Source organism: Ureibacillus acetophenoni, from assembly GCF_900220965.1.
Taxonomy (GTDB): Bacteria; Bacillota; Bacilli; order Bacillales_A; family Planococcaceae; genus Ureibacillus; species Ureibacillus acetophenoni.
On record NZ_OBQC01000003.1, the window covers coordinates 57,672 to 389,259 of the forward strand.

The 331,588-nt window shown below is 33.7% G+C and carries 311 protein-coding genes, 1 other RNA gene, 1 pseudogene, 2 riboswitches and 1 other annotated feature (1 of these 316 running past the window's edge); of the genes and pseudogenes, 126 read left to right on the top strand and 187 right to left on the bottom strand.

Going from position 1 to position 331,588, the window contains the following annotated elements; all coding sequences use genetic code 11:
• Positions 1-2,024, top strand: partial view of a YcdB/YcdC domain-containing protein gene (locus tag CRO45_RS05745; RefSeq protein ID WP_328588605.1) — the 3' portion only. The gene continues 172 nt to the left of window position 1, outside the view; 2,024 of the gene's 2,196 nt are visible here — the last part of the coding sequence; its start codon lies off the left edge, out of view; the stop codon is at positions 2,022-2,024.
• Positions 2,025-2,091: 67 nt separating this feature from the next.
• Here the strand turns inward: CRO45_RS05745 and CRO45_RS05750 are convergent, their stop codons facing one another.
• Positions 2,092-2,568 carry a hypothetical protein gene (locus tag CRO45_RS05750; RefSeq protein ID WP_097148705.1) on the bottom strand — a complete coding sequence of 159 codons (477 nt, stop codon included), beginning with the start codon at positions 2,566-2,568 and terminating at the stop codon, positions 2,092-2,094.
• A 184-nt stretch (positions 2,569-2,752) separates the two neighbouring features.
• Between CRO45_RS05750 and tlp the strand changes: the two genes are divergently transcribed.
• The 4 genes from tlp (at position 2,753) to CRO45_RS05770 (ending at position 8,159) form a co-directional block, all read left to right on the top strand.
• Entirely contained in the window at positions 2,753-2,980 is a 228-nt protein-coding gene (tlp, locus tag CRO45_RS05755) for a small acid-soluble spore protein Tlp (RefSeq protein ID WP_097148706.1), read from the top strand.
• A 444-nt stretch (positions 2,981-3,424) separates the two neighbouring features.
• The gene (locus CRO45_RS05760; protein WP_097148707.1) at positions 3,425-5,383 is read left to right on the top strand and encodes an elongation factor G; all 1,959 of its coding nucleotides are present in this window, start codon (positions 3,425-3,427) and stop codon (positions 5,381-5,383) included.
• A gap of 220 nt (positions 5,384-5,603) precedes the next feature.
• Positions 5,604-7,316 carry a methyl-accepting chemotaxis protein gene (locus tag CRO45_RS05765; protein ID WP_097148708.1) on the top strand — a complete coding sequence of 571 codons (1,713 nt, stop codon included), beginning with the start codon at positions 5,604-5,606 and terminating at the stop codon, positions 7,314-7,316.
• Positions 7,317-7,400: 84 nt separating this feature from the next.
• On the top strand, positions 7,401-8,159 hold the full coding sequence (locus tag CRO45_RS05770) for an alpha/beta hydrolase (RefSeq protein ID WP_097148709.1): 759 nt from the start codon (positions 7,401-7,403) through the stop codon (positions 8,157-8,159).
• Positions 8,160-8,311: 152 nt separating this feature from the next.
• On the opposite strand, the gene CRO45_RS05775 is transcribed toward CRO45_RS05770, so the two are convergent.
• From CRO45_RS05775 to CRO45_RS05785, 3 genes are all read right to left on the bottom strand, one after another.
• Positions 8,312-9,130, bottom strand: coding sequence for an MBL fold metallo-hydrolase (locus CRO45_RS05775; RefSeq protein WP_097148710.1), 819 nt, complete (start codon positions 9,128-9,130; stop codon positions 8,312-8,314).
• Between the two features lie 186 nt (positions 9,131-9,316).
• Positions 9,317-10,561, bottom strand: coding sequence for a DUF3221 domain-containing protein (locus CRO45_RS05780; protein ID WP_097148711.1), 1,245 nt, complete (start codon positions 10,559-10,561; stop codon positions 9,317-9,319).
• Positions 10,554-11,069, bottom strand: a complete 516-nt coding sequence (locus tag CRO45_RS05785; protein WP_235864526.1) for a sigma-70 family RNA polymerase sigma factor — start codon at positions 11,067-11,069, stop codon at positions 10,554-10,556. The genes CRO45_RS05780 and CRO45_RS05785 overlap by 8 nt, the downstream gene beginning before the upstream one ends.
• Positions 11,070-11,299: 230 nt before the next feature.
• Between CRO45_RS05785 and CRO45_RS05790 the strand changes: the two genes are divergently transcribed.
• Positions 11,300-12,118, top strand: a complete 819-nt coding sequence (locus tag CRO45_RS05790) for an MBL fold metallo-hydrolase (protein ID WP_097148712.1) — start codon at positions 11,300-11,302, stop codon at positions 12,116-12,118.
• Between the two features lie 61 nt (positions 12,119-12,179).
• On the opposite strand, the gene CRO45_RS05795 is transcribed toward CRO45_RS05790, so the two are convergent.
• Complete coding sequence (locus tag CRO45_RS05795) at positions 12,180-12,524, bottom strand: DUF3889 domain-containing protein (protein WP_235864527.1); 345 nt, start codon at positions 12,522-12,524, stop codon at positions 12,180-12,182.
• A gap of 203 nt (positions 12,525-12,727) precedes the next feature.
• Positions 12,728-12,949 (top strand) — a binding site (T-box leader).
• 47 nt (positions 12,950-12,996) lie between these two features.
• Between CRO45_RS05795 and proS the strand changes: the two genes are divergently transcribed.
• The 5 genes from proS (at position 12,997) to CRO45_RS05820 (ending at position 18,953) form a co-directional block, all read left to right on the top strand.
• Positions 12,997-14,433, top strand: coding sequence for a proline--tRNA ligase (proS, locus tag CRO45_RS05800; protein ID WP_097148713.1), 1,437 nt, complete (start codon positions 12,997-12,999; stop codon positions 14,431-14,433).
• Between the two features lie 271 nt (positions 14,434-14,704).
• Positions 14,705-15,715 (top strand): TAXI family TRAP transporter solute-binding subunit, encoded by a 1,011-nt coding sequence (locus CRO45_RS05805; RefSeq protein ID WP_097148991.1) that lies wholly within the window; start codon positions 14,705-14,707, stop codon positions 15,713-15,715.
• Positions 15,702-16,175, top strand: a complete 474-nt coding sequence (locus CRO45_RS05810) for a DUF1850 domain-containing protein (RefSeq protein WP_097148992.1) — start codon at positions 15,702-15,704, stop codon at positions 16,173-16,175. The genes CRO45_RS05805 and CRO45_RS05810 overlap by 14 nt, the downstream gene beginning before the upstream one ends.
• On the top strand, positions 16,172-18,193 hold the full coding sequence (locus tag CRO45_RS05815) for a TRAP transporter permease (RefSeq protein WP_097148714.1): 2,022 nt from the start codon (positions 16,172-16,174) through the stop codon (positions 18,191-18,193). The genes CRO45_RS05810 and CRO45_RS05815 overlap by 4 nt, the downstream gene beginning before the upstream one ends.
• A 145-nt stretch (positions 18,194-18,338) precedes the next feature.
• Positions 18,339-18,953: a DUF4878 domain-containing protein gene (locus tag CRO45_RS05820; protein ID WP_097148715.1), complete on the top strand. Its 615-nt coding sequence runs from the start codon at positions 18,339-18,341 to the stop codon at positions 18,951-18,953.
• 45 nt (positions 18,954-18,998) lie between these two features.
• On the opposite strand, the gene CRO45_RS05825 is transcribed toward CRO45_RS05820, so the two are convergent.
• Positions 18,999-19,313: a YbjQ family protein gene (locus CRO45_RS05825; RefSeq protein ID WP_097148716.1), complete on the bottom strand. Its 315-nt coding sequence runs from the start codon at positions 19,311-19,313 to the stop codon at positions 18,999-19,001.
• Positions 19,314-19,491: 178 nt separating this feature from the next.
• Here CRO45_RS05825 and CRO45_RS20010 point away from each other — a divergent pair, with 178 nt between their 5' ends.
• The 4 genes from CRO45_RS20010 (at position 19,492) to CRO45_RS05840 (ending at position 22,163) form a co-directional block, all read left to right on the top strand.
• Positions 19,492-19,635, top strand: coding sequence for a hypothetical protein (locus tag CRO45_RS20010; RefSeq protein WP_170949418.1), 144 nt, complete (start codon positions 19,492-19,494; stop codon positions 19,633-19,635).
• Between the two features lie 25 nt (positions 19,636-19,660).
• A complete protein-coding gene (locus CRO45_RS05830) occupies positions 19,661-20,428 on the top strand; it encodes an NRDE family protein (protein WP_097148717.1) in 768 nt (255 codons plus the stop codon).
• 151 nt (positions 20,429-20,579) lie between these two features.
• Positions 20,580-20,711, top strand: coding sequence for a YjcZ family sporulation protein (locus CRO45_RS05835; protein WP_097148718.1), 132 nt, complete (start codon positions 20,580-20,582; stop codon positions 20,709-20,711).
• Positions 20,712-21,122: 411 nt separating this feature from the next.
• A complete protein-coding gene (locus CRO45_RS05840) occupies positions 21,123-22,163 on the top strand; it encodes a toxic anion resistance protein (RefSeq protein WP_235864542.1) in 1,041 nt (346 codons plus the stop codon).
• Positions 22,164-22,304: 141 nt separating this feature from the next.
• Here the strand turns inward: CRO45_RS05840 and CRO45_RS05845 are convergent, their stop codons facing one another.
• The gene (locus CRO45_RS05845; RefSeq protein WP_235864529.1) at positions 22,305-22,628 is read right to left on the bottom strand and encodes a CotD family spore coat protein; all 324 of its coding nucleotides are present in this window, start codon (positions 22,626-22,628) and stop codon (positions 22,305-22,307) included.
• 322 nt (positions 22,629-22,950) lie between these two features.
• Here CRO45_RS05845 and CRO45_RS05850 point away from each other — a divergent pair, with 322 nt between their 5' ends.
• From CRO45_RS05850 to CRO45_RS05905, 12 genes are all read left to right on the top strand, one after another.
• Entirely contained in the window at positions 22,951-23,142 is a 192-nt protein-coding gene (locus CRO45_RS05850) for a DUF6954 family protein (protein ID WP_097148720.1), read from the top strand.
• Between the two features lie 249 nt (positions 23,143-23,391).
• Positions 23,392-24,240 (top strand): N-acetylmuramoyl-L-alanine amidase, encoded by an 849-nt coding sequence (locus tag CRO45_RS05855; RefSeq protein WP_170949419.1) that lies wholly within the window; start codon positions 23,392-23,394, stop codon positions 24,238-24,240.
• 155 nt (positions 24,241-24,395) lie between these two features.
• Complete coding sequence (locus CRO45_RS05860) at positions 24,396-24,713, top strand: PadR family transcriptional regulator (protein WP_097148722.1); 318 nt, start codon at positions 24,396-24,398, stop codon at positions 24,711-24,713.
• Positions 24,706-25,251 carry a DUF2812 domain-containing protein gene (locus CRO45_RS05865; protein ID WP_097148723.1) on the top strand — a complete coding sequence of 182 codons (546 nt, stop codon included), beginning with the start codon at positions 24,706-24,708 and terminating at the stop codon, positions 25,249-25,251. The genes CRO45_RS05860 and CRO45_RS05865 overlap by 8 nt, the downstream gene beginning before the upstream one ends.
• A 14-nt stretch (positions 25,252-25,265) precedes the next feature.
• Entirely contained in the window at positions 25,266-26,165 is a 900-nt protein-coding gene (locus CRO45_RS05870) for an ABC transporter ATP-binding protein (protein ID WP_097148724.1), read from the top strand.
• Positions 26,158-27,408, top strand: coding sequence for an ABC transporter permease (locus CRO45_RS05875; RefSeq protein WP_097148725.1), 1,251 nt, complete (start codon positions 26,158-26,160; stop codon positions 27,406-27,408). Before CRO45_RS05870 ends, CRO45_RS05875 begins: the two co-directional genes overlap by 8 nt.
• Before the next feature lie 232 nt (positions 27,409-27,640).
• Entirely contained in the window at positions 27,641-29,401 is a 1,761-nt protein-coding gene (locus tag CRO45_RS05880) for an ABC transporter transmembrane domain-containing protein (RefSeq protein ID WP_097148726.1), read from the top strand.
• Positions 29,394-31,178, top strand: a complete 1,785-nt coding sequence (locus tag CRO45_RS05885) for an ABC transporter ATP-binding protein (RefSeq protein ID WP_097148727.1) — start codon at positions 29,394-29,396, stop codon at positions 31,176-31,178. Before CRO45_RS05880 ends, CRO45_RS05885 begins: the two co-directional genes overlap by 8 nt.
• Before the next feature lie 104 nt (positions 31,179-31,282).
• On the top strand, positions 31,283-32,206 hold the full coding sequence (gene rarD, locus CRO45_RS05890; RefSeq protein WP_097148728.1) for an EamA family transporter RarD: 924 nt from the start codon (positions 31,283-31,285) through the stop codon (positions 32,204-32,206).
• Positions 32,207-32,454: 248 nt separating this feature from the next.
• Positions 32,455-33,165: a cytochrome c biogenesis CcdA family protein gene (locus CRO45_RS05895; protein WP_097148729.1), complete on the top strand. Its 711-nt coding sequence runs from the start codon at positions 32,455-32,457 to the stop codon at positions 33,163-33,165.
• Between the two features lie 54 nt (positions 33,166-33,219).
• Entirely contained in the window at positions 33,220-33,579 is a 360-nt protein-coding gene (locus CRO45_RS05900) for a response regulator (RefSeq protein ID WP_097148730.1), read from the top strand.
• 173 nt (positions 33,580-33,752) lie between these two features.
• Entirely contained in the window at positions 33,753-34,241 is a 489-nt protein-coding gene (locus CRO45_RS05905; protein WP_097148731.1) for a CcdC family protein, read from the top strand.
• Positions 34,242-34,294: 53 nt separating this feature from the next.
• Here CRO45_RS05905 and CRO45_RS05910 read toward each other — a convergent pair whose 3' ends face one another.
• Positions 34,295-34,723, bottom strand: a complete 429-nt coding sequence (locus CRO45_RS05910) for a DUF2621 domain-containing protein (protein ID WP_212613420.1) — start codon at positions 34,721-34,723, stop codon at positions 34,295-34,297.
• A gap of 196 nt (positions 34,724-34,919) precedes the next feature.
• Between CRO45_RS05910 and CRO45_RS05915 the strand changes: the two genes are divergently transcribed.
• The 5 genes from CRO45_RS05915 (at position 34,920) to CRO45_RS05935 (ending at position 36,896) form a co-directional block, all read left to right on the top strand.
• The gene (locus CRO45_RS05915; protein WP_097148732.1) at positions 34,920-35,138 is read left to right on the top strand and encodes a DUF1659 domain-containing protein; all 219 of its coding nucleotides are present in this window, start codon (positions 34,920-34,922) and stop codon (positions 35,136-35,138) included.
• 52 nt (positions 35,139-35,190) lie between these two features.
• Entirely contained in the window at positions 35,191-35,409 is a 219-nt protein-coding gene (locus tag CRO45_RS05920; protein WP_097148733.1) for a DUF2922 domain-containing protein, read from the top strand.
• 105 nt (positions 35,410-35,514) lie between these two features.
• The gene (locus CRO45_RS05925; protein WP_097148734.1) at positions 35,515-35,640 is read left to right on the top strand and encodes a YvrJ family protein; all 126 of its coding nucleotides are present in this window, start codon (positions 35,515-35,517) and stop codon (positions 35,638-35,640) included.
• Between the two features lie 109 nt (positions 35,641-35,749).
• Positions 35,750-36,361, top strand: coding sequence for an SCO family protein (locus tag CRO45_RS05930; RefSeq protein ID WP_097148735.1), 612 nt, complete (start codon positions 35,750-35,752; stop codon positions 36,359-36,361).
• 121 nt (positions 36,362-36,482) lie between these two features.
• Positions 36,483-36,896 carry a CBS domain-containing protein gene (locus tag CRO45_RS05935; RefSeq protein ID WP_408057113.1) on the top strand — a complete coding sequence of 138 codons (414 nt, stop codon included), beginning with the start codon at positions 36,483-36,485 and terminating at the stop codon, positions 36,894-36,896.
• A gap of 47 nt (positions 36,897-36,943) precedes the next feature.
• Here CRO45_RS05935 and CRO45_RS05940 read toward each other — a convergent pair whose 3' ends face one another.
• Positions 36,944-38,053: a methionine biosynthesis PLP-dependent protein gene (locus tag CRO45_RS05940; RefSeq protein WP_097148737.1), complete on the bottom strand. Its 1,110-nt coding sequence runs from the start codon at positions 38,051-38,053 to the stop codon at positions 36,944-36,946.
• Positions 38,054-38,217: 164 nt separating this feature from the next.
• On the bottom strand, positions 38,218-38,607 hold the full coding sequence (mscL, locus tag CRO45_RS05945) for a large conductance mechanosensitive channel protein MscL (RefSeq protein ID WP_097148738.1): 390 nt from the start codon (positions 38,605-38,607) through the stop codon (positions 38,218-38,220).
• Positions 38,608-38,732: 125 nt separating this feature from the next.
• Here mscL and CRO45_RS05950 point away from each other — a divergent pair, with 125 nt between their 5' ends.
• The gene (locus tag CRO45_RS05950) at positions 38,733-39,452 is read left to right on the top strand and encodes a lytic transglycosylase domain-containing protein (RefSeq protein ID WP_097148739.1); all 720 of its coding nucleotides are present in this window, start codon (positions 38,733-38,735) and stop codon (positions 39,450-39,452) included.
• A 55-nt stretch (positions 39,453-39,507) separates the two neighbouring features.
• On the opposite strand, the gene CRO45_RS05955 is transcribed toward CRO45_RS05950, so the two are convergent.
• Positions 39,508-39,762, bottom strand: a complete 255-nt coding sequence (locus tag CRO45_RS05955) for a GlsB/YeaQ/YmgE family stress response membrane protein (protein WP_170949429.1) — start codon at positions 39,760-39,762, stop codon at positions 39,508-39,510.
• 730 nt (positions 39,763-40,492) lie between these two features.
• Between CRO45_RS05955 and ilvD the strand changes: the two genes are divergently transcribed.
• From ilvD to leuD, 8 genes are all read left to right on the top strand, one after another.
• The gene (gene ilvD, locus CRO45_RS05960) at positions 40,493-42,163 is read left to right on the top strand and encodes a dihydroxy-acid dehydratase (RefSeq protein WP_097148741.1); all 1,671 of its coding nucleotides are present in this window, start codon (positions 40,493-40,495) and stop codon (positions 42,161-42,163) included.
• A 395-nt stretch (positions 42,164-42,558) separates the two neighbouring features.
• Positions 42,559-44,316 carry a biosynthetic-type acetolactate synthase large subunit gene (gene ilvB, locus CRO45_RS05965; RefSeq protein WP_097148742.1) on the top strand — a complete coding sequence of 586 codons (1,758 nt, stop codon included), beginning with the start codon at positions 42,559-42,561 and terminating at the stop codon, positions 44,314-44,316.
• Positions 44,313-44,828, top strand: coding sequence for an acetolactate synthase small subunit (gene ilvN, locus CRO45_RS05970; RefSeq protein WP_097148743.1), 516 nt, complete (start codon positions 44,313-44,315; stop codon positions 44,826-44,828). The genes ilvB and ilvN overlap by 4 nt, the downstream gene beginning before the upstream one ends.
• An 84-nt stretch (positions 44,829-44,912) precedes the next feature.
• Positions 44,913-45,953, top strand: coding sequence for a ketol-acid reductoisomerase (ilvC, locus tag CRO45_RS05975; protein ID WP_097148744.1), 1,041 nt, complete (start codon positions 44,913-44,915; stop codon positions 45,951-45,953).
• Entirely contained in the window at positions 45,953-47,497 is a 1,545-nt protein-coding gene (locus CRO45_RS05980) for a 2-isopropylmalate synthase (protein ID WP_097148745.1), read from the top strand. Before ilvC ends, CRO45_RS05980 begins: the two co-directional genes overlap by 1 nt.
• A 192-nt stretch (positions 47,498-47,689) precedes the next feature.
• Positions 47,690-48,787 (top strand): 3-isopropylmalate dehydrogenase, encoded by a 1,098-nt coding sequence (leuB, locus tag CRO45_RS05985; protein ID WP_097148746.1) that lies wholly within the window; start codon positions 47,690-47,692, stop codon positions 48,785-48,787.
• A gap of 17 nt (positions 48,788-48,804) precedes the next feature.
• Positions 48,805-50,220, top strand: a complete 1,416-nt coding sequence (leuC, locus tag CRO45_RS05990) for a 3-isopropylmalate dehydratase large subunit (RefSeq protein ID WP_097148747.1) — start codon at positions 48,805-48,807, stop codon at positions 50,218-50,220.
• Between the two features lie 14 nt (positions 50,221-50,234).
• Positions 50,235-50,825, top strand: coding sequence for a 3-isopropylmalate dehydratase small subunit (gene leuD / locus CRO45_RS05995; RefSeq protein WP_097148748.1), 591 nt, complete (start codon positions 50,235-50,237; stop codon positions 50,823-50,825).
• A 50-nt stretch (positions 50,826-50,875) separates the two neighbouring features.
• Here the strand turns inward: leuD and CRO45_RS06000 are convergent, their stop codons facing one another.
• Positions 50,876-52,180 carry an MFS transporter gene (locus CRO45_RS06000; RefSeq protein WP_097148749.1) on the bottom strand — a complete coding sequence of 435 codons (1,305 nt, stop codon included), beginning with the start codon at positions 52,178-52,180 and terminating at the stop codon, positions 50,876-50,878.
• 173 nt (positions 52,181-52,353) lie between these two features.
• On the opposite strand from CRO45_RS06000, the gene CRO45_RS06005 reads away from it, so the two are divergent.
• The gene (locus CRO45_RS06005) at positions 52,354-53,607 is read left to right on the top strand and encodes a helix-turn-helix domain-containing protein (RefSeq protein ID WP_097148750.1); all 1,254 of its coding nucleotides are present in this window, start codon (positions 52,354-52,356) and stop codon (positions 53,605-53,607) included.
• 39 nt (positions 53,608-53,646) lie between these two features.
• Here CRO45_RS06005 and CRO45_RS06010 read toward each other — a convergent pair whose 3' ends face one another.
• The 3 genes from CRO45_RS06010 to CRO45_RS06020 all read right to left on the bottom strand — a co-directional run bounded on the left by CRO45_RS06010 (position 53,647) and on the right by CRO45_RS06020 (position 58,493).
• Positions 53,647-54,675: a C39 family peptidase gene (locus tag CRO45_RS06010; RefSeq protein ID WP_097148751.1), complete on the bottom strand. Its 1,029-nt coding sequence runs from the start codon at positions 54,673-54,675 to the stop codon at positions 53,647-53,649.
• 583 nt (positions 54,676-55,258) lie between these two features.
• Positions 55,259-56,371 carry a radical SAM/CxCxxxxC motif protein YfkAB gene (gene yfkAB / locus CRO45_RS06015; protein WP_097148752.1) on the bottom strand — a complete coding sequence of 371 codons (1,113 nt, stop codon included), beginning with the start codon at positions 56,369-56,371 and terminating at the stop codon, positions 55,259-55,261.
• A 187-nt stretch (positions 56,372-56,558) separates the two neighbouring features.
• Positions 56,559-58,493, bottom strand: coding sequence for a right-handed parallel beta-helix repeat-containing protein (locus CRO45_RS06020; protein ID WP_097148753.1), 1,935 nt, complete (start codon positions 58,491-58,493; stop codon positions 56,559-56,561).
• Between the two features lie 351 nt (positions 58,494-58,844).
• Between CRO45_RS06020 and CRO45_RS06025 the strand changes: the two genes are divergently transcribed.
• The 14 genes from CRO45_RS06025 to CRO45_RS06090 all read left to right on the top strand — a co-directional run bounded on the left by CRO45_RS06025 (position 58,845) and on the right by CRO45_RS06090 (position 73,440).
• A complete protein-coding gene (locus CRO45_RS06025) occupies positions 58,845-59,675 on the top strand; it encodes a DUF2785 domain-containing protein (RefSeq protein ID WP_097148754.1) in 831 nt (276 codons plus the stop codon).
• A gap of 19 nt (positions 59,676-59,694) precedes the next feature.
• A complete protein-coding gene (locus CRO45_RS06030; RefSeq protein ID WP_097148755.1) occupies positions 59,695-60,249 on the top strand; it encodes a hypothetical protein in 555 nt (184 codons plus the stop codon).
• A 308-nt stretch (positions 60,250-60,557) separates the two neighbouring features.
• Positions 60,558-60,722, top strand: a complete 165-nt coding sequence (locus CRO45_RS06035; RefSeq protein WP_097148756.1) for a Flp family type IVb pilin — start codon at positions 60,558-60,560, stop codon at positions 60,720-60,722.
• Between the two features lie 68 nt (positions 60,723-60,790).
• Positions 60,791-61,300, top strand: a complete 510-nt coding sequence (locus tag CRO45_RS06040; protein WP_097148757.1) for an A24 family peptidase — start codon at positions 60,791-60,793, stop codon at positions 61,298-61,300.
• Positions 61,297-61,671: a TadE family protein gene (locus CRO45_RS06045; RefSeq protein WP_170949420.1), complete on the top strand. Its 375-nt coding sequence runs from the start codon at positions 61,297-61,299 to the stop codon at positions 61,669-61,671. Before CRO45_RS06040 ends, CRO45_RS06045 begins: the two co-directional genes overlap by 4 nt.
• 2 nt (positions 61,672-61,673) lie before the next feature.
• Complete coding sequence (locus tag CRO45_RS06050; RefSeq protein WP_097148759.1) at positions 61,674-62,663, top strand: pilus assembly protein TadG-related protein; 990 nt, start codon at positions 61,674-61,676, stop codon at positions 62,661-62,663.
• A gap of 23 nt (positions 62,664-62,686) precedes the next feature.
• Positions 62,687-63,286 (top strand): Flp pilus assembly protein CpaB, encoded by a 600-nt coding sequence (gene cpaB / locus CRO45_RS06055; RefSeq protein WP_170949421.1) that lies wholly within the window; start codon positions 62,687-62,689, stop codon positions 63,284-63,286.
• Positions 63,283-64,425 (top strand): AAA family ATPase, encoded by a 1,143-nt coding sequence (locus CRO45_RS06060; RefSeq protein WP_097148761.1) that lies wholly within the window; start codon positions 63,283-63,285, stop codon positions 64,423-64,425. Before cpaB ends, CRO45_RS06060 begins: the two co-directional genes overlap by 4 nt.
• Positions 64,426-64,468: 43 nt before the next feature.
• Complete coding sequence (locus CRO45_RS06065) at positions 64,469-65,806, top strand: CpaF family protein (RefSeq protein ID WP_235864531.1); 1,338 nt, start codon at positions 64,469-64,471, stop codon at positions 65,804-65,806.
• Position 65,807: 1 nt separating this feature from the next.
• A complete protein-coding gene (locus CRO45_RS06070; RefSeq protein ID WP_097148762.1) occupies positions 65,808-66,779 on the top strand; it encodes a type II secretion system F family protein in 972 nt (323 codons plus the stop codon).
• Positions 66,780-66,782: 3 nt separating this feature from the next.
• The gene (locus tag CRO45_RS06075; RefSeq protein WP_097148763.1) at positions 66,783-67,715 is read left to right on the top strand and encodes a type II secretion system F family protein; all 933 of its coding nucleotides are present in this window, start codon (positions 66,783-66,785) and stop codon (positions 67,713-67,715) included.
• Between the two features lie 258 nt (positions 67,716-67,973).
• Entirely contained in the window at positions 67,974-70,679 is a 2,706-nt protein-coding gene (acnA, locus tag CRO45_RS06080) for an aconitate hydratase AcnA (protein ID WP_097148764.1), read from the top strand.
• 208 nt (positions 70,680-70,887) lie between these two features.
• Positions 70,888-72,990: a 5'-nucleotidase C-terminal domain-containing protein gene (locus tag CRO45_RS06085; protein WP_235864532.1), complete on the top strand. Its 2,103-nt coding sequence runs from the start codon at positions 70,888-70,890 to the stop codon at positions 72,988-72,990.
• A 180-nt stretch (positions 72,991-73,170) separates the two neighbouring features.
• Entirely contained in the window at positions 73,171-73,440 is a 270-nt protein-coding gene (locus CRO45_RS06090) for a hypothetical protein (protein WP_097148765.1), read from the top strand.
• A 42-nt stretch (positions 73,441-73,482) separates the two neighbouring features.
• On the opposite strand, the gene CRO45_RS06095 is transcribed toward CRO45_RS06090, so the two are convergent.
• Entirely contained in the window at positions 73,483-73,776 is a 294-nt protein-coding gene (locus tag CRO45_RS06095; RefSeq protein WP_097148766.1) for a YxcD family protein, read from the bottom strand.
• Complete coding sequence (locus CRO45_RS06100; protein WP_097148767.1) at positions 73,764-74,225, bottom strand: hypothetical protein; 462 nt, start codon at positions 74,223-74,225, stop codon at positions 73,764-73,766. Before CRO45_RS06100 ends, CRO45_RS06095 begins: the two co-directional genes overlap by 13 nt.
• A gap of 267 nt (positions 74,226-74,492) precedes the next feature.
• Between CRO45_RS06100 and CRO45_RS06105 the strand changes: the two genes are divergently transcribed.
• Positions 74,493-75,074, top strand: coding sequence for a hypothetical protein (locus CRO45_RS06105; RefSeq protein WP_097148768.1), 582 nt, complete (start codon positions 74,493-74,495; stop codon positions 75,072-75,074).
• A 45-nt stretch (positions 75,075-75,119) separates the two neighbouring features.
• Here CRO45_RS06105 and CRO45_RS06110 read toward each other — a convergent pair whose 3' ends face one another.
• Complete coding sequence (locus CRO45_RS06110) at positions 75,120-75,494, bottom strand: nucleotide excision repair endonuclease (RefSeq protein WP_097148769.1); 375 nt, start codon at positions 75,492-75,494, stop codon at positions 75,120-75,122.
• A gap of 184 nt (positions 75,495-75,678) precedes the next feature.
• Between CRO45_RS06110 and CRO45_RS06115 the strand changes: the two genes are divergently transcribed.
• From CRO45_RS06115 to metA, 4 genes are all read left to right on the top strand, one after another.
• Positions 75,679-76,101: an acyl-CoA thioesterase gene (locus tag CRO45_RS06115; protein WP_097148770.1), complete on the top strand. Its 423-nt coding sequence runs from the start codon at positions 75,679-75,681 to the stop codon at positions 76,099-76,101.
• A gap of 116 nt (positions 76,102-76,217) precedes the next feature.
• Entirely contained in the window at positions 76,218-79,982 is a 3,765-nt protein-coding gene (locus CRO45_RS06120) for a DEAD/DEAH box helicase (protein ID WP_097148771.1), read from the top strand.
• Between the two features lie 17 nt (positions 79,983-79,999).
• Entirely contained in the window at positions 80,000-80,761 is a 762-nt protein-coding gene (locus CRO45_RS06125) for a hypothetical protein (RefSeq protein ID WP_097148772.1), read from the top strand.
• Between the two features lie 63 nt (positions 80,762-80,824).
• Positions 80,825-80,931: riboswitch (SAM riboswitch) on the top strand.
• A 259-nt stretch (positions 80,932-81,190) separates the two neighbouring features.
• A complete protein-coding gene (metA, locus tag CRO45_RS06130) occupies positions 81,191-82,141 on the top strand; it encodes a homoserine O-acetyltransferase MetA (protein WP_097148773.1) in 951 nt (316 codons plus the stop codon).
• A gap of 46 nt (positions 82,142-82,187) precedes the next feature.
• On the opposite strand, the gene CRO45_RS06135 is transcribed toward metA, so the two are convergent.
• Complete coding sequence (locus CRO45_RS06135; protein ID WP_097148774.1) at positions 82,188-82,367, bottom strand: hypothetical protein; 180 nt, start codon at positions 82,365-82,367, stop codon at positions 82,188-82,190.
• A 299-nt stretch (positions 82,368-82,666) separates the two neighbouring features.
• Here CRO45_RS06135 and CRO45_RS06140 point away from each other — a divergent pair, with 299 nt between their 5' ends.
• Together CRO45_RS06140 and CRO45_RS06145 are read left to right on the top strand one after the other, a co-directional pair.
• Positions 82,667-83,506: an MBL fold metallo-hydrolase gene (locus tag CRO45_RS06140; protein WP_097148775.1), complete on the top strand. Its 840-nt coding sequence runs from the start codon at positions 82,667-82,669 to the stop codon at positions 83,504-83,506.
• 140 nt (positions 83,507-83,646) lie between these two features.
• Complete coding sequence (locus CRO45_RS06145; protein WP_097148776.1) at positions 83,647-84,825, top strand: thiolase family protein; 1,179 nt, start codon at positions 83,647-83,649, stop codon at positions 84,823-84,825.
• A gap of 87 nt (positions 84,826-84,912) precedes the next feature.
• Here CRO45_RS06145 and CRO45_RS06150 read toward each other — a convergent pair whose 3' ends face one another.
• Entirely contained in the window at positions 84,913-86,304 is a 1,392-nt protein-coding gene (locus CRO45_RS06150; RefSeq protein WP_097148997.1) for a hypothetical protein, read from the bottom strand.
• 257 nt (positions 86,305-86,561) lie between these two features.
• Between CRO45_RS06150 and CRO45_RS06155 the strand changes: the two genes are divergently transcribed.
• Positions 86,562-86,825 carry a metal-sensitive transcriptional regulator gene (locus tag CRO45_RS06155; RefSeq protein ID WP_097148777.1) on the top strand — a complete coding sequence of 88 codons (264 nt, stop codon included), beginning with the start codon at positions 86,562-86,564 and terminating at the stop codon, positions 86,823-86,825.
• A gap of 164 nt (positions 86,826-86,989) precedes the next feature.
• Here CRO45_RS06155 and CRO45_RS06160 read toward each other — a convergent pair whose 3' ends face one another.
• The gene (locus tag CRO45_RS06160; RefSeq protein WP_097148778.1) at positions 86,990-87,586 is read right to left on the bottom strand and encodes a hypothetical protein; all 597 of its coding nucleotides are present in this window, start codon (positions 87,584-87,586) and stop codon (positions 86,990-86,992) included.
• A 79-nt stretch (positions 87,587-87,665) separates the two neighbouring features.
• A pseudogene (locus tag CRO45_RS06165) lies at positions 87,666-88,565 on the bottom strand (IS1595 family transposase).
• A gap of 240 nt (positions 88,566-88,805) precedes the next feature.
• On the opposite strand from CRO45_RS06165, the gene CRO45_RS06170 reads away from it, so the two are divergent.
• From CRO45_RS06170 to CRO45_RS06200, 7 genes are all read left to right on the top strand, one after another.
• Complete coding sequence (locus tag CRO45_RS06170; RefSeq protein ID WP_097148779.1) at positions 88,806-89,153, top strand: rhodanese-like domain-containing protein; 348 nt, start codon at positions 88,806-88,808, stop codon at positions 89,151-89,153.
• 24 nt (positions 89,154-89,177) lie between these two features.
• Positions 89,178-89,474 (top strand): rhodanese-like domain-containing protein, encoded by a 297-nt coding sequence (locus CRO45_RS06175; protein WP_097148780.1) that lies wholly within the window; start codon positions 89,178-89,180, stop codon positions 89,472-89,474.
• Between the two features lie 49 nt (positions 89,475-89,523).
• Positions 89,524-90,093, top strand: coding sequence for a sulfurtransferase TusA family protein (locus tag CRO45_RS06180; protein ID WP_097148781.1), 570 nt, complete (start codon positions 89,524-89,526; stop codon positions 90,091-90,093).
• A 27-nt stretch (positions 90,094-90,120) separates the two neighbouring features.
• Positions 90,121-90,516, top strand: a complete 396-nt coding sequence (locus tag CRO45_RS06185; RefSeq protein ID WP_097148782.1) for a DsrE/DsrF/DrsH-like family protein — start codon at positions 90,121-90,123, stop codon at positions 90,514-90,516.
• Between the two features lie 116 nt (positions 90,517-90,632).
• Positions 90,633-91,760 (top strand): MBL fold metallo-hydrolase, encoded by a 1,128-nt coding sequence (locus CRO45_RS06190; protein ID WP_097148783.1) that lies wholly within the window; start codon positions 90,633-90,635, stop codon positions 91,758-91,760.
• Positions 91,761-91,872: 112 nt separating this feature from the next.
• Complete coding sequence (locus CRO45_RS06195) at positions 91,873-92,100, top strand: sulfurtransferase TusA family protein (protein WP_097148784.1); 228 nt, start codon at positions 91,873-91,875, stop codon at positions 92,098-92,100.
• Positions 92,101-92,198: 98 nt separating this feature from the next.
• On the top strand, positions 92,199-92,975 hold the full coding sequence (locus CRO45_RS06200; RefSeq protein WP_097148785.1) for a sulfite exporter TauE/SafE family protein: 777 nt from the start codon (positions 92,199-92,201) through the stop codon (positions 92,973-92,975).
• A 71-nt stretch (positions 92,976-93,046) separates the two neighbouring features.
• On the opposite strand, the gene CRO45_RS06205 is transcribed toward CRO45_RS06200, so the two are convergent.
• Complete coding sequence (locus CRO45_RS06205; protein WP_097148786.1) at positions 93,047-94,990, bottom strand: stalk domain-containing protein; 1,944 nt, start codon at positions 94,988-94,990, stop codon at positions 93,047-93,049.
• A 253-nt stretch (positions 94,991-95,243) separates the two neighbouring features.
• Here CRO45_RS06205 and CRO45_RS06210 point away from each other — a divergent pair, with 253 nt between their 5' ends.
• The 15 genes from CRO45_RS06210 (at position 95,244) to CRO45_RS06280 (ending at position 120,047) form a co-directional block, all read left to right on the top strand.
• Positions 95,244-96,473 (top strand): CapA family protein, encoded by a 1,230-nt coding sequence (locus CRO45_RS06210; RefSeq protein ID WP_097148787.1) that lies wholly within the window; start codon positions 95,244-95,246, stop codon positions 96,471-96,473.
• A 135-nt stretch (positions 96,474-96,608) separates the two neighbouring features.
• Positions 96,609-96,797: a gamma-type small acid-soluble spore protein gene (locus tag CRO45_RS06215; RefSeq protein WP_097148788.1), complete on the top strand. Its 189-nt coding sequence runs from the start codon at positions 96,609-96,611 to the stop codon at positions 96,795-96,797.
• Positions 96,798-96,877: 80 nt separating this feature from the next.
• Positions 96,878-97,771, top strand: coding sequence for an alpha/beta hydrolase (locus tag CRO45_RS06220; RefSeq protein ID WP_097148789.1), 894 nt, complete (start codon positions 96,878-96,880; stop codon positions 97,769-97,771).
• 341 nt (positions 97,772-98,112) lie between these two features.
• The gene (locus CRO45_RS06225; RefSeq protein ID WP_097148790.1) at positions 98,113-100,896 is read left to right on the top strand and encodes a PAS domain S-box protein; all 2,784 of its coding nucleotides are present in this window, start codon (positions 98,113-98,115) and stop codon (positions 100,894-100,896) included.
• A 203-nt stretch (positions 100,897-101,099) separates the two neighbouring features.
• On the top strand, positions 101,100-104,075 hold the full coding sequence (locus CRO45_RS06230) for an EAL domain-containing protein (protein WP_097148791.1): 2,976 nt from the start codon (positions 101,100-101,102) through the stop codon (positions 104,073-104,075).
• Between the two features lie 127 nt (positions 104,076-104,202).
• Positions 104,203-106,260, top strand: a complete 2,058-nt coding sequence (locus CRO45_RS06235) for an EAL domain-containing protein (RefSeq protein ID WP_097148792.1) — start codon at positions 104,203-104,205, stop codon at positions 106,258-106,260.
• Between the two features lie 36 nt (positions 106,261-106,296).
• Complete coding sequence (locus tag CRO45_RS06240; protein WP_097148793.1) at positions 106,297-109,512, top strand: response regulator; 3,216 nt, start codon at positions 106,297-106,299, stop codon at positions 109,510-109,512.
• A gap of 10 nt (positions 109,513-109,522) precedes the next feature.
• Positions 109,523-110,383 carry a CheR family methyltransferase gene (locus CRO45_RS06245; protein ID WP_408057112.1) on the top strand — a complete coding sequence of 287 codons (861 nt, stop codon included), beginning with the start codon at positions 109,523-109,525 and terminating at the stop codon, positions 110,381-110,383.
• A gap of 135 nt (positions 110,384-110,518) precedes the next feature.
• Positions 110,519-112,072 (top strand): spore germination protein, encoded by a 1,554-nt coding sequence (locus CRO45_RS06250; RefSeq protein ID WP_235864533.1) that lies wholly within the window; start codon positions 110,519-110,521, stop codon positions 112,070-112,072.
• Complete coding sequence (locus CRO45_RS06255; protein ID WP_097148795.1) at positions 112,069-113,184, top strand: GerAB/ArcD/ProY family transporter; 1,116 nt, start codon at positions 112,069-112,071, stop codon at positions 113,182-113,184. The genes CRO45_RS06250 and CRO45_RS06255 overlap by 4 nt, the downstream gene beginning before the upstream one ends.
• Complete coding sequence (locus tag CRO45_RS06260; protein ID WP_097148796.1) at positions 113,181-114,302, top strand: Ger(x)C family spore germination protein; 1,122 nt, start codon at positions 113,181-113,183, stop codon at positions 114,300-114,302. Before CRO45_RS06255 ends, CRO45_RS06260 begins: the two co-directional genes overlap by 4 nt.
• A 164-nt stretch (positions 114,303-114,466) precedes the next feature.
• Positions 114,467-115,405 carry a VanW family protein gene (locus CRO45_RS06265; RefSeq protein ID WP_097148797.1) on the top strand — a complete coding sequence of 313 codons (939 nt, stop codon included), beginning with the start codon at positions 114,467-114,469 and terminating at the stop codon, positions 115,403-115,405.
• Positions 115,406-115,478: 73 nt separating this feature from the next.
• A complete protein-coding gene (locus CRO45_RS06270) occupies positions 115,479-116,201 on the top strand; it encodes an SIR2 family NAD-dependent protein deacylase (protein ID WP_097148798.1) in 723 nt (240 codons plus the stop codon).
• Positions 116,202-116,309: 108 nt separating this feature from the next.
• Positions 116,310-118,316: a methyl-accepting chemotaxis protein gene (locus CRO45_RS06275; protein ID WP_097148799.1), complete on the top strand. Its 2,007-nt coding sequence runs from the start codon at positions 116,310-116,312 to the stop codon at positions 118,314-118,316.
• A gap of 150 nt (positions 118,317-118,466) precedes the next feature.
• On the top strand, positions 118,467-120,047 hold the full coding sequence (locus CRO45_RS06280) for an amidohydrolase (protein WP_097148800.1): 1,581 nt from the start codon (positions 118,467-118,469) through the stop codon (positions 120,045-120,047).
• A 74-nt stretch (positions 120,048-120,121) separates the two neighbouring features.
• Here CRO45_RS06280 and CRO45_RS06285 read toward each other — a convergent pair whose 3' ends face one another.
• A complete protein-coding gene (locus CRO45_RS06285) occupies positions 120,122-121,033 on the bottom strand; it encodes an SDR family NAD(P)-dependent oxidoreductase (RefSeq protein WP_097148801.1) in 912 nt (303 codons plus the stop codon).
• A 224-nt stretch (positions 121,034-121,257) separates the two neighbouring features.
• On the opposite strand from CRO45_RS06285, the gene CRO45_RS06290 reads away from it, so the two are divergent.
• Positions 121,258-121,638: a hypothetical protein gene (locus tag CRO45_RS06290; protein WP_097148802.1), complete on the top strand. Its 381-nt coding sequence runs from the start codon at positions 121,258-121,260 to the stop codon at positions 121,636-121,638.
• A gap of 52 nt (positions 121,639-121,690) precedes the next feature.
• Here CRO45_RS06290 and CRO45_RS06295 read toward each other — a convergent pair whose 3' ends face one another.
• Positions 121,691-121,987 carry a HesB/YadR/YfhF family protein gene (locus CRO45_RS06295; protein ID WP_097148803.1) on the bottom strand — a complete coding sequence of 99 codons (297 nt, stop codon included), beginning with the start codon at positions 121,985-121,987 and terminating at the stop codon, positions 121,691-121,693.
• 33 nt (positions 121,988-122,020) lie between these two features.
• Entirely contained in the window at positions 122,021-122,623 is a 603-nt protein-coding gene (gene plsY / locus CRO45_RS06300; protein ID WP_097148804.1) for a glycerol-3-phosphate 1-O-acyltransferase PlsY, read from the bottom strand.
• A 390-nt stretch (positions 122,624-123,013) separates the two neighbouring features.
• Here plsY and parE point away from each other — a divergent pair, with 390 nt between their 5' ends.
• From parE to CRO45_RS06315, 3 genes are all read left to right on the top strand, one after another.
• Positions 123,014-124,990 carry a DNA topoisomerase IV subunit B gene (gene parE, locus CRO45_RS06305; RefSeq protein ID WP_097148805.1) on the top strand — a complete coding sequence of 659 codons (1,977 nt, stop codon included), beginning with the start codon at positions 123,014-123,016 and terminating at the stop codon, positions 124,988-124,990.
• A complete protein-coding gene (parC, locus tag CRO45_RS06310; RefSeq protein WP_097148806.1) occupies positions 124,987-127,419 on the top strand; it encodes a DNA topoisomerase IV subunit A in 2,433 nt (810 codons plus the stop codon). The genes parE and parC overlap by 4 nt, the downstream gene beginning before the upstream one ends.
• Positions 127,420-127,572: 153 nt before the next feature.
• The gene (locus CRO45_RS06315) at positions 127,573-128,484 is read left to right on the top strand and encodes a DMT family transporter (RefSeq protein WP_235864534.1); all 912 of its coding nucleotides are present in this window, start codon (positions 127,573-127,575) and stop codon (positions 128,482-128,484) included.
• Positions 128,485-128,546: 62 nt separating this feature from the next.
• Here CRO45_RS06315 and CRO45_RS06320 read toward each other — a convergent pair whose 3' ends face one another.
• The 8 genes from CRO45_RS06320 to CRO45_RS06355 all read right to left on the bottom strand — a co-directional run bounded on the left by CRO45_RS06320 (position 128,547) and on the right by CRO45_RS06355 (position 136,935).
• Positions 128,547-130,091 carry a solute symporter family protein gene (locus CRO45_RS06320; RefSeq protein ID WP_097148808.1) on the bottom strand — a complete coding sequence of 515 codons (1,545 nt, stop codon included), beginning with the start codon at positions 130,089-130,091 and terminating at the stop codon, positions 128,547-128,549.
• Complete coding sequence (locus tag CRO45_RS06325; RefSeq protein ID WP_235864535.1) at positions 130,088-130,375, bottom strand: DUF485 domain-containing protein; 288 nt, start codon at positions 130,373-130,375, stop codon at positions 130,088-130,090. The genes CRO45_RS06320 and CRO45_RS06325 overlap by 4 nt, the downstream gene beginning before the upstream one ends.
• A gap of 637 nt (positions 130,376-131,012) precedes the next feature.
• A complete protein-coding gene (locus tag CRO45_RS06330; protein ID WP_097148809.1) occupies positions 131,013-132,176 on the bottom strand; it encodes an LAGLIDADG family homing endonuclease in 1,164 nt (387 codons plus the stop codon).
• 316 nt (positions 132,177-132,492) lie between these two features.
• Positions 132,493-133,023, bottom strand: a complete 531-nt coding sequence (locus tag CRO45_RS06335; RefSeq protein WP_097148810.1) for a GrpB family protein — start codon at positions 133,021-133,023, stop codon at positions 132,493-132,495.
• Between the two features lie 39 nt (positions 133,024-133,062).
• Positions 133,063-133,245, bottom strand: a complete 183-nt coding sequence (locus CRO45_RS06340) for a hypothetical protein (RefSeq protein WP_097148811.1) — start codon at positions 133,243-133,245, stop codon at positions 133,063-133,065.
• A gap of 122 nt (positions 133,246-133,367) precedes the next feature.
• Positions 133,368-134,387 carry an ABC transporter ATP-binding protein gene (locus CRO45_RS06345; RefSeq protein WP_097148812.1) on the bottom strand — a complete coding sequence of 340 codons (1,020 nt, stop codon included), beginning with the start codon at positions 134,385-134,387 and terminating at the stop codon, positions 133,368-133,370.
• A 209-nt stretch (positions 134,388-134,596) separates the two neighbouring features.
• On the bottom strand, positions 134,597-135,805 hold the full coding sequence (locus CRO45_RS06350) for an ABC transporter permease subunit (RefSeq protein WP_097148813.1): 1,209 nt from the start codon (positions 135,803-135,805) through the stop codon (positions 134,597-134,599).
• An 11-nt stretch (positions 135,806-135,816) separates the two neighbouring features.
• A complete protein-coding gene (locus CRO45_RS06355; protein WP_097148814.1) occupies positions 135,817-136,935 on the bottom strand; it encodes an ABC transporter in 1,119 nt (372 codons plus the stop codon).
• 501 nt (positions 136,936-137,436) lie between these two features.
• On the opposite strand from CRO45_RS06355, the gene CRO45_RS06360 reads away from it, so the two are divergent.
• The 4 genes from CRO45_RS06360 (at position 137,437) to CRO45_RS06375 (ending at position 141,768) form a co-directional block, all read left to right on the top strand.
• On the top strand, positions 137,437-138,252 hold the full coding sequence (locus CRO45_RS06360) for a DUF2756 domain-containing protein (RefSeq protein WP_097148815.1): 816 nt from the start codon (positions 137,437-137,439) through the stop codon (positions 138,250-138,252).
• A 186-nt stretch (positions 138,253-138,438) separates the two neighbouring features.
• On the top strand, positions 138,439-139,182 hold the full coding sequence (sigI, locus tag CRO45_RS06365) for an RNA polymerase sigma-I factor (protein WP_097148816.1): 744 nt from the start codon (positions 138,439-138,441) through the stop codon (positions 139,180-139,182).
• Complete coding sequence (locus CRO45_RS06370) at positions 139,182-140,078, top strand: anti-sigma factor domain-containing protein (protein WP_097148817.1); 897 nt, start codon at positions 139,182-139,184, stop codon at positions 140,076-140,078. Before sigI ends, CRO45_RS06370 begins: the two co-directional genes overlap by 1 nt.
• Positions 140,079-140,376: 298 nt before the next feature.
• Entirely contained in the window at positions 140,377-141,768 is a 1,392-nt protein-coding gene (locus CRO45_RS06375) for a nucleoside-diphosphate sugar epimerase (RefSeq protein WP_097148818.1), read from the top strand.
• Positions 141,769-141,860: 92 nt separating this feature from the next.
• Here CRO45_RS06375 and CRO45_RS06380 read toward each other — a convergent pair whose 3' ends face one another.
• From CRO45_RS06380 to CRO45_RS20015, 4 genes are all read right to left on the bottom strand, one after another.
• Positions 141,861-142,001, bottom strand: coding sequence for a transcriptional regulator (locus CRO45_RS06380; protein ID WP_097148819.1), 141 nt, complete (start codon positions 141,999-142,001; stop codon positions 141,861-141,863).
• 146 nt (positions 142,002-142,147) lie between these two features.
• Positions 142,148-142,573 (bottom strand): GatB/YqeY domain-containing protein, encoded by a 426-nt coding sequence (locus CRO45_RS06385; RefSeq protein WP_097148820.1) that lies wholly within the window; start codon positions 142,571-142,573, stop codon positions 142,148-142,150.
• A 98-nt stretch (positions 142,574-142,671) separates the two neighbouring features.
• The gene (locus CRO45_RS06390; RefSeq protein ID WP_097148821.1) at positions 142,672-143,532 is read right to left on the bottom strand and encodes a patatin-like phospholipase family protein; all 861 of its coding nucleotides are present in this window, start codon (positions 143,530-143,532) and stop codon (positions 142,672-142,674) included.
• Positions 143,533-143,581: 49 nt separating this feature from the next.
• Positions 143,582-143,737, bottom strand: a complete 156-nt coding sequence (locus CRO45_RS20015; protein ID WP_170949423.1) for a hypothetical protein — start codon at positions 143,735-143,737, stop codon at positions 143,582-143,584.
• Between the two features lie 150 nt (positions 143,738-143,887).
• Here CRO45_RS20015 and CRO45_RS06395 point away from each other — a divergent pair, with 150 nt between their 5' ends.
• Positions 143,888-145,054 (top strand): aminotransferase class I/II-fold pyridoxal phosphate-dependent enzyme, encoded by a 1,167-nt coding sequence (locus CRO45_RS06395; protein ID WP_097148822.1) that lies wholly within the window; start codon positions 143,888-143,890, stop codon positions 145,052-145,054.
• 57 nt (positions 145,055-145,111) lie between these two features.
• On the opposite strand, the gene CRO45_RS06400 is transcribed toward CRO45_RS06395, so the two are convergent.
• Positions 145,112-146,335, bottom strand: coding sequence for an AI-2E family transporter (locus CRO45_RS06400; RefSeq protein WP_097148823.1), 1,224 nt, complete (start codon positions 146,333-146,335; stop codon positions 145,112-145,114).
• Between the two features lie 66 nt (positions 146,336-146,401).
• On the bottom strand, positions 146,402-147,355 hold the full coding sequence (locus CRO45_RS06405) for an LCP family protein (RefSeq protein WP_097148824.1): 954 nt from the start codon (positions 147,353-147,355) through the stop codon (positions 146,402-146,404).
• Positions 147,356-147,502: 147 nt separating this feature from the next.
• On the opposite strand from CRO45_RS06405, the gene msrA (CRO45_RS06410) reads away from it, so the two are divergent.
• The 3 genes from msrA (CRO45_RS06410) to CRO45_RS06420 all read left to right on the top strand — a co-directional run bounded on the left by msrA (CRO45_RS06410) (position 147,503) and on the right by CRO45_RS06420 (position 150,678).
• Positions 147,503-148,018: a peptide-methionine (S)-S-oxide reductase MsrA gene (msrA, locus tag CRO45_RS06410; protein ID WP_097148825.1), complete on the top strand. Its 516-nt coding sequence runs from the start codon at positions 147,503-147,505 to the stop codon at positions 148,016-148,018.
• Between the two features lie 185 nt (positions 148,019-148,203).
• Positions 148,204-149,808 (top strand): ABC-F family ATP-binding cassette domain-containing protein, encoded by a 1,605-nt coding sequence (locus CRO45_RS06415; RefSeq protein ID WP_097148826.1) that lies wholly within the window; start codon positions 148,204-148,206, stop codon positions 149,806-149,808.
• A gap of 162 nt (positions 149,809-149,970) precedes the next feature.
• Complete coding sequence (locus tag CRO45_RS06420) at positions 149,971-150,678, top strand: hypothetical protein (RefSeq protein ID WP_097148827.1); 708 nt, start codon at positions 149,971-149,973, stop codon at positions 150,676-150,678.
• 67 nt (positions 150,679-150,745) lie between these two features.
• Here CRO45_RS06420 and CRO45_RS06425 read toward each other — a convergent pair whose 3' ends face one another.
• Positions 150,746-150,946 carry a cold-shock protein gene (locus CRO45_RS06425; RefSeq protein ID WP_036179813.1) on the bottom strand — a complete coding sequence of 67 codons (201 nt, stop codon included), beginning with the start codon at positions 150,944-150,946 and terminating at the stop codon, positions 150,746-150,748.
• A gap of 253 nt (positions 150,947-151,199) precedes the next feature.
• Positions 151,200-151,517 carry a DUF1033 family protein gene (locus CRO45_RS06430; RefSeq protein ID WP_235864536.1) on the bottom strand — a complete coding sequence of 106 codons (318 nt, stop codon included), beginning with the start codon at positions 151,515-151,517 and terminating at the stop codon, positions 151,200-151,202.
• 303 nt (positions 151,518-151,820) lie between these two features.
• On the opposite strand from CRO45_RS06430, the gene CRO45_RS06435 reads away from it, so the two are divergent.
• Entirely contained in the window at positions 151,821-152,471 is a 651-nt protein-coding gene (locus CRO45_RS06435) for a 5-bromo-4-chloroindolyl phosphate hydrolysis family protein (RefSeq protein ID WP_097148828.1), read from the top strand.
• Positions 152,468-153,586, top strand: coding sequence for a toxic anion resistance protein (locus tag CRO45_RS06440; RefSeq protein ID WP_097148829.1), 1,119 nt, complete (start codon positions 152,468-152,470; stop codon positions 153,584-153,586). Before CRO45_RS06435 ends, CRO45_RS06440 begins: the two co-directional genes overlap by 4 nt.
• A gap of 86 nt (positions 153,587-153,672) precedes the next feature.
• Here the strand turns inward: CRO45_RS06440 and CRO45_RS06445 are convergent, their stop codons facing one another.
• The 10 genes from CRO45_RS06445 to dapF form a co-directional block, all read right to left on the bottom strand.
• Entirely contained in the window at positions 153,673-153,879 is a 207-nt protein-coding gene (locus CRO45_RS06445) for a DUF6501 family protein (protein WP_097148830.1), read from the bottom strand.
• Between the two features lie 239 nt (positions 153,880-154,118).
• Entirely contained in the window at positions 154,119-154,949 is an 831-nt protein-coding gene (locus CRO45_RS06450) for a hypothetical protein (protein WP_097148831.1), read from the bottom strand.
• Between the two features lie 118 nt (positions 154,950-155,067).
• On the bottom strand, positions 155,068-155,802 hold the full coding sequence (locus CRO45_RS06455; RefSeq protein WP_097148832.1) for an amino acid ABC transporter ATP-binding protein: 735 nt from the start codon (positions 155,800-155,802) through the stop codon (positions 155,068-155,070).
• Between the two features lie 13 nt (positions 155,803-155,815).
• Complete coding sequence (locus CRO45_RS06460) at positions 155,816-156,538, bottom strand: amino acid ABC transporter permease (protein WP_097148833.1); 723 nt, start codon at positions 156,536-156,538, stop codon at positions 155,816-155,818.
• Positions 156,539-156,623: 85 nt separating this feature from the next.
• A complete protein-coding gene (locus tag CRO45_RS06465; RefSeq protein ID WP_097148834.1) occupies positions 156,624-157,460 on the bottom strand; it encodes a transporter substrate-binding domain-containing protein in 837 nt (278 codons plus the stop codon).
• Positions 157,461-157,563: 103 nt separating this feature from the next.
• Positions 157,564-157,750: riboswitch (Lysine riboswitch) on the bottom strand.
• A gap of 207 nt (positions 157,751-157,957) precedes the next feature.
• Positions 157,958-159,205, bottom strand: coding sequence for a 2-oxoglutarate dehydrogenase complex dihydrolipoyllysine-residue succinyltransferase (gene odhB, locus CRO45_RS06470; protein WP_097148835.1), 1,248 nt, complete (start codon positions 159,203-159,205; stop codon positions 157,958-157,960).
• A 96-nt stretch (positions 159,206-159,301) separates the two neighbouring features.
• Positions 159,302-162,109, bottom strand: coding sequence for a 2-oxoglutarate dehydrogenase E1 component (locus CRO45_RS06475; protein WP_097148836.1), 2,808 nt, complete (start codon positions 162,107-162,109; stop codon positions 159,302-159,304).
• Between the two features lie 226 nt (positions 162,110-162,335).
• On the bottom strand, positions 162,336-163,730 hold the full coding sequence (locus CRO45_RS06480; protein WP_097148837.1) for a HAMP domain-containing sensor histidine kinase: 1,395 nt from the start codon (positions 163,728-163,730) through the stop codon (positions 162,336-162,338).
• Entirely contained in the window at positions 163,727-164,401 is a 675-nt protein-coding gene (locus CRO45_RS06485; RefSeq protein ID WP_097148838.1) for a response regulator transcription factor, read from the bottom strand. Before CRO45_RS06485 ends, CRO45_RS06480 begins: the two co-directional genes overlap by 4 nt.
• 118 nt (positions 164,402-164,519) lie before the next feature.
• Complete coding sequence (dapF, locus tag CRO45_RS06490) at positions 164,520-165,485, bottom strand: diaminopimelate epimerase (protein WP_097148839.1); 966 nt, start codon at positions 165,483-165,485, stop codon at positions 164,520-164,522.
• Positions 165,486-165,809: 324 nt separating this feature from the next.
• Here dapF and CRO45_RS06495 point away from each other — a divergent pair, with 324 nt between their 5' ends.
• A complete protein-coding gene (locus CRO45_RS06495; RefSeq protein WP_097148840.1) occupies positions 165,810-166,358 on the top strand; it encodes a GNAT family N-acetyltransferase in 549 nt (182 codons plus the stop codon).
• Positions 166,359-166,407: 49 nt separating this feature from the next.
• Here CRO45_RS06495 and CRO45_RS06500 read toward each other — a convergent pair whose 3' ends face one another.
• The 9 genes from CRO45_RS06500 to CRO45_RS06540 form a co-directional block, all read right to left on the bottom strand.
• Complete coding sequence (locus tag CRO45_RS06500; protein ID WP_097148841.1) at positions 166,408-167,484, bottom strand: undecaprenyldiphospho-muramoylpentapeptide beta-N-acetylglucosaminyltransferase; 1,077 nt, start codon at positions 167,482-167,484, stop codon at positions 166,408-166,410.
• 486 nt (positions 167,485-167,970) lie between these two features.
• Positions 167,971-168,873 (bottom strand): CobW family GTP-binding protein, encoded by a 903-nt coding sequence (locus CRO45_RS06505; RefSeq protein ID WP_097148842.1) that lies wholly within the window; start codon positions 168,871-168,873, stop codon positions 167,971-167,973.
• A gap of 86 nt (positions 168,874-168,959) precedes the next feature.
• Positions 168,960-170,486: a lmo1851 family serine protease gene (locus tag CRO45_RS06510; RefSeq protein ID WP_097148843.1), complete on the bottom strand. Its 1,527-nt coding sequence runs from the start codon at positions 170,484-170,486 to the stop codon at positions 168,960-168,962.
• 170 nt (positions 170,487-170,656) lie between these two features.
• Positions 170,657-171,361, bottom strand: a complete 705-nt coding sequence (deoD, locus tag CRO45_RS06515) for a purine-nucleoside phosphorylase (protein WP_097148844.1) — start codon at positions 171,359-171,361, stop codon at positions 170,657-170,659.
• A gap of 169 nt (positions 171,362-171,530) precedes the next feature.
• Entirely contained in the window at positions 171,531-171,755 is a 225-nt protein-coding gene (locus CRO45_RS06520) for a YozE family protein (RefSeq protein WP_097148845.1), read from the bottom strand.
• 151 nt (positions 171,756-171,906) lie between these two features.
• Complete coding sequence (msrB, locus tag CRO45_RS06525) at positions 171,907-172,338, bottom strand: peptide-methionine (R)-S-oxide reductase MsrB (protein WP_097148846.1); 432 nt, start codon at positions 172,336-172,338, stop codon at positions 171,907-171,909.
• A complete protein-coding gene (gene msrA, locus CRO45_RS06530) occupies positions 172,331-172,864 on the bottom strand; it encodes a peptide-methionine (S)-S-oxide reductase MsrA (RefSeq protein ID WP_097148847.1) in 534 nt (177 codons plus the stop codon). Before msrA (CRO45_RS06530) ends, msrB begins: the two co-directional genes overlap by 8 nt.
• Positions 172,865-172,875: 11 nt before the next feature.
• Positions 172,876-173,445 carry a YpmS family protein gene (locus CRO45_RS06535; RefSeq protein WP_097148848.1) on the bottom strand — a complete coding sequence of 190 codons (570 nt, stop codon included), beginning with the start codon at positions 173,443-173,445 and terminating at the stop codon, positions 172,876-172,878.
• Between the two features lie 384 nt (positions 173,446-173,829).
• A complete protein-coding gene (locus tag CRO45_RS06540) occupies positions 173,830-174,672 on the bottom strand; it encodes a DegV family protein (RefSeq protein WP_097148849.1) in 843 nt (280 codons plus the stop codon).
• A 208-nt stretch (positions 174,673-174,880) separates the two neighbouring features.
• On the opposite strand from CRO45_RS06540, the gene trhA reads away from it, so the two are divergent.
• Positions 174,881-175,522 (top strand): PAQR family membrane homeostasis protein TrhA, encoded by a 642-nt coding sequence (gene trhA, locus CRO45_RS06545; protein WP_097148850.1) that lies wholly within the window; start codon positions 174,881-174,883, stop codon positions 175,520-175,522.
• Positions 175,523-175,578: 56 nt separating this feature from the next.
• Here the strand turns inward: trhA and CRO45_RS06550 are convergent, their stop codons facing one another.
• From CRO45_RS06550 to CRO45_RS06575, 6 genes are all read right to left on the bottom strand, one after another.
• A complete protein-coding gene (locus CRO45_RS06550) occupies positions 175,579-177,093 on the bottom strand; it encodes a flotillin family protein (protein ID WP_097148851.1) in 1,515 nt (504 codons plus the stop codon).
• 19 nt (positions 177,094-177,112) lie between these two features.
• The gene (locus CRO45_RS06555) at positions 177,113-177,640 is read right to left on the bottom strand and encodes an NfeD family protein (protein WP_170949424.1); all 528 of its coding nucleotides are present in this window, start codon (positions 177,638-177,640) and stop codon (positions 177,113-177,115) included.
• A 141-nt stretch (positions 177,641-177,781) separates the two neighbouring features.
• On the bottom strand, positions 177,782-178,264 hold the full coding sequence (folA, locus tag CRO45_RS06560; protein ID WP_097148852.1) for a type 3 dihydrofolate reductase: 483 nt from the start codon (positions 178,262-178,264) through the stop codon (positions 177,782-177,784).
• Positions 178,265-178,496: 232 nt separating this feature from the next.
• Positions 178,497-179,459, bottom strand: a complete 963-nt coding sequence (locus CRO45_RS06565; RefSeq protein WP_097148853.1) for a thymidylate synthase — start codon at positions 179,457-179,459, stop codon at positions 178,497-178,499.
• A 97-nt stretch (positions 179,460-179,556) separates the two neighbouring features.
• Positions 179,557-180,750: a GGDEF domain-containing protein gene (locus CRO45_RS06570; protein ID WP_097148854.1), complete on the bottom strand. Its 1,194-nt coding sequence runs from the start codon at positions 180,748-180,750 to the stop codon at positions 179,557-179,559.
• A 282-nt stretch (positions 180,751-181,032) separates the two neighbouring features.
• Positions 181,033-181,629, bottom strand: a complete 597-nt coding sequence (locus tag CRO45_RS06575; protein ID WP_097148855.1) for a YpjP family protein — start codon at positions 181,627-181,629, stop codon at positions 181,033-181,035.
• Positions 181,630-182,316: 687 nt separating this feature from the next.
• Here CRO45_RS06575 and CRO45_RS06580 point away from each other — a divergent pair.
• Positions 182,317-182,532, top strand: coding sequence for a hypothetical protein (locus CRO45_RS06580; protein ID WP_097148856.1), 216 nt, complete (start codon positions 182,317-182,319; stop codon positions 182,530-182,532).
• A 9-nt stretch (positions 182,533-182,541) separates the two neighbouring features.
• On the opposite strand, the gene CRO45_RS06585 is transcribed toward CRO45_RS06580, so the two are convergent.
• Positions 182,542-183,330 (bottom strand): class I SAM-dependent methyltransferase, encoded by a 789-nt coding sequence (locus CRO45_RS06585; protein WP_097148857.1) that lies wholly within the window; start codon positions 183,328-183,330, stop codon positions 182,542-182,544.
• Positions 183,318-183,749 (bottom strand): BrxA/BrxB family bacilliredoxin, encoded by a 432-nt coding sequence (locus CRO45_RS06590; RefSeq protein ID WP_097148858.1) that lies wholly within the window; start codon positions 183,747-183,749, stop codon positions 183,318-183,320. Before CRO45_RS06590 ends, CRO45_RS06585 begins: the two co-directional genes overlap by 13 nt.
• Positions 183,750-183,944: 195 nt before the next feature.
• Between CRO45_RS06590 and CRO45_RS06595 the strand changes: the two genes are divergently transcribed.
• Positions 183,945-184,406, top strand: a complete 462-nt coding sequence (locus CRO45_RS06595; protein ID WP_097148859.1) for a DinB family protein — start codon at positions 183,945-183,947, stop codon at positions 184,404-184,406.
• Between the two features lie 347 nt (positions 184,407-184,753).
• Here CRO45_RS06595 and CRO45_RS06605 read toward each other — a convergent pair whose 3' ends face one another.
• From CRO45_RS06605 to CRO45_RS06635, 7 genes are all read right to left on the bottom strand, one after another.
• On the bottom strand, positions 184,754-184,960 hold the full coding sequence (locus tag CRO45_RS06605) for a thymidylate synthase (RefSeq protein WP_097148861.1): 207 nt from the start codon (positions 184,958-184,960) through the stop codon (positions 184,754-184,756).
• A gap of 161 nt (positions 184,961-185,121) precedes the next feature.
• Positions 185,122-186,486 carry an aspartate kinase gene (locus tag CRO45_RS06610; protein ID WP_097148862.1) on the bottom strand — a complete coding sequence of 455 codons (1,365 nt, stop codon included), beginning with the start codon at positions 186,484-186,486 and terminating at the stop codon, positions 185,122-185,124.
• Positions 186,487-186,830: 344 nt separating this feature from the next.
• Entirely contained in the window at positions 186,831-187,652 is an 822-nt protein-coding gene (locus CRO45_RS06615) for a hypothetical protein (protein ID WP_097148863.1), read from the bottom strand.
• Entirely contained in the window at positions 187,645-191,424 is a 3,780-nt protein-coding gene (locus CRO45_RS06620) for a multicopper oxidase domain-containing protein (RefSeq protein ID WP_097148864.1), read from the bottom strand. The genes CRO45_RS06615 and CRO45_RS06620 overlap by 8 nt, the downstream gene beginning before the upstream one ends.
• Positions 191,417-191,758 (bottom strand): hypothetical protein, encoded by a 342-nt coding sequence (locus tag CRO45_RS06625; RefSeq protein ID WP_235864537.1) that lies wholly within the window; start codon positions 191,756-191,758, stop codon positions 191,417-191,419. Before CRO45_RS06625 ends, CRO45_RS06620 begins: the two co-directional genes overlap by 8 nt.
• A gap of 33 nt (positions 191,759-191,791) precedes the next feature.
• Complete coding sequence (locus CRO45_RS06630; protein ID WP_097148866.1) at positions 191,792-192,079, bottom strand: hypothetical protein; 288 nt, start codon at positions 192,077-192,079, stop codon at positions 191,792-191,794.
• A 148-nt stretch (positions 192,080-192,227) separates the two neighbouring features.
• Positions 192,228-192,926 (bottom strand): hypothetical protein, encoded by a 699-nt coding sequence (locus tag CRO45_RS06635; RefSeq protein ID WP_097148867.1) that lies wholly within the window; start codon positions 192,924-192,926, stop codon positions 192,228-192,230.
• 66 nt (positions 192,927-192,992) lie between these two features.
• On the opposite strand from CRO45_RS06635, the gene CRO45_RS06640 reads away from it, so the two are divergent.
• Positions 192,993-193,409 (top strand): hypothetical protein, encoded by a 417-nt coding sequence (locus tag CRO45_RS06640; protein WP_097148868.1) that lies wholly within the window; start codon positions 192,993-192,995, stop codon positions 193,407-193,409.
• A gap of 1 nt (position 193,410) precedes the next feature.
• On the opposite strand, the gene CRO45_RS06645 is transcribed toward CRO45_RS06640, so the two are convergent.
• Positions 193,411-194,571: a copper resistance CopC/CopD family protein gene (locus tag CRO45_RS06645; RefSeq protein ID WP_097148869.1), complete on the bottom strand. Its 1,161-nt coding sequence runs from the start codon at positions 194,569-194,571 to the stop codon at positions 193,411-193,413.
• Between the two features lie 184 nt (positions 194,572-194,755).
• Entirely contained in the window at positions 194,756-194,932 is a 177-nt protein-coding gene (locus CRO45_RS20020) for a hypothetical protein (RefSeq protein WP_170949426.1), read from the bottom strand.
• A gap of 75 nt (positions 194,933-195,007) precedes the next feature.
• On the opposite strand from CRO45_RS20020, the gene CRO45_RS19900 reads away from it, so the two are divergent.
• Both CRO45_RS19900 and CRO45_RS19905 read left to right on the top strand, forming a co-directional pair.
• The gene (locus tag CRO45_RS19900) at positions 195,008-195,316 is read left to right on the top strand and encodes a hypothetical protein (RefSeq protein ID WP_141400318.1); all 309 of its coding nucleotides are present in this window, start codon (positions 195,008-195,010) and stop codon (positions 195,314-195,316) included.
• Positions 195,317-195,334: 18 nt separating this feature from the next.
• Positions 195,335-195,715, top strand: coding sequence for a hypothetical protein (locus CRO45_RS19905; RefSeq protein WP_141400319.1), 381 nt, complete (start codon positions 195,335-195,337; stop codon positions 195,713-195,715).
• Between the two features lie 181 nt (positions 195,716-195,896).
• Here CRO45_RS19905 and CRO45_RS06655 read toward each other — a convergent pair whose 3' ends face one another.
• The gene (locus CRO45_RS06655; protein WP_170949427.1) at positions 195,897-197,975 is read right to left on the bottom strand and encodes a DNA topoisomerase; all 2,079 of its coding nucleotides are present in this window, start codon (positions 197,973-197,975) and stop codon (positions 195,897-195,899) included.
• A 227-nt stretch (positions 197,976-198,202) separates the two neighbouring features.
• On the opposite strand from CRO45_RS06655, the gene CRO45_RS06660 reads away from it, so the two are divergent.
• Positions 198,203-198,601: a glucosamine 6-phosphate synthetase gene (locus CRO45_RS06660; RefSeq protein WP_097148872.1), complete on the top strand. Its 399-nt coding sequence runs from the start codon at positions 198,203-198,205 to the stop codon at positions 198,599-198,601.
• Between the two features lie 85 nt (positions 198,602-198,686).
• Here the strand turns inward: CRO45_RS06660 and aspA are convergent, their stop codons facing one another.
• Positions 198,687-200,096 carry an aspartate ammonia-lyase gene (gene aspA / locus CRO45_RS06665; RefSeq protein ID WP_097148873.1) on the bottom strand — a complete coding sequence of 470 codons (1,410 nt, stop codon included), beginning with the start codon at positions 200,094-200,096 and terminating at the stop codon, positions 198,687-198,689.
• A gap of 257 nt (positions 200,097-200,353) precedes the next feature.
• Here aspA and CRO45_RS06670 point away from each other — a divergent pair, with 257 nt between their 5' ends.
• Positions 200,354-201,253, top strand: coding sequence for a DMT family transporter (locus CRO45_RS06670; RefSeq protein ID WP_097149001.1), 900 nt, complete (start codon positions 200,354-200,356; stop codon positions 201,251-201,253).
• Positions 201,254-201,575: 322 nt separating this feature from the next.
• On the opposite strand, the gene CRO45_RS06675 is transcribed toward CRO45_RS06670, so the two are convergent.
• The 3 genes from CRO45_RS06675 to CRO45_RS06685 all read right to left on the bottom strand — a co-directional run bounded on the left by CRO45_RS06675 (position 201,576) and on the right by CRO45_RS06685 (position 205,440).
• Positions 201,576-202,691: a conserved virulence factor C family protein gene (locus tag CRO45_RS06675; RefSeq protein WP_097148874.1), complete on the bottom strand. Its 1,116-nt coding sequence runs from the start codon at positions 202,689-202,691 to the stop codon at positions 201,576-201,578.
• An 11-nt stretch (positions 202,692-202,702) separates the two neighbouring features.
• Positions 202,703-204,589, bottom strand: a complete 1,887-nt coding sequence (locus CRO45_RS06680) for an ABC-F family ATP-binding cassette domain-containing protein (RefSeq protein WP_097148875.1) — start codon at positions 204,587-204,589, stop codon at positions 202,703-202,705.
• Positions 204,590-204,816: 227 nt separating this feature from the next.
• Positions 204,817-205,440: an HD domain-containing protein gene (locus CRO45_RS06685; RefSeq protein ID WP_097148876.1), complete on the bottom strand. Its 624-nt coding sequence runs from the start codon at positions 205,438-205,440 to the stop codon at positions 204,817-204,819.
• A 141-nt stretch (positions 205,441-205,581) separates the two neighbouring features.
• Here CRO45_RS06685 and CRO45_RS06690 point away from each other — a divergent pair, with 141 nt between their 5' ends.
• Together CRO45_RS06690 and CRO45_RS06695 are read left to right on the top strand one after the other, a co-directional pair.
• The gene (locus CRO45_RS06690; RefSeq protein WP_268878131.1) at positions 205,582-205,950 is read left to right on the top strand and encodes a DoxX family protein; all 369 of its coding nucleotides are present in this window, start codon (positions 205,582-205,584) and stop codon (positions 205,948-205,950) included.
• A 114-nt stretch (positions 205,951-206,064) separates the two neighbouring features.
• On the top strand, positions 206,065-206,634 hold the full coding sequence (locus CRO45_RS06695; protein WP_097148878.1) for a hypothetical protein: 570 nt from the start codon (positions 206,065-206,067) through the stop codon (positions 206,632-206,634).
• A gap of 118 nt (positions 206,635-206,752) precedes the next feature.
• Here the strand turns inward: CRO45_RS06695 and CRO45_RS06700 are convergent, their stop codons facing one another.
• The gene (locus CRO45_RS06700; protein WP_097148879.1) at positions 206,753-208,420 is read right to left on the bottom strand and encodes a formate--tetrahydrofolate ligase; all 1,668 of its coding nucleotides are present in this window, start codon (positions 208,418-208,420) and stop codon (positions 206,753-206,755) included.
• A gap of 157 nt (positions 208,421-208,577) precedes the next feature.
• Between CRO45_RS06700 and CRO45_RS06705 the strand changes: the two genes are divergently transcribed.
• Positions 208,578-208,781, top strand: coding sequence for a cold-shock protein (locus CRO45_RS06705; RefSeq protein WP_097148880.1), 204 nt, complete (start codon positions 208,578-208,580; stop codon positions 208,779-208,781).
• Positions 208,782-208,811: 30 nt separating this feature from the next.
• Here CRO45_RS06705 and CRO45_RS06710 read toward each other — a convergent pair whose 3' ends face one another.
• The 5 genes from CRO45_RS06710 to CRO45_RS06730 all read right to left on the bottom strand — a co-directional run bounded on the left by CRO45_RS06710 (position 208,812) and on the right by CRO45_RS06730 (position 212,221).
• Positions 208,812-209,570, bottom strand: a complete 759-nt coding sequence (locus CRO45_RS06710; protein WP_097148881.1) for a VOC family protein — start codon at positions 209,568-209,570, stop codon at positions 208,812-208,814.
• A 45-nt stretch (positions 209,571-209,615) separates the two neighbouring features.
• On the bottom strand, positions 209,616-210,140 hold the full coding sequence (locus CRO45_RS06715) for a YbaK/EbsC family protein (RefSeq protein WP_097148882.1): 525 nt from the start codon (positions 210,138-210,140) through the stop codon (positions 209,616-209,618).
• Between the two features lie 91 nt (positions 210,141-210,231).
• A complete protein-coding gene (locus CRO45_RS06720; RefSeq protein WP_097148883.1) occupies positions 210,232-210,909 on the bottom strand; it encodes a phosphopantothenoylcysteine decarboxylase domain-containing protein in 678 nt (225 codons plus the stop codon).
• A 16-nt stretch (positions 210,910-210,925) separates the two neighbouring features.
• The gene (locus CRO45_RS06725; RefSeq protein WP_097148884.1) at positions 210,926-211,822 is read right to left on the bottom strand and encodes a LysR family transcriptional regulator; all 897 of its coding nucleotides are present in this window, start codon (positions 211,820-211,822) and stop codon (positions 210,926-210,928) included.
• Positions 211,823-212,029: 207 nt separating this feature from the next.
• Positions 212,030-212,221 (bottom strand): zinc-finger domain-containing protein, encoded by a 192-nt coding sequence (locus CRO45_RS06730; protein ID WP_097148885.1) that lies wholly within the window; start codon positions 212,219-212,221, stop codon positions 212,030-212,032.
• Between the two features lie 174 nt (positions 212,222-212,395).
• Here CRO45_RS06730 and CRO45_RS06735 point away from each other — a divergent pair, with 174 nt between their 5' ends.
• Positions 212,396-212,785, top strand: coding sequence for a ribonuclease HI family protein (locus CRO45_RS06735; protein ID WP_097148886.1), 390 nt, complete (start codon positions 212,396-212,398; stop codon positions 212,783-212,785).
• A gap of 133 nt (positions 212,786-212,918) precedes the next feature.
• On the opposite strand, the gene coaW is transcribed toward CRO45_RS06735, so the two are convergent.
• Together coaW and CRO45_RS06745 are read right to left on the bottom strand one after the other, a co-directional pair.
• The gene (gene coaW, locus CRO45_RS06740; RefSeq protein WP_097148887.1) at positions 212,919-213,749 is read right to left on the bottom strand and encodes a type II pantothenate kinase; all 831 of its coding nucleotides are present in this window, start codon (positions 213,747-213,749) and stop codon (positions 212,919-212,921) included.
• Between the two features lie 101 nt (positions 213,750-213,850).
• Positions 213,851-214,921, bottom strand: coding sequence for a 3'-5' exonuclease (locus tag CRO45_RS06745; protein ID WP_097148888.1), 1,071 nt, complete (start codon positions 214,919-214,921; stop codon positions 213,851-213,853).
• A 202-nt stretch (positions 214,922-215,123) separates the two neighbouring features.
• Here CRO45_RS06745 and CRO45_RS06750 point away from each other — a divergent pair, with 202 nt between their 5' ends.
• Positions 215,124-215,951, top strand: coding sequence for a squalene/phytoene synthase family protein (locus CRO45_RS06750; protein ID WP_097148889.1), 828 nt, complete (start codon positions 215,124-215,126; stop codon positions 215,949-215,951).
• Positions 215,952-216,057: 106 nt separating this feature from the next.
• Positions 216,058-216,675, top strand: coding sequence for a LysE/ArgO family amino acid transporter (locus CRO45_RS06755; protein ID WP_097148890.1), 618 nt, complete (start codon positions 216,058-216,060; stop codon positions 216,673-216,675).
• A gap of 49 nt (positions 216,676-216,724) precedes the next feature.
• Here CRO45_RS06755 and CRO45_RS06760 read toward each other — a convergent pair whose 3' ends face one another.
• Together CRO45_RS06760 and CRO45_RS06765 are read right to left on the bottom strand one after the other, a co-directional pair.
• Positions 216,725-218,050: a D-serine ammonia-lyase gene (locus tag CRO45_RS06760; protein WP_097148891.1), complete on the bottom strand. Its 1,326-nt coding sequence runs from the start codon at positions 218,048-218,050 to the stop codon at positions 216,725-216,727.
• A complete protein-coding gene (locus CRO45_RS06765; protein WP_097149002.1) occupies positions 218,047-218,514 on the bottom strand; it encodes a YaiI/YqxD family protein in 468 nt (155 codons plus the stop codon). Before CRO45_RS06765 ends, CRO45_RS06760 begins: the two co-directional genes overlap by 4 nt.
• Positions 218,515-218,684: 170 nt before the next feature.
• On the opposite strand from CRO45_RS06765, the gene gdhA reads away from it, so the two are divergent.
• The gene (gdhA, locus tag CRO45_RS06770; RefSeq protein WP_097148892.1) at positions 218,685-220,058 is read left to right on the top strand and encodes an NADP-specific glutamate dehydrogenase; all 1,374 of its coding nucleotides are present in this window, start codon (positions 218,685-218,687) and stop codon (positions 220,056-220,058) included.
• Between the two features lie 152 nt (positions 220,059-220,210).
• Entirely contained in the window at positions 220,211-222,007 is a 1,797-nt protein-coding gene (gene pepF / locus CRO45_RS06775) for an oligoendopeptidase F (RefSeq protein ID WP_097148893.1), read from the top strand.
• A 75-nt stretch (positions 222,008-222,082) separates the two neighbouring features.
• On the opposite strand, the gene CRO45_RS06780 is transcribed toward pepF, so the two are convergent.
• The 4 genes from CRO45_RS06780 to CRO45_RS06795 all read right to left on the bottom strand — a co-directional run bounded on the left by CRO45_RS06780 (position 222,083) and on the right by CRO45_RS06795 (position 229,208).
• Complete coding sequence (locus tag CRO45_RS06780; protein ID WP_097148894.1) at positions 222,083-223,258, bottom strand: NAD(P)-dependent malic enzyme; 1,176 nt, start codon at positions 223,256-223,258, stop codon at positions 222,083-222,085.
• A 409-nt stretch (positions 223,259-223,667) separates the two neighbouring features.
• Positions 223,668-224,624 carry a stalk domain-containing protein gene (locus tag CRO45_RS06785; RefSeq protein ID WP_170949428.1) on the bottom strand — a complete coding sequence of 319 codons (957 nt, stop codon included), beginning with the start codon at positions 224,622-224,624 and terminating at the stop codon, positions 223,668-223,670.
• A 148-nt stretch (positions 224,625-224,772) separates the two neighbouring features.
• The gene (locus CRO45_RS06790) at positions 224,773-225,582 is read right to left on the bottom strand and encodes a sulfurtransferase (protein ID WP_097148896.1); all 810 of its coding nucleotides are present in this window, start codon (positions 225,580-225,582) and stop codon (positions 224,773-224,775) included.
• A 2-nt stretch (positions 225,583-225,584) separates the two neighbouring features.
• Complete coding sequence (locus CRO45_RS06795; RefSeq protein WP_097148897.1) at positions 225,585-229,208, bottom strand: dynamin family protein; 3,624 nt, start codon at positions 229,206-229,208, stop codon at positions 225,585-225,587.
• A 284-nt stretch (positions 229,209-229,492) separates the two neighbouring features.
• Here CRO45_RS06795 and CRO45_RS06800 point away from each other — a divergent pair, with 284 nt between their 5' ends.
• The 4 genes from CRO45_RS06800 (at position 229,493) to CRO45_RS06810 (ending at position 232,509) form a co-directional block, all read left to right on the top strand.
• Complete coding sequence (locus CRO45_RS06800; protein WP_097148898.1) at positions 229,493-229,951, top strand: chemotaxis protein CheX; 459 nt, start codon at positions 229,493-229,495, stop codon at positions 229,949-229,951.
• A gap of 196 nt (positions 229,952-230,147) precedes the next feature.
• Complete coding sequence (locus tag CRO45_RS20340; protein ID WP_268878130.1) at positions 230,148-230,276, top strand: hypothetical protein; 129 nt, start codon at positions 230,148-230,150, stop codon at positions 230,274-230,276.
• 36 nt (positions 230,277-230,312) lie between these two features.
• Positions 230,313-230,789 (top strand): cytochrome c oxidase subunit II, encoded by a 477-nt coding sequence (locus CRO45_RS06805; RefSeq protein WP_097148899.1) that lies wholly within the window; start codon positions 230,313-230,315, stop codon positions 230,787-230,789.
• A gap of 1 nt (position 230,790) precedes the next feature.
• The gene (locus tag CRO45_RS06810) at positions 230,791-232,509 is read left to right on the top strand and encodes a b(o/a)3-type cytochrome-c oxidase subunit 1 (RefSeq protein WP_097148900.1); all 1,719 of its coding nucleotides are present in this window, start codon (positions 230,791-230,793) and stop codon (positions 232,507-232,509) included.
• Between the two features lie 267 nt (positions 232,510-232,776).
• Here CRO45_RS06810 and CRO45_RS06815 read toward each other — a convergent pair whose 3' ends face one another.
• From CRO45_RS06815 to CRO45_RS06900, 18 genes are all read right to left on the bottom strand, one after another.
• Positions 232,777-234,261: a class I adenylate-forming enzyme family protein gene (locus CRO45_RS06815; protein WP_097148901.1), complete on the bottom strand. Its 1,485-nt coding sequence runs from the start codon at positions 234,259-234,261 to the stop codon at positions 232,777-232,779.
• A 15-nt stretch (positions 234,262-234,276) separates the two neighbouring features.
• Positions 234,277-235,017 carry a 3-oxoacyl-ACP reductase FabG gene (fabG, locus tag CRO45_RS06820; RefSeq protein ID WP_097148902.1) on the bottom strand — a complete coding sequence of 247 codons (741 nt, stop codon included), beginning with the start codon at positions 235,015-235,017 and terminating at the stop codon, positions 234,277-234,279.
• 11 nt (positions 235,018-235,028) lie between these two features.
• A complete protein-coding gene (phaZ, locus tag CRO45_RS06825; protein ID WP_097148903.1) occupies positions 235,029-235,925 on the bottom strand; it encodes an intracellular short-chain-length polyhydroxyalkanoate depolymerase in 897 nt (298 codons plus the stop codon).
• Positions 235,926-235,936: 11 nt separating this feature from the next.
• Positions 235,937-236,947, bottom strand: a complete 1,011-nt coding sequence (locus tag CRO45_RS06830) for a 3-oxoacyl-ACP synthase (RefSeq protein WP_097148904.1) — start codon at positions 236,945-236,947, stop codon at positions 235,937-235,939.
• Complete coding sequence (locus tag CRO45_RS06835) at positions 236,944-237,963, bottom strand: branched-chain amino acid ABC transporter permease (RefSeq protein ID WP_097148905.1); 1,020 nt, start codon at positions 237,961-237,963, stop codon at positions 236,944-236,946. Before CRO45_RS06835 ends, CRO45_RS06830 begins: the two co-directional genes overlap by 4 nt.
• A gap of 4 nt (positions 237,964-237,967) precedes the next feature.
• Positions 237,968-238,831, bottom strand: coding sequence for a branched-chain amino acid ABC transporter permease (locus CRO45_RS06840; RefSeq protein ID WP_097148906.1), 864 nt, complete (start codon positions 238,829-238,831; stop codon positions 237,968-237,970).
• A 12-nt stretch (positions 238,832-238,843) separates the two neighbouring features.
• On the bottom strand, positions 238,844-239,551 hold the full coding sequence (locus CRO45_RS06845) for an ABC transporter ATP-binding protein (RefSeq protein ID WP_097148907.1): 708 nt from the start codon (positions 239,549-239,551) through the stop codon (positions 238,844-238,846).
• Positions 239,529-240,302 (bottom strand): ABC transporter ATP-binding protein, encoded by a 774-nt coding sequence (locus tag CRO45_RS06850; protein WP_097148908.1) that lies wholly within the window; start codon positions 240,300-240,302, stop codon positions 239,529-239,531. The genes CRO45_RS06845 and CRO45_RS06850 overlap by 23 nt, the downstream gene beginning before the upstream one ends.
• A 112-nt stretch (positions 240,303-240,414) precedes the next feature.
• Positions 240,415-241,686, bottom strand: coding sequence for a substrate-binding domain-containing protein (locus tag CRO45_RS06855; RefSeq protein WP_097148909.1), 1,272 nt, complete (start codon positions 241,684-241,686; stop codon positions 240,415-240,417).
• A gap of 166 nt (positions 241,687-241,852) precedes the next feature.
• The gene (locus CRO45_RS06860) at positions 241,853-245,047 is read right to left on the bottom strand and encodes a BTAD domain-containing putative transcriptional regulator (RefSeq protein ID WP_097148910.1); all 3,195 of its coding nucleotides are present in this window, start codon (positions 245,045-245,047) and stop codon (positions 241,853-241,855) included.
• A gap of 355 nt (positions 245,048-245,402) precedes the next feature.
• Positions 245,403-247,298, bottom strand: coding sequence for an ATP-dependent DNA helicase (locus CRO45_RS06865; RefSeq protein WP_097148911.1), 1,896 nt, complete (start codon positions 247,296-247,298; stop codon positions 245,403-245,405).
• 97 nt (positions 247,299-247,395) lie between these two features.
• Complete coding sequence (locus CRO45_RS06870; protein ID WP_097148912.1) at positions 247,396-248,535, bottom strand: THUMP domain-containing class I SAM-dependent RNA methyltransferase; 1,140 nt, start codon at positions 248,533-248,535, stop codon at positions 247,396-247,398.
• A gap of 500 nt (positions 248,536-249,035) precedes the next feature.
• Positions 249,036-249,417, bottom strand: an RNA gene (gene rnpB, locus CRO45_RS06875) — RNase P RNA component class B.
• 62 nt (positions 249,418-249,479) lie between these two features.
• Positions 249,480-249,773, bottom strand: coding sequence for a cell division regulator GpsB (gene gpsB, locus CRO45_RS06880; protein WP_097148913.1), 294 nt, complete (start codon positions 249,771-249,773; stop codon positions 249,480-249,482).
• A 210-nt stretch (positions 249,774-249,983) separates the two neighbouring features.
• A complete protein-coding gene (locus tag CRO45_RS06885; RefSeq protein ID WP_097148914.1) occupies positions 249,984-251,231 on the bottom strand; it encodes a ribonuclease H-like domain-containing protein in 1,248 nt (415 codons plus the stop codon).
• A gap of 6 nt (positions 251,232-251,237) precedes the next feature.
• Positions 251,238-253,517, bottom strand: coding sequence for a DEAD/DEAH box helicase (locus CRO45_RS06890; protein ID WP_097148915.1), 2,280 nt, complete (start codon positions 253,515-253,517; stop codon positions 251,238-251,240).
• 1 nt (position 253,518) lies between these two features.
• Entirely contained in the window at positions 253,519-253,875 is a 357-nt protein-coding gene (locus CRO45_RS06895; RefSeq protein WP_097148916.1) for a YppE family protein, read from the bottom strand.
• Positions 253,876-253,901: 26 nt separating this feature from the next.
• Entirely contained in the window at positions 253,902-254,120 is a 219-nt protein-coding gene (locus CRO45_RS06900; protein WP_097148917.1) for an endonuclease, read from the bottom strand.
• Positions 254,121-254,431: 311 nt separating this feature from the next.
• On the opposite strand from CRO45_RS06900, the gene recU reads away from it, so the two are divergent.
• Together recU and CRO45_RS06910 are read left to right on the top strand one after the other, a co-directional pair.
• On the top strand, positions 254,432-255,058 hold the full coding sequence (gene recU / locus CRO45_RS06905) for a Holliday junction resolvase RecU (protein ID WP_097148918.1): 627 nt from the start codon (positions 254,432-254,434) through the stop codon (positions 255,056-255,058).
• Between the two features lie 23 nt (positions 255,059-255,081).
• The gene (locus CRO45_RS06910; protein WP_328588601.1) at positions 255,082-257,673 is read left to right on the top strand and encodes a PBP1A family penicillin-binding protein; all 2,592 of its coding nucleotides are present in this window, start codon (positions 255,082-255,084) and stop codon (positions 257,671-257,673) included.
• Positions 257,674-257,849: 176 nt separating this feature from the next.
• On the opposite strand, the gene CRO45_RS06915 is transcribed toward CRO45_RS06910, so the two are convergent.
• From CRO45_RS06915 to dapB, 16 genes are all read right to left on the bottom strand, one after another.
• Positions 257,850-258,203: a YpoC family protein gene (locus CRO45_RS06915; protein ID WP_097148920.1), complete on the bottom strand. Its 354-nt coding sequence runs from the start codon at positions 258,201-258,203 to the stop codon at positions 257,850-257,852.
• Positions 258,200-258,859, bottom strand: coding sequence for an endonuclease III (gene nth / locus CRO45_RS06920; RefSeq protein ID WP_097148921.1), 660 nt, complete (start codon positions 258,857-258,859; stop codon positions 258,200-258,202). Before nth ends, CRO45_RS06915 begins: the two co-directional genes overlap by 4 nt.
• Positions 258,860-258,870: 11 nt before the next feature.
• A complete protein-coding gene (locus CRO45_RS06925; RefSeq protein WP_097148922.1) occupies positions 258,871-259,593 on the bottom strand; it encodes a DnaD domain-containing protein in 723 nt (240 codons plus the stop codon).
• A gap of 212 nt (positions 259,594-259,805) precedes the next feature.
• Positions 259,806-261,101 (bottom strand): asparagine--tRNA ligase, encoded by a 1,296-nt coding sequence (asnS, locus tag CRO45_RS06930; protein WP_097148923.1) that lies wholly within the window; start codon positions 261,099-261,101, stop codon positions 259,806-259,808.
• Positions 261,102-261,125: 24 nt separating this feature from the next.
• Positions 261,126-262,319 (bottom strand): pyridoxal phosphate-dependent aminotransferase, encoded by a 1,194-nt coding sequence (locus CRO45_RS06935; RefSeq protein ID WP_097148924.1) that lies wholly within the window; start codon positions 262,317-262,319, stop codon positions 261,126-261,128.
• 17 nt (positions 262,320-262,336) lie between these two features.
• A complete protein-coding gene (locus CRO45_RS06940; protein WP_235864539.1) occupies positions 262,337-262,843 on the bottom strand; it encodes a cell wall elongation regulator TseB-like domain-containing protein in 507 nt (168 codons plus the stop codon).
• Between the two features lie 28 nt (positions 262,844-262,871).
• Positions 262,872-265,652 carry an ATP-dependent DNA helicase DinG gene (gene dinG / locus CRO45_RS06945; RefSeq protein ID WP_097148925.1) on the bottom strand — a complete coding sequence of 927 codons (2,781 nt, stop codon included), beginning with the start codon at positions 265,650-265,652 and terminating at the stop codon, positions 262,872-262,874.
• Between the two features lie 554 nt (positions 265,653-266,206).
• Positions 266,207-267,556 carry a dihydrolipoyl dehydrogenase gene (gene lpdA, locus CRO45_RS06950; RefSeq protein ID WP_235864540.1) on the bottom strand — a complete coding sequence of 450 codons (1,350 nt, stop codon included), beginning with the start codon at positions 267,554-267,556 and terminating at the stop codon, positions 266,207-266,209.
• Positions 267,557-267,668: 112 nt separating this feature from the next.
• A complete protein-coding gene (gene panD, locus CRO45_RS06955; RefSeq protein ID WP_097148926.1) occupies positions 267,669-268,052 on the bottom strand; it encodes an aspartate 1-decarboxylase in 384 nt (127 codons plus the stop codon).
• Positions 268,053-268,058: 6 nt separating this feature from the next.
• Positions 268,059-268,907, bottom strand: coding sequence for a pantoate--beta-alanine ligase (gene panC / locus CRO45_RS06960; RefSeq protein WP_097148927.1), 849 nt, complete (start codon positions 268,905-268,907; stop codon positions 268,059-268,061).
• Positions 268,907-269,743 carry a 3-methyl-2-oxobutanoate hydroxymethyltransferase gene (gene panB / locus CRO45_RS06965; protein ID WP_097148928.1) on the bottom strand — a complete coding sequence of 279 codons (837 nt, stop codon included), beginning with the start codon at positions 269,741-269,743 and terminating at the stop codon, positions 268,907-268,909. Before panB ends, panC begins: the two co-directional genes overlap by 1 nt.
• A gap of 245 nt (positions 269,744-269,988) precedes the next feature.
• Positions 269,989-270,972 carry a biotin--[acetyl-CoA-carboxylase] ligase gene (locus CRO45_RS06970; protein WP_097148929.1) on the bottom strand — a complete coding sequence of 328 codons (984 nt, stop codon included), beginning with the start codon at positions 270,970-270,972 and terminating at the stop codon, positions 269,989-269,991.
• Positions 270,950-272,134, bottom strand: coding sequence for a CCA tRNA nucleotidyltransferase (locus CRO45_RS06975; RefSeq protein ID WP_097148930.1), 1,185 nt, complete (start codon positions 272,132-272,134; stop codon positions 270,950-270,952). The genes CRO45_RS06970 and CRO45_RS06975 overlap by 23 nt, the downstream gene beginning before the upstream one ends.
• Positions 272,131-273,267, bottom strand: a complete 1,137-nt coding sequence (gene bshA / locus CRO45_RS06980; protein WP_097148931.1) for an N-acetyl-alpha-D-glucosaminyl L-malate synthase BshA — start codon at positions 273,265-273,267, stop codon at positions 272,131-272,133. The genes CRO45_RS06975 and bshA overlap by 4 nt, the downstream gene beginning before the upstream one ends.
• A gap of 29 nt (positions 273,268-273,296) precedes the next feature.
• Complete coding sequence (mgsA, locus tag CRO45_RS06985) at positions 273,297-273,701, bottom strand: methylglyoxal synthase (protein WP_097148932.1); 405 nt, start codon at positions 273,699-273,701, stop codon at positions 273,297-273,299.
• A 100-nt stretch (positions 273,702-273,801) separates the two neighbouring features.
• Positions 273,802-274,599 carry a 4-hydroxy-tetrahydrodipicolinate reductase gene (gene dapB / locus CRO45_RS06990; protein ID WP_097148933.1) on the bottom strand — a complete coding sequence of 266 codons (798 nt, stop codon included), beginning with the start codon at positions 274,597-274,599 and terminating at the stop codon, positions 273,802-273,804.
• A 229-nt stretch (positions 274,600-274,828) separates the two neighbouring features.
• On the opposite strand from dapB, the gene CRO45_RS06995 reads away from it, so the two are divergent.
• A complete protein-coding gene (locus CRO45_RS06995; RefSeq protein WP_097148934.1) occupies positions 274,829-275,671 on the top strand; it encodes a YitT family protein in 843 nt (280 codons plus the stop codon).
• 418 nt (positions 275,672-276,089) lie between these two features.
• Here CRO45_RS06995 and CRO45_RS07000 read toward each other — a convergent pair whose 3' ends face one another.
• From CRO45_RS07000 to prsW, 35 genes are all read right to left on the bottom strand, one after another.
• Complete coding sequence (locus CRO45_RS07000; protein ID WP_097149005.1) at positions 276,090-276,764, bottom strand: zinc metallopeptidase; 675 nt, start codon at positions 276,762-276,764, stop codon at positions 276,090-276,092.
• Positions 276,765-276,829: 65 nt separating this feature from the next.
• Complete coding sequence (lhaT, locus tag CRO45_RS07005; protein ID WP_097148935.1) at positions 276,830-277,426, bottom strand: lipoprotein heptaprenylglyceryl N-acetyltransferase LhaT; 597 nt, start codon at positions 277,424-277,426, stop codon at positions 276,830-276,832.
• A 172-nt stretch (positions 277,427-277,598) separates the two neighbouring features.
• On the bottom strand, positions 277,599-278,393 hold the full coding sequence (locus CRO45_RS07010; protein ID WP_097148936.1) for a menaquinol-cytochrome c reductase cytochrome b/c subunit: 795 nt from the start codon (positions 278,391-278,393) through the stop codon (positions 277,599-277,601).
• A 50-nt stretch (positions 278,394-278,443) separates the two neighbouring features.
• The gene (gene qcrB / locus CRO45_RS07015; protein ID WP_097148937.1) at positions 278,444-279,118 is read right to left on the bottom strand and encodes a menaquinol-cytochrome c reductase cytochrome b subunit; all 675 of its coding nucleotides are present in this window, start codon (positions 279,116-279,118) and stop codon (positions 278,444-278,446) included.
• A 21-nt stretch (positions 279,119-279,139) separates the two neighbouring features.
• On the bottom strand, positions 279,140-279,643 hold the full coding sequence (locus CRO45_RS07020) for a QcrA and Rieske domain-containing protein (RefSeq protein ID WP_097148938.1): 504 nt from the start codon (positions 279,641-279,643) through the stop codon (positions 279,140-279,142).
• 155 nt (positions 279,644-279,798) lie between these two features.
• Positions 279,799-280,248 (bottom strand): YpiF family protein, encoded by a 450-nt coding sequence (locus CRO45_RS07025; RefSeq protein ID WP_097148939.1) that lies wholly within the window; start codon positions 280,246-280,248, stop codon positions 279,799-279,801.
• A gap of 173 nt (positions 280,249-280,421) precedes the next feature.
• On the bottom strand, positions 280,422-280,979 hold the full coding sequence (locus CRO45_RS07030) for a ReoY family proteolytic degradation factor (protein WP_097148940.1): 558 nt from the start codon (positions 280,977-280,979) through the stop codon (positions 280,422-280,424).
• A gap of 14 nt (positions 280,980-280,993) precedes the next feature.
• A complete protein-coding gene (locus CRO45_RS07035) occupies positions 280,994-282,238 on the bottom strand; it encodes a tetratricopeptide repeat protein (protein ID WP_097149006.1) in 1,245 nt (414 codons plus the stop codon).
• A 115-nt stretch (positions 282,239-282,353) separates the two neighbouring features.
• Positions 282,354-283,646, bottom strand: a complete 1,293-nt coding sequence (gene aroA / locus CRO45_RS07040; RefSeq protein WP_097148941.1) for a 3-phosphoshikimate 1-carboxyvinyltransferase — start codon at positions 283,644-283,646, stop codon at positions 282,354-282,356.
• Positions 283,647-283,686: 40 nt separating this feature from the next.
• Entirely contained in the window at positions 283,687-284,784 is a 1,098-nt protein-coding gene (locus CRO45_RS07045) for a prephenate dehydrogenase (RefSeq protein ID WP_097148942.1), read from the bottom strand.
• A complete protein-coding gene (hisC, locus tag CRO45_RS07050) occupies positions 284,781-285,881 on the bottom strand; it encodes a histidinol-phosphate transaminase (protein ID WP_097148943.1) in 1,101 nt (366 codons plus the stop codon). The genes CRO45_RS07045 and hisC overlap by 4 nt, the downstream gene beginning before the upstream one ends.
• A 27-nt stretch (positions 285,882-285,908) precedes the next feature.
• Positions 285,909-286,271, bottom strand: a complete 363-nt coding sequence (aroH, locus tag CRO45_RS07055) for a chorismate mutase (RefSeq protein ID WP_097148944.1) — start codon at positions 286,269-286,271, stop codon at positions 285,909-285,911.
• Positions 286,268-287,356: a 3-dehydroquinate synthase gene (gene aroB / locus CRO45_RS07060; RefSeq protein ID WP_097148945.1), complete on the bottom strand. Its 1,089-nt coding sequence runs from the start codon at positions 287,354-287,356 to the stop codon at positions 286,268-286,270. The genes aroH and aroB overlap by 4 nt, the downstream gene beginning before the upstream one ends.
• 2 nt (positions 287,357-287,358) lie before the next feature.
• Entirely contained in the window at positions 287,359-288,540 is a 1,182-nt protein-coding gene (aroC, locus tag CRO45_RS07065; protein WP_097148946.1) for a chorismate synthase, read from the bottom strand.
• 203 nt (positions 288,541-288,743) lie between these two features.
• On the bottom strand, positions 288,744-289,514 hold the full coding sequence (locus CRO45_RS07070) for a CheR family methyltransferase (RefSeq protein WP_097148947.1): 771 nt from the start codon (positions 289,512-289,514) through the stop codon (positions 288,744-288,746).
• Positions 289,515-289,633: 119 nt separating this feature from the next.
• Entirely contained in the window at positions 289,634-289,891 is a 258-nt protein-coding gene (locus CRO45_RS07075; RefSeq protein WP_212613419.1) for a hypothetical protein, read from the bottom strand.
• A 134-nt stretch (positions 289,892-290,025) separates the two neighbouring features.
• Entirely contained in the window at positions 290,026-290,271 is a 246-nt protein-coding gene (locus tag CRO45_RS07080; RefSeq protein ID WP_097148948.1) for a hypothetical protein, read from the bottom strand.
• A gap of 96 nt (positions 290,272-290,367) precedes the next feature.
• Positions 290,368-290,784 (bottom strand): nucleoside-diphosphate kinase, encoded by a 417-nt coding sequence (ndk, locus tag CRO45_RS07085; RefSeq protein ID WP_097148949.1) that lies wholly within the window; start codon positions 290,782-290,784, stop codon positions 290,368-290,370.
• 127 nt (positions 290,785-290,911) lie between these two features.
• A complete protein-coding gene (gene hepT, locus CRO45_RS07090) occupies positions 290,912-291,886 on the bottom strand; it encodes a heptaprenyl diphosphate synthase component II (RefSeq protein WP_097148950.1) in 975 nt (324 codons plus the stop codon).
• A gap of 16 nt (positions 291,887-291,902) precedes the next feature.
• A complete protein-coding gene (locus CRO45_RS07095; RefSeq protein WP_097148951.1) occupies positions 291,903-292,607 on the bottom strand; it encodes a demethylmenaquinone methyltransferase in 705 nt (234 codons plus the stop codon).
• A 15-nt stretch (positions 292,608-292,622) separates the two neighbouring features.
• Complete coding sequence (locus tag CRO45_RS07100) at positions 292,623-293,372, bottom strand: heptaprenyl diphosphate synthase component 1 (protein WP_097148952.1); 750 nt, start codon at positions 293,370-293,372, stop codon at positions 292,623-292,625.
• Between the two features lie 234 nt (positions 293,373-293,606).
• A complete protein-coding gene (gene mtrB, locus CRO45_RS07105; protein WP_097148953.1) occupies positions 293,607-293,828 on the bottom strand; it encodes a trp RNA-binding attenuation protein MtrB in 222 nt (73 codons plus the stop codon).
• A 60-nt stretch (positions 293,829-293,888) separates the two neighbouring features.
• Positions 293,889-294,458: a GTP cyclohydrolase I FolE gene (folE, locus tag CRO45_RS07110; protein ID WP_097148954.1), complete on the bottom strand. Its 570-nt coding sequence runs from the start codon at positions 294,456-294,458 to the stop codon at positions 293,889-293,891.
• A 288-nt stretch (positions 294,459-294,746) separates the two neighbouring features.
• Positions 294,747-295,019 (bottom strand): HU family DNA-binding protein, encoded by a 273-nt coding sequence (locus tag CRO45_RS07115; RefSeq protein WP_036183797.1) that lies wholly within the window; start codon positions 295,017-295,019, stop codon positions 294,747-294,749.
• A 204-nt stretch (positions 295,020-295,223) separates the two neighbouring features.
• Positions 295,224-296,702: a stage IV sporulation protein A gene (gene spoIVA / locus CRO45_RS07120; RefSeq protein ID WP_097148955.1), complete on the bottom strand. Its 1,479-nt coding sequence runs from the start codon at positions 296,700-296,702 to the stop codon at positions 295,224-295,226.
• A 104-nt stretch (positions 296,703-296,806) separates the two neighbouring features.
• Positions 296,807-297,541, bottom strand: a complete 735-nt coding sequence (locus tag CRO45_RS07125; protein ID WP_328588603.1) for a hypothetical protein — start codon at positions 297,539-297,541, stop codon at positions 296,807-296,809.
• Positions 297,542-297,552: 11 nt separating this feature from the next.
• Positions 297,553-297,807, bottom strand: a complete 255-nt coding sequence (locus CRO45_RS07130; RefSeq protein ID WP_097148956.1) for a DUF2768 domain-containing protein — start codon at positions 297,805-297,807, stop codon at positions 297,553-297,555.
• Between the two features lie 204 nt (positions 297,808-298,011).
• A complete protein-coding gene (locus CRO45_RS07135) occupies positions 298,012-299,022 on the bottom strand; it encodes an NAD(P)H-dependent glycerol-3-phosphate dehydrogenase (RefSeq protein WP_097148957.1) in 1,011 nt (336 codons plus the stop codon).
• 84 nt (positions 299,023-299,106) lie between these two features.
• A complete protein-coding gene (der, locus tag CRO45_RS07140; protein WP_097148958.1) occupies positions 299,107-300,417 on the bottom strand; it encodes a ribosome biogenesis GTPase Der in 1,311 nt (436 codons plus the stop codon).
• Between the two features lie 420 nt (positions 300,418-300,837).
• On the bottom strand, positions 300,838-301,983 hold the full coding sequence (rpsA, locus tag CRO45_RS07145; protein WP_097148959.1) for a 30S ribosomal protein S1: 1,146 nt from the start codon (positions 301,981-301,983) through the stop codon (positions 300,838-300,840).
• Positions 301,984-302,171: 188 nt separating this feature from the next.
• Positions 302,172-302,846 (bottom strand): (d)CMP kinase, encoded by a 675-nt coding sequence (cmk, locus tag CRO45_RS07150; protein WP_097148960.1) that lies wholly within the window; start codon positions 302,844-302,846, stop codon positions 302,172-302,174.
• A 164-nt stretch (positions 302,847-303,010) separates the two neighbouring features.
• Positions 303,011-303,667 (bottom strand): flagellar brake protein, encoded by a 657-nt coding sequence (locus CRO45_RS07155; RefSeq protein ID WP_097148961.1) that lies wholly within the window; start codon positions 303,665-303,667, stop codon positions 303,011-303,013.
• A gap of 84 nt (positions 303,668-303,751) precedes the next feature.
• Positions 303,752-305,032, bottom strand: a complete 1,281-nt coding sequence (locus tag CRO45_RS07160; protein WP_097148962.1) for a PepSY1/2 domain-containing protein — start codon at positions 305,030-305,032, stop codon at positions 303,752-303,754.
• Positions 305,033-305,044: 12 nt separating this feature from the next.
• Positions 305,045-305,851, bottom strand: coding sequence for a spore cortex-lytic enzyme (gene sleB, locus CRO45_RS07165; protein ID WP_097149008.1), 807 nt, complete (start codon positions 305,849-305,851; stop codon positions 305,045-305,047).
• Between the two features lie 110 nt (positions 305,852-305,961).
• Positions 305,962-306,639: a glutamic-type intramembrane protease PrsW gene (gene prsW / locus CRO45_RS07170; protein WP_097148963.1), complete on the bottom strand. Its 678-nt coding sequence runs from the start codon at positions 306,637-306,639 to the stop codon at positions 305,962-305,964.
• Between the two features lie 87 nt (positions 306,640-306,726).
• On the opposite strand from prsW, the gene CRO45_RS07175 reads away from it, so the two are divergent.
• Positions 306,727-307,698: an asparaginase gene (locus CRO45_RS07175; protein ID WP_097148964.1), complete on the top strand. Its 972-nt coding sequence runs from the start codon at positions 306,727-306,729 to the stop codon at positions 307,696-307,698.
• Between the two features lie 138 nt (positions 307,699-307,836).
• On the top strand, positions 307,837-308,286 hold the full coding sequence (locus tag CRO45_RS07180; RefSeq protein WP_097148965.1) for a hypothetical protein: 450 nt from the start codon (positions 307,837-307,839) through the stop codon (positions 308,284-308,286).
• A gap of 88 nt (positions 308,287-308,374) precedes the next feature.
• Here the strand turns inward: CRO45_RS07180 and CRO45_RS07185 are convergent, their stop codons facing one another.
• From CRO45_RS07185 to CRO45_RS07285, 21 genes are all read right to left on the bottom strand, one after another.
• Positions 308,375-309,343, bottom strand: coding sequence for a YpdA family putative bacillithiol disulfide reductase (locus CRO45_RS07185; protein WP_097148966.1), 969 nt, complete (start codon positions 309,341-309,343; stop codon positions 308,375-308,377).
• Between the two features lie 141 nt (positions 309,344-309,484).
• On the bottom strand, positions 309,485-310,240 hold the full coding sequence (locus tag CRO45_RS07190; RefSeq protein WP_097148967.1) for a metallophosphoesterase: 756 nt from the start codon (positions 310,238-310,240) through the stop codon (positions 309,485-309,487).
• Between the two features lie 127 nt (positions 310,241-310,367).
• On the bottom strand, positions 310,368-310,982 hold the full coding sequence (locus CRO45_RS07195) for a LysM peptidoglycan-binding domain-containing protein (protein ID WP_097148968.1): 615 nt from the start codon (positions 310,980-310,982) through the stop codon (positions 310,368-310,370).
• Positions 310,983-311,222: 240 nt separating this feature from the next.
• Entirely contained in the window at positions 311,223-312,716 is a 1,494-nt protein-coding gene (tcuA, locus tag CRO45_RS07200; RefSeq protein ID WP_097148969.1) for an FAD-dependent tricarballylate dehydrogenase TcuA, read from the bottom strand.
• A gap of 29 nt (positions 312,717-312,745) precedes the next feature.
• On the bottom strand, positions 312,746-313,585 hold the full coding sequence (locus tag CRO45_RS07205) for an alpha/beta fold hydrolase (protein ID WP_097148970.1): 840 nt from the start codon (positions 313,583-313,585) through the stop codon (positions 312,746-312,748).
• Between the two features lie 16 nt (positions 313,586-313,601).
• On the bottom strand, positions 313,602-314,564 hold the full coding sequence (locus CRO45_RS07210; RefSeq protein WP_097148971.1) for a VOC family protein: 963 nt from the start codon (positions 314,562-314,564) through the stop codon (positions 313,602-313,604).
• 101 nt (positions 314,565-314,665) lie between these two features.
• A complete protein-coding gene (locus tag CRO45_RS07215; protein WP_097148972.1) occupies positions 314,666-315,859 on the bottom strand; it encodes an acyl-CoA dehydrogenase family protein in 1,194 nt (397 codons plus the stop codon).
• Positions 315,860-316,102: 243 nt separating this feature from the next.
• Positions 316,103-317,944, bottom strand: coding sequence for a XylR N-terminal domain-containing protein (locus CRO45_RS07220; RefSeq protein ID WP_097148973.1), 1,842 nt, complete (start codon positions 317,942-317,944; stop codon positions 316,103-316,105).
• Between the two features lie 227 nt (positions 317,945-318,171).
• The gene (locus CRO45_RS07225; RefSeq protein WP_097148974.1) at positions 318,172-319,014 is read right to left on the bottom strand and encodes an aspartate/glutamate racemase family protein; all 843 of its coding nucleotides are present in this window, start codon (positions 319,012-319,014) and stop codon (positions 318,172-318,174) included.
• Between the two features lie 14 nt (positions 319,015-319,028).
• Positions 319,029-320,429 (bottom strand): FAD-dependent oxidoreductase, encoded by a 1,401-nt coding sequence (locus CRO45_RS07230; RefSeq protein ID WP_097148975.1) that lies wholly within the window; start codon positions 320,427-320,429, stop codon positions 319,029-319,031.
• A 2-nt stretch (positions 320,430-320,431) separates the two neighbouring features.
• Complete coding sequence (locus tag CRO45_RS07235; RefSeq protein WP_097148976.1) at positions 320,432-320,881, bottom strand: GlcG/HbpS family heme-binding protein; 450 nt, start codon at positions 320,879-320,881, stop codon at positions 320,432-320,434.
• A 23-nt stretch (positions 320,882-320,904) separates the two neighbouring features.
• The gene (locus CRO45_RS07240; RefSeq protein ID WP_097148977.1) at positions 320,905-321,633 is read right to left on the bottom strand and encodes an SDR family NAD(P)-dependent oxidoreductase; all 729 of its coding nucleotides are present in this window, start codon (positions 321,631-321,633) and stop codon (positions 320,905-320,907) included.
• 15 nt (positions 321,634-321,648) lie between these two features.
• Positions 321,649-323,070, bottom strand: a complete 1,422-nt coding sequence (locus tag CRO45_RS07245; protein WP_097148978.1) for an FAD-binding protein — start codon at positions 323,068-323,070, stop codon at positions 321,649-321,651.
• On the bottom strand, positions 323,067-323,963 hold the full coding sequence (locus tag CRO45_RS07250) for an isocitrate lyase/PEP mutase family protein (protein WP_097148979.1): 897 nt from the start codon (positions 323,961-323,963) through the stop codon (positions 323,067-323,069). The genes CRO45_RS07245 and CRO45_RS07250 overlap by 4 nt, the downstream gene beginning before the upstream one ends.
• A gap of 9 nt (positions 323,964-323,972) precedes the next feature.
• Complete coding sequence (locus tag CRO45_RS07255) at positions 323,973-324,773, bottom strand: FAD synthetase family protein (RefSeq protein ID WP_097148980.1); 801 nt, start codon at positions 324,771-324,773, stop codon at positions 323,973-323,975.
• A gap of 26 nt (positions 324,774-324,799) precedes the next feature.
• Positions 324,800-325,756, bottom strand: coding sequence for a VOC family protein (locus CRO45_RS07260; protein WP_097148981.1), 957 nt, complete (start codon positions 325,754-325,756; stop codon positions 324,800-324,802).
• 285 nt (positions 325,757-326,041) lie between these two features.
• Positions 326,042-327,277, bottom strand: a complete 1,236-nt coding sequence (locus CRO45_RS07265; RefSeq protein WP_097148982.1) for an MFS transporter — start codon at positions 327,275-327,277, stop codon at positions 326,042-326,044.
• Positions 327,278-327,553: 276 nt separating this feature from the next.
• Positions 327,554-328,510, bottom strand: a complete 957-nt coding sequence (locus tag CRO45_RS07270; RefSeq protein ID WP_097148983.1) for an SMP-30/gluconolactonase/LRE family protein — start codon at positions 328,508-328,510, stop codon at positions 327,554-327,556.
• A 13-nt stretch (positions 328,511-328,523) separates the two neighbouring features.
• Positions 328,524-329,819, bottom strand: coding sequence for a TRAP transporter large permease (locus CRO45_RS07275; protein WP_097148984.1), 1,296 nt, complete (start codon positions 329,817-329,819; stop codon positions 328,524-328,526).
• A gap of 33 nt (positions 329,820-329,852) precedes the next feature.
• Positions 329,853-330,374: a TRAP transporter small permease gene (locus CRO45_RS07280; protein ID WP_097148985.1), complete on the bottom strand. Its 522-nt coding sequence runs from the start codon at positions 330,372-330,374 to the stop codon at positions 329,853-329,855.
• Between the two features lie 71 nt (positions 330,375-330,445).
• Entirely contained in the window at positions 330,446-331,486 is a 1,041-nt protein-coding gene (locus CRO45_RS07285; RefSeq protein ID WP_097148986.1) for a TRAP transporter substrate-binding protein, read from the bottom strand.
• Positions 331,487-331,588: the final 102 nt, after the last annotated feature.

A 331,588-nucleotide genomic window follows, 5' to 3' on the forward strand; every position in this document is an offset into this window, starting at 1 on the left:
TATTTCCGAGTAAATTTGATTTTCTATCGGAAAACGATTTTCATCTAAGTAATGCCCACCACTATCCTGATGATGCTCGTATTCGTTATGATTTAAGTTTCCATAAACTTATTAATGGGAAGGATATTTATGGTAGCGTTTCTTTTGTAGGGGATAATCTTGATATAGAGTTTTTCTACTATTCACCAATAACATCAGCTGATGCTTTATTCCCAGCAAAAGTTTCAAAAGAAGAAGCGCAAAAAATTGCTGAGAATTTCTTAAGTAAATTGCCAAATGGCAGCAATTATGAACTAAGTCCAACGTATACAGATTATTATTACAATCAACTTATTACAGAACCGATCCGTTATGATTTTTCATTTATCCGTAAACAGAATAATATTCCAATCGCAGATCAACAAGTCTATATTACAGTATTAGGTAATGGGGAAATAATACAATTTAACCAATTTATGCAAAATTCTAGTAAAGTAACATTTGATGATGTTAATCAAGTTAAAAGTAAAGAAGAAATGCTTGCTAAAATGAAAGAGAATCTAGCAGTTCGATTAAAATATCAAATAAACTACGATTATCGGACAGGAAAAGAATCATTAGCACTCGTTTACCAACCAACGATTAATCTAGGTATTCATGCGATTAATGGTGAGTGGCAAACAGTTAATGGATTTACAAAAGATGCGCCTACAGTAGGGGGAATTGAGTTATTATCAACAAAACAATTACCTGCTAAATATGATGGAATTACTGTCGAGCAAGCTAAAAAGTTAGTACAAGAATTATTAAAAATTGATTCAGATAAAGTAAAGCTAAATATTTCTTCGGTTAATGAATATGAAAATGAATATGGTCAACCATTCTTAAGTATTTATTATTCATATGATTGGGATTATGGTGGATACGGTTCAACATTAGAGATAAATAAGCAAACTGGAGAAATCGTTTCATATCATGATTTAAAGAAAGAAGTCCTTAGAGAATTAGGTGAGCCTAAAGATCAAACAACCATTACTAAGGGTGAAGCACAAGAAAAAGCTATTGCGTATTTAAATGAATGGGTTCCTTCTTATTTACACCAATATGCAAAGCCAATTAATGAACCTTATTCTGAAGAGGGGCGAGGAATCTATCATTTTGAGTTTCCTAGAGTTGTGAATGGAATTATTGTAGAAGGAAGTTCAATTTCAGTAGCGGTGAGCAGTGATGGTTCGTTATATAGCTTATATATTAACCACCGACAATTTGATAATTGGCCATCAGTAAGTAATGTAATTTCGAGTGAAATTGCTAAGAAAACATATATTGAAGCCCTAAATTTAAATCTTCAATATATTAGACCTTACTATGAAAATTCTACTCACTATAACTTAGTGTATACTCCAATTTATAATCAAAATCCATTTAGCTATTTAGATGCTACGTCTGGTAAATGGCAGAGTCTAAATAGTGACACTGAATTACCGCAAGTTACTCATCCTATTGCAGAAGAAGAGTTAAACTATTTAATTCAAAATCGAATTCTAGAAGTGGATACAAAAACATTTAATGCGGACCAATCTATTACAAATGGTGAAGCGCTAAAAGTACTGGTGAAGTCGTTATCCTATTTTTACGAGTATGATTACCTTCGTCAACAAGAAATAGTAACTCAAACGTATAAAAATATTGATGCAAACCACCCATTATATTCAGTGGTTGAGCAAGCAGTCCGAATTGGAATATTGGATCCGAACGAAGCGTTTAACCCGGAAACTTTGCTAACAAAAGAACAATTAGCGGTTTGGTATATTCGAGCATTAGGGTTAGAGTTAGCTGCAAAGAATTTTAACATTTATAATATTGACCTTACGGATAAAGAGTCAATTGACTCTAAATATGTTGGGTATGTTGCATTAGCCGATTCACTAAAACTAGTGACTGCAGAAAATAATGAATTTAAACCAAAACAAGAAGTAACTTACGCTAATTTAGCAACTTCGATATTCCCATTAGCACATGCAATTCATGAAAATCGAAAATAGATTGAAAGACATAAGGGCTGACTCAAAAATAATATGAGTCAGCCTTTTTATTAACATAAATTGTTATTCATTCTTTTCTTTGAATCATTCTTTCAAATTTTTTTGGTAATTTCAAACCGAGATCTTTTAACTTTGAACGTGCATCTTCAACTAATGATGTTACTTTTTCTTTTGTTTCTTGATCCATGTTCTTGAATTCATTATCTTTAGGTAACGTAATTCCAAATTCTTTTAGCTGAGCTTCTGCCTCTTCATCTGATATTTTACCTTCATGTAAGTTTTTAAAAATTTCTATTACTTTTTCCTTTGACTGATCATCTAAATGAATATGTTTTTTATCAATTGTTATTCCTAATTTACTTAATTGTTCTTTCAAATTATTTATTATTTCTTTCGCTTTTTCTTTATCTTCACCACTTATACCGTTATAATCATCAATCGTCCCGATTACCGGCGTTACTGCAAATGCTGCCTGATTTACTAACATTATTACTAATAAGCTAAATAGAAAAGATATGATAAAAGTAAAAAGGTTTTTTATCATTTTTTCACTTACCTTTCTGAATTTAGATTAGTGGTTTGTTTAGCTCGATCATACAATTTATCATTCCCCAAAATAGTCCATTCAAAAGTGGATGTTTTTGTTATTTCTTTTAATGATGAATAATAACTAGAAAACAAAACAAAATAATAGCGAAATTTGAATTACATTATAGGAGGTATTTATGATGACAAAGTACAACCATAAGCCAAATCCAGATGATCGTTCTGATAATGTTGAAAAATTACAAGCGATGATTCAAAATACGGAAGATAAAATTCATAAAGCAGAAATTGCTATGGAATTTTCTGGAGAAAATCAACAGCAACAAATAAAAGAAAAAAACGAACGCCGTGAAAAAGCGATCCAAGGATTTAGAGAAGAAATTAAAGATGAAGCACATCGAAATGAATAATGGAGAAAAATTATAAAAGGATTTTTAGAATTTCTTTGATATTAAAGTGTAAACCGAGGTCTTAAATAATTAGAAACATGAGTTCAAACTGTTTATGGACTCATGTTTTTTTATTGGGTAACAAAATTCATTGTAATTATTCCTACTATACAAAAACTATACAATGTTATCGCGAGTATTTTGTTTCCTTTTGGAACTCCGTTTGTATTCATGATGTATGTAATCATTAGAGTGATGATTAAGAATATAACTATACTGTAAAGTAATTGATGCTCCAATAAAATTCCCTCATTTTTCCTCTTTTAAATAAGTATCATTCCTTTTTTGGAAAATTAATCAATTTTTAAAAAACATTCAAAAAAAATTAGTTAGAATATTTATCTCAATTAAAATTGTTTTGTTACAATTACTTTATCTAGCAGTTGATTAGAAAAGAGGCAATTTATGTATAAGACTATTGGTATACTTGCTCATGTAGATGCTGGTAAAACGACTTTTAGTGAGCAATTACTTTATCATACTGAAAGTATTCGTGAAGTTGGGAGAGTCGACCATAAAAATTCTTATTTAGATCATCATTTCATCGAAAAACAAAGAGGAATAACGATCTATGCGGATCAGGGAAGGATTCAATATAAAGGAGAGATCTATACAATTATTGATACACCCGGACATGTCGATTTTGCAGCAGAAATGGAAAGAGCAATTAGTGTTATGGATTATGCAATAATTATTATTAGTGTAATCGATGGGATAGAAGGTCATACAGAAACTGTCTGGGAACTTCTAAGAAAACATCATGTCCCTACGTTTATTTTTATAAATAAAATCGACAGAGAAGGTGCAAATATAAGCAGCCTTTTAAATGAGATTAAGGTGACATTTTCCGAAAATGCCTTGTATATAAACGAACCTATATCCGAAAAGTATATTCCAAATGATATTTTAGAATGGTTAGCAGAGAGAGATGAGAAATTACTAGACCAATATATTGAGGGGCAAATAGATTATCGACAATTTTTCCAAATACTTCAGTCACTTATTAAAAATGAGCAAGCATTTATTTGTATGGCTGGTTCTGCATTAAAGGATATTGGAGTAGCTGAGTTCTTTGATCAATTTTCTATTTTAACAAAAACCAACTATGATTCAGAACTACCATTCAGAGGTAAAGTATTTAAAATTCGCCATGATGAACAACATCAAAGAATAACCTTTTTGAAAGCAATGCAAGGTTGTTTACATGTTCGTCAAGAATTTCAGTTTGGAGAATCTTTCGAAAAAGTGAATGAAATTCGCTTATATAATGGAAGTCGATATGAATCGGTTAATAAGGTAGAAGCTGGGGATGTTTTTGCTGTTAAGGGATTATCTAAAGCTGAAATTGGAGACGTTTTAACCGCTGATTTGACCGATTTGACCAAATTTAAGGAATATCAACTAGTACCAACTTTGCAAGCAAAGGTAGTTCATCATGGAACAGATCATATAAAAGAAGTATTAAAAACTATACGTATTTTAGAGGCTGAAGAGCCAACATTAAAAGTAATTTGGAGCGAAAAGTTCCAAGAAATACATGTACATATTATGGGAGTTATTCAGCTGGAAGTATTACAAGTGATTGCAAAAGAACGTTTTAATTTAGATATTACTTTTGATGAACCAAAAATTTTGTACTTAGAAACAATCCAATCATCGGTGACTGGTTACGGGCATTTCGAACCGCTAAAGCATTACGCTGAAGTGCACTTAAAAATGGATCCTGGCGAAAGGGATAAAGGAATCAGTTTTGAAAATGCTTGTCATGCTGACGATTTATCGTTAGGTCATCAACGATTAATAGAAAAGCATCTATTTGAAAGGGAACATAACGGATTATTAACTGGATATTCAATAACAGATATAAAATTCACTTTACTGACCGGTAGAGCTCACAATAAGCATACAAACGGCGGAGATTTTCGTGAAGCTACCTTTAGAGCAATTCGCCAAGGTTTAGAACAAGCCGAAAATATTCTATTAGAACCTTATTACCGATTCAAAATGAAAGCACCTATTGAACATGTAGGTCGGATGATGACTGATATTCAAACAGCAAGTGGAACCTTTGAGCCGCCAATTATGACCGATACGTTAGTAATAATTGAAGGGAAAGTTCCCGTTGCAACTTTCATGAATTACAGCACTACATTTCATGCTTTTACAAATGGGAAAGGTGTGCTTACGTTAAAATTTGCTGGTTATGATGTATGTCACAATAGTGAAGTAGTTATTGAAAAAATAGGATATGACAAAAATGCAGATCCCGAATATTCATCTTCTAGTATTTTTTGTGCAAAAGGAAAAGGGTATACGGTACCTTGGTATGAAGCAGCAGAGGCAATGCATTGCTTAAAAAAATAAGATTAGTATAAAATAACTCCTTTATAGCTTAAAATTATTTAAAAATAGTATTCTTAAAATTTTCACTTTTTCATTACAATTATTTAACATTTGCTAAACATAACGATTACATTTTGATAGAATAGTAAATAGTAAAACAATCTTTCTAAATACATCTTTAAATCGGTAGTACTACCGTTTAATTTGTGTGTTTGTGAAGATTAAAGGTGGAACATATAATATGAAACTAAAAACTACATTAACTTTTCAACTTGGTACAATTATTGCAGGGATTTTAATTGTAATGATTGCTATATCTTCCGTTGCTACATATATCACTGCCTATGACAAATTATATGAAGCTGCAGGAATAGAAGCTTATGGCTGTGCCAATATTACTACAGGTTTAATTAACACTGATGATTTAAATAAAGCTTTAGATGGAGATGTACAAACGAGTGAACAACTTGGTAAAACGATTAATTGGACAACTCAACATAAAAACATCTTTGAATCTCAATATATAGTAGATTTAAATGGGAATCTTGTAGCTTTAGATGATAACTTGAAAGATAAAGGCTTTGCTGTTGGAGATGCATTCCATGTTGACGAACAAGCGATTGCAACATTGATTGAAACAGGACACCCTACATACTCAGAACCCTATGAGTTTGCTGGATTAAAAAGACTTTCAGGATATGCTCCAATATTTGAAGATCATGATTCTTCAAAAGAAATTATTGCAATAAGTGTAATTGACTTTGATGCAAACATTGTTTCTGAAAGAACTTGGGGAGTTGTAAGCCAAGGAATATTAATTAGTATTATTCCGATGCTACTTGCCGCAGTCGTTACAGCATTATTAATTCGTCGCAAAACTAAACCTATTTCAGCGCTTATTCACCAAGCAAAAGAAATTGCTGGTGGAAATTTAATGGTTGGCCCGACTAAGGTTAAAAGTAAAGATGAAATTGGTGATTTAGCAAATACGTTAAATCAACTAACATTAAACTTACAAAATATGATAGCAACTATGCGTAAAACATCACATCAATTAACTGAAAATGCAAATGAAAATGCGAGCTCATTAGAGGAAATGACTCAATCCGTTAAAACTGTTGCAAATAATATTGAAGAAGTTTCTGCTTCGATGACTGATGGGATGAATCATGCGGATCAAGCTTCATCCGTATTAATAACACTTGCTGAAGACTTGCAAAACATGAAATTAAAAGCCGATAACACTGTAGAAGTTTCTAATAACACGATGCAAATTGCATCTGAAGGTGAAGTTCGCGCTAAAGAAATTAGTAATGATATGGAAAAAATCCGTACTGGATCAAAAGAAGTTAGCGACACTATTCAACAACTAGTACAATCAACAACAAAAATTCAGTCAATTACTAATGCCATTTCAGATATCGCTTCCCAAACGAACTTACTTGCACTGAACGCTTCCATTGAAGCAGCAAGAGCAGGTGAACATGGAAAAGGTTTTGCTGTTGTTGCCGAAGAAGTTCGAAAATTAGCAGAACAATCCAACAAAGAAGTTTCTCAAGTTGGGAATTTAGTAAAAGATATTATGGATAAAATTGGGAAAGTTATGATTTCTTCGAATGAAAATGAGAAGTATATTGAAAAAGGCTCTAATACTGTCAAATTAACTGCAAAAGCACTAAATAATATTTCCATAGCGGTTTCAGACACAGTAAAAGAAATTGCCACAATTTCTGATTTACTTTCGTCTGAAACTGTTAAATCGGATAATATTGTTGAGATGATTCAAGAATTTACACATTCCATTCATCAAATTGAAAGTACAATAACAAATATTGCGGCAGCTGCAGAAGAAACTACTGCAGGTATTGACGAAATTTCTAACAGTTCACAAGAATCCACATTAATGGCTGAAGAACTAGAAAAGTATGTACGCACATTTAAACTAAAAGAGTAAAAGACAGGGAATGATCCAATCCAAAGTTGGATCGTTCTTTTTCTATAAAGGTTAGATTTCAACTTAGTAGGGTAGGGAGTCAATATGAACGAAATTCATCCAAATGATATATACTTAAAAGGGAATAAAGTAGCCATCTTACTGTTACACAGTTTTACTAGTAGTGCCAAAGAGATGCGAGGTCTAGCAAACTATCTTCACGAACACGGGTTTAGCTGTTATGCTCCAAATTATAAAGGACACGGAGAATCACCTGATAGATTGTTTCAATCCTCAGTAGAAGAAGCTTGGGAAACGGCTGAAGAAGCAATTCAATTTTTACAAAAAGAAGGTTATGAAAATATAATTGTAGTAGGACAGTCTCTTGGTGGGGTAATGGCTCTAAGACTCGCTTCAAAAAGTATTTGTAAAGCTATTGTCACCATTTCCGCTCCAATTTTTGAAAGACCTATCGAAACGCTTGAAGACCGTATGAGACATTATACAAATCGATATTACCGTAAGAAAAATAAAACAGAAGAATGGATAGAAGTTTATATAAATCAACACTTCCCGCGGCCGGTTCATAAACTTAAGGACTTGCAACAGTTTATTCTAAAAACACAAACTGTTCTAAATGGGGTTACTAAACCAATTTTATTAGCTAAAGGTGGTATGGACGATCAAGTATTCCAAGAAAGTATCGATTTAATCGAATCATCTGTACAAAGTTCATTTAAAAGAAAAACTACATATACAAATAGTGGACATTTAATCACTATGGATAAAGATCGTGAACGATTATTTTTAGATATACAATTATTTGTTGAACAAGTACTAAAAAGTGAGAAGATATACTCTTAGATAAATTTCAGTAAACTTACTGTTAAACATTGATAGATTTGATTGAAATCAATGGAGATGCTACAAATAATTGATAGTGGCCAGTCTGATAATATTAGTACTAACAAGGTTGTCTAGAAGCGAATTTATACTAGACAACCTTATTCTTCATATTATTGAGTAGCTCTTTCATTTAGAATAGAATTCACGATGTGAAAGGAGTCCCATTCACCGCGGGATAATTTAATAATAGGGTATTTTTTAGGAAATAGCTTTTGACAAATTTCTTTAGCTGTATAGCCTTCACTAAACAAAGTTAGCACTTCATGTTGTAACGATTTTAAGTAGTCACGTTTCTGTTCAATGGCTGTCCGACCATCAGTTACATATCCTGCATGCTGACAGAATACTTCCTTAAAATCGAAAGTCAATACTTTATCTAATGATTCAATAATTGTTGGAATACTTTCATTCGATAATAATAACTTAGTATGGACCTGTACAAATAAGTCACCTGTAAATAATTGACCTGTATCTCTATTTAAAAAGGAATGATGGTCAAAAGCATGTCCGGGAGTATCTATTACGTCCCAAGTTGCATATCGTGACTGAAAAGTTTTTGGTGATGGATTGGCATGAAATGGTTTTCTACGTCCCCAAAAGGCTTTTCGGTAAAAAGGGTAATCTGCTTTACCGGAGCAAACATTAATCGATTTTTCATTAATATAGATTGGTATTTTTTTCGTTTTCTCTATATACGAAGCACATCCAGTATGATCCTCGTGATGGTGGGTAATAAATACTTGATCAAAGTCTTGTTGATCGATAAATGCTTCAAAATATTTATGTAATGATCTAGCACCTGTATCTATTAGTACGCCGTCAATTTGATAGCTATATACATTCATTGAAAATCCTTGCATACTAATATGACCGTTCATATAAGAAACGCCATGTTTTTCTCCAGTCTTTGCATTCTTTTTAAAAATCACACGATCAACTCCTTTATAAACCATATCATATACCAATAATGAATGAATATTCAATCAGTCAAGTAGGGGTTTTTTATAAAAAGTGAATACGACTACATAAGGTTTTTTGCTTTTAGGTGTACCTCAAGATTTTAAATGTAAAATAAAAAAGCATGTGAATTTTTATACGATTCACATGCTTAAAAACTAATTTTCTCCAAAACCTATTCCAAGATATCCTGCTAATTCAATTGAGAAATCTTCATTAATTTTTCTGTACTCACCTTTAGAAGAATAGAGGACAAATCCATCTGAATAAGACCAAATTTCATATACAATGTCATCGACCTCAAACTTATAATTAGGAGAATTCGTAAATTCCAATTTCATTTCCTCCCAGTTTAAGATTGATACAAATGTTTTCACTCTTGAGATATTTTCTTTATCAATCGTAAGTTGAATCGTGTTATTACTTTTTGTATCGGGTTGATATGCATCAATCATTTTAACGTTCCAAATATCAGATACAAACGGTGACCTACTGGATTCTACCGTTTTACCATATACTTCGATTAAATCACCTACATTGAGATTAGGTATTTCGTCTTGTGGATACCAGTATGCTTCTAAATGTTTTTCAAGAATTTCTTCCGTTTGTAGGATTTGAATATCTTCAACAGTAGCATCTGGAACTACTAAAAACATATTATCTTCAAATGCAACAACACGACCTATTTTTTTTTGTCCTTCCCAAATAGGTGAGTTATACAAAGGAAGATCATGTTTTTCTTTAAATCGTTTTATTTCATCTGCAAAATGTTCACGGAAATAAGGGAGTGCGTGTTTAACTGCCAATGAATTAGCAACTGATGTATCTATTTTTGGATAAAGTTTTATATAGTGTTCTTCTAAATACCGTCTGGCTCCATCGTAGGGGCTAGTTTTACTTAAATGTTCTTCAAACTCGGCCATCGTAATATTTGCCTGTGAAAATGTATCGTTCCAAAACTTTTTTGATTCTTCACTTCCAAACATCACTTCCATGTTTCGGTTGTATATTTCATTCATTTCTGTTTCACTAATTTCATAGCCATGGGATAATGCGTATGTGTAAATTGCTAAGTCTTTCTCATAATTTTCGTAAACATGTTCTAATCTAGATTCATCACTATTAAAACCCATTACTTTATTTAATTTAATATCAAAATTGAATATTTGATCGTCAAATAGTTCTGCTGTTGCTAATTGAAGGTCGTCGTTTTGCTGATTTATCAAGAATGATGTTACTAGAAAGAGAACTCCTATTAATGCAACTGCGCCTATACCTGAAAAGAGATTCTTTTTATAGTTCTGCTTTTTCTCATGCTGTTTATAAATATTTTCTCGTACACGAACCTTATTTTCACTAAGATCACCAGCAACTTTTATTAAACTTTTTTTAATTTCATTCACTAAGTAGCACCTCCCATTCTTCATCTTGTAATAGTGGTTTTAATCGTTCTCGAGCTCTTCTTAATCGAGTTTTCACTGTGTTTTCAGGAATTTCTAAAGTTTGGGCTATTTCAGCAATACTCATCTCTTGGAAGTAGTACAAAATTATCAACTCACGGTATTCCAGTGTCAATTGTAAAATGGCTTCACCAATCATTGTACGTTCATCAATTATTAACACGTTGTCTTTCTTTTTCTTCGCTTTTAGGGAAGTCCATTTTTCCTTCAATTGTATTTTTTTATATGCCCAACTTTTTAAGTAGTCTTTTGATTTATTAATCGTCATTCTAGAAAGAAATGCACGTAATGTTCCTTGTTCTTCATAATTAGCATCCAGAAATTTAATAAATACTTCTTGAACAATGTCTTCTGCTGCATAATGATCCTTTGTATAAAAGTAAGCAAGTTGTAATAGATGTTCTGCATGCTCATCAAAAATGAAATCTAGTTCTCTATTGATCTTGGTCACCCCCTAAGTACACTATAAACGATTGCCAAAAGGTTCACGTTTCAAAGTTATGAAATTTTTTCATTTCTGAGGAACATAATAATAAGTTGGGGCTTATTTTTAAGTCGTAACAAAAATGAAATACATTATGGAATAATATAATTTATAATGAAGGTAATTGGTCTTCAACAATGGAATATATATTTAATTAAACCATTTATTTAAAGACATATAGAGATGAGGATGGCAGAATGATTCAATTTCAAAATGAACATTTCACTGTTTTTGAAAGTCAGTTATATAAAACAACATCGGTTGTGGCGAAAACAAAAGATTGCATTATTGTTGTTGATCCTAACTTACTTCCAAAAGAAGTGGAAGAAATTCGACAAACCGTCGATAAGATTAGAGGAAATCTCCCAGTGTATGTGATATACACCCATTCAGATTGGGACCACCTAGTAGGAAGTGGGGCATTTTTAGATGCTACCGTTATTGCTAGTCATTTATTCTCGAAGGTGGACCAACATCATGTGATTGAGCAAATTAAACAATTTGACGATAAATATTACCTAGATCGTAATTATCCAATCACATTCCCTCAAGTTGATATTCCAGTTAGTCGAGAACGACATACTGCAAAAATTGGTAGTACAACTTTAACTTTTTACCAAGCACCAGGTCATACAATCGATGGTATATTCGCCGTAATTGAGCCATTGGGAATTTTTATTGCGGGAGATTATTTGTCAGATGTAGAGTTTCCATTTATCTATGATAGTAGTTACCATTATGATTTGACATTACAAAAAGTAGATACGATATTACGAAATCATCGTGTACAATATCTTGTACCTGGTCACGGTCATATTGCGAATAATGTTGAAGAAATTAGAAAAAGAAAAGAAGACTCAAAAAGGTATATAAAAGAAATTAGAAATAGTATTAAGGAAAATGGAAACAGTCACCATTTAATAAGTCATTATTCCTATTGGAGAGAGTTAAGTTTTTCTCATGAAGAAAATATTGCATTAATTAGAAGAGAATTAAATAACCAACAGAAAAAGTGATAGGGTTGCGTTACAGAAAAAGGACATTTCGTAATGTTTATAAGCGAAATGTCCTTTTATATTATGGAGTTGTTTCTGTGAAGGTAACATTTTGTAATTCCTCTGTATCGTTAGTAAATTCTAAATTAACAAATAATCCGAATTCACGTCCATCTTGAACTAATATAAGCTTAAATTTTTCCACTGACGTTTTTTCTCCAACCTCTCTCCCAATGTGCAAATAATCCGTAATTTGTGCTTTCGGGTATTTTTTCATTGTTTCCTGCATGGCCAATGAACCCCATTTTGCATAAGGTGGAGTTGGATTTTCTTGTACTAGTGGGGAACTTACAATATGCATAGGTGAAAATGCAGCAATTGAGAAAAATGCAACACCGACTGTTAGAAGTGCAATCATTATCTTCATATATATATTCCCCGTTTCTTTTCTTTTATTATGGACGGGAGAAAAATCGATATGAGTATAAAATATTGGCTAAATGTCTATAATTAATAAATTCGTGCGATACATCACATAATAAAAACATTAATTTTTAAAGATCAACGAAAATTTTGTAGGTAAGAATTGTATTTATTTCGTAAATTTGATACATTATATTAGAAATAATGAATGAATCAGTGATGTGACCAAGTAAATAAGAATTGTGAAACAGAAAATATAGCAATTGCTGAGAGCTATATCACCGCTTCTTATTGAAACCTACCACGGAGATGTAAGTTAAAACTTACCGAGTACGTTCTCGTTAGAAACGTTTAGAGGGTTAAAACGATCTTTGTTTTAACTGAACTAAGGTGGTACCACGTCTATTATGCGTATAAGACGTCCTTTTATAGGATGTTTTGTACGCTTTTTTCATTTTAATAAGGAGGAAACTTACATGTCACAACAAACAAACGATTTTTCAAAATGGTACATCGATACAATTCAAAAAGCTGATTTAATGGATTATACTCCAGTGCGCGGTTGTATCGCTTTTAAACCTGATGGATACGAATTATGGGAACATATCCAATCTGAAATGGACCGCCGTTTTAAAGAAACAGGTCATAGAAATGCTTACTTCCCAATGTTAATTCCAGAAAATTTCTTCCAAAAGGAAAAAGATCATATCGAAGGCTTCTCTCCAGAACTCCCATGGGTAACAGAAGCTGCAGGTGAAAAACTAGAAGAGCGTTTAGCTTTACGTCCAACTTCAGAAACAATGATTGGTCATTTATATTCTAACTGGATTAAATCATACCGCGATCTTCCAGTACTAATTAACCAATGGGCAAACGTATTCCGTTGGGAAAAGAAAACATTACCATTTATCCGTACTTCTGAATTTTTATGGCAAGAAGGTCATACAGCTCATGAAAACGAAGAAGAAGCACGCACTGAAACAATGCAAATGTTAAATATTTATAAAGAAGTAGTAGAAGGTTTACTTGCAATTCCTGTTTATGATGGACAAAAAACACCATCAGAACGATTTGCAGGTGCTGTTGATACGTATTCAATCGAAGCGATGATGAAAGACGGTAAAGCTGTTCAAGCAGGTACTTCTCACTATTTAGGTACTAAATTCGCAGAAGCATTCGATATTAAATATTTAAACCGTGAAAACAAACATGTTCATGTTCATACTACTTCATGGGGAACATCAACACGTTTAATCGGTTCAGTAATCATGGTTCATGGTGATGAGCAAGGTCTTGTTTTACCACCAAAAATTGCACCAACTCAAGTTGTATTAATTCCAGTTGGTCCTTGGAAAAAGAACCCGGCGATTATTGAGAAATTAGATGAAATTTTTGCAACATTGAAAGCAAAAGGCATTCGTGTTCGTCTTGATGATTCTGATCAATCACCAGGTTTCAAATTCAACGAATGGGAACTAAAAGGTGTTCCTGTACGTATTGAGCTTGGACCACGTGATTTAGAGAACAATCAAGCACTTCTAAAAGCTCGAGATGAGTCCGAAAAAGTTACTGTACAACTAGAAAACGTTGTAGAAGCAATTGAAAAAGAGCTTGAAGTAATGCAAACACGATTATTTGAAAAAGCAAAAGCATTCCGCGATGCAAATTCACATACTCATGTTGATTCTCTTGACCAATTAAAACAACATTTAGCGGATTCTGAACAAAATGGAACAATTCCTGGCTGGATTTTAGCTGGTTGGTGTGGTGACGATGCTTGTGAAGAACATGTAAAAGAAGAAACAAAATTCACAACTCGTAACATCCCGTTCAACCCACCTACAACAAAACATACTTGTATTAACTGCGGTAAGGACGCAAATCATACTGTTTGGTTTGGTCGAGCATATTAATATGAAAAAACGCTATCGTTTGATAGCGTTTTTTATTTTATATCTAATATTTCACTTTTTAGCATTTAACCTATAAAAAATCATCTAATTTTGTAGAATGCTGTAATTTATTGACAATTATATTGATTTTTGAATTTACTTATCTTACATTTTAGTTAATTCAAAATATTCTTATAAATGTTGTAAGAGCATATTTTGAATAATATAAATTTCTAAGAATTGTTAAATTAATTCTTGGGATTTTACAGGGGGATTGTTCGTGAAAAAAAGAATGTTATTTTCATCATTAGCTTTAGTTGCATTTTTAGTTGGATGCGGTGATTCTTCAGCACCAGCTCAGAATGAGACAAGTACTTCAACGAATGAAACAGAAACATCTAATGGAACAGAAACAACAAATGGAGCAGATAGCGTTAGTTTAAATCTTGTTACTATTGGAACTGGTGGAGCTTCTGGTCCTTATAACATACTTGGGACAACATTAGCTGATATTTATTCTACTGATTTTAGTATCAACTCAAGGACTCAAACAACTGGAGCGTCAGTAGAGAATATTAATTTAATGGAACAAGGAAAAATTGAAATGTCATTTGTAATGAGTGATGCGTTATCTCAAGCATTAGCAGGGGAAGTAAGTTTTAAAGAACCTGTTAAGAACATTTCACAGGTTGCAACTTTATATCCTAATGTCGTACAAATCATCGCAAAAGAAGGGTCAGGAATCAATACAATTGAAGACCTAAAAGGTAAACGTGTAGCAGTAGGAGATCAAAACTCCGGTGTTGAGGTAAACGCACGAACTTTACTTGCAGGTCATGGCATTACGTATGACGATCTACAAGTAGATTACTTAGGATATGCAGAAGCTGCAGATGGATTAAATGCAGGGACGATTGACGCTGCATTTTTAACTAGTGGTCTTCCCAATGCATCTGTATTAGAGCTTTCTGAAACAGTAGGAATTACGTTAGTATCCATTGATCCTGCAAATGTTGAAAAAATAGCAGCTGAACACCCATATTTCGTAAGTTATGAAGTGCCTGTTGGAACATATGGTAATGACGAACCAATTAAAACAGCAGCTGTTCCGAACGCGTTAGTTGTACGTAGTGATATGGATGAAAATGATGTTTATCTCCTAACGAAAAAATTCTTTGAAAGCCAAGATAAGTTAGTAAACTCTCATCAAGCTGCTAAAGAAATTCCAGCATTAGATGCGCAAAGTGGATTTATTGCACCTGTACATCCGGGAGCTCAAAAATACTTTGATGAGCAAAAATAAAAAAGGAAGATGGTTTTGGAGTATTAGCTCTATATTACTCCTAGCCATCTTTTTTATAAGATTATCGGTATTTTCATTTGTAATTGATGAACGTATTTATTATTTAGTAGACAAATCGTTTCAATTGAAGTGGATTCATTCTGTTGAAAAAGAAGAATGGATTGAAGTATATGAAAAAAGTGGAGACGAGTTACTTCTAACTGAAACTTATTTTAAAACATTTGGTGCAGGTGTACCTAGTGATTCTAAAAATACTGAATTAGTAAATGGATTTGTAAGAATGGATATTAATTTAAAATATCCGGAGATGAACTTAACTGTATCAGAGAATGTTCAAACAACGATTATAACAGATAATCGCCTAATTCCGCTTTACTCTTATACAAGTGACTATGAGCTTGTACATATAAAAAGTGAATCGATTTATCTATGGCAACTTATTTTGGGAGGGAAGTTATGAACGTTATAAACGAATCAAAGACAAATAATGTTTTAGTAGATGAGATTTCAGAAGAAAACGTTCAGCGGGTATTAGAGAAGTATGACACGGATTCAAATGTTCGAAAAGTTAAAAATAAGACTATAATTATATTTATTGCATTATTAGGGATTCTTTTTTCTTTATTCCATGTTTATAACACATTTAATCCAATACCCACCTTACTACTAAGGTCGATCCATTTGCTTTTTGCATTAGCCATTGTATTTTTATTATATCCAACCTATAAAAAACAAGACCGAACGAAAATTCCTTTTTATGATTGGATTTTGTTTGGACTTTGTATTCTATCATGTGGCTATATATTTATAGAATATCAAGCGATTATGACAGAAAGAGGCGGAATCCCTAATACAGTAGATATCATTGTCGCTATAATGACAGTTATTCTTGTATTTGAAAGTGCAAGACGTGTAACAGGCTGGATTTTACCAATTCTAGCTTTAATATTTTTAGCTTATCCATTCTTTAGTCACGCTTCATGGCTTCCAAATATGCTAATGACCCGTCAATTTGACTTAGGTGATATTTTCGGACAGTTATATTTAAAGACGGAAGGGTTATTCTCAACAGCAATTGGGGCTTCTGTTCAATACATTTTTCTATTTATACTGTTTGGGGCCTTTTTAGCTAAGTCTGGTATGGGACAATTCTTCAACGATTTAGCATTAGCCCTTGCAGGTCATCAACAAGGTGGACCTGCAAAAGTTGCAGTAATATCAAGTGCATTTATGGGAAGTATTAACGGCTCTGCTGTTGCCAATGTTGTTGGAACTGGTGCTTTTACTATTCCTCTGATGAAAAAAATCGGGTATGAAAAGAACTTCGCTGGAGCTGTTGAAGCAAGTTCGTCAATAGGTGGGCAAATTCTACCTCCAGTAATGGGCGCAAGTGCTTTTATAATGGCTGAAACAACTGGGATATCATATGGAACTATTGCACTTGCAGCAGCTATCCCAGCGCTTATATTTTTCTTAGGTGTGTTAATGCAAGTTCATTTCCGCGCAGGTCGTTCAAATTTAAGAGGTATTCCAAAGCCAGATCTACCGAGAGTCAAAGAAGTATTTAAAGAGGGTGGACACCTACTAATTCCTTTAGCCGGTTTAATATTCTTCCTTGGATCAGGAACTCCTGTAGCATTTGCAGCATTATACACTATTTTATTGACAATCATTGTAGCTGCCTTTAAAAAGAATACTAGAATGAGTTTAAAAGATATTCTCAGTGCTTTAGAAAATGGTACGAGACAATCGTTATCTACTATAGTTGCCTGTGGAGTAGTTGGTATCATTATTGGGGTAGTAAATTTAACAAGTTTCGGTTCAACTTTAACTAGCGCAATTACGCACTTAGGTGCAGGTTCCTTGTTCTTAACACTGTACTTAACTATGTTTGCATCCATTATATTAGGTATGGGGTTACCATCTATTCCAGCTTATATTATTACAGCTACAATGGTTGCACCAACTCTTGCAGAATATGGAGTACCAATACTAATAGCTCACATGTTCGTCTTCTATTTTGGTATTTTCGCAAATATTACACCTCCTGTAGCACTTGCATCATTCGCTGGGGCAGGACTTGCGGGTGGAGATCCTATGAAAACAGGTTTCATGTCAGTCCGTTTATCCCTTGCAGGGTTTATCGTTCCTTATATTTTTGTTTATCAACCCGCTATGCTATTAATCGACCCAACTGGTTTGCCAATGAATGCAGTTGATTTCCCTATGGCATCAATTCTAGATATAGTAATCGTAGCAATAACATCAATCGTTGGTGTGATTGGATTAGGTGCTGCTATAGAAGGTTATTTTGCAACCCACATAAATGTAATACTTCGAATTGCACTTGCGATAGGGGCGTTATTGATGCTCGTACCTGAACCGCTTACGGATATAATTGGAACAATAATTGTTCTAACAATATTCGCAATAAATTTCATCGCAAATAAAAAATCAAAAAATAAAATTGCATATTAATAATTGTAACTGCTAACATTAATTCAATCTTAATGTTAGCAGTTTTTTGTTTTATAGAATTTACTATATTGGGAAAATTAAAATGTGAAATAACATTTTATTTATGCTACACTATGTAGGCACTATATTGTATCGGAGGATAATCATGAAAAAATTTTTAAGTTTGTTCACATTAGGATTAACAGCATTTATGTTAACTGCATGTAGTGGACAAGAGGCGAAGCCAGCTGACGTTGTTACATCATTTTTAGAGGCGATTCAAGCTGGAGATTTAGAAAAAGCAGGTACTTATGTTTCTTCAGAGAATGGTTCTGATGAGTTTGACTTCACAGGTTTAAATGAGGGTGCTGAAGATCCTGCAACTGCTGCTTTAGTGAACGGTATCAGTAATAACTATCAATTTAAAAATGTAAAAGAAAATACAATTGACGAAAATAACGCAGAGGTTACTGTAGAAATTACGTCCCTTGACTTTGCTGCAGCAATGGGTACAGCAATGGAAGAAATCTTTGGTGTTGCATTTGAATTAGCAATGGAAGACCAAACTGAAGAAGAATACAATAAAGCAATGGAAGATAAATCAAACGAAATTTTATCGAACACTATGACATCTAAAGATGCTGAAATGGTTACTCGTGATGTTACTTTAAAGTTAACAAAAGACGATGAAGGTAAATATAAAATCGTTTCGGACGAACAACTAATGGAAGCAGTATTAGGTAATGCTGCAGAAGTTGAGTCAATGTTCGAAGGGATGTAATAAAAAACTGTTGTTGCAATTTATACAACAACAGTTTTTTTGTAATTAACGAACTGTAACTGCTGTCCCTGTTGCGATACACATCATCATGCCATCACGAAGGGTTTCAAAGTCTAGATCCACACCAATAACTGCATTCGCACCGAGTCTTCGTGCCTCTTCTTGCATTTCTTGTAATGCTAAACTACGACCTTCAGCTAACTTATTTTCATATGCCGAGCTTCGACCACCAATTAAATCTGTAACTGATGCAAAAATATCACGAACAAAATTTGCTCCCATAATAGCTTCACCAGTTACAATCCCATGATAATTTTCAATAGTCTTTCCTTCAATATTTCCTGTAGTTGTCGTTAACATTTACACATTCCTCCTAATTTAAATACCTATTATACGATTATCTTTCAGAAAAGTTTTCAAAAATACATAACTCTTTCCATTTTTATTTATAAGTTTTGTAATAATTGAGAGAAAACATATATACAAACATTTAATAGTATGTTTAAAATAATGAAACTTCATAACAAAGGGGATTATAATGGATTTAACACCTTTAATAGTTAGTTTTATATTTTATGGTGTTCCAATAGCATTCATTTTATGGTTTATGATTAGCGTTATATCTGCTTTAAGAGAAAAAAACAAACTTTTAAGGGAAATTATTAAAAAGCTAGAGAAATAATCGAACATTTAAGGGGACTAAAATCATGTGTCTTATTAATTTTCATTTTCACAATCATCCAAAGTATAAACTGATTGTCGTAGCAAATCGAGACGAAGAATATAATCGTCCAACAAAAGAAGCACATTTTTGGGAAGATGAGCCAACAATATTAGCTGGTCGGGATCTACTACAAATGGGGACATGGTTGGGGGTTTCTAAATCTGGAAGGTTTGCTGCATTAACAAATTACCGTGATCCAAGCTTACCAAATGCTCCGAAATCCCGGGGGGAAATCGTAAAAGATTTTTTAACTTCCAATATAGAGCCAGAAGAATTTATCACAATGTTAAAAGAAAATCGACAACAATATGGTGGTTACAACGTATTATTTGGTAGTGGTGATGAACTCTATCACTATAACAATATTTACGATGAAACAAATAAAATTAACCCAGGTACATATAGCTTAAGTAATTGTACATTAAATACTCCTTGGCCAAAAGTAGAAAAAGGGAGAAGCGCATTAGAAAAGATTATTTCCCAAACTGTAAGAGATATAGAAATTGAACAATTATTTAATATAGTTACTGATCGAACAAAAGCTCCTATGGAAGCTTTGCCTAATACAGGTGTTGGTCTTGAGTTAGAACAATTATTATCGCCTATGTTTATTCAAATGCCTCAATATGGTACACGTTGTTCAACTGTTGTTTTAATAGATCAAAATGATCAGATAACATTTGTTGAACGAACTTTTCATGAAGGAGAATTTTTATTCGATCAAACCTACGAATTCACTGCAACTAAATAAACACCTAATTTTTCACCAAAACTAAACGAATGTCACGCTTCCATTTGATTGTTTCGCATTAACTACATTAGTGATGGATTTTAGGATAAGTCAAAACGAATATACAAAGGATCCATTACTTCATAACCTATTCTTATAAGGAGGTAGCATTATGGGATACAATCAAGTTGGTGGAGCTTATGATAACTACGGTGGAGGTTCTAAAGGTTCAGGCTTTGCACTATTAGTAGTACTATTTATTCTACTAATTATCATTGGTGCACATTTCCACAACAAATACTAATTTGTAGTTAGCTAATCATTTAAAATGAGAAGGATTCTAAAGTGTTCTTTAGAGTCCTTTTTTAATTTATTATCTATTTATATTTGAATATACTGTATAGGAAAAGGCACTGCAATTTTGTTTCTAGTGAAACTTTTCTATTTGTAATTCGTATGGTTTAATAAGAAACTTTTAGTGTACAATGTACATAGAAAAGATATCCAATTTTAGGAATGTATTTATAATTTGTCGAACGGAGGATTGTCTATGTCTGACTCGAAAAACCCATTATTTGAAGATTTAGAAGCGAAAAAGAACGAACCTGTCCTAACGCGAGTTATGGAAGTTGAACCAGAAGTTGAAACAATTTCTCAAACCCAAGCACAAGTACCAGTCCAAGCGCAACCACAACCATTAGTATCACAAGAAGAAATGTCCCAAATTCGAAAACGCCAATTAGCTTTAAAAGAAGAGCCTCAAGTTCAAGCTTTAGCTGAGAAAATTGATACGAAAAACCAAATTGCGATTTTAGAATTTGGTAAAGAAACAGCAACAGAAATCTCAAAATTTTCGGATCGTATGCTTTCAACAATTCGCTCAAGTAAATTGGAGAAGTCTAGTGCACTTATTAATAATTTAAATAAAATTATGGACCGATTTGATCCACAAGATTTTAAAGAAGAGAAAAAAAAGAATTTTATCTCAAAATTATTTAATAAGAGTAAAGAACAATTGCAACGGATTTTATCGAAATACGAAACAATGAATAAAGAAATTGATGCTGTTTACAATGAAATTACTAAATACGAAGTAGAAATGAAACAAAATACGATTGAATTAGAACAAATGTATGATCAAAACCTTCGTTATTTCCAAAGTTTAAGTGAACATATAGCAGCAATTGAAGTGAAAGTAGAGAAATTAACACCTCAACTTGCTAATTTGGAAGCACGTGCAAATGAAGGCGATCAAGAAGCTATAATGGAACTTGAGTCACTACGTCGTGGGATTGAATTATTAGAGCAACGTAGATATGATTTAGAAATGGCACAACAAGTTTCGTTCCAATCTGCACCACAAATACGCTTAATGCAGCAGGGGAATAATCATTTAATCGGTAAAATTAATTCAGCCTTTGTTACAACGATACCAATATTTAAACAAGGAATTATCCATGCTGTAACATTAAAACGTCAAAAATTAGTATCAGATTCAATGTCTGAATTAGATAAAAGAACAAATGAAATGTTATTAAAAAATGCAGAGAATATTCGTTCTAATAGTGTTAATATTGCTCGTATTGCTGGACAACCAAGTATTAAAATTGAAACGATTGAGACAACTTGGCAAACGATTATGGCTGGTATTGAAGAAACGAAACAAATTCAAGCAGAGACAGTACGTAATCGTGAAGAAGGAAGAAAACGTATTGAAAAGCTACAATTAGAATACGAAAAATTAAAAAATATGTAACTTCTTGAGTAATCCAAATGCACTCTGTTTGGGTTACTCTTTTTGCTTGACTAGGATCACCGAATTAAGAAAAAAAGTGACCACAAAAGTCGCTATTTCTAGCGACCTTTGTAAGTCACATTGATGCCCTTTAATATTTAATTAATAACCAAAGAATCCTCTTCTACGCATAGGGAAACAATTCGGATTTGGATTTTCTGGTGTACCACAGTTACGTGTCGTTTCTGAGAATACGTCTTCAGTTGATTCTGTAACAGGGAAGTAGTGTTGATTATGCGTAATATGACGGTTTACATTTCTAATATGTGTTGGGTGAATATGCGGCACAACTGTATTAAAAATATTTGTGCGAACAACCTCATTAGTCGGTGATACTTGTGCTGGTGCATACTGAGTAGGCATTACATTTGGTGGACAGCAAGTGACGTGACGAGTACCATTACAACCACAATTTCTATTATACATACATGTTGACCTCCTTCTTCATAGTTTGGGTTTACAGTACTAACATATTCAACACACAGATGCCTAACTAGATAGATACCTATTTTGTAAGAAAAATTATAACGATTTTTACAACAAAAATAATAGTTAGTTGTTTACCCAAATTTTAGATAGTAGAGTTGGTTATATACCTATATACCAAGCGTTTAAAATTGAAAATATTGGATATATACGTAGTGCTATAGTTGGTTATCATTGTTTAATTGTTAATCCACAATACTCCCTTACAGTTTTGTATCATATTTCGTTAAAATCGATACAATACAAATGAGGAGGATTCATGATGGATTGGATAATTTATGTCATATTTTTCGTTCTCTTTATTGGTGTAACTTTTTTTGGATTAGGCCCAGTCCTATTTGCAGATGGAACGTTTAATGAACGTATGATTACATTATTAATCGTATTTCTTATATATGTAGTTCTAGTGATTTTACTAATCTTTATGATTAAAAAAATGAATCGCCGCCACTAATAAAAAAGTGACTAACACGGGTGTAAACACTCTTGTAGTCACTTTTCCTTTTAAAATTACTTATGTACTTAGGTTAAACAGGAGTTCAATTAGGTATTTAACTAAAAATAAAAAAAGTATTTTTGCGAATAGATTATAACCGCCCTAAAAACATACTAATTCCAACGTACTATAGAAATAGACTTGTAATTTTTAAGAAGAATATTATTTCCATAAGTAAAGTCAATGTGGATTGGGGGTGTATCGTTTTTGAATTTAATTACAATTAGTCCTGGTCATTATTTACCTGGAACAGGTTTCCATGATCTAATCGACGAAGTAACCGAAGCAAGAAAAGTTGTCAATCGTGTCGTTCAACTTTTACGGGTTGCTAGTGTCGGTGTAATTCAAGTCGTTGATAATACTTCAACTTCATCTGCACAAAACCTGGATTATATTATTACCCATCATAACAAAACTTCCCGAAAACTTGATGTGAGTATTCATTTTAATGCGACAAGTGGAAGGCATGATACAGGTATTGGTACAGAAGTTTTATATCAAAATGATAAAATGAGATCATTTGCAAATAAAGTAAGTCAATCTATTTCAAATGCAAGTACTTTGAGGAACCGTGGTGGTAAGAAAAGGATTAATCTACCTTTTTTATATAATACTGATCAACCTGCAATAATAATAGAGGTTTGTTTCGTCAATTCAACGGTAGATGTAGCTATTTATAAAGAAAAGTTTGAAGAAATCTGTATTGCTATTGCCAATGAATTAATTCAATTTGTAAAACCGGGTCATCCTATGATTAAAATGATTCCTCAAACAATGTCACTAGAAGTACCAAATGTAGAGGATGATTCAAACTCCCTTGAACTTAAAAGCATTTTGGACAAAACAATTTCAACTGAAAATTTTACTGAATCTAATTTAATCGATCAATTGGAAGAGGTATTAACGAACCATGAAGTGATTAAAAGAATGATTGAAAAAGGGATTTCAGAAAATACGATTGATGATGTTTGGTTAGAAAAGTTTGAGAATGGTCTTCTTACTACTAGCGATTTATTCGGTTTAACTACGTTAATGGTAGCAGCTACATTGAAATAACGAACTTAAAAACTGTTTCGTGATTAAATACTCACGAAACAGTTTTTCTTTTACAATAATTTACAAGAAAATCGTTGACATAAATATCGGCAGCTGATACATTTATATCGGCGAGTGATATATCGACTCCTGATATATAACGGAGGTGAGGCAACATGTCTGAGCGTCCACCGCTTACTGAAGGTGTCTACTATATTTTACTCTCTTTGTATGAACCTCGGCATGGATATGGAATTATACAACTAACCGAAGAAATGACAAAAGGTCGTGTAAAATTAGGTGCTGGCACTATTTATGGGGCTATAAAAACTTTACTGGATAGAGGTTTAATTCAACCAGTAGATGACGACGGTCGTAAAAAGGAGTACGTTATTACATCAGAAGGTAAACAAATGGTTGAGCATGAAATTTCAAGACTTATGGAACTTTTTGAAAATGGTATCCGTATAACAAGAGGTGACAAAATTGACTGAGAAACTAACAAAGATTCGTTTTTTCATCGATTATGAAAAAGAAGAGCAATGGGTCAATGATATGAGTCAACAAGGATGGCATTTAGTAAAATTAGGGTTTGGTTATTTTATATTTGAAAAGGGTTTACCTGGTGAATATATTTATCGAAATGAAATGTTAGCAGGATTTAGGAAGAAAGATAATAGTAAAGAATATATCGAATTTTTAAAAGATACAGGTGTGGAATTGGTTACAAAATATATGACTTGGGTATATTTCCGTAAGAAAACAGAAGAAGGACCATTTGAATTATATACTGATTTTACATCTAAAATCCAATACATAAATCGTATTCTTTATTTATTCCTTCTATTATTCCTAGTTAATTTTTATTTTGGAATAACAAATGTATTCAATGTTTTTAATCACAATTCAAATGTTACTTACACGATTGGGATTTTTAATTTGTTAGTATCATTAATTTTTGTATATCCATTGTTCCTTCTATTTAAAAGACGCAACGATTTGAAATCTAAACTTACCATCTTTCATGATTAGAAAGGAGTTTGTCCATGACTTTAAAACTAGAACATGTAGTTAAAAAGTACAAAGATTTTACAGCAGTAAATGTCTTAAACTTTTCCATTGGGAAAGGAGAAATATTTGGTTTAATCGGTCAAAATGGTGCAGGGAAAACAACAACTTTCCGTATGATTTTAGATCTTCAAGAGCCTACATCAGGTACTATCACTTGGGAAGGTAAACAAATTAATAGTGTGAATCGAGATATATTAGGCTATTTACCTGAAGAAAGAGGAATCTTTCCTCAAATGAAAGTAGAGGAACAACTTTACTTCTTTGGTGAATTACGTGGTATGAAGCGTGGTGAAATAAAAAAAGAAATCGACTTTTGGATTACTCGCTTTGACTTAGAAGATAAACGTAACAGTAAAGCTGAAACATTATCAAAAGGGAACCAACAAAAAGTACAATTAATTGCTAGCTTTATTCATAAACCGAAGTTTTTAATATTAGATGAACCCTTTAGTGGTCTTGACCCAGTGAATCGTGATTTACTAAAAGATGCTATTCTTTTATTAAAAGATCAGGGGACTACAATTCTATTCTCAAGTCATCAGATGGATAATGTAGAAGAGCTTTGTGATCATTTATGTTTACTTAAGCGTGGTGTTTCTTTGTTCTCTGGAAGTTTACTAGATTTAAAGAAACAGTATGGGAAAACAAAGTTAACTATTCGAACAGATATTCCAGTTGAACAGTTAGAAAGAATGAACGGTGTAAAGAGCGTTGGGAAAGATAGAGAAGATATTGTACTTACATTGCTTGATGAATCTTACGCTAAACCAATATTTGAAGTGGTTTCAAATGGTAACTATATTGAAAAATTTAGTTTAGATTATCTATCTTTAGATGAAATTTTCAAAGACAAGGTAGGTGGAGACAATGAGTAAATTTTGGATTTTAACTAAACAAGTATATAAAGAAAAGTTACTCTCGAAATCGTTTATCTCCTTGTCGTTACTATATGTTGCTATTATTGCTGTTGTAGTTTATTGGGATAATATTGCTAACCTTATTTTTAAAGAAGAACCCATTAATATTTCGTTAGTAAACGAAACAGATGTAGATATTACAAGCATATTTACATCAAATGAAGATATAAAGTTTAGCTATTCGGATGATTCAACGGATGAATTATATGAACAATTAGAGTCAGAAGAAATTGATGCAGTTGTTACAATTTCTGAATTAAATGATCAATTAAAGGCAGATATTGCAACCTATACTCCATTGCAATTAAATGCACAATCCACAATAAATTCATACGTTGATTATGCTTCTAAAATTTATGGCATACAGTCTTTAAATTTAACAGCTGATGATGCTGAGAAAATACTAAACAGTCAACCAATAATTACACTAACAAATTTAAATGAAAAAATGAGCGGAAAAAGTGAAGGAGAAAAAACATCTGGTTTATTTCTTTCGTACTTTATCGGTATTGTAATTTACTTCCTTGTTACAACTTTCTTATCAATGATTACTACTAACGTTGCTTCTGAAAAAGGATCACGTGCACTGGAAATGTTATTAGTTAATGTTAAACCAGGTACCCACTTCCAAGCGAAAATAACAGGCGTATTACTTTTAGCTGTTACACAATTCGCAATAATATTTGCAGCAATTATTCTTTTCCTTTATATGAAAGATACAAGTTCAACTGATTCTTCTAATTTAGGATTTGTTGAATCGATGATTGGTGATATTTCTGTTTCTTATTTGCTATATGTCATTGCCTTTGTTGGATTTACAGTTATTCTGTTCTTAATTATTGGAGCACTTTTTGGATCACTTGTTTCAAAGGTAGAAGAAGCATCACAAGCATTAACTCCTGCTATGATGCTACTATTAGTAGGTTTTTATGTAATGTTATCTGGTGTTGCAAACCCAGATACACTATTAATTAAAGTGTTCTCATACATTCCATTAACTTCTGGTATGGTTATGCCTATGCGAATTGGAGCAACTGATATTTCTCCAATTGAACCTATCCTATCTTTAGGGGTTCTTATTGCAACTGTTGTTTTAGGTTATCTATTTAGTTTATCGTTCTACAAACGAAGTGTACTAACATATAGTTCAGGTGGTATTATTCAAAAAATTAAAACGGTATTTAAATTTACAACAAAATAAATGGTTGGAAGAGTGGATCTATGAACACAGTTTCAGTAGTTCCACTCTTTTTTTTTTATTAAACTGTCTAACAATCTCAGACTTTTGCCTGATTATTAATTATTCAGAATTTAAACGCTTTTCAGATGTTTGAACATTTGCTAAAATAGGTTGGTCTTCTAAACTCTGGATAAATAACTATTCAGAGTTTAATAGTATTACAACGAATTGATGATGAAATGAAGGTGATATGATGAACGTATTTTTAAAGCTCGGTTGGTTTTTTAAAGAAAGGAAAAAGCAATACATTGTTGGACTTTTAGCTCTTACGTTAGTGGCCGTTTTACAATTGATTCCACCTAAAATTATCGGATATACAATTGATGAAATTGGTCAAGGTACATTAACGCTTAAGTCCTTATTAATTTGGTTAGGAATTATTCTTATTGCTTCCTTACTTATTTATGGATTACGTTATTTTTGGCGGTTAATGATTTTCGGTTCATCGAATTACATGGCTATGACGTTAAGGAAAAAGCTATTCCTTCATTTTTCAAAAATGAGCCCGTCATTTTATCAACAACGACGTGTAGGGGATTTAATGGCTCATGCTACAAATGATGTTTCGGCGGTACAACAGACAGCTGGTGGGGGAGTCTTAACACTATTTGACTCGATCACTACTGGTACGTTTGTCATTTTAGCAATGGCGATAACAATTGATTGGCGTTTAACGTTAATTGCATTAATACCAATGCCATTAGTTGCGATATCTTCCACTTATTATGGAAAACTTTTACACGAACGTTTCCATATTGCCCAATCCGCATTCTCCGACTTGAATGATAAAACACAGGAAAGTATAAGTGGAATTAAAGTCATTAAAACATTCGGTCAGGAAAATGATGATATTAACGATTTTAAGAGACTTTCGTCTGAAGTAGTTTCTAAAAATATGAAAGTAGCTCGTGTTGATTCGTTGTTTGACCCTACAATTAGTTTAATAATTGGAATTTCCTTCTTTTTAAGTTTAGGCTTTGGCGCAAAATTCATCGTCGAAGGATCTATGACCATTGGAGACCTAGTCGCGTTTAATACTTACTTAGGTTTACTCGTTTGGCCAATGCTTGCTTTTGGTATGTTGTTTAACATTATGGAGCGAGGTTCTGCATCATATGACCGTATTGAGAATATCTTATCAGTCCCAGTTGAAATAGATGATAAACCGAACGCTATCGATGAGAGACCCGATGGGAATTTAGTTTTTCATGTGAATGAGTTTAAATTTCCTGGAGATGAAAGTCCGAGTTTAAAAAATGTTCACTTTGAATTACATCGTGGAGAAACTCTAGGGATTGTTGGTAAAACTGGTTCCGGTAAAACAGCTATTCTCAAATTGTTATTACGGGAATTTGAAGGTTATGATGGAGAAATCACTTTCGGTGGAGAAAAAATAGATGCATATCGAAAAATGAGATTATTAGAAGCAATTGGTTACGTTCCACAAGATCATTTCTTATTCTCAACAACTATTTATAATAACATCGCATTCACAAACCCTGAAGCGAACACGAATCAAGTAGAATACGCAGCTAGACTAGCCCATATTCATGAAGATATTTTACGATTTTCTGATGGATATAAAACAATTGTTGGTGAAAGAGGGGTATCCCTTTCTGGTGGTCAAAAACAACGAATTTCCATTGCTAGAGCGTTAATGCCTAACCCTGAGTTACTAATTTTAGACGATTCTCTTTCTGCTGTAGACGCAAAAACGGAAGAAGCAATTTTAAAGGCATTAAAAGAAGAACGTCAAGATAAAACAACTATTATTACTTCACACCGTTTGAGTGCTATCCAACATGCACATGTCATTATTGTTTTACATGAAGGTACTATCGTTGAAAAAGGTACACATGAAGAGTTAATGGAATTAAAAGGCAGATATTATGAAATGTATAATCTTCAACAGTTAGAACAATTAGTAGAAAAGGGAGGGGAAGTTCATGAGTAAACAGACGGCCCTTTCAGGTAAAGAACAACGCAAAATACTGTTCAGATTGATTCGATATTTAATACCGCATAAGAAATCGGTAGCAATTGCATTATTTCTACTAATTCTTACAGTTACAGGGGATGTAATTGGCCCTTATTTAATAAAAGTCTTTTTAGATGATCATGTAGCAGTATTAAATTTCGATTCAAATCCAATTATCTTCCTTGCTGTTTCGTATATGGTAATTCAAATACTCAATGTCATCATCAGCTATCTCCAACTTTTAAAGTTCCAGGAGATTGCTTTAAATGTTGTTCAACAAATCAGAATTGACGTATTTTCAAAAATACACCGACTTGGAATGCGTTATTTTGACTCAACACCGGCCGGATCTATTGTATCTCGTGCGACAAATGACACGGAAGCTATTAAAGATTTATTTGTTTCCGTATTAATCGCATATGTGCAAGCAGTATTCTTAATTGTTGGTGTTTACATTGCCATGTTTATATTAAATCCAATGCTAGCTTTATTCGCCCTTGTATTACTCCCAATCATTTTGTTAATTATCGTTTTGTATAGAAAGTTTAGCTCTGTTGTCTATTTGACAATGCGAGAAAAGCTTAGCCAACTAAATGCAAAATTATCAGAAACTCTTTCTGGTATGAATATTGTTCAAGTATTTCGTCAAGAAGATCGTTTTAATGAAGAATTCAACGAAATTAATGACCAACATTATCAAGCGATGATGAACAATACAAGGTTGAATGCAGTATTACTTCGCCCAGTTATTGACTTAGTATATTTTGTAGCTATTATTTTAATTTTAAGTTTCTTCGGTATTACAAGCTTCAATACTGCGGTTGAAGTTGGGATGATATATGCGTTTATAACATACGTTACTAGATTCTTTGATCCAATCAATCAAGTAATGGAACGTTTAGCTTTTTATCAACAAGCAATTGTTGCTGCATCCCGAGTATTTGAGCTTCTAGATGATCCAGAAATTGAACCAGCACAAATTGAAAGTAAAGCAGAGATTAATGAAGGGCATATAGAATTTAAAGATGTTACCTTTAGTTATGATGGAAAGACTGATGTATTAAAGAATATTTCCTTTACTGTTAACCCTGGGGAAACAGTTGCACTCGTTGGTCATACGGGTAGCGGGAAGAGTTCAATTATCAATTTACTAATGAGATTTTACGAATTTGAGCATGGTGATATTATCATTGATGGCAAATCTATAAAATCCTATAGTAAAAAGGAACTTCGTAAAAAACTTGGTCTCGTATTACAAGATTCTTTCCTTTTTTACGGAACAATTGAAAGTAACATCCGTTTGTTTAATGAAAATTTATCAGATGAAGATGTTGTGGATGCAGCGAAGTTTGTTCAGGCAGATCAATTTATCGAAAAACTACCAAATAAATATCAACAAAAAGTTACTGAACGTGGTTCAACATTTTCAAGTGGTCAACGACAATTAATTGCTTTCGCAAGAACAGTCGCCGCAAATCCAAAAATTTTAATTTTAGATGAAGCTACTGCTGCGATAGATACAGAAACTGAAGTTGCTATTCAACAATCATTAGAAAAGATGAGAAAAGGGCGTACAACGATTGCGATCGCCCATCGACTTTCTACAATTCAAGATGCAGAACAAATACTGGTACTACATCAAGGTGAAATTGTAGAGCGTGGTACTCATCAGCAATTACTTGAACAAAAAGGCTTATATCATAAAATGTATTTATTACAAAATGGAATCGTAGAAGAAAGTGTCGCTAAATAAATATATGATTATTCTATCATTAAAAAAAATAGAACATTTACTTTGATAAAACCAAGTACTATAATTGGTTTAGCTTTTTGGAATAATCATAAGAAGGTGTAGGAATGACAGAGGAAAAAAAGGGCGTTATATATGCCTTAACAGCTTATGTAATTTGGGGGGCATTTCCGTTATACTGGAAACTATTAGAACATGTTGAAAGTTTGGAAATACTTATTAATAGAGTAATATGGTCCTTTATATTTACAACTATATTTATACTTTTATTAAAGCAAAGAAAACATTTAATCCAAGATATTAAATCACTATGGGAAAATAGAAAACTATTCTTTGCACTCTTGTCTGCATCTTTAGTGATCACTTGTAATTGGTATTTATATATTTGGGCAGTTAATCACGATCATGTGGTTGATGCAAGTCTTGGTTATTATATTAATCCTTTAATTACAGTTTTATTTGGTGTTATCTTTTTCAAAGAAAAGTTATCCAAAGCCCAGTTAAGTGCAGTTATCGTCGCATTTATTGGTGTATTAATAATGACAATAGGCTATGGTCAAGTTCCGTGGATTGCATTACTTATCGCACTTTCATTTGCAACTTATAGCGCATTGAAAAAGAAGATTACCTTAGAAGCTACACGTGGTTTAGCTATAGAGACGCTGCTAATTTTACCGATAGCTATTGGGTACTATATTTATCTGCTGAGTAGCAGTGAAACATCCTTACTACAAGTTAATTTAACTACGGACTTACTTTTAATATTAGGTGGAATTGTAACCGCAGTACCACTTGTCCTGTTTTCCAAGGGTGCACAGCGAATACCGCAATACTTAATAGGGTTTTTCCAATATTTTACTCCGACGGTAGCTCTTATTATTGGCGTTGTACTTTATAACGAACCATTTACAACTACAGATTTAATTGCATTTATTTTTATTTGGATAGCTGTTATTATTTTTGCAGCTTCCACAATTACTGAAATTCGAAAACGACATTTTGCAAAACAGCAAGGAACTATTCATGTGTAAAGTATTCTAATAATAAAGTAAATCGGCAAAGTTATTTGCCGATTTTTTAACGTACTGCAATTGTAATTTGTATATGAATTTCTAGTTTATATGGTAAAATATTAGTTGAATTTCAAAATTTTATATAAGGTAGAAAAGAAATTCATACTAAATTCATAAATATGTCATAAAGAATTCATAGTCAAAGTCAAGGCTTTCTTAAGAGAAATTTGATACTATGGAGACATTAATAGTAAGGAGCGAAAAACATGGGTACAGATATTAATGTCTTTTTAGCTTTTGGTGCAGGCTTTTTAAGTTTTATTTCACCATGTACACTCCCTTTATATCCTGCCTTTTTATCGTATATAACTGGTATGAGCTATAATGAGTTAAAAGATCCAAAAGGGATGTTACAAAAACGTGCAATTTTACATACGATCTTCTTTTTAATCGGGTTTTCAATTATTTTCATTGCAATCGGATTTGGAGCAACATTTGTTAAAGATATTTTCGTTAACTATGAAGATTTAATTAGACAAATTGGTGCTATCTTAATCGTAATTTTCGGATTAATGATTGTAGGGTTATTACAAGTTGGTTTCTTAATGAAAGACCATAAAATCGAATTCAAAAACCGACCTTCAGGATACTTTGGTTCTGCACTAATCGGACTAGCATTTGCAGCTGGTTGGACACCTTGTACAGGACCGATCTTGGCATCAATCATTTTATTAGCTTCTTCAAATCCTGAGTCAGGAATGTGGTATATGCTTGCATATTATTTTGGATTTGCAATTCCATTCTTTGTATTATCATTCTTCATTTCAAGACTTAGCTGGATTCGTAGGAATAGTCAGAAAATCGTTAAAGTTGGCGGATGGATCATGATTGCTGTCGGTATATTATTATTCTTTGATGGATTAGATTATATTATTCGAGTTCTAACACCGATATTTGGTGGTTTTACAGGCTTCTAAGCTTAATATAGCAATAAACACAAGCAATGTTTTTAGTGAGAGGGATTGAACGATATGCCAACAGTATTAGTGGTAGATGATGCTTTATTTATGAGAACTGCAGTAGGGAATATGTTTAAAGAGTGGGGATATGACGTTCATATTGCCACAAATGGAAAAGAAGCAGTGGATCTTTATCCTCAGATTTTACCTGATATAGTAACAATGGACATAACAATGCCAATTATGTCAGGCTTAGATGCAGTGAAACAAATAGTGCCTAATTATCCCGATGCAAAAATTATTATGATTACAGCTTTGGGACAACAACGAATTATCGTTGAAGCACTTGAGTACGGTGCCAAAGATTTTATTACGAAACCTTTTGATTCAACACAATTAAAAATGGTTGTCGACAAACTACTAGATTTATAGTTAAAACATATTAAAAAATCCTGCCATGTAACAGGCAGGATTTTTTTACGAAATAAATGATATATGCGAAATAATATTTTTTGTTTTTAACGACAAAATGTTTCAAGTGGTAATTTCGTAAAAATATAGTTATGATATAACAGATAAATAGAAGCACGGAGAGGAGGGTTCCTATGTTCGCTAATATACCTTCTCAATATTTAGTAGTAGGTTCAACAGTAATGGCCATTATTATGGGATCCATTCTTATGTTTGCTCGCATGCGTTCTCAAAAGCAACCGGTTAATCCTAAAAAAATATTAATTCCACCAGTTGCTATGTCAACAGGTGCCTTTATGTTTATTTTCGAAGAATTTCGGATTACCCCTTTACAAATATTAGAAGCCGTTGGAATAGGACTTGTTTTTTCAATTGTTTTAATAGCAACATCTAAGTTTGAAATTCGAAATAATGATATTTATATGAAGCGATCTAAAGCATTTTTCTTTATATTAATTGGACTTCTAATTGGAAGAATTATTCTAAAAATCTTTTTATCTGAGTCCTTTGATGTTGGGGAATTAGCAGGTATGTTTTGGACTTTAGCATTTGCTATGCTTTGGCCATGGAGAATTGTAATGTTTTTACAATATAAGAAACTTAAAAAAACTTTAATCAATTAATAAAAGGCTAATTTGAAAGATCAATTTCAAATTAGCCTTTTTCCATATAAGTATTACTCAAAAAGATGTTCATATGGTGTTAAATCGATGTTCATTTCTTCACATTTTTTACGTAAAAATTTATGGTCACGTTTTGGTGTAGCTTGAATATAACCACGAATAATAATGTCGTTAGAAATCTTTTTAGCTTTTTCCTCTAAAGCAAGTTGTCCTATTTTCCCTGCAATTTTTTCCTTCGCTACTTGTCGGAAAAGCTCTGGAACAGGACTTACTAATTCGTTGAGTAACTCTTTAGCATCGTCACTCCATAATTTAATCGTTTTATCGATATAATAGTTTTGCCAATCGAGATCTGACCAACCATCTTGTTTTGGTAAAGCCTTTAAAAACTTGCGGAACATAAAGAATCCGCCAATACCCATCATGACAGGTAGTGTTATAACCCAAAACAATATAAACCACATAAACCAACCTTCTAACAAAACATTCACCTCTTCTAACCCTTATCTAACAGGTACTTAAACAAGAGTTTAAAACCTAAGATTTAATCTTACTATAAAGTTCACCTATATTTTAAACACTAACTATTATTATAAAGTGAATTTAAAAACTTTCCACTAGTATGTCTCTTTTTCTGTTAAAACGAACTATATAAATAAGTGAAAGGGGGGTGAGGAAATGGCAGTTTACAATTTTGAAGGTGCAACATTAAAAGTTCTTTTTGAAACTGGACTTGATGAATACGGTAAACCAGTAGTTACAACGAAAACCTATCAAAATATTCGTAACAACGTAGAGGTTGAAAAAATTGCTACTGTAACACAAGCAATTGCTAGTTTATCAAAATACCAATTACATCAAGCGAAAAAAACGGAAACAAATGCTATCGAGTTTTAATTTTAATCTTAGCAATGTAAGACCGAATTGATCTAAAGAAAGGAGTAGGGAAATGGCATTAAACTTAGAAATGAGATTTAATACTGCCAATGGTAAAACATTAACGCTTACAGTCAGCGAACCAAAAGAGGATATTACTCCAGCAGAAGTAGCTACAGTAATGCAAACAATTATTGACCAAGATGTATTTCATAGCGAAGGATTCGCACTAGTAAGTATAAATCAAGCTCGCATTGTTGAAAGGAATGTCTCAGAACTCGAGCTAGTCTAGTAAAATAAATAAAAAATCTAATGAATGCCGACATAATCTAAAGTTGATTATGTCGGCATTAATCGATTATTTCTAAACAAAAAATACCGATAAGGAGGGTTATTTATGGAGGAAGTAGTTTTGTTAATTCAAGAAATAGGATTCCCCATCGTGGTGTCATTCTATTTACTGTATAGAATTGAAACAAAATTAGAAGCAATCCATACAGCCATCATTGGTATGAGGGAATAATGATTTCTGAAATTCATTTCACAAATTTGTTAATATTATGTCACTTCTAAGGTTGTACATGAATCATCTTTTTAGATAAGATTGAAGTAGATAATAGGGAGTTGATTATATGAAAAAAAGGCTACTTGGTCTTACTGGAATTATGATTCTTAGTATAATCCTTAGTGCATGTAGTAATTATAAGTTTAAAGCGGACGTAAATTACCCAATAGAGGATTTCACCATGACTGACCAGCGAGGGGATACGGTTACATTAGATGATTTAAAAGGTGAACCATGGTTAGCAATGTTTATATTTACAAATTGTACAACTGTTTGTCCGCCAATGACATTTAATATGACAGGAATCCAAGAAGAACTAATAGAACGCGGAGTAGAAGATTATAAACTTGTTGCATTTTCAGTTGATCCAGAATTTGATACACCTGAAGTGCTTACGAGATATTTAAGTAATTATCCAGTACCAGATGATTCGAAATGGCATTTGCTAACTGGTTATGATCAAAAATTCATCGAACAATTTGCATTAAGTTCCTTTAAGTCTTTTGTTAAAAAACCAGAAGATGGTGGAGAAGTTATTCATATGAGTACATTCCATCTTGTTGACGAAACAGGAACACTAGTTAAAAATTATGATGGTTATTCTGCTGATGGTTCTATTTCTTTTGATACGATTGCAATTGATATGAAAACGTTAATTGAAGAGAGATTAGGTAAATAAATTCAAAAAACAACAAGGAATTTCTTTCTTGTTGTTTTTTTGCTTATAAATTGCCGTTTTTGTTAAATACTAAAATTGAATTTTGAAGGAGGTTTAACAAGTGAAAAAAGTATCAGAAATTATGACTAAGAACGTTCAATTTTGTACACCACACGAATCTTTAGTTACTGCAGCAAAAATAATGCGTGATGTAGACTGTGGATCTGTTCCTGTATGTGATTCTAATAGAGTTATTGGAATGATTACAGACCGAGATATCGTTATTAAGTGTATAGCAACAGGTAATAATGTAAATGAAGTACATTGCCACGATGTAATGACTCATGATGTAGTTACTTGCTCACCAGATACAGATGTTCATGAATGTGCTCGACTAATGGCACAGCATCAAATACGGAGAATTCCAGTAGTCAATGAGAAAGGCGAACTTATGGGAATTTGCGCAATTGGGGACTTAGCACAAGAAAACATTTACATTAATGAAGCAGGGGAAGCTTTAAGCGATATTTCTGAACCTGATAATTACCGACATTAATAAATAAACGCTTCGCGCTAATGTTAGCGCCAAGCGTTTATTTTATATTATAAAAATTCTTTTGTTAATTGTTCAAATACTTGTTTTAAATCAGCGATAATATCATCTGCTTCTTCTAACCCTACAGAGAATCGTAATAAACGATCATCTACACCACGAGCAATTCGTTCTTCATATGGAATATCTGCATGTGTTTGAGTAGCTGGGTAGGTAATAAAGCTTTCTGCACCACCAAGACTTTCTGCAAAAGTTATTAACTGAATCTTTTGTAGGAAAGGATTAACCATGTCAGCATGTTTTACACGGAATGAAAGCATACCGCCTTTTCCTGTATAAAGTACATCAGTAACAAGTGGTTCACTCTCTAAATAAGCAGCCACTTTTTTCGCATTAAAGTCATGTTGTTTTAAACGTAAATGTAATGTTTTTAAACCACGAATTAATAACCAGCTATCAAATGGGGATAATACAAGCCCCATTCCGTTATGAGCAAAGGCAAGTTTTTCACTTAACTCTTGTCCTTTAGAAACGACTAATCCAGCTAATACATCATTATGTCCACCTATATATTTTGTCGCACTATGGAAAACGATGTCTGCACCGTGTTCAATAGGGCGTTGGAAATAAGGTGTGTAGAATGTATTATCAACAATAAATAAAATATTATGTTTTTTACAAATCGCTGCGAACTTGTCCAAATCAAATTCTATCATTAGCGGATTAGTTGGTGTTTCAAGTATGATTGCTTTTGTATTTTCTGTTATTAAACTTTCTACATCTTGATCTGGTTTAAAATATTTTGGTGAAATATTATATGATTCGCTAAAAGTTTTTAATAAACGATAAGTTCCACCATAAACATCATCAGGTAAGATGATTTCATCACCTGGTCTAAATAATGAAAGTATTAATTGAATTGCTGCCATTCCTGAACTACAAGCAAATCCTGCATCCCCAGATTCTAAATCAGCAATTCCTTTTTCCAATATTTCACGTGTAGGGTTTTTTGTTCGTGTATAGTCATAACCTGTTGATTGACCAACACCAGCGTGTTTGTACGCAGTTGAGAAATGAATAGGTGGGTTTACTGCACCAGTTCTTGGATCACTCTGGTTACCTAGTTGAACTAATTTTGTTTCAATCGCTTTTTTCGACATCGTTGTTTCACTCTTTCTATCGTTACTAAACTCTTTTTTAAAAAGTATGAATATTAACTTTTATTTATACAATTTATCACGATAAAGTGTTGAAAACAACCGAGTTTATTAGATTTTTATTAAGAACTATTGAATTATTATTAATTTTTAACTTGATGTAACTATTAATTATTTTTTTCCTTTAATAAATCGCGGATTTCTTTTAATAGTTCCTCTTTGTTATCTACAACAACAGGTGCTTCTTCTTTCTCTTCTTCTTTCTTCTTACGGTTTAACTTAGCTAGTAAACGTAAAGCCATAAAAATAGAAAAAGCAATAATTAAGAAATCAACGATAGATTGTAAAAACACTCCGAACTGGATAGTTCCTTCTCCAACCTCAAAAACAAAACTCTTCGTTAAATCGATACCACCTAATAATATTCCAACTAATGGCATGATAATATTATCTACTAAAGAAGTAACAATCTTACCAAATGCACCACCAATAACAACGGCTATAGCAAGATCTACGATATTACCTTTCATAGCAAATGCTTTAAAATCTTTCCACATACAATCGACTCCTTGGTTTTTTTAAGTAATTTAGTATAGAATTACATTGTTATATTATCTTTTTATTTTCCTTTGATAACAAGAATTTTAATTCAAATTTAATGCAAAAATTTAAGGTGGATTTTATGGTTAGTAAAAAAAAGAAAAAAAGAAAACCTCTGCTTACTCCGGGCACTAAACTATTATTAATCATCGTTTTAATACCTATATCTATTACACTTTATTATTCATCTTTTATTATTTGGCAACAATTGAATACGAAACTATCATTTTTAGTAGATGGAAAATCTGCAACATTAACCGAATTTGAAAAAATACAAGGTGAATTTGATCTGAAAATACCAGAGGAATACTTACCAATTTATATTTCTGCTGGTGAACAATTCGATATTCCTTGGACATTACTAGCAGCACATCATCGGGTAGAAACACGGTTTTCAACAATGAAAAGTCTTATCTCTCCAGTAGGTGCAGAAGGCCATATGCAATTTATGCCTTGTACATTTGTAGGGTGGGGTCACCCAACTTGTAGTGGTTTAGGGAAAGGGGATATTCCAGAATCCGAAAAAACTAATCCTGAAGTGATTAGAGCATATGGTGGATATGGTGTTGATGCAAATGGCGATGGTAAAGCAGATCCATTTCACATAGAAGATGCCATATACAGTGCTGCAAAATATCTTTCCGCTTCTGGAGCAAAAGATGGAAATTTAGAAAAAGCAATTTTCCAATATAACCATAGCGAAAAATATGTTCAAGATGTTCTTCACTTTTACAATCAATATGAAGGGGTAAGTAGAGAATTAGAGACTTATGCTACAACGAATAACAATGGTACATTTTAAAGTAAAAAGGGTCGTCATACAACAGTAAGAGACGACCCTAATTTTATATTAATGTTCATGTTGCTTTTTTAAATGAACGCATAATAAACGATACAATGAAAATTAAAATGATTGCACCTACTAATGCTGGAAAAACATAAAAATCAGAGACTTGCCATCCCCAATTACCAAGTAGTGCACTACCTATCCATGAACCAATGATCCCAGCCACAATGTTCCCAATAACACCACCCGGAACATCTCTACCTAGGATTACTCCTGCCAACCATCCTAGTACACCACCGATAATTAAAAACCAAATGAAGCTCATCATAGTTGTCCATCTCCTCTAAAAAAAGTAAGTACTTCATTTTGTAACTAACATGTCAAATTATGAAGTGTCTGTACTATACATTTTTTATCAAAAACAGAAAAGTATACATGATATTTAACGATTTTAGAAAAATATTTAAAAAAGAAAATTAAATGTATTTTTTCAAAATATTTAGCAAATTCAGAAAAGTATTATCATATAATTTTAAACACAAGTTCGACAAAACTAAATAAGGAGTGGGTGCTTAATGGATTGGCAACGAGAAAAAAGGTTAAATCGTCAAGCTTTAATTTTTGTAGTACTTCACTCGGTCGTTCTTTTTAACTTATCATTTGATTTTATTGTTTTAATGTAATACCTCTTCTTCCTGAGCCTAAGTAAAATCTTAGGCTCTTTACTTTTTTTCTCATAAAAACTCCACATTTTTATCCAATAAAATTTAATCAAAATATTTTAATAATTTCATAAAAAAGCAAAAATCATTATTTACGACGTTGTAAACGATTTCAACGAGAATATAATTTCTTAATTATAAAAATTGTTAGAAAAATTCGGTTGACTAAAGTGTTTTCTTGTACTATGATGACAACAATTTAAAAATTATTATTCTTTCAAACCACAGCAACAAAGTTTCATAGAACTAAATTGCGAATGTGTGATTCTAAGATTAATAATCTAAATGTAATATACAAATATTAATAATTAGAAAATGTGGGGCGTATCAATTATGAGAAGTGATATGATTAAATTAGGAGTTGATCGTGCTCCTCACCGTAGTCTTTTATACGCTACTGGAAAAGTTAAAGCTAAAGACTTAGGAAAACCATTTATCGGTGTATGTAACTCTTATATCGATATCATTCCTGGTCACGTTCATTTACAAGAATTTGCTAAGGAAGTAAAAGAAGCAATTATCGAAGCTGGTGGAATTCCATTTGAATTCAATACAATTGGTGTAGATGATGGAATTGCAATGGGTCATATTGGTATGCGATATTCATTACCAAGTAGAGAGCTAATTGCTGATTCAGCTGAAACAGTGATTAATGCTCACTGGTTTGATGGCGTATTTTATATTCCTAATTGCGATAAAATTACACCAGGTATGTTAATGGCGGCTGTCCGCACAAATGTACCATCAATTTTCGTTTCTGGCGGTCCGATGGAGGCAGGTACTTCATCAACTGGTAAACAACTTTCATTAACATCCGTTTTTGAAGGTGTTGGTGCTCACAAAGCTGGTACAATGTCAGCAGAAGAGTTACTAGATATCGAGAATAACGCTTGTCCGACTTGTGGTTCATGTTCAGGTATGTTCACAGCAAACTCTATGAACTGTTTAATGGAAATGCTAGGTGTAGCTCTTCCTGGTAACGGTACGATTGTTGCAACAAGTGAAAGACGTAAAGAACTAATTCGTGAAGCGGCAAAACAACTAATTCGTATGGTGAAAGAGGATGTTAAACCTCGCGACATTATTACAAAAGAAGCGATTGACGATGCATTTGCTTTAGACATGGCTATGGGTGGTTCAACGAATACTGTTTTACATACTTTAGCTATTGCAAACGAAGCGGAAATCGATTATAGCATTGAAGACATTAACAAAGTTGCTGAGCGTGTACCATACTTAGCAAAAATTATGCCAGCGTCAGACATCTCAATGGATGATATAAATAAAGCTGGTGGTGTCGAAGCTATTATTAATGAATTAACAAAAATTCCTGGAGCAATTCATCCTGATCGTATTACTGTTACTGGTAAAACAATGGGTGAATTAGTTAAAGGATTTGAAATTACAAACGATAAAGTGATAAGAACTAAAGATAATCCATATAGTCCTGTAGGCGGTTTATCTGTCTTATTTGGAAATATCGCACCTGAAGGTTCTGTTATTAAAGTAGGGGCGGTTGATCCATCCATTAAAACTTTCACAGGTGAAGCAATTGTTTTTGATTCACAAGAGGAAGCACAAGCGGCAATTGATGACGGAAGTGTACGTGAAGGTCACGTAGTAGTAATCCGCTATGAAGGTCCTAAAGGTGGACCGGGAATGCCGGAAATGCTTGCACCAACTTCAGCAATTATGGGTCGCGGTCTAGGAACAAAAGTTGCCTTAATTACTGATGGTAGATTTAGTGGAGCTTCTCGTGGTATTTCCATTGGCCATATTTCTCCAGAAGCTGCAGAAGGTGGACCTATTGCTTTAGTTGAAAATGGAGATATAATTGAAATAGATTTACCAAATCGAACTATTAACCTACAAGTTTCACAAGAAGTATTAGATGAGCGTCGCAAAAATCTTAAACCATTTGAACCTAAAATCAAAAAAGGTTGGTTAGCTCGTTACTCTAAGCTTGTGACAAATGCCTCAAAAGGCGGTATCATGAGTATATAAATTTTTAGTTTGAATAATATAATCGATGATGAGGTTAAAGATTATAGAGCCTTGTATCTACCAGAGAGTCGGGATTGCTGGAACCCGGCGGTACAACTATAATCGACTTCCCCTCGGAGTGAGCTATTAAACGCTTTACGCAATTAGATAGCTCCGGGCATATTCGAAGTGCTCGTTATTAATGAATAGTGTATTCATCAATGATACACTGAATTTTCATACTATTTTGAAACATTCAGTGTAGGTGAATATTTACACACTATTCCCGAGGTAGCTTTTAGCTATAAACAAGGGTGGTACCATGAAAGTCTTTTTCATCCCTTCGCGAAAGGTCTTCTTTTGCGTGGGAGAAAAAGGCTTTTTTTTATTAACAATGAATAGGAGGATTCAGAAAGATGACTACGAACACTTCAACAAGTGTAAAAATAGATGATCAAATGACTCAAACAGAAGAGACATTTAAACCGAAAAACGGAGCTGATTTGTTAGTTCATGCGTTAAAGGAACAAGATGTTGATATTGTTTTTGGATACCCAGGAGGAGCAGTTTTAAATGTGTATGATGCACTTTATAAAAATCCAATTAGACATATTTTAACACGTCATGAACAAGGTGCGATTCATGCTGCAGAAGGGTATGCTCGTGTATTAAATAAACCAGGTGTTGTTATTGCAACTTCAGGTCCAGGAGCTACGAATCTAGTAACTGGTATTACTGATGCAATGATCGACTCAATACCGTTAGTTATCTTTACAGGTCAAGTAGCTACAAGTGTTATCGGCTCAGACGCATTCCAAGAAGCAGATATTATCGGTATTACAACTCCTATTACAAAACATAACTATCAAGTTCAAGATGTTCGCGATATTCCTCGAATTATTAAAGAGGCTTTCCATATCGCAAACACAGGTAGAAAAGGTCCGGTATTAATCGACTTCCCTAAAAATATTTCAGCAGATTTATTTGATGTATCTGATTTATTAGGTAATGATGAACCAATTTACTTACCAGGTTACCAACCAAATACACGACCTAATTACTTACAAATTCAAAAGGCAGCTCAAGCGATTTCTGAAGCGAAAAAACCTCTAGTTCTTGCAGGTGCTGGAGTATTATTTGCAGATGCACGTGCTGAATTAACTGAATTTGTCGAAAAGTATCAATTACCAGTTATTAACACGCTACTTGGCTTAGGAAGTATTCATGGCGATCACGAGTTAAACTTCGGAATGGCTGGAATGCACGGAGCAGCAGTTGCCAATGATGCAATTCAAAAATGTGATTTACTAATTAATATCGGAGCTCGTTTTGACGATCGTTTAACAGGAGATACAAAACGATTTGCACCAAATGCAACAATTATTCACATTGATATTGACCCAGCTGAAATTGGTAAAAACATCCCTACAGATATTCCGATTGTTGCTGACGCTAAAGAAGCGATTAAAGCGTTAATCAATAAAGACTTCCAAGCACCTGATAATGCAGATTGGTTAGATTTCTTAAGACAAAAACAAAACGATTATCCATACTGGTACGTTGAAGATGAAAGTGAGATTTTACCTCAACAAATTATCGAAATGGTCCACGCAATTACTGGTGGAGATGCAATCGTAACTACGGATGTTGGTCAACATCAAATGTGGGCTGCACAATATTATAAATTAAATAACGATCATAGTTGGGTAACTTCAGGTGGTTTAGGAACTATGGGGTTCGGTTTCCCAGCAGCGATCGGTGCACAATTTGCAAAACCTAATAAAAAAGTTATTGCAATCGTTGGTGATGCAGGTTTCCAAATGACTAACCAAGAACTGGCATTATTAAATGAATATAATTTACCAGTTAAAGTTGTCATCATTAACAACGCTGCACTAGGAATGGTTCGTCAATGGCAGGAACTATTCTATGATGGCCGATATTCTCAATCCTTAATGCCAGTACAACCTGACTTTGTAAAACTAGCAGATGCTTTTGGAGTAAAAGGATATCGCATCAATACAATCGACGAAGCAGCTTCAATTTTAGAGGAAGCAATAAATTCAAACGAACCAGCTGTGATCGATGCAAGAGTAAAACAACATGAAAATGTATACCCAATGGTTCCTGCCGGAAAATCACTAGATGACATTGTAGGGGTGAAAAGAATATGAGGAGAGTTATTACAGTAACGGTTTTAAACCAAAGTGGTGTTTTAAATCGTGTCACTGGGTTATTAATGAAACGTCAATTCAACATTGAATCCATTACAGTTGGAGTGACGGAACAACCAAACATTTCAAAAATGACATTTGTTGTAAATATTATCGACGAAGTCAAACTTGAACAAATGATCAAACAATTGTCTAAACAAATAGATGTACTTAAAGTCAATGATATTACGGATAAATCAATTGTTACTCGTGAATTAGCATTAATAAAGGTTGTTTCACCAGCTAATTTACGATTAGAAATGAATGCAATTGTTGAACCGTTTAGACCTCAAGTTATTGACACTTCTAAAAATGTCGTAACGTATCAAGTCGTAGGTAATCCTGAAAAAATCGATGCATTTATCGAAATTATCCGACCTTATGGCATTAAAGAATTAACTCGTACGGGCGTAACTGCTACAGTACGTGAAACACAACCTATTGAAACACCGCAACTCGCTATACTGAAGTAAGAATTTAACTTCTTACAAGGGTAGTTAGTATATAAATTACCGTGATTCTCACTACGAGGATCACAGGTAAAAAAAATTAAAAAAATATTAAACACTTTGGAGGAAATGAAAATGACAAAAATGTATTATCAAAACGAAATCAATGAAGAAGTATTAAAAGGTAAAAAAATCGCAATTATCGGTTATGGTTCTCAAGGTCATGCCCATGCTCAAAACTTAAAAGAATCAGGTTTTGATGTAGTAGTAGGTGTACGCCCTGGTAAATCTTTCGATCAAGCAAAAGAAGATGGATTAAACGTAAAAACTGTTGCTGAAGCAGCTGCTGAAGCAGATATTATTCAAATCTTACTTCCAGACGAAAGACAAAAAGCAGTTTACGAAGAAGAAATCGCTCCGAATTTACAAACAGGTAACGCATTAATGTTTGCTCACGGATTCAACATTCACTTTGGCCAAATCGTACCACCAGCTGATGTTGACGTATTTTTAGTAGCTCCAAAAGGTCCTGGTCACTTAGTTCGTCGTACGTATGTTCAAGGTGCTGGAGTTCCTGCATTATTCGCAATTTACCAAGATGCAACTGGTGAAGCTCGCGATCTAGCTTTAGCTTACGGTAAAGGAATCGGATCAGCTCGTGCTGGTATGCTTGAAACAACATTTAAAGAAGAAACAGAAACTGACTTATTCGGTGAGCAAGCAGTTCTATGTGGTGGTACAACACAGTTAGTAAAATATGGTTTTGAAACTTTAGTAGAAGCTGGTTACCAACCAGAACTTGCTTACTTCGAAACATTACACGAGTTAAAGTTAATCGTTGACTTAATGTACGAAGGCGGTATGGCTACAATGCGTTACTCAATCTCTGATACAGCTGAGTGGGGAGACTATGTTTCAGGTCCTCGCATCATCGACGAATCAGTTAAAGCTCGCATGAAAGATGTATTAACTGACATTCAAAATGGTACATTCGCAAAAGATTGGATCAAAGAAAACGAAACAAACCGTCCTCGTTACACTGAGTACAAAAAAGCTGGAGCTGAACACCAAATTGAAGAAGTTGGGGCAAAATTACGTGAAATGATGCCATTCATCAACGATGGTAAAAAGAAGGTAGTGGTAAAATAATGCGTAAAATAGATATTTTTGATACGACTCTGCGTGATGGTGAACAGTCAGCTGGTATTAACTTAAATACTGCAGAAAAAATTGAAATTGCAAAACAATTAGAACGTCTTGGTGTAACTGTAATTGAAGCAGGTTTTCCTGCTTCAAGCCCAGGCGATTTGGATGCAGTACAACGAATCGCGGGAACGGTTAAAAATTCTATTGTTACAGGTTTAGCTCGTTGTGTACAAAGCGACATTGATGCTGCTTGGGAAGCATTAAAAGGTGCAGAACAACCACATGTACATGTATTTTTAGCTACGAGCCCCATTCACATGGAGTACAAATTAAAGAAAACTCCTGACCAAGTAGTAGAGCAAGCAATTGAAGCAGTTAAATATGCAAAAAAATTCTTCCCACTTGTTGAATGGTCTGCAGAAGACGGTTTCCGATCTGATCGCGACTTTTTAGTACGAATCATTGAACAAGTAATTGAGGCTGGAGCAACAACAATCAATGTTCCAGATACGGTAGGATATGCATCACCTCAAGAATATGGTGAACTTTTCCGATTCCTACGCGAAAATGTACGTGGGGCAGATAATGTTAAATTCTCTGCACACTGTCACGATGACTTAGGTATGGCTGTAGCAAACTCAATTGCTGCAATGGAAAACGGTGCTGATCAAATCGAATGTACAATCAACGGAATTGGTGAACGTGCTGGTAATGCGGCTCTAGAAGAAATTGCGGTTGCTCTTCACATTCGAAATGATTTCTATCCAGTTGAAACTGGAATTAACTTAAAAGAAATTAAACGTACTTCACAATTAGTAAGTCGTTTAACTGGCTCATTAATACAGCCGAACAAAGCGGTTGTTGGTAAAAATGCATTTGCACACGAATCTGGAATCCATCAAGATGGTGTTCTAAAACATAAAGAAACGTATGAAATCATTTCACCTGCATTAATTGGTGAAGGAGAAGTTCCATTAGTTTTAGGTAAACATTCAGGCCGTGCTGCATTTAGAGATCGCGCTGTTAAAATGGGTTACGATTTATCAGACGAAAAATTAAACAAAGCATTCCAAGAGTTTAAAAAATTAGCTGACCGTAAAAAAGAAATTACGGAAGATGATTTAATTACATTGTTAACTGAACAACAAGTTTCTATTGAAGATATTGCTCTATTTGAATTAAAGAGTGTTCAAGTTTCTTACGGAACAGATAACATTCCAACAGCAACGGCATCTGTAGCTACTCCAGATGGTGAGTTAAGAACAATTGCTGCTACTGGAGCTGGATCTGTAGAAGCAATTTTCAACACTTTAGAACAGTTAGTTAACTCAAAAGTAAATATACTTGATTTCCAAGTGAAGTCAGTGAGTAAAGGCCGAGATGCATTGGCCGATGCAGTAGTAAATGTTCGTATTAATGGTGCAGTAACAACTGGTCGAGATTCTTCACAAGATGTTCTCGATGCAACTGCGAACGCATTTATTGATGCGATTAATCGAAATATTATTCATGAAAATATTCGACAAAAACAAACAGCGCAAGTGTAAGTTAATAATTAAACCTTTTTAGCATTTCAGCATTTCATTTAACGCCATCAAGAGATCTCTTTGATGGCGTTTCTAAAAAATTGTTTTCAATTGAACTCTTAAATTATCGTATAAAAAATAGGTTAAACTATTTTATTAAAATAAAAGTTTGCGATTTCGCTCTTCAATTAATTGAAAGAAAGGTGTTTTACAATGGAAAAGAAAATTACTGTTTTACCTGGCGATGGAATTGGTCCTGAAGTTGTTGCTTCAGCTGTTAAAGTTTTACAAGCAATCGGAAAACGTTACAATCATGAGTTTCAATTAAGTTATGCAGCAATTGGTGGATCTGCTATTGATGAGTACAATAATCCACTTCCAGATGAAACGATTGCTATTTGCGAGGCAAGCGATGCAATTTTATTAGGTGCAGTAGGTGGTCCTAAATGGGATAACAATCCACCTGAGTTACGCCCTGAAAAAGGATTGCTTAAAATTCGCAAAAGATTTGATTTATTCGCAAACCTCCGCCCAGTAAAAGCAATTCCTAGTTTACTAGGTGCTTCTCCATTGAAAAGCGAAGTAGCAGAAAACGTAGACTTAATGATTGTTCGTGAACTAACAGGTGGTATTTACTTTGGAGAAAAACATCGCGACTACGGTCAAGCAAGCGATTTAAATATATATACACGTGAAGAAATTGAACGAATTGTAGAAAATGCTTTTGAACTAGCACGTTTACGTAGAGGTAAACTTTGTTCAGTAGATAAAGCTAATGTACTAGAAACGTCTAGACTTTGGCGTGAAGTAGTGGAAGAAAAGAAAGAACTATATCCTGATGTTGAAGTAGAGCACAATTTAGTTGACTCAGTAGCTATGAAACTTATTACAAACCCAGGTCACTATGATGTAGTTGTAACGGATAATATGTTCGGCGACATTTTAAGTGATGAAGCTTCTGTCATTACAGGTTCACTTGGTGTACTACCATCTGCATCTATTCGAAGTGATAACTTCGGTTTATATGAACCAGTTCACGGTTCAGCTCCAGACATAGCAGGTCAAGGAAAAGCAAACCCTGCTGCAACAATTCTTTCGGTAGCGATGATGTTACGTTACTCATTTGGTTTACAAGAAGAAGCTGCAGAAGTAGAAAGATCAGTTAGTGCGGTATTTGATGATGGTTACTATACTGCAGATTTAGCAAAAGGGAACAGTCGTACATTAACAACAGATGAATGGACAGATCGAGTGATTGCAGAAATTGATACAAATTTTGTAGCAGATAGTATTGTAGAATCTTATATTTAAAGGGTTGGTGAAGAGTGATGGCAAAAAATATTATCGAAAAAATTTGGGACACACACATTGTACATCAAGAAGAAGGTAAACCGGATTTACTATATATCGATCTTCATTTAATTCATGAAGTAACATCTCCACAGGCTTTTGAAGGGTTACGTTTAGCTGGGCGTAAAGTACGTCGTCCAGATTTATGTTTTGCGACAATGGATCACAACGTTCCGACGAAAAATTTACCTACGATTAATGATCCAATAGCTAAAAAACAAATTATGACTTTAGCTGAAAATGCGAAAGAATTTGGAATCGAACTAGCGGATATCGGTCACCCAGATCAAGGGATTGTACACGTAATTGGACCTGAATTAGGTTTAACACAGCCTGGGAAAACAATCGTTTGTGGTGACTCACATACATCAACTCATGGTGCCTTTGGTGCTTTAGCATTCGGTATTGGTACTTCAGAAGTTGAGCATGTATTATCTACACAAACTTTATGGCAAAACAAACCGAAAACAATGGAAATTCGCGTAAATGGCCAACTTGGTGTTGGTGTAACTGCGAAAGATATTATTTTAGCGATTATTGCTAAATGGGGAATTGGTGTAGGTACTGGCCATATCGTTGAATATACAGGTGATGCGATTCGTTCATTAACAATGGAAGAACGTATGACAATTTGTAACATGTCGATTGAAGCGGGTGCAAAAGCCGGTTTAATCTCTCCAGATGAAAAAACTGTAGAATTTTTACGCGATCGTCGTCATGCTCCGAAAGGTGAAAAATTCGAAGAAGCTGCTGCGTACTGGTTAAGCCTCGCATCAGATCCAGGTGCATCATATGATGTATTTCTTGAAATTGATGCTGAAGAAATCGAACCAATCGTAACTTGGGGTACAAATCCATCTATGGGTACAGGAATTTCTAAAACTGTTCCTACTTCTGATCAATATGAATCAGAGTCAGATAAGCAGGCATTGAAAAAAGCACTTGCTTATATGGGATTAGAGGAAGGCCAACCCATTGAATCGATTGAAATTCAGCATGTATTTATCGGTTCATGCACAAACTCACGTCTTTCAGATTTAAAAGCTGCAGCAAGTATTATTGAAGGCAAAAAGATTCATCCAGGAGTTAGAGGTATTGTAGTACCAGGGTCTTGGTCTACGAAAAAAGCTGCGGAGGAAGAAGGACTTGATAAAATCTTCCTAGATGCTGGTTTTGAGTGGCGTGAATCAGGATGTTCAGCATGTCTTGGTATGAACGAAGATACTATTCCTGCTGGCGAGCGTTGTGCTTCTACTTCAAACCGTAACTTCGAAGGCCGTCAAGGTGCTGGAGCACGCACACACTTAGTAAGTCCAGCTATGGCTGCTGCTGCGGCAATCGAAGGTCACTTTGTTGATGTACGTAAATACGTACAACAAGCACAAGAAGTATAAGGAGGCATAACAACATGGAACCTATTAATAAAATTACTAGTGTGATAACACCATTAGATCGTAAAAATGTAGATACAGACCAAATCATCTCAAAAGAATTTTTAAAACGTATTGAACGTACTGGTTTCGGACGTTTCCTATTTTATCACTGGCGTTTTGACGAACAAGGAAATGAAAACCCTGACTTCGTATTAAATAAACCAGAATATAAAGGCTCTCATATCCTTGTTGCACAAGACAATTTCGGTTGTGGTTCTTCCCGTGAACACGCACCTTGGGCAATTTTAGATTACGGTTTCCGTGTAGTAATCGCGCCAAGTTTTGCAGATATTTTCCACAATAACTGTTTCAAAAATGGAATTCTTCCTATTAAACTGACAGAAGAAGAGTGCGATGAAATCCTTTCAAAAGGTTTAAATGCACCATACTCAGTGGATGTGAACCTAGAAGAACAAACAGTAACAGGGGAAGATGGAAAAGTATTTAACTTCAATATTGACCCTTATTACAAAGAAATGCTTCTAAATGGTTGGGACGAAATTGCGTTAACTTTTAAATATGAAGACAAAATTTCAGAGTACGAAGCTAAACGTATCGCATTTTAATAATAATAAAAGAGTTGTTCCAAAATTTTAGGAACAACTCTTTTTTTGTATTATTTAACAGCTTCAAGGGTTTTAAGTTTTTCCATTCGTTTTGCCTTTAGTTCAGGATGAGCAATTTCCAACACAGAACGTCTTAAGAAGACTAATACAATGATGATTAATGTAATACTAGAAATAATTAGAATGTACTCAGCTGGAACTAAATCATACAAAATACCGAAAATAAGTGACCCAAGAGGCATCATTCCCATCGCCATCATTTCAAGAATACCGAAAATGCGCCCACGATAATTTTCGTCTACTTCCTTTTGTAATAGCACCCCAATTGGTGTATTCGTTAATACACCTAAACTTCCAAATAAAAACATAACGATAAAGAAATAAACAAAGTTTACACCACTTGAAAAAGCGATGAGTAACGGGATCGAAATCGCACTGACTAATATAGACATCCCTAAAATCGACCGTTTAGAGAATAATAATGGGTACTTCACATTCGATCGAGCTGCAAAATAGATTGAGAATACTAGCATCCCTATCGCAGCACCTGCTTCAACAAAACCAATTAACGTATAATCCATTTTTAATTTCTCGACTAAAATAAAACTAATACCAACATTAACAGCTGTAAAGAACATATTTAACAACAACAATACCCATAACAAATTGGCAATCACTTGCTTTGTTTTTAAATATGCGAATCCTTCTTTAAAACTACCAATCATACTTTCTTCTTTTTGTTCCCTAGGTTGTTCCTGGTCTTTTGAATACAATTTAAAATTCATTGTTGACTCTAGGAAGAATGCAGTTCCATAAGCAACAATATTAATCACTAAAAATAGTTCAATCGGTAATAGACCAAACAACATTCCACCAACGATTGGACCACCAATCCCGGCAATTGAAAGGGATAATTGGTTAAAAGACATCGCCTTTTGAAGACGCTCTTCATCGACTAGATTTGCAATCGATGCAGTAAATGCAATTCCTGTGAAAGTACTACAAATGGAATAGAAAACAGTTGTTACATAAATCGCTGGAATCGATAAACCAAAAATCAAACTATAAATAAGTAAACCGCTAATTGTAAGTACCGTTCCTGCTTGCCCAATTAGTACAATAGCTTTTCTTGGAAAACGATCAACGATAATTCCAGCAATTGGTGAAAGTATTGTACGGGGCACAATACTGAAAATTAAATTTGCCGCGAAACTTAAAGCTGAACCAGTAATCGATAAAATAAACAAACTCATACCAAAAGCATAGACATTTGCACCAAGAGAAGAAATCATTTTACTAACTAAAAATGTGTATAAATGATAAGTCGCTCTTTTTAGCTTTGCTGATTCGTTCAACTCATTCACCCCGAATGTTTAATTTGATTAAACTTATTGTATGGCATATTTTTGCAAATTGCAACCGATAAGTTTAATTAAATTAAACAATAGTGGTAATACTCTACTTGTAATGATATTATAAGATAAAATCAATGTAGTGAATTGGTTCTTAACAATTGAGGTGTGAATCATTGAATGATTTAGGAAGCAGAATTAAAAAATTGCGCAAAGAGAAAAAAATGACGTTAGCTGAATTAGCAGGGGAGCGCCTTACTAAAGGGATGTTGAGCCTTATTGAAAATGGTAAGGCAAAACCATCTATGGATAGCTTACATTACATTGCTGAACAACTGAATGTAGATATTTCAACGTTAGTAAATGATAATCATATAGAAGAAATTAGGGAATTATTATTAAATGTTGAAGAACAATTTTACAATATAAAAGATCCTTATAATAAAAAAGAAATTGAAATTATTGAACATATTTTGAAAAAAATTAATGTTTATCAAGATCAATTGCTAGGGAACAACTACGAAGAAATTCGTCTTCTTGATTTGAAAATTAGATTAGAGGCGTTAGTGAATCTCGATGAAATTCAAGAAGACGATATGTATCGAGTCATTCATTTATATGAAAAAATACATGCATACAGTCGATTAGTAAACTGTTATCTCTTCTTAGCTTCAGTTGCTTTTAATAAAAACGATTATATAAAATCCCTTCGTTATTTGCAGCGAGCAGAGGATAGAATTGAACCATATGTACATTTAGTCGATCATTTATCAAAATTAGATTTGCATTATTTACTAACAGTATTATATTCAGCGGTTGGTGATGTATTATATACAGAAAAACATTTAGAGGTTGCATTGGACATTGCTCAAAAATATAAAATTTACTACCGTTTAGATGACTTTTATCGTTTTATGTTAGTTCAATCGATGGGTCGTCATGATTTAGAGAAAAATTATTACTATATTACTAAATTAAAACAACATGCCGAATTTACCGAAGAGCCCATCTCAAAATTTACTTACTTGTGTTGCGAAGCTTTTTATTCAAATATTATTGAAAAAGACTATAATAAAACAATTGAAATCGCAAAAAAAGGGAAAGAATTTGCATCCAATGAGAATGGTATACTCATTTATTTATTAGAATTCATTGTTGCTGAAGAAACATATGCTCTATGGGGACTAGGGTTATATAATGAGGCGCTTAAATGTAGTAAAGATTTTAAAGTTTCTGAGGCTGTTCACCATCCATATGACCTTACAACGATGTATAAATGTTTTGCAGTAAGAGCACTATGTCACTTAGAGTTGGGGGATAGGGAAGCTGCAAAACAAGAAGTATTATATGCTGCTAATGGCGTAAAAAATTTCCCTAATACAATTGATAAAACATTTATCGATGAGGCCTATAAAAAGATTATTGAATAATAAAAAGAAGTGTGATCACTTAGAATCACACTTCTTTTTTTATAGTATTGCCATTGCATGTGAGCCAAGGGATTTATACGTACTAAAGAATACATTCTCATCAATTGTTTCATATCCAGAAAGTGGGTTCATAACAGTTACTTTTCCATCAGCATAACCAATTAATACAACCGCGTGCAAATTCATAAAAATTGGGTGTTTTTTATTTGTTCCTTCAATTACCCAATGACCATGAGTTCTAGCTTGTTTATAGTCTATAGTAGCCCATGTTAACACAGGTACACCAGAGTTCACATAGGATAAAATTTCTTCTCTAGAAGATTGACTTAAATTTAACGCTTTAAAATTACTATTATTTTCAAACAAAACTTGATTCGCTACTTCTATAATTGGTTCGGCATATACATAATAACCACCATCTTTTTTAGAAGGATCACCTGCATATGAAACATATGGATCAGGGCCGTAAAGTTTATTTGCTTTCTTTGTGACTGGTGTCGTTGGTAGATAGTCATTTGCTAATGTCATTTTATCGACTTCAATACCATAATAATTCATAATCGCTGTCAATGACGTTATTTCACAACCATTTGGGAGTTCCGGATTTTGCTTAACTATTGGAACAGCTAAATTATCTGAATTTGCATTGAATGTTTCTATTGTTAAAACAGGTTCATTCGGATTGAAAACAAATTTTTCTCTTGATTGTTCCGAAAGTTCGCCTGTTAGCTCTATCTTATAAATAACTACCTCGTATGGTTTATCTGGCTCAACCATGTCAAATGTCGCTTTTCCGTCTTCAGTTACTGTCTCTGTCGCGATTTTTTCACCAGTCTCAAAATCAAAAAGAGCGACTGAAACATTTTTCACACTTGTCTCGCTGGAAAATTCGACAGTATGAATTGTCAAAGCGTTATTGCTTACGGGTTGTTCTGCTGACATTTGTTTACTATAAACTTTTGGTTGCTCATTTTTTATCGTATGTTCATTGGAACTGCAACCAAAAAGAATAACCGTGCAAGATAAAGGTAATATTAATTTTGTTACGAAATTAGTTTTACCTAGCAATTAAAATGCACATCCTTTAATTCATAATCACATGATTCAAACATATTGTCTGCATAGTTCTAAAAACTATACGGATGTCAAAATATAGATAATCTTATTTTAATCCATTAATCGAATAGAGTAATAGTATTTAATCTAAATAGAGCAAAATAAAAAAACAAACTTGGACAAAACCATCCTTTAAAACTGAGAGCGGATCGAATTTGATATTAAAATAACGGTAGAATCTCCCGTTATTTATAGAATTAGGACTTTTTTAGGGAATATAAGAGTAAATTTTCCTCTTATTCTAAGAAAAGCACCTCATTTTCGCTTCTTTTAAGCAAATAAGAGTAATTTCTCCCTCTATTTAAGCGATTTTTCGGACTTTTTACTAATTAAGGGGAATTTCTCCTCTTATTATTAAGTGAAATTCTGCCACGAAAGTTTGACGGAAATATCACCCAGTATAGATATTTTATATACTTATGGCGGTAAAAGAGAATAACAGGAAAAATTACTAAATAAACGATAAAAGTGAAATCGCAGTGCCGATTTCACTTTTTTGTTATTCATCTAAGCAATTTTGTATCAGCCTCAAGATTTATAATTTAGCACTACCACTATCAAATTTTGTGTCTTTGTAATACATGTTTTTCACTAATACATTTGGTCCTAAACATTTTACAGCTGGACAGTGACAATTTAGTGATTTTGCTAAATCAGTGTCTAGCCACTTATCAAAGATTTCAGGTAAAGAATCATTTTGTATGTTACCAAGAGCTGGAGTATCACCAAAGTCAGTAACAATTACATCACCAGTAAAAATATTGATGTTTAAACGAGAGCGACCATCAGGATCATTACGTAATGTTACGTTTTTAGATTCTCTTAATCTTTTTAATAATGTTTGGTCTTCCTCGTTCAAACTGCAAGGATAGAAGGGAAGTGTACCAAATAACATCCAAGTATTTTCATCTCGTATATCAAGTAGATGATGAATCGCCTCACGTGTTTCCTCTAATGATAATGCAGTTAGTTGTGATGCGAAATCAGAAGGGTACATTGGGTGAATTTCGTGACGTGCACACTTCATTTCATTGACAATTTGATTATGAATATGCTCAATATATGGAACTGTATTCTTATTAAGCATTGTTTCAGCTGATACCATCACACCTTGTTCTGACAGCATACGAGAATTTTCAATCATTCGATTAAAGAGTGCTGCACGTTGGTCAAATGTCGGTTTTCTTTCCATCATTGCAAATCCCGTTTCGACAAATTCCTCAACCGTTCCCCAGTTATGTGAAATATGTAATACATCTAAATAAGGAGCTATTTCTAAATAACGGTCTCCATCTAGTGTTAAGTTTGAATTCATTTGTGTACGAACGCCGCGATCATGTGCGTATTTTAAAATCGGTTTCACGTAATTTTGCACTGATTTTTTACTTAGCATCGGTTCGCCACCTGTAATACTAAGGGTTCTTAAGTTTGGTATTTCATCTAGTCTTTTAATGAGAAGCTCTAAAGGTAAAGCAACAGGATCTTTCGTTTGTAATGTATATCCAACTGCGCAATGAGCACATCTCATATTACATAAATTTGTTGTAGTAAACTCGATATTGGAAAGTGTTAACTTTCCATGTTGTTCAATATCCATATAGGCTTCCCAAGGATCGTAATGAGGGGTAAGCTTATCTAACGTATTCATAGTTTTCGATACTTCCTTTCCAAAGATTCATTTTCTCATAGAATTGTAAATTCGAAAACTAAAAATAATAGAATTAGCACATTTTATTCATATATGGGGAAATTATTACGAAATAACTAAGAATTGAAAATACATAATATTATTATGTAAACTAACGTGGTCAAAAAAATGAAATGGATCATAACAATTATGAATCCACTTCATCTAAAGTAGTCGTTATAAAACTATTATTTTCACTATAAAAGACTTCACCAAACTTATTTTCAATAATAGTTTTCTCGAGTTTTATTTTTGAATAGTTCATCGCTTGAACATTGTAGCGGTATTTATCATTTTTAATAATACTGTCAGATACATAGATCGCAGAACGATTTTGGGCCAATAAATCAGATTGATGTCCATCTGCCATTTGAACACCATCTAAGTCAACAGTAGATTCAAAATCAATCCAAATTTGAGGTTTTAAATGCTTCGCAATAAAACTGTCTCGAATAAATACCTCGCTATGATTTTGAATGAGCAGCGCATTTCGTTTACCTTCTAACAATTCACTATTATTGATAATGAGGGAACTATCATTAACTACAATTTGCGCTAGAGCATGATTAGAAATTTGACTGTTTATGAAGTTAGAAATAGAATTTCTAGTTATTTTTAATCCGTAAGACCCGCCATCGAAAATTTGACAATGTTCAAAAACTGCTGTGGAATGATCACTTATTTCAATTTGCACCTGGTCGCAGTTATAAAATTTACTATCAAAGATGAAAACTTCACTTTTGTTCACTGCAAATATACTTTTTCCGTTAAATAGCTCACTTTGAGACATTGTAACGATCACATTCGTTTTACACGCTATGTGGGGCATGTAATTATCGTAGAATCTTGAGTATTCAATATCTGCGGAAGATTTCTCAAATGCTAAAATTCCATTTCCTTTATTGTCCATTACTTCACTTTCATATAAATTTAACTGGGCACTAATAATTGTTACAGCCGAATTTTCATGTTTTGATAGTTCACATTTTACAAGGGAGGCACTTCCTTCTTTATCAACAAAAATTCCAATATAGTAGCCTTCTTTAATAATACATTGCTTCATGGAACAAATGGATTTGTCGGTAACATAGATTTGTGATAGTTTATGATATTTAATGATTGTTTCGTTAAAATTGGCAATTGCTTCTTCTTTTAACTTTACGCCAATTGCATCTCCAGAATGGATGTGGCATTGTTCTATGTTTGCCCGGGATTTGTTTGAGATGATCATGTTTTCTTTAGGGTGATGGGAAATTTCACTATAAGTAATAGTTGCTTCTGTAAAATCAGTCATATAAATGCCAGATTCTTTACCATTTTGGATTATGCAATGATGTCCATTAAAAGTACATTTTTCGAGCCATATTTGTGGTAGTTGATGAAATCTTAACGTACTACTTGAAAGGGAGATTTCTGCCTCATTGCAGCCGTAAATGCCATTACCATTTCCGCGTTCTAAAACACTTCCGAAATCCTCAAATTCGGACTCATCGACAATGATTTGAGTTCCAGAATGTTGGTGAAAATGGTTTTTCTCTGAATACAGTTTGGAGCCGTCTTTTAGCCAAATTCCATGTTTCGCATTCGTTAACTCACACTGTTCCATAATTGCCTCAGATTCTTGGATAAGAAGTTGCATTTTTCCGTTAGAATGAAAAATACAGTTCTTGATAAATGCTTTTGAGTGATTCATAAGCGCAATCGCGACTTCTTTTGCATTTCTAAATTCGCAGTTTTCTAGATGGACAACACCTTCATCGACCGATAACAGAGCCTCAGATTTAACCCCAATGAGTTTACAGTTTTCTAATTTTAAATTTCCTTCAACAAATATTTGGGAAGTAGGAGAGATCGTTACATTTTGAAGTGTTACTTGAACAGATTTTGGAATGATAAAAATACCTTCCATTACTGTTTCTTCTTCACCGTTTGCTGAGATTAATACGTCTTTATCAAATTGAATGGATTCTCTATAGATTTTAGGTGATAATTTGATTTGTTCTCCTTTTCTTGATTTTTGAATGGCACGTCTCATTGTTTTCACGTTTGAAAAAAACGCAGAAAACAGTTTCATGATGGCCATGGAATCCCTCCTTCACAGTCATTCTGGGTGATATTTATATTTTTGCTAAAAAAACCAATATTTAATCGTTTATTAAACATTAATTTTTAATTAATAATGATTTTTGTATACAGTCACTCGAAAAGATTTCTCGCTAATTGAACTTATGCTTCATAGTCAGCTCGAAAGAACGTAGGTAAACAGAAGTTTTCCGCATAAAATTGGAATGAAATAAAGGAAAAATTGATGCTATTTGTAACATTAAAAAACATTACGTCAATACAATAATTACTATTTTTACTTACTTATTAGCCATACTAGATGAGAAAGGTTAAAATTATACATGAATAAGGAAATACATAGGGGGACACCATGAAAGATACATTGGAAAAGATTTTACATATGAATCAGTTAGAGAGAGAACAATACATGAGTACAAATGGGGATCAGCTATTAGAACAGATGACTAAGATCATTGGCTACCCAGAAGATGAGTTACGCGATAAATTAAACTACCGATTGTTTATCGAGCTTTTATCGACTAACGTACTTACGAATGAGCAAATGGCTCATCTTACAATTAAACTATCTGGAAAAGATTATTTATATAGTTCCATTGGCAAAACGGAAGACGACAGTGTATTTACTCGTTCATTTTCTGCTTTATGGCTTGCGGCACTTCTTTATGCAGATGCACAACTTCGCTTTTTAACGGAAGAACAATCGACAGAAATTTTAGAAGTTGCGACACCATATTTAATGAAGGAACTTGATGTTCGTGGTTTTTTAGGTGACAAAGGATGGGCCCTTGCAATAGGGAACGGTTCAGAATTAGCAACCGCTATTGTAAGTCATCCATCGTTCAAACTACATTTAACATCGAAACTATTAGAGGGAGTAAAGGCGAGTTTTTGGAAAGGCTCTGTTTATATTAATGATGAAGAAGAGAGTTTTGCGAAACTGATTGGGCTATTAATTTCAAAAAATGTAGCTGAAGAAGTTTTAATAGAATGGGTAGAACAAGTATTTGATAAATTAGAATTTTACCTAGTAACAAACGGATATACACCACAATATTTCTCCGCTAGAACGAATACGCTTCATTTTATGAAACAGTTCTATTTTCTATTAAAGTTTACACGTCGAATGCCAGAACTTATGGGTGCCGTTTCGATCTTTATTGGAAAATGGTCACAGCAATAATGGAAACTGAGGTAAGAATATGAAAAAACGAGCAACAAGAATAGTTCTATTTGCAGGAGCAGTAATTGCCTTAGCATTCCTATTTAATTTTTATTTTACAAATATCGAAGGTGACGGTAAAAAAACACCTGAAGCGGCTTTGCCGACTGATCAGAATTATGAATGGATTGAAGGTCCTAAAACAGAAAAGGAACATCGTTATTTCTTCTTGTCGAATGGCACATATTTTGGGACAGGCACTGTAACGAAAAATTTGACTGGATGGAGCTCTAGTGATGGGGTATACGCAAAATTACCCAATTCTTTAGAATTCAACGAAATCCCAGCTGCTTATTCAGATAGTAAAATCTTATATGGCCTAATTAAGCCAAATGGGGAAATAAGTGTAACAGTTAACGGAGTAGATGTCGAATTAATCCAATTAAGTTCACTTTCAGAAGAAGTCGTTAACTCATATAATGTCAAAGGTTACTCCATCTGGTATATAGATTTAACAGAATTAGGGAATAGGGAAGAGTTTATTATTAAAGTACTAGACTCTAATGATGAGGTGTTAAGTGAAATATCGATATAGCGTACCTGTGGAATGAGTTAGTATTTGTAATTAAATAGTATTGAAATGATTTATGGGCATCGAAGCTAAAAATTTCGATGCCTTTTTTGATTTCTAGAGAATTCTTTATAGAAGTTACGGTTCGATGTAGTAATTGTTTACATAATCCTCGAAGGCTTAGCCCATAAGTAATGTAAATTATACAGTTATAAGTAGTTTGAAAAAAATTTTTGATTCAATAGTAACAATTCGACATGAAACTCCATAGCATGTGTATGAGTTGAATCTGAACGATAGAAACTCGATAAAAAATTTAGGGGGATTCACGAATGGAAATTTTAAAAAGACTTGTAGTTGAAGAAGAAGGAGCTACGATGGTTGAATATGGTCTATTAGTTGCTCTAATTGCAGCTGTTGTAATTGGAACAGTAGTCACACTAGGAGGTCAAGTACAAGAAGGATTCCAAACAATCGTAGATGCAATGCCGGAATAATTAATTAATGAGCCTCACTAAAACAGTGAGGCTTACTTCAAATTAATTAAAAGGAGTAATAATTTATAATGATTGAGATTGTATTATTATTGGTATTACTTATTTCCATAGTCACTGATATCTATAGTCGAAAAATATTAAACGTTGTAACCATTCCAGCAATTTTAGTTGGACTCATTTATTACACAGTTCATTCTGGATTGAACGGATTATGGTTTAGTTTTAGTGGATTTATACTTGGTTTGGTATTGCTGTTAATTCCATTTCTTTTTGGGGGAATGGGCGCAGGAGATGTGAAATTAATGGCTGCGATTGGTGCATTGATGGGAACAGTCTTTGTATTTCATACTTTTTTATTTACAGCACTTATAGGTGGTGTAATCTCTATATTTATCCTATTACGAAGAATGAATATAAAACAGGTTATCGCCCATATGTACATGACATTTATCGTATTTCGAGGAAAAACCAAAGAAGTACATGTTAGTACGGAACAAAAGTACAAATTTTCATTTCCATATGGAATAGCAATAGTATTAGGGGCGTTTATAGCGTACATATGGGGAGTGATTTCATGAAATCCGAAAAAGGAGCTTCAATAGTAGAGTTTGCTTTAATACTACCACTATTGATTTTACTTGTATTTGGAATTATTGATTTTGGAAGAATATTCCATGCTTATTTAACAATTGACCATGCAGGTAGAGAAGCTGCTAGGGTCGCAAGTGTTGGTAAATTCAGTGATGTTGAAACTACCGCAGTTCAGAAGAGTGGAAATATGATCACTGCCGAAGATGTAGAGGTAACATACAGTGATGTTAACAAAATTAGAGGATCCATAGCCACAGTTAAAATAGATTATAAAATTACTTTTCTAACCCCAATCATTCAACCATTTTTCCCTTCCGGTTTAACGCTTTCTGACACCACAACGATGAGGATTGAATAAAAATGGAAAAAATATACAAAAGATTTCTTAGAGAAGAAAGAGGAAATGTTTTAGTTTTAGTTGCAGCCTTAATGGTTGTATTAATTGGCTTGACGGCACTAGTCATTGACGGAGGAAGATTATATTTTGAAAAAAGTACGCTTCAAAAAGCTGCTGACGCTGCAGCACTTGCAGGTGCGCAAGAATTACCAAATGATGTAACTACGGCAGAATTGCAAGCAAAAAATATAGCAACTGCGAATAATGTAGCCACGGGGAATTCAACAGTTCAGTTTGCAAGTGACAAAATGTGGATTCGTGTGATAACTTCCTCAAACGTAGATCTAACTTTTGGAAAAATTTTCGGTATATCAAGTGTACCTGTTACAGCTTCTGCAAAGGTAGAGTTAAACCCACTGACTTCCGGAACAGGTGTTATTCCACTTGGGCTAGATTTTAGTGACTATGATAAATGGAAAAATTGTACAGAAATCACTTTAAAGTTACCATCACCTAGTGGGCATATGGATCCGACTGAGCAATGTGATGGAAGTAATCAGTTAGGGTCGGGGAATACAGGACCATTAAACATTACGGGATCTGGTGGAGATAATTTTCGAAGCGATTTAGCCAATGGATCACAAATTGAAGTTTGGGTTGGGAAAGAGTTGGATACAGAAACAGGAACTATGACAGGCCCAACTAAACAAGGAATAAAAGAACGAGTTGATAAATGTAAAGATATTTACACTTATAATGCCGCAACATTTGAAACAAACCCACCCCCTGATAATTGTGCACAAATAGTTACCGTTCCTTTATACACCATTATCGAAAGCAATGGGAATCAAATAAAAAAAGTGAAGGTTGTTGGATTCGCAACACTTTTCATTATCGGTACAGATAATAGTGGGAAAGAAGTTTATGCAAGATTTATGGATTTCACTACTGGTGGTGGTAATTCTGAAGGGCAAACTGATTACGGTACGTATGGTTTTAAATTAGTAGAGTAATAGTCTATAAGTGGAGGATGAGCATGAATACAAAAAGAATTTGGATTTTCGCTCTTATATTTGGCTTAATTACTACGGGAATATTATATTTTGCATATTTCTCGAACCGTTCAGAGTCTGTACCACCCCCAGTAGAAGAGCCCGTAATTTCCGAAGAGCCCGAAATTGCTGTAAAACCTGAAGAGCCAAATGAACCGGAAGAAGAACCAAATACCATGATCCCAATTACAAAAGGGAACCGCGCAATTTCCCTCCAAGTGAGTATTGTTCAAGGGGTATCTGGATTTATTCAACCAGGTTCATACGTTGACGTGATTGTAGTGTTAACTCCTTCAGAAGAAGAATTTCAATACAAAGCAGGTCAGCACGACGCTGCTACATTGTTATTACAAAATGTAAAAGTTCTTGCAATTGGACACTCAGCAGACACGAAAGCAGAAGCGAAAAGATATGAAACTGTCACTCTTGAAGTAACACCCATTGAGAGTTTACATTTAGGATTTGCTGCAGGAGATAATAATCCAATCTTTTTAACATTAAGGGCAGAAGGGGATTCAGAGGTTGAACCAGAGGCAACACATATTCACGAAGATGACCTTCACAAAGGGGTGTTCAAACCATGACAACTCAAGTCTTATTATATACACAGGATCCAACTAAGATAAAACAAATTCATGATAGTCTAATCAATCATAACTATTTTCTTTTCTTTGCGAACAAGAGAGAAGAAATTGAAATTGTATTAAAAAATAATCGGAAGATGGCCCTATTATTAGATATAAATGAAATGAACGATGGTTATCAATATTGTGAAACACTATCCTTACTGTATCCGGAAGCATTTATTATTTTAGTTGGAGATGAACAAGAGTTAAATCTCATAAATGCACTTCGATCCGGTGCAAACGATGTTCTTTCTTATACAGCTGAGGAAGATGCAATTGTTGAAGTTCTAAATAGAGTAGAAAAACATTTCAAACTAAAAGAAACCCAAGCAATGAATAAAGAGCAGGATCAAAATGGTCTAGTGATTACAGCTTGTAGTACAAAAGGCGGGGTAGGAAAAACAACCCTAATTGTAAACCTTGCCTCAGTCCTCTCAAATGAAAATCTTAAAGTAGCAGTTTTAGACTTAAGCTTGCAATTTGGTGACGTGTCTTTGTATTACGATGTCAAACCAAAAAAAACGATTTATGAATGGGTTAAGGAAGAATATGGTGTACCCAATACTGATTTAAGTAAATACATGATTAAACATAGTTCCGGTGTAGATATTTTCCCTGCGCCGATCCGACCTGAATTTTCAGAGGCAATTACTGAAGAACATATTCATGATTTAATCCAACAATGCAGACGATTATATGACTACATTCTAATTGACACCCCACCTTATCTAACAGAACATACACTCATTTCCCTTGAAAAATCGAACGAAATTTTACTTATGACCTTTATGGATTTACCAACATTAAAAAACAATAAAATTTTTATAGAAACACTCGAAGCTTTAAATTTAAAGTACAAAGTTAGAATTATTCTGAATCGTTATTATAAGGTGAAAGGAATCCATCCAGAAACTGTTGAGAAAATATTTGAGTTACCCATTTTCGCTCAAATTCCAAATAAAGAAAAAGATATTACAGCTTCTATAAACGAAGGAAAACCATATGCCCTTACGAATCCAAATAGTGCATTTTCAAAATCTATTAAGTTCCTTGCTAGAAAGTTAATTGGTAGTCCCAATGAAATTAATATAAAATGAAAGATTACCCAACTATTTCATTAAATTGATTGGAGGAAGAGCGTTGTCGTTATTCAAGCGATTAGGCGGAAAAGAACATCCATCCATTCCATCACAAGTAAAAGGAAACGATGCTAAAAAAACAAATCGAAATACTGAATTAGAAATGCGATTGCATAATTACATCGTTGAGGAACTTAAAAATCATCCAGATCAAACAGAAGTTATAGATAAAAAACGTTTAAAAGAAATATCCGAGTCATTCTTTCAATTTGAAAGTGATTATATAACATTTGAACAAAAAACCCAGCTCATTGATGCGGTAGAATATGAACTCTTTGGATATGGCCCCATTACACAGCTTCTTTCAAATCCGCAAATAACTGAAATTATGGTAAATGGACCAAATGATGTTTATATCGAACGGAAAGGTAAGCTCATTAAAAGTGATGTCACGTTCCACAACGATCAACATGTATTGAAAGTGATCGAACGGATTGTTTCACCATTAGGTAGGAGAATTGATGAAAGTAACCCAATGGTAGATGCTCGGCTACCTGATGGCTCAAGGGTAAACGCCATTATACCACCTTTGGCATTAAATGGACCGACCATTACAATTCGAAAATTTTCACAAAAACCGTTCGGCATTCAAGAATTAATTCAATTCGGTACATTGAGTAAAGAAATGGCAAAGTTTATTGAAAGCTGTGTCAAAGCTAAGCTAAACATCTTTATAAGTGGTGGAACGAGTTCTGGAAAAACGACTACTCTTAATGTTTTATCGTCCTTTATTCCAAATGATGAGCGAATTATTACAATCGAAGATGCTGCGGAGTTAAAGTTACATCAACAGCATGTTGTGAAACTGGAATCCAGACCTTCCAATATTGAAGGTCAGGGTGAGGTAAAAATACGTGACTTGGTAAGGAACTCATTACGTATGAGACCTGACCGAATCATCGTTGGTGAGGTTCGTAGTGCAGAAGCACTGGATATGCTTCAAGCAATGAATACTGGCCATGAGGGAAGCTTAGGTACAGGGCATGCAAATACTCCAAGAGATATGCTAGCCCGCCTTGAAACGATGGTACTAATGGCTGGGATGGATCTCCCTGTTCGTGCGATTAGAGAACAAATTGCAGGTGCTTTAGATCTAATTATTCATCAGTCAAGACTAAAAGATGGTAGCCGGAAAATCACTCATATTACCGAAGTTGTTGGAATGGAAGGAGATACTATTATCCTCCAAGACATATTTCTATTTAAAGAAAAAGGTCAAGGCATTGATGGAAAAGTACTTGGTGAATTTATATCTACAGGCATCCGACCTAGTTGCGCTGACAAACTTGCACTCCAAGGTTTAAATTTTCCATCTGAATGGATAAAAGGGGAGTGGTAGTTTGGAAAACGTTATATTATTTATGGTCCTTTATCTTTTCTCCACTCTGTTTTTTGTATTGGTAGGAATGTTTATATTAAGACAATCCATAGTTAATAAGATTGATTTACGTATTAAAACATATGTTCCCGAATCATTAAATGAAAGAGAATCATTAGAAGAGAAAAATAAAAAATTTAAAACTCCCACTTTGATTACTTCCATTGGAGCACTTATCAAAGGACTCCCAATGAATACAAAATTAAAGAAAAAAATTGAAGAAGCTGGTTTACCTATTAAACTAGAAGATTTTTATGTTGTTAGGATCGGCTCAGCTGTTATATTTTTTCTAATTTCGATTCTTTTAAAATACCACATAATAATTAGTATCATTTTCTTTGTCATTGGTTTTTGGCTCCCTATTTTGTATGTCAACCACAAAAGGAACAGACGTCTTGCTCGTTGTGTCAATCAATTAGCAGAAACACTTGGAATCATGGCAAACTCATTAAGAGCAGGTTTTAGTTTTATGCAAGCAATGCAATTGATAGGTAAAGAAATGCCAGATCCAATTGGCACTGAATTCGAACGAACTGTTCAAGATATTGCCTATGGCGTACCGATAGAAAAAGCTTTTGAAAATATGGTGACACGATTGCCAGATAAAAATTTAGAGATGGTACTAAGTGCATTGTTAATTCAACGAAAATCAGGTGGAAATTTAGCTGAATTACTTGAAACGATGCAGGAAACCGTCCTTGGTAGAGTACGGATAAAGGATGAAATTAAGACGTTGACAGCTGAAGGTCGGATTTCGGGAATTATTATTACGTTAATTCCAGTTGCCTTAGGTGTTTATTTATATTTTGTGAATAGAGATTACTTTGGAATACTTTTAGAAGAACCTCTTGGCTTATTAATCTTGGGATTAAGTGTTTTCTTTCTTATAGTTGGCTGGTTCGTAATCCGGAAGATTGTTAGAATTGAGGTGTAACGGATGGTCGTATTCTTGTTAGTATTGAGCTGTTTACTGTTTTTAATATTCGTAACTGCTGGGATTTTGTTAACTGTTTTCAGTAGCGAGATTCAGATTGAACGTCGACTAGCTGATCAATTTGGTTCAATCACTAAAATTAATAATACAAGTAAAAACGCTATTAAAAAGGACAATTTTTTAAATCGTGTCCTTCGCCCTTATTTTCTTTACATTCGAAAAAAAGTGATTGAAAAAATGTCTAGAAGTTCAATTAAAGAACTAAATAAAAGGATCCGGGATGCAGGACGTCCATTTAATTTAACCGCGATTGATTTTCGGGTTGCTCAAATAAGTATTGGGTTATCTGTATTTTTTAGTTTTGGGTTATTTATCTACCTGTTCACGTTAAATTTATCTTCTGCAATCCTATTAGGAATTGCAATTGGGGGAATAGCGTTCATTTTACCAAGTTTCTACTTAGACTCTTTAAAGAAGAAACGCATTCAACTAATTGATAAAAATATGGCAGACTTTTTTGATATGGTGACCTTATCCATTGAGGCAGGAATGGGATTAGAACAAGCTATTTCGAATGTATGCCGCCAAATTAGAGGTCCAATTTCAGAAGAGTTTTTAGTTACGCTAGAAGATATGAAATTGGGGAAGTCTAGAAGAGAAGCGTTATTTAATTTACGCAGTCGTGTTCCATCTGATCATTTCCAAAGTATTATAACATCCATCATTCAAGCAGGGGAATTAGGAATCGGACTTGGTAATTTAATGCGTACTTTGACACAACGAATCCGTAATCATCAACGGGAACAAGTACGAGAAAAGGCAATGAAAATGCCTGTTAAAATATTATTTCCAATGGTTTTCTTTATGTTCCCTTCATTATTTATAGTAATTTTAGGTCCATTTGTCGTAAATCTATTAGTGAATGGATTATTTTAAATGAAAATGGGTACTATAAAAGATTGTAGGTCCTCTTCAATGAGTTTTCCTACAATCTATTTATTTTGCTTTCGAAATAACCTTTTCTTAATATTGCAAATAATTTCTCTGTATTTCAACATTTTAGGTCATAAATATAACTTATTACAAAAGATAATTTTAATGTAATTTACTTATGTATTGAATTCGGGTATGATAATCATTGAAGAAAAGACACATTTTAAAGCCTTTTCCAATTAGAAATTAGGGGGAGTACAAATGGCAAGCAACTTACACAATAGCCGTTCATCATTTGAAGTAAATGGTAAAACGTATAACTACTACCGTTTAACTGCAATTGAAGAAGCTGGTATCGCAAACGTATCACGCCTTCCATACTCAATTAAAGTATTACTTGAATCAGTATTACGTCAATATGATAACTATGTAATCAAAGAAGAACATGTTAACAATTTAGCGAAATTCGGTAATGGAGCAGATCCAGAAGGTGAAGTACCATTCAAACCATCTCGTGTTGTATTACAAGACTTTACTGGGGTTCCAGTAGTAGTTGACTTAGCTTCTTTACGTTCAGCTATGAAAGAGTTAGGTGGAGACCCTAACAAAATCAACCCAGCTATTCCTGTTGACCTTGTAATTGACCACTCAGTACAAGTTGACAAATACGGTAATGCTTCAGCATTACAAGCAAACATGGATTTAGAATTCGAACGTAACGCAGAACGTTACAACTTCTTAAAATGGGCTCAAACTGCTTATGATAACTTCCGTGCTGTACCACCTGCAACAGGTATCGTACACCAAGTTAACTTAGAGTATTTAGCTCCAGTTGTACACGTACAAGAAAACGAAGATGGCACATTTGAAACATTCCCAGATTCAGTAGTAGGTACTGACTCTCATACAACAATGATTAACGGTCTTGGTGTACTTGGATGGGGTGTTGGTGGTATCGAAGCAGAAGCAGGAATGTTAGGACAACCGTCTTACTTCACAATTCCTGAAGTTATCGGTGTTAAATTAACTGGTGAACTTCCAAACGGTGCTACAGCTACTGACCTAGCGTTAAAAGTAACTCAAGTTTTACGTAAACGCGGTGTAGTAGGTAAATTCGTAGAATTCTTCGGTCCTGGTGTATCTAAATTACCACTTGCTGACCGTGCAACAATCTCAAACATGGCTCCAGAATATGGTGCTACATGTGGTTTCTTCGCAATCGACGAAGAGTCATTAAACTATATGCGTTTAACAGGCCGTGACGAAGAGCATATCGCTGTAGTAGAAAACTACTTAAAAGCAAATAGCTTATTCTTCGATCCATCTTTAGAGCCTGTTTACACAGACGTATTAGAAATTAAATTAGAAGATATTGAACCAAACCTTTCTGGTCCAAAACGTCCACAAGACTTAATTCCACTTTCAGATATGAAAGCTCGTTACCATGAAGCTGTTACAGCTCCAATGGGCGTACAAGGTTTCGGTTTAACTGAAGATGAATTCTCAAAAACATCAACAATTAAATTTGCTGATGGTGACGTAGAAATGCCAACAGGTGCTGTAGCAATTGCTGCTATTACATCTTGTACAAATACATCTAACCCATACGTTCTTTTAGCTGCTGGTTTAGTTGCTAAAAAAGCTGTTGAAAAAGGTATTCAACCACCTGCATGGGTTAAAACTTCTTTAGCACCAGGATCTAAAGTAGTAACTGGTTACCTAGAAGATTCAGGTTTACAAGATTACCTAGACCAAATCGGTTTCAACACTGTTGGTTACGGTTGTACAACATGTATCGGTAACTCAGGTCCATTACTTCCTGAAATCGAAGAAGCTATTAAAGACAAAGACTTATTCGTAACTTCAGTTCTTTCTGGTAACCGTAACTTCGAAGGTCGTGTTCACCCATTAGTAAAAGCTAACTACTTAGCTTCACCACCATTAGTTGTTGCTTATGCATTAGCTGGTACTGTAGATATCGACCTACAAAAAGATTCTTTAGGTAAAGACAAAGATGGAAACGATGTATTCTTCGCTGACATCTGGCCTTCAACTGAAGAAGTGAACGAAGTATTAAATAGAGTAGTAACTCGTGAACTATTCATTAAAGAATATGAAACTGTATTTACTGCTAACGAAAAATGGAATGCAATTGAAACATCAACTGATTCTCTATACACATTTGATGAAAAATCAACTTACATTCAAAACCCACCATTCTTCACTGGTCTTTCTAAAGAGCCTGAAGCAATTAAAGGTCTTGAAGGATTACGCGTAATCGCGAAGTTTGGTGACTCTATTACAACTGACCACATTTCACCAGCTGGTGCAATCGGTAAAGATACACCTGCAGGTAAATACTTACAAGAAAACGGTGTAGCAATCCGTGACTTCAACTCTTATGGTTCTCGTCGTGGTAACCATGAAGTAATGATGCGTGGTACATTTGCTAACATCCGTATCCGTAACCAAGTAGCTCCTGGTACAGAAGGTGGATTCACTACTTACTGGCCAACTGGCGATGTTGAGTACATTTACGATGCAGCTATGAAATACCAAGCTAACGGTACTGGTTTAGTAGTATTAGCTGGTAATGATTACGGTATGGGATCTTCTCGTGACTGGGCTGCTAAAGGTACATTCCTATTAGGAATTAAAACTGTTATCGCTCAAAGTTACGAACGTATCCACCGTTCTAACCTAGTAATGATGGGTGTATTACCACTTCAATTCATGCCAGGTGAGTCTGCAGATACATTAGGTTTAACAGGTAAAGAAGAAATCTCTGTTAACTTAACAGACGATGTAAAACCACGTGATGTATTAACTGTAACTGCTAAAGCTGAAGATGGTACAGTGAAAACATTCCAAGCTCTTGCTCGCTTCGACTCAGAAGTAGAAGTAGACTACTACCGTCATGGTGGTATCCTACAAATGGTACTTCGTAACAAAGCAGCAGAAAACTAATTTACTGCAATAAATAAAAAGGTAAATTTCTCATTATGAGAAATTTACCTTTTTTTGTGTTGTAAACCTATGACTCTTACAATAAAATAAGGATATAAAGGATTTTAATAGATTATTTACATATTTTTAACATCCCAAACAAATCTATTAAACAATCCTTTATTATAGTTAATTCGTACTGTAAATATTAATTCGGAGGTATTACATTTTGAAGAAAAAAACAATGTCTAAAGTATTCAATGCAACATTAGCAACTTCGGTAGTAGTTGGATCTGGGTTGTTAGTAACACCAGCACAAGCTGAATCTATTTCTTTTACTGACGTAAAAGAAGATAGTATTTATTATCAAGCGATCATCGAACTTGCAAAAATAGGAGCAATTGAAGGTTCTTCTGATAGTACATTTAAACCAGGGGATTCTATTACTCGTGGACAAGTTACAGAAATTCTTTCAAAAGTTTTAAACTTTCAAACAGTAGAAACATCAAATGAACCAATTACACGTGCAGAAATGGCATCATTACTAGCTAATGCATTTTATCTTACAACTTCAAATACTGAAGAATTACCATTTAAAGATGTAGATTCTGATGATGCTGAAGCTATTAAGAGTTTATACGATAATGGTGTAACAACTGGTACTTCAAATACGACATATTCTCCAGATGGAACAGTAACTAGAGAACAAGCTGCTCTATTTATCTACAGAGCATTAAATGTTAGTCCTCAAACTAAAGCAGCATTTGAATTAAAAATTATGCATAGTAATGATACACATTCACGAGTAGAACAAGCTGCTAAACGTGCTCAAGCAGTGAAAGATGTACGTGCTAAAAATCCAGATGCATTATTACTTGATGCAGGGGATATGACAACAGGTACACTTTATTACAACCTGTTCAATGGACAAGCTGACTTAGAATTCTTTAATTATATGAAATATGATGCTGTAACTTTTGGTAACCACGAGTTTGATGCTGGATCTTCTGATACTGGTCTTCAAACTTTAGTTGATTATATTAAAGGTGCAGATTTCCCATTTGTTTCTTCTAACATTGATTTCACACAAGATGAAAAATTCACTGGTTTATTCTCTGACTTAATCTCTAGTGAACCTGAAAATGGAAAAATTTATAACGGTATTGTAAAAGAAGTGAATGGAGAAAAGGTAGGTATTTTTGGTTTGACTACGGCTGAAACAGCTGATATTTCATCTCCAGGTGCCCTTACTTTCGAAAATTATTTAGAAGAAGCTGAAAAAGCAGTTAAAGCCTTTGAAGGATTAGGTGTAAATAAAATTATCGTTCTTTCACACCTTGGATACGATGATAATCCTGCAATTGATAATGACCAAGAATTAGCTAAACGAATAAATGGAATTGACGTTATCGTTGGTGGTCATAGTCATACTAAACTTGATGCACCTGTTGCAATTACTACAGACGAAAACGGTGAAGCAAAAGATACTACTTTAATCGTTCAAGCATATCAGCATAGCGATTTCTTAGGTACATTAGACGTTGGTTTTGACGAAAATGGTGTAGTTGTTGACTATAATGGAAAATTAATTGCACTTGGTGATTATGCTGAAGATCCAAAAGCATTAGAAATATTAAAACCATACCAAGAAGAAGTTAAAGCTTTCGGCGATACTGAATTAGGTGTATCAACTGAAGTTGAATTATCTAATCCACGTGTATCTGATGAAGGGAATACAGAAGAGCTAAGTGTAAGAAAGAACGAAACTATTTTGGGTAACTTAATTACTGATGGTATGTTAGCAAAAGCTAAACAATATACAGAAAAAGAAGTTATCATGGCTTTACAAAACGGTGGGGGAATCCGTGCAGCAATCGATGCAGGTCCAATCACAGTTGGTGAAGTAAATACAGTATTACCATTCGGTAACACACTAGCAATTATGGATGTAACTGGTGCTGAGCTTAAAGCTGCATTTGAACATAGTTTAGGACAATACCCATCAGAAAATGGCGGATTCCTACATGTAGCAGGCGCTAAAGTAGAATTCGATTCTACTAAACCAGCGGGTGAAAGAGTAGTGAGTATTGCATATTTAGATGCTTCTGGTAATTATGTAGAATTAGAAGACTCTAAAACTTATACTGTGGCAACAAATGCTTTCACTGCTAAAGGTGGAGACGGCTTTACAATGTTCGGCAAAGCATATGAAGAAGGTCGCGTAACTGATTTAGGTTTATCAGATTGGGAAAATTTAAGTGAACATTTACAATCTTTAGAAGCTCTTCCAACTGAAACAGAAGGTAGAATTGTAGATATTTCAGTAGAATAATCTATTAAACTATCGAAAAAAGATAGAGGATATATGACCTTTAGTCATATATCCTTATCTTTTTATATATTTCAATAAATCTCAACTTCAATACATATTATCAAGTTTAGAAAAATAGAATAATAGTAAGAAGTATTTTAATATTAAGGGAGTCTCTATCTTAAAAAAGGTTGGGAAACTATGAAAAAACGATATTGTATATTTGCAAAAATTCGTGATGGTAGGTTTTATTTATTAAATTTTGATAATGAGTCTATCATTGACTGTCTCGAACAAGTTCCTCCACCAGAAGGATTATTAGCAATAGCAAATTGGCCCATTGACAAACATACAGAAGTTGAGTTTTTTGTGGAGTTGATCAATGGCAATATTCTTTATTACCATCTATTAGATAGGCATTTGAATAGTAAAGAAACTGTAATTTTAGATAAAACAGAATTAGACCATTAAAAAAACGTGCACCTCATAAAATGAGATTGCACGTTTATTTTTTTACCATTCAATATTTGCAATTATGCCTTCATCATCATGAAGATCTAACAAAATTCGAGCAGACATTGAATCTTTGTTTAACTGCTCATCAATGTAAAGTCGAAGAGCAGCAATAAGATTTGCTGTTTTATAATAATCATTTTGACCATGTACAGACGCTTCAGCAGCAAAGCCATTTTCGTCATCATACATTAGTTCAACTTCGACTTCAGCAGGGCTTACTTGTCTAAATTTAGCATGAAATAAACAAACAGCATTTACTACATCTTGTTCACTTAATGTTATTTTCTCCAATTTTCCGTAACCTCTTTATCTTTTCTACGTGTAATCATTTGGAAGATCTTCACGCAAAGAGCAAGAACAACAACAATTGCAATTGCATTGATAGCAAATCCTAAAATATTTCCGATTAGGCCCATATCAGAGAATAAGCTACCAAATAATAATCCAGCTAATCCACCAACCATTAAGCCTTTCATTAAGCCGCCAGAATTGAAGCCGCCTTTGTTCGTTGTATTTGTATTAGATTTGTTAACATTTGACGTATTTGTGTTATTATCTTTGTTTTGAATGTTTGAATTGTTACTTTTTGGTGTGCTTGTGAAACCTTTTTTCCCTGATTTGTAAGATTTCGCTTCAGCAGTTTGTACGTCATCTCCAAAAAGTAATACGGTACCTACACTAGAAAATACTAAAGTGAAGGCAAGGAAAGTTGCTGATAAAAGTATTGATAGTTTCTTCATTCTAATCCTCCATCCTTTAATTAGCACTATATGCACTAAACTTAAGTATAACAAAGAAAAGTCTCTGAAAAAAAGTAAATACTACTATTTTTCATAGAATTTAATTTTCTTATACTTTGTTTACGTTATTATGGATGAAAAGTTTCAAATAAAAACGGCGAATATTTATTTAATTTCACCACTAATTTCTAATACAAATACAAAATTAACCCTTTTTTACGATGTTATGGTAGTGTTAAATAGTGAGATCAATCAGGAGGCTTTCATATGACTAACAATGTAACAGTACAATATAATGGATTAGTTTTATTAACAGGGTATTTGCAGCGTTTATTCGTAGCAGAAACAATCTATCGTCGAACAAACGAACCATACGATGAAAAACGATTTAATGAGATTAAAACTCTAATGGATGAAGTATATACAATTGTTCCAAGTTTTGAACAGACGGGAACATTCACTATGGGGCAAAAAGTTCAATTACAATTGATTGTTCAAAAAACAGAAAATCTTATGTCTACATATTTTAAACAAATGCCACTATCTTTTAATCAAAAATTAGCTATTGTAGGGTCATCATTATATGCAGAACAACATGTAAATGAAGGGATTATTCGTTTAGGTGAAGTTTTTAACGTAGAAATTAATGAAGACTTTAAAAAGAGAAGAAAGTATTATGAACAACGTACAAAATTAATTGATTACATAGTTTTTGTATTACATCATAACGAGCAGCCAGAAGAGAATGCTACTAAGCAAATTGATCCTTGGTTTCATGATGTCATGAAAAACAAAAGTGGAATTGAAGAAGACTTTAAACAAATTAATGAATTAATCGAATTAAATTAAAGTTGTAAATGGCCGTCACCAATTTGATTGGGACGGCCATTTTTATTATTTATAAAATACTTTGTCATTATTATATTTCGCACGAAGGAAATTAATTGCATATGTTTCGTAAATTTCACGTTCCATTGGATCTTCCACTTCATATACTTCAATTTTGTATACTTCATCGCGATATTTTTTAATTGGAGATACATTATCTTCAAAATGTTTTTTAATGCGTTGGCGTAATTTACGGGCTTTTCCTACAAACAATACTTCATTTGCTTTATTGTAAAATAAGAAAAATCCACCATTTTCACGAGTGATTTTATGGAGATCGATAAATCCATTAACCGGTGTAATTGGAGCTTCGCCTTCTTTTAGCTCTTGTTTTCTTTGATAAATGACTACATCTGGTTTTGGTAATTCTATTTTAATCAAATTCTTCACATCCTGTTTTGCTTAATATGTTGTAATGTTTCCATTTGTGACCATTCCTCATTATATATGAAGTGTCGATGAATAAGAAGCGATATTCTTTTATTTTATTATTTACCTATTGGCACAAATCTATCATTTTGACGCTGATTTTTATTACTGTATAATGATTTTAGAGGTGAATAAGATGTTTGTTAGTGAAAAAAACATAGAAATTCGTTATGCAGAAACCGATCAAATGGGTGTTGTATACCATGCCAACTATCTCGTTTGGATGGAGATAGGTCGAACACAACTTATTTCTGAGATTGGTTTTAACTACGCGGGACTTGAAGAACAAGGATATATTTCTCCAGTATTAGATATATCGATACAATATAAAAAATCAATGCGTTATGGACAAATTGCTACTGTCCGCACATGGGTTAAATCCCACACAAAATTACGGACTACATATGGATATGAAATCCTTCATGAGGATGGATCGATTGCTGCAACAGCAACTTCATTACATACCTTAATTAAAAAAGACAATTTTAGACCTGTATCACTTAGTAAAGTAGATCCAGTATGGGATGCAAAGTATACAGAAATTGCACTTGAGAAGTAAATTATTGACTAGCGAAATGTCGCTAGTCATTTTCATTGTTTGAAACTTCACTACAAACAGAAACCAAAACTTGATATAATGACGATTGTTAAACAAAAAATTGAGGAGGTATGTTCATGGTACAAAAGTTAGCAGAAATAGATACTGTTAAATGTTTTATCGTACTAACAAATACAGCACGTGAAGCTATTAAAGAACATTTTTCAGATGAACATGCCTTATTCAAAATGCAACAACATTTCCTAGTTTACATAGAGAAACAAACAATCGATCAATCTTCCATTTCGTTATCTATATTTTTTGATAACAAACGAAACAATATGCTATCCAAAAAATTCGGTGGCCGAGTTGTAATTATGGATTGCGTATTTGATTTAAAAAATGGACTTGTAGCAAAAAGTTTTCGAACTAGAGGTGGAAATACGCCTGTTGAAACGAATCGCAGGAAACCCCTTCGAATCCATTTCGTTGCATCACGAATTAATGGACATACATATCCGAAAGAATTTATTAAATTATTAGCTGAATTACCCGTTGCCCAAGAACGTTTCGATTATGTTAATAAACGAATTACAAGCTGGGAAGGGTATTTAAAAGTTTTAAATAAAAATGCAGATATAGAAGATATTGAAGCTAAGTTTCATTCTGTTCAATTTCATCCTGACTATTCCGCTGTTTCATTACAATGCAATGGAATAGATGACAAACAGTGGAAACAGTTAAAAGGCTTGAGTGCATATGTCAGAGGCTTTAAAAGAGAAATTGGTGAAGTTACAAAAGTTAATCGCGGTAGTCGACAAATTGATATTCAACTAAGTCCGTTCGTTGCTAAATTAGCGAAAAAGGGCGAATTCGACTTTTCCTCTGAATTTATAACCTTCAGTAATGCTTCAACAAAATCTCAGCTAAATCGATTATTAAAAGGATTTGAACGACTTAAGGATGGTCTAGCTGCGAATGCAAATCTTGAAAATATCCTCTTTGAAGACAAACCAACCATAGTAGAAAGAAAAAAAGATGTAGAAATCGAATTTCATAATAATTTAAATGAATATCAACGAGAAGCAGTTATTGGTGCGATGAGTGCTGAAGATTTATATGTCATCCAAGGCCCACCTGGTACTGGTAAAACGACAGTTATTTCTGAGATTTGTTATCAGAATTCAAAAGCCGGGCTAAAGACTTTGATCGCATCCCAATCAAATCTAGCAGTTGATAATGCATTAGGACGTCTTCTTTCTAACAAAGATATTCGAATATTACGCTATGGTCGTACGGAAAGTATTGAAGAAGAGGGTAAAAAATTCATTGAAGAAAATGTAGCAGAATATTGGAAACAACAAACATTAGATGCGGTTACCGAGGAAATTACGAATCACCAAAGTAAAGAACAACAACTACAACACGAGATAGAACAATGTAACGAACAAATTGAAGCGTTAAATAATAAAAAGGTTGATCTTCAAAAAGCTGTTGAAGCAAAACAAAAAGCTGAAGAAGAGCTTTCAAGGATTTCTGAGGAAATTTCAGAGTTAAAAAAGAAAATTATCCCTCTAAAAAAAGAGCGGGAAAAAACAGAACAAACGTTAGAAAAGTTAAATGATTCAAAACAAAAAATTGATTCAAAGATCTCAGAGCTGAATGAACAATTAGTAGCTATTGGATCAGTTGATGAAATTGAAAAAACAATACAAGAACATAAAGAACAGATTGTGAAGACTGAACAAACGATTCAGTTTTTAAAACTTTCTCATCAACTTCGTCAATACGAAGCACAACTTGCAGAAATTACAGCTGAACTTAGTAAATATGATTCTACCTCTTCAAATTTAACTAATACGATTGAAGAAATTAATGGGATGAAAAAAATTTATGATATTGAACAGTTCATAGAAAACCATGAAATTCGTAGAGGGTTTGTTTTAAATCAGTTGTTTTTCGATTTAGAGAAACTTCAAAAGCAGTTAGAAAATTACTCAACTTTTAGAGATATTTCATCCCGCTTAAAAAAGGCGATTGAATATGCGAACAATACTCTTGGAATTCATGTTGATATAGATCAACTTCCGGATAATCATCACTATTCATTGCAAGAAGTAAACGAATTTTTATCAAAGCTAAGTTTAGCTTTTGCACAAAAGAAAATTAATAAAGAAAATGGTATCCGTTCAGTACAGGGTTTGTATTTACGTAAGTTGTATTTACATCAACTAGGACAAATATATAACGAACATATTCAAGAATCTAAAATTGTTTTTTCGAAAATAAAAGAAGAAATAATTCATCAACTGACAAACCAAGCTGGAAACCATCAAAATGTAATTCAGTCATTAAAAAGTAAAGAAAATCACATTTCTAGTCTTATTGAACAAACAAAAGGGGAATTAGAAACTTTTTCAGAAGTAGAAAAAAGTGATTTATCAATCGAAGAGTTACAGACGGCTCGAAATAACCTTCGAAATGAGATTGAAAAGCTACAAACAGATATCCAAAAAACGTCCGAACTTCAATCAAAACTTTCTGCTAGAAAAACTGAAGAAGAACAGGTAACAACTGAAATTACAAATGGGCGAAATGTTCTAGATGAAATGATTCAAGAACTAAAACAACTAAATGCTTCTGGTATACAACTAGAAAAGAAATATTCAGAGGTTGAACAAATAACAAAACAAAACCCTGAAGCCGAATTAGAAAAGACAACTGGAAAAATTCACCAGCTGCAGGAACAAATTAACCAACTCAATAAAAAAATAGAAATTCTACCTGTAACGCAGTCCTTACAAAATGATTGGAAAGCTTTATTAGATCAATCTACCGAACATGACTTACAAGAGATCCGTAACCTTTATGTAAAGCATGCCAATGTAATTGGTACAACATGTGTTGCTTCAGCGAATAAAGAATTTATGGATAACTACCCTGTTTTTGATGTGGTGATCATAGATGAAGTATCAAAAGCGACTCCTCCAGAGTTGTTACTGCCTATGTTAAAAGGGAAGAAAGTCGTCTTGGTAGGGGACCATCACCAGTTACCACCATTAATTGGTGATGAAACTTTTGAAGAAACATTAGAAGAAGTTATTAAAGAAAGTAATACCTTTGAACAAAAAAGAGAGCTCGAAAAACTACTAGAGGAATCGTTATTTGAGCGCTTATACAAAAATTTACCACGCTCAAACAAACAAATGCTTGCCATTCAATATCGTATGCATGAAAACATTATGCAAACGATCGCACCTTTCTATCAAAATGAAAATGATTCATTACAATGTGGCTTAACTGATTCAGATGCTGTTCGTGATCATAAACTTGAAAGTAAATTAATCGCAAGGAACGACCATTTACTATGGTTTGACGTTCCAAATGAACCTCAATACTTTGAACAAAGAATGAAAGAAGGTTCGAGTTTATTCAACGAATCAGAATTGAAGGTCGTTCGTAAATTACTAATTGATATGAACGAAGCAACAGCGAAAGGTAAATTAGAAGGTACTTTTGATAATGACGCACTTAAATCAGTTGGTGTAATCAGTTTCTACGCTGAACAAGTAAATCGCATCAATCGTTTAATTGACGAATTAAACCTAGAACATTTACATATCCGTACTGGATCTGTCGATAAATTCCAAGGGATGGAAATGGATGTTATTTTAGTAAGTATGGTACGTAATCATGACAACAAACATGGTGGTATTGGATTTGCGAAGGATTATCGTCGACTAAATGTAGCATTATCTCGTGCAAGGGAACTGCTTGTGTTAATTGGTAGTACAGATATGTTTACGAAACGACCAAATAACAAAGAAACTAAAAAGATGTACCAGACTCTTTTAGACACAGTTCAACATCAAAACGGGTACCGATACTACATTAACAACTAATTACTGTGGGAGTTATTATGCAACTACAATCATTACTAGAAAAGTTTAAAGTAGATTTACAATCACATGAAAAGTGTCTCCAATCAAGTTTTTGGTGTTTACCTGTTCATACGATCCAAGTCTCATATAAACCAGTTCTAAAAAGAAAAATGGATATATTAATGAAAATGATCCTAATCTCTGTTCAAAAAGCACCTTTTTTGAATGGATTACAAATTAGTGAAATATTATTAGTAGAAGAACTTTTCATTCAAGATTTACTTTCTAAATGCGTAAATATGGGTTTGATTTTGCGAAATGAAAATGGATTTGAAATTACCGAAAAGGGAAAAGTCCAATTAGAAACTGGAATCTATGAAGAAGATCAGGAAACTTCAACACTCGAACTTTTATACAGTTCGAGCCATATGCGTTTTTTCACGGGAGATTTAGAAGAAGTACTCGAATATGAGGATTTTCCAGAGACGATTTATCGTTATTATGAAAGTCAAGAACAACCCACAATACCAAACGATTTAGTTCTAAAAGAAATTCAATCGTCTAATGAGGAAAGTGAAGAAGAAGAAACCTCTGATACTATACAAATTACAAGTATTGATGAAATTCAATTCGAACAGATCAATGATATTCCTTGTATCGAACTAATTATTTATAATAAAAGCACTGACAAATTTTATTCTAAAGTTTGGAATACATTAATTAATAATTGGGATCATGTAATTGAGCAACAAATTACTGAAAATGAAGGTTCAACGTGGAAAGAAAAGTTATTAGACTAATAATAATCTTATAATATTGCAAATATTCTATAAGCATGTTACTATTACTTTAATTTCATCAAAATCTTATCAAGAGAAGCAGAGGGAAATGGCCCTATGAAGCTTCAGCAACCTCTAACATTGTTAGAAAGGTGCTAATTCCAACGAGACTATGTCTTGAGAGATAAGAGAGCGCGAATATAAAAACTCACCCTCTCATTCTCTTGCTGGAATGAGAGGGTTTTTTGTGGATTTGATTGAATTAGGATTTTGGTAATCCACATAAGAAAGAACATCAGCTCGGGCCAACAGGAAATTGTTCACAAAGCCGTTGCCACAGGATGTGGCGCACTTTTGCTTTGTTCATTATTAGTCCGACTGTGTCTTTCTAATATTCAATTATTTAACCTAAGATGAAATCTGCCACTATTTAAGAATGGAGGAATACAATTGCCAATTAATATTCCGAAAAATTTACCTGCAGGTGAGGTACTAAGAAAAGAAAAGATTTTCGTTATGGAGGAGGACCGAGCGAGAACACAAGAAATTCGTCCTTTGAACATTCTAGTGTTTAACCTAATGCCTGAAAAAGAGAAAACAGAGTTACAGCTTTTACGTTTGTTAGGAAACACTCCACTACAAACAAATGTTACATTTTTAAATACGGCTACTTACACATCCAAAAACGTATCAAAGTCTCATTTAGAATTGTTTTATAAAACCTTCGATGAAATTAAAAATCGCCGTTTTGACGGAATGATTATTACTGGTGCGCCAGTTGAACGAATGGAATTTGAAGAGGTAAACTATTGGGATGAAATTACAAGAGTCATGGATTGGGCAAAAACAAATGTTACTTCAAGTATGTACATTTGTTGGGGAGCTCAAGCTGCGTTATATCATCATTTTGGAATTGGTAAGTTTGAATTACCGAAGAAATGTTCTGGTATTTATGGGCATGTGATTACAGATCTTACAGTTGACTTAGTGCGCGGATTTAGCGATGAGTTTTTAGCTCCTCATTCCCGTCATACTGATGTATCAATCGATGAAATTCGCAATCACCCTGACTTACGTTTACTTAGTTATTCTGAAGATGCTGGGGCCTTTATTATCCAATCGAAAGATACGAAACACATTATGATTACAGGCCATTTAGAATATGATGCTACTACTTTAGCAGATGAGTATCATCGTGATGTAGCAAAGGGTGAGCCAGTTGACATTCCTGTAAACTACTTCCCAAATAACGATCCATCAAAAGAACCGAAAAATACATGGAGAGCTCATTCTCATCTATTATTCTATAACTGGTTAAACTATTACGTTTACCAAGAAACGCCTTATGACTGGCATTTTGTTGAAGAAAATGAAGAAGATCAAATTGAATATCATATTTAATTGTACAAGCGAATGTTTTTATTCAATAGAAACATTCGCTTGTTTTTTATTTCTCAATCGGCTGTCGCTCTTTATGAAATAATATATTAAGCCCTTTTATGATAAAAACAATCCCAATAACATGGATGACAACATTCCCAATTGTACCTAGTGGATCGTAATTAAATCCGAAAAAGATCAACCCAACGATAATCGCTAAAATGCCAGTAACATATTTAAATCTCAAACTCTCACCATCCTGAATTTGTATTCTCGTCCTATAGTTATTATTAGTTTAAACTATTCCTGTTGGGTTGTGAATTTAAATTGATAGAATATTTAGTTTATTGAAGTGGGATAGATACTTTTCAATAGATGATGATTTTATATAAATGATTACTCGAATCAAGAAATAATAAAACCGACTAAAAAATCAATTAATATTAATTAACTCGACCAAATTCAGTCGAGTTTTCTTTTTCTCTTCCGAATTTGTATAAGAATATTAATAATAGAAAAAATACGTTAATAAGGGAGGTCATTTTTATGAAAGAAGAATTAAATTACGGTGATGACTACAAATATATTCCTGTAACTTCGATTTTAAGTGGTGTTGGTCAACAAGTGACCAATGATATTTATTGCTATACAAACCAGGTGGTAAATCTTTGTTTTGTTGGAAATAGTGATGGCTGGTCTTTAATTGATGCAGGTATGCCAAGATCTGCTGAAAAAATCATTAAAGAAGCTGAAAGTCGTTTTGGTCCAAATACAAGGCCGGAAGCGATTATTTTAACACATGGTCATTTTGATCACGTTGGTTCAATCATTGAATTAGTAGAACATTGGAATGTTCCAATATATGCACACGAAATGGAAATCCCTTATTTAACTGGCCAAAAGAGGTACGCTGATCCTGATAGTTCTGTGGAAGGTGGCCTTGTTGCTAGAATGTCACCATATTTCCCAAACGAGCCTATTCAATTAGGTACACATGTAAAGCCACTACCAGAAAATCGAACAGTTCCAACATTAGATGGCTGGAAATGGATTCATACGCCAGGTCATGCTCCCGGTCATGTTTCTCTCTTTAGAGAAGAAGACAGAGCTCTCATTGCGGGAGATGCATTTGTAACGGTAAGGCAAGATTCGCTATTTAAAGTATTAGTCCAGGATCGTGAAGTAACTGGTCCACCACGATACTTTACAACGGATTGGGATTTGGCAAGGGAATCAGTTACAAAATTAGCTTGTTTAAATCCAACTGTGGCCGTTACTGGACACGGTGTACCTATTAAAGGTGAAGTGTTAAAGGACAATCTAGAGAAACTCGCTAAAAACTTTGATGACATGGCTAGACCAGATTATGGTAAATATTTGAACTAAGAGTTCATTTACAGGTTTCCTATTATTGGAGCCTGTTTTTTATATTTTTTCGACATAAAAAGGAATACATCCAGCCATATAGAATATTTATACATAATAGCGTCATAGTTTCTATTAAGAATTACAAAGGGGGAGTTTGGATGGTTTACATAGTAGAAGGGAGCCGTACTGCTTTTGGAAGTTACGGTGGTTCATTTTTACACACAGATGAGGTAGATTTAGGGGTAGCAGTAACAAAAGAAGCGTTAAAACGAAGTGGAGTAGAGGCATCACAAATTGACGAAATTATATTTGGTAATATTATACAGACAAATAAAACATCTGCGTATTTATCACGACATATCGGTTTGAGTAGTGGACTTCCTATTACTTCATCGGCATTAACAGTTAACCGATTATGTGGATCTGGGTTGCAAGCGATTGTGAGTGGGGCACAATCAATCCTATTAGGTGATGCACAATTGATCGTTGCAGGTGGTACTGAAAGTATGTCTCGTGCGCCACACTTACTAAAAGGAACACGTTTTAGTAATCCAAACAAAGCACCAATTATTGATGATATGTTGTGGGGCACTTTAACCGACGAATATATCGGCTGTGGAATGGGCGTAACTGCTGAAAATCTAGCAAAAAAATATGAGATTAGCAGGGAAGAGCAGGATGAATTTTCTGTTCAATCTCATTTAAGAGCAAGTCGTGCCATTGAGTCTGGTCGATTTGCAAAAGAAATTGTCTCTGTAACAGTTAAAAATGCAAAAGGGCAGGAAATCGTTGTAGAACGAGATGAACACGTTCGTAGCAATGCTAGTCTTGAAAAAATGAGTACTTTAAAACCAGCGTTTCTAAAAGATGGTACAGTAACAGCGGCAAATGCCAGTGGTATTAATGATGGTGCCGGTGCTGTAGTAGTTGCATCAGAAAAGGCAGTAAATGAAAATAACTTAAAGCCAATTAGTAGAATAGTAGCTTGGGCAGTAGCTGGGGTAGATCCTAATATTATGGGAATCGGACCTGTACCTGCAATCCAAAAAGTATTGCAAAAAGCAAATCTTTCACTACAAGATATTGACTTATTTGAACTAAATGAAGCTTTTGCAGCTCAAAGCTTAGCTTGTATTAAGGAACTTCAACTAGATCAAAATAAAGTGAATGTTAATGGTGGAGCTATTGCTCTAGGGCATCCAGTTGGGGCAAGTGGCGCAAGAGTTACCTACACATTAGCAAAAGAATTGCAGCTTCAAAACAAAAAGTTTGGTATTGCGACTCTGTGCATCGGTGGTGGACAAGGAATCGCTGTTTTATTGGAAAATGTGAATTAATCTCTAATAAACTAAATGAGAGATAACGTAACTACTAACACGAAAAATGCATGGCGAAAATAAATATTCGTCATGCATTTTCTACTTCTAAATTAAGAACATCGCCACAATGGATGTAACAACAAGACCTACAACAACTGGTATTAAGTTTTTCCGTGCAAGTTCAAATGGACTAACATTACAAATTGCTGCTGCTGGGATAAGAGCCCATGGTACTAAAGTACCTCCACCAACCCAAATCGCTGCAATTTGCCCCATAGCTGTTAATGTCGCAGTTCCGGCATCAATTGCTGTACCGAATAGGTTTGCGATTGATCCTGCTAATGTAATACCTGAGAATCCAGAACCATCAAGTCCTGTAATAGCTCCAACAGTCGTTAATGTAACAACTGCAATTTCTTTTGTTAAAGGAACAACACCTGCTAAAGCAATACCTAAATCATTGACGATCCCTTGAGAGCCATTTGGTAAGTCACCAATAATTGAAAGGTATCCTGAGTCGCCTAAATAGAAGAACGCTGCAATTGGAATTACTGGTCCAAATACTTTAAACCCAAATTGGAAACCTTCAATTAAATAACTTGTTGTTTTTTCTAATCCTGTATTTTTGTGTGCAAACATAGATAGTAACAACAAGATAATAATTGCCGTACCACCAACTATCGCTGTCGCATCTCCACCAGACAATTTAAATACCGCCATTGCAACAACATTTAGCGCAAAGGCAATTGGAATTAGTATCGCAAAAAATTGCTTTTGACCCTTCGATAATAAACCTAACTCAGGTTCTTCAATTTCTGTTTTACCATCAAACGTGCCAACCATTTCAAGGGAGCCACGCTTTATATCTCGACGTAATAAGATAAAGGCAACAATTGTCGTAACAAGCCCCATCGTAATAACTAATGGTACACTGGCAAATACAACGTCCGAAACTGGTATACCTGCTGCATCAGCTGTTAATTTCGGAGCACCTTGAATAATAAAGTCCCCAGATAAGGCTATACCGTGACCAAATAAGTTCATCGCCATCGCAACACCAAGAGCAGGAAGTCCCGCGCGAATCGCAACTGGTAACATAACAGCCCCTAATAATGCGACTGCTGGTGATGGCCAGAAGAACCAAGAAATCACCATCATTAAAATACCAATCGTCCAATAGGCAAGAGCTGGTGTTTTAATGATTTTTGTAAATGGGGCAACCATTACTTCATTTATCCCTGTTTTTTGCAACACTTTACTCATTGCAACGATAATACAGATGATCAATATTGTAGATAATAATTCGGATGTGGCATATACAAAGCTTTTAAAAACCCCACTAACAGATGCCGTTAAATCCCCAGTTGCTGCTATTGCGATTAAAAAGATACCGAGAATACTAATAAGGGTAGTATCCCGACGTTTCACCATAAACCCAATGATTAATACAATAAAGACGACATATATCCAATGAAGAGCAGTTAACTCAATACCCATCCCAAGCAAAGCCTTCACCTCAATTCTTTTGGTATTAGAATATGAGGCGAATGACCAATGGGTGAGTGCTTAGAAATTTTTATATATTCCCTCTCAATATACTATCGAATATCCTTAATAAATATATTTTTCAATTAATTAAATCTCATGCAGAGAGGCAGTTTAATTAAAAATATATTTGATTTGACAAAATACCTATAGGGGTATAGTATTGGGGTATGATAAATATATTTAATAAGAGCGGAGGTAGCAAAAAAATGAATTCATATGACGATAAAATAAAAAATCGAATAAAACGTGCTGAAGGTCAACTTCGTGGCATATTGAAAATGATGGAAGAAGGAAAAGATTGTAAAGCTGTCATTACCCAACTTTCTGCAGCTCGTTCAGGTGTGGATCGTGCAATTGGTTTGATTGTAAGTCAAAATTTAGCAGAGTGCATTCAAGCAGCACAAGGAGATGAGCAAGCTATGAATGAATCAATACAAGAAGCTGTAAATCTTTTCGTTAAAAGTCGATAACTCCTTCGACTTTTTATTTTTAAGGCTCTGTTAAATTTAATTGTTGTTTTTATGAAGACTTACCAAGTTGACTATAAACCAAAATACCAAAAAGACGAAAAACCTCTTTAAAAGTGTTTCTCGTCTTTCTATATGGCTTTTACAAGATATTTATAGCTGCTATGTTAATCATCATTATCTAAAATAGGAACCACAGAAGAAGGTAAGAAGCTACTTACGTTTTTAAGTGTAGAAAACTTTAAATCATTCGAAAAAATAGCAAGATAAGTTCCAGCATTCGGTAAATAATATACTGTATGCCCTTCTTGGAGATTAATATCTATAGGAACTTGAGTAAATAATGATTCCTCTCTTAACTCATCGCCAACTAAAAAACAATCTTTTTGAGTTGACCATAAAACGATATCATCCATACAGCTAAGAACTTTTAATAAAGGGAAAATACCGCAGAATTGTTCGCTATTTATAACTTCAATAATAGCTACCAAATAACCGTTTTTAAATTGTTTACTCGTACATTGTTTTATTTTATGATGTACACTTGTTTGTTCAAACTTCTCTACAAATGATTCTTCTACTTGTACACAAAAGTATAGAGGGAATGATTGGCTTTCTCTCATCCATAAACTTAATACTTCAATAGGCATTCCATCCGACTCTGGAAAATAACAATCATAAACATAGTTAATATTTATATTCATATCAAATGGAATGGATTCTTTCCAATCTTCCATAGACGATTGATAAATTTGGCATCTCATTTTATCACTCTTTTCTAAACCCTGCTTTTAAGGGAAAATATCAATATTTCCATTAAAGCCCCAATCATTAAAATGAGCATTAAACATTGAATTTTGATAACCTCAAGCTTCGATAGGTTTCTGTCATTTCAAAAACAAAGGATGTCAAAAGAAATTCTTTGATATTGTGTTTTGTACTTTCATTACTATGACTATCTACAAATAAGAACCAAGCTAGGTAATTATCAAGATATTTAGATGCTACACCTTTAAAACAATGTATCCAATGTTTTAAACGTGAATGGAGTCCGTTTACATTTTGGATATGATACAAACCTTTGATAACGTGTTTTCCATCGTCTGATTTAATGCGATAGTGTTCAATCCCTTTTTCATTTGCATACGTTTTATAGGCTCTCCAAGCGTCTGTTACGAGTACATTATTTGATGTTAGTTTAGAGCCTATCATACCGTCAACTTTGGTTTTCACAACACGCCCCATTGCCCTTTTTGAGAATACAAAAAATAAGTCTCGTCCACTTCAACGATTCCATCAAATTGTTCAAAATCCATTTGTTTAAGAGCCGATAACAACTTATGTCTCCAAATAGAATAATGTAACCCAAGTAACTCCTACAATTTCTGCTGATTTTCGCAGAGAATAGCCTTTAAACATACATTCAACAAAAGTAATCCATTCATTGCCTTTTCTAGTGCGGTAAAGAATTGTATTTATAGTATCCATAAATGTTTTACGACAAGCCTTGCAGCGATATCGTTGACGACCATTAACTTTACAGAATCGATTAATGTGTTCTGAAGTACAATGAGGGCACTCAAAGCCTTCTTTATAACGCACTTCTCGCATTTCATCTATTAGGCGACCATCAACAGTTGAGGAAGGTTCAACATAGCGTTTCACCCATTGAAACACTCGTTCTTTATCTGTATGCGATAATTTATCGATATGTTTTAATAAATTACTAAACGCTTTACTCATCGTTGAACCCCCAAATAAGAATATTTGTTCTTATTATAAACAATTATTTGAAAGGTATCAATTTTCAACATCAACCTTTAACAGAGCCATTTTTAAAACAAACATACCCCAATAGGTATAGTGTAAGCTATATTTCTATTTTGGTTAGGATTAAAAAATAATATTGACATATATACCAATAGGGGTATATGATATCCATGTAGACAATAATACCCCCAACGGTATAAATGGAGTGATCTTATGGAAATATGGTTATTTTTAGGGATAGTCATTGTTATTATCATTTGGCGTATTCAGCCTGCCAAAGGAATAAAATCTATGACGACAGAAACATTAAAAGGAATATTAAATGATAAAGATAAAGTGTTTGTCGATGTTCGAACGACAGGTGAGTATAAATCTCGTAATATTCGACAGTTTAAAAATATTCCTTTAGGATCTAACTTTTCAAATCTTCCAAAAGATAAGGAAATAGTGGTCATTTGTCAAAGTGGAATGAGAAGTTCACAAGCATGTAAACAACTTAAAAAATTAGGATATGAAAAGGTTACAAATGTTCGTGGCGGTATGAGTGCTTGGAGAGACTAAATATTAAACAAGGAGGAAAATAAAATGAAAGAGATTACTGCAAATGAAGTTCAACAACGCTTAGAAAATGGTGAACAACTAAATTTAATTGATGTTCGTGAGGTGGATGAAGTAAAAACAGGACATATTCCTAGTATTACGAATATACCACTTGGATTGCTAGAATTCCGTGCACATGAACTTGATAAAAATAAACCTTATATTGTTGTTTGCCGCTCTGGTGGACGTAGTGGTCAAGCAACACAGTATTTAGAAAGCCATGGCTTTAATGTAACAAATATGACTGGCGGCATGCTTTCCTGGGAAGGGAAAGTAGAATAATTTTTTAACAAAAATAATACCCCAAGGGGTACATGGAGGTTTTAATGAAATGTCAATTAAAGCAGATATAAAGATAGATTGTAAAGGTCTTACTTGCCCAATGCCGATTGTAAAAACAAAAAAGGCAATGAATGACGTTGGAAACGGACAAATATTAGAAGTTCAGGCAACCGATAAAGGTTCTATTGCAGATTTAAAAGCATGGTCTGAAAGTGTAGGACACCAGTATATAGGTTCTACAGAAGAAGATGGTGTATTACTACATTACATTCGTAAAAGTGGCGATGAGCACTACATCGAAGCGGAAAAGAATTTTGAACAGACGATTACTAATGAAGAACTAATTGATCGTGCTCCAGAAGGTGGAATCATTCTAGATGTTCGTGAAGAAGCAGAATACGCATTTGGCCATATTGAAGGTTCTATATCCATCCCAATGGGAGAGTTAGAAGAGCGAATAAATGAGCTAAATAAAGATCAAGAAATCTTTGTAATATGTCGTACAGGTACACGAAGTGATTTAGCTGCACAGATAATAGCTGACAAAGGCTTTACAAAAGTGTATAACGTCTTACCAGGAATGAACTCTTGGTGTGGCGATTTAACAAAAAAAATATAAAACTTAAATTAACTGGGGGAATTTATTATGACTAACAAAGTAGCAATTATCGCAAGTAACGGTGGGTTATTTGACGCTTATAAAGTATTTAATATCGCAACGGCTGCAGCCGCAACAGAGAAAGAAGTAGCAATTTTCTTCACATTTGAAGGGTTAAACTTGATTCATAAACAAGGAATGCAACAATTACCAATGCCAGAAGGTCGTGAACACTTTGCAGAAGGATTTGCAAAAGCAAATGTACCGAGCATTCCAGAATTAGTAGAGATGGCACAAGAGATGAATGTAAAATTCATCGGGTGTCAGATGACAATGGACGTAATGGGTTTAACGAAAGAGGACTTTATTGATGGAATTGAAGTTGGAGGAGCTGTTACATTCCTTGAGTTCGCAAAAGAAGCAGCGCCAACTTTAACATTCTAATACCAATATTCTTATAACTTAATATTTTAAGTATTAATCATTTTGGAAAAACTAATGGAAGGGATTTACCCTTCCATTTAAAAAATCAAAAATAATACCTACGGGGGTAATATAAAGTGACAGTATTTAAAATGACAGCAGCACAAGTTGCTCGAAAAGTAATTGAAAATCAATCATTATTTATCTTAGATGTACGTAACAAAGATGCATTTGAGGATTGGAAGATTGAAGGACATAGCTTTGATTATTTAAATATTCCTTACTTCGATCTATTGGATGGAGTAGATGAAATTATACCGAAGCTTCCAGCTGATAAAGATGTCCTTGTGGTGTGTGCAAAAGAAGGGTCTTCACTTATGGTAGCTGAAATGATTTCTGACGCTGGACGTGACGTCTTCTATCTTGAAGGTGGAATGAAATCATGGAGTTCATACCTAGAACCAATTAAAGTAGGAGACTTAACTGATGGCGGTGAAATATATCAATTCGTTCGTTTAGGTAAAGGTTGTCTTTCTTATATGGTTGTTTCAGAAGGTGAAGCTGCGATTATTGATGCGGTTCGTTTCAAAGATGTTTTCACAAATTTTGCAAAAGAAAAGAATGTTGAAATTAAACATGTATTTGATACACACTTACATGCCGATCACATCTCTGGTGGACGTCATATCGCAAAAGCTACAGGTGCGACTTATTACTTACCACCAAAAGATGCAGAAGAGGTTGTATTTGACTACACACCACTTGAAGATGATTTAACAGTGAAAGTAGGTACCTCTCAAATTGAAGTAGGTGCACTTTACTCACCAGGTCATACAATTGGTTCAACTTCGTTCATCGTGGATAGCAAGTATTTATTAACAGGGGATATTTTATTCATCGATTCAATCGGCCGTCCTGACTTAGCAGGTCTTGCAGAAGATTGGGTAGGTGATCTTCGTGAAACATTATATCATCGTTACCGTGAATTAGCAGAGGATTTAATCGTTTTACCAGCTCACTTCATGAACATTGAAGAGTTAAATGAAGAGGGAACTGTAGCAAAGCGTTTAGGAGATTTAGTTGCAGAAAACCATGGTTTAAATATTGAAAGTGAAGAAGAATTCCGTCATACAGTGACAGATAACTTACCACCTCAACCAAATGCTTATGAACTAATTCGACAAGTAAATATGGGGAAAATAACTCCAGACAATGATGAACAAACGGAGATGGAAATCGGTCCAAACCGTTGTGCAGTACGTTAATGAAGTGTAGTAAATGTGGCCTGTATGATATTTACACATCAATTAAGGAGAGGGACGGTATTAATCCGTTCCTTTGTACTTAAAAATTATTAATTAAAAGGAGAGTATAACAATGAATCCAACAAAAATATTAGATGTTAAAGGGATGTCATGTCCAATGCCGATTGTACGTACGAAAAAGGAAATGGATACATTAAATACAGGAGATATTTTGGAAGTACATGTAACAGATAAAGGTGCGTTATCAGATATGCCTGCTTGGGCAAATGCTGCTGGTCATACAATTATCGACCAAGAAGAAGATGCAGAAGTATTAAAGTTTTTCATTAAAAAAGCGTAAAAGTGAGTTCTAATTCGACTCACTTTTTTCCTTAAATAGGGACATCTAATGTATAGGATTTTATTATTTATATACCTAAATAGAAAGAAGGAAACACTTTGGACATTAGTTTTGTGATCCTCCTTTTCATAACTGGTTTTATCGGGTCATTTCTTTCTGGAATGCTCGGAATCGGTGGGGCTATTGTCAAATACCCGATGCTACTCATGATTCCACCACTGTTCGGATTTGAAGCCCTAACAGCTCATGAAGTTTCTGGAATTAGTGCACTTGATGTCCTTTTTGTATCCATAGCAGGGGTTATAGGATTTCGTAATGGCGGATATTTAAATAAATCATTAATTACGGTAATGGGGATATCTATTCTATTTGGCACATTCTTAGGCAGTTTTGGTTCACAATATTTTACTGAAGCACAAGTTAATCTTGTTTATGGAATATTGGCGTTATTAGCTGCAATTATGATGTTTATTCCGAAAAAGAAGATTGATGATATCCAGTTAGAACAAGTCACTTATAATAAAACACTTGCAGCCAGTCTAGCTTTTGTTGTTGGTATTGGTTCAGGTATTGTAGGTGCTGGTGGAGGATTCTTATTAATACCTATTATGCTATTAATCTTACGTATACCTACAAGAATGGCTATTGCATCTAGTCTTGCAATTACCTTTATTTCTTCCATTGCTGGTTCAATCGGTAAAATTTCAACAGGGCAAGTAGAATATTTTACGGCAATTATTGTGATTATGGCAGGATTAATCGCAACTCCTATCGGGGCAAAAGTAAGCAAAAGAATGAATACAAAGATATTACAGTCAATATTGGCGGTTTTAATTTTAGCTACAGCTATTAAAGTTTGGTTAGATATTCTTTAATATAGTAATAAAAACGAACTCATATATATAAAAACTCCCCTAGAAAGAAAATAGGGGAGATTTTATCTTTTTTATTTATTAGAAAGAATTGCAGTCTGTGTTTGAGCATCCCATTTCACATTTAAATCAAATAATGTTTCCGAGATGAAACGTAATGGTAAATAAGAACGACCGTTTTTGGAGAATGGTGCAGCTTCTAAAGAGACTTGTTTTCCATTAACAGAAGCAATTTTTGAATTAAGTGTTAAAGTAACATTTTTTCCATCTTTATCAATTGAAAATGAATTGTTACTACCGTTCCAAGTCACCGTAGCATTATTTGCTTCGGCCAATTGACGAATAGGTATAAATGTTCGATTATTTACAGCTAATGGTTGTGCATCAAAGTCTACAAAATCCTGATTCAATTTCACATTTACATCGCCGACTTTAACAGGAATTGTTTTTGTAGCTATTAATTTACCATTTGAGTAAGAATCGATTGTTATATTAATAGATTTCCCAGCGTTTTGTACAAAGTTGTGAGAAATCGTCCAAGGTGCTTTTGTAGCTTGACCAATTACTTTTCCATTAACTTTATAAGTTACACTAGTCATATTTGGTTCTGCAGTTTTGACAAATGAGTGTAAAGTTTGTTTTCTAGGTGCAATTCCATATTCAGCAACGTTAGCATAAAAAATTGGTGAAGTATCACCGATATTTGATAGATAGAATGGATTTCTAATACTATTTTGATAGGAAGTTAGAATCGTTTGATTTGTTGATAGAGTGAAAGTACCTAAATTACTACTATCAAAGTAGAAGTATGCTTTTACATTTGGGTATAGCATCGGCAAATAAGTATAAAACTCATCTAACTGTTTTTTAGCCCAACTTGTTACATCTCTACCTGTTTTATAGTCTTTGTAACTAACTGCGCCTTCTGAGATGAAAAACGGTTTCTTATGGGCATAAAGATTGTAAATTGTTTCAAATTTTTTAACATAACTTTCTCTATCTACACCTAGATTTAAAGGATCCAGTTCCGGATGATAATTTTTGTAAGTACTTACACCAACCCAATCAACATAAGCATCTCCAGGATAATAATCTGGAATTGTGTTAGGTGGGAAATCGTTTGGTGCCCAAACAATAGCAACATTTGGAGCTTCTTCTTTAAACACTTTCGATACGATACGGAATTTCTCTATATATAGAGAAGGGTCTTTTGTATACCAATATTTGTTTGACGGATCATTCATTTCATTTGCAAAACGTAAAAATATCGGAATATCTAGTTGAGCAGCTTCTCTTGCTAGTTTTCTCAAATACTCGTTATCTTTTACTTCTTGTAATCCATTTAAGGGTTGTAATGCAAATTGTAATGCAACACCATTTTCCTTAGCTTTATTAATATGGGATTGATATGTACTAAAGTAATCTTCCCCATACGTAAAATATAGAAGGTATGCCGCATGTTTTTTACCAGTCATTTCAGGAAAATCTTCAATATAGAACTTCGAAGGATCAAATGGATCGTGTACAGCATCATCCATTTCTGCGTATGCACCAATATAAGCTCCTAAAATAGGCTCATATTTCCCACCATGATAATAGCGTGTACTTGCTGCTTGTCCATCCATTTCTGTAAATAGACGGATATCACTTTGTACAAAGTCTGCTTTTCTATTAGCAGCAATTACTTCTTGATCGCTGTTTGGAACTTTCGCCCAATAATCTGCTTCAGCTCTCCAACTCTTAGCTGCATCATCATATTTTGCACTATGAGCATAAGCGCTTCCTAATCTTCCATACATTAATGCGGCATTTGTATAGTCTTTACTGTTAATAAATTGAGGTATTACCTTATTATACTTTTCGATTGCTAGACTATAGTTTTTATTTGCAAGGGCATTATCCGCAGCCTTCATATCATTCCATACATTCGCACTAGCCGTTTGAAAAGGAGTTACGAGTAAAACTAGAACAATTAAGAATGCAAAAAATTTGTAGGTAGAAAATTTACCTTTTTTCAAATGATCAAATCCTCTCAAAATTAATATAATTTTCCAATTTATTATATCAAAAATAATTAATAAGCGACTATGTAATCATATTTATTTGAATTCAAAAGCCGTTTTGCTGCAGTGATACTAACAATATATAAAATTTGAAATTAAAATAAAATTTCGATTAAAAAATATTAAAAACTGCAATTTTAATACTATTTAATTAGAAAAATATGTATATTTTATATTATATAGTGTCATAATTTGTTATAATTAGCGAATGATAATATGCTCTCATATTAAAAGGAGTGATTTAATTATTAAAAAGTTATTAGCAATTATATTCCTTTTTTTACTTGCATCCTGTAATACTAATGGAACTACTGAAGAAAAAGTAACAGATAGTAAAAATCAAGCGACTGAAATTGAAACTGAAGAAAAAACAGAAATTCCAAAACCTAAAGAACCAGAAATTTATTCGGCTTCCGTTTCAGCAATTGGAGATATTCTAATACATAATTCTGTATATGAAGATGCCCAAACTGCGCCAAATCAATATGATTTTTCCAAGATGTTTGAAGCCGTAAAACCTTATTTAGAAAGTGCAGATATAACAATTGCCAACTCAGAGAGCATTATAGGTGGTCAAGAAATTGGTTTGTCGAGTTATCCTCAATTTAATAGCCCTTATGAAGTAGGGGATGTATTAAAAGATGTAGGTGTAGACGTCGTCACAATGGCAAATAACCATACTTTGGATCGCGGTGAACAAGCGATTTTTAATGCGACAAACTACTGGAACGAATTAGGTATTACCTACGTTGGTGCTGCCACAAGTAAGGAAGAAGCAGAAACAATTAAGACAATGACTATTAATAACATCGTCTTCTCATTTTTAGGTTACACATATGGAACGAACGGGTTAAAAGTCCCAGAAAGTAAAGAATATTTAGTCAACTATATAAATGAAGAGAAAATGATTGAGGATATTCAAAAAGCAAAAAGTATGTCAGACGTAGTGATTCTAAATATCCATCAAGGAAATGAATATGCTCCGATGTTTAATGAAGATCAAGAACATATTGTTCAACTTGCTTCTGACTATGGCGCAGATATTATTTTTGGACATCATCCCCACGTATTGCAACCTGCTAAATGGTACACTGGTGTAAATGGAAATAAGACATTTGTCATCCACTCACTCGGGAATTTTATATCCGGTCAAGATAAACTATATCGCCAAATTGGTGCTATTATGCAATTAGATGTCACAAAAACAATCACATATGATACATCTGGAAACGAAACAATTAGTATTGATATTACGAACCCTCAATTATTACCGACATACGTACATTTCACGAATTGGAGTAATTACAAAATTATACCAATGTTTCAATTAACTAATAATGAATTAGAAAATTTTGAAGTCATTTATGAAGAAATAAAAACACATATGTCACAATTTGTTCCTGAAATGCAATTTATCGAAAACCAATATAATAAGTAAATTCGCATTTGAAAGCCAAACGTTGATTCGTTTGGTTTTTTATTTGAAATAAAATACATTTCGTTAAGGCAAGTACCATTCATAAATCAAACCAATCGTCACAAAATAATATCAAATTCCTTGGAGGGTCAGGCAATGAAACAACAAGATCAAATGTTTACAGTTGCAGGAACCAATATTGCAGAAGTAAAGAAACTAAATCAAGAATCAGGGCTATCTTATAATGAGGTGTATGCATTACTTGCAAAAACTGGAGGAAAAGGAACGTCGATTTATAGTGATACTAATCGTGAAAAAATTAGAGCTAAATTAAATCACCAATAAAACGTTTTCGAATAACTCCTACTGCGCCTCAATTGATTTTGAGGTGCAGTTTTTTAATCTAAAAAAGAAAGGGGAATTATATGCCGATTCATTCCTACATTTTGAAATATTTCGATGAACATACTAATGAAAGAACGGATGGTATTAAGCAAGAAAACCCTCCACAGGAAAGAAGACCAACCATTCATCAAATCGAAGACCAAATTATTAAGTTAAACGGATATCAATTACCCATTCGAATCTATACCCCAACTCCTCAAGAACATTACTCATTATTAGTATTTTTCCATGAAGGAAGATTTATGAATGGAAATTTAGAGGCATCAGATGTAGCATGCCGTATGATTGCATCATTTTCTGGACATAAGCTGATTGCAATTGATTATCCAGCTTCTTTAAATAGTGCTGTTGATACTTTTGATAAATGTTACGAAGCAACGAAGTGGATTTCACAGCAAGCTGACACATTTAATGGCAAGGTATCAGATATATCCATCGCTGGAGGAAGTATTGGGGGAACGATCGCTACGTTATTGAGTATTGAAGCAATAAAAAGAAACGATTTTACACTTCAAAAACAAATATTATTTTATCCAATAACTGATTTTAACGAACAAATTGAAGATAGTCATTTTCTCTCCAGGAAGATGTACAATGGAAAATATGGAATTGACATCAATAACCTCAAAGGGCTTATGAATTCAAATCTGGAGTCACCTTTAAATGCGGATGAGAAGATACTTTCAAACATGCCAAATACACTAATCTACACCGCTGAATATGACCCTTTTAGCGATGAAGCTGAAGAATATGCAGAGAAAATACAATCAGCAGGTGGGGAAGTGAAACTAGTCCGTTTTGATGGAAATATACATGGATTTATGCAAAGTTTCCCTGGATCCCCAGATTATATGAGAGGTTTTGAATTAACAACCGAGTTCCTTATTAATGAAGAAAAAGAAGTGCTCACCTAAAAAGGTGAACTTCTTTTTTATTTTTTTTTGGGGATAGGAAGGCCTTCCTAAGGAAAATAAGACATACTGGTGATATCGTTACTTCTGTATTTTGTTAGAATAACTAATACTATTAATTATAGAATTTTTATGCTAATGCTAGATGGAAATACATTTACAATATAACATTATTTAACCAGTCGAGATATTCGTGTATAAATATCTCGAAATTTTGATGGAAAAATAAACTTTTTAATATTAAAATTAAGATTTAAAGTAGTATGAGAATTACTATTAATATATTAATAAGATAGAAGAAGAGTTATTACTACCATTTTCTAATAGAATGGAGGTTTATATAAATGAACCATGACTTAAAAGAAGATATATCACAATTTGCTAGCATTTTACAAAGTGCTTTCAATACTGTACAAGATATATTTTATATAATGGAAGTTCGTAATGATGAATTCTACTATTATTTTGCGAACCAGGTAGGTAGAGGCCATTTAGATTACGAAAAGGAAATGGAAGGAAAAACTTTCTATGAAGTACTTCCTAAAGAAAAAGCAGACTTTCTAATTAGACAATATAGAAAATGCGTCCGTCAAAAGAAAATTGTAGTCTATAGTGATGAAATAGTAGTAGGTAACCAAAGAATTATTAACGAATCAGTCCTCACTCCTTTTACTTTTAAAGACAAAATGTTTATAGCAACAGTTGTTCGTGACGTAACGGAGTATAACAGAAAAATTACCGAGTTAAACCATATTAAAAACTCACTTGAAATTAATGAAGAAAGATTAAATTCTCTAGTACATAACGATGGAGATGCTATTATTACAGTTGATTCAGAAGGTTATATTTTAGAATCTAATAATGCTTGTAAAAAAATCATTGGTTATGATCAGTTAGAAATTGTAGGACTAAATATTTCAAAGTTTTTCCGAAATAATGATTTCGATACCTTAAATAATCATTTTAAATTAGCATTAGAAAATCAATCAACACAATTTAATTCCTACGTATTTCATAAAAATGGTTCCTCACTATATGTAAATCTTAAGTTTATTCCTATTACGATGAATGGAATAATCCGTGGGGCATATGTAATAGCTAAAGATATTACATATGAAAAAAAGGATTACGAAAATCTGCAGAAATCAGATAGTCAACTTAAATCGTTTTTAAACCATAATGCTGATCCAATTTATATTACAGATTTAGAGGGTAAAATTGAATTCGTAAATGACTCATTTATTAAAACCTTTGGATTCAATAGAGAAGAATTAATTCAACAATTTAACCCAACTATACCCGATTGGTTAAAAGATGAGACAAGCGGATTGTACGAAAAAACGATTAAAGGAAATAGTATCACGGATCTTCATGTAATACGACAGAAAAAAAATGGGGAGCTGTTAGAACTAAGTGTGACATTTTCTCCACTTTATGATTCAACTGATGAAATTTCTGGTATTGCTAGTATAGCAAGAGATATAACAAATTTTAAAAAAAGAAATTTAGCTTTATATCAAGAAAACCAGGATTTGAATTTAATTTGGAAACATTCTACAGATGCTATTTTATTGTTCAATCAAAATGCTGAAATAGTTAAGATTAATCCAACCTTTACTAACTTATTTTTATATAAAAAAGAAGAAATCAATTCACTTTCTGAACTATATTTAGATCATCAAAAAAATCAAATCCTAGAATTACTACGAATATTAGATGAAGAAAATCCATGCATTCAATTCGAAACAAAACGTAAGCGTAAAGATGGCTCAGTTATAGATGTACTTGCTACTTATCGAAAAGTTGAAAATGGGAAAACATTTGCGATTGCAACTTATAAAGATATAACAAAAGAAAAGCACATACTCCAAGAATTAGCAATAAGCGAAGAAAAATACCGAAAAGTTTTAGACGCTTCGCCAGAGCCATTATTAATTCACAATGGTGAAATTATTACTTATCTTAATAAAGCTGCACTCAACTTAGCAAAAGCAAAAAATCTTTGTGTTATGAAAGGTAGACCAATTGCCGATTTTATTCACTCAAGTAATAAAGAGGAAGTATTAAATCGCATTAAACTTTCAATTAGAAGAGACTTTATATCTGAACCAGTAATTGAAAGGTTCATTACTCTTGATGGTGAATCGATATATGCTGAAACTTCAACAGCGGCATTCCAAGAACATGGCCAAGATTACGCCATTGTTATGCTAAGAGATGTGACACAAAAATTAAGAGCTGAAAAATCATTAAAGGAAAGTGAAGAGCGTTTCCGAATTATTGCTGAAAATACGAATAGTGTAATAAAAATTATAGCTCCAACGGGAAAAGTTACATACTGTTCTCCTTCGATAGAAGATGTTTTAGGTATACCTATTTGGGATGAGATCGGTAAATCAGTTACAAGTAATATCCATTATGAAGATTTAGAATTATTTGAAATTACAATGGAAGAAAGCTTAAAAACTAAAAAATCCACTGCTCTCGAAATGCGTTGCATTCATCGAGATGGTTACGCTGTTTGGATTAAAACCCATATCACTCCAATACTTAATGAAAATGAAGAAGTAGAAAGAATTATGTTGATTTCCAATGATATTACCGATTTAAAACAAAAGGAAACTACACTTACACAAATGGCGTTTTACGACTATTTAACTAATTTACCGAATAGACGATTATTTTATAAACAATTAGAACAAGCAATGTTAACGACCGATAAAACTGGTAAAATCTCAGCTTTAATGATTGTAGATTGCGATAAATTCAAATTGATCAATGACACACTAGGACATGATATTGGTGATGAAGTAATTAAAGAATTTGCTAACCGATTGAAATTGTCTCTAAGGCATAAAGATACTATTTCTAGAATTGGCGGGGATGAATTTACTGTCGTAACTCCAGAAATGAAAAGTATTGATGAAGTAATAAGTGTTACAGAACGTTTGTTGAAAAAAATGAACGAGCCAATTTATATTTTCGGTCATGAAATTCAACTAACTGCTAGTATTGGCATTGCTATTTACAATTCAAATTCTTATACAATAGAAGAATTATTCAAAAAAGCAGACCAAAACTTGTATCGTTCAAAAGAATCTGGCGGTAACATATATACACTCGATTAAAAAAAAGACTAGTAGGAATCAGATGATTCTTACTAGTCTTTATTGTTGTTCTAATTAAATAGGAACCCCTTCCTAGTGAAATAAGAAGTAATGGTGATATATGTTATCAACCTTGCTCTGTAAACTGAGATTATCATAAAACTTTCAGAAAATAACATCTGGTACTAGTAATAATCACATTTTTTATAGGGGAGGATAAAAAAATGGTGTTTTCATTATTTCCAAAGTTTCATAAAACAGTAGAACCAAAAAGTTATAAGGATAACTTTGATCCTAGCAACAATTTATTGAATAAAAAGATGTTTGACACAATGTTCGAAAGTAGTCCGGATGCTGTATTTACTATTAGTATAAATAGACAGATACAATTTTTTAATCGAACTCTGAGAATTTTATTTAATAGTAAAGAAGAGAAGCTAAGATTTATCTTCAATCAGCAAATATTAAACATTGAAATTGTTAAGGTACATTTAGATCAAGCTTTAAACGGTGAAGCACAATCTTTTCAGTTTGAGTATGTTGATAGAAATAACCAGCCAATCAACCTAGATGTTACAATTGTACCTTTATTCAATAATGATTATGAAGTGATCGCAATCTGTGGTATTGCAAAAGATATTACAAATTATGTTTTATACCACAATGAAATACTTGATGTTAAAAGTAAATTGGAATTAGCTCAAGCAACGGGAAAAATCGGCTCTTGGGACTTAAATATTTTATTAGATGAAATCTATTGGTCTGAACAATTTTTTAAGTTAACTGGGCATGAAAAAAATGATACGTTTCGACCGACTTTAGACGAAGGTTTACATTATGTTCATCCTGAAGATCGCGAAGATTACCGCAAGGTGTTAAAAGACGCCATTAACAAATCCAAAGGTTACGATATTGAGTATCGTCTTCTTAGAAAAGACAATTCCTTCATCTATGTTTATGAACATGTAGAAATGTTTTTTGATGAAGTTGGCAATCCAATACGATTAGTAGGAAACACTCAAGATATTACAGAACGAAAGCTCGCAGAAATGAAATTAGTAGAATCAAATTTAACTATTGAAACAATCTATGAACATCTATCATTAGGTATAATTTCAATCGACATGGTAAATCAAAGTACGATCATGGTATCGGCAGGAATTGAAGAGGTAACAGGTTATCCAATAGAATATTTTTATACACCTCAAGGAATTCAATCCATAGTCAATCCTGAGGATCTTCATAAATATATAGATGCAATGGCTAAACTGACTTACGGAAAAACGATAACCTTAGAATTTAGAATTGTACACAAAAAAGGTAATCAAATTTGGGTCCATGGTAAATTTTTACCGATTTTTAATGATATTGGTGCTGTTATTCGTGTTGATGGAATTTTTACGGATATAACAGAACAAAAACAACACCAAGATGAAATTCACCAATTGGCATATTATGATAAACTAACTGGTTTAGCAAAAACGGAATTATTTAATGAAAAAATCGAATCATTAATTGAACAAAAAAACCCGTTTTCTATTTTATATTTAGAAGTTGAACGTCTAAGAACTATTAATAATACACTAGGTCATGCGATCGTAAATGATCTATTAAAAGAAATAACGACTAGAATTCAATCCAATGTGAATCAACCTTTCTATTTCGCAAGATTAGAAGGAAATGAATTCGGTATTATTCTCTCAGATTATAATCTTTCAAGTTATCCTGAATATTTCGCAGAATCGATCTTAAAAAGTCTCGAAGTCCCGTTTTTCATTGATGGATTTGAAATCTATGCAACAGCTAGCATTGGTATTAGTAATTATTCCGAAAATGGCGAAACATTAGAAGAACTAATAAAAAACGCGGATGCTGCATTACACCGCGCAAAATCTTTAGGCAAAAACAATTATCATATTTTTTCATCCACATTGAACATTTCAACATACAAACAATATGAGTTAGAAAGAGATTTAAGAAAAGCATTAAAAAACAATCAATTAATACTATATTTCCAATCAAGAGTAGATACTAAAACACAAAAAATTGTGAGTGCAGAGGCGCTCATTCGTTGGGAACATCCAATATGGGGGATTGTCTCTCCAGGAGAATTCCTTTCGATCGCAGAAGAAATAGGCTTAATCAATGAAATTGGTGACTGGGTTTTACAAAAAGTGTGTGATTACTTATCAAAATGGAAAAAAGAGGGTATTAAAATTGTGCCTATTTCTATTAACTTCATTGCTCAACGATTCTTACGTAGTGATTGTATTCCAATGATCGTTAATACGCTAAAAGAATACGATATAGATTCGTCGCTAATTGAATTAGAGATAACAGAGTCCTCCATTATCCATCATGAACAAGAAGTGGAACGTATTTTGTTACAGCTAAAAGAACTAGGGATTAAAGTAGCTTTAGATGATTTTGGTACAGGTTATTCCTCATTAGCACATATAAAAGATTTTACGATTAATACGATTAAATTAGATAAATCATTTATTCAACAAATAGCAATTAAACAAGATGTAGAAATCATCATCAAATCTTTAATTTTTATGGCTAAAGGGTTAAATATGAATATTGTGGCAGAAGGAGTAGAAACCCTTGAACAATATGAATTTTTGAAGCAACAAGAATGTACAGAAATTCAAGGATATTTGTTTAGTAAACCAGTTCCAGAGGAGGATTTCAGAAAATTATTGAGTAAAGCAATTCTAAAACCAATTATCCACTCTAAACATTCTGAGATGAAAGAAAAAAGGAATTTTTATCGAATACAGTTAGTAATGCCATTGAAAGCAACAATGACAATTACATCATTTAAGGGGAATGTTGTTAATTTGGGGAAAACAGAGATTACCATTGATAACATTGGTGCTGGTGGTCTAAGGTTCTATTCTACAATTCAGTTACCTGTACGCCCAGATATCGTCTACCAATTTGAAACAGTAATAATGGGGAAAGAAGTACAAGTACAGGGTCATATTGTTTGGAAGGATGAATCTTGTGACGGTGTCTATCAATACGGAATATCCTTTAACATTATTGAAAAAGAACGACAAGATTTATTAAAAGTACTGAATAACTTAACATTAAAACTTAAAAAGAACGTTCTTGTTCATGACACAAATTTTGTACATGATGATCCGATTCAATATATAAAAAAAACACAAGTATCAAAATTGAATCTTAAATGAAAACACTTTTAGTTGTAGTATAAAAATTACCATCAAGAAATAGTTCACTTATACTCCTTACAAATTTGAAAGTATGATATCCTAGTAAAATAGAAGGATTATCTATTTAAGTTGGGGAGTAGTGAGGATGGAAAACGAAAAAATTAATATTTTACTAGTAGATGATCGGCCCGAAAACTTATTAACTTTAGAAGCGATACTTGATCATGATGATTATCATTTAATTAAAGTTCAATCAGGTGAGGACGCACTAAAATATTTATTAAAGCATGATGTTGCTTTAATATTATTAGATGTGCAAATGCCTGGATTGGATGGTTATAGTACAGCCAAAATTATAAAAGCACGAGAAAAAACAAAACATGTTCCGATTCTATTTATTACAGCAAATTACTTAGATTCAGAACATGTTTTTATGGGTTATACTGTTGGTGCAATAGACTATATCCTCAAGCCTTTTGACCCAATTATTTTAGCTTCTAAGGTTGAAAGATTTGTTGAATTATATAAATTGAGAAAACAACTCGAACATCAAACTAACACGTTAATTGAAAAAAATAATGTTATCCAATATTTAGCTAATCATGATAGTTTAACGGAATTACCAAACCGTAGATATTTTTATGAATTATTAATTGCACAAGTAAATGAAGCAAAATTAAAAAATGAAACTTTTAGTGTAATGATATTGGATTTAGATCGATTTAAATATGTAAATGATTCACTTGGACATGTGATTGGCGATAATTTACTAATTGAAGTAGCAAAACGATTATATTCTTCGACGCGAGCTGAAGATTTTATAGCACGTGTTGGTGGTGATGAGTTTTACATCATTTTGCCAAACTCAGATAGAGATCAATCCATTAAACTAGCTGAGAATATTTTAGATTCATTTAAAAATCCATTTTTAATAGATAAATATGAATTTTACATCACTTCATGTATTGGATTAGCAATTTTCCCTTATGATGCCGAAGATTCAAATTCATTAATTCAAAAAGCAGATGCCGCTCTTTACAGGGCAAAAGAGCAGGGGAAAAACAAATATAATGTTTTTCATTCCGGTATGAATATTCAATCTTACCGTTCTTTTCTTTTACAAAATGATTTGCGTAAAGCAATCGATAATAATGAATTTTTCTTAGTCTATCAGCCTAAAGTGAATATTCATTCGGGCCAAGTTAAAAGTGCTGAAGCTTTACTACGATGGAAACACCCTGTTTGGGGATTAATTCCGCCAAATGAATTTATTCCTTTAGCTGAAGAATCAGGGCTCATTTTCGAGATTGATCAATGGGTATTTAAAAATGTTTGTAAACAAATTCAGACTTGGAATAATAATCAGGTTGAATATATAAGAATTGCTGTAAATTTATCAGCAAAACATTTCGTTGAAAAAAACTTCATACAAAATATTATACAAGTAATTGATGAATTTCAGATTGAGACAATGCAACTTGAGTTTGAGATTACTGAAACTGCTTTATTAGCAAATGAAGAATCTATAAAACAGACATTAAAACAAATAAAAGAATTAGGAATTCACATAAGTCTTGATGATTATGGTACAGGGTATTCATCTATTATCTATCTAAGAAACTTCCCATTGGATTCCATTAAAATCGATCAATCCTATATCAATGATTTACCAAACAACATGAATAATAGTGTAGAAATAGTAGAATCTATCATTAATTTAGCGAAAAAACTTAATATCACAGTTATCGCTGAAGGAGTAGAAACGGTCGAGCAACTTGAGATTTTAAATGAACTTCAATGTAAAGAGGTTCAGGGATATATCTATAGTCCACCTATATCTTCTGAAAACTTAGTTGAATATGTACAAAATGATGATTCGAAAATTCTTACTAAAATAAACGATCCAAAACCACTATCAATCGAACAAAAGAATAAAATTAAACCATTTGAAAGTGGAACGAACAGTCATGTACTTCAAAACGCTATAAGCGAACTGAAAGGTACTTACTCACTTTCTAGTCGAGAATTAGATGTTTTGACACTAATTGTTGAAGGTCTTACAAACAAAGAAATCTCCGAACGTCTATTTATTAGTGAACATACTGTAAAAAACCATATTACAAACATACTTCATAAATTCGATGCTACAGATCGTGTACAAGTAATTTCAAGAGTGTATGAAGCATGCATTAATGTAGTATAAACTAAGATAAATTGTAGACTTCATTGGAGTGAAAATATGAAACTTAAAACTAAATTCTTAATATCATTGAGTGTTTTACCTTTATTATTGATTGCAATCATTATATTAGGATTTATCCAACATAATCAGCTTAATCGAATAAGTAATACAGTGAATCATAATGCTGATTTAACTTTAACAGCGCAGCAAATTAGAGCAGATCTAAAAGATGCGAGCATACTTCTTCGAGATTTAGTCATTACAGAAGATCAAGAAAATATTAAACTGTTAACTGAACAATCAAAAGCAGAATTAGCAAATATCTCACAAGGGATTAAAGATTTAGAAACAAAAACATCTAATCTTCAAGAGAACAATTTAATTGAGAGGTTATATTCTATTAATTCCGAATTTGTTCTTTATGCAAACGAGGTATTATCTTACGTTGAGGAAGGTAACAACGAAACTGCAGCTAGAATTATTGAGGAAAACGCAGGAAATACTAGAGCACTTTTTACACAGGCCGTTCGTGAAATAACAAATGAATATGATACACACTTACAAAATACTCTGGTAACGTCTATTGACAGTTTTGAAAAGGGCACTGTTATTTCATTAATAATTTTAGGAACTGGAATTATCCTTATCATTGTTACGACAGGGAGCACGATCATACATGCCGTACAAAGACTAGGTAAGATGTCATCTTTAATGACAAGCATCACTAATGGTGAACAAGACTTAAACACGAAAGTTCCAGTATTAAATAATGACGAAATTGATACTGTTGCCATTTCCTTTAATAAATTATCTGATTCTCTGTCAGAACAAATGGTTAAAGAACAACAGCTTACATGGATGAAAACAAATATAGCTGACATTACAACAAGCTTAAGTGGATCGGGCGAATTAGAATCTTTAGGAAGTACGTTATTATCAAGAGTAGTGCCATTAGTTGAATCGAGCCACGCAGTATTATATGTTCAAGATTTAAATAATAACGGACAAAGCTATAAGTTAATTTCTACATATGGTACTCAAAAAGATAGCAAACAGCTATTTTCAATAATCCATCCCGGTGAAGGGTTAATTGGACAATCAATTGTTGAAAAAAGTCCGATTATCTTAACAGATATACCAAAAGACTATATTAAAATTTCATCTGGTATAGGTGAAACTTCACCAACAAACGTTTATATTTTTCCGATAATTTTCGAAAATGAAGTAAAGGCTGTTTTAGAGCTTGCTTCACTTAAACCATTTACTGAAATTCAAACGAACTTTTTACAAGAGTTGATTCAAAATATCGGAATTGTAATCGAAAGTGTTATGAGCCGAATTCAATTAGCTCAATTACTAGAAGAGTCTCAAACATTAATGGAAGAAATTCAAGCACAATCTGAAGAATTACAAAACCAACAAGAAGAGTTAAAAGCAACAAATGAAGAGTTGGAAGCTCAAACATTAATTCTCCGACAGTCTGAAGAAAAACTTCAAAGACAACAAGAAGAATTAGAAGAAACAAATACAGAATTAGAAGAAAAAGCGAAACGTTTAGAAGAACAAAATATTAAATTCGAAGAGACAAATAGACAAGTAGAAAATGCAAAGGCTGAACTTGAGATAAAAGCAGAACAATTAGCCCTAAGCTCTAAATATAAATCTGAATTCTTAGCGAATATGTCTCATGAATTACGTACTCCTTTAAATAGTCTAATTATTTTATCGAAATTATTAGCTGATAATCCAAATCAAAACCTTACAACGAAACAGATTGAATTCGCTAAGACAATACATTCTTCAGGAAATGATCTATTAAAACTGATTAATAATATTTTAGATTTAGCTAAAATTGAGTCTGGTAAAACTGAAGTGATTCCAACAAACTTGAACATTTCATCCATTGTCGAATCACTTCAATATAGCTTTAGACCATTAGCTGAAAGTAAAAACTTATCATTTGACGTAGTCGTTCAAGCAGGAACACCAAAAACTCTTTTTAGTGATATTGACCGAATTCAACAAATACTTAATAATTTACTATCGAATGCTTACAAGTTCACTAAAAAAGGTGGAGTAAAGCTTGAGATATCATATGATAATGTTCAAAAACAATTTGCTTTCTCAGTAGTTGACACAGGTATTGGAATACCTCTAGAAAAACAACAATTAATCTTTGAGGCATTCCAACAAGCTGACGGTACAACAAGTCGAAAGTTTGGCGGAACAGGATTAGGGTTATCTATTTCAAAAGAACTAGCTACTATCTTAGGTGGAGAAATAGTTGTTGAAAGTGAAGAAGGGAAGGGAAGTCGATTTACTTTCTTCGTAAGTAACTATAACAATGTTCAACAAACTATTAATTCAATACATGAAGTAGCAGCCACAGCGGAAATAAACACAACACCTATAGAAATCGATCAAAAACCAGTCCTTAACACTGTCAAGGACAATAAAGTATCAGTCAATAATCAAATTAAACGGCTATTAATTATTGATGATGATTTAAATCAAAGAAATAGTTTAATGGAATTAATCGGGAATATGGATTTTATCATAAGTGCAGTTCCTTCTGGTCATCAGGCAATTGAATTGTTAAAAGTAAATCATTTTGATTGCATTATTTTAGATTTAGGATTGGGAGATACTAACGGATTCGAATTATTGAAAAGAATCAAGGATATCGATATTCAAAGTGAGTTAAAAGTTATTGTCTACACAGGACGACATTTAATAAGTAAAGAAGAACTTTATATAGGGAAATTTACACATACAATCATTATCAAAAACGAATATTCTCCAGAACGATTAAAAAGTGAACTTGAACTATTTTTAATTGAAAGTAAAAATAAACATAATTCAATCTCACAAAACGACAACTATTCTAGTGACAATTCAAATCTTTCTGGTAAAAAAATCTTATTAGTAGATGATGATGTACGAAATGTATTCTCACTCACTAGCGTATTAGAAATGACTGGATGTGAAGTTCTATTTGCAGAAAATGGTTTAGAGAGCTTAAAAATGTTAGATGAAAACGATGATATCGACCTTGTATTAATGGACATTATGATGCCGGAAATGGATGGTTATGAAGCAATCCAACATATAAGAGAGAAATCACAGTTTAAAGATTTACCAATCATAGCTTTAACAGCAAAAGCCATGAAAGAAGACCGCGAAAAATGTTTAATGATCGGTGCTTCTGATTATATTGCAAAACCAGTAGAGCCAGATCAACTAATTTCTTTAATTAAAGTTTGGGTATATTAGTATTTAAGGAATGAAATATATGGAATTAAACACTATTGATAAGCATGAATCCTTTGATGAATTAGAAAAACTGGAAATAAAATTGTTAGTGAACGGTCTTTATGAATGGTGTGGCTATGATTTTCGTGATTATGCATTTCCATCGCTTCGAAGACGTATTTTGCACCGTCTACAAGCAGAAAAACTTTCAACAATTACCCAATTATTGAACAAGGCACTGCATGAAGCTGACTGTTTAAACCGGTTACTTGATGATCTATCAATTAATGTGACAGAGATGTTTCGAGATCCGTTGTTTTGGAAAGAATTCCGAGAGAAAATCGTACCATACTTACGTACTTACCCTTCTATACGTATTTGGCTTGCAGGGTGTGCTTCTGGTGAGGAAGTCTATTCAATGGCCATACTTTTAGAAGAAGAAGGACTTTATGAGAAAACAAAAATTTACGCTACAGATTTTAATCAAGAAGTATTAAAAGTAGCTAAGAACGGTTATTACCCTTTAGAAAAAATGAAAAAGTATACACAAAACTACTTACAATCTGGTGGGGAAAATGAGTTCTCCCATTATTACAAAGTTACTAATTCTGGGGTTAAATTTGATTCTACATTAATGAGAAATGTCATTTTTGCTCAACATAATTTAGCAACAGACCGATCATTTAATGAGTTTCAAGTGATTTTATGTCGTAATGTGATGATTTACTTTAACAAGACACTACAACAAAAAGTTCATGGATTGTTTTTTGAAAGCTTAAATTCGTTCGGTTTTCTTGGACTAGGAGATAAAGAAACTATTAGTTTTACAGAGTATGAAGATCACTACGATATAATTAGTGCAAAACAAAAAATATACCAAAAAAATAAATAGATATAATTTTTAAACACCACCTAATTTTAGGTGGTGTTTTTTACGTGATTTTTGTTAGTAGTACCTATTGTTTACTTGAATAGATAACATTTCAAATGTCAATTATATAGTTAACAGTGGAAACGGGGAGTTGTCATGTTTAACAAAAAGAAGAAAAATAATAAAGAACAAATAACAAATGAACAGACTGAAATGCAAGAGCCAACTAAGCACTATTCTAAAAATGAATTAAAACAAACTTTAGAAATATTATCAAAAGAAGAATTCATTAATTTAATTAAAGAGAAAATTAATAGTCCATCTGATTTTATTATAAAGAATGTAACTGATGAAATTACAATCGTTTATATAGATAATCTAATAGAAGTTAAATCATTAACTGATCTAACTATTCCAACGTTACAAAATATTTCAGACCCAACACCTCAAACAATTAAAGAAAAATTACCACTTGCTCAAATTGATATTTCGAATAAATTAGACATTTTGATTTATGAATTACTTGAGGGTGCTGCGTTAATCCATACTAAAGAAAATGCAGAAATTATCATTGCCAAAATCTCTTCCTATCAATCAAGAGGTTTATCTGCACCTGAAAATGAATCTCAAGTTATAGGTTCGCAAGTAGGATTTAATGAAAGTTTAGCGACAAACATTTCACTTATTCGACGTTTTGTTACGAGCCCTAATTTATGTAACGAAAAGTTTGAAGTCGGAGAAGATACAATCACTTCTATTTCACTCATATACATAAAGGGTGTTGCTTCTGAAGAACAAGTGAATACAATTCGACAAAGAATTGAGAGTTTAGACGTATCTGGATTAATTGACAGCGCTATATTAGCTGAATTAATAGATGATAGTTCAAAAACAGTTTTTCCGCAAATGTTGCTAACTGAAAGACCTGATCGATTTTGCGACGGATTATTATCTGGGAAAATTGGCATTATGATGAATGGTAGTTCAATGGGAATCGTGACACCCGTTGCATTTATAGAGTTTTTCCATAGTAAAGAAGATCAAAATTTACGTTGGCAAATTGGCACGATGTTAAGGTTATTAAGACTCTTTGCGATGATTTTCTCTATTTTTTTAACACCTATTTATGTAGCTGCTTTAACATATCACTATGAAATAATTTCACAAACACTTATAGTTCCTTTAAGTGAAAGTAGAGCAATTGTACCATTTCCACCTATATTAGAGGCTCTATTGCTGGAACTTATTATCGAATTACTAAGAGAAGCAGGTTCACGTTTACCTACAAAAGTTGGACAAACTGTCGGGATTGTTGGAGGTATCGTAATCGGTACAGCTGCAGTTGAAGCTGGGATCACAAGTAATATTTTAATAATCTTTGTTGCATTAAGTGCTCTAGCTTCATTTACTACTCCTAATTATGTAATGGCTAACATCATACGTTTCTTAAGATTTCCAATTATTATTTTAGCAGGAATTTGGGGATTTTTAGGCATCATGCTTGCTGTATGCTTTTTACTAATTCACCTATTAAGATTAACTAGTTTAGGAGCTCCTTATCTTGCCCCTTTATATCCAACAAGACTAAAGGATTTACCTAACAGCTTAATCAGACTCCCTTTGTCTATTATAAGTCGACAAGCTGTTAACACAAGAAAAGGCGATGAGGAATCTACAAAACAAAAGGACAGTAAGAAGGTGAGTGAATGAAACAAGCTACACAATCCAAACAGTACGAAAAGATTAATGCGTTTTTAATATTTTTTGTAATTGTTAGCTGTCAAATCGGAGTAGGTATTCATGGTTTTCAACGAGTAATTTATGAAGAAGCAAAACAAGATGCTTGGATATCAGTTGTATTGAGTTTCATTCTTGCGCATATTGTTGTTTTTATTATGTTTAAAACATTAGAGAAGTTTGACGGCCTTGATATTTATGGAATACAGAAGGAAGTTTTCGGTAAAATTCTTGGTAAATTTTTAAACCTATTATATGTAATTTATTGTACTTTTGCATTTTTTGCAGTTTTAAAAAACTATATCGAAGTAGTAAATACATGGGTATTTCCATATGTAAATGCTCGTTTTATAGCGATTGCTATACTGCTCATTGTAATATACGCTGTTACCGGAGGATTAAGAGTTATTGTTGGAATCAGTTTTTTTAGTTTCTTTTTCTTATTATGGATTCCACCTGTATTAATTTTTCCCTTATATTACTCAAACCCTAATTTTCTTTTGCCGATCATGGAGGATTGGGCTGGAATTTTAAGAGGGGTATATTTAATGAGTTTTACAATTGTTGGATTTGAAATTTTGAATATAATATATCCATATATAAAAGAAAAAGAAAGAAAAAATGCCAATAAATACGCTCAGATTGGATTATTAGCTACCTTTTTTTTATACATCACAATTATGTTAATTACAATAATGTACTTTAGTGGTCCTCAATTAGAAAGAGTTATTTGGGCAACATTAACGATATTTAATATAATTGAATTTCCCTTTGTTGAGAGAATTGAAATTATTACGATATGTTTATGGCTGCTGATTGTTTTACCGAATCTCTGCTTATATTTATGGGCTGCATATCGTGGAGTGTCTTCCATATTCAAAATAGAGCTTAAAAAATTTATTTGGATATTCGCAAGTATCATCTTTATTTTTACTTTTATTATAAGGTCAAGAACTGAAATCAACACTATGAATAATTACTTTGGACAAATTTCATTTTATGTTGTATTTGTCTATCCATTTTTGTTATATTTATTTGCTTCCATAAAAAAAAGACGAAGAAAAGGGACAGGTGACTCATCATGATCAAACGACAAGTCCTTTTATATTATTTATGTATATCCCTCTTGCTCTTCGGTTGTGCTGATCCTAAAATTCTTGAAAGAGTTAGTCTAGCTATTCTAGTCGGTTATGATGTTGAAGAAGAAGATAAAGTAACAGCAACAGTTGCGCTTAGAACCGTCAATCAGGAATTACAAAGTGTTGTAAGTATTGCATCACAAACAGAGAAAACTAGTAAAGGAACCCGAATTAAAGCAAGTCTTGATAGTACAAAACAAATAGTGGCTGGACAGCTCCGTGTAATACTGTTAGGAAAAAAACTTGCTGAATCGGGAATAAATGAGGCTCTTCATACAACAAAGATGAATTCAGAAATGAGCAGTGGACTTTACTTTGCTATAGTAGATGGAGAGACAAAACCATTAATAGAAAAAAAATACGAAAACATCTCAGACATTGGTCAACATATTTTTTATTTGTTGGATCATAATATCGAAGAACAAACAATCCTATCCTCTACTTTACACGAAACTGTCCGTGATAGTTATTCACCCTACATTGATATGGCATTACCATTACTCGTTCAAGATGAGGATGATGTTCATATAAGTGGTCTTGCGATTTTTAATGGTGATAAAATGGTCGGAAAACTAGTTGGAAGTGACCCATTTTACGTCGTATTAGTACGAGAAAAATATAATGCAGGGTCCATTCAACTATCAATACCAGGTGAACCGTTTAAAAATTTATCCGATGAAATACCAGATGAAATAGCGATGGCTATTGATTCAATTTTTTCAAAAAGAAAGATCGAATTACTAAATAAAGATACTCCTGAATTTGAAATAGATGTAAAAGTCGAAGGACGTATACTTGAAATTCCTCCAAGTATTACTACAGAAGATCCTGAAGTAATAAAAAAATTAGAAACAGAAGTGGAAAAAAAATTTGAGAGAGAAATATCCCGTATTATTAAGAAAACTCAAGAGTTAAATTCGGATGTGTTTGGCTTTGGAGAAGTTTATAAAGCGCACGTTGGTACTAAAAACGTTGATAAAAAGAAGTGGAAAGAACTATATCCTACAATCAAAGTTAATGCAAATGTAACAGTTAAATTGTTACGTAATGGCGTCTTTGACTAATTATTACTCCAATTATATTTCAGAACAATATTAGATATACGATTTCCTTTACCAGAATGGTTCATTCGTGAATCATTCTTTTTTTGTACATTTATATCCACACATAAATTTCCTAATTCAAAGAAGACTAAGCGTATATTAGTTTTTAAGATTGAGGTAATACGATGAATAAATACTTCTTAAAACATAGCTTAATCACTATCTTTATTATCATCAGTGTATTTAATGTTAACACTGTGGATGCGAATAATGATACTAAAGATAATGTCAATGCCACACATATCATTGATCCTAAAACAGATGAAGTTGTAACTACAATCATTCCGCAGGCATATCATCTTGAACTTGATTTTTTATATTTTAGAAAACAAATTCAATGGATTGTTCAAAATATAGCAAATGGTTCTTATACAAAGAGTGGATATAATCAGAAAATGATACTAGATCGTCTTGATCCAATTACTAAGAAAATCATAAAGGGTAGGCCAAGTGTGGAATTAAATCAAGAAGAACTAATTGAGAAAATATTAGAACATTCAATGACCGGTGGTAGAGTATATGTACCGCTTAAAGTAACGGAAAGTGGATACGATGAGGAAGAAGCATCTTCTTTAAACGAAGTATTATTAGCATCATATACTACCCGTTTTAACCCAACTCGAATTGGCAGAAGTAAAAATATCGAACTTTCAGCTGCATCAATCAATAATGTCATTGTTGGAAGTGGGGACATTTTTTCTTTTAATGATACAGTAGGTCCCCGTGATGTCGCTTCAGGTTATCAAGAAGCACCCGAGTATTTACAAGGCAAGCTTGTAATTGGCATTGGCGGTGGTATTTGTCAAACTTCTTCCACCCTCTTTAATGCAGTCGACCATCTTGGCATGGAAATAATAGAAAGACACCGGCATACAGGTGATGTTGGATATGTACCAAAAGGTAGAGATGCAACAGTATCCTTCGGTGGGTTAGATTTTATTTTCCAAAATACAATAGGTATACCCGTAATAATTAAATCTTATTATGGTAACGGCGTTATTACTGTACAAATTAAAACATCAAAAGAGAATAAATTCATTTTGAATAATCTTGAAGATGATTAAAATTCACTCCACTTTCAACATTTCAGCACCCTTGTGGTAATATATGGGTAAACAATGCCATTGGAGGTTCTTTATGAATCAACAGGATCAGATTAAACAATTAGCGGAATGGATATCAAATTCAAGTAGTACAATTGTCTTAACAGGTGCTGGCATGTCAACGGAAAGTGGAATACCTGATTTTAGGTCTCGATCAGGGTGGTGGAACAAAATAGATCCGCGCACTGTAGCGACCGTAGATGCATTAGAAAATTATTATGATCTATTTCACGAATTCTACAGTTATCGAATAAAGTCTTTAGAGAAATATTCACCTCATGAGGGACATGAAATTCTTGCCGGGTGGGAGAGTAAAGGCTTATTAGATTGTGTCGCAACTCAAAACGTCGACGGTTTTCACCAAATTGCTGGAAATAAGAAGGTTTATGAATTACACGGAACTATTACAACAGTAAGATGTCATTCATGCAATCGCCCATCACAGCTAAACGATTTTTTAAATAAAGAAAATTGTAAACATTGTAAAGGGAAACTTCGACCAAATGTCGTCTTATTTGGTGAAAACTTGCCTGAAAAAAGCTGGATGTCTTCTTTGAACCATATACGAAATGCTGATTTAACAATTGTTATTGGTACAAGCTTAGAAGTATATCCAGTAAATCAGTTACCTACAATGACTTCCGGTAAAAAAGTTTTTATTAATTTAGATATTTCTGGTCCTACAAAATTTGATTTAACCATCAAGGGAAAAGCAAAAGAAACATTACAATTAGTTCATTCTGTATTAAATCAGTAATCATAATTTGATTGCTGATTTTTTATATCTATAGCTATTAAAGATACTATGCTATAATATTTTTCGAATTCTACAAATTAATAGTAAATTTTATAGGGGGGATATAAAATGGGGGGGAAATCACAAGGATCTAAGTCGAAGCGGAGTATCCGCACTCGTTTCATGGCCTGGTTTCTAATCGTAGCCATTCTACCATTACTTATCGTATCTTTCGTTATTCAAAAGATTAATAGCAACATTATCATTGAAAAAGAACAGCAATCGATGGAAAGTTTAGTAGAATCAAAGGCACAATCTGTCGATCAATGGTTTATTGCACAAATGTCAGAAATGGAAATAGCTTCAAAAAGTGACATTATGAAATCAATGGACGTCGAACGGATCATTCCATATTTACAAATGTTAGAAGTACGTTCTGATGTTTTCGAAACAATGTTTGCTATTGATAGGAATGGGATTGTTGTAGCACATTCAAAGCCTGAAAGTATAGGGTCGGATTACAGCGACAGAACATATGTTCCAACTGCACTTGATGGAGTTTCAAATTATTCTGATGTTTTAGTTTCTAAAGCAACAGGAAATCGAATTGTAGTTGCCGCAACTCCGATTGAAGATGAAAATGGAAAAATCATTGGTGTACTTGCAGGCTCAGCGAATTTTGAAATTTTAGTAGATTCTTTATTAACAGACGATAGTGAAAGTGCCATTCAATTGTCTTTAGTAGATGGACAAGGAATAATTCAAGTATCTCCGGATGAACAACTCGTTGGTATGAATGTAAATGAATCGCAAGCTACAGAACAATTTAAAACAATTTTAAGTAATAGTGTTTCTCAAAGCGGGATATATAACGTGAGTCATAATAATGAGAAGTATTTATTGGCTTCAACGCCAATTACTACTGTTGGATTTGGATTAAACATCCAAGTTCCTGAAAGTGTTATTCTTTCAGAAACAAATTCTATTCAATTTACTACATACATTATTATCGCAATAACGGCAGTACTTATTATTTTCATATCGTTATTAATTGTACAAAGTATTACAAAACCCATTCTTTCTGTCGCATATCGGATGAATATGATAGCTAACGGAGATCTATCTATAAGACCATTAGCAGTAAAATCGAAAGATGAACTAGGTCAGTTAGCATCTAACTTTAATGTTATGATCGAAAATATAAAGCATCTCGTTACTGAAATTCGAACAGCTTCAGAACATGTTGCAAGCGCTTCTGAAGAACTAACAGCGAGTTCAGAAGAAACTGCTCAATCAGCAGAACAAATAGCGGCTTCTATTCAAACAATTGCTTCTAGCTCGGAGTCACAAGCAATGATTACGGAGGATACGAAAGAAGTAGTTACAAATATATCGCAAGGCATCTCTAAAATCTCAAAAAATATTGAAGAGACGAATACAATTACTGAAAATGCAGTACTTGCTGCTAAAACAGGTTCCGATGTTATTGATACATCTATTCATCAAATGAAATTAGCCGATGAAAAAACAACTATTGCTTCACAAACAATTAATGATCTTGGGAAAAAATCAAACGAAATTGGAAATATTATTTCAGTTATTACAAACATTGCAGATCAGACTAACTTACTTGCATTAAACGCTGCGATTGAAGCAGCTCGTGCTGGAGAATACGGAAAAGGTTTTGCAGTTGTTGCAGAAGAAGTTAGGAAGCTTGCTGAACAATCTAGCAAAGCATCTAGCCAAATTAGCGAATTAATCAAACAAATACAATTAGAAATTACAGCTTCTATTAATGCTATTAACGAAGGAAGCTATGCTGTAAATGACGGAAAATCATTAGTTGAACGAGCTGGTTTAGAATTTGAAAAAATTGCAAATTCAATTAGCAATGTTTCAATTCAAATGCAAAGTATATTTGAAGAAAGTACAAAAATTGATGAACATTCAACTAAAATGGTTAATGATATGCTTCATTTAACTTCTATCACAAATGAAGCAAAACTAAATACACACGAAATCGCATACGCATCTGCTGAACAAAATGGTACGATGGAAGAGATTGCAGCTTCTGCTAATACGCTTGCAGTAATGGCAGATGAACTAAAACAAGCTGCACAGGCATTCAAACTTTAAAAAACTAGTAGAAATAAGGGCATTCTTGAGACAAGTTTTCATGAATGTTCTTATTTTTTATTAATGTATAAATCTATTAATCATTTAATGATTAGAGTATTTTCATTTATAATAGATTTGAGTTAATAATTCATTTAAAGGGGTTAAGGTATGAAAGAACTTTGGTATGGTGGGAAGATTTACACAATGGAAAGAGAAAATGAATTAGTAGAGTCAGTACTAGTTTTAGATGGGAAAATAATTGCAACAGGAAATTTAAATGATTTAGAGAGTCAAGCAGACAAAAAAATAAATTTACACGGTGCTACTATGTATCCTGGATTTGTAGATAGTCATCTCCACATAATATGGCATGGGGAAAAACTCATTCGTTTAGACTTATCAAAAACTACTTCTTGTGAGGAAATGCTTGAAATGATTACTGAGGCTGCAAAACAAACACCTAGCGATCAGTGGCTTTTCGGAGAAGGATGGAATGAAAACAACTTTCCCGATCGTCGAATACCGACCATACAAGAACTTGATACTATTCGTAAAGAACCAATTATTTTAAATCGAATATGTCTTCATCAATCATTAGTGAACAGTAGTGCACTTGAAGCTGCTGGTATTACGGAACAAACTGAAAGTCCCTTTGGTGGTGAAATTGGTAAAGACCAAGACGGAAACCTTAACGGGAGACTATTTGAAAAAGCGAAGGAACTTGTTGATGCTTCTATACCAAAAGAGGGGGAAGCATATATTGATTACTTGGAAAACGCAATGGAACTAGCAATAAAGGATATGCACTCCAAAGGGTTAACGGGAGGGCATTCTGATGATATGAGTTATTTCGGCCATTATACAAATCCTCTTACTGCATATCGCCGTGTTATTGGAAGTAAACGTCACTTCCGCGCACATTTACTACGCCATGTAAAGTCATTCGAAGAAATGATGACTGATGGTGTTCAATTCGATGAACCATATATCGAACCTGGAGCGTTGAAAATGTTTGCTGATGGAGCATTAGGTGGCTCTACAGCAGCATTATCGAAACCATATACAGATAACCCAACGAATAAAGGTATGTTTATACATACTGATGTTCGATTAGAGGAATATGTCCAACTTGCGCGGAAATATAATTCTGCAGTTGCTATACATGCAATTGGTGATGCCGCCGCAGAACAAATGATCCAAGCAATAGAAAAATATCCTGCACCTGAAGGAAAACGAGATCGACTCATCCATGCATGTGTACTTAGAGAAGATTTAGTTGAACGTTTAAAGAGACTTCCAATTATAATAGATATTCAACCAGCCTTTGTACCATCTGATTTTCCATGGGTAACCGAACGTTTAGGGGAAGAACGGTTGGAATGGGCATATGCTTGGCGAAAACTAATTGATCATGGATTAATTTGTGCCAATGGAACAGATACACCCATTGAGGATGTAGATCCAATAAAAACCATTTATGCTGCGGTTGAACGTAAAAAAGCGAATGATGAACATAATGGCTATTTACCTGAAGAAAAACTAACTCGATTTGAAGCAATCCAACTTTATACTTTAGGTAGTGCCAAAGCAATTTGTAAAGAGCATGAAAGAGGTCTCATTAAACCGGGTTATGACGCTGATTTTTCAATCTTTGACCTAGACCTATTTGAAGGCTCACCTGAAGATATGTTACATGTAAAAGCAGTTAAAACAGTCGTAGGTGGAAAAATTGTATATAGTATCGATTAAATAAAACTAACCCGAGAAAAACAAACTTTTCTCGGGTTAGTTGTTATATTGACATGTAATTGTTAACAAGTTAATTAAAACTTATATGTCACTCCACACAATTTCTCAGATAGTTGCCATAAATTATGTGCAACGTTTTCATCGTACATATAAATAAATGAACTTGATTCGGCAGGTGTTTCTAATTTATTCTTAGATTTCTTAGATAGACTGATATATTCTCCTCCAGAAAATCCTCGATAACTTGCTGCATATAAAATTGGTAATACACCTTTTTTCTTATCGATTTTTAAATCCTTTCCTTTAGATTTTAATTTTGCCAATCTACTCATACTTCTTTTAGAATCTTCTGTTTTACTAGACATTAACGGCTTACAACATATACTCAATGATTGTATATTATACTGTTTAAACTTTTCGTCTAAATGTTTTGCAAAAAGCATATTTGCTAACTTACTTTGAATATAAAATTTGTCACGATTATATTTATTCGATCCTTTAAAGTGGCCGAAAGCTAACTTTGTTTTTTTAGGTATATCGTTTCCTATTGAAATGACTCTTGAATTTGGTGTCACTTTCAGTAAATCAAGTAATAAACCAGTTAACGCAAAATGGCCTAAGTAATTTACCCCAAATTGAGATTCAAACCCTTCCTTTGTCTTTTCAAATTGCGGAGACTGGATTGTTTCATTTAGGATTAATATTGATAATGTTTTATAATTATCTTTATATTCCTTAACAAATGATTTAATGGATGATAGGTCTTGTAAATCTAAATACATGAGTTCCAACTTAGCATCTGGAATAATTGTGGTGATTTTTTCTTGGACACTTCTTCCTCTAGACAAATCAGGTACTGCAAGAACGACGTTGGCCCCTTTTTCTGCAAACGCCAATGAAGCATAATAACCATAACCTTGGTGTGCCCCTGTAATAACTACTGTTTTCCCTGTTTGCTGATCCATATCGTCAATAGTCCAAGCCAAACACTACACTCCTTTATAAGTATAGATTGATCCTCTGAAGTAATGGTTTATCAACATATCTATAAAATTATATGCGTCGAATTAAAAAGAATTATTAAATTTTGAATTAAATTTTGAAAGTTTTATTCGATAATCGTCGGAAATTCACTTTTTATGTCGTCGATTTCAATTCATGATAAACTTAAATGAGTGTATTATTTTAGTTTTTTGAAAGGGTGTTTTTTATGTCTGCTACAAACGAATTTCTTGAAATGTTAATTAAACAAGCACGAACTATTCTTAATTCAATGAAGGAATTAAAGAAAATTGCAGGCAAGAAGGGGAAAAACCGTGGTGCATTAATCGAACGGTTCACTGCAAATTCACATTCATTTAATGTGTATACATATGCCAACGAAGAAATAAAACAAAGTCCCGAAGTACAATCATTTAAAGAAAACATACTACTGTTTTCCAATGAATTTAATGTAGCTCGATTTGATTTTGATGGGAAAGTAAATGAAAATCGTGTAGAAGAAATTTATGAGGATGTATTAGTTTCTTATAATGAAATGGTTACTTCACTCGGCTTTGATAAAGAAACCGTTAACGTAAAACGTTTTTAAATGATTGATGAATATTAAAAGAGACCAATATAAATGCTTGGTCTCTTTTAAATTATTTAGATAATTTATATTCATAGACAAGTTCGTCAAGTTTGTTATCTACTTTTACATAAAGATCATGGTTATTAAAAAACCATTCATCGTCTTTTTCAATATAGAAATGGACCCCATCTCTAGTTGTTTCTACTCCAATGTCTAGAGGTGTTTCACGATTCATCCCAAGGGAAAATCCTTCATGAAAAGGAGAAGACCCACCATATCTTGCGTAAAAGCGTATAAAGTCGCCATGTTCAATATCCATTTCTTTTTTAAACCAATTAAAGGCATCATCAGTGATAATAATGTTCATTTTGACCATTCCTTTCATGAAGTAAAAGCAAAACTAAATCCATTTCACCTTTGGTTCTGTACCTTCTCTAATACGTTTAATATTTGCGCGGTGACGATAAAAAATGAATGCTGCTAATATAGCGACAACAATGAATAATGCGTAGTCACCTGTAACAATCCAGTAAACTATACTGTATACTAAACCAACTACAGCTACAGCCATTGATGAAAAGCTAACCATTTTAGAAAGTTTTAAAGCGATAAAAAAGCCAACAATTAATACAATAAAGAACGGCCATGTATAACCTAGCAGCACGCCACCTGATGTAGCTACAGCTTTTCCACCTCTGAAGCCTGCAAAAATTGGGAACATATGTCCAAACACCGCAATTCCACCTAGAATAAGTGGGTGAATAGATGTATCCGCAAAATAAGGAATCAGTGGTAATAATACAGCCGCAGTTCCTTTTAAAATATCTAATGCTGTAACAATGAGTCCAGCTTTTTTTCCTAATACTCGAAATGAATTTGTACCACCTAAATTTCCACTACCATGTTCTCTAATGTCCGTTTTGAAAAAGATCTTTCCTATCCATAAACCAGACGGGATTGACCCAAGTAAATAAGCACAAATTAATATAATTGCAGTAACCATAGATTGTTCCTTTCATGAATATTTATTAGTTGGTACTAGTATGTAGCATTAACTATTTTACACCTTTGCATTAAGTACGCCAAGTCCAATTTTCCGGTAGTTTGTAATCTATTATATTTATCACATACAATTAATTTTTCACTTATTGATGAATGAAAAAGAAGGAAAAAGATAAAATTATCGTGAATAACTCAATAATCGAATATATTATTTACTATTTTGTAGTATTAGGTACAATTATAGCTTAGAATAAAGTTCTGTTTGTGCAATCTAATTTATGTTTGATACAATTAATATACTTTGGTGTGCTAAATATTGACAGTCAAATTATCTGTCAGTATGATTTAAATAGAAAGAGAACAGATGTTTGTTTTTTGGAGGGGATTTGATTTGGCAGTGAATCAGCCAGGGATCGCATATGATGACGATGCCATACAAGTACTTGAAGGGTTAGATGCGGTACGTAAAAGACCAGGTATGTATATTGGATCTACAGACGGTCGGGGTCTTCATCACTTAGTTTATGAAATAGTGGATAATGCAGTTGATGAAGCGCTCGCAGGTTTTGGATCACATATCATCGTTAAAATTCATGAAGATAATTCCATAAGTGTACGCGATTTTGGTCGTGGTATGCCAACTGGTATGCATAAATTAGGTAAACCAACACCAGAAATCATCTTTACCATCTTGCACGCAGGCGGTAAATTTGGACAAGGTGGTTATAAAACAAGTGGTGGTTTACACGGTGTTGGTTCCTCAGTTGTAAACGCTTTATCAGTATTTTTAGAAGTAACTATTTATCGTGATGGTGAAATCTATCGCCAACGATTTGAAAACGGTGGAAAACCAGTTACTACTCTTGAAGTGATTGGTAAAACAAAAGAAACTGGAACACTCGTTCATTTTCTCCCAGATCATACGATTTTTTCTACAACAAAATTTAACTACGAAGTATTAGCGGAACGTTTACGTGAATCAGCTTTTTTACTAAAAGGGTTAAAAATCGAAATTATCGACGAACGTGGGGAAGATCAACATGAAGTTTTCCATTATGAAAACGGTATAGAAGCCTTTGTTCAATATTTAAATGAAGAAAAAGATACATTACACCCAGTTAAATATGTAGAAGGCTCAAAAGACGAAATTGAAGTTGAATTTGCTTTCCAATTTAATGATGGTTATACAGAAACGATTCTTTCGTTTGTAAATAATGTTCGAACACGAGACGGCGGTACACACGAAACTGGTGCAAAATCTGCATTAACTCGTGTGTTTAATGAGTATGCACGTCGTACCGGATTACTTAAAGAAAAAGATAAAAACCTTGAAGGATCAGATATTCGTGAAGGTATATCAGCTATAGTTTCAGTTAGAATTCCGGAAAACTTACTACAATTTGAAGGTCAAACGAAAAGTAAATTAGGGACAACAGAAGCTCGTTCAATTGTAGAATCTGTTGTGTCTGAACAACTTTTATATGTCTTAGAGGAAAATGCTGAGCTTTCATCTACATTAGTGCGTAAGGCAATTCGTGCACAACAAGCACGGGAAGCTGCGAGAAAAGCACGGGAAGATGCACGAAATGGTAAGAAAAAAAGAGCTAGTACTCTACTTTCAGGTAAATTAACTCCTGCACAATCTAGAAACGCGGCAAAAAATGAATTATATCTTGTGGAAGGTGATTCCGCAGGAGGTTCTGCAAAACAAGGACGCGATCGTACTTTCCAAGCGATATTACCACTGCGCGGAAAAGTTATTAATACAGAAAAAGCAAAGCTTTCAGATATTATGAAAAATGAAGAGATTGCAACGATCATCCATACAATTGGTGCGGGCGCAGGACCTGATTTCACCGTTGAAGATGCTGCATATGACAAAGTTATCATTATGACCGATGCAGATACTGACGGTGCACATATTCAAGTATTGTTACTTACATTTTTCTATAAATATATGCGTCCGCTAATTGACGCTGGAAAAGTCTATATTGCTATGCCTCCACTATACAAAATCTCAAAAGGAGCAGGTAAAAAAGAAGTGGTAGAATATGCATGGACTGAAAAAGAATTGCAGGCTGCCATTAAAAAGGTTGGAAAAGGCTATATTATTCAACGTTACAAAGGATTAGGGGAGATGAATGCCGACCAATTGTGGGATACGACAATGAATCCTGAAACCCGAACGTTAATTCGTGTAACAATTGAAGATGGAGCAAGAGCCGAAAGAAGAGTAACAACCTTAATGGGGGATAAAGTAGAGCCACGTCGAAAATGGATCGAGGCAAATGTTGATTTTGGTATGGAAGAAGACACAAATACATTAGTATCTGACTTCGTCCATTATGAGGAGGAAACTGAAGTATGACCACTGCCGAGCGATTTCAAGAATTACCTTTAGAAGAAGTAATGGGCGATCGGTTCGGTCGTTACAGTAAATACATTATTCAAGATCGAGCGATTCCCGACGCAAGAGACGGGCTTAAGCCCGTTCAACGTCGTATTCTTTATGCAATGTTTGATGCAGGGAATACGAATGACAAACCATTTAGAAAATCTGCAAAAACGGTTGGACATGTAATTGGTAACTTCCATCCCCATGGAGATACCTCTGTTTATGATGCGATGGTACGATTAAGTCAAGATTGGAAAGCTCGTCATATGTTGATAGAGATGCACGGGAACAACGGTTCAGTAGATGGTGACCCACCTGCTGCGATGCGTTATACTGAAGCGAGACTTTCTGCAATCGCTGCAGAAATGCTTCGAGATATAACAAAAAGAACGGTTGAATTTGTTCCAAACTTCGATGATCAAGACATGGAACCAACAGTTTTACCCGCTAGATTCCCGAATTTATTAGTTAACGGAGCTACAGGGATCTCTGCTGGTTATGCTACAGACATTCCACCTCATAACTTAGCTGAAACGATTGATGCTGCATTAATGCGGTTACAAAATCCCACTTGTACAATCGATGAATTAATGACCGTCATTAAAGGCCCAGATTTTCCAACAGGGGGAATTATTCAAGGGATAGATGGCATTAAAAAAGCGTACGAAACAGGTAGAGGGAAAATTATTGTTCGTTCAAAAGCATCTATCGAACCTATTAAAGGTGGAAAAGAACAAATCGTAATTACTGAGATTCCATATGATGTTAACAAAGCCCAATTAGTTAAGAAAATCGATGAAATGCGTGTAGATAAAAGACTAGAGGGTATTGCAGATATACGAGACGAATCAGATCGAACAGGATTAAGAATCGTAGTAGAATTGAAAAAAGATATAGATGGTCAAGGAATTCTTAACTATTTATATAAAAATACAGAACTACAAATCAATTACAACTTTAATATGATTGCTATTCATAATCGACGTCCTACAATGATGACATTGCCATTAATGTTAGATGCTTATATCGCACACCAAAAAGAAGTGGTAACGAAACGATCAGAATTTGATCTACAAAGAGCTAAAGATCGTTTACATATTGTAGACGGGTTAATGAAGGCATTATCCATTTTAGATGAAGTCATAAAGACAATTCGTGCATCAAAAGACAAACGTGATGCTAAAGATAATTTAATTTCAAAATTTGCCTTTACTGAAATTCAAGCTGAAGCAATTGTAAGCTTACAATTATACCGTTTAACTAATACGGATATAACTGAGCTTCAAAAAGAAGAAGAAGAATTGAAAAAAACAATTACGGAGTTAACAGAGATTATTAATAACGAAAAACAACTAAATAAAGTTATTAAATCAGAACTTCTTGATATTAAAAAGAGATTTGCTGAGCCTCGCAGATCAGATATTGAAGCAAATATCGAAGAAATTAAAATAACGCTTGATGTACTGATTCCAAGTGAAGAAGTAGTCGTAACAGTCACAAAAGACGGCTATATTAAACGAACAAGTACAAGATCCCACGCAGCTTCTAATGGTCAGGATTTTGCAATGAAAGAGTCTGACTACTTATTATTCGAATCGAATATGAATACACAACATCATCTATTATTATTTACAAACAAAGGGAACTACATTTACCAGCCAGTTCATGAACTGCCTGATATACGCTGGAAAGATTTAGGTCAACATATTTCAAGTATCGTACCATTAGAAGATGAAGAGGAAATCATCGAAGTAATTGGGATAGACGATTTTAATCAAGAAAATGTATTTATCTTAACTGCTACAAAACATGGTCAGATTAAACGATCATTGTTGTCAGAGTATGTAGTTTCTCGTTATTCAAGAACATTGAAAACGATGAATCTAAAAAAAGATGATGAAATGATTCATGCTTCACTTGTCACACCTGAAAAAGACTTGTTATTAACAAGTTACCTAAGCTACTCAATACGTTTTGATATGGAAGAATTACCTGTCACTGGTGTTAAAACTGGTGGTGTTAAAGGTATAAACCTAAAAGAAAACGACTCATTAGTAGCGGTTAATCTAATCGCTAAAAATAACGAACAGGATTTACTAATCGTCTCACAACGTGGTGCAATTAAACGAATGAGTACTTCTGAGATCGAAATAACATCACGTGCGAAAAGAGGAGTAGTAATTCTAAAAGAGTTAAAAGCAAATCCACATCGAATTTTTGCGGTACTTACAGTGAATCCAGATGATTCAATTAAACTAACAACAGAAAATCAAATCGAAGAAACTTTTAAAGTATCTAGTTTTTCAAAATCAGATCGATATTCAAATGGATCACTTAAAATGGATGTCTCAAACGATGGTGAACTTCTATTTGTTAAGGTTTTTAAAGAAACTGAAGATTAATAGAGTGTTACTTATCGACAATCAGTAAAGAAGAACTGCCTTGGAATCTACATTTCAAGGCAGTTCATTTTTTAGTTTAAAATTAGGTTGATAAATATTGGAAATCATACTAACATAGTATCATTCAACGGTAAAATGGAGGATTATAAGGTAATGTTGAAAGACCGCAGCAAAGGTATATTTTTAGTCTTAACCGCAGCTATATTTTGGGGAGTATCAGGGACAGTTTCTCAGTACTTATTCCAAACATTACGTATTAATACAGAATGGCTAACATCTGTTCGATTACTTTCAGCAGGGGTATTATTGATTGCAGTTGCTTATAAAATAGAAGGAAAACGTATTTTTGATATATGGCGTCAAAAAGCGGATATTATATCAATCATTATTTTTGGAATCTTTGGAATGATTGGTGCACAATATACATACTTAGCTGCTATTACATATTCAAACGCGGCAACAGCTACAATTCTTCAATATTTAGGACCAGTTATGGTTACAAGTTATTACATACTAATTGCAAAAAGATGGCCGACAATAAAAGAGACTTTTGCAGTATTATTCGCAATGCTAGGAACATTTTTACTTGTAACTCATGGAAATCTCGAGAGTTTAGCAATTTCAGTCGAGGGATTTGCTTGGGGAATTCTTTCAGCTTTCGGTCTTGCTTTCTATACAATTCAACCTATTAAACTATTACAAAGATGGGGCTCTTTAATCGTAGTAGGGTGGGGAATGTTAATAGGTGGACTTGCATTTAGCTTTGTTCGTCCACCTTGGTTATTTGAAGGTGAATGGTATTTTTCAACAAATTTCGCCTTTTTATTTATCGTAGTATGTGGAACTGTTATTGCTTTTTATTGTTATTTACAGAGCCTAAAATATTTAACAGCATCAGAAACGAGTTTGCTAGCGTGTGCAGAACCATTGTCAGCTGTATTAACAACAGTAATCTTTTTAAGTGTATCCTTTGGATGGATTGATTGGATAGGCACACTTTGTATTTTAACGACGATCTTAATATTATCTAATAAGAAAAAACAGCAAATGCAAACCAACAATTAATCAATAGTAAGTAGGGAAGTATAAGCAAAAAACCTCGAGTAAGAAACTCGAGGTTTTTGTTATTAGTGAGAAACATCTTGTACTGAAATACCAGTTTGAGCTTTAACTTCAACTTCACGGTATTTTGCTTCGTCAACTTCTTTAGAAAGCAATGTTCCAATGAAACCACCTAAGAATCCAAGTGGTACAGAAATGATAGCTGGGTTTGTTAAGAACACTAATGGATCCCCAACAAAGATTGCTTTACCTTCAACTGGATTCCAAACGTTTGGAGAAAGTGCCACAAGGATTAATGCTGAGATTAAACCTGTTAGAGTAGCAGTTACCGCACCATTTGAATTGAAACGTTTCCAGTAAATTGTATAGATAATAACTGGTAAGTTTGCAGAAGCTGCAATACAGAATGCAAGTGATACTAAGAATGCAACGTTTAATGTTTGAGCTCCTAATGCTAATAAAATTGAAACTACAGAAATGATTAAAGATCCTACACGAGCAGCAACAACTTGCTCTCTTTCAGAAACTTTACCTTTTTTAATAATTTGACCATAAATGTCATGAGATAATGCAGAAGCACCAGAAAGTACTAAACCTGCCACTACTGCTAGGATAGTCGCAAATGCAACCGCAGATACGAATGAGAATAATAAATCTCCACCTAATGCTTCAGCTAAAAGTGGGGCAGCCATGTTACCAGCAGGGTTTGCTGCAACAATTTCAGAAGCACCAACGAATGCAGCAGCTCCGAAACCTAAGAAAATTGTTAATACATAGAATAAACCTACAATCCAAGTTGCCCAAATTACAGATGAACGTGCTGTTTTTGCATCTTTAACAGTGAAGAAACGCATTAAAATATGCGGAAGACCAGCTGTTCCTAATACTAATGCTAATAACATAGAAATAGTATCAATACCGTCTGTATAACGTAATCCCGGATTTAAATATGCTTGTCCGTGTTCAGTAGCTGTTGTCATTGTTTCAAACATAAATAAAATATTGAAATTGAATTTTGCTAAAACTAAGAATGAAATAACGATTGTACCGAACATAAGAAGAACGGCTTTAATAATTTGTACCCAAGATGTAGCTGTCATACCTCCGAATAATACGTAGACTGTCATCATAACACCTACGATTAAAACAGAAACCCAATATTCAAGACCGAATAATAATTGAATAAGTGCACCTGCACCAACAAGTTGTGCAATCATGTAGAATAAAACGATAACGATAGAACTTAATGCAGCAGCTCCGCGAACTTTCGGTACATTAAAGCGAGCTGTAATCATATCGGCTAATGTAAATTTACCAAGGTTACGTAATGGTTCAGCCACAATGTATAATACGACTAAATATGCTGTTAAGTAACCAAGAGAGAAGTAGAAACCATCAAATCCAGTTAATGCAACTGCTCCAGCGATCCCTAAGAAAGACGCAGCAGATAGATAGTCTCCACCGATAGCTAGTCCGTTTTGCCAGCCTTTTAAACCTCCGCCAGCAGTATAGAAGTCCTTAGCTGTACTCGTTCTTTTTGATGCCCACCAAGTAATGTATAATGTAATACCTACAATTCCTAAAAACATTGTTATTGCTATTGGACTCATTTGCTAGCACCTCTTTCGTACTCATCTATAACTTCTTGCGCATCTCTATCAAAGCCGTTAGCTCTCGATACGTAGAAGTGAGCAAGACCCCATACCATAATGAATAATCCTGCTGAATACAACCATACCCACGTAATTTCTCCAATTGCTTTTTGGTGTAGCAGGTTAGTGTATGAAGTTAGAATAGGTAACATCATATAAACTACAAAGAAAATAACTGCTACCGTCCAAAGAAATTTGTTTTTCTTTTTCGTTAATTTTTTGAACGATTCCAATTCTGTCATAATCAATCACTTTTTGATTGTTTGCCATGAACATCCCCCCAATTTTGAATAAATTTGCTGCTTTGTGTTTGTAAAATTCTAGTTAATAGACTTTACAGTTTCCATTTTATTTATTTGTTCACAAAATTGCAATAGTTTTTGAGAAAATAAATATTAAAATATATTAAAAAATATGATTTTTATAGAAATATATGATTTAAACGATAATTTTTTCGATAATTGATGGCATTCAGAGCCTTATCACACCTGGCGTTAAGCAGAAAAATAGGGCATTTTTAGGTATTGACAAGTATTATTAAACTCAAAATACAAAAATATAATAATAGGGATTAATATTTTTTTGGAATTGCATTTTAAGCGATTTGAATAATAACTTGCTATAGGATTAATAAAAATTATTATATTTAAGAATAGAAAAGATCCATTAAACAGAGGGAAATTCCGTTAATAAACTGGAAGGAGATTGTTGTTGAAATAAATCGAATGTGCGAATCTAATTAAAGCAGCATAAAAAATCTATAAATTGTGAAAAAATCAATTTCGTCTCACTGTTATAAGTATTCTTTTGGGATGAGATTCAACTGATGATAATTTATATTATGTAAACTAGAAAAATTCGAAGAAAAAAGAGAATGAATTAATGCAATAATCCGTTCTCTTCTAAACACTGTCTCATGCAATATTCGATTATAGCATTCATTTTAATATTATTTTCTGATCCATACGCTTTAATCCTGTTTAGTAATGATTCATCAAACGTCGTTCGAAATTCTCTCCGATCATTTACACTTTTTAAACTTATAAATTTAAAATCTGTCTCAACTAATTGTTCCATGTATGGTTCAATTAAATAATTAATGCTCTTATTTTTGATTTTTGCCAGGTGTCTTAAATTCTCTATTAATGAATTACTAATATATGTTTTTAAGGATCTTCTATTATTTGTAGTTATTAATATTGTATTATTTTCAGTAATGCTCCAAGCTTTATGTTTTCGTCTATCTTTAGCAATAAATGGCTTCTCAGTGTGTTGTGATAAATAAACCCTTTTATGAATTATAAAATTCTGATCCGTGTTTACGTTTTTATAAATTATTTTTGCTAGTCTTATTAAGTCATTTTTTCCAGAAATAACAACTCTATAGATCACTGAACCATTTTTGTTTTTTGCACTTCTAACTTTTACATTTATTTCCCATTTTTGAAATACCTTTAATAAACCCTGTGCAAATGACAGACTACCAGTTGTTATTGTGACAACATACCCTTTTTTATCAACATAGCCATCTCCATCAATCACCCCTCTTATAAACGAAGGTAAATACTCTTCTGGGACATTTGGAAATGGTAATGTCATAGATTTGTTGTGCGTAATGCCCATCATTTCTAAATCCATTTTAATCTCTTTAGAGTTGATCACAATGGATGGAGTAGTTTTTGTTTTACCAAACGGCATAAGAACATAATCAGATTCCATATACTTTGCAATTAACTTTAAAATTCTTTCGTCACTTTGAGCAAATGTTATGGAATGACTGGATTTACTTACGGCTCCATCAGTAACAAACATCCCTAACACCCAAGCCATTTCGTGAGTCCAAACTTTAAAGAAATTCTCATTCACTTTATGCTTTCTCGGCTGTCCTGACGTACGTATTGCTTTAATACCGTGTTTCTTTCTTATATACCCTACTCCAGTTGGTGTAATCCCAGCTTTTTTGGTGATCTCATTTACAGATACACCACTTAAATACATTTCAATAATCATTTCATCAGTAATGGATTTATTTCTCTTTGACATATAAATCCCTCCACTAAAGATTTGAATATTACTATAAATACATTATAAGAACATTTGTTCCATACCTCAAATAATAACACTTATAACAGTAACCCTCCGACAAACCAGTTCTTATTTATACATAATTCGCTATATTATTATATTATTTTATCAACCTGGTTTACAAAAAACTGCCTATTTAGGCTTTATACACCGAGCTTTTTTGACATTATATTTTCCATACTCCTTAATTTTTACTCTATTGTACAATTTGAGAGACATAAAAAAGCATCAACCTCAAGTAGATCGATGCCCGCGCAAGTATATAAAAACATGCTTATACTCTTTTACTATAAACTTCCCTTACAAACTGTTCTTTATAATCCGTATATTCAACAATTCCACTATTAACTTCTTCAATAAACTTCAATTTAATCTTTTTATATTGATTCCGCGCTGTCTCATCTGTATTTAAATAATCCCTAAAAAAGATTAAATTATTCCAAAGTTCTTGATTATAATCAACTAAATGAACATAGTGTGTTTTGATTTGATAGGTTTCATCTGTAAACTTTGCAAGAATGATTTCATTTGGACGCTGTACACGCAGCCTTAAAAATCCGGCCTGTTTTAACCCTTGATAAATGCTTTGATCAACAGTTGCAAGATCATCTACACCAATAACTAAATCTATAATCGGTTTTGCTGGCATTTCTTTAATCGCTGTACTCCCAATATGTTCAATTTGGTTTTCTTCAAAAGCAGTAAAGTTTAAGATTTCTTGCTTCACCTTCAAAAATTCGTTCTTCCATTCATCAATGCTATACTCTACAAGTCTAACTTCTTCTCTTAATAAACCTAATTTCATAAGATCTCCTCTTATAAGTTATTAAGTAACCTATAGCCATTAATTAATAGATTGCTCACTTCCCTTTTTAGCATTCTTTTTAATTTTTAATAAATCAACAAGTATTCCAAACAATCCAATCATTAATATTAGAATGCTATATACATTCACCTTTCCTGAAAAGATATAAAAACATCCAATTCCCGCAACAATATAACTAATCGGTATTAAAAATTTTAACATGCCATCACTCTCCTTATCTTAATCTTACAATAAAATTGGAAAAAGAGCACAGTTTCATATAAACCGCGCTCTTTTGTATACTCTTGCACATGCACTAGTGACTATTGCTGTTATTCCACTACTTATTTTCTCGCGACAATCGTCATTGCTTTTTTAACAATGTCAAGTTCCTGTTTTAAACGAAGATACTCCTCTTGCAGGTCTTGAATATTCGCGGAATTACTATATTCAGTAGCATCCTTTAAATAATACATGGAATAAAGATCATTTAACGTTACATTACCAAAACTAAAATCTGTTAATTTATTATCATGTAAAAAAACGACGATTTGTGATAACTCCTCAACCGAGAAGCTACTTACATCAACTAGGGAGACACCATTTGACAGAGACAGAACGTTTGTTCTAGGGAATGCATTTGTAAGTTTTTCACTCACTTCATTTGTTAACCCTTTAACACGTACAGTTGATATTTCACTTTTCCCAAATCCATTCGTAACTAAAGCAGCGTTTATTAAATTTCCGTCTTTAAATAGAAATATACGGTCAGCGATCTGTTCTAAATTATCAAGTAAGTGGGAAGCAATTATAATAATCTTCCCTTCCTGTTTCTTCTTAAGAAGAATATTAGAAATTATATTTACATTGTTTGGGTCCAAACCATTCATTACTTCATCCATTAACATAATTGGCGTATTCGATACAATTTGCATCGCAAAGCATAGGCGTTGTCTCATACCTAATGAATAGGTCCCTGTTTTCTTTTTTACATAGGATTCCATCCCAAGATCAGCAATAGTCTTGTCTATCAAATCAGGATCACTATTCCACATTGAACAGTAAATATTTAAATGTTCTCTTCCCGATAGATGATTATATAGATCACTTTGATCAGGCATCATTGAGACGATTTGGTGTATTTTCACTTCATCTTTTTTGCTCGTATAAAATAACTTTTCCTGTACAACAACTTTCCCACTGTTTGGTTTAACGTAATTCATTATTACATTCATAAGCGTAGATTTCCCTGTACCATTTGGAGCAACTAAACCTATGATCTCACCAGGATGAAAGGTTTCATTAATATCTTTTAATATATCTCTACCACTAAATTGAACATTAATATTTCGTAATTCAAGCATAATTATCCTCCAATTTATCAAATTCGCCTTGGCTTATTTGCGCCCAGATTTTATCCAGTTTGCTGGGTAAATTACCTTTTAAAAATCTGTGGCATCCGCCAGAGGCTTTAACTTCATTCAGTCAGAGTTTGAATCCCTATTAAATGATTTAATATTTTAATTCATAGAACACTTTTAAATGTGGGAGACCTTTGCTGAATGAAGTTAATTTAGACTAATTTATAACGCTTATATTTACTAATTAAGAAAATGAGCAACAATAGAACCCCTGTTCCCATCCCTAAAGCAGTTAGCCCGTTCCCAAGGTTTAGCGCACTTGAATTATATATATAGTTTCGGTAGCCTGATAAAATCTGTCCGACTTGCACATAATTCGTTGGATAATTTTCGACTTCATAGAAGAATCCAATACCACGCTTAAAGTAGAAAATTTCATTGAAAATAAAAATAGCTGCTACTAGCAAGTTGGCAAACTCATTCTTAATAATCATACTAACTAGTAATACTAAAGAGATTAAGAACATAAAACAGAAAATTAGAAGGATAAAGTTTTCTAGTAAGTAGGATCCCATCGTTATATTGATAAACTCGCCTTTATTAAAATAGGACGGTTCTCCACTATATGAATAAATGGGAACTGGTAACTGAAAATCTCCAAAACCATAACGAATCCCAATAAGTAATAATCCTACCGATAGAGGTACTATGACACCAATACTACCTATTAATGAGACAGCACCTTTAATGATAAGTTTTTTCCAATCTGAAATTGGAAAACCTTTTAATAAAGATGGATTCAATCGATCTTTTAATACAACATCTACCGTTAAAAATACACAACAAATCATTAAAATCATTGGTAAATAAGAATGAAGTAAACGTTGCAATGTTTGCAATGCAGTTCTTTCTTCAAATACATTTATAGATAGCTTTGATTTCCCCTCTGCATATCCTTGATATCGGCTTGCAGAATATAAATATCCGTAATACCCATCCTCAGAAGCATATAAATTACCATGAGTGTAGTATCCAGGACTATAAAAAAAATGTTCACTACCATAGGTTATATTATTAGAGTAGATATACCATTCGGAGGTGAATTTTGAATACTGTTTCAACTTATTGTCGTTTAATGCATCTAAACGTGATTTATCAAGCCAATTCCACTTTGGATAAATAGCTAATCCATATCCAGCCATACCAGTAAAACGATTTTCGTTTGTAAAATTCGACAAAAATGCTTCTCTAGATAAATACCTTGCCTCGATCTCTTTTGCATCGACTTTCTCAATTGGTTTATAGGAAGGTGCAATATTTAATGCATAAAAACATGCTAGAAATAGTAGTAAAACATATATTGCAATATTCTTTTTACTTTTTATAAATTGAGACAATTCAAATTTGAAATATGCCTTCATACTCTCACCCCTTATACTCTTTTTAACTTACCAGTTGATAAAAATAGATTAGCCACTACAATCAGGACCACGATGCTTAATCCAATGGATATAAGCCCATAAGTACTATTTAATGCAACTGGATGAGCTAGGTCGAGACTTACACCATTTAATAAATTCGTAAAATTCATATAGTTAAATGGATTGTAAGGAAACAGACTAATCATTCTCGGGAATAAAGTTGGTAAAGCAAATAATAATAATTCAACAAATAATGTTAAATACATATTTTTTAATAGTACATTTAAAATGATAGATAGTAGAATAACAAAAACAGCAATACTAATCATATAAAGCAAACATATTCCAATGTATTGAGCTATGGAGTAAATTTCATAATTACCATCAAATACAGCAACCGGATATGTTGGATCCCCTAACCCTCTATAATAAATAAGTAGCAAACTGCAAAGGAATAATTCCACTATAAAAATAAGGATTATAGACATTGTTGATATACCTTTTGCAGCAACATATTGATCAAAAGGTATTGGATACCCTTTTATTAAAGATGTATGTCGGAAATCCTCAATCATAATTCCACATGTATAGAATGCTAAGAAAATAAACCATATCGAACCTAAAATTCCAAAAAGAAAAATAAGAAATTGATAGAATGATAGATTATCTTTAAAAATAGGTATATCTAATGTCTTTAATGTTTCATAAAAGATAGATTCAAGTTTATTTACAGTATAAGTTGGCAAATAGACTGCAACTTCCTCATAACCTTCCAACGTAAATGCATCTTCTCTTAGGTTTGCTAACTCAATAGCAGAATTAGCAAAGAGATCAGGTTTGTCTAATTTAGCTGCGACTCTTTGTAGTGATATTAGACGTTGCTGTTCGTTAAGATTTTTATAAAGTTCATTACTATCACCATCTTTACTGGCATCCATCACTTGGAATTGACTTAATGCAGAGGTAATATTTTGATGTTCACTAGTTTTCAGTGCAACCAAATTTCCAACATCTTCATTTTCCATATAAAATGCCAGTCCAATAATAAATAACGCAACAAAGATAAAAGCAAAAATATTCTTTTTACTAGATTTCTCAATAATGAGATTTGTTTTCAACAACTTCCACATAGGCGACCTCCAACTTATAAATTGCAATAAAGCATAAATGTTGAATTAAAAGTAACTTTTTGTAGTTCTAAACAATTCTTCCCTATAGATTTTTAAGCCAATGTCATCGATACAAATATGTCGATGAATTTTTGGTAAAAGTTACATAATTTCAAAATTAGCGATTTGTTATTTTAGAATAATTGTTGACATATTTGTAAATTATTTCAACTTTTACAATTATAATATTGTTAATGAATTATTGAAAGATTATTTTCGAATATTTTAGAAAGTTCTGTCTTCAGAGCGGGATATTCATTATATTTATATAATATCTATACCCTTTCAGAAAAAACTATTGAGATTTATTAGACGCTATAACCCTCTAATTTCCTCCAAACTATTAAGAAAAAAATAAAATTAAAAAATTATAGAGTCGACCCCCACAAAAAATTCTTTAATTACGAATAATATATTGTCCGAGAAAAATAGGATAAAAAATTTACTAGAGGTGTATAACTTATGAAATTAAAGAAAACAACTGCAGCAATATTAGTAGCAGGATTAACAGTAGCAGGTTCTAGCCTAGCATTTGCAAACGACACAATATTCAAGGCTGATGAAGAGAAAGAGGAAATTTCAGCTGAAGTAACTACTGCAGCAGATATCCAACCGGGTGTTATAATGGATCCTTCAGAAGTATTAAAAGATTCAACTCAAAAAGATGACTCTACAAATGATGAAACTTTAGAAGTTACAACTAAAGACGATTCGACTAAAGACGATTCGACTGAAGAAGCTACAGAAGATAATAAAGAAACTGATGTTGTAAAAGAGACTGACAAAGAAGACGAAGATCATAAAAACGAAACATCGAAATCAGAATTCCCTGAAATTCCTGAAGGCTATACAGCTGGGAACTTAGTTGCTCTTAAACAAGCTTACGAAAATGCAGGAAATGAAAATGCAAAACAAGCAATCTTAAATAATGCCAAAAGAGCAATTGCTAAATTTAAAGAAAAACACGATTCTAAAGAAGTAGCTGATTTAAAAGTCAAATTAGAACTTGTAGGAATTCAAAAACCTGGTGAAACTATAATCGAACCTGTAAAGCAAGAAACTGTGATACCATCTCAGGAGACTACTAAAACAGAAAACGAGATTATTAGTAAAGAAGAACAAAAAATCGAGAAAAAAGAGTTAAAAGAACAACAAAAAGCTGAGAAAAAAGAGCTAAAAGAACAACAAAAAGCCGAGAAAAAAGAACTGAAAGAACAACAAAAAGCCGAGAAGAAAGCTGCAAAAGCTGAGAAAAATAACGGAAAAGATAAAGAATAATAGTTCTATAAAATAATTACCAAATATCTATCATTCATAAAAACTAACAATTCTATTAGAAAATATTTAAACTTAACTACCAAAATATCATTAAATTATTATTTCAATTCAATTAAAACCCTTTTCATTTTTCATAATTCCATATAAAATCAATAGCGTTGGAAACTTGAGTCCGGAGGGTATGTTATGCTTTTGTCTATTATACAAGGATTATTTAAGCCAAAATTAAATATAACCGAACTTGCGAAAAAGGCAAAAGCTGGAAATGAGGAGGTCATGAACGACCTCCTCTCTTTTAGTAAACCGTTTATGAAAAAAACTGCGTCGTATATTTGTAAACGTCCTATCGATGAACACGATGAGGAATACAGTATAACGATTCTTGGCTTTCATGAAGCAGTTATGTCCTTTAATCCTGAAGAAAATGCTTCATTCCAAACTTTTGCCCATTTAATCATTAAGAGAAGATTGATAGATTATATTCGTAAAGAGACTGCTAGAAAAGATCAATTATTATCCCTTGAACCAAACGAAGATGATTCTTCTGAACAACATTTTTTATTCAATGAAAAATCAATTTATACATATGAAGAAAAACAACGATCCGCAACTAGGAAAGAAGAACTCTTAATATATCGTGAGTTATTATCTGGATTCAATTTATCTTTTGAAGATTTAACAAAAACTTCACCAAAACATGTGGATGCACGAAAAACTGCGTTTCATATTGCACAAATCGTAGCAGATCACGAAGAATTCTATAACTATTTGTTAAAGAATAAAAGATTACCTTTAAAAGAAATTGAATCATTAGTTGAGGTTTCAAGAAAGACGTTAGAACGTCATCGTAAATATATCATCGCCGTCGTTTTGTTATTAAACAGTGACTTTATCTATTTAAAAGATTATGTAAAAGGAGAAATCATATAATGCGTACTTATAAAGGGATTGTTTGTGAAATTAATAAAAACTATATGATTTTTATGACGGCTGATGGCGAATTTCTGCGTGGTACACCCCTTGTAACGAACGCACAAATCGGTGATGATGTGGAATTTCAATTATTTGCCACTTCTTTCCTTTCAAAGAAACGGAAATCTTTTATTATTGCACCAGCTTTAGTTGCAGCTGTAATTATGATTTTCTTAGTCACTGCTTTATTCCCTTCCACAAATAGTGCTTATGCATTTGTACAAATTGGAAATGAACTTGAATTAGGTATTGATGAAGAAGGCACTGTTATTTCTGTTAAACCTATCAATAATGAACCAACGTATGCATTAGATACAAAATTAGAAGGACTTCCTATAGATCTTGCACTAACAAAAGCTATTACTCAGATAGAAAAACATAATGAGACTGTACCGATTACAACTAAATTTAACGATGATCAACCATCGAAGGCGAAAGAAAAGATTTTAAATACTGTCAATAAAGCAAAAAATAAACAATCGCTTGATGGACCAATCAGGAAGAAAAATTTAGAGGATAATAAAAATAACAACAAGCAAAATTCAAATACTCATAATTCAAATAACGGGCAAAAACAGAACAATTCAAATTCTTCATCAAACAAACAAAACCATCAACTAAAAAATGAAGAACAATTAAAGCAAAATAAATCTTCAAATTACAATAATGAAAATCATAATGGTAATAAAGATAAACAAAACCCTGAAAAGAATAATAATGGAAAAAATAATATGAACGAAAACAATAGTCAAAACAATAAAAACAGTAATAATCAAAATAATGTGAACCCAAATAATAATCAAAACAACGGAAACCCAAATAAAAATAACCAAAACAAAGGGACGTCTGAATAGTGACGTCCCTTTGTTTTGGTTATTTTTGCTCAATTTTAATTAAAAAGTTACATATTAGTGGACGAATTCGAATTTTTTCTGTTATTAATACTTTTTTAGAATTAATATGCATAAGTATCAATACATCGCCAATTCATACCTTATTATAAAATAGCGATTTTACTCTAAATAATTATATTATGTAAACTAATTAGAATACTATTATATATACTTCACTCTATTAATCTCCTAAAAACCAACACTTTTCGCTATGGTTTTTTAATAAAAAGTATATAATAGTAATATATGGAGGTACAAAATGCTTAAAATTAAAAATATTGAGTTTATCAAGGCAGTTTATGATGATTCTCTTTCACATAATATCTTTTCTATCGCAAATATAGAATTCTCAAACTATCCTCCAATTAATGGTGCCCTTTTATATTGGAGAAAAAATTATAATACAAAATCTGAATATACTCCTGAAGGTGATTATAAGTTCTACTATGATATGGCAAATGGAAATTATTTTGCATCGGTTAAATTTCCAAAAAACGTAAAACTAACTCGAGATCAAAAACAAGAACTTGCCTTTATCTTATTAGATGAACGGGGCTCAATTGGATCCTACAGTTTAAAAACTCATAAAAACCGTAAAAATCATTTTAATCCAAAGAACTCACTGGAAAGTTTAGATTTTCCGGAGGATTTTCAACCAAAACAAATACCTTCATATGTTGGGCCTTTAGTAGAAGAAAAAGAAATTGAAGCAATAATTAAAACAAATCCGACTTTAACTAAAGAATTTATTGAAGACTATTGTTACTTCCGTTATCAATTAGCTCGATTACATCCTTCTGAGTTTGAAGCTTATTTAGAATATGTGGACTTTTCATATATTTGTTATGCTTGCGACCAATTATCTGAAAAATATTTAATAGAGCATTTAGATCAAGTGGATGTAGCAACATTGCAATACAACTACCCTGTTCTTTCAAGATTATCTGCCTCTTTCAAAAGATATATGGTAAACGAACTTAAGCGATTGAATGAGACAGTTAATCAGCATTTTGAACATGAAATTGATTTATTTATAGAAGATGAAACATACTTCAGCGAGTATGGATATATCGATTTAATGGATGAAAATATTGAGATCGAAGAAGAAGAAATTGAATATCTGTTTTTTGAATATGATCGTGGACCTAACAAATGGTATGGCAGTGAACATCTAATCAAAGGAATCCCTTCTTTTAGAAGCCAAGTTTACGATGATTTAGGCTATAAAAAGCCGACAAATAAGGAAATGGATGTTGCAATCAATTCCTATACACCTTTGCAAATTTCACTTCTTAGTGCAATATTGGAACCCCATTGGCTCCACAGGTACCGTGAAATAATAGATTGGAAGGCTGCCTGTTTATATAATCAATATTTAACAGATGACTTCTTAATTGCTCATATGAATTATGTTCAATTTGAAGCACTAGGTCAAAATTTATGGTGTGAAGTATCGGAACAGTTCATTGAAACATATATGAATTGTTTCAATCATAATCAACCAGTTCCTTTCATCATTAGACATTTAACGGAACAAATTTATTTAAATCATAAAGATACAATACAAGTGGATAGTGATTTACTATATCAATATTATCCTTCTATTGGTGACGATGAATATGAAAAAATTCAAAGTCTTTTAGAAGATTAATTTAAAAGGTTACCTTAAACTTTTGAATAAAGTTAAGGGTAACCTCTTTTTTCATGTATTTAGCTTCTAATTTAATTTTTTACCAAAACCTATTACCTATCAGCTCGATCGTTATAGGCAGCTAATTGTTCTTCGGATAGGCTTTTTAAATAATGATACAAATTAATTGGTTCAATACCAAATTCTTTACATTTTAAAACGTAATAATCATATCCTTCTTGATAATTTGACATTGAAATCAACCCCTACTCTGTATTATAACAGTTAAAATATTTATAAATTAATATAGTACAGATGAATTGAGTTGTCAATAAAATTTTTCAGAAAATTAAAAAAGGATGACTTTCTCTGGCATAAAAGAATGTCATCCCGTTAATTATTAGATTAATGATTTTACAACTTTTGAAATTGTTGCACCATCAGCTTTTCCAGTAAGAAGAGGTTTTGCAATTTTCATTGCATCTCCCATATTCATACCTTTTGTAATTCCAGCTTCCGTTAGAATAGGAATGATTTCTTCTTCTGTTAATTGCTTTGGTAAAAAGCTTGTTAAAAGAGCTAATTTCGCTTCTTCTTTTTCGATTAAATCTTCACGATTAGCCTGTTTTGCACCATCTAATGATTGATTTGTTTGCTTTATTTCACGATTGACAATGGCGATTTCTTCTTCAAAAGTCAGTTCCGCGCCCTTTTCCTTTACCGCGCTATCAAGAGCTGATTTTAATAAAGTTAAGACACCTTTTGCCACTGTATCTTTGTTCTTCATTGCTTGTTTTAATTGATCAAATACTTGTGTTTTTAACATATTTACTATACTCTCCTCATTGTACTTATTTTACTTTATTGTTTCCAACAGACTGTGCTAATTTACATCTGGCTTGTCAAATCATTCAAAGCCTAAAATTAAATCCCTAAAAATTGTTTAAATTCTTCCATTCTTTCGATAGCTTGTTTATATCCAAGTTCATAATTTTTACGCATCACATTCACGTCTTTTTCTAAACTTTGGAGTGCATGCAGAGGTCTAAATATGAATACCTTACCTTGTTCTTCTAATTTCTCAATATAACGAAGGGTTTCATTGTAACGTATTACTCTTCTTTTCATCGTTTCAACTAGCTTTGGATATCTTTTACTTAGTAGTTTCATCGTAAATTTACTTTGACGATCTGTATGTTTACGATACCCTAAAGGTCTAGTTAAAATAAGAACATGTTTTTCATATCCATCATTTATTGCTTTTTGAATAGGTATTGGATCTGCTAGCCCTCCATCAAAATATGGTTCTTCTCCTAACTTTATTTCAGGAAACATAATTGGAATAGCACAAGTTGCACGTAATAGAGTACAACTTGTATCCATTTCCAAAGCATTCTTATATTCAACTTGACCAGTTTTTGCATTAGTTACTCCAAATTTTACAGTTCCCTTATAGGCGCGGAAAGTTTCCCAGTCAAATAAATCTAATTGATTTGGAACAACATCATAAGCAAAATTTAAACCAAACAAACTTTTTTCTTTAAGGAAATTTCTAAAACCCATATAACGTTTATCGTGACGGTATTCCGATAAAACTCTAAAAGTTCTTTCTTTTTGTTCCGAGACATACGAACAAGCATTAATCGCACCTGCTGAAATACCGACTATATACGGCATCAACATTTCATGATCTAAAAATGCATCTAAAATACCTGAAGTAAAAACTGTGCGAAACGATCCGCCTTCTAAGATTAGGCTCGTGTCTTTCACGTTTAATAGTTCCATTAGCTTCCCCACTTAATTTTATATTTATATTAATAATTTTACTATAATTTTACCATTCAATGGGAAGTAAAGCCTTGATGGAATCAAAATTTATATAGATGAAATAAACTAATAAAACAATTAATGCAAGTGAAAGCAGTTTCTTTGTTAGTTTCCATAATATTATTATCCCTATGACTAGTAGAATAATGACTAGATAATCCACGAAATTCCTCCTAACCACTATTAAAATATTCCCTTATACTACAATTGTCCATTATGCGTACCCCAATAGCATACTAGATTACCATTTAAAGTATAACAATTTATGATAGAATATAAGAAAAATGTTGTTCAATATAAGGAGTGTGCAAATTTGAATATTATTCCTTCAAAGAAAATGTCATTATATAAACCTGCGATTTTTTCTTCACTTAAAAGTTTTGCAAAGAAACAGCAACAAGAAAAAGGGATGGAACTGATTGATTTAAGTTTAGGTAGTCCGGATATCCCTCCCCATGAAATGTTACGTGAACATATGGCAAAGTTAAGCTTACTTCCTACATCTTATGGATATACACTGGCAGCTTCCACACAATTTAAAGAATCTGTTGCTAGTTATTATGAAAGGGTAAATGGTGTTGAATTAAACCCATCTACAGAAGTAATACAAACGATAGGCTCACAAGAAGGGTTAGTTCATCTACCTGTAGCTTTCTGTGATCCTGGTGATATTGTTTTAACAACTAACCCTTCATATGTTGCTTATGATGCCGGTATTAAACTAGCTGGGGCAACAAGCTATTATATACCTCTTGATGAAAAAAGAGGATTTGTGCCAAATCTCCAAGCAATACCAGAAGAAATTGCACAAAAAGCGAAGCTATTAATTATCAATATGCCAGGTAATCCTGTCCCTACAACTCCTTCTATTGAATACTTTACGGAAGTAGTAGAATTCGCTAAAAAATATAACATTATTGTATTACATGATGCTGCTTATTCAGAATTTTACTTTACAGGTGATCGACCTATTTCGTTTTTAGCTACTCCTGGTGCAAAGGAAGTTGGCTTAGAAATTAACTCACTTTCTAAAAGTTTTAGTTTAGCCGGTGCTCGTGTCGCTTACATAGTTGGAAATGCTGAAATGATTAAAATTATTAGTCAATTAAAATCAAATTTAGACTTTGGTATTTTTGACCCAATCCAATCTACTGCTGCTCTTGCATTAGATAATGCAGAAGAGATAACAAAAAGTTTACGTGAAATTTTTTCTGAACGCCATAAAGTTTTGACAAAAGGTGTGCAAGAACTTGGTTGGGAAGTTGCTCCATCTAACGGAGGGATGTTTGTTTGGGCGAAATATCCATATGGTCTAGATAGTGTCTCATTTACTTTTAAAGTAATTGAAGAAGTTGGTGTTATAATGGTCCCTGGTACAGAGTTCGGTACTGAAGGTGAAGGTTATGTTCGTCTTGCATTAGTACAACCTGTAGAACAATTAGAAAAAGCAATTGAGAAACTAAAAACTTTCACTCTATAAAATAAAAACTGGATGTCCAACACTCTGATTGGACATCCAGTTTTATATTGTAATAACTTAAACTTCGAATTTTTTCGTAGAATCTGTCTCGAATCGGTTATAGCGTCTTTTAAATAAACGATACACATGTGAAACGACAACTTTTAAAATAGCATAACCTGGTATCCCGAGAATTACTCCTGCTACGCCAAATAATGAACCAGCCGTTAATAATACGAATATGATCGTAATGGGATGGATCGATAAGGATTTTCCCATAATATTCGGTGTAATAAGCTTTCCTTCAATAAGTTGAACAATCGTCCAAACAATTACAAGTGACACAAGCATAAGTGGAGAGTTTACTAATGCAATAATAATAGCCGGAGTAATCGCAATTGCAGGTCCTAAATATGGGACGACACTTGTAATCATTGCTAAGAATCCTAAAACAAATGCGTAATCTAAGCCAATTATTAAGAACCCAATGGTCATCATTACACCAATACAAATTGATACTAAAATTTGACCTTGAATGTAAGAACTAACTTGTTTATCAACTTCTTTCATAACTTCACTTACTTCACCTCTTGCGCGGGGAGGTAAAATACTTAGTATGAATTTTGGAAGTTTCTCACCTTCATATAATAAGTAAAATAATATGAAAGGAACTGTTACAAGTGATAATACAATACCTGTCAATGTTGAAACAAATCCAGTTATACCTGAAGCAACACTTTTAGCAACATTTGTAAATGTATCTTGAACGGTTGTAGCAACATTACTTGTAATATCAGTCATCACTTTTTCATAATTAAAATTATATTCTCTAAATATATCTCTAAAACTCGAATTATTTAAAAATGAAATAATATTTTCACTTACAGCCATAAAATAAATCGGGAACTCTTCTATTAAGTTTTTAAATTGGTCCCGTAAAAATGGATAGACAGCAACAACTAGTAAAGTAATTAACCCTAACACGATTAAATACAGTATTAATATTGCCCAAACTTTAGGAACCTTCCAATTTACTAAAATTCGTAAAAATGGTCTTAGTAAATAATAAGCTATCACAGCAAGAACACCTGGTAATATGACCACTTCAAACAGAACTTGTAGTGGGTAAAAAATAAACGATATTTTGTCATACACAAAAATAACGCAACCTAATAGCAATAATGCAATTAGAGTAAATAATAGATTTTTACCACCTAAAAATCTTATAAATTTCGTTGAAAAAGTATTTGATAATTTATTACCATTACCATTTTCCTTTCCATTTTCTCTTTCTCTTTCCAAAGAACCACCTCGCAAAACAATTCATTCTAAATTTATTTCATCATTTTAATCTAACAGAATTCACCTTTACTCCCCATCTAATTTGATAAATTCATGTAAATATTGTGTATTTAATTCTCGGTCAATCTCTATTACTGATCCAGCATGACTATAATCTGCATATCTATAAGTTCCCTCAACAGGAATAGTCATCTTATCTATTTCAACTTTTCCCTTCAATGTTACGGAGATCACTGTATTAATTTCTTCTGAGGTAGTCATATCTGTAGAAACATATCCTTGTAAAGCTCCAATTAATCTTGGCAATTTCGTCATATTTTGGGGAGATAAAAATTCATCTTTAATTGCTTCTATTACCTTTTGTTGACGTTCAACTCGACCAAAGTCCCCTGCTTCATCATGTCTAAATCTTGCATATCCTAACAATTCTTTACCATTCAATTTGTGGACACCTTTAGTAAGTGTCACATCAATGAAGGCAGACATATCTTTTTCTACATCAATTTCAATACCATTTGGTGCAATTATATCAATCAAGGATTCGAAACTCTTAAAATCAATTACTACATAATGGTGGATGGGAATATCAAACATGTTCGTAATTGTATCTTTTAATAGCTGAACACCACCTAAAAAATATGCTGTATTTAATTTGTAAGATTGATAACCTGGAATTTCAGCATATATATCTCTCATAAATGAGACAAGTTTCAATTCATTTGTTGAATGATTTCTAGATAGGACCATCATCGTATCCGATCGAGATTTCTCTTCGCCTCTACTATCTATCCCAACAATCAAATAATTTGTTATATTTTCTGTTGGTTCGTCAGCTACAAAAGCTTGTACTGGTAATTTCGTTTCACTCGCTAATTCTAGTCCTGCTCTATACTCTAAAACAATATATACTCCAGTTGTAACAATAAGTATCAAAATAAGGATAAGAAATAATCTACCTTTTCTTAACTTTTTCCGAGTATTTCTAGAACTTCTCGTTTCATGAAATTGATTTTCTTCCATATTAACCCCCCAATTTAAGAGTGCAACTATTATATCTTTTATGTTTGAAAGTTTTATACTATTATCATCTTATAAGATTAATCATTAGTGCTGTCAAATTTAACATGATACAATTCTAGTTGTTTTAATCATAGAGGAGGAAAAAATTTGGAAAAAGCTACATTTGCAGGTGGATGTTTTTGGTGTATGGTTAAACCATTTGACCAATGGGATGGTATACATAAAGTGACATCAGGATATATGGGTGGAACAATTAAAAACCCAACATATGAGCAAGTTAAAACAGGAACTACTGGTCATTATGAAGTTGTCGAAATCGAATTTGATTCTTCAGTGTTCCCTTACGATCAACTATTAGAGATTTTTTGGATGCAAATCGACCCTACAGACGACGGTGGGCAATTCCACGACCGTGGAGATCAATACAGAACAGCCATTTTCTATTATAATGATGAACAACGTTTGATTGCTGAACAATCTAAGAAAAAACTTGAAGAAAGTAAAAAGTTTACTAAACCGATTGTAACAGAAATTTTACAAGCAAGTGAATTTTACACTGCTGAAGATTATCATCAAGATTACTATAAAAAAGAACCTGAACATTATAAAGAAGATCGTAAAAAATCAGGGCGCGATGAATTTATTACAAATCATTGGGATTAAATATTTAGCGACTGGAGAATTATATCTCTGGTCGCTATTATTTTGTTTTTCCTTTATACAATTGAGATAGTTTAAATTCTAATATCTACATGCTATAATAGTAATTATGTGTATATAAGAGTATCTCCATTATTTGGGGATTTTTATGCTTATAAGAAAACTGACATAGTTAAGGAGGTACTTACATGATTCAAGTAAGTAATGTAGGTCTTCGATATGGTGATCGTAAACTATTTGAAGATGTTAATATTAAGTTCACACCTGGGAACTGTTATGGTTTAATCGGAGCAAACGGTGCAGGTAAATCTACTTTTTTAAAAATTTTATCTGGTGAAATTGAACCTCAAGAAGGTCATGTGTCAATGGGTAAAGACGAACGTTTATCCGTATTGAAACAAAATCACTTCGAGTATGATGAATTCACTGTACTTGATACTGTAATTATGGGTAACAAACGTCTTTATGAAGTGAAAACTGAAAAAGATGCAATTTACATGAAAGAAGATTTCTCTGATGAGGATGGAATGCGCGCAGCAGAACTTGAAGGTGAATTTGCGGATTTAAACGGTTGGGAAGCTGATTCAGAAGCTGCTACACTTTTAAATGGTCTAGGTATTGGTGACGAATTACACTATATGCAAATGAAGGAATTAGAAGGTTCTGAAAAAGTTAAAGTATTACTTGCTCAAGCTTTATTTGGTAAACCTGATGTTTTACTTCTTGACGAGCCAACGAACCATTTAGATTTAAAAGCTATCCAATGGTTAGAAGAGTTTTTAATTAACTTTGAAAACACAGTAATCGTAGTATCCCACGACCGTCACTTCTTAAACAAAGTTTGTACGCACATTGCTGACCTTGACTTTGGTAAAATTCAACTTTACGTTGGTAACTATGATTTCTGGTATGAATCATCTCAATTAGCATTAAAGATGGCTTCAGAACAAAATAAGAAAAAAGAAGAAAAAATTAAAGAATTACAAGAGTTTATTGCTCGCTTTAGTGCTAACGCATCTAAATCGAAACAAGCAACTTCTCGTAAGAAAATGCTTGATAAAATCGAGCTTGATGATATTCGTCCATCTAGCCGTAAATATCCGTTCATCAATTTCCAAATTGGCCGTGAAATTGGAAATGACGTGTTAACAGTAGATGGTTTAACTGCAACACAAGAAGGCGAAGTATTATTTAAAGATATTCGCTTTATGATGAATAAAGAAGATAAAATCGTATTACTTGGTAACCCTCATGCTAAAACCGCATTAATGGATATTTTAATGGGTCAACGTGAAGCTGATAGCGGAACTTATAAATGGGGTGTAACAACATCTCAAAGTTATTTTGAAAATGATCACGATAAATACTTTACAGGTTCTGAAAAATCATTAGTAGAATGGTTACGTCAGTACTCTCCAGAAGATGAAACAGAAAGCTTCTTACGTGGTTTCTTAGGTCGTATGTTATTCTCTGGTGAAGAAGTGAAAAAATCTCCTTCCGTTCTTTCAGGAGGAGAAAAAGTACGTTGTATGTTATCAAAAATGATGCTTTCAAGCGCGAACGTTTTACTATTAGATGAACCAACAAACCATTTAGACTTAGAATCCATTCAAGCGTTAAACGAAGGATTAATACGTTTTAAAGGTGCCATGATCTTTACATCTCATGACCATCAATTTATTCAAACAATTGCTAACCGTATCATTGAAATTCAAGAAGACGGTTCAATTTTAGATAAACAATTAACTTATGATGAATTCCTAGAGTGGAAAGAAGCACAAGGTATTAAATAAAATCAAAATCCGGTAGGGAGATCGTTTCAAGTCCCCTACCGGTTTTATTTTTGATTGCAATTTTAGTTTACATAATAATATTATTTCTTTGAAAAGTTTATGTTTTGAATAGTCGATACTTTGTTTAATATTTGGATATATTATTAGTAAGGAGGCAGTATTATGAAACATTTTCTATTTATTACTTTTATACTCTTACTTACAGCATGTACAAATGTGCAAAATCATTCTTCTGAACAAAGTGATCCTCAAGTAATCACATCAAGTGAAACAAAAAATGAAGATAAAACGAATGAGCCAAATGTTGCAAACGAACAAGAAGCTGTTGACGAAGACATTGACTATACTAAATTTTTCATGCCTAATGAATCAACTGCATACTTTTTAGGTGAAGGGAATGAATTTGCAACTTTCACTATCCATACAAAGTGGTTGTCAGAACGTTACGTTGCTCTAGTAGAAAATAATGGTGGCGCAGTGACGCTAAAAATCTATCGAGTAATGGATGAATACAATAAAATTGATAAAGTTTACGACCAAGTCATTGAAGAATTACCTAACAATGTAGAATACCCTTCGATTAGTGAACTAGATAGTCTACCTATGTTAGAAACCTATTTAACCGGTCCAATTGAAGTGGGAACGGTTATCAATGGATGGGAAATTGTTCAAGTAGATGTAACACTTGATACTCCATATCAAACTTTTGACCATGTATTTGTATTGGAAGAAACTTCAGAAGATTTTATTAATCGAAAGTATTTTGCCCTTGGTTATGGTGAAGTGAAACGTGAATCCATCATGAAAATTGATGGTGAAGAGGATTTTGTAGTAACTTCTGTTCTTGAAAAAATTGAAACAGCAAAATAAATGTAAAAGAGGCATTCAATAATGAATGCCTCTGAATTAACGGTTATAATTTTTTAATTTTTAAAAATTAAAGTTTTACAACGTTAGCAGCTTGTGGTCCACGGTTGCCATCTACAACTTCGAATTCCACTTTTTGACCTTCGTCAAGAGTTTTGAAACCTTCGCCTTGGATAGCTGAGAAGTGTACGAATACGTCGTTTTCGCCTTCTACTTCGATGAATCCAAAACCTTTTTCTGAATTAAACCATTTTACTGTACCTTGTTTCATTTAAAAAAACCTCCAAAAAGAAATTAAAGTTAACAATAAATCCACCATTTTCCGTATAAAAAAAATCACATATTACAAGAGTACCGACATAACACCGATCACTCTTTCGTAATATGTGAATCATTTGTATCCGGTCTAGCAATTTTATTGTTATAATCATTATACCATCATTTTATACCCTGTCAAAGGAAATTATTCAAAATTGTAGTAAATTTTCAATTATTTCTGTAAATTGAATGTAAATTTTTATTTACTATTCTCTTTCAATTATGATTCCATGGTATATTTGAATATCTTCATCACAGGCATCACAATATTCACTTTCCTCATCTGACCAAAAAGCATAATATTGATGGCCTTTTGTTTTTTCGTTTGGAAACTTTTCTCTAAATAGTTTTAGCTTATTTTCTAATGCTTTTTCTAGAGCTTCCTCTGAATCAAATAGATCAGTTGAAACGATATGATCTTGCCATCCATCAAACTGCCACCACGGTTCATAATCTGCTTTCATATAGATTAATTTAAACATTAATATTACACTTCCCTCTTTACCTACGTTGTAAGTAATCATCAATCCTCTTATGTTAATTCAATTATTATTAATAGAATGTTATTTATTAATTTAATACATTTTCCAAATTACCGCTCATATTTTGACTCGCACGTTTCGGTTGTGCACCATATGCTCGAGACGAAGTTCCAATCTTTGCAATGAAATGGCCTAATTTAAACATTATTTTATATGACCAATTTATACAAAATGTTTTAAAATGCATTATAAAAGATGTAACATATACTTATAAATAATGAAAACGATTGAAACTTTTTGTTTTGCTAATTCGTATATAAAATTATAATGTAAGGGGGTACAATTATGTTAGGTGCAATGAATTTTATAACAAGACATGCGTTGAGCTTTGTAATTAGTTTAACTGTATTTATATTAACTGTAGTTAATTTTGATTTAGGCATTGTTATCGTGCCGATAATCACAATTTTAACATATTATGTAAGTAGTAAAGCGATTAAATTAATACAGAAATCAAAGAAGAGTAAAGAAATCGGTTTAACAAGGTCTGAATATAGTCATATTGAAGAACAGTTAAAATTAGCAAGAGGCCATATTTTATCCTTAACACAACAGTATATTAAAGTTCGTTCCATTAGTTCATTTAAAATTTTAAATGAAATGACTAAATTAGCCCGTAGAATTTTGAATATTGTTCAAACAAATCCTACAAAATTTTATAATGTGCAAGATTTCTTTTATTCGCATTTACCGTCAGCCGTTGAACTTACAAGTAAATATACTTTACTCACACAACAGCAATTAAAGGATATGGAAATTCAACTGGCACTTGAAGATACTCGTAAAACGTTAAAAGACCTTCATGAAACGATGGAAGGTGATTTGAAAGCAGCATTAGAATCAGATTTAGAACATCTAAAAATGGAAATTGACTATGCAAGATTATCAAATGATAAAAATCGTAAGCAAATAAATTATCGAGGTGACAATGAATGACACTAGAAAAGAGCTCCAATCAAAATTCTATACTGAATAGTACGAGCTCTTTTTTTGATGTACCTAATGGAGAGGTGATAGCGACGGATCAGTCCCCTTCTATATTCTCCTCATTATCCGAAGAAAATCAAAAAAACGCATTGTATCTTGCGAGTACAATTAATACTGACAATTATAATGCAGTGCTCCAGTTCGGTGTGGAAGCTCAACATAATTTAAAACACTTTACGAACAATTTACTCATTCAAGTACAACGAAATGATACATCACCTATTCGTGAGGTACTTTTTAGATTAATGGAACAACTAGAGAAAATAGATCCAGATGCTCTAGTTGAAAACAATAAAGGCTTTTTTTCGAAGTTATTTAATCGTTCAAAAACGACGATCCAAGAACAAATATCTCATTATAAAAGATTAAGTGTACAAATCGATCGACTAAGTATCCAATTATTACATGCCCAAAAAGGGCTATTATCTGATATTAATATGTTAGAAGAATTATATCGTTTAAATGAAGAATATTACCATAACATTAATGTTTACATTGCTGCTGGGCAATTGAAAAAACAGGATATGATGTCAAATCAACTTCCAAAACTACAAAATGAAGCCATCGAACAGAATGATATGATTAGTAAACAAAAGTTAAATGACTTTTTACAAGCAATTGAATGGTTAGATAAACGTATTTATGATTTACAAATATCACGTGAAATTGCCATTCAATCAGCTCCGCAAATTCGACTCATTCAACAAACGAATCGAATGTTAGTAGAAAAAATTCAATCATCTGTTTTAACAACAATTCCATTGTGGCAAACACAAATTTCAATGCTTGTGAATATTAACAACCAACGCCGCATTAATATGGCTGGTCAGAGGTTAATGGACGTATCAGATGACATGATTCGGAAGAATGCTAAAATGATTGAAACTACTGCGCGGGATTCAAAACGACATAAATCCATTTCCCATGCGGATATTGATAACTTTAAACAAACACAATTACAGTTAATTGAATCTATTGAAGAAACTTTAAGGGTTCAAGCAGAAAGTAATGTTCAACATGCTGAAATTGAAGCGAAAATGGAGTCACTTTCAAAGAATAAATAAAAAACCACGCCCGAAAGCTTTTTTACTTTCAGTCGTGGTTTTAGTTTTGATTTAAAAGGTAAAATCAATAATGACTATATTGCTCATTATTCAACTGATTCAAAGTAATCTTTATAATATCCGCCAACTTTTCCTGTGTTGTCTACTACAAAGATAAATTCTTGAGTTTCATTTTTTACTTCGTATTCTTTGCCTACAGTCAAAACATTTGATACTAGGTACTTTTCAGCATTCGTATTCACACATTTAACTTTTCTAATTGTTGGAGCATCTTTCCATTTTAAATTTAACATAAAATTTACCTCACTTTAACTTTTCACATATATAATTCTATTTCATATTTTATCCGATTTCCACAAATTTGTGAAATTATATCTAGTATGACCTATTTGAAACGGTATCTATTTCATGTTACCATTATCGTAAAGAGGTGTTTACATATGTCTTTCGGAGCAGTTCCAACATGGTTTTATGTCATTGCATTCATTTTTGCAATTGGGTTTATAATTATCGCTGAATGGAATTCAAGAAGTTAAATTAGTATTATAAATGTAATTATTAATATATTGAACAAAGACTTGTCTATGATCATATAGTATAGGCTAGGTTTACCACTACCATACTTCCATTCAAGTAGAACTCCAACTATCGTTAGTATGAGCAATATTAAAATGATCCAACCAATATGAACCACTATCCTAAAGAACACAATGGCTAATAGTAAAATAATAAATGATAACAATAAAATATAATAACAAACTTTTGCTATTTTATTCTTTTCAATTTTTCTAATCTTATCAATATCATATTTTCTTTTTATTAATTTTTCACTAATAAATAGTACGATTGAACATATGAATAGTAAAATTGAAATCCATTTTGTTCCACCATTACGAATTGTATCGTATAAAACATATTCATTAATATCCAATCTTCTTAATTCTAGAGAATCCCTCGTATACCATTGCTCTTCATTAATATTATAAATATATCCGATTGGTAATAATTTGTAGTTATTAATAGTACCGTCTTTATAAACTAAGGACAAATTAAAAAATATTTTTTCACTTTCATGAAATTCTGGAGGATCAATAGGATCCATGTGTGTTATATACTTTTCAGAATTCCCTAATACATATTCATCATGAATGCTATTTACATTTGTATATAAACTGGATGGAATCACATTAAAATCAGTAAAATTAGAATAGCCCATGTAATATATTGATTGTAAGCTATTACCATTTTCAGACTGGCCAGGTTCAATTTCGTGTTTGCTATTTAATTGAATCATTATTAAACATATTATTAAAAAGAAAACAGTACCTGTTAAAATCCATTTCAAAAGTTTGTATTGCTTCATTTCCCAGCCCCTTCCAAAATCCCCTCTCCTACTACTATAAACGAACAACATTACTAAAGATGTAAGAAAATGAAAAAAAGACAAATTCCTTATAATTTGGAATCTGTCTTTCTTAGTATTATTTTAACGTTCGTTTTAAGAATTCTTTCGTTCGATCATGTTGTGGATTAACCAATACTTGACTAGGCGGTCCTTCCTCAACAATTACCCCTTTATCCATGAATACGATTCGGTCTGCAACTTCTTTTGCGAATTCCATCTCATGAGTTACGATTAACATTGTATTTCCTTCTTCGGCCAGTCTTCGCATAACTTTTAAAACTTCCCCAACCATCTCAGGGTCTAATGCCGATGTAGGTTCATCAAAAAGCATTACATCAGGATCCATAGCTAATGCACGGGCAATTGCTACACGTTGTTTTTGTCCACCAGATAACTGACTTGGTTTTGCACTAACATATTTATCCATACCGACAATTTCTAAATATTTTAACGCGTTACTTTCAGCTTCTTGCTTTGATCGTTTTAACACTTTTTGTTGTCCAACAACACAGTTTTTCAAAACATTATGATTGTTAAACAGGTTAAAACTTTGGAATACCATACCTAAATGTGTTCGGTGCTTTCTTATATCATGATTTTTATCTAGAATGTTTTCGCCATTATAAATTATTTCTCCACCTGTAGGAGTCTCTAATAAATTTATACAACGCAATAAAGTGGATTTTCCTGAACCAGATGATCCGATTAAACAAACGACTTCTCCTTTGGCTACTGAAAAGTTCACATCGCGTAATACTTCATGGTTTCCAAATGATTTGTTTAAATGTCTAATATCTATTACCTTTTCCATTCATTATTCCCCCTTACGCGCTCTTTTCTGGTTGAAAATTGTAGTCTTTCGGACCATCAAGTTTCTTTTCAAATAATCGTAATAATTGTGAAGCTGTGAATGTCATAATTAGATACATCACACATGCGATCAAATAAGTCTCTGCTGTTTTGTAATTAATACTTGCAATCGTTTGAGTAACAAAGAACAACTCAGTTACACTAATTACACTTAATACCGCTGAATCTTTAATATTCATAATTAGCTGGTTACCAGTAGCAGGTAAAATATTTCTAATTACCTGTGGTAGTATTACATGAATCATTGTTTGGAAATGACTCATCCCAATAGCTTCTGCAGCTTCATATTGACCTTTTTCAATCGAAACAATTCCACCACGAACATATTCAGCCATATACGCACCAGTATTCAATGAAACTACTAAAACAGCTGCTACAAAGCGATCCATTACAAATCCATAAGCAGCAATACCATAAAATACTACCATCGCTTGTACAATCATTGGTGTACCACGGAATATTTCTACATAAACCGATAATATAAAGTTAACGATTTTTAATAAAAACGATTTAAAGGATTTTTCACGTAATGGAATCGTATGCATTACTCCGATAAATAATCCGATAAGAGCACCAATAATTGTACTAAAGATTGCAATTAACAGTGTTATATATGCACCTTTTAAATAACTTGGCCAATTTTGTTCTAAAATTGAGAGTATAGACTCTAAACTCATAAATATCCTCCTAACAACATACTGTTGTATTAAAGTGGACACTGACTACTAGAAAGTAGTCAGTGTCTTGTTTAATTTACTTATTTTATTTTGGTTGATTTTGAATAACTGTGTCCATTAATTGTTGACGTTCTTCTTCTGAAATCTCTGCTAATGCAGCGTTAATTTTTTCTTGGTTTTCGTCACCTTTACGAAGACCGATTGCTACAGCAGCATCTGCTTCACTAATTTCAAAACCATCTTCTAATTCAATGAATGTAAATTTAGAATTTGCAGATGTAGAAGAGATCGCTTCTGGTCTTTCTGCCACATATGCGTCAATTACTCCAGAGTCTAATGCAACTCTCATTTCTGTAAAGTTGTTCATAGCTACTTCTTTTTGTACATTCGGAATTTGGTCAATAACATTATAATTTGTAGTACCTAATTGAGAAGTAACTTTTGCGCCAGCAAAATCAGCTAAAGTTTTTGCATTTGCATATTTACTATCTGCTTTTGTTACAATTACAAATTCACTTAAATAGTAGTTTTCAGTAAAATCAATTGCTTGTTTTCTTTCATCAGTTGGACTCATACCAGCAATAACTGCATCAATTACATTTGTTTGTAATGCAGGAATTAAACCGTCCCAATCTGTTTTTACAATAACTAATTCTTTTCCTAAAGCATCTGCTACACGTTTTGCAATTTCAACGTCGTAACCACCAGCATACTCATCAGATCCTTCAATTTTAACAGCACCATTAGAGTCATCTTGCTGTGTCCAGTTAAATGGAGGGTAAGCAGCTTCTAAACCAACTTTAAATACTTCTTTTTCTCCTGTAGATTCGTTTGAAGACGTACTTTGTTCAGCAGAACCACAAGCTGCTAAAACTAGAATTGCAAAAATTGTAGTTAACATAAAGACTAAATTTTTTCTCATATTTTTTCTCTCCTTAAATATATTTATAGGTATATATGAAAAAACGACCTAGAAGATTCTAGGTCGCGTGTATGTAATATACCCAAATCCTCAATTATTCCCGTTTAGAGATAGCACAACTCAAGTTAGTTGGGAAAACTATACTTGAGACAGTCCTGCAATTATTCACTGCAGACCCAGCATAAAGCATTGAGCATACCTTACACTTCGGCGATATTTCCTTCTTTTTCATTTCATCGTTTGCTCGAACTCTATGAAAAACTAATAAATATCGCGCCTCTACCTCACAACAAATAAGTGAGGTTATATATTAAATTATATTAATATGTTACGATACAGTATTCCTAATGTCAATAGGTTGTCATCAGATAAGTATCCAAAATATCAGAATAATGTATTGTTAGAATATTCTAAATAGATATTTTTACACTATTTTCAAAAATTTATGATGAAAAAAGCTCTAGCGAGATAACAATATCTGCTAGAGCCAACACTTATTAAGAATTTAATAATAAATCTTCTGGATTTTCAATAAGTTCTTTTACTGTTTTTAAGAATCCTACTGAATCTTTACCATCAATAATTCTGTGGTCATAAGATAACGCAACGTACATCATCGGACGGATCTCAACTTGACCATCAATAGCTACTGGACGGTTTACAATTGAGTGCATTCCAAGGATACCAGCTTGTGTTCCGTTCATAATTGGTGTAGACATTAACGAACCGAATACTCCACCATTTGTAATAGTGAATGATCCACCAGCCATATCGTTTAATCCTAATTTTTTGTCACGAGCTTTTTTAGCTAAGTTTGCGATATCTTTTTCAATTTCAGCAAAGTTTTTGCTATTAGCATCACGTACTACTGGAACTACTAAACCTTCTTCTGTAGATACAGCAATACCGATATCAAAGAAGTTGTTTAAGTGAATTTCATCGCCAACGATTTGAGCATTAACGTATGGATATTTTTTAAGTGCCGCTACTACAGCTTTTGTAAAGAATGACATAAAGCCAAGTTTAATATCGTTTGCTTTTACGAATTCTTCTTGTTTACGTTTACGTAAGGCCATAATGTTTGTCATATCAATTTCGTTAAAAGTAGTTAACATTGCTGTAGATTGTTTAACTTCTAGTAAACGTTTTGCAATTGTTTGACGACGACGGCTCATTTTTTCAATCGTTACACGGTCAGATTGTGCTGCAGGAGTAAATACTACAGGACCATTAGCTGCTGCTACAGGTGCTGCTTGTGCTGCTACTGGAGCAGTTCCGTGAGCTGCAACATCTTGAACTCTTACACGACCTTGTGGATCTACTGGAGAGATTGCACTTAAGTCAATTCCTTTTTCACGAGCTAATTTACGAGCTGCAGGTGAAGCCACTACACGATCATTTGAAGTTTCTTCAGGTGCTGCTACTGGAGTTGCAGGTTGAGCTGCAGTAACTGGTGCTGGTGCCGCCTCTGCTTTTGGTGCTTCAGCTGCTGGCGCTGCTGGAGCGCCTTCGCCAGCTTCTACTACTGCTATTACTTGACCTACTAATACTGTATCCCCTTCTTCAGCTAGGATTTGTGTTAATACTCCTGCTTCTTCGGAAATAATTTCAGCATTTACTTTATCAGTTTCTAGTTCAACGATGAATTCGCCTTTTTCAACACGATCTCCAACTTTTCTAACCCACTGGGCAATTGTTCCTTCTGTAATCGATTCTGCTAATTCAGGGACTTTAATTTCAGCCACAATAATATCCTCCTTTAATATCATGCATGTTTACATAAACATACATTCTTCACTACTAATATCTAGTAGCTAAATTACCTTTATGATCATATTTTTTTACGCGAAAGCGTCTTCAATTATTTTAGCTTGAGCAATTTTATGAGAATCTGCGTCACCTTCAGATGTTGATGACATTTCTGGTCGACCTACATATTTTACTTTTTTACCTTCTGCTAAATCTAATAAATATTCTAATGCGTATTTCCAAGGTCCTTGGTTTTTAGGTTCTTCTTGTACCCATCGAATTTCTTTTACATTTGGATATCTTGAAATAATTTCAGATAACTTTTCAGATGGGAATGGATATAATTGTTCCACACGTAAAATGTGTGTATTATCAAAGCCTTCCCCGTCTTTTACATGTTCTGCTAAGTCAATTGTGACACGTCCAGAACCTAATAAGATACGTTCAACCTTTTTCGGTTTAGTACCTAATCCAGGTTGTTCGAATACTTCTTGGAAAGTGCCTTCAGACAGATCTTCAATTGATGCTGCTGCTAATGGGTGGCGAAGTAATGATTTAGGTGTACCTACAACTAATGGACGAATTGCATCTGTTTCTAACATTTTTGCTTGTCGGCGTAATAAGTGGAAGTAGTTACCTGCATTTGAACAGTTTGCTACAGTCCAGTTATTTTCAGCTGATAATTGTAAATATCTTTCAATACGAGCTGAAGAGTGTTCTGGACCTTGACCTTCCATACCCGTTGGTAATAACATAACTAATCCTGTTTTTTGACCCCATTTAGAACGTGCAGCAGAAATGAAATTATCAAACATTACTTGAGCCATGTTTGCAAAGTCACCAAATTGCCCTTCCCAAAGCGTTAGAGCCTTTTTATGTTCTAAATTGTATCCGTATTCAAAACCAACAATAGCAGTTTCTGTCAATGGTGAGTTATGCACCGCAAACGAAGCTTTCGAATCAGAAATGTTGTGTAATGGAACAAATTCCGTACCGCTGTTTTTATCGTGTAAAACTAAATGGCGTTGAGAGAAAGTTCCTCGCTCAGCATCTTGACCAGTAATTCGAACTGGGTTACCGTCGCGTAAAATTGCAGCAAATGCTAATGTTTCTGCGTGACCCCAATCAATTTTTCCAGTTTCAATTGCTTCAACTCGCTTGTTTAGAATTCTCGCAAGTTTATTTTGTGGCTCGAAGTTTTCCGGCCAAGCTAATAATTCGTTATTAATTTGTAGTAAATCTTCTTTAGGTACAGAAGTATCAACAGCTGGGAAGTCATTTTTCACTGCATCAGGCATTTCGATGTCTAAGTGATGACCTTTTTCTTCTCCAACTTGTTTTACATGGTCATAAGAAGTTTGCATTCCTGCATAAATTTCTTCATCCAGTGTTTTTACTTCTTCTGCTGTAACAATACCTTCGTTTACTAGCTTTTCCCCGTAAATTGTACGTACTGTCGGGTGTTTTGAAACAATTAAATAAGTTAATGGATTTGTTACAGTTGGATCATCAGTTTCATTATGACCAAAACGACGATATCCGATTAAGTCTATTAAAATGTCTTTACCAAAAATTTGACGATATTCAAACGCAAATTTAGCCACGTTCACTACAGCTTCTGGATCATCTGCATTCACGTGAATAATTGGAACTCCATAACCTTTCGCAACATCAGAAGAGTAACGTGTTGAACGTGAATCGTAATGTTCTGTTGTAAATCCAATCATATTGTTTGAAATAATATGAACAGAACCACCTGTACTGAAACCTTTTGTATTTGCATAGTTGAATGTTTCTTGTACAATTCCCTCACCTGCAAAGGCAGCATCACCGTGGATTAGTACCGCTAACGCTTTCTTCGGATCATACGTAGGATAACCTGGTTTTGATGCATCTTCTTGTGCAGCACGTGTAGCACCTGTAACTACAGGGCTTACTACTTCTAAGTGTGAAGGGTTATAAGCTAATTTAACTTTTAAACCTGATTTTTTTGTATGTGTAGCACCCATATGGTACTTCACGTCACCAGTCCAACCTTTTGTTATTTCTAAACTACCGTCTTCAGGTAAGAAATAATCATTTGGAACATGGGCGAAGTCCGCAAACATCATGTCATAAGGTTTGTTTACAACATGTGTTAATACATTTAAACGTCCTCGGTGTGCCATACCGATTTGTAGTTGATTCATTTTTTCTACTTCAGCTTGTTTCACTAACTCATCTAATAGAATAACTAGTGTATCTAAACCTTCAATAGAGAAACGTTTTTGACCTACAAAAGTTTTATGAATAAATTTTTCAAAATCTTCAACTCTTGTTAATCTTTCTAGAATTGCTTTTTTCTCTTCATTAGTTAAGCTCTGTTTTAATGTACCAGATTCGATTTTTGATTGAATCCAGTCACGTTCATTTTTATCATCTATATGAGAATATTCGAAACCGATTTTTTCAGTATAAATTGAACGTAAATAATCGATTGCCTGTTTCCCATTGGAAACGTTTGCAGGCGTGATCGTAAAGAATAGTGACGCAGGCATTGCACTTAAATCTGCATCAGTTAAACCATAATAATTCAAATCTATTTTAGTAGTATCTAATTTACGATCCTTTAAAGGATATAAATCAGCAGCTAAATGACCGAATGAACGAATCGCATCCGCTAATTGCACAGCCGCAAACACTTTTGTCATATTATTAGGTTGTACATTCGCTACTCCCTCTGTAGCAACGTACTCCTCATCCACAATTGGAGCACCAAATTGTTGGAATAATGCTACTAATTCTCGATCAACTTCTTCAGGTGACTGTAAGTACAATTCATATTGTTCCATTACATAGCCTAAGTTAGGACCTGCAAACGCTGACCAAGGAGAACCAACAGCTAAAACATTGTTCGACATGAGAATAACCTCCAAATTTGCCATGTGGCAATTCCTTGTTTCAATATTATTTATAACAAATTTCACCATGTTTCAACAATCGATATTTTCAATCAATTTGATAATTAATTGGAATCGGTTTATGATGAACGTTATTTTTCAATTCAATCTTACTACTCTTCACAAAAAATACAACTCTTTTTGAATAAATATTGTTATTTTTTACATAAGAACTAATATTACAGTACTAAAGCGGGAACCTTAATGTAAATACTGTCCCTTCGTCTATTTTACTAGAGACTTCGATCTCTACATTATATTTTTCTGCCAACATTTTAGTAATGCTCAATCCTAAACCAGTTCCTCCTCCAGTATGTTCTCTGGAATCGTCAACCCGATAAAAACGATCGAAAATTTTATTTAAATTCTCTTGATGAATTCCAATCCCATTATCTTTTATTGTTATAAAAATATTTTCTGTTAAATAATGAACTTTTACTTCAATAATTGGTTTTTTTATATTATAGCGAATTCCGTTTTCAATGATATTTCGAACAATTTGGGCGAGGGCATTTTCCGTAATATGTGCTTGTATCACTTCTCCAGTAGAATGTATGTTTATTTCTGCCTCACTGTTAATCATCTGAAGTTCATTTTTCACAGATGTCAATACTCGCTCTACATTTGCATAGCTATGTTCGTCTCGTTTTTCTCTCCTAGCCAAATGGAGGAGTTCCTCAATCATTTTTTTCATTCTACGTACTTCTATAATTGATGTGTTTAAAGATTCTTCTAACACTTCAGGATTTTTTTTACCCCATCTTTGAATAAGAGATAGATGGCCTTCAATTGCCTGAATTGGTGTACGAAGCTCATGGGATGCATCTGAAACAAATTGTTGTTGTTTTGCAAAAGATTGTTGCAATTCATCCATCATTGCTAAATACATTTTTAATAAATCTCCAATTTCATCGTCCGCTTTATAACTAAATTTAATAGGCTTTTCAAACCCCTTTTCTTTTACCGTGATCATAGAATCTCTTAAGTCTTCTAATGGCTTCATTAGTAAATTTGACAAATGGAAACTGATAATACCTGCTAGTAAAATTGCACCAATCCCAGCAATTAACATTGCTGTTAACATATATTGCATCATTGAATGAAATGTAGTTAATGGATGAATCAATTGCATATACCCTTGAAATAGACCAATTTGGACAAATCGACTAACTACAATTACATCTTCTCCATCAACTGTTTCTTTTGAAACGTTTGTATTTAATAATTCATCTAATGTAAGTGTAATATTAACTACTGGCGAGTGATTATTTATTCTTAAAACTTCGTAACCGTCCATATTAAATATTCGGACCGTTTGATTTTGGTTAATTATTGACTTCATTAATCCATTATTATCTTGTAATTCCCTTAAGCTCATCGGCCCATCTTGTGAATTAAAAAAAGAGCTTAAATCATCAACCGTGCGAATAGCACCGTTTTGTTCGTTATTGTATAACCAATTGTACAATGCAAAATAAATTACTATACAAATCGCTGCATAGCTAATAGACAATACAAGCGCTGTAGAAAATGACCATTTCTTTTTTAAGGAAAGGTTAATAAAATAATCTCTAAGTTTCATTCTCTCACCACATAACCAACACCACGTATTGTCTCAATAAGTGGTTCACCATCCGTTTTTATTTTTGAACGTAGATGTCGAATATAAACGTCAACAACGTTCGTTTCCACCTCAGTTTCATAACCCCATACAGATTGTAAGATCATATCTCTTGAACATACCCGATTTTTGTTTTCACATAAAAGTTTTAATAAGTCATACTCTGTTTTTGTTAGTTCAACTTTTTCGTTTTTAAAGAACACTTCATATGAATTCGGGTTAATAACGATTTCACGAACTTCTATTAAATCGTCTTTCCCATTATTCGTTTTTACTCTTCTAAGAATTGAACGAATTCTAGCAAGTAATTCTTCAATAGCAAAAGGTTTAACTATATAATCATCTGCCCCTGCATCTAAACCCGCAACTCGATCCATTATTTCGTCCCGTGCAGTAATTAGAATTATTGGTACATCGGATTGAGCGCGAATTCTCCTACAAACTTCGATTCCGTTTAATTTCGGTAACATGACATCAAGTAAAATACAATCATAGTTCTCACTTAATGCTCTTTCAAGTCCATCCCTTCCATTAAATGATACTGTTACATCAAATTGCTCATATTGCAATTCTAGTTCAATGAAACGGGAAATTGTTTTTTCATCTTCTACTAATAAGATTTTTCTATTCATATAAGTTCACCTTCCGCCTATATAGAATGCTTGGTAAACAAACATTGTAATAAGAGTTAAAAAGCCACATTTTAAGTTTAACTTAAAATGTGACTCTTTACATTTTGAAACACCTACTCTATAAAATAAAGGATGCTGATTCTTCTCTAACGACCTTTACACATTTCTTATACTCTTTTTGTTCATCAGTGTCTTTTCTACTAATAAACTTATAATTATTTTGTTCTATATCAATCTCATACGAGGCAATAACTGTTGCGTTTCCAATAAGAGTTAATTGATATTCGCCATTATCTTCAATAACTTTGCATTTAACAAAACCACCTGGGTTAAGAACAGTTATAGTTTCATTTTGAACAATATTATTTATTTTTGCAACTAAAGCAGATGCAGTCATTGCAGTTCCGCATGCATTTGTAAACCCTACTCCCCGTTCAAACGTTCTTACGAAAATAGTGTCATTTTTTAGAGGTAGTGCATAACTTACATTTATGCCGTCCGAACAATAATCATTTTCCACGTTTAAAAATTGAGCAAGTGATGTTTGATGAGCATCATTAGTAATATATTGCTCACCTACAATTCCTATTAAATGAGGATTAGGTACAGATACAGCAGTATATTTTATATCTTGTGAAAATTCCGGTATTAATTGATAGTTAATTTCCGATTGATTATTATACTTCATAGGTAAACTTTCTAAATTAAAGGAAACCGGCGATATTTCTACTGCATACGTAGGTACACCTTCATATATTGGTTCCTCTCTTTTAACTTTTAAATTTGCTTTCATAGTTTCAATGATCGCTTCATCTTTTTTTAGCTTTTCACACACATATCTTGCGACACAACGCAAGCCATTTCCACACATCGATGCTTCAGACCCGTCAGCATTGATGACTCTCATTTTAGCGTCTGCAACTGTAGATGGTAACACTAATAATAAACCGTCTGCCCCACCTTCATTTTCTACTTTGCATAGCCATTTTGTTAAACTTACCCAATCATGTTCTGTTTCTTGATCGGATTCAAATAAATAAAATGTATTTCCAGAACCGTGTACTTTAAAAATCGTTCTTTCCATACAACATCACTCCTCAAAATTGGGATTGTAAATCATAATGATTAATAATAATTGAACCACCTATTAAATGGCAATATTTTTATTTTACAAAGTTAATATTTGTTAACAAATATTTCACAACTTATTATAAAAATTCTTATTGCAAAAGAATAATTTTTTATTATATGATACTTCTACAAAATACTTATTTTAATGGATAAAAACTCTAGGGAAACGATGGATGACTATTTTGCCATAGTTTAACGCCTAGTTTTTTTTAGGCAATTTTGTCGTAACTGTTGCCCTGTGATTTTTTAGCAACTTTCCTAAAAGGAGGCGTAAAACATGTTAAAACATCGTGATTTAAATGAAACGAATGAACTTTTTCATTTATTAAGTCATCCATCAGTGTTCCCCTATGTTCGTCAAAAGGCAACTTCTGCAGAAGAATATTTGTTCATGACGAAACAGATAATGGAAGAGGAACAACTTGGTTTAACAATCTCTAGAACAATTATTGACGATTATGGTCAACCAATTGGTACAATTAACTTATATGATATACAAGATGGAGCAGGGTTTTTAGGTACATGGATTGGTGTTCCATATCAAGGAATGGGGTATAACCAAACAGCAAAAAAGGAGTTTTTAACTGAACTCTTCTTCCAATGCGATATTCATACTGTATTTTTAAGAATTCGTAAAGGAAACGAAAGATCTAAACGCGCCTCCTTAAAATTACCTTATGTAATCGAAGCAAGTGAAACTCACCAAGCATTATATGAAGAAATTAATGCAGGTGATGTAAAATTTGATTTGTATCGTATTCCTAAAGATCTATTTTATTTAGTTACTGCACATGAAAATAACGAAGAAGAAGAACAAGCAATGTAAATCAAAGGGTGTATTGAAAGTTTATATTTCAATACACCCTTTTAGCTTTTTATTTTTTATATTGTAGTATTAGTTGCACCATTTCATCCGGTGTTTTTGGAGTTTCAGCAGCAGACATTGATTGAATCATTTTCGGCCTTTGTTCAATTAGTCTTTTAATTGATTTATAAAATGTATTCTTTGTCAGCGCTTCTTCCTCTAAAACTAATGCAAACCCTTGTTTTTCAAAAATATTTGCATTTAATATTTGATCTCCTCGGCTTTTAGATGCAGACAATGGAATAAGTAACATCGGTTTTTTTAATGCTAAAAACTCGTAAATAGAGTTTGATCCCGCACGAGAAACAACATAGTCACTAAGTTGTAATAAATCAGGAAGTTCACTTGTTACATAGTCAAATTGTTTATAACCTTTTAAACTACTTAATGAATGGTCGACATTTCCTTTTCCACATAAGTGAACAATATTAAAATCAACAAGTAATTCTGGTAAATTACTTCGAAGTGCATCGTTAAGTACAACCGAACCTTGACTGCCTCCCATTACTAGGAGTACTTGTTTATTATCATCAAATCCACAAATTCGAAGCCCTTTATTTTTTTTACCTTCAAATAATTCCTGTCTAACAATTGAACCAGTACAAGTTGCTTTTTCGCTAGGTAAGTATTTAAGTGTATCTTCAAAAATTGTAAAGATATGAGAAGCAAAAGGTAGTGCTATTTTATTTGCTAAACCAGGAGTAACATCTGATTCATGTATTACTACTGGTACTTTTGCCATTTTTGCTGCAATGACAACTGGAACCGATACGAATCCACCTTTAGAAAAAATCATAACTGGTTTAACCTTACGAATAACCGATAAAGCTTGCATTATTCCTGCCATAACTTTAAATGGATCTGTAAAGTTTTTCATTGAAAAATATCTACGAAGCTTCCCACTTGAAATTCCATGGTATGGGATTTTAGGAAAACTTCCTGTTATCAACTCTTTTTCGATCCCATCGTGTGATCCTATATAGTGTACATCATAGCCCTCTTTCAACAATGAAGGGATAATTGCCTGGTTTAATGAAACATGGCCTGCAGTTCCGCCACCTGTTAATATAATTGAATTTTGATTCACAATAATTCTCCTATCCTATGTGAAAATTCACTTTAACTTTTAAGTTACAAATAAACACGCCATTGAATATTCACTTATAGATTACAATTATGTATTTAAATTTCCGCTCGAGTATTTCTACAATTTTCTTTTATAACTAATGTAGCCGAGTCAAAATAAAAATGAACAACATCGATAAACAAAACACTATAGTTATCTATGCTAATAACTAATCATCCATGCCGCAATATCCTCTGTCGATTTTAACATATATAAGTCATTTAAAATAGATTTTTACCATTCAAATTAAACAACAAAAGCCCCCAAGTCAAAACTTGAGGGCCAAATTAACTTTCAAAAGGATAAATCGGTGTGTCCAGAAATAGCCACCCTTAAAAAAACCCTACACCATTAGGTCTATATTACGGAGACTAAATGGTTTAGTTGTAAACGATATTGATAGTTTTATAGAGTTACAATTTTAATAATACAGTCCCATTATTACTTCTAAATTTCCCCAATTAGATTAATTTGGTTTAAATTTTCACCTATAATGACCATTTTCGGTTCCATTTTTACATATTCAGGTAACCATTGTACTAATCCATACGCATATTGAAATAGCATTGGATTTTTCATCCCTTCAATAGGCACATATCCTTTCATTCGATAAACGGAGCTCGGTAGTGTGCGAATCCATTCTTCAAATTGTTCTTGGGTAAAGCTTTCTTTAAATTCAACTAAACGAGAAGTTAAGTGGAGATGAACTCCTATTTTCGCTGGTTGAATACCGTCATTTTTACCACTGATAGTTGATTGTAATTTCTCTAGTAAGTTTAATGGAACGCGTCCATTAGTAGTTTGTAAAATAAATGCATTAGAATTAATACTTTGGATTTCAAAAACCACTTTCGATTGTTCAGCTTCTGATAACAAATCCATTTTGTTTGCTAATAACAGATGGGCATGACGAATTTGTTCTAAAAATAAGCTTCTTACCTGTGGTGTTAACCGATTTCTATCTAGCCATAGTTTACTATCTGCTACCGTCACAATTCCCTTAATGTTTAACCGTTCAGCAAATAAAGGTGAATATACTGCATCTAATGCCTCTACAGGATGTGCTGCACCAGTCGTTTCTATAATTAATACATCAAATTGTTCATTAGCAAGTAAGGACTGAATTTGCGCTTCAGTTTTTTCACTACCAGAACAACAAATGCACCCTTCTAGCATTTCTTTTAATGGAATATCTTCTTCGACAGCTTGGGAGTCAAAGTTTAACTGTCCAAATTCATTCATGATAATAGCTGGTTTAAGTCCTTTTTCTTTTAATTGTCGAATGACATCCGTTAACATAGAAGTTTTTCCACTACCTAAAAACCCGCTAAATAAATACACATCGATCAATGAGATCCTCTCCATTTCCATTTTTACAAAGAAAGAGCTGATTTTTGTTCATGTACCGAACAACTCAGCTCTTTCAATATGACTAATTATTCGTTTTGCGTAGTAGTTGCCTGTTCTTCTAACAATTCAAGTGCTTTTAAAACATGTGGATCTTCATCTCTAATTTTTTGTCTAAGAGCATCCATAATTGCATAAGTAGTATCACCAACGATAACACCAGTTTGTTCTAATTCATGATCTGCTTGGAATGCTTTAACAGCATTGGCTGTAGACTCATCAAATTCATTATCAACTTCATCTACACTATATCCTAATACTTCTAGCATTTTTTCCGCATTGTTTACAGTCGTAGAAAGAATTCCTACTTTCAACTCTGAATTTGGATCGATGAATGTAAGTTTTGCATATTCAGGGTATTGAACTTCAAAATCAGGCTTGATCCCTGTTTCATTTATCCAATTTCCGTTAGGAGTTAACCATTTCCCTGTAGTATATTTTAAATTTGAACCATCCGGTAAGTAACTGACAGTTTGTACAGTTCCTTTCCCAAATGAAGTTAAACCAACTATTTTAGCATTACTTGACTCACGAAGGGCAGCTGCTAATATTTCAGAAGATGAAGCACTACCGTTGTCTATTAATACTACGATTGGTAGATTATATTTTTTTCCACCATCTGCAACGTATTGTTCAGGTTCACCATCACGTTCTTGTACTTTAACGATTGGTTTTCCTTTTTCAACAAATAAATTTGCAATATCAAGAGCGGATGATAAATAACCACCCGGATTTTGACGGAGATCTAGAATTATACTTTTCATACCGTCTTTTTCGTATTGTTCGAGTAAGACTCTTAAATCTGCAAAAGTTTTATCACTAAATGATGAGATTTGGATTTTAGCAATTTTGTCTTCTCCCATTTCACCATAAACAGTTTCAATAGGAATTTCATCTCTAACAATTGTAATTTCTTGTAGATTTTCATTATTTCCACGTTGAATCGTTAAAGTAACAGGAGTTCCCTTTTCACCACGAATTAACAATACCGCTTCCGTGGCACTCATACCCTGAATACTTTCACCATCTACAAGTAAGATAATATCTTCTGGAAGTAAACCTGCTTTTTCAGCGGGTGAATTTTTAATTGGAGAAACAACAACGATATTTCCATTTCGTTCTTGAATTTCAGCACCAATTCCCTCAAAACTTGCTGATAAGTCTGAATTGAACTGCGCTGCTTCTTCCTTATTCATATAATCTGAATACGGATCTCCTAATGCATCAAACATTCCGTTGATTGCACCGTAAATGATTTTTTCATCATCTACTTCAATATAGTACTTTTCCTTTAGTTCATCGTAAGCCTCAAAAAGCTTTTTAAATTCTTTTCTCTCATTCTGCTGACTCGTTTCCACAACTTCGACAACTTTTTTATCTCCAAAAGTTAATGCGAAAATTGTCAAACCCGCAGTTAAAATAATCGTTAAAAACATTACCATTATTAATGTGAATGGTTTTATGCGTAGATAGTTTTTTGCAGGCTTGTTTTGCTGCTCTAGTTTCTCTCTATTAGTCTCTAACTGGTTTTGTTCTTGTTGATTTTGTTCATCCATTCTTCAATTCACCACTCTCATTTACACTTAAACGTAAAGACGTTATTACCATATTAACAGTTTCTATTCATTCCGAAAAGAAAAGACTGTCAATTTATAGACAGTCTTGTACCATTTGATTAAATAATAGTGTTATCTCGTATAAAAATCAATGGTAAGTAAACGCACCATTAATCTTGGATTGCAGCCTCTAACGCTACTACGATCATATCTTTGAAAGTAGTTTGTCTTTCTTCAGCTGTTGTTACTTCCCCAGTAATAATATGATCTGATACCGTTAATACAGATAACGCTTGACGTCCAAATTTAGCAGCAAGTGTATAAAGGGCAGCAGATTCCATTTCCACAGCTAGAACACCATATTGAGCTAATTTTTCATTTTGATTTTCATCTGAGTAGAACATATCTGCAGTCATAACGTTACCAACTTTTAAGTTCAGACCTGCAGCTTTACCTGCATTGTAAGCTTTTAATAATAAATCAAAGTCTGCAATTGGAGCATAGTCAATTCCATTAAAGATGATTTCGTTCATTTTAGAATCAGTTGTTGCACCTTGACCTAAAATAACATCTCGAACTTTTACATCCTTTTGGATAGCACCACAAGTACCTACACGAATTAATTTTTGTACACCATATTCTTGCATTAACTCAGTAACATAAATTGAAATAGATGGAACACCCATACCAGTTCCTTGTACAGATACTCGTTTACCTTTATATGTTCCAGTAAAACCAAGCATGTTACGAACCTCGTTGTAACATGTTACGTCTTCTAAAAACGTTTCAGCAATATACTTTGCACGTAATGGATCTCCTGGTAAAAGAATAATATCTGCAATATCACCTTGTTTTGCGTTTATATGAATACTCATCAAATCCCTCTTTCTTCTGAAATTTTCTCATGCTGTTTCATTTTACTTCTATTTGTTGTTTAAAATGAAAGAATTTCTCTCATTTTACAATATACTTTCTTTTATCTTTTTGTGCAATGTATAGCACTTAGTAATATAAACTAGCACACATTTTAGGTTGCAACAGTCATTAATTATCATACTTCAATCGATAAATTTCCCAAAGTTCATCAAAGGCTGATGTCGATAGCTCATCATCAGCTTTTGTTTCAAAATAACTAGATAATTCTTCGAAGGATGTACTTGTTTTTGGAAAGCCATGATCATGAAAAGCACTTTCAGCAAACCTAGATTTTTGATCTGACCAATCGCCACCTCTATATGTAAGAACAAAATGATAAAAACTTTTTTTCATACGAATTTCTCCTTCTATGTTCCCTATATAATCGGTAATTTTACATAACTTTTAATCGATGAACAAGTGACGAACAATTTTAGGAGTTAAAATCGCAAATATAAAAAAGCTAACTAGAAAGTTTGAATTTCTAGTTAGCCCGATAAATCCTTTATTTTTCAAAAAGCTTTACATATTCTCCGTAACCTTCTTCTTCTAACTTATCTTTTGGAATAAATCTTAAAGAAGCAGAATTAATACAATAGCGTAATCCACCTAATTCTCTTGGACCATCAGGAAATACATGACCTAAATGTGAATCTGCTGTTTTACTTCTAACTTCGATTCGACGCATACCATGAGATGTATCAAATCGTTCTTCAATTTCTTCACTTTCAATTGGTTTAGCAAAACTTGGCCATCCACAACCAGCATCGAATTTATCATATGAGCTAAATAATGGTTTCCCAGACACAATATCAACGTAAATTCCTTCTTCAAAATGCTGATCGTATTCATTTTGGTATGGTGGTTCTGTTCCATTTTGTTGAGTAACATAATATTGCATTTCAGTTAGTTTTTTTAAACGTTCTTCCTTATTCATGTTTCTTCCCCCAATGGTGTTGTATAAATGCAGCTCTACCTGATCCAATATGATATCTTTCATAGTGTAATGGATTTTTCTTATAGTATTGTTGGTGATAATCTTCTGCAGGGTAAAAAGTTTTAGCAGGAATAATTTTTACTGCAATGGGTTTATTAAATTTACCTGATTTCTCCAGAAGATCTTTTGATTCTTCAGCGATTCTTTTTTGCTCTTCATTATGATAAAAGATGGCAGTTGTATACGATTCACCACGGTCATAAAATTGACCTCCAGGATCAGTTGGATCAATTAATGTCCAATATAGATCAACTAATTTCTCATAAGGGTAAATTTCTGGATTAAATGTAATTTGGACAGCTTCTAAATGGCCAGTCTTTTCCGAACATACTTGTTCGTAAGTAGGATTTTCCACATGTCCGCCAGTGTAACCTGAGACCACTGAGTCAATCCCTTCTTGTTGGTCAAAAGGTTTAACCATACACCAAAAACAACCACCTGCAAATGTTGCTTTTTCTATAGTCATTCTATAACCCCCTATTCATTTGGCACTATGAGTTCTAATACTATTTTATCATTTCTTAGATCAATTTCTTTTGCACGAACTTTCGACCCATCTGCGACAGTCAATTTAGATAGGTCTACAAAAATTTCTTCCTCATTCGGTCGAATGAGCACCCAATCGGGAAATTCAACTGTTTCTTCTAAAATCATTAATACCATAGATGGCTTTATATCTAGTTTTCCTACATATATTTTCGAGTATTTTAAATGTAAGTTACCATCTTCATTAACTATTGGTTCAAAGTCAATCTGAACTGGGACTACCATACCGAATGCAATGATTTCACTGAAAATTTGTATTTGATCATTCATTGTAATAGCGACAGGTAACGTTTCGGTATTCAAAGCTTCTCGTAAATATTTTAAGGCAAGCTTTTCAAAATCTTTTGTAGTTGTTTCCACTAAGAGGACACTACCTTTTGCCTCTTTAACAGGAGGAAGTGGCACATCATTTCTCGGTGAAGTCGCCATTATTAGAATAGTAGTAATTATTGCAATGATTGCACCCGCTAACACAAAGAAGGCGACTTTCCATTTATTCATCCTAATTCACTCCCATATTTTTTACAACAAATAAGCTTTGGTTAAGGACTTTATAACTGGTATAGCTTTTAGCTAGAACAATGACTATGAATATTATAATTATATGTATAAAACTCTCAACTAATCTCTTAGTATTCCCAAGTTTCTATGTTTCATTCCTATAAGCACTTTATAATCTGGTGGAAAATTGGATAAATTTTAGCGTAATCCTTTGCTCTTAATTAACGCATCTGTACTTTTAACGTTCCATTCATTTTACTTTATAATATAATGAACTTTATCATATACCTATTTTTAATTTAGTATATAAATAAAAAATGTCAGTCCATATACTAGGAATCTGACATTTCTTTTATGTGCGTTATATATTAGCAATGATAATACTTATTCTGCGAAGTAGATAAAGCCTAAGGCACCAGGACCTGTGTGAGTACTAATGATTGGCGAAGTGAATTTAACTTCTACGTTATCAAAGCCAGTTTCTTTAATTTTTTCAATTAGGGCATTCCCCATAGTATCTAAACCATCTGCATGAGAAATTCCCACCGCTTTTACGGTTTTACCTTTTGTGTCTTCTAAAAACTGCTCAAATAAATGCTTTACCACTTGTTTATGGCTTCTTGCTTTTGCAACAGGTGTATAGGCTCCGTCATCTAAAGTAGCAATTGGTTTAATATTTAATAATGAACCAATCATACCAGTACCTTTACCAATACGACCACCTTTTATTAGATTTTCTAATGTATCAACTACTACGAATAATCGTGAATTTTTACGGACTTCTTCTAATCTATTAACTATTTGTTCAACAGTGGCACCTTCATCACGTAATCGTATAGCTTCACGAATTTGAATTGCTAAAGCAATGGCAATATAACGAGAGTCAATGACTGTCACATCTGAATCTGACATACTCGCTGCTTGTCTTGCTGATTCTACAGTTCCGCTCATAGAACCTGTCATGTGTATAGAAATAATTTGATCTCCATCTTTACCAAGTTCATCATAAAGCTCTTTAAATTGACCTGGAGCTGGTTGTGAGCTTTTTGGAAGCGTTTTCGATTCTTTCATTAATTGTAAAAAAGATTTTGGTTCAACGTCGACGCCATCTGTATAAGTTCGATCTCCAATTTGAATCGTAAGTGGTACCACATGAATATTCGATTCTAATAACTCTTCTTTTGTTAAATCACAAGTAGAGTCAGTAACAATATGAATTTTTTTCAATATGACACATCCTTTAATAGCTTCTCTATATTATAATTTCCCCATTTTATCTATGTAAATATGACAAATGTAATCACATTCGCAAATTTTAAGGAGAAATAAACATATAATTGAAAATTTGATGACAAACCTAATTACACATATGTGACAAATGATAGTACGAATGCAATTAGTATTCCAGTATAGTTACATCAACGGAGGAGATCGAATGAATAATAGTAACGCTTTTGATTATAAAAATTTTACGGAAGAGCTTTGGAATGCAATTACCCATGGGATTGGATTCATTATTAGTATTCCAACATGTATTGCACTTATATTAGTCGCAGTCCAATCAGGTAGTTCTATTCAAATCGTTTCAAATAGTGTATTTGGCGCCTCTCTAGTATTACTTTTTTTAATGTCTACACTTCTACATAGCATGCCTGAAAAATATAAAAGAATCTTTTCAATATTAGACCATTCTTCAATTTATGTATTAATCGCGGGAACATATACACCCTTCTTACTTGTTGCAATTGGTGGAACATTAGGTATCGTTCTATTATGTATTGTTTGGGGAATCGCACTATTTGGTATCGTTTTTAAATGTTTATTTATCCATAAATTTGAAACGATATCTTTAATCTTATATATAACAATGGGTTGGTTAATCATTTTTGCCATTAAACCTTTATACCAATTTTTACAGTTTGATGGATTTACGGTTTTACTAGCGGGTGGATTATTGTTTACATTTGGTGCAATCTTTTACGCTTGGAGGAAGTTACCTTATAACCATGCAATATGGCATTTATTCGTAATTGCTGGTTGTGCGTGTATGGTTACGTGTGTGATTTTTTATTTATAAACATATAAAGCCACGGCAGATGCCGTGGCTTTGTTGTATTTTTATAAGATTTGTGATTAGACTTCTACTTTCTCTTTCTCTTTTTCTACTTCTTCTTGCTTAACCTCAATTGTATCAAAAGTACGCTTTCCTGCGAAATTCTCAATTAGTTCTTTAACATCAATTCCAGAAGAAGCTTTTAAAGTCTCTTGTAGTGTTGACATTAAATTTGTTGCATATGAAGTTACACGATTTGCACCGCCACCTTCTCCGTTACCTGTGTCAACAACTGTAATTTTATCGATATTAGATAGTGGACTCGCAACTTCTTTCGCATATTGAGGTAACATACGAACTAACATATCAAGAACTGCCGCTTGACCGTATTGTTCAAATGCTTCTGCGATTTTACGTTTCGCTTCCGCTTCTGCAAGACCTTTTAATCGAATAATTTCTGCTTCAGTTTCCCCTTGGGCTTTTTCAGCATCAGCCTTTGCAAGACCATCTAATCTAATTTTTTCTGCTTCAGCTTTTGCTCTTGCCTCAATACGATATTTCTCAGCATCTGCTTGTGCTAACTCTTTCATTTTTTGAGCAGCTGCATTTTGTTCAATTGCATAACGATCAGCATCAGCCTTTTTCTTAACTTCTGAATCGTATTGTCTTTCACGACGTAAGATTTCTTTTTCTTCTAATTCAATTTGTTTTTGACGCTCAATAATTTGTACTTGCATTTCTTGCTCAGTAACTTCTTGTTTTGCTCTTGCTGTTTCTAATTCATAGGCTTGGTCCGCACGAGCTTTTGCAATGTCTTGTTCACGGCGAAATTCCGCTACTTTTAGTTGATTTTCTTTTTCTGCTTCTGCGATTTCAGTTGCACGTAATAATTCAGCTTTTTGAGCTTCTTTTTCTGCTTCGGCTTTCTTAATACGTGTTTCCTTTTCTGCTTCTGCAGTGGCAATATCAGCATCACGTTTCACTTGTGCAATTCTTGGTTTCCCTAGAGAATCTAAGTAACCATTTTTATCACGTACGTCTTTTATAGTAAATGATACGATTATTAATCCCATTTTCGCTAAATCTTGAGAGGCAACACGTTGAACTTCTTGTGAGAACTTGTCACGGTTTTTATAAATTTCTTCTACCGTCATCGAACCTAGGATTGAACGTAAGTGCCCTTCTAGTACCTCTTTTGCTTCGTTTTCACGATCTTGTACTTTTTTACCTAAAAACTGTTCCGCAGCTGTTGCAATTTCAGTAATGGAACCACCGATTTTAATAATAGCTGTTCCATCTGCCATTACTGGTACACCTTGCTCTGTATATACTTCAGGTGTTGTAACTTCTAATTTACTAGATAATAAACTTAAATATTCAGCCTGTTGGAATACCGGAAATACAAATGTACCTCCACCACGAATGATTTTTACACGATTTCCCGAATCGTCTTTATGAACATTTTTAGATCCTAGGAAACTACCTGTTACAATAAGCGCTTCATCTGGACCGACTGTTTTATATCTTGCAATATAAATCCCAATGATTGCTAGAATGACAAAAACAACAATCCCAATAACAATTAACAAATCCATAAGTTTACCCCTTTACTTTTTATTTGAATGGCGATTGGTATTTTTTTACATGAAGCGTTCCTTCTTTTACTTCGATTATTAGTATTTCATCATCATAATCGATCGCTTCGTTATCAAAACCAGTAGCTCGTTTTGATATAATACCTGCTGCCGTTTCAATCACTACTTCACCAAATCCATCTTTCGGAATTGGCACAATCACTTTCCCTATTTGACCTTCTAATGATTGATCTGTGTACGCCAATGAGACTTCTGCTGATTTTAAAGGAACTAATATAAAGAAATATAGCAAACTACTTAATATTGCAGATAGAATACATGAGATAATAAATACGAGTACACTAGTCATTGGACTAAACTGCTCAAGTAGATAACCACTTGCAGATGCAATTGTTATAAATGCCAAAATCACAGCTGGATTTAAGAAGAAAAATCCATCTACTATTCCATCTAAGAAGTCAGAGAATAGTATATAAACTACAGTTATACATCCAGCTACAATTAAAGTAACTAAATAAACTGTTTGTATTTCTACACCGAAGATCATTTTCATCACCTCCACACTTGTTTTAGCATTTGTTACCATATATACGGACTAAGTTTCACGAAAGTTTCAATATTTTAAAAATTCTTTCACAAAAAAATGCACTTACTGATTTTTAGTAAATGCACTTTATTCATAGTCATATTAAAATTTTTTTCTGTCAAAAACTAAATATTTATAGGTAAATCCTTGATTTGTATCTACAGGGTCGCTTGAATAAGTGAGTGACCATTCATCATCATATAATGGGAAAAATGTATCTCCATTAAATACATAATCAATCTCAGTTATGTAGAGTCGATCAGCTATAGGTAATGCTAATTTGAAAATCTCCTCCCCACCAATAATCATAATTTCTTCAACATCGCCAGCAATTTTAATTGCTTCATCTAAACTATTGGCTACTTCGATTCCTTCGTGTCGATAGTCACTGTTACGTGTTACAATAATATTTTTTCTTCCCGGTAAAGGTCTACCTATAGATTCAAATGTTTTTCTTCCCATGATCATCGGTTTTCCCATTGTTGTTTCTTTAAAATATTTTAATTCTCCTGGTAAATGCCAGGGCATTTTGTTCTCGTATCCAATTACTCGATTTTTATCGTGAGCTACAATTAGTGAAATCATTTGTATGTTCCTTTCTTCGATTCGAAATTAAGTTAATTATAGTATAAACTTATTACTTTTTTTAGTTTCGGTTTTATATTACCCATTTTTCGTAAAGCATCGATTCATATATACGACATATTCAAAGTTATGTGAAATTACACATAACATTAATTATGTCCTATGTACAATGCGGTAAATGTGTATTTCAACAATTTAAAAAATGACCTCCTAAAAGAAGGTCATTTGTTTTTTATACAGCTACCGGAGCTTTAATCGTTGGATGTGGGTTGTATCCTTCCATAGTTAGATCACTTAATTCAATATCAAAAATAGATTTCTTTTCAGGATTTATAACAAGCTTTGGTAGATTACGTGGTTCACGAGACAATTGTTCATTTACTTGATCTAAATGATTTAAATAAATATGAGCATCACCGAAGCTATGGACAAATTCTCCTACTCCTAATCCACATTCATGAGCAATTAAGTGAGTTAACAATGCGTATGAGGCAATGTTAAACGGAACGCCTAAAAAAACATCCGCACTACGTTGGTATAACTGGCATGATAGTTTCCCATCAGCTACATAAAATTGGAAAAGTGTATGACAAGGTGGTAAAGCCATATCATCAACTTCAGCTGGGTTCCATGCAGAAACAATTAACCTTCTAGAATTAGGGTTTGTTTTAATCATATCTATTACCTTTTTTAATTGGTCAATTGTTTCTCCACCATTTTCAGTTGGCCAAGAACGCCATTGCTTACCATATACAGGACCTAAATCACCGAACTTTAAGGCAAACTCGTCGTCCGATAGAATTTTTTCAGTAAATACTTTCATTTGCTCGTCTAATACTTTTGCGAAATCTTCATCGTTTGCAGCACGCAAACCAAAGTTTTTCATATCAGGACCTTCATAGTCATCTGATTTCACCCATTTTTCAAAAGCCCACTCATCCCAAATATGGTTATTATGTTGTAAAAGGTATCGAATGTTCGTATCACCTTTTATAAACCATAATAATTCACTTGCAACTAACATTTTAAAAGGAACTCGTTTAGTTGTTAATAAGGGGAATCCTTCATTCAAATCAAAACGCATTTGATAGCCAAATACACTAATTGTCCCTGTCCCAGTTCGATCTTCTTTTTTTACTCCATTATCTAAAATGTGCGTTAATAAATTTAAATAAGCCATTTCAGGATGTGCCATAGTATCACTCCTAGTACAATTACTTTTTATATTAATATATTATTCTTATATTAATTTTTACAAAATAATTGCTCATCCAAATAAGATAGATGAGCCTTTAAATATTTACAAATTGTCGATGTTCGTAATAATTTCTTCCATTTTCTTTAACAAAATAAAGTGCTTCATCAGCCTTATGGATACAAGATTTAATCTCACTTGGGTACTGAATATACGCAGTACTTGCACCTACACTGACTGTAACGTATGGATCAATAAGAGAAGAACTATGATCTATTTTTAATTCATTCACTTTACTAATAATTTCTTCACATATTTCTTTTGCCTTTTCCTCTGTATGGTTGATGAGTAAAATTGTAAATTCTTCTCCACCCCATCTTGAAGCGAAACAACCATATTTGTAAGCCAAATCATATAATTGTCGGCCAATATTTGCTAATACGAAGTCACCTTCACTATGACCATACGTATCATTATACAATTTAAAACAATCTACATCTACCATTATTGCAGTAAATAAGAATGACTCGTACTTAGACTTCTTCTCAAGTTCAGAAATATAGCTATCAAAGGCTCTTCGGTTAAATAAATTCGTTAAAGGATCTAAATTAGCTTGTAACTCTAATTTTCGATTCGCTTCCCTCAACTTCTTAGTTAAATCCCGGGTAATATGGGCTTCTTTAATAAGTTCGGATTGAAAACTTAATGATCTGTGGAATGAATAATAAAATGACCTGGATATAAAAAATGTGATTGGAATTAGTGAGAGTAAGTAAAGGACCTGTTGCCTTAATAATTCGGTATCATTATGTTGCATAATAAGACCTATTAATAGGGTTAAACTAGAAAAAAGCAATGAAATAATAAGTTGTTTCAATCGCAATACGATGACTGAACACGTTATACATAATGTTAAAGTATAAATCATGAGTTGGTTATAGTAACCGAAGTCACTTATTGTAATAATGGATCCAAGAAAAGTTAAGGCAACTACATAAAAACTAATAAAAAAATCCACTTTCCTACCATTTTTCTCTGTAATACGTATTTTTTTAATATCAGTAATAAAATATACAAACAAGTTGAAAATAACTAAAATTGTGTATGAAATTATTTGAAAGGATTTGTTTCCAAATATAGTAGACAATGATTGGTTAGATAAAAATGCCATAATTACTAATAAAAACACTATGATAATAGTAGTAACTTTGCTAATTAAACTAATTTTTTGTATATTATGCTTAAGGATTTCTAGCTCCGTTAAACTTTTTTGTTCAAAAAAATCCCCCAAAGTAAACTAACCTCATTTCAAAAAATCATAAATTATATTTTCCTGCATATAACAATAATATAGTTTTTAAAATTACTTAAATTAATTTTACAATAAATCACATAGTAAATAAACACTTTTTTACTATTTTATAGTAAATTAATCACAATAAATTTTAGAAAAACGAGGTATATTTACTTATATGCAAAATAGTATAATAGAACTATACACCTCTATTACTATGGAAAAATCAAAATAAAAAAGCTACCGCTCTAAATATTTAAGCGGTAGCTTTAACTAGTTTTATGACAACCATTTCGGTGGTGTATTTTTTGAGTAGTAAATATCGCCTACGTTATGATGGGTAACAAATCGATCCTCATAAGTATGGTAATGGAAATTATAATAATATCCTTCTAACGGTCTTTTTTCTGTTCGTACATGAAATCGAATTAAATCTTTGCCTGTAGCAACATCAATTAAGTTAAATATCTTCTCACTATAATTACCACTTGGTTGTTCAGTTATTTTTATGTACTTTAAGGAATTGGAATCCAATTTTGCCAATTCAATACCAATAATTTCTTCCATTTTTGGGAAAATGGAGTATTCAAATTCATCACCAATTACAGGAGCAATTCTTGTCCCAAATTTTATAAAGGACTGTTCTTTTGCATCATCAATAATCGTATCGATATACGATTCATTACTACTATCTGAATGATTATCACGTTGATCGGCAATACTACGTTCAACAACTGCCGAATCAGGGAGATTACTTTTAGAATTTTCAGACTGGTCATAATCTAAATGTTCCCATATTTCATGATTGGGTGAAATAATCCCAAATGTTATGAATGCAACGAATATGACGATTAATCTTTGTAACCATTTCTTCATATACATTACCTCGAATCCTAAATTATTCAAAAATTAGACTTATATATAGGTACGATTATATCATTAAAAGGTTTCATCTTTTAGTGTTTCATTGTAAAATAATAGATGTAAATACAATTGTACTATAAAGGGAGGTCCACTTCTATGGAATTATTTGAAGTCGCAGCAGGTATTGGATTTGCTTTAGTAATTGCTTACTTAACGTCTTTATGCTTTACAGAAAATAGCTAATTTCCGTTATTATTCATACAATTATTTTTTAATAAAGCAATTAGACAAGGGGTGCCCGATTTCTCGAGCACCCCTTTAGTATTTTGCGTAACATTATAAATAAATGAAGTATCAACCCTATCATCAGGGGAATTTTATATTAAAAGACTATACCGCGGTAAAATCCCACTAAAACGCTCTCTAACTTAAGCAATGCAAACCCAACCTACTTTTGCATCCTCGCAAGCCTATACTTGCTCCAGTATGAATAAGTGTCTTCAAAAACATTAGCGAAACGCCAATTTATTTATATGCTACACAAAAATAGCACCTAATAACTATAACACACTTTCATAAAAAGGTAAAACTAACATGGATATCAAGTTAAAAATAGTTTAATAAACAATTATGAATTGGTTATATATTTCATCTACAATCATAAAATTTATCATACTAAATGATAAGGAGAATAGTAGAATGTATAATGTAACTTTTTATGAAAATAGGGCGTTAGTCATGAGTAAATTAACATCATCGATTCCATCAGAAAATGAGAATATTCAGCTAAAAGGACGTAAAGCGACTGTTACTAACGTTGAAAAGCTAGATGAAAGGAATGTTCATGTTCATATCGCTTTTGAAAAAATAGTTAAAAAAGCCGCTGTCCTGGATACAAAGAAGAAAAGAAAATAAGTTAATCATTTAACTTTTTTCAATTATACCGTAATGGAATTTTGAAGATAGTCGGATATCCCGCAAAAAACCAAAGTCATCAAAATAAGTAGTTTTATAATGGGCTTTTAATACTACCCTTTTTCTTGCAACCCTAATAGCTTCTTGAACCCATTGTTTTGTAAGTCGAGTATGACTACCTGCATCTCGAAGCGGTTCGAAATTATTAGATTCTTCTATTACTTCTTCAAACATCGGATCCATATAAATAACATCTACCGAATCATTTTCAAGTTTACTTAAAAAATCAACTGCTTCTGCATGAACGACTTCAATTTGACGCATACATGAAGTTAAAGGTATATCGGAATAATCATATCTTTTCATACCTTGTTGAACTATAAACGCAACATTGCGATTTTCTTCTAAACCAATCACCTTACCATCAATACCCACAATATACGCAGCAACGATTGCATCTGAACCTAGTCCTAAAGTACAGTCTAGGTATGAATCACCCTGTACAAGTTTGCAAGCTTCTAAAAAAGGATCATTTTCACCTCTTGCAATACGTTTTAATCGAAAAGATGCAGAATTTGGATGGAAAAAGAAAGCGTTGTTAGCGCCTTTTGGATAATATTCAAATCGATTTTTCCCTGCAACAATAATATTAGCGTTCAGTAGCTCACTAATTTTAGCTACTGAACGCTTTTTTCTTGGCTCAAATGGAAGTCCCAGTTGTTGACAAGCAAAATCTGCTAATCTTAATGATTCCTCATCTGGTCTTCCAGCAGTTGTAACTACGGTTACTCCGCACATGTTTGTTTTAAAACACCTGTTAAATGATCCGTAATTTGTTCAACTGGATGACCTTCAATTTGATCGCGTGGGATAAAATATTCTAATTGACCATCTCTAAGTATTGCAATTGACGGAGAACTTGGTGGAACTTCTTCAAAATATCCGCGCATTGCAGCCGTTGCTTCACGATCCTGACCTGCAAAAACTGTCACTAAATGGTCTGGTTTAACTTCGGCAATAGCTTCGCGTACAGCTGGTCTAGCTAGTCCAGCAGCACAACCACATACTGAGTTTATGACAACTAATGAAACTCCCTTAGCTGTAGCCATAAATTCATTTACATCTTCTGGTGTCGTTAACTCCGAAAAGCCTGCATCTACTAACTCTTGACGCATCGGTTGAACAATACCTCTCATATACTCATCGTAAGCGTTCATCATATCTACCTCTTTCATAATTACTCGCATCCAAATTATATCAATATTTCCTTATGAAGTACAAAAGATTAAATTTTAATATGCTAAAAAGTAGCTAAAAGTCACTATTCACAAAAATCTTTAATAATTGAAAGGAAATTTATTAGCTAATCACTAATAAATATAAAAAGATCGATTTAAGGAGAGCTTAACTATATGGAAAAACGGCATGAAATTTTGTTTAATCAATTAAAAAACTACCGTGATTATGTATTGTATTTATTAGAGGATGTATCAGAAATTGAAGCAGAATTGATTCCAACAGGATTTAATAATAATATTCGCTGGAACGCTGGGCATATTTATTTAGACCAATATTTATGGATTGAACATTTAACAAAAGAAAAAATGGGGATTCCTGAAGAGTTTCGTGCGTGGTTTGGTTATGGAACTTCTCCAAAAGATTTTACTAATGATACTCCGTCATTAAAGGAATTAATTAAATTATTAAAATCTCAACCTGAAAAAATTAAAGAAAAGTATGGTCTTAGATTAGAGGAAGAATTCCCTCCTACAGAAATGGGAATGTTCACAATTGAGCAAGTATTAATTCGTACTATTTTCCATGAAGGGATGCATATCCAAACAATTATAGACATAAAGAAATTATTGAAATAAATTAATCAAATTAAAACCGATTTTACAACAGTTCCATTTTGCCAACAGATTAAAAAATTGAAGAAAAAAAGTCTTTTATTAATACAATAACCGTACCAAGCATCATAGCGAATACGCGAATTAAACCTGATTTAATGACTATAACAATGATAATAAGCGTAACTATTAAAGTATTTATTATTGGCATTGCATTAGTTATTCTATTAGAAATTCGAAGTTTAGCAAGAATATTAAAAGCGATATATAGAATAATTCCGATAAGTAATAAATGTACCAAAAGATTACCTCAATTCTAAAAGTTCTGATAGAACAAACACGTTGTGTGAAATTTGCACAACGTGTTATGGTTATTCTTCTTTTAAATAAATGACTAGTTCTTGACGATAGACCTCATTTTCTAAATAATGGTCTAATGTATGAAAATCGTATTTATAACTCCCAAATGGAAATGTAACATTTTCACCTTTTACTGCAGCAAGTAACCCTGCTACATCATTTGACACCATTTCTAAAACTTCCTCACCTGTTTGAGTTAGTACAAATATTACATTCAATGCTTTTCACCTTCTATTACGTTTTACACTATTTTAATACATTAACATGAATAAAATGTAAAATCAAAATACTCTTTCTTTCTCTTCAAGTAAATCCCAATCATTATCTAAAACATAAAAAAACTCTGTATGAACTGTGTCATACAGAGTTGCTTTGGAAATTAGTATACAGTTATTGGTGTGAAGAACTCTTCGTATAAAGCAGTTAACACTTGATTTTCTACTTCAGATAAAACACCGAACACTAAACTTACTTCTGAAGAACCTTGGTTAATCATTTCAATATTTGAGCCTGTTTTTGAAATAGCTGAGGCAGCACGGGCAGCAAGGCCAGTATTATTTCTCATACCTTCTCCAACAATTACAATCATTGAGAACCCATGACGGAAATATACATCATCCGCATGAAGTTCTTCTTTAACTCTTTTTACGATTCTTTCTTCTGCTTCAGGTGTAATTTGATTTGAACGGATGATTACAGAAATATCATCAACACCAGATGGCGTATGATCATAAGAAATATGTTCATCTTCAATAATATGAAGTAATTTACGTCCAAAACCAATTTCACGATTCATTAAATATTTTGAAACATATAAAGTTGAAAAACCACTATCAGCAGAAATCCCAGTAACAGGACGACTAGAAGATGTTGTTCTAGCAGGTAATATTCTTGTTCCTGGTGCTGATGGATTATTCGTATTTTTCACAGTTACTGGAATACCTAATTTAAATACTGGCATAAGTGCCTCATCGTGAAATACAGAAAAACCTGAGTATGAAAGTTCACGCATTTCGCGATAAGTAATTTCTTCTATTCCTACTGGATCTTTTACAACTTTTGGATTTGCGGAAAATACACAGTCCACATCTGTAAAGTTCTCATATAAATCTGCTTTAACTGCTGCAGCTAAGATAGAACCTGTAATATCTGAACCACCACGGTCAAAAGTACGTAATGTTCCTTCTTCTGTATAGCCGAAGAAACCAGGGAAAACAACAATTTCATCGTAATTTTTTAAATTATTTAGCTTTTCAAATGCTTCAGGTAACGCGACTGTACGTTCTGGTGGATTATTTACAATTAAACCCTCTTTTGGACTTACATATTTGGCAGAAAGTCCAATTGAGTTAAAGTAAGCAGCAATTAATTTTGCATTATTGTCTTCACCACTTGCCTTTAAGCTATCAACAAACAAATCAATAGATGATCTATCTGATTCAACTCGTTCACGTAAATCTTGCGCAATGATATTTGAAATAGATTGATCTAAACCTAGATCATCTGCTATTGTCTTATATCGCTCGACAACATTTTGAAGCTTTCCTTCAACATCTCCATTTTTAATAACGGCATTTGCTAAATCGATTAACATATCAGTTACTTTAATGTCATCGCTATAACGCTTGCCCGGAGCAGATACTACAATTAATCTTCTTTCAGGATTAGACTTCACAATGTTTGCGACTTTTTTGATTTGCTCAGCACTCGCAACTGAAGTACCACCAAATTTACATACTATCATTTCACCAGATCCTTACTATAAAATATTGTATTTTCAGAAAAAACAATTGACTTATCCCAGTGTACAAACTTTATAATCTTACGTCAATAGTTCAAGAAAAAATAATTAAAATCTTATCACACTTCACAATTTTGTTTCAAGTCACACTATTATATGTAGTATCGTCCATTCCGAACAGCATGTTTGCCTATATCAATTTTCAGAAAAGAAAACCGTGTACATCTATAGTGGTATGTACACGATTTTTCAATTATACCTTGCAATTGACAAGATATTTTCTAAATTCATTATATATATTTTTCGCAATATTACTAGATTGAAATTATTGTTAATTGTACACAAATTTATTTTAAATTTAATACTTGTATATAACAAATTGTGTTTATATCGATTTCTTGTTTCTTCTTTTTATTTTGAATTTGAATTTTGCCATCTCTAGTTTCTATTAATGTCCCGAAATGACGCTCTTTGTCAGTTCTTATTTTTACTTCTTTACCTTCGTACTTCTTTAACGCTTTGTGTAATGGAATTCCAAAAAACAGATTTTCAATATCTGCATTTTTTGAAACAAATTCACCAAAATTGAACGCCAATTCTCGTCTTGTATCCTGATCAGCGTTAATAAATTTAGGCTCACGTTCTTCTTCTACACTGTCTATTCTTGAAATAGATAGAAGATTATTATATAGAATAAATAATGCACTACCTATTGGATTTATTTGAATAAAATCTCGACCAGCATTTGCCAATTTACCAATTTTTCGAATTAATTTGACAGTTTCTGCTTCACCTTCATTATTTCCATTTATCGAATTATTCACTAGTATTTCATTAACATCTTCATCATCTTCTTGAATATCTAATCCACATAATATATTGGCCTTCACTTTGATCCCTTTTATATCAAGAAAATGTAGTTGTAGTTGTCTAGTATTATTCGCATCCACTTCAGAACCTAATGACCTCAATAAGTCATTGATCGTTTCGATACAAATTTGTAAATCATCTAGCTCTTCTTGAGAAAGCGGGCTATTTAGAGAAGAAAAACGACGTGTTCTAATTTGTTTTTTACAATCAAATGGTGAACCGAATAAGTTAACGGGGTTTTGAGGAACTAATTGATTACATTTACAAGGATAGTGTTCGCATAAATTACAGTTATTCATAAAGAACACCTTCATCTTTTTTCTTTTTTGTAGTTTCCAACAATAACAAACCTGATACATATTCTTCAAGTTCATCTACATCTACAGTTTTTGATGGCTCATCGTTTTGCAAAGTTACTTTACTAAACGAGTTATTTAAAGGTGCTAATAATTTTGATTTTCTTTTTAAAACTCTTAGAATTCCCCACATTCCTAATTCAATATCCCATCTAATATTACCTGAACGATATAAATAGTCACCTGGTTTATCTAATAGTCCTCCGGCACCATATAAGATATGAAAATCATCAGATGACCCTACTGTCCTTTGTGGCGCTGCGGAAATAATAGAGGAATTAAAATCATCTTCGCTTCTAAAGAACTTGTGCCCATGAATAACAAAGGTACGTGTTCTCGGTTTATCTGCAGGTTGTGTTAATCGGATTGTAATTGGATCACCAGGATAAGCAAGTAAAAGAGGTGTACTAGGATCACCAAAGGCTTTAGAACTAAATACTTTATGGATGTCTTTAAATTTCTTTACCCGGTTTCTAAATGGTTCATAGCGATAGTTAAAAGCTTTTGATCCTGCATCTTCAAAGTCTGGTTCTTCTTCCTCTTCAACTTCAACATTTCCAAATACCAGTGGTTCTGGGTCAAGGATTAGATTGCCGTTTTTATCAAGCAATCGTATACCATCATGCATGATAAGGGCAAATTCTCTAGTCTCAGGTAGTAGAGGATTTTTTATAATTACTTGTTCACCTGTACTTACTTCTTTTCTCGTTTTTGAGTCGAGGAATTTTGACCCTCTTGGTTCGGCTATAAGCATTCCAAATGCACCATGATGTCTATGGTTTCGAAGATCTGCCATATCCACTAAATTAGCTGTACCAATATCTTGATCTATATACCAGCTATAAGTGATTGTTTCTCCAGGACCAATTGTTTGATCTTTATTGAAACCTACTGTCGCTCCATCTGAATTTCGAACATCGTAAACAACTAAATGAGCATGTAGGGAAATTCGATCCGAGGTTGGGAAGAATGCTTCTACAGGCACTTGTGGATATCCATGAATACCATCATGATGATCTTTCCCATTTAATAAGTTTGTAAGTCTAATTTCTACATATTCACCAACGTTCGCTCGAATAATTAACGGCTTTGGATTTTTCTTTCCACATAGAATATCATCCACATCTTCTTTTAACGCATAGACAATACCAAATGGGTCATGGTCACCATTCTTATGATATTCAATACATGCATTTAACGCATATACATCGTATTTTCGAACGACTTTATCATCAGGATATGAATAATGATCTATTTTTACTTGTGGTGGTATCTTTCCAGTTGGTTTTGGTAATGGCTCTTTTCTCATTGGCGGTTTTTTTCTATCCTTTAAAGGCATTAGGTGATGAACCCGTTTCTCGTAAGTACGGAAAATCCCCCAATTCCCTAACCAAATATCATCGATTGAACCAAAATGGTAAAGCATATCGAAGTCTCCTTCACCTTCTACGTTAAATTCAAACGTAAAGGTTTCAGCGATAGCGATATGTTGTTGCTGATCGAGTTCCGAATCCAAATCTGGTCGCTCCCGATGCCATCGTTGACGGTGTAAGTTAAAACTATGAGATTCTTCATGTGCACCTTGGATTAATCGAACACGAACAGGGTCACCGTTATAGGTTTCTAGAAGTGGCGTAACTGGATCTCCATGTACCCATGAGCTGAATACATATGCTGGGTCACAATCAGGTTCTTTCAAACGAAACTGTAATGGTTCACATCGATAATTGACACCCATTACTCCTGGATCATCAGGAGAACTTGGAAATGGTGGTGGATTTAGTGGATTTCCTTCTTTATCAAACAATAAAGCGAAGTCATGTACAAATAAGTTAATTTCTCGGAAATCTGGAATTAATGGATTTTCAATTCTTGCTTGAGTTCCTGATAGAATCTCTTTTTCTTCATATGGACTTAAATACTTAGAGCCCCTTGGTTCAATATTAATCGCAGCAAACACACCATGCTGTTGATGCTCATTAGCAAATAAATGGTCGTGCCAAAATGTTGATTTTAACTCTACATCCGCATACCAGGCGTATTCTATTGTTTCATTTGGTGTAATTCCTGAATCATAATTCCAACCAACATTAGCACCATCCGAACATAAAACGTCAAATTTTACGAAGTGTACATGCATACCCGCCTCATATGTTCGATTGACTAATTGGAAGGCGTTTCCACCTATTGTTTCAGGCAATTTATTCGTATATTTAAACTTAACTAAATCCCCTGCATTTGCTCTAATTACAAATGGTTCTGGATTTTTCTTACCTGCAAGTATATCTTCGTAATCTTCTGCTAAAACATAAAAACGCCCTTCAGGATCATGCCATCCTTGCTTGTTATACACAATAGGCGCTTGCATAATGATGACATGATATTCTCGAACAGGTGCATCTGGAGGCGCTGGGTTTACAAATGCTGCACCTGGAATGGGTCGTTCAGCAAAGTGATTTTTTTCAATTTTTGTTGGTTCTCTACCGTTTACGATTCCAAGTGGTGGACGGGGTGCTTTAAATCCAGGAATTCCCGGAACAAAGTTAGGATATCCAGGTCTTTCTGGCGTAGGCTTTGGTGGTAATGGTCGATCAGGAAGCGGTTGGAGTGGCTTAATTTGAACTCCATTTGGATAACACATACTTCCATCCTGTAAAGTATCAAAATTACGTTGAATCCCCCACATTCCTTCTCCAAAATGCGGATAAAGGTGACAGTGAATAATTGCATCTCCAATGGCACCATGTAAGCTTCCAGCACCATACATTGGAGAAACTGTATACTGCGCTTGAGGTGAAATTGCTTGAACATCCAAAATTTCAGAATCCATATCATTATGTTCAAATAGCCATTGGTGAACATGATAGTGGAATGAATGGGTTTCTTGAACTCCAGCATGAACAAGTCGAATTTTGATTGGATCACCAACATAACATTTTAATATCGGCGTATCTGGGTCACCAAATACCCAAGAGTCATGGTGCACTTCCTCACCTTCACAATCTGGACAAACGACTCCTTCTTGTATTAATCTCAATCGATTTCTCATCGGCTCTGCACGGTAGTTAATTAGGTGAGTTGCTTCAGGTTGGAGTGTATGCGGACTAATCGGTGATTGCCCTGTTAAATCATCAACTTCCTGTTCATCATGGAAGAACCAACCAAATTCGCGAAACGATGGCAACAGTGGATTATGAACATCCGCAAAATTACCGCTGTTAATCGGTTTACCTGTTTCAGGATGTGTCCACCAAGAACCTCTTGGCTCAACGAATAATGCACCAAATAATCCATGAACATTACTACCTTGTTCACTAGATAACGCATTTCCTAAATCTGAAAAGAAATTAACCCCTTCATCAAATACTTTCCATTTATATAATATTTTCTCGCCTTTTTTCACTGTCGTATTACGGTTTAAACCAACAAATGCCCCATCAGCAGTCATGACATCATATTCGGCATCTTGAATGTGAATCCCCGTATTGAATGGAAGTTGGTTTTCGAACAATACTTCAACTTCGTCACCGACACACGCTCTAATCACTAATGGTTCTACTAAATCTACTGGTGTAAAAGGGTTCTTTTCAACTTGTTTTTTCACTAAACTTTCGTTTTCTTTTAGTACATACATCATTCCATCAGGGTCGTGATCACCAAATCTGTTTACAACGATTCTTATGGGTATTGCAACTATATGATATCTTCTAATCATGTTCATCATTCCTATGCCGTATATCTGGTATTTCTGGTTTACCAGGTTGTTCAATATAGAATACTTCAATTTCATCAATATGGATTCGGAAGATTTCATCATCAAGTTCATTTACATTCGTTACATCAGCTTTTATGATTAAAAAATCACCATTCACAGCTTTAATCGTTCCAATAATTAAAAATGGAAATGGGGCGATGAGAATTAATGCTTTTTTTCCCACATTTACTCGGAACTCTTCAGTAACTACAAATTCACGAACTGTATTAATATCAGGTCTTCCAACTCCGTTAATATTAAAATCAAAGTTATCAAATTGAAATTGATCTCTCACTTTTTTCATCCTTTCTAAAGATGTTTAAAAACCCTATATTAGAGGTATTTTTCTGTTCGGATCAAAAGGTGTAAAAATAGCTATTTTTTCAATTGGAAAACTTAATGGCGTTGGAAATTTATAAAACGGCGCATTATGCATTTTAATAATCACTGGAAATAAAGTAATAAAACCATTGGTAACTTCAGTTACTCGACCACTAAAAATCGGTCGAAATGTTTGCCCTAAAATACTTAATTGCTTACTTTCAGTTACAAGTAAAATATCTTTATTCAATACATCAAGGAATACTGCGTTTTCCTCAAGGATTGGACTTTCCATCCTAAATCACCTCCGATATTTCATTCGGTTACTATATTGTATAAACATTTACTACTATTGGTTAAACGAACGCACAATTTCCAGTCAATTTCCAATCACAATCTTAAATTTTTACAATTGAAAAAGAGTTTCCAAAATGAAAACTCTGTTAATTCGACTTATTTAACATCTTTGAAATAACTCGTTGCCAGAAAGAGCTAAACCTTGACTGTTTAATGTAATTAATTTTTGTAAGTAGAATTTCTTTACCATCACTTAAAATAACCTTTCCTTTATTAACTTTCTTAATTTTTCCACTTAAAAACTTTTCCGTATAGATAGTAACTTTTGTACCTTTCCAACTTTTTAAATTAGTCTCCAATAACTCTTCATAAAATTGTTGCCTGAGCACTTCCTTTTCTGCTACAACCGCACCAAAGTTTGTTAATAATTTATTTCTAAGTTCCTGATCGTAAGCGACATGTTGGTGTGAGCCAGAAACGTCTGGAATGCCAAAGGGTGATTTTGCTGAAATGATTACCGTGTATGGTATCCAATATCGTACAAACAGCGTTTTTAACATAACAAAGTTTCGACCAATCGCAGCTACTTTTCCCATGGTGTGTATTACTTCTTCTCCATTTTTCGAATGAATTTCAACTAATTGATTTTTCTTTGATTTGAAAAATTTTAATAACACCATCTGTTTTTTTGAATTTGGTAGTGTCGTACCAAGATTTTGCAAATTTGCGTTATGAATATATTCTTGTAGCATTTTTAATTCGTACATTGGTAATCCACTAGGAGGAGAGGTGAACTTTCCTTCTCTCTTTAATTCAGGATAGTCTTTTTCAAACAGCTCACTCATTCACATTTCCCCCCTTTACTAAGGTGATTTAAGCTAGGTGTCGTTTCATACAATGCTTCTGAAGGAGTGAATACTTTGAAATTGTTCATCATTCTTATCTTATTAAGTTATTTTCTTGTTTGTGCCGTGTCTTACTTATTTTTAAGAAAAATTAAGTATCAAATTAGTTATCATTTAGGGATGAACGTTGCGATGACAAGTAGTGGAATTATGGGGATTGCCGTTGGAACTCTGTTAGTTTACGGATTTCCTGGCCATTATACGTTGATTACGATCGTTTCAACGGTTATCGCGGTTTTAATAGGTGTAATATATGGTGCTTTAGTAGATTACCAGACATTACTCTCAGGTGTGTCAAGCGGAATAATGTCTGGACTGATGGGACCAATGATTGGAATGGCGGCAGATCTTCCTCTGGTAGCTTTTTGTACGATACTTGTTTATGCTTCTTTTGCATTACTTTGTTTTTCTGTACGTTCCTAGTTTATGGTGTAGGACTCAAGTAAGTTAAAATTGATACAATGATTAAAATGATAATCATTAGTGAAAAGTCTAAAACGAGCCATTTTCCAAGGGATTGGTTACTATCTTTTATTTTCTTTCGGATAAATGCTGCAAATAAAATGACAATAGCAACAACAAGGATTTTTACAAGTAAAATGCGTGACCAGTCATTTGATAATAAGAAGAAGTCTGGTGAATAGATTAATGTAACGATACTTCCTGAAACTGCCATTAAAATGAAACTGATTAAAGCGTAGGTTGAGAAGGTTGGTAAAAATGACATCACATAAAGCTTTTGTTTTTTCCAAAAGAGGACTATAAACGCTAAACCCCCTGCCCAAATCGCAGCTGCAATCAAGTGTAGACTATTAAATGGCACTGTTATTAAGGTAAAATCAAAGGTACTTGCATGCCCATTTAAGCTCTTGCAAAGTACGAGAATCGTAATCCAAAGGATATCTATCCATCGATTTTTAAATAAACATAAAAAACCAATTAACGAGAGTACTAACGAAACTAGCCAAAAGGAACCGAAATTTGTATCAAAAGGAAAATTCGGTGTAAAAAATAATCCTTTACTCGTAAATATATCTACCTGAATTAGAATCATAGAAATTAAACCTACAAGATGGAGCATTTGAAATACTAATCCCCAAAGTACAAATTTTCTCCTTAAATCATTTGAATAATGCTGAACAGTTTGCCACCAAATGATCCATCCAATAAGTAACACAAACCCAATATAATACATAGCCTTTAATGCAAAAATTATTATTTCTAAAACATTCATATTGCTCAATTCATTGTTAGAATTTGAACTTCCAAATGCGTTCCCCTCTGCGCTAACATATGAATCTGTATCAGTACCAACTAGAATAAAGAAATCCCCTTGCAATGCATGACCGTCATTTGAAGAAATAAAATAGTACTCAATTTTATAAATTCCATCTGCTAAAGAAGGTAATTGAACGGAAATTTCCTTGTTGTCATCAGTAATTTGTGGTGAATGACTACCGACTTCTTGATAATTTTCATCATATACTTTTATGGTGAAGTTTTCTTCAACTTCACTGTTAAACTTTAATATCACTTCAGATGGTGCTGTTTCGTTATGACTGTTTGGTTGTGGTGATTGTTCCACAACATAAGCGTGACTCCAAACTTTCTGAGAACCGATAACAAAAAATATAAGAGTAAATAAAATAATTAGAGGAAACTTTCTAAATAAAATGGCTATTATCCTTTCATCATTTTAGTCCTATCCTATTCAACAATTAGGATAATGACTATGCATGTGAAGGATAATAGCCTGTCTCATCAAAAGCCTAGTTTTTTTTGCCCCAAATAATATGGTCAATTTTGTCTTTTAAAACCGTAATGATATGATCATTATTTTTCATGTCTAAATAATCAATTCCGACTTTGTTCATTTTTCCACCAATGCGGAAACCACCTGCTGTTACTATTTCCAATTGTCGATGAATGTTTTTCCACAATTTCATGTTCAATTCATTTCTCAAACCGTTTAAATTCACTCTCATCAAGTCGTGACAATCAAAATAAGACTTATTATCGTCATGACATTTACATTTATGGTTCATAAAACACCGCTCATTATGATCGTGATGATGATGGCAATGGCAAATGTGTTTGTTGACTTCGCAGTAATCATATTCGTGATGTTTATTTTGACATTTACAACGAAGGTTCTTGTCAAACCAGTTGTCGATGTTATGGAAATGTTCGTTTTCATCATCATGTTGCTGGTACAAACTATGCCAACCATTATCTCTATTTTCACAACAATTACACTCATGTTTCATATGAGAACATTCATTTTTATGGTGGTCATCGCAGCATCTACATTTATGGTGCTTTTCATATGAATCTTCTATGTGATTATTATGACATTTGCAATCATGCTTCATGTCATTCCAATCATTTCTATGATGGTCATCATAACAATCATCATATGGATGTTTATTTTGACATTTGCAATTATGCTTCATATCTTCCCAATTGTTTCTATGATGATCATCATGACACTTACACTTATGGTGCTTTTCATGACAATCATCATAAGGATGTTTATTTTGGCATTTGCAATCATGCTTCATATCTTCCCAATTGTTTCTATGATGATCATCATGACACTTACACTTATGGTGCTTTTCATGACATCTACACTTTACCTGGAACTTGATACAACAACAATCTCTATCTGGCTTTTTAGGACACTTATCGTCAGGATCTTTTTTACGTTTATCAACAACGTCATTGAATAATCCTGTACAATTTCCGTAACCATTCTTTTGGTGTTGGTGTTTAGCTTCTTTGTCATTCAAATTCTGATTATGAGAATGATCGTCAATCAAATCAAAAAACACGAAAAAATTGCCTCCTTTCAACTATTATTAATCCAATATATTCATAGTTTGTTAGTTAGTAAGAGGCAAATGCACACCATCAATTGTTAGATTTTTGACTGCTAGTAACAAAAACAAAGTCTAACTTCCCATTATGAAGTTTTAGTTTCGCTTTTCCTTTTTTCCCACTTTTCCAAGTAAAGAGAATCTCTCGCGTTTCTTTTCCATTTAGTAATTTTTTTGCATCTGTGACTGTAATTTTCCCTTTCATTATTGATTTACTAATAGCAAATTTACAATTTTTATTTGAACATTGATAAGTTTTAAATCCTTCAATTACAGGACTCTGGCATTCTACACATTTACCTACGACTGTAGTTTCTTTTTCTACCACATTCATTTTTAGAGAAATAAACCGAGCAGTTGTTTCTCTCACATATTGCAACATATCCTTATAGAACACGCTTGATTGTAATTGACCATCGACGATATCTTTTAGCTTTTTACTCCAAACAGCTGTTAAAACAGGTGAAACAATATCATGATTCCCAAGACTATTAATAACATCAATACCAAACTGTGTAGCTTTAAATGTCTTTCCTTCCCTTGCTATCATCCCAATTGCGATTAACTTTTCGATAATTTCTGCTCTAGTGGCAGAAGTACCTATACCTTCAGCGTCTTTTAATATTTTTTGTAATTCTCTATCTTCCACAAATCTTCCCGCATGAAACATTGCATCAAGTAGTGTGCTATCCGTATATCGGCTAGGTGGTTCTGTTTGCTTTGAAAGTATCTTTTTGTTTTGAATTGGAAGCTCCATCGATAACGAAAGTTTAGGGAGTGGTTGTTCCTGTTTCTTACGATGTGAATCATATAACTCTGTATATCCTTTTTGAATGACTATATTGCCATTTGCTTTAAAGTAATGTTTGTTAGATTCTAGTATTGCAACAGTTTTATCAATTACATATGGTGGCATAAAAATAGATAATAATCGCTTTGCAATTAGATGATAAATTTTAAATTCATTTGGCGTTAACTTTTTTCTACCTAGTGGCACATCTGTTAATGTAATCGCATGGTGATCCGTTAATTTTTTATCATCAACATATTTTTTTGAACGAATGACGTCTTCAATTTGCTTTTTATTTTGAATGATAGATGAAACTACTTTTTGATAGTCTTCTATGTTTGCTAAATGTTGAATGTTATCTGTGATGGTTTTAGCAAAATTAGTTGGTAAATGTTTTGATTCGGTTCTTGGATAAGTAATTAACTTCTTTTCATATAAGCTTTGGGCAATCTTCAGTGTTTCAGATGACGTAAACCCATAAAACTTATTCGCTTCTTTTTGTAACTCTAATAACGAATGTAATGATGGTGCATAAATGGTTTTTCTTTCTGTTTTTAAATCACGAACAATTGCTTTAGTATGTAGTTGAGAATAGATTTCCTCAGCAAATTGTTTTGTTGGAATTTTGTTATCATTTGTTTGTAAATCCGTCCAAAGCGCTTTAAACGAACCAAAGTCTAATTCTAATTGAAAATATGGTTCAGGTTTAAATTGTTGTATTTCTAGTTCTCTCTTTACTACAATCCCAAGAGTTGGTGTCATTACCCGACCAATTTTAATGATTCTACCACCTTTTACTGTGGCTGCCCTCGTTAAATTTAAACCAATTAACCAATCGAACACAGATCGATACATTGCTGCATTTCGTAAATTACGGATAAGTAAATCATTTTCGTCAATTAAATTCGTTAAGGCATGCCGAATCGCAGGGTCCGTTGTTTGTGAAGTCCAAAAACGTTTAACTGGAAGACGACAACCACTTTTTTTATAAAACGAATAAAAGATATTTTCTCCTTCCATTCCCGCGTCACATGCATTAATAATAAAATCATAGTGATTGATTTTTAGTTTTTGCTCAATTTCTTTATACACTTTATATGCAGTTCTTTTTATTCGAAACTCATACTTTTCGGGAATCATTGGTATTACGTTTAAGTCCCACTTTTTCCATTCTTTTTTATATTCATGTGGTTCTTTTAGTTCAACGACGTGTCCAACAAAGGATGCAAAGTCAATTTCATATGGTAATTGCATGGAATTATATACTTTTTGTATATCACGCATTAGGGATGGCTTCTCAGCGATTAATAATGCTCTTTTCATGGAATCCTCTCTTTCTATGTTTCTAGTATAGAATGAATCATACCTAAATGTAAAAATAGTAAAAAACATTGTTTTCACTAGGTATTAAAAAAAAACGCAATTTCAAGTAGTTAGAATATTATAAAATAATTTATTTCCAAGTATATAAACAGATATTTTAAACTATTTCTAGCGAATATTTACATATACTGATATAATCATTTTAGTAGTTTTTAGGGGGTTGGGGTATGCAAAATGTTTCAAAACGAACGATTCTATGGATTGTTCCAATTTTAATTATTGTGATTTTTTGGTACTTTTATGGTCCAAAAGAAGAAATCACAGATAATGAGTACATAACTTATATTAAGGAAGAAAAACTATTACATTCAAACAAAACTATTGGGGAAGCATTCGCTAACTATTGCGAAGAAGGAAAATGGGTATATTTCAAAACACAACGAGAACAACATGTTGTTGAATTTAAAGGGACTTGTCCTCAAAATAATGAACTAAAGTCAGTGAATTTACAATTTGTCGTTGAGAATGATCAAACTGGATATGAACTAAATGTGTTACTTCTTGATAATATTCAACAAACTAGCGAACAACGTGATCACTATTTAACAAATGTTTTTTCACCATAATTAGTATAAAACCTCGTATTCTATTGTTAGAATGCGAGGTTTTAATTTCTATTATTTTACCACAATTAAAAGAGGAAAACTATTCTTATAATCCTGCAATACCAGGTCTAGTCATTGCATAAGGATCTAAGATCTTTTCAAGTTGTTCTTCTGTTAACACATCATATTTTAAGCAAAGTTCGCGAATTGATTGACCTGACGTATATGCTTCACGTGCAAGTTTTGACGCTGTTTCATAACCAACATGCGGGTTAATAGCTGTGATGATTCCTACACTTTTTTCTACATATTCTTTCATTCGCTCTTCGTTCGGTTCAATACCCTTCAAGCAATTTTCTGTAAATGTTTTGAAGACGTTACTCATGATAGAAATTGATTGAATTAAATTAAAGAATAGTACAGGTTCCATAACATTTAACTCAAATTGTCCTGCTTCAGAAGCAGCAGAGATCGTTAAATCATTACCAATAACTTGGAACGCAACTTGGTTCATAACTTCAGGCATAACTGGATTTACTTTACCAGGCATAATGGATGAACCCGGTTGTCTTGCAGGAAGAGTAATTTCACCTAATCCTGTTCGAGGTCCAGATGCCATTAAACGAAGGTCGTTAGCGATTTTTGACATATTTAACATACATACTTTTAATGTTGATGACACTTCTGTATAACAGTCTGTATTTTGCGTAGCATCAACTAAATGTTCAGCACCTTTTAATGGAAGGTTACTAATTTCTGCAAGAATACGTGTAACTGCTTTAATATATTCAGGTTTCGCATTTAAACCTGTTCCAACTGCTGTAGCCCCCATATTAATGTCATACATATGTTGTCTAGATAATGAAATTCGATCAATATCACGGGCAATTACACGACCATATGCTTCAAATTCTTGACCAAGTAAAATAGGAACTGCATCTTGTAAATGTGTACGACCCATTTTAATGATACCAGCAAATTGTTTTGATTTTTCAATGAACACATATTGCATATATTTCGTTGAATCAAGTAATTGATTTATTAAATTTAACACAGCAATATGTGTTGCAGTTGGGAATGCATCATTTGTCGATTGAGACATATTTACATGAGTATTTGGGCTAACGATGCTGTAGTTTCCTTTTTCATGTCCCATTAGTTCTAATGCGCGGTTTGCAATTACTTCGTTTGCATTCATGTTAATCGAAGTTCCTGCTCCACCTTGAATCGGATCAACGATAAATTGATCATTCAATTTCCCTTCAATTACTTCATCTGCTGCCATAACGATATATTTACCAATCTCTTGATCTAATAAACTAACTTCCATATTTGCAAGAGCTGCCGCTTTTTTTACAATTCCTAAAGCTTTAATAAGTTCTGGATGAATTCTATAACCAGTGATAGGGAAATTTTCAATTGCACGAATTGTTTGAACGCCATAATAAGCATTCACTGGAATTTCTCTTTCTCCTAAAAAATCTTTTTCAATACGAAATTCACTGATTGTCACCATAATTTTTCACCTTTTCTCGAGAAAACAGTTAGTAACCGTTTTCATGTAATAAAATCTATCTCAAAATTAGATTACATTAATCTCACAATTAGAACAAGTATCCTTTCAATAATTTTTTAGATTAAAATTTTCCTTTTCAAAAAGTTCATATTGATTATTTGCCAACAATGCTGAATAATTGTTGATAAACCTTATTTTGTAAGTAAAATTAGGTAGAGAATGAATTATTGTTTTTATTTAGGAAAGTAGGAATTGTTATGAATGGATCTGCAATGATTAAATTAACCATATCTATGGCAATATTTGGCTCTATCGGTTTTTTTACGATTAACACTGGTATTCCTGCTGTTGAACTTGTTTTTGTACGATGTATATGTGCTACGTTATTTTTAAGCGGAATGTGGTATTTAACTGGCGGCCATAAAACAGAAAAATGGAGTAAAGATGAAATACTTCGAACACTTTTATGTGGTGTATTTTTAGTTTTAAATTGGGTGTTCTTATTCAAAGCATTTGAGGTAATGTCAATATCAATTGCCATATCTATTTATAATTTAGCACCCATCTTTGTATTAATATTAGGAACATTATTTTTAAGAGAAAGATTGACTATTTCAGGTATTTTAGCAACAGCCATTTGTTTTGTAGGAAGTATTTTTATTGTTGGGATTGAAAACTTTCAATCGATAGATCAATTTTTAAATTCAGGTTTCATTTGGGCATTACTATCTGCTATTTGTTATGCTTTAACAATGTTTACTAGTAAGACAATTCAAAATCAATCCCCTTATGCGACGACCTTCATACAAACAATTGTCGGAATCATCATGTTACTTCCTTTCTGTAATTTTGAATTATTCACTGACTTAACCACTTCAAATTGGTTATATATTTTAGGAACAGGGATTATACATACTGGATTTGTGTATTATTTGTTCTTTGATAGTATTCGAAACCTTTCAACAATCGTTGTATCGGTACTAGTTTTCGTGGATCCAGTTGTAGCCATATTACTTGATTCAATTTTACTTGATTTTAGACCAACGATTATTCAAACGGTTGGAATCATTTTAATCTTTGCAGGTATTATATATATTGTGTTTAAACCTGCAGATAAACGTGTAGTGGATGTTGATGAAAAAGAAGCCATTTCTTAAATATTGATTGGTAGCGGATAAGGTTTTGGAGATCCACTTTATGTAAAGTTAATAATTTCACAATCATCTAGGTCACATAGGATTTCGCTATGTGACTTTTTTATTTAGCTTTGTATACCTTTGAACAAGTAAATCCATTTATACTATTATATTCATTCTCAAATTGAATTGGTCATATAAGAGCCCCTCTATGTGACTTTCGTCTATATTCTCGGTACTTTGGGCACATAGTGTTCTTGTGATGTGATCTATATGTCTAACAACTCATGCAATATAAAAAGGTACAATCCAATACGGATTGTACCCTTCATTCACTAAAGATTTATTTTCTTTCTGTCATTTGCTTCCAAACAGAACCCTTTGCTTCTTCTCCTTGTTCAATACGAGCAATCGCCATTTTTACTTGAAGTTTTACTTCGAATTCTTTGTCATTTTCTGCTTCACGCAATGCTGGTAAACTTTCTTCTGTTCCTGTTTCATATAAGAACATAGCCGCGCGCCAGCGTACTAATTTATTTTTATCTTTTAATGCTTGGATCATTGCAGGTTCAAATTCAACAAACCCTAAATCACTCATACAATCACCAGCAGTTCTTCGGACAGCAGCACTTTTATCGTTTAAAGCACGAGTAAGTAATGGAACAACTGCTACGTCTTCAATCATTCCTAAATATATAGTAGCTAAACGTCGAATTGACATTTGTTCATCTTCTAATGCTTTTTCAAATAATGGTAGGTCATCAACTTCTGGGTCAGGTAATTGATCTAATAATTGATAACGTTTTTGCCAATCCTCTGCATTTTCAAATTGTTCAAGAGTTACCTTTTCACGCTGAAGTGTAATCGATTTTCTCGTATTTGCTCCTTCAACGATCTGCTTTAATCGATCTGCTGGATACGTTGCATCGATTTCAGTTAAAACACTTTGAGCAATTTCTTCTTTCTCACCGTATCGAACACCAAAATCAACCCATTTACGTTCTAAAATATAATTATCATCGAATTTATTAATTTCAATGGATTGGAATGCTTCTACAAAACGTTGACCAGTTGAAATTCGGTGTTCTGATGATGAATCAAATACTTTAATTTGAAGTGGAATTCCTCTGAACATTTGTACATGTACAAACACTTCCCCAAAATGATCCATTACTTGCTCATTTTGTTCAGCTGCTTCACCTTTTTCACCTAAAGCGGTACGAATGCTTGATAAGATGGTTTCCCAATTATACTTTGCATTTCTTTCAACAGCTAAAAAATCAGCTACATGATAAACCCCTTTTACACCTTCAACATTTAAAATGGACTGAATTTCTGTCGGTGCATTACCAGCATTTTCCTTTGTATAGTTAAAACTTTTTCCAAATGGTAGTTCTTCATTGACTACGATTTTCATCGAATTCGGACTTGGTGTTGGTTCGATTGTAACGATTTTCATTTTCATCTCTCCTATCCATTTACGATTTCGTCTAAATAAGACCATCGTTCAATTAATCTTTCGTATTCTTTATTTAGTTCATCTAATTGTTCAGTAAGTTTTTGTAGCTTTGTATAATCGGCGCCAGCAGTTGCAATCTCCGCTTCTGCATGCTCAATATCTTGCTCAACTTTAGCAATTGAATCAGAAATCGTTTCCCATTCCTTTTGTTCTTTAAATGACAACTTTTTCTTTTCACTATTCGTTTTTTGTTGTTTTGGTTTTTCTACCTTTAATTCTTTTACTTCTTCTTTAACAATCGCACTTTGTTTTTCTAAATAATCCGAATAGACATCTAAACTTTCGTCCACATTCCCTTTTCCATCCAATATCCATAGCTTTCTAGCAATCCGGTCGAGGAAGAAGCGATCATGGGAAATAGTAATGACAACCCCTGGAAAATGTTCAATGAAGTCTTCTAATACACCTAACGTTTCAATATCTAAATCATTCGTAGGCTCATCTAGTAAAAGGACATTCGGTTGTTCCATAAGTAAACGTAATAAATGAAGTCTCTTTCTTTCTCCACCTGATAATTTCCCAATAGGTGTCCCATGTGTATGCAATGGGAATAAGAATTTCTCCAACATTTGTGCAGCCGAATATCGAACACCCTCTGAATCCGTTATATCATTTGAAGCTTCTCGAATATATTCTATCATTCTTGCGTTTTCATTCATCTTAGGTAGTACTTGTTTAAAGTGTACACGCTTTACTGTTGATCCAACGATGACTTCTCCAGTATCAGGTTCTAATTCCCCAGCTAAAATATTTAATAAAGTCGATTTCCCATAGCCATTTGACCCGATAATGCCAATACGGTCACCTTGTTGAAGTAAGAAGTTAAACTCTTTTAGGATTACTTTTTCACCAAAGGATTTCGAAAGATTTTCCCCTTCTAATACTTTCTTTCCAAGGCGTGTTGTAGCGAGGGACATTTCTAAATCCGTATCATTAGAACCACGTTCAATTTGGGTATCTAACTGCTCAAAACGTTGAATACGTGCTTTTTGTTTTGTAGTACGTGCTTTTGCACCACGGCGAATCCATTTTAACTCTGAACGGTATCGATTTTTCAACTTTTCTTGCGTAGCTGTATGCATTTCTTCACGTATTGCACGTGCTTCTAAATAATCTGCATAATTTCCTGTATGTCTATATAAAGTGCGATTAGCAAGTTCATATATGTGTGTTGAAACTTCATCTAAGAAGTAACGATCATGGGTAATGAATATTACAGCTCCGCGCAAACGAGTAACCATTTCTTGTAACCATTCAGTCGACTGAACATCTAAATGGTTCGTCGGTTCATCTAATAAATACAAGTCCGCAGGTTCAATTAACACTTTTGCTAAAGCTACTCTTTTTTGTTGACCACCAGAAAGATTTGTAACCTTCTCATCATACATATCAATCCCTAATTTTGTTAATGCTTGTTTAGCTAAAGCATTCACATCCCACGCTTTTTCTGAATCCATTTGTTGTTGTAGTTTGAATAACTTATTTTGTAATTCGACGGATTCGGGATTTCGTGATAATTGAGCAACTGTATCCTCATACTCACGATTTAACTTGACGATAGGTGAGTTACTAGAAAAGACTGCTTGTAAAACCGTTTCTCCTTCCTCAAATTTAGGCTCTTGAGGTAAATGAGCAATGCGGTATTTGTTCGGGTGATCCATTTCAATGGAATCCGCATCCTGTACACCAGCTAAAATCGATAGAAGCGTAGACTTACCAGTCCCATTAATACCGATTAATCCAGCTCGTTCTCCTTCGTAAATCGTAAATTCTATATTTTCAAAAAGGGTCTTGTCCCCCACTGTTTTAGTTAAATTCGAAACAATTAAATGACTCATGGAATTCCTTCACTTTCCTTTTTTAGCTGTAAAATTAAAAATAGATAAATACATCCATCGAATATTATTAACATTCTTAAATCTTGTAACAGCATTTTATAGTTTTTATTATAACGAAAAATGAACTATAAAGCATTTAACTGACTTGATTTACATTTTTCACTAAAAATAATAAGAAAAAGCCTACGATATTCGTAAGCTCAATAATTGGTGAAAAAGCTATAAAACTAGGATTCCCCTTTTATTTCTTTTTTTAGTTGATGCAAAAATGATTCCATAAAAGCATGTCTTTCTTCAGCCATTTGCTTTCCCTTTTCCGTTGTCATTAACTCTTTTAAAAGAAGTAACTTTTCATAAAAATGTGTGACTGATGCAGTTGACTTACTGCGATATTCTTCTTCAGACATTTCCATTCTCGCTTCTTCAGACTCATCATAAAGCTTCCTTCCCTTTGCCCCTCCATATGCAAAAGTTCTTGCAATTCCAATTGCACCGATTGCATCTAAACGATCCGCATCTCTTACAATTTTTGCTTCAATCGTTTTTGCAGGGAGTTCATTGCCTCCGTTGAAAGAAACACTCGCAATAATTTCTCGAATATGTTGTTTCCTATCATCACTAATTGGTAAATCATTAATTAATTGTTCTTCAAGCTCTTTCGTATCACTATACTTTTTATCGCTTACATCATGTAATAATACTGAAAGACGGACGACTTCTTTATCGCAAGTAGTTTCACTAGCCATGATTGTTTCTGCATTCTGGAACACTCTTTCTATATGTTGAAAATCGTGACTGGCATCAAATTGTTCGTATATAGTTTTAACTTTATCTTTTATTGTTTCAATCATGGTCCACTTGTCCTTTCAAATATAAATATCTTTTCTTCTTTTATTTGTATTATAGATGGACTGGCTTTAATAAACTAGTTTTAAAGAGTGTAAATACGAAAGGAGATTATTCTGAAGGCAAATGATTTTGGTTTATTTCTCATACGGGTAGTATTAGGTGTAACATTTTTGCTACATGGACTAGCTAAATACCAAGAAGGAATTGGCGTCGTACAAGATCGGTTTCTAAACTATAATATCCCTTATGCGGATTATGTAGCGATGGGTGTAATGTTTGTGGAAATTATAGGTGGTCTTTTCATGATCCTTGGATTTACAACTCGATTTATCGCAATATTATTTTCTATTATTATGGTTGGTGCCATCGTTTATGTAAAATTTGAGTTAGGATTTTTACAAGGATACGAAATTGATGTACTTTTACTTGCAATGTCGTTGTCCTTACTAGTTAGTGGTAGTAAATTCATTGCACTTGATAACTTTTTTGTAGAGAAAAAGAAAAAGAAATAAAACTAAAGATTTTTCTTTTAGACAAGCTTGTTGATTTTATTGATCACAAGCTTTTATTTTTTTGTAACAAAAACTAACATTCATCCGACTAATGATAAAAGGAGATGAATGACATTGAATATAAAATGGGTTTTTACTCTCGTTTTTCTAATATTTATTCTTGCTGGTTGTGGAACTGGTACACAAAATAACAGTAATTCATTGAATTATGAGTTAGAAAATGTAACTGAGGGTTTTGTTGAAGATGGGCATTTTTCTTTTAAACTTATAAGTGAAAAAGCAGTTTATCAAGTTGGTGAACCACTACAAATCAAAGCAGAACTTACATACATCGGGGAAGAAGAATCAATTCGAATTTCACATGCTGCATCACCTATTTGGATGCTAACATCTAATTTATCTGAAGGATATCAATTTGATGCTGCCATGAATGAACCTCTTATTTTTACAGATCTAAAAAAGAATGTACCATTTGTAGAACAATACCAATTCTCAGGTGGTACTTATTATGAAGGCGCACCAGGTAACCCATACAGTGAGGACGTTTTTTTACAAATGGCAGAAGGGAAATTTCCTCCTGGTCAATATGAAATTAAAGGGAAAACCGATTTTGCAATCGGAGAAGATATTATGACAGAAAGAGTTCAATTAGAGACTTATATTATCTTTACAGTTGTTGAATAATGATGACATTAAGGTGAATAAAAGATACTATTAGTTAGGCTGATAATTGTTTTTACTATATATAAAAGAGGAAATATGTTCTCTTCAAACATATTTCCTCTAGTTATACTCTATTTATTTAGAATAACCCTACTGCATTTCCGTTTTCATCTACGTCCATTCGTAGTGCTGCAGGATTTTTAGGTAAGCCTGGCATTGTCATAATATCACCTGTTAAACAAACAAGGAATCCTGCACCAAGTTTAGGAATAACTTCACGAACAGTAATTGTAAATCCTTCTGGTCTACCGATTAGATTTGGCTGATCAGATAATGAGTATTGCGTTTTAGCCATACAAACCGGTAATAAGTCCCATCCATACTGTTCAATTTGAGCAATTTGTTTTTTTGCTTTGTCTGTAAATTGAACACCAATACCACCATAAACCTTTTGAACAATCGTTGTAACTTTTTGTTCGATCGATTCAGTTAAATCATATAATGGCGTAAATTTTTGTGATTGCTCTAATACTTCAAGTACTTGCTCAGCTAATTCAATACCACCTAATCCGCCTTCTTCCCACACATTCGTACGAGCAATACGGATTCCTTGCTCTTTAGCCCAATTCAAAATAAATTCAATTTCAGCATCTGTATCAGTTACGAATCGATTTAAAGCTACAACTGGCTCAACACCAAAAGTACGAATCGTTTCAATATGTTTCTCTAAATTAACAATTCCATCTTGTAATGCATTAACATTTTCATTTGATAATTCCGTTTTTAGAACGCCTCCATGCATTTTTAATGCACGAATAGTAGCAACAACAACTACTGCATCTGGAGAGAAGTTTCCTTTTCTCGCTTTAATATTCATAAATTTCTCTGCACCAAGATCTGCACCAAAACCAGCTTCCGTTACTACGATATCTGCTAATTTTCTTGCAGTTTGTGTTGCCATAATAGAATTACAACCATGAGCAATATTTGCAAATGGACCACCATGGACAATTGCAGGTGTTCCTTCGATTGTTTGCACTAAATTAGGTTTTATTGCATCTTTTAGTAATAGAGTAAGTGCACCTTCAACACCTAAATGACGAACAAACACCGGTTCCTTATCAAATGTATATCCAATTAAAATATTTGATAAGCGTTCTTTTAAGTCTTTAAGGCTTGTTGCTAAACAGAATATTGCCATAATTTCAGATGCAACTGTAATATCAAAGCCATCTTCTCTTGGCATTCCTTGTACAGGACCACCTAAACCGACAACAACTTTACGTAAAGCACGATCATTTAAATCTAAAACACGTTTCCAAATTATTCTTCTAGGGTCTATGTTTAATTCATTCCCTTGATGTATATGATTATCTATGAAAGCAGATAAGGCGTTATTGGCAGTTGTGATTGCATGGAAATCGCCGTTGAAATGTAAATTTATCTCATCCATTGGCAATACTTGTGCATATCCACCACCAGTAGCACCGCCTTTAATACCCATAACAGGCCCTAAAGAAGGCTCTCGTAGTGCTACCATTACTTTTTGATTTAATCGTTTTAGCGCATCGGATAATCCAACTGTAACAGTTGATTTCCCTTCACCAGCTGGAGTTGGGCTAATTGCAGTTACTAAGACTACTTTACCTGTACTATTTCCAGTTATTTTAAGTGGATCTATTTTTGCTTTATATCGACCATAAGGTTCAAGTGCATCTTCCGGAATTCCGGCAACCTTTGCGATATCAATAATTGGTTTTATTTCTGCATTACCTGCGATTTCTATATCAGTTAAATATTGAGACATTTAAATACCCACTTTCGAAATTATTCAATAATAATTATACACCCACTTATTGAAATAAAACTATGAAGGTTTTTGTACACTTCTTAAACTTTGTTCAAAAAATTATTATGTTTGAATAAGGTATAGTAATGACCCGAAAAAGGGAGGAAACTTTAACATGCACGAAGGTACAGTTAAATGGTTCTGCGACGATAAAGGTTATGGATTTATTGAGACGTTTGATGGTGAAGAAGTTTTTGTCCATTTTACAGGCATTACAGGTGAAGGATTTAGGACTTTAAAGGATGGAGAGAAGGTTTCTTTTGACATAGTGGAAGGAAATCGTGGTCCACAAGCTACTAGCGTTTTGAAATTATCATAAAAAAATACCCTTCCAGTTGGAAGAGCATTTTTACAATATAAATTTATATTTTGCATTTTCAATTTCCACGATTTTTTCTTTATTCGCACCACTAATAATTACTTCTTCAATATTGTTTACATTATTTTCACTAAAATAGAAAAATAAAATAGTATTCGGTAGTTCCATTTTTAAAAGCTTGTTCGAAGATTCAATTTGAAAATTAAATAATCTAGCCCATTGAGAAATTTTCTCTAAATCATTAACTTTAAATACAATTGAATCAATCTTAAGCTCTCCTAACGGATGTTTAGAGACTGAGCCACTACTAACTAATTCTTCGTACCTTTCTTCATCCTTACGATCCCACTCGATTAAAAACGGATAGTCAATTTCTTGATCTTTTTTTCCAAAATGGAGTAATTTCCATGTAATAACCGTTCCATCTGGTCGTTTTCTAGAAAACACTTGTGGTCCATATACTAAAAACTGAGCCTCTTTTAATTTTTTTGCATCTTCATCAATTGTATTTGTACGAAGGGCAATTCGATTGAATCCATTTTTACGTTGCCTTTTTTCATAGGTTTCATGTAGTGTAAAGGGTTCTCTAGCTGACTTCTTAAACAGTTGTTGATCGAAAATTCCTATGAACTCTATATAAGACAGATCTTGAAAATAACTTAATGTATTGTAGGTCCCCCACATTTCGTGTTTTCCACCTAGTACTGTATGAACACCAACATTAGACAGTTGATCAATTAATGTTTCAGGCTTGTCTACAAAATGAACAATATGGTCTAACTTATACAAATCCCATTTCCCCTTTTAAAGGTTGTTCGCAAACTTACTTACGTTCTATTTATTTATTGTATCCAATTGAACAGCTACAGCATCGTTCTTAAGTTGCTCGTCCCAGTCTTTACTTACATCAACCCACGATTTTGCACCTGAATATTGCATAAGCTCATCACAAGTTAATTCAATAGCAGAATTGATGCTTCCACAAGCTGGATAGACGGTTGAGAAACGCTTCAAAGACACATCTAGATATACTGGTAAATCATTCGCTAAACCAAATGGACATACACCACCAATTATGTGTCCAGTTTGTTCAACTACCTCATCAGCACTAAGCATTTTAGCTTTTACTTCAAACTGATCTCGGAATTTGCGATTATCAATTTTTGCATCACCTGCAGTTACTACTAAAAATGCATTGCCCTCTTTGTCTTTGAATGATAACGTTTTAGCAATTCGTGCAGGAATGACATTTAATGCATTGGCAGCTTGCTCAACTGTTGCACTGCTTTCAGTGTATTCTAATATATCTTTTTCTCGGTTAAACTTCCTTAAATGTTCACGTACACTTTGTAATGACATATTAAACAATCCTTCCTTTTCCTAGAAACTTACTTCGATTGACATATATTATACTAAGAAAATTCAGAATTGACCAACAAATGTGAATTACCTACATTTTATCGGATATTATTTCCATTAACTTCATAGCGGTCTGTTCTTTTCCATTTACTTGTATGACTTCCCCACTTCGGTCAACAATAAAATGCGGTTCATCCGCTCCATATAATGACTTTGAGCTATTTGCAACCATATATTGTGCTTGAGAAGATTCCATTCGAAGTTTCGCTCTAGAGATTAAATAATCTAAATCGTCCGTTGCTTCAAGTTTAAAGCCTATTAAAGTCGTATTAGGTGACCATTCTTTAATATGCCCTAAAATTTTTGGTGCTTTTTTAAAATGTATAATTGGTGGCTCGTCTGAAGGCATTTTCCCTTTCTCTTCTAGTAAGTTTCCGGATTGATCAAATACTTTGTCAATGACCCAATCAGAACCAGCTGCAGCCATAATGACAACATCAATTTGTTCGGTTTGAACTGTAGTTTTAATTTTATCTCCTAAATCTTCAATGCCTTCAAACATAATCGTTCGCATCTCGTTTGAATGGACAGGAAGCTTTGCAAAATAACCATGTAAATAGATTACTTCTGCTCCTAAAGTTAATGCTGATTCAGCTAAATAACACCCCATTGTACCCTTTGATAAATTCGTATGGCCACGAACTAAATCCCACTTTTCTAATGTTCCACCACTTGTAATTAATATTTTTTTACCTTGTAAACTATTCACTTCATTCACCCATTTACTATAATAATTGTTGTAACTTATTCTTCTTATTTTCCTTCGATAACCAGCTAGTTAAAAGTTCAATAAACTTCTCTGTCGCTGGAGAAAGTGTTAGTTTTGTTGCAATTCCAATAGTTCGGTAACAATCTTGCTTTAAAGGGATTGCTCTAACATTTGAAGGTAGCTTTCTTAATACTAGTTCAGGCAAAATAGATATTCCTAAACCATGTTCAATCATAGTTACAATACTGGATTCATCGTATAATTCAAAACGAATATTCGTCTTTACATTATACAGATCTAAAATACTCTTTATATCATTTGTCCCATTATAAGATGATAAAATAAACGGTTCTAATTCAACATCTTTTATATCAACTTTATCTTGTTTAAATAACGAACTCTTAGTTGATACAATACAGAGAAGTTCATCTCGAAGTAATGGAGTAAACGGAAATAGATTAGAGTATGAACGGTTTAAAAAGCCACAATCAATTACTCCATCCATTAACATTTGCTCAATTTCGTAATAATCTCCTTCTCTAAGTTGTATTTGTACTCCAGGAAATTGCACTTCCATTTTTCGTATAATCGTTGGCAGCCATTTTGCAGAAATACTTGAAAGGGTTCCAATACGGACGATACCTTTTGTTATACCATTGATATTGGCCGCTTCTTGTTTAATCAATTCTTGTGCTTGTAAAGCTCGTCTAATTGCACTCAACATAATTTGACCATCTGGAGTTAATTTAAGACCTTGTTTACTACGATGAATCAATTCAAAACCAAATTCTTTTTCCAAGCTAGAAATAGCATGACTTACAGCTGATTGGGTTAAACCTAGCATCTCCCCCGCCTTTGTAAAACTACCAATTTCTGCTACCTTATTAAATATTTCATATTTAAATAAATTCATAATACATCCCTCAAAGTATGAAGATTATTTACCTGATAAGTCACAAACATTTGTTTCAAGATTATTAAAAACATTATATTATATTATTGCCAACAGGGATATAACAGAGGATAAAAATACCATACAATATATAAAACCACATTAGATTGTTAAAAACTTAAACAATCTAATGTGGTTTTATCGTTACTTGGGTACACCCCAATTTCCTTACTTCTCATATATTTTCATTAACTCGTTTCCTAAAAACTTTAATTGCGCTCCAACTGAACATTGTTCAATACAAAATCGATGGGCGCCAGATTTGCCTCTTTTATTTCGAAGCTCACGTTTTATAGGACAATCGTTACAATATGTGTCAGTAATTTCATCAATATCTTTAATAACAGTATTCTTATTCATAAAGCTCCCCCTTTACGAATGGATTTATATATTACAATATGGATGTTTTCTCTGTCAAAAACAAATTTCTTTATTAATTAGTGTAAGTTCAACATTATTATTTGATAACAATAAGATATAATAACCTTAAGATCAATATTTTATATCAAGAATTAAGTAAAAGTAGGGATTATAATGTTGGAATTATATATAGATGGTGCAAGCGCTGGTAACCCTGGCCCTAGTGGTATTGGTATTTTTATTAAAGGTGAGGGTCATTCAATTCAATTTAGTGAATTTATTGGTGAAACGAATAATCATATTGCAGAGTTTACAGCATTAATTCGCGGATTGGAAGAGGCAAAAAAACTAAATACATCGATTATTTCGGTACGTTCTGATTCTAAAATAGTAGTTGCATCAATTGAAAAACAATATGTTAAAAACGAAGAATATAAGCCGTTTCTTGAAAAAGCAATACAACTTTCAAATGACTTTGATTTATTTTTTATTAAATGGATCCCTGACAATCAAAACAAAGCTGCAGATACACTTGCAAGACAAGCAATTCAAAAAGGTAAGTAACTATATATAATTTTAGCATTTGAAGTTTCTTTTAAAAATATGCTATGCAAAATCTGTCCGAAATGTTTAGTAATTATTAAAATTTTGTACATAAATATGAAAGATACCTAATGAGGCACATTAGGTATCTCCATTAACGTTCAGACATTTTGTTTAACAATGCACCAATAGCACCTGAAAAACCACAATTATTTAAAAAGATTGGATTACGTTTTTTTAACTTTGTATAATTCCCGATTACATTTTTTAAATGATTGTTTTCTGCTAAAGTTGAGCCTATAAATATGATATGTTCCGTATTTTTTTGTTCTGCATATTGAATACTTAAAGTTGTAATGACTTCTCCAACAAGCGCTTGAATTGTTGAAAGTAAGTCATTTACACTATGATCCATATCCTTTAAAATACTAACTTTACCAAAATTACTTGCAGTTAAATGACCTTCAATCGGTGCTTCCATCCCCTGAAAAATATCTTTCACAAACAAATCAATCGATTCACGACTGCCTAATAAAGACTTCTCAATAATTTCATTAAACTCAGAAACACCTGTCATTATCGATGATAAACCCGTTAAAGTTCCACCACCGACACCAGTTCCACCTACACGAATATGTTCATTTCCATCCATAAAATGAATAGATGTTCCAGTCCCGATGTTTGTAATGATACTTTTTTCAACATTAAGACCTTCTTGTTCTAATAAATACCTTACACCTTTAATGGTTGCTTCAAACTCAACAATGTATTGAATAGACTTCATTGTCTTTAAAACATTCAGTAATTGCTCAGTACGACCACCAGTTAAACCAATTTCTTCGATTTGTGGGTTTTCCTCAATCCATTCTTTCACTAACAACAAATTGTTTGATGGGAAAATTTTGAATTGAAGTTCTTGATTATCATCTATATATACTAGTTTTGTTAAAGTTCCACCAGCATCAATTCCTACTACATTTTGCATTATGCTTACTCCTTTAAATTTTTCCCTTTTTAAACTTTAACTTTCCAAATATAATATTGCAACCATTACTTACCAATTTATTTCCTAAAACTATAGAAAAACTAAATTTTCACTTCTTTTTTTAATAGATTTCTTTTTTTAAATTCTTCTATTATTACATTTTGAAATGTACCAATTAAATTTTCTATCATAAGGTCATTTTTTAAAGTATGGCAATTAATTTTAAATTCTTCTATTTTATTTTCATCTTTAAAAATATTTTTAAGATTTATAGTTTCAGTTTTCGGAAATGATGATCCATGAATACGTGCAATTTTAGAACTAGTTTTTAAACCTGTAAATGTTATTAACACTTTATTTTCCAATTGAACAATAATCTCATCAAGAAACCTTTTCACATCGTCGCTCGGTAGTATATCATGAACTTGAACGATTATTGGTTTTCCATCATCATCTTCTGATTGTTTTTCCACTTCACGTACTTGAAAAAGTAGTTCTTTATTTACACTGTGTATTTCATTAATTGTTATGTATTTACTTTCAACTTTACCAGTTAGGTAAGTAATCTTTGTCTCATAGACTGTCTCTTTTTGGTTTATATCGCCTAATAGAATTATAAAATCATCCGTTTTCTGATTATTAATTACTTCCGTACCGTCTGTAGCAATAAATATTTTCAGCAAACTTTCTGCATCTGCTAAAGCCCTATGCTGCAAACCTACTTCAAGGTTTAATGATTGCATTAATGAGTTTAAGCTAGGTTGATTTTTTAATTGATGAAAAATCATATATTTTTGCTGATAATCAACGATTGGGTATAGAAAATCCGTGTTTAACTTATAACGCAAAAACTCTTCCTCAAGAACTTTCCGATCAAACTCTCCAAATGTAACGAATACTTTCTCACCATCTAAACCACCACAAAAGGCAATGAAGTCCTTTATTACTTTTTCAAAGGTAGGTGCTTTTAATAGTTCTTCTGTAGTAATTCCTGTTAAATGTTGAATATGACGATTAAGTTTTTTAAATTTCGAAGGTTTTACAAGTTGCTCAAACGATTCAATAATCTTATTTGGTGACCATTTATACGCACCTATTTCAATAATGTGTTGCTTCCCGTTTATAAGAGTAGCCTCAATATCTAAAAAAATATATATCTCATTTTGATGCAATTTTACACACCTTCGTCTTTCTAATGTTCTATTAACCTACGACATTTCATATTGTACCGAACTTTCACAGATTAGACACTAATTTTATCGTCAGCAAATTGTGGTAAGATGAAAAAAGACGCTTTTATAAGTTTCTATTTTTATTTTCACAAAAATTCATGGTACGATAGTGAAGATGGTGTATTGAACGGAGGAAATAACAATGAATGGAAAAGAACTCCAAAAAGACGCAATTCGCGTACTAAAAGAAACAAGTCGTACGTTTTTTATTCCTATTACTTTCTTACAAAAGGATTTAAAGATGGCGGTGGCAACTGCTTATCTTATGATGCGTGCAATAGATGAAATTGAGGACAATGAACATCCAGAAGTAACAAATGATGTGAAGTATCTATTATTAAATGAAATAAGTGGCTTACTCGAGTCCACTTCGTTTGATGAAGAAAAGTATTTAGAAATACTAACTCCATTTGAAAAATACATGCCAGAAGTAACTATGCGTTTAGGTGATTGGATTAAATTAATACCTAACGGTGCTGATCATTTAATAAAACGTTCTACAAGTGAAATGGCTTTTGGTATGGCAAAATGGGCAAAAGCTGAATGGCAAGTGAAAACACGTGAAGATTTAGATGAGTATACATACTATGTTGCTGGACTTGTTGGTGTCATGCTTTCCGACTTATGGGAGTGGAATGCGGGAGTAAAGACTGATAGAGAATTAGCGATAGGTTTTGGTCGTGGACTTCAAGCTGTAAATATTTTAAGAAACCAAGATGAAGATATGATCGAACGTGGAGTTAGTTTTGTCCCCGATGGCTGGAATCGTGCTCAATTATTTAAGTACGCAGAAGAAAATTTAGTGAAAGCGGATCTATATATTAAAGATATTAATAAAAAGTCGATTTTATTATTCTGTAAACTTCCCCTTGCATTAGCACATAAAACATTAAAAGCTTTAATAGAAGGTAAAGAAAAAATGACTCGTGCTGAAGTAGAACAAACTGTGAAAGAAATTGAAGCAGAATAATCATCATAATTTTTAGTCCTGACCTTTATCAGGGCTTTTTTTATTTCAATATTTTATTTACACTAATTAGTATTGCTATGTAACATTTAAAAAAGGAGATAGAATTGTGGAACCTTTTTTTCACGGTATAGTATTAGCCTTTGGGTTAATATTACCTTTAGGAGTACAAAATGTTTTTATTTTTAATCAGGGGGCAACTCATCAGAAGCTGCGATATGCATTACCTGCTGTTTTTACTGCAGGAATTTGTGATACGATTTTAATTTCCTTAGCAGTTGCTGGAGTATCAATTTTCATTTTTAGTTTTGAATGGCTAAAGTCTTTCATGTTTCTGATAGGTTTCATTTTTTTAGCCTACATGGGTTGGTTAATGTGGAAAGAGAAGCCTGATGTAACAAAAAATCATAACTCTAACCCGTTTACTGCAAAACGTCAAATATTATTTGCTGCTTCGGTATCATTGTTAAATCCCCATGCCATTTTAGACACGATAGGAGTAATTGGAACAAGTTCCTTAGTATATAGTGGATATGAAAAATGGATTTTTACCATTTCGTGTATACTAATTTCATGGATATGGTTCATCTTATTAGCAATTACAGGTAAAAAAGTTGGACAAATTGATACAAAAGGAACATTTTTACAGCGTATGAATCAAATTTCCGCACTGATTATTTGGTGTATGGCTCTTTATATGGGTTCACAACTATTTATTTCAAATTAACCCCTAAAAAAATGCACAGTGCTATTTAACTGTGCATTTTAAAATTCATTTATACAAATTCTGAATTCAGATAAAGTTGACGTTGTTCTTCCGGCACCATATTACCACCTGTAGACCAAGCTAAATGTGTTGCACCTTCCATCTTATCCACTAGGTTTAACCTTTTCAAATAGCCCTTTCCTTTTGTTAATAGAATATTAGGACCAAATAGACCAGCATGTGCGGATGGCTCCATAAATATATTTTCTTGCTCATACATTTCTCTTAGACTAGTTAATAAATATTGATCTTCTACGGTATAACATCCACTTAAAATCGGTTCCATTACTTTTCCGACGAATGAAGAAGCTCTTCCAACTGCTAAACCATCAGCTATTGTTTTATTTGATAGTCCTAAATCCTGAACAGAAATACGATCATGTAATCCCGTCATCATCCCTAGTAACATGCATGGTGATTGGATTGGTTCCGCAAAGAATATATGAACATTTTCACCATAGATTTGTTTCAAACCATATGCAACTCCACCAGGACCCCCACCTACTCCACAAGGTAGATAGACGAATAATGGATGGTCATGATCTACTTTTATATTTAACTGTCTGAATTGTTGTTGAACTCTAATCGCACTAACTGCATATCCAACGAATAAATCTTTGGAGTTCTCATCGTCAACAAAATGGCACATCGGGTCACTTTCAGCCTGTTTTCTACCTTCTTCAACTGCCTTACTGTAATCAGACTCATATTCAATGACTGTTACACCTTTTTCTCTTAGTAATGATTTCTTCCACTCTTTTGCATCACTAGACATATGCACAGTTACATTGAACCCTAATTTAGCACCCATTATTCCAATACTTAATCCTAAATTGCCTGTAGAACCAACCGCAATTTTATAATTACTAAAGAATTTTCTATACGACTCATCGTTTAATTTTGAATAGTCATCATCAATTTTTAATAACCCATTTTCTATTGCCAATGTCTCGGCGTGTTTTAAAACTTCATAGATACCTCCCCTTGCTTTAATCGAGCCCGATATAGGTAATGAATGGTCACTTTTTAACATTAATTTGCCTGCTATGTCAATCCCTTGTTTTTTTTCAATTAACTTTTTCATGTTAGGTATTTCAGTAATCTCAGATTCAATTATTCCATTTGAGTTTGTCGTTTCAGGAAAAGCTAATTGAATATATGGAGCGAATCTTTCTAATCTATTTTTCGCATCAATTACCTCATTAAATTGCAAAAGCTCTATATTGTTTTCGTTATTTAAATAATGTTCATTCTCCCAAAAAACTGTATTTAATTGTTTTATTTCATTTATTAATGGATATTGTTCATGTAATTTCTTAAAGTTATCTACGGTCATTGTGTATCTACCTCTCTCTTTTTCATAATAGCTCGTTCACAAATTTGTTGAAATTTTCTTTCAAATGATAAATTATTTTCCTCAGTACGTTTTTTAGGTCCCTTTGTTCTGCCGCCAGCACGTCTAAATTTCGCACTTTCATAACGAAATGCGAGGAGTTGGTCTATATTTTCTGGTGTCATTTCCCTTCCATTTTGATCGACTACAAATGCCCCTTTTGCTAAACACATAGCAGCTAATCCATAATCTTGTGTAATGACAATATCATACTTTGTAACCGCATTCACTAGCTTGAAATCTACAGAATCTGGACCCTTCGGAACCATAATTGTTATTGCATTTTCACGCTCTATTCGGTGGGATGTATCGCAATAGAGTATAGGTTTAATCTCATAACGAGATGAAATTGAAAGCGCCAAATCAATTACAGGACAAGCATCAGCATCTATTAATAATTGTAAAATCGTTCTCACCTTCCTATTATTTTTATATTATTTTCAATGTAGTTTATTATATTAAAATAATTTTAATCAAAGTACATCTAAATTCGGTATTATACTCATCTAAAAACAAGATTGAATAGATTGAAAATTTTTAATACGATACAAACATCAATTATATTGGAGGTTACATGATGACGACACCTATTGTAAATGCAAAAGTAGATGCTCAAAAATACGTTGATTCAGTATTTGATGAGCTTCAAATGAAATATGCTCATCAAAAAGAATTCTTACAAGCTGTGGAAGAAATATTTATCTCATTAGTACCGGTATTTGAACAGCACCCTGAATATATTAAACATAATATTTTATCGCGTATTGTTGAGCCAGACCGTATTATTTCTTTCCGTGTAACATGGCAAGATGATAATAACCAAGTTCAAGTTAACCGTGGATATCGAGTACAATTTAGTAATGTAATGGGGCCTTACAAAGGCGGATTACGTTTCCACCCTACTGTGAATGAATCTATCATGAAATTCCTTGCATTTGAACAAATCTTCAAAAATGCTCTAACTGCCCTTCCAATAGGTGGTGCTAAAGGTGGATCTGATTTTAATCCAAAAGGAAAATCTAACTCAGAGATTATGCGTTTCTGCCAAGCATTTATGACTGAATTATACCGTTATATTGGTCCAGATGTCGATGTCCCAGCTGGAGATATTGGTGTTGGTGCTCGTGAAGTAGGTTACTTATACGGACAATATAAACGCATACGCGGTGCACATGAAGCGGGTGTTCTTACTGGTAAACAACCTGGCTACGGAGGCTCCCTTGCTCGTAAAGAAGCAACTGGATATGGTTTAGTTTATTTCGTAGAAGAAATGCTTCAAGATGCAAAAGAAACTTTCTTAAACAAAACAGTGGTCGTTTCTGGTTCAGGAAATGTAGCAATTTATGCGATGGAAAAAGCTCAAAATTTTGGAGCAAAAGTAGTCGCTTGTTCAGATTCAAACGGGTATATTTATGATCCAGACGGAATTGATTTAAGAGTAGTAAAACAAATTAAAGAAGAAAATGGAGAGCGTATTAAAACTTATTTAGATTACCGCCCGAATGCAACTTATACTGAAGGTTGTACTGGAATTTGGTCTATTCCATGTGACATTGCTCTACCTTGTGCTACTCAAAATGAAATTGATGGTGAAGCGGCACGTACATTAATTGCAAATGGTGTAAAAGTTGTTGCAGAAGGTGCCAACATGCCATCTGACTTAGAAGCTATTAATGAATTTTTAAATAATGGTGTATTATTCGGTCCAGCAAAAGCTGCAAATGCAGGTGGTGTTGCAACTTCAGCTCTTGAAATGGCTCAAAATTCAAGTCGCGTTTATTGGGATTTTAACCAAGTAGATTTAAAATTACATGAAATTATGAAATCGATTTATGCAGAATGTAAAAAGTGCGCTGAAAATTATGGGTATGCAGGTAACTTAGTTGTGGGAGCTAACATTGCTGGTTTTGTTAAAGTTGCCGATGGATTGTTAAAAGAAGGTGTTTATTAAAATGAATAGATAGTTAGGGACTTCTAATTTATGATTAGGAGTCTCTTTCTTTTATTTTTCAGAATTTTAATAAAACTTAAGTGCATCTACTTGGTAGACTACCCTTTTTTTGTTAAAATTGAATTCTAGTAAAAATCTTTAGGGGGATATGTATGATTAATAGAAGCGAAGTAAAAATAGAAGAAACATGGGATTTATCTCACCTCTTTCAAACAGATGAAGAATTTGAAAAAGCTTTAGAAGAATCAAAAATTGAAACTACGAAACTCGTAGAAACTTTCAAAGGAAAAATTACAGATGTAGATTCGATCGTTAACGTAATCAAAGCATCACAAAAATTAGAAGAAAAAATTATTCCAATTGCTACTTTTGCAAACCTTGCCTTAAGTGTCGACCAAACAAATGATACAGCACAACTTCGTGCAGCTAAAGTTGGCCAAGCTATTGCTTCTATTAGCGCTGACATATCGTTTGTTACAAGTGAACTGCTTGAGTTAAACGAATCACTACTTGAAGAAGCAAGTAAAAAAGCACCTGAGTATGCAAATATGATCAAACAACTCATTCGTAAAAAACCTTACCAATTACATCCGGAAGCTGAAAAAGCATTAGCTGCATTTGGTACTACTTTTGATGGACCGTACGAATTATACAATACTACAAAACTTGTAGATATGAAATTCGATGATTTTGAAGTAAATGGAGAAAAATATCCCCTTAGCTATAACTTATTTGAAGGCGATTGGGAGTTAGAGCATGATACAGAAAAACGTCGAGCAGCATTCGAAGCATTTTCAGAGAAGTTAAAAGAATATCAACATACAACAGCAAAGACTTATGATATGCATCTTCAAACTGAAAAAACAAATTCTGATTTAAGAGGCTATGAATCTATCTTTGATTCGTTATTGTTTAACCAACAAGTTGACCGTTCGTTATACAATCGTCAAATCGATGTAATTATGTCAGAACTAGCACCTCATATGCGTCGTTATGCGAAATTAGTTCAAAAAGTGCATGGATTAGACAAAATGACATTTGCTGATCTGAAAATACCTTTAGATCCATCATATGAGCCTACTATTTCAGTAGAAGAATCTCGTAAATATATGAAAGACGGTTTAGCGATTATGGGCGAGGATTATGTGAATATGTTAGACCGCTCATTTGATGAACGTTGGATTGACTTTGCACAAAACAAAGGAAAATCTACAGGTGCCTTTTGTTCAAGCCCATATGGACACCATCCATACATCTTAATTTCATGGACTAGTCGTATGAACGAAGTGTTCGTTTTAGCCCATGAGTTGGGTCATGCTGGACATTTTTATTTAGCACATCAAAATCAAAACATCTTTAATTCAAGACCATCATTATACTTTATCGAAGCACCATCTACGATGAATGAAATGTTAATGGCAAATCATCTTCTTTCAAACTCTACAGATGCACGTTTCAAACGTTGGGTAATCTCAACAATTATTGCTAGAACATACTACCATAACTTTGTTACACATTTACTAGAGGCAGCATATCAACGTAAAGTGTATGAAATCGTTGATCAAGGTGGAAATGTAAATGCATCCATCTTAAACAAATTGAAAAAAGAAGTTCTTGAAGAATTCTGGGGTGGCGAGGTTGAAATTAACGACGGCGCTGAATTAACATGGATGCGTCAACCTCATTATTATATGGGATTATATCCATATACGTATTCTGCAGGATTAACAATTGCGACACAGGTTTACCAACGTATTCAAACTGAAGGTAGTAAAGCAGTTGAAGACTGGATTGAAGTGTTAAAAGCAGGTGGCACAAAAGATCCAGTAGAACTTGCTAAAATGGCTGGGGTTGATATTACAACAGATCAACCACTAAAAGACACAATTGCATTCATCGGCTCATTGATCGATCAATTAGAACAATTAACAGAAGAAATTGAAAAATAATTATATGGAGATGTGATTGTTTTCTTTCACATCTCCTTTTTTAATATAAATTTACAAGCATAAGCTCAGTTTAATTTATATTTGTGATACTCCCGACTCAATGGCTGCTTTAGCAACAGCTTCTGAAACAACAATTGCTACCCTTTCATCTAATGATCTAGGAATTATTAAATCTTCACATAATTCTTCTTCAGAAACGATCGATGCGATTGATTTAACTGCGGCTAATTTCATTGCCTCATTTATATCCTTTGCCCTAACATTTAAAGCACCTCTAAATATCCCTGGGAATGCGAGCATGTTATTCACTTGGTTTGGATAATCAGATCTTCCAGTACCGATAATCCTTACTCCCCACTCTTTAGCATTTTCAAAGGTAATTTCAGGATTTGGATTTGCTAGAGCAAAAACAATTGGATCCTGATTCATTGATTGAATATGTGACTGACTTAATAGATTTGCTACTGAAACGCCAATAAATACATCTGCACCTACTAATGCATCATCTAATTTTCCTTGTATGTTATTTTCATTTGTAAGTTTTGCAATTTGTTCTTTAATAGGATTCATACCATTAGGTCTACCACTATAAATAACTCCGGATGAATCACACATAATAATATGTTTATAGCCAATTTGAAGTAATAATTTTAAAATGGCAATACCAGCAGCCCCAGCTCCATTAATGACAATTTTAATATCTTCCTTTTTCTTCTTAACGATTTTTAACGCATTTTCTAATCCTGCACTAACGACTATTGCTGTACCATGCTGATCGTCATGAAACACAGGTATATTACATTCTTTCCTTAGTCGTTCCTCTATTTCAAAGCATCTTGGTGCTGAAATATCCTCAAGATTAATTGCCCCAAAAGTTGGTGAAATTGCTTTTACTATTTTCACAATCTCATCTACATCCTTTGTATCTAAACATATTGGATAGGCATCCACATTACTAAATCTCTTTAATAATAGTGCTTTTCCTTCCATCACAGGTAATGCTGCTTCCGGTCCAATATCTCCAAGTCCTAATACTGCTGTTCCATCGGTAACGATGGCTACTGTATTCCCCTTAATCGTATAGTCATAGACTTTTGATCGATCTTTTTCTATTTCAATACATGGTGCTGCAACTCCAGGTGAATAGGCTAAACTTAAATCATAAATATCTTCAATAGGAACTTTTGATTTAATTTCCATCTTCCCTTTATGTTCTTCATGCATTTCCAGTGATTTTTTCATCAATTCCATCGATCTCATCCTTCCGTCATTTTTCGGATATATAATTTTGAATAATATTGCTTTAATGAATTAAAGTCAATGAAGTTTATTGAAAATTTTAGAAAAAATAAATATTCCTATCATATTGCGCATTTTTCTGTTATTAGTGCAATTATTCACAATCAAATCTATTCCTAATTTCAACCGTCATTTTATTTTATCAATATAATAAACACTTCCTTTATTATGAATGGCAAAGCTATAGTTTACACATAATTATTTTGTGAATTTTTGCACGTTTCACTTTGTTCAATAAAATATTAAAAATTTCACAAACTTATAATTCTTTAAGATAGAACTTATAAGTTAATATTTCACAAAAAGTTCACAATTTGTAAATAAAAAACCTATGAAGCAAAATGCTCCATAGATTTTTTTGTTACTTTACTTCTATTAGTTCTTCTAAAAATTTATACGGTACATAAGTTTTACCATACTCTAATATTGCAGGTGCTTCAGAGAAATATCTAAGTGCCTTATTGTAACCATACATTTCTTCTCCAAATGTAATTGTGAAGCTTACAGCACCCTTCGATAAAATAGCGCCCTTTCCTGTAAATTCAACCTTATAATCTAACTGCTCAGCTATTAAACGCAATGGAATCATCTTTACACCATTTACTTCATAATTGTCTATGTCAGCAATTTGGTATGCTAATTCTTCATCAGATTTCTCCAAAACAATAACTTTTGAAGGACCAGATTGCATTGGATAGCTCTCCAACACTACTTCATAAAAGATAATAACATCTTTATTAATAATATCTGTTGGTGATAATTTATTTCCTGATAGATTTGTGATAAGCGTCTCTTCATTTAAATTAATGACTAAATCTTTATTTTTATTTAAAAAGTTTTCGTCAAACTGATCTAATTGCACAGTACCTACTTCTTCCGTTTGTGCAATTATAACTTCTGGTGAATATCTAGGAGGATAAATCATAGTCATTGGTTTAGAAGAGTCGACATATGCTGTAAATTGCATGCCTTCTTTTAGTTCTACTTCTTCACCAAGATTATTTAAAATTATTGTCTTTTTGTCAAAATAAAAACCAAATGGGTCTTCACTATCTACAGTTACAAAATAATAACCACTCATTTCTTCACTAATTTTAGTGATGATTCCTTCAATTTGTATGTAGTTTAGAATCTCTACATTCTCCTCCACAGAAATAGTTTGGAACTCACCATCTTCTATAATTAGAGTTTTATACTCTAACCCTTCAGTTTCCTCAATTTCTTGTCCTTCTAAATATTGTGCTGTTGCCGTTGGTACAATTAATGAACTTGCCATAATAGAAGCAGTTGCAATAATTGTTAGTGATTTTTTCTTCATTTTTCTCTCTCCTTTCATGCTGTTCATTTTATTTGTCGTACTAAAATAGAAAAAGTTACTTGAAAGTTAAAAATTGAGTGATGTAAATAAAGAACAATAAAAAAGACATCTCGGAAGTCATTCTCCCAAGATGTCCTTTATTCAATAACTACTTATTTTCACCGGTTTCAATTTCATATTGAGTAATCCAGTCACTAAAACTACCGACATATAGCCGAACATTCGTGTATCCAGAATCTACTAATACTGCATATAATGGTGAAGCTGTTACACCCGAACCACAATACACTACAATTTCTTCATCCTTTTCAAATCGGTTGAGTAATTGTTCATTTGCTGTTAGTTTGTTGTTTTCTTTCAATTGTTCCCAGTCAAAGTTTTTAGCAGAAGGAATATGACCTGCCTTGACATCTATCGTCTCATGTTCGCCTCTGTATCGTACAGCTGCCCTCGCGTCTAACAATGTAGCCTGTTCTTGACCATCCACAATTCGTTTTACATCTTCACGACTTGCATAGATGTTTTCATTCCAATTTAGTTGTAGAGTCGATTTAGCATATTCCTTTACTTCACTAGTTACCGGAAAACCTTCTTCTACTAATGCATTTATTCCCCCGTTAATTATATATACATTCGGGAAATTTGCATATTTTAACATCCACCAAGCACGTGCAGCAAATGGTGCTGCGCCTTGATCATAAATATAAATTGTATCGCCTAATGACAGTCCAGCAGTTTCAAATAAATTTGTTAACTGCTCTTTTGTAGGCATTGGATGTCTACCTTCTGTACCTGACATATTAGACAAATCTTTTTCTAAATCCCAATAAATTGCCCCTTCTATATGGGATTCAGTAAAAGCTTTTTCACCCCACGACTTATCTTGCAAATTAAATCGCGTATCGATAAACCGGCCCTCTTTTGTTACTTCGCTTGCTTGAACGATAAATTTCCCCATTGTTAAACCCCCGTCTTTTGCAATTCAGAATAGATTTCTTTCCAAGTTGAAAGGCGACTTTCTTCTTGCAATAACATACGTTCTGTATCAATTTGAGCTAATGCTTCATGAGAGATATGTGCACGAAGTCGCTCTGCTTCCCCATTAATAAAATGAATAGCCCACTTAAATAGTTCGTTTTTCTCTACATTTAAGTATTTTTCAGCATCTGGTTTCGTTAATTCTTCTAATGCTGCTTTCAGCTGTTCTTTTTCATTTTTTTCAAAGAATGCCCTTGCATTTTTAAAGTAGGATTTTACAGATTCATACTTTTCATATTGGTCAAATGGGCCGGCAAATTCTAATAAGTTAGGTTCATCAGATTCATATGGAATAAATGAAAAACTTGAATTCATTTCTTTTAATGAACGTACTTCATCTTTATAACGCTCTTGAATTTTCTTTTGAATAAATTGTGCTAAACGGAAATTCGTTACTCGTAATTCTTGAGCAAAGTCAAACTTCAACGCATCTAACGTTTCTGTTAAAGCTTGTTTTAGTGCAACTTGAGCTTGTTTTGATGCAAATGTTGAAGGGTTGTAGCTCTCTCTAAAGAAATCTGGATAACGGTAATAAACCCTTTGCAGTACATAATATAAAAGCTCATCTAATTCTTGTTTTACATCACTTTCTAAACTAGTAGTAGAGACAACAGAATACGTCTTTCTAATTTTATCTTCCAGTTGATCAAGTTCTTTTAGACGCTCATCTTTACGCAGTAAGTTTTCTTCCGTTTGTTTTATTAATGATTGTAATCTTTGTTGCGTTTTTTCTACTTCTTCATTTAAAGCTTGAATTGCAATTGCCGTTAAATCCTCTTTTAAGAATTGGTAGAAGGATTGTTCAAACGGTTTCATTCCTGATTGTAAATCATTATTATCTACTTTTTCACGGAGTGCATTTAAGCTTGATACTCCAAATATTTTAGGGAATCGAATTCCAAAACGTTGTAATTCATAACGAACGTAGTTTTTAACGTCCTCTTCTTCGTCTTTTGTCGATGCTAAATCAATTGCATTGACAATGAAGAACATTTTATCTAATTCGAATGCATCTTTAACACGACCTAATTGAATTAAAAATTCTCTGTCCGCTTTTGCAAAGGCATGGTTGTAATAAGTGATGAATAAAATAGCATCAGCATTACGGATATAGTCAAAAGCTACACCAGTATGTCTTGCATTAATAGAATCTGCACCAGGAGTATCTACTAATGTCACGCCCATTCGTGTTAATGGACAATCATAATAGAAATCAATATTATCTACAAAGCAAGATCGACTTTCTTCAGCTACGAACAGTTCAAACTCTGAACGATTCACACGAATTAGTTTACCTAATTGATCTTTAAAAGATGGATAGCCTTTTGCATAAGCACGAATAAACGACTTATGCACATTTAAACGTTCATCCGTTAATTTAACTGCAAGCCCTTCATCCGCGCGCTTAAATGCTTCCTCTAACGAAGTAATTGTAAGTCCAATGGCTTCGTATGCATATTGAATATCTGTTAACAATTGATCAGCGGTTTTTAATTGAACATCTGCAGTTTCATGGGGATGTTCCTTTGTAGCTGGACGAATTTTATTAATTGTTGCAGTTGTTGGATTCGGTGAAACCGGTAACACTTTTGCTCCTAGTAAGGCATTTGAAAAACTGGATTTCCCTGCACTAAATGCACCGAATAATGCAATTGTAAAATCCTGTTGTTGTAATCTATCCACTTTTTTCATTAAAAAGTTTGATACTTCTTCAAAACCATTGATTTTACCTACTGCCTTAGCAGTTCTAATCGCAGAATGTATTACTTCTTCTCCATTTACTTTTTCAATAGAAAGCTCATTTGAACTATGTTCGAAGTTCGTTGATTCTTCTTCTTTAGTAGCAATAAGCATAGATGGATCAAATAGACGAATTTCTTTTTGATCACGCTCAAACTCTTTTTCCCATATTGCACTTTGCTTATTTGCCTCATCACGAGTTTCATTATTTACTTGAATCATTTGCTTTTCTGCATATTGTTTTCGATTTTCAATTTCTAAAATCGTATTAATAACCGAAACTTTTTCATCAAGGTAACTTAACTTATCAGAAACAGGTGCTAAAGATGATTTCGCAACTTCATTTAACATTTCTTCTTGGCTATCTTTCCAAGAGTCTGTTTCTTGAACAAAATAACGTTTTGTCGCTTCAGCAACACGATTTGCAAAATTCAATACTGCGTCACCCGTTACTAGTGAGCCTTTATGAATTTGGTCTTCAATAATTGAAAATGGTAGAGAAAATTCTGACCCGTCAATTTGAGCTATCAACTGATCTGTTAATGCACCGACATCTTTTAAAGATTGTTTCATTAAACTTTTTAAGTGCCCAATAATTTGAGAACTTACAATTGATTGGTACTGTTCGTACACTTCATTTTTTCGTCGATTAATTTCTTCTTCTGTTTTCTTCTTAGCAGTGAATAGCCCACCTACTTTAAATCCTGGTTGCTGACTTTCTAAATACAATCGTAGTTTTTCTCTAAAATCAGCCGGAATAATAGCTGCATTTTCCAACAATTCTTTTCGATTATCTTTAAAGGTGTCGCTCCAGTTTTCAAATGAAAACAATTCTGTTTGAAGTTTTAGTTTTTCATATTGTTCTATTAAATCATGTCGATTTTCCCAATCATCTTCAGACAAAATTTCAGCATGTTCATCAAACAAATGACCTTTTTCTTCAATTAAATAGTCAATATGCTCATCTTGCATTTTCTTTAATGTACTTTCAGCCGTTAATAATAATTGTTCCTGCCAATCGTTCATCGAATCATTTACTATTTGTTTTACTGTCTGGAAGTCATTGTTCGGATGATCTAACTGTTTTAATGATGTAAAGAAAATCCCCTTAGGTTCAACTCCCCACGCAGCAAATGATTGATGGACAGATTGTTTATATTCTTCAAAGGTTAGTTCATTTTCTTTATGTTTGTCAATTTGGTTTACGATTAAATATAAATTAGGATTATATTTTAAAAGTTGTTTTGTGAATTGGAAATTTAATTCGGATTGTACGTGATTATAATCCATTGTATAAAACACGATATCTGCAATATGCAATGCTGATTCTGTTGACATTGCATGAGCATCATCGGTAGAATCTACACCTGGAGTATCCATAACTGTGACTCCTAAAGGTAGAATTGAATCACGATGACCAATTTCAATTTGTGAAACGAGCTCCCCATTTTTACTTAACTCTTTTACTGTTTTAAAGTCATACCCAGCTTCAAATTTAATTGGTTTTTCATGGTGCATATATATAATTGCATAGTCTTCTTCTGATTTATGTACTTTTACTATATTAGCAGAGGTTGGAATAGGACTAGCAGCTAATATATCTTCACCAGACAAAGCATTAATCATACTGGATTTACCAGCTGAAAAGTGTCCCGCAAAAGCAATTGTATATTCTTTTTGTGATAGTTTGCGTGCAAATAATTTTAACTTCTCCATACGAGCTGTATCGTTATTTTTTTTATAAATTATGTATTGCACAGCAGTTTGAGATAATAATTGTTGAATTTTTTCATCAAATGTACTCATTTACTGTCTGCCCCTTTGCCTTAATTTTGTCACAATTATTATATATTATCATGATACTATATAAAAACACAATATGACCCTAAATAGGGTTAATTTGTGTTTTATTTTGTTGATTTCTCATGATTTTAAAATATTCAACAATTTGCGACATATTTTTCAAAAAAACACATACTATTCTTTCTTTTCAAGTTATAATGTAACTACTAATATAATTGATAATTATTAAAAACTATTTAAATTTATACATAATCTATTTCTTTATAAATTCTTGAAAGGTGAATGGTATGGAAAATTCAAAATACATTCAATCCATTTTAGATGGAACCATACATGCAATACAATCGATTGTCCCAGGAAATGTTACGATACAACCTGTATCTTTTAAAAATGAACCATATATTCAACAAGACATAGGTGTTTTAATTGGATTTTTTGGTGATGTAAAAGGAAGAATCATCATTGATAGTAAACAGTCGACTTTTAGTGGATTAGCATCTAAAATGTTTGGGATGCCAATTGAAGGTGAAATGTTAGAATCATTTACTGGTGAGTTTGGAAATATGCTTGCTGGTACGATTTGTACGCATATTGGTGAAAAAAATATCAATATTGATATTACCCCACCAACAGTAATGGTAGGTAAAACGAAACTGTATGGCTTTGAGTCAGCATATAACCTGCCTGTCTCTATTGAGGATATTGGTGATTTAGTAATACTTTTTACATTCGATGAAAATGAATGACAATAATATAGAAGAAACTGTATAAAACCGTCAAGGAGGCTCGTAATACGAGCCTCCTTTTCTTATTCCCTATGTACTTTCACATTTATTTCACATTTCCAAAGGAGAAGTGTGATTTTTATCACATCATATGAAAACGTTTTTATTTATGATAATCGTATAGATTACCAATCTTCATAACTAGGAGGGAGAGACAATGGCTGGTAATAACAATAAACATACAGATGATAATTTAAAAGGAACTTTATATGCAGTATTTGGTTTAGGATTTTTCATTATCATCGTTTGGGCACTTTGCTTTAACCTATTTTTGGATCGCTTCTAATTTAAAAAAACCTTTATTAAAGAGGGGGATAAACACATGCACTTACATAAGTACGAAAAATGGTGGCTAACGTTTGGTACAGCCATATTAGTCGTTTTTCTAGTGGTTGTTGGTGTGACAGCTGTTCATGGCAGTACTCATCCAAACCAATCTAAATGGACTATTAATTATGAAGAAGTAGATACAATCGCTCCTTTCGACAACCCTGGAGTACACAAAGTTGAAGGGAAAGATTGGGATTACGAAGTAGTATTAGTTGCTTCTGCATTTAACTACAACCCAATGGAAATTGAAATTCCTGTTGGTTCAAAAGTAAAATTCATTGCTACTACAAAGGACGTTATTCATGGCTTTCAGGTTGCAGGTACAAATATTAATATGATGTTAGAACCTGGTTACGTTTCTCAATATGTTACTACAGTAGATAAAGTTGGAGAGTTCACAATCGTGTGTAATGAATACTGTGGTATCGGTCACGCAATGATGTATTCAACTCTAAAGGTGGTGGAGTAAGATGACAATAGCTATTAAAGAAACGAAAGTTAGTCAATCTATTCATTCCAAAACATTAAATAAAACTAAAACGATTGCAAAAGTTGATCGTAAAGACGCAAAACTTGCACTAGCTCATATGTATGTTGCATTCATCGCTTTATTTATTGGTGGGCTTTGTGGTTTACTTCAAGTGTTAGTTCGTTCTGGTAAATTCCAATTACCTTGGGGTATTGGATATTATCAAGTATTAACAGTACATGGTGTTTTGTTAGGTCTTGTACTTACAACATTCTTCGCTATGGGATTCCATACTGCGGCAGTAAGTCGTACATGTGGCGCTTATTCAGATAGTCAACGTAAACTTGGTTGGGTTGGGTTCTCAATCATGACAATTGGTACAACAGCAGCAGCTATTATGGTACTTTTAAATGAAGCTTCTGTTCTATTTACTTTCTATGCTCCACTACAAGCACACTGGATCTTCTATGCTGGTATCGCTTTAGTTGTAGTTGGAAGTTGGATTTTAGCTTTAATGCAAGGTTTACGTTTTGCTCAATGGAAAAGAGAAAATAAAGGTCAAGTAACTCCTTTATTATCATTCATGGTAATTATTAATAACTTAATGTGGACGGTTGCAACAATTGGTGCGGCAGCGGTAGTATTATTTCAATTGATCCCATGGTCTATTGGATGGGTTGAACGAATTGATATTTTACTATCACGTACTTTATTCTGGTATTTTGGTCACGCTCTTGTTTATTTCTGGTTATTACCTGCATACATGGTTTGGTATGTTGCAATTCCAAAAATTATTGGTGGGAAAATTTTCTCTGATGCTTTAGCTCGTCTAGCATTTATCTTATTCTTACTACTATCTATTCCAGTAGGTATCCACCACCAATTAACTGAGCCTGGTATTGATGCATTTTGGAAATTCTTACAAGTTACATTAACTATGTTTGTTGTAGTTCCCTCTTTAATGACAGCATTTTCATTATTTGCAACTTTTGAATTAAGAGGACGTGAGCTAGGATCAAAAGGTATTTTCGGTTGGTTTAAAAACTTACCTTGGAATGATTGCCGTTTCTTATTACCATTCATCGGTATGGTTGCATTCATCCCTGGTGGTGCTGGTGGTATTGTTAACGCATCTTATCAAATGAACCAATTAATTCACAACACAATTTGGGTAACAGGTCACTTCCATTTAACTGCGGCTACTACTGTAGTATTAACATACTTCGGTGCTGCATTTTGGTTGATCCCTCACCTAACTGGGCGTAAGTTAACGAAGAGAATTAACAACATGGCAATTACTGGTGGTATTTTATGGACTGTTGGTATGATCATTATGTCTGGTGCAATGCATATCGCTGGATTATTCGGTGCTCCACGTCGTTCTGAATACTCAACTTATGGTGGTTCAGAACAAGCTGCTGAATGGATTTCTTATCAAATTGCTCAAGCCGTTGGTGGTACAATATTATTCGTTGCAATTCTAGTAATCTTAGGTGTAATTATTAACTTATTATGGTATGGACCAAAAGGCGACGAAGAATTCCCTGTTGCAGAAGTTGCAGAAGGAGCAGCAAAAACTCCAATGATTTTAGAAAACTTCAAAGTTTGGGGCGTTGTATTAGTAGCATTAATTTTAATCGCATACACAGTTCCAATTTTTGATATTCTTACAAATTCACCATTAGGTTCAGTAGGATATCCTCACCTAATTGGTCGTTAATTAAGAAATGCGAAAGAACGCTCGCCCAGCTCTGAGAGCAACTGGCCGTTCGTAAACGCAACTTCCTGTCGCACTTCCGGCACTCGTACATCCATGTACATCGGAGGAACCGATAAAAGGACGCGCCTTTTTGTCCTTGCAGGCGGTTTCGAAGTTGCCGAGGAGCTAGCGTTCGAAGCTAGACAATATTCAAACTCCAAAGAGTTAATAAAAACTAAGAATAAGAACCCTCCCCTACTAGACTCGAACTAGTTTAGGGAGGGTTTCTTATTCTTCATATAATTGCACTAATTTCTTCTTATCAATTTTCCCAACGTGGGTTTTTGGTAATTCGCTTGTAAAGATAATCTTCTTTGGTACTTTATAAGCTCCGAGATGTTTTCGGCAGATTGACTGAATCTCATCAATTAATGCCGCGTCCCTCTCCTCACTAACAACAATAGCTGTAACGATTTCTCCCCATTTGGAATCTTTTAACCCAACGACGGCAACTTCTTTAATTTTAGGATGTGTAATGATACATTGTTCAACTTCTTGTGGATAAACATTTTCCCCACCTGTGATGATCATATCTTTCGAACGACCAACTATATACACGTCACCATCTTCATCCATTTTAGCTAAATCACCTGTTTTTAACCAACCATTAATGATTGCTTTGTACGTTTCTTCTTGGTTGTTCCAATAGTAGGAAAACATGTGCTTCCCTTGTACGTAAAGTTCTCCTACTTCATTTGGACCACAAATATTACCTTCAGTATTCAATATTTTTATTGAATTAAATACCATACTTCTACCTACAGAGCCAGGTTTTGTTGCAGATCGTTCTGGAGGAATATAAAAGTTATTCGGCCCTGCTTCAGTTAGACCGTAGCCCTCCTTAAATTTTAATCCCTTATTTAAGAAGTGCGTATAGATCGTTTTCGGACATGGAGCCCCTCCAGATAAAAATAACTTTACGGTTGGAAAGTTGGACTGTTTAAAATACTCTGTTTCAATCATTGACTGATACATAGTTGGTACAAATAGTGATATCGTTGTTTTGTAGTCATCAATAGCACGAATTGCTTCTTCTGGATTGAATTTGTTACCAATTACCACTGTTCCACCAACCATTAAAATAGGAATGGTCAATGCATTCAACCCACCGGTATGAAACAGTGGCATATAATTTAAAGTACAATCATTTTCCTCTAAACTCCAACTAATAATTGTGTTAATTGCATTCCAATTGACAGCATCAAAGGATAAAACTACTCCCTTAGGTTTACCTGTTGTACCACCGGTGTAAATCATTAACCAAGCATCTTTACTACACCAATCTGTATTAACATTTGGAAGGTTTTCATAAATCTCATAGTCTATCGTTTCACTAAGTTCAATCGTATGTCCCTCAAACATTTCCTCTGCAACGTCATTATATTTATCATCCGCCAAAAGAACGGTAGGTGAACAATCTTGTATGATCGTTTGAAGTTCTTCTATACTTAACCTCCAGTTAAGAGGTACATATATATATCCACCTAAGCCACATGCGAATAGGAGCGGAAAGAGATCTATTGAATTTTCTGCTAATACTGCAACCCGCTCCCCCTTTTTTAGCCCTCGAGAGTGCAAATATCCATAACAATTCAATGTTCGAGTTGCAAGTTCTTCATAAGTCCAAGTACGGTTAGTTCGTATATCGATTAACGCTATCTTATCAGGGGTTAATTTTGCTCGATTTAATATCCAGGACTGTTCATTAAACATATTACCCACCCCAAATCACATCATAATTCCTCCATCAACATTTAAAACATGGCCATTCACATAACTTGATTCATCTGAAGCTAAAAACAAATAGGCATTGGCAATGTCTTTTGGAACACCTAGTCTTTGTAGACTGACAATTGACTCCATGTAGTTTAAAACTTTTTCTGGCATTTTTTCTGTCATTGATGTCTTTGTAAATCCTGGAGCAACTGCATTAACATTAATTCCTTTTCTCCCTAATTCTTTCGCCCATGTTTTTGTCATCCCAACTACAGCAGCTTTTGTTGCAGCGTAATTCGTTTGACCAACATTTCCGTATACCCCACTTACAGATGATGTATTGATGACTTTTCCATAACCCTTTTCGATCATGTGGGGAACAACAGCTTGTGTACAGTTAAAAACGCCTTTTAAATTTACATCTATTACACGGTCAAAATCTTCTTCAGTCATTTTTACAAGCATAGCATCCTTTGTAATACCGGCATTATTAACTAATATATCAATCGTTCCATAGTTTGATAGAACTGTATCCACCATAGATTGAACACTTTCTTTACTAGCAACATTTAATTGTACAAATAGAACATCCAAATTTTTCTCTCTCAATTCGGATTCTAATTGCTTACCTTGTTCCTCAGCGAAATCTGCAATAACTACTTTAGCCCCTTCACTTGAGAAAGTTTCTACTGCAGCTCTTCCGATTCCATTTGCACCACCAGTTATGATGGCTACCTTATCTTTTAATCTCAAATGATCACCTTCTAGTTCAAGAATTTTTCTATCTCTGTTTTTAATTGTTGTAAATCGTCAATTAATGGTGAATGGCCACAGTTTTCAAGTTTTACTGTTTTTGCTTTATCACCAAAGTCTTCGATAATTTCTTCTGTCATACTAAATGTCACAACTAAATCTCTATCTCCATATAGATTTAGTACTGGAATGTTAATTTTATCGACTTCACCAGTGCCTTCAGCTGCAGCGTTATCAACGTGACTTATATTAAAAGTATTTAAAGCATGGTAAACATCTGCTAGATTTCTTTGTGTCAACATATCGTTAACATACTCATTATATTTTTCTTCCTCAGGTTGCTTATGAGTATAAATTGCTGCATTCCATATCATTTTTAACCCTTCAGTATTTCTTGTATCGTAAAGAGCTTGCATTGGAATGGTCTTCATTGCATCAGCTTCAATTTCCTCTATCGTTGTAAAACGAGTTGAAAGATCAGGTGATCCATCACTATTTGATTTGTAGTGTGGATAGCCTCTAGTAGAACCTGAAGCTAGCAGAACTAGTTTTTCGCAATATTCTGGATATTGGATGCAGAATTGCATACAAACTGTTCCTCCGAATGACCAACCTACTAAACTAAAATTCTTTAACTCTAAAGCGTCGGCGAATAGTTTAATATCATCGCTGAAATCTCTTACATGTTCAGCTCTAGAGTTATATGTTGACCCACCGAAGCCTCTTAAATCAGGAGCGATGATAGTAAAATCTTTACTAAATGCTTCCATTAATACATCCCAATGTTTAGAAGATGTCATATTTCCGTGAATAAACAGAACAAGCTTTTCACCACCTGGTCGTTCACGATACGTAATTGTTTCGCCATTTGGTAGTTGTACAGCCTTTAATTGATCGATAACCTTCATGACATTCCCTCCTATTCTTTTCCCCATCGAATTGTAATTGCACCCCATGCATAACCAATACCGGCACTTACTAAAGTAATTACATCACCATCTCTAATTTTTCCTTCTTCTAGTGCCAGTTTAAGAGATAAAATTTGATCGATTTGACCGATATGACCATAATTCGAAAGATAAATAGAATTTTCCTCATCTAAATTAAACGATTTTAAAATATAATCATGTGCTGATTTTTTCACGTGAAGCATTCCTAGATAGGACAAATCACTTTCATTAAATCCGCTTTTTATCAAAGAATTACGGATTACTTTTATAAAATTATCTATTGACTTCTGTTCAAGTCGGCTTTTCATGCCAGCAGGATCTAACACATCTAATCGATATAGCCCTTGTGCTAAGTGCTCCGAAGTTAAAGGTTCTTTTGTTCCTCCTACCGGAACTAATACATCTTCAGAAAACGAACCATCTGTAATAATTTCACTTTCATAGACGATATTTTCTTTTACATCTTTTCTTAGTACTAGTGCTCCTCCACCAGCTCCGAGATTAAACATAAATCTTGTTCTTTCATTTTTATAATCGATGAAATCATGATTACGATACCCACCAGCAAGTAATACAGTATTTATATTTTCATCTGACAACATTAAACTTTTAGCTAGTTTTATAGCCATAATCGTCGTGCCACATCTTAATTGTGTGTCAAAAGCCCACGCATTCGTTGCTCCAATTTCCTCTTGAATCTTTATGGCAGCTGTCCATAATGGATATTCTTTATGTTCTTCTCCAATGTAAATAATGACATCGATTTCTCTAGGATCAATATTTGCATTATCAATGGCATCTTTTGCTGCATGAATTCCCATTTGAACAGTATGATCATCTTTTCCAGCAATCGTTTTTTGATTAATACCCATTTTTGTTTTTACAATATGTGCAGGTATATCTGCAATTTGAGCAATCTCTTCTCCTGTCATTCTTTCCGAAGGTAAATATAAACCTATTCCAATGATCCCTACATTCATTTTGAACTCTCCTTATTCTTTGAAAGTGGAACGACATTTAATTGAGCTTTCTTATCTTTCCATTGGAAGTACTTTGCTTGAATAGTACCAACAATTCCTTTAGGGAAGAAGATTACTGCTAAGATATAAATAATACCGAAGAAGATAATCCATCGTTCAAATATTGGGAAATCCCTCGCTAGTCCTGATAAGTAATGCTGTGCCGATTCAATAACTACTGCCCCTACTAGTGGACCAATTAATGTTCCTACCCCACCTATGATCGTCATTAGTAAAGCATCTAACGTAATTTCCATTGTTAAAACGGCTGTATTCACAAATCGAAGTGAAACTGCATATAGTGAACCCGCTAAACTTGCGATGACACCAGCTAATACTGAGGCTATTACTTTATAATAAAGTGTTTTAAAGCCTAATGATTTTGTTCTTTGTTCATTTTCACGAACAGCGATTAGTACGCGACCTAATGGTGAATTTACAAAACGTTTCAATACAATAAATACGATAACTATTAAAGCAAGAACGACTAAATAAAATACAATTCGATCTTTAAACACTTCCGGTGCTTTAAATGTGAATCCATCATTTCCTTTTGTCACACTTCTCCACTTTTCAGCTACTACTAATAGAAGACCTGAAATTGCCATTGTTAACATAGCAAAGAAATGACTTTTCAAACGTAAAGTAAGTAGACCTACTATAAAACTTAATATTCCAGCAATTACCATACCAACGGCAATTGATCCAATAAATACGAAAATAGTAGATTCAAAGTCGTTTAGCATTATTGCTGTACAATAGGCTCCAATCCCGAAGAACATTGCATGACCAAAGGAAACGATCCCAGTATACCCAAGTAAAATATCGTAACTCATTGCCAAAATACCAAAAATTAATATTTGTGTTACCAAAATCGTCAGTGTTCTAGAATCCATTACAAATGGGAATGCAATAAGGGCAAGCACAATAATAAATAAAAAAATATTTGATCTTGATAGTAATATTGGTTTATTCATTTCCTCACCCCTTCGCCGTTGTGAATAATCCTTGAGGACGGAAGATTAACACAACTACCATTATTATCATATTTACTGCAAGTGATAGATATGGAACGTAGTAAGCCATGAAACTACCTGCTAATCCAACTAAGATTGCAGCAAATAGTGATCCCTGGAAACTACCCATTCCCCCTATTACCACTACGATAAATGCCATAATTGCAAATTCCATTCCAAGCTCAGCATAAATTGCTCCAGAATATGGTGCAAATAACACACCCGCTAATGCTGCAAGAGCTGAACCCGTCATAAAGACAACTAAGAAGATTCGTTTAATATTAATCCCAAGTGCCTGTACCATTTCACTGTTCATAACCCCAGCTCGAACAACAAGACCAATTTTTGTGCGTGTGAGCATATAATGGAATAGCCCAAAAATGATAAATCCAAAGAAAATAATGAAAATACGATATTTAATAATAATAATATCTCCTAGTTGCCAACTTCCGGCTAAAAGTTCAGGTACCTTTACTGCAACAACGTTTGGCCCGAAGACTACCTTAATCATTTCTTGAAGAACGAGCATAAATCCTAAAGTGATTAGAATTTGTTGAACGAGATTTCCGTAAACTGGAGTAATAATTAACTTTTCCGTAATAAATCCAAAGACAAGTCCCGTTAAAATCGCAACAATAATCCCTACAATAAAACTTCCAGAATAGGCATAGCTAAATACACCTGCATATGCACCCCACACGAATAACCCACCGTGTGCAAAGTTAAGGACATGCATTAAACCAAAAATAAGTGTTAGACCAGAAGCAAGTAAAAAAATTAACATTCCTGTGGCTAGCCCATTGATAATCAAACTAAAAATTAAATCCATGTAGTTCCCCCCTTAGCCGATTCCTAAGTATTTATGCTTCAATTCATCATCTTCTATGAGTTCCTTCATTTCACCGTGGCGAACTGTTCTCCCATCGTCAATTAATGTAAAAGTGTCACCGATTTTGCTAGCCATATAAAAATTTTGTTCAACTAATACAATGGAAGTCTGTTTCTTCATTTCCACTATAGCTTCCATTACTTTTTCAATGACAATAGGCGCTAGACCCTTGGAAGGCTCATCAATAAGTAGTAGCTTACTATCATTTACGAATGCTCGAGCCATCGCAAGCATTTGCTTTTGACCACCCGATAAATTTCCACCAGCTTTTTTCCAAAACTTTTTTAAATCAGGAAATAAGTTTAGAACGTATTCTAACTTTTCCTTACTTTCATCATTTTCTTTTCGCATGGCTACTTTAATATTCTCTTCAACTGTTAAATCAGCAAAAACCCCTTGATCCTCTGGAACATATCCAATCCCTAAATTTGCAATATCATAAGTTGGCTTTTTCGTTATGTCCTGATTTAAAAATGTAACCGAACCAGCTGTAGCCGGTGTTAAACCAATAATAGTTTTTAAAGTAGTTGTTTTTCCCGCACCATTTCGTCCTAGAAGAACAGAAACTTCACCTTCTTTAGCTTCAAAATGAACTCCTTGTAGAATATGGTACTGACCTATATGGGTATTGATATTATCAAGTTTCAACAAGCTCTCCATCATAAAGCCCTCCTAAATAAGCATTTTGAACAGTTGTATTATTCATAATTTCGCTAGGGGATCCATCGGCTAATAGTTTCCCATTAAATAACACCATGATGGAATCTGATAAATCTAAAATCATATCCATTTTGTGTTCAATTAATAGAATTGTTTTGTCCCCTCTACTTTTAATAGACTTAATAACATCTAAGATCGCTGGTACTTCCTCCAATGACATTCCAGCCGTTGGTTCATCAAGCATTAACACTTCCGTGTCAAGCGCAAGTAACATAGCGATTTCTAGTTTTCGTTTTTCACCATGGGCTAATTGACTAGCAATATGATGGGCTTTGTTTTCGAGTAATACTTGTTCTAGGATTGTCAGCGCATCTTGTGTAATCTTTTTATAATGTAAATAATGTTTAAACGGGTTAAATCTTATTTTTTCTCTAGACTGTACAGCAAGGCGAACATTTTCTAACACTGTTAAATTTGGAAAAACATTTGTAATTTGGAAAGAGCGGCCTAATCCAAGTCTTGTACGTTCAACCGAAGACAGATTTGCAATCGATTGACCTTTAAAAAATACGTCACCTTCTGTATTCTTAAGCTCACCACTGATTAAGTTAAAAAATGTTGTTTTCCCAGCTCCATTTGGTCCAATGATGGACTTAAAATGTTTTTCTGGCATTTCAAAGTTGACGCGATCCACCGCCTTATGTCCACCAAAACTAATACTTAAATTTTCTGTACGAATAATTGGTTCCATTTTTCTCCTCCTATCTGCTCCTCTTAAAATCTTCTTGATAGTTTTCAAGAATCTAATGAAAAGATTTTAAGAGAAACAGACCAAATTTGTTGGTCTGTTTCAAATTTTGTCCTTAATTCATAATTGGTGGCTCAGTTTCCTCTGGTGAAAGCTCACGAATTAATACAGGAACAGGATAATCAAATCCTTCCACTTCCTCTAAAGTTACAGAGTATAGCGGTTGTAATGCCTGATGATCTTCCGGACGGAATGTCATAGTTCCTTTTGGAGTTTCAAATGACATACCTTCCATTAAAGGTATTAATGTATTACCATCTGCATCCCCACCTGATTTTTCTAAAGCAGTAACAATTGCCATCGCAGCGGCAAATCCACCTGGAGTGAATAAATCAGGAACTTCGCCATTATGACGCTTTTTATGTTCGTCTACTAACCAATCATTAATTGGATTGTCTGGTAGAGTATGATAGTAAACTGAGAATCCTTCCATACCAACTAATTGACCCATTGTCATTAAAGCTGGAATATCTGGAGCACCTGTTGAAATTTTGATGCCATTTTCTTGTAACTTCATGTCTGAAATTTGTCCCCAAGGTGAGTTAGCACCTGCCCAAACAACGAATAAGTAATCTGGTTTTGCATCAATAATTTTTTGTAAGTTTGATGTGAAGTCAGTAGCGTCAGCTGGCGCGTACTCTTCAGCAACAATTTCAGCTCCTAATTCTAAAGCTGCTGTTTTGAAAGCAGATACCCCATCCCAACCGAAAGAATAGTCCGGAGCAAATGTTGCAATTTTCACACCTTCACCAGCAATCGCAGCAGCCGCTGCATATGCGTCTTGTGAAGAGTTACGAGCTGTTCTAAAGATATAAGGATTAAACTCTGAACCTGTAATACTATCAGCAACAGCAGGTTCAACGATCATAATCGTTTCATATTCTTCAGCTAATGGTAATACAGCTAATGTATCCCCTGAACTCGAAGAACCAACTAAGAAATCAACTTGATCATCTTCTAATAGTTTCGTAGCTTTTTGAACAGCTACTTCTGGTTTTGTTTCAGTGTCTTCATAAACTACTTCAATCTTTTTCCCTGCAACTTCCATTGTTCCACCAGTTGCATATTCAAGTCCTAATTCAAATCCCTTTTGTGTTTGTTTACCGTAGGACTCTAACGCACCAGTTAATGATGCTAGAACACCGATCTTGATAGTGCCACCAGATTCAGTTGCAGTTTCTGTCGTTTCTGTTTGCTCTTCAGAAGTTGAATCTTCTTTGTCAGTCGATGTGTCTGGTGTATTAGAAGATGATTGCTGTTCTCCACCACATGCTGCAAGAATGATAACTAGAAAAGCCATCATAAGCAGATACCAAAACTTTTTCATGAAAAATACCCCCTTCGTAATTTAAAGCGCTTTCATTTGCTTTGAATATAAGATAAACCATGGGAGTTACAAAAAAGTTACAACTTCGTGAACATTTACAACAAAATGTAGAAAATAACAAAAAACGCTAATAACTTATGAAGAGAATTTACTCTTCCATAAATCATTAGCGCACAATCATTTCATATATTTCGTAGGTTGACTCCATTGGTTCAATGTTTAATTCATTTTTTAATACTTCTACACATTTTTCAAACCACTTAACAGCTTGGGACCGGTTATTTAACTGGAAATAACTTAGCATAAGAAGTCGATATCCTTCTTCCCAAGTATTATCTTGTTGTATTAACTTTTCAGCCCAGTAAACAGCATCTTGGAATTTCTTTAGTCGTATTAAATTTTGAGCGATTCTTTCTATTACTTGAATGTATAAATTTACTAGTTCATTTCTAATTTGTTGAAGCCACTCTATATGCTGAAACTCTTCTAAAAGATTTCCTTTATATAATGATACTGATAACTGGAGCCACTCAATTGAGAGTGATGGATTCTTCTCCGCTAACCCATTGGATGCAAACTTTTTAAAATATTCAATATCTGAAGAACTAGAAATACTAGGGTGAAGTTGATACATCGAATTTTTTCTTATAATATACGCACTTTCTTCTCTCGCATTTCTTTCTGGCTCTAATACTTTTAAGCAAGCATTATAAATTACCTTAAAGTCTCGTGCCATTGCCACATCGTTACCATTCGGCCAAAGAATATGCAAAAGTTCGTCCTTTGTAACAAAGCGATCTTTGTTTAACAGTAAATATAAAAACAATTCCTTCGCTTTTTCACGTTTCCATTCTTTATCATCTATTTCTTCATAGTCGCGAAAAATTCTAAATGCACCAAGTAAATTTACTGAAATGAAGTATCTAGGAACCACTACTCCCTCTTTATACTTAATCATCTGTCCTAATTTTTTCAAATCATCATTTGATTCAATTGACAATTGGTAACTTAATAACTGATGAAATATTAATAGATTTCTAGGGCCCAGTAATGTTATCTTCTGTACGAAAAATTCATATTGATGATTAAAACAGATTGATACAAATTGTTGAAATTCTAATGTAAAACGGTCCTTATCATCTTTTAAGAAATAAATATAAGACAACCAGAAACTACTGACCATCTGTCCATACTTATCTTTACATTGACTAAATAATTCTTTTGCTCTTTTTGCATAATGTAATGCATCAGTGAGCGAATGATTCTCTACGTTAATTTTCGTAAAAGTAGCAAGTAATAATGCAGAGACCCAGGCATCTTGCACTCTTTCAGTTTCATATAAACCAAGATTTGCATATGAAATACCTTCATCGATATTGCCATTTCTACTATACACAAGAGCTAACCCCATATAAGATTCTGCTTTTGCCCTAGTAACGTGAATTTCATCCATAATTTCTATCGTTTTTAAATAGCTTTGTTCCGCAAATTTCACTTCGAATGGATTTAGTAAAAGCAAAGCATGTCCTCTACGTAAATAGGCAACGGCTTCAGCATATTGGGAAAAGTCCCTTTCACTATTTATTACACAATTGTTTGCTCGAACAAAAGATTCCTCAATTTCACCTAACATTGATAGAATTAATGAATTTAATACATCAGATTCGCGATGTGCATCTAAAGGAAGTACTTCTTTTGCTTCTCTAAGTTTAATTAACATCTTCGCATCATTTAGTTTCCCTTGTCTTAACAACGTTCGAACATCTAAATTTCCTTGATATAGTACTTCTTCAGGGAGATTCATATTCTTAACCCATTGTTCAGACTCATATGCTTTCCCTAAATTGACTAAGTTCTCAGCGTATTGTCTTTGTAACAAATAAAGTTCTTCTTTTTCTATATTTACTCGCTCTGCAATTTTTAATGCTTTTTCTAAATAATCCTCTGCAAATGCTGGTTGTATCGTATCTAAATAGATATGAGCGATTCCTGCATATGTCTTTAATATAAAATAGTGATCCGACAGTTTTTCAGCATAAAATAAACATTGATCATAAGCCTTTTTAGCCTTTTCATATTGAGCTTTGTAACGTAAACATTCACCTTCATAAAAGAATATGGCGTAATAATCAGCCTTTATTGGATCTGATAATTCTTTAATTCGCTCTAAGTAATAATCAAATTGTCCAGCATTAATAAAGAAGTTTGCGAATTGTACGAGTATTTCTGCGATTATTAATTCATTTTTCGCTTTATTTGCATGATGGAGTGCAAACATGGGCTTATTTTCGTCGATAAAATATTGGGCAGCTTTGACATGTAGATTTGTAAATTCATCTTCATCTTTTTCTTTCAGCTTCATTTCTAAAAACTGTTGGAATAATACATGGAAACGAAACTCCTTTTGTCCATTTAAATGTTGGATGAATCCTTGAATTTTTAATAGCTCTTTTAACTGTTCTGCCATTGTTTCATTATAAAATTGCTTTATCAACTCAAAAGAGAATGTTGGGAAAATACTGAATTTTAATAATGCATCTTGCTGTAGGCTATTCATATTTTCAAAGATTTCTTCAGATAAATATGAGAAAAATTCATTTAATGAAAGATTGGTAATCTCATCAATGGATGTTGTTGAATCAGAATCTTTTAATTGTAATGCAAGTAGAATAATTGCAATTGCCCAGCCTTCTGTAACATCTAATATTTTTCGAACTTGAGTAATTGTTAAATAACAATCAAAATAATCTTCGAACAATACTTGTATTTCTTCCTCAGAAAAAGCAAAATCCTGTTCTGTACATTCGATTAATTGTCCGTTCATTTTTAACTGGAAAAGGCAATTCCAATTCAACTTTTGTCTAGTTGCTACGATAAAGTGAATATGCGAAGGCAAGTTTTCTATTATTTTATTTAGAACATAATTTATTTGGAATACGTGGTTAACAAGGTGAAAATCATCAATAACAATGTATAAGGGCGTATCAATCTTATAAAATTCATTTACAAACATTTTATACAATTTATTTAATTCATCTAGTTTTGGAAACATTGATAGATTGTCCCAACCGTTTAATGACGTACCAAAGCTATCACACACTCTTTGAATACTGTAAAATAAATGTCTCATAAAAGGTAATATATCATCATCTTCATCTGAAACTTGGTACCAAGAAAACAGTAAATTTTGGTCAGAAGTTATTTGTGTAAGAGCAGAGGTTTTTCCATAGCCTGCACCACTTTGGAGAATAGTTAGTTTTGCTTGTGAAATTTTTGAAAGTTTCTTTGCAAGGCCAACTCTCCGCATAAAATGATTTGACGTATCCGGTGGAATAATTTTTGATAATAGAACATTTTGCATTATCACGAACCTCCTTCTTCTCTAATTACAAAACCACTTCAACGAATCTACCTATTACTAAAATATTATTATACTTACTGCAATATTTTCAATAATGAAAAAAAGGCTATGTAAAAATTAAATCAAATTTTTACATAGCTGTCATTCATTTTATCCCGGTGTAACCGTCCGTAAGTAAGATCATATCAATATTCTTATGAACTAGAGAAGCATATATAGAAGTTAACGGACGCTAACACCCCGATTGGTTGCAGACTAAAAACGCCACGTCCTGTGGCAACGTCTGCATGACCCACGTCCTGTGGGCCCCAACTAACCATCAATGTAGTGAAAAGCGTCTACATTGATGGAAGTTTCACTTTATGGAAACTGGTAAAATATCGATGAAATGTTCTTTCACTTTTGCTTCTTCCTCATTTAATAGTATATGAATTTCACCATGGTCATTAGAAGTACGAATTAGTCGACCAATCCCTTGTTGTAGTCTTAGTAACATAAATGGTAAGTCAACTTCTTCAAATGGTTGTTTAGAAAAAGCTCGTTTTGCATCGAAAAGTGGATCTTGTGGTGGGAACGGCAAATCATAGATGATTACCCTAGTTAAGTTCTCTTCTGGTAAGTCGAGACCTTCCCACAAATGATACGAACATAATGTGTTTATATTGCCATTTTGGAATTCACGAATAGTTGAAGATAATTCTTGATCACCTTCAAAAAATATCGATAATCTATCCATTAACGGTAAACTTTCCTTAAACTTTTCCATCGAATATTTTGATTTGAATAATATTAACGTCTTCTGTTTATCTTTTAGTAAGCTACTTACAATTTTCACTTTTTCATTGTCTTCATGTGCGAAGATTTTCATAACTTCCTCATAATCAAATGGAGAAGGAACACTAAATGACATATAGGATTTGATTCCCAAACTTGATGCAATGAAAGTAAAATCCTTTTTCACAGATAAAGTCGCTGACGAGAAGATAATTGGTAGTTTTTTAGAGAAAAGTTTCTCTTCAAGTACTTCAGTAATTAATCGGGGCATGATTACTAATGTATCTTCACCATCAGTTTCTTCTAACCAGTCGATTGCATCACCCTGTGCAGTAAATATTTTAATAGCTGCTTGATATTGCTCAAGAAACTCTTCAGCCATATTTAACTCATACTCTGGAATCATATAAAGTTCTGATTCAAATACAAACTCTTCTAACAGTTTTTCTACATCATCAATTAATCTTTTTCCATAGGCTAATAACGTTTTTGATTTATTAATTCTTTTACGATTTTCTTCAGATGAAACGATTTCATCTTTAAGTTGATCAAAGAATATTTCATGATCTTCCTGTAACTTTTCCATTGCATAAAGAGTACTTTCTCGAACACCATCAACCATTAAACGATCTAACAAGTTAACAATTGTATAGTTTTGAACTTTATAAGTCATCGCTTTTTGTGCAGCATACTCTAGTAAATGTCCTTCATCTAATACAATCATAGATACCTCAGGTAGTAATGGTAAATGACCTTCCCTCTCACGTGATTCTTTCGTCGCCAAATGCTCCATAAGAAAATCTTGTGAACAGATTATTAAATCACTTGAACTACGGTAATGGGCACGATGTAAAGTTTGGCCACAACGATTTCTCATTTCACAAACTCCACACTGCATAATTGAATTGTAGTTCACTTTTTGCCATGACTCATCACTAATAAATGGATAGTCACTTCGAGAACCATAAAGTTCTGTTGAAACCATTGAACCTTTCGTATATACGCTTTCGGGAATAGACATTGCAATATCATCAATCCATTCCTCTGTTTCAACCTTCTCCGCTTCTTCAAAACGTTTTAAACATAAATATTGGTCTCGTGATTTTGCAAGACGTACATCAATATTTAAATTCAGAAGATTTTCAAGTTTTTCAATATCCCCGCCAGCTTTTACAAGTTGGTCAATTAAAGTCTCATCAGCACATGCAATTAATGCTGGTCTACCAGTATAACGGGCGTAGGAAATGGCAGGTAGAAGATAAGCAATGGTTTTTCCTGTTCCTACTCCAGCTTCGGCAAATAATACGGTTTTTTCTTTTAAAGCTTTTTCAATCTGATAAGCCATGAAAATTTGTTCATCACGCATTTCTAATCCTTTTTCAGGCAATTCGTCGTAAAGAACATCCCCAATCCAATCGCTTAATGAATCGAAAAAGGATTTATCCTTTGATAATTCAAATGGTAAAGATTGTCTCATATATAGTAAACTCCTCCATCATGTCTTAGATTAGACATTGAAAACGGAAGGAGGTTTCAAATCTCCTTCCGGTTTCTTTTATTCATTCATTATATTTCTATTCTTCTCTTTTTGATTTTTGTCCCCAAAACTGATATAAATCTGTACGAATAAATCCGTTAAACAATTTACGTTTCTTTGTTGCTTTTTTACCATAATGTTCTTCAAAGTTTTCCATTGAAGATAACATATAAACAGACCACGTTGGATAGTTTTTCATAACAGTTCCTAAATCTTTAATGACGCGTTCAATAATCTCTTTTTCACCAATACGTTCTCCATAAGGAGGATTTGAGACAATTACACCATCCGTCAATCTTGTTGTAAAGTCAGTCGCTTGCATTTGTTTAAATTTAATAAGATCGCCAAAACCTGCTTCGATTGCATTTGCTTCTGCAATTGAAATCATACGATGGTCGATATCCGAACCTATAATTTCAAGTTCTTGGTCATAATTTGCTAATGATTCTGCTTCGTCACGAGCATCATCCCAAATTTTTGATTTGAACCAAGACCAATCTTCTGATATAAATTCACGGTTATATCCTGGAGCAATATTTTGCCCTATCATTGCTGCCTCTAACGGAATCGTCCCTGAACCACAAAATAAATCAACAAATGGTCTGTTAGGGCTCCATCTTGAAATTTTCACAAGTGCCGCTGCAAGAGTTTCCTTAAGCGGAGCTTCACCTTGTGTTTGACGGTATCCACGTTTATGTAGACCTGCACCAGATGTATCAATGGTTATTGTTGCCAAGTCTTTCAAAATTGAGACTTCAATTTTATAAGTTGCTCCTGATTCATCTAAAAATCCTAAACGTTTATAATGAGATTTCATACGTTCCACAATTGCTTTTTTAACAATTGCTTGGCAATCAGGTACACTAAATAACTTAGATTTCACTGACTTTCCTGATACAGGAAAAGCAGCATCTACTGGTAAAAAACGTTCCCATTCAATCTTTTTTGTACTTTCAAATAATTGGTCGAATGTGTTTGCTGGAAATTGTGCGACAACGATTTTAACACGATCTGCAACTCGTAACCACAAATTACATCGTGCTATAGCTGTTTCATCGCCTTCAAAGTAAACTTTCCCATTTTCTACTTTTGTTTCATATCCTAAACTTTTAACTTCTTCTGCAACAATTGATTCAAGTCCCATTGCACTCGTTGCTACTAATTGATATTTAGTCATATAATTCCACTCCTGGCACTCCTGGTATTCAACTTCCCAAATTTGTAAAAAACCATCGCCTTATCTGCTTGATTCATATATCATCTCTAGCATTTCCATTATGTGGATAGATACTTATTCCTATACTTGTAGAGATGTAAATTTCTTGTTCCTTAATATAAAAAGGTTTTTTATAATTCGCATTTTATCTATAAATATTCTGCCTTTATAGGATGCTGTATATTTGTTAATGTTATAATAAATTTCCTCGCCACAATACATTTTAATGGTATGTATATTAAATACACTCAATTGGATTACGGTATAGATATTAATTGTTTACTATTTGTAACTCCCATCACTAAAGAAAAAGCTCTCCACTGCTATGGAGAGCTTTCAAGATTTGAGCGTTTGCTCTTTCCTTATCAAACCATACGTCATTCGAATTTAACGTTCGACGTGTTGAGTAAATGAAAAATCAGCATTTTTTTAAAAGTAAAAAATAATTTAATCAAGTAAAATTCAATAAGCCATGTTTTGTTCCCGAGTACTCAAACGGCTAAAGCCTCGTACGAACCGGGTAGTAATCATCTATCTACGCGAACTAGCGCGTCCCTCCATCCGTTCATTTCCTTCAGGAGAGTGCCCCTACCATAATTTGGGTTTCTCACTCGTGGGGTTTACCTCGTTCCACCTTCACCGTTTCCGATGAAGCTCCGTCACTGTGGCACTTTCAGGAAGTGTCAACCATATCACAAGGACTTAGGTTTTCCTTCCGCCGTCAAGCTTTCGCTTGCCTTACCTTATTTTTTCGGTAAGCACGAACACTACGGTCATCTCAGATCCGTGTGAGCATGGACTTTCCTCTACAACTTCTATGAGTTGCAGCGATTACTCGAATTTCACATTGATAAAATTATTATACTAAAAAACAATATCATTTACAATAAAAGCGACCAATTTAATTACTCGTATAATTTGCTACCAAATACATGTTTTTCTAAATTTGAAAGTCTCTTTAAAATATCAAAGTTGGTATTACCAACAGATTGGGTTGGTTGAGGCCTTCTAGCAGTATTTTGTAATTCTTCTTTCAAACGTGTATTTTCAGCGCGAAGTTCAGTCAGAATTTTATCAAAAGCGTCATAATCTTCCATGATTTGATCTAAAAACTGATCAACCTGGTCAACACTATAACCTTTCATCGCTTTCTTAAATTCTTTCTCTAATATTATTTTTGAATTTAACTTTATTTCCATTCACATCGCCCTTCCATACAAACATACGTGGTTTTATTATATCATATGAACATGTTGAAAAGTGAACGAAAACACACTTTAAAACTAAAATTACCAAATATTAAATGATAATAGTTAGTATTTTCATTGAGAATAATGTCAAATTATTGTAGACGACAAAGGAAAGTTGTGTCAAATCTTGCGCTTGCCTGGGAAATGAAAATAAAATTGTTAGGAAATATTTTTATTTTCTAGCCTTTGTATTCTCTTTTCCCAACGTTCGATTAGTTTCATTTTTTGTGTTGGATCGATACATGTTGCCTTTTCAATTAATTGAATACCTTGCAATGCATATTCCAACGCTATATCAAACTTTTTGAATTGATGTTCATATACAATTGCTATTTGTTCATATGCTTTTAGTTGTTTTTTTAAACTTAAATTTGTTAATGATTTTTTAAAACTACTTACTGATTCTTCAAACTCACCTTTTCTTTTTTGTTCAATAGCTAAGAAGAAATATGCGAGAGAAGCTTCTTGCTCATCAAAATTCTCTGTAACTGTTCGTAGAAACTGTTCACTTTCACTCGTATGTTTTAAATCTCCATACCATTTTCCAACATTCGTAATCGTTGTAGCTGCTTCATCAATTATTGAATCTACTAATATGTTGGTAGAGTGAATATAAAGAGTAATTAATGATAATAAATCCCATTCATTATGGTATAAAACTTTCATTAATGTTTCTATATGACCACTTTTTACTGCATCTGCATAAATGATCGGTGCTAGAAAACCAGGAATATCACCTTGACGTTTAAATCCTAATTTTTCTTCTTCCACAATTGTTAACTTTAGTTTCTCTAAATTGTTTTTCCAAATTCGTTTTGAACTATGAAGTAGATCAACCTGTTTATGAGTTTTTAGTTTTGGTAAATGCTTACGATGTAAGGTCCATCTTGACTCAAGTTGTGGCCAGTCAAAACTTTTCCCATTATACGTGACGATTGTTTTAGGCTTCTCCCAAAATCTAGACTCAAATAATAATGCGGCTTCATTTGAAGGATCAGCTAATACATATTGAGTTAGTGTAAAACAATCATCCCTTGCTTCAAGCAGTCCAATAAGGAAAATTTGAGTTCCAACACCTTTCAAGCCAGTTGTCTCTGTATCAAAAAAGAGGATCTCTTCATCAAAACTTAAAGAAAAAGGATGTTCTAATTTCGAGTTTTCCCATTTTTCAATTGAATGGAAAAATTCTCCCAACTCATAAAAGCCATGTTTATAGTTAAGTTGATAAGTCACAACACGTTTGAAAACAACACCAAAGTCATTTTCCACCACTGATAATCCAAAGTTTTCCCAATCCTTTATGTAGAATGGTTTTGGTGGTTTTTTAAAAGCTGGTTCTTCCTTTACCTTTTCTTTTTTACTACCAAGCATTTTTTTTAATTGCATTATTTTATTTTCATATGACATTTAAAATCACTTCATCTCATTTAACAATAGGGATAATATTTTAATAACTTTGTCTTTATTATTTTGCAAGCTGTCTTGCGCTCCAATACACGATGGACAACCATTTTCACAAGGACACGTATCTACATGTTGAATAGCTTCTTCTAAAATTGAATCTAAAATATCATATACTTTTTCACTCAATCCAATTCCACCGGGATAACTATCATAAATGAACAATGTAGGTTTTTCATTGTGTATCGATTTAACTTGAGGAACGACAGATAAGTCTTTTCGATCACAGTGAATGTATAACGGTACAAAGGATCCGATTGCATATGCTGCACCAGTTAATGCATCTGTTAACATATCTTCAGACCAATTTTCAGGCATTTCAAAAGAAAGCCACGTAGAATTTGTATGCATCTCAAGTGGCGGAATATGAATTTTTCCAGAACCGATATTTTCGTGTGTGTTAAAGCGAATTTTTTTGAAGATCGTTGGGATTGCAAGTAGGCTGACATCACCGTAACCTAATATAGCGGATTGATAGGATTTCGTCTTATCTTCACTTAAGACTTTTAGCTCTACTGCTAAATTTGCATCCGTGAAATAATCTACATCAACCTCTCTTACAAAGGCCTTCTTTTCTTCCCAATCTAGTTTTTCTACTTGGTATTGAACCCCCTGATGAAGATAAATAGCCTCTTCATGGAGTAGTGTCATGGCACTATATGTATCCATTTCACCAATCACTTTTGTCGAACCAGGGATTGACCAATCAATAATCACTACATTCTCTTGTGCAGCAGAACGTAAGCTAATTTCGTGGGCTGGGAACCTGTCACTCATCCAATGCCAATTCGAACTCGTCTTTAATAGTACTCCCTCTTCTTCTAAAAAGGCTAAAAGTTCTTGCACCTCAAATTCACCATAAGTGTCTGTCATTGAAAATGGTAGTTCAAAAGAAGCGCATTTTAAATGTTCCATTAATATAAGAATGTTTTCTGGATTAATTAATGCCTCTTCCGGAGAACTTCCTAACATATATTTCGGATGGTTTACTACGTACTGATCCAGTGCGGTTGCTCCTGCAACATAAATAATTAATGCGGAGTCTTGTCTTCTTCCTGCACGACCGGCTTGTTGCCAAGCACTTGCTATATTACCAGGATACCCAGTCATAACACATGCTTGTAATTGACCAATATCAACACCAAGTTCTAATGCATTTGTACTAACTACAACTTGAATCGTTCCATCTCTCAATCCTTTTTCAATGGATCTTCGCTCACTAGGTAAATAACCCCCTCGATAACCTCGAATGGATTCATCTTGTATTTTCTTTTTTGTTAATTCTTTTAAATACGTGACAAGCATTTCAACACGAACACGAGATTTTGCAAAGACAATCGTTTGAATTCCAGCTTCATGAAGTTTAGTCGTTAAATCACGTACTTCCAACACACTACTTCTTCGAACTCCAAAAGTAGGATGTACGATAGGAGGATTATAAAATAAGAATGTTTTCTTTCCAACTGGTGCACCCGAATCGGCGATCAGTTGGTGTGATGTATTTGTTAACTTCTCCGCCAGTTCTTTTGGATTTAAAATTGTAGCTGAAGTACATATAAAAATAGGATCACTACCATAAAACTGACAAATTCTTTTTAATCGTCTTATTACATGTGCGACATGACTACCAAAAACACCTTTGTATGTATGTAATTCATCGATAACAATATATTTTAAGTTTTCGAAAAGAGAAACCCATTTTGTATGATGTGGCAAAATACCCGAATGGAGCATATCTGGATTAGTCATAACAATATGGCCGGCTTTTCTAATTTTTTGTCGAATGGCTGGTGCAGTATCACCGTCATATGTATAACTAAATATTTCTTCTTCCATACTTTCTATCAAATTATTTAAATCTGTCTTTTGATCTTGTGCTAACGCTTTTGTAGGAAATAAATAGATTGCTCGACTCGAAGGATCTTGTAAAATTTGCTGTAATACAGGTAAATGATAACATAGGGACTTCCCTGAAGCTGTTGGTGTAACTGCTGTAAATGATTGTCCACTAGTTGCATAATCATAGGCTTGTCGTTGGTGAGTATAGAGCTGACCAATTCCTCTATCAATTAAAGCCTTTTTAATAGAAGGATGCAATTGTTCAGGAAAAGGTGCGTACTGAGCAGGTTTTGCCTCTAACGTTTCAATATGTAAGATATTTTGTTTCATATCCGGATCGTTTTTCCAGCTTTGAACGATTTCGTCGACGGATTTCTTCTTATTTAACTGCATATTATTTACCCTCCTGTAAGAAGCGTAAAATATTCGATAATGTATAGTGAACAGATTGAATGGATTGAATAATTCTCTTTTTACTTGTTTCCTTATAAAAGGACTGCACAACAAATTGGTTCATAGCATCTACCACGTTTGCTATTTGAACCTCATGTACATATTTCGGCTGATTTTTGCGAATCCAATTGTTTGCTGCAAGTTGCCACTCGTTTAACATAGCTTGTATTCGATCTGCGTAAGGTTTTACTTCTTCAAAAAACAAAGGTGTTGCGTCCATCTCACGCATTTTAAAAAAGCGGTCGACAGACGCATCACACTCTTCTATTAATTGTTTTGTTTGTTCGATCAATGTCATTTTCGTTACCTCTATAAACATTTTTACTATTTATAGTGTACCAAAAATTTACGAGAATCACTACTATAAGGGGAACAAGTATTCTTTACATGAAATTGCTTTTCTGCTAAGCTTACTTTCTGATGAGTGTTTAATAGACTAGTTAAAAATGCATCATTCATAGCGTTTCGTTCATTTTCTATTTTTCTACTTAGCATCTCATCAATACAATCTATTTGTGTTAGAAGCATTTGAATTCTATTCAAACTGACCAACCTCCTTAGCAAGTATATTCCTTGTATCAATTGAAATTCCTTTCGGCTTGTCAAAACTAGACATAGGATGCTAAAAGAAGAAAAAATTCGATAATCTTTCGTCCCGGTGCAAGCGTCTGTAAAACGCCCATTTCAAATTATGAGGAAAAAATAATATCTTTTTAGTAGGAGTACAACGGTCGCTAACACCCCGATTGGTCTAACTAACAATCAGTGTACCTAAAGATGCCACTGTTTGAAGTTTCTCCTTATGTTAATATTAATCTAAATGAATGGTTATCATTTTGAAGAAGGGTGATTGCATGACGATTCGTTATCCGAATGGCAAACTTTATAAGCCATCTAGTGAAACTCCAAATGTATTAAAGGCGAAAAAGAAAGTAAAAAACCTTTCATTTAGTAATCGAGGAAAAACCCTTGAAGATGAAATCAATGAAACGAATCTTTTTTACTTAAATCATCAAATTGCAGTCATTCATAAGAAACCTGTTCCAATCCAAATCGTCAAAGTAGAGTACCCGAAGAGAAGTGCAGCTGTTATAAGAGAAGCCTACTTCCGTACTGCTTCTACGACAGATTACAATGGAGTGTGGAATGGATATTATATAGACTTTGAAGCTAAGGAAACGGAAAGCAAAACATCGTTTCCATTAAAGAATGTGCACCATCATCAAATCAAACATATGGAAGATGTTATAAATCAACAGGGAATCGCATTTTTAATTGTTCGATTCTCAAAATTAGATAGATATTTTTTATTACCATTTAAAATATTGTTAGAAGCATGGAATGGTATAGAAAAAGGCGGACCCAAGTCAATACCTTTAAAAATGTTTGAAACTAGTTCTTATGAAATTAAACCTGGTTTTAATCCAAGGATTGATTATTTATCTGCTATGGAAAAATTGATTACAAACAAAGAAAAATAGTTTGTAGAAGTGAGGAGAATATTGTGGCTGAAAAAAGAACACGTGAAGAATTAAAACGTGAACGTGCTAAAGAAAAAAGACAACAAAAAAAACCAGTTAAATCATGGATTAAACGTATAATCCTATCTATATTGGCAATAGGTTTGGCAGGATTTATATTTGGCGTTGGGTTGTTCGTATATTACGCAAGCTCAGCACCAGAATTAAATGAAGAATTATTGAAAGATCCAATCTCTGCTGAATTTTATGATAAAAACGGTGAGTTATTTGCAAAGATCGGTGTTGAAACCCGTAAATATGTAAAATATGAAGACATACCGCAAGATATGGTTGACGCAATTCTTGCAACAGAAGACGTTCGATTCTTTGACCATTTCGGAGTAGATGTTTGGAGAACAATGGGTGCTGTTCTTGCAAACTTCCGAGATGGCTTTGGTGCACAAGGTGGTAGTACAATTACCCAACAAGTAGTTAAAAATTCATTCTTAAGTAACGACAAAGCATTAAAACGTAAAGCTCAAGAAGCGTGGCTAGCGGTACAATTAGAACAACAATACGATAAAGAAGAAATTTTCGAAATGTATTTTAATAAAATTCTAATGTCTGGTAGAATTTATGGTTTTGGGACAGCTGCAGAATATTTCTTCGGTAAAGAATTAAATGAACTTGAGTTAGATGAAATGGCGTTACTTGCTGGTATGCCGCAAAGTCCAAACAGATATAACCCATTTAAAAATCCAGAACGTGCACAACAACGTCGTGACTTAGTATTAGACTTAATGGTATTACATGAAAAAATTACAAAAGAAGAAGCTGAAGCTGCGAAACAAATTGACGTTACTTCTCGATTATTAGCGGAAGAAGAACGACAAACTGTAGCTGGTACACAATACGATGCATTCCTTGACATCGTACAAAACGAGATTGAAGCAAATGGTGATGGTGAATTATTAAGCGAAGGTATAAAAGTTTATACAACACTTGACCCAAATGCTCAAACAGTCGTTGAAAATGTTATGAATAACCCAGCTAACTTCCCTACTGAAACAATCCAATCAGGAGTTGCAGTTATAGATACAAAAACTGGTGCTATACGAGCAATTGGTGGTGGACGTGATTTCGGTGCCGATCGTAGTTATAACTTTGCTGACGATTTAAAGGGACGATCACCTGGTTCAACGATGAAACCATTACTTGATTATGGACCAGCATTCGAACATTTAAAATGGTCAACTGGACAAACGATTGTAGATGATAAAATTACTTATACAGGATCAAATCAAGCAATAACAAACTGGGATAACAAATATTTAGGAACGATGACAGTTCGTGAAGCATTATATACTTCTCGAAATGTTCCGGCTGTAAAAACACTACAAGCAGTAGGCCAAGATAAAGCAACACAATTTATATCTAAATTAGGAATTGAAACCGATGGTGTTTTTGAGTCCGACGCAATCGGTGGCGGTAAAGTTAGAATGACACCTATTCAAATGGCTGCTTCATACGCTGCTTTTGGTAATAATGGTGTTTACAATGACCCACATGCCGTTACTGAAATTGTATATCGTGATGGTTCAAAGAAAACCTACGAAAATGATACTGTCGTTGCCATGCAAGACTACACTGCATATATGGTAACAGATATTTTAAGAGATGCTGTAAGTAACAAGCAAGGTGCTTCTGCGTCTAGAGCGGGTATTTCAGGTCTTGATGTAGCAGGAAAATCAGGAACGACAAACTACTCTTCTGAGGATTTTGCTAAATTTAACTTACCAAATTCTGCGGTACCCGATGCTTGGTTTGCAGGCTATACGACAAACTATTCCATTGCTATTTGGAGCGGTTATAGAAATTACAGTGATCCAATCACAACGTGGGATGAGCGATTCTTACCACAAACATTATTTAAGACTATAATGTCTCAAATTTCAGCAAATGTTGAAACACCAAGATTCAGCAAACCAAGTACTGTTGTTGAGGCAACTATTGAAGTTGGTACTGATCCATTAAAACTTGCGAGTGAACATACTCCAGATAACATGCGTGTAACTGAATTATTTGTTAAAGGAACAGAACCTACAGAAGTGTCCGATAAATACAAGGCACTCGAATTAGATGCACCTTCTAATTTACAAGCTATTGTAAATGAAGCTGGCGGATTAGTCGACTTAATGTGGGAATATACACCACCAACAATAGAAACTGGTGAAGATGAAGAAGGAAATGAACAGACAGTTCCAATTTCGTTTGAAGTTAGTATGTCAGTTGATGATGGTGAATCAATTGTTATCGGAACGACTGATCAGATGCATGTAACAATTCCAAATCTCGAATATGGAAGAAACTATACGTTCTCAGTAGTTGCAGTTTCAGATGATGTAAGAAGTGATCCTGCTACCGTTTCAACAACTCTTGAAAATCCAATTGTAGATCCAGAGATAGAAGATCCGACGATTGAAGATCCTGAAGTTGATTGGGAAAACGATGAAAACAATAGTGGAAATCCATCTGGTGAAGAAAATGGATCGAATGAAGGCGAACCAGTAAACCAGCCTAATTCACCTAACCAACCTAATAAGCCTGGACGCGGAAATCAGGATAATAATGATTAGTGTATAATATAAAAGCTATCCCTCAAGTGCGAATCACTTGAGGGATAGCTTTTTTACCAGTAACGGAGGACAAACTTCCCTCCCTTTACTATATTTAGGAATAAATAAAAAGCAGTTAAAGTTCCACATCGTAAACTTTAACTGCTTAAGTATTGTACATTGAAATCGGATTGGTACTAATTTTTCTTCACTCGTAATCGAGCAAGTTTCTTTTTCGTTTCTTTGAATAACTCGTCCAATTGACGGTAACATGCGTACTGACCTGGTCTAGCTTTTATAAATGATAATCGTTCCATTCCGTTTATAGGTAATACCTCATAATCCTCATTCTGGTTAATTTCTGTATTTTCTTGATCAGAGGTTGTAATAATTAATTGTTCATATAAATGAATGCCCTTTAACATTAAATCGCTTGCTTGACCGTTACGTTCGTCATGGGCTTCATGAATTTGTTTGCTCAGTTGTTCCCAATCAGCAAACAGAGGATCTACTACCTCTTTTTGTATAGTATTTGGATTAAAAGGAATCATACTTTCACCAATCCCTTTTTCAATCGTTTTTGACCCTCACGGCATAGGTCTAATAATGGACATGTTCCACATTGAGGATTTTGTGCTTTACAGTGGTAACGACCAAAGAAAATTAACTGATGGTGGGTTTTTGACCACTTTTCTTTTGGCGTTTTTTTCATGATTGTTTCTTCTACTTCTAATACAGAGTCTTTCCATCGGCATAAACCGAGTCTTTTCGAGACACGTTCAACATGTGTATCTACAGCTAATGCAGGAATGTCAAATGCTACTGATAATACTACATTTGCCGTTTTTCTACCTACACCAGGTAATGTTACAAGTTCCTCACGGGTTTGTGGTACTTCCCCGCTAAATTCAGTGATTAGTTTTTCGCTTAAAAGCTGTATATTCTTCGCTTTATTTCGATACAGTCCAATTGAACGTATATCCTGCTGTAACTCTTCTAATGAAACAGCTAAATAATCTTCTGGTGTCTTATATTTTTTAAATAAATCTTTCGTTACTTTGTTAACTAATACATCTGTACATTGAGCTGATAATAATGTCGCAATTGTTAACTCAAACGGGTTATCGTGGACGAGCTCACAATGTGCATCTGGAAACATTCGATCCATTTCCTCTAAACAATGTTCCCATTGTTTCTTCGTAAGCACTACGTTTCCCCCTATTCTCTTTCATCCAACCAATTGTAAAACGAAACTTTTGGCGCTTGGTTTGCTTGGTTTGTTTTAGTTGTTGGTGGGACAAATGTTGTTTTTGAATGGAACTGTTGTGTATGTTGTTCCACTTGTTTTATAGAAGTAATATTCTTTTTCTTCCATTCAAATAAAATTCGATCGATATATCTTAAACTTACTTTACCTGCAAGAACCGATTCCTTCAATGCTGCTTTAATCAATTCTGGTGTATGTTTATCTACATCTAACCACATGGAAATGGTTTCTAACTCCATTGGTGAAAGAAGTCTACCGAATTCTTGTTCGAAGATGGTAAACAGTTCCCCTTCTTCATTTTTCTTCGTATTTTTTTCTTCCACATTTTCTTTAGATTCAAGTAGGTCTAGTATTCTTTCCCATAATGGGTAAATCGAATATTTTTCAAAGATTTTCCCACTATTGTTTACACCTTGTGAAATTTCAAGAAACCCTTTTTGTAGTAATCGCTGTAATTGAATTGCAATTTCGTTATTTGTTTTATGCAATCGTAGTTCTAAATCGTTTGGAGTTGGAAAGTCATTATTTTCTGCATGAAAAGCAATTAAATGTAGTAGGATGATTGCTTCATCATCTGTAATATTTAATTCTTTATAATGCTTAAAAAATAAATGAGGGATTAGAACAGTTTCTTGCCCTGTCCAAATACGAAGTCTATGATTTTTTTCATGCATAATGATTCCCCTTTCCATATTAAAGTGATATACATTACTAATTTACTATGTAATTAGAAACGGATTTTACCATCAGCTTAGAAAAGCACACCTCGACCCAAAATAGGTCGAGGTGATGTCTTTTCTTATGCGGATTACCTATAAACTTATAATATCCTATCCGCCAAAGAAAACGTCCGCTTTTGACGGACGCTTCTCTTAAAAACTGTTATTTATGGATAAAGTCTGTTTAATAATCTTGGGAATGGAATACATTCACGAACGTGTTCTGCTCCACTAATCCACGCAACAGTACGTTCAATTCCTATACCAAATCCAGAATGAGGTACAGATCCTTGCTTACGAAGCTCTAAATACCAAGCATATGCTTTTTCATCTAAGTTATGCTCTTTTATTCTTTGTTTTAATAAATCATAATCCCAAATACGTTCAGATCCACCTATAATTTCTCCATACCCTTCCGGGGCAATTAAATCCGCGCATAACACTACATCATCGCGATCTGGATGTGGTTGCATATAGAACGGTTTAATTCCAACTGGATAGTTTACGATAAATACTGGTTTATCATACTTTTGCGCAATGGCAGTTTCATGAGGTGCTCCGAAATCATCGCCCCATTCAATATCTGTAAATCCGTTTTCGTGTAAGAATTTAATTGCATCATCGTACGTAATACGTGGGAATGGTGCCTGAACTTTTTCTAGTTTAGATACATCTCTTCCTAGTCTTTCTAGTTCAATTTTGCAATTTTTTACTACCGATTGAACAATAAACGAAACATATTGTTCTTGTACTTCTAAACTTTCTTCATGTTCAACAAAAGCCATTTCAGGCTCCATCATCCAGAACTCAATTAAATGACGGCGAGTTTTTGATTTTTCAGCACGGAATGTTGGACCGAAAGAAAATACTTTTCCTAATGCCATAGCAGCAGCTTCCAAATGTAACTGTCCTGATTGAGATAGGAATGCATCTTCATCAAAATATTTTGTATGGAATAGTTCTGATGTTCCTTCTGGTGAAGAACCCGTTAAAATTGGCGGATCTATTTTAACAAAACCATTATTATTAAAGAATTCGTAAGTCGCGCGAATTACTTCATTTCGAACTTTCATAATTGCATGTTGTTTTCTTGAACGTAACCAAAGATGACGGTTGTCCATCAAGAATTCTACCCCGTGTTCTTTTGGTGTAATCGGGTAATCTTGTGCCATTTGAATAACGTCAATTCCAGTAATAGCTAATTCACAGCCAAAACTAGAACGAGTGTCTTCTTTTACAACACCAGTTACATACATTGATGATTCTTGCGTTAAGCCTTTTGCTGTTGTGAATAATTCTTCACCAACTTCTTCTTTTACAAGTACACCTTGTACGAATCCTGATCCATCACGAAGTTGTAAAAATGCGATTTTTCCACTAGAACGTTTATTTGCTAACCAAACTCCTAGTTTTACTGTTTCACCAATATGATTTGGCATTTCAGAAATAGTAATTTTATTCATAGTGCCTCCAAAAAACAATTAGTTTTAGTTTTGCCATTTTGATTTTACAAAGTTTTCTATACGGGATACTGCTTCTTCTAATAATTCTAAAGAAGTTGCATAACTTAAACGGATAGCATTCGGAACTCCAAACCCAGAGCCTGGAATTACTGCAACGTTTGCTTCTGTTAATAATGCAGTTGCAAATTCATCGACAGAATTATAGCCTGTTTTTTCAGCAGCTTCACTTACATCTGGTAATAAATAGAATGCTCCTTGTGGTTTAATTACTTGGAAACCAGGTATAGCATTTAATTTTGGATAAATTATTTCTAAACGAGATTCAAATGCTTTTCTCATTTCTTCTACCGAATCTTGTGGTCCGTTATATGCTTCAATTGTTGCATACTGAGAAGTCGTAGTTGGATTTGATGTTGAATGTGATGCTAAATCTGTCATGGATTTAATAATAGTTGCATCACCAGCTGCATAACCAATACGCCATCCTGTCATAGAGTGAGACTTAGCTACTCCATTTACAACAATTGTACGAGCTTTAATCTCCTCAGAAATTTCTGCAATGGAGAAATGTGTTATTCCATTGTATAAAAGTTTTTCATAAATTTCATCAGATACGATTAATAGATCTTTTTCTACAGCAACTTTAGCGATCTCTTCTAGCTCTTCCTTTGAATATACCATACCAGACGGATTACTTGGTGAATTAATGACCACCGCTTTTGTTTTATCAGTTACTGCGTTACGTAATTGTTCTGCAGTAATTTTATAGTTTTGCTCCTTAGTACTTTCAACATATACAGGAACGCCACCCGCTAATTTAACTTGTTCAGGATATGAAACCCAATAAGGAATTGGGATAATAACTTCATCTCCCTCATTGAGAATTACTTGGAATAAAGTGTATAAAATATGTTTTGCTCCGATTCCTACTATCACTTCATTTCGATTATATGAAAGGTTATTATCACGCTTTAATTTATCAATGATCGCGTCTTTTAACGCCGGTAAACCACCAGAAGGGGTATATTTTGTAAAGCCCTTATTCATTGAATCAATTGCAGCATCAAGGATGTTTTGTGGTGTATTAAAATCAGGCTCCCCTGCTCCAAGACCGATAACATTAATGCCTTGCGCTTTTAGTTCATTTGCTTTTGCTGTAATTGCAAGAGTTGAAGATGGTGTTAAGGATTTAACACGGTTTGCAAGTAACTCTTTCATAAAGTAAATCTACTCCTCTACAAGTTCAAAATTCGTTTCCACCACTGTCCGTCTTCAAACAAAATATAGACATAGTTTAATTTGTTCGCATTATTTGTATAGGTAATTTCCCAAACAACGCCTGCTTCTTCATAGCCTAATTTTGTATGCAAGATCTTTTTTATATCTACTTCGTTATCAATTACTGATAAAGCCTGTTCTCTAGAAATACCGTCTTGCAGATAGATTTCCTGAATCGAATTTTCTTCTAAACTTATCGGAACAAATACTGCTTTTTCCTTACCATCTTCGTCTTCCCCGAAAACAGTAACGTACGGTTTATTTCCATTATAAATATAGGAATCTGTGACAACCGCAAGGGATTTAGATGAAATGGCTAAATCCTCTGCGGATTGTTCTATATCCTTTATTGGAGCCATGGCTTGAGATATAACTAGAATTGAAATGACAAGTGACATAGATAAAATAAAGAGTACGATAAAAATTACCCAGTTCTTTATTTGATCTTTTTTTCTTTTCTCCATTTATGTCAACCTGCTTTCTTTCCTCATCTTAACTATTATACCAATGTTCTAGTTCTAACACCATATCTTGTAGAGGTAGTTTTTGAATAGAAATTGGTGGTAATGCTTGTATAAATTCTTTACCATAAGATTTTGTCTCAATGCGTCGATCTAATACGATAAATACACCTTTATCAGTCGATGTACGGATTAGTCTTCCAAAACCTTGTTTGAATCGGATGATTGCATCCGGTAGGGATAATTCATTAAAAGCATTGCGACCTTGTTGAGTAAGCTTCAATGATTTTGCTTTAAATGTTGGCTCCTCAGGTGCAGTGAATGGAAGACGCACAATAATTACCGCAGAAAGACTATCACCAGGTACGTCTACCCCTTCCCAAAAACTATTTGTTCCAAATAAAACGGAACGGTTAAACTTTTGGAAGGATTTCAGTAATCTCATTCGACTTCCAGGAGTAACTCCTTGTGCGAATAACATGTATTCCTGTAAAAGTTCACTTTCCTGAATTAGTTCAACTGTTTTTTTCAACATTTCTTGGGATGTAAATAGGACGAAGCTTCGTCCATCAGTAGCACGGACTGTTCTTGTTACAGCTAGTGCAACAGATTCCACATATTCGTTTTGGGAAACACCTTGAATGTCTGGCATATCCGTAACGATAAATCCTTTAGCTCCTCTGTAATAATTTTCTTTTGCTATAAAAGAATGAACTTCCGTTTCCTTACTGATCCCTAATTGGTCAGCTATATATCTTTTATTATTTGGTACCGTCATTGTACCTGAAGTCCAAATAATAGAACTATTATTTCGGACATCATTGAAAAGTCGATGGACTGTGTCCTTTACATCGATTGGTTTTTTATAAATACGTATACTTCCCGGTACATTGCGTTGATCTATTTCTACCCAAGTTGAAAAAAGATCGCTCTGATTTAGAAAAATCTCATCCAATTCATGGGCTTTAATTTTGTATTCTCTGATCCAATACTTCCATTGCTCCACTATAGAAACGTACTGTGCTTCTAATTGTTCCACATCATTTTCAATTTGCGAAATAACCCTTTCAGCTAAATCGACCCACTGTTGAATTTTATTAGGTAATTCCTTCGCTATAGGATCTTTTTCATCTAATAGATTTTTTATAAATGCAACTTGCTTTGTTTCAAATTTATTTTTAGGTGCATGCTTAAAGTTTTTTACTATTCTTTCCATCAATTGATCAAACAACTCAACAATTTGATTAAATACAGTTTCTAACTGATATAAAGCTCTCAGGGAAACATTTTTATGCTTATTTGCAAGTTGTTTCAACATTGTGAATAACTGATCGTCATTAGACAATCCAATTTGTCCAAATGTATATTTCCAATTCGTATAAGTTAATATAGCCTCATCCCGTATTTCTGCAGCTTGGATGAATTGGTGTGCTTCGTCTATGATATATCCACTTACATTTTGGAAAATTGGCACTTTACGATTTAAATCTGCGATGAGCATGGAATGGTTTGTAATAACAATATCAGCATTTTCACTTTCTAGTAGTGCATTATTATAAAAATCAAAAGAAGAGTTTTGATTATTAATTGAATCTGGCCCTTTACGAATTTTATTTAAGAATAGTTTTCCGCCTCCAGATACATTTAGTTCTTCCATATCTCCAGATTCTGTTTTTGTCAGCCAAACAAGTACTTGTAGCATTGTTAGAGTTTCATCGTAGGAAAGGCTTTTAATTTGTGTAATTTGTATGAATCGCTGAATGTCAATATAATGATGCATTCCTTTTAATAAAACTGTATGGACTTTAGATCCAAGCATTTTTTCTATTTTAGGAATTTCATTCATTAATAATTGTTCTAATAAGTGAGACGTATATGTGCTTATACAAACCTTACTATTCGTTTGTTTAGCATAGATAATGGATGGTAATAAATAGCCAATTGTTTTTCCAATACCTGTCGATGCTTCTATAACCATTTCACTTTTTTGATTTAATTGATTCCAAATTAAATCCATCATTTTAAATTGTTCAGGTCGTTGTTCATAGTTTGGAAGTGCATTTTTAAATAATGATACTTTTTCTTCATCTTTCGATGGGTAATTTGTTTTTAAGTCGACTTTAGAATTTAATTTAGAATTTTTATTCCTTAATGCTAAATTATTTAAATACACTATATTCGATGGTTCATTTACTGTTGTTCGTTTTATTTGTAATGCATTAAAGAATAGGTGGGATAAATTCGATTTCAAACGAAATGAATGCTTATGAAGTTGCTCTAAAGTAAGTTGAGGTAAGTTTAATAGTTCTTCCCAACATTTCTTTAAAACTAACGCACATGCAAGAGCATCATCATCTGCTCTATGGGCATTATTTAAAGGAATATTTAAATCGTAGGCTAAATCCCCTAATTTATAGCTTAACGACATAGGGAATAAAATTTTCGCTAATTCAACCGTATCAATTTTATTCCCTCTCCACTTCGGAAGGCCAGCACGCTCAAATTCTGCTTGTAAAAAAGAGAGATCAAAATCAGCGTTATGAGCAACGAAGGTAGCATCTTGTAATAGTTCATAAATCGTATGTGCATGATCCTCGAATGGTAGCGCATCTTTTACGTCATCATCTGTAATATTTGTTAGATCTTGTATATAAAGCGGAATCGATTTTCCTGGATGAATGAAGGTTGTAAACTTTTTTTCAACTGTCCAATCATTCATTATTACAATTGCAATTTGTATCATACGGTCACCATTCATAGGTGAATGACCAGTAGTTTCTAAATCCACAATTGCATATTTTTGACTATCCATTTTTATTTCAACTCTCAATCGCTAAAGTGATACTTCAATCATTGAGGAATTTTACTTTTCAATGATTGATAGTAGAACTAATTGGGTGTTATAGCCCGGTTTACTCCTATTTATAGCATTTAATTTACTTTGTAATTGGAGATAGGAGTTTCCAGACGTTTACACAAGGTTAAATATATTGGAATTTTATCATATGGTATGTAGTAAGGTCATGTATAACCCTTTTTTAGAGTAAAACAAAGAAAAACCTATTTACTTTTTACAAAGTAAATAGGTTTTAAATGTATAAAAAAAAGCAGGGGCTCATCACCCTGCTGTGCAACCAAATTCCGACAAGTCCGTGTCGTTAGCGAATTCGATTGTTGTAAAGTAAAAACTTTACTAGGTTTGGCACCTTCAATCATTATAACTAGATTAAGAACTAATTGCAAGAAGTTTTTTCGGATAGCTGCTAAAGTTGTTTGTGTACCAGGTACACAAACAATTGTGAATATTTAGAATTGTTCAGAAATTGTGTGTGTACCTGGTACTCACACAATTTTATTCATTTGGTATTAGGCATTGATAGCGCGCCAGTAGACTGCTTTTGCGGCATCGCCAATTTGCTCACTTTTTGTTGGATGTGGGAAAATAATTTTTGTTAAATCCGTAGCTTTACCACCAGCGACTTTTGTTGCTAGCATGGAATTTAAAATTTCCGTAGCCCCATCACCTACTACGCAAGCACCTAATATTTCATCGGTTTCTTTTGAAGCAATAAATTTAATAAAACCATCTTTATTCCCTTCCATTAATGCTTTTGGATTATTTGATAAAGGTAACTTTGTAATTATACAATCGTTAGGGTTCACTTCGTTTTCTAATAAACCAAATGTAGCAATTTCAGGTGTTGAATAAACACATCTTGGAATAGTACTATTATCGATCGCTATAGGGTTATTACCTAAAATGACTTCTACAGCCTGTATTCCTTCAGCACTTGCTACATGTGCTAATTGGTAGCCGCCAATAATATCTCCAATTGCATATATATTTGGAATACTTGTTTCAAAATGCTCATTCACTTTTATAAATTTACCGTTCATTTCTAGATTAAGTTCTTCTGCAATTTTAATATTTGGTCTTCTTCCAGTAGCAAAAAGTAAATTTTCATATTGATAATTCCCCCGTGAAGTAACAACTTCATTTTCACGAATTTCTTTAAACTCAAAATCTAAAACTAGTTCTACACCTAGATCTAGTAATCTATTTCGCACAATCGGACGAGCATCAGGTTCTTCAGTCTGAAGAATATCTCTACTATGGTTTAAAATTGTTACTTTCGTACCTAGAGGCGCTAAACTAAATGCCAATTCGACAGCAATGACTCCCCCACCTATAATCGTTAATTGTTTTGGTAGCTCAGTAATATTAAAAATGGTATCTGTCGTGTGGTACTTAGCTGTTTCAATCCCTTTAAATGGTGGCACAAATGGTTTACTGCCTGTAGCGAGAATTATATTGTTAGCATAAAATTGCTCATTATCAACATTTACAATATGATCCTCAGTAACACTTGCTATACCCGTAAAATAAGTGATTGAAGCATTGCTAATGTATCTGTGGATATTTTCTAATAACTTTTCTATAATACCGTCTTTTCTTTGCGATAATTTCTCAAAGTCTAGTTCAATAGATGGAACATTAATGCCCCATTCCTTACCTTGGTTTATTTTTTGGACAAGTTTACTATGTTCAATCATTATTTTCGAAGGAATACAACCTAAGTTAAAACAAGCTCCACCAACTTTTCCTTTTTCAACTAACGCTACTTTCAGTCCACTTTTCGCTGCATGGATTGCTGCAACATAACCTCCGGCACCCGCACCAATAACCGCTAAATCAAATCGTTTAATACTTATCACCTCACCTTTACATTATGATTTCCAAAGTGTGGAAATCAGTTAAGTTGAAAACTTTTTCAAAAGAAAAAAAGAGGATGGGCTTAAAGCTCATCCTCTCATTATACTTATTTAATTATAGTACCGTTGCTTCTGGTTCATAACTAATCATTTCTTTTATCGTGTTGTTTTCTCCCATAATAGCTACAGATGGTTTGTGGTCAGCAGCTTCCTCATTGTTAACATATACATACGAAATAATAATAACGATATCGCCTTTTTGAACGAGTCTAGCTGCTGCCCCATTTACGCAGATTACACCGCTACCTCGTTCTCCAGCAATAATATATGTTTCAAAACGTGCACCATTGTTATTATTCACAACATGTACTTTCTCATTTGGCAACATACCTACAGCATCCAAAATATCTTGGTCAATTGTAATCGAACCAACATAATTTAAATCTGCTTGTGTTACTGTTGCGCGATGGATCTTGCTGTTCATCATCATTCTAAACATGTTGTATTACCCCTTTGTGTGAAAAATAATATTATCAATTAATCTAGTTTTTCCAATATATACAGCTGTTGCTAATAGAAAATGATTTGTTTCATCAGCTACTGGTTTTAAATCTGGATAAGATAGAAACTCTAAATAATCAATTTTACCTGATGTCTTTGTCTCTATATGTTTTGTAGCAAGTTCAATTGCCTTACTAACATCGTTATTTGCTAGAAATTCTTCCTTCGCAATTTGAAGTGATTCATAAATTGCTGGCGCTTCTTTTCTTTCCTGTTCTGTTAAATAAACATTTCTTGAAGATTTAGCTAAGCCATCCTCTTCTCTTACAATCGGAACAGTACGTATTTCAAGTGGGAAGTTGTAATCTCTCACCATTGTTTGAACAATAGCCACTTGCTGAGCATCTTTTTGTCCGAAGTATGCTCGATCAGGTTCAAATAAGTGGAATAGTTTAGAAACGACTTGAAGAACACCATCAAAATGACCTTGTCTTGACGCTCCACATAAAATTTTTGATTGTCTTCCAGCACGAATATATATTCCACCATCAGTCGGGTACATTTCTTCTACTGTTGGTGCAAATAAAACATCTACTCCGACAGATTTGGCAAGTTTACAGTCACGCTCTAAATCCCTAGGGTAAGATTTAAAATCTTCATTTGGCCCGAATTGTGTTGGATTAACAAAAATACTCATCATCACAACATCATTTTCCTGTCTAGCTGTGTTTGCTAAAGTTAAATGACCTTCATGTAAAAAGCCCATCGTTGGTACTAATCCTATCGTTTTACCTGCTACTTTTGCTTTTTGAACTCGTTCTTTTAATTCTGCTATAGTTTTAACGACTTCCATTATTTTTTGCCCCCATATACTTGAGCTAGCTGTTCTTCTTTCATAGTAAAACTTTGGGCAAGAGTCGGGAATGAACCATCACGTACAGCAGTTGTGTATCCGTTTACACCACGTAAAATTTCTTCTCCCACAAAAGCAAAGCTCTCAGCGAATTTCGGAATATGGTGACTACCATATTTTAATAAATCATGGAACACTAACACTTGACCGTCAGCTTCTGGACCAGCACCTATACCGATTGTTGGAATAACCAATTCGTTAGTAACTACTTCAGTCAATTGATGTGGAATACATTCTAATACAACAGCACAAGCACCAGCTTCTTCACACTTCTTTGCATCTTCAAGTAACATTGCAGCTTGCTCTGCTGATTTACCTTGCACTTTATAACCACCAAGCACTCCAACTGATTGTGGAGTAAGACCTAAATGTGCTACTACCGGAATACCAGCATTCGTTAACTTTTTAATGACTTCAATTACTTCGCCAGCGCCTTCAACTTTTAAAGCATCAGCACCGGTTTCTTGCATCATTCTTACAGCAATTTTTAACGTCTCGTTTAGATCACCATGATAAGAACCAAATGGCATATCTACAACAATGAATGTATCTTTTGCACCTCGACGAACTGCTTTCGCATGATGGATCATATCTTCTACCGTTACTAGAACAGTAGAATCATAACCAAGAACGACCATCCCCAATGAATCACCGACTAAAATCATATCAACAGAAGACTCTTCACAAAATTTTGCCGCTGGATAATCGTAGGCAGTAATCATAACAATTTTTTCATTTTTTTCTTTCATTTTTAAAAAATCACTCGTCGTTTTCATTCTGTTCCTCCCCTTTGTAAGAAGAAAACATAAAGAAACCCTTCTGTTTTTTGGACAGAAGGGTTGCGTTGTTTAAAAATGAATTGATAACGCGTCGTTTTCTTCCGTCCTTGTCATTAATAGATCAAGGCAGATTTTTTTATAGTAGTTTGCTTACAGGTACAGTTTAAAATTAATCGATACTGTCCATTGCTACTATAACAGTTTTTGAAGAAAACGTACAGTATTTATAGATTCATATTTAGCTATTCAATTTCTATATCAGCAGAATAAATCCGTTTAATTTCACCATCATCTATTCTTACTTCTAAGACACCATCTTCTGTAATTCCAATAGCGGTGCCTTCTACAACTTCTCGCAATGTTGTTGCCTTAATCTTTTTACCGATTGTTCCAGAAAATTCTTCCCATAATGTTTTTATAGGTTCAAACCCATGATCTAAATAAATATCAGAATATTTTTCTAAATAGTGTAATATCTTTGCAATTAGCTCTGCTCTGTCTAATTGATTATTCGCTTCAATTGATAAAGAGGTTGCAATATTTTTTAGTTCATCAGGAAAATCTTCTAATTCTTGGTTAACGTTTATGCCAATTCCAATAAGTAAAGCTTGAACCCCATCCATTTCTGCAATCATTTCAGTCAAAATACCAGTACACTTTTTCCCATTCAATAAGATGTCATTAGGCCATTTAATTTCTGGTTGAATCGATTCATACAGCGACCTGATAGCATTTACAACTGCAACAGCAGCAATTAACGTAAATTGAGGCGCTTGGTGAGGTAAAATATTTGGACGAATAATTATAGTCATCCATATCCCTTTACCCTTCGTAGATTCCCAAGGTCTTGCCATTCTACCTTTACCTGCAGTTTGGGTCTCTGCCACGACCACTGTCCCATCTTCTGCACCATTTCTAACTAATTCATGGGCAATAGTTTGAGTAGAAGTGACTTCATCATAATAATGAACGTGATGCCCTAAACGTGTAGTTGTTAAATATGATGAAATTCTAGCAGGATCAACTCGGTCTGGTTTTGACGTAAGGAGATACCCTTTTTTCTTTATCGTTTCAAAAGTATATCCTTCATCCTGAAGAGTTTGTAGATGTTTCCAAATTGCTGTTCGTGAAATTCCAAACTCATCTGCGAGTTGCTGTCCAGATAGTGGTTCATTGTCAGCTTTTAGAAACCGACTAAGCAATTCATCTTTCGTCGTTAAATTCATGTAAAAACCATTCCTTCAGATGATCTTCATCATTTTTTATTTGTTTTTTTAGTACAGCAAGTAACGCGGCATCGAGAACAACTTTTAACCAAGGACCACCTTTCTTACCAGTCCATTCCTTTAAGTGGTTGCCATTAATAGCTAATTGAGCCATAGATTGTATTGGTAGAGTTGATTTTACTAGTGCAATATGTTCCTTCTTAAATGGAACTTTAACTTTTTGCCAAATCGCAAAGTCATAGGCTACCTCTAAAGTGACTATATCATATTGAAAATAATCTAATTCATTCCACCGATCTAACAGTGACTGATAAGCATTTAGCACATTACGAATGAAATTCTTTTCTTTGTTTGATAGTTTGTAAAAGTTAATAATGTCACTTAATTTTAATCTATTTAATAAACTTAAATAAGCCCAACCAACTTCCGAACTTGAAGTTGTAAAATATCTCCAGTCATCTAAATACTTTTTAAAGTCCCCTTCAAGATAAGTAGCTAAATTGCTCTCAATTAATGTTTTAACCCCATCATATACCTTATTTGAAGTCCACATCTTCGAAAGTTCCGAATGAATCCGTTCTTTTGCGATAAATTCAATAAGATCACTATCTTGGATTATGGCATTTAATGTTTTATGTTCAATGGAAAATCCTAATTGAGCACTAAAACGTACTGCTCGAAGCATACGAAGAGCATCTTCTCGAAACCTTGTATTTGGATCTCCAACTGCTCGAATTAATTGATTTTTGATGTCTTCTCTACCACCAAATAGATCAATTAATTCACCAGTTTTTGTCATTGCCATTGCGTTAATTGTAAAATCTCGTCGTTCTAAATCTTTTTCTAAACTTTTTACGAATGTTACTTGTTCAGGTCGTCTAAAATCGACATAAACACCCTCAGTTCGATAGGTTGTAACTTCAATGGGTTGACCTTCATCCAAAACTAGAACAGTACCATGGGCAATTCCAACATCTACAGTAGAGTGGAATATTTTCTTTATCTCTTCTGGCATTGCGCTCGTTGCAACATCCACATCATTTACATCTTTTTCTAGTAAGAAGTCTCTTACAGCGCCACCGACAATTACTGCCTCGTAGCCTGCATTTTCTATTTTTTCAATCACACGAATCGCAGCGTCCCAATCTTTCGTGTGCATCATACGCTTAGTACCGCCAAACGTTCGTATAATTGCTCGTATTGATCAATAATTTTTTGTGAATTAAATTTCACTTTTGAAGCATCAATTGCAGCTTCTCTAAAACGAATTAGTTTTTCTTCATCCGTTAATAATTCAAGTGCATATTGAGAGCAAGCGTCAATATCCCCTATATCTATTAAGTATCCGTTTACACCATGTTCAATCACTTCTGGAATACCACCTGTATTTGTTCCGATTCCAGGTACTCCACATGCCATCGCTTCAAGTAAAACTAAACCAAATGATTCTTTTTCGGATAGTAAAAGCATTAAATCACTAATTGCAAATAATTCTTCTACATTTTCCTGTTTACCTAGGAATAAAATATCCTGTTTAAATTCCGTTTCTTTAGCAAGTTCCATTACTCGCTGTCTCTCAGGTCCATCACCTACAAGAAGGAGTTTGGCAGGTATTTGTTCTCTAATTTTCACAAAGGAATTTACGATATCTGGTAAATTCTTTATTTTTCGGAAGTTCGATGCATGAATAATAACACGTTCGTCTTCACGAATTCCAAATTGCTCTTTTAAATTTCCAACGTCAATTGGTCGAAATACTGCATCATCCACAAAATTATAAATCGTTTCAATTTCTTTCGTTGTTTCAATTAATTCATACGTTTGTTCTTTTAAAGAATTAGAGACTGCTGTAACAATATCTGACTTATCTATACCGTATTTTATTGCTTTTGTAAGTGTAGAATCCTGACCAAGTACTGAAATGTCCGTACCATGTAAAGTTGTGACAATACCAACTTTTTCTCCCGACATTTCTCTGGCTAACACTGCACATATAGCATGTGGAATAGCATAATGAACATGAATTACATCTAACTTTACTTCTTTAATAACATCAGCCATTTTACTAGCTAGCGCTATATCGTATGGTGGGTATTGAAATACAGAATAACTATTTACTTCAACTTCGTGGAAAAATACGTTCGGATATATTTTGTTCAGTCTAAATGGTACACTTGATGTAATAAAATGGATTTCATGTCCCCGTTCAGCAAGCATTTTACCAAGCTCCGTTGCGATCACTCCTGACCCACCAACAGTTGGATAACATGTGATTCCAATTTTCAATTTTTTCATCCGACGATTCATCCTCTCTTACCAATATTTTATTGTCTACGCTCTTCAATTAGACGCCAATCGACAAAACCTTCTTGTAATCCTTTTAATAGAATTTCTGCAGTTCCCATATTTGTTGCTAATGGAATATGGTACACATCACATAGGCGGACAAGCGCTGTTACATCTGGTTCATGAGGTTGAGCTGATAATGGATCACGGAAAAATATCACCATATCCATATCATTGTTCGCAATCATTGCACCAATCTGCTGGTCTCCTCCCAGTGGACCTGAGCGGAACCTTGTAATTGAAAGACCCACTTCATCTATAATTCTTTGTCCAGTTGTACCTGTAGCAAAAAGTTCGTGTTCTTTTAATATTTCTTTATATGCAATAGCAAATTCAACAAGACTATCCTTTTTTCGATCATGGGCAATTAATGCAATTTTCATCTTCTTCATTCCATTCTATATCAATTACGTAATTAATTTCGTTCTCGAATTTTACAATTGATTTACAAAAAATACTGCATATTAGATACTGCATTTTTAATTAAATTAAATTCTCAAGGCCATAAACTAAATTTTCTATTGTCATAACCGCTTCTACGCAATATAATACGCCACCCATAAATGATTCACGATTATATGAATCGTGTCGAATTGTAAGAAGTTGTCCATCTCCACCAAATAATACTTCTTGGTGTGCTACTAAACCAGGAAGTCGAACTGAATGAATACGCATTCCTTCAAACTCCGCTCCTCGAGCTCCATCAATCGTTTCTTTTTCATTTGGATGTCCTTGTTTTCTTTCACTTCTAACTTCTGCAATTAGTTGTGCAGTTTTAAGTCCTGTTCCAGATGGTGCGTCTAGTTTACGATCATGATGTAGTTCAATAATTTCAACATCAGGTAAATATTTTGCAGCTTCTTTTGCGAACTTCATCATTAAAATTGCACCAATAGCGAAGTTCGGGGCAATAATACAACCAACTTTACTATTTTCCGCAAGAGTTTTTAATTCATTTAACTGCTCGTCAGTAAAGCCTGTTGTTCCAACTACTGGTCGCACATTATGTAAAAGCGCTACTTTTGTATGTTCATATACAGATTGTGGATTTGTTAAATCAATTAATACATCCGGTTTAGTATCTTCTATAAGTTGAGTAAGATTAGTAAAAATTGGTACATTTAAATTTGGTGAAAACATTTCAAGTTCCGCTAAACTATCACCAACATGTTTATAATCCAGTGCTGCGACCAGCTCCATGCCCTCTTTTTTCGTCACTGCTTTTACAGCTTCTGATCCCATTCTTCCTCTTGCACCTGCTATTGCTACTCGTATCGTCATTGTAAATCGTCCCTTCATGTAAAGCAATTAATCAATTATTTGGTCAGTCTATTTTTCGACCTTTTTGTAAATGTTAAAAGTGTTAAGTAGTCATTATCAAATAGAATGAAGTAAATCTTTCTTATAACATCGTATATAATTTGGCATACTGTTGTCAAAAGAAGAAAAATAAAACATAATTATGTTGATTGTGAAAGATTTTTGTAGTTCCAAAAAGTGAGGGCAAAATATGAAATATGTAAAAGAAATCGTTGGAATACTATTAGGTGCTGCAATATTTAGTTTCGGATTTGTCCATTTTAATATGCAAAATGGACTTGGTGAAGGTGGATTTAGTGGAATCACTTTAATACTTTATTTTACCCTTAATTGGGACCCAGCATTAATGAACCTTCTATTAAATATTCCAATGTTTATTTTAGGATGGCGATTACTAGGACGCAAACAGTTTGTTTATACATTGATCGGTACTTTTGCAGTTTCTATATTTTTAAAAATCGCTCAATTTTATGAAATCGATATGAATTTACAAAATGATTTGTTTTTAGCATCCCTATTTGCAGGGGTATTTGTTGGTGTAGGTTTAGGAATTATATTCCGTTGCGGAGGAACTACAGGTGGGGTTGATATTATTGCTCGACTTGTCCAAAAGTTCTTTGGTTGGAGTATGGGTAAGACAATGTTTACATTCGATGCATTCGTTTTAGTTGCATCCTTACTAACATTCTTAGATGGACGTTCAATGATGTATACTCTTGTTGCTGTTTATTTAGGGGCTCGTGTGATTGATATGGTACAAGAAGGTGCATATTCAGCAAAAGCAGCACTTATTATATCAAACAATCCAAATGAAATAGCAGATTATATAACAAATGAAATGGAACGAGGATTAACCGTCTTTCACGGATATGGACATTTTACAAAACAATCAAAAGACGTATTATATTGTATCGTTGCTCGAAATGAAATCGTACGATTAAAATCAGCGATTCGAAGAATTGACCCAAATGCTTTCGTTTCCATCATAGATGTGAAAGATGTAACCGGGGAAGGATTTAGAATTGAAAGCTAACATGAAAAGGGGCTTGGCATTATTTAAAGTCAAGCCCTTTTATTTTTGAGGAAATTTTAAGAAAATCATTGATTACTTATTCTAAATGGTTCGTATACTTCTTTCACCATATATGGTTCTAAAATTTGATATGATAACGTGACTGAATATATTACTAAGCAAATAAGAACGATCAGTGTGAGAATTCCAAACAAAAATAACTTCCCATAGTCTAAGTTCATTTGCATCTCTCCTTTCAGATTCACTTTCGAAAGCGGTTTCAACCGCTCACTTAACATATCTTATTAATGAAAATGACTGAATATTAAACGGAGTACTATTTTAATGGAATTTTATTTTTATTTATGCTAATAAAAAATAAGAAAAGACCAAATCGAACCCCCGATTTGGTCTTTAAATTCAAATATAATTCTCTCAATTAGTCATCAGATCTCATATTTGTATAAATTAAGATTAAACGAAGTAACTCTAATACAGCTACTGCTGCTGCGGCAACATATGTCATTGCAGCTGCACTTAAAACTTTTTTAGCACTTCTTTCCTCGCTGTTGTTAATAATTCCTAATGATACTACTTCGTTCATTGCCCGTTTTGAGGCATCAAATTCAACAGGAAGCGTAACGATTTGGAATAATACTCCAGCTGCTAATAATACAATCCCTAATAATAAAAAACCAGATGCTTGAGCAAAAATACCGATTAATACAAAAATCCAAGATGCATTGGAAGAAATATTTGCAACAGGTACTAATTTAGAGCGTAATGTTAAGAATGAATATGCTTCTTTATGTTGGATTGCATGTCCAACTTCGTGAGCTGCTACCGCTGTACCAGCAAGAGAAGAATTATAGTAGTTATCTTCTGATAATGCTACCGTTTTAGTCATTGGATTATAATGGTCAGATAAAACACCTTGAGTCGGTACAACACGTACATCATATAAACCGTGTTGATCTAAAATCATTCGTGCTACTTGCGCACCTGTCATTCCTTTTTCTGCAGGTACTCTTGAGAACTTCTTATATGTGCTTTTTACTTTTAATTGTGCATAAATTGGTAAAAGCAAGATGACCAGAAAGTAAATTATAAACATTCCTCCAGGCAATTCTCTCTCCCTTTCTACTTTTAGAATTACTATAATATAATTTTAATAATTATTTATTGTTTATGCAAATATTCTTTCCTATTATGTGCAAAATAAGCGATGGCAATACATACAATCGATAGCCAAAATGTAAAATAACCTATATGATTTGGATATTTTGCAACAACATGGTAATACGGATATTGTCCATATACATAGTCAATTACATCATTATGCAATGTCCAAATAGCTGCAATGATTACGTGGAAATATGTAAATCTATATTTTCCTATATAAATAATCGCTTCTAGTGCCATCATGAAATGAGAAATTACTAACATCCATGCTAATGGTTCTAGATAGCCATTTTCATACAGAGTTAACAAATTCATAACAACAGCCCATATTCCATATTTCACTAATGTAACAAGTGCTAATGCTTCTATTAATTTAAAATTTTTCCCTAATAGCCAACCAATAATAGCAAGGGAGAAAAATAAGCTTGCAGTGGGGCTATCTGGTACAAAAATGAGAAACTGTGGCTCTGTCTTTTCCAATTGCGAGCCATACCAAATGTAGCCGTAGATCGTACCTGCAACATTTACAATTAATAATAGAGTTAGAAAAGATTTGTGTGTTAACAAGTACCACAACTGCATTAACAATCTCATAGAAAGCCTCCTAAATAGTTTGTCATATGTTAAATAATTTATGAATATATGTATATAAAGCAATTTTATTTCATATATATTTTACAAAATATTGAACAAATATGTATAGTAATGTCATTTAAATTAAAATGAAAGAGAGTCAGTTTCCCGACTCTCTTTATAGACTAAACTATTATTCTGCTTCTTTCAAACTTGCGATGAACTCAGCTAATTGTTGAAGTTCTTCGTCAGTACCTTGGAAAGCACCTGCTGGCATTCCGCCGCGTCCGTTAACAATAACTTCTGCAACCTCTTCAGCAGTTAATTCGTTACCTAATAACATAGGACCACCAGCACCTGCTAAGTCACCACCGTGACAACCTACACATGATGCTTGTGCTTGATAAATTTCATAACCTGGTGCAGTTTCATCAATCTCTACATCAGGTAATAATCCTAAATGTTTGTCAGTAATAGCACCTTGAGCTTTAGCAGCTTCCCAGTCGTGGTTAACTACTGATTCCCAAGTTAAATAGAACATAGCAGCTACTGCTAATACCATTAAAGCAGTAGGAATTGGTCTTTTTGATGGACGACGTTCTGGTCCCTTATCAAGGAATGGCATTAAGATTAAAGCACCTATTGCTAATCCTGGAATAATAATTGCTCCAATGATGTTGTAAGGACCTGAAGCGTAAGTGTATTTTAATAATTGGTACAAGAATAAGAAGTACCAGTCTGGTAATGGAATATATGATGCATTTGTTGGGTCTGCTGGACCTTCAAGTGGTGATGGGTGCGCAACAGTTAACAAAAGATACCCGATTAAGAAAACAGCACCAACCATCCATTCTTTTAATAAGAAGTCTGGCCAGAAAGCTTCTGTTTTACCAGGATATTCGGAATAATCTTTTGGTTGGTTTACCATACGACCGTTCGCTTTTACACGAGAATCACCAACGAATTTCATTCCTTTTCCGCGTTGCATAGTGTCCCCTCCTTAAGTCAAAAGTGAAATCATAAAAACATTTGTTTGGATCATAGTGGTCCTGAAATACCTTGACGTCGAATCATGATAAAGTGTGCTGCAAGTAAAGCAAATAGTGCAGCAGGTAAGAAGAATACATGAATTGCAAAGAAACGAGTTAACGTTTGAGCACCGATAATTTCAGCATCACCTGCTAATAAGATCTTAATAAGATCTCCTAAGAACGGTACAGAACCTGCAATTTCAAGACCTACTTTCGTTGCAAACAACGCTTTCATGTCCCAAGGAAGTAAATATCCTGTGAAACCTAAGCCTAACATTACACAGAAAATTAAAACGCCTACAATCCAGTTTAGTTCACGAGGTTTCTTATACGAACCTGTGAAGAATACACGAAGCGTATGTAAGAACATCATTACGATAACTAATGAAGCTCCCCAGTGGTGCATACCGCGAACAATTTCACCGAAAGCAACTTCGTTTTGTAAATAATAAACTGATTTCCATGCATTCTCAACGTCTGGCACGTAATACATTGTTAAGAACATACCTGATAAGATCTGAATAACAGTAACAAAGAATGTTAGTCCACCGAAACAGTATACGAATGCTGAAAAGTGATGTGCAGGGTTAACGTGCTCTGGCACTTCGTGGTCGGCAATATCACGCCAAATAGGAGTAATATCTAAACGCTCATCGACCCAATCATAAATTTTGTTTAGCACAATTGTCTACCCCCTAACTAATTAAACTAAAGTATTTGCGATTTTTTTCCCAAGCATTAAAAAACCATCTTTTTCGGAAACTTCATACTCGTCTAATGGACCTAATGGTGGTGTACCAGGTATGTTTTTACCTGTTTTTTCATAACGTCCAGCGTGACAAGCACAGAAGAATTGATTTGGGTGAGCTGAATCACCATTCCAGTTAACAGTACAGCCTAAGTGTTTACATACTGGCGAAAGTGCAATAATTCTATCGCCATCCTTATAAACCCATGCAGCCTCTGTAACGTCAGATTTGTACCAAGCATCAACTTGTTCAAATGTGAAATCTACTTTTATTGGTTCTTCAGTAATATCAGCAATTTTAGTGCTAGTTTGTACAAAATCACCTTCTGCTTTCACTTGAAGAGCTGGATCTATTGCAAAACGCAACATTGGCATTAAAACTCCAGCCGCCATAAATCCACCAACACCTGTTAATGTGTAGTTTAGAAATTGACGTCTCGTAACTCGATTGTTACTCATCCTTTTCCCCCCTCTAACTAAAAGGTCAGTCCAACGGACATACTTTTACAAATAATAAAACTAGGACATATCTATGATATATCAATAAAATAGGTAGGTCAATATTGCATTCTCTTTCATTTGGAAAGATTGTGAACATTTAATGAAACTAATTTCTAATTTTGAGACCATTTGGAAGATAATATAGGAATTACCTGTTTCAGTTGATCTTCTAATATTGTCTTCTTCACAGTTTGATCCATCGACTCTAGTGGAATTGATGGTAACCATATGACATCGATTTTTTCCTTAAGGCTTGTCCAACTATGATCGCAAGTTATAAATAGAACATGTTTAAATCCAGCATTCCGAAACTCTTCTTGAATGTCTAATGGAGAAATAGACTCTTTAAATTGTTCAATATACGTAAATGGTGGCATTAACATGATTCGACCCTTAAACTGTTGTTCTATAAATGCAGTTAATGACATTAAATATTGTGTTGCTGAACTGGATTGTTTAATCATGTCTTCTTTAAGATTTACAGATAGTAAGGGAATTATAACTGTATCTATAAAATCTTTTTGAGATTGGAACTGTGTAACATCTTGAACATTATAATACATTGATATTCCTCCAATAATCGATTTTTTTAGTATCGGAAACTAATTTTGTTCTCAAACATATATAAAACAAAAATATAAAGAACGTTTAATTCATAGATATAAATCTGTTTGTGAAATATTGAGCATTTAACTTCATTGTAAAACAGCAGGGAAACCCCCCACTGTTTTTACAATCAACGATTTTTTGATGTTTGTTTTAACTCTTGTAATAAGTTGGAAAGCTCATAGAACTTTTCTTTATCGCCTTCATCTAATGCTTCATCAATTTCCTTCATCAACTTCTCTTCTTGAAAAGCTAACATACTACTATTTAATAATTCTTCCGCAATTACTCTGTCTTTTTCGCTAATATGAAGAAACTTTGGCATATACGGATTTTCCTCTAACACAGCTAAATATTGTTGACTAGGTGGTACATTAGGGAAATTCAACTGGATATACATACTTTCATTTGGATGTAAACGGAGATCATGAAACGACTTTTCGGCATCACTTGTCATAATATTTCCTTTATAAAACCTAAACGGTACTCCACTTGAATCAACACTAGACATGACAATCGCTCGGGGGCAATAATGTGCCTCTTCTACAAAGTGAATATTTTCAAGCAAATTATCGTTACTCAGTAGATAGTTCAATATCCAGACACACTCTCTACGCTTTAACTGGAAATTCTTAAGAAACCACCTGACAAATGCTTTTTTGTCGACGAGCGGAACGGAAGAAGTCATTCGCTTTCCCTCCTTTAATCAAGACTATCTAGTAAATCAACCCAATGTTCTTCTGAAGGCTCCAGGACAATTAATTGGTTAACAATTTCACGGGCTTCCTGTCTTTTTCCATCTTCTATCAAGAAATAACAATATTTTTCTAAAAACGACGAATCATCTTTAAATTCATTATATGCTAGTTGATAAATTTCGTATGCACGTTTAAACTGTTCAACCTCTACATATGCATTTGCCACATTTGGTAGGATAGTACTAATTTGATAATTGTTCCGTTGCAGTTCTTCATATAGATCAATGATTTCCTCATAGCTTTCTTCATGAGCATAAATCGACATTAATACTACAATTGCATCTATATATTCAGGGTCAAGGGCAATTGCTTCTTGTAAATAATTAATTGCTTCATTTGGCAAACCATTTTTTAGTGCCATTTTCCCAGCAAATAAATAAAAGGATTTTTCGTATTCATCCCGTTTAATGCCCTCTTGAATTACAGCATATGCTTTTCTGTTGTCTTCTATCATTGCATAACTTTCAGCTAATAATAAATACGCACTAAAGTAATCTGGATCTAATTCTTTTAAATCTTCCAGCTGCTTAGTTGCCAACTCATATTTCTGCGACTGGAATGCCGCATATCCTGATCCAAAAAGTAAATCTGGAGTCACTTTTTCTTCAAGGGCTTCCATGTAAAAGTCTAAAGCTGTTTCAAATGCTCCTCCAGAACGGTATACTTCTGCAAGCCTTTCAGCTAATAATACCCCTGCTATTGTTTTTTCTTTTTCGTGTAGTTCTTCATAGATTCGTGCAGATTCAGTAAAACGACCAGTTTCAAATAATATTTCAGCTTTTGCAAACTGTAATAATGGTTCGTGAGGAAGAATTTCCATCGCTTCATTAATACGAGCTTCTGCTACTTCATATAAACCTTGCATTTGGTAATAATCTGCTAACAATAATAGACTTTGTGGATATTCAGGTGCTTCAGGTTGAATACTCATTAATAACTCTAACGCTTCATCTTCATCACCTAATTCGATTAAAACTGAAGCTTTGTCAATTGAAATTTGCGCTTCTTCAGGAAATAAAAATTGTAAATGTTCTAGTACTCTATTTGCTTCTTGCAAGTATCCATATTGCATGAATAATTCAGCAATTTCATATTGTTGTTCAGGAGATTCGTTTAGCAAAAAGTTATCAATAAATGTATCCATTTTCTTTAAGTCGCCATTTTGTATGGCTTCAATCATTTCATTCATTTGGTTTGTCAATTTATTCACCTAATCTCTTTATTATCAACCTTATGCTACATGAGAATTACTAAACAATACAAGAAAAAACTCTCCCACAAAAAGGAGAGTTACTTCACTATTATTAATGAACAAGTGCATTCACATGTTCAAAAAATGTTGGATAAGATACAGCGATACAATCAGCATCGTCAAGTTCAACTGGTGTATCTGTTATTAGAGCAGCAACTGCAGCCGTCATACCTATACGATGGTCTCCGTAAGATTTCAATTGACCACCATGTAGTTTAGTAGGACCTTCAATGATCATTCCATCTTCAGTAGCTTCTATGTTTGCACCTAATTTTTGTAATTCTGTTACTACAGCAACGATGCGGTCAGTTTCTTTAACTTTAAGTTCCTCTGCATTTCGAATAATTGTTTTACCTTTTGCTTGTGTCGCAAGTAATGCGATGATTGGGATTTCATCTATTAAACGTGGAATAATATCCCCTTCAATTGTTGTTCCTTCTAATTGAGAAGATTGAATAGTAATTGTAGCAGTCGGTTCTGCTGCATTTTCGTCCTCAATTTGCACTGATATTTGCGCACCCATCTTTTCAAGTACATCAATAATACCTGAACGAGTTGGATTTACGCCGACATTTTGTAATGTAATTTCACTATTCGGAACAATCGCACCTGCAACTAAAAAGAATGCTGCTGAGGATACATCTCCAGGAACATTTACATGTGTCCCTGTTAACTTTTGTCCACCTTCGATTGAAACGACACCATTATCAACGGTTACACTTCCACCGAATTGTTTTAACATTCGTTCAGTGTGATCCCTTGAAACTTCTTTTTCTCGGACAATCGTTGTACCTTCTGCTTGTAACCCAGCAAGTAAAATAGCTGATTTCACTTGGGCACTAGCAACAGGCATCGTATAATCAATTGCTTTAAGTTGTGTCCCTTGAATAGCAAGAGGGGTATATTGACCATTGTCTCTACCTGCAATTTGAGCACCCATTAACCTTAATGGGTCTGCAACTCGACGCATTGGACGTTTTCCGATTGAATCATCACCAGTCATTACTGTATGTAATGTTGTTCCTGCTAATATACCTAACATTAATCTTGTTGTTGTACCAGAATTACCGGTATAAAGAACTTCTTTCGGCTCTTTCCATTCATGAATGCCAGAACTATTAATCGTAACATTTGTGCCCTCTACATCAATTTCAACACCTAATTTTCGGAAACAATCAATTGTACTTAAACAATCTTCTCCAAGTAAAAAGCCACTTACAGTTGTTTTACCTTTTGCGATTGCTCCAAACATAATCGAGCGATGTGATATGGATTTATCGCCTGGCACTTCGATTGTGCCTTGCAACCTAACGTTTGGGTAATCAAGTATTTTAGAATGAGGCATTGGCGATGACTCCTTTCAAATTTGAAGAACTATTTTAGTTTTATGCAATATGCATTTCGAACTTTGTACGGCGTTGTAAACATTTTACCGCTTGTTCACGAATTTCGCTCGTTTGAAAACTAATGACTAAAATCCCGAATATATCTTCTCGGGCTTCTAGAATTCGAATGTTTGTAATACTTATATTGTCTTCTGCTAAATAACCAGTAACTTCTGAGATTACCCCTGGATAGTCTGGAATATCTACATACAAATCATAGGTTGTATAGAATGCACCTGTTGAAATTGGTAATTGGTCTCGAACATTTTTAGCTACTGCAAAATAGTTTTCAATGGATTGATCATCGTTATTTTCTAAAATTGAACGTACATGATTCATTTCTTCTTGCCATACATCAAGTTGATCTAGTAATTCTTTTCGATTTTGAAGTGTAATGTCCCTCCAAATGTATGGATTGGAAGATGCAATACGAGTTATATCGCGGAATCCCCCTGCAGCTAATAAAGCTGTCATAGGGTATTGTTCTTTCTCTCCATTTAATTGGTGAACAAGTGAAGCAGCTACGATATGTGGGAAATGACTTACGACCGCCGTCATATGATCATGTTCTTTAGCATCAACCTTCACTAATTTTGCAAGGGTGAATTTTAACAGCTGTTCAAGTTTAATTATCTGCCTTCCATCCTCATCATCGAATGGAGTTAGCATATAATACGCATTTTCAAATAAGTACTGTCTTGCTGCCGTTACACCACTTTTATGGGAACCTGCCATTGGATGTCCGCCGATAAAAGTAATCCCTATATCCTTTAACTCTTTCGCTTTTTCCATTATTAAAGATTTAGTGCTACCTGTATCAGTTATAACTACATCTTTCTTTAATGGCCAATTTTTTAATTCATCCATCCATTGGAGAGTTACATTAACAGGCGTACCAAATATAATAACATCTGCAATACTTGCTGCTTGTTTCACATCCGACACAACTTCGTGAACGATGTTTAACGTCGCAGCAAGCTCTCTAGTTTTGTCTAGAACATCATAACCATAGATTTTTGTTTGAGGTGCTTTTTGACAAGATAAAGCAATCGATCCTCCAATTAAGCCAAGGCCAATGACAAGAACATTTCTGGTCATGCAAATACTCCTTGTTCTTTCAGCACTTCTTCAAGTAAGCGTAAAAATTCTTCGTTTTGCTCTTCTGTACCAATGGTTACACGGATATAACCTGGTGAACTTAAGGCATTGCCACTTCGAATAATAAAACCACGTTTCATCATTTCTTTAAATACAACATCACTATCCGTTTTCACTTCAAATAATATAAAATTCGTTTGTGATGGATAATAATTTAAGTTATGTTTTTCACAGAATTCAACGAATTGTTTTTTACCTTTTTCGTTTTTCTCTGTACATTCTTTTATAAATTCTTGGTCTTCTAAAGCAATAATCGCTACTTTTTGACTAAGAATAGTATTGTTAAATGGTGCACGTACAGGATCTAACTTTGCAATTACCTCATCATTTCCAATCGCATATCCAACACGGAAAGAAGCTAGTCCATATGCTTTTGAGAATGTACGTAAAATTAATACATTTGGATACTCATTTACATAATGAAGCGTATCCTTAAATTCAGGTGCATTTACGTACTCATAATAAGCTTCATCCAATACAATTAAAACTTCACTAGGTACTTTTTGAATAAATTCACTTAATTCCTCATCCGAAACAATTGTACCTGAAGGGTTATTTGGATTACATACCCATACGACAGCCGTATTTTCATCAATTGCATCTAACATCGCAGGTAAATCATGCTTTCCATCTTTTAGAGGAACTTGTTTAATATCAGCACCTTCAATTTCTGCGTTATGACTGTATTGAGAAAATGATGGATTTGCCATCACTGTATTAACTCCAGGATATAATAATGCGCGTGTAATAATAGCAATTAAATCATCTGAACCGTTACCAAACATTAAAGCAGTTTCTTTTACACCTAAATGTTTAGCGACAGCAGTACGCAAGTTTTGAGCATAGCCATCTGGGTATATAGCATGGTTTGTATAATCTGATTCTAAAAATTCTTTCACTTTAGGTGAGAAACCGTACGGATTTTCATTGGAAGCTAATTTTACGATTTTTTCTAATCCGTATTCTCTTTGTACTTCTTCAATTGGCTTACCTGGTTGATAAGCTTTCATTCCATTAAGTTGTTGCTTCCATTTCATAACATAAGACTCCCTTATTACAGATTTTTACTTAACTAAGTCAGGTCTAAGAACGACAGCACCATTCAAATAGATATGTTGAATGTCTTTTTGTGGAATATCTGTATTCACATGCATTAACACTCGAATACAAAGAGGTAAAGAACCTGGGACATTCATTTCATGCATGCACATCGTTGGTACGAATTGCCACCCTTCTAATGTGCGTACTGCTTTTGCTGGAAAAGCAGTATTAACATCCGGTGTCGTTGTGATAACTACAGATACTATATCTTCTGGTTGGATTTTATTTTTTTCTACGATTTCTTCAACTAATTGAGCTGTTTCTATATAAATCATCTCTGGGAGATTTGCTTCAATCGTCGTAGCGCCTCTTATTCCACGGATCATTTGCATACCTCCTGTATTAAATTTCTAAATTCTTGATCGACTTCTTTGCATTCTTCCACTTCAATTGATTGCACAAAGGGTTTACCTACTTCTTCCAATAAAACAAATTTTAAAACTCCGTACTCATTCTTTTTATCTTTCAATAAGTACGGTTTTAACGTATCAAAAGTATATTGGAATACTTGTTTGATAGGATAGCCATTTGCATGTGCGAATTGCAAAAATTGCTTTGAAAAGTCTTTACTTACTTGTCCATATCGACTGCTTAAAAGCAATGCATACACTGTACCTATCATGACAGCTTCTCCATGACTAAGCCCACCGTATCCAGCAGCTGCTTCTATTGCATGCCCGTATGTATGACCAAAGTTAAGATATTTTCTAACAGATTGCTCTGTTTCATCTTCCTCTACAATTTTTGCTTTTACTTCAATTCCTTTTTTCAAATGCTCTGCTAAACTATTAGAATCTAATTTTGTTATGGATGATTGCATTAAATCTTGTAACCATTCATTATTCGAGATTAGAGCATGTTTAACAACTTCAGCCATTCCAGATCGAATTTCTTTCTCACTTAAAGACGTGAGTAATTGCGTATCATAAATTACTGCTTGTGGTTGATAAAATGCTCCAATCATATTTTTGCCTTGTGGATGGTTAATGGCTGTTTTTCCACCAACAGCAGAGTCGTGGGCTAAAATAGTCGTCGGAATTTGTATGAATGGTACTCCCCTCATATACGTTGCAGCAACAAATCCTGCTACATCCCCTACTGCCCCTCCACCGAAAGCAAGCACCAATGATTTTCTTGTACAATTTCTTTCTAGTAAGAATGATTGAACATTAAAATAATTTTCGAAACTTTTACAAGTCTCACCAGGTGGCATAATATACACTTCGAAAGGTATGGAAATATGATTCTGGAAATATTGTTTTTGTGCTTCCCAAACATTTTCGTCTGTTAAAACGATGATTTGATCAGATTTTTCAATTAACTCGTTATATGAATGTAGAGCTTTTCCTAATATTCCATTTCCAATTACAACTTCATATGAATGAGATGCTGTATTTACGGGAATTCTCATAATTAAAACTCCTTCGAGTATTTACGCATTTCATCAATTTGTGCTTTTAATTGTGGTAATTGGTCACTGTGGAATTGTTCAACAATTGCCTTAGCCATCTCCCATGCAATGACATTTTCAGCAACGATTGATGCAGCGGGTACAGCACATGCATCCGAACGTTCAACACTTGCTTTAAATGGTTCTTTCGTTTCAATATCAACACTTTGTAGTGGTTTATATAAAGTTGGAATAGGTTTCATAACACCACGAACAACGATTGGCATACCAGTTGTCATACCACCTTCTAATCCACCTAAACGGTTTGTTCCACGTGTATATCCTTCTTCTTCACTCCAAAGGATTTCGTCGTGAACATCTGAACCTTTTTTACGAGCCATTTCAAACCCTAGTCCAAATTCTACACCTTTAAAAGCATTAATTGATAGCATTGCTTGAGCTAATTTTCCATCTAGCTTACGATCATAATGCACATATGATCCAATGCCGGCAGGAAGACCTTCAATAATTACTTCGACAACTCCACCAATAGAGTTTCCTTCTTTTTTTGTTTCGTCAATTAGTTCAACCATTTTTGCAGAAGCTTCAGGGTCAAGACAATAAACAGGATCCTCTTCAACAATTTTACGAATTTCGTCAGCCGACTTTCCTTCTGCTTTTGTTGGATCAGCTTTCACACCGCCAATTTCAGTTACGTGGGAAACAATAGATATCCCAAGTTCTTTTAATAACAATTTTGCAACAGAACCAACAGCTACACGGACTGTTGTTTCACGCGCACTTGAACGTTCAAGTACATTACGAAGATCTCGGTGTCCATATTTCATACCACCAACTAAATCAGCATGTCCAGGACGTGGACGAGACACTTGTCGTTTAATTTCATCAGGATCGACATCTTCCGGCAGTGGATCTGCACCCATAATTTTTGTCCAATGTTTCCAATCATCATTTTTTACGACTAACGCAACTGGAGAACCTAATGTTTTACCGTGTCTGACGCCACCAACAATTTCAACTAAATCCTTTTCTATTTGCATTCGTCTGCCTCGGCCATGTCCACCTTGACGACGTTTTAAATCGTAGTTAATTTGTTCTGCTGTTATTGGTAAAAGGGATGGTAACCCTTCGATAATAGTAGTTAATTGGGGGCCATGTGACTCCCCTGCTGTTAAATAACGCATCAAACACTTTCTCCCTTCAACTCGCTAAAGTATGGTAATTTTTATCTTATCATATTATAACCGAAAATACATTGGCTTTTCTTAAGTATTTCACAATAATTAAATATTTTGAAATTCTTAAGAAAATTGCTACTTATTCAACACTTTAATAAACAAAAAGAGACTCTTATAGAGTCCCACCATTTCTAGATAATATAGTTATCTTACTTTTTCCGATAAAAGAACGTATCTTCAACTTCAAATCCGTATCTTGCTGGGTTAAATATTTGTTCTGTAGAACCAACGAATAATATTCCACCTGAACGTAATGAGTTACTAAAATTTTGGTAAATTTGATCTTTCGCTTCTTCGGTAAAATAAATCATAACGTTTCTACAAACAATTAAATCAAAATTTGTATCGTATACATCTCTTAACAAGTTGTGTTTTTTGAATGTAACTGTATGCTTAATTTCATCTTTAATTTTAAAATAGGGTTCTTCGTTGATAAAATATTTTGATTTCATATTTTCTGGGACTTCAGCAAGGGATCTTTCAGGATATAATCCTAGTTTTGCTTTTTGTATAACATTTTCATCAATATCAGTCGCTAATATTTGTATTTGAGAGAGCGGTAAGTAATTTGAAAGAACCATGGAAATCGTATATGGCTCTTCTCCTGTTGAACAAGCAGCACTCCAAATTTTAAGTCTACGATTTTGTTTTAATAGCAATGGGAAAATTTTCTCTTGTAAAACTTCCCAACGCTTTCCATTTCGATAAAATTCCGATACATTAATAGTCATGCGATCTAAAAATTCATTCATTAAATCTCGATCTTTTTCTAAAGCATATAAAAATTCTACAAAATTTCGAAATCCTCTTTTTTCGTATAGGGATGTTAACCGTCGTTTCATTTGCGCTTCTTTATATAAACCTAAGTCTATACCTGTTTTTCGCTTAATACCTTCTATAAATTGTTCATAGTCTGACATTTGTATCTTTCCCCCTATATGACATATATCAATTATAGCTTAAAATAACCATTTTCAAAATAATTTTGAAAGATTTTACAAACGATTGTCATATAATAGGTAGGGACTACAACATTTCGCTATTCTTTTGGTAAGTTATGTGTTCTAGCAAATGGTTGGTCTAAAGCAAGTTGTTGTCTAGTTTGTTCTATTTCTAATCGAAGTTTTTCGGATTCAATAACATAACTTTCCTTTCTTTGTTTTTCTAATTCAATTTCATACTTTAAAGCTTCTAACTTTAATCTCGATTGTTTTCTAAAATGGTGGGTTACAATCGCAGTAATCGGAATAGAGGCACAAATAAGTAAAATACCCCATACAAAAATAAATGGTTCCACAAACAAAACCTCCTAGTTATCATTTTTTACCATATATGTATTATCTAATAAAACATTACAAAAGAAAATAAAAAAGAGAACGAACATAGTATATTGTCGTTCTTTAAATTGAATCTATAAACGAAACGTTTTAGCTAACTTTTACTTTCCTTTTCATTCGGATCTTTGTGATTATAATCAAGGGAAAGCCGTTGTCTACTTTGCTCTATTTCTAAACGTAATTTTTCAGTTTCAAGCATGAAATTTTCCTGCCTGAGTTTTTCGAGTTCAATTTCCTGTCTCGTAGCTTCTATTTTTAATTTCGATTGTTTATGAAGATAATCGGTTACAATTCCAGCAACTGCAATAATACCTATAACCGCCCAGAAAAAATATCCCATTAAATCCCCCATTCCACTTTTTTCTATAACATTATTATACGCAATAGTGAATATTAAAAAAAGACAAAGCCTAACTTGGCTTTGTCTTTAAAATTATTACGCTAAACCTTCACCGAACCATAGGCTAATTTCACGTTCAGCAGAAGCTGGAGAATCAGAACCGTGAATAACGTTTTCAGAAATAGTAACTGCATAGTCACCACGGATTGTTCCTGGTTGAGATTCTTCTGGTTTTGTAGCACCCATCATAATACGTGCTAATTTAATAACGTTTTCACCTTCCCAAACCATTGCAAAAACTGGTCCAGAAGTGATGAATTCAACTAATTCACCGAAGAATGGGCGTTCTTTGTGCTCTGCATAATGTTCTTCTGCAAGTTCACGTGGTACGTTGATTAGTTTTGCACCTTTAAGTTCAAATCCACGACGTTCAAATCTGTCGATAATATCTCCAACTACTTGGCGTTTAACACCATCTGGTTTAACCATTATAAAAGTTTTTTCGATAGCCATTTCTTTATACACTCCTTAATATCATATACAGGTATTAGCACCTACCGATAAATATTACCAAAATAACATAAATCAGGTCAACTAAGATGTTTAATAATATTTAAGTTATTATAAAACATTAGGTAATTTAGAATTTTCGTTTGCCAATAAATAACGCAACATCACGTAATTTCTTTTTCATTGGGTTATTCGGTAATGCTTCTACTTCTTTTAAAGCTTTCACTAAGTATTGATTACTTATTTGCATCGATTTTTTAATAGCATCAGAATTACGTACTATTTGTAGCATTTCTAAGCGTTCTTGCTCAGTCACTGTCCCATTTGAAGCACGCTCAATAAATTGTTGAATTTCTTGATGATCCTTTAACAAAAGTATTGGTAAGGTAATATTTCCTTGTAACAAGTCACTACCAGCAGGTTTTCCTAATTCTTTATCTGTAGATGTAAAATCTAAAATATCATCAATAATTTGATAACTCATCCCAACGTAATAACCATATCTTTTAAGATTTTTAACTACTTTAGGATCACAATCAGCAACAATTGCTCCTAGTTCGCAGCTTGATTCAATTAAAAGTGCGGTTTTTCTTTTAATTCTTCTAAAATAATCTTTTAGATTTTGATGTAAACGAAACTTATCTTCAATTTGGATGACTTCACCATTTACAATTTCAACCATTGTATGTGCGAGAATTTGATGTACTTTTTTGTTCTCAATTTTCGTAACATATTCAAGTGCACGTGCAAAAATATAATCACCAGTATGCATCGCAACTCGATTATTCCACTGTGCCTTTACTGTATGTTGACCTCTTCTCATATCGGAATTATCAATAACATCATCATGAACAAGCGATGCCGAATGAATCAATTCCAAAGGAACAGCGATATTTTTAACACGGTCTATATCATAGTTCCCAAACTTCGCACTAATTAAAACAAAAACAGGGCGAATTCGTTTTCCGCCCGCTTGCAATAAATGGAGTGATGCTTCATAAATCAAGTGTGAAGACGAGTTCAACGCTTCTTCTAATTCTTTTTCGATGATGTCTATATCCTGCTTTAAGTCAGTATAGAGCATTTTTAACTTCATCTTTTCCACGCGATCACACTTCCCACTAGATTTCTTTTTTAAAGCCCATATGCATAGCAGCAGCCCCACCGCTATACCCTTTATAATTTACTTTTGTAAAGCCCGCTTCCTCAAACATAGTTGAGAGCTTCTTCATTCCTGGAAATTCATTTGCAGACTCTTGTAACCAAGAATATTCTTGATAACTTTTTGCGAAAAGTTTACCAAATAACGGCATTATATTTTTAAAGTAAAACCGGAACAATTGTCTATATCCAGGCATTTCAGGTTGAGATGTTTCCAAACAAACAGCCATTCCACCTGGTTTTAACACTCGATTCATTTCTTTTAATACTTGTATATAATCAGGAACATTTCTTAAACCAAAACCAATCGTTACATAATCAAATGTATTGTCTTCAAATGGTAATTCCATAGCATTTCCATGAATTAGTTCAATTTGAGGGTAAGGTTTAACTTTTTCTTCCCCGACTTTCAACATATTTTTACTAAAATCAAGGCCTTTTACCATACCTGATTCACCTGTTGCCTGTGCTAATGCAACAGTCCAATCAGCGGTACCACAACAAACGTCAAGGCATTTTGAACCTGGCTTCACATCCATACGTTTCATTGTGTCTTTTCGCCATTTTACATGTAATTGAAAACTAATAACTGAATTCATCTTATCGTAGCTTTCAGATATATTTTCAAAAACCTCATGTACACGTTCTTCTTTTGATTTTGCCATTTTTTCAAAACCTTTCTACTTTTGAACAAGTGCTAACTGATTCTTTATGTATAACTTTAGCTCGTCATTTAGAGTAGACGTTTGAAGAAATTCATTCGTCTGATCCTTTAGCTTGTTCACCTTTTGGCCAATTACTTTATCAAATGAATCAGATGAGTCCAGGCAAGACTGAATCATCTTTATAAAAGTTGATGTTTGACCATTTTGGTAATTCAATAATTCTCTTTGTAGTCTTTGCAAGACTAATCCATTTGTCATGATTGTATAATATTTATCGAATTCATAGATTGAATAAAATTTATTAATAAGTTCCGTTTCAATAGAAACTATGTAATCAAACCAATCTTGAATCGTTAACTTATTTTTTTCATAAACTTTAATTTGTTGTTCGCAACGAGTAGCAATTCCTTTGGACATTTCCCGTATTAATAAAACATTGCCTGTATTGGCTAATGCTTGATAATAACGGCCACTGTAATAATCCCCAGAAAGTACTGTAAGTTGTTGTTCCTTACTTGTTGCATGATATTCATCAATCTTTTCATGCTCGTTTAAACTCGCATGTACCATTGCTACTGTTACTGCACTTATGTTTAAGTCTTCGTCCCATTGTTCACCGTTAAAAAGAGGCAGTAACAAATAAAAGAGCTGTTCATCATTTAAAATAGGATCATCTATATATTTCAACAAAGTACTATGGTGTAGTTGGTTGTTAATTGTTGTTTTAAATTGTTCTATTTTTTTCTTAATGTATGTCGCATCCATTCTAATACTCCATTCCACTTTAAGTGCGAATGCTTGATAATTTCAAATGTGCTTAACCGAGGTACTCAATAATAACATGTCATAAATTATTGTGACGCTCACTTAAGGCCGTAACATTGTAATACTCTAATTATGTACATTTACTAAACAAGAAATTAATATTCACAAAAGATAATGTTAGTTTAGATTTTTGACTAACAATGTTACTTATTCTATTTTCAATACCAAAACATTTTACTTTTTATTACCACTTTCTACAACACCATGTGCAGAATAAATTTGTGCTTTCCCACGAATTTTCATAGCAGATGTATGATCTGTAAATTGAGCGATCATTACTTCACCTGCATCTAATTTTTCAGAGTGATGGAACTTTGTATCTGTACCACGAGTTAAACCGATTACATGAACGCCATCTTCTTCTGCTCGAATGATAATATAATCTGGATTTGTCATTTTTTATTTCTCCTAAGGTACCGTTTTCTTTGTACATCATATCATAATCATTTGTAATAATTAAGACATTTGAATAAATGAAATTACTTCATTACGTTTTGCATCGTCTGTTTCGAATATACCCCTTGCAACAGAAGTAACTGTTTTAGAGCCAGGTTTTTTTAAACCGCGCATAGTCATGCACATATGTTCAGCTTCAATAACGACATAAACACCATGCGGAGTTAGCATTTCCATAATGCTGTCTGCAACTGTAGATGTTATTCTTTCTTGTAATTGCGGTCTTCGTGCAACGGATTCAACACAACGTCCAAGCTTACTTAATCCAGCTACTCGTCCATCTCTTGGTATGTATGCAATATGCGCTTTCCCATAAAAAGGTACTAAATGATGTTCACACATCGAGTAAAATGGAATATCTTTAACGAGAACTAATTCTTCATGATCTTCATGAAATACTGTACTGAAGAATTCTTTTGGATCTTGCCCAATTCCACTAAACATTTCTTCATACATTTTGGCAACACGTTTAGGAGTATCTAGTAAACCCTCACGATTTACATCTTCACCTACTGCATCTAAAATCATTTTTATAGCTTCTTGTATTTTCATTAAATCAACATTTGACATAAATATCCTCCTAAAACTACTTCGCGACACTTTCTGAATGAATCGTAGCATATACCAACTTGAATCGCAAAAAAGGTTGTTCAATTTAAAAAAGTTATTACTCGACTGAAATTGAAAAAATTAATATGTATGGAAAAACCTGAAATTTAATATGATGAGAAAAAACTAAATGAGTATTTAGTTGTGTTAAATTGCTTTAACAAAAAATAAATACAACTCATTATAAACTATTTAAAAAAGAGTAGCCATCATGAAATTGATGGCTACTCTATGTAACTGCTGATGCTATTATTTAACAGCATCCTTAAGAGCTTTCCCTGGTTTAAAGGCAGGTACTTTGCTAGCAGCGATTTCGATTTCTTCTCCAGATTGTGGGTTACGACCTTTACGAGCCGCACGTTCACGTACTTCAAAGTTACCAAAACCAATTAATTGTACTTTGTCACCCTTTGCAAGTGCATCTTGAATTGTATCAAATACAGCTTCAACTGCTTTAGAAGCGTCTTTCTTAGAAAGAGCTGCAGCTTCAGCAACAGAGTTTACTAATTCTGTTTTATTCACACTATTCACCTCCTCTCAAAGGGTCCTATACCTAAATCATGTAAAAAGAGTAACATATAGAAAACCTTGGTGCAACTGTATTTATTCATGTTATTACTCAATTTATACGGATTTTTAAAAATTTACACAAACAAAAGGACTTTTCACCTATTGAATGAAAAGTCCTAATAATTATTCAACGTAAATTTACGTCGTTTTTTTAATTTAGATAATGAACGTTACTAGTCCGCGGTCACCTTCATTAACCATTCTTTCAATCGTTTGACGCATTCTCTTCTTCGCATTCGGTGGAACTGAATTCATTTTATAACGAATTCCCTCTGTTAACACTTGATGTAACGGTGTACCGAATAGTTGAGTTTCCCATAACGCATCACGGTCATGCTTATAAGCATAATGTAAATCTTTTAAAAGTTGTTGTGCATAGAATTCTGTTCCGATTAACGGAGCAAATTCTGTTGCCATATCAACACGAATCACATGATAAGACGGTGCTGCTGCTTTCATGCGTACACCATAGAAATTATTTTGCTTAATAATCTCTGGCTCACTTGGTTCAAACTCTTCCAAAGTCGGAAGTGTTACACCATATCCATTTTCAACAGCATCTTGAATCGCTGCGTGGAACTTCGCTTGCACATGTTTTGCCTCAGCAGCTTGTTTAATGAATAGTAACCAATCTTTTTTACTTTCAATTGGTTGATCTAACCATTCATTGCATACAGCTTTGTAAACATCTGGTTTTAATGTAATTCTAACTGTGGCAACACCTAAACCAGCATCTACCCTTTCAATGACACTATCTTCAATGAAATCAATTTGTTTTAATTCCTCAGCAGCTTGAGATACATCTCGGATTTTTGTAATGGAATCAAGTACATTCCCCACTGAATCTGTTAATGTTTGATTCACAGGGTGTGTAGCATCCAATACATCTAACCAATCTGGTTTTTCAACCTCAATATCTTCTACTGGGAATTCATATAATGCTTCTTGTAAAATGTACTCCATATCACGAATAGACATTTGATCGATTGCGACAGCAATAACTGGAACCCCGTAATGTTCAAATAATTCATTGCGAAGTGCAACTGTATTACTATGGCTTGGTATACTACTGTTTAGAATAATAACAAATGGTTTGCCGATGTCTTTTAATTGCTCAATAATTTCTGCTTCGGCAACTTGAGCTGCATGTCTTGAAATGCCGTTTACTGTACCATCAGTAGTTACAACAACTCCAATATTGGCATGATCTCTAATTACTTTATCAGTACCAATTTTTGCAGCTTCTTGGAATGGAATTGCCTCACTATGCCATGGTGTATGGACATATTTAGGACCATTCTCATCCTCATAACCTTTAACACCGTCAATAATATACCCAACACAATCCGCAAAACGAATTCGGAAAGGTATTTCACTTTCCCCAATAGTAATTTGTGTTCCTTGTGCAGGAACAAACTTTGGTTCCGCAGTCATAATGACAGGACCTGGTGAACTTTGAGGCAGCTCGTCCAGTGCTCTTTTGCGATCTTCCTCTTCAACGATATTCGGGAGCACAATTGACTCCATCATTTTCTTCACAAAAGTAGACTTACCAACTCGTACAGGTCCTACAACACCGATATATACATCCCCATTAGTTCTCTCTGCTATCTGATGAAAGATTTCTTGGCCTATTGTAGCTCCTCCTTTACGTAATATAGTGTATGAACGGTATTCTCTGAATATGAAAACACCTTGTGCGAAAAATGCACAAGGTGTGAAAAATTATTTATATTAAATTACTCATTTTCTTTTGTTGGATCGAACATAAAAACTGGTTCGTTATTTTCATTGACTGTATATGGCAATGAATAGGCAGGCACTACCGGATATGCTTCAATTAATAGATTTCTAATATCCTCACCAGGCGTTGGTGTTAAATTATTTTCTTTAATAAATAAATTTAAATCAATCGAATAATCGACATAGACATGTCCATCCGTCGACACTACAAGTGGTAATTGATTATTAGAATATGGACTTGGTACCGTAATTTCTTTTGCCATACCTAGTTTTTCGTAGTCTATTGTATAGACATAAGTTGTAATAGGCTCTTTATAAGTAGGATATTTTGTTGCTAGAAAACGAATGTTCATATCACGAATTGCATCAGCAGCACGTAAATCAACTAGTTTAACAGTCGGGTTATTCTCTGGATCCCATATAATATATTGGAAGATTCCACCTTTTTCATAGGAGTTTCCCGGTGAATTAGCTAAATACTTCGGTACTAATTTATCAAAATCAACTAAATATTTGATGAAAATATCTGTATCCATATCGCGAGTTTTAATCGGTAAAACGCCAGTATCCGCTCTAAATTCATCAATAGCTCTTTGCACACCATCTAATTGCACTTGGTCTGGAATTTGATTTTCAGCTCTTTCGTCAGTAGGATACATACATCCAGTTAATATTAAAGTTAGTACCATTAGCATGACACTAATTTTCCATTTATTTTTCAACTTTTTCACCTCATTTTACGTTAAGAAGGCCATGTAAACACTACTAGAACCATTAAGAATGAGCCTAGTAAGAACAATAAAAACGCGAATAATTTAATAATAAAACTTAAAAAGGCATTTTTTATCCATTTTCTCGAAGCTGACAATAATAAAACAGATACTAACATTGCACCAATTGAATAGAATGAAACCCACATTACGTCTAAAGCGTGCATACTTGCAAGCGGTCCCCGCGCAGAGTTTAGTACAAATAAATCTAATGGTGAATATTGCATATTCTTGACCACCTTTCGAAACAAATTACTATGTATTAAATTTTCTTCAAAAGAATAGGAGGTATAAATTATATACCTCCTACTCGAGTAAACTCTATTTTACAATGAGTTACAAACTTTTGCGTACATTTTTTCTAAATAATGAAGAATTTGTGAAAACTTGATGAAAATTAGTTTATATTTTAAATTAACTGCTTAGTTAAATTAATATAAATCAATTTCCCGTTTCTTCATACGAATCATAAGCTCATCTACAGCATCTTTCGGCGTCTTTTCATGGAATAGAACCTCATATAACGCTGATGTTAATGGCATAGGTACGTCGTATTTTTGCGCGAGCTGATATGCGGCTTTTGTAGTTCGGACACCTTCTACAACCATGCCGACCTTTTCTAAGACTTCATTAAGGGTTAACCCTTTCCCAAGCATATTTCCTGCTCGCCAATTTCGAGAGTGAACGCTTGTACAAGTTGCGATTAAGTCCCCCATTCCTGAAAGACCTGAGAATGTAAATGGATTTCCTCCCATTTTAACACCTAGTCGGGAAATTTCTGCTAATCCACGAGTGATCAGTGCAGCTTTAGCATTATCTCCATATTCTAATCCATCAGAAATTCCAGCTCCAAGGGCAATGACATTTTTCAAAGCTCCACCAAGTTCAACACCAATTACATCCGTATTTGTGTAAACTCTAAAATATCCGTTCATAAACAAATCCTGAACTTTTTCAGCTGAATCAATATTTTCACAAGCTGCTGTAATTGTCGTTGGATGGCGTAACACTACTTCTTCTGCATGACTTGGTCCAGATAATACAACAATATCTGAAACAACTTCTGCCGGTAAACTTCCTTCTAAAATTTCAGAAATTCTAAGTAGAGTATCTGGCTCAATTCCTTTTGAAACGTGAATAAATAAAGCTTTCTTATTTAAAGTTTTCATCATATTACTACATACTTCACGAATTGCTTTTGTTGGAACTGCGATAACAAATAATGTTGAGTGTTCGATTGCCTCTGCTAAGTCACTTGTTGCCGTTAGTTCAGTAGGTAGAATCGTTTCAGGTAAATATTTTTTATTTGTATGGTATTGATTTATCTCAGTAGCTTGGTCTTCTCTATGTGTCCAAAGTAAAGTTTGATGGCCGTTTTCGGCTAAAACAATCGCTAATGCTGTACCCCAAGATCCAGCTCCAAAAACAGTTACTTTTTCCATTGTACTTCCCCTCACTTATTTCAAATTAGCCCTTAAGGTAATTGCACCTTTTACTTACTCCATAAGGCATTTGAATTAAATAAATTAGTCTCTAGCACGTGTAATTAAACGTATTGGCGTGCCTTCAAAATCAAAAGTTTCACGAATGCGATTTTCAAGAAAACGGACATATGAAAAATGCATAAGCTCAGGGTCATTAACAAAGGTAACAAAAGTAGGTGGCTTCACCGATACTTGAGTAGTGTAGTAAATTCGTAAACGACGTCCTTTATCACTTGGAGCAGGATTTCTTGCAACTGCATCTTCAATAACCTCATTAAGAATAGATGATTGGATACGCATTGCATGATTTTCACTTACACGTTGAACCAATGCTAAAATTTGGTGAACTCTTTGCTTTGTTTTAGCAGAAACGAAAATAATTGGAGCATAGCTTAAGAATAAGAAGTGCTCACGAATTTGTTCTGTAAATAAATTCATCGTTTTTTCGTCTTTTTCAACTGCATCCCATTTATTTACAACAATAATTATTCCCTTACCAGCTTCGTGGGCATATCCAGCGATTTTTTTGTCTTGCTCTTGAATTCCCTCTTCTGCATTTAGTACGACTAAAACAACGTCGGAACGTTCAATCGCTCTCATTGCTCGAAGAACTGAATACTTTTCAGTTGATTCGAACACTTTCCCTCTTTTACGCATCCCAGCTGTATCAATGATTACATAATCCTGATCTTCATAAGTGTAAGGAGTATCGATAGCATCTCGAGTTGTACCTGCAATGTTACTAACTATTACACGTTCTTGACCTAAAAATGCATTCACTAAAGATGATTTCCCTACATTCGGACGACCAATTAAACTAAATTTAATTGTTTCATCAGGGTAAATTTCTTCATCTTCTTTCGGAAAATGCTTCGCACATTCATCTAACAAATCTCCAAGTCCAAGTCCATGAGAACCTGAGATTGGGAATGGCTCACCAAATCCTAATGAATAGAAATCATAAATCATTTCTCGCATATCTGGATTATCAATTTTATTAACTGCAAGAACGACCGGCTTTTTTGTCTTATATAAAAGTTTTGCCACTTGTTCATCTGCTAAGGTTACACCTTCGCGGCCGTTTGTCATAAAAATAATGACATCCGCTTCTTGAATGGCGATTTCTGCTTGGGCGCGAATTTGTTCTAAAAAGGGTTCGTCCCCCATTTCAATTCCGCCCGTATCTATAATGTTAAATTCATGTGTTAACCAATCTGCCGAACTATAAATGCGGTCACGTGTAACTCCTGGAATATCTTCCACAATAGAAACACGTTCACCAACAATACGATTAAATATTGTAGATTTCCCAACGTTCGGACGACCTACGATGGCGATTACTGGTTTTGTCATCTGTACTTCATCCTTCCAAAATCTTATCTTTTGTATTATACATTAGAAATACACATTTCGCCTAAAAATAGGTCAAAATGATATTTTTTCTTGTACGAATAATAAATTTAAAACACTTACCAATTGAATATTGAACAAATTAAGATCGTTTTGTTTCATATTGTTATTAAGTCATACACTTATTATGTAGAGATGGTTCTGTTTTCAATACGATAGAAAATTGCGATTGTAAAAAAGTTACGATATTTACTCAATTGGCGAAATCGATATACGACATATTTGAAATTAAGCGCAAATTGCACATAACTTTGAATATGTCGTATATCGAATCCGGTAATTTGATGAATTTCAATATTCAACTATCTACAAAAAAATAAAAAACAGGTGTGTTTTGGACACACCTGTTTAATAGAAGCTGTGTTATTTATTTGTGAAGCCTTTTAAACGATCGCCGATTACTTCACTTAGTGAGAATCCAGAAGTCTCTTCTGGTAATTCATATTCAAATTCTTCTTCCTTCTCAGGATTTTCTTGAAGTTCTTTTATTGTTAATGATAGACGTTTTTCTGCACTATTTACATCTAGTACTTTTACTTCTACCTCTTGCCCCTCTTTTAACACTTCATGTGGAGTATTGATGTGTTTATGCGAGATTTGAGAAATATGCACAAGCCCTTCAACACCAGGGAACAGTTCTACAAATGCTCCAAATGAAACTAAACGTCTTACTGTACCTGTTAAAACAGAACCTTTTGCAACACGTTCTTCAATGTTTGACCATGGTCCTGGAAGAGTATCTTTAATAGATAAAGAAATTCTTTCATTTTCAGGATCCACTGAAAGAACTTTCACTTTCACAGCTTGGCCCTTTGTTAAAACTTGATTGACGTCTTCTACATGATCATGGGAGACTTGAGAAATGTGTACTAGACCATCTATACCACCTATGTCAACGAAAGCTCCAAACGGCGCAATACGTTGAACTGTGCCATCAAGAACATCGCCTTCTTTAATGCCAGAAAGAACTTGTTTCTTCTTTGAATTTTTTTGTTCTTCAACAACAGCACGATGAGATAAAATAAGTCTTCCTTTTTCTTTATCTAGTTCTGTTATTTTAAAACTTAATGTTTTGCCTTTATAGTCTTCGAAGTCTTCAACAAAATAGTCCTCTACTAGAGATGCAGGAACGAAGCCACGAACACCTAAATCAACTACAAGGCCACCCTTCACAACATCTTTTACTTCTGCATCAAAAACTTCACCTGATGCAAATTGGGCCTCTAGCTTATCCCAAGCTTTCATTGCATCTACTTTACGTTTTGATAATACAAAATTTTCTTCTTCAACTTTTGTAATGATTAGTTCTAATTCATCACCAACGGATACTACATCGGATGCTTTTTCAATATGCAAACTAGATAGTTCGCTAATCGGTACGATTCCGTCAAACGGTGCACCTTCTATTGAAACAGTTACTGCTTTGTCTTCAACCTTAGCAGCAACACCTTTCACAATATCTCCTTCTTGAAATTCTTGACCTAAATTTGCATTCATTTCTTCAGACATATGTAACCCTCCTTCGCATCTTCCAATTTCTATTTTATTAGATAACTTCTATAAAGACAAAAAATATTCCTTTTCTTTTTAGAAAAACTTGGTTAATTGTTGTGAAATTGGTGGTAAACATAGATGAATTATACATTTAACACATAAAAAAAGTATCTATATATTGAAAATACGTTCAACTCTTAAAATTATTCCATTTTTTCTCTTGCTAATCTTAATATTTCATTTGCTGCTTGTTCAATTGACAGCTCTGTTGTATCAAGATAGATTGCATCTTCTGCTTGAATTAATGGAGATGCTTCTCTCTCACTATCTAGTTTGTCCCTTAATGAAATTTCTTGAATTAACGTTTCCAGATTCGAAGGAATCCCTCGTTTTTCATTATCTATTAAACGTCTTTTTGCTCTTTCCTCAACAGAAGCGGACATAAAGATTTTTAATTCTGCATCTGTTAATACATGAGTTGCTATATCGCGACCGTCCATAACAATGCCACCGTTTGATGCTAATTCTTGCTGTTTTCCCACAAGTATTTCACGAATATTTGGATGTGCTGAAACTTGTGAGACATTTGCGGTTACTTCATTTGAACGGATTAAATTCGTTACATCTTCTCCATCGACATAAACTAGTTGTCCATTTTTTGATGGTTTTAAGTCGATCACAGTGCTTAAAAGCATTGTTTCTAAAGCTTCTTGATTCTCTAATTCTATGTTTTCTTTCAATGCTTTATACGTTACGGCTCTATACATAGCTCCAGTATCGATATATGTAAAACCGAGGTTTTCTGCAACAATTTTTGCAATAGTGCTTTTACCTGCACCAGCTGGCCCATCTATCGCAATTTGAATTTGTTTTGACATCGTAATCCCTACTTTCCAAACTACATAATAACATAGATATTATTCGTTTTTCTTGTAATCCAATCTCAAAAGATAATATGAGACAATTTATTATATACCAAAAGAAAAAGCCCTTTCTATTTAGGGCTTTTTATAATTAACAATTTCTAGATATATTCAAAAGATTAAACAGTTTTTAGTTCATTTCTATGAAGAATTAGTTGTCTTTCGAAACAGAATCTTAAAATATGTTGTTTTACAACATCTTCTAACTCAACAAATTGAGTAGAAGCTAGTTTTAGTCCATTTTTTTCAAATATACGAACTATATAAGCATTTGTACGAACATATCGAATATCACCGTTAGAATATGGTAATACAATCGTTAATTCAATTTGATCGCCATCTTTGAAAGGTACATCGGAGTTCAGAATTAGTGCAAGCCCACCTGCACTAATATCTTGGGATACAAATTGAAAATATTGATTTTCAAACTCTACGGCTACATCAACTGTTGTTTTAACACGAACGAACTCTCGACGTTGAACTTTAATAAATTCATCAACCGGAGGAAGTGTTAACATGATCATTGGAATGTTATTAAGTTTACGACCAATAACCTCCGTATTAAAAGCATAACTAGTTTCATCTTCATTGACAAAAGTAGCACGAAATTGTGAACCATCGATTAAAAAGGCAGTTTTTTTCGTTAAACTATTTATCGGATAATCGATATAAAGTACCCTATCTGATTGTTCTACAACTTTACAATGGAATTTCTCAGACTTTTCATAAGCAGGGATAGGTTCCAATGTTAGTACTGTTCCAATTTTTATTTCCAAAACTAAATCGCCACCTCGTGCAATAGTATATCTTATATTATTGCACGAAATTATACGATTTTCTATGTTTCATTTGTCTATCTTCTATTGCATATATTCAACTTTTAACACTTCATGGTTCTCGGCATCTACAACTACTCTGAAAGTTTCATTGTAATCGCTATCGTAACGCGCTATAACTTCATAACATAGACGTAATTCAAATAAATCATTCTCTGTATAGATCATACTTTCCTCTTCGACAATTGTTCCTGGTCGGAAGAACTGTTTCCAATCGATAGGATTAACTGGTTGTTCTTTAATCGTTTCTTTTTGCACGTATTCCATCGCATTTAAACCTAATAATTCGCCACTAGCTTTTGACACTTTAAATTGAATTCCATCTGGATATACAATAGCATCATTATAAACACGTGCAGCAGCAATATGATAAACTTCGTGGTTTTCCCTAAACTCTACAATTTCGACATCTTTGTATCCTGCATTTTTTACAAATTCATAAGTTAAGTCTTTAATATCTTGCGTCGACATATTTTTATCTTCCTGAACAGGACGTTCAGATAGGAAGGATATAATATGACCGCCTTTTACAGTGATGTCAGCATATCCCATACGACTACCTTTTACAAATTGAATATGGTAAAACGGGTATGGAGCATCATCTCTACTTTTAGTGACCGTGTAAGCTGCATCTTTAATATTTGGGATTAGAAGTTCCAAAACTTCAATTGCTTGTTCTTTTGTAATTTCTTTATCATTTAAATTTTGCAGTTCCCTTTTCTTCAACCAGTCTGATTCACTAGCTGTTAATGGGAAATCAGTTTCACCGTATGTTTTTAAGTTTTGAGCAATATTTGTAAATTGCTCATCTTCCGTTTCATTATTTAATACTCGTTGCCACTTCGAGAAATCTCCATCATTTTCGAAATATCTAGAAGTAGCAACTTCCCATTCATTTGATAATGAGCGTAAATTTGTAGCTACGACTCCCATTTTATCATGCCATTCTTCATAACTACCTTTTTCAGCAGCTATTCGTGCTTCGTCACCGATGTTCCCAATGTATTTTATCCAATTGTTTGCCACTTCTTGATTTAAAGGCAAACTACCAATTGAAGAACGTAACTGGTCGCTTAAACGCCAAATATTATCAAGTTCCTTATTCAGTGCATTTTTATCTTGGAATAATAACGACTGATTAACTGAAGTTTGAAGGGTTGATAACGTTTCGGACGCACTCGTTAATGCATTTGTATATTGCGCATGGACCGTTCTTTCTAACTGTTTGTTTTCATTTCTTACTTCAAATGAATATAATCCAAGAGCTAGAACAGCTATTGATAACAAATAGACTGCATTTTTCATGTGATCCCTCCTTTAGTAGCAGAATATATGTTCACCGATTTTCTTAATTTGAGGCCTTGACCAAATCCATGCACTTGTTGCTGTATTTGGATTGAAATAGTAAAGCGCATTTTCTGAAGGATCCCATCCATTCATTGCATCAAGCACTGCTTGTTTAGCTCTTTCGTTTGGTGTCAACCAAATTTGTCCGTCCGCAACTGCAGTAAATGCACGTGGTTGGAAAATAATTTCTGAAATCGTGTTAGGAAAATCAGGTGATTCTAAACGATTTAATATAACAGCTGCAACAGCAACCTGTCCTTCATAAGGTTCACCACGAGCTTCTCCATAAACTGCGTTAGCCATTAATTGTAAATCTCGTTCTGAATATTTAACTGGTAATTGAACAGTAGAAGCATTATTTTGTCCTTGTCCACCATTTGAACCTCTTCCAGGCTTTGTCTGCTGTGCAAGAGGTGTATTTCCATAGTGGGTGAATTGATTTCCTTGAGCTATTTGTTGATGAACCCAATCTCGATTGTATTGACTTGCATTTACTAGTTTATTTCTCGTATCTGGACCTAATATTCCATCAACTTCTAACCCCCATTGTTCTTGGAAGTTTCGTAGTGCCCAATAGGTTCCATAGCCAAAAATGCCATCAATTTTCCCATTATAAAAGCCTACCCATTGTAATCTAGCTTGTAACTCTATTACGTCATCACCAGATGAACCGCGCTCTAAAAGGCGACCAGAAAAAGCATGCGCTTCTTTAGTTTGATCAATAGACGAAGCAATTCCAAGTACTAATAAAACTGTAATAAGTATGCTTCTTATCATATAATTCACTTTAATTCACTCCTTTCTCATAGCATGTAAGAAAGTGAATGTTTTATACGTGAAAAACAAGAAAAACGGCTCATGAAATCCAATGATTGTTTCATGAACCGTTAATGATATTTGTTTTGTTCAATTAGATGATCTACTAAGTGTTGGTGGGCAAGTTTTACTTTTCTTAAGGCATACCACCATAAAAATAACATAAATGGTGCAACAAGATATACCCAGTAATCTTCAAATGATAAAATAGCATTGTAAATAAAATGTAATAACAAAGGTGCTAAAAACGCCAATACTAAATATTCAGTTGCTTTGTCGTTTTTGGCAAATTTACTCTTACCAAAATAATAGCCCATGACAACACCATAAAGTGCATGACTACTAACTGGTAGTAACGCTCTCATAAAAGCAGTATCGATTCCAAAAGTTAATAAAAATAGAACATTTTCAACTGTTGCAAATCCTAATGATATACTGGCACCATACAGGATGCCATCATAGGGATCGTCGAATTCAATATGTCCATAGATTACGACAAATATGACAAGCCATTTAAAAAACTCTTCAATTGTACTAGAGAACAATACGTTTGCAACAAATGGACTTGAAAAAACGCCCTCTTCTTTTAATACATATTGTATAAACATTATTGGAAAGGTTATTAATGCCCCATAGATGAATGCCTGAAGTAATGTTTTTCGCGGTTCAGTTGACATTTGATTTCGTAGGTAAAAGTAACTGAACAGTGCGAGGCCTGGAGCTATCGCAGCAGACAATAATATAAACATGTCGATTTGCTCCTTTTTAAAGACTAAACTTTATAATATTATAACATTAAAACGAGCTTGTAAAATATTAATAAAGGAGATTTTACAATGAAAAAAAACATTCTGTTAATTCATACAGGTGGTACCATTTCAATGCAAATAAATAATGAAACTGGATCTGTATTACCATCCGATTCAAATCCAATTATGGGTCTTAGTAGTAGTTTAGATCAGTATGCAAATATTACCGAATTAGAAGCGTTTAACTTACCATCACCTCACATAACACCGAACGAGATGTTACAACTAAGAAATTTAATAGTGGACTCAACAAAAACGAACCAATTCGATGGTATAGTTATTACCCATGGGACTGACACTTTGGAAGAAACTGCTTATTTTTTAGATTTAACGACAAATTTTGATTTTCCAATTGTATTAACGGGTGCAATGAGGTCTTCTAATGAGCTTGGCGCAGATGGTGTTTACAATTTAGTAGAGGCTGTTCGGGTTGCTTGTAGTGAAGATGCATCGAAAAAAGGTGTCCTTGTAGTAATGAATGATGAAATTCATCAAGCGTTTAACATTACAAAAACATCGACTTCTAGTGTAAATACTTTCCAAAGTCCTCAATATGGACCAATTGGGTTAATAACGAAAAAATTAGTACATATTCATCAATCACCTATTAAGAGAAGATTTGTTGAAGTGAAATCATTAGAAAAAAGAGTAGCCATGTTGAAAGTATATGCTGGCATGGAAGGAGATCTATTAGAATCCATTTTACAGTTGAAGTACGATGGTGTTGTACTAGAAGGATTAGGGCAAGGAAATGTACCTCCAAAAGTGGTTGATGGCATTGCGAAACTGCTTGATGCGAAAGTTCCTGTTGTACTTGTTTCACGTTGTTTTAATGGGATTGCTGAACCAGTCTATGGCTATCCCGGTGGTGGAAAAATGCTAGAAGATATGGGTGTCATTTTTGCTACTGGAATTAGTGGTCAAAAAGCTCGATTAAAATTATTAATTGGATTGAACCAGGTAAATAAACCGGTTGATTTAAAAGAGTTTTTTAATTAATTTTTCCTTCATAGAATTAGGGCATGACGTTTCAGGTATACGGGACAAAAATCTGGATTCTTCGGAATTTAGTCGCGTAAAAATTCGGTTGTGTGACAAAAGGTTAGAATTCTCAGGATTATATCACGGAAAGTTGAGTTGCATGACAAAAAATCAGAATGCTCAGGAATAGTGTCACGGAAAGTTGAGTTGCGTGACAAAAAAACAGAATTCACAGGAATAGTGTCATGGAAAAGTGAGTTGCGTGACAAAAAATCAGAATTCACAGGAATAGTGTCATGGATAATTGAGTTGCGTGACAACATATTAGAATTTCAGCAAAAAGTGTCACGGAAAATCGTGTTGCGTGACAAAAAATTAGAATTCACAGGAATAGTGTCATGGAAAAGTGAGTTGCGTGACAAAAAATCAGAATGCTCAGGAATAGTGTCATGGAAAAGTGAGTTGCGTGACAAAAAATCAGAATTCACAGGAATAGTGTCATGGATAATTGAGTTGCGTGACAAAATATCAGAATTCACAGGAATAGTGTCATGGAAAAGTGAGTTGCATGACAAAAATTCCGATTCTATGGAATTGTGTACGTAAAATCAATTCCCATACCCATCTCAAGCACTTGGTAACTTACATCCTGAAAAAATTGTCCGCGAGCCTTCTCGTGGACAATTTTTTACTACTATTTCCCTTTTTTCGAAATACAATCAGCAATAAATCCGCCATGAAACTTCCCGTTTTCAATGAAGATTTCATTAGCATTATTTCCCGCAGCAAGAACTCCCGCGATGAATAGATTTTCTACATTTGTTTCCATAGTTTCTGGATTATAACGAGGACGACCTGATTCTTGGTCGATTTCAACTCCAATTGATTTTATGAAATTGTGATCTGGATGATAACCTGTCATGGCAAAAACAAACTCGTTTTGAATGACTTGTTCTTCCCCATCAACTGTAAGTAGCACTTCATCATCACGAATCTCTAACACGTGACTATTGAAAAGCATATTTATTTCTTCATTTCGAACTAGTGCATCAAATTCCGGTAAAATCCACGGTTTTACACTTGGTGAATATTGACTTCCACGATAAGAAACTGTTACACGTGCACCTGCTTTATTTAATTCAAGCGCTGCATCAACAGCTGAATTTTTCCCACCAATAATTAAAACATCTGTATCAAAAAATGGATGTGCCTCTTTAAAATAGTGAAAAACTTTAGGTAAATTTTCACCAGGAATATTTAAATAGTTCGGTTGATCGTAATACCCAGTAGCTAGAATAACGTAAGGTGTCACATAATCAGCTTTGTCTGATTTTACAATGAAAGAACCGTCTTCCTGTTTTGAAACATTTTCAACTTTTTCAAAACGATTTACTTTTAGATTTTTCATCTTCACAACTTCACGGTAATACACTAATGCTTGATTTCTACGAGGTTTGCGTTCTTCAATTATGAATGGAACATCCCCAATTGCTAATTTTTCACTCGTACTAAAAAATGTTTGATGTGTTGGGTAATTATATAGGGCATTTACAACATTCCCTTTTTCAATAATGACAGGTTGTAATCCGATATTTTGCAATTCAATTGCTGCTGACAATCCACAAGGACCCCCACCTACAATTATTGCATCTACCTTTTGCATAACGACATCTCCTTAAACATACCTACTACTATAATACTATCGAATTTTTTTCATTCGTTTAAATCTATTCTATCATAAACAAATTGGTGAATTTGAGATCGAATTAAATATGAAGCATCAGTTAGAAATATCTTATTCCATTCATTTTAAAGAGAATTTAACATCAATAATATGACATTGAGGTTTCGCACCAAGTCGTAGCGGTAATAAAGTCGTTCCGTAACCATTACTAATTAAAATAGGAACTCCTTCAATAATGGAAAATGATCCTGGAGGGTGTACTCCAAATGGTCCAAAACGAATTTGCCCTCCATGCAAATGTCCACCCATTAAAAAATCTACTTTATAATTTCTAAGAATAGTAGGGAATATTTGGGGATTATGGGAAATAAAAATATTCACGGCTCCCTCTTCCACTTTGTCAAATATCTTGTCAAAGTTGGTATTAGTTTTCGCTGTAAAATCAACCGCACTTAACCAAATTTTGTTTTGACTATTCAATAAAACAGCATCATCTTCAATAACTTGAACACCCGTTTCATTAAAAATAGAACGAAGTCGTTCCTCCCCTACTTCCCGATCATTGTTACCCCAAACAAAATAAACTGGACCTAATAATTTCAACAAATTTATATTTGCATAAATACGATCAATAGGTGTTCGTTTATCTGCAAAGTCTCCACCAATAATGACCGCATCCACTTTTTTAGTTATACTTCGAATCATTTGTTCATTTACTTTGCGAACATGGACATCGGAAATAAAAAATAAAACTAACTTTTCCCCTTCTTCATCCATTTGTAACTCGTGATATAATACGTTATTTTCAAAAGCTTCCTTTACCATATAAAGTACAAGGGAGATTGAGAGAATTGCTAATATTAGGATATAAATCAAGAAGCTCTCTCCTTTCTTGGAAAAGAAAAAGACGATGCAGCTTGACTAAACATCGTCTTAAATCATAACTAATATGAGAAATATTGTAATTCATTTATAAATGAATTGAAAATAATCCGTTTACTTTTTATGGAATGATTAATACTTGTCCAACTTGAATATCAGGAGTTTGTAACCTATTCGCTTCCATAATAGCATCTACAGTTGTATTGTTATTTCTTGCAATACTAAATAATGTATCTCCCACTTGAACTTTGTGTTCACCTTTTGTTACAGGACCTTCTTGAGCTGGTTTATTATCTTTTTCAGTATTCGTTTCTTCCTTAGAAGTAGAATCATCTGTTTTCGTATTCTGCTCGTCTTGCTCTATGTCTTGCTTAACTTCTTCAGACTCGTCATCTTCCTCTTTATTTACATCAACTGTATCATCTACTAATACAGGTTCTTCAGTAGTAGTTTCATCCTTCTCATCTTCTACTTTATTATTTTTCTCGTATTCTAGTAACTCTTCGTTTCCTTGTGCTTGACTTTGATTTGGTGGAGTATAGAACCCCCATACATACACTAACACAACGAGTGGAATGAAAATAAATATAACAGTTAATATTGTCATTAAAGGATCTCTACGTATAGGCTTTTTATTTTTTGCTACACGAGAGCGTGACTGTCTGGAGTTCGGCTTTTCGATTTCAATAGATTGACGGTGTTCTTCTATTTTCTCTCTATAATCCTTTTTATTCATAATTTACCACCTCCGACACTTTCTGTATCATATTATGACGAAATTTAGTGAAATTGTAAATGATTCAAATACTATTATAATAGATTCTGTCGAAATTTCGAATTCAAAGAAGGGAATAATCTGTCTAAAGTTTGACTAAAATAAATTTTTATTATTATGCGGATTTCTAAAATAACTATTCATTTAAAGTAGTCCCTACATAAAAAAAGGCATCTCCCTATCTAGAGACACCTTTCACCATTATGATTTAATTAATTGCATTGCGTACTTCGCTGCATTTTCCCCTGCAATTTTACCAAAAACAGAACCAGCCATTAATCCAGCTCCACCTGGATAATTTTTATAAAATAACCCTCCAACGACCTCTCCAGCAGCAAATAGTCCATTAATATTTTTATAAACTATATTTTGTACTTCTGCATTTTCATTAATTTTTAGGCCACCATAAGTAAAAGTTATACCACAAGTGACTGCATAAGCTTCAAATGGTGCAGTATCAATTTTATTTGCCCAGTTACTTTTCGGAACAGTTAAACCTTTTGTTTTTCGGCCGTCTTTGATATTTGGATTAAATGGTACAGATTCATCAACCGCTTCGTTGTACGCTTTTATTTCACTTAAAAAAGTACCCTTATCAATTTCACCCATTTTATCGGCTAATTGTTCCAATGAGTCAGCCTTAACTTTCGTCACTTTTCTTCCTTTGTATTCCTCACGCAAGAAAGGTGCCACCTTCGCATCAAATATTTGCCACGCAAACTGATTCGGTTGCTCTAATATTTTTTTCCCGTAACTTGCGTACGTATAGTTTCTAAAATCAGCACCTTCATCTAAAAACCTTTTACCATCCCTGTTGACAATCACACCAAATGGGTAACTTAATTTTTGAAAACCTTCTTCAAAATCAGGTAGATATCGATCACCTGTTACAGAATGTGCCTGAGACCAATTTCCCGCTGGTAGGGCACCAATATTCAAAGCCATTTGTATTCCTTCACCCGTATTAAACTTACTACCTCTCGTATGAACGAGATCCCAATTTGGTCCCAAATAGCGAGTTCTCATTTCAACGTTGGCATGAAATCCACCCGAAGCTAAGACAACTGACTTCGTTTTAATTCGTTTCGTTTTTCCATTTTCTTTAATAACAACTCCTACAATTCCTTCATCTGTATGAATTAGTTCTATTGCCATCGTTTCATAAAAAATCGAAATTCCCATTTTTTTAGCTTCTTTATGGAGGGCATCCACTAAACCTGGTCCTCCACCAACAGATTCTAGTACCATGCCGCCCCAAAATTTAAATATCCCGTCAACTTTAAATGCTTGCCTTCCATAAATCGGGATAAAGCGTACATTATGATCCGTTAGCCATTTCATTGTTTCAAAACTATTTTCCGTCAAAATACTAGCTAGGGTTGGGTCTGTATGATAATTTGTCATCCTACAAAGATCGTCATAATATTGTTCTTCTGAATAACTACCAAAATCCGTTATTTTAAAATCTTCTTCATCTAGATCGGGAATAATTTGTTTAATTTCTTCGTTATTGTTATAAGCAAAACGAATGGAACCATGAGTATAAGTTGTATTTCCACCTTTTTCATTTTCAGGTGCCTTTTCTAATACGATAGTTCTTGCTCCATTTTCCCTTGCCGAAATAGCAGCGCACATTGCTGCATTACCAGCTCCGATAACTACGACGTCTGTCTCATAATGGAACTCATTGGTCATTTTTTCACCTCACTTCCACTGGCCTATGATTACAAATTATCATTAAAGAACTGTTGAATTAAATGATTAAAGCGGTCTTTTTCTTCTAGTTGCGTCCAATGGCCACATTTCCCAAACACATGAAGTTGTACATTTTTTAAATGCTCAGCTAAATAATAACTGGATTCAATTGAACATACTTTGTCATTTAAACCATGAACAAGTAGTACTTCATTTTCAATACGGTTTAATGCGACTGTAGGAATTGGTACCGCTGCTGTTGCAAAGATAGAATCGTTTGAACGTCTAACTTCTGGTCTCATCGCGTTCTCGAAACGATCTTCTGTTAAAGACTCGATTACCGGCCACATTTTTTCAGGATCATAAACGAACCAACTCATTATTTGTTGAAGTTTTTTCTTAGAAGGATTGTCGTAGAAAGTTTTCGCTCTTGCTAATTCATAACTTAGTTTTGTATTTGGTGTGCCACCTGGACCCATAAGAACGACTTTGTTTATTCGCTCGGGATGTTCTATTAAAAGTTCAAGGGCAATTGAACAGCCTAATGAATTACCTACAACATGAACTTTATCTATATTAAGCTGGTCCAAAAGTTCAATCGTTTGCTTAATCCATTCGTCCATCCAAGCTTGACGATTTTTCAATGGTACTTCTGGGTGACTACTATTCGCAAAACCGTATAAATCCGGTGCTAAACAATGAAATGTTTCACCTAAATTTTCGAGAGCAGGTTTCCAGTTGGCAATGGACGTCACACCTGGTCCAGAACCGTGTAAAAACAAAATCGTTTCTTCGTTCCCTTCACCTGACCGGTTTAAGAATGTTTCAAAGTGTTCTGTTCTCTCAATATTACTCGTAATATTCGCCATTTCACTCTACCTCCCATTAAGCTTCAATCGTATGCTTCACAATTTCTTTTTTCGAAATGCTATCTCCCCAATACGTATTACCAAACGCTCGTTCAGATTCGTTCCATGCAACCGGTTCCCAATCTGGTTCAAATATTAAATAACCTCCAGTAAAGATTTCAACGGTACATCCACTTCCTGGGTCAGTTACGTATAAATATAGCGCTTGTGAAATGCTATGCTTGCCAGGACCACAAATCGGTAAGTTATGTTCTTTACAAATATCAGCAGCCCTTAAAACATCTTGAGAATCATCCACCCAATATGAGATATGATGTAATCTTGCTTTTGTTGGGATCTCTTCCTTATCTCGAGTGACAAGTGCTACATCATGTACAAGCGGTGTTACACTCATCCAACCTGCTAATATTTGATCGCTATGATCCTTTTTTAAATACTCTCTTAACTTAAACCCTAGTACTTCTTGGAAAAATTGATAGGTTTGTTGCCAATCTTCAGAAGTATGAAGGTTAACATGATCGAAACGACGTGGAGAAATACCTTTTGCCCATGCTTTATATGTTTGGTTTTTTAACACTGAACGTCGGTGCTCCTGTACTTGAGGTTTCTTTACATCATAGTAAAGTTCAAACGTATGACCGCTCGGAACTTTAAATCTGATAGCTTCTCCGATTCCTGGTGTCGTCCAAGGAGCAATCGACTCAACTTCTAATCCTTTACTTACTAATAGATCTTTAAAAGCTAAAACATCTTCTTTACCCTTCGTACGCCATCCGATATGACGTACATATCCTCGTTCACCTTGCTCAAGGGATAGTGAGTGATGTTCAAAATCTCCCCAAGCTCGTAAATAGTGAACACCATCCAAGACTTCTGTTTCTTCTAGCCCTAATACTTCTTTAAAAAATACGAGCGACTTTTCTAAATCGCTTGTTACTAATGCAACATAACCAAGCTTAGCTATTTCAGGTATGCTCATAGAATTACTCCCTTACTAAAATCTCTTTTATTTTTAGTAGAAATACAAAAAATTAGAGTAGTATAGCCCTCTAAATTTTGTAAACGCATACAAATCATCTATTAAAATCTTAGAGCATTTGTTTCTAAACCTGACAAAACACGTCCATAGTTTTCAATCGTAATAATAGGCGATAATGAACGGTGTGAGTGTAAAGTTAAGAAATCGCGTATTATTCGTTGCATTGGATGACCATCATACACAAACCCTGAACCACTTCCAGAAAGTAATAAATCAAGGGCTTCTTTTAATAATTTGTTTGCATAGCCAATATCCGCTAATGCCTTCACTCGTGCAGAACGTTCCATATACTTTTTCTCATTTGCCCAACGATCAATCTCATCTGCTAAACGATAGAAATATTGCTCAGCAGTTTCAACTTTAAGTGTTGCTTCCGCCAGTAGAGCGTGTGTACTTGCAGCGTCTTTTACATATTCAACGCCCATATGAACTGCTTTTCGGTAAGGAAGAGCTTCTTTAAATTGATCAAGTGCATTTTTTAAAACACCTAATCCTGGCAATCCTAGGGATAAAATTAGTCCAGGGAATAATGCTGAATGGTAAAGTGGAATATCTCGTAAGTGAGTCGATTCAAAATTACCATTTAACGCTTCGTTGAACGATGTGACACGGTGATCTGGAACAAATACATTCGTCATTTTGACACTATTACTACCAGTTCCTCTTAAACCTAACGTATACCAATCATCATTTATTTCTAGCTCTTTAAACGGTACAGTAATTAACTTTTGGTCTACCATTTCCCCTTTTTCGTTATAAATTGGAAAACCAAAGTAACCCCAAGTTGCATGTAAAGATCCAGAACAGAACATCCAAAAACCCTCTTCAATTAAATAACCACCGTCTACTTTTTTCACAATACATTTTCTAGGTTCGTAGACCCCAGCAAATAAAACATCTTCAGGATTTTGGCCAAAAATCTCTTCATGTGTCTTTTCTGAGAAAGATTCTGCTACCATTAGTTCCCGAATAGCACAAAGGGCAACAATCCATCCAGTTGATGCACATCCACGAGAAATTTCAACAACTGTCTCACTGTAAGTTCGTAAGTTTAATTGTTGACCGCCATATCTTTTTGGTCGAAGCATCGTAAAAATACCGCCATCTTTAAGCTCTTGTATCGTTTCCTCAGGAATACGTCTAATATTTTCAGTTTCTTGTGCCCGTTCACGTAATTTCGTAACTAATGATTTTGCATATTCTACAGGATTCTCCTGTTTTAACACCTGACTCATCTACAACACCCCTTATCAAAAATGAACTTCTTGATACAAATTTAAAGTTTTTTACCTTGAAATGTAAGATAAAAAACCTTTCAAGAATTCTCAAAAATTCAATAAAATTTATTGGTTTTTCAATTTTGCTAGAAATGCTAATAGATGAGCAAAATAAAATAAAAATGGGCGTTTTAGCAGATTTACATAGTCTGATAAAACACCCTTAATTCAATAATTTTTTACAGATTCCCATTGTTATTTTCAGTTGGATACGTCTATATCCCCTAAAATTTTCAATGCATCTAACATTAATAACAATTCATAAGCAGTAGTCGGATTTCGTAGTTCTTTATTTAATAATTTTTCAATGTTTGTTACCCGATACATTAACCCACTCATTGATAAAGATAGATCACTTATTGATTGTTGTAAATTTCCACCATTCATTAAAAATACGTACATTGTCTTTAGTAATTCATCTCTTTTAACCTTCTTTAGTTGTAAAATAGGTTTTAATTCTTTCTGTGCTTTTCGGCGTATCGTGGACATGTTTTTAGTGTTTATTAACGTCCCAATCATATTGGCATTCTCAAACAGTACAATAGAATCTTGGTTGTTTATTCTTAAAACGATCTGTGATTCTTCTAAACTATCCGTTATCTGGTCGATCGATTCAGTTTCATTACTAATTCCTATACGGAATTGAGTATGTCGGATTCGATTGTGTAAATGGTTTAATATGTTTTCTAGCTTAAAAAGCAGATCATGGACTTTTGGTAAAAGTAAGACGATTTGATTTTCAAACTGTGTTATTAATATTTGATAACTTTGTAACTCTAAATATCTTGTAATAGACTGAATGACTTGATCTTGAAATTCAATATTTGTTGTATCTCGCTGATCTGAAGTAATTTGTAATGTAGCAATATAAAATGGTTCATTTAAGTCAATACCCATATAATAGCCACGGTAAATGACGTTGGATTGAGAAGAATATTGTTTTAACAATAATTGTTCAAAAAAATAACCTTTAATATTTTCTACTGCTTCAAGACTCGTTTTCTCCGTTAAAAAATATATGGCAGCGGCATTGGCTGCCCGTTGAATAAACATCATATCGTTCTCTATATCATTCATATTATCAGTATATATAAATGTCATATAGCCAATTGTTTCCCGTTGTACAAGGATTGGTGTTACAAGACGACTATGCAGTTTACCACGTACGATAAAGGTTTTATTATAGGATGCACTTTGTATTTTCCCACTACTAGTTCTCGTTATAAAATTTGAAAAATCCTCATTTAACTTGTCGTATTGTTCCTGTTCAATTCCTTCAAATACTCTTGCTTGGAAATTCAAATCTTCAATCGTTACCGGGATTTCTAATGTTTTGGATACGGTTTGAACTAATTCTTCAATCGAATAACCTTCAGATAATTTAGTCGTTAAAGTATCATGAAAGGTTGAAACTCTTTCAATATAATTCTTTTGATCCAATAGCTGTTCATAAGTGAAATTTAATTCATCGATAAAGCTACTTTCGTTATAAAGTTTAATTTCTTCTAACATTTCTGGATCATCTTGCCACTCTTCTTCTAATCTCATCTCATAGCAGCATTCATCATGTCCCATAGCTCGACATTTTACTTCTTTTAAAAAAACTCTTCTTTTCGTAATCATGGAAGTATAGCCGCTACCTAACCCTGCTAATGTATGACAAACCGGATGATTAGATATGCCGTGATTTTTTATATGTTCTTTTACTTCAAAGGAATCGAGCCATTTTCCCGTCGCATAAATTCGCACGACTTCTCCGTTTTCATCCGTTTCTAACGTTCTTTCTGAAACCATTTTCGAAATTTGGCCTGTTTGTAAATGTAAAGCCCCACCTTTACTTAACATTGCCTCTAAATCAGTAGGGTTCTTTAACACTTCTCTTGCATTGGCGACACCTAAATTCCAACCATATCTTAATAAAAACGCTTTTGCTCGTTTCGTCCCTAAATTGCTTATTAGTTCTTTCCTTAATAACCCAAAGGTAGCGGAGGTAGTTGATATTTTTTTATCTTCATAGTCATTAAATGTTTCAGAATGTACCATTTGCTTCCCCCTAACTTTTTATATTTTCAAATCTCTTAAGGAAATAATATGCTATTTAAAATAAGAAAACTAGATAGAAAAGGTCAATTTTTATACTATTGTGAATTTTATAAATAAATATAACCCTACTTTCAAAATAGAAGTAGACATAATATATTTATCTTAATTATTATCAAAAACAGGCGGAGTACAAAATTGTCTCCACCTGTTGTATGATCTATATCATTTTATATTTCTGCTTTAACAGACATACCATAATCTAGCCCGCTATGAATATTACTTTCCTGATGATAGAATTCTCGTAGCTTTAACAACGCATCTTTAGGAGGTTTTGCATTAAAGTATCCTTTTCTCGTCATCGATACACCAGAATTTTTCTGTAAATCTGTTAACGATTCGCACATTTTTATACCTGCTGCAAATGAATCAATAATTGGTACATCACCAATACGTGAGACGCCATGGGTCGCTAAAAATACGTTCATCGGTCCTTCACCAGGAATGATTACATCTGCACCTTGATCGATGGCATTTTGTGCAGCCTTAACAAAGGCATCAATTACAGGGTCAGGGTCCTTAAAACCTTCTAAAATGTCATAAAAACCAACTGTCGTCTGAACGATCGGTCCAAGTTTTTCACTTAAGCCATATCTAGTGGCGTTGTATTTTAATTGATCTGCTAAAGGTTTTAAAAAATTTACTATCCCAATCCTGTCTCCTAACATAGATGCGATGTGCATCGACGCCTGCCCATACCCAATTACAGGAATATCTACAACAGTCCTTGCTTCAAGCAAACCAACGTCTGGAATCGTACCTATAAACATACAATCATAGCCAGCACTTTCAGCAATTAATGCGTTTTTTATAAATTGTTCCCGGTGTAAATTTTGTAAATACGAATAAGTAATAAAATGTCCAGGATATTCTGTCGGATACGTATCATTGGACATACCATGGAGAACAACTTCCACATCAGGACGTGCTATTTTTTTAATATGGGCGATGACGGCATCTCGATAGGCTGGTACATTTTCAATGGACGTTAAGCTTTGATGCCAAATTTTCATTTTCTCACATCCTTTTATTGCATAGATACATTCTCTTTAAACTCTGTTGTTGAAGCTAAAGCGCTTTGAGCAGCAACTCTACCAAATATTGCTGCTTTTCCTAAAGAGCTTCCTGTCATATAACCAGCCCCATGAAATCCACCAGCTATTTCACCTGCAGCATATAATCCTGTGATAGGTTCATTGAATGCATTCAACACTTCCGCATCGACATTTACACTAAGACCTGCGTACGTTGCTAGCATTGCAACAGTTGTTTCCATAGCGTAATATGGCTTTTGTTTAATTGGTATCGGTGTCCCAAAGGTATGAGTTAACGTATTTCTACCAAACTCTTCATCTTTTCCACCTAATATATTCGAGTTATATGTTGAAACTGTATTTAATAGGTTGTGCTCCGGAATCCCAATTAGTTGAGCTAACTCCTCGATCGTTTCCGCTTTATGAATTAATCCTAATGAATAAAGATTTTCGAAATCATAAAGTGCATCCCCAGGAACACTTTCGTTCATAATCCGCTGATCCCAAATTTGGAAACTTTTATTATTTGGTTGTTTTAATGCTTCAGTACCGATTAACTTATAGGAAAGTGATTCGTTTACAAAACGATTACCGTGTTCATTGACAATAATGGCACCTTTATAAAAAGCATGGGCTTGGGACTTTTTCTCACCACTTGCTGTAGGATGGAATCCATATGTGCCTTGTAAGTATGGTAAGTCTCTAATCCAAGCACCATGCTCCCAAGCAAGCTTTAAACCATCCCCCGTATTTCCTTTTCCTCCAATACGAATAGCTGCTTTCAGTTGGGGAGCAAAAGCTTCAAGCAGATCTTCACTTTTAGAAAAACCACCACAAGTTAATATGATTCCTTCACTAGCTTTCGCAAAGTATTCTAGTCCGTCTTTTTCATACATTACTGTGGATATGCGGCCATCTGAATTTTTACGAAGTCTTTTCACGGAAGCTTCCAACTGAAAAGAAACGTTCCCTGACTTTAAAGCTCTGTTATATAGTGTAGATATTGCTTGTTCTGGTAAAATCGTATGTCCTCTCGGTACGCTATGACCACTTGCAGCACGTACAGCATGGAATTCAACACCGTTGGATTTAAGCCACTCATACGTATTAAGCTGAAGTTCTCCATATACTTCAACGAGTTCCTTTACATTTTTCCCTTTACCAACTTCGAGCATGTCTTTAACGAGGAGTTCCTTTGAATCTTCAATTCCATTTTCTTTTTGTAATTCAGTACCAGCAAAAGCCATAAATCGCCCGCTCAGTAGAGAACTTCCACCAATGATTGCTTCTTTTTCAATAACTAACACTTTCGCAGCTCTTGTAGATGCTTCTACTGCTGCGCAAAGCCCTGCTATTCCTGCACCGACAATAATGACATTAAATTGTTCACTCATAATTACACAACCTTTGAGCTAATCTCACTTACAACTTGAAGTGCAGCTTCACACACTTGCATATCGTGAGTATAATGACCTCCACTTACTCCAATTCCACCAATTAATTCGTCGTTTAACTTAATTGGGTAACCGCCACCAAAAATAACTAAACGATCAGTATGAACAATTCCATGTAATAGTGGTGGATCATCTTTTAAACGGTCGTACCATTCATGAGTTGCTCGATTATAGGCCGCTGCAGAAAACGCTTTATTTTGTGCAATTTCTAAGCTTAAAATTGGAGCTCCGTCCATTGCTTGAAATGCCTTAAGATTACCTACTTTATCAACAATGGCAATACTAAAAGGAATACCTAATTCTTTTCCTTTTTCCACTGCCGCTTCTAGTAATTTATTTGCAAATTGTAAACTAATATTTTTAGATTCGATAGCAGTAACAAATTCTGTCATTTCAATGACCCCTTTTCTATTTATTAGTTTGAAACTGGTTGCCCTTTACCAAATGCCTCAATCGTCGTAGCCGTTATAGCAATTGATTTTGGTAATACTAAATCGACAATGATGTTGGCAATATCAATCGGTTTTAACCATGCAGATTTATCGTAATTCGGTGCAAGGTCAGCCATCATTTTCGTATCAACAGGTCCCGGAGAAACAGCGTTTACACGAATTCCGTATGGCTTCATTTCTTCACCTAATGCTTTAGTAAAACCAATAATTGCATGTTTCGATGTAATATATGCACTCCGATTCGGACCACCTTTTGTTCCCCAAATTGATGCAATGTTAATAATGACACCGTCTTTTTTAGTAATCATGTCAGGAATTACTTCCTTACATAGATAAAACGGTCCATTAACGTTTATGTCTTGTACCCACTGCCACTCATCAATGGATGTTTCGGTAATAGGTTTTAAACACATAACACCCGCATTATTGATTAAAATATCGATTTTCCCTAGTTGCTCATTTACTTGCTCAACACATTTCTTCACTTCTTCTTTATTTCCAACATCACATAAAACAGCAATCGCTTTTGTTCCATATTGTTCATGAATCGTCTGAACAACTTCCTCACATTCAGATTGGCTCCGCGCACATACTGCAACATCAGCGCCGTGTGATGCTAATAGTAGGCAAGTTTCTCGACCAATGCCCCTTCCGCCTCCAGTAATTAGAGCTACTTTTCCTTTTAACTCCACTAACAAGCCCCCTTTTTATGAATAAGATTTTTGTTTCGAAGAAATATAGCTAATCACATGCTCTCCAGCACGCTTACCAAATACTAAACTTCTTAACACCGAGGTTCCCCCTGGGTACTTTCCATAATAGAGTCCGGTAATTTCACCTGCTGCATAAAGACCTGGAATAGGATCTTGGTCATTTGTTAGAACACGTCCCTCTGTATCGGTTGCGATACCCCCATTTGTGAAGACGTTACAAGATATTACCGGATATGCTATAAACGGGCCTTGGTCAATTGGTAATGCCCAATTCGATTTTTCTGGAGTGATTCCTACAGCTTTTTTACCGTCTTTTTGATTCCATAAAAATTGTCCTGGTTGAACGGCTTCATTAAATTCTTTAACAGTTTTCGTTAGCTTTTCTTCAGGTATATTAAGTTTCTTTGCTAACTCTTCGATAGTATTTGCTACAATTGGAGGTTGCTCTGTTTGGAGAGCTTCTTCGTAATTAGGAATGGTATACATTTTTTGGTCTGCAATCATATAGGCTACATGATTCGAACATTCATAAAATATCTTTCTTGCAACTGCTTCGTATTGTTCATCGATCGTTGTATAACCTTCATCAGTAAATCGTTCCCCTTGTTCGTTCACGAGTATAAAATATGGATACAACATGACTCCCGCTTCTTCTCGTTTACTTCTTGGGTCAACGGGCTCTGCATGGAATGCATCCCACTGTCCAGAACCTTTGGCACCTACTGAAAGGGCCATACGAATTCCTTCACCTTTATTGAAATAGCCTCCCTCGCAAACTGGTGGTAGTTTATGAGCATCACGACCGATATATTGAGCCATCATTTCTTGATTGCCTTGGAAGCCACCAGCAGCTAAAATGACCGCATTTACTTTTAATGCCATACTTTCTCCGCCTTTGATGCGGACATTTAATCCATTTACCGCGCCAGTTTCATCTAACGTTAGATTCCACGCAGTCGCTTCATATACAATTTCAACTCCAAGTGCACGAGCACGTGAGGATAATGTGTCAATTATTGCGCGTCCCCCACCTACCGGGAGCAAGCGTGGCTTAGAAGAAGTTAAAAACATAGTCGGTAAGTAATCAAACTCAACACCTTTAGATTCAACCCACCGTAAGGTAGCTCCGGCATTTTCATGAAGCGTTTCAATATATTTTCGATCCGAATAGTTTTCAGAAAATGCCATCATATCTTCAACGAAATTCGGTGCAGGCTGATCGATTGTTTCCATTCGCATATAGGCCGCAGTCCAACGAGTATTGCCTCCCCTATGGTCGAAGTCTGCTCGTTCTAATATGACAATTTTTAAAGACTGGTTTTCTTCTTTTGCCTTTTCAGCAGCCGCTAAGGCAGCCGCTGTTCCTGCAGCACCACATCCAATGATTGCAAGATCAAAATCTACTTCCCTTGTCATTTCGTTTGAACCTCCTTACCTTCAGCTTCTTGTAAATATTTCTCTTCCCAACTAGTAATTTGGTGTAATTTAAATAAATCTTGACGTTCCTTCCAAGTACATATCAATTCATGGATATTTTCTTGAGATTGGTCACGTTTTAACACCGTTAAGCTATCACGAATACCTTTTATGGCTGAACGTAAAATTGTATTCGCACAAAGCATAATGTGGAATCCAAGTTCTTCCGCCTCTTTCAATGAAACAAGGGGAGTTTTCCCACCTTCAACCATATTGATAATGTGTGGAACATCAGGTATACCAGCAGTAATTGTTTTTAGTTGTTGAATACTTGTAGGCGCTTCCACAAACAAAACGTCTGCCCCGGCTTCTTTATAGGTGTTTGCTCTTTCGATTGCATCTTCGATTCCATTAATGGCTAATGCATCAGTTCTAGCTATAATAGAAAAGTTTTCATCGACTCTTGCATCTACTGCTGCCTTAATTTTATTTACCATTTCATGTTTCGATATAATTTGTTTGCCATTGAAATGACCACATTTTTTCGGGGATACTTGATCCTCTAATTGAATTGCGGACGCTCCAGCTCTTTCTAACGATTTCACTGTTCGAATGACGTTAATGGCATTACCAAAACCCGTATCACCATCAACAATTAATGGAATCGTCGTTACATCTGTCATCCGACTAACAACATCGACTATTTCAGTTAATGTTGTTAACCCAACATCCGCCCAACCAAGTTGCGAGTTAGATATACCCGCTCCCGTTGCATAAACAGCAGGGAATCCAAACTCTTCAACCATTCGAGCGGTCATTCCGTCATATGCTCCAGGTAATATGAAAGCATTTGGTTGTTCTAATAACGCTTTCAATTTTTTATTTTTCGACATATCCTCACCTCAACTCGTTGCCCTATATTTTTCATCACTTAATTCCCGAAGCCAACTTATTGTCATTGATTCATTTGTTGGTACAAATGTAGAACCAAAGTCAATTTGTGCGTTGTTTAACACTTGTAATAAAGTAGTTGTAGTAACTGATTTAGATACAATTGTTGCTTCATATCGACCTGGCCTAGGCAAAGTATAGTACGGTAACAGACCATTTACGGGACACCACCGGACTGAATATGGTTTGCCAATTAACTGAGGAATAATAGATACCTCCCCTTGTGATAGTAATTCTCGTATTCTAGTCGAACTAACTTTTTCACCACATATAGCCACTTTAGGAACGATTGTCACATCTAACATTCCCTTACCATGTTCAATGAGAGTTGATGCGTTTCCGGAACCCTGTTTTCCGTAGGTGTAATCATACCCACAAACGACATGTGTTGCCCCAAGACCAAGTACATAATCTTGAATAAACTGCTCTGGTAATAACGAAGCAAAATCCAACGTGAATTCAACGATCATAAAATAATTTACCCCTAATGTAGCTAATTGCTTTTGTTTTTCCTCAAGGGGTATTAAATAGTCCACTTCCATTTTTCCGTTAGATAAAACGCTTTTAGGATGTGGAAAAAAACTCATAACAGTTAAGGGTAATCCTTTTTCATGTGCAACTTTTTTCGCTTCTAAAATGACACTTTTATGACCTTTATGAAGGCCATCAAAAAAGCCTAATGCAATGACATGATTTGGGATTTTCGATTGCCAAGCGATTAAATTTTTAGAATTAATGAACATTGTTTCCATAGCAACTTTCCCCCCTTTTGAAAATTTTATTTTGCTTCAATCGTTAAATTGTTTAGCTCTTTATCTTGAACCGTATCGCCCCAATACGTATTACTCAATGCTCGCTCATCCAAAGTCCATTTCACAGGCTCCCAATCCGGTTCAAATATTAAGTAGCCACCTGTAAATAATTCCACACGACATCCACTTCCAGGATCTATGACATATAGATATAAAGCTTGTGAGACACCATGTTTTCCTGGACCGATAAACTGTAAGCCATTTTCCTTTAAAATGTCTGCTGCTCTTAAAATATCTTGAGAATCATCTGACCAATAGGAAATATGGTGTAGCCTTGCAGGAGTAGGTAGTGTTGGTTTTGCGATAAATGCAACATCATGTACAAGAGGTGTTACACTCATCCAACCAGCCATAATATTATCTTCATCATCTACCACGTACTCACGCATATTAAATCCAAGTTGTTTTAGAAGAAAATCGTAAGTTTCCTTAATATGAATCGTGGAATGTATATTTACATGGTCAAAGCGTCGTGGTGAAATCCCTTTCGCCCACGCTTTATATGGTTGATTTTTCAGAACGGAACGACGATGTTCTTCTACTATTGGTTTTTCCATATCATAGTAAAGCTCAAAAGTATGTCCGCTCGGTAATTGGAATCTAATTGACTCACCTATTCCTTTTGTTGAACCTGCTTGGACAAACTCAACATTTACACCAGCATTTATTAGAGCTTCTTTAAATAGATTTACATCTTCACGTTTTTTTGTACGCCAACCCACATGCTTTACATATCCGCTTTCTCCTTCTTCGATAGACAATGTGTGATGTCCAAAATCACCATAAGCCCGTAAGTAATGAACACCGTTTTCACATGCAGTTTCTTCAAGACCAATAATTTCTTTAAAAAACCATAATGATTTATTTAGGTCTGGTGTAACTAATGCAACATAACCAAGCTTTGCAAGTTCTGGTTTGCTCATTTTATCTCCCCCATCACATTTGCAGATGTGCTTCAAACGATTTTAGCTCCCAAAATAGAACATTAACAATCTATAAAATCACAAATTAATTGAATATACAGAAATATTACACAAATAATTTTTACTGTTCTAGAGCATTAATTATCTATCTTCCCCCTCGTTTTCCGTAAGTTTTTATTGGATTTTTAAATTGCAATTATTTCTATTTATAAAAAAATGAGACTACCATTTAGGCAGCCCCAATCTTTTATTACTTCGTTTCCCTTTGCAGATTCATAGGTAGTGTTATTTTGTGAGGACAGGAAGGTCGTCTCCTTCCGTTATTTCTGTACTCACGCTAGAACCAGATGGATCTGTTGGTTTTGATACTTTTACAAATATAAACCAAACAATGGCTAATCCAAACAATCCAACTGTACTAATTAATAAAGGGAATCGACCGATATCTTGGTTGAAAATATCCATAATGATTTGGAATAAAAATGGTCCAACGACTCCACCGATTCCTTGAGCTGCTACAACGAATCCAACATAGGATGTTCCGCTATTTTTAGGTGTTGCTTCTGAGACTCGTGCAAATACACCTGGAAGTCCAATTCCCATACCAGCTCCACCAATAATACTTCCTACAAAGATCATCGTTAAACTGTGGGAAAGAAAACAAATCATCATCCCAAGTCCAGTTAAAAATACCGCTAACGGAATATACGAAACCGGTACTAATTGTTTAATACGTCCGAATACGAATCCTGCTAATAATGTTCCAAAGGTAAATACCGAAATGGCCATACCAGCTTGTGTTGCAGTTCCTAAGTTTTCTCCGGAGATAACGACAGAAATGTTTGTTACATAGCCAAAAATTAGTGCGGAAAATAAAATTTGACCAAAGGAAACACCGAAAATTAATTTTGGTATTTTAACCTTTTGTAACCCAAGCTCTTTCGGAGTTTTTCGTCTTTCAGGTTCAGGTAAGAATAAGAAGGTTAATGCTAAAATCCAAATCGGGAATAAATAAGTTAGGAATCCATATTGCCATCCAAACATGTCAGCTAAAATTCCACCGCCTAATTGGAAGAAGATCGCGCCAATACAAGCAATTGTCGATGTACCAAAACCGATTAAGAAATCACGTTCTTTCCCTTCAAAGAAGTCTGAAATGATATCGACAGATAATGGCATCGTAATCCCTACACCTAATCCTAACAATCCACGGAAGGCAATGATTAGTGGAAGACTATCAACAAAGAATGGCATTATCCCACCAATCATAAATAACGTTAAACCAATAAATAATAGCGTTCTCTTTTTAAATACATTGATTAGCTTTCCATAAAACAATGCAGGTACGATTTGAATTAAACCTGGAAAAGTAGCAACGAGCATTACAATAGTTGGATTATAATCTGGGAAAGCAGCAATAATATCTGCCATAATCGATCCCGCAACTCCAGCAGCAACATCTTGGAATGCAATAATTACAATTAAAAACTTCAGGAAATTCCGATTAATAGCTTTACTCATTCAATTACCCCCTTCTTTTTCCCTATAAATCTGGCAACACCCCTTAGAACGAAAATGAATCCCTCACCCCCTTAACTACAGTGTATCTAGTAGCCCTAAAACGCTTTCAAAGATTAATTTCATGTTATTTAAAACCTAATAACATTACAACATCATTTAGAAACTCGGTAATTTTATTACTATTCCTGTTACTAAAACTAGGACTTTTTACTAGATATGTTTTATTAAAAAAATAAAAGTTGCCCTCAACTCTTATTGGGCAACCTTTCTCAAAAACTATTGAATTTGTAATTCTTTTATACTTTTCTGAACAATCCCTTTTGTAGCTGTCTCTATCATTAATAGATTTCCACTAAGTGGCTGCTCGGCTAACTCTTTCTCGTTAAGTAACTCTGACGCGGTAGTGATAAATAAGTCTTTCATTTCATTTCCACCAAATTGACAACTTGTTATATGGTATAATGGCAATTCAATTTTTTCTAAAAGCTCTTTTGTTTTCGGATGAATTTTAGCAATAAACCCATTTTTCTTCGTTTTTTGTGCCACCTGTTTTGACTTGAACACCACAGTCCAAAGAATGCCGTCACAATCAATCGTTAAGCCGTCTGGGAATCCTTCCAAAATATCAAATTCGAATACTTTTTGGCGATTCGATAATTCTGCCCCTATCAAATCCAAATCATAACTCCATATCGACTGTGTCGCGGAGTCTACATGATACAAAATATTCTGATTTGGATGAAATGCCAGTCCATTAGACAATGCTACTGGAAAGTTAAAGACTTTTATATTTTTATCATGTTCAATCATATACAATTGAGCTATTCTAGGTTTATATTCGTTAAATGCATTTTCATCTGATTCTCTAAACTCTTTAAATCGAATATCAACTGATCCCGTCCAAATTCGGCCAAACCGATCTAATTTAGCATCATTTAATAATAAAAGTGGATCCATCCATTCAAAAGATACATATAGTGATAGTTCACCTGTAATTATATTTAACTTATTAATTTCCCTTGACATAATTAATAGATATTCGTTTTCACTATACTTCAAAATAGCTGTTGCCGGTGATGGTAAATAGTAACTCGATTCTTCCCCAGTTTTAATTAAGTAAGTTAAAACTCTTGACGTTGCTAAATCGACCCATAGTACCATCTCTTTTTCAAAGTCCCAAAATATACCTTCACCAAAAATGCTTTTTTCCTGACCAACCTTTTCGATTTTCAAATAAATTCCCCCTTTAGGAATCTAATACTTCAGGTAACCACGTAACTAGTTGAGGCAATATTGTAATAATGACAATAAGTAGAACCATTAATAACAAGAATGGAAAAGCCGCCCTCGACATTTGAAGTATATTCATCTTATTTTTCTGCTTTTCAGATACTTGCATCATGATAAACAAATTCAAACCGACAGGTGGAGTGATTGCTGCCATCTCCATAGCAATAATTGCAAAAATACCGAACCAGATTAAATCGAAGCCATAAGTACCCATTATTGGGTATAAGATTGGAACAATAATTAATAAAACAGAAACAACTTCCATAAACATGCCTAAAATGGCAAATAGTAAAAAGACAAGCAATAAAATTATCCATTTGTTCATTTCTAACGACTCGAAAGTCATTTGAATCGTCTGAGGTAGTTCGATTAATGTAATTGAAAAGCCGAATAATAATGCACTTGCCAATATTAACGATAGCATCCCTGTATTCGATGCAGTGGATTTCAAAATTTCAAAAAACTCTTTTAATCTAACAGACTTGTAAACGAAAATACCTAAAAACAAACTGACTACACAGGCAACCGCTGCCGCTTCAGTAACGGTAAAAATACCTGAATAGATTCCGCCAATAATAATAATTGGAATACTAAAAACCCAAATAATTTCTTTTAGTGAGTCAATTCTTTCACTCATAGAAGCTTTTTCTTTCCTAGGTAATTTAGTTGAAATCGCAAGAATGTATACGATGAATAAAAGAACGAGTAAAATTCCTGGAATAATTCCCGCCATAAATAGATCACTAACTGATTCTTGTGTCATTGCACCATATAAAATCATTGGACCAGATGGAGGAATCAATATTCCTAAAGTACCTGCAGCTGCAATGACTCCATATGCCAATCTTTTAGGATAGCCATTTTTAATCATTTCAGCTGATGCAATGTATCCTAATGTAACTACCGTTGCAACACTCGATCCGGACATAGATGCAAAAAATGCACAGGTAATAACAGTCCCAATAGCTAAACCACCAGGGTAATGTCCAAACCATTTATCTGCTACGTTAAATGCTTTCGTTCCTATCCCACTTTTTAAAATGATGTGACCTGTTAAGATAAATGCTGGTATAGCAATGAGTAAATTATTGTTCAGTGAATTGTATAACACTTGTGGTACTTGCAAATTCGCCATCTGTGGATCCATAAAGAAATACAACACACCGGCACCAACCATAGCTAACGAGAATGCAACTGGTAAACCTAATAAAAGTAAAACTAAAAATATAGCAATAATTAGTAAATACTCCATATATCAGCTCCTCCCTCCCTGATCACGAAATGATTAGTTTTCCTCATGAACACCACTCATACCATAACCATCCATAGTCCAAGTCATAAGAATATGCCGTATGATTGATAGACATAAGAAAATAAACCCTATTACTACAAAAAGTTGTGGTATCCAAACTTGGATTTGTAATAGCGATAAGTCCGTCGTTTTTCGTACAAACGAATTATGAAACATATCAAAGGATCTCAAAGTTACATAGGTAAAAAAGAGTAGTGAAACTATCATTAATAACGTATCAAGAATTTTACGAACAATAATTGGAAGCTGTTGGATTAGTATATCTACCCGTATATGTTCTAGGTTTTTCATCGCATATGAAGCGGCTAAATAAGAAGATGCTACAAACATATACACTGTAATCGGCACTACCCAAGAAGCATCAATGTGGAGGAGTCTTGCCAATACACCCCATGTTACAAAAAAGGATATGAGCAAAATAGCTATGCCTGCAATAATTCCTGAAAAATTTAATATCCGATCAATACCTTTTATAAAAATACCAATCCCCTTCATACGATCCCTCCATTCTTTAAATAGTGTAAATTGAGAGCAGAATGGAGTATCATTCTGCTCAAGTTTTTTTATTATCTTGTTTCGTCAATTATATTAATAATTTTCTGACCGATTTCCCCAGTCTTTTCGACATAAATGTCAATGACCTGCTTCTCTATATCACTAAATGCTTCTTTCTCTAATTCCTCGTAAAGCATTCCTTCTTGTTCTAATAGTTTAATAGATTCTTCATGCACTTTAATTTGCTCACTTGTCGTCCATTCCTGGGCTTCTTTCGCAGCTTCTAAAATAATTTCTTGAGCTTCTTTCGATAATCCATTCCAAAAGGCATCATTAACAGTTAGAGAAACGATTCCAGCATTAAATGGACCTGTATAACGATTAGTGAATTCATAGTACTGTCTAGCTGTAAAACCTGCTACCCCTGACAGAGCTGCGTCAACTGTACCTCTTTGTAAACCTTGAACAACTTCCTCCCCGCTTAAAGTTACTGGTGAACCTCCTGCAAGTTCTACATATTTAGCCATTAGTGGACTTGTCGTTCTAATCTTTTTCCCTTCAAATTCAGCTGGTGATGTTAGTGCCTCATCTACGGAAGCATAATAGGCATAACCAAAATCTGACCACATGATTGGTCTTGCCCCTACCTTAGTGAATTCCTCAACAAATACATCATTAAGACCATTGTCAAATGCATTATGAACATGCTCATAATTATCAAAAATTGGTAGTACTGAAAATTCTGCAGCTGGCACGTGACTAGTCCACATCTCGAGTGTATTTACTCCAAATTCTACCTGACCTGTAGTAACAGCATCTGGCATATTCACATCCAAATAAAGTTGACCAGTTGGGAAAATAGTAATATTGATTTTTCCATCACTTTTTTCTTTCGCTAATTCAGCAAACTTCTCGTAACCTTTCGAAACAAATAGTTCAACAGGATAACTATGTGCCAAACGTGCATTTACTTCCTCTAAACCACTGTCACTGTTTTGAGAAGTTGTTGCACTAGTTGTCACTTTAGTTCCTTCTTTGCTTCCTTCACTAGAACAAGCTACCATTAACAAACTTCCAATAACCAAAATGAGTAACAGATAAAATTTTTTCACTTTATTTCCCCCTCGTATATTAGTAGTAAGAGCTCTTTCTAATAGAATTTCCAGTTGATCCGGACAACTGGAGGATCTATTGGATTTCCTATAGGATGTGGT

What these genes read in the sequence shown, in the direction of transcription:
- CRO45_RS06405 (WP_097148824.1), bottom strand. Translation starts at nt 147,355, where the DNA reads ATGGAAGAAAATCAATTTCATGAAACGAGAAGTTCTAGAAATACTCGG.
- CRO45_RS05955 (WP_170949429.1), bottom strand. Translation starts at nt 39,762, where the DNA reads ATGAGCTTCATTTGGTTTTTAATTATCGGTGGTGTACTAGGATGGTTG.
- CRO45_RS06275 (WP_097148799.1), top strand. Translation starts at nt 116,310, where the DNA reads ATGGGGGGGAAATCACAAGGATCTAAGTCGAAGCGGAGTATCCGCACT.
- CRO45_RS06370 (WP_097148817.1), top strand. Translation starts at nt 139,182, where the DNA reads ATGCGTACTTATAAAGGGATTGTTTGTGAAATTAATAAAAACTATATG.
- ilvN (WP_097148743.1), top strand. Translation starts at nt 44,313, where the DNA reads ATGAGGAGAGTTATTACAGTAACGGTTTTAAACCAAAGTGGTGTTTTA.
- CRO45_RS06050 (WP_097148759.1), top strand. Translation starts at nt 61,674, where the DNA reads ATGGAAAAAATATACAAAAGATTTCTTAGAGAAGAAAGAGGAAATGTT.
- CRO45_RS06785 (WP_170949428.1), bottom strand. Translation starts at nt 224,624, where the DNA reads ATGAAGAAAAAATCACTAACAATTATTGCAACTGCTTCTATTATGGCA.
- CRO45_RS06700 (WP_097148879.1), bottom strand. Translation starts at nt 208,420, where the DNA reads ATGTCTCAATATTTAACTGATATAGAAATCGCAGGTAATGCAGAAATA.
- CRO45_RS06970 (WP_097148929.1), bottom strand. Translation starts at nt 270,972, where the DNA reads ATGAATTTAACGACGAAAGATGAATTGCTTAGTCGGTTTCTAAAAGCT.
- CRO45_RS06460 (WP_097148833.1), bottom strand. Translation starts at nt 156,538, where the DNA reads ATGAGTTTAGAGTCTATACTCTCAATTTTAGAACAAAATTGGCCAAGT.
- CRO45_RS06290 (WP_097148802.1), top strand. Translation starts at nt 121,258, where the DNA reads ATGTCTGCTACAAACGAATTTCTTGAAATGTTAATTAAACAAGCACGA.
- CRO45_RS06595 (WP_097148859.1), top strand. Translation starts at nt 183,945, where the DNA reads ATGGAAAAACGGCATGAAATTTTGTTTAATCAATTAAAAAACTACCGT.
- CRO45_RS06830 (WP_097148904.1), bottom strand. Translation starts at nt 236,947, where the DNA reads ATGAATGTAGGGATCATTGGAATAGGTTTATATTTACCTTCGGAAAGA.
- deoD (WP_097148844.1), bottom strand. Translation starts at nt 171,361, where the DNA reads ATGAGTATTCATATAAACGCAAAACAAGGTGATATTGCAGATATTATT.
- CRO45_RS05880 (WP_097148726.1), top strand. Translation starts at nt 27,641, where the DNA reads ATGAACGTATTTTTAAAGCTCGGTTGGTTTTTTAAAGAAAGGAAAAAG.
- CRO45_RS06715 (WP_097148882.1), bottom strand. Translation starts at nt 210,140, where the DNA reads ATGTCATTACAAAGTGTACGTGAACATTTAAGGAAGTTTAACCGAGAA.
- CRO45_RS06815 (WP_097148901.1), bottom strand. Translation starts at nt 234,261, where the DNA reads ATGTTTAATGAACAGTCCTGGATATTAAATCGAGCAAAATTAACCCCT.
- CRO45_RS05790 (WP_097148712.1), top strand. Translation starts at nt 11,300, where the DNA reads ATGATTCAATTTCAAAATGAACATTTCACTGTTTTTGAAAGTCAGTTA.
- CRO45_RS07020 (WP_097148938.1), bottom strand. Translation starts at nt 279,643, where the DNA reads ATGAGTAACAATCGAGTTACGAGACGTCAATTTCTAAACTACACATTA.
- CRO45_RS06435 (WP_097148828.1), top strand. Translation starts at nt 151,821, where the DNA reads ATGTTAGGTGCAATGAATTTTATAACAAGACATGCGTTGAGCTTTGTA.
- CRO45_RS06090 (WP_097148765.1), top strand. Translation starts at nt 73,171, where the DNA reads ATGAAAAAACGATATTGTATATTTGCAAAAATTCGTGATGGTAGGTTT.
- CRO45_RS06360 (WP_097148815.1), top strand. Translation starts at nt 137,437, where the DNA reads ATGAAATTAAAGAAAACAACTGCAGCAATATTAGTAGCAGGATTAACA.
- CRO45_RS07205 (WP_097148970.1), bottom strand. Translation starts at nt 313,585, where the DNA reads ATGGCGAATATTACGAGTAATATTGAGAGAACAGAACACTTTGAAACA.
- CRO45_RS06325 (WP_235864535.1), bottom strand. Translation starts at nt 130,375, where the DNA reads ATGACAGAATTGGAATCGTTCAAAAAATTAACGAAAAAGAAAAACAAA.
- CRO45_RS07070 (WP_097148947.1), bottom strand. Translation starts at nt 289,514, where the DNA reads ATGTCAGACTATGAACAATTTATAGAAGGTATTAAGCGAAAAACAGGT.
- CRO45_RS05770 (WP_097148709.1), top strand. Translation starts at nt 7,401, where the DNA reads ATGAACGAAATTCATCCAAATGATATATACTTAAAAGGGAATAAAGTA.
- acnA (WP_097148764.1), top strand. Translation starts at nt 67,974, where the DNA reads ATGGCAAGCAACTTACACAATAGCCGTTCATCATTTGAAGTAAATGGT.
- CRO45_RS06735 (WP_097148886.1), top strand. Translation starts at nt 212,396, where the DNA reads ATGTTGGAATTATATATAGATGGTGCAAGCGCTGGTAACCCTGGCCCT.
- CRO45_RS06415 (WP_097148826.1), top strand. Translation starts at nt 148,204, where the DNA reads ATGATTCAAGTAAGTAATGTAGGTCTTCGATATGGTGATCGTAAACTA.
- CRO45_RS06620 (WP_097148864.1), bottom strand. Translation starts at nt 191,424, where the DNA reads ATGATTAGAAGATATCATATAGTTGCAATACCCATAAGAATCGTTGTA.
- CRO45_RS06635 (WP_097148867.1), bottom strand. Translation starts at nt 192,926, where the DNA reads ATGAGTGAGCTGTTTGAAAAAGACTATCCTGAATTAAAGAGAGAAGGA.
- CRO45_RS06345 (WP_097148812.1), bottom strand. Translation starts at nt 134,387, where the DNA reads ATGCTTGAATTACGAAATATTAATGTTCAATTTAGTGGTAGAGATATA.
- CRO45_RS06495 (WP_097148840.1), top strand. Translation starts at nt 165,810, where the DNA reads ATGTTAAAACATCGTGATTTAAATGAAACGAATGAACTTTTTCATTTA.
- panD (WP_097148926.1), bottom strand. Translation starts at nt 268,052, where the DNA reads ATGTTTAGAATGATGATGAACAGCAAGATCCATCGCGCAACAGTAACA.
- CRO45_RS06025 (WP_097148754.1), top strand. Translation starts at nt 58,845, where the DNA reads ATGAAAGATACATTGGAAAAGATTTTACATATGAATCAGTTAGAGAGA.
- CRO45_RS06375 (WP_097148818.1), top strand. Translation starts at nt 140,377, where the DNA reads ATGCTTAAAATTAAAAATATTGAGTTTATCAAGGCAGTTTATGATGAT.
- CRO45_RS06630 (WP_097148866.1), bottom strand. Translation starts at nt 192,079, where the DNA reads ATGGAAAGTCCAATCCTTGAGGAAAACGCAGTATTCCTTGATGTATTG.
- CRO45_RS06105 (WP_097148768.1), top strand. Translation starts at nt 74,493, where the DNA reads ATGACTAACAATGTAACAGTACAATATAATGGATTAGTTTTATTAACA.
- cpaB (WP_170949421.1), top strand. Translation starts at nt 62,687, where the DNA reads ATGAATACAAAAAGAATTTGGATTTTCGCTCTTATATTTGGCTTAATT.
- CRO45_RS06995 (WP_097148934.1), top strand. Translation starts at nt 274,829, where the DNA reads ATGAAATATGTAAAAGAAATCGTTGGAATACTATTAGGTGCTGCAATA.
- CRO45_RS06185 (WP_097148782.1), top strand. Translation starts at nt 90,121, where the DNA reads ATGACTAACAAAGTAGCAATTATCGCAAGTAACGGTGGGTTATTTGAC.
- CRO45_RS07275 (WP_097148984.1), bottom strand. Translation starts at nt 329,819, where the DNA reads ATGGAGTATTTACTAATTATTGCTATATTTTTAGTTTTACTTTTATTA.
- CRO45_RS06520 (WP_097148845.1), bottom strand. Translation starts at nt 171,755, where the DNA reads ATGAAAAAAAGTTTTTATCATTTTGTTCTTACATATAGAGGTGGCGAT.
- CRO45_RS06100 (WP_097148767.1), bottom strand. Translation starts at nt 74,225, where the DNA reads ATGAAGAAACTATCAATACTTTTATCAGCAACTTTCCTTGCCTTCACT.
- CRO45_RS06615 (WP_097148863.1), bottom strand. Translation starts at nt 187,652, where the DNA reads ATGAATAACTGTAATTTATGCGAACACTATCCTTGTAAATGTAATCAA.
- CRO45_RS06895 (WP_097148916.1), bottom strand. Translation starts at nt 253,875, where the DNA reads ATGACATTGATCGAACAAACAAAACAATTAATAGAAGAGTGTGATGCG.
- CRO45_RS07080 (WP_097148948.1), bottom strand. Translation starts at nt 290,271, where the DNA reads ATGGGATATTTTTTCTGGGCGGTTATAGGTATTATTGCAGTTGCTGGA.
- CRO45_RS05765 (WP_097148708.1), top strand. Translation starts at nt 5,604, where the DNA reads ATGAAACTAAAAACTACATTAACTTTTCAACTTGGTACAATTATTGCA.
- CRO45_RS06480 (WP_097148837.1), bottom strand. Translation starts at nt 163,730, where the DNA reads ATGAAACTTAGAGATTATTTTATTAACCTTTCCTTAAAAAAGAAATGG.
- CRO45_RS05805 (WP_097148991.1), top strand. Translation starts at nt 14,705, where the DNA reads ATGTTATTTTCATCATTAGCTTTAGTTGCATTTTTAGTTGGATGCGGT.
- CRO45_RS06035 (WP_097148756.1), top strand. Translation starts at nt 60,558, where the DNA reads ATGGAAATTTTAAAAAGACTTGTAGTTGAAGAAGAAGGAGCTACGATG.
- CRO45_RS06320 (WP_097148808.1), bottom strand. Translation starts at nt 130,091, where the DNA reads ATGAGTCCAATAGCAATAACAATGTTTTTAGGAATTGTAGGTATTACA.
- CRO45_RS06865 (WP_097148911.1), bottom strand. Translation starts at nt 247,298, where the DNA reads ATGAGACAATCTTTACCATTTGAATTATCAAAGGATAAATCCTTTTTC.
- CRO45_RS06610 (WP_097148862.1), bottom strand. Translation starts at nt 186,486, where the DNA reads ATGATAGTATGTAAATTTGGTGGTACTTCAGTTGCGAGTGCTGAGCAA.
- CRO45_RS07245 (WP_097148978.1), bottom strand. Translation starts at nt 323,070, where the DNA reads ATGACAAGGGAAGTAGATTTTGATCTTGCAATCATTGGATGTGGTGCT.
- CRO45_RS06145 (WP_097148776.1), top strand. Translation starts at nt 83,647, where the DNA reads ATGGTTTACATAGTAGAAGGGAGCCGTACTGCTTTTGGAAGTTACGGT.
- coaW (WP_097148887.1), bottom strand. Translation starts at nt 213,749, where the DNA reads ATGCAAAATGTAGTAGGAATTGATGCTGGTGGAACTTTAACAAAACTA.
- CRO45_RS06685 (WP_097148876.1), bottom strand. Translation starts at nt 205,440, where the DNA reads ATGATTGAAACAATAAAAGATAAAGTTAAAACTATATACGAACAATTT.
- CRO45_RS05885 (WP_097148727.1), top strand. Translation starts at nt 29,394, where the DNA reads ATGAGTAAACAGACGGCCCTTTCAGGTAAAGAACAACGCAAAATACTG.
- CRO45_RS06420 (WP_097148827.1), top strand. Translation starts at nt 149,971, where the DNA reads ATGAAACATTTTCTATTTATTACTTTTATACTCTTACTTACAGCATGT.
- recU (WP_097148918.1), top strand. Translation starts at nt 254,432, where the DNA reads ATGACGATTCGTTATCCGAATGGCAAACTTTATAAGCCATCTAGTGAA.
- yfkAB (WP_097148752.1), bottom strand. Translation starts at nt 56,371, where the DNA reads ATGAATACGTTAGATAAGCTTACCCCTCATTACGATCCTTGGGAAGCC.
- CRO45_RS06280 (WP_097148800.1), top strand. Translation starts at nt 118,467, where the DNA reads ATGAAAGAACTTTGGTATGGTGGGAAGATTTACACAATGGAAAGAGAA.
- CRO45_RS06805 (WP_097148899.1), top strand. Translation starts at nt 230,313, where the DNA reads ATGCACTTACATAAGTACGAAAAATGGTGGCTAACGTTTGGTACAGCC.
- CRO45_RS05915 (WP_097148732.1), top strand. Translation starts at nt 34,920, where the DNA reads ATGGCAGTTTACAATTTTGAAGGTGCAACATTAAAAGTTCTTTTTGAA.
- CRO45_RS05935 (WP_408057113.1), top strand. Translation starts at nt 36,483, where the DNA reads ATGACTAAGAACGTTCAATTTTGTACACCACACGAATCTTTAGTTACT.
- CRO45_RS06235 (WP_097148792.1), top strand. Translation starts at nt 104,203, where the DNA reads ATGGAAAACGAAAAAATTAATATTTTACTAGTAGATGATCGGCCCGAA.
- CRO45_RS06245 (WP_408057112.1), top strand. Translation starts at nt 109,523, where the DNA reads ATGAAATATATGGAATTAAACACTATTGATAAGCATGAATCCTTTGAT.
- mgsA (WP_097148932.1), bottom strand. Translation starts at nt 273,701, where the DNA reads ATGAAAATTGCATTAATTGCCCATGATCGAAAAAAGGATAGTCTTGTT.
- leuD (WP_097148748.1), top strand. Translation starts at nt 50,235, where the DNA reads ATGGAACCTATTAATAAAATTACTAGTGTGATAACACCATTAGATCGT.
- CRO45_RS07195 (WP_097148968.1), bottom strand. Translation starts at nt 310,982, where the DNA reads ATGAATAAAAAGGATTATAGAGAGAAAATAGAAGAACACCGTCAATCT.
- CRO45_RS06220 (WP_097148789.1), top strand. Translation starts at nt 96,878, where the DNA reads ATGCCGATTCATTCCTACATTTTGAAATATTTCGATGAACATACTAAT.
- CRO45_RS06550 (WP_097148851.1), bottom strand. Translation starts at nt 177,093, where the DNA reads ATGGATTTGTTAATTGTTATTGGGATTGTTGTTTTTGTCATTCTAGCA.
- CRO45_RS07220 (WP_097148973.1), bottom strand. Translation starts at nt 317,944, where the DNA reads ATGGTACATTCTGAAACATTTAATGACTATGAAGATAAAAAAATATCA.
- mscL (WP_097148738.1), bottom strand. Translation starts at nt 38,607, where the DNA reads ATGTGGAAAGATTTTAAAGCATTTGCTATGAAAGGTAATATCGTAGAT.
- CRO45_RS05810 (WP_097148992.1), top strand. Translation starts at nt 15,702, where the DNA reads ATGAGCAAAAATAAAAAAGGAAGATGGTTTTGGAGTATTAGCTCTATA.
- asnS (WP_097148923.1), bottom strand. Translation starts at nt 261,101, where the DNA reads ATGAATAAAATTACTATTTCTGAAATGCCAAATCATATTGGTGAAACA.
- CRO45_RS06115 (WP_097148770.1), top strand. Translation starts at nt 75,679, where the DNA reads ATGTTTGTTAGTGAAAAAAACATAGAAATTCGTTATGCAGAAACCGAT.
- tlp (WP_097148706.1), top strand. Translation starts at nt 2,753, where the DNA reads ATGACAAAGTACAACCATAAGCCAAATCCAGATGATCGTTCTGATAAT.
- CRO45_RS06175 (WP_097148780.1), top strand. Translation starts at nt 89,178, where the DNA reads ATGAAAGAGATTACTGCAAATGAAGTTCAACAACGCTTAGAAAATGGT.
- ilvB (WP_097148742.1), top strand. Translation starts at nt 42,559, where the DNA reads ATGACTACGAACACTTCAACAAGTGTAAAAATAGATGATCAAATGACT.
- CRO45_RS06660 (WP_097148872.1), top strand. Translation starts at nt 198,203, where the DNA reads ATGCAAAATGTTTCAAAACGAACGATTCTATGGATTGTTCCAATTTTA.
- aroC (WP_097148946.1), bottom strand. Translation starts at nt 288,540, where the DNA reads ATGCGTTATTTAACAGCAGGGGAGTCACATGGCCCCCAATTAACTACT.
- CRO45_RS06850 (WP_097148908.1), bottom strand. Translation starts at nt 240,302, where the DNA reads ATGGAACCAATTATTCGTACAGAAAATTTAAGTATTAGTTTTGGTGGA.
- CRO45_RS06655 (WP_170949427.1), bottom strand. Translation starts at nt 197,975, where the DNA reads ATGAAAAGAGCATTATTAATCGCTGAGAAGCCATCCCTAATGCGTGAT.
- rpsA (WP_097148959.1), bottom strand. Translation starts at nt 301,983, where the DNA reads ATGTCTGAAGAAATGAATGCAAATTTAGGTCAAGAATTTCAAGAAGGA.
- CRO45_RS05895 (WP_097148729.1), top strand. Translation starts at nt 32,455, where the DNA reads ATGGGTACAGATATTAATGTCTTTTTAGCTTTTGGTGCAGGCTTTTTA.
- CRO45_RS06340 (WP_097148811.1), bottom strand. Translation starts at nt 133,245, where the DNA reads ATGTTAAAATTTTTAATACCGATTAGTTATATTGTTGCGGGAATTGGA.
- CRO45_RS06810 (WP_097148900.1), top strand. Translation starts at nt 230,791, where the DNA reads ATGACAATAGCTATTAAAGAAACGAAAGTTAGTCAATCTATTCATTCC.
- CRO45_RS06885 (WP_097148914.1), bottom strand. Translation starts at nt 251,231, where the DNA reads ATGTCATATGAAAATAAAATAATGCAATTAAAAAAAATGCTTGGTAGT.
- CRO45_RS06380 (WP_097148819.1), bottom strand. Translation starts at nt 142,001, where the DNA reads ATGTCAAATTATCAAGAAGGATATGATTATTACGTTTTAAAATGTAAA.
- CRO45_RS06170 (WP_097148779.1), top strand. Translation starts at nt 88,806, where the DNA reads ATGGAAATATGGTTATTTTTAGGGATAGTCATTGTTATTATCATTTGG.
- CRO45_RS07280 (WP_097148985.1), bottom strand. Translation starts at nt 330,374, where the DNA reads ATGAAGGGGATTGGTATTTTTATAAAAGGTATTGATCGGATATTAAAT.
- CRO45_RS05900 (WP_097148730.1), top strand. Translation starts at nt 33,220, where the DNA reads ATGCCAACAGTATTAGTGGTAGATGATGCTTTATTTATGAGAACTGCA.
- CRO45_RS07210 (WP_097148971.1), bottom strand. Translation starts at nt 314,564, where the DNA reads ATGAGCATACCTGAAATAGCTAAGCTTGGTTATGTTGCATTAGTAACA.
- CRO45_RS06705 (WP_097148880.1), top strand. Translation starts at nt 208,578, where the DNA reads ATGCACGAAGGTACAGTTAAATGGTTCTGCGACGATAAAGGTTATGGA.
- CRO45_RS07185 (WP_097148966.1), bottom strand. Translation starts at nt 309,343, where the DNA reads ATGCAAAAGGTAGATGCAATAATTGTAGGTGGGGGTCCTTGTGGATTG.
- folE (WP_097148954.1), bottom strand. Translation starts at nt 294,458, where the DNA reads ATGTCAAATGTTGATTTAATGAAAATACAAGAAGCTATAAAAATGATT.
- phaZ (WP_097148903.1), bottom strand. Translation starts at nt 235,925, where the DNA reads ATGAAGGTTATCGATCAATTAAAGGCTGTACAACTACCAAATGGCGAA.
- CRO45_RS05870 (WP_097148724.1), top strand. Translation starts at nt 25,266, where the DNA reads ATGACTTTAAAACTAGAACATGTAGTTAAAAAGTACAAAGATTTTACA.
- CRO45_RS06555 (WP_170949424.1), bottom strand. Translation starts at nt 177,640, where the DNA reads ATGATCTTCGGTGTAGAAATACAAACAGTTTATTTAGTTACTTTAATT.
- der (WP_097148958.1), bottom strand. Translation starts at nt 300,417, where the DNA reads ATGACAAAACCAGTAATCGCCATCGTAGGTCGTCCGAACGTTGGGAAA.
- CRO45_RS06355 (WP_097148814.1), bottom strand. Translation starts at nt 136,935, where the DNA reads ATGTGGAAGTTGTTGAAAACAAATCTCATTATTGAGAAATCTAGTAAA.
- CRO45_RS07175 (WP_097148964.1), top strand. Translation starts at nt 306,727, where the DNA reads ATGAAAAAAAACATTCTGTTAATTCATACAGGTGGTACCATTTCAATG.
- CRO45_RS06430 (WP_235864536.1), bottom strand. Translation starts at nt 151,517, where the DNA reads ATGATTACTTACAACGTAGGTAAAGAGGGAAGTGTAATATTAATGTTT.
- CRO45_RS07215 (WP_097148972.1), bottom strand. Translation starts at nt 315,859, where the DNA reads ATGAGTCAGGTGTTAAAACAGGAGAATCCTGTAGAATATGCAAAATCA.
- CRO45_RS05750 (WP_097148705.1), bottom strand. Translation starts at nt 2,568, where the DNA reads ATGATAAAAAACCTTTTTACTTTTATCATATCTTTTCTATTTAGCTTA.
- CRO45_RS05830 (WP_097148717.1), top strand. Translation starts at nt 19,661, where the DNA reads ATGTGTCTTATTAATTTTCATTTTCACAATCATCCAAAGTATAAACTG.
- cmk (WP_097148960.1), bottom strand. Translation starts at nt 302,846, where the DNA reads ATGTCAAAACAAATTCAAATTGCGATAGATGGGCCAGCTGGTGCAGGT.
- CRO45_RS20020 (WP_170949426.1), bottom strand. Translation starts at nt 194,932, where the DNA reads ATGAAATTGTGGAAAAACATTCATCGACAATTGGAAATAGTAACAGCA.
- CRO45_RS06760 (WP_097148891.1), bottom strand. Translation starts at nt 218,050, where the DNA reads ATGACCGTAGATAACTTTAAGAAATTACATGAACAATATCCATTAATA.
- CRO45_RS06935 (WP_097148924.1), bottom strand. Translation starts at nt 262,319, where the DNA reads ATGAAAGAGTTACTTGCAAACCGTGTTAAATCCTTAACACCATCTTCA.
- CRO45_RS06890 (WP_097148915.1), bottom strand. Translation starts at nt 253,517, where the DNA reads ATGCAGTTAAATAAGAAGAAATCCGTCGACGAAATCGTTCAAAGCTGG.
- CRO45_RS06855 (WP_097148909.1), bottom strand. Translation starts at nt 241,686, where the DNA reads ATGAAAAAGTTTTGGTATCTGCTTATGATGGCTTTTCTAGTTATCATT.
- CRO45_RS06790 (WP_097148896.1), bottom strand. Translation starts at nt 225,582, where the DNA reads ATGGGGAAATTTATCGTTCAAGCAAGCGAAGTAACAAAAGAGGGCCGG.
- sleB (WP_097149008.1), bottom strand. Translation starts at nt 305,851, where the DNA reads ATGATAAGAAGCATACTTATTACAGTTTTATTAGTACTTGGAATTGCT.
- gdhA (WP_097148892.1), top strand. Translation starts at nt 218,685, where the DNA reads ATGACGACACCTATTGTAAATGCAAAAGTAGATGCTCAAAAATACGTT.
- CRO45_RS06915 (WP_097148920.1), bottom strand. Translation starts at nt 258,203, where the DNA reads ATGATTCCTTTTAATCCAAATACTATACAAAAAGAGGTAGTAGATCCT.
- CRO45_RS07095 (WP_097148951.1), bottom strand. Translation starts at nt 292,607, where the DNA reads ATGGCAAAATCAAAAGAAGAACGTGTACATGAGGTTTTTGAAAATATA.
- sigI (WP_097148816.1), top strand. Translation starts at nt 138,439, where the DNA reads ATGCTTTTGTCTATTATACAAGGATTATTTAAGCCAAAATTAAATATA.
- CRO45_RS07030 (WP_097148940.1), bottom strand. Translation starts at nt 280,979, where the DNA reads ATGACTTCTTCCGTTCCGCTCGTCGACAAAAAAGCATTTGTCAGGTGG.
- CRO45_RS07135 (WP_097148957.1), bottom strand. Translation starts at nt 299,022, where the DNA reads ATGGAAAAAGTAACTGTTTTTGGAGCTGGATCTTGGGGTACAGCATTA.
- CRO45_RS05835 (WP_097148718.1), top strand. Translation starts at nt 20,580, where the DNA reads ATGGGATACAATCAAGTTGGTGGAGCTTATGATAACTACGGTGGAGGT.
- CRO45_RS20010 (WP_170949418.1), top strand. Translation starts at nt 19,492, where the DNA reads ATGGATTTAACACCTTTAATAGTTAGTTTTATATTTTATGGTGTTCCA.
- CRO45_RS05925 (WP_097148734.1), top strand. Translation starts at nt 35,515, where the DNA reads ATGGAGGAAGTAGTTTTGTTAATTCAAGAAATAGGATTCCCCATCGTG.
- CRO45_RS06120 (WP_097148771.1), top strand. Translation starts at nt 76,218, where the DNA reads ATGGTACAAAAGTTAGCAGAAATAGATACTGTTAAATGTTTTATCGTA.
- CRO45_RS06510 (WP_097148843.1), bottom strand. Translation starts at nt 170,486, where the DNA reads ATGGATGAACAAAATCAACAAGAACAAAACCAGTTAGAGACTAATAGA.
- CRO45_RS06580 (WP_097148856.1), top strand. Translation starts at nt 182,317, where the DNA reads ATGTATAATGTAACTTTTTATGAAAATAGGGCGTTAGTCATGAGTAAA.
- trhA (WP_097148850.1), top strand. Translation starts at nt 174,881, where the DNA reads ATGAATAATAGTAACGCTTTTGATTATAAAAATTTTACGGAAGAGCTT.
- CRO45_RS05820 (WP_097148715.1), top strand. Translation starts at nt 18,339, where the DNA reads ATGAAAAAATTTTTAAGTTTGTTCACATTAGGATTAACAGCATTTATG.
- ilvD (WP_097148741.1), top strand. Translation starts at nt 40,493, where the DNA reads ATGAGAAGTGATATGATTAAATTAGGAGTTGATCGTGCTCCTCACCGT.
- CRO45_RS06585 (WP_097148857.1), bottom strand. Translation starts at nt 183,330, where the DNA reads ATGTGCGGAGTAACCGTAGTTACAACTGCTGGAAGACCAGATGAGGAA.
- CRO45_RS06260 (WP_097148796.1), top strand. Translation starts at nt 113,181, where the DNA reads ATGATCAAACGACAAGTCCTTTTATATTATTTATGTATATCCCTCTTG.
- CRO45_RS05930 (WP_097148735.1), top strand. Translation starts at nt 35,750, where the DNA reads ATGAAAAAAAGGCTACTTGGTCTTACTGGAATTATGATTCTTAGTATA.
- CRO45_RS05905 (WP_097148731.1), top strand. Translation starts at nt 33,753, where the DNA reads ATGTTCGCTAATATACCTTCTCAATATTTAGTAGTAGGTTCAACAGTA.
- CRO45_RS07045 (WP_097148942.1), bottom strand. Translation starts at nt 284,784, where the DNA reads ATGACCAGAAATGTTCTTGTCATTGGCCTTGGCTTAATTGGAGGATCG.
- CRO45_RS06925 (WP_097148922.1), bottom strand. Translation starts at nt 259,593, where the DNA reads ATGCATGAAAAAAATCATAGACTTCGTATTTGGACAGGGCAAGAAACT.
- folA (WP_097148852.1), bottom strand. Translation starts at nt 178,264, where the DNA reads ATGATTTCACTAATTGTAGCTCACGATAAAAATCGAGTAATTGGATAC.
- CRO45_RS06225 (WP_097148790.1), top strand. Translation starts at nt 98,113, where the DNA reads ATGAACCATGACTTAAAAGAAGATATATCACAATTTGCTAGCATTTTA.
- CRO45_RS06295 (WP_097148803.1), bottom strand. Translation starts at nt 121,987, where the DNA reads ATGAACATTATTATCACTGATGATGCCTTTAATTGGTTTAAAAAAGAA.
- CRO45_RS06180 (WP_097148781.1), top strand. Translation starts at nt 89,524, where the DNA reads ATGTCAATTAAAGCAGATATAAAGATAGATTGTAAAGGTCTTACTTGC.
- msrA (WP_097148847.1), bottom strand. Translation starts at nt 172,864, where the DNA reads ATGACTATAGAAAAAGCAACATTTGCAGGTGGTTGTTTTTGGTGTATG.
- CRO45_RS07235 (WP_097148976.1), bottom strand. Translation starts at nt 320,881, where the DNA reads ATGACAGAATTTGTTACTGCTATCGAATCTAAAAATATTAGTTTACAA.
- CRO45_RS06075 (WP_097148763.1), top strand. Translation starts at nt 66,783, where the DNA reads ATGGTCGTATTCTTGTTAGTATTGAGCTGTTTACTGTTTTTAATATTC.
- CRO45_RS06730 (WP_097148885.1), bottom strand. Translation starts at nt 212,221, where the DNA reads ATGAATAAGAATACTGTTATTAAAGATATTGATGAAATTACTGACACA.
- CRO45_RS06860 (WP_097148910.1), bottom strand. Translation starts at nt 245,047, where the DNA reads ATGCAAAATGTTCTATTATCAAAAATTATTCCACCGGATACGTCAAAT.
- CRO45_RS06230 (WP_097148791.1), top strand. Translation starts at nt 101,100, where the DNA reads ATGGTGTTTTCATTATTTCCAAAGTTTCATAAAACAGTAGAACCAAAA.
- CRO45_RS06840 (WP_097148906.1), bottom strand. Translation starts at nt 238,831, where the DNA reads ATGGATTTAATTTTTAGTTTGATTATCAATGGGCTAGCCACAGGAATG.
- CRO45_RS06575 (WP_097148855.1), bottom strand. Translation starts at nt 181,629, where the DNA reads ATGAAGAAATGGTTACAAAGATTAATCGTCATATTCGTTGCATTCATA.
- CRO45_RS06475 (WP_097148836.1), bottom strand. Translation starts at nt 162,109, where the DNA reads ATGTCGAACAATGTTTTAGCTGTTGGTTCTCCTTGGTCAGCGTTTGCA.
- CRO45_RS07230 (WP_097148975.1), bottom strand. Translation starts at nt 320,429, where the DNA reads ATGAGTGAACAATTTAATGTCATTATTGTCGGTGCAGGAATAGCAGGG.
- CRO45_RS06160 (WP_097148778.1), bottom strand. Translation starts at nt 87,586, where the DNA reads ATGAGATGCCAAATTTATCAATCGTCTATGGAAGATTGGAAAGAATCC.
- CRO45_RS07035 (WP_097149006.1), bottom strand. Translation starts at nt 282,238, where the DNA reads ATGAATGAAATGATTGAAGCCATACAAAATGGCGACTTAAAGAAAATG.
- tcuA (WP_097148969.1), bottom strand. Translation starts at nt 312,716, where the DNA reads ATGACCAATGAGTTCCATTATGAGACAGACGTCGTAGTTATCGGAGCT.
- CRO45_RS06680 (WP_097148875.1), bottom strand. Translation starts at nt 204,589, where the DNA reads ATGAGTCATTTAATTGTTTCGAATTTAACTAAAACAGTGGGGGACAAG.
- CRO45_RS06020 (WP_097148753.1), bottom strand. Translation starts at nt 58,493, where the DNA reads ATGGCCATCATGAAACTGTTTTCTGCGTTTTTTTCAAACGTGAAAACA.
- dapB (WP_097148933.1), bottom strand. Translation starts at nt 274,599, where the DNA reads ATGACGATACGAGTAGCAATAGCAGGTGCAAGAGGAAGAATGGGATCA.
- CRO45_RS05850 (WP_097148720.1), top strand. Translation starts at nt 22,951, where the DNA reads ATGGATTGGATAATTTATGTCATATTTTTCGTTCTCTTTATTGGTGTA.
- CRO45_RS06975 (WP_097148930.1), bottom strand. Translation starts at nt 272,134, where the DNA reads ATGATGCACACGAAAGATTGGGACGCTGCGATTCGTGTGATTGAAAAA.
- CRO45_RS20340 (WP_268878130.1), top strand. Translation starts at nt 230,148, where the DNA reads ATGGCTGGTAATAACAATAAACATACAGATGATAATTTAAAAGGAACT.
- aspA (WP_097148873.1), bottom strand. Translation starts at nt 200,096, where the DNA reads ATGGTGACAATCAGTGAATTTCGTATTGAAAAAGATTTTTTAGGAGAA.
- msrB (WP_097148846.1), bottom strand. Translation starts at nt 172,338, where the DNA reads ATGAATAAGGAAGAACGTTTAAAAAAACTAACTGAAATGCAATATTAT.
- panC (WP_097148927.1), bottom strand. Translation starts at nt 268,907, where the DNA reads ATGGAAGTCGTTAAAACTATAGCAGAATTAAAAGAACGAGTTCAAAAA.
- CRO45_RS06250 (WP_235864533.1), top strand. Translation starts at nt 110,519, where the DNA reads ATGTTTAACAAAAAGAAGAAAAATAATAAAGAACAAATAACAAATGAA.
- CRO45_RS05860 (WP_097148722.1), top strand. Translation starts at nt 24,396, where the DNA reads ATGTCTGAGCGTCCACCGCTTACTGAAGGTGTCTACTATATTTTACTC.
- CRO45_RS06440 (WP_097148829.1), top strand. Translation starts at nt 152,468, where the DNA reads ATGACACTAGAAAAGAGCTCCAATCAAAATTCTATACTGAATAGTACG.
- CRO45_RS06315 (WP_235864534.1), top strand. Translation starts at nt 127,573, where the DNA reads ATGTTGAAAGACCGCAGCAAAGGTATATTTTTAGTCTTAACCGCAGCT.
- CRO45_RS07260 (WP_097148981.1), bottom strand. Translation starts at nt 325,756, where the DNA reads ATGAGCAAACCAGAACTTGCAAAGCTTGGTTATGTTGCATTAGTTACA.
- parC (WP_097148806.1), top strand. Translation starts at nt 124,987, where the DNA reads ATGACCACTGCCGAGCGATTTCAAGAATTACCTTTAGAAGAAGTAATG.
- CRO45_RS06465 (WP_097148834.1), bottom strand. Translation starts at nt 157,460, where the DNA reads ATGAGAAAAAATTTAGTCTTTATGTTAACTACAATTTTTGCAATTCTA.
- CRO45_RS06060 (WP_097148761.1), top strand. Translation starts at nt 63,283, where the DNA reads ATGACAACTCAAGTCTTATTATATACACAGGATCCAACTAAGATAAAA.
- CRO45_RS06455 (WP_097148832.1), bottom strand. Translation starts at nt 155,802, where the DNA reads ATGGAAAAGGTAATAGATATTAGACATTTAAACAAATCATTTGGAAAC.
- dinG (WP_097148925.1), bottom strand. Translation starts at nt 265,652, where the DNA reads ATGGATAGTCAAAAATATGCAATTGTGGATTTAGAAACTACTGGTCAT.
- CRO45_RS06565 (WP_097148853.1), bottom strand. Translation starts at nt 179,459, where the DNA reads ATGGCACATCCTGAAATGGCTTATTTAAATTTATTAACGCACATTTTA.
- CRO45_RS06040 (WP_097148757.1), top strand. Translation starts at nt 60,791, where the DNA reads ATGATTGAGATTGTATTATTATTGGTATTACTTATTTCCATAGTCACT.
- CRO45_RS05920 (WP_097148733.1), top strand. Translation starts at nt 35,191, where the DNA reads ATGGCATTAAACTTAGAAATGAGATTTAATACTGCCAATGGTAAAACA.
- CRO45_RS06390 (WP_097148821.1), bottom strand. Translation starts at nt 143,532, where the DNA reads ATGGAACTATTAAACGTGAAAGACACGAGCCTAATCTTAGAAGGCGGA.
- CRO45_RS06535 (WP_097148848.1), bottom strand. Translation starts at nt 173,445, where the DNA reads ATGAATAAATGGAAAGTCGCCTTCTTTGTGTTAGCGGGTGCAATCATT.
- CRO45_RS05950 (WP_097148739.1), top strand. Translation starts at nt 38,733, where the DNA reads ATGGTTAGTAAAAAAAAGAAAAAAAGAAAACCTCTGCTTACTCCGGGC.
- ndk (WP_097148949.1), bottom strand. Translation starts at nt 290,784, where the DNA reads ATGGCTATCGAAAAAACTTTTATAATGGTTAAACCAGATGGTGTTAAA.
- CRO45_RS06195 (WP_097148784.1), top strand. Translation starts at nt 91,873, where the DNA reads ATGAATCCAACAAAAATATTAGATGTTAAAGGGATGTCATGTCCAATG.
- CRO45_RS06210 (WP_097148787.1), top strand. Translation starts at nt 95,244, where the DNA reads ATGATAATATGCTCTCATATTAAAAGGAGTGATTTAATTATTAAAAAG.
- CRO45_RS06845 (WP_097148907.1), bottom strand. Translation starts at nt 239,551, where the DNA reads ATGGAGAGCTTGTTGAAACTTGATAATATCAATACCCATATAGGTCAG.
- CRO45_RS06795 (WP_097148897.1), bottom strand. Translation starts at nt 229,208, where the DNA reads ATGAGTACATTTGATGAAAAAATTCAACAATTATTATCTCAAACTGCT.
- CRO45_RS06835 (WP_097148905.1), bottom strand. Translation starts at nt 237,963, where the DNA reads ATGAATAAACCAATATTACTATCAAGATCAAATATTTTTTTATTTATT.
- CRO45_RS06125 (WP_097148772.1), top strand. Translation starts at nt 80,000, where the DNA reads ATGCAACTACAATCATTACTAGAAAAGTTTAAAGTAGATTTACAATCA.
- CRO45_RS07025 (WP_097148939.1), bottom strand. Translation starts at nt 280,248, where the DNA reads ATGTATTATAATGTTCAAGATGTTACACAGTTCCAATCTCAAAAAGAT.
- CRO45_RS06330 (WP_097148809.1), bottom strand. Translation starts at nt 132,176, where the DNA reads ATGTCAAAGAGAAATAAATCCATTACTGATGAAATGATTATTGAAATG.
- CRO45_RS07010 (WP_097148936.1), bottom strand. Translation starts at nt 278,393, where the DNA reads ATGCAACGCGGAAAAGGAATGAAATTCGTTGGTGATTCTCGTGTAAAA.
- CRO45_RS06150 (WP_097148997.1), bottom strand. Translation starts at nt 86,304, where the DNA reads ATGGGTATTGAGTTAACTGCTCTTCATTGGATATATGTCGTCTTTATT.
- CRO45_RS06675 (WP_097148874.1), bottom strand. Translation starts at nt 202,691, where the DNA reads ATGAAAATCGTTACAATCGAACCAACACCAAGTCCGAATTCGATGAAA.
- aroH (WP_097148944.1), bottom strand. Translation starts at nt 286,271, where the DNA reads ATGATCCGTGGAATAAGAGGCGCTACGACGATTGAAGCAAATCTCCCA.
- bshA (WP_097148931.1), bottom strand. Translation starts at nt 273,267, where the DNA reads ATGAAAAAATTGAAAATTGGAATCACATGTTATCCAACTGTTGGTGGG.
- CRO45_RS06265 (WP_097148797.1), top strand. Translation starts at nt 114,467, where the DNA reads ATGAATAAATACTTCTTAAAACATAGCTTAATCACTATCTTTATTATC.
- CRO45_RS06450 (WP_097148831.1), bottom strand. Translation starts at nt 154,949, where the DNA reads ATGAAGCAATACAAACTTTTGAAATGGATTTTAACAGGTACTGTTTTC.
- CRO45_RS06140 (WP_097148775.1), top strand. Translation starts at nt 82,667, where the DNA reads ATGAAAGAAGAATTAAATTACGGTGATGACTACAAATATATTCCTGTA.
- leuC (WP_097148747.1), top strand. Translation starts at nt 48,805, where the DNA reads ATGGCAAAAAATATTATCGAAAAAATTTGGGACACACACATTGTACAT.
- CRO45_RS07255 (WP_097148980.1), bottom strand. Translation starts at nt 324,773, where the DNA reads ATGGAAACAATGTTCATTAATTCTAAAAATTTAATCGCTTGGCAATCG.
- CRO45_RS19900 (WP_141400318.1), top strand. Translation starts at nt 195,008, where the DNA reads ATGACATTTACATTTATGGTTCATAAAACACCGCTCATTATGATCGTG.
- CRO45_RS05845 (WP_235864529.1), bottom strand. Translation starts at nt 22,628, where the DNA reads ATGTATAATAGAAATTGTGGTTGTAATGGTACTCGTCACGTCACTTGC.
- CRO45_RS06385 (WP_097148820.1), bottom strand. Translation starts at nt 142,573, where the DNA reads ATGTTAAAAACACAAGTATTTGATCAATTAAAACAAGCAATGAAGAAC.
- CRO45_RS06670 (WP_097149001.1), top strand. Translation starts at nt 200,354, where the DNA reads ATGAATGGATCTGCAATGATTAAATTAACCATATCTATGGCAATATTT.
- CRO45_RS06030 (WP_097148755.1), top strand. Translation starts at nt 59,695, where the DNA reads ATGAAAAAACGAGCAACAAGAATAGTTCTATTTGCAGGAGCAGTAATT.
- mtrB (WP_097148953.1), bottom strand. Translation starts at nt 293,828, where the DNA reads ATGACAAATCCAGATTATATTATCATTCGAGCAGAAGAAGATGGCGTT.
- dapF (WP_097148839.1), bottom strand. Translation starts at nt 165,485, where the DNA reads ATGGAAAGAACGATTTTTAAAGTACACGGTTCTGGAAATACATTTTAT.
- CRO45_RS07225 (WP_097148974.1), bottom strand. Translation starts at nt 319,014, where the DNA reads ATGAAAATTTGGCATCAAAGCTTAACGTCCATTGAAAATGTACCAGCC.
- CRO45_RS05940 (WP_097148737.1), bottom strand. Translation starts at nt 38,053, where the DNA reads ATGTCGAAAAAAGCGATTGAAACAAAATTAGTTCAACTAGGTAACCAG.
- CRO45_RS07265 (WP_097148982.1), bottom strand. Translation starts at nt 327,277, where the DNA reads ATGAGTAAAGCTATTAATCGGAATTTCCTGAAGTTTTTAATTGTAATT.
- CRO45_RS06270 (WP_097148798.1), top strand. Translation starts at nt 115,479, where the DNA reads ATGAATCAACAGGATCAGATTAAACAATTAGCGGAATGGATATCAAAT.
- CRO45_RS06350 (WP_097148813.1), bottom strand. Translation starts at nt 135,805, where the DNA reads ATGAAGGCATATTTCAAATTTGAATTGTCTCAATTTATAAAAAGTAAA.
- CRO45_RS06800 (WP_097148898.1), top strand. Translation starts at nt 229,493, where the DNA reads ATGGAAAATTCAAAATACATTCAATCCATTTTAGATGGAACCATACAT.
- CRO45_RS06240 (WP_097148793.1), top strand. Translation starts at nt 106,297, where the DNA reads ATGAAACTTAAAACTAAATTCTTAATATCATTGAGTGTTTTACCTTTA.
- CRO45_RS06940 (WP_235864539.1), bottom strand. Translation starts at nt 262,843, where the DNA reads ATGGAGAAAAGAAAAAAAGATCAAATAAAGAACTGGGTAATTTTTATC.
- CRO45_RS05875 (WP_097148725.1), top strand. Translation starts at nt 26,158, where the DNA reads ATGAGTAAATTTTGGATTTTAACTAAACAAGTATATAAAGAAAAGTTA.
- pepF (WP_097148893.1), top strand. Translation starts at nt 220,211, where the DNA reads ATGATTAATAGAAGCGAAGTAAAAATAGAAGAAACATGGGATTTATCT.
- CRO45_RS06045 (WP_170949420.1), top strand. Translation starts at nt 61,297, where the DNA reads ATGAAATCCGAAAAAGGAGCTTCAATAGTAGAGTTTGCTTTAATACTA.
- panB (WP_097148928.1), bottom strand. Translation starts at nt 269,743, where the DNA reads ATGAAAACGACGAGTGATTTTTTAAAAATGAAAGAAAAAAATGAAAAA.
- CRO45_RS06590 (WP_097148858.1), bottom strand. Translation starts at nt 183,749, where the DNA reads ATGAACGCTTACGATGAGTATATGAGAGGTATTGTTCAACCGATGCGT.
- CRO45_RS05840 (WP_235864542.1), top strand. Translation starts at nt 21,123, where the DNA reads ATGTCCCAAATTCGAAAACGCCAATTAGCTTTAAAAGAAGAGCCTCAA.
- CRO45_RS05980 (WP_097148745.1), top strand. Translation starts at nt 45,953, where the DNA reads ATGCGTAAAATAGATATTTTTGATACGACTCTGCGTGATGGTGAACAG.
- plsY (WP_097148804.1), bottom strand. Translation starts at nt 122,623, where the DNA reads ATGGTTACTGCAATTATATTAATTTGTGCTTATTTACTTGGGTCAATC.
- aroA (WP_097148941.1), bottom strand. Translation starts at nt 283,646, where the DNA reads ATGCCTCATTCTAAAATACTTGATTACCCAAACGTTAGGTTGCAAGGC.
- CRO45_RS05825 (WP_097148716.1), bottom strand. Translation starts at nt 19,313, where the DNA reads ATGTTAACGACAACTACAGGAAATATTGAAGGAAAGACTATTGAAAAT.
- CRO45_RS06155 (WP_097148777.1), top strand. Translation starts at nt 86,562, where the DNA reads ATGAATTCATATGACGATAAAATAAAAAATCGAATAAAACGTGCTGAA.
- prsW (WP_097148963.1), bottom strand. Translation starts at nt 306,639, where the DNA reads ATGTTTATATTATTGTCTGCTGCGATAGCTCCAGGCCTCGCACTGTTC.
- CRO45_RS05815 (WP_097148714.1), top strand. Translation starts at nt 16,172, where the DNA reads ATGAACGTTATAAACGAATCAAAGACAAATAATGTTTTAGTAGATGAG.
- CRO45_RS06485 (WP_097148838.1), bottom strand. Translation starts at nt 164,401, where the DNA reads ATGAATAGAAAAATCTTATTAGTAGAAGATGAAAAAACAATTTCCCGT.
- proS (WP_097148713.1), top strand. Translation starts at nt 12,997, where the DNA reads ATGTCACAACAAACAAACGATTTTTCAAAATGGTACATCGATACAATT.
- CRO45_RS07250 (WP_097148979.1), bottom strand. Translation starts at nt 323,963, where the DNA reads ATGTCGAAAAATAAAAAATTGAAAGCGTTATTAGAACAACCAAATGCT.
- CRO45_RS05795 (WP_235864527.1), bottom strand. Translation starts at nt 12,524, where the DNA reads ATGAAGATAATGATTGCACTTCTAACAGTCGGTGTTGCATTTTTCTCA.
- gpsB (WP_097148913.1), bottom strand. Translation starts at nt 249,773, where the DNA reads ATGGAAATAAAGTTAAATTCAAAAATAATATTAGAGAAAGAATTTAAG.
- CRO45_RS07130 (WP_097148956.1), bottom strand. Translation starts at nt 297,807, where the DNA reads ATGCAATATTCACCATTAGATTTATTTGTACTAAACTCTGCGCGGGGA.
- CRO45_RS06750 (WP_097148889.1), top strand. Translation starts at nt 215,124, where the DNA reads ATGAATGGAAAAGAACTCCAAAAAGACGCAATTCGCGTACTAAAAGAA.
- CRO45_RS07100 (WP_097148952.1), bottom strand. Translation starts at nt 293,372, where the DNA reads ATGGATGCGACATACATTAAGAAAAAAATAGAACAATTTAAAACAACA.
- CRO45_RS06870 (WP_097148912.1), bottom strand. Translation starts at nt 248,535, where the DNA reads ATGACTAAATATCAATTAGTAGCAACGAGTGCAATGGGACTTGAATCA.
- CRO45_RS06215 (WP_097148788.1), top strand. Translation starts at nt 96,609, where the DNA reads ATGAAACAACAAGATCAAATGTTTACAGTTGCAGGAACCAATATTGCA.
- rarD (WP_097148728.1), top strand. Translation starts at nt 31,283, where the DNA reads ATGACAGAGGAAAAAAAGGGCGTTATATATGCCTTAACAGCTTATGTA.
- CRO45_RS06445 (WP_097148830.1), bottom strand. Translation starts at nt 153,879, where the DNA reads ATGTTAAATTTAAAATGGAAAGATGCTCCAACAATTAGAAAAGTTAAA.
- CRO45_RS07000 (WP_097149005.1), bottom strand. Translation starts at nt 276,764, where the DNA reads ATGTTTATAATTTACTTTCTGGTCATCTTGCTTTTACCAATTTATGCA.
- CRO45_RS07160 (WP_097148962.1), bottom strand. Translation starts at nt 305,032, where the DNA reads ATGAAAAATGCAGTCTATTTGTTATCAATAGCTGTTCTAGCTCTTGGA.
- CRO45_RS06725 (WP_097148884.1), bottom strand. Translation starts at nt 211,822, where the DNA reads ATGAATTTATTTAAATATGAAATATTTAATAAGGTAGCAGAAATTGGT.
- leuB (WP_097148746.1), top strand. Translation starts at nt 47,690, where the DNA reads ATGGAAAAGAAAATTACTGTTTTACCTGGCGATGGAATTGGTCCTGAA.
- CRO45_RS06780 (WP_097148894.1), bottom strand. Translation starts at nt 223,258, where the DNA reads ATGGAATTGATGAAAAAATCACTGGAAATGCATGAAGAACATAAAGGG.
- aroB (WP_097148945.1), bottom strand. Translation starts at nt 287,356, where the DNA reads ATGAGAATTCCCGTAAATACAGCATCTCATTCATATGAAGTTGTAATT.
- CRO45_RS19905 (WP_141400319.1), top strand. Translation starts at nt 195,335, where the DNA reads ATGACATTTGCAATCATGCTTCATGTCATTCCAATCATTTCTATGATG.
- CRO45_RS06335 (WP_097148810.1), bottom strand. Translation starts at nt 133,023, where the DNA reads ATGAAATTAGGTTTATTAAGAGAAGAAGTTAGACTTGTAGAGTATAGC.
- CRO45_RS06255 (WP_097148795.1), top strand. Translation starts at nt 112,069, where the DNA reads ATGAAACAAGCTACACAATCCAAACAGTACGAAAAGATTAATGCGTTT.
- CRO45_RS06425 (WP_036179813.1), bottom strand. Translation starts at nt 150,946, where the DNA reads ATGAAACAAGGTACAGTAAAATGGTTTAATTCAGAAAAAGGTTTTGGA.
- hisC (WP_097148943.1), bottom strand. Translation starts at nt 285,881, where the DNA reads ATGAAATGGAAGCAACAACTTAATGGAATGAAAGCTTATCAACCAGGT.
- lhaT (WP_097148935.1), bottom strand. Translation starts at nt 277,426, where the DNA reads ATGAGATTGTTAATGCAGTTGTGGTACTTGTTAACACACAAATCTTTT.
- CRO45_RS05760 (WP_097148707.1), top strand. Translation starts at nt 3,425, where the DNA reads ATGTATAAGACTATTGGTATACTTGCTCATGTAGATGCTGGTAAAACG.